Source organism: Companilactobacillus muriivasis (assembly GCF_036246245.1).
GTDB lineage: Bacteria > Bacillota > Bacilli > Lactobacillales > Lactobacillaceae > Companilactobacillus > Companilactobacillus muriivasis.
In genome coordinates this window covers 1-338,427 of sequence record NZ_BTTQ01000002.1, presented here as the reverse complement: position 1 = coordinate 338,427, position 338,427 = coordinate 1, and the positions used below count along the sequence as shown (strand labels likewise).

Annotated in this window: 319 protein-coding genes, 2 tRNA genes, 1 pseudogene, 1 riboswitch and 1 other annotated feature; of the genes and pseudogenes, 82 read left to right on the top strand and 240 right to left on the bottom strand. The window is 36.5% G+C overall.

Annotated features, from left to right (window positions below):
• Window positions 1-533 precede the first annotated feature (533 nt).
• The 5 genes from AAA923_RS04435 to AAA923_RS04415 all read right to left on the bottom strand — a co-directional run bounded on the left by AAA923_RS04435 (window position 534) and on the right by AAA923_RS04415 (window position 7,409).
• Window positions 534-1,052 carry a hypothetical protein gene (locus tag AAA923_RS04435; RefSeq protein WP_338214887.1) on the bottom strand — a complete coding sequence of 173 codons (519 nt, stop codon included), beginning with the start codon at window positions 1,050-1,052 and terminating at the stop codon, window positions 534-536.
• Window positions 1,053-1,348: 296 nt separating this feature from the next.
• Entirely contained in the window at window positions 1,349-2,716 is a 1,368-nt protein-coding gene (locus AAA923_RS04430; RefSeq protein WP_338214885.1) for a PTS transporter subunit IIC, read from the bottom strand.
• Between the two features lie 58 nt (window positions 2,717-2,774).
• A complete protein-coding gene (locus AAA923_RS04425) occupies window positions 2,775-5,102 on the bottom strand; it encodes a beta-galactosidase (protein WP_338214884.1) in 2,328 nt (775 codons plus the stop codon).
• Between the two features lie 15 nt (window positions 5,103-5,117).
• On the bottom strand, window positions 5,118-6,374 hold the full coding sequence (locus tag AAA923_RS04420; protein ID WP_338214882.1) for an oligosaccharide MFS transporter: 1,257 nt from the start codon (window positions 6,372-6,374) through the stop codon (window positions 5,118-5,120).
• 120 nt (window positions 6,375-6,494) lie between these two features.
• On the bottom strand, window positions 6,495-7,409 hold the full coding sequence (locus tag AAA923_RS04415; RefSeq protein WP_338214880.1) for a helix-turn-helix domain-containing protein: 915 nt from the start codon (window positions 7,407-7,409) through the stop codon (window positions 6,495-6,497).
• 337 nt (window positions 7,410-7,746) lie between these two features.
• Here AAA923_RS04415 and AAA923_RS04410 point away from each other — a divergent pair, with 337 nt between their 5' ends.
• Both AAA923_RS04410 and AAA923_RS04405 read left to right on the top strand, forming a co-directional pair.
• Window positions 7,747-11,052, top strand: a complete 3,306-nt coding sequence (locus tag AAA923_RS04410) for a DUF5107 domain-containing protein (protein ID WP_338214878.1) — start codon at window positions 7,747-7,749, stop codon at window positions 11,050-11,052.
• The gene (locus AAA923_RS04405; RefSeq protein ID WP_338214876.1) at window positions 11,052-12,074 is read left to right on the top strand and encodes an aldose epimerase family protein; all 1,023 of its coding nucleotides are present in this window, start codon (window positions 11,052-11,054) and stop codon (window positions 12,072-12,074) included. Before AAA923_RS04410 ends, AAA923_RS04405 begins: the two co-directional genes overlap by 1 nt.
• A gap of 347 nt (window positions 12,075-12,421) precedes the next feature.
• Here AAA923_RS04405 and map read toward each other — a convergent pair whose 3' ends face one another.
• Window positions 12,422-13,261 carry a type I methionyl aminopeptidase gene (gene map / locus AAA923_RS04400; protein WP_338214874.1) on the bottom strand — a complete coding sequence of 280 codons (840 nt, stop codon included), beginning with the start codon at window positions 13,259-13,261 and terminating at the stop codon, window positions 12,422-12,424.
• 18 nt (window positions 13,262-13,279) lie between these two features.
• Window positions 13,280-15,097 carry an excinuclease ABC subunit UvrC gene (gene uvrC, locus AAA923_RS04395; RefSeq protein WP_338214872.1) on the bottom strand — a complete coding sequence of 606 codons (1,818 nt, stop codon included), beginning with the start codon at window positions 15,095-15,097 and terminating at the stop codon, window positions 13,280-13,282.
• Between the two features lie 802 nt (window positions 15,098-15,899).
• Here uvrC and AAA923_RS04390 point away from each other — a divergent pair.
• Entirely contained in the window at window positions 15,900-16,052 is a 153-nt protein-coding gene (locus tag AAA923_RS04390) for an SPJ_0845 family protein (RefSeq protein ID WP_164480478.1), read from the top strand.
• A gap of 132 nt (window positions 16,053-16,184) precedes the next feature.
• On the opposite strand, the gene AAA923_RS04385 is transcribed toward AAA923_RS04390, so the two are convergent.
• The 6 genes from AAA923_RS04385 to pfkB form a co-directional block, all read right to left on the bottom strand.
• Entirely contained in the window at window positions 16,185-16,781 is a 597-nt protein-coding gene (locus tag AAA923_RS04385; RefSeq protein WP_338214870.1) for a TMEM175 family protein, read from the bottom strand.
• 100 nt (window positions 16,782-16,881) lie between these two features.
• Entirely contained in the window at window positions 16,882-17,409 is a 528-nt protein-coding gene (locus AAA923_RS04380; protein ID WP_338214868.1) for a hypothetical protein, read from the bottom strand.
• A 136-nt stretch (window positions 17,410-17,545) separates the two neighbouring features.
• Window positions 17,546-18,250 (bottom strand): MgtC/SapB family protein, encoded by a 705-nt coding sequence (locus AAA923_RS04375; protein ID WP_338214867.1) that lies wholly within the window; start codon window positions 18,248-18,250, stop codon window positions 17,546-17,548.
• A 363-nt stretch (window positions 18,251-18,613) separates the two neighbouring features.
• Window positions 18,614-19,144 (bottom strand): PTS sugar transporter subunit IIA, encoded by a 531-nt coding sequence (locus tag AAA923_RS04370; protein WP_338214865.1) that lies wholly within the window; start codon window positions 19,142-19,144, stop codon window positions 18,614-18,616.
• Between the two features lie 140 nt (window positions 19,145-19,284).
• Window positions 19,285-21,210: a fructose-specific PTS transporter subunit EIIC gene (locus tag AAA923_RS04365; RefSeq protein ID WP_338214863.1), complete on the bottom strand. Its 1,926-nt coding sequence runs from the start codon at window positions 21,208-21,210 to the stop codon at window positions 19,285-19,287.
• A gap of 3 nt (window positions 21,211-21,213) precedes the next feature.
• Window positions 21,214-22,143 carry a 1-phosphofructokinase gene (pfkB, locus tag AAA923_RS04360; RefSeq protein WP_338214860.1) on the bottom strand — a complete coding sequence of 310 codons (930 nt, stop codon included), beginning with the start codon at window positions 22,141-22,143 and terminating at the stop codon, window positions 21,214-21,216.
• Between the two features lie 265 nt (window positions 22,144-22,408).
• On the opposite strand from pfkB, the gene AAA923_RS04355 reads away from it, so the two are divergent.
• On the top strand, window positions 22,409-23,158 hold the full coding sequence (locus AAA923_RS04355; RefSeq protein ID WP_338214859.1) for a MurR/RpiR family transcriptional regulator: 750 nt from the start codon (window positions 22,409-22,411) through the stop codon (window positions 23,156-23,158).
• A gap of 324 nt (window positions 23,159-23,482) precedes the next feature.
• On the opposite strand, the gene AAA923_RS04350 is transcribed toward AAA923_RS04355, so the two are convergent.
• The 3 genes from AAA923_RS04350 to AAA923_RS04340 form a co-directional block, all read right to left on the bottom strand.
• Window positions 23,483-26,359, bottom strand: a complete 2,877-nt coding sequence (locus tag AAA923_RS04350; protein WP_338214858.1) for a hypothetical protein — start codon at window positions 26,357-26,359, stop codon at window positions 23,483-23,485.
• 374 nt (window positions 26,360-26,733) lie between these two features.
• Entirely contained in the window at window positions 26,734-27,183 is a 450-nt protein-coding gene (locus AAA923_RS04345; protein WP_338214856.1) for a low molecular weight protein-tyrosine-phosphatase, read from the bottom strand.
• Entirely contained in the window at window positions 27,184-27,495 is a 312-nt protein-coding gene (locus AAA923_RS04340; RefSeq protein WP_338214854.1) for a helix-turn-helix domain-containing protein, read from the bottom strand.
• A gap of 216 nt (window positions 27,496-27,711) precedes the next feature.
• On the opposite strand from AAA923_RS04340, the gene AAA923_RS04335 reads away from it, so the two are divergent.
• Window positions 27,712-28,170 carry an NUDIX hydrolase gene (locus AAA923_RS04335; protein WP_338214852.1) on the top strand — a complete coding sequence of 153 codons (459 nt, stop codon included), beginning with the start codon at window positions 27,712-27,714 and terminating at the stop codon, window positions 28,168-28,170.
• A 783-nt stretch (window positions 28,171-28,953) separates the two neighbouring features.
• On the opposite strand, the gene AAA923_RS04330 is transcribed toward AAA923_RS04335, so the two are convergent.
• Window positions 28,954-29,832 (bottom strand): LysR family transcriptional regulator, encoded by an 879-nt coding sequence (locus AAA923_RS04330; protein WP_338214849.1) that lies wholly within the window; start codon window positions 29,830-29,832, stop codon window positions 28,954-28,956.
• Between the two features lie 103 nt (window positions 29,833-29,935).
• Here AAA923_RS04330 and AAA923_RS04325 point away from each other — a divergent pair, with 103 nt between their 5' ends.
• Window positions 29,936-31,558, top strand: a complete 1,623-nt coding sequence (locus AAA923_RS04325; RefSeq protein WP_338214848.1) for a malolactic enzyme — start codon at window positions 29,936-29,938, stop codon at window positions 31,556-31,558.
• 382 nt (window positions 31,559-31,940) lie between these two features.
• Window positions 31,941-32,906, top strand: a complete 966-nt coding sequence (locus AAA923_RS04320) for an AEC family transporter (RefSeq protein ID WP_338214846.1) — start codon at window positions 31,941-31,943, stop codon at window positions 32,904-32,906.
• A 316-nt stretch (window positions 32,907-33,222) separates the two neighbouring features.
• Here AAA923_RS04320 and AAA923_RS04315 read toward each other — a convergent pair whose 3' ends face one another.
• On the bottom strand, window positions 33,223-33,552 hold the full coding sequence (locus tag AAA923_RS04315) for a hypothetical protein (protein ID WP_041501664.1): 330 nt from the start codon (window positions 33,550-33,552) through the stop codon (window positions 33,223-33,225).
• Window positions 33,553-33,613: 61 nt separating this feature from the next.
• Window positions 33,614-35,863, bottom strand: a complete 2,250-nt coding sequence (locus tag AAA923_RS04310) for an ATP-binding cassette domain-containing protein (protein ID WP_338214843.1) — start codon at window positions 35,861-35,863, stop codon at window positions 33,614-33,616.
• A 349-nt stretch (window positions 35,864-36,212) separates the two neighbouring features.
• On the opposite strand from AAA923_RS04310, the gene AAA923_RS04305 reads away from it, so the two are divergent.
• Window positions 36,213-36,656 carry an acetyltransferase gene (locus AAA923_RS04305; RefSeq protein WP_338214919.1) on the top strand — a complete coding sequence of 148 codons (444 nt, stop codon included), beginning with the start codon at window positions 36,213-36,215 and terminating at the stop codon, window positions 36,654-36,656.
• Window positions 36,657-36,964: 308 nt separating this feature from the next.
• Here AAA923_RS04305 and AAA923_RS04300 read toward each other — a convergent pair whose 3' ends face one another.
• Window positions 36,965-38,104: a glycerate kinase family protein gene (locus AAA923_RS04300; protein WP_338214841.1), complete on the bottom strand. Its 1,140-nt coding sequence runs from the start codon at window positions 38,102-38,104 to the stop codon at window positions 36,965-36,967.
• A gap of 13 nt (window positions 38,105-38,117) precedes the next feature.
• Window positions 38,118-39,401, bottom strand: a complete 1,284-nt coding sequence (locus AAA923_RS04295; protein WP_338214839.1) for a GntP family permease — start codon at window positions 39,399-39,401, stop codon at window positions 38,118-38,120.
• Window positions 39,402-39,980: 579 nt separating this feature from the next.
• Between AAA923_RS04295 and AAA923_RS04290 the strand changes: the two genes are divergently transcribed.
• Together AAA923_RS04290 and AAA923_RS04285 are read left to right on the top strand one after the other, a co-directional pair.
• Window positions 39,981-41,036 carry a CdaR family transcriptional regulator gene (locus tag AAA923_RS04290; RefSeq protein ID WP_338214837.1) on the top strand — a complete coding sequence of 352 codons (1,056 nt, stop codon included), beginning with the start codon at window positions 39,981-39,983 and terminating at the stop codon, window positions 41,034-41,036.
• Between the two features lie 208 nt (window positions 41,037-41,244).
• The gene (locus AAA923_RS04285) at window positions 41,245-41,970 is read left to right on the top strand and encodes an alpha/beta hydrolase (RefSeq protein ID WP_338214835.1); all 726 of its coding nucleotides are present in this window, start codon (window positions 41,245-41,247) and stop codon (window positions 41,968-41,970) included.
• An 87-nt stretch (window positions 41,971-42,057) separates the two neighbouring features.
• Here the strand turns inward: AAA923_RS04285 and AAA923_RS04280 are convergent, their stop codons facing one another.
• A complete protein-coding gene (locus tag AAA923_RS04280) occupies window positions 42,058-43,263 on the bottom strand; it encodes a NupC/NupG family nucleoside CNT transporter (protein ID WP_338214916.1) in 1,206 nt (401 codons plus the stop codon).
• Window positions 43,264-43,498: 235 nt separating this feature from the next.
• Here AAA923_RS04280 and AAA923_RS04275 point away from each other — a divergent pair, with 235 nt between their 5' ends.
• Entirely contained in the window at window positions 43,499-44,344 is an 846-nt protein-coding gene (locus tag AAA923_RS04275) for an aldo/keto reductase (RefSeq protein ID WP_338214833.1), read from the top strand.
• A gap of 70 nt (window positions 44,345-44,414) precedes the next feature.
• Here the strand turns inward: AAA923_RS04275 and AAA923_RS04270 are convergent, their stop codons facing one another.
• From AAA923_RS04270 to AAA923_RS04230, 9 genes are all read right to left on the bottom strand, one after another.
• A complete protein-coding gene (locus tag AAA923_RS04270; RefSeq protein ID WP_338214832.1) occupies window positions 44,415-45,740 on the bottom strand; it encodes an APC family permease in 1,326 nt (441 codons plus the stop codon).
• 5 nt (window positions 45,741-45,745) lie between these two features.
• Complete coding sequence (locus AAA923_RS04265; protein WP_338214831.1) at window positions 45,746-45,964, bottom strand: hypothetical protein; 219 nt, start codon at window positions 45,962-45,964, stop codon at window positions 45,746-45,748.
• Between the two features lie 207 nt (window positions 45,965-46,171).
• On the bottom strand, window positions 46,172-46,885 hold the full coding sequence (locus AAA923_RS04260; protein ID WP_338214829.1) for a gamma-glutamyl-gamma-aminobutyrate hydrolase family protein: 714 nt from the start codon (window positions 46,883-46,885) through the stop codon (window positions 46,172-46,174).
• Between the two features lie 198 nt (window positions 46,886-47,083).
• On the bottom strand, window positions 47,084-47,941 hold the full coding sequence (locus tag AAA923_RS04255) for a PRD domain-containing protein (protein ID WP_338214827.1): 858 nt from the start codon (window positions 47,939-47,941) through the stop codon (window positions 47,084-47,086).
• Window positions 47,942-47,992: 51 nt separating this feature from the next.
• A complete protein-coding gene (locus tag AAA923_RS04250; RefSeq protein WP_338214825.1) occupies window positions 47,993-48,805 on the bottom strand; it encodes a Cof-type HAD-IIB family hydrolase in 813 nt (270 codons plus the stop codon).
• Window positions 48,806-49,004: 199 nt separating this feature from the next.
• Window positions 49,005-50,429, bottom strand: a complete 1,425-nt coding sequence (gene lacG / locus AAA923_RS04245; protein ID WP_338214824.1) for a 6-phospho-beta-galactosidase — start codon at window positions 50,427-50,429, stop codon at window positions 49,005-49,007.
• An 18-nt stretch (window positions 50,430-50,447) separates the two neighbouring features.
• Complete coding sequence (locus tag AAA923_RS04240) at window positions 50,448-52,196, bottom strand: lactose-specific PTS transporter subunit EIIC (protein ID WP_338214823.1); 1,749 nt, start codon at window positions 52,194-52,196, stop codon at window positions 50,448-50,450.
• 38 nt (window positions 52,197-52,234) lie between these two features.
• Window positions 52,235-52,585, bottom strand: coding sequence for a PTS lactose/cellobiose transporter subunit IIA (locus tag AAA923_RS04235; RefSeq protein WP_338214821.1), 351 nt, complete (start codon window positions 52,583-52,585; stop codon window positions 52,235-52,237).
• An 11-nt stretch (window positions 52,586-52,596) separates the two neighbouring features.
• Window positions 52,597-53,451: a PRD domain-containing protein gene (locus AAA923_RS04230; protein WP_338214819.1), complete on the bottom strand. Its 855-nt coding sequence runs from the start codon at window positions 53,449-53,451 to the stop codon at window positions 52,597-52,599.
• 625 nt (window positions 53,452-54,076) lie between these two features.
• On the opposite strand from AAA923_RS04230, the gene guaD reads away from it, so the two are divergent.
• On the top strand, window positions 54,077-55,399 hold the full coding sequence (gene guaD, locus AAA923_RS04225; protein ID WP_435890160.1) for a guanine deaminase: 1,323 nt from the start codon (window positions 54,077-54,079) through the stop codon (window positions 55,397-55,399).
• Window positions 55,389-56,735: a uracil-xanthine permease family protein gene (locus tag AAA923_RS04220; RefSeq protein WP_338214817.1), complete on the top strand. Its 1,347-nt coding sequence runs from the start codon at window positions 55,389-55,391 to the stop codon at window positions 56,733-56,735. Before guaD ends, AAA923_RS04220 begins: the two co-directional genes overlap by 11 nt.
• 251 nt (window positions 56,736-56,986) lie before the next feature.
• On the opposite strand, the gene AAA923_RS04215 is transcribed toward AAA923_RS04220, so the two are convergent.
• From AAA923_RS04215 to AAA923_RS04150, 14 genes are all read right to left on the bottom strand, one after another.
• Entirely contained in the window at window positions 56,987-58,123 is a 1,137-nt protein-coding gene (locus tag AAA923_RS04215) for a GGDEF domain-containing protein (RefSeq protein ID WP_338214815.1), read from the bottom strand.
• 241 nt (window positions 58,124-58,364) lie between these two features.
• Complete coding sequence (locus AAA923_RS04210) at window positions 58,365-59,492, bottom strand: GGDEF domain-containing protein (RefSeq protein ID WP_338214813.1); 1,128 nt, start codon at window positions 59,490-59,492, stop codon at window positions 58,365-58,367.
• A gap of 482 nt (window positions 59,493-59,974) precedes the next feature.
• Window positions 59,975-61,138, bottom strand: a complete 1,164-nt coding sequence (locus tag AAA923_RS04205) for a GNAT family N-acetyltransferase (protein WP_338214812.1) — start codon at window positions 61,136-61,138, stop codon at window positions 59,975-59,977.
• Window positions 61,139-61,195: 57 nt separating this feature from the next.
• Window positions 61,196-62,278 (bottom strand): DUF871 domain-containing protein, encoded by a 1,083-nt coding sequence (locus tag AAA923_RS04200; protein WP_338214810.1) that lies wholly within the window; start codon window positions 62,276-62,278, stop codon window positions 61,196-61,198.
• A gap of 26 nt (window positions 62,279-62,304) precedes the next feature.
• Complete coding sequence (gene celB / locus AAA923_RS04195) at window positions 62,305-63,606, bottom strand: PTS cellobiose transporter subunit IIC (protein WP_338214808.1); 1,302 nt, start codon at window positions 63,604-63,606, stop codon at window positions 62,305-62,307.
• 141 nt (window positions 63,607-63,747) lie between these two features.
• Window positions 63,748-64,521: a MurR/RpiR family transcriptional regulator gene (locus AAA923_RS04190; RefSeq protein ID WP_338214806.1), complete on the bottom strand. Its 774-nt coding sequence runs from the start codon at window positions 64,519-64,521 to the stop codon at window positions 63,748-63,750.
• Window positions 64,522-65,189: 668 nt separating this feature from the next.
• Window positions 65,190-66,647 (bottom strand): 6-phospho-beta-glucosidase, encoded by a 1,458-nt coding sequence (locus AAA923_RS04185; protein ID WP_041499400.1) that lies wholly within the window; start codon window positions 66,645-66,647, stop codon window positions 65,190-65,192.
• Between the two features lie 27 nt (window positions 66,648-66,674).
• Window positions 66,675-68,120: a 6-phospho-beta-glucosidase gene (locus AAA923_RS04180; protein ID WP_338214804.1), complete on the bottom strand. Its 1,446-nt coding sequence runs from the start codon at window positions 68,118-68,120 to the stop codon at window positions 66,675-66,677.
• A gap of 5 nt (window positions 68,121-68,125) precedes the next feature.
• Window positions 68,126-68,461 (bottom strand): PTS lactose/cellobiose transporter subunit IIA, encoded by a 336-nt coding sequence (locus AAA923_RS04175; protein ID WP_041499402.1) that lies wholly within the window; start codon window positions 68,459-68,461, stop codon window positions 68,126-68,128.
• Between the two features lie 98 nt (window positions 68,462-68,559).
• A complete protein-coding gene (locus AAA923_RS04170; RefSeq protein ID WP_338214803.1) occupies window positions 68,560-68,868 on the bottom strand; it encodes a PTS sugar transporter subunit IIB in 309 nt (102 codons plus the stop codon).
• Between the two features lie 495 nt (window positions 68,869-69,363).
• Window positions 69,364-70,185, bottom strand: coding sequence for a Cof-type HAD-IIB family hydrolase (locus AAA923_RS04165; RefSeq protein ID WP_338214802.1), 822 nt, complete (start codon window positions 70,183-70,185; stop codon window positions 69,364-69,366).
• 80 nt (window positions 70,186-70,265) lie between these two features.
• Window positions 70,266-71,570: a 3-phosphoshikimate 1-carboxyvinyltransferase gene (aroA, locus tag AAA923_RS04160; protein WP_338214801.1), complete on the bottom strand. Its 1,305-nt coding sequence runs from the start codon at window positions 71,568-71,570 to the stop codon at window positions 70,266-70,268.
• A gap of 893 nt (window positions 71,571-72,463) precedes the next feature.
• A complete protein-coding gene (locus AAA923_RS04155) occupies window positions 72,464-73,798 on the bottom strand; it encodes a M20 family metallopeptidase (RefSeq protein ID WP_338214800.1) in 1,335 nt (444 codons plus the stop codon).
• 20 nt (window positions 73,799-73,818) lie between these two features.
• Window positions 73,819-75,324, bottom strand: coding sequence for a YfcC family protein (locus AAA923_RS04150; protein WP_338214799.1), 1,506 nt, complete (start codon window positions 75,322-75,324; stop codon window positions 73,819-73,821).
• 167 nt (window positions 75,325-75,491) lie between these two features.
• On the opposite strand from AAA923_RS04150, the gene AAA923_RS04145 reads away from it, so the two are divergent.
• A complete protein-coding gene (locus AAA923_RS04145) occupies window positions 75,492-76,034 on the top strand; it encodes a hypothetical protein (protein ID WP_338214798.1) in 543 nt (180 codons plus the stop codon).
• Window positions 76,035-76,074: 40 nt separating this feature from the next.
• Here the strand turns inward: AAA923_RS04145 and AAA923_RS04140 are convergent, their stop codons facing one another.
• From AAA923_RS04140 to AAA923_RS04130, 3 genes are all read right to left on the bottom strand, one after another.
• Window positions 76,075-77,430 (bottom strand): DUF4097 family beta strand repeat-containing protein, encoded by a 1,356-nt coding sequence (locus AAA923_RS04140; RefSeq protein WP_338214796.1) that lies wholly within the window; start codon window positions 77,428-77,430, stop codon window positions 76,075-76,077.
• Window positions 77,423-77,773, bottom strand: coding sequence for a PadR family transcriptional regulator (locus tag AAA923_RS04135; protein WP_338214794.1), 351 nt, complete (start codon window positions 77,771-77,773; stop codon window positions 77,423-77,425). The genes AAA923_RS04140 and AAA923_RS04135 overlap by 8 nt, the downstream gene beginning before the upstream one ends.
• Before the next feature lie 126 nt (window positions 77,774-77,899).
• A complete protein-coding gene (locus AAA923_RS04130) occupies window positions 77,900-78,388 on the bottom strand; it encodes an acyl-CoA thioesterase (RefSeq protein ID WP_338214792.1) in 489 nt (162 codons plus the stop codon).
• A gap of 372 nt (window positions 78,389-78,760) precedes the next feature.
• On the opposite strand from AAA923_RS04130, the gene AAA923_RS04125 reads away from it, so the two are divergent.
• Entirely contained in the window at window positions 78,761-79,024 is a 264-nt protein-coding gene (locus AAA923_RS04125; RefSeq protein WP_338214790.1) for a hypothetical protein, read from the top strand.
• A gap of 96 nt (window positions 79,025-79,120) precedes the next feature.
• On the top strand, window positions 79,121-80,707 hold the full coding sequence (locus tag AAA923_RS04120) for an L-lactate permease (RefSeq protein ID WP_338214788.1): 1,587 nt from the start codon (window positions 79,121-79,123) through the stop codon (window positions 80,705-80,707).
• Window positions 80,708-80,956: 249 nt separating this feature from the next.
• Here the strand turns inward: AAA923_RS04120 and AAA923_RS04115 are convergent, their stop codons facing one another.
• The 6 genes from AAA923_RS04115 to AAA923_RS04090 all read right to left on the bottom strand — a co-directional run bounded on the left by AAA923_RS04115 (window position 80,957) and on the right by AAA923_RS04090 (window position 85,370).
• A complete protein-coding gene (locus AAA923_RS04115; RefSeq protein WP_338214786.1) occupies window positions 80,957-81,295 on the bottom strand; it encodes a hypothetical protein in 339 nt (112 codons plus the stop codon).
• A gap of 275 nt (window positions 81,296-81,570) precedes the next feature.
• Entirely contained in the window at window positions 81,571-82,386 is an 816-nt protein-coding gene (locus tag AAA923_RS04110; protein WP_338214784.1) for a metallophosphoesterase, read from the bottom strand.
• An 11-nt stretch (window positions 82,387-82,397) separates the two neighbouring features.
• Window positions 82,398-83,195 carry a metallophosphoesterase gene (locus tag AAA923_RS04105; protein ID WP_338214782.1) on the bottom strand — a complete coding sequence of 266 codons (798 nt, stop codon included), beginning with the start codon at window positions 83,193-83,195 and terminating at the stop codon, window positions 82,398-82,400.
• A gap of 44 nt (window positions 83,196-83,239) precedes the next feature.
• Window positions 83,240-83,494, bottom strand: a complete 255-nt coding sequence (locus AAA923_RS04100) for a hypothetical protein (RefSeq protein WP_338214780.1) — start codon at window positions 83,492-83,494, stop codon at window positions 83,240-83,242.
• Window positions 83,495-83,730: 236 nt separating this feature from the next.
• Complete coding sequence (locus tag AAA923_RS04095; protein WP_338214778.1) at window positions 83,731-84,507, bottom strand: hypothetical protein; 777 nt, start codon at window positions 84,505-84,507, stop codon at window positions 83,731-83,733.
• 65 nt (window positions 84,508-84,572) lie between these two features.
• A complete protein-coding gene (locus tag AAA923_RS04090; RefSeq protein WP_338214776.1) occupies window positions 84,573-85,370 on the bottom strand; it encodes a hypothetical protein in 798 nt (265 codons plus the stop codon).
• Between the two features lie 62 nt (window positions 85,371-85,432).
• Between AAA923_RS04090 and AAA923_RS04085 the strand changes: the two genes are divergently transcribed.
• Complete coding sequence (locus tag AAA923_RS04085; protein ID WP_338214773.1) at window positions 85,433-85,903, top strand: hypothetical protein; 471 nt, start codon at window positions 85,433-85,435, stop codon at window positions 85,901-85,903.
• Between the two features lie 16 nt (window positions 85,904-85,919).
• Here AAA923_RS04085 and AAA923_RS04080 read toward each other — a convergent pair whose 3' ends face one another.
• Window positions 85,920-86,729: a metallophosphoesterase family protein gene (locus tag AAA923_RS04080; RefSeq protein ID WP_338214771.1), complete on the bottom strand. Its 810-nt coding sequence runs from the start codon at window positions 86,727-86,729 to the stop codon at window positions 85,920-85,922.
• Window positions 86,730-87,163: 434 nt separating this feature from the next.
• On the opposite strand from AAA923_RS04080, the gene AAA923_RS04075 reads away from it, so the two are divergent.
• Window positions 87,164-87,535, top strand: coding sequence for a hypothetical protein (locus AAA923_RS04075; protein WP_338214769.1), 372 nt, complete (start codon window positions 87,164-87,166; stop codon window positions 87,533-87,535).
• 69 nt (window positions 87,536-87,604) lie between these two features.
• The gene (locus tag AAA923_RS04070; RefSeq protein WP_338214766.1) at window positions 87,605-88,522 is read left to right on the top strand and encodes an endonuclease/exonuclease/phosphatase family protein; all 918 of its coding nucleotides are present in this window, start codon (window positions 87,605-87,607) and stop codon (window positions 88,520-88,522) included.
• Between the two features lie 262 nt (window positions 88,523-88,784).
• On the opposite strand, the gene AAA923_RS04065 is transcribed toward AAA923_RS04070, so the two are convergent.
• From AAA923_RS04065 to tyrS, 8 genes are all read right to left on the bottom strand, one after another.
• Window positions 88,785-89,564: an ABC transporter permease gene (locus AAA923_RS04065; protein WP_338214764.1), complete on the bottom strand. Its 780-nt coding sequence runs from the start codon at window positions 89,562-89,564 to the stop codon at window positions 88,785-88,787.
• Window positions 89,565-89,573: 9 nt separating this feature from the next.
• The gene (locus AAA923_RS04060; RefSeq protein ID WP_338214762.1) at window positions 89,574-90,467 is read right to left on the bottom strand and encodes an ABC transporter ATP-binding protein; all 894 of its coding nucleotides are present in this window, start codon (window positions 90,465-90,467) and stop codon (window positions 89,574-89,576) included.
• A gap of 162 nt (window positions 90,468-90,629) precedes the next feature.
• Entirely contained in the window at window positions 90,630-91,781 is a 1,152-nt protein-coding gene (locus tag AAA923_RS04055) for a quinone-dependent dihydroorotate dehydrogenase (protein ID WP_338214760.1), read from the bottom strand.
• Window positions 91,781-92,419 (bottom strand): orotate phosphoribosyltransferase, encoded by a 639-nt coding sequence (gene pyrE / locus AAA923_RS04050; RefSeq protein WP_338214757.1) that lies wholly within the window; start codon window positions 92,417-92,419, stop codon window positions 91,781-91,783. The genes AAA923_RS04055 and pyrE overlap by 1 nt, the downstream gene beginning before the upstream one ends.
• Window positions 92,419-93,114, bottom strand: a complete 696-nt coding sequence (gene pyrF / locus AAA923_RS04045; RefSeq protein ID WP_338214913.1) for an orotidine-5'-phosphate decarboxylase — start codon at window positions 93,112-93,114, stop codon at window positions 92,419-92,421. Before pyrF ends, pyrE begins: the two co-directional genes overlap by 1 nt.
• Before the next feature lie 16 nt (window positions 93,115-93,130).
• Window positions 93,131-94,402, bottom strand: a complete 1,272-nt coding sequence (gene pyrC / locus AAA923_RS04040) for a dihydroorotase (RefSeq protein ID WP_338214911.1) — start codon at window positions 94,400-94,402, stop codon at window positions 93,131-93,133.
• Window positions 94,362-95,309: an aspartate carbamoyltransferase catalytic subunit gene (locus AAA923_RS04035; protein WP_338214755.1), complete on the bottom strand. Its 948-nt coding sequence runs from the start codon at window positions 95,307-95,309 to the stop codon at window positions 94,362-94,364. The genes pyrC and AAA923_RS04035 overlap by 41 nt, the downstream gene beginning before the upstream one ends.
• A 371-nt stretch (window positions 95,310-95,680) precedes the next feature.
• Window positions 95,681-96,925, bottom strand: a complete 1,245-nt coding sequence (gene tyrS / locus AAA923_RS04030) for a tyrosine--tRNA ligase (protein WP_338214753.1) — start codon at window positions 96,923-96,925, stop codon at window positions 95,681-95,683.
• A gap of 357 nt (window positions 96,926-97,282) precedes the next feature.
• Here tyrS and AAA923_RS04025 point away from each other — a divergent pair, with 357 nt between their 5' ends.
• Window positions 97,283-97,837, top strand: a complete 555-nt coding sequence (locus AAA923_RS04025) for a histidine phosphatase family protein (protein ID WP_338214909.1) — start codon at window positions 97,283-97,285, stop codon at window positions 97,835-97,837.
• 176 nt (window positions 97,838-98,013) lie between these two features.
• Here AAA923_RS04025 and yihA read toward each other — a convergent pair whose 3' ends face one another.
• From yihA to rpsO, 7 genes are all read right to left on the bottom strand, one after another.
• The gene (yihA, locus tag AAA923_RS04020) at window positions 98,014-98,598 is read right to left on the bottom strand and encodes a ribosome biogenesis GTP-binding protein YihA/YsxC (RefSeq protein WP_041499421.1); all 585 of its coding nucleotides are present in this window, start codon (window positions 98,596-98,598) and stop codon (window positions 98,014-98,016) included.
• A 48-nt stretch (window positions 98,599-98,646) separates the two neighbouring features.
• Complete coding sequence (gene clpX / locus AAA923_RS04015; protein ID WP_338214751.1) at window positions 98,647-99,894, bottom strand: ATP-dependent Clp protease ATP-binding subunit ClpX; 1,248 nt, start codon at window positions 99,892-99,894, stop codon at window positions 98,647-98,649.
• 141 nt (window positions 99,895-100,035) lie between these two features.
• Window positions 100,036-101,322, bottom strand: coding sequence for a trigger factor (gene tig, locus AAA923_RS04010; RefSeq protein WP_338214749.1), 1,287 nt, complete (start codon window positions 101,320-101,322; stop codon window positions 100,036-100,038).
• 221 nt (window positions 101,323-101,543) lie between these two features.
• Window positions 101,544-102,734 (bottom strand): elongation factor Tu, encoded by a 1,191-nt coding sequence (gene tuf / locus AAA923_RS04005; RefSeq protein WP_041499424.1) that lies wholly within the window; start codon window positions 102,732-102,734, stop codon window positions 101,544-101,546.
• Window positions 102,735-102,939: 205 nt separating this feature from the next.
• A complete protein-coding gene (locus AAA923_RS04000) occupies window positions 102,940-103,887 on the bottom strand; it encodes a tetratricopeptide repeat protein (RefSeq protein WP_338214747.1) in 948 nt (315 codons plus the stop codon).
• 37 nt (window positions 103,888-103,924) lie between these two features.
• The gene (locus tag AAA923_RS03995; RefSeq protein WP_338214745.1) at window positions 103,925-105,622 is read right to left on the bottom strand and encodes a ribonuclease J; all 1,698 of its coding nucleotides are present in this window, start codon (window positions 105,620-105,622) and stop codon (window positions 103,925-103,927) included.
• 173 nt (window positions 105,623-105,795) lie between these two features.
• Complete coding sequence (gene rpsO, locus AAA923_RS03990) at window positions 105,796-106,065, bottom strand: 30S ribosomal protein S15 (protein WP_041499427.1); 270 nt, start codon at window positions 106,063-106,065, stop codon at window positions 105,796-105,798.
• 529 nt (window positions 106,066-106,594) lie between these two features.
• Here rpsO and rpsT point away from each other — a divergent pair.
• Window positions 106,595-106,843 carry a 30S ribosomal protein S20 gene (gene rpsT, locus AAA923_RS03985; RefSeq protein ID WP_041499428.1) on the top strand — a complete coding sequence of 83 codons (249 nt, stop codon included), beginning with the start codon at window positions 106,595-106,597 and terminating at the stop codon, window positions 106,841-106,843.
• 78 nt (window positions 106,844-106,921) lie between these two features.
• On the opposite strand, the gene holA is transcribed toward rpsT, so the two are convergent.
• From holA to AAA923_RS03905, 16 genes are all read right to left on the bottom strand, one after another.
• Window positions 106,922-107,944, bottom strand: coding sequence for a DNA polymerase III subunit delta (gene holA, locus AAA923_RS03980; protein WP_338214741.1), 1,023 nt, complete (start codon window positions 107,942-107,944; stop codon window positions 106,922-106,924).
• Window positions 107,910-109,955, bottom strand: a complete 2,046-nt coding sequence (locus tag AAA923_RS03975; protein WP_338214739.1) for a DNA internalization-related competence protein ComEC/Rec2 — start codon at window positions 109,953-109,955, stop codon at window positions 107,910-107,912. The genes holA and AAA923_RS03975 overlap by 35 nt, the downstream gene beginning before the upstream one ends.
• Window positions 109,956-110,165: 210 nt before the next feature.
• Window positions 110,166-110,789, bottom strand: coding sequence for a helix-hairpin-helix domain-containing protein (locus AAA923_RS03970; protein ID WP_338214737.1), 624 nt, complete (start codon window positions 110,787-110,789; stop codon window positions 110,166-110,168).
• 39 nt (window positions 110,790-110,828) lie between these two features.
• A complete protein-coding gene (locus AAA923_RS03965) occupies window positions 110,829-111,884 on the bottom strand; it encodes a SepM family pheromone-processing serine protease (protein WP_338214734.1) in 1,056 nt (351 codons plus the stop codon).
• 6 nt (window positions 111,885-111,890) lie between these two features.
• Window positions 111,891-112,382 (bottom strand): pantetheine-phosphate adenylyltransferase, encoded by a 492-nt coding sequence (gene coaD / locus AAA923_RS03960; protein WP_338214732.1) that lies wholly within the window; start codon window positions 112,380-112,382, stop codon window positions 111,891-111,893.
• A 1-nt stretch (window position 112,383) separates the two neighbouring features.
• Window positions 112,384-112,935 (bottom strand): 16S rRNA (guanine(966)-N(2))-methyltransferase RsmD, encoded by a 552-nt coding sequence (gene rsmD / locus AAA923_RS03955; RefSeq protein ID WP_338214730.1) that lies wholly within the window; start codon window positions 112,933-112,935, stop codon window positions 112,384-112,386.
• Window positions 112,935-113,198, bottom strand: coding sequence for a YlbG family protein (locus AAA923_RS03950; protein WP_041499510.1), 264 nt, complete (start codon window positions 113,196-113,198; stop codon window positions 112,935-112,937). The genes rsmD and AAA923_RS03950 overlap by 1 nt, the downstream gene beginning before the upstream one ends.
• 4 nt (window positions 113,199-113,202) lie before the next feature.
• Complete coding sequence (locus AAA923_RS03945; protein ID WP_338214727.1) at window positions 113,203-114,381, bottom strand: FtsW/RodA/SpoVE family cell cycle protein; 1,179 nt, start codon at window positions 114,379-114,381, stop codon at window positions 113,203-113,205.
• Between the two features lie 453 nt (window positions 114,382-114,834).
• Window positions 114,835-116,676 (bottom strand): translational GTPase TypA, encoded by a 1,842-nt coding sequence (typA, locus tag AAA923_RS03940; RefSeq protein WP_338214726.1) that lies wholly within the window; start codon window positions 116,674-116,676, stop codon window positions 114,835-114,837.
• 74 nt (window positions 116,677-116,750) lie between these two features.
• Window positions 116,751-117,530, bottom strand: a complete 780-nt coding sequence (locus AAA923_RS03935) for an inositol monophosphatase family protein (RefSeq protein WP_338214723.1) — start codon at window positions 117,528-117,530, stop codon at window positions 116,751-116,753.
• Window positions 117,517-117,807: a UPF0223 family protein gene (locus AAA923_RS03930; protein ID WP_338214722.1), complete on the bottom strand. Its 291-nt coding sequence runs from the start codon at window positions 117,805-117,807 to the stop codon at window positions 117,517-117,519. Before AAA923_RS03930 ends, AAA923_RS03935 begins: the two co-directional genes overlap by 14 nt.
• A gap of 669 nt (window positions 117,808-118,476) precedes the next feature.
• The gene (gene lpdA / locus AAA923_RS03925) at window positions 118,477-119,904 is read right to left on the bottom strand and encodes a dihydrolipoyl dehydrogenase (RefSeq protein WP_041499439.1); all 1,428 of its coding nucleotides are present in this window, start codon (window positions 119,902-119,904) and stop codon (window positions 118,477-118,479) included.
• A gap of 6 nt (window positions 119,905-119,910) precedes the next feature.
• Window positions 119,911-121,200: a 2-oxo acid dehydrogenase subunit E2 gene (locus AAA923_RS03920; protein WP_338214719.1), complete on the bottom strand. Its 1,290-nt coding sequence runs from the start codon at window positions 121,198-121,200 to the stop codon at window positions 119,911-119,913.
• A 24-nt stretch (window positions 121,201-121,224) separates the two neighbouring features.
• Entirely contained in the window at window positions 121,225-122,202 is a 978-nt protein-coding gene (locus AAA923_RS03915) for an alpha-ketoacid dehydrogenase subunit beta (RefSeq protein ID WP_338214717.1), read from the bottom strand.
• Between the two features lie 2 nt (window positions 122,203-122,204).
• Window positions 122,205-123,308: a pyruvate dehydrogenase (acetyl-transferring) E1 component subunit alpha gene (gene pdhA, locus AAA923_RS03910; protein WP_041499442.1), complete on the bottom strand. Its 1,104-nt coding sequence runs from the start codon at window positions 123,306-123,308 to the stop codon at window positions 122,205-122,207.
• A 152-nt stretch (window positions 123,309-123,460) separates the two neighbouring features.
• The gene (locus AAA923_RS03905; RefSeq protein ID WP_338214713.1) at window positions 123,461-124,459 is read right to left on the bottom strand and encodes a D-2-hydroxyacid dehydrogenase; all 999 of its coding nucleotides are present in this window, start codon (window positions 124,457-124,459) and stop codon (window positions 123,461-123,463) included.
• Between the two features lie 643 nt (window positions 124,460-125,102).
• Here AAA923_RS03905 and def point away from each other — a divergent pair.
• The 4 genes from def (at window position 125,103) to AAA923_RS03885 (ending at window position 128,888) form a co-directional block, all read left to right on the top strand.
• Entirely contained in the window at window positions 125,103-125,663 is a 561-nt protein-coding gene (gene def / locus AAA923_RS03900; RefSeq protein WP_041499444.1) for a peptide deformylase, read from the top strand.
• Window positions 125,664-125,799: 136 nt separating this feature from the next.
• Entirely contained in the window at window positions 125,800-126,012 is a 213-nt protein-coding gene (locus AAA923_RS03895) for a DNA-directed RNA polymerase subunit epsilon (RefSeq protein ID WP_338214711.1), read from the top strand.
• Window positions 126,013-126,015: 3 nt separating this feature from the next.
• The gene (gene rnjA, locus AAA923_RS03890) at window positions 126,016-127,707 is read left to right on the top strand and encodes a ribonuclease J1 (RefSeq protein WP_041499446.1); all 1,692 of its coding nucleotides are present in this window, start codon (window positions 126,016-126,018) and stop codon (window positions 127,705-127,707) included.
• A gap of 191 nt (window positions 127,708-127,898) precedes the next feature.
• Window positions 127,899-128,888: a diacylglycerol/lipid kinase family protein gene (locus AAA923_RS03885; RefSeq protein WP_338214707.1), complete on the top strand. Its 990-nt coding sequence runs from the start codon at window positions 127,899-127,901 to the stop codon at window positions 128,886-128,888.
• 578 nt (window positions 128,889-129,466) lie between these two features.
• On the opposite strand, the gene AAA923_RS03880 is transcribed toward AAA923_RS03885, so the two are convergent.
• The 3 genes from AAA923_RS03880 to AAA923_RS03870 form a co-directional block, all read right to left on the bottom strand.
• Entirely contained in the window at window positions 129,467-129,835 is a 369-nt protein-coding gene (locus tag AAA923_RS03880; RefSeq protein WP_338214705.1) for a type II toxin-antitoxin system PemK/MazF family toxin, read from the bottom strand.
• Window positions 129,825-130,061, bottom strand: a complete 237-nt coding sequence (mazE, locus tag AAA923_RS03875; protein WP_338214703.1) for a type II toxin-antitoxin system PemI/MazE family antitoxin — start codon at window positions 130,059-130,061, stop codon at window positions 129,825-129,827. Before mazE ends, AAA923_RS03880 begins: the two co-directional genes overlap by 11 nt.
• A gap of 405 nt (window positions 130,062-130,466) precedes the next feature.
• Window positions 130,467-131,030 carry a TetR/AcrR family transcriptional regulator gene (locus AAA923_RS03870; RefSeq protein ID WP_338214701.1) on the bottom strand — a complete coding sequence of 188 codons (564 nt, stop codon included), beginning with the start codon at window positions 131,028-131,030 and terminating at the stop codon, window positions 130,467-130,469.
• A 104-nt stretch (window positions 131,031-131,134) separates the two neighbouring features.
• Between AAA923_RS03870 and AAA923_RS03865 the strand changes: the two genes are divergently transcribed.
• Complete coding sequence (locus tag AAA923_RS03865; protein WP_338214699.1) at window positions 131,135-132,880, top strand: MFS transporter; 1,746 nt, start codon at window positions 131,135-131,137, stop codon at window positions 132,878-132,880.
• Between the two features lie 123 nt (window positions 132,881-133,003).
• On the opposite strand, the gene AAA923_RS03860 is transcribed toward AAA923_RS03865, so the two are convergent.
• Both AAA923_RS03860 and AAA923_RS03855 read right to left on the bottom strand, forming a co-directional pair.
• Window positions 133,004-133,372 carry a nuclear transport factor 2 family protein gene (locus AAA923_RS03860; RefSeq protein ID WP_338214697.1) on the bottom strand — a complete coding sequence of 123 codons (369 nt, stop codon included), beginning with the start codon at window positions 133,370-133,372 and terminating at the stop codon, window positions 133,004-133,006.
• A gap of 84 nt (window positions 133,373-133,456) precedes the next feature.
• On the bottom strand, window positions 133,457-133,933 hold the full coding sequence (locus AAA923_RS03855; protein ID WP_338214695.1) for a GNAT family N-acetyltransferase: 477 nt from the start codon (window positions 133,931-133,933) through the stop codon (window positions 133,457-133,459).
• A 232-nt stretch (window positions 133,934-134,165) separates the two neighbouring features.
• Here AAA923_RS03855 and AAA923_RS03850 point away from each other — a divergent pair, with 232 nt between their 5' ends.
• The 3 genes from AAA923_RS03850 to AAA923_RS03840 are packed head-to-tail and all read left to right on the top strand — an operon-like array spanning window position 134,166 to window position 136,303.
• The gene (locus tag AAA923_RS03850) at window positions 134,166-134,756 is read left to right on the top strand and encodes a TetR/AcrR family transcriptional regulator (RefSeq protein ID WP_338214693.1); all 591 of its coding nucleotides are present in this window, start codon (window positions 134,166-134,168) and stop codon (window positions 134,754-134,756) included.
• Window positions 134,757-134,792: 36 nt separating this feature from the next.
• The gene (locus AAA923_RS03845) at window positions 134,793-135,647 is read left to right on the top strand and encodes an ATP-binding cassette domain-containing protein (RefSeq protein ID WP_338214691.1); all 855 of its coding nucleotides are present in this window, start codon (window positions 134,793-134,795) and stop codon (window positions 135,645-135,647) included.
• A complete protein-coding gene (locus AAA923_RS03840; RefSeq protein WP_338214689.1) occupies window positions 135,644-136,303 on the top strand; it encodes an ABC-2 transporter permease in 660 nt (219 codons plus the stop codon). Before AAA923_RS03845 ends, AAA923_RS03840 begins: the two co-directional genes overlap by 4 nt.
• A 63-nt stretch (window positions 136,304-136,366) precedes the next feature.
• On the opposite strand, the gene AAA923_RS03835 is transcribed toward AAA923_RS03840, so the two are convergent.
• The 28 genes from AAA923_RS03835 to mraZ all read right to left on the bottom strand — a co-directional run bounded on the left by AAA923_RS03835 (window position 136,367) and on the right by mraZ (window position 165,441).
• Window positions 136,367-137,728 carry an MFS transporter gene (locus tag AAA923_RS03835; RefSeq protein ID WP_338214688.1) on the bottom strand — a complete coding sequence of 454 codons (1,362 nt, stop codon included), beginning with the start codon at window positions 137,726-137,728 and terminating at the stop codon, window positions 136,367-136,369.
• A 125-nt stretch (window positions 137,729-137,853) separates the two neighbouring features.
• Complete coding sequence (locus AAA923_RS03830; protein ID WP_338214686.1) at window positions 137,854-138,135, bottom strand: ArsR/SmtB family transcription factor; 282 nt, start codon at window positions 138,133-138,135, stop codon at window positions 137,854-137,856.
• A gap of 318 nt (window positions 138,136-138,453) precedes the next feature.
• The gene (locus tag AAA923_RS03825) at window positions 138,454-138,999 is read right to left on the bottom strand and encodes a hypothetical protein (protein WP_338214684.1); all 546 of its coding nucleotides are present in this window, start codon (window positions 138,997-138,999) and stop codon (window positions 138,454-138,456) included.
• A gap of 117 nt (window positions 139,000-139,116) precedes the next feature.
• Window positions 139,117-141,522 (bottom strand): SF1B family DNA helicase RecD2, encoded by a 2,406-nt coding sequence (recD2, locus tag AAA923_RS03820; protein ID WP_338214682.1) that lies wholly within the window; start codon window positions 141,520-141,522, stop codon window positions 139,117-139,119.
• Window positions 141,509-142,174 carry a tetratricopeptide repeat protein gene (locus AAA923_RS03815; protein WP_338214680.1) on the bottom strand — a complete coding sequence of 222 codons (666 nt, stop codon included), beginning with the start codon at window positions 142,172-142,174 and terminating at the stop codon, window positions 141,509-141,511. Before AAA923_RS03815 ends, recD2 begins: the two co-directional genes overlap by 14 nt.
• Before the next feature lie 7 nt (window positions 142,175-142,181).
• Window positions 142,182-142,832 carry a histidine phosphatase family protein gene (locus AAA923_RS03810; protein ID WP_338214678.1) on the bottom strand — a complete coding sequence of 217 codons (651 nt, stop codon included), beginning with the start codon at window positions 142,830-142,832 and terminating at the stop codon, window positions 142,182-142,184.
• Window positions 142,833-143,426: 594 nt separating this feature from the next.
• Window positions 143,427-144,545, bottom strand: coding sequence for a tRNA 2-thiouridine(34) synthase MnmA (mnmA, locus tag AAA923_RS03805; protein ID WP_338214676.1), 1,119 nt, complete (start codon window positions 144,543-144,545; stop codon window positions 143,427-143,429).
• Window positions 144,546-144,558: 13 nt separating this feature from the next.
• Window positions 144,559-144,894 (bottom strand): hypothetical protein, encoded by a 336-nt coding sequence (locus AAA923_RS03800; protein ID WP_338214674.1) that lies wholly within the window; start codon window positions 144,892-144,894, stop codon window positions 144,559-144,561.
• Window positions 144,895-145,246: 352 nt separating this feature from the next.
• On the bottom strand, window positions 145,247-146,395 hold the full coding sequence (locus AAA923_RS03795; RefSeq protein WP_338214672.1) for a cysteine desulfurase family protein: 1,149 nt from the start codon (window positions 146,393-146,395) through the stop codon (window positions 145,247-145,249).
• Window positions 146,396-146,407: 12 nt separating this feature from the next.
• Window positions 146,408-147,097: a 5'-methylthioadenosine/adenosylhomocysteine nucleosidase gene (locus tag AAA923_RS03790; protein WP_338214670.1), complete on the bottom strand. Its 690-nt coding sequence runs from the start codon at window positions 147,095-147,097 to the stop codon at window positions 146,408-146,410.
• Between the two features lie 10 nt (window positions 147,098-147,107).
• The gene (locus AAA923_RS03785) at window positions 147,108-147,404 is read right to left on the bottom strand and encodes a hypothetical protein (RefSeq protein ID WP_338214668.1); all 297 of its coding nucleotides are present in this window, start codon (window positions 147,402-147,404) and stop codon (window positions 147,108-147,110) included.
• Window positions 147,405-147,974 (bottom strand): NUDIX hydrolase, encoded by a 570-nt coding sequence (locus tag AAA923_RS03780; protein WP_041499465.1) that lies wholly within the window; start codon window positions 147,972-147,974, stop codon window positions 147,405-147,407. It lies immediately after the preceding gene.
• A 673-nt stretch (window positions 147,975-148,647) separates the two neighbouring features.
• On the bottom strand, window positions 148,648-148,866 hold the full coding sequence (locus tag AAA923_RS03775; protein ID WP_338214666.1) for a cold-shock protein: 219 nt from the start codon (window positions 148,864-148,866) through the stop codon (window positions 148,648-148,650).
• A gap of 13 nt (window positions 148,867-148,879) precedes the next feature.
• Entirely contained in the window at window positions 148,880-151,657 is a 2,778-nt protein-coding gene (ileS, locus tag AAA923_RS03770) for an isoleucine--tRNA ligase (protein ID WP_338214665.1), read from the bottom strand.
• Between the two features lie 181 nt (window positions 151,658-151,838).
• Window positions 151,839-152,588 carry a DivIVA domain-containing protein gene (locus tag AAA923_RS03765; protein ID WP_338214663.1) on the bottom strand — a complete coding sequence of 250 codons (750 nt, stop codon included), beginning with the start codon at window positions 152,586-152,588 and terminating at the stop codon, window positions 151,839-151,841.
• Between the two features lie 12 nt (window positions 152,589-152,600).
• Entirely contained in the window at window positions 152,601-153,395 is a 795-nt protein-coding gene (locus AAA923_RS03760) for a YlmH family RNA-binding protein (RefSeq protein WP_338214661.1), read from the bottom strand.
• A gap of 5 nt (window positions 153,396-153,400) precedes the next feature.
• A complete protein-coding gene (locus tag AAA923_RS03755) occupies window positions 153,401-153,667 on the bottom strand; it encodes a YggT family protein (RefSeq protein ID WP_338231375.1) in 267 nt (88 codons plus the stop codon).
• Window positions 153,668-153,681: 14 nt separating this feature from the next.
• Window positions 153,682-154,098, bottom strand: coding sequence for a cell division protein SepF (locus AAA923_RS03750; protein ID WP_338214659.1), 417 nt, complete (start codon window positions 154,096-154,098; stop codon window positions 153,682-153,684).
• A gap of 14 nt (window positions 154,099-154,112) precedes the next feature.
• The gene (gene ftsZ, locus AAA923_RS03745) at window positions 154,113-155,372 is read right to left on the bottom strand and encodes a cell division protein FtsZ (protein ID WP_338214657.1); all 1,260 of its coding nucleotides are present in this window, start codon (window positions 155,370-155,372) and stop codon (window positions 154,113-154,115) included.
• Between the two features lie 42 nt (window positions 155,373-155,414).
• The gene (gene ftsA / locus AAA923_RS03740) at window positions 155,415-156,767 is read right to left on the bottom strand and encodes a cell division protein FtsA (RefSeq protein ID WP_338214655.1); all 1,353 of its coding nucleotides are present in this window, start codon (window positions 156,765-156,767) and stop codon (window positions 155,415-155,417) included.
• 75 nt (window positions 156,768-156,842) lie between these two features.
• On the bottom strand, window positions 156,843-157,541 hold the full coding sequence (locus tag AAA923_RS03735; protein ID WP_338214654.1) for a cell division protein FtsQ/DivIB: 699 nt from the start codon (window positions 157,539-157,541) through the stop codon (window positions 156,843-156,845).
• A gap of 505 nt (window positions 157,542-158,046) precedes the next feature.
• Complete coding sequence (gene murG / locus AAA923_RS03730) at window positions 158,047-159,144, bottom strand: undecaprenyldiphospho-muramoylpentapeptide beta-N-acetylglucosaminyltransferase (RefSeq protein ID WP_338214905.1); 1,098 nt, start codon at window positions 159,142-159,144, stop codon at window positions 158,047-158,049.
• A gap of 9 nt (window positions 159,145-159,153) precedes the next feature.
• On the bottom strand, window positions 159,154-160,527 hold the full coding sequence (gene murD, locus AAA923_RS03725; RefSeq protein WP_338214652.1) for a UDP-N-acetylmuramoyl-L-alanine--D-glutamate ligase: 1,374 nt from the start codon (window positions 160,525-160,527) through the stop codon (window positions 159,154-159,156).
• 16 nt (window positions 160,528-160,543) lie between these two features.
• The gene (gene mraY / locus AAA923_RS03720) at window positions 160,544-161,509 is read right to left on the bottom strand and encodes a phospho-N-acetylmuramoyl-pentapeptide-transferase (RefSeq protein ID WP_338214650.1); all 966 of its coding nucleotides are present in this window, start codon (window positions 161,507-161,509) and stop codon (window positions 160,544-160,546) included.
• Between the two features lie 14 nt (window positions 161,510-161,523).
• Complete coding sequence (locus AAA923_RS03715) at window positions 161,524-163,692, bottom strand: penicillin-binding transpeptidase domain-containing protein (protein ID WP_338214648.1); 2,169 nt, start codon at window positions 163,690-163,692, stop codon at window positions 161,524-161,526.
• A complete protein-coding gene (ftsL, locus tag AAA923_RS03710; RefSeq protein WP_338214646.1) occupies window positions 163,689-164,054 on the bottom strand; it encodes a cell division protein FtsL in 366 nt (121 codons plus the stop codon). The genes AAA923_RS03715 and ftsL overlap by 4 nt, the downstream gene beginning before the upstream one ends.
• 15 nt (window positions 164,055-164,069) lie before the next feature.
• Window positions 164,070-165,020, bottom strand: coding sequence for a 16S rRNA (cytosine(1402)-N(4))-methyltransferase RsmH (gene rsmH, locus AAA923_RS03705; protein WP_338214645.1), 951 nt, complete (start codon window positions 165,018-165,020; stop codon window positions 164,070-164,072).
• The gene (gene mraZ, locus AAA923_RS03700) at window positions 165,010-165,441 is read right to left on the bottom strand and encodes a division/cell wall cluster transcriptional repressor MraZ (RefSeq protein WP_338214644.1); all 432 of its coding nucleotides are present in this window, start codon (window positions 165,439-165,441) and stop codon (window positions 165,010-165,012) included. Before mraZ ends, rsmH begins: the two co-directional genes overlap by 11 nt.
• Before the next feature lie 215 nt (window positions 165,442-165,656).
• Between mraZ and AAA923_RS03695 the strand changes: the two genes are divergently transcribed.
• Window positions 165,657-165,782 carry a DUF4044 domain-containing protein gene (locus tag AAA923_RS03695; protein WP_435890159.1) on the top strand — a complete coding sequence of 42 codons (126 nt, stop codon included), beginning with the start codon at window positions 165,657-165,659 and terminating at the stop codon, window positions 165,780-165,782.
• A 78-nt stretch (window positions 165,783-165,860) separates the two neighbouring features.
• On the opposite strand, the gene thiT is transcribed toward AAA923_RS03695, so the two are convergent.
• The 12 genes from thiT to AAA923_RS03635 all read right to left on the bottom strand — a co-directional run bounded on the left by thiT (window position 165,861) and on the right by AAA923_RS03635 (window position 180,819).
• Window positions 165,861-166,442, bottom strand: coding sequence for an energy-coupled thiamine transporter ThiT (thiT, locus tag AAA923_RS03690; RefSeq protein WP_338214640.1), 582 nt, complete (start codon window positions 166,440-166,442; stop codon window positions 165,861-165,863).
• 49 nt (window positions 166,443-166,491) lie between these two features.
• Window positions 166,492-166,593, bottom strand: a riboswitch (TPP riboswitch).
• Window positions 166,594-166,625: 32 nt separating this feature from the next.
• Window positions 166,626-167,423: a septum site-determining protein MinD gene (gene minD, locus AAA923_RS03685; RefSeq protein ID WP_338214638.1), complete on the bottom strand. Its 798-nt coding sequence runs from the start codon at window positions 167,421-167,423 to the stop codon at window positions 166,626-166,628.
• A gap of 2 nt (window positions 167,424-167,425) precedes the next feature.
• On the bottom strand, window positions 167,426-168,094 hold the full coding sequence (locus AAA923_RS03680) for a septum site-determining protein MinC (protein ID WP_338214637.1): 669 nt from the start codon (window positions 168,092-168,094) through the stop codon (window positions 167,426-167,428).
• Window positions 168,091-168,633: a rod shape-determining protein MreD gene (mreD, locus tag AAA923_RS03675; protein ID WP_041499491.1), complete on the bottom strand. Its 543-nt coding sequence runs from the start codon at window positions 168,631-168,633 to the stop codon at window positions 168,091-168,093. Before mreD ends, AAA923_RS03680 begins: the two co-directional genes overlap by 4 nt.
• On the bottom strand, window positions 168,633-169,493 hold the full coding sequence (gene mreC / locus AAA923_RS03670; protein ID WP_041499492.1) for a rod shape-determining protein MreC: 861 nt from the start codon (window positions 169,491-169,493) through the stop codon (window positions 168,633-168,635). Before mreC ends, mreD begins: the two co-directional genes overlap by 1 nt.
• A gap of 531 nt (window positions 169,494-170,024) precedes the next feature.
• On the bottom strand, window positions 170,025-171,026 hold the full coding sequence (locus tag AAA923_RS03665) for a rod shape-determining protein (protein WP_338214635.1): 1,002 nt from the start codon (window positions 171,024-171,026) through the stop codon (window positions 170,025-170,027).
• 94 nt (window positions 171,027-171,120) lie between these two features.
• A complete protein-coding gene (gene radC / locus AAA923_RS03660) occupies window positions 171,121-171,759 on the bottom strand; it encodes a RadC family protein (protein WP_041499494.1) in 639 nt (212 codons plus the stop codon).
• Between the two features lie 8 nt (window positions 171,760-171,767).
• Window positions 171,768-173,033: a bifunctional folylpolyglutamate synthase/dihydrofolate synthase gene (locus AAA923_RS03655; RefSeq protein ID WP_338214632.1), complete on the bottom strand. Its 1,266-nt coding sequence runs from the start codon at window positions 173,031-173,033 to the stop codon at window positions 171,768-171,770.
• Window positions 173,034-173,194: 161 nt separating this feature from the next.
• A complete protein-coding gene (locus AAA923_RS03650) occupies window positions 173,195-175,843 on the bottom strand; it encodes a valine--tRNA ligase (protein ID WP_041499497.1) in 2,649 nt (882 codons plus the stop codon).
• Window positions 175,844-176,682: 839 nt separating this feature from the next.
• Entirely contained in the window at window positions 176,683-177,900 is a 1,218-nt protein-coding gene (gene thiI, locus AAA923_RS03645; RefSeq protein ID WP_338214629.1) for a tRNA uracil 4-sulfurtransferase ThiI, read from the bottom strand.
• Window positions 177,901-177,909: 9 nt separating this feature from the next.
• Complete coding sequence (locus AAA923_RS03640) at window positions 177,910-179,055, bottom strand: cysteine desulfurase family protein (protein WP_338214626.1); 1,146 nt, start codon at window positions 179,053-179,055, stop codon at window positions 177,910-177,912.
• Between the two features lie 75 nt (window positions 179,056-179,130).
• Window positions 179,131-180,819 (bottom strand): septation ring formation regulator EzrA, encoded by a 1,689-nt coding sequence (locus AAA923_RS03635; protein ID WP_338214625.1) that lies wholly within the window; start codon window positions 180,817-180,819, stop codon window positions 179,131-179,133.
• A 941-nt stretch (window positions 180,820-181,760) separates the two neighbouring features.
• Here AAA923_RS03635 and rpsD point away from each other — a divergent pair.
• Window positions 181,761-182,372, top strand: coding sequence for a 30S ribosomal protein S4 (gene rpsD, locus AAA923_RS03630; RefSeq protein WP_338214623.1), 612 nt, complete (start codon window positions 181,761-181,763; stop codon window positions 182,370-182,372).
• 615 nt (window positions 182,373-182,987) lie between these two features.
• On the opposite strand, the gene AAA923_RS03625 is transcribed toward rpsD, so the two are convergent.
• Window positions 182,988-183,155: a hypothetical protein gene (locus AAA923_RS03625; RefSeq protein ID WP_338214621.1), complete on the bottom strand. Its 168-nt coding sequence runs from the start codon at window positions 183,153-183,155 to the stop codon at window positions 182,988-182,990.
• Between the two features lie 312 nt (window positions 183,156-183,467).
• On the bottom strand, window positions 183,468-184,067 hold the full coding sequence (locus tag AAA923_RS03620; protein WP_338214619.1) for a DUF1054 family protein: 600 nt from the start codon (window positions 184,065-184,067) through the stop codon (window positions 183,468-183,470).
• Window positions 184,068-184,118: 51 nt separating this feature from the next.
• Here AAA923_RS03620 and AAA923_RS03615 point away from each other — a divergent pair, with 51 nt between their 5' ends.
• From AAA923_RS03615 to AAA923_RS03605, 3 genes are all read left to right on the top strand, one after another.
• Window positions 184,119-185,420 carry a replication-associated recombination protein A gene (locus AAA923_RS03615; RefSeq protein WP_338214617.1) on the top strand — a complete coding sequence of 434 codons (1,302 nt, stop codon included), beginning with the start codon at window positions 184,119-184,121 and terminating at the stop codon, window positions 185,418-185,420.
• Window positions 185,410-185,688: a hypothetical protein gene (locus AAA923_RS03610; RefSeq protein ID WP_338214615.1), complete on the top strand. Its 279-nt coding sequence runs from the start codon at window positions 185,410-185,412 to the stop codon at window positions 185,686-185,688. The genes AAA923_RS03615 and AAA923_RS03610 overlap by 11 nt, the downstream gene beginning before the upstream one ends.
• Before the next feature lie 86 nt (window positions 185,689-185,774).
• Window positions 185,775-186,248, top strand: coding sequence for a universal stress protein (locus tag AAA923_RS03605; RefSeq protein WP_338214613.1), 474 nt, complete (start codon window positions 185,775-185,777; stop codon window positions 186,246-186,248).
• 99 nt (window positions 186,249-186,347) lie between these two features.
• On the opposite strand, the gene AAA923_RS03600 is transcribed toward AAA923_RS03605, so the two are convergent.
• The 22 genes from AAA923_RS03600 to AAA923_RS03495 all read right to left on the bottom strand — a co-directional run bounded on the left by AAA923_RS03600 (window position 186,348) and on the right by AAA923_RS03495 (window position 203,504).
• Window positions 186,348-187,205 (bottom strand): helix-turn-helix transcriptional regulator, encoded by an 858-nt coding sequence (locus tag AAA923_RS03600; RefSeq protein ID WP_041500881.1) that lies wholly within the window; start codon window positions 187,203-187,205, stop codon window positions 186,348-186,350.
• A 103-nt stretch (window positions 187,206-187,308) separates the two neighbouring features.
• Entirely contained in the window at window positions 187,309-187,602 is a 294-nt protein-coding gene (locus AAA923_RS03595; protein ID WP_041500880.1) for a glycine cleavage system H family protein, read from the bottom strand.
• Between the two features lie 9 nt (window positions 187,603-187,611).
• Entirely contained in the window at window positions 187,612-188,814 is a 1,203-nt protein-coding gene (locus AAA923_RS03590) for an FtsW/RodA/SpoVE family cell cycle protein (protein WP_338214610.1), read from the bottom strand.
• A gap of 12 nt (window positions 188,815-188,826) precedes the next feature.
• Entirely contained in the window at window positions 188,827-189,048 is a 222-nt protein-coding gene (locus tag AAA923_RS03585; RefSeq protein ID WP_041500876.1) for a DUF2969 family protein, read from the bottom strand.
• 12 nt (window positions 189,049-189,060) lie between these two features.
• The gene (gene yidD, locus AAA923_RS03580) at window positions 189,061-189,351 is read right to left on the bottom strand and encodes a membrane protein insertion efficiency factor YidD (protein ID WP_338214607.1); all 291 of its coding nucleotides are present in this window, start codon (window positions 189,349-189,351) and stop codon (window positions 189,061-189,063) included.
• A 4-nt stretch (window positions 189,352-189,355) separates the two neighbouring features.
• Entirely contained in the window at window positions 189,356-189,538 is a 183-nt protein-coding gene (locus tag AAA923_RS03575; protein WP_057892682.1) for a DNA-directed RNA polymerase subunit beta, read from the bottom strand.
• Between the two features lie 8 nt (window positions 189,539-189,546).
• On the bottom strand, window positions 189,547-190,536 hold the full coding sequence (locus tag AAA923_RS03570; RefSeq protein ID WP_338214605.1) for a rod shape-determining protein: 990 nt from the start codon (window positions 190,534-190,536) through the stop codon (window positions 189,547-189,549).
• Between the two features lie 105 nt (window positions 190,537-190,641).
• On the bottom strand, window positions 190,642-191,964 hold the full coding sequence (gene murA, locus AAA923_RS03565) for a UDP-N-acetylglucosamine 1-carboxyvinyltransferase (RefSeq protein ID WP_041500869.1): 1,323 nt from the start codon (window positions 191,962-191,964) through the stop codon (window positions 190,642-190,644).
• A 25-nt stretch (window positions 191,965-191,989) separates the two neighbouring features.
• Entirely contained in the window at window positions 191,990-192,223 is a 234-nt protein-coding gene (locus tag AAA923_RS03560) for a DUF1146 family protein (protein WP_338214604.1), read from the bottom strand.
• Window positions 192,224-192,730: 507 nt separating this feature from the next.
• Window positions 192,731-193,159 (bottom strand): F0F1 ATP synthase subunit epsilon, encoded by a 429-nt coding sequence (locus tag AAA923_RS03555; RefSeq protein WP_041500863.1) that lies wholly within the window; start codon window positions 193,157-193,159, stop codon window positions 192,731-192,733.
• 17 nt (window positions 193,160-193,176) lie between these two features.
• Window positions 193,177-194,625, bottom strand: a complete 1,449-nt coding sequence (gene atpD / locus AAA923_RS03550) for a F0F1 ATP synthase subunit beta (protein ID WP_338214602.1) — start codon at window positions 194,623-194,625, stop codon at window positions 193,177-193,179.
• Between the two features lie 20 nt (window positions 194,626-194,645).
• Window positions 194,646-195,563, bottom strand: coding sequence for a F0F1 ATP synthase subunit gamma (locus AAA923_RS03545; protein WP_338214600.1), 918 nt, complete (start codon window positions 195,561-195,563; stop codon window positions 194,646-194,648).
• A gap of 17 nt (window positions 195,564-195,580) precedes the next feature.
• A complete protein-coding gene (gene atpA, locus AAA923_RS03540) occupies window positions 195,581-197,128 on the bottom strand; it encodes a F0F1 ATP synthase subunit alpha (RefSeq protein WP_338214598.1) in 1,548 nt (515 codons plus the stop codon).
• Between the two features lie 15 nt (window positions 197,129-197,143).
• A complete protein-coding gene (gene atpH, locus AAA923_RS03535) occupies window positions 197,144-197,692 on the bottom strand; it encodes an ATP synthase F1 subunit delta (RefSeq protein ID WP_338214596.1) in 549 nt (182 codons plus the stop codon).
• Entirely contained in the window at window positions 197,679-198,200 is a 522-nt protein-coding gene (gene atpF, locus AAA923_RS03530; RefSeq protein ID WP_041500854.1) for a F0F1 ATP synthase subunit B, read from the bottom strand. The genes atpH and atpF overlap by 14 nt, the downstream gene beginning before the upstream one ends.
• Before the next feature lie 84 nt (window positions 198,201-198,284).
• Window positions 198,285-198,497, bottom strand: coding sequence for a F0F1 ATP synthase subunit C (gene atpE, locus AAA923_RS03525; RefSeq protein ID WP_010020175.1), 213 nt, complete (start codon window positions 198,495-198,497; stop codon window positions 198,285-198,287).
• A gap of 23 nt (window positions 198,498-198,520) precedes the next feature.
• Complete coding sequence (gene atpB, locus AAA923_RS03520) at window positions 198,521-199,231, bottom strand: F0F1 ATP synthase subunit A (protein WP_041500852.1); 711 nt, start codon at window positions 199,229-199,231, stop codon at window positions 198,521-198,523.
• 87 nt (window positions 199,232-199,318) lie between these two features.
• Window positions 199,319-199,948: a uracil phosphoribosyltransferase gene (upp, locus tag AAA923_RS03515; protein WP_338214588.1), complete on the bottom strand. Its 630-nt coding sequence runs from the start codon at window positions 199,946-199,948 to the stop codon at window positions 199,319-199,321.
• Window positions 199,949-199,960: 12 nt separating this feature from the next.
• Window positions 199,961-200,971, bottom strand: a complete 1,011-nt coding sequence (locus AAA923_RS03510) for an L-threonylcarbamoyladenylate synthase (RefSeq protein WP_338214586.1) — start codon at window positions 200,969-200,971, stop codon at window positions 199,961-199,963.
• A gap of 2 nt (window positions 200,972-200,973) precedes the next feature.
• Window positions 200,974-201,855, bottom strand: a complete 882-nt coding sequence (prmC, locus tag AAA923_RS03505) for a peptide chain release factor N(5)-glutamine methyltransferase (protein ID WP_338214903.1) — start codon at window positions 201,853-201,855, stop codon at window positions 200,974-200,976.
• Window positions 201,800-202,897: a peptide chain release factor 1 gene (gene prfA, locus AAA923_RS03500; protein WP_338214584.1), complete on the bottom strand. Its 1,098-nt coding sequence runs from the start codon at window positions 202,895-202,897 to the stop codon at window positions 201,800-201,802. The genes prmC and prfA overlap by 56 nt, the downstream gene beginning before the upstream one ends.
• A gap of 25 nt (window positions 202,898-202,922) precedes the next feature.
• Entirely contained in the window at window positions 202,923-203,504 is a 582-nt protein-coding gene (locus AAA923_RS03495) for a thymidine kinase (protein ID WP_338214582.1), read from the bottom strand.
• Window positions 203,505-203,657: 153 nt separating this feature from the next.
• Here AAA923_RS03495 and AAA923_RS03490 point away from each other — a divergent pair, with 153 nt between their 5' ends.
• A complete protein-coding gene (locus AAA923_RS03490; RefSeq protein WP_338214580.1) occupies window positions 203,658-205,001 on the top strand; it encodes a MurT ligase domain-containing protein in 1,344 nt (447 codons plus the stop codon).
• A gap of 58 nt (window positions 205,002-205,059) precedes the next feature.
• Here the strand turns inward: AAA923_RS03490 and AAA923_RS03485 are convergent, their stop codons facing one another.
• The 4 genes from AAA923_RS03485 to AAA923_RS03470 all read right to left on the bottom strand — a co-directional run bounded on the left by AAA923_RS03485 (window position 205,060) and on the right by AAA923_RS03470 (window position 210,373).
• On the bottom strand, window positions 205,060-206,046 hold the full coding sequence (locus tag AAA923_RS03485) for a serine hydrolase domain-containing protein (RefSeq protein WP_338214578.1): 987 nt from the start codon (window positions 206,044-206,046) through the stop codon (window positions 205,060-205,062).
• A 433-nt stretch (window positions 206,047-206,479) separates the two neighbouring features.
• Window positions 206,480-206,602, bottom strand: coding sequence for a hypothetical protein (locus AAA923_RS03480; protein WP_338214576.1), 123 nt, complete (start codon window positions 206,600-206,602; stop codon window positions 206,480-206,482).
• A 172-nt stretch (window positions 206,603-206,774) separates the two neighbouring features.
• Window positions 206,775-208,652 carry an ABC transporter ATP-binding protein gene (locus tag AAA923_RS03475; RefSeq protein ID WP_338214574.1) on the bottom strand — a complete coding sequence of 626 codons (1,878 nt, stop codon included), beginning with the start codon at window positions 208,650-208,652 and terminating at the stop codon, window positions 206,775-206,777.
• Complete coding sequence (locus tag AAA923_RS03470; RefSeq protein WP_338214572.1) at window positions 208,652-210,373, bottom strand: ABC transporter ATP-binding protein; 1,722 nt, start codon at window positions 210,371-210,373, stop codon at window positions 208,652-208,654. The genes AAA923_RS03475 and AAA923_RS03470 overlap by 1 nt, the downstream gene beginning before the upstream one ends.
• 96 nt (window positions 210,374-210,469) lie before the next feature.
• Between AAA923_RS03470 and AAA923_RS03465 the strand changes: the two genes are divergently transcribed.
• Together AAA923_RS03465 and AAA923_RS03460 are read left to right on the top strand one after the other, a co-directional pair.
• Window positions 210,470-211,168 (top strand): CPBP family intramembrane glutamic endopeptidase, encoded by a 699-nt coding sequence (locus tag AAA923_RS03465; RefSeq protein ID WP_338214570.1) that lies wholly within the window; start codon window positions 210,470-210,472, stop codon window positions 211,166-211,168.
• Entirely contained in the window at window positions 211,165-211,386 is a 222-nt protein-coding gene (locus AAA923_RS03460) for a hypothetical protein (RefSeq protein ID WP_338214569.1), read from the top strand. The genes AAA923_RS03465 and AAA923_RS03460 overlap by 4 nt, the downstream gene beginning before the upstream one ends.
• Before the next feature lie 207 nt (window positions 211,387-211,593).
• Here AAA923_RS03460 and AAA923_RS03455 read toward each other — a convergent pair whose 3' ends face one another.
• Window positions 211,594-212,757 carry a tyrosine-type recombinase/integrase gene (locus tag AAA923_RS03455; RefSeq protein ID WP_338214568.1) on the bottom strand — a complete coding sequence of 388 codons (1,164 nt, stop codon included), beginning with the start codon at window positions 212,755-212,757 and terminating at the stop codon, window positions 211,594-211,596.
• Window positions 212,758-212,806: 49 nt separating this feature from the next.
• Window positions 212,807-213,544: a helix-turn-helix domain-containing protein gene (locus AAA923_RS03450; RefSeq protein ID WP_338214566.1), complete on the bottom strand. Its 738-nt coding sequence runs from the start codon at window positions 213,542-213,544 to the stop codon at window positions 212,807-212,809.
• A gap of 144 nt (window positions 213,545-213,688) precedes the next feature.
• Here AAA923_RS03450 and AAA923_RS03445 point away from each other — a divergent pair, with 144 nt between their 5' ends.
• From AAA923_RS03445 to AAA923_RS03400, 10 genes are all read left to right on the top strand, one after another.
• Entirely contained in the window at window positions 213,689-213,907 is a 219-nt protein-coding gene (locus AAA923_RS03445; protein ID WP_025084962.1) for a helix-turn-helix domain-containing protein, read from the top strand.
• A gap of 2 nt (window positions 213,908-213,909) precedes the next feature.
• On the top strand, window positions 213,910-214,173 hold the full coding sequence (locus AAA923_RS03440; RefSeq protein ID WP_338214562.1) for a helix-turn-helix domain-containing protein: 264 nt from the start codon (window positions 213,910-213,912) through the stop codon (window positions 214,171-214,173).
• A 59-nt stretch (window positions 214,174-214,232) separates the two neighbouring features.
• Entirely contained in the window at window positions 214,233-214,463 is a 231-nt protein-coding gene (locus AAA923_RS03435; protein ID WP_125763577.1) for a hypothetical protein, read from the top strand.
• Between the two features lie 119 nt (window positions 214,464-214,582).
• Window positions 214,583-214,828, top strand: a complete 246-nt coding sequence (locus tag AAA923_RS03430) for a hypothetical protein (RefSeq protein ID WP_338214558.1) — start codon at window positions 214,583-214,585, stop codon at window positions 214,826-214,828.
• Complete coding sequence (locus tag AAA923_RS03425; RefSeq protein ID WP_338214556.1) at window positions 214,821-215,090, top strand: hypothetical protein; 270 nt, start codon at window positions 214,821-214,823, stop codon at window positions 215,088-215,090. Before AAA923_RS03430 ends, AAA923_RS03425 begins: the two co-directional genes overlap by 8 nt.
• On the top strand, window positions 215,083-215,859 hold the full coding sequence (locus AAA923_RS03420) for a bifunctional DNA primase/polymerase (protein WP_034543988.1): 777 nt from the start codon (window positions 215,083-215,085) through the stop codon (window positions 215,857-215,859). The genes AAA923_RS03425 and AAA923_RS03420 overlap by 8 nt, the downstream gene beginning before the upstream one ends.
• A complete protein-coding gene (locus AAA923_RS03415; protein WP_056955837.1) occupies window positions 215,856-217,460 on the top strand; it encodes a DNA primase family protein in 1,605 nt (534 codons plus the stop codon). Before AAA923_RS03420 ends, AAA923_RS03415 begins: the two co-directional genes overlap by 4 nt.
• Before the next feature lie 311 nt (window positions 217,461-217,771).
• On the top strand, window positions 217,772-218,185 hold the full coding sequence (locus tag AAA923_RS03410) for a hypothetical protein (protein WP_025084955.1): 414 nt from the start codon (window positions 217,772-217,774) through the stop codon (window positions 218,183-218,185).
• Window positions 218,186-218,203: 18 nt separating this feature from the next.
• A complete protein-coding gene (locus AAA923_RS03405; protein WP_338214550.1) occupies window positions 218,204-218,422 on the top strand; it encodes a hypothetical protein in 219 nt (72 codons plus the stop codon).
• A gap of 68 nt (window positions 218,423-218,490) precedes the next feature.
• A complete protein-coding gene (locus tag AAA923_RS03400; protein WP_338214549.1) occupies window positions 218,491-218,613 on the top strand; it encodes a hypothetical protein in 123 nt (40 codons plus the stop codon).
• Between the two features lie 353 nt (window positions 218,614-218,966).
• On the opposite strand, the gene AAA923_RS03395 is transcribed toward AAA923_RS03400, so the two are convergent.
• Complete coding sequence (locus AAA923_RS03395; RefSeq protein ID WP_338214548.1) at window positions 218,967-221,768, bottom strand: DNA methyltransferase; 2,802 nt, start codon at window positions 221,766-221,768, stop codon at window positions 218,967-218,969.
• 325 nt (window positions 221,769-222,093) lie between these two features.
• Complete coding sequence (locus AAA923_RS03390) at window positions 222,094-222,690, bottom strand: PrsW family glutamic-type intramembrane protease (RefSeq protein ID WP_338214547.1); 597 nt, start codon at window positions 222,688-222,690, stop codon at window positions 222,094-222,096.
• Between AAA923_RS03390 and AAA923_RS03385 the strand changes: the two genes are divergently transcribed.
• A complete protein-coding gene (locus AAA923_RS03385; RefSeq protein WP_338214546.1) occupies window positions 222,672-223,151 on the top strand; it encodes an ArpU family phage packaging/lysis transcriptional regulator in 480 nt (159 codons plus the stop codon). The genes AAA923_RS03390 and AAA923_RS03385 overlap by 19 nt on opposite strands.
• A gap of 860 nt (window positions 223,152-224,011) precedes the next feature.
• Here AAA923_RS03385 and AAA923_RS03380 read toward each other — a convergent pair.
• From AAA923_RS03380 to AAA923_RS03370, 3 genes are all read right to left on the bottom strand, one after another.
• Window positions 224,012-224,084, bottom strand: a tRNA-Glu gene (locus tag AAA923_RS03380).
• Window positions 224,085-224,324: 240 nt separating this feature from the next.
• Window positions 224,325-224,579 carry a hypothetical protein gene (locus AAA923_RS03375; RefSeq protein ID WP_338214545.1) on the bottom strand — a complete coding sequence of 85 codons (255 nt, stop codon included), beginning with the start codon at window positions 224,577-224,579 and terminating at the stop codon, window positions 224,325-224,327.
• A gap of 60 nt (window positions 224,580-224,639) precedes the next feature.
• Complete coding sequence (locus AAA923_RS03370; RefSeq protein WP_338214544.1) at window positions 224,640-226,064, bottom strand: MDR family MFS transporter; 1,425 nt, start codon at window positions 226,062-226,064, stop codon at window positions 224,640-224,642.
• A gap of 118 nt (window positions 226,065-226,182) precedes the next feature.
• On the opposite strand from AAA923_RS03370, the gene AAA923_RS03365 reads away from it, so the two are divergent.
• On the top strand, window positions 226,183-226,782 hold the full coding sequence (locus AAA923_RS03365) for a TetR/AcrR family transcriptional regulator (RefSeq protein WP_338214543.1): 600 nt from the start codon (window positions 226,183-226,185) through the stop codon (window positions 226,780-226,782).
• A gap of 34 nt (window positions 226,783-226,816) precedes the next feature.
• On the opposite strand, the gene AAA923_RS03360 is transcribed toward AAA923_RS03365, so the two are convergent.
• Entirely contained in the window at window positions 226,817-228,622 is a 1,806-nt protein-coding gene (locus AAA923_RS03360) for a hypothetical protein (protein ID WP_338214542.1), read from the bottom strand.
• Between the two features lie 25 nt (window positions 228,623-228,647).
• Window positions 228,648-229,028: a VOC family protein gene (locus tag AAA923_RS03355; RefSeq protein WP_338214541.1), complete on the bottom strand. Its 381-nt coding sequence runs from the start codon at window positions 229,026-229,028 to the stop codon at window positions 228,648-228,650.
• Window positions 229,029-229,147: 119 nt separating this feature from the next.
• On the opposite strand from AAA923_RS03355, the gene nfsA reads away from it, so the two are divergent.
• From nfsA to AAA923_RS03340, 3 genes are all read left to right on the top strand, one after another.
• Window positions 229,148-229,885, top strand: a complete 738-nt coding sequence (gene nfsA / locus AAA923_RS03350; RefSeq protein ID WP_338214540.1) for an oxygen-insensitive NADPH nitroreductase — start codon at window positions 229,148-229,150, stop codon at window positions 229,883-229,885.
• A 291-nt stretch (window positions 229,886-230,176) separates the two neighbouring features.
• Entirely contained in the window at window positions 230,177-231,004 is an 828-nt protein-coding gene (locus tag AAA923_RS03345) for a helix-turn-helix domain-containing protein (protein ID WP_338214539.1), read from the top strand.
• A 60-nt stretch (window positions 231,005-231,064) separates the two neighbouring features.
• Window positions 231,065-231,691, top strand: coding sequence for an NUDIX hydrolase N-terminal domain-containing protein (locus tag AAA923_RS03340; protein ID WP_338214538.1), 627 nt, complete (start codon window positions 231,065-231,067; stop codon window positions 231,689-231,691).
• Between the two features lie 15 nt (window positions 231,692-231,706).
• Here AAA923_RS03340 and AAA923_RS03335 read toward each other — a convergent pair whose 3' ends face one another.
• The 4 genes from AAA923_RS03335 to AAA923_RS03320 all read right to left on the bottom strand — a co-directional run bounded on the left by AAA923_RS03335 (window position 231,707) and on the right by AAA923_RS03320 (window position 236,567).
• Window positions 231,707-232,228, bottom strand: a complete 522-nt coding sequence (locus AAA923_RS03335; RefSeq protein WP_338214537.1) for a P-loop NTPase family protein — start codon at window positions 232,226-232,228, stop codon at window positions 231,707-231,709.
• A 241-nt stretch (window positions 232,229-232,469) separates the two neighbouring features.
• A complete protein-coding gene (locus AAA923_RS03330; protein ID WP_338214536.1) occupies window positions 232,470-234,242 on the bottom strand; it encodes an oleate hydratase in 1,773 nt (590 codons plus the stop codon).
• Window positions 234,243-234,432: 190 nt separating this feature from the next.
• A complete protein-coding gene (locus tag AAA923_RS03325; protein ID WP_338214901.1) occupies window positions 234,433-235,263 on the bottom strand; it encodes an aldo/keto reductase in 831 nt (276 codons plus the stop codon).
• 227 nt (window positions 235,264-235,490) lie between these two features.
• Window positions 235,491-236,567, bottom strand: a complete 1,077-nt coding sequence (locus AAA923_RS03320; RefSeq protein ID WP_338214535.1) for a serine hydrolase domain-containing protein — start codon at window positions 236,565-236,567, stop codon at window positions 235,491-235,493.
• Window positions 236,568-237,323: 756 nt separating this feature from the next.
• Here AAA923_RS03320 and AAA923_RS03315 point away from each other — a divergent pair.
• The 4 genes from AAA923_RS03315 to glyA all read left to right on the top strand — a co-directional run bounded on the left by AAA923_RS03315 (window position 237,324) and on the right by glyA (window position 241,305).
• Entirely contained in the window at window positions 237,324-237,872 is a 549-nt protein-coding gene (locus AAA923_RS03315) for a LemA family protein (protein ID WP_338214534.1), read from the top strand.
• Between the two features lie 12 nt (window positions 237,873-237,884).
• Window positions 237,885-238,793 (top strand): zinc metalloprotease HtpX, encoded by a 909-nt coding sequence (htpX, locus tag AAA923_RS03310; RefSeq protein ID WP_338214533.1) that lies wholly within the window; start codon window positions 237,885-237,887, stop codon window positions 238,791-238,793.
• 451 nt (window positions 238,794-239,244) lie between these two features.
• Complete coding sequence (locus tag AAA923_RS03305; RefSeq protein ID WP_338214532.1) at window positions 239,245-240,057, top strand: DNA/RNA non-specific endonuclease; 813 nt, start codon at window positions 239,245-239,247, stop codon at window positions 240,055-240,057.
• Between the two features lie 3 nt (window positions 240,058-240,060).
• Complete coding sequence (gene glyA, locus AAA923_RS03300) at window positions 240,061-241,305, top strand: serine hydroxymethyltransferase (protein WP_435890158.1); 1,245 nt, start codon at window positions 240,061-240,063, stop codon at window positions 241,303-241,305.
• A 66-nt stretch (window positions 241,306-241,371) separates the two neighbouring features.
• Here the strand turns inward: glyA and AAA923_RS03295 are convergent.
• Window positions 241,372-241,764, bottom strand: a pseudogene (locus AAA923_RS03295) (AAA family ATPase); the annotation flags it as partial.
• 18 nt (window positions 241,765-241,782) lie between these two features.
• Between AAA923_RS03295 and AAA923_RS03290 the strand changes: the two are divergent.
• Window positions 241,783-242,457: an MmcQ protein gene (locus AAA923_RS03290; RefSeq protein WP_338214530.1), complete on the top strand. Its 675-nt coding sequence runs from the start codon at window positions 241,783-241,785 to the stop codon at window positions 242,455-242,457.
• 56 nt (window positions 242,458-242,513) lie between these two features.
• On the opposite strand, the gene AAA923_RS03285 is transcribed toward AAA923_RS03290, so the two are convergent.
• The 9 genes from AAA923_RS03285 to AAA923_RS03245 all read right to left on the bottom strand — a co-directional run bounded on the left by AAA923_RS03285 (window position 242,514) and on the right by AAA923_RS03245 (window position 253,167).
• Window positions 242,514-243,326: a hypothetical protein gene (locus AAA923_RS03285; protein ID WP_338214529.1), complete on the bottom strand. Its 813-nt coding sequence runs from the start codon at window positions 243,324-243,326 to the stop codon at window positions 242,514-242,516.
• A 31-nt stretch (window positions 243,327-243,357) separates the two neighbouring features.
• Entirely contained in the window at window positions 243,358-243,987 is a 630-nt protein-coding gene (locus AAA923_RS03280) for a hypothetical protein (protein WP_338214528.1), read from the bottom strand.
• A gap of 3 nt (window positions 243,988-243,990) precedes the next feature.
• On the bottom strand, window positions 243,991-245,046 hold the full coding sequence (locus AAA923_RS03275; protein ID WP_338214899.1) for an SLAP domain-containing protein: 1,056 nt from the start codon (window positions 245,044-245,046) through the stop codon (window positions 243,991-243,993).
• 159 nt (window positions 245,047-245,205) lie between these two features.
• The gene (locus tag AAA923_RS03270; RefSeq protein ID WP_338214527.1) at window positions 245,206-245,997 is read right to left on the bottom strand and encodes a sulfite exporter TauE/SafE family protein; all 792 of its coding nucleotides are present in this window, start codon (window positions 245,995-245,997) and stop codon (window positions 245,206-245,208) included.
• Between the two features lie 180 nt (window positions 245,998-246,177).
• The gene (locus AAA923_RS03265) at window positions 246,178-247,842 is read right to left on the bottom strand and encodes an SLAP domain-containing protein (protein ID WP_338214526.1); all 1,665 of its coding nucleotides are present in this window, start codon (window positions 247,840-247,842) and stop codon (window positions 246,178-246,180) included.
• 122 nt (window positions 247,843-247,964) lie between these two features.
• Window positions 247,965-249,650, bottom strand: coding sequence for an SLAP domain-containing protein (locus AAA923_RS03260; RefSeq protein ID WP_338214525.1), 1,686 nt, complete (start codon window positions 249,648-249,650; stop codon window positions 247,965-247,967).
• A gap of 171 nt (window positions 249,651-249,821) precedes the next feature.
• A complete protein-coding gene (yjeM, locus tag AAA923_RS03255; protein ID WP_338214524.1) occupies window positions 249,822-251,354 on the bottom strand; it encodes a glutamate/gamma-aminobutyrate family transporter YjeM in 1,533 nt (510 codons plus the stop codon).
• Window positions 251,355-251,399: 45 nt separating this feature from the next.
• Window positions 251,400-252,830, bottom strand: a complete 1,431-nt coding sequence (locus AAA923_RS03250; RefSeq protein WP_338214523.1) for a C69 family dipeptidase — start codon at window positions 252,828-252,830, stop codon at window positions 251,400-251,402.
• Window positions 252,831-252,840: 10 nt separating this feature from the next.
• Entirely contained in the window at window positions 252,841-253,167 is a 327-nt protein-coding gene (locus AAA923_RS03245) for a heavy metal-binding domain-containing protein (protein WP_041500776.1), read from the bottom strand.
• A 274-nt stretch (window positions 253,168-253,441) separates the two neighbouring features.
• Between AAA923_RS03245 and AAA923_RS03240 the strand changes: the two genes are divergently transcribed.
• Window positions 253,442-254,035, top strand: coding sequence for an Ltp family lipoprotein (locus AAA923_RS03240; RefSeq protein ID WP_338214522.1), 594 nt, complete (start codon window positions 253,442-253,444; stop codon window positions 254,033-254,035).
• A gap of 74 nt (window positions 254,036-254,109) precedes the next feature.
• A tRNA-Gln gene (locus AAA923_RS03235) sits at window positions 254,110-254,181 on the top strand.
• Window positions 254,182-254,270: 89 nt separating this feature from the next.
• Here the strand turns inward: AAA923_RS03235 and AAA923_RS03230 are convergent.
• Window positions 254,271-255,125, bottom strand: a complete 855-nt coding sequence (locus AAA923_RS03230; protein ID WP_338214521.1) for an alpha/beta fold hydrolase — start codon at window positions 255,123-255,125, stop codon at window positions 254,271-254,273.
• 80 nt (window positions 255,126-255,205) lie between these two features.
• On the opposite strand from AAA923_RS03230, the gene AAA923_RS03225 reads away from it, so the two are divergent.
• Window positions 255,206-255,676, top strand: a complete 471-nt coding sequence (locus AAA923_RS03225) for a TetR/AcrR family transcriptional regulator (protein ID WP_338214520.1) — start codon at window positions 255,206-255,208, stop codon at window positions 255,674-255,676.
• A 61-nt stretch (window positions 255,677-255,737) separates the two neighbouring features.
• Here the strand turns inward: AAA923_RS03225 and AAA923_RS03220 are convergent, their stop codons facing one another.
• Window positions 255,738-255,932: a hypothetical protein gene (locus AAA923_RS03220; RefSeq protein ID WP_338214519.1), complete on the bottom strand. Its 195-nt coding sequence runs from the start codon at window positions 255,930-255,932 to the stop codon at window positions 255,738-255,740.
• 219 nt (window positions 255,933-256,151) lie between these two features.
• Window positions 256,152-256,472 (bottom strand): hypothetical protein, encoded by a 321-nt coding sequence (locus tag AAA923_RS03215; protein WP_338214518.1) that lies wholly within the window; start codon window positions 256,470-256,472, stop codon window positions 256,152-256,154.
• A 273-nt stretch (window positions 256,473-256,745) separates the two neighbouring features.
• On the opposite strand from AAA923_RS03215, the gene AAA923_RS03210 reads away from it, so the two are divergent.
• The gene (locus AAA923_RS03210) at window positions 256,746-257,660 is read left to right on the top strand and encodes a hypothetical protein (RefSeq protein WP_338214517.1); all 915 of its coding nucleotides are present in this window, start codon (window positions 256,746-256,748) and stop codon (window positions 257,658-257,660) included.
• Window positions 257,661-257,715: 55 nt separating this feature from the next.
• Here the strand turns inward: AAA923_RS03210 and AAA923_RS03205 are convergent, their stop codons facing one another.
• Window positions 257,716-258,711, bottom strand: coding sequence for a tRNA dihydrouridine synthase (locus tag AAA923_RS03205; RefSeq protein ID WP_338214516.1), 996 nt, complete (start codon window positions 258,709-258,711; stop codon window positions 257,716-257,718).
• A gap of 263 nt (window positions 258,712-258,974) precedes the next feature.
• Here AAA923_RS03205 and AAA923_RS03200 point away from each other — a divergent pair, with 263 nt between their 5' ends.
• Both AAA923_RS03200 and AAA923_RS03195 read left to right on the top strand, forming a co-directional pair.
• The gene (locus AAA923_RS03200) at window positions 258,975-259,586 is read left to right on the top strand and encodes a histidine phosphatase family protein (RefSeq protein ID WP_338214515.1); all 612 of its coding nucleotides are present in this window, start codon (window positions 258,975-258,977) and stop codon (window positions 259,584-259,586) included.
• A gap of 130 nt (window positions 259,587-259,716) precedes the next feature.
• The gene (locus AAA923_RS03195; RefSeq protein ID WP_338214514.1) at window positions 259,717-260,715 is read left to right on the top strand and encodes a tRNA dihydrouridine synthase; all 999 of its coding nucleotides are present in this window, start codon (window positions 259,717-259,719) and stop codon (window positions 260,713-260,715) included.
• A gap of 51 nt (window positions 260,716-260,766) precedes the next feature.
• On the opposite strand, the gene AAA923_RS03190 is transcribed toward AAA923_RS03195, so the two are convergent.
• The 4 genes from AAA923_RS03190 to asnS all read right to left on the bottom strand — a co-directional run bounded on the left by AAA923_RS03190 (window position 260,767) and on the right by asnS (window position 263,481).
• Entirely contained in the window at window positions 260,767-260,928 is a 162-nt protein-coding gene (locus tag AAA923_RS03190) for a hypothetical protein (protein ID WP_338214513.1), read from the bottom strand.
• On the bottom strand, window positions 260,909-261,469 hold the full coding sequence (locus AAA923_RS03185; protein ID WP_338214512.1) for a DUF1700 domain-containing protein: 561 nt from the start codon (window positions 261,467-261,469) through the stop codon (window positions 260,909-260,911). The genes AAA923_RS03190 and AAA923_RS03185 overlap by 20 nt, the downstream gene beginning before the upstream one ends.
• Window positions 261,462-261,779, bottom strand: coding sequence for a PadR family transcriptional regulator (locus AAA923_RS03180; protein ID WP_338214511.1), 318 nt, complete (start codon window positions 261,777-261,779; stop codon window positions 261,462-261,464). Before AAA923_RS03180 ends, AAA923_RS03185 begins: the two co-directional genes overlap by 8 nt.
• A 310-nt stretch (window positions 261,780-262,089) precedes the next feature.
• Window positions 262,090-263,481, bottom strand: a complete 1,392-nt coding sequence (gene asnS / locus AAA923_RS03175) for an asparagine--tRNA ligase (protein ID WP_338214510.1) — start codon at window positions 263,479-263,481, stop codon at window positions 262,090-262,092.
• Between the two features lie 59 nt (window positions 263,482-263,540).
• Window positions 263,541-263,773: a binding site (T-box leader), on the bottom strand.
• A gap of 406 nt (window positions 263,774-264,179) precedes the next feature.
• Between asnS and AAA923_RS03170 the strand changes: the two genes are divergently transcribed.
• The 3 genes from AAA923_RS03170 (at window position 264,180) to AAA923_RS03160 (ending at window position 266,288) form a co-directional block, all read left to right on the top strand.
• Window positions 264,180-264,896, top strand: coding sequence for an alpha/beta hydrolase (locus AAA923_RS03170; protein ID WP_338214509.1), 717 nt, complete (start codon window positions 264,180-264,182; stop codon window positions 264,894-264,896).
• Between the two features lie 83 nt (window positions 264,897-264,979).
• Window positions 264,980-265,669 carry a hypothetical protein gene (locus AAA923_RS03165; protein WP_338214508.1) on the top strand — a complete coding sequence of 230 codons (690 nt, stop codon included), beginning with the start codon at window positions 264,980-264,982 and terminating at the stop codon, window positions 265,667-265,669.
• A gap of 73 nt (window positions 265,670-265,742) precedes the next feature.
• Window positions 265,743-266,288 (top strand): nucleoside/nucleotide kinase family protein, encoded by a 546-nt coding sequence (locus AAA923_RS03160; RefSeq protein WP_338214507.1) that lies wholly within the window; start codon window positions 265,743-265,745, stop codon window positions 266,286-266,288.
• Between the two features lie 19 nt (window positions 266,289-266,307).
• Here the strand turns inward: AAA923_RS03160 and AAA923_RS03155 are convergent, their stop codons facing one another.
• The 15 genes from AAA923_RS03155 to AAA923_RS03085 form a co-directional block, all read right to left on the bottom strand.
• On the bottom strand, window positions 266,308-268,032 hold the full coding sequence (locus tag AAA923_RS03155; protein ID WP_338214506.1) for a collagen-binding domain-containing protein: 1,725 nt from the start codon (window positions 268,030-268,032) through the stop codon (window positions 266,308-266,310).
• A 138-nt stretch (window positions 268,033-268,170) separates the two neighbouring features.
• On the bottom strand, window positions 268,171-268,815 hold the full coding sequence (locus tag AAA923_RS03150; protein ID WP_338214505.1) for a nicotinate-nucleotide adenylyltransferase: 645 nt from the start codon (window positions 268,813-268,815) through the stop codon (window positions 268,171-268,173).
• Between the two features lie 311 nt (window positions 268,816-269,126).
• Window positions 269,127-270,434: an HTH domain-containing protein gene (locus AAA923_RS03145; protein ID WP_338214504.1), complete on the bottom strand. Its 1,308-nt coding sequence runs from the start codon at window positions 270,432-270,434 to the stop codon at window positions 269,127-269,129.
• 41 nt (window positions 270,435-270,475) lie between these two features.
• Window positions 270,476-271,774 carry a PTS sugar transporter subunit IIC gene (locus AAA923_RS03140; protein WP_338214503.1) on the bottom strand — a complete coding sequence of 433 codons (1,299 nt, stop codon included), beginning with the start codon at window positions 271,772-271,774 and terminating at the stop codon, window positions 270,476-270,478.
• Window positions 271,761-273,203, bottom strand: coding sequence for a glycoside hydrolase family 1 protein (locus AAA923_RS03135; RefSeq protein WP_338214502.1), 1,443 nt, complete (start codon window positions 273,201-273,203; stop codon window positions 271,761-271,763). The genes AAA923_RS03140 and AAA923_RS03135 overlap by 14 nt, the downstream gene beginning before the upstream one ends.
• Window positions 273,204-273,358: 155 nt before the next feature.
• Entirely contained in the window at window positions 273,359-274,528 is a 1,170-nt protein-coding gene (locus AAA923_RS03130; protein WP_338214501.1) for a MalY/PatB family protein, read from the bottom strand.
• Window positions 274,529-275,395, bottom strand: a complete 867-nt coding sequence (locus tag AAA923_RS03125) for a DUF3737 family protein (RefSeq protein ID WP_338214500.1) — start codon at window positions 275,393-275,395, stop codon at window positions 274,529-274,531. It lies immediately after the preceding gene.
• 99 nt (window positions 275,396-275,494) lie between these two features.
• Entirely contained in the window at window positions 275,495-277,294 is a 1,800-nt protein-coding gene (locus tag AAA923_RS03120) for an ABC transporter ATP-binding protein (RefSeq protein ID WP_338214499.1), read from the bottom strand.
• A complete protein-coding gene (locus AAA923_RS03115; protein ID WP_338214498.1) occupies window positions 277,284-279,044 on the bottom strand; it encodes an ABC transporter ATP-binding protein in 1,761 nt (586 codons plus the stop codon). The genes AAA923_RS03120 and AAA923_RS03115 overlap by 11 nt, the downstream gene beginning before the upstream one ends.
• A 216-nt stretch (window positions 279,045-279,260) precedes the next feature.
• Window positions 279,261-280,364, bottom strand: a complete 1,104-nt coding sequence (locus tag AAA923_RS03110) for a lactate oxidase (RefSeq protein WP_338214497.1) — start codon at window positions 280,362-280,364, stop codon at window positions 279,261-279,263.
• A gap of 420 nt (window positions 280,365-280,784) precedes the next feature.
• Window positions 280,785-281,399, bottom strand: a complete 615-nt coding sequence (locus AAA923_RS03105; RefSeq protein WP_338214496.1) for a TMEM175 family protein — start codon at window positions 281,397-281,399, stop codon at window positions 280,785-280,787.
• 12 nt (window positions 281,400-281,411) lie between these two features.
• The gene (locus AAA923_RS03100; RefSeq protein ID WP_338214495.1) at window positions 281,412-282,578 is read right to left on the bottom strand and encodes a cation:proton antiporter; all 1,167 of its coding nucleotides are present in this window, start codon (window positions 282,576-282,578) and stop codon (window positions 281,412-281,414) included.
• A 94-nt stretch (window positions 282,579-282,672) separates the two neighbouring features.
• Window positions 282,673-283,623 (bottom strand): zinc-binding alcohol dehydrogenase family protein, encoded by a 951-nt coding sequence (locus AAA923_RS03095; protein ID WP_338214494.1) that lies wholly within the window; start codon window positions 283,621-283,623, stop codon window positions 282,673-282,675.
• Window positions 283,624-283,702: 79 nt separating this feature from the next.
• A complete protein-coding gene (locus AAA923_RS03090; protein ID WP_041500730.1) occupies window positions 283,703-284,029 on the bottom strand; it encodes an AzlD domain-containing protein in 327 nt (108 codons plus the stop codon).
• The gene (locus AAA923_RS03085; protein ID WP_338214493.1) at window positions 284,016-284,723 is read right to left on the bottom strand and encodes an AzlC family ABC transporter permease; all 708 of its coding nucleotides are present in this window, start codon (window positions 284,721-284,723) and stop codon (window positions 284,016-284,018) included. Before AAA923_RS03085 ends, AAA923_RS03090 begins: the two co-directional genes overlap by 14 nt.
• 665 nt (window positions 284,724-285,388) lie before the next feature.
• Here AAA923_RS03085 and AAA923_RS03080 point away from each other — a divergent pair.
• Window positions 285,389-286,432, top strand: coding sequence for an alcohol dehydrogenase catalytic domain-containing protein (locus AAA923_RS03080; RefSeq protein ID WP_338214492.1), 1,044 nt, complete (start codon window positions 285,389-285,391; stop codon window positions 286,430-286,432).
• Between the two features lie 255 nt (window positions 286,433-286,687).
• On the opposite strand, the gene AAA923_RS03075 is transcribed toward AAA923_RS03080, so the two are convergent.
• The 3 genes from AAA923_RS03075 to AAA923_RS03065 are packed head-to-tail and all read right to left on the bottom strand — an operon-like array spanning window position 286,688 to window position 291,945.
• Entirely contained in the window at window positions 286,688-288,889 is a 2,202-nt protein-coding gene (locus AAA923_RS03075; RefSeq protein ID WP_338214491.1) for an alpha-galactosidase, read from the bottom strand.
• A gap of 20 nt (window positions 288,890-288,909) precedes the next feature.
• On the bottom strand, window positions 288,910-290,424 hold the full coding sequence (locus AAA923_RS03070) for a sucrose-6-phosphate hydrolase (RefSeq protein WP_338214490.1): 1,515 nt from the start codon (window positions 290,422-290,424) through the stop codon (window positions 288,910-288,912).
• A gap of 15 nt (window positions 290,425-290,439) precedes the next feature.
• Window positions 290,440-291,945, bottom strand: coding sequence for a PTS transporter subunit EIIC (locus AAA923_RS03065; RefSeq protein WP_338214489.1), 1,506 nt, complete (start codon window positions 291,943-291,945; stop codon window positions 290,440-290,442).
• 134 nt (window positions 291,946-292,079) lie between these two features.
• On the opposite strand from AAA923_RS03065, the gene AAA923_RS03060 reads away from it, so the two are divergent.
• Window positions 292,080-292,898 carry an AraC family transcriptional regulator gene (locus AAA923_RS03060; protein WP_338214488.1) on the top strand — a complete coding sequence of 273 codons (819 nt, stop codon included), beginning with the start codon at window positions 292,080-292,082 and terminating at the stop codon, window positions 292,896-292,898.
• Window positions 292,899-292,956: 58 nt separating this feature from the next.
• On the opposite strand, the gene AAA923_RS03055 is transcribed toward AAA923_RS03060, so the two are convergent.
• From AAA923_RS03055 to AAA923_RS03040, 4 genes are read right to left on the bottom strand one after another with little or no spacing between them, the layout of a single operon-like run.
• A complete protein-coding gene (locus AAA923_RS03055) occupies window positions 292,957-293,514 on the bottom strand; it encodes a sugar O-acetyltransferase (RefSeq protein ID WP_338214487.1) in 558 nt (185 codons plus the stop codon).
• 51 nt (window positions 293,515-293,565) lie between these two features.
• Window positions 293,566-294,390, bottom strand: coding sequence for a DNA/RNA non-specific endonuclease (locus tag AAA923_RS03050; protein ID WP_338214486.1), 825 nt, complete (start codon window positions 294,388-294,390; stop codon window positions 293,566-293,568).
• Window positions 294,391-294,402: 12 nt separating this feature from the next.
• The gene (locus AAA923_RS03045) at window positions 294,403-295,017 is read right to left on the bottom strand and encodes an ATP-binding cassette domain-containing protein (protein WP_338214485.1); all 615 of its coding nucleotides are present in this window, start codon (window positions 295,015-295,017) and stop codon (window positions 294,403-294,405) included.
• The gene (locus tag AAA923_RS03040; protein WP_338214484.1) at window positions 295,018-295,722 is read right to left on the bottom strand and encodes a hypothetical protein; all 705 of its coding nucleotides are present in this window, start codon (window positions 295,720-295,722) and stop codon (window positions 295,018-295,020) included.
• 207 nt (window positions 295,723-295,929) lie between these two features.
• Here AAA923_RS03040 and AAA923_RS03035 point away from each other — a divergent pair, with 207 nt between their 5' ends.
• Window positions 295,930-296,241: a DMT family transporter gene (locus tag AAA923_RS03035; protein ID WP_338214483.1), complete on the top strand. Its 312-nt coding sequence runs from the start codon at window positions 295,930-295,932 to the stop codon at window positions 296,239-296,241.
• 330 nt (window positions 296,242-296,571) lie between these two features.
• Here the strand turns inward: AAA923_RS03035 and AAA923_RS03030 are convergent, their stop codons facing one another.
• Together AAA923_RS03030 and AAA923_RS03025 are read right to left on the bottom strand one after the other, a co-directional pair.
• Complete coding sequence (locus AAA923_RS03030) at window positions 296,572-297,615, bottom strand: WxLIP family cell surface protein (RefSeq protein WP_338214482.1); 1,044 nt, start codon at window positions 297,613-297,615, stop codon at window positions 296,572-296,574.
• Between the two features lie 64 nt (window positions 297,616-297,679).
• Window positions 297,680-298,291, bottom strand: a complete 612-nt coding sequence (locus AAA923_RS03025) for a WxL domain-containing protein (protein ID WP_338214481.1) — start codon at window positions 298,289-298,291, stop codon at window positions 297,680-297,682.
• An 820-nt stretch (window positions 298,292-299,111) separates the two neighbouring features.
• Here AAA923_RS03025 and AAA923_RS03020 point away from each other — a divergent pair.
• On the top strand, window positions 299,112-299,867 hold the full coding sequence (locus AAA923_RS03020; protein ID WP_338214480.1) for an NUDIX hydrolase: 756 nt from the start codon (window positions 299,112-299,114) through the stop codon (window positions 299,865-299,867).
• Between the two features lie 123 nt (window positions 299,868-299,990).
• Window positions 299,991-301,172 (top strand): MFS transporter, encoded by a 1,182-nt coding sequence (locus AAA923_RS03015; RefSeq protein ID WP_338214897.1) that lies wholly within the window; start codon window positions 299,991-299,993, stop codon window positions 301,170-301,172.
• Between the two features lie 137 nt (window positions 301,173-301,309).
• Here AAA923_RS03015 and arsC read toward each other — a convergent pair whose 3' ends face one another.
• From arsC to AAA923_RS02975, 8 genes are all read right to left on the bottom strand, one after another.
• Window positions 301,310-301,711, bottom strand: coding sequence for an arsenate reductase (thioredoxin) (gene arsC, locus AAA923_RS03010; RefSeq protein WP_338214479.1), 402 nt, complete (start codon window positions 301,709-301,711; stop codon window positions 301,310-301,312).
• A 95-nt stretch (window positions 301,712-301,806) separates the two neighbouring features.
• On the bottom strand, window positions 301,807-302,520 hold the full coding sequence (locus tag AAA923_RS03005) for a B3/B4 domain-containing protein (protein WP_338214478.1): 714 nt from the start codon (window positions 302,518-302,520) through the stop codon (window positions 301,807-301,809).
• 1 nt (window position 302,521) lies between these two features.
• A complete protein-coding gene (locus AAA923_RS03000; RefSeq protein ID WP_338214477.1) occupies window positions 302,522-303,043 on the bottom strand; it encodes a GNAT family N-acetyltransferase in 522 nt (173 codons plus the stop codon).
• Window positions 303,043-303,495, bottom strand: coding sequence for a MarR family winged helix-turn-helix transcriptional regulator (locus AAA923_RS02995; RefSeq protein WP_338214476.1), 453 nt, complete (start codon window positions 303,493-303,495; stop codon window positions 303,043-303,045). The genes AAA923_RS03000 and AAA923_RS02995 overlap by 1 nt, the downstream gene beginning before the upstream one ends.
• A 130-nt stretch (window positions 303,496-303,625) precedes the next feature.
• Window positions 303,626-303,901 (bottom strand): hypothetical protein, encoded by a 276-nt coding sequence (locus AAA923_RS02990; protein ID WP_338214895.1) that lies wholly within the window; start codon window positions 303,899-303,901, stop codon window positions 303,626-303,628.
• A 132-nt stretch (window positions 303,902-304,033) separates the two neighbouring features.
• Window positions 304,034-304,660 carry a DUF6198 family protein gene (locus tag AAA923_RS02985; protein ID WP_494515735.1) on the bottom strand — a complete coding sequence of 209 codons (627 nt, stop codon included), beginning with the start codon at window positions 304,658-304,660 and terminating at the stop codon, window positions 304,034-304,036.
• Window positions 304,661-304,819: 159 nt separating this feature from the next.
• Window positions 304,820-306,340, bottom strand: coding sequence for an ABC transporter permease/substrate-binding protein (locus tag AAA923_RS02980; protein ID WP_338214475.1), 1,521 nt, complete (start codon window positions 306,338-306,340; stop codon window positions 304,820-304,822).
• Window positions 306,340-307,281, bottom strand: coding sequence for an ABC transporter ATP-binding protein (locus AAA923_RS02975; RefSeq protein ID WP_338214474.1), 942 nt, complete (start codon window positions 307,279-307,281; stop codon window positions 306,340-306,342). The genes AAA923_RS02980 and AAA923_RS02975 overlap by 1 nt, the downstream gene beginning before the upstream one ends.
• 175 nt (window positions 307,282-307,456) lie before the next feature.
• Here AAA923_RS02975 and AAA923_RS02970 point away from each other — a divergent pair, with 175 nt between their 5' ends.
• Window positions 307,457-307,900, top strand: a complete 444-nt coding sequence (locus AAA923_RS02970; RefSeq protein ID WP_338214473.1) for an Rrf2 family transcriptional regulator — start codon at window positions 307,457-307,459, stop codon at window positions 307,898-307,900.
• A 15-nt stretch (window positions 307,901-307,915) separates the two neighbouring features.
• Here the strand turns inward: AAA923_RS02970 and AAA923_RS02965 are convergent, their stop codons facing one another.
• Window positions 307,916-308,776 (bottom strand): SDR family oxidoreductase, encoded by an 861-nt coding sequence (locus tag AAA923_RS02965; protein WP_338214472.1) that lies wholly within the window; start codon window positions 308,774-308,776, stop codon window positions 307,916-307,918.
• 338 nt (window positions 308,777-309,114) lie between these two features.
• Between AAA923_RS02965 and AAA923_RS02960 the strand changes: the two genes are divergently transcribed.
• Entirely contained in the window at window positions 309,115-309,825 is a 711-nt protein-coding gene (locus AAA923_RS02960) for a B3/B4 domain-containing protein (RefSeq protein ID WP_338214471.1), read from the top strand.
• Between the two features lie 48 nt (window positions 309,826-309,873).
• On the opposite strand, the gene AAA923_RS02955 is transcribed toward AAA923_RS02960, so the two are convergent.
• Window positions 309,874-310,059: a hypothetical protein gene (locus tag AAA923_RS02955; RefSeq protein ID WP_041500696.1), complete on the bottom strand. Its 186-nt coding sequence runs from the start codon at window positions 310,057-310,059 to the stop codon at window positions 309,874-309,876.
• Window positions 310,060-310,061: 2 nt separating this feature from the next.
• On the bottom strand, window positions 310,062-310,757 hold the full coding sequence (locus tag AAA923_RS02950) for an NAD(P)H-dependent oxidoreductase (RefSeq protein ID WP_338214470.1): 696 nt from the start codon (window positions 310,755-310,757) through the stop codon (window positions 310,062-310,064).
• Window positions 310,758-311,193: 436 nt separating this feature from the next.
• Here AAA923_RS02950 and AAA923_RS02945 point away from each other — a divergent pair, with 436 nt between their 5' ends.
• Window positions 311,194-311,628: an ACT domain-containing protein gene (locus AAA923_RS02945; protein WP_041500693.1), complete on the top strand. Its 435-nt coding sequence runs from the start codon at window positions 311,194-311,196 to the stop codon at window positions 311,626-311,628.
• Window positions 311,629-311,673: 45 nt separating this feature from the next.
• Here AAA923_RS02945 and AAA923_RS02940 read toward each other — a convergent pair whose 3' ends face one another.
• The 4 genes from AAA923_RS02940 to AAA923_RS02925 form a co-directional block, all read right to left on the bottom strand.
• Window positions 311,674-311,826: a hypothetical protein gene (locus AAA923_RS02940; RefSeq protein WP_338214469.1), complete on the bottom strand. Its 153-nt coding sequence runs from the start codon at window positions 311,824-311,826 to the stop codon at window positions 311,674-311,676.
• A gap of 158 nt (window positions 311,827-311,984) precedes the next feature.
• Window positions 311,985-312,818: an alpha/beta hydrolase gene (locus tag AAA923_RS02935; protein ID WP_338214468.1), complete on the bottom strand. Its 834-nt coding sequence runs from the start codon at window positions 312,816-312,818 to the stop codon at window positions 311,985-311,987.
• 111 nt (window positions 312,819-312,929) lie between these two features.
• Window positions 312,930-314,357 carry a C69 family dipeptidase gene (locus tag AAA923_RS02930; RefSeq protein WP_435890157.1) on the bottom strand — a complete coding sequence of 476 codons (1,428 nt, stop codon included), beginning with the start codon at window positions 314,355-314,357 and terminating at the stop codon, window positions 312,930-312,932.
• Window positions 314,358-314,446: 89 nt separating this feature from the next.
• Window positions 314,447-315,331, bottom strand: coding sequence for a LysR family transcriptional regulator (locus AAA923_RS02925; RefSeq protein WP_338214467.1), 885 nt, complete (start codon window positions 315,329-315,331; stop codon window positions 314,447-314,449).
• Window positions 315,332-315,619: 288 nt separating this feature from the next.
• Here AAA923_RS02925 and AAA923_RS02920 point away from each other — a divergent pair, with 288 nt between their 5' ends.
• Window positions 315,620-315,925, top strand: coding sequence for a PTS sugar transporter subunit IIB (locus AAA923_RS02920; RefSeq protein WP_338214466.1), 306 nt, complete (start codon window positions 315,620-315,622; stop codon window positions 315,923-315,925).
• Window positions 315,926-316,312: 387 nt separating this feature from the next.
• Here the strand turns inward: AAA923_RS02920 and AAA923_RS02915 are convergent, their stop codons facing one another.
• The 4 genes from AAA923_RS02915 to AAA923_RS02900 form a co-directional block, all read right to left on the bottom strand.
• A complete protein-coding gene (locus AAA923_RS02915) occupies window positions 316,313-316,984 on the bottom strand; it encodes a DPBB and LysM peptidoglycan-binding domain-containing protein (protein WP_338214465.1) in 672 nt (223 codons plus the stop codon).
• A 456-nt stretch (window positions 316,985-317,440) separates the two neighbouring features.
• Complete coding sequence (gntK, locus tag AAA923_RS02910; RefSeq protein ID WP_338214464.1) at window positions 317,441-318,976, bottom strand: gluconokinase; 1,536 nt, start codon at window positions 318,974-318,976, stop codon at window positions 317,441-317,443.
• Window positions 318,977-319,392: 416 nt separating this feature from the next.
• Entirely contained in the window at window positions 319,393-319,932 is a 540-nt protein-coding gene (locus AAA923_RS02905) for a GNAT family N-acetyltransferase (RefSeq protein WP_338214463.1), read from the bottom strand.
• An 812-nt stretch (window positions 319,933-320,744) separates the two neighbouring features.
• Entirely contained in the window at window positions 320,745-322,709 is a 1,965-nt protein-coding gene (locus AAA923_RS02900; protein WP_338214462.1) for a PTS sugar transporter subunit IIABC, read from the bottom strand.
• Window positions 322,710-322,930: 221 nt separating this feature from the next.
• Here AAA923_RS02900 and AAA923_RS02895 point away from each other — a divergent pair, with 221 nt between their 5' ends.
• Window positions 322,931-325,630 (top strand): glycoside hydrolase family 65 protein, encoded by a 2,700-nt coding sequence (locus AAA923_RS02895; RefSeq protein WP_338214461.1) that lies wholly within the window; start codon window positions 322,931-322,933, stop codon window positions 325,628-325,630.
• Window positions 325,631-326,110: 480 nt separating this feature from the next.
• On the top strand, window positions 326,111-327,475 hold the full coding sequence (locus AAA923_RS02890; RefSeq protein ID WP_338214460.1) for an MATE family efflux transporter: 1,365 nt from the start codon (window positions 326,111-326,113) through the stop codon (window positions 327,473-327,475).
• A gap of 17 nt (window positions 327,476-327,492) precedes the next feature.
• Here AAA923_RS02890 and AAA923_RS02885 read toward each other — a convergent pair whose 3' ends face one another.
• On the bottom strand, window positions 327,493-328,533 hold the full coding sequence (locus AAA923_RS02885) for an alpha/beta hydrolase fold domain-containing protein (protein ID WP_338214459.1): 1,041 nt from the start codon (window positions 328,531-328,533) through the stop codon (window positions 327,493-327,495).
• A gap of 467 nt (window positions 328,534-329,000) precedes the next feature.
• Here AAA923_RS02885 and AAA923_RS02880 point away from each other — a divergent pair, with 467 nt between their 5' ends.
• The 3 genes from AAA923_RS02880 (at window position 329,001) to AAA923_RS02870 (ending at window position 331,760) form a co-directional block, all read left to right on the top strand.
• The gene (locus AAA923_RS02880) at window positions 329,001-329,978 is read left to right on the top strand and encodes an ROK family protein (RefSeq protein WP_338214458.1); all 978 of its coding nucleotides are present in this window, start codon (window positions 329,001-329,003) and stop codon (window positions 329,976-329,978) included.
• 66 nt (window positions 329,979-330,044) lie between these two features.
• Window positions 330,045-330,851: a Cof-type HAD-IIB family hydrolase gene (locus tag AAA923_RS02875; RefSeq protein ID WP_338214457.1), complete on the top strand. Its 807-nt coding sequence runs from the start codon at window positions 330,045-330,047 to the stop codon at window positions 330,849-330,851.
• Between the two features lie 108 nt (window positions 330,852-330,959).
• The gene (locus AAA923_RS02870) at window positions 330,960-331,760 is read left to right on the top strand and encodes a Cof-type HAD-IIB family hydrolase (protein WP_338214456.1); all 801 of its coding nucleotides are present in this window, start codon (window positions 330,960-330,962) and stop codon (window positions 331,758-331,760) included.
• A 69-nt stretch (window positions 331,761-331,829) separates the two neighbouring features.
• On the opposite strand, the gene AAA923_RS02865 is transcribed toward AAA923_RS02870, so the two are convergent.
• Genes AAA923_RS02865 through AAA923_RS02855 form a run of 3 tightly spaced genes read right to left on the bottom strand, consistent with a single transcriptional unit; the run spans window position 331,830 to window position 333,750 of the window.
• Entirely contained in the window at window positions 331,830-332,540 is a 711-nt protein-coding gene (locus AAA923_RS02865; protein WP_338214455.1) for a DNA alkylation repair protein, read from the bottom strand.
• 20 nt (window positions 332,541-332,560) lie between these two features.
• Window positions 332,561-333,169, bottom strand: coding sequence for a sugar O-acetyltransferase (locus AAA923_RS02860; RefSeq protein ID WP_338214454.1), 609 nt, complete (start codon window positions 333,167-333,169; stop codon window positions 332,561-332,563).
• An 11-nt stretch (window positions 333,170-333,180) separates the two neighbouring features.
• Entirely contained in the window at window positions 333,181-333,750 is a 570-nt protein-coding gene (locus tag AAA923_RS02855) for a cob(I)yrinic acid a,c-diamide adenosyltransferase (RefSeq protein ID WP_041499223.1), read from the bottom strand.
• 131 nt (window positions 333,751-333,881) lie between these two features.
• On the opposite strand from AAA923_RS02855, the gene AAA923_RS02850 reads away from it, so the two are divergent.
• Window positions 333,882-334,601, top strand: a complete 720-nt coding sequence (locus AAA923_RS02850; RefSeq protein ID WP_041499224.1) for an MIP/aquaporin family protein — start codon at window positions 333,882-333,884, stop codon at window positions 334,599-334,601.
• Between the two features lie 37 nt (window positions 334,602-334,638).
• Here the strand turns inward: AAA923_RS02850 and AAA923_RS02845 are convergent, their stop codons facing one another.
• Genes AAA923_RS02845 through AAA923_RS02835 form a run of 3 tightly spaced genes read right to left on the bottom strand, consistent with a single transcriptional unit; the run spans window position 334,639 to window position 337,746 of the window.
• Complete coding sequence (locus AAA923_RS02845; protein ID WP_338214453.1) at window positions 334,639-335,310, bottom strand: ECF transporter S component; 672 nt, start codon at window positions 335,308-335,310, stop codon at window positions 334,639-334,641.
• Window positions 335,300-336,883 (bottom strand): ABC transporter ATP-binding protein, encoded by a 1,584-nt coding sequence (locus tag AAA923_RS02840; RefSeq protein WP_338214452.1) that lies wholly within the window; start codon window positions 336,881-336,883, stop codon window positions 335,300-335,302. The genes AAA923_RS02845 and AAA923_RS02840 overlap by 11 nt, the downstream gene beginning before the upstream one ends.
• The gene (locus AAA923_RS02835; RefSeq protein WP_338214451.1) at window positions 336,817-337,746 is read right to left on the bottom strand and encodes an energy-coupling factor transporter transmembrane component T; all 930 of its coding nucleotides are present in this window, start codon (window positions 337,744-337,746) and stop codon (window positions 336,817-336,819) included. The genes AAA923_RS02840 and AAA923_RS02835 overlap by 67 nt, the downstream gene beginning before the upstream one ends.
• Window positions 337,747-337,914: 168 nt before the next feature.
• On the opposite strand from AAA923_RS02835, the gene AAA923_RS02830 reads away from it, so the two are divergent.
• Entirely contained in the window at window positions 337,915-338,295 is a 381-nt protein-coding gene (locus AAA923_RS02830) for a DUF4430 domain-containing protein (RefSeq protein WP_435890156.1), read from the top strand.
• Window positions 338,296-338,427 lie beyond the last annotated feature (132 nt).

Here is a 338,427-nt window from a genome sequence, read left to right as displayed (position 1 = left end):
AAAACGCCACAAGAACTCTTTGCTAGTTCCTGTGGCGCTTAAAGACATATTTATAAACTTCAAATACTGATATCACTTGGATTCAATTTATTTTGTCCAAGTGGCTAACTTGTTATTGAAATTTTCGATTCATAAATATTTATCATTCGTAAAATTAAATCTTGATGAACCGCAAATAGGTGATATCAACTTTAACTAAAGGAACAGTGACAAAGACAAACTAAGATTAGTTATAAATAAAGATGCATTTCTTTATCCGCAACTAATCTTAATTTGTTTTATATTAAAATGGTCAGAATCTCTAAGCGCATCTACTCCTATTCACCACGTCCTTTAGTAAGGATTATCCGTATTGGTTCCCCTACTTTTCCTGATTCCCTTTAATTATTTTAATAAATCGAGGATAAAAAAATCACATCCTTTGATGTGATTTTTACTGTATAACCTATTCGTTTGTAGATACCTAATTAAAAATATCAGTACCCTTGCCAACCGTGCTATCGGTTAACGAATCAGTCTCATTTTCTATCAAATTATTCTTTCATCTGAATCCATTGATTACCACCAACTTGGTAATAGCTAGGTTCATCAGGAAAACTCATAAACGTTCCAACTAACCAATTACCTGCTGGTAAAGTCTGATTAGTTTTTTCCATCCTATACGAATTGGCATTGAAGCTGAAAATCGGATAAGCACGATATGTTTCCATAGCATAAGCTGTATCTTCCTTATTAACATATACCACATCGCTATTCTTAACCCATTCGTTCGTTGCAACTCGGTTATAGCCAGTGTCTGTATCAATGCTATCGGCCGTCTGATCAGTATACCAATCACTATTAGCTGACAATGCTCGATCAGTTACAGGTGAAAAATTATATTTTGGATCCCCTAGACCGCCAGATACTTGTTCTCCTTTAGCAAATAAACTAGTTACTTTTAAAGTATGAACATATCTGTGGCTGGCAGCTTGAACATTTGCTGTGTTGAAACTTCCTACTGACATCACAACTAGTGCAGACACAAACATCATTTTGACGAACTTTTTCATATTAGTACGCTCCCCTATTGTTTACGCAAATTGTATCATGGCTCAAGTTAGGTAAACAATGCGAATCGGGAATTATTTTTAATCGCTGAGACCAATCAACAACATCAGATAACGCATCTATCCTTCATCCCAGAAATTTGCTGTGAAGAGGGCCGTTAACTTTAGTCAAGAGTTTGTGCGATACGTCTGTTTTTACCCATTATTAATATGAGGTCCATGGTTTCTTACCACTTTTTAGAGCTCCTGATACTAAAAATATAACTGATTATAAAAAAAGCATCCTCAACGGATGTTTTTTAATTTTTCGATTCAGCAACATAAGCCTTGTTACGTTGCTTCATTCTTCTTTGATACCAATAGAACAATAATAAGTAAACCGCCAAGGCAACAACAGTCATACCAATGAACTTAACATCCCCACTAGAAGACTTACCAATCATGATTGCCAACAACTGTTCAATTGGCCCTTCTTTAGTAGCAGAACCGATTAAACCGATATTGTTATTATTCGTTAACAAAATATTTTTAAACATTGAAGTAATAAATGGTGCTGTCAAAGTTGCTGACCAGAGAAAAATCGGAATTTCGACGATTCCAATTACAATCATACGCATGACTTTACCACGAGTAATTACCAACAATGATGGTGTAATACCCATGGCAATCAAGCCACCCAAAGGAATAATACGATTACCTGGCAACAAGAATGCTTCAATAATTAAGCATGGTGCCAAAATGTTAGCCACTGACCACACTTCTGGTCTGCTGGAAAGAAATGCCCAATCCAAGCCAATAAATTTCACGTCAGTGCCAGCTTTTTTGTTCAATTTATCAGTAATCACTTGAATAATCGGATCAAGCGATGACGTCAGCCATGAACCAATAACATTGAATAATTCTAGAAATGCACCCAATAGAAAGGCCAATCCTAGAGTATCCTTCGCATTTATTCGACCCATCAAGCCAATCAAGATTCCCATAAAGAAACCTGTCGCAAATTTGGAACTCCAGAATCCCACTGCTTTATTCAATTTAGCGGAGTCAAAATTAATTTTATCAATACCCGGAATTATTAATGTACAAATATCATTCAACAACATGACGATTGGATTCATCAAATAATTCATATGGGTCGAAGTCATCGGACTATTCTGGTCTTTCATTAAATCATTAAAAGTAGGCTTCATCAAATCAGAATTAATGAATTTCAAAATCCCTAAGCCGATAACGAATACCAAGCTGACAACAATATTAGCACCCATATAGACTGCCAATAAACCAACAAAAGACAAGTGCCAAATATCGAAGACATCAATATCCAGTGTTTGTGTCCAATGTTTTCGTAACAGAATTAAATTAACAATCATCATTACAAGTAACACTAAAAGATTATAAGCCGAACTCCACGTAATAATCGCTGCTGGGGTCCACCCGAGATCAATAATATTCAGTTTTAATGACGTCTGTTTTACTAATTTGCCAATGTCAACGTTATAAGTTTGCATCAACAAGACTGCTAACGAAGCCGTAGCCATAATAGCAATTAAAAATTTGACGATACTCTCAACTATCTTGGTTGTCTTCAACTTACCCACGACCATCAAGATTACAAAAATTAAACAAACGACTACCAAACCATTGGCATAAGTGAAAAAGCTGTTCAAAGTGAATCCCCCCAAATAACAAAAAGCTAAGGAAATATTTTCCTCAGCCTTTTATCTTCTAAATTTTGAATCTATAGACCGATGTCAGAGTTATATTCTCAAGTTTCATTATCTCACCAGAGTCAACTTCACTTCTAGCTGCCATTGGCGAATCACTCTTAATTTCTTGATCTTTTCTGATTGGAGTAATTGAAATATAAACTTTTTCATCGTTGCCGACATTAACGTTGTGACGCAAACCAATTTCCCAAGTTCTACCATTGGCATAATTATCATTAATCAATTTATCTTGATAGAATGCGTAACCAATATCACCTTGGTAATCGATCTTCAAACGAATATCTTTAATTGAATCCTTAGTTAAATCATTCGTATTAATACTCAACAAAACTTTACCGTCGCTGACTTGTTCCTGACTAAATTCAGGTACCACTTTATCAGTTGTCAACGTGTACTCACTTGTCAATTCGGTTTCTTTAGTCATTGTCAATTTATCCAACAATTTTTCAGAAATTAGACCTTTGATAGCCCTCACATCAATTTCATTATTTTCACTTTCAAATCTAAGACCATCTTCATCAACTAACAATTGTGAATCGCTGAAGAGAACATTTTCACGATTATCATATGAGAATTTCCAGAAATTTAAACTTTCTTGAGTTGTTAGTGTATAAATATCAGTTTCCTTACCACTAGCATCTGTCAAAGTCATCTTAGTCATTGCCGAAGCATCAGGGTGCACAATCACTAGTCCATTTTCTTGACTAACTTTACCAGCTGACAACTTGATATCCTTAACCGTGCTTTGATCGAAGACATATTCTGGTTGCATACCTTGTGGTTGATAGAAAAAGTAGCTCATCTTTCCAGCGTGTTCCATCTTAGTAATCAATTGCACCATGGCTGTCTTTAGAACGGCTTGACCAAGTTTTAAGTTGAATGGCAAGATACAGCTTTCTTCCTTATCCAAATCAAATCCGCCCTTATAAGGCATACGTAACTCTTCATGATCCAATTCTAGATTGATTGATTCGTTACGTTTGTCTTCATTTTGAACATGATCTTGATAATTATTGATAAAGACATAGCCCGAGCCATCATTTTGTCTAACGGAATATCTTAACTTCTGTGTATCTTCTGGTTTAATATCTTGGCTGCCATCAGGTAAAACAGTTTCCATCTTACAGAATTCGTCTTGGAAAGTAGTAAAGAAGTAATGTTGACGCTTGAGACGATAGTAAGAAGGTCTAGCTTGACCAAATTCTCCCAATACGGCTTGATAATCATAACTAACTTTAGGTGTAGCTGTTTCATTTAAGTAAGGTGTCTTGATTCCCAATGGATTTGACCCACCATGGAAGACATAGTAGCCGACAAAGTTACAGCCACTAGCAACCTTAACATTTGTCATCGCATCGACACTTTGATATGGCAATTTGAAACGATAACTGTAGAAGACAGTCATACCACCACCCATTTCACAGGCTGCATAAGGTACTTCCTTAGGATCATATTTTGGATCAAAGTTATATGTTGGATAACGATAATCACGATAAATATATTCTGGAGTTGCTGGATGCTTTTTGACTGATTTGTCGTAGAAAATCCATGGCCAGAAGGCATAGCCACCCCAAAGTGGTAGCACGGTATCGGTTTCAGCGACAGCACCGCCCCAGCCAGTTCCGGTATAAATTGGTGCTACCATACCAGCATCTTTAGCCAACTTCTTCAAAGTCTTAATATGTTCATTGCCATCAGAACCTGAAGGAATCCATTCATTACTTGTACCAGTAGTTATTTCCCATGAAGCTCCGGCATGTTGAAATTCATTTTCCAATTGAATGCCGATAATTGGGCCACCGTCTTTGTAAAATAATCCATGAACTTGCTTACCAATTTCGTCATATAAGTTTTTAACATAGCCTAAATAGCGTTTGTCATTAGAACGAGTGACCAATGGTTCAGCGTATAACCAATCTGGAAAGCCACCGTTTCTAGCCTCACCGTGATCCCATGGCCCAATTCTCAAAATTACATCAATTGAGTGTTTCTTACATAATAGGATAAAACGACGTAAATCTTTGTTGCCAGTCCAATCAAAGTGTCCTTTAATTTCTTCATGATGATTCCAAATTACGTAAGTTGGCACAATATTAACGCCAGCCATCTTCATCTTAATCAGTTCATCTTCCCACTCGTCACAATTGTAACGGCTAAAGTGAAATTCACCACAGATTCCAAAGAAAGGATGATTATTTCGAACCATATAGTGATTAGTGAAACTGAATTCATTACCTTCGGGATCTTTCCCCTTTAATTGTGGCAATGATGGATGAATATCATTTTCTTGATTTTTAAGATTAATTGAATGTTCAAAAACTTTCATTATATGACTCTCCTCCTATGCTGTGGCTTCTTCGCTGTCGCCTTGAGCAAATTGATTTCCGTAATTAAGCGCTTTCTTATCACCTGTCAACAACTTCATTGACATCAATGTAAAGATGCTTGATAGGATTCCAATTAAAACATATGTCGTTGAGAATCCGATTGCTGCATACAAAGTACCAAACAATGGTGAAAGAATAATTGACATAGCTGAACTAGTAAATAAGCAACCTAGATAGACAGATGATGAAAGACGTAAGTCAAAGTTCAATGAAATGTACTTAAATTGAGCAACTAGGAACAATGGTTTTTCAAATGAGTGAATACACTTCATAATTCCAATCCAAAGTGGACCCCATTGGAATGAAGAACCGACAATTCTGATTGACATAATAGTACCGGCTAACAATAAAGTACGTTTAGCTCCTAATTTCTTACAAATTACTGGAGCAAATGCCAAGAAGATTGCTTCAAAGAATGTTTGAATTGAACCTAAATCACCAAACCACTTGTTACCAGCGGCTTTAGATGAAAATTGTTGAACGAAATATGTACCAAACTGTTGATCATAAACATCATAGATTGAACCAACACCAATCATAAAGATCAAAAGGAAAATAAATTTCTTATTTTTAACAAGTCCAAAAGTATCCTTGAGCTTAACTGAATCAGCCTTTTCCTTTTCTTCCATCGACAAATCGATTTTAGTTGAAGCTAAAGCAATCATAGCTAATAATCCAGCTAATGAAGCTAACCAGAAAGTAATATTAGGGTTGATATTAATAATTCTACCGGCTAAAAATGTAGCTGCTGCCCAACCGAATGAACCAAACATTCTACATCTACCGTATTCAAAACCATATTTTCTTGAAACTTTATCCATGAATGAATCAATTGCACCATAACCGGCGTTGAAAACAAATCCCAGATAAATACCACCGACAATGGCTCCTAACCAAAAGAAACTCTTTAACAATGGACCATATACATAAATAAAGAATGGACCGATTGGCAATAGGATCAAGAGAATTCCGAGTAATAAATTCTTTCTCAAACCAATCTTATCTGATACATAACCAAAAAGTGGTTGCATAACAAGTGCCATTAAAGAATTGGCAGAATACAAAATACCAGTTTGCGCACTACCGATTCCCATAACTTGACCTAACCAGATAACGAAGAATGACATCGCTGCTGACCATGCAAATAGGTAAAAGAAACTGACTGCACTGATTGCAATATAATTACGTTTACGAACATCCAAATTTAACAATTCTAAGCAACTCCTTATATAAATTATTAATTTTGTAGACCTACATTTTGAATTCACCAAAATAATAAAATAAAAGCGCTTACATAAACATAGACGGAATTACTAAAATGATGGACAAAATTACACACCCTGATTTATTTTAATTCCACTACCGTACTGATTTCTAAAGTTAGCAGGTGAAATATGGTAGACCTTTTTAAAAGTTCTAGAAAAGTAATATGGATCATTGTATCCCAGACTCTGAGCAATCTGCTTAATTGATAAATTAGTATTTTGCAGGTAATGACTGGCCTGTTTTACCTTGATGGAAGTAATGAATTCATTCGCACCCATGTTCAAATTCTTCTTAAAAATACGGCTTAGGTAACTGACTGAAACACCTAAATATTGAGTCAACTCTTCCAAAGAAATATGTTGATCCAGATTATCATAAATATATTGAATGGCTCTTGTCAGATGTTCATTCCCCATATTCTTACTTTCCTTAGGCAATTTCGAACGATAGACAATATATGCTAACAAGGTACCTAGTATTTGCGTATCATAGAAAACCGATTCAAAAGAAAATCCAGAAGTTAGTGCCTGAATCATTTGCCAAAACAGTGACATCAAATAATTAATCCCATCTTCAGACTTCTCATCCAAATATTCAAAATCTGGTTTGTCCTTATATAGTGGTGCCAAATATTCATCCACTGCCTGACCAGAAAAATGAATCCAGAAAATATCCCAAGGATGATCATTAGAAGCAAAATAAGTATGTTCTTTATTTGGAGGCATCAAAATAATAGAACCACGTGTCATTTTCCAAGTTCTATCTTTTGACTGAACAGTCCCCTCACCTCGTGTACAAAAAATCATCACCCATTCATCAGTTCCGTGCGGACGATGCACATAATGATACTGAGCATTCGGATAAAATCCCAGATCCGTACCATATAATTGCCTCAGAATAGAAGATTGATCAAATTCTCTCAGAATTTCTTGTGGCAAGACAAACAAGTATTCATTAGCAAAACCTTCTAATTTTTTCAAAGTAGGCCTCCATTTTTTAACTTCAATTTAAAACAAAAAAATACCCTAGCTAGAGGTTTCGAGGGATGGAGTTCAGCAGTGATAGTGGTGTTAGGACGGTGATTTTTCCGTTCTCATCGATGGTCGAGACAGTTCTTTGCCCCAAGCCGGTCCCACAGCAAACTCCATCCCTCGAAACCTCTGACGGCATATCCAATATAACATCAAATTAGAATTAAATTAACACGTACAGTCAAACCAGTGCACGATAATCCATCATTAGTCGGTAACTATGCATTCAAAGTAACCGTTTTCAGTAATATTATGTCCTTAGAAAAGCAAAGGAGATAAGTTACATATGGATACTGTTATCAATCAAAATGACACTCTCGTTACTGTTACCGAAAAGAAAGTCGTTATTCCAACTTACGAAACTGGTAAACCGGAGAAGAATCCCCTGTTCCTGGAGAATCGTGCTTATCAAGGCAGCAGCGGTAAAGTTTACCCCTACCCTGTCACTGAAAAAATTCAAGATGTTAAAAAAGATAAAACTTACACAGCCGTTATTTTAGAGAACAAATATGTTCAGATAACCTTTTTACCAGAATTAGGTGGTCGAATTCAACGAATGCTTGATAAGACTAACAATTATGATTTTGTTTACTACAATCACGTCATTAAACCTGCTCTAGTCGGTTTGGCTGGGCCTTGGATCTCTGGTGGTATCGAATTTAACTGGCCACAACACCACCGTCCTGATACTTATTTGCCAATCAATTACCGTATTCAAAATAATTCTGATGGTTCCAAAACTGTTTGGATGAGTGATGTTGACCGTATGCACGGTACCAAAATCAATGTTGGCTTTACCTTGTTCAAAAACAAATCATATTTAAAACTGGAAGAAACTTTCTCTAACCCAACTGAATTACCACAAACATTCTTATGGTGGGCTAACCCAGCTGTTCCGGTTAACGAACACACACAATCTATTTTCCCACCTGACGTCCACGCCGTTTTCGACCATGGTAAACGTGCTGTTTCAACTTTCCCAATCGCAACTGGTGAGTATTACAAGATGGATTATTCAGCTGGTGTTGATATTTCACGCTACAAGAACATCCCAGTGCCAACTTCATATATGGCTGCCCACTCCGATTACGATTTCTTGGGCAACTACGACTATCAAAAGAAAGCTGGATTATTGCACGTTGCTGATCACCACACATCCCCTGGTAAGAAACAATGGACTTGGGGTAATGGCAACTTCGGTAAAGCTTGGGACCATCAATTAACTGATAACGATGGACCTTATATTGAATTGATGGTTGGTACTTTCACCGACAATCAACCGGACTTTACTTGGTTAAATCCTCATGAAGAAAAACATTCTGTTGAATATTTCATGCCTTATCGAAATGTCGGCGCTGTTAAGAACGCTACTATCAATGGTGCAATCAACTTAGCCAAGACTGATAACAAGATTGAAGTTTCAGCTTACACTACGGCTGCACATAAGAACGCTAAATTAGTCCTCAAGCATGATTCAGAAATAATCAAAGAATTCACACTTGATATTGCCCCCGATGAGCCTTTCGAAAGTCAATTAACAACTATTAATTATCCCATTGAAAGTTTAAGTCTCAGCTTATTCGATGAAAATCAGGATCTTTTAGTCAAATATATCCCTAAAAAGAAACAAATCGAGAAGATTCCCGATCCAGCCAAAGCCATCCCTGCCCCACAAGCTCTAAAAACTAATGATGAATTATTCTTTGCTGGCCAACATCTTGAACAATATCGTCACGCTAGTTTTGACCCTAAAGACTATTATCTTGAAGGTTTAAAACGTGATTCTCGTGATGCTAGAATCAATGATGCCTATGGACTTCTCTTGTACCGTAATGGATTATTTACCGAAAGTGAGAAATACTTCAGAACTGCCATCGATCGAACAAATGAACACAACACTAATCCAGCTTCCGGTTCAGCAATGTATCATTTAGGATTAAGTCTTCTAAAACAAGACAAAATAAATTCTGCCTACGATGCTTTCTACAAAGCAACCTGGTCAAACGACACCAAAGCAATCAGTTTATTTGAAATGACTAAGATAGCCCTTCAAAAGCAAGATTATGAAAAGGCTTATAGTTTTACTAAACAAGCTTTGAATTACAACTATCAAGACAGCACAACTAGACTAGCTGCAATTCATATTCTGAACTTATTACATCAGACTAAAGCCGCCCAAGAATTATTGTCTGAAAGTTTAGTAATCGATCCATTAAATCTAGGCTTACTTTATGAGGCTAAGAAATTGAATCCTGACAACAAAGACTATGCTGACCGCTATGCTAAAGTTAGCGATAAACTAAATGACATTTTACATTTAGCTACATTGTTCATTGAAATGGGTCAATATGTTGACGCCATTCAGGTACTGGAATCTAACAGTTCTCAAAATCCATTGCGAGAATACTACCTAGCTTACACATACGCATTGAATCAGGCTCCAGAGTCGGCCCTTGCACATGCTGAAACTGGTGCATCACTTTCTCCAGACTATGTTTTCCCTAACAATTTATTTGATATTATTGTTTTGAAGAAAATTATTGAATTAAATCCAAGCGATGGCTTAGCTAATTATTATCTAGGAAATATTAACTATGATCGTAAGAATTACGATTTAGCTCAAACTTACTGGGAAAAATGTACTGAATTAAATCCTGATTACGCAATGGCCTATCGTAATTTAGCAATCAAATACTTTAACAAGAATAACGATTCCAAAAGTGCACAAACTGCTCTTGAGAAAGCTTTCCAATTAGACCCCGAGAATGCCCGTCTAGTCTTTGAATTAGACAATCTTTATGAAAAACTGAACCGCCCTATCGATCAACGTTTGAGTTTCTTAGAAAATCATGAAGACTTGGTCGCTGCTAGAGATGATAGTTACACACAATTGATCACGCTACTCAATGAAACTGGCAAATTTCAACAAGCCTATAACAAAGTCATGTCCCACAATTTCCATCCTTGGGAAGGTGGTGAAGGTAAAGTAAGTACTCAATACAAGTATTCATTGGTTGAATTAGCCAAAATTGACTTAGACAATAATGAACCAAAAGCAGCTATCGACAAATTAACTAAAGCTCTGACTTATCCGGAAAATATCGGTGAAGGTAAACTTGTAACAATGCATGATAATATCGTTGAGTATTACTTGGGTGTTGCTTATAAAGCTGCCAACAATCCAGATAAAGCCCAACATTACTTGACTGAAGCCACTAAAGGTATCGACGAACCAACAAGTATGATGTATTATAACGACCAACCAGCTGATTCAATTTTCTATCAAGGACTTGCCTTTGAACAATTAAGTCAAGGAGAAAAGGCAATTGCTAGATATCACAAATTGATTACTTATGGTGAAAAGCACGTCTTCGATAAAATTTCACCAGACTACTTTGCCGTTTCCTTGCCCGATTCATTGTTGTTCGACGAAGACTATAAAGAAAAGAATCAACTCAGTTGCTACTACCTAATCGGCTTAGGATACTTAGGATTAAATAAGGCTACTGATGCAACAGCCATGTTTGCTAAAGTCAACGAACGAACTAATCACTTCCAATCAATTAAACATTTGGAGAAATTTCAAAAATAATGATGAACATTTCAACTGACAATTACGATCAAGATAAAACTGAAATAACACTACAAAATTCCCATGGCATGACCGTTAAACTTTTAAATTACGGTGCCACCATGGAGAAAATACTTTTACCTGATCACAACGGAGCTTTTCGTGATGTCATTTTAAGCCTGGTTTCCCCCAGTTATTATGACAAACATCGAAATTACCTCGGCGGTACAGTTGGTCGTGTAATTGGTCGAATTAAGGGTGGCATTTGGCAAAAGGATGCTCAGACAACCTATCAATTTGAGTTGAACGAAAATCAGCAGACCCACTCCCATGGCGGCAGACATGGACTGGATACTCAAACTTTTGCCTTTCGGATTGAAGAAACTAACGAAACATGCAGTGTAATTTTCACTTATCTCGATCGTGATGGTCACAACGGTTACCCTGGAAATTTGAACGTAACGGTCAAGTACACTCTCAATAACAGCAATACTTTGACATATTTAGTTTCGGCAACCACTGATCAAACTACCCTCTGCAATATTGCTAATCATACGTACTTTTGTTTAGATGGACCAGATACTAATGTCAAACAGACCACTCTTCAAATACCAGCAGATACTTATTTACCATTGGATGAACAACACCTACCTCTAGAAAGTCCTGCTGCTGTTGGAAATACTTGCTTTGATTTTCGAAAAGGCACTCCAATTGCCCAAGCATTGAATAGTCAAAATAGTCAAATCCAACAGGAAAATGGTCTTAATCACCCCTTCATCATAAATAATGAGCAACCGATATACTTGGAATCAGGCGACCAAAAAGTCAAGATGACTATGCGAACAAACGCCCCATCCATCGTGACATATACTGGCAATCACTTTAATCACAGTGGTTATACAAAAAACCTAGGTCAATATTGCGGCATTGCCCTAGAAGCTCAAATCCCACCAAGTGCAACACATGATCTGACAGAAATGGTTCTGTCCCCCAGCGACCAATTCCAAAGACAAGTAACTTGGAAATTTGATTACGATATTTAACCACTAACTGAAGATTGAAAGTTAAATATTCGATGTGACCATTGTCGTACAAGTCAAAGTTGTAATTTATTTAGTTTTAAAAAATAAATTAGTTGGAAGAGCTGAGAGTATTTATCCGCAGCGAAAGTGGCGTTATGGCTTTAGCCATTACACCACCGGGCGAGTTGGAGACTTTTCGGTCTTTGAAAAGGCTTCAACCGAGGTCCGAGACCGCTCTTTGGCTCGGACCGTACCGCGCAGCAGATGAATACTCTCAGCTCTGGAAACGGCATCCTTTAACCACTAAAAAAGGTATTAGAAATGAAGTTTTAATCAACCTCATTTCTAATACCTCTTTTAATTACAATTTATTTAGCTTGTTTGTGTTCCTTTAGATAATCTTGAGCCCACTTCATATATTTAGCATCTTCAGCGGCGTCTTGTGATGTCAAAATCTCAGGACCATTTTCTGTGATAGCTAATGTATGTTCATATTGAGCTGACCATGAACCATCGGCACTGGCATAATAAATCCAGTCATCGTTAGGGTCCTTTAATGAACGGTCAACGATTTCCCAAGTACCTTCGTTAATCATTGGTTCAATAGTAATTGTCATACCATTCTTCAAACGTAAGCCTTTACCAGGTTCACCATAGTGCAATACGTCGGGTTCCTCATGCATTGTAGGTCCAATTCCGTGTCCACAAAGATCACGAACATCACCATAACCATGTTCATCTTCTGTATAGTGTTGGATAGCATAACCGATATCGCCTAAACGATTGCCTTCAATACTTTGAGCAATTCCTAAATAAAGTGACTTCTTAGTAACTTCCATCAAGTCAGATGTTTCTTGACTAACGGAACCAACGCCGTAACTCCAGCAAGAATCACTTTCATAACCCTTGTAGTTAACAGTCATATCAACTTTAACAACGTCGCCTTCCTTGAGAATCAAATCTTTTCTAGGTGTGCCATGAGCAACTTCGTCATTAACGTCGATACATGTAGCGTACTTGTAGCCTTCAAAACCTTTTTCAGAAGGAGTAGCACCGTGACTAACAATGTAGTCATTGGCAAATTCTTCAATTGAATATGCAGAAATTCCTGGTTTGATCATGTCGCGTAATCCCAAATGGACACCAGCCAAAATCTTACCAGATTCACGCATTCCTTCAATTTCTCGTTCTGATTTTAATGTAATCATATAATAAATATCCCCCAACTATCCTTTATGGTATTTTTTATGAAAATCGGTACTTGCTAATGTAATTTTAATAGTCTGTGCTGTCGTCTTCGGAATTCCAATATCAGTCAACTGTTCAATGCTGGCTTCTTTCATCTTCTTAACTGAACCAAATTTCTTCAACAACTTGGTTCTAGTTTTAGGACCAACACCTTGAATATTATCCAATTGTGACGACAAAGCATTCTTACTTCTCGTCTTACGATGGAAAGTAATAGCAAAACGGTGAACTTCATCTTGAATTCTTTGTAGTAGATAGAAGCCTTGACTCTTTCGATCTAACACGACTTCGACTCCATCCTCACCAGCAATCAAGTGTGATGTATTATGGTGATCATCTTTGACCATACCTGCAACTGGAATGTCGATCCCAAGTTCGTTGTTCAAGACATCTATAACAGCACGTAATTCAATGATACCACCATCCATCAAAATTAAATCTGGCAATGGATCTTTTTCTTTAATCAAACGCGAATAACGTCGATAAATTACTTCTCGCGTATTGGCAGCTTCATCAGCACCCGATTGATGCTCAACTTCACCTTTAATCTTGTACTTACGATAACCACTCTTCTCAGGACGACCATCTTTAAACATAATCATTGCTGAAACCGGACTGGTTCCCTGAATATGCGAGTGGTCAAATGATTCAATAACATGACCATATGGCAAATCCAATGCCTCAAAAATCTGCTTCTGAGCACCATAAGTTTGTCGATTATCTAGCTCCATCAATCGGAATTTCTCTTGCAAAACTAATTTAGAATTCTCAGCAGCCATGTCCATCAAATCCTTCTTTTGACCACGTTGCGGTGTTCGGAAAGGAATATTCAAAACTTGTGAAAGTGTTTTCTTATCCAAGTTATCAGGTACTAAAATTTCTTTAGGCATAACTTGGTTACGACGATTATAAAATTGCAGAATAAACGTCGATAATTCTTCCTCAGGACTATTGATGCAGGCAAAAACTTTCTTTTCACGTTTCATCAAACGTGCTTGTCTAATGAAGAAAATTTGAATTGAGATCCAACCTTTTTCAACGTAGTAATTAAAAATATCTCGTGGCGTACTATCATTGGAAATAATCTTCTGCTTTTCAACGGTCGTTTCGATATATTTGATTTGATCACGCAATTCAGCGGCACGTTCAAATTCCATCAAATCAGATGCTTTCGACATTCTATCTTCTAGTTGATGCTTGATTTCGCCAACATTACCACCTAAGAAACGTTTGATTTTCTCAATTTGCTCATCATACTGCTTCTTAGGAACTGTCTGGAAACAAGCTCCCAAACACTGTCCCATGTGATAATACAGACAAGGACGACCAAGATTTCCCTGACAGCGACGTAATGGATAGACCTTTTGTAAAAAGTTCAACGTGTTAGATGCAGCCCAGACGTTTGGATAAGGTCCGAAATAATAGGCACCATCTTTTTTAACCAAACCAGTAATTTCCATTTTGGGATCACGTTCGTTGGTAATCTTAATATAAGGATAACCAGTCCCACGTTTCAACTTGATATTGTAATAAGGCTGGTGCTTTTGAATCAGAGTGATTTCCAACAAAAAAGCTTCCTTATCATTGGAAGTAATAATAGTTTCAAAATCGCGGATTTCTGAGACTAAACGGGCAGTTTTACCTTCATGCGAACTCTTGAAATATGAACGAACACGATTTTTTAAATTTTTGGCCTTGCCGACATAAATAATCTTGGAGTTGATATCTTTCATCAGATAACACCCTGGACGCGGTGGCAATAGGCTTAATTTATGTTCCAAGTATTCAGTTGCCAAAGAAAACCCTCCCTCAAAATACTTTTAGACTCATTTAATCTTAATTTAAACAATTTAATTGTCAACTAAAATGCAACCATATGTTCTATTATACAATTATTATGATAATAGTTTAAGGGCTTGCCGTCTCCAGGGATGAGAACATTGTACCCGCTATGCGGACCGGCCTGAGCCAAGGTCTCAGCCCTCGGTTTGAAGCCTTACCAAAGTTCGGTAAGTCTCCAAACTCGCCCGGTGGTGTAATGGCTGAAGCCATAACGCCACATCCACAGCGGGTACAATGTTCTCATCCCTTCCGACTAATTTATATTTATATATATGCAATCTATCTCACGATTTAATTAAATACAGAAAAGCTCTAAATTGGTATTTATTGATTTAATTCTTATAATCATTAAACTTCCTATCAATTTTAAATATCCAACTCTAGATATTTTCAACAGGAAGAAAGTTATACTTATATCCAAACAATTAAAGTTTTAATTATACTCAAACCCCATTTAATACGAAGAGTCTAGTCGGAAGAGCTGAGAAATATTTGTGGGCAGTGAAAGTGATATAAGGACGCCAGTTCTTATATCACCGGGCGATTTTTGAGACGTGGGTTTCGGCTCAAAATCGAGGTTCGAGACCGCACTCTGGCTCGTACCGGTCCGCACAGCCAGTGAATATTTCTCAGCTCTGGAGACGACACACTTCATTACCAAAATAGTTTAAAATAATAGGACAAAAAATTGTCTTTTGTGCTTAAAGGTTCTATAATGTAGTTAAATATAAAGATAACTGAAAGGGGCTGATACCGATGGGCCTAACAGTGAAACGTGAAAGCAATTTTGGCAGTTTATTTGATAAATTTGCCTCTCTTCCCGATGATGTAAAAGAAAACGTAAAACGCGTAGATTCTGCAGATAAGAAATCTTCGAAAGATCAAAAGAATCTTAAAGATAAAAAATAAGCTTCTCTTGTTTAATGTCACTTCTCGTAAGTGAATGAATGCCATTTATTTTTACTATTTCTTTAGTTAAGAACCCTTTTGATAAATGTGAAAGGCCTAAGACAATTGTCTTAGACCTTTTTTGTATCTATTTTAAAATAATTTGTCACTGTCCTCGTTGAAATTTCCACCAACGAATAATACTTGAAAAGCAATCAGCAACATCTGTAAGGCAGGCATGAAGATTAGAATCAGTACCCAAATGATAATTGCTGCTCCAATAAACTTCCAACTTGTAAATGCTCGATATATTTTCATCTCGCGAATACTTTTAGAAATCTTATCATAACCAGCTCGTTCATTCTCTTTAGCAATCGTATATGTCAAAATTGAATAAGCTAACGACCAAGCAAAATAGACGATAGCATAAAATATTTCAGGTCCCTGAACATTCAAATCGCGCCCCACCCAAGCAGTCGCCACTGGAATAAATGATGTTGTAAACATCCAGAAATTGTTAGTCCAGAATACTTTTCGTGTGATTACTTTAGCCTTGCTGAACATGTAATGGTGATTGTACCAGGCAATTCCAATAAACAACCAGCCCACTGCATAAGAAATCATATATGGAACTTGTGGCAGAATGGCTGATAGTTTTGACGATTCAGGAGTTTTAAACTCCAAAATCATGATGGTCAAAATAATGGCAATAATAGCGTCAGTAAAAGCCTCAACTCTTGATTTATTCATAATTTTCTCCCCTTTAGAAAGAAAATTATATCAATAAATCAGAATTGAGGCTTTTCTAATATTGTAATAATTCTTTATATATTTTGCGATTTAAACAATCTTAAATTGCTCCGTATCTTTCGCCATGATTGATTTTCGTTTGAATGAAATCAGCGGCAATTACAGGCAATTGAACGTCACGACCTTTGTCATTGAGATAACTATCAGTCGCTAGAACTCTTCCATAAAACTTGATTGGATCATTTTCTTGAACATTAACATTGCCACGTTCAAAATCTGACAATTTATATTTCAATTTAATTGTTCTTGATGCATCATTCCCATCTAATGCAACAAGAATAAATTTGCGGTCAATATTCAGATTTTTTATATGTCCACGTTGATAAACCTTTGTTCCATAGTACAAACTCGTATTGGAATATAAATTATCAAACGACACATAAGCATAATTTTTACGCTCTTTGCCGAATTCAGAAACAGTTTTTTGCTTCGACTTGTCCATTAAATTGATCTTGGTTTCTTGAATACTTCCCGCAATTTTCCCCTTGGGCATAATCAAATAGACCGTTGCCAAAATGAATGCACATAAAAAAGCGATAAAGAGTCTGGTCGGTAAATTTCTTATCATTTAATTCCCCCAATAATTCAAAGATAGCAAAGGTCTAGACTAATTACAATCAGTTTAGAACATTTAAATATTTAAGTATCTTTTTATAAACGAACCAATAAAAAATATTCCTAAACTCTAATTTAGGAATATTTTTTTAAACATTTATTGTTTCTACTTTAATAATATTATCATTCATTGACAATCCTTCAACTATATCGACATAATCCAAGCTCTTGCCAAAGTCAATCGAATAGACATTGGTATAAACTTTTTCATCATCTCGTCGAGTCACGCTGAAACGAACGCCTTCCACAGTAATATCATTTTTCTTGAAATAATCATCAATAAATTTTTTTGTATCAACCTTGTGCAGATATTCAATTTTTAACTTCCGCACCGGACTGATACGAATTATCTTCTTTAAAAATCCTAACACTGCATACACCACCAAAAATCCTGCGATTGCGATAATATAGTCACCCATACCAACTGCTAATCCAAGACAGGCAACGACCCACAAACTAGCCGCCGTCGTCAGTCCTCTGATTGAATGATGTTCAACAATAATTGTTCCTGCACCTAGAAAACCAATTCCACTGACAACTTGAGCAATCAGACGAGCATCATCAGCTCGAACAACTCCCTTTAATTGTGGATACTGCCTGGCAATGTCTAGGGCATTAAAACCGATATTTTGTTGGATCATTGCGATGATACAGGCACCTAAACATACTAAGACGTGCGTTCTCAATCCAGCTGGTCGATGTTTATAGGCACGATCGATACCGATAATACCTGCGAACAGAACTGATAGCAACAGTCTAATTACTACTGTAAGAACACTTAATTGACTCTGCAAATAACCCCTCCAATGTTCTTGTTCATAAAGGTTTTTCCGCATCCCTCTTTCAGCAATACAGACGCTATGGGGACCGGTGCGAGCCAAGGTCTCGCGCCTCGATTTGAAGCTTCGCAAAATACGCGAATCTCCAAACTCGCCCCGTGGTGTAATGGCTAAAGCCATAACGCCACCTCCACAGCTGTCTATATTGCTGAAAGAGGGATGCTATTGTATTGAAAAATACGACTAAATCTTCCATGAATATCGTTTCATTAAAAGATTTAGACTTCTTAAATAACTTAAACCTTTAATTCAATAACTATAAGTATACCATTACCGGAATTATTCTTAAAAAACTCGTCAAAAAAAGTAAATTTTAATTTAAATAAACAGCTTGCTTATTTTTTCTGGAGTCGTTGCTCTATTTAATGCTGGAACGAATCCCTTCTTCAAAAGTAAGCGCGCGACACTCGACATATATGGAATATGTGCATAATTCTTTTCTGGATCTGGAATAACCAAGGAAATAACTGTTTGAATTTCAACACCTTTTTTCCATTCAATTGGTTGAGCTAGTTTAACCACGAACATTGTTAATTTGGAAACCGATTCATCCTGAGCATGCGGCATTGCAACTCCATCTCCCAAGTCAGTCGAAGCATCGTTTTCTCGAACTAAATATTTGCCGTATAACGCTTCGATATCAACATTGGCATCATCTGCATGAGCTAAAGTAGCTAAATATTTCAACAACTCATTTCGTGATTTCACTTGTACATCAACAACGATATTTTTAACATCCAAAATCTGAGAAAAGTCACTCATCTGATCTTGCTGCTTAACATTAGGGTCATTAATCGGCCGACTACTATCGGGAGTGAGAAAATCACTAATTTTTTGCCAAATCGACATAAAAATCACCCTCCTTTTTTCATTAAATCACTACCTATATAATACTATCATTTTAACGTAAGTGCTTTCATACAAAAAAATAGTCCCAGCAGAATTTCACTAGGACTATCATTGGATATTTCATTATCGAAGTGCATAAATTACTTGAACAAATTAAGAATTTCGTCTTTAGTTTGAGCATTTCTCAATGAATCAATAAATTCATCATGCATTAAAAGTTTTGAAGTACTTGATAAATATTCAAGGTGATTGCTTCCGTCATCTTGATCAGGAATCAAGAATGAAATAACAATATCAACTGGTTTATTATCAAATGTCTTCCATTCAATTGGTTGTTTTAATTTAGCAATCAACATTGCAGAACTGTGAATAGTCTTATCTTGGGCATGTGGAATGGCAATACCTTTCTCCATACCAGTTGAACTTTCTTTTTCACGAGCAAGATATTTTTCATAAACAGCATCTGAATCTGAAGCATATCCTAATTTCTTTGAAAAATCAGCTAAGTATTTCAATAAGTCATCACGTGAAGAAACATCTACATCCAATGCAATATTATCTTTATTAACAATTTCACTTAAATCATTATTACTTGTTTCTTTTTCAGCAGGTTCTGATTCTGGTTCGGCATCAACGGCAACATTTCCAAGTGGAGTTGCGACCATAGCAGCATCATGTTTACTTTGACGTCCAGCAACGATTGATAGTAAGAATCCAGAAATCAAAGCACCGATAACGATCCAAAGAACCCATAGGAATGGTTTGTTAACTAATGGTAGAACAATGAACCCACCGTGTGGTGCGGGAACAGAAATTTTTGTTACATAGGAAAGAATTGCGGCAACTGCTGAACCAATCATAAAGATAGGAATATTTAGCAATGGGTTCTTGGCAGCAAATGGAATAGCACCTTCGGTAATGTGAGTGGAACCAAGTAAGAAGTTAACATATCCGGCACTACGTTCCTTTGATGTATAAGCTTTCTTATTGAATAGAACAGCAAAACCTGTAGCTAGTGGTGGTGCGATACATGCAGCAGAAACACCGGCCATAAAGAAGTAATTACCTTGGGCTAACAAAGCTGTACCTGTTAAGTAAGCAGCCTTGTTAATTGGGCCACCCATATCTGAAGCACACATAATACCAACGATTAATCCTAAAAGAATTGGACTGGAATTTTCCATACTCTTTAAGAATGCCATCATTCCAGTATTGATATCCTTCATTGGCACTGAAATGTACCACATGATTGTTCCAGAAATCAAAACACCTAGAACTGGGAAAATGAAGATTGATTTCAAACCGTCGAGTGATTTTGGTAATGATTTGAATAATTTCGTTAAGAGAACAGCAACATATCCGGCTAAGAAACCACCAACGATACCACCTAAGAATCCTGTACCATTAGTATAAGCAATCATACCGGTAACAAATCCAAGTACCAAACCGGTTCTTTTACCAATAGCCTCAGCAATATAGGCACAAAGCACTGGAACCATTAAGTTCATGGCAAAGCCACCAATTGTGTTAAGTAAAGCAGCGATGGCGTTATACTCGGCACTCTTTGGATCTGCGGAGTTGATACCCCAGAAGAATGAAACAGCTGTTAGAACACCACCAGCAACAACCAATGGCAACATGTGTGAAACACCATTCATCAAGTAAACATACATCTTGTGCCAGAATGAACCAGTTAACTCAGTTTCCTCAGAACTACTTGCACTAGAGTTACCTGAACTGTGATAAACAGGTACATTTTTATCATTCAAAATTTTTTCAATCAGTTCATCAGGTTCCTTCATACCTTTAGTAACGGAAACATTAATCAAACGCTTGCCATCAAAACGGTCAATATCAACATCTTTATCGGCTGCAATAATAACCCCGTCAGCCTGATCAATTTCTGATTGTGTAAAAGCATGTTCAACCCCAGATTGTCCGTGAGTTTCAACTTTGATTGAAATACCACGCTTCTTAGCAGCTTCTTCCAAAGCTTCTTGAGCCATATAAGTGTGGGCAATTCCTGTTGGACAACCAGTAGCAGCAATAACTGTATATTTTGCCATATTTTATCCCTCCAATTGCGTAATTTTAATTTGTTTCATAAGTTCATCTACATCACTGAAATCTGTCAAACCAGCACTAGCAGCCGTTGAACTTGCAGCTGCTAAACTTCGCTTCAGATTATCTTCAAGTGACATCCCTTGTTCGATACCAGCTAAAAATGTTCCTAACATCGTATCGCCTGAACAAGCCGTATTAACAACCTTTATTTTTGGAGCATTTCCAAGCAATACATGTTCGGAATTAATGAACAATGCACCCTTGGCACCCAATGAAAGTAAAATATTTTGAACACCCTTCTTGAGTAATTCTTTTGAATATTTCACTAATACATTGATATCGTCCGTGTCTGGTTGGTCGAACCATGATAATAATTCTTCATCATTTGGTTTGATCAAGTATGGATGATGCTCAATGGCAGAAACAACATCCGGATAACTTGTATCTATTACCAAATCAAATCCTTGTTTTTCGGCCATTTTGGCGATTTCAACGATAATTTTTGGTTGAATTCCCTTAGAAAAGCTACCTGAAACAACTAACTTATCATCTTTAGTTAATGTAGCCACTTTTTGAAGAAATTCAGTTACTTTGTCAGCGCTTACCTCAGGTCCGTTATTTACTTCTTTATATTCCGTATCAGTGTCCAACACACGTGTGAAAACATTGATTCTTGAAATCCCATCAATATGTGTAAAATCTGTTTCAATGCCTTTGTTACGCAATGATTCTTCAATAAAGTTACTTGTAAAACCACCACCAACGCCCCAGGCAGTGTTATTAACACCTAAATGTTTTAAAATAAAGGAAACATTGACACCCTTACCATTGGGTTGAATGTCATAACTATTAGTTCGATTAACGACTTCCGGTTTCAAATGATCTGTTTCAATAAATAAATCTATTGCCGGGTTTAAGGTACACGTATAAATCATTTATTTAACCCCTCTTCAATTTCATAACGTATGGCGCTCTGATTAAATATCCCAGCTCTTCCGACTAATTCATTGATAATAATTGAATGTATAATTATATAAACATTTTTACATTCAGACTATTCTAGATGATGGGATAATTATTAATTGGCACTCATCCGCTTCAATAAATATAGTATAACTTATGTTATCATGTAAATGTTTTCATAAATGGACCACATGGACCGATTCTCGAAAAAATCTTTACAATTAGGAAGGATTTTTAATGACTACTAAATTAAGTACATCTGAACAATACCTTTGGGACTATATTCAAGAAAATCTAACCGACATCCCTGACCTTTCGATAGTAAAACTGAGTGCAGACGCTAATGTCTCGACAGCCACTATTGTTCGTACGACTAAAAAGATGGGTTATTCCGGCTATACCGATTTTCGACAACAGTTGATTACCAAAAGTAAAAATAACTCACAATACAAAAACTTGGAAAAAGTCGATCATGATATTAAACAAGCCATCATGAAAAATAAGTATGAAGTCGACAATACTCTTAGCATGCTTAATGTTGGTTCAATTGAGGATGCTGTTCAAAAGATTCGTGAATCCAACGATATTTACATCTTTGCTCGTGGTTTCTCAGAATTCATTGCGCAAGAAATGTTAGTCAAATTACAGCTATTAGGTAAAAACTGTGTGATGAGTTCTGACCCAAATATCATCGTGACAATGAGTAAACGTATTAAACGTGAAGCCCTAGTCATTATTATCAGTTTAAATGGTGAAACTAAAGAACTCGTCGAGGGTGCTAAAAATGCCTTTGGTAATGGTGTCAGCACGATTACGATTACCACTAATGAAAAAAGTTCCATTGCTAAATATTCTGAAATGGTTTTGCTTGGATACAAATCTCAAACTTCGTATTTTCCTGATTATGAAGTTAGATCTCGCTTACCATTACAAGTTATTAGTCGTATACTCTTAGATTCATATGTTATTCGAACACAAAAAAACTGACCTCATAATTAAGAGATTAGTTTTTTTTCGTATGACACTAATTGACAATCTATTACAAAAAAGCATTTTGATATTTTCACATTCAATTAACAACGATTAATTAGTCGGAAGAACTGGAAAATATTTGTGTGCCGTGGTAGTGGTATAAGAGCGGGAAATTCTCCCGTTTTTATACCACCGGGCGTGTTTGGAGACTTACCGTTTTTTGATAAGGCTTCAAACCGAGGTTCGAGACCGTACTTTGGCTCGGGCCGTCCCGCACAGCTTGAAAATATTTTCCAGCTCTGTAGACGGGATATTTAACTAACCTCACATATTTATTGATTATTGAATCGAATCGACCGTTTGCCAAGTCCAATAACTAACATATTTACCTGGCGAAGTCCCCGTATCACGAGCACGGAAATTAATCTTTAACTTCTTACTAACTTCTTCAGTAAGATCGGTAGTTTGACGCCACTCCTCACTTTTAGGACCACTCGTTTGACCAATTAAAATATTTTTAGTACTGACTGGCTTACCATCCCAATAAACCTTATGTCGCAGTGATTCTTTTGTTGCTGCACGTCTATCAGGATCCATTGTTGACAAACTATCATCCCCATCGTCTTCGTCATCACCATCATATTCATTGCCATCATCTTTATAAAACTTCTTGATAGTTAGGTGAACTCCTAATTGATTTGAACCTTTTTTACGGAAATCCTCCAATAGAACTTTCTCATTATTCAAATTTGGAGGCAATGGATTATTCTTATCCAAATCAAGTGAAACCTGGCCAAAGTCAATTTTTTCCGGAGCAGTCAAATGAGTTCCCCCACCACTATGTTTGAAATAAAAGGTATCCGTATCGGTTGCCCCTTCATCATCAGTAATCTTAAAGACCATGCGGTGCTTCTTGAAATCGTTATAATTCTTAATATCTAAACTACGAATCCGCCAGCCCATCAAATTTCCCAATTCGGGATTGGCAATGTTTTTTTCATAAATGGTCTCTGGACCCCCGTCAACCGTATAAGAGAGCGATTTGACTTCTTTAGTCTTTGAATCTGACCAGAACCCTGTTATATCAAATTTGTCACTGACCGGTATATAAGGATTCCGTTTCGTTCCATATGGTGATGTAACGTCAATTTGTGGTCCTTTTTCGGCAATCGCAGTTTTAATCAACTTGAAATTATGTTCCTGCAGAACAGACTGATTGCCATCACTATCCTCAGCAATTAAAGATATTTTATGGAGTCCTTTTTCCAAATGACTGATATTTACTTTTTTGGAAAAATCATGGAATTTACCGTTACTAGCATCAGTCTTAGATTGCTTTTCATGGAATAAAATATTTTTCTTTATATCATCGGTCTCTTCTTTATTGACGACGTAATAAAGCGTTACATTATCACTATCAAAGTCATACCAATGACCGCTCAGTTCTAATTCATCTGTTCCCAATGGCACAACTTGAGGGTAATGTTCACTACCTAATCTGTCATATTCGACCACTGGATTAAAAGTAGAACCTGGAATATCAGTCATCACACCATATTGCAAATGAACTGTCTGACCAACTTCTAATTCCATTGGATGTGTGCGCATCGTTACGCCGGCATCCCATTGAGAATCATTTTCACCCTTAGTCCCTAGTCTTGTTCCAGCACCTCGTTTAGCACCCTTATCCCCAAGATCTCTTTGATTGCTAAAAGCATTGTTATACCCAGGTGGTGTATATGGAAACTTGTATTGATGTTTCTTTTTATCATAAAATGCACTCCCACTTTTACCAACCTTCCAAGGGTAATAAGTCTCCATTTGTACCCCAATCAGCCCTAGCAATCCTGGATTATACATATAACCTTTAGTTGCCAGATATGAACGACTAGCTGATCTAGCTGCCCAAGCACCCGGACCTTTCGGATGATCCATATAAATATTAGTTCTGATTTCATTATTTGGAGATTGGAAATACATCCCACGATCATTACCCAACGAACGCATTGGAATATAGTTCCCAATCTTTTTACCCGAAGCGTCGGTTAATTCAGCTCCATCTTTATTTAATGAAAGATCATGATTTGAAATACCACTAAAATTATAAAATTTGTATCTCCCAGTATTTTTAAAAGCAATATCAGTTACAACACGGCCAGTTCTAGTAAACGACATCTTAATAAAGGTCGTAATTTCTGGGTTATCTTTCCCATGCTTATCCGAGTAAAAAGCTCGTTGTTTGTAAACTAATCGCTGTTCTTCAAAGCCAGTATTTGGATCAGTCCGATAATACAACACTGGATCTCCCAACATTGCATACGACTTGCCCAGCTTATTTGGCCCTGAGACTCCGGGCCTTTTCCAATCATCAGAATGTGAAACGTAATTGAACAAATTATTGGAAGTATAACTAGTTGGTGATCCATATGGTAAATCTTCTTCAGCATGTAACGCAGTCAATCCATCACGTTTTTGGTTATCGCCATAATGTGTTGTATAAACATGATTTCCGGCAGCTTTAGGACCATCTTCAACTCGACTACCAGGTTCCGCATAAATAATACCCGAATTTGGGGATGTCAAACTGTTTTCTCGTGACTTATGACGTGGAATCCAAGTATCAGAAACTTTAATAATTCCATGTTCAGCATAAATATAATCCCCAAAATAAAATATCGGCTGTGTACTGGAACCATCTTTATGTTCAAGAATAGGACCTTTTGAAAGTCGTAATTTCTCTGTTCGTGTCCAAGTCGACTCTTCCGCCGGATCATCTTCCAAAGGTGCCTCTTGCTCTTCTTTAACGTTAAATTGATAGTTAAACATTTCATTTCTATCTGCATCTAACACTGTCAATGAGAAAGGCCTCTCCTTATCAACGTACATTTTGAAGTCAATTGCATCTGGATTATCTAAAGTTACGCGTAATTCTTTATTATCAGCTTCAGTAGTAACTTTTTCAGCACCAAGATCCTTTTTCAAGGCATCAATATCAATAACCTTTTCTTGGTCGGTTTTTAAAATCAAATCTTTTTTGTCTTCTAAGACATAACTGATGGTTACTTCAGTATTATCTTTATTTTCGATAATTGTTTCTAGACCAGCACTTGTAACTGGTTCATTTTCTGTCGTTTCAGCAATAACTGTGGTAGTAAAACTACTAGAAAATAATAACCAAAGGCAGGCTAAAATTAGAGTTGGTTTCTTACTTCTCATAAAAACTAAACACCTTCCTGTCAAATGATTTTGTTATCTTATCATTCGTGAAAGGGGTTTCTGTTTCAAAAAAATATAGGCATCTTCTTGGAAAATGACGCGGCAAATATTAATCTAACAATGTTTTTCATTAATCATATATTCATTTTTCTTTAATACATCAAAGGTAAATTTTGCTTATTTTCTGTGTATATACCAATTTAAAATTTCAACAAATCCAGCTATACCAAAAAACGTTTTACTTTCGAAGGCTGTTTCAAAAATACTTAAGTAATTTTTCAGTGGGAACACTTTTAAATGTAAACATTTATTTTCATAACGTTCGATTTTTCCTAAACGACACAAAAAAAGCTGATAAATAAATTTATCAACTTCTACATAATTTCTTTCAACCACAGTGGCAACAATTCTAATAATTGGCAATAAGTGCGGTCAAATTTATGATCATACCATGGATCTTGAACTTCAGCATCCTGATTCAAAACTTCATAAGCCAAATGAATTTTGTCTTGATCATCAGCAGGTGCTAATTCTTTCAAATCAATGATATTTTGTCTATCCATACCAACTATTAAATCTGCGTTGTCAAAGTCGGTCGTAGTGATCTGTTTAGCAAAATGTTCAACAACTGGAACATCTTGTCGCCGTAATTCCCGAATCGCCCCTGGATGTGGAGAATTACCGATCTCATAAGTTGAGGTTGCCCGTGATTCGACAGTAATTTTATCCGTCAAACCCGCTTCAGCAACCAACTGTTTCATCATCATTTCCGCCATTGGAGAGCGACAGATGTTTCCTAAACAAACAAAAATGACTTTTTTCAACTAAATCAATCCCAATCTCTTTTTAACTTCTTGTAATTGTGCTTCCAATACTGGGTCTTTACGACTCAAAACGTCAAGTGCACTAACTTCTGTTTTATTAGATGTCTTTGGACTCTCTTGAGTTTTCTTAGCAGTCGTGGCCTTTTTAGAAGTCACGTCTTTCTTAGCGACTGTACCCTTTTGATACTTTCTAACCCATGCAGCTACTTGTTGATATGAGATTTCATACTTTTCACCAGTAGCCTTGTAATTGTTGTCATGCTCAATCGCATATTGTGCAATTTCTTTTTGTTGACTCTCGTTGTAATTCATACTAAAAACTCCTAAATAGCTTATTACCTAAAATTATACCATAGAAAATTACTCTGACATTGCTGTAACACAGTTTTAACGGTTTGTTAAAACATTTTCATCATATACGAAATTAACAAACACATGAGTTATTTAAATATTCCGTCTACAGAGCTGGGAAATATTCACTAGCTGTGGCATAGTTAAGCTAACTTAATCGGAAAGGAATCCTCACCCATGGCAAATTATATTCAAGAAATTCGAAGTCTAGTCGGTCACCGTCCGATAATTTTAAACGCTGCAGGCGCAATTCTAGTTAATAATAAGAATGAAGTTCTTTTAAATCTTCGCACTGACACCCACAATTGGAGCTTACCAGGCGGCTATCTAGAATACGGCGAAACATTTGCCCAAGCCTGTGTCAGAGAATATAAAGAAGACGCTGGACTTGACGTCGAAATTATCGAACCGATTGGAATATTCGACCAAGGCTTTACAACGTATCCCAATGGCGATGAAACTCAAGTTATCTCTAGACTATACTTAGTCAAACAAGTTGGCGGACATGAATTAAGTGAAGCAACCAACGAAACACTTGATCTTAAATATTTCCCATTTGACCAATTGCCTCCACTATTAAATCAACAAACAGCTGATATGTTAACGGCTGGTCAAAAATATTTTGAAAATCATTAATAAATCAGAAGAAATAAGTTCGATAAGATTGGAAAAGTAAAACATTCCAGCTGATCGAACTTATTTTTTTTTTCAATACATTAAAACTAACAGTTAAATTAGCCGGAGGTTGACAGAGATTTCACCAGCTATGAAGGTGGAGTTAGAGCTTTAGCTCTTACTCCACAGGACGACTTTTGAGATTCGCGTACCTTGCGAAGCTCAAAATCGAGGATCGAGACCTTGGCTCGAGCCGGTCCCATAGCGGGCGAAAATCTCTGTCAACCGGAGGCGACAAAACAAAAAAAAGATCCGCACTTTTCAATGCAGATCTCAAAACATTATTATCTTACAAAAAATGGCAGCTCAGGGAGGAACCGCCATTATCGACAATAGTTATTCAACTATTATAATCATGAAATTATCAAGAAAGAGGAAACGTAGGAATTGATTTCCTCTTCACTAAATATGATAGCACATTCGATTTTGAATATATTACTTTATCCAAATTGGACATATTTTTATAAATTTCTTTCGAAAAAAGAAAAAAAGCCAGTCATACCGGCTTTCTAACCCTAAAATGGATATTGCGAACCATGCCCTATCCCTCATTTTTTCATCCATTTCAATATTAAAAAGTGATAATAATGTAATAAAAGCATAATAAAAAGCAATATATTGATGAGATATAATTTCCTATTAAATACAGTTACCACTAATTGTCGCAAACCAATCGAAATTGGCATGTTAATTGTAACGTGAATGGACTATACCTGTACACCACGTTTTATTTATAAAAGAATATTACTTTTTATATATCCCCTTGAAAATGTGCATCAACTTACCCAAAGTTTCATTACCAATCATATTGTGACGGTAAACAAACAGAATATAAAACGATGGTAGTTGCAGATCTGGAATGTCGATTACTTGCAGTCCTGGAACATCTTGAATAGCTGTCTCCGTGATGAAACTGATACCTTTGTTGGCTCGAACTAAGTTCAAAGCGAGTTTGTAATCGTCAGTTTGAAACATCGTCTTCGGCACGACATTATAGTGTTCCGTCAACCTTTGTAGGACCTGACTGTGGACTGATTTTTCATTCAAAGAAATAAAATCTTCCTCAAATAATTCTTCAATTGAATTGATATGTGAAATATCTTTTTCACATGAAGCAATAAATTTGAAGTGATGCTCCTTTAATAACTGATAATCCAAATGATTTTCTTGTGGTAAAACCGTTGTTCCTAATAATGACAAATCAATCTCACCATTGATCAATTTTGCCAACAAATCCTTAGATCCATCAGCGACAGGCTCAATTGCCGTTAAAAGTTTTTCTTTTCGAAGTTCGTCAAATACCTTGGGTATGACGTAACTAGTAATAATTGGTGGCCATCCCATAACAATTTTTTCTCGCTTGATCCGTTCCATATCGACATTGATCAGGTCATTTTCCTGCAAAATTCGGTTGATATGTAGCAATAACTGTTCCCCAGCATATGTCAGTGACAGTGAGTTGGCGTAACTCTTACGCTTAACTAAAGATAAGCCACAGCTGTCCTCTAGGCGCTTCAACGAATAAGTGATAGTTGGTTGACTAACACCAAAGAACGCTGCTGTATCGGAAAAGTTCTTTAACTCTGATAATTTTTTAAAATATTGGTAGTCTTTTAAATTCATTTTCTCACCTATAAATTTTATTTATCAATAATAACATATTTGACTATATTTTTTATAAGGGTATATAGTACAACACGAAAGTTAATTAGGAGGCATTAAATTTATGAAATACACTGGTTTAGATTTATTAAATAATCATTTCTTGAACAAAGGTACTGCCTTTACTAAAGAAGAAAGAAAAGATAACAAAATCGAAGGTTTACTTCCACCATTCGTTCAAACTTTGGACCAACAAGTAGAACAAGCCTACGAAAACTATTCAAACAAAGATACATTTTTAGCTAAGAGAATGTACTTGATGGATTTATTCAACGAAAACGTTACATTGTTCTACAAATTGTTCAGTGAACATGTTAACGAATTTATGCCCGTTGTTTATGACCCAACAATCGCTGACACTATTGAAAACTACAGTCACTTCTTCTTAGACCCACAAAACGCTGCTTACCTATCAATCGATGACCAAGATGATATCGAAGCAACATTGAAGAACGTTTCTGCTGGCCGTGACATCAAGTTGATTGTTGTTACTGACGGTGAAGGTATTCTTGGTATTGGTGACTGGGGTGTCCAAGGTGTTGACATCTCTGTTGGTAAATTAATGGTTTACACAGCTGCTGCTGGTGTTGATCCTAAATCTGTTCTTCCAGTTGTTCTTGATGCTGGTACAAACAGAAAAGAATTACTTGCTGATGACCTATACATGGGTAACCATCACGAACGTGTTACTGGCGACAAGTACTACAACTTCGTTGACAAATTTGTTGAAACTGCTGAAAACTTGTTCCCAGACATGTACTTGCACTTTGAAGACTTTGGTCGTAGCAATGCTGCCAACATCTTGAACAAGTACAAAGACCAAATCTTGACATTTAACGATGATATTCAAGGTACAGGTATTATTACTCTTGCTGGTATCCTTGGTGCTTTGAACATTTCTAAAGAAAAGCTTACTGATCAAGTTTACCTATCATTTGGTGCTGGTACTGCCGGTGCTGGTATCACTAAGAGAATCTTTGACGCTATGGTTGAAGAAGGTCTTTCAGAAGACGAAGCTAGAAAACACTTCTACTTAGTTGACAAGCAAGGTCTATTGTTCGATGACACTGAAGATCTTACACCAGAACAAAAGCCTTTCACAAGACAACGTAGTGAATTCAGCAATGCTGACGAACTAACAAACTTGGAAGCTGTTGTTAAAGCAGTTCACCCTACAATCTTAGTTGGTACATCAACACAACCTGGTACATTTACAGAAGGCGTTATTAAAGAAATGGCCGCTCACACAGAACGTCCAATCATCTTCCCACTATCAAATCCTACAAAATTAGCAGAAGCTAAGGCTGAAGATCTTTTGAAGTGGACTGATGGTAAAGCACTTATCGCTACTGGTATTCCAGTTGAACCTGTTGAATACAACGGTGTTACATATCACATTGGTCAAGCTAACAACGCTTTGGTATATCCAGGTCTTGGTCTTGGTTCAATGGCTGTTAACGCTAAAATCCTATCAGACGGTATGATCAACAAAGCTGCCCACTCATTAGGTGGAATCGTTGACCCTACACAACCTGGTGCTGCTGTTCTTCCTCCAGTTTCAAAACTAGATGAATTCAGTATGACAGTTGCTGTCGGTGTTGCACAACAAGCTATCGACGAAAAACTTACAGATGCCAAAGATGCTAAACAAGCAGTTGCTGACATCAAATGGGAACCTAAATACTAAAAAATACATGTTGTGCTAGTTAAATATGCCGTCTCCAGAGCTGGGAAATATTCTCAAGCTGTGCGGAACGGTCCGAGCCAAAGTACGGTCTCGGACCTCGGTTTGAAGCCTTGACACAGTTCGTCAAGTCTCCAAACACGTCCGGTGGTAAAAGTACGGGAATAATTTCCCGTACTTTTACCACTACCACGGCACACAAATATTTCCCAGCTCTTCCGACTAATTAATCGGTATTAGTTGAGTTTAAAAGTATTTATATAATTCTAAACTATAAAATATTTGTAGTAGCATATCAACCAGCACCATACGTTAATTAATATTTATCAGCTCCGGAAACATCACATTAATAAACATATTTGTCAAATAAAGGGGAATTTTATTCATGGAAGCATTTATTACTTCACTGGAAAGTGTTGCTGAAATCGTTCTAGTTATTGCTCTAGGTTACTGGCTAAGAGGGTCCGGTCGTCTAGGTGATGAATTTAAAGGCAATATTTCCTTCATTATTATGAAGGTAGCTTTGCCTGCATCAATCTTCGTTTCAGTTCTTAAATATTTGAACAGAGACAAACTTGCAAGTTTATCTGGCGGTTTAGTTTTTACTTTTGCCAGTTTTACAATCGGCTATATCGTTGCTTGGATCTTAACTAAAGTCTTCCGCATTCGAAAAGGTCGTCGTGGTACATTCATTAACATGTTCGTTAATGCTAATACAATTTTCATTGGTTTACCTTTAAATATGGCTTTGTTTGGTACTAAGAGTTTACCTTACTTCCTTATTTACTATGTTATGAACACAATTTCAACTTGGGCTATCGGTATCTTCTTTATATCAAGTGATGATCCAACTGTTGAGAAGGGTGCTAAGAAAGACTTTAATTGGAAGAAATTACTTCCTGCTCCACTTGTTGGTTTCTTAGTATCACTTGTCTTCTTGCTACTAGCTATCCCCGTACCTGCATGGATCGATAAGACCCTTGATATGGTCGGTGGTATCGTAACACCTATGTCACTTATCTACATTGGTATCATCTTGGCTGATGCTGGTTTGAAATCAATCAAATTTGACCGCGATACTATCTTAGCTTTGCTTGGTAGATTCGTAGTTGCTCCAGCTATTATGATTAGTATTATCTTGATTGGTGGTTCAATGATGGGTACTGCTCTACCAACTATTGAATCAAACTCATTCATCATCCAATCAGCTGCTCCTGGTTTAGCTGTTTTGCCTATCCTAGTTGATCAATCTCATGGTGATGTTGATTATGCAACTAACTTAGTAACAACTTCAACCGTTCTATTCGTTATCGTTGTTCCTATCCTTATGCAAATCGCTAACTTGATCTAGTTGAATCAAATTCGTTTTACCATTCACACATTCAAAACAAAACTTAGATCCTCCTCAAATACACAAACACACGTATATATTAAAAGGTCGTCAACATTCTGCGGTTGACGACCTTTTGTGCTCTGAAATTAATATTTAAACGCTTAGTGCTAGTTGAATCTACTACAAATATTACATCGTTTAAATATTAATAAACTTGTATACTTTTAGATTCAACCTATAGTCAAAAATAAATAAATAACAGTCATTGGAATGTAAGTTTCCAATAGCTGTTATTTTTTTGAGTATTTTATTTTTGTCATTCTAGCTAATTACACTATTTAGGAGAAATCAACGTAATCAAACGATTTACCAGTGTGATAATACGTTGCGTGTCAGCCTCAATATCTTCCGCAGCACGATTGTTAACCATTGTATGGTTAACTTGTAACAAACCAACTGAATCGGTGTCATCGTTGAATTCTGCAATTGGTAAATCAACTTGATGGTCGTACATTGGTACCTTGCCGTGAGCAACTTTTACAATCTTTGTTCCTTCAGGCATACTCAAAATATAACTCTTGATTCGTTTGAAACTAAAACTATCTTGATAAAAACCATAGATGATACCAAGTTCGTCCATGATAAATTTGATTTCGTTATTCATAAGCCTTTATCACCTCTTAAAAATATCTCTCTAATTAAGTATCACGCAACTAACCCGCCTTTTACAAGCAAAAATTTCTTAAATGTTGTGCTGTAAACGATGTTTCAACCTTCATTAAATCGACTGGATAACCTTGGAAAAGTATCTGTCCACCGTAACGACCGCCACGAGGTCCTAAATCGATAATCCATTGTGCTTGCGATATAATCGATAAATTATGTTCCAAAACAATCAACGTTTTTCCCATGCCTAACAATTTCTCAAATAACTTCAGTAGTTGATTGACGTCAGATTCATGTAACCCCGTACTTGGTTCATCTAAAATCAACAAATCACTCTGCTTAGATTCACCAAGGCTATTGGCAATTTTCAAACGCTGTAATTCACCACCTGATAAAGTATCTAATGACTGTCCTAAATTCAAATAACTCAAATTAGCATCTAATAAATTATTCAGAACTTGATCAACTTGTTTGGTAAACAGTCCAATTGCATCTTGTGCGGTCAATTGTAATACATCAAAAATATTCAAACCATGATATGTCACGTCCAAAGCTTCCATGTTATATCTTTTACCATGACACTTTTCACAAACCTGTTTAACATCACCCATGTAGGCCAAGTCATACTTTATGTAACCTTTCCCATGGCATTCCGAACAAGCGCCTTGACCATTAAAACTAAATAGTGACGCTGGCTTGTGAGATGCTTTGGCAAATTGCTTACGGATTTCGTCAAAAGCTCCCAAATATGTCAAAACATTGGAACGATTGCTTCCTTTAATAGTGCTCTGATCAAAAGTTACTGCCTGCGGATATTTTTGCGTGAATAATTCTCGGATCAAAGTGCTTTTACCCGAACCAGCTACACCAGTGACCACTGTTAAAGCATTTTCCGGAATCTTAATCGTCGCATCCTTAACGTTGTATTTGTGAACATGTTCCAAATGATAAAACTTCTCAAACGGTATTTTATCTTCATTTAAGTAGTGCTTTGTTTGTAAGGCCTGACCAGTGATTGTCTGAGAATTTAATAAATCCTTGTATGTTCCCTCAAAAGTGATTTGACCACCCTTTTTGCCAGCTTTAGGTCCCATCTCAATTACATTGTCAGCAATCTTTATCACATCTGGGTCATGATCAATCAGTAATACTGTATTACCCTGATCGCGTAATTTGGTAAAAATCTTGTTAATACCAATTAAATCCTGCGGATGCAAGCCGACACTTGGTTCATCAAATATATAACAAACATCGCTTAAGGCGCTATTCAAATGCTTTGTCATCTTGATTCGTTGTGATTCACCACCAGACAGCGAGGTTGTCGAACGGCTTAAGGTCAAATAATCCAAACCAACCACTTTTAAACTATTCAGTCGTGTTAAAAGATTCTGTAAAACTAATTCAATCTCTGGATTTCCCTTGATTTGCTTTAAAAAATCTATTAAATCATCAATCGCCATTTCACTACAGTCAGCAATCGACTGACCATTAATTTTGGCAGATCGAATCAAATCATTAACTCGTGTTCCATGGCAACTGGGACAAACCTGTGCTTTGAATACATCATCTAAGGCTTTTTGATAATGAAGACCGCCTTTTTCCATAATCGTCGTCTTGATTCGCTCAACGATACCGACATATTGAGAAGTTTTGGGCCACTTAGACGTCGGATTATCTGGCTGACTCCCTTGGTCAAATAACAGACGCTGCAACTCAGCATCTGAATAATCTCTAATCTTCTTATCATTATCAAAATTACCAGTCTCGGTATAGCGTAGCCAGCGAAAACCACCAGGTTGAAAAGTTGGAAATTGAATTGCTCCTTCATTGAGAGATTTATCAAAATCAAGCAATTTGTGAATATCAGCCTGTTTAGTCACGCCTAATCCTTGGCACGTTTGACACATACCTGTTGGATTATTGAACGAATAAACCATCGAATACCCTACAAAAGGTTTAGCTATACGAGAGAACAGTAGTCGTAAACCAGTATAAATTTCAGTAATAGTTCCAACGGTTGAGCGGGCATTCCCACCAATCTTTTTTTGATTAATGACAATTGAAACTGGCAAGTTCTTAATCGATTCAACCTTGGGAGCTTCAAAGTTTGGTAACATTTGTTGAATAAATGCTGAGTATGTTTCATTCAGCAAGCGTTGAGATTCTGCAGCAATCGTATCAAACACTAACGAAGATTTACCTGACCCTGATAGTCCAGTAAAAACTGTAATTTGATGTTTAGGTATTTTGACTGAAATGTTCTGTAAATTATTATTCTTGGCGCCAATAACTTCAATATAATCGTTCAAATTTCATCCCTCCAAATCATCTGGACAATTAGCATACTTCAATAAAAAATCTAATTCAAACTTATTTTTAGTGCCATTTCCAGAGCTGAGAGTATTCATCTGCTGCGCGGCTCGGTTCGAGCCAAAGAACGGTCTCGAGCCTCGGTTGAAGCCTTACCAAAATCCGGTAAGTCTCCAACACGTCCGGTGGTGTAATTGCTAAAGCAATAACGCCACTTTCGCTGCGGATGAATACTCTCAGCTCTTCCAACTAATTTGTTTTTATTTGATATATAATAAATAAAATTAAATAATTGTAATAAAATGTCAGCCACTACCGCTGGTTATAAATATGGAGGTTTCAAATTTGATGATAATTGTCGTGGCACAACGAAATTCTGAGTTAATCAAACAACTGACAGCAGTTTGGGAAAGTTCCGTCCGTGCGACCCATAAATTTTTGACTGAGGAAGACATTCAGAGCTTTAAGGAATCATTACCGACAGTTCTGACTAAAATTGCTCACCTAATTATCGCAATAGACAGTCAATCGCAACCAATCGCCTTCATGGGTATCAATGAGCCTGAAATTGATATGCTCTTTATTGATGATAAAAACCGTGGTCAAGGTATTGGTAAGGCTCTAATCAACTATGGAATAACTAATTATCAAGCCAATCAAATAACAGTCAATGAGCAGAATCCGCAAGCTAAAGGTTTCTATGAACACATGGGATTTGTGGCATATCAACGACAGTCAATTGATGATCAGGGAAAACCTTTTCCAATATTAAAAATGAGACTAAAAAAATAGAACAATCATCCTACTCAAAAGACAGATGGTTGTTCTATTTTCATATAATTATTTTTAAACATTATCATTATCAGTTTTTAATTAGTGCATCAAATTACCAAATAAGTTTATCTAGCCGGAGGCTGGCAGTAATGTAGACAGCCATGAGAGTGGCGTTAGAACAGCGATTTTCTGTTCTTACACCACTGACGTATTTTGAGATTCGCGGTCTATGCGAAGCTCAAAATCGAGATTCGAGACCGCACTTTGGCTCGAATCGGTCGCATAGCAGGCTACATTACTGCCAGCCTCCGGCGGCATTTAAAAAATTACTTTGTATTTTTGATCAAGCGGCCGATATTCTCAGCAACTTGTTGAAGGTTCTTGTCTGTATTTTGAATGGCAGTAGATAGTTCTTCAACACCTGGAACACAAGTGAAGATGGCATCGATACCTAATGGATATAACTCAGAAATTTTTTCACCAACTGAACCGGCAACCGCAATCACAGTCGCATCAGGATTGACTGCTTTCGTAGCTTTTGCCACGCCAATTGGTGTCTTACCGAATTTAGTTTGGAAATCTATCTGGCCTTCGCCCGTTACGACGACGTCAGCGTCTTTAACTTTATCCTTTAAGTCGGTATAGTCGACTACAATATCAACGCCAGAGCGCATTTCAGAGTTGGTAAAGGCTAATAAACCAGCTCCTAATCCACCCGCAGCACCAGCACCGGCGACTTGTTCAAGATCTTTATTCAAATCTCGTTTTAAAACATGTGCATAATGTGACAAAGCTCCATCAAGAAACTCAACCATTTCAGGACTGGCACCCTTTTGTGGTCCAAAGACATGACTTGCGCCATTTGGTCCGGTTAAAGGATTTGTTACATCAGAAGCAATAATAACTTTAACATCTGCCAGTTCAGGCATCATTTCAGAAACATCAATATGGTCGAGCTTTTCTAACATTGCACCGCCATATTGCAATTCTTCACCCTTGTCATCTAACAAGTGTGCGCCCAAAGCTTGAGCCATGCCAGCACCGCCATCATTTGTGGCTGAACCACCGATACCAATAATGATTGTTTTTGCACCGTTTTGAATAGCGGATTTAATCAATTCACCGGTCCCAAAAGTAGTTGTAATGTAAGGATTTTGAGTAAATTGATTGATAAATTGAATCCCACTTGCTTCGGCCATTTCAATCACAGCAACTTTACCATCATTGATCATCCCATAGTGAGCTTCAGTCTTATTACCAAGCGGATTAACGACTTCCGCAGTCATAATCTGCCCTTGTTTGGCATCAACTAGCGATTGGACTGTCCCCTCGCCACCATCAGCCATTGGTACATTAACGTATTCAGCGTCAGGGTATACTCGTTCAAAACCTTTTCGTAAAGATTGAGCCACTTCCTTGGCTGTCAAAGAATTCTTATATGAATCTGGAGCTAAAACAATTTTCATCTATAGTCCACCTCTAGAACAGATTTCCATACATCAATGTTGCAACAATTGTCATTGAAAGTCCAACTAGCATTTCCCAGAAAACAACACTCATTCTTTCTTTGAAATGCATGTTAACAGCTTTGGCAGTCACGTGGAAATAGTTACCATGTGGCAATTGGTCGATAACAGTGGCTCCGGTATGAACCATCGCTGCCGCACCTGTACCAGAAATTCCGAATGACATGATTGACTTACTAAATGAGTTAGAAGCCAAGATAACACCAGTTGAAGTTGAAGCTGTGGCTGCTGCCATCAAGATTCCGGCAATTGGAGCTAAGAATGTTCCGGAAATACCAGAAATTTGAACGATTTCAACAACCTTTTGAGGCAAGTTAGATACTGAAACTAATCCGGCAATCGCACCCGCACCAATTAAAATTAAAACTACATCGGTCATACGAGCCAAACCTTTTTGCATATATTGCAAGAATTTCTTACTTTGACCCATGGCAATTGTTCCAATCAATCCTGCAATTGGCAAGATATACATAGCATCCAAGTTGAATGATGCCAAGGCTTTGACACCTAAAATATCACCAACTGGTGTAATAAGTAGTAGCACAACGGCAACTAGAGGTGTCACAATAGCTGCTTTTAAACTTGGTAAATCCTTTTGATCCTTTGTTTCAAACTTTTCAGTCGCGGGAACAAATTCACCACGGTTCTTAATCAAACTGGCTAAAACTACTGTCACGATTAAGCCAACAACTGCTGGAATGAAATCAGCAATCATTACTTGTGACAAATCAACGTTAAAGCCTTTGGCAGCCGCAATCGTATTTGGGTTAGGTGAAATAATATTTCCAGCCTTACCACCACCAGATAATGCGACCAACAGTGAAAGTTTACTATAATGCATCTTTTGACCAACTTCCAAAGCAATCGGAGCAACGATTAAAACAGCGACGGGAATAAAAATTCCTACACCTGTCAAAACCATTGTCGAAAGAGCTAAAGCTAAAATAGCTAGTCGATCACTGAAACGATTAACAATGTTAGAAGCAATTACGTTAGCCGCACCAGACTCCATCATTACCCCAGCCAAAACACCAGCGGCAATAACACGGATAATAGTTCCCATAACTCCAGAACTACCTTTAACAATTGTGTCAGTTGTCTGAGCTAATGAAAGTCCCCCAACTAAACAACCGACAATAGCACCAAAAATCAAAGCATAAACAGGATTAACTCGAAATAGAATCAAGCCAATCGCTAATAGCAACCCCAATAAAGCTGCCCACCAAGCAATAACCATACTTATTAATACACCCTTCCTCAATCTAATAACGCGTATTGCCAGTTAAATATGCCGTCTACAGAGCTGGGAAATATTCTCTAGCTGTGCGGAACGGTCCGAGCCAAAATTCGGTCTCGAACCTCGGTTTGAAGCCTTGACACAGTTCGTCAAGTCTCCAAACACGCCCGGTGGTATAAGTACGGGAGAACCTCCCGTACTTATACCACTACCACGGCACACAAATATTTCCCAGCTCTTCCGACTAATTAATCGTTGATAATTGAATGTAAAAGTATTCAAGCACCCATTACTCAGTTATCTTAGACGACAAAATATTCTCAACTTGCATCATGCGTATTTTTTGGTATTGTTAAACTTTTAACAATTAATTAACGAGTGTATAATACAGTGATAAACAATCAAAATCAATGTACAACTGCACAAATGTTGTTGTAATAATAGTTAAAAAATAAAAATATTCCTTGATAAATCAGTGTTTTAAAATATAAAAATATTGTAAAATATTTATATGCACAAGTTTTTCGATAAACGTTTTCATGAAACTTTGAATAATAATGAACAAGGAAGACCATAAAAATGAAATTAGACCCGCAGCTGGCACAATCAATTGTCGACAAAATGATGGAAAGCATTCCCTATAATATCAATATGATGAATGAAAAAGGCTACATTATCGCGAGTGGTGACAAAAATCGCATCAATACCCTTCATATTGGGGCAATTGATACGATTCAGAGTGGTAAAACTAAACCTATGGTTGAGTCATTCGGTAAATTTGGACAACCTGGAGTTAACATTCCAGTTGAATTCAATGGTGAAACAATTGGCGTTATTGGTATTACTGGTGATCCTAAAAAAGTGACCCCACTAGCCTCGCTGTTAAAAATTTCAACTGAGTTACTAATTTCTCAAATTAACAACACGAAAATTGAAGGTCAACGGAAAGAAAGTTTAAATCACTTCCTATATCAGTGGGCCAATGCTGACAACCTGATAAATAATGAAGAATTAAAATTACGAGCACAAACATTAAAAATTGATCTAACTATTCCTCGTTACGCCATTATTGTTGTAACGAAAAATCTCTCTCAATTACAGCTCAATCCGACCGACTTCACTTTTAGCAAAACTCCAGAACAACAGTTGATTATTACTAAAAATGAATCTGACTTATTACGCTATTTGAAATTTTGCCAGGAGAATCATCTCAAGATTGGTATCAGCGAACGTTCTACCGATCTGAAGAATGCCATCAAGCAGGCTCAAGATACTATCAAAGTAAGTAATGAATTAGGCCTAATCGACACATATTATTTCAACCAAATTAGTTTTCTTAATCACTTACTGGAAAGCAATTTACATTCAAGACGTGCTTTAAGTATTTTCAAGAGTTTTCTAAAGACAAAAGCTGGCTTAGAACTGTTAGAAACATTGGATTGTTACTTTAAACATAACGGTAACGTAACGGAGACTTCTAATGCATTGAAAGTCCATCGAAATACTACCAACTATCGTTTAAATAATATTTCGGAATATTTTGGTTTGAGTTTGCATGATTTGCCTGATACATTGCAGCTTTATGTTAATTATTTGTATTTCAAAAAATATTTATATGAACATGAACAGGAGTAATCGGACGTTTCTAGTTGACAGTATATTTTTGATGACTACCAATTAAAGATTTAATATTAAGTCAGTGTCCATACTATTTATATGTAGACAAAATAATCGAAAATTTACGGCAAAATTTACATTTAATTCATTCATAAAAATACTCTCAGCTCTGGAAACGGATCCAAGTTATCAGCTAACAAACATACTAATATTGTGAGGTTTTTCCATGACTTTAATGAATCTTAGTTATCGTACCAATTATTTACATACCTACTTTAAAACAACCGTTGTGGTGCCAGATACTAACGAAAGCAACTACACGGCTGTCTGGCTTTTACACGGCTATACTGGCGATGATTCCGCTTGGATCAGACACGTCAACGTTGAGAAATTAGCTCATGATCACAATTGGGTCATTATTATGCCTGAAGGTCGCAACGCTTTTTACTCCGATTCTAATTTTATCCCTTACTATTCCTACTTTATCGATGAATTCATCCCTAAAATGCAAAATCTCTTACCTATTTCTAAGGAACGTGACCACAACTTCATTGTTGGCTCGAGTATGGGTGGTTATGGCGCTCTCAAGATTGCTTTCTTAAATGATGATAAATTCAGTAAGGTTGCAGCTCTGTCACCTATTACTGATATTGAACATTTTCGTGACAATCCTAAGGGTCCAATGCCTAAGGAGGCTTTTAACAGTATCTTTGATACTCCGGATAAAATTGCCCATAATCAGTTAATTAACATTTATAATAGTCGTCAACCTAAGCAACAAATTTTGACACTTTGTGGTGATGCTGATTTCATGCACGAAGATAATATTATGTTTAAAAATTTCTTGTCGATTCATGCCAAAGGTCATTACACCTGGATGCCCGTATCTGGTGATCATTCTTGGAAAACTTGGGGCGATAATATCGAAAAAGTCTTTAATTGGCTAAATTAGAAAAAAATAGAGACTGCAGTCCAGATCCGGATTACAGTCTCTATTTGCCTCAATGCTCAAAAACTGAACAAATTTTGTCATTCTCTGTTACCAAACGAATAGTCCAACAAATGCTGCTGACAAGAGTGAAACTAAAATACCTGACAACAACATGTAACCAACGTTTTTCGAAATAATATCGTTCTTTTCCTTATTAACAATACCTTTGAAACAACCAATAATCATACCTAAAGTTGAGAAGTTAGCAAAGGATGTGATGAAGACTGTTAGAACAGCCTTAAAGTGCGGATCAAAGTTCTTAATAATACCAGTAACTTTACCCATGACAACAAATTCATTGGTAACTAACTTAGTACCCATGTATTGAGCCATTTGGAAGGAATCGTGACTATTCAAGCCTAACAACCAAGCAAATGGATACATGATAATACCTAAGATATGTTCCAAAGTTAACCATGGATTAACTAATTGCAGAATTTTATCAATCAAAGCTGCTAAGGCAACAAAGGCAATAACATTGGCAGCGATAATCAAGATTAAACGACCGGCACCTAAGATTGAATCACCCAAGAATGAGAAGAAAGGCTCTTTTTTGCCGCCCTCACCTTGACCATTCAACTTAGCAATCGTATCTTCTTCTGGTGTAACAGTAACGGGATTTAACAAACTCGTTACGATAATTGCATTGATAATATTAATCGGAATAGCAGTCAGGATAAATTGCCCTGGCATCATTTGAATATATGAACCAATGATTGACGCTGTGACACAACTCATGGACATCATTGCTAATGTAACGTTACGCTGTGACTTGATTTGTTTCAATTGTAGACTTGAAACAGCGAGTGCTTCAGTATTACCAAGAAACATCATTTCAACCGCAAAGAATGATTCGAATTTTGGTTGACCAGTGATGAATGACAAACCTTTACCGATCCACTTGATGATAAATGGCAAAATTCCAATATAAGTCAAAATATCAAATAATGGCACAATCAAAAGAATTGGTAAGAGCGCACTGGTAACAAAGTCCATACTCTTAACGTGAACCCAACTTGGCAAAGCAAATTCGATTCCGACATAAGCTACTTGAACTAACCAGTTGAAACCATCGGCTGCCCCTGAGACAATTGCCCGACCCACATCAAAACTCGTCAAGAACCAAGCTAGAAATAAGTTCAAAACTACCATGATAGCGATGGATTTCCAATGGATATTTGACTTATCCTTCGAGAAAAGGAAACCAATAGCTAGAAAAACGATAACACCTATTACGTTAACTACCAAGTACATACTCATATATACTTAACCCCTTTTTTTATTTGAAGATCCGCATTGTTAAATTTTTCACTTCTTTTTAATATTACATGGGGATAAACTTTTTGTAAATATTTTTTTACAATAGAAATCAACTAAATAAAGCATTATTTCAAAATTTTATAAACAAGCTATATAATAGTATTGATAACGATTACAGAATTATTATTTATTAGTTTAAAATCGGCTATTTTGAAAGTGAGGTATTTGTTTGAAATCTATTACATTTAATCATCAAAATACATCAGCTATTGGTATTGGAACTTGGCATATTGGTGAAGGAAATAACATGACCACAGAAGCTGAGATGGCAGCCATGCGTTATGGACTTGACCATGGTATCAATGTTATTGATACTGCTGAAATGTATGGTGAAGGAAAATCTGAAACTCTAATTGGTAATGTTTTAAAAGACTATCATCGAAACGACATTCAATTGATTTCCAAATTTTACCCCTATCATGCAACACCAAAATTGATAGAAGAAAGCCTCAAGGCTAGTTTGAAACGACTCCAAACTGACTACTTAGATTTATATCTGTTGCATTGGCGTGGCCAGACTCCTCTATCTGAAACAGTTTTCGGACTTGAAAGAATGGTCAAGGCTGGACTAATCAGAAATTGGGGTGTTTCAAATTTTGACCGCAGTGATCTGGAGGAATTATTCAGTGTTCCCGATGGTGAAAACTGCCGTATCAATGAAGACTTATATAATATCGGTAGTCGTGGGATTGAATACTCTGTTTTACCATGGCAAAAGAAAAATCATATCTCATTTATTGGATACTCCCCATTTGGTTCCGATGGTGGAGAATTTTTGAAGATTAAACCAGTGATAACAGAAATGGCCCAACAAAAAGATGTGAGCGTTCATCAGTTATTATTGGCATGGGTTTTAAGAAATCACGATCTGCTCAGTATTCCAAAGACTAGTTCTGTTGAACATATGCAGAGTAATCTGGAAGCTGTTGATATTAGACTTACTAAGGATGAGCTGGAACTATTGGATAAATATTATCCAGCACCCAAAAATGAGGGTCAACTTGAAATGATTTAATCTAACAAAAAAAACTCGTAACAAGGAATGCACTTTTGCAAACCATTGTTACGAGTTTTTATTTTCATTATTAATTTATAAAATTCTTCCGAGTTAAGAAGTAAAATGGCACGGCTACTAATAGAGCTCCGAATCCCCAAATTAAGTTTGAGACACTTGTTTGGGCTAATAACCATAACGATACCGTAATGGCTAAAACTGGAATAAACCAGCCGAACGGAATTTTGAAACCGGACTTACGATTCTTCATTGTCTTTCTAAATACCAACACAGCCAGACAACTAGGAATATATTGAGCAAATCTAGAAACAGCACTGATCTGTACCAATGTATTGAAACTTCCTGATACAGCAACCAACAAACCTAATAATGCAGAAATAATAATAGCGTTATGTGGAACTCCAAAACGATTCTTGTGTGTTAAAAATTGTGGCATCATACCATGCTCTGCCATTGCTACACCAAATCTTGGAGTAATAAATGATGTGGAAAATCCAACTCCGCCAATTGACATCAATGTTCCAGCAGCTACCAAATATTTTCCAAAACTACCAACCATTGTGCCAAATGCATCTTGAATCGGCGTTGTACTGACGGCTAATGACTTTCCTAATACTCCGATACAAACTGTTTGAACAAGAATGTAGAATGCTGCGACTGCTAAAATTACGATAATCAAAACTCGTGGTAAATCTTTCTTCGGATTCTTCATTTCTCCAGCAGCAACGACTGAACTTTCAATTCCCGTAAAGACGAAGAACATGGTCATCGCAGCTTTTGCGAAAGAACCTTTACTAGCAACTGAGGCTGGGATCATTGGTGTGAAATTACTACCTTTTATGAACCAAATACCTATCGCAATAAAAAATACTAGTGGCAATAATTTTGAAACTGTAACGGCGTTATTTAAAATAGCTGCCACCTTGATACCAAATAGATTCACCGTCATTAATGTCAAAGCCATAATTGTTACAATAATATCTTTATCAATAGGATTATTTAGTTCTGGAAAAACACCTGCTACAGCCGTAGCAAAGCCAACATACAATGTACCTTCAGCTATGATTCGAATCGTCCATGTAACGAAACCAACTTCATAACCGACAAAATTTCCAAATGCAGCTTTCGCATAAACATATGCCCCACCAGTTTCAGAAAAAAGACTGGAATCTTCCGCAAAACACAAACCAATTGTTAAAACTAGGACGGCATCAAAAGCTAGGACAAAAATGCTAGCTGGACCAAAAAGTCGCATCCCTTCATTTGGTAACAAGAAGATTCCCGAACCAATAATACTGTTGATTCCAAATAATAGAACTGTCCAAAAACCCATCTTCTTTGATTTAACAGCGGTTTTGGCAGCTGGTGCGTTAGCTAGAGTTATCGCTTGTTTCATGATTTTTACCTTCTATATAATGTCAGAATTTTTTGATTAGGATAGCTTAATAAAGCCTGTTCGGGCTGCTGGATCTGCTGGACCTGTTCAAGAAATTCGGGCTGTAGAAGGTCACTAACTGAAAATTCACCACGTTCTAATCCACGACCAACCATAGACAATTGTTCGACTGCCTTATTTGCTCCAGTTAGAATGTTTGCGGCGAATCCAGTTAATTTACTCATAAATGCTCTACCTCTTCTTTTTATTTTAATGTTTAGATTAGCACTCTCACATTTATTGTCAATTTTTTAATGAAATTAGTTATTTTTTAATGTAATCCTTTCAATAAAGGATCCCTTTGTCACTAAAAATTCCATTACAGCAAAAAAAGCCAATTCATTAATTACTAAATTGACTGAATTTTGAACTATATATTGAATCTATTGATTTTATGCCCGTGCAATAAAGTCCTGAAACAATTCTAATTGTCGAGAATCATGTTGCCACATATTTTCTGGATGCCATTGAACACCTTGAATTGAAGCATCAGAATTTTCAATTCCTTCAATTACACCATCTGGCGCTTCGGCGACAATATTTAATCCTGTAGCGACATCTTTAATCGCCTGATGGTGTCGCGAATTAACAAAGACGTTATCGCTAACAGTTTTAAATAAATATGAGTCATGATTCACTGATATAAAATGTGTTGGTTGGTCTCCTGGAGCCTCCTGATGATGCTTTAAGACTTTTCCGGGGAATTGACTGTTCAAGTCTTGATAGACGGTTCCGCCCAACGCTACATTGATAATTTGAGCACCTCGACAAATACCGAGAATGGGAACTTTCTTAGCAACGGCAGTTCTGATTAGAGCAATTTCAAAAATGTCACGATTTCGATTAGTAGCGCCCAATTGTGGGATTGGCTCTTCACCCATGAACGTTGGATCAATATCAGGACCACCAGTAAAAATTATTCCGTCTAACCGCTCGACTAGTCCATTAATCTGTTCTTTAGGAATATATGGCAAACTAACTGGAATGCCACCAGCAGCCACTACCCCATCAACTGCTGGACGGGGCACAAAGTCCATTAGTTTTTGATTAATCACTGACGTAGCGCCAGTATATATATCTGCGGTGATGCCGATTACTTTGCTCATATATTAATTCCCCATTTCCATTTTCAATTTAATCCGATGAATAATTTATTAACATTATTAAATATTTTCTAATTTAAGTCTAGTGTTATAGCAATATTTTTTTAATAAATTTCATTTTTTCTAATAAATAAATATTTCGGATATAAAAAAGACATATTTTTTTAAGATTAATTACCTTAAAAAATACGTCTTCTTCTGTTAAGCACCATTCAATCCATCTTCTTGCGTAATTCTTTGAATATGAATAATGAAATATAATAGTTCTTTATTATTTAACTCGACACCACGAGCAGACTTTATTTCAGCCGAAATTTGTTTAGCAATCGACGTGGAGCCAGGATAGTCACGTTCCATTTCTAATTCGATCTTTTGATCAAAGTTAGTATCGGCAGACATGTTATTCAAACGTTGCTCCAAATACTGTAAATGAACCATAAACCGATCATAATAATTACTGTTGCTCTTAGTACGAAAAATGTTATTTCGTAACATAACTTTTTTAATCAGTTTAGTAAAATCGACCTTTTTAGTCATATCAAGACTACTACTATCAGAACTCGTTTGCGCATTGATAAAGTGTAACGCTAGATTTCTAATTTCAGACATTGGTAAATCAATATTGAGATTTCGATTGATAATCTTCAAACCCTCACTAGCAATCAGATATTCTTCAATATACTTGTCGCTCATATCAGGAATATGACTAGGCTTATACTCGCCATTTATATAACGTTTATAAGCCCCATAAATGTGGTCGCTTAAAGTAATATAAATATAATCCAAGGCATGATAATTAAACTTTTTTCGAGCATAATCCACGATTTCATAAGTGGTAGTTACAACATCGATAGGAATATCCTTTAACAAAAAGTAGAGATTCTTTTGGGAATCGGTGGTATCGAGATAAAAGATTTTTTCAATCTTCTCACTGTCCAGTGTATCCCCTTTGGATTTATGAAAGGCAATCCCCTTACCTTTAGCAATTGCTTGTTGGTCATCATCTAAATCGACAATCGCTGTATTATTATTAAATATTTGTTTGATAATTAATTGCATAATTCCCCCTCATACAATTAATTATAAATGAAAGCGGATGCTTTTTTTCAATTACAGAACAAATTTTTCAATTGCCAAACCAACGCCACTGTGATTATTGTCTGCTGTGACATAATCGGAGGCTGCTTTAACATCAGGTAGACCATTGTCCATGGCAACTCCCTTACCAACAATACTCAACATTGGAATATCATTGTCGCGGTCACCCATCGCCATTACTTCTGAAAGATTGATACCGAGTTTTTCAGCTAAAACTTTAATTGCTTTTCCTTTATTAACATGTTGCGGAAAGACTTCTAAGAAACCTATACCAGTTCTGACGACAAAATAATTTTGATCAAATTTCTCATGAACCATTCCCGAAATCTCATCGAGCTCTGACTCACTACCATTAATAATAGCTTTAACAATCTTGAAATCAGCTGGCAATTCATCTGGCTCCTTTAAATACAAACCATTAGCATTTTCATGTGCCTGCATAATTGTGTATTTATCAATCCAATCACCACTACTAGTGTACGTATTGCCGTGATTATCAACGACGTTATAGTGCAATTTATTATCATGAACAAATTCAACAAATTCGCGATAAAACTCATTACTCAACATCTCTTGATATATGATCTTACCATTCATGTCCTCAATGATTGCGCCACCATTAGTAATCATATATTGTTCAGAACCACTGATATCCAATTGATCGGCAAACTTTATAACGGCGTTATGGGTTCTACCAGAGCATAAAACAACTTTGATACCATTGGCTAATGCTTGTTTAATAGCCAGTTTATTATGTTCAGAAATTGTCTTCTGTGTAGTTAATAACGTGTCATCCAAATCTAAAGCAATCATCTTATAATCCATAATTATCTCCTTATTTGTCTTCATATATATATTGTAACGAAAAAGAGCTTTGAGATGTTGATATCTCGAAGCTCTTTATATTTTTCAACGGTTAACTATTTTTAATACCTAGGGGAGACGGAATAACGTCTCATATTAAAAACAATTATTTTTTAGGTAGTTGTGGTGCAAGACAATTTCAATTTGAGGAAAATTGAAACTAATCTTCAATTTCGTGTGTTTCACTGAGTTTCTTAAACCAATAAGCACTCTTCTTAACGTAACGTTTCTGCGTTGGGAAGTCGACGAAGAACAATCCATAACGCTTGCTGTAGCCATTAGTCCATGAGAATTGATCTTGCAAGGACCAGATGAAGTACCCTTTGACATTGGCACCATCATTAATGGCATCAGCAATTGCACTGAAGTATTTCTTGAGATAATCGATTCGTTTTGGATCATCAATTACAGTATCGCTTGTAGCATCCTTTGGTAATTCTTCTTTCAATCCAATACCATTTTCAGTTACATAGATATCTGGTACCAATGGATAATCATCATGGATTCTCATTAGAATATCATGCATACCCTTTGGATAAATTGACCAATCCCAATCAGTCGTTTCAACATCATCTGGCTTTTTCTCTTCACCGATTCCGTGTAAACGAGAAACTGAGGTTCCCTTTGCACCGGTACCGTTATGAATAGTCTCTGAAGCACCGTTATACTCACGTAGCCATTTGCTAAAGTAGTTATTTACTCCAACAAAATTTAGTTGATGAGCAGCTTTACTGATTTCAGCCATTTCTTCATCGGTATACTTAAACATTGGTTGACTATTAGCATCAAGAATTTCTTTGATCAAATCCAAAGTTTCCTTGTGATATTCACCAGCTAAAGTTCCATCCAAGTATAGTCTATTTTCCAAGGCATCTTGCAATGCAGCGGCATGCTTGTCACCTTCACTATCACTGTATGGGTAAACAGTTTGTAGTGCGTGAACGATACCAATTTCACCGCCTAAGTCCATATCTTTGTATGCATTAACAATCTTAGAGTGAATCAAAATCTGATTATGCTCAGCTTGGAAGGTCTTATCGAAACGACCCTTTTCAGCTGGTGGGAATGTCCCAGAAGTATATTGTTGAACGGCCATTGAGGTTGGCTCATTGATAGTGATCCAATACTTAACTTCAGGAAATTCCTTGAAACAATATTTAGCAAAGGCCAAGAAATCATCTAACATCTCTTGACTCAACCAGTCACCTAATTCATGCAATCTTTCAGGTGTATCAAAGTGATGCAGCGTTACATATGGAACGATATTATGTTTGGCACACGCTGCAAACAACTTATGATAATAGGCAACTCCACGAGGTTCAACTTTGCCAGCACCATCTGGAAAAATACGTGACCAAGCAATTGAAACTCTAATTACCTGCACACCATATTCCTCAGCAAGTGTTAAATCCTCGTCATAACGGTGATAGAAATCAGCAGCAGGATCTGGACTGAAACGACCTTGTTTTTCAAGAAAATCATCCCAAAGAACACGTCCTTTGCCATCTTCTTTTGTAGCACCTTCAACTTGATAAGCAGCGCTGGCGCCACCCATTAAGAAATCTTTTGGTAATGTTTTACTCATTTACAATCATCCTCCGAATTAAAGATTAGATTCAACAAAGTTCAAGGCTTTATCGCCATCGTTTGTTAATTCAATGTATTGACGACCAGTTGTAGTTACTAACTTAACGCCATACTTATCAGTGATTTTCTTTAGATTACCTTTCATACTCTCCATTTGTGGAGCTAAGATAACCATGTTCATATTTTGAATGAGATCCATATCTTGACCATAAGCACGTGCAGCAGCAGATAATTTCAGACCTTTGTTTTTTGAAAGTTTATTCAAAGCATTGGCTAAAATACCACTGGTACCACCACCGGCACATAATACCAAGACATCAACTTCATTATTCTTAAAGTACTCTTCTGTATCCTTAGATGAACTTGTAGCAACTGTTGTTTCACCAGCATTGTCTGAAGAAGCTTCAACTGTGGCAGTTTCATTTGAATCGTTTGCATCAAGAGCAACTTCTGGAGTAGCACCGGCAACGGTAACATCGCCTTCACCAGCAGCTACTTTAGCTTCATTAGCTTTTTCTTCTGTTAACAATGTCTTATCGTAAACACGAATGAATGGGAAGTAGATAAGTACATCGACTACTAAAGCTAAGAGAACAAAGACAAATGATAACGGAGCGAAACCAGTTGAAATCAAAATACCAATTGGTGCTGGAATTGTCCAAGGCATTGTATACATGATACTGTTCATACCTAATACGTTAACGAAGAACTTGAACATACATACATTGACAATAGGTGTTGCCAAGAATGGTAGGAAGAACATTGGGTTCATGATAATTGGCATACCGAAAAGTACAGGCTCATTAACTGAGAATGATCCAGGAATAAAGGCAGCCTTACCAACAGCCTTCAATTGGGCTGAACGAGCAGCGAACAACATGATAAAGGCAACAACGAATGTTGATCCAGTACCACCAAAGTTCATAACATAATCCATTGTATTCATAGCTAAAACGTGTGATGCATGAACACCAGCTTGATATTGTTGTAAGTTAGCAGCAGTATTAGCAATCATAATAGGAACAACGGCTGGTTGAACGATTGATGGACCTTGAACACCACAGAACCAGAAGAAGGCCATGGCTCCGGCAATAATTGAAAGTCCAATGTAAGAATCACTAGCTCTAAATAGTGGTGATAGAACTTGAATAATCCAACGAGGAAGAATAGTTCCTGTTGCAGCTTTAAATCCGATACCGAATAACCAGAATAGTGTAACGGATGAAGCCATAGGAATAAGATCTTTAAATGTTTGTGAAATATTTTGTGGTACCTGTGGAGGTAACTTAATAGTTACATTGTTTTTAATACAGATATAGTAAATATTTGGAACAATTAGACCAACGATATAAGCACAGATCAAACCTTGTGTACCCATATAAGTTAGATCATTACCAGTCTTTAATGGCAAGATTGATAGAATAATAAAAGCAATTTCTGATGCAATAATTACAGAAACAGGATTAATTTGGTTTGTCTTAGGCAATTCCAAATTTTGACTATCTGTTAAGTTCTTAGCTGTTGTACCAGCAACGAACAATGCTAATAGTCCCATTGAATAGTTATAAGCAATCATAAAAATATTTGTTACATTAGTAGGCCAATAGAATCCCCATGCATTTGGAACATAGGCAATCATCATGAAAATACTTGAGAAGATGATAATTGGCATACAGGCAATAAATCCGTCACGAATAGCAGAAACATATTTATTCGCAGCAATGGCCTCAAAGGCCGGTTTGAGCTTATCAAATACACCTGACATAATTACTTTCCCCCTAGATCAAATTTGAATCTAAAACTCTAATTCTTCATATCTAACTTTTCTTCAATCTTATTAATACGTTCATACTCATCGATAAAGAACTTGCATTCGTCCATCAACATCATCGTTGTCATCAAAGTATCTTGACCATGAACCATGATGAATGTAACGTCCATGTCCATACCACCAGCTTCATCAGCCAATATCTTTGTTTGTGAGTTATGAGCATCAACAATTGATTGATTAGCTTCTTCAACTAATTTTCTAGCTTCTTCAATTTTACCTACACGAGCACTCTCTAAAGCCTTGATTAAAGCGGTCTTAGCATCCCCAGCGTAAGCCACGATTTCGAATCCTGCCATTGAAATTTGTTCTTTTGTAACTGCCATAATAATTACCTCTACTTCGTAGTTTTTTCTTGTGTTAATCGTTGAATGTGAATTATGAAATATAATAGTTCATTACTACTTAGCCTCGTCGAAAGCTTTGATTGAAGACTTGTGTATATTTCTTTAGCAATCTTAGAAGAACGGGGATATTCTTTTTTCATCTCCGATTCCAGCCTATTGCTAAAGTCACGATCTTCAGTGTCGTCATTATCAAGGCGTCCTGCTAAATACTGTAAATGAATCATGAAACGGTCAAAGTAATTACCATTTCCTTCAATGCGATAAATCCGATTCTTATTCAAAATCGTTGTCACAATGTCGCTAACTTCCTTGGAAGTATTTTCCTTTAAGTCACTAGCCTCTGACTCTTCACCTTTAGCATTAATGAAATGTAGTGCAATACTTTTAATCTCCGACCTTGGGAAGTGAACATGAAGATTTTCATTGATTACATCTAATCCATGACTGGCAATTTCGTACTCGTCCGGATATTGCTCACTCATATCGGGAATTAAACTCTCCTGATAAGTGTGAGCCAATAATCTTTGATATGAACCGAAGATATGGTCACTCAAGGTGATGTAGACGTAATCTAAAATGTTATAGTTAAATTCTTTTTTAGCATAATCAATAATTTCATAAGTAGTAGTCACAACATCAATTGGAATATCTTTGATCAAAAAGTATAAATTTTCTCGTGATGATTTTGTATTTAAATAAAAGATATTCTCAATCTTGCTTGAATCAACTTGTCCACCCTTGGTTTTCTTAAAAGCGATTCCTTTGCCCTTTACAATTGCTTGGCGATCATCTCCTAGGTTAACTAACGCACTGTTATTGTTAAAGACTTGGGCAATCTCTACCATCTCATTACCCCCTTTCTGACAACAAAAAAGAGACCACCAACGCTTTTTCTAATGATAGTCTTTGGACATATCATTGAAGAAAATACGTTGAGTGATCTCGCCTAATTTAATAGTAACAATTCACTGAAAATATATTCATCTTTCAACACCGATTAGTATATGACAGAATTTTTATTTTGTAAACGGTTTCACTGAATTAATTTTTAAATCATTTATTTTTAGTATTTGAATTAGTTTAATAAACAGCTACAGAACGGTACTTTTGAATACAATTTTAGTTGATATTTTTTTCACATTTTATTTCATTACCAATGGTCAATCTAAAGCTTTGGTTTGTACCAATTAGACGTTTTATCTATCAAAATTTATCGGTAATCAAAATTTTTGCTTGGTAATTTTATAAATCACCCCTCCGACCTCAAATCAAAACTAAATACTTTCAATAAAGCACTTAAAGCGCATACAAAAATATTCATATCTAAAAATAATGAACGTTTCGTCTATTTTTTCCTCGATTTTTTTGACATTCAAGCAAAATACGAACTATTTACTATTTCTTTACATAATTATTCATGTTATTCTTAATACATAAAATTTAAGGAAGTGTTAGATTATCACCTATCAAATAGTTTTTGAGGGAAATTATTTTTCTTCAGCAACGTTTGACAAGGCGGATTTCACACCAGATTCACTTATATGTGTAGACCAGTCAGGAACTATTGACCGCGTTGTATCCGCTTCTGATAGCGATTATCAGATTGTCAAACAAGCTGCTTTGGATAACGATATCCTCAAACATATACCCAAAGGAAGTTACCTTTTACCAGGATTCACTGATTTACATATTCACGCTCCGCAATGGCCTCAGGCCGGTTTAGCTTTGGACAAACCGTTGAACGAATGGCTCAACACTTATACTTTTCCACTCGAAGCTAAATTCAAAGATTTACAATATGCTCAAAAAGTTTACCAAAGCCTGATCAAAGAATTATTAGCCAATGGTACTACGACTGGCTTGTTCTTTGGTTCAGTTCACACCGATGCTAACTTAGTTTTAGCCAAAGTATGTGCGAAGCTAGGACAACGTGCCTTTATTGGTAAAGTTGCGATGGACAATCCCGAACAAACTCCTGATTACTATCGTGATGAATCATCCCAAGTTGCTTTGGAAGAAACCGAAACATTTATTCTCAAAATGCAAGAATTACGGGAACAAACTAATGCTGATATAACACCAGTTATTACGCCACGTTTTGTTCCTAGTTGTACTGATGAAACATTGCAAGGTCTGGGCGACTTGGCTAAAAAGTATGACTTACCGATTCAATCGCACTGTAGTGAAAGTATTTGGGAAGATCAATATGCGATTGACCGTTTTAATTTACGTGATACTGAAGTACTTAACAAATTTGGATTATTGACTGACAAATCTGTTATGGCACACGGAACTCAATTAAGTGACAGTGACTTGGATCTTTTTGAACAAACTCAAACTGCTATCGCTCACTGCCCTATTTCCAACGCTTACTTTGGAAACTCTGTCATGCGTGTTCATGACGCTAATCAAAAGAATGTCAAAATCGGTTTAGGTACCGATATCTCCGGAGGCTTTTCTCCTAGTATTTATCGAAATATGCAACAAGCTATTATGTCATCACAGATGTTACAAGATTCCAGTCAAAAGCCGGCACGTCTTTCAGCCAGCAATGTCTTCTATTTAGCAACAATCGGCGGTGCTAACGCCTTACATATCAAATCAGGACAAATCAAAGCTGGTTTCAAAGCCGACTTTCAAATTGTCCAAGATCAATACTTCGAAATCTCATCAAATAATTCAAACGATATATTTGAGAGACTTGTGTATCACACAAATAAAGAAAATATCAAGCAAGTCTATGTAGCTGGTAATTTAGTACATGACAATCGAGGAGAAAATAATGGAAAATAACAACAAGAGCAGTTTATTAGTTGGCCCTGACGACAAAATTGGCATGGGTGAAGCTGGTTTCTTAGGTCTTCAACATGTCTTAGCAATGGATATCTACGTCCCACCAATTATTCTCGCCGGAATGATGGCAATGGGCCTCAGTGATCAAATGGGACTATTACAATCAACATTCTTGGCTGCTGGTATCGGTACAATTTTACAAACTTTCGTTTTCATGAAGATGCCTGTTTCTCAAGGACCTTCATTCGTTCCATTAGGCGCCGCTGCGGGTGTTGTCTTAGCTTCAGGCGGTTTGAAGGGTAATGGTATGGGAACGCTGATTGGTGCCTTATTAGTAGGTTCCTTAATCCTTATTCTTTTAGGTGTCACTGGCGTCTTCCAAAAAATCATTAATCGTTTAGTTCCTGCTTTAGTTGGTGGTACGATTATCACTTGTGTTGGTTTATCATTGATTCCTACTGCTCTAAACAGTAATATTTTCAACGCTCCAGGTAAAATTGACAACAATATTATTTTAGCCTCTGTAACAGCTTTAACACTGTTAGTTTCTGTTGGTATCAGTTTGAAATTTCCTAGCGTTCGTCGTTTCTTCAGAACTAGTTCAATTATTTTAGCTCTTGGTGTCGGTACTATTGTTTCAACAATGATGGGATTATTCGACTGGAAAGCAGTTTCTGATGCTGCTTGGTTCGGTCTTCCACAACGTACTATTTTCCACTGGGGTATTAACTTTAGCCCTTCAGCTATTATTACTTTCATTATCATTTACGCCGTTATCACAACTGAAACAACTGGTACATGGTTCGCCATGGGTGCTGTTACAAATCACGAAATCACTGACAAACAATGGAATCACGGTATTATTGGTGAAGGTTTGAGTTGTTTAGTTGCCGCATTGCTTGGTACTACACCTGTTACTGGTTATTCAACAAATGCCGGTGTTATTTCAATCACTGGTGTCGCAAGTAAAAGAGTTTTCTTATTCGCCGGAATTTGGTTCTCAATCTTAGGTTTCTTCAGTAAATTGTCAGCCTTTCTAGCTGCCATCCCTGCTCCAGTTATCGGTGGTGTCTTCGCAATCATCACAGTTACAATCATGCTTAACGGTTTAAACGTTATCCGTGGTTTAGAAACAACTGATCGTGACCTTTACATTATCGGTATTCCAATTATTTTGACACTAGCCTTGGTACTTCTACCAGCTAATGTTACAAAAAACGCTCCACAAATCTTGCAATACTTATTAGGTTCACCAATTGCCATGGCTGCTATCGCTGCTATCATACTTAACTTAGTGATGCCTAAGACAAAGAAAGCTAACGTTAAAGCCATTTAATAGCGACAACATAAATAAGAGCTGTAATCCAAATTATAGGATTACAGCTCTTATTTGATTTAATTTTCGTTTAATTTAAAATGAACTGAACATAAAAACAATTATTTAGTCGGAAGAGCTGGAAAATATTTGTGTGCCGTGGAGACTTAACGAGCTGTGTCAAGGCTTCAAACCGAGGTTCGAGACCGCACTTTGGCTCGGACCGTTCCGCACAGCTAGTGAATATTTTCCAGCTCTGTAGACGGAATATTTTATTTTGCAGTTATTTGCATACGACCATTTTTCTTCGAATGATAAAGATTCCCATCAACACGTGAGTAGAAGTCAGTTGGGTTCAAATCCTCTTTAGAAATCGTTGAAACACCAACTGAGACAGTAATGGAAATTGAATTACCCGCTTTATCATCTAAATCAATATCCAAGTGATTCAATGCCATAAAAATCTGTCGGACAATCGGTTCCGTAGCCGATAGATCATAACTTGGAAAAATGACATTAAATTCTTCGCCACCAGTCCGATACAATTTAACATTCGGATCATTCTCGTCGATAATCGTTTGAACAACATCCGCCGTATGCCTCAACACCTTATCACCGGCCAAATGACCATAAGTATCATTAACCTGCTTAAAGTGATCGATATCAAACATCATCATCGAAAGCGATAAATTACTATGAAAACTAGCATCAAAGAGGTTGCGAATTTCCGAAACGTAGGCTGCATAATTCTCCGTTTTTGTCAGAGAATCATGATTGGCAAATTCCAACAAACGCATTTTTAAATTGCTATCTCGCAAAATCATTCCGACATAGCTGTATAGCAACATTTCAAAAATAGCTAGATAAGCCCACTCTTCATAGTATGTTTTCCAACCGAAGCCAAATTTTATCTTCATAAAGAGCCACAACAGTCCACCGAAAAATATACCTGCTGCCATATAGATATAAAATGGGTGATCATTATGTTGTCTACGTCTGACGTGACTTAGTACTTCATAGAAACTTAGTAATGTAACACTGTGACACCAAGACTCCCAATAACCAATCGAACCATTAAAAAGCATATATAAAACCAACAGTGGATATAAATAATAAAACGGAACATGAACATTTAAAAAATACACGCAAAAAATCAAGGCAATAAGTTGAAAATTCATAAATTGCCAAGAAATCGGTGTATCAACAATCGTTAATTGCATGCTGATAATGAAAATCCCCATATAAATAACACCAAGCCAAGAATTTACGAGATATTCGTTAAATCGTATACCTTTTGAAGAAAACCAAGTCCTCAAAGAATCAAAAAAGACTTGATACAATGTAAAAACACCTAAAACAAAAAAAACACTCGTGATAAATGGCGACAAACGCCAAACTGACCATGTCAAAAACCTGAAACCCCCTGCTAGGCTATTTTTAATTATTTATAATTTTTTTTATATAAAACGATAACTATGCCATAGTAGCACAAAAAAATCCCGCCGTTCCACTTAATTAAAGAATAGCGAGAATCAATTGATTAAAAACCGTTTGAGACTAATTAAATCATTGATAAATCAAACTTTTTGATGAAATCCACAAAAAGGACAATATTTAATAACTATCCTTTTTGTACGAACATATCTAAACTTATTGAGCCGTAATTTGCATACGCCCGTTCTTCTTAGAATGATAAAGGTTATCATCCACTCGACTGTAAAAATCATCCGGACTCTTGTCAGTTGCGACCAAACTAGATACTCCAACCGAAATTGTAATCTTAATTTGGTTTTTACCATCTTGAATGTCCAAATTATTCAAAGATGTAAAAATTTGTCTAACAATCGGTTCAGTCGATGGTAAATCATATCCTGGGAAGACGACGTTAAACTCTTCGCCACCAGTCCGATATAACTTCACTTTTGGATCATTATTATCAATTACCTTTTGAGTCTCTGTTACGGCCTTTTGTAAAACTAAATCACCAGCCAAGTGACCGTATGTATCATTAACTTGCTTAAAATGATCAATATCAAACATCATCATCGACAAGCTCAGCTTATTTCTAAGGCTCTCTGGAAAGAGCACCTTCATTTCAGACACATAATCCGCATAATTTTCGGTCTTTGTTAACGCATCATGATTAGCAAAAGCAACAAGTCTTCCTCTAACATCACTTTCACGTAACAACATCCGAACATAACTATATAGTAGAACTTCAAATATAATCAGATAACTCCATTCTTGCAAGAAAACTCTTGTAGTTAAATGGAATTTTACTGCAACGAAGAACCACATAATTGCTCCCCAAACGACACCGACAAATATGTAGCCAACGAATGGATGCTTTCTAACTTGTCTCCTACGAATATAATTGAATGTCCAATAAGTAATCATGATACTCAAAGCGTGCGCCCATGATTCCCAATAACCAATAGAATTGTTAAAGACCATATAAACTAAAACGATTGGTACAAAATAATAAAATGGAACTCTAATGTTAAGAAAGTATGCACAGAAAATCAAGCCAATGATAATAAAGTTCATGAATTCCCACGAAATACTTTTTCCCACTATTGTTGACTGCATGCCGAATACGAAAATTAACATGTAGATAACACCAAAAGCAGACCTCAATGTGTTATCAGTAATTGACAGCTTTTTCTCATGAACGATGGTTTTCAGCCAATCGAAGACAACTTGATAAAGCGTGAAAACACCCAAAATGAAAAAGATACTCGTAATAACGGGCGAAACACGCCAGTAACTCCATGTCATACGACTCTGTCTCCCTTCACATATTAATGCTTTTCATTAAAGTATTTGCACTTTCAGAATACACTTTAATATATTTATTTCAATTGAAATTTTACTATTATATTTATTAAAAATCATATAATTAAATTATCTAAAAATCAAAATAGTCAAATTTAAGTCAGACATTATTGATTTTTTTGTCGGTTATATTTTATTTACCATATGCATCAAATTAATTTGAATTAATCATTGAATTACTAGCATTAAAGGGAAACCGATATCAACGACAAGTTCAGAAATAATCACTAGTTATATAAAAAGCTTTATAACAGGCATTCGTGCTTTCTCTTGAAGCAATACATATACACAAAGTCTACGGTATTTAATCCACTTCAAATCCAAATCCATAATTCTTTTCTTCTATATAAGAAGACTCTCAATTTTTAAAAAAAATTTGATAAATAAAAAGGTGCTCGGATTTAAACCCAAACATCTAATTAAATTTAGAAATAATCAATTAATTGTGGCTTTTCATTTACAAAGACATCATTTAACTGATCAATTTTTTCACTATCACCCGCTACAACCCCGAGTTCAAACAACGAATTTAAGGAACGATAGCCAAACATGGCTTTAGTCAACGTTTGAATAGTCATTTCCATGTCAGGAGTTGCCTTATCGGCAATCTCGAAACTTACAACACCGTTTTCAATCGATAGTTGCCAAATATGATTATTCCACTCTAAATCATCACTAACCTTGAAATATACCTCTGGCATAACCAACGTTTGAACTGGATAACGTTTCATAAAATCATTCAAGTCAACAATTCTAGCCATCATATAAGGTGTGACAGTAACTTGTGCTGAATTAGGATCAGCTAATAAATCAGCCTTGAAATCTGGATCTGGTGATTCATAGACGAATTTCTGAAAAATTGACTGATGTTTTGTAACAAATTTACCTAACAATTGACGGCTAAGTGGATTTTCATTAAACCACTCGTGAATATTGAAAGTTGGGCCTTCATTGTAGTAAATTAGATAACCAATCAATTGATCAGTATCATCATACGCCGTAGCAACTTGATAATCTCCATGTTTATCAAGCATGTGATCCCACCACCACTTTGGACGGACCACTCCACCGCGATGATTATTGCTCAAATACATAATCTTAATGTCATCGCTCAAATCTTTAATATCATCACGTTCAACATGACCGCTTGTAGCATTTTTAATCCGTGGGAGTCGATCATTATTCATCGTTATAACGCTATGGTCAAAGACTTGTTCATAACCAAATTGACGATAATATCCGTAGGAAAACGGCGCTAAATAAGACAATGTGATCTGATTGTGATACATATCGGTCAAGGCAGCTTTCAATAACGTTCCGGCACCACCGCGGCCCCCGAATTCAGGAGCACTCATAACGTCGCCGATACCATTCATCTTATAATCAACACCGTGGAAATTAACATCAAATGGAATACTGAAGAGTCCACTGCCGAGTTTCTTATGATTCATTAACCCATATACCATTGAATGATCAAAGCGTTCTTTCAAAACATCCTTACGATGCTTTGAATCCTCGCGATTGAATGAGTACAAATATAATTTATAAAACTCATCAAATTTATCTTCATCGAGTAAATATTTATTCATATTTCCCTCCCTATAAAAAAATACTATTCAATTGAGAATAGTATTTCTTTATTTTTATTATGCTAGTTTGAAACTACTCCAAGGCTTGATGTAATTCAACAAGAAAGCCTCGTCAGAATTCAAGTGTCCGATAACATTACGACGACCGTCATTCTTTATATCACGAAGTGCGATTTGCGTCTCACCTTTGTATTGACCGTAGTTTTCATTAACAATGATGATATCACCGCGTTTGATATCTTGAGTATCATGGGCAGGAAAGTTCCCATCTTTATAAACAACTCGTGTCATTGTACTACGCAACAAGTAGTCAGATGCATCACCACGATAGACGTGGGTAGTATTCAAAATAACTTCTTTTTCAAGATCAGTCGCATTGTTTGAGAAATCAACCTTTAATACTGGATAAGGTGCATAGAAGGCTTCAGAAGCTTCCTGTAGCTCTTCATCAGATGCATAAGTGTTTCCGATGATGACATCATCAACGACTCCACTCAAGAGCAAATGCTTAACTTGTGTCGCAATTGGTAAATCACGATCATCTTCAAGCGTTGGCAAACCATCCTGAACAGGCCAAGGACCAAATGTTGCACTATGTGAGCTAATGAAGGCAGCTGAGTGAATATTACGATTCTTGAAAAAGTTTGACCATTTAATGAAGAAGTCTTCACCTAAGCCAGTATATCTTTGAGGATAAAAGTTATGACAACCTAGGAGGTTATTTGTGTCAGGATGATATGAAATAATATTATCCAAGTAGTGTGTACCAGAACTCATATTAATTTCAATCTTCAACCCGTAAGGATTACGAGTCATCTTAGCCTCTTCCATACCAGAGAAACCTTCGTCCAATCTGATACCGGCAGCGCCAAGATCATGGAAAAATGATAAATTATCATAACTAATATCAAGTGCTTTGAATAATCTAGGATTCATATCAACTATTGTAACAAAGCCCAACTTATTTCCATAAGCAATCGTTTCTTTAAAACGGTTAATGGTTTTGTCCTTGTCATCGCCTAATTCAAGCAATGAAGCAAAGATTCGTGAATAACCTAGTTTACTAGCAGTATCAAGATACTTTCTATCATCTTCTAAAGTTGAATGCTCTGGATATAATGATAATCCAAGTCTTCTCAAAACATGACCTCCAAAAAAGTTAAATGTTATTTACTGATTTTAGCTGCATCTAATTCTTCAGCCAATTTTTCTTTATCCATTGACTTGAAGAAGTAGAAGTAAATCAAAGTATCAAGCACGATGTTGACAATTTGTAGAACAGCACCAGAAATGTGACCAGTTGAAATAAATCCTGATAGAACTGGTGGAGTTGTCCATGGAATGTAAACACCCATTGGTCTAGCAACTAAGTTAGTAGCCATTGATACATATGTTGTTGTTACGTTAACAAGTGGTGTCAAAATAAATGGAACAGCCATCTTGTAGTTCATAACAATAGGAAGTCCGAAGACGATAGGTTCGTTAATGTTGAACAATGCAGGTCCAGCAACAAGTTTACCTAATGTCTTCAATTCTTTACTCTTGGCAGCGAATGCTAGTAGCATAGCCAAACCAATTGTGGCACCAGATCCACCCATGTGGACGAAGTTATCGAAGAATGATGTTGTAACGATATTTGGTAGAGCTTTACCAGCAGCAAAGGCAGCGTGGTTTTGGTTCAAAGCTGTTAACCAGATAGGCATCATAACACCGGAAACAACGTTGGCACCGTGAATACCGAATAACCATAGGAATGAAACAAGGAATTCAGCAACTAAAGCACCAGGCAATGTGTTACTCAAGTGGCCCAATGGTGTAGCCAAGAAGAAGGAAATGATATTTGGAATACTTTGCATTGGTGTTGCTTCAACACCGATACGGATTACCCAAACAAGTGCTAAAACAATGAAACCTGGGAATAAAGCAGCAAATGAGTTACTTACTGCAGGTGGAACTGTATCAGGCATCTTGATTGTCCAGTTCTTGTGAACCATCCAAACATAGAAGTCGGTGATAAATAGACCAACAATAATAGCTGTAAATAAACCTGCTGAATCCAATTGTGTTAGTGGAACCCACAATGCTCCAGCTTTATCTGTCTTCAAAGGAATTGTAAGAATGAAAGCACCCAATGAAACGATTGAAGCAGAGATTGGATCAACTTTATAACTCTTAGCCAAGTTATAAGAAATACCGATAACAGCAATCAATCCCATGATATGGAATGAAGCGTTAGTTGGATATTGTAATACGGTTGCCCAGTTCTTACCGAAGATACCAGCCATAAAGTCTAGATAGGCTTGAATTGGGAATTGTGCGATAATCATGAACAATGAACCAATGATGATCATTGGAACAGCTAATGTCATACCATCACGCAAAGCAATCAAATGACGAGAAGAAGCAAGTTTGCCGGCAAGTGGAATTAACTTGTCTTGAACAAAGCCGCTAGAATTCTTTTCAGCCATGTGTAAAACCCCCTCAAATAAATAAAATATGTTTCATAGCAGAAACACGTATCTGCTTACAAGAACCATTGTAACCCTTTTCATTAAAAAGTATATGCATTTATAAGTAAAATAATAAGTTATCATATAAAAAACATGTTACTAATCCGTAACATGTTCCGTAAATCTATTATCAATTTGGTCTACCATCTTGTGGTAAGCACAGTTAGACATCTGCTCAAGCGTATATACAATAGGCACTTGCGTGGTTACGTTGATGTGGCCCTTACGATTCTGTGGCGTGTCATACGAGATAGAAAAGTCTGTTATTTGATTAAGAACTGAGTAAGAATTAGCCGTTAAAGCAATCGTTTCTGCCCCATTCTTCTTATAATAACGTGCTTGTTCCAAAACTTGATCCGTCTCACCAGAAATCGAAACTAGAATCAACAGCGTCTTTGAGAAATCTCTGTCTGAGAAGGGTTCTGGCTGGAATGGATCAATGATAGGCAATGAGTAAATCCCATAACTAGATAGGATGCTAGCGCCAAATTGAGCAATACGTCCGCTGTTACCTACTCCAAAAAACAAAACAAGATCCGAAGCATTGATCATATCGGCAGCTTGATTGATTTTGTTATCAAATGGTTCCTCATCTGCAACAAGTTGAAAGAAGTTTTTAATAGGCTCCATACTTGGATCCTGTTGAGATTTAGCGGGCTGCTTGAGACTTTGCTTGAGAGCAAATTTAAACTCTGAGAAGCCGCTATAATCCATCTTTTTAAGGAATCTCAAGATAGTGGTGGTCGAGACATGCGCTGCATCAGCCATCTCTCGAATAGTCATATTTTGAACTTCCTTCGTATGGCCAATAATATATTTATAAACGATTAATTCCAGACGATTAAGCTCATGAACTTTCTGATATGGAAACATATTTTAACCTCCCTTATGATTGGTCTATATCATTTTTAGTTAACATAATTATATTATATATGTAACAAATTACATAATCTAGGTGCCGTCTCCAGGTTTTAGAACATTTACCTGCTATGCCGCCTCCAGTTGTCAGTAAGATAGCCCTGTAGTGGGGACCGGTCCGAGCCAAAGTACGGTCTCGAACCTCGCTTTGAATCCTTGCAAATTCAGCAAGTATCCAAAGTCGCCCTGTGGTGTATGGCTAAAGCCATAACGCCACCTCCACTGCTGGACTATCTTACTGACAACTTCCGGCTAGAATTTGTTTTTTAAGTTAACTGATACTTTAAATGTGCATATATCGGTTGAACTTGTATTTAAAACTAGTACTTCGTTAAACTAACTAACAACAAATACAAAAGTATCTTGCAATACATTAGCCAACTTGTGACAGTGATTTACCAGCAGTGCAAGTGGCGTTAGAGCAGCGATTTTCTGCTCTTACCCCACTGACGTATTTTGAGATTCGCGGGTTTTGCGAAGCTCAAAATCGAGGTGCGAGACCTTGGCTCGCACCGGTCACACAGCAGGTAAAATCAATGTCACAAGTTGGTGGCCCCAAACCATAAAACAAAAGAAGCTAAGACAAAATGATATGACTTTGTCTCAGCTTCTTTTTAATTGATTCAGTCTAATTGTGATCCGTTTGTACGGATTACTTTTTGATACCAGTAGAATGAATCTTTCTTTGAACGTTCAAGTGTTCCGTTACCTTCATCATCTTTATCAACATAAATGAAACCGTAACGTTTGGACATTTGACCCGTTCCAGCAGAAACTAAATCAATGCAGCCCCAAGGTGTGTAACCTAAGAGATCCACTCCATCCTCGTTAACCGCTGTTATCATTTGTTGAATATGAGCTCTTAGATAGTCGACACGATAATCATCATGAATGCTACCGTCAGCTTCAACTTTATCGTAAGCGCCAAAACCATTTTCAACAATCATTACTGGCTTGTGATAGTGTTCTGTCAACCAGTTCATTGAATAACGTAGTCCGATAGGATCAACTGGCCAGCCCCAGTCATTATATTTAAGGTTAGGGTTCTTAACTGTCTCACGGTCGCCGACAAACTTGAATTCAGGATTATCGTCACTGTATTTAACAGTCATTGAGTTGTAGTAACTGAAACCAACATAATCAACTGTTCCCTCACGTAAAACAACGCGGTCTTCAGCTGTGATATCTGGTCTCAAGTCATGATTCTTAAAGTAAGCTTCCATACCTACAGGATATTCACCTAAGGCTTGAACATCAGCCCACCAGTAACGTCTTTGCATAGCTTTTTCGGCTAACAAAATGTCACGTGGATCTGATGAAGCTGGATAAACGGGTGTGAAGTTAACCATATTACCAATTTCAAAGTCAGGGTTGATCTTGTGACCAATCTTAACTGCCAAGGCACTAGCAACAACTTCATAATGTGATGCTTGATACATCAAGGCTTCACGCTCGTCTTCTGATTCATTGTCTCTAAAGATCAAACCAGAGTCAGTTGCGATTGAAAAGTCATTAGTAAATGTTGTTTGATTGTTGATTTCGTTGAAAGTCATCCAATACTTAACTTTGTTCTTGTAACGTTTGAAACAAACTGTTGCAAATTTAACAAAGAAATCGATAACTTTACGACTTCTCCAACCACCGTATTCTTCAACCAAGTGATATGGCATTTCAAAATGTGACAATGTGATAACTGGTTCGATGCCATACTTCAAGCATTCATCAAATAAGTCATCATAAAATTTCAAACCTGCTTCATTAGGTTCGTCTTCATCGCCATTTGGAAAGATTCTTGTCCAAGCGATTGATGTTCTAAAACATTTGAAGCCCATTTCAGCAAATAATTTAATATCACCTTTGTATTGGTGATAAAAATCAATTGCCTCGTGGTTAGGATAATTCTTACCAGCAATAATTCCATCAGTGATTTCACGTGGCTTTTGGTAAGCACCGGCGGTCATGATATCTGACACACTGACACCTTTGCCGTCAACATTCCAAGCACCCTCGAGTTGGTTGGCTGCAACAGCTCCTCCCCATAGGAAATCTTTTCTTAAACCACTTTTTGTTGTTTCAGTCATATAAAAACCTCTCTCCATTTTATATGTCTATTCTTCTAGATCTTTACCATTTGACGCGATAACTTTCTTATACCAAGCAAATGAATCTTTCTTGTAGCGTTTCAAACTACCGTTACCTTCATCATCTTGATCAACATAAATCATGCCGTAACGTTTCTTCATTTCACCAGTACTTGCTGAGATCAAATCAATGTGACCCCAAGGTGTATAACCGATCAATTGCACACCGTCTTCTTTAACTGCCTTTTCCATTTGTAAAATATGGTCATGGAAGTAAGAAATACGATATGGATCATGGATACTGCCATCGTCTTCTAATTTATCGTAAGCGCCAAAGCCATTTTCAACGATGAATAGTGGTTTGTGCCAACGTGTTGTCATCCAATTCATTGCGTAACGAAGTCCAACGGGATCAATTTGCCAACCCCAGTCAGATTTTTCAACATAAGGATTTGAAACTAAATCTTCACTCTCGTTGTAATCAAAGTGAGTATCGTTTTCCTTAGCTTGAGTTGTAAATGACATGTAATAACTAAAGCCAACATAATCAACTGTTCCAGCTTTTATAGTTGCCAAGTCGCTAGCAGTGATATCAATATCATAGCCTTTACGACTCCAATATTTTTCAATCCATTCTGGATAATAGCCGAGTGCTTGAACATCGCCAAAGTAATAACGATATTGCATAGCACGTTCAGCCTTCATAATATCGGCAGGCTTTGATGTTAATGGATAAACTGGGCACATTGCAATCATTGAACCGACTTGTAAACTTGGGTCAATCTTGTGTGCAATTTGAACAGCATGAGCACTAGCAACAAATTCATAATGAGCAGCTTGGAACATTTCCTTTTCCCAGTTGTCATCTTTGCCTAATTCCAAACCAGAGTCTTGCAACAATGGATGTGGATCACTCCAGTCAGTTTGGTTGTTGATTTCATTGAAAGTCATCCAATACTTAACTTTGTCCTTGTAACGTCTGAAACATACTTCAGCAAAACGATCAAAGAAACCGATTAGCTTACGATTACTCCAGCCGCCATATTCCTTAACCAAGTGATATGGCATTTCGAAATGTGACAAAGTAATTACTGGTTGAATTCCATACTTGAGACATTCATCAAACAGGTCATCATAAAATTTCAAACCTGCTTCATTAGGTTCAGTTTCATCACCATTTGGAAAAATTCTTGTCCAAGCAATTGATGTTCTGAAACATTTCAAACCTAATTCAGCAAATAATTTGATGTCTTCGGGATATTTGTGATAGAAGTCGTTACCCCAATGATTAGGATAAATTTCTCCATCCTTGACACCATCAGTTACTTTACGAGCTACTCCCTTAGAACCAGCAGTCATGACATCAGCAATACTTACACCTTTGCCGCCTTCATTCCAGCCACCTTCTAATTGGTGAGCAGCAACAGCGCCACCCCAAAGGAAACCTTCGGGCATTTGAATTCCTTCACTCATTGAAATTATTTCCCTTCTTTATCAAGTCTCTTGTACAAATCAACAATTTCTCCAGCAAGGTCTCTAAATGTAATAGCATTCATGATGTGATCTTGTGAGTGAACCATCAATAATGTAACTTTAGCGTGGTCACCATTAGCTTCTTTTGTAAGCATATCTGTTTGTGAGTTGTGTGCATCAACTAAGAACTTATCAGATTCCTTTAACTTTTGGTCAGCAATTGTAAAGTGGCCTTTCTTAGCAGCGTTGATTGCTTCAAAAGCAGAACTCTTGGCGTTACCACCGTTAATAATTAATCCCATTACTGTTTGTAATTGTTCATCATGTTGTTCTTCAGCCATTTTTATAAATCTCCCTCAATATTTTAAGCGCTTACTGTCGCTTTAAATAACAAAAGGGGTGCAAATTTACGCCCCTTTGTTTGTTTTTTTATTAATGATTAACCGATTAATTTAATTGATTCTTGTAGAACCTTTTCACCGTTCATCATTCCGTAGTCTTGCATGTTGATTACTTCAACAGGAATACTCAACTTGTCTTTGAATTGTCCTTCAAGATATCTTACTTGAGGTCCAAGCATTAAAACATCAGGATGTTTTTCTTCCAATTTTGCATCTGCATCTGCAGCAGCAGTAGCGAAGATTTCTGCGTCAATTCCATCGCTTTCAGCAGCCTTTTGCATTTTTGATACTAGTAAACTTGTTGACATACCAGCAGCACATACTAACATAATTGTCTTTTCAGCCATAATCAAATACCTCTCTTGATTCATAATTTATTTATTTGTTTTTTTGCTAAAACGTTTACTAAAAACGCTTTCATAGAACAATTAGATTGTATAACGTCTCCGAAATTTTATCAAGATGTTTTTACTAAAAAACAAATATTAGTTTCAAATTTGTCTAGATTTGGTTATTTATTGATAATAGCGGGATTTATCTAATGTGTTACTTATAAAACATAATTTCTGTTTTTTAGCTGCCGTCGGAAGAGCAGAGAAGTATTTCGCCTGCTGTGCGGTACGGTCCCAGTCTCGAGCCTCGGTTGAAGCCATAACGCCACTTCCACTGCCGGTGAGTACTTCTCTGCTCTTCCGACTGGTTATAACTTAAATACTCCAAATGATTGTATTGATATACTTTCAAAAACATTAAATACTTTTTCAAGTACATCACCGCATTAAATCAAAAACCACTAAGAGCAAAAAAAATAGTACCAACTCACGAATGAATTGATACTTGCTTTAATCAAATTCTTTATTTAAGACTCTTTCTAGCATTTCTGCCACGCCGTCTTGGTTATTGTTACTAGTCGTATTCCAAGCCACGTCCTTAACTCGTTCAATAGCATTGTCCATGGCTACGCCATAACCGACTTCTTTGATCATATCCAAATCGTTTCCATAATCACCGAAGCACATGAAGTGTGTCATCGGAATTTTAGAATATTCTGAAACATGTTGCAAAGCTGACAATTTTGTTACATCTTGCCCATTGATTTCAAAATAATAGCTACCTGAACGACTAATTGTGATTGGCAAAGCTGTAAACGACTCTAGTTTCTTTTGTAATTCAGGTAATTTAGCTGGTGAACAGCTGAAGCAGACTTTATAAATATCTAAGTCTGGTCGATCATTTAATTTCTTCAGATCCTCCATTGAGTGTGCTTTGATGTGATGACGACTCATTCCCTCAAAGTAAGTCGTCCAACTATGATTTGGGTCATAGATATACACGTCATTCAAACCATCCAAAACTACTTTAAATTTACTAAATTCTGCACGTTTTAAAATCTCTGCGATAACTTTATGGTCCAATGGTTGATCAATAATTCTTTTTCCCTCAGGATCAACTACGACTGCACCGTTTAAAACCACACGATAGCCTGGTACTTTTAAATCATTCTCAAAATATTTATTAACGGAATGTAACGTTCTCCCTGAACAGATTGCGAATTCACGCCCCGAATTGACCACATTACGAATAGCTTGGACATTGGCGGACGAGATTTTACTGTAACTATTCAGTAACGTTCCATCTAAGTCAGTTCCTACAAATTCAATCATTAATAACGTAACCCCTTACATTGTTGCAATTTATAATAATCATACGACACTGATTGAAAAAAAAGAAGTCCCTTTCACAATTACTTAGCGACAAGGACTTTATTTAAGTCGGCAATGAATCCCGGATAAGAGACATCAATTGCTTCAATATTTTTAATTTTAAAAGGCGTATCTGTCAAAATCGAGGCGATACAGAGCATCATAGCAATCCGGTGATCATTATGGCTGTCAACGTCATCTTTAACATGGATCTGCTGTTCCCCATCAATCACGATTTGGTCTTCATGAACCTGCATAATAATGCCTAATTTAGCCAATTCCGTCCGCATATTAATCAAACGATCACTGATTTGTAGATAAACATCGTGGATGCCATCAATCACCGTCTGACCCTTTGCCTGTGAAGCCATTAAGGCTATCAAAGGTATTTCATCAATGATAAAGGGTACTTGTTGAGCGGAAATTGTCGTGCCGTGTAACTTTTGAGATTTGATGATTAAATCGCCAAATGGTTCAATACTGTTGATTGAATGCTGGTTGAGAAAAATATGAGCTCCCATTTGTTTAGCTACATTTAATAGACCAATTCTCGTTGTATTCAAACCAACACGTGGCAAAGTAATCTCGCTGCCTTCTGACAACAAAGCCCCAACAATATACATCGCAGCTGAGGAGAAATCACCAGGAATGGTCAAACTTTGGCCTTCCAGTTGGCTATGTCCTGGATGAACCACGATAATATCCGGTTTAACATCAACGTCAGCACCAAAGTAATTTGCCAGCACTTCTGTGTGATTTCTAGTTGGAAGTTTTCGAATAATTCGTGTATCACTATTAGCATATATCCCGGCCAAGATTAGACTGCTCTTAATTTGAGCGTTAGAAATATCTTGATGATATGTAATTCCCTGCAAGTCATTACTACCAGTTATTTTCATCGGTAAAGCATTTTCAGTCGTTGATTGGTAACTAGCCCCCATCTCCTGTAAAAGGTTAACCAAGTGGCTTGTGGGACGTTTTTGAAGATATTTACCACCAATCACTTCATATGGATTAGGACTACTTGCTAAAACGCCAAATAACAAACTTCTCAAAGTTCCAACATTATCAATTTGCAACGGCTGATCCAATGGCTTTAGTTGGTGATCAACGCCCTTAATAATCATGTCTTTATTGCTAATTTCAGTATGAATCTTAGCACCTAATTCTTTAAAAACTCGAACTGTTACAGCCAAATCATCGGCATACATAAAATTACTAATTTGGGTTACCCCATTAGCTAACGCACCAAAAATAATGGCTCGATGAGCAATGCTCTTATCACCTGGTACCGTTATTTCGCCTTGAAAACTAAATTTGCGTGGTTGCGTATTAAAGTCAAACATGTTTCTACACCTCAAATGTATTTAAAAACTGCCGTCTCCGGTGATGAAAGCATTTACCTGCTATGCGGACCGGTCCGAGCCAAAAAGCGGTCTCGAACCTCGATTTGAAGACTTTCCATAAACCGGAAAGTCTCCAAACTCGCCCGGTGGTGTAAGAGCTAAAGCTCTAACGCCACACCCACAGCCGGTAAATACTTTCGTCTCCTCCGACTAATTAATTTCTTGATTAATATTAATAATTTAATTGTTTTTTGAGCCCAATTATAATTATGCCTATTTCAAGTAAAACAAATATCTTATTATTGAATCAAATAAAAAGTCCTAAGTAAACTAGTAAGATCTAATTAATATTTTTATATCCAACAAAATGAACAAAATCTCAAATCAGCGTATCAAACACCCAGAAACGGATATGTTCATATTAATTCCTTCACTGTTACGCTACCTAATTTTGAAATATAAAACAAACTTTTAGTCTTGAGAATAAAGAAGTTTCTTCTCAAATTAAGACATGATAATTCCTCATTAATTTATTTAAAACTCAATATCAAAAAAAAGAGAAACTTTACTATACCTGATTATCTCAAGTGTAATAAAGTTCCTTTTTATTTAAAACTAAATTTAGTATCAATAATAGACAAGACTATTTAAAAATAAAACTAGTCGGAAGCACTGAGAACATTTGCCCGCTGTGGGTGTGGCGTTATGGCTTTAGCCATTACACCACTGGGCGTGTTTGGAGCCTTACCGGCTTTTGGTAAGGCTTCAAACCGAGGTTCGAGACCGCTCTTCGGCTCGGACCAGTCCGCATAGCAGGCAAATGTTCTCAGTGCTGGAGAAAACTGAATAAAAAAAATAGGACCTCAGCCCTATTTTCATTAATTATTGAAATCTTATACGCAAAGACGATAGATAGCTTCAGCAAAAATCTCCATAGCTTTTCTCATATCAGCCTTACTCCAGTTTTCGTTTGCTTGGTGCATGAAATCAGGAGTTGTTGGTAACATTCCACCAAAAGCAACACAGTTGTGCATTGTTCTAGCAAATGTTGCACCACCAGAAATAGCTGGTTGTGACTTAGTGTCACCAGTTAAATCTTGATATGTTTGCATCAAAGTTTTAACAAGTTCACTGTCAGTTGGAACATACAATGGTGCTACGTAATCAAAGTTTTCATACTTCATATCAAACTTAGCAATAGCATCGGAAACTTGTTGGATCAATTTATCATGATCAATCTTTACAGGAATACGCATATCAATTTGCATTCTTGATTCTTCTGGTGTGATCTTCAAACTAGAAATATTGAAAGTCAGCTTACCAGATACATCATCTGAAACGTCGCCTAACAAATTAGTAGCATTGGCATCTTCGCCAAAAGCCTTCAAGAATTTCAAAGCAGCAACGTCTGGGAATACGTCAGCCAAGGCAATAGCTAATCTAACAACAGCATTAGTACCTTCGGGAGCGTTCATTGCGTGAACTGATTTACCATGAACTTCAATTTCGCCGTCTTTTTGATCAGCATCAAAATTGTGAGCTTGTAGGGCAGCAAATACTTCAGCTTGTTTTGGACCATCATAGATAGCTTTTCCAGGAACAGCATTGAATGCGTTCTCAAGGTCAAGGTTCAATTCTGTTGAACCAGGGCCAGTCAAGTATGATTGTTGCAAACCTTTTTCAGCGTAAATCAATGGGAATTCAGCATCAGGAGCAATACCCAAGTCAATTGGGTCTTCCTTCTTGTTATATTCAGCTAAACATCTCCAAAGAATTTCTTCATCAGTACCAAAGATTACACGAATTTTTTTGTTAAATGTATAGCCTTTGTCCAAAATTGATTTAATGGCATAAATAGCTGAAATAGTAGGTCCTTTATCATCTTGAGTACCACGTCCGTACAACTTATCATCTTTGATAGTTAGTTTGTAAGGTTCAACATCCCAAGCTTCCAAGTTTCCAGCAGGAACTTCATCCAGGTGACCAACGATACCAAATGTTTGATCACCCTCACCAATATCAGCATAGCCATAATAGCCATCTGGATCTTCGTATGTTGTGAAGCCCAAGTTTTCCATCAATTCCATTGCTTTATCAAGTGCGGCCTTAGGTCCTTTACCAAAAGGTGCATTAGGCTCTGCTTCACTATTGAATGAGGCAATACCAACTAATTCACCCAAGTCCTTGATAGCTTTGTCTTGAATTTCATTTGTAATAAACTGTTCCATTATTCAAACCCCCAGAAATATTATTTAAACATCGAAACAATAACTAAGAATACAGCGATTACCACGAATAAAATGGCAACCAATTTCCACATGTACTTCCACCATTTAACAATATCAACGTGACCAATTGCCAAAGCACCCATAACGATACCAGAAGTTGGTGTGATCAAGTTAACTAATCCAGAAGCTGATTGATAAGCTGTGATAACAAGTGAGCCATCAACGCCAGAGAATTTACCAAGTGGTCCCATGATTCCCATTGTTGCAGCAGCAAGGCCAGAAGTTGAAGGAATCAAGAATGACATTGGAATGTAGAAAATATATGTTAGAACAATGAAGACACCGGCAGAAAGATTTTGCAAACCAGTTTCACCAGCATGCAAGACTGTCGCAGTAATGTAACCATTGTTCATGATAACTTGAATACCACGAGCAACAGCAACGATAATAGCAACACTGATAAATTCTGTCATACCACCCATGAAAGCACTGATATAATCAGATTCCTTCATGTGGAAGACAAACATGATAACAACTGACATCATAAAGAATAGTGTTGTGATTTCTGTAAAGTACCATGTACCAAGTGGAGCCAAATCTTTACCAATTAAGGCACCAATGAATGGAATATTTGTGAGCCACTTTGTAAAGCTGTCGAAGAATGTCCAGCTAGAGTTCAAACTTGACCAAGGAATCAAACTAGCAATCATAACAACGAATGTTAAGGCAAATAGCCAAAGAACACTCTTTTGTTTCTTAGTTAGTTTTTCACCAACTGATCTATCTTCCATGTTAAATTCTTCAAGATCCTTTTGACGACGTTCGAAAACAACTGATTTTGAAGGGTCTTTCTTAACCTTTTCAGCATAATGCATAACATAGACAATACTGATAGCGGTTACGATAATTAGTAAAATGAATCGAGAAATCAAACCGTCACCTGGTGAAATATTGATTGTCTGTGATGCAACACCTGTCGCAAATGGATTAACTGTTGAAGCCAAACACCCAACTTGTGAACCAATCAAAGCTAAGGAAATCGCCGTAATTGAGTCATAACCAACACTGATCATAACTGGAATCAAAATTGGATAGAAAGCAATCGTTTCCTCACCCATACCGTAAGTAGAACCACCGATTGCAAATAAGATCATTAAAATTGGGATAAGTGCTTTTTCTTTACCATGATACTTACGAACAGTTGAACTAATACCATCGTCCAACGCTTTAGTTTTATTGACGACCCCTAAGAAACCACCAATAACCAAAATAAATAATGAAACTGAAATTGAGCCTTCCGTTAAATCAGTACCAACCATCCCGTTGATTGGCGCCAAAAATACATCCCAGATACCTTGAGGACTACTTGTTCTTGCCTTGTAGGTACCTGCAATGATGTTTCCCGCTTTGGTAGTTGCATACTCACCAGCGGGGATAATCCATGTCAAAATTGCAACAACGATTATCAAGAAGAACAAAATTGTATAAGCGGATGGCATTTGCCATTTTTTTGCTTTCTTTTCCATTAAATCAACCCTCCTATATTTATAATATAGTCTCAGGATATACGATAAAATAAACTATTACAATGCTTTATAGCGAAATATTTTTAAATAAAATTTCCCTTAACATCAGTTGTGTAAACGGTTGCAAAATATTACAATATTATTAGATTCAAGAGGGAGATATTAGAATGATCGATACGATTGAATTTGGAAAAAGGATCAATCATCGTCCAATAATTGTAAGTTTTTTAGTCAGCTTTTTGGCTGGTAGCCTTGGGTTAATCGCTAACATAAAAGTATCCATAATATCATTTTTGATAGTTTTATTTTTACTACTTTGCGTTTATTATCCGATTCTTCTGCCGAAACTATTCGGACATTGGCAACTAGAAAAGCATGGCATTTCTTACTATAAAATGACCACTTATCAAGACAAATTAAAATTAATTTTCCATCCAGATCAGGCTGAATTTCAATTTATCAGTTATTCTCAAATTAAAGGTTTTCAAGTTCACGAAGAAAATCAGAAATATTCTGTAGCCGATATTTTGACAATCAAGCCTGCTAAACAGTCCATTTTTCCGGGACTTAGAAAGCCGTTTTTCTTAGAATTAGAGTTGAATCAAGCTTCCACCGATTTGGACCTCTCCTTTGATCAATTGCATGATCCGCAACACACAATGTATCGCCTGACCAACGTCTTACAAATTCTTTCTAATAAAACAAACTAAAAAAACCGAGATGGAATTCTAATTTTCATCTCAGTTTTTTTTAATTTACTTTAATTGTGCCTGAATTTGCTTTAACAGTTAAATTATATTGTGGATTATTCCCAACGGTACCTTCTTTGAGACTTTGAACGTCATGTTTAAGACTTGCTGCATGACCCATCTTCACAACTCCACTACGAGCTTCGAGGTCGAAATTGTAAGAATCATCCTCGGGCATAATCAATCTAACCGTCCCGCTGTTGTTAGAAACATTGACATCCGAGGTGATTTTTTCAAACTCAATTTTAATTGTACCTGATTTAGCAGTAACTGAACCTGCACCGCCAAGATCAAGTCCTTTAATTGTGCCACTATTAGCTACAATGTTGTAATCAGGACTGAACACATCGTCCAATCTAATAATGCCACTTCTTGAATCAATTGATAGTAAATCTTTAGCAGTAACATCTTCCAAAACAGTCTTTCCCGATGTTGACTTGATCAGTAGTTGATTTATGTCAATATCTCTGGCATTAACTAATCCACTACGGACATTAATTAATGCTTGATCGACACTATCCAAATCTTGGAGTAATAAACTACCATTTCGGTTAGTAACACGCATTTTGCCATTGAAATCTTGCGGAATCAAAACTTGAACTTTGATTTTCAGAGGTAGGAAATGAGGAATTCGACCTTGCTTAACGACCAAAGTATCATCAACAATATCAGTTTTAACTTGATAATCGGGATTAGCGCGGGACATATATTCACGTACTACAATTTTGTGACTTCTCGTTGGTAAAATTTTCAAATCAGCATTTTCATAATCAATATCAATCTTTTCGATTCCAACTGGTGAAAATTCACTTTCATCCGTTAATGGTAGAGATTCAACGTGTACTTCGGTGTCATAATCATCATCATTAAACTTTGCATTGACATCATCAAACCTTTCTTTGGTCGTAGTTTCCTTACCATTAAAGCTGATACCATCTTCATTGATAAACATGTTACCCAATTTAACACCATTGGAATTAATTCTGATAGTTTTACCATTATTGATAGTAATTCCGTCATCATCGATATTGAGCAATTTTCCATTATCGATTCTGATACCGTCGTCATCTAGATCAATATGATGTTCATGAATTGTTTTATGGTAATGATTGCTTTCATCTTTATCGTGGCTATCATCTAAGACTTGATCAATAACGTCATCAATGTCGCCAAATCCTTGAAACGCTGCTGTAACAGCATCTTCATCTGTCATATCGGCAGTTTTTTTATCTTCAGCAGAGGCAATCAAATCAGATGCCAACTCTTCTCGTAATTCTTGTAAGTCGTCATTATCGGGATAATCCGCAAAAATTTTTGTTAACTTTTCATCTACTAATTTATTTATCATTTCACTCATGATCTTGTATCCTTCCTAAAATCAAATCATCAATTACATCTTTGGCAAATTTCCAAGCTTCAATATTATCTTCTAACGTCTGCTTGCCTTGAGTTGTTATTTGATAATACTTGCGACGACCACCTTGACTTTCATCGCCCCAATAACTAGCAATGTCACCGTTTTTCTCAAGTCGTCTAAAAACTGTATAAAGCGTGGCTTCATTCAATTCATATTTATCATGACTTAATTCTTTAACCATTTTGGCAATTTCATATCCATAACTGTCACCTTGGCTGAGAATGTTTAAAACAATCGTGGCCGTATGTCCACGAATTATATCTTTAGAAATCAGTGGTTTCATAATCCATACCTACCTTTTATTTCTATGTAGATAATGTATCACCAATTACTATGTGTGTCAAAGTAATTTACTTGAAACAGTATTTTAGAACAAAAAAAGAGCCAGTCAACATATGACTAACCCTACTTAATCCAAGTTCAAATGGCTTAAAAACTCTTCTTTATTGATATAGTCTTCTTGTCTAGCAACCAAACGTTTTCCAAAACCAGCACAGAGATATTTTTCTTCCGCTGTTTCTGGTACTAATTTTGGCAAATCGATTTTCTGCAAGACAACTAATGTACAAAAACTTGTAAAAGCAATTTCTGTAACATCTGTTTTTAAATCATGGCTAACAATTTTGGTGAAAACTTCAATCTGACGTCCTGAGACTCCTGTTACAAACGATTCAAATTTAATATATTTATCAGTTGTAATAGGTTTCCAAAAATTCACATGATCATAATTGGCAGTAGCAATCTTAGCTTTTACTAATTTAAAACTAGCTAAACCAGCATTCTCATCCAATAAACTGAGTGTCTTGCCACCAAAAAGTGTTCCTTTATCATTCAAATCCCCATCAAAAATAATTCTTTCACTGACCGTTCGAGTTTCTTGACACGTAATCTGTTCCATAATTTTCCCCATTTTAAATGTAATCTTTTGTAAAGCATTCATATAATTAACCTTATGAAAAATAATAGTCGGAAGATTTGATAGTATTTACCAGCAGTGGTAGTGGTGTTAGAGCTTTAGCTCTTACTCCACTGGGCGTGTTTGGAGACTTACCGGTCTTTGGTAAGGCTTCAAACCGAGGTTCAAGACCGCTCTTTGGCTCGAACCGGTCCACACAGCAGGTAAATACTATCAAATCTGGAGACGGCACCCCTAAATTGTAACTGGTCATTCATCCCTTGCCCACTAAATTTTTTAAATACCAGCTAGCTAATTGATTAATTTTATCTAAAATATTATATGATGAGAGTAAGAAAATTCTGGAGGAATATTATGGCATTTCAACTTTGGTATACAAATTATTTTGTGGACATTGATTCTGACAAAACTGTTGACCCCAAAAACATCGAAGGCATCGGTGAATTGGGTGAAGTTTCAGCGAACGGAAACTTGTCTGCATGGCACGTCAAATCACAATTACATGAGGATGATTTCAAAAGACATTTAAACCAATTACTAACTGACCAAACTGAGATCAACCCAGATGACGTAACAGTTACTAAGGGCATCAATGGTGGTCCATTATCAATGCTTTAGTTCATTTTTTGAAAAAATATTTTCACGAATCTTATTCACAACCATAAGTTAAAAATTATATAATGTATAAAATTAGTTTTAAGAGGGAGTTAATTTATGATTCTTATTGCACTATCTGCGGTCATATTGCCACTAGTATTATTAGGCATTCTCAACCTGCCTGCCACTAAAGGTATGTCGATCAGTGCATTTATTGTTTTACTGGAAGGCTATTTCTTTTGGAAAATGCCACCTAAAGTTTTACTAGCTTCAATTTTCCAATCAGTTCACAAAGCACTGCCGATCCTATGGATCTTGTTTGGTGCTTTAATGATGCTGAATATTTTACAACACACGGGAGCCATTGAAAGAATCAATGCCGGATTTCATACGATATCGGCTGATATGCGACTGCAAGTTTTACTAGTCGCCTTTCTCTTTGGTGGTTTAATCGAAGGTGTCTCTGGATTTGGTACACCAGCTATGGTCACTGCCCCACTGATGATTGCTTTAGGTTTCTCACCAATGGCCGCCGTAACATTAGCTCTAGTTGCCGATTCAACGCCAGCATCGTTTGGAGCTGTCGGAACACCTTTAACCGTTGGTTTAAGTAACGTCAGTGAAAAAGCTGACTTTCTAAATGCCATTGGTCAAAGAATTACTCAATTAGACTTGTTTGCTGGAACATTTATGCCATTGATTTTAATCTTCATGTTGGTATTTCTCTTTGGCAAAAATGATAGCAATCCCAAAAAAGACTTTTTAGCACTCGTTCCTTGGTCTCTTTTTATCGGATTAGTCTACAGTATCTTTGCTATCCTAGTTTCATTTATCTTAAGTTATGAATTTGTAGCTATTTTGGCACCTTTTGCCACAATTATTATTGCCATTATTTCAATCAAATTTAGATTCTTATTACCAAAGTCCGTCTTTGAGAAACCATGGACAACTTCAACACAAACAATCACTACTGAAAATAAGATGTCACTTTTGACTGCTTGGTCACCATATATCGTGGTAATCTTAATGTTACTATCCACTAGAACAATCAATCCACTCAAGCAGTTCTTAGTAAACAATGTCAATTTATCCTGGCAAAATATCTTAGGGTTCACCCAAATCAGTTCAGATTGGGAATTCCTCTACTCGCCCGGAACATTATTAACCATTGCCGTTTTGATTGGACTATTAATTCAAGTTAAATCACTCAAGAGTTTCTTACCCACAGCTAAAAAGGTTGTTTTTTCAATGAAATCAACTGCATTAGCTTTGATAGTAACTTTGATAATGGTTCAAATATTTACTAATTCAGAATTAAATGGTGCAAATCTACCAAGCATGCCAATGTACATCGCCAAATTAATTTCCAAATATCTCTCATCAGTCTGGATCATAATTGCTCCTTTCCTTGGTCAACTAGGATCATTCGTTACAGGGAGCACGACCGTTTCAACTTTGACATTCGGTCAAATTCAAGCCGATATTGCTACAAAAGCTGGTGTTGGTAAAGAATTAGTTTTGGCAGCACAATTAATCGGTGCGGCCGCCGGAAATATGATTTGTGTACATAATATTGTTTCAGTTAGTTCCGTAGTGGGATTATCTGGACAAGAAGGAAATATCTTACGGAAAACCGTTGTTCCGGCTTTGTTGTATGGCTTATTAGTCGGAATCGTTGGTTTCATCTTCACATTATTTATGTAAAAACACTTATTACTAATCTCTTTATGAATGTAGAAAAATAGTCCATTGTCACTGGAATTAGTGGCGGTGGACTATTTTGATTTTATTAACTTAACATTGTATTCATTTCTGAAATATCGGTAAAAGGGTGATTATGGTTCCACTGATATGGCATTTACATGGTTAAAATGTAAATCAGCGATAACGTACCTCTTATAATTTATCTTTTCTAACTGCAAGATTAATATCTAATATGAAGTTTGAACCTTACTAAGGTTTTGATATCCCCCTATTTACTTTCTTATTCAACTCTTTACATCGAGTTTGAATATCATTAAAATAATCAATTTCTTGTTTTGAATACTGTTTCTCAAATTCTCCAATCGAAAAATTTTGGGGATCATTTATAATTCCATATAGAACTTCTTTAATAGAATGAGATTCATTTGGCCAGCGATTATCGATATTTTCTGCATCACGATAATAATAGGCTCTACCAGATTTAGAAAATTCTCCCATCACCCAATCAATATCACCAATTTCTGCACCCCGTATATAATTTCCCTTTGATATGGTCAATATTTTTCCTTTTTCGTCTTTGATACTCAAATTATTAGATTCTTCTCTTACTTTACGATTCCATTCCGTGTCGACCGACCAAATAATTTTGCCATCTATAAACTTATAACATCGTGGAGTCATATGATTAATATCGTGATGCTCAATCCAAGATAAATCATTATAATAAACTTGTTTATATAGTTTAAACAGAACATCTGCAAAAAAGGACATTGGTGGGCCAAATTAAGCGTTGCTTATGTATCCACTTATATGATTTTACCTTCATAAGTATCTACTCCTTAATGTATCCTAATATTCATAAATTATTTCGATAGCTTTCCATTTTCAAGAGCTTCTATAAGCCTTCCCGTATCCATATCAAATACTGCAATATTTCCAATATAATATGATGGTCCACCATGATTCCCACCGTCAATGAAATATCTCGCGTATTCTCCCTTGTATTGAACAGTGAATACACCAATACGACTGGCAACTCGGTTTCTTTTAGTAGCTGAATCAGCTGTCCCATCGAGGTACAAACCGGTAATATTACTTGTCGGTGTATGGCCTGAAACGATAGCACAATTTAACGAATTTCTGGCAAAATATGGTTGTACGCTAAACCAATACTCTTCACGTAACCAATATTTATCATGATCTGGTGTATCTTCAATCGGATTTGACAATGAAAGGTTTAATCCCGCATGAACGAATAAAAGCTTGTTCAATTTCACTGTTAATGGAAGTCTACCCATCCAGTCAATCAAGTCTGCATAGTCACGTCTGACAAACTCGGTCGCCATCTTCATACTTGTCAGCTTGTGTCCTTTCAACAGCGTGGCTTCGGCAATAACATCTTCTCCATCTGCTTCCAGCCAGAAATCATTTTCTCCGGTTAAACTTTCCCAAGCTGATGCATCGTGATTTCCTTTGATAGCAAAAATTTTATCCGGTTCTGCCTGTTGCATTTCCATTATTCTCTGAGCCACACTAAATCCAGAATGATGATGCATTGAATCTTGATAATCTCCACCGAAAACTACTGGAGCATCTGGATATTTAGCTCGAATCTTTTCTAATTCAGGAAATACAAGCATTTGGCCATGTATATCTGAAACTGCAATGACTGGTTTCATTTAATTCTCCTTTATAAATCCACTGATACGATTTCCTCATCATTTGAAAATCGTTGACGAATATGAATTTCACCAGTTTTATCTGGGTGAATAATAACGTATCTAAATGTTGAAGTATCTGCATCTGTTAAATTGATTGCTGTCGCTTTATTATCTTTATCCGTCATTGCAACTCTCCCAAACCTGTTACGATGACCATGAATCATTACAGATTTTTTAATTGGATGATTTACCCATTCAAAGTCAACATCACGATTATAAACCGATTCGCCTTCCTTCTTAATTCCATAAATAAAAACTTCAGATGGCACAAGATCGATTCCTCCTTTGATTTCAAGTTTCAGAGTTAGTGAAGGCTCCATACCAGCATGACTCAATATGAAATCTCTATCAGCATAGTGAATCGCTCTGTATGTATCCAAATTACTCAAAAAATCTCTAATATCATTTTCATCAATATCTTCTGCGGCTAATTGGTTTACAGTATCCTGCTGAAGTCGACCGACTGTTGTACGTTTTTCAATATATCGTTTTCGTAGATTAACCTCATGATTACCACTCAATAAATGTAATCTTTCATTTTGCTCCAACAATAGATTCAGCACTTTACCACTTTGTGGACCACGATCAATATAATCTCCCAGTAAAGTAATATCTGCTCCTGAATGAGCATCAAGCATTTCAACTAAATCATCATAATCTCCGTGGACATCCCCGATAATGAGAAGTTCAGACGGAGTAATCTGATTATTAAATGGAATACTTTCGAATGGAAGATTCAATCTGAAAAGAAAATTATTTGGAGTCAAAATAGTCCATCCTAAATCACTCCAATTAATAGCATGATAACGGATTAAGTAATTTGCCATTTTTTGCGTGAATATGTGTCTTTTACTAGTGGTTCAAGTTGATTTAGTAACCCATAATCACTGACTTTTTCTAATTCGGGTGCGATAAAATCTACAATGTAGATATGATACCCAAAGCTAGGGTCAATTCCTTTATAATACCTTAAGTCGCTTCTCCCAAGACCTGATCCTACTGAAATAAAAGGTAACCCTTCGGTAATATAATACTCAACTGTTGACTCAAATAACTGACGAGCCAATCGATGAACTCCAGAACTATACTTAGTTAATATTTCATCAGGCTCATCTATTAAGTACGACTTGTTTCCCACTTCTTTTAACAGATTTGATTTTGAAATAGTATAGTTTATTAATTTTGCTCACTTAATATGCTCTCGATGTTTTGACCAGGTAGTGAAATTGTTAGATAAATATTGCGAGATGAACTCATATTACTATTGATTTGTTCCTTTCAAATTTTAATATCAAATCTATACTAAAGTGTTGATAACATGTTAACTTCCTTTTCTGCCCAATACCAAGTTACCAAGTTGATGAATTTATATGCTTCTTCCGCATTTTTTATAATTGGTATTCTTTTGTCTTCTCGCAACTGAATCTTTTCTCCTAAGTTCAACAGCTCACGGATTAACTCTTGATTATCAATGAATAAAACCTTGCTGCAATAATCTTCAATATAAGAGGTTTGGCCAGGTGACATAGTTCCAATAAATGCATTATCCAAATATTCAGTAAGTCTTTCCTCTTGATTGTCATTGTATGTATCAAAAAGGTGATTATATTTTCCAGCAAAATATCTGTTAAGATTATAGAGGAACACCGGAATCATTTTTGGCATTGGAAGTGGTACTCCTTCAACCAAGATGGTTGGACTCATATTTAGAATACTATATTTTTTTTCCGCAAGAACAAAAAATGAAGGATCTATTTTTTGGTTCCGTGGTAATCCTTGATAGAGAGATGAAATATTAAAATCAAAATCCAAACTTCCAGTTATTGCAACGTCAGGGCCAAGAATTTCGTAGAGACGTGATTTCTCCGTGGGTTTAATAGCATTATTTTCCCCATATCTAATAATTTTATAATCATTAAATGATTCCATGAACTCCCAATCAAAACTCCTATATCTCCGTTGCAGGAACTCTAGTACCAGGATTGAACATTGAGGATCGGGGTTGAACCCAAGATCAGATTTTTTATAGCTCTGAAAATCTCTTATATCCGTTTGTAAAACGTCGTATTCTTGTTTCATAATAATTGTCCCCTTAAAATATTATTATTGATTCGATCCTTTCGAATTTTAATATCAAATTTATCTTAAAATGTTAATAGCATATTAACTTCCTTTTCTGCCCAATACCAAGTAACCAAGTTGATAAACTTATATGCGTCCTCAGCATTTTCAAAAACTGTTTTTTCTTGTTCTTCTTTCAATTCAATAAGTTTTCCATAATCCAATAATGCTAGTATTAGCTGAGGATCTTCTATAAATAAAACCTTTTGACAATAATCTAGAATATTAAAATCATGATTAGGTGAAATTGTTCCAATAAAAGCATTATCAAGATATTTTGCAAGTTTTTCCCTCTGGTTATCAGTATATGAATAAAATAGATGATGAGGCTTACCCGCAAAGTATCTGTTAAGATTATAGAGAAATACGGGAATCATCTTCGGCATAGGAATCGGAACTTCTTTAACCATTAGCGTTAAACTCATATTAAGCCTACTATATTTCCTATAAACAAACATTGACCATGCTTCATTCAAGTGTTTCCTTCCACTCTCAGTATCTAATGATTTATAAATATTTTGAGGCAACTCTCCGAAATCAAAATCCAGCTTTCCAGTTATTGCGATGTCAGAACCGATACTTGAATAAAACGGCGATTTTGAAGTTAACGCCCACGCATTAATTTCTCCGTATCTTTCGTGTCGTCCCATTCCGTACATAATAGATTGGGTAAAATCCCACTTAACCTTTTTATACTCAACATAAAACATTTCCATTGAAGATGAAGAATATTCGGGCTCAGGGTTATGTCCAAATTCATTTGCTACATAACCTGAATATTCTCTAATATCTCTTCGTAAATAGTCACTTGATTTATACATAATAATATCCTCTTAAATATATTTCTTATTTAAAATTTTGATTCAAATAACTTGGAGGAACTATGGAAACACGCAACGATAAATTCAGAAGACTTGCAGAACTACGATTGACAAGAATATTTGAAAATATGAATTCAATTGCTAACCTGAGTGCTCCAAAATACAAATACACTGAAGCTGAAATTAAAGATTTGTTTGGAACTTATCAAGAACTTGGTGTAGAGTGTCGCAAGTATTTTAGCGGACCAACTCGATATAATGAGATGCCAAGTACTTTTAAATTTAAGGCTCCTGACTTATCAGATAACGACTCATCATTCGGTCATGATCGGTTTCGGCATTTGGCAGAAAACCGGATGTCTCAGGTAGCACAATTCACGAGAAAATTAGCATCACTTAGCGTAAAATCCCACTACACATATACAAAAGAAGAACTTAATGAATTATTTGATGCCTATGAAAAAAAAGGACATGACATTGAATCACTATTTTTACCTTTGACGGATGAATTTCACTTCAAGCCCAAAGATTAATTTTGGGCTTTTTTGATCAATCTTCGAGCGCATTTATAAGTAATCCCGTTTCTCCATCAAATACCCCAATATTACCCAAAATTTTCGGATCACCTTCACCTATACCACCATCCATCAAATATCGTGGCATTTCATTAGGGTACTGAATTGTATAAATTGGACTATGATTCGACTCAAACTTTTCCGGTTTTTGATTCTCACTATACCTGCCCATAATTTTTCCATTAGGTGTATGTCCAGTTACTACACTAACGCCAAGCTTATTTCTTCCAAAAATTCCCCAAGAGTTAGGATCATACCAATAATTGGCTCTCATCCACAAACGATCGTAGTTGTTTGTATCACGAATAGGATTTTTGAGTGTCAAGTCCAATCCAGCATGTGTAAATACAATCTTATTTTTACTACCAGGTTGATATGTTAATGGAAGTGATTTCACCCAATTAATTAGGTCTCTTCTTTTATTTAATACAAATTCACGATCACTCAAAGTACCTTGATTACCTCCTAACCTATTGACCTCCGACTTCAAAGTTTCATTACCACCAAATCTTAACCAGGCTGTATTATTTGGATTTTCGAAATAATCAATTGCTGCTTGCTCATGGTTACCCATTAATACAACCGTATGAAGTGGATCCGCCTCATTCATATTGTGTATTTTTTCAAGAAGTTCAAATCCACTATTAGGCCCAAAGGTATCTATATAATCACCAATGAACACAGTGACGGTGTCATTTTCTGGATACATTGCTTGGATTTTTTTTAATCTGCTTAAAGATTTAGTCTCTTCATGAAGATCACCGAGTGCAATAAATATACTCATAAATTTCTCCTAGTGAATTATTTTTTATAATAAAATACAACAGCACTTTAAAATATAATCAACCCGAGATTTGATTATATCACACATTTTACTTATAATGTGAAATAGTCTTCCATTTATCAAGCTGTGTTGCTATAATAAACTTAACATAGATAAGGGTATTGCTCAATAGTGATGATTTAGCCCAATATTCTATTATATTTTTTGTTATAATTCACAATCAAATAGTTCATTATTGTTACCATCAAAATTATTAATAGGTATATTCAATTGGTATAGACAAATCCAAACTGTACAGCTACGATATTCTTGTAGTTATGCAAATTGGCATCTATCGCATAAATTAGACTACACATTGGAGTGTTTGAGTGACAAATATCCACATCGATTATAAAAAATATTTAATGAATTCAGACCACATAAGTTTTGAAGAAATGGAAAATATACACTCTAGTATTTTTTTAGATGTAACAAATTCTGATAGAGATTTTGAAGAACTATGGAATAACGTTGTCTACTCTGCAATTAAGTACACAAGAATTCGAGCTGAATGGAACAATTTAAGTGGTGAACAAAAAATGAAAACTGGCAGTCAAAGGACCAATTGCCATAACACATTACTTAGTGCTTTTATTTCACTTGAAAGATATATGATTTGGAAGAAGTTGAATACTTGTTGGACAAAACAATTATTCCTTCAAGATTTTATCGAACCTAGAACTATTAAAGATATTGATAGCAGAAGAGAACGAATTGGAGACTTTGGAAACTATTTAACATTCATTTATGCACTAAACGGTCGTTAGTTAAAGGCACATTATTATCTCGAATAAAACATGATTTATTTTTAATAATAAATTCTTGAGGAGTCTAATATGACTAATATCGATTCATTAAAAGTACTAGAATGGAACATAAACTCCAGATCAACCGGTAAAAGAATGCCAGACTATGTTTGCAGCGAAATTCTGAGTAAAGATCCCGACATAGCAGTTTTGGTTGAATTCAAGGGCGAAAAAAATTTACAAATAATAAATGATCGACTTTCGAATTATAATATCTATTACCAGCAACCAGTAAATACTGGAAACGGTGTTCTCATTGCACTTTCCAAGAATACATTTCCAGATATCATCGATGAAAATAATATAGAATCAAAAAAAGAATACGATGAAAATATTCCAGATTATTTAGGACTTCATACTACTTGGAATAACCAGCTGTTTAATATTGTTGGTATAAAAGTCCTAGTAGAAAATGAAAAAAGGGATACAAATAATAATACTGAGAATAAGTCCACTACCCCTGATTTAGATAGCCGAAAAAAACAAATTGCATGGATAATCGAAAACACCACTGATAATAATCCGGATAAAGTTAAAGAAAATACCATAATAATTGGCGATTTTAATTACGGACCACATAGAAATGAATACAGACGAACAAAACAAATCAATTGGCAAGATATTTTAGAACTAATATATATATCTAATAATAAAACAAATAACTACCCTAAATACTCAAGACCATATTCTCCTCTAGGAGTAAGCTTTAGATCATACAATCTCGATTGGTTAATCACTCAAAAAAGCAGTAGCAGTCAAGTTAGTCAATCAAGAAAAATATCCGTTAAAGAAGATTCTGAATACAATCAATTAGACTGGAGTTTTGGTCAATATAATTCTAGATTTAAATTTGTAGATGGGTATTTGGCACCCGATGGAAACTTTATTAGAACAGACGCTCCTTTTCCTGATCACGCAATTTTCACTGCTGAAATTGAACTAATTTAGAAATTAGATCAATACAACATATGTCTTTTTAAAACAATCAATAAATTGAATTTACATTAATCAAAAGAGAGAGCGGATAGTAACTATCTGCTCTCTCTTTATTTGAACATTGTAATCCTACAATGTCTCTCAAAAAATTTAATTCTTAATCTGAAAAAATGCCCAATTAACCAAGTAATCGAGCATCTATCCAAATAATATTTTTTGATTTCCATAATCTATTATAATCAAATCTGTGCAAACATGTTCAAAACTTGCCCAACTAAACTTCTTTTCTAGAGAAGAAAAATAATCCAATTGCCATAAATAACACGATATACAATATATTACCCATTAACATCTGATCATTACTTAAATGTGTTAATTCTGAAAGTGTTGATCCTCTAGTTAATTGCCCAGGATAGTTTAAAAAATTCAGTGGATTCCATTTTAAGAAATTCCATCTTTCAATTAAGACAAACATTAATGAACTAATAATCTCCAAAGTGAAGTAACCAACAACACCGACTACCACAGCCAATGAACCTTTCTTCATTACGGCAGCTAATAAGAGCACGACACTCAATATTAACCAAAGTGTAAGAAAAGTTGCTCCATTACTAATCAACCAGCTTTGCCAAACCAAATTAGAACCGCCATCTACCTTGTCAGTCAATGAAAATGTAGTATTGAAGAAAACAAATCTATCAAACAGACTCAAAATCATTGCTAACAAATAGATTCCCACTGAGTACGTTAAAATAGTCAGCCATTTGCTGATTAAAACTTGGCTACGTGAATATGGCTGCATCACAACATTTTTAATCGTATTGTATTCAAATTCTGTCGAAATAATCGTGGCACTCGCAGCAATCATAATCAAAGAGATAAATGATGTCGACGCAAAGTCATATTGAAATAATAATTTTGCTTGAAAGAAATTAGAATATGACTGACTAAAAATTGCCATCCCAATATTTTGTAACACAATAAATAACAAACAGAACCAGAGACTCCGCTTCTTTAGCAGCTTAAAAATTTCTTGTTTATATAAATAGCCCATGATTTTCTCCTATTCCGCAATTAATTTCAAAATTGATTCTTCTAAATCGGCATCCTCATGCTGGAAATCAGTTACGGTAATTTGTTGTTTCATCAAAATGTTCATCAATCGTTCAACAGTATTTTCTTCAGTCAAAACAAAGCGCAATGGTGACTGCGATACGGCTTTAAAACCAACAATCTCTAATAATTTTTGAGCTTTAACATCATCGCTAGTTTTGATTACAACAAAATGCTGATTACTGGCTAATAATTCGTTCATTGTTGTCTTTTTAATAACTTTTCCATGATCAATCACGATTAAATCTTCTGCCAATTTTTGTAATTCACCTAAAATATGGCTAGAAATTAAAACCGTCATCCCTTGGTCACGTCGTTTTAAAATTATTTCTCGCAAATCTTTTGTTGCTTGTGGATCCAATCCATTCATTGGTTCATCTAGGATAACTAAGTCTGGTTGATTAATTAACGCCATAGCGATACCTAGTTTTTGTTTCATCCCTAAAGAATATAATTTAGCCCTTTGGTCAATGTAATCATTCAATTTCAAATCATTAATAACATTCTGGATGCGTTCTTTACTGTCATTCGATTTGTTCACAAATAACTTGAGATGGTCTCTTCCACTCAAATATGGATAAATACCCGGATACTCAACTAATGCTCCAACTTTTTTTAAGATGGGATGGTGATTGAAGGTACTTCTTTGTCCAGCAATAGTTATCTGCCCCTCACTTCTGATCAGACTTAAAATTGCCTTCATAATCGTAGTTTTACCGGCACCATTAGCACCAACTAAACCAATGATATGCCCCTTTTGACATTCAAAATTAACATCAAATAACGTCTGTCTGTTACCAAAAGATTTATTTAAATTTTTAACTGATAAAATTGTTTCTTCCAAGACATTGCCTCCATCTGAAATCTCCTAAAAATCCCATCTAATCCGATAATTAAAGTCTATCGAAGTATTAATTTTTGAGATATTCAAATAGACAATCTCTTTTAAAATTTCTTTGAACGCAAAAAAAAATCCACTATCTCGCATCGATAGTGGATTTCCTAGCTATTCTTCGTGAAATGAAGCACCAGAATTAGCATCTAATTCAATTTTTTTATCGTCATTAATATCGGTAACGACAATATTTTCGTGATCTCGTACCGGAGTTTCAGCAATCTTAGGGGAGTAAGTTACCTTTTGTAAAACATCATTTTTAGAAAGATATTGATTAATCTGATTGATCATTGTTGGACCGTTATAAATAAATCCTGTATAAACTTGCACCAAACTAGCTCCTGCCATTAATGCAGCTTGTGCATCTTCAGGTGTGAAGACACCACCAGAAAACATGATTGGCAAGTCTGGAAATGCTTGGTGAATGGTTTTAGTTAAGCTCAGTGACTTTTTAAAGATTGGCTTACCACTGAGGCCCCCGCCTTCATTTTTATGCTCAGATTTCAAATTGTCATGAATCGAACTAGGATTAGCAGCTGTATTAGTTAGAATAATTCCATCCATCAAACTGCCTACTTCATTTAACAATTCAATTAATTTTTCGGGAGTGATATCATTACCAAATTTACAAAAAATCGGTTCTTTGATATGTAAGTTATGAATCTTCTGAAGCAACTTTCTAGCAACTGGAATTTCCTGCAAAGTTGTCACACCTTTTTGATTAGGGCAACTTTGGTTCAAGGCAATATAGTCGCCAAATGAATGGATTTTAGCGATATTATCGACCATTTCATCAATCATACTATCGCTGTCCAAACCATGTCCAGGAGCCACGCTGATACCAATATTGACGTGTTTAGGCGTATTGGCTAGATGCTTTCTAGTCTCTTCCACGCCGACATTATTCAAGCCCATACGATTAATAATTGCTTGATCTTCGGGTAAACGGAAAATTCTTTTTTTCTTGTTTCCTGGTTGTTCATTTTTAGTAATACTACCAATTTCAACAAAACCGGCACCTAAGGCACCTAAACTGTTATAAAATTCAGCTTTCTTATCAAATCCAGCAGCAATACCAATTGGTGAATCAAAAGTTACGCCTTTAACTGTGACTTTCAAATTTGAATATTTTTTTGTTTGAAACATTGCCCTTAATACTTGGGGAGTTTGATTGAACATTTTTAACCCAGTAGCCACGATATGATGATCAATTTCAGGATCAACTTTAAAAATTGCGGGACGAACTAATTTATATAAATCCATTATTTACCCCAGCTTTCTGGATCTTGATACCATTGTTTTAATAATTCCATATCGGTTTCTTCAACGTAATCCTGCTTTTGAGCAACTTCAATCATGGTTGGAAAATCAGTTAATGTGAATAATTTTGTATCGTAATCGGCAAAATTCTTGGTACTCTCTGGTAGTCCGTAAGAGAAGATGGCGACTGTTCCAATAACATCCCCACCCTCTTCACGTACGGCTTTAACAGCTTTTAAAATACTGCCACCAGTTGAAATCAAATCATCTATCAAGACAACTTTGTCGCCTTTTTGACAACGACCTTCAATCTGACTCTTTTTACCGTGATCCTTTTTCTGTGGACGAACATAGTTCAATGGTAGATTCAAAATATTAGCTACTCCAGTGGCATGAGGAATACCTGCTGTAGCAACTCCACCGATAACTTCAACGTCTGGATAATGTTCTTTGATTAAATCGGCCAAGTCATGTGCAATTGTTTGGCGAAAATCTGGATAAGCAATCGTTAAGCGATTGTCAGTGTAAATTGGTGATTGAATACCGCTGGCCCAGGTAAATGGTTCTTTGGGACTCAATGTCACCGCCTTGATTTTTAATAATTGTCCTGCAATGTTGTTAGCAACTGCTAATTTATCCATTATTTATTCCACTCCTTACAAATATTCACGTATGCCTGATGACCATTTTCAGCTTGTGTAATTGGACGACCGACCACGATGGCATCACTACCGAGGCTTCTGGCATGTGCTGGTGTAGCAACACGTTTTTGATCGCCCACTTGAGCTGATTTAGGTCTGATACCTGGGGTTACGCACAAGAAATCAGTACTAGTAGCAGCCTTAATTACTGGAACTTCGAGGGCGGAAGAAATAACTCCGTCAGCTCCATTTTGATAAGATAATTTTGCCAAATGTGTTACATAATCTTGTGATTCCAAAGGTACTTGTAATTCGTTTGCCAATTCACTTTGCCCGAGGGATGTTAACTGGGTTACGGCCAACAATTGTGTGGACGAACCAGCTAATCCTTCCTTAGCTGCGGCAATCATTTCTGATCCACCAGTTGCGTGAACTGTCAGCATTTGAACATCCCACTGAGCAATCATTTCACAAGTTCGTTTAACTGTATTGGGAATATCATGCAATTTCAAATCCAAGAAAATATTATAACCACGTTCTCTTAAATTTCTCACAAATGGATAGCCAAATTGACAAAACATTTCTAACCCAATCTTCAAAAATAATTTATCATCGTCTTTAGGAAATTGATTTAAAAAGTTGATACATTCAAAATCATCTGCAAAATCTAGCGCTACTATTACTGGCTTGTTCATCATTACCCCTCACTCTTTATTTCGAATAAATACATGTTCCATTAACATATGTTTGTTCCACTTCACCGTAAACGCTTTGGCCGATAAAGGGACTGTTCTTTCCTTTTGACAGAAAATCTGCCGCTTTGATCTCATATTCGTCATCTAAATTAATAATTGTAAAATCAGCTTCTTGACCTAACTTGATAGCACCTGTTGCTGGTATCTTAAAAATTTCAGCAGGATTTTCAGTCATTAGTTTCAACAATTTTTCTAGTGTGATAATCCCTGTTTTAACCAAACGACTGTACATCAGTGGAAATGACGTTTCGATACCTGTGATACCAAAAGCACTCTTGGCAAAGCCTTGATTTTTCTCAGCTTCAGCATGTGGTGCATGGTCAGTTGCAATCATATCGATTGTGCCATCTTGCAAACCAGCTATAAGTGCTTGGCGGTCTTCTTCACTACGCAATGGTGGGTTCATCTTGAAATTAGCATCGTCTGTCAAAATATCTTGATCACTCAGCAACAAATGGTGTGGTGAAACTTCACAAGTTACGTTGATACCAGCATCTTTAGCCATTCTAACTAACTGAACACCATCTTTAGTAGAAATATGGCAGACATGATAGTGAACGCCAGTTTCCTTGGCTAAAACTAAATCTCTGGCCAATTGTGATGTTTCGGCAACTTGTTGAATACCTGGCAATCCTAAGCGCTTTGAAGCTGTTCCAAAGTTGATTACTCCGTGATTGAACAAGTTCTTATCTTCCACATGAGCAGCCAAATGACTATCAATTGCTGCAATTCTTTCCATAGCGGTAAACATTGATTGAGCGTTCATAATTCCATGTCCATCATTAGAAAAGGCGAAGGCCCCTAATTTGGCAAGTCCTTCAATATCAACCAATTCATCGCTTGTTTCGTCTAGCGTGACTGGTGCGTATTGCAACGTATGAATCAAAGAATTCTGTTCATTTAAAGCAACTTGTTTTTCAAACTTCTCTGCATTATCAGGTACTGGAACCACGTTAGGCATTGCTCCAACAGTTGTAAAACCGCCATGTGCAGCTGCCAATGTTCCTGTCTTGATAGTTTCCTTATGAACTTGACCAGGTTCTCTAAAATGCACATGAATATCGACTAAACCTGGTGTTACAAGTTGGAACTTAGCGTCAACAATCTGGGCATCAGTTGCCACGATATTTTCAGCAATCTGTTTGAACTTGCCATCTTCAATCAAAACATCACAGTTGATAAGTTTGTTAGTGTAAAACAGCTTGGCGTTCTTGATCAGTAGCTTCATCACGGACATTATCTCCTTCCAAAACAGCTTCAATCATTGCCATTCTCATGAACACTCCATTAGCCATTTGTGGGAAAATATATGACTTGTCGCATTCCACAACATCGTCAGCAATTTCAGCGCCACGGTTGATTGGAGCAGGATGCATAATCATGGCATCAGCTTTCATCATATTGACACGTTCCTTATTCAAGCCGAATTTATTAAAGTAGTCAGTCTTAGAAAAGTTCTTGTTTTCTTCTTCAGATAAACGTTCGTGTTGAACTCTCAATAACATTACAACGTCCATTTCTCGGCAAAGGTCATCGACGTCCATGTGAGGTCCCATTTCAGCAAATTCTGGTGTGTACCATGCGTCCAAACCACCGAAACATACTTGAGCACCTAGTCGTGTCAAAATTTCAGCATTTGAGTGAGCAACTCGTGAATGACTCAAGTCACCGATAATACCAATCTTCAAGCCGTCAAACTTACCGAAGTGTTCAAAAATTGTCATTAAGTCTAAAAGTGATTGTGAAGGGTGTTGACCAGTTCCGTCTCCACCGTTGATGATGTGAATATTTAAGTCATGATTATTAACTAGATCTTCGTAATATTTATCTTGGCTGTGACGAATGATTGCTACTGAAGCACCGATACTTTCTTCAGTTTTGATTGTGTCATATAAGCTTTCGCCTTTAGTTGTTGATGATGTTGAAGCTTCAAACTCAATTTCTTTCATCCCTAGTTTCATTTCAGCAACTTGGAAACTAGATTTTGTTCTCGTACTGTTTTCGAAGAAAAGATTGATGGCAAATTTATCCGTACCAATCGCTGACTTCTTACCAGCTTTGAATTTTTCTGCAGAGTCTATTAGGCTATAGACCTCTTCGTTTGATAATTGTGACATAGAAAGTATATTTTTCATTGTTTTCCTCCAAATTAAAAAGGGTTAGCTTTTATCCAGCTAGCCCCTAAAAGTTTGGTTTTATCCGACCTTTTAGACCTCACTGGATCCATTTAAAAGTTCCCTGATTTTTCTTTAAGTAAACAAAAAACTTCCTATCCCACAAGGAAAGGAAGTTTACACTTTTTCTGTCTCTACGTGTAATGAACCTTCCAAGCCTCACAGGACTTGATTAAAAGTTTTCGTTGGAAATAATATAAACGATTTCACACACGACGTCAACATTTTTTATTGGATTGTTTGAAAGCTTTAACAGACAATTCGTCTGCTCAGAACTATGAATAAGCCACTCGCAGCCCTTAACAAATTATTTTAAATAATTAAATTAATATCTATTTAACAGTAGCCAAGAAGTACTTCTTCTTACCACGACGAATAACGATATACTTACCATCAAATGAATCTTTGGGTTCGATTTCAGTAGTTGTATCAGTTAACTTCTCACCATTGATTCTGATAGCACCATTTTGAATATCTTCACGTGCTTGACGCTTTGACTTGTCAACATTTGTAGCAATCAATAAGTCAACCAAGTTGATTGGATCAGCTGAAATTTCAGCACTTGGTACACCATGGAAGGCTTCAGCAACTTCTTCAGTTGTTAATTCTTGAATTTCACCAGAGAATAAAACATCAGTAATCTTTTCAGCTGTCTTCAAGGCTTCTTCACCATGAACAAACTTAGTAACTTCTTGGGCCAAAGTCTTTTGAGCCAAGCGTTTTTCAGGTGCTGTTTTAACTGATTCAGCTAAATCTTCAATTTGTTCTTTGCTCAAGAAAGTAAACTTCTTCAACAAGTTAACGACATCTTTATCATCTTGGTTGAACCAAAATTGGTAAAATTCGTAAGGTGAAGTCTTCTTAGGATCAAGCCAAACAGCACCACCAGCAGTCTTACCGAATTTTGTACCGTCAGATTTCAACAATAATGGAATTGTTAAAGCGTAAACTTTAGCATCTTGACCTTCAGCCTTGTGAATCAAATCAAGGCCAGCAGTTAAGTTACCCCATTGATCACCACCACCGACTTGTAATTGAACATTGTGTTGACGGTAAAGTGTCAAGAAATCAAGTGATTGAAGGATTTGGTATGTGAACTCAGTAAATGAAATACCAACTTCCAAACGACTAGAAATAATTTCCTTATTTAGCATTGTATTAACGTTGAACAACTTACCGTAATCACGTAAGAAGTCAAGAATACCAATAGGTTCAGTCCAGTCGTAGTTGTTAACCATTGTAAAGCCACTGAAAATCTTGTTAGCTTGATTACTCAAAGCTTCAACGTTGTGGTTAACTTGGTCCATAGTTTGCATAGGACGTTCGGCTTTTTTACCACTTGGATCACCAATTGAACCAGTAGCTCCACCGATAACAATGTATGGATGGTGACCAAACTTGCCAAATCTTTCCAAAGTCATAAATGGCAACAAGTGACCGATATGCATGGAGTCTCCTGTTGGATCCATACCACAGTATAGTGAAATATCTTTCGAATCAACTAAATCACGTAAGCCCTCTTCGTCTGATTGTTGATTGATCAAACCACGCCATGATAATTCGTCAATAATGTTCATAAATCTTCCTCCTGTTGTTATCCTCGTCAAAGAAATAAAAAAAGCGCCCCTGCAATTATGCAGGGACGCTATTTGCGCGGTACCACCCAAATTCAAGCTTTATTAGCTTGCTCTTTACTCCTATTAACGTAGGACACGAATTTTAGTCTAGTATTTCATAATTTACCCTGTTTGACTCGCACCAACCGTCAATTCTCTGCACACTGAAGTAAATCACTACTCGTTTTAAAACTAAAATATTACTTATAGATAGAATGATACACACCACTTCGATAATTTTCAAGGTATTTTTTAGTGTTATTGTATAATTAAAGTGCTTACAAAGGGGGATTACTTTTGAAAAAGACACTCTACATCATGCGTCATGGACAAACATTATTTAACATTCAACACCGAATCCAAGGTTGGTGTGACTCGCCATTAACTGCTAAAGGAATCGAACAAGCTAAAGTCGCTGGTCAATACTTCAAAGATAACAATATTAAATTTGATGCTTGTTATTGCTCAACAGCTGAACGTGCCAGTGATACATTGGAACTTGTCACTGACATGCCATATAAACGCTTAAAAGGCTTAAGAGAGCTCTCATTTGGAAAGTTCGAAGGTGCTCCTGAATATTTACACCCACAGGATGATCCTAAAAAACACTTCGGTGACTACTACGTTCAATTTGGCGGTGAGGATAATCAAGCTGCCCAACAACGCGTTAATAATACATTGACTTCAATCATGCAGGAAGACAATCAAACAGTGTTTGTGGTCAGTCACGCTGGTACAATGATGATGTTTTCTGACCTATATACTGATATGGCAAAATTACGAGCCAGTGGCTTTACTAATTGCAGTATTTTAAAATTTACCTATGAGAATGAACAATTCACTTTTGAGAAAATCATTAATTTCAAAGACTAAAAAAGTATCTTTTGGGATTGATGAATTATATTAATCATTACTTTATTTTTATTCCAAAACAAAACACTCATTATTTGCCAATATCAAAATATAATATGAATCGTAGAAATAATTTGCGATATAACAAAATAAAGACAGCAATCCCCAATCGGATTACTGCCTTTTTGACATGCTTCTTACTTCATATGATCTTCAATCCAAGTCCAAACTTCGTCCTTACCCTTTTTAGTAGCGGCACTGAACAATTGTAATGAATCTGTTTGATTGACTCCCATAGCCTTCTTAACTTGGCTGACAGTCTTGTTCCATTGATTACCTTTAACCTTATCCATCTTTGTTGCAACAATCAGAGTTGGAATATGGTAATAGCTAACGAATTGATACATTGAAATATCATCGTCACTAGGTGCATGGCGACCATCAACTAAAATAACGACGCCTCGTAATGGACTTCTTGTCGTCAAATATTCTTCGATCATGACACCGAATTCTTCACGCTGCTTCTTTGAAACTTTGGCAAATCCATAACCAGGAACATCAACTAAATATAATTGGTCTTCGATATTATAGAAATTCAAGGTTTGGGTCTTACCGGGCGTACTAGACGTTCTCGCAAAGCTTTTACGGTTAATCAACGTATTTATCAATGATGACTTACCAACGTTTGAGCGGCCTAACAAAGCAATCTCAGGATAACCTTCATCCGGATACTGCTTTGAACTGACGGCACTTAAATTCATAGTTACATTATTTACCTGCATAATTCACCTCAATGGAACAATTTTACCATATAAAAAAAAAGCTGCCAATTAGGCAACTTCTCCATTTTTCAAAATAAGCTCTGGCTTTTTGACTTTTCGAACAGCATCTTTTGTTACTTTGATACCTTCAACGTCATCACGGCCAGGAATTTCAAACATCGTATCGAGCATTGTCTCTTCAACGATAGATCTCAAACCACGGGCACCTGTATCTCTTTCAATTGACAATTGAGCGATTTCTCTCAAAGCACCATCGGTAAATTGTAATTCTACTCCATCAAGAGCCATCAATTCCTTATATTGCTTAATTAAGGCATTCTTAGGCTTTGTAAGGATATTTACCAAGTCGTCCTCTGTAAGCTTCTCAAGGGCTGTAACGATAGGAATACGGCCGATGAATTCTGGAATAATACCAAACTTCATCAAATCTTCAGGGATGATTTGTTGCATCAAACTCTTTTCTTCAGCAACATTGATCTTTTGTTCAGCACCAAAACCAATTGTCTTGTCACCGAGACGGTTTTTAACAATAGTTTCGATACCATCAAAGGCACCACCAACAATAAAGAGAATATTAGTTGTATCAATTTGAATAAGTTCTTGTTGAGGATGCTTTCTTCCACCCTGTGGTGGCACACTAGCGATTGTTCCTTCAAGAATCTTCAAAAGTGCTTGTTGAACACCTTCACCAGAAACATCACGAGTAATTGAGACATTCTCACTCTTCTTAGCAATCTTATCGATTTCATCAATGTAAACAATACCGTGTTCAGCCTTGTCGACATCAAAGTCAGCGTTTTGTAAAAGTTTTAAAAGAATGTTCTCAACATCTTCACCGACATATCCAGCTTCAGTAAGTGTTGTAGCATCAGCAATTGCGAATGGCACCTTCAAGATACGAGCCAAAGTTTGAGCAAGGAAAGTCTTACCTGAACCAGTAGGTCCAATCAAGGCAATATTACTCTTTTGTAATTCAGTCTCGCCATCTTTTAAATGTTCCATCTTGTTAATTCTCTTATAGTGATTATAAACAGCAACTGACAATGCCCTCTTAGCGTCAGTTTGTCCGATCACATAATCGTCAAGGATCTTCTTGATTTCAATAGGTGTAGGGATGTTGTCTAAATCTAAAGGTGTAGCCTCATTTAATTCCTCGTCTATGATTTCTTTGCATAAATCAATACATTCATTACAAATATAGACACCAGGTCCGGCAACTATCTTTTTAACTTGATCTTGTGTCTTACCACAAAATGAACAGCTAATTGTGCCAGTATTTTCTGTACTATCAAACATATGCGATTTCTCCTTCAATAGTTCCAATGCTTAAGAAAGTCTAGCATTGTCATAATTAAGAGTAAAGTATTTAGTTTTACACGTTGAACTTTATAAAAAAAGGAAGCCTTCCGGCTTCCTAAATTTTAATAACAGAATTGCTTATTTTTCAACAGCTGAGTCAACAATCAATTCGATTGCTTTCTTAGCAGCGATGTCATGAGCCAACATTTCGTCAGAAAGTGCATTTCTAACAGCTGATTCTTCCATCTTGTATTCATCAGAAAGTGACTTGATTTCTGCTTTAATTTCGTCTTCTGAAGGTTTGATGCCTTCTTTAGCAACGATTGCTTCGATAACTAAGTCAGTCTTAACACGTTCTTCAGCATCTTTAGCAAATTGTTTCTTCAAAGTATCTTCTGTTGTACCTGTCATTTGATAGTACAATTTAGGATCGATACCTTGACGACGTAAGTTAGCTAAGTATTGGTTCAATTGGTTTTCAACTTCTGTATCAATCATAGGTTGAGGAATTGCATCAAGTTTAGCGTTCTTAACGGCACCAGAAATTGCTTCTTCTTGAATGTTTTCTTCAGCAGTTTCTTTCTTTTGATCCTTGATTTCGTCATGAAGTTTTGTCTTCAATTCTTCAAGAGTATCAACATCTTCATCAACGTCTTTAGCAAAGTCATCATCTAATTCAGGTAATTCCTTTGTCTTAACTTCGTGAAGTTTTGTAGCAAAGACAGCATCTTTGCCAGCTAATTCTTTAGCTTGGTAATCTTCTGGGAATGTAACTTTAACGTCAACATCTTCGCCAGCAGCGTGACCAACTAATTGGTCTTCGAATCCAGGAATGAATGAACCTGAACCAAGTTCTAGTGAGTAGTTTTGTGCGCTACCACCATCGAATTCTTTACCGTCAACAGTACCAACGTAATCGATGATAACTGTATCGCCGTTTTCAGCCTTACCGTCTTTAAGAACAAGTTCAGCTTGTTGTTTTTGTAAGTCAGCTAGACGTTCTTCAACATCAGCCTTCATAACATTACGTTTTTGTTTTGATACTTCGATACCTTTATAATCACCAAGTTCAACAGCAGGCTTTACAGTAATAGTTGCTGTAATAGCCCATGGTTGATCTTTTTCCATTGAATCAACAGAAATTTGTGGTTGGTCAACAGGTTCTACCTTTGTATCAGTAACAGCTTTTTCGTAAGCGGCTGGTAAAACAGCGTTAAGAGCATCTTCGTACAATGCTTCTTCACCGTACATACGGTTAAAGATTTGGCGAGGTACGCGGCCTTTTCTGAAACCAGGTACGTTTAAACTCTTCTTTACACGGTTGAATGCAGTATCCAAACCTTGCTTGATTGTGTCTTGGTCAATTTCAAACTTCAATTCACCAGTGTTATTTTCTTTTTTTGTAAATTCAGCCTTAGCAGACATTTATATTATCCCTCCGGTATTTCAACGATCTCATACTTTGTAATATTACCTTAAAAAGGTGATATTGTAAACATTTGACGTGATTTATAGGTACTTTAAGACATCATGCTTACTATTATAAGATACTTTTCATCATTTTTGAACATCTATCAATAAATTTTCAATAAAAAAAAGAGCTGGATTATTCCAACTCTTTTTTAATTATCATCACGACTTAGAAATTAGTCTAAGATTTCTGTAACAACTCCGGCACCAACAGTACGGCCACCTTCACGAACAGTAAATCTTGTACCATTTTCAATAGCAACTGGAGCAATCAAGTCAACTTCAAAAGTAACTTGGTCACCAGGCATAACCATTTCTACACCTTCTGGCAATTCAATAACACCAGTAACATCAGTTGTATGGAAGTAGAATTGTGGACGATAGTTTGAGAAGAATGGAGTATGACGTCCACCTTCTTCTTTACTCATAATATAAACTTCACCCTTGAACTTGTTGTGAGTCTTGATTGAACCTGGTTTAGCAAGAACTTGTCCACGTTCGATTTGGTCACGGTTAATACCACGAAGAAGAACACCAACGTTATCTCCGGCTTCACCAAGATCCAATGTCTTACGGAACATTTCTAGACCAGTAACAGTTGACTTCAATACTTCTGGCTTCAAACCAACGATTTCAACTTCGTCACCAATCTTAACTTCACCACGATCGATACGACCAGATGCAACAGTACCACGACCAGTGATAGTGAAGACATCTTCAACAGGCATCATGAATGGTTTTGTATTATCACGTTCTGGTGTTGGGATGTATTCATCAACAACATCAAGTAATTCTTCAACGTGTTTGATTTCTTCTGGGTCACCTTGAAGAGCCTTCAAAGCTGAACCACGGATAACAGGAATGTCATCCCCTGGGAAATCGTATTCTGATAGAAGTTCACGAACTTCCATCTCAACTAGATCAACTAGTTCTGGGTCATCAACAAGGTCAGTCTTGTTCAAGAAGACAACGATGTAACCAACACCAACTTGGCGAGCAAGCAAGATGTGTTCACGAGTTTGTGGCATAGGACCATCAGTTGCAGCAACAACAAGGATGGCACCATCCATTTGTGCAGCACCAGTAATCATATTCTTAACGTAATCAGCGTGTCCTGGAGCATCGATATGTGCATAGTGACGCTTTTCAGTTTCGTATTCAACGTGAGCAGTGTTGATAGTAATCCCACGTTCCTTTTCTTCTGGGGCTTTATCGATATCAGCGTAATCTTCAGCCTTAGCTAAACCTTTGTCAGCCAAAACCTTAGTGATTGCTGCTGTTAAAGTAGTCTTACCGTGGTCAACGTGACCAATTGTCCCAATATTTACATGGGGCTTTGTTCTCTCATAATGTTCTTTTTCTGCCATTACAAAGAATCCTCCTAAAATTTCATTTCATAAGATTGATCCAAAGAAAATGTTCTTTAGACGACTCTTTACTGAAAAATTATACTACTTTCAGAGGTGAAAGCAAATTAATTCATAGCAAATCACCGACTAAAAATATACTCTTTGGAGTATACAGGCCGTAAACGTAATTGTAAATACTCAAAGTGAAAAAACTTTAAAAATTTCACTCCTGAAAGGTATTTATCAGCTCATCGAACCTCTTTAACCAAGTTTTCACATCGTCTAAACCTTGATTATCACTTACTTGTGAATCATCTACTAAACCATACCTTAAAAGCATTGCTTTTGTCCAGAGTTGAGGCGTTTTTATTATTTCATCACCAAAAGGATAGACAAATGCGGCATAAAGTGACAATTCACCTTTGAAGTTCTCGAGCTGAGTTTCGTTTTCATCGGTCAATAATTTTTCCAACTCGTCACACATTTTCAAATAGACATCAGTTGACATAATAGGCATTAGCTTGCTTGGAATGCAAGTTTTATTTTCGCCATAGAACGAAATATCTACCTCTTCACTGACACCTAATTTTAACAAATTCTCCAAGGCTTCACTCTTTAAAAGCGGATGTAGCAAGGGATTGCCCAATAAAATCTTGGCATTTTTGATGTAATCAGCTTTGTTAAATTCTCGCAATTTTCTTAGCAATTGAATTTGCTCACCTGTCGATTCAGTCACGATTGAAAGTAGTCGACTGACAATTTTATCCTTCTCAGGTTTAAACGAACGTTCATGCCGATCTTCAGCAATCGTAATCCGTTTAATAAAATCATCGACAATTTCTGCTTTAACTTTTGGAGATGGATTTGAATCGTAAAAATTCAACATTTGATTAGCCAACAAAAAATCGTTGTTTTCCAAAATGATATCCAATGCCAATTCTGCCGTTTGGGGTTCACTGAGGTAATAGTTAAAATAATCTAAAATCACAGCTTCGGCATCGCCTGGTCTTTTTTGATTCAATAAAGAAGCAGCAAGCCCCCTGTTAATATCAAAGGATTGCTGCATCGAATATGCTTGTGTGTATAAATCAGTTGCTTCGACCCAATTACCTTGGTCAAAGGCCTCGTCAGCCTGATCAATAATTTTTTTTAGATTATCTGAATCGTCCATACAATACCTCAACAATATCCGAATAGATTAAATCAATCTAATTCTTTGCTTTTCTGTGTCTGTTTTGATTAACTTCCATGATCACTGGCAAAATAACTGGATGTCTGTTGGTTTGTTCATACAAGAAATGATTTAACTTGTCACGAACACCTTGTTTTAAGTCTGACCAATCAAAATCTTTGTTGTCTTGCATGTAATCAGTAATCGTATTAACGATAATATCTGAGCTTTCACTCAACAAATCACGACTAGCTCGCATATAAACGAAGCCACGTGCCGTTATTTTAGGCTTAGCGACGACTTTCTTCTTCTTACGGTCAATTGTAGCTACCGCGATAAAGACCCCGTCCTCGGCCAATAATTCACGATCACGAAGAACAATACTACCGATATCGCCAACACCAATACCATCAATCATGGTATCTCCAGCATCAACAGCCTTACCTTGGTAGAATTGACCATTTTCGTAATTTAGAACATCACCTTTTTTAGTGAGGAAGATATTCTGATATGGAATACCTGTTTCATTAGCGATTCGAGCATGGGCATCCAAAAGACGATATTCTCCTTGAATTGGAATAACATTTTCAGGATTCAATAAGTTAATCATCAATTGCAAGTCAGACTTATTAGCATGACCTGACGAATGCTTGTCATCACTAAGAGCCTTAACCTCAGCACCAGTACGATAAATGGCATCACGGGCCTTAGCAACAGTTGTATCCATAGCATGTGAAGGTGTTGTAGCAATAAATACTAAATCGCCCTCTTCAATTTGAAACTTAGTCTTAGCGGCAGGATTAGCCATCTTTTGAAGCAATTTAACGGGTTCACCCATCTTACCTGTTTCAATGACAACTAATTTATTCTTGTCGACATTCTTTAGTTCCTTAGGTTTAACTAACAATTCTTTGTTGGTGATCTTCAAATAGCCTAAGTTCATAGCTGTTTTCAAAATCTTTTCAGCATCTGTTCCTGAAAGAAATACTCGACGTCCGGTCTTGTCGGCAGCATCCATAACTTGTTGCATTCTCTGAATGTTTGAAGCTACTTGAGCTACGATAATTCGACCATTGTGATAGCTGAATGTATCTAAAATATATTCATAGATATCTTTTTCACTCGAGTTTTCATAAGGTGATTCAGCGTTAGCAGAGTCACTCAAAAGTGCGATAACACGGTCACTACCAATTTTAGCGATACGACCATAATCAGTCTTATAAGTTGGTGCAGCGGCTTGATCAAACTTGAAGTCACCAGTATAAACGATTTGACCTTCAGTAGTACTAATAACTGTTCCTAGAGAACCAGGAATTGAGTGTGTTGTCTTGAAGAAAGAAATTGATGCCTCTTCAAAATCAATAGCAGTATTTTCGTCAATAACGTGGAAATTGTTGAATTTCTTACTACGACGATCATTTGAACAAACGATTTTAGCCAATTCAATAGTCATTTCTGAACCAAAAACTGGAATATCAAAGTCACTGATCAAATATGGCAAAGCACCAATAGCATCGGCGTGTCCATGTGATAGGAATACTCCGACCACTTTATCGATATTTTGCTTGATATAAGTCATATCTGGAACAACTACATCAATTCCGTAAAGGTCATTATCAGGGTATTGCAAACCAATATCCAAGATATAGATCTCATCGTTTACTTCGACGGCGTACATATTCTTTCCGTTTTCACGTACACCACTTAACAAAATTATTTTAATTTTTTTGCTCATTTTCATCTCTCATTTCATTAAAATAGCATAGATCATAATATTCTATTGTGATACTTAAGTCTTTTAAGACTATTTAAGCTATACCTATTTTTCATTTTACCATATCAAAAAGGATTTAGAGAAAATAAGCAAAAAAAATAGGAGCCCCGCAAAGGAGTCTCCTAAAATTATTATTAACGACGTAGGCCAAGTGACTTGATCAATTCGTGGTAACGATCAACATCGTTGTCACGTAGGTAACCTAATAAGTTACGACGGTGACCAATCTTCTTCAATAGACCAACATATGAGTGGTGGTCTTTCTTGTTAACCTTCAAGTGATCGTTAAGTGCGTTAATATCTGCAGTTAGTACAGCAATTTGTACTTCTGGAGAACCAGTGTCTCCATCTTTACGTGCATATTGTTTAATAATTTCGTTTTTCTTTGCTTTTGAAATAGCCATTTCAATTCACCTTTTCCTTATATATTTAGCCAAACTATGCTTGCGTTGGTGATTCGTCAAACAGAGCATGGTTAACACAGTTAAATAATCTACTACAAATATGCGAATATTGCAATAGCGAATTCTTACGTTGGCCGTCATCAGGACTGAATTTATATTGATACCATTATTGTACGCATGGTGCTAGTTGATAACCTATTTCAATCTTTAGTCACAAATTCATCTATATTCTAATAACCAAACTGATCTGTAAATATGATGTATAACTCTGAAAACGGCATAACTAGTACTACACCACTAATTTGTAATACGAATAACAGAATTCTTAAATAAAATCCCCAAAAACTTATGACTTATAGTAATATATAGGAGTTAATAATCACTATCTATTGGTTGATTCATCAGTTATTCGGGCTCATTAATTGCCCTAACTGAAAAAAAATCGACATTTCATTGCATTGTGAAAATTAATTATGTATAATTCTATGTATTGAGTTTTAAGCTTACTAGGTAATCGGAGGTGAAATTAATGCCACAAATTAAATCAGCTATGAAACGTGTAAAGACTGCACAAAGCGCAAGCCTTCGCAATAATGCACAAAGAAGTTCAATGCGTTCAGCAATTAAGAACTTCGAAGCATCAGCTGCTAACAACGCTGACAACAAGAATGACTTGTTTAAGACAGCTGTTCGTGCAATTGATATGGCTAAGTCAAAAGGCCTAATCAAGGCTAACAAGGCTGCTCGTGATAAGTCAAGACTTGCTAAATTGAATTAATGATAAGCAGCCTATTGGTTGCTTTTTTATTTTGTCCAAAAAAGAGGATTCAGATAAAATTATCTGAATCCTCTTTTTTTATGCATATTTAGCAATGAAGAGATCAAATAGTAGTTCTTTGTCCCCTTGCCCTGATTTAATTTGATAGTCTAAATTAACAATATCGTCATACATTACTTGTAGTCTGGGATGATTCAATGTTCGCGCCTGACGATGAGCATATTTCACTCGATAAGGATTCAATCGCAAGCTTTTAGCAATTGTTGACTCAGATAAACCTCTTTCTGACAAAATCTTAACCTGAATCAATAATCGTAATTGCGAAATGATGATTGCAACCAACAATATCGGATCAATTTTTTGTAATAAGAACTGATTATAAAGTTCCTCAGCTTTATAAATATTCTTATTCAAAATTTCAGTCATCAAATCAAAGACATTATCTTCCAAAGATTGTGGTACTAATTCAGAAACCGCCGCTTGATCAATTTGTTTCGATTTCAATGCATACATCTTCAACTTTTCCAGTTGATTAGTAATTAATGAATAATTGCCCTTAGTCTTATTAATCAATATCTCCAAAGCTGCTGGTTCAATTTGATAACCCGCAATTTTTAGATCATTATTGATTGTTCGACTCAAAACTGGACCTTCCATTTGACCCGCATCTACCATTGTCGCCGACTTTTTCAATTCTTTAACAATCTTTTTACGTGAATCCAATTTATCATACGACGCAAAAATGACCAAAATTGTTGAAGGAGTTGGATTTTTAATATATCTCAACAATAAATCTGGATCCTGATCAATGGTATGTTTAATTCGCTCACCAGTTAGAAAAAAAGGATGTTCCGCAAAAACCAGTCGTCTTTCACCAAAGAAAGGTGCTGAAATAGCCTCATTAATCATATCTGCGAGTGAAACTTCTTCTAAATCGAAGTTAGAAAAGTTCATATCACGTTCTTCTGGTGACATGATTTCTTTAAAAGATTTTTGAATATCTTTGATAAAAACTTGCTCTTTACCAGTAATTAGATATACGTTGCTCAAATTGCCTTGTTTTAAATTATTTTTTAGTTCTGTTATTTTCAACCAAGTCACCCTTTAAAAAAGTTGTTATCTTTTCCTGATTGCTATAGGAAAAATAATACCAAGTAATCATACCATATTCAGCCGTATTAAAATATTGCACCTGATGCTTCTGCAATCGCTCCAAAGTCTCTTTATTAGGATGACCATAACGATTATTAATTCCAGCCGAAATAAAGCCTAAATTTGGTTTCGTTTTTTCTAGCAAAGTATTACTAGTAGCTGTTTTAGAGCCATGATGTCCTAGTTTCAAATAATCGATCTGAAAATTATTATTTTTTAAAATAGCTTCCTCACCCGCACTGTCTAAGTCACCGGGAAAAAGCCACTTTTTGTTCTTAATTTTTGCCAACAATGTCAGAGAATCGCCGTTTTCACCGATACCTTTTTTCTTCGGCCACAACACTTGCCATTTAATAAATCCGGTATCAACGACATCCCCTTGCCGTAAATTCTTAAATTTTATTTCTGGATGTTGTTTGATTGCCTGCTTAATACGCTTATTTTCTTCCAAACCGATTCCAAAATTAACTTCTTTAACTGGAAATTTATTCAGAATAGTATCCAAATTTCCAATATGATCGACATCTTTATGAGAAATAAATATTTTATCTATATGACTGATACCCTGAGACTTCAAGAAAGGAATTGTACTATTCTCAACCTGATTGCTGCTAGTTCGCTTTGCCCAAGGTTTTGTCGGGAAACTCAATTTTCCAGCAACATCTATCAAAAAAGCCTTTCGTTGCAGCGGTGTTGTGACAAGAATGCTGTCACCTTGACCAACATCAATCAAACTAACCGAACCAAAGAGCGGAAATTTATTTAATATGATGCAACCGATAAATATTGCCAAATATTGCCACAAATATCTATTCCAAAAAGTCTTACTCTCAATATAAAATAAGACGATTATAACTAAAATCACGACAATTCCAGCTGGCAATTTACCAGTTATCAGTGTATATGATGAATCAGTCAAAGTATCTAAAAAGCTGTAAAGCCATTCAAAAAAATGATTTGGTATTTTCCAAAATTGCCAATCAACTGTAATTGAGGAAATTAACGTCAACGGTAAAATAACATAAGTGAACAGCGGTATAAACAACACATTGGCTAGTAGTGTCAGCCAATTAAACTGATATGTATAAAAACTGATCAGAGGTAAGCTGACCAAATTCATTTTGAACACAGTAAGTAAAAATTTAGTTTCTTTATACAGATAGAGAATCGCAAATGACAGCAAAAAGCTCAATTGTCCACCCATTTCAACTACTCCAAATGGGTAAATTAATAAACAAATCATTATCGTCACGCTAAAAACATCTAGCCGACTCCAAGTTATTTTCAATTTGCCCAAAATTATCCCTACCATTGCTAAAACAATTGCTCGCCAAATACCACTTTTTGATCCCACTAATATCCCATAACACGGCAGTAGAATTAACATTACGTCGTTGACCCATTCTACCGGTATTCGCAATGCTGACGTGATCTTTCGTATAATCGTCAACAATATCAAAACATGCAGCCCCGACAGACTAAACAGATGAATTACCCCTAAAATACTGAGTATCTTGAGAAAATCCTTATCTTCATTCTTTGTATATCCAACAATTAAACTCTGAGCATGGATTCTTAACCATTTAGGTAGTCTAGCTAAATGTTGAATTATATGTATTCGTAAAACATTTATTTTATCTAAAATGGTTTGCGGTCGATATGCTTTTTTCTGTCCAATTTTGCTCAATTCAACTGTATAATGAATATTTTTATGATAGGTATATTTTTTAAAATTAAATTCTCCACTATTACGCGGACCATTAATTTCAGTAACATTTTTAATTTTCACTGGAGCTTCAACAATCTCAGCCTGTTGTCGCCAGTCAGTTTGTTCACTTTTTGATTTTAATTTGTAAATAAATCTAACTGTCTGCTTTTCTGTCTGAAACTGTCCACTCAGTAAATCTCCATTAACTGAATAAGTATCTGGAGAAAAAATTGCATTTGAAAAATGAGGCACCACCGGTCTCAAACTCTGTTCTAATAGCTGACATCGGATCCAAAACACTCCAGCAACTACAAAAACTAGCAATAATAGTCGTCTATTTTTTAAACAAATAATTCTCAGTAGTATCAAAACTAAAAAGATAATTAACCAACTGGCTTCAAAGTAAATTGCCACAATTAGAATAGCTACTAAAGTCGGAAATATCAGCAATCCTTTCATATTTTAAACAGTCAACTGATCTTTCAATGAATCCAAACTCTTCTCACCGATACCAGAAACCTTGGTCAAATCGTGCAATTGCTTAAATTCACCATTTTTCTCCCGAAAAGCAATGATTTTTTCAGCTTTTTTAGGACCAATTCCTGATACATTCTTGAAATCATCGACCGTTGCAGTATTAATATTAACGACTTTTTTATCGCCACCACTACCATTGCCGCTGCCTACTGAGGGACCTGAACCTTTTTCACCAACTACTGGTATATAAATTTGCATCTGATCCGTTAATTTTTTTGCTTGATTTAGCTGTTTAATATCCGCATTAGGAATTAAACCACCCGCCATTTTTAATGCATCTTGAACGATGGCTCCAGCTTGTAGACGATAAACTCCAGGCGTTTTAACTGCTCCTTGAATATCGACTACGACAATCTTACTTTTTGGTGCTTTTGCAACCTTGTCATCCTTTTTAACCGCTAACACCTTAGTTTCTGTTTTAAGGTCGTTTTTCACAGTTGACGTTTGATGATGCTGAGTCAGGTAATATCCCGTTCCTAGCGCAATAATCACTAATCCAACTAAAACTACCATTTTGTTCCGGTTGAAATAATCTAAAATATTTTCCATTTCTATCACCTCAGAAAAAACTACGAAAAAAAACAGCCCTTATTTGGACTGTTTTGTCTTTTCTAGATAATTTATTGCATCGTTCAAGTTTTTAACTGGAACAATCTTCATTTTCGTATGTAATTTCTTAGCTGCACGGAGAGCTAAATGATAATTATTCACATATCCGGGTTCATATTTCTTAATTTCTTTCGTAACTGGATCGTCTGGTGCAAAGAAAATCGTGGCTCCTTCTTCGGAGGCAGCGTAAATCTTTTTCTCGATTCCACCAATTGGTCCAACGGTTCCATCTGGTGCAATGGTACCAGTACCTGCAATCGTACGGCCAGCCTTCAAATCTTTATTGGCAACTTGCGAATAGACTTGTAACGTGAACATTAAACCAGCAGAAGGACCACCGATTTGACCAGCATCAATCTTAGTTGGTGGATTACCTTCAGCTTCAGTATCATCTGTTAAAGTAATTCCCAGACCAAAGCGCTTAGTATCAGCCAATCTAACTAATGTTCCTGAGGCAGTCTTTTTCTTACCATCACGTAAGAAACTAATTTTCACAGTCGAATGTTTATCTTGTTTACGAACATACTTAATAAACTGATCCGCATTATTGAAATGATAACCGTTGATGGAAGTAATCGTATCACCAATTTCCAACTTCTTCTTAAAGTCGGAGTTGCTCATAACATCCATCACATAAACACCTAAATATTTCTTAGTAAAAGGTTTATCAGCTTTAGAATAGGCCGCTTGCACAGCACTATTTTGAGCAGACTTCATGTAATACTGTTGTACTTTGAAATACTGTTGACTATTTTCATCACCCATTAAATCTTTTTGCGAATAAATTGTCTCAAAATTATTTCCTAATGATTTTAACAAAGTAAACGGCGTTCCTTGAACAATTCCCACGGTTGTCAAAAGTAAGTTACCCTTTTTCTTATCGTGTTTGCCATCAACTTTGACAAATTGTGATGTATCTTCCGCTGTACCAGGCACTTCTAAATAATATCCTGTTGGTGTCAGGAAGAATGCCGCTACCACAATAATTATAAAGATGGCACTTAAAACTTTATTTCTTGTCTTATTAAATTTCAAAATAGGCTAGTCCTTCCTATACTTCTCTATCAACGCCTGAGCCACTGCTGGAGGAACAAACCCTGAAATATCCCCACCAAAACTAGCGACCTCTTTCATCATTGATGAAGATATCGTAGCATATCTGCTATCTGCTAGCAGGAATATTGTTTCAATTTTTTTATCTAAAATTTTATTGATAGCTGATATTCCAGATTCATACTTGAAATCATCGGCAGTTCTCATCGAACGGACTAAGAAATTGACACCTAAATCTTGAGCTAGCTTAACAGTCAGTTCACCTTTAGCATCCACGACTTCAACATTTTCTAAATCCTTGATTTCAGCTTCAATAAAAGCTTTCTTCTCTTCATAAGTAAATAAATATTTTTTGGAAGTATTTGTCATTGGTGCCACGTACAATTTATCAAACAGTTTGGCAGACCGATGAATAATATCCAAGTGACCATAAGTAACGGGGTCAAAGCTTCCAACAAAGAGTCCAATCTTTTGTGACATATTAACCTCCAAATTGATACAGTGCAACCTTTGTATCTTTATAACGTTTTTCTTTAATTAAATCGATCCGATCAAAGTCATTCAAATCAATATCATAATCAGTTTCATCAACGATAATGGCATCTGGATTCAAAAGGTCTTGTTCAACCATATCTTTGATAATTTGTTCAGTAATCTTCATCCGATATGGTGGATCTAAGAAGACTAAATCAAACTTCACACCGTCCACCGCAAACTTTTGTAAAGCCTCTGTAGCAGCAGTCTTCATAACTACAAAACTGTCTTCCGCATGAGTCTTTTCGATATTCTCTTTGATCGTATTAATAGCCTTATAGGCTTTATCAACCAAAAAAGCCTGTTCATAGCCACGAGAGACCGCTTCAATACCTAGGCTACCAGTACCAGCAAATAAGTCCAAAGCCACGCCATCGACCATATAAGGCGACAACATGCTAAAAACAGCTTCCTTCACCTTAGATGAAGTGGGACGAGTATTGTTGGTTGGCACCGCCTTTAAATTTAAACCACGAAACTTTCCTGAAACAACTTTCATTAATTTTCCTCTTCAGTACTCTTGGATTTTAAAACAAAATGTTCATCTAATTCTTTACGATGAGCTAAAGATACGCGTTTAACGTAATTCTTGGAATTTAATTCTTTTCTTATTTCTGGTACTTTACTTGAATTAACATAAAGCATCACATATTTCATTTTAGGTGAAGTGTAATAAATTGTACCGTAGCGTTGCAATTTTTTTCTCCACTTTAATGAGTAGACCCAGACATAAAGTGCCTGGCGCTCTACTTTTTTATACATAGGATCACCCTTTTTTAATTTTTTCAAATTTAGCAGTTGCCTCAAGATTCAACACGACACCTAAAGCTACCGACAAGATTAAGAGACTGGAACCACCATAACTAACAAATGGCAAAGTAACACCAGTCAATGGAATCACACCCAGGAGTCCCCCAATATTAAGAACCACTTGAACCAAGATCATTGTTGCAACACCATAATAGACTAGTGAGTTATAAGTTTTTCTAGATCTAAAGCCTAGAGAAATCATTCTCATAATAATGATAAACAATAATCCTAATATAAACGCCACACCAACGAAGCCTAACTCCTCACTGACAATCGACATAATGAAGTCGGTATGAGGTTCAGGCAAATAGCCACGTTTTTGGATACTGTTTCCTAGCCCGACACCAAAAACGCCACCATTACTAATCGCATAAAAAGAATTGACCAATTGTGCTCCAGATTTCTGTTCCAGCTGAAATGGATGTTGCATGGCTAAAAATCGTTGATAAGCATAACCATGTTTGACAAATTCAGGAGGAAACTTCGTAATAATAACAACCATACTTGTGAAGACAACCAATAGCGTCCCACTCAATTCAGCAATCAAACGTCCCGGAATGGTTGAAGACGACAGTAGAACCAAGGTAATCAGTGACAGAATTAACGCACCACCAACATCAGGTTGCAAGAAAACTAACACAATCATCAAAATGACGACTATTAGCGGCTGCAAAACTTCTAGAAAAACTTCTTTCCAACCATGTTTTCTTAACAGTCGATTTTGCTTATTAGTTAAAAACAAGGCTAAATACATGATGAAAAATAGTTTAGCTAATTCCAAGGGTTGAAAATTAATCAAGCCCAAATTAATCCACGCTGAAGCACCATTAACACGACTACTAGGGACCAACTTGGCTCTTAGTAATAAATAAAATAACGAGCCTCCAGTAATTAACATGACAATACTTAAAATTCGCTGATTTTTAAAAATTTTTTCTTTCAACATAAATGTCACATAACAAAGAAATAATCCTAAGACGGCATAAGCTAATTGCTTGATCAAATACTGATTCGTTCTGCCACCAACAACTAGTGCATTGTAGAAACTTGCGGAGTAAACCATCACAATTCCAATGCCCAAAAGCAAAATGTATGGAATGACTATCCATAAGTCTATTTTCCTTAATTTTTTCACATTTGATCTCCTAAAATCTGATAATAAGATTATACCACCAAACAAATATAGAAAAAAACTGCCGAGTTGGGTATTGAAATATGATATCTCCAGAGATGAGAACATTCACCTGCTATGCGGACCGGTCCGAGCCAAAATGCGGTCTCGAACCTCGGTTTGAAGCCTTGCAAAAAACGCAAGTCTCCAAACACGCCCGGTGGCGTTATGGCTGAAGCCATAACGCCACACCCACAGCAGGTGAATGTTCTCATCTCTTCCGACTAGCATTTTAAAGCATCTGATTATATAAATATTTCAATTTTTGAATATCCAACCATACAAATCATCAAACCTGGATACAATTTCAGATAATGAAAGGTAACTGATATCACTCAATTTAAATTAAAGAATACAAAAATCGGTCAAAGAAAAAAGGAGCCAAGGACACATGTCCCTAGCTCCTTAAAATATTAATTATTTTGAGTTTTTCTTTGTCTTATCAAACTTCTTACGATCGTTTGTACCCAAGATCTTCTTACGTAATCTAACACTTTCAGGTGTTACTTCACAAAGTTCGTCTTCGTTTAGGAATTCGATAGATTGTTCTAGTGACATTTCTCTAGGTGTCTTGATTGCGGCAGCATGATCTTTACCAGCGGCACGAGTATTTGTTAGGTTCTTACCCTTTGTAACAGTAACAGCGATATCTTGATCACGGCTACTTTCACCAACGATCATACCTTCGTATACATCAACACCGGCACCGATGAACAATGTACCACGATCTTCAACTGATTGTAGTGAGTAAGTAGTTGATGGACCTTGGTTGATTGAAACCAAAGCACCAGTTCTTCTACCTGGGTTCCAGTTCTTAACAACTGGCTTGTATTCTGAGAATGTGTTGTTCAAAATACCGTAACCACCAGTCATTGACAAGAATTCTGTTGAATAACCGATTAAACCACGTGAAGGTGCTGAGAAAATAAGTCTTGTTTGACCATTTCCAGTACTTTCCATGTTAACCATTTCACCCTTTCTTTGAGACATTGAGTCAATAACTGAACCAACGTATTCATCAGGTGTATCAATAGTTACCTCTTCAAAAGGTTCGCACTTCTTGTTATCAATAGTCTTGTAGATAACTTCTGGACGTGATAGTTGTAATTCGAAACCTTCACGACGCATTTCTTCAACAAGGATTGACAAGTGAAGTTCACCACGACCTGAAACCATCCAAGCACCGGCTTGATCAGTATCTTCAACACGCAATGAAACATCAGTGTGCAATTGTTTCTTCAAACGGTCTTCAATCTTTCTAGCAGTAACTTGTGTACCTTCACGACCAGCAAAAGGTGAGTTGTTTTGTAGGAACATCATCTTCAATGTAGGTTCATCAATACGTAGCAATGGAAGTGCTTCTTGGTGGTCAACTGGTGTAACAGTTTCACCAACGAAAATATCTTCCATACCAGAAACAGCAATTAAGTCTCCGGCTTTAGCTTCATTGATTTCAACACGGTTTAGACCCATGAAACCAAATAGCTTAGTAACACGGAAATTCTTTGTTGAGCCGTCAAGTTTCATAACTGTAACGTTGTCACCAACTTTGATCTTTCCACGGAAAATACGTCCGATACCGATACGACCAAGGTAATCATTGTAATCCAACAATGCAACTTGGAATTGTAGAGGTTCGTCTGAGTTGTCCACTGGAGCTGGAATAGTCTTCAAAATTGTGTCGAACAATGGATCCATTGTGTGTTCTTGATCAGCAGGATCATCTGAGTAACTTGATGTTCCGTTGATAGCTGAAGCATAAATAACTGGGAAATCAAGTTGTGTATCATCAGCACCTAATTCGATAAATAGTTCAAGAACTTCGTCAACTACTTCTGCAGGACGAGCACCTGGTCTATCAATCTTGTTGATAACAACGATAGGTGTTAAATGTTGTTCCAAAGCTTTCTTCAAAACAAAACGTGTTTGAGGCATTGTACCTTCATATGCATCAACAACTAGAAGTACACCATCAACCATCTTCATGATACGTTCAACTTCACCACCGAAGTCCGCGTGTCCTGGTGTATCCAAAATGTTGATTTTCTTGCCTTGGTAATCAACAGCTGTATTCTTAGAAAGGATTGTGATACCACGTTCTCTTTCAATAGCATTTGAATCAAGGGCACGATCTTGAATTTCGTAGTGCTTTCCTAGTGTGTCTGATTGTTTTAACATTTCGTTAACTAATGTAGTCTTACCGTGGTCAACGTGAGCGATGATCGCAATGTTTCTAATATCTTCTCTTCTCTTAGTCAAGTTAGTTCTTCCTTCCGTAAATACGTGTTTAAATTACTTGCAATAAAAAAACTGTGAATGACTGTCACAGTTCACTAACGCGTTTTAAGTGTCTTTAGCGCTTCAGAAACAACTTTCTGAGTACCAACTATTACGACTTGTGATTCTAACATATTTATTGGGGCACCGTCAATACTTACGACACTCATCCCTGCTGCCTCACACATAACGCGTCCAGCGGCTAAATCCCAAGGAGCTAAGTATGACATATACATGACTTCTTTACCAGTCAGAAGGTGACCGAAAATAATTCCGGCACTTCCGTAAACTCGAAAGCCACTGCTCTTTTTAATGACATCTTGAACGGCAAATTTATTTGCCAAGGCCATTGGAGCGGATACGTCAACTAAACCTTCTACCAAGGGCAGGTTCTTTGGATTATCAATCTTTTGATTATTGATAAACAAGCCAATTTCTTTGCCACCGTGATAAATTTCATTATCCATAACGTCTATGATAGCACCATTTAATGGTTCACCGTCAATGTAAGCGCCAATCATCGATGCAAAATTATCGCCACGCTTAACAAAGTTCATGGTTCCATCGATTGGATCGACAAAGAAAACTAGTCCTGACATATCCTTAACAAGGTCGCCATAGCCCTCTTCGCTAACGATTGTAGCATCAGGATAAGCCTTCTTAATTTCACTATTAACAAACTGCTCAGTTTTTTTATCAAAATTGGTTACTAAATCGTTGCGATTCTTTTTCGTTGCGACCGACATATTTTTAATTGAATCTTCACGCAACTTCTCGCCAACTTGGGTGAGGAGCTTTACCAAAAAACTGTCAATTTCCTTACTATCTACTTGCATTTCTAATCCTGACTTTCTCACTGTTTTTAGCCTGTTGGCTTTGTTTGAAAACTTGATAGATCGAATAGCCTGATTCTAATTCAAACTGCTTATCCAGTCTCTTCTGTTCCATTTTCATGGGAACCACTTGTTGAAATGCACGATATTTTTGCAAAAATTCATCCCGTTTGACACCGGATTCATAAGCTTTCTCGACCGCATTGTACAGTGCAATCACAGTAACAATATCTGCCTGCGTCCAAGCCTCATCAAGTGGATAGCTATAATTATCTTGCATAGAATTACTCCTTTAAAAAAACTGCTTTAACTGCCACTTACGGTTGCTAGGGATATGGAGCCTGCTGTGGGACCGGTACGAGCCTGAGATGCGGTCTCGAACCTCGATTTTGAGCTTTGCAAAAACCGCAAATCTCAAAATACGTCCTGTGCTGTAAGGCCGGAAAATCACCGACCTAACACCACTGCCACTACCGGTTCCATCTCCCTAGCAACCTCCAGTTAATGTATTTCTTTTATCTAATATACTTAAATTGACTAAATGATAATCAAAATAATTCATTTAATCTAAATCTTTAAACTTTTATCATTAAAAAATAGATTTTTAAATATCAATGATATTACCATACCATCGCATAACACAAATACCCTAGCCAGTGCGTGTCAGTAATACAATCTGCTGTGCAGATGGCGTTATGGCTTTAGCCATTACACCACGGGGCGACTTTGGATACTTGCCGAACTTGCAAGGATTCAAAGCGAGGGACGAGACTTTGGCTCGGCCCGGTCCCCATAGCGATTGCATTACTGACACGCGCTGGCGGCACCCCACCCAAAGAAACCTTTAGTCTACTATACAAAAAAAGCGATGTAATTGCATCGCTTTTTTGTTTAATTCATTTATTTAGTATACGAAACGAGATTATTTCGGTTTCTAAACAAGTACAGCTTAAATATGTGTTGGGTAACCAATTAAAATATCGGCTGCTTCTTGAATTGGTTCGCCTAATGTTGGATGTGGGTGAATTGTTAAGGCAATATCTTCCGCATTCAATTGACAATTTACAGCTACACTCAATTCAGAAATCAAATCACTGGCGCCTGGCCCAACTATTTGACCACCTAGCAATGTTCCAGTTTCTTTATCAGCTACTAATTTAACAAATCCTTCAGCAGCATCTAATGAAACGGCACGTGCATTCCCAGCAAATGGGAATTTAGCTACTTTGACTTCAATATTCTTATCTTTTGCATCTTTTTCCGTTAAGCCGACACTAGCTAGTTCAGGATCGGTGAAACAAACCGCAGGAACGCCAATATAGTCGTTTGCTGTATGTTTACCAGAAATAGCTCCAGCAACTGTCTTAGCCTCAAAGAATGCCTTATGAGCCAAAGCAGGGCCTGGGGTGATATCACCAATAGCATAGATGTGATCAACTGAAGTCTTACCTTGTTCATCGACTTCAACCAAACCACGGTCAGTTGTTTTAACGTTAGTCATTTCCAAACCAAAGTTATCGGTATTAGGACGACGACCAACGGTTACCATACAATAATCGGCGCTCAATGTGGTTGGTTGTCCATCAACTTCATAAGTAACATCTACGGAATCACCTTTATTTTCACTCTTCTTAGCCATGGCATTAGTAATAATCGTTACGCCTTTTTTCTCAAGGTTCTTCTTAACGATTGAAACCATATCTTTTTCAAAATTAGGGATAATGCTTGGTGAACCTTCAAGAATTGTTACGTGAGCCCCAAGGTCTGCATACGCTCCAGCTAATTCAGTTCCGACGTAACCACCACCGATAATGATGAATTCCTTTGGAACTTCCTTCAAGTTCAACCCACCAGTTGAATCAATTACTCGGTCATCAAACTTGAATCCTCTGATTTCAATTGGACGACTACCAGTTGCCAAAATTAAATTTTTGAACTTGATAGTTTGACCGCCACCATTGTCCATAAATTGTCTTGGACCACTTGGCATGATACGCAACTGTGTATCGCTGTCTAAATAAGCTTCACCATTGATCAATTCAACGTGGTGCTTCTTCAAAAGCATTTGCACACCATTAGTCATTCTGGCAACAACTTTTTCGTCTTTCCAAGCTTGTGTCTTGGTAAAGTCAATTGTGGCGTCACTAGTTGTAATTCCGTAAGTTGATGAATCCTTTGCTTGTTGAAGTCTGTGTCCAGCAGTGATTAAAGCTTTTGAAGGCACACAACCAACGTTTAGACAAACACCACCAACAGTATCTGATTTTTCAATTACAGTTACATCTTGTCCTAATTCTGAAGCTCTGATTGCTGCAACGTAACCACCAGGGCCGGAACCAATAATAACGGTATCTTTTTCTATTACGTTTTCTGCCATTTTAATTTAGCCCTCCATTAATAACATATCTGGATCATGCAACAACTTCTTCAAGAGGTTCAAAGCATTTTGTGCCAAAGCACCATCGATTAATCTGTGATCATAACTCAATGAAAGTTTTAGCATATTACCTACTTGAATGTTGCCATCCTCATCAACATATGGTTCTTTGGCAATCTTACCAACACCTAGAATTGCGACTTCTGGGTAGTTGATAACTGGAGTAAACCAGCCACCACCGATTGAACCAACGTTACTAATTGTGATTGACCCACCGCTCATCTTGTCCATGCTTAGTTTATTGTCGTAAGCTGCTTGACTGTTTTCAGTGATTTCCTTAGCAATTTCAAACATCCCTTTAGAATCAACATTCTTAACATTTGGAACGTAGAGTCCGTGTTCAGTATTTGTTGCAATACCAACGTTGTAGTAGTGTTTGTAAACAATTTCTTCAGTTGAATCATCGATTGAAGCATTTAGTTCAGGATAAGCTTTCATGACAGCAACCAAAGCTTTAACAATATATGGCAAGAATGTTAAGTGAATACCCTTGTCAGCAGCGATTGCCTTGTATTTCTTTCTGTTAGCCATCAAAGCTGAAACTTCAACATCATCGAAACTTGTAACGTGTGGAGCTGTGTGCTTACTTGTCAGCATTGCCTTAGCAATAGCTTTTCTTGTAAGCGACATCTTTTCACGTGTTTCAAGTTCTGGTGTAGCAGACTTGTATGGCGTAATTGGTTGAGCAGGTGCACTGGCAGTGCTTGTTGTTGCAGTTGCTGCTGCAGCTGGAGCACTAACACTAGCTGGATTGCCACTCTTGAATGAGTCAACATCAGCTTTAGTAATTTGGCCATGCTTACCACTTGGAGTAACAGATGCTAAATCAACGCCTTGATCACGAGCGTACTGACGAACTGATGGCATTGCTAGATAATGAGTATTGGCTGAACCAGTTGCTGCTGCAGCTGGGGCACTTGAACTACTTTCACTAGCAGCAGGTGCAGCTTTTTCGTCTGCTTTTGGTGCTGGTGCGTCGTCATCGCCAGAATCAGGAGAACCATCATCAATCACGATCAATGTATCGCCAATTTCGACTGTGTCCCCTTCCTTAGCTACAATTTGTTTAACAGTACCAGCAACTGGGGATGGTAATTCTTCAACGGATTTATCATTTTGAATTTCTACCAAGGAGTCGTCTTCTTTGACAGTGTCTCCTTCTTTTACGAGCCAGCTAGCAATTTCACCTTCGGCCATACCTTCGCCTAGCTCTGGTAATTTAAATTTGTATGCCATAGTTGTTTTCCCTTCCTTCGATTATTAGTAGTTGAGAATTTCATTTACTTTTTCTTCAATTTCTTTAGCCCGTGGAATCCAGATGTCTTCACCAAGAGCAAATGGATAAACACTATTTGGAGCAGCTACTCTACCAACTGGTGCATCGAGAGAAAGAATGGCACCTTCAGCAATGGCCGATGCAACTTGAGCACCAACGCCGGCCATCTTTTGTGCTTCTTGGACAATTACAACTTTGTGAGTCTTTTGAATTGATTTGAAAATTGTTTCAGTATCAATAGGAGAAACAGTTCTCAAGTCGATAACTTCTACGGAAATATTCTTTTCTGCCAAAGTATCAGCCACTTTAAGTGCTTCATTTACTTCGGCACCATAAGCAACGATAGTAATATCATTACCTTCACGGACAACATTTGCTTTGTCCAAAGGTACTGTATACTTGCCATCTGGAATATCATCTTTCATTGAACGGTATAGTTTCAAGTTTTCCATAAATAGCACTGGATCATTGTTTTCAACTGATGAAATCAATAGACCTTTAGCATCATAGGGATTACTTGGCATAACAACACGTAATCCGGGAATTCCAGTAAAGAAATTTTCCAAATTATCAGCGTGCATTTCGGCTGTATGTGTACCTCCACCATAAGGTGTACGAATTGTTACAGGAGCATTCTTCAAGCCGTCGAATCTGAAACGCATTCTAGCTAATTGACCAGCAATTTGATCAACAGCTTCAAATGAGAAACCCATAAATTGAATTTCAGGAATAGGACGCCAACCAGTTAAACCCAAACCAGTTGCCAAACCTAAAATACCTGACTCAGCTAATGGAGTATCGAAGACACGGTCTTCACCATATTTTTCTTGAAGTCCTTGAGTAGTTCTGAAAACACCACCGTTTTTACCAACATCTTCACCGAAGATCAATGTTTTTGGATCGTCTTCCAGAACAATGTCTAAGGCATCTGTAATTGCTTGAATATAAGTTTTCTTAGCCATTTTTACTTCGACTCCTTTGCTTCAAATTTATCAATCTCTTGTCTCATTTCTGGAGTTGGAATTTCGAATGTACGTTTCAACATGTCGGAAACTTTATCAGCAGGAACTTCGTCAGCTTCCTTAATAGCTTCCTTAAATGAAGCTTTGTACTCATCAACTAATTTATCTTCTTGTTCTTCTGACCAAAGTCCTTTATCTTCAAGAACTTTTCTCAAACGAATCAATGGATCTTTTTCAAACCAAGGTTGTTCTTGATCCTTAGTTCTGTAACGCTTTGGATCATCACCCGCACTTGAGTGAGCTCCGAAACGATATGTCAAAGTTTCAATTAAGACTGGACCATTACCAGCAACCATGTAATCACGAGCAGCTTTAGCAACAGCATAACAAGCGAGGATATCCATACCATCAACTTGCACACTAGGAATACCTGCCGCAACAGCCTTTTGAGCTAATGTTGGAGCAGCTGTTTGCTTAACACGTGGTGTAGAAATAGCGAAACCATTATTTTGAACAATGAAAAGTACTGGTGCTTGATAAGCTCCGGCAAAGTTCATTCCTTCATAACTATCACCTTGAGAAGTACCACCATCACCTGTATATGTGAAAGCAATTGTATCTTCTTCTTTGTTCTTCTTGATTCCTAGTCCAACACCGGCGGCTTCAACATAAGCTGCACCGATAATAATTTGAGGCATCATTGAACGAGCTTTGAACTTGTTTCCAACAACGTGACCTCTTGACCAAAGATATGCTTCAGTTACGGTAGCACCGTGTTGAATCAATTGTGGAACATCACGATAAGCGGGCAACAAATAATCTTGTTTCTTCATTGCCAAAACAGTCCCCATCTCTGAAGCCTCTTCACCTTCAGTTGGTGCGTAGAATCCCATACGTCCTTGACGTGAAAAGTTCATTGTTTGTTCGTGTAATGCACGCTCCCAAACCATCTTCTTCATGAATTCAACTAAATCATCATCTGAAAAAGTATCAAAGATCTCTTGATCTGTTATTTCAGCATTTTCATTCAAAACTTGAATAGGTTTTGAAACATTTGATAAGTTATTTTTAAGCGCTTCAAAATCAACAATTGGTTTATTTGCCATTCTTCACAGTCCTTTCATAAAAAAAACTCATCCCTTGTGAACATTGTAAGGGCTTTCATATAATTTTAGTCTATCATTGATCTGCTAAAAAACAAGTAGTTTGGGCATTCCGCAATCAAAAAAATTTTAAACCGCGATTGTGAAAAAGCTAACTATTTATTTAAATCAATTTCGTTTTCAGACGTGCCATTCTTGAGTTCATCGACCATTGAATCCAAGGAAATTGTCGCCATATTCTTAACAGCTTTAGTCGTATAAAAGGCGATATGTGGCGTTAGAATGAATCTTGGACTCTTAATAACTAATTCCAATAATTCATCTGAAAATTCTTCGTCAGTTAAGTCCGAGTTAAAGATTCCTACTTCGTTTTCATAAACATCCAAAACAGCACCATATAACTTGCCTGAGGCTACTGCTTCATAGAGATCTTTGGTATTAATCAAGTCTCCACGAGCTGTATTTATCACGATAGCATCGTCTTTCATTTCTGAAATTGACTGGCTATTGATAACTGTGTGACCCTTGCCCAAACTAGGAATATGTAGTGTTACAACATCTGATTCCTTCAGTAATGTATCAAGACTGTCGACATAAAGTCCTTGTTTTTCCAGTTCGGAATTGTGAAATTTATCGAAAGCGATGACTTTTGCGCCAAATCCTTGATAAATTTTAATTGCAGCTTGACCAATTCTTCCGGTACCAGCGACACCAACAGTCAATTGGTTCAACTCGCGACCAATATCAGGTACCCAACGGAAATCATGTTGATCAACCTTCCGAACCATGTGCTTCATGTTTCTCAAAAGAGCCATCAAACCAGTAACTGAATATTCAGCGATTGCTTCGGGTGAATAGCTTGGCACATTAGTTAAACGAATATTATTTTTCTTCAAAGCTTCAATAGGAACATTATCGACACCAACATTTCGCAATGAAATAACATGAATTCCATATTCATTCATCGTGTCAAAAATCTTTTCATCATATGGCAATTGTTGATAAGCAACGATTCCATCGTATCCCTGTGCCATTTTGACTGTTTCAGGGGTCAAAAGATCAGTGACAATTTTTACTTCAATGTCATTGTCCTTTGACCATTCCTGAATGTACTGTTTCTCATCTTCTCTGACACCAAAATCAATTAACTTCATCTAGCTAGCCTCCAATGATACGCATTTTTATGTAACCTTATGAAATCGGTAACATATACACTTAATATTTTAGCATCTTAGCCATTATTATCACAAAGATATAACCTATAAAATATGCTTGGCTCACTTTAGAATGCCGCGTCTTGGTGTTAGTGATTTCGCCGCTGTGGGACCGACTTGAGCCAAGGTCTCAAGTCTCGCTTTTGAACTTCGAGAAGACCGCTCGAATTTCAAAAGACGTCCTGTGCTGTAAGAACGAGAAAATCACTCGTCCTAACACCACTGCCACTGCAGGCTACATCACTAACACCAAGACGCTAAATCCTACCTTATATTTGGATATAAATAATATTACGTAAGAATTAACTCATTTCTCTATTAAGCCAAAATTGAAACAGCTACTCATTAGAACAAACTACAATTAATTCTTATAATATAAGTAGAAGCCATTCAACAAATTAAACTAAACATCAAAGAAAGAACCTAGCTTCAATTTCGTACAGCCGGAAGCGGCAGTCCTTTGTTAACGTTTTATTTAACAAAACCACCAAAAATTTTGTCATTTATTTCTATTTTCAGAGAAAAATAATCTATAATAGATATACTAAGGTATTTTTGTACAATTAAACATTTGGAGGAAACTATGTATTTTATGAAAGATATCGTCCGTGATGGCGATCCCGTTTTAAGAAAAGTTGCTCAAAAGGTTCAATTTCCACTGAGTGAAGAAGATAAAGCTCTAGCTGCCAACATGATGGAATATTTAGTTAAGAGTCAAGATGAAGAATACGCTGAAAAACATCAACTACGTGCTGGTGTTGGTTTAGCTGCTCCTCAAGTTGGCGTTTCAGAAATGATGGCTAGTGTTTTGGTTCCTAATGAAGATGACCCTGACAAGCCTCTACTTAAAATTACGTTGATCAATCCTGTTATCACCAGAAACTCAGTTCAAAGAGCTGCTTTGTCTGAAGGTGAAGGTTGTCTTTCAGTTGATAAGGATGTCCCTGGTTTTGTACCACGTGCTGATCGCATTACTATTAAATATGATGACTTTGAAGGTAACTCACAAACATTACGTGTTAGAGATTACCCAGCTATCGTTTGCCAACACGAAATTGACCACTTAAATGGTCACCTATACTATGACAAGATTAGTAAGACTGCACCATTTGATATCGACCCAAGTACAGTCGTTATTTCGTAATACTGTTGTAAGTATACTTACCCTATTAGATATGGTAGAATTGTGCTATCTATTGATTACTGCACAAATGGACTGGAAAAAACGTCAAATGAAACTGACTTGTTTCATTTAATTCGATTAAAGGAGAAATTTAATATTGATTTATAAAGTTTTATATCAAACAAGTGAACTAGATAACCCCCGTCGTGAATTTACACATTCACTTTACATGGATGCTGCTTCAAGTATTGAGGCACGTCAAGCAGTTGAAAATAACACTAACTACGAAATTGAATTTATTCAGGAACTCGACGAAAAGCATTTAGAGTACGAGAAGAAGAGCCCTGATTTTAAACTAACGGAGTTTTAATTAATGTCGTTTAAAGTAAAAAATAATGAAGTTGCTGTTTTTGCCATCGGGGGCCTTGGCGAAATCGGTAAAAATATGTACGGAGTTCAATATCAAGACGAATTAATCGTTATTGATGCCGGAATTAAATTTCCAGAAGACGAACTTCTAGGAATTGACTATGTCATTTCCGATTACAGTTACTTAGTAGAAAACAAAGACAAGATTAAGGGTCTATTTATCACCCATGGTCACGAAGATCATATTGGTGGTATCCCTTATCTTCTCCAACAGCTTCCCAATATTCCAGTTTATGCCGGTCCACTAGCTTGTGCATTGATTAAAGGTAAATTGGAAGAACACGGCTTACTAAGAACAACTGAAATGCACGTCTTACACGAAGATGATGTTATCAAATTCCCTAAGACAAGTGTTTCATTCTTTAGAACAACTCACTCAATCCCTGATACCTTAGGTATTGCTGTTCATACACCTCAAGGAATCATTGTTGAAACTGGTGATTTTAAGTTCGACTTAACTCCAGTTGCCGGATTACCTTCCCCTAACTTACAAAAGATGGCTGCACTTGGTGCTAAAGGTGTTTTATGTCTCCTATCAGATAGTACAAACGCTGAAATTCCAACTTTTTCTAAGTCAGAACGTTCCGTTGGTTTAACAATCCACCAAATCTTTGAAACAATTCAAGGCCGTATCATTTTTGCTACCTTTGCTTCAAACATTTATCGTATTTCTCAAGCTGTGGATGCTGCGATTCAACAAGGACGTAAAATTGCTGTCTTTGGACGAAGTATGGAAGGTGCAATCGAAAATGGTCGTGAACTAGGATACTTAAATATCCCTGACGACATGTTGATTGACCCTCATGCTTTGAACAAGACACCTGCTAATGAAACTTTGATTTTATGTACTGGATCACAAGGTGAACCATTAGCTGCCTTGAGTCGTATCGCTAACGGTACTCACAGACAAATTACTGTTCAACCAGGCGACACGGTTATTTTCTCAAGTAACCCAATCCCTGGTAACACAATCAGTGTTAACCACTTGATCAACCAACTTTCTGAAGCTGGTGCTGAAGTTATTCATGGTAAAGTTAACAACATCCATGCTTCTGGTCACGGTGGTCAGGAGGAACAAGAATTGATGCTTCGTTTAATGAAGCCTAAGTTCTTCATGCCAATTCACGGTGAATACAGAATGTTGAAGATTCACACTGAATTAGCTGAATTGTGTGACGTGCCACAAGATCACTCCTTCCTTTTGGAAAATGGTGATGTCTTAGCACTTACAAAAGATACAGCTCATGTAGCTGGTCACTTCCCTGCCGGTGATGTTTACGTCGATGGTAAGGGTGTTGGTGATATCGGTAACGTTGTTATCCACGACCGTCAAGTTCTTTCTGAAGAAGGAATGGTTGTCGTTGTAGCTACAATCGATTATCAAAAGCACATCGTCTTAGCAGGTCCAGATATCTTGTCACGTGGATTCGTCTACATGCGTGAGTCTGGTGAATTGATCAACCAAGCACAAAAACGTGTCTTCCACTTGATCAAGAACACCTTCGACGAAGAAGATGAAAAAGTTACTGAAGCTACTTTAAAACGTGTCATTATTGAAGGATTACAAGAATTCTTGTACAAACGTACAGCTAGAAATCCTGTTATTCTACCAATGTTAATAGGAACTTCAATCTAAAGAAGATCATTTGATCTTCTTTTTTTGTTTTGACCTCTTTCCGTCCACGTTTTTTTTATTATGAGTTTAGTTATATAATTGTACTTTAAAGTAATTATATATAAATCAGTCAAAAGAGCTGAAAGTATTCGTTGCATAGTAGATGTACACTTGCAACTCTGGAGACCTCACCCAAATTAAAGGTATTTAAAATGACTAAAACAACTAAAATTGAAATAATTCTCAACTATCATGCTGGTAATGGGCACGCTAAGAGCGCTTGTAAAAAAGTAACCAACTTTCTTGACCAAATCAGTTTAGACTATGAGATCCACTTAACAAAAAAAGATGGCGATGGTGTCAGAATTGCCAAGGGGTTAGCTAATCAGCAAACTCCTAATGTTAAAATCGTCGTCATTGGTGGCGATGGTACACTCAACCAGTGTGTTAATGGTGTTAAGGAGTCCAATTATCCTGACACGCCTTTAGGGTATATTCCCGGAGGTTCAGGAAATGACTTTAGCCGTGGAATCAAATTGAAGATTAAAGATCCGGTTGTTTTGATGCAAGCTATCTTGTCACTGGAACAACCTCGAAAAATTGATATTGGTAAAGCAACTGGACCAACTTTTTATCACTACTTCATTAATAACATTGGGATAGGATTTGATGCCAGTACAGTTTACTATACCAATCATTCGGCACGTAAAGAATTTCTAAATAAATTGCGACTTGGTACACTCTCCTACTTAACTAATCTGCTAAAGGCCATCAAACGTCAACCTGCTTTCGTATTAGATGTGGACTATGGACAAAACCAGAAGCATTTCGATTCAGCTTATATTGTTGTCGCAACTAATCATCCCTACTTTGGCGGTGGCTTTGCGATTGACCCAACTGCCAATCCATTCAATCATCACCTAAATTTGGTGGTTGTTAAAAAGATTACCGGCATGACTTTTGTAAAACTTTTGAGTAAGTTACTAACTGACGGCTCCCATTTACAAGATAAGAATGTTTGGCACATTGAACGAAACGACTTTACACTTCGCAATACGCCCAAACAATTTGGCCAAATGGATGGCGAAGAATTAGATAAACATGAATTTGACTTACACTTTCAAGTTGATCATCATCTATTTTGGTTGCCTATACAAAAGAAGCTTAGAAAAAAATTGGTTCTTTCTCACATTTGGTTATAAGGTTATCCCACTGGGCCTTTTTAACAGAAATACTGAACTTGATTTAGTACTATTTGTGCCTCCATAAAGGAGATAGTCAAAAAGAAGTTGTTTTCCTCTTGATTAACCAATCAAGTAGAAAACAACTTCTTTTATTTTTACTAACCAGGTTTAAGAAAGAACCCATCAACCATCTAGGTATTGGATCTTATTTAATTACTCTTTTAAATCAACAATCTTACCATCATTATCAAATTGATAATAATCAAATCCGTGTAAAGAAAATAGTGTGTCATCACTCTTTAATCCAGCAACTACCCACTCTGTTTTGTAATCATCATTGATACTTCTAGTCTCAAAAATATGAATTAATTACTTATTGCAATCGAAGAATGATCTAAAAAATTCAGAGATTTCGTTTTTATTCTTTGCTGCTTCGTTCATTATTAGCTATTTAATGGTGAAGTATACAAATTGCCATTTTTTATACTTCATATTAAAAATAAACAAGATACTCCAAACAAATATAAAAAAGATGTGTACTTCCAAAGTTTAGCTTAAACTTGGGGCACACATCAAAAGATGAACAATCTTAATATTCAATAAACAGAAAAAATATCTCTTATCGCACTCAGAGCCTGCTCTTTTAACTGTTTATCCACATGACTAACAACTTTCCCATGTCTTGCAGAAAAGTCATAACCTAATAAATTACTAAGAATTATATATCCATGAATTTTATCATTTTTTAACTTCAAAGAAGCATAAAAATCTATTGGTATTTTAGATGTAATCGGAAAACCAGTAATCATACCTGTTCTCCTATTATACGTGTCAGAACTAATAACTAACATCGGTCTACGAATATTGTCTTTAAAATCATGACCACCATATTCGTGACCAGCATGTGGTTCAGCATCTATCCAAACAATATCTCCTTGCTTTGGGGAATCATCATTACCAGACATTCTCTTTACCAACAGCCTTACCGTTATCACCGATATTCATGGACTTAATCGCAGACCTTAAATCATATTCAGGATGTTGATCAAATAAATTTTTGTGCACCGGAACAAAAGACAGTACTCCGTTATCATCCAAAACTGGATTGTATTCAACATTCTCACCAATCTTAAATTGTGAAGGTACTGTGATCATTATTGAATTGCCTTGTTTACGTGTTTTAACAGTCATGACTATTCTCCTCTCATCGTATTGTAATTATATGTGTAATTACTCCGTATATCAACTATTTAACTCATTGATCAATCTTTGTCACAACAATAGTTATCTGAACATCGAACCTTGAGGGTATTAATACAACTGTTTAAAATTAACTTTAACATACTCTTATGGATTTAGTTTACGAGTTTTTTATACTAAAAATAACCATAATTATAATGCCATTTATTTGAATTTTTCTACAACTATTTTCTATTTGTTCAGTCAATACGGCAGTTTTTTGTATAACAGCATTAAATTGAATTCTTCTTAAACACATTTGGTAATTTTGTATATTTATAGACAAATAGAGACTGCAATCTAAAATTCGATTGCGGTCTCTATTTGATTTAAACATAAAAAACTAAGATTAACTATTTACCCCAATCCTTGAATGGTCGTCATCAATTCCTGAATCATTATCTTACTATTGATTTTACAATCTGTAGCAATCCAACCAATCAAAACATTGATAAGTCCACCAGTGGCAAATTGAACACCTATGCTTACTTGCAAATCATTATCCCATTTTCTCCATGGAGCTGGAGTATCTTTTATTTCGACAATAAATTTCTTAGTAAAAGCCGATGTAAAGTAATCTGCCAGATTAGCCTTAATCAAAATACGCATAGTATCTTTCTTACTCTCAAAATAATTGAAATAATTTTCTAATACATTATCAAACTCAAGTACTGAATTATTATTTGTGCTCTCAATATATCCACTAATAATGTCATTAACTAAATCTTCAAGAACATCATCCTTAGTAGAATAATGACGATAAAAAGTTGGTCGTGATATTTTAGCTGTAGCAACAATTTGCTTAACAGTAATTTCATCAAAACTATAAATATCTAATAGATCAACTAAAGAATCCTTGATCCAATATTCTGTTTGTCTATGCATCCGCGTTACAACTTCTGTTGATGTGTCTCTATACATTACATTCACCTCAAATTTATTACGATTATGGGTTTGTTGATGGTTGTTTATAAATATTTGGATAATAATGCTCTCGAAACAAGAAAAGAACGGGAGTAAAAATCATGAGAAATATTAGTACAAGCAAAAAAAATGCAATAATTATTACAATGTCCATTATTGGATTTTTAGTAATTTTGGATACGAGCATTATGAATATCACCTTACCTAAAATTCAGACGGCTTTTAACGTATCACTAACTAACCTATCATGGTCAATTAATATTTATACAATTCTCTTTGCATCATTGTTAATTCCGGTCGGACGTTTAGGAGATATGTTCGGTCGAGTCAAGCTTCTTAATCTAGCACTATTAGTTTTCCTATTTGGTTCCATTGTTAGTGGCACTTCAGCTAATCTAAATATTCTATTGATTGGTCGTGCAATCCAGAGTATCGGTGCCGCCACAATGCTACCTGCTGCAATGCTAATATCTTTAAATATTGTGAGTAAAGGGCGTCGTGCTAAAGTTATTGCTATCCTTGGTGTAACACAGGCCTTAGGTTCTGCTATGGGACCAGCCATTGGTGGCATTATCTCACAATATTTCGGCTGGCACTGGGTATTTCTCATCAATATACCAATCGTCATCAATATACCAATCGTCATTATTCTACTAATAAGTACCCTATCCACATTATCAATGAAAAATGAAATAACGAAGAGTGTTAAATTGGATACCATTGGTACATCCTTAATCGTTGGAACATTACTACTAATGACAACTGCCTTGGTTGATGGTCGTGATTGGGGTTGGGCAAGCTTTAAGACACTCGGATGTGGGATTAGCTCAATCGTTCTATTATTATTGTTCATTCTCAGGGAAATAAAGACTAATGATCCAATTATTCCAATGAAGTTATTTAAAAATCGCGATTTTATAGCTTCAATAACAAGTATCTTAATTGCATTTATCACATTAGCTAGTTTCATTGGAATTATCCCAACTTACTTAACAAAAATTACTGATGTATCACAACTGAAGGCAGCCTTATTAATAACTCCAATGTCAGTCGCCATGCTAATCTTCAATCCATTGTCAATTTCCTTAATTGGTAAAATTTCAAATAGAATCCTAATTGGAACCGGAATTTTAGCATCTGGTATTGGTATCTATATGTTAAGCAACTTAAATGTGACAAATAATTGGAATCAGTTATACATAATTGATGTTATTATCGGTTTCGGAATTGGGTTCATCAGTGGTCCAGCTTTAACTGTTGGCATTGCTGAACTACAAGGAACTGAATTGACCGCTGGACAGAATGTGCTAAATGTTATGAGAAATATCGGAATTATGATTGGAATAGCACTCTTTTTATCAATGCTAAATGGAAACATAACTGATGCCAAACATGAAACTTATAACTATGCAATTGGTCAAGTTGATAAGATAGATATTCCAAATAATTCTAAGACAACTATTAAAAATCATTTGCACAACAAATTAATCTCAAGTAATAACAATAACGTAGACAGTTCTAATAAAGTCAAAAGCAACACAATTAATAACAGCAAAAAGGACAAAATGATCAATGTTGAATACACCAATATTGTTACTCAAAAACAAAATGCATTGGGTACTCCTTTACCTGAATCCACTGATATTGCCATCAAAAAACAAATCACAACTATCGTTGATAAAAAAGTAACAAAATTAAATGGTCAAATTACACATACTACACGCAATATAAAAAATCACTTACACAATAAGTTAAATAATTCATTTTTAGATATGTATTCACTGGAATATCCAATGATTTTTGCTAGCTTAGTAACTGCATTTATATTCAAAAAGAAGAAAGCTTAAAATCATTTTGGAACATAGACTTGAACGAGAACCAAAACACAAATAAGACAGGCAAATCCCGAAACCGGATTGACCTGTCTTATTTACCTTATTATTCGAAATGTAATCACATTTGTCACCTATTTATGAAATAACAACCTTCAAATCAACGATTTTACCAGCATCATCAAATTGATAATAGTCAAACCCATGTAGTGAAAACAATGTGCCATCACTCTTCAAACCAGCTACGACCCATTCGGTCTGATAATTATTGTCGACATCCCTAATTTCAAACAGATGTTTCAATTGCTGATTGCGTCCAAAAAATGATCTAAAGAAATCAGCTATTTCACTTTTATTTGTCGCCGTTTCATTCATACCAGAGTTAATTTTTGCCTCATCACTAAACAAATCGATAATTGCTTTTAAAGAATTCATATCACTTGAAGCATAGTCAGACAGTTTAAAATACTTTTGAATCGTAATTCTATTCGTATCGGTATCAGTCATGTGTTATCTCCAATCGACAATTAATTAAATAATTGTACATCGAAATTATCAAAATAATACCTAGCTATACGGCTTGTCACTATTTTAAATATTTTTATGATAAATATAAATTTCACCTAACTTTTCGTGTACTCGCTTGTTTGAATATACGAAACCAGCTTTTAGATAGAGCTCTTGAGCGGCTAGATTAGTCGGAGAAACTCCTAAAATCATTCGATCAACTTGCTTGTAATTGAAATAAACAAATTCAGATAGTTTCAGCAATGTTATTAAGGCATAATCACGACGACGGTAACGACTATCGATTGAGAAGGATCGTACCAAAATATCCGTTTGCGAATCCCCATCATATAGCAATGGTCCATCATCAGTATGCAGGCAGAAACATCCGACCAATTTATCGTTATCAAGAATCATCATTGGCTGCATATGAAGATTGGTTCGACTGCGTTCAATAATTGATTGTGGACCACCGATATTATCATTGGGATTAAGATGATAATCATCAATCATACTTTGAGTAATATTATTTTTATCATATTCCTGTAATTTGATATTCATTTTGAGATCACATCCAAACAGAAAAATAACTTATTTAATTTTTAACCACGACAATTCTAATAAAAAATCATCTTGGTACCATGAGTATAGTCAGCGATTACAATTTTGGGTATAAATATGTTCTAGTAATTTTTCTATCTTGAATTAAAATTAAGATAATCATTTAAAACTGAAAAAGTAAAATATTTGCATTGATATATTTTACTTTTAAACTATAATGAAGGATATAAATATGACAACTAAACGAGAATTAAATGCTCAGGTCCACCAACAAAATATTCTAAACACTGCTGCCAAGCTCTTTAAACAAGATGGTGTCCAAACTACCAGTATCACAGCAATTGCTAAACAGGCCGATGTTTCAACGCGAACTCTTTACAAGTACTTTCCCAACAAGAATGAACTTGCACATGCGGTTTACTTAGCAGATATTGATGCAGGAATTGCAACTAATACAACTATCTTGCACGATGAGACAATCGATTTTCAGACTAAATTATCGAAAATGATGGCTAATCAAATGAAACTCAGTCAACAATTAAATCCTGATTATATTCGCTATGCTGCTGACGATTTTCAAGGTAAAACAGGTCATCCGGAGACCAGTTCATACTATTTAGCCAAATTGGACACTTTTTGGTCGGAATTAATTGATTTAGGTATTAATAGTGGTGCCATTAGTAAGCAACATTCTGCCAAAGCCCTGCGCATTTATATTCAAGCATTTTTCAATTTAGGTCAAACTACCATTACCGATCCAGAAGTATTGCAAGACTTAATTCAGCTGTTCTTCAATGGATTGAATGGGCAGGCCCAAAATTAGTTGTCTATTTAAATTTGTAACTTCGAGGTGGTTATAATGCTGACCATTGATCACATTCAAAAGCATTATCCAAACTTTAAATTAGATTTATCACTCAACATCCCTACTGGAAAAATAACAGTCGTTTTAGGTCCAAATGGCGCTGGTAAAACAACTTTTTTCAAACTTTTGTTAAATCTCACCACGCCAGACCATGGAACTTTAACTATAAACAATCAACCGTTAAAAACATGGATAACTAAAAATCCAGAATCCATCAGTGCAACCTTTCCAGACAGTGGCTTCAACGAAAATCTAACTATTACTGAAATCAATCAGTTGTTAAAATCATTCTATCCAAATACGATTTCAGCTGACTTTCTAACTCAATGCCAACAACTTAACTTACCAACTACTCAGCCAATTAAAAACTTTTCAACTGGTATGCAAGCTAAACTAAAACTGCTCGTAGCACTCTCACATAAAGCAACTCTACTTGTTCTTGACGAACCAACAACTGGATTAGACGTCACCGTACGTCAAACTATCATTAAATTGATTAAAACTTATCATCATAAATATCCTCAGGCGACAATCTTGATTAGTTCACATATTGCTAGCGACATTGATGCTTTAGCCGAAAACGTTATTCTAATTACTGACGGAAACCTCCAGTTACAAGAAGATTTAAACGTTATTAAACAACAATATGGTATCTTCACTATTTCAAATAATCAATTTTTACAAGTCGATAATTCATTACTGATTGATCATTGGACCAATGGTAATCAAGTGACTTGTTTAACTACAAATCGAGCATACTTCACTAATATTTCTACTATTAAAACACCAAGTGTTGATGATTTGCTGCTCAATTTTACTGGTAGCTCTAAGGAGGTTACAGTCGCATGAGAGGACTATGGCTACAAGACTATTATTTATTTAAAAGGCAACGTCTAGCGGTTGGTTTAACTTGGATTTTAGCAACTCTTTGCTTAATTTTATTTGGTCGTTGGGGCATCGAAATTGGTATGGGTATCTTTGCTGTCATGCTCAGTATGCTGATGCTCTCACTACTCAGCGCCAATCAACAGAATCGCGGTTTGAAATTTCTACTAACATTACCCATTACGAAGAAAACCTATATTCGTCAAAAATATGCTCTACTATTTAGCAATGTTTCCGGAGCTGTTCTAACTATGATTGGTACAACTTGGATCATCGCTAAATGGCAAAATTGGAATTTAACATTAACCGATATCTTCCAGCAAGCATATTTAGTCGGCATCATAATTTTGGCAATACTGCTTATTATTGTTCCCTACCAGTTAGAGCACGGTCCCGAAGCAACTCAAACTTTCATGTCAGTAGTTGGTGCAATCATCGGTGGTGGTTATCTCAGCGTTCAAAAAACAAGTTGGGGTCGAGAAATCTTTAATAATATAGTTACTTCAATCAACCATAATGGCCTAACTAGTTTACTCTTAGTTATCACTGGTATAGTCGTTATAATATTAGGTTTGTCATACTATCGAAGTTTGACAGGATTTCAAACAACAGCAGAATAAAGCCAAAAGGTTCAAGGAACTTTCAATAGTCCTTTGAACCTTCTTTGGTATTTCAACCTTAGTCTAACGATTTTTAAATCTGAATGAAAAAATTATTCCTAAAATAGAAATAATCCCTGCACTCAACATCACGGCTCGAAAACCACTAGTAAACAATCCTAAATCGCTCATCCCTCCAAATTGATAAAAAATAATCACTGAAACTGTTGTTCCGACTGCTCCGCCTAATAAACGAAAAACATTGTAAATTCCCGACGCTTTACCAATCTCGGATTTCGCAACTGCACCCAAAACTACTTTTTGAAGTGCCGGACCAGCCATCGATAACCCAACACCAGCAACGGCTAATGGCACAACCATATTTAGATATGGACTATGATCATTTACTAAAATCATTATCAAAATATAGCCAATACCCTGGAACAGCAATCCCAACGTCGCAATCAGTTTTTCTCCGTATTTATCGACTGCATTTCCAGCAAATGGCGCTACCACTACTAAAGTCCCTGTCCAAGGCAATATCTCTAATCCAGCTGTTAATGAATCTGCTCCACCAACGCCTTGTAAAAATTGTGGTAGGAAAAATACCACGCCATACATTGAACCGTACAGCAAGAATGTCGCAATATTTCCACCTGTAAAAGCTATCGACTTGAAGAAGCCTAATGGAATCATTGGTTTTTCTTCGACTCTTTGATGTAAAACAAACCAAACTCCAGCTGATAATCCTAGAATTCCTATTGTCAGTGACCAGATAATTGAACTGGTAGACGTCATAGCCGATAAGGACCAGATAATACTAGTAGACGCAACTATGATCAAAATTGAATCAACCAGGCCGACCTTATCACTATTACCAGTACTTTCTGGCAACATTTTCATAGATAAATAAATTGCTAAAACACCAATTGGCACATTGATCCAAAATATCCACTGCCATGCTAACTTGGCAACAATAAATCCGCCCAATGATGGACCAACAATCAGTGCCAATCCACCGATTCCGCTCCAAATCCCGAGTGCTTTTCCAAGTTCTGAAACTGGCAAAGTATTCGTCAAAATTGCCATCGACATCGGCGTCATTACTGATGCACCAATACCCTCAACTACTCGAGCAATAATCAAAAATTCAATGTTGTTCGACAAAGCACAGAGAATTGAACCAATAGTAAAGATCAGAATACCTAAATTATAAATTTTACGGCGTCCTAACCGTTCACCTAAAGAAACTCCAACTAAAAGAACTGCCGCAATCGTAATATTGTACGAATTCATCGCCCACTGCAACATATCGACTGAAATATGAAAATCATTTCTGATGGCAGTTGAAGCTGTCGTCACAATCATAGAATCCATCATCGACATGAAAAATCCTAATGAAGTTAAAACTAACACCCAGTTTGAATTAACTTGTTTCTGTTTCATTTAATTTTCCCCATTCATGTTTTCTTAAATATAGTTCAAAATATTTTGAACTATTTAAAATTAACATGCCAAGAAATTCCTGACAAGGAGAAAAGTGCAAACAAAAAGAGCGTAAATATACGCCCTTAAATATTTTTATAAAAATTAGTTACATACTTATCGAAAATTGTCTGATTAAGACTGACATATTTCTCACGTGCTTCTTTTCTGGCATTTATCAAACCAGCATCCTGAAGCAGCTTAAAGTGGTACGAGCCTGAGGTCTTACTGATATTAATGGCTTTTCCCACTTCACCACAAGAAATCTCACGGTCAGTCTGTTTTAAATATTGAATAATCTCTAGTCGAATTGGATCAGCTAACGCTTTAAAAACCGCTATTTGTTTGTTATCTGCTGTATTCATCATATGTGATATATTACTCGTTTTGTTGACGTATTTTCAACTAAGTTTACTCAAAAATCTAGTTTGGAAGTTTAAACAATTTTACGCCTCACTGATAGTTGAATTCTGTTTATTATTTAAATTCAAAATTATTAAATATATAAAAATGAGCAAGGCATATATATAAGCGTTATGATACGGACTGAGCAAAATATTATTACTCGTTCCGATATTGGATTATATTTTCTGATTCAAATTATCCATTCTTGAAACAAAAAAGCACTTGCAAGAAGCTAGAAAATATTTTTCTTTGTTTCTCACAAATACTCTTCAATTTTATTATTAATGATGTCTTTCACGACGACGCTCCTGACGTCTATTATGTCTACTTCTATCCTTTTTTTGTGCAGCAACATTAGCTGATATTTCTTTAGGGAATTTCGATGAGGCTCGATACCAAACTATTCCCCGCTGTATTAATAAAGTTACCCCTAAATACAGCAGTAATGTCACTGAACTTCCAGTCCAAATTCGATCAACTGCTACGTGCATCCCGATACCGATGACCCACCAAACAATCGTTAACCAATTTCCTTCGCGCATGACTAATTTATCATCATCAAGCCAGAACTTATACGATAAGGCTCGCAATGCCGCAAAAATAGCTGCACTGATCAAACTAAGGATTCCGAAAATAATAATTTTATTCTGAGCAAGATCAAGATGTTGTTTGTTTACAGCATCCCCAATCGAAGCAATTCCTAATAAAATAACCACAACGAAAAACTCTGGTTTAAACTTAACGGTTCTCGGTTCCAGCTGACGCTTAATTACCACGTACAGGATTAGTAACGCTAAAACAATATTCGTATAACTAAGATTTTGCATAATTAAATTTCCTTATAATTTTTAGTAGCAATAAAATAATACTCTAAAAATTACTTTTGGCAACTAAAAAGAAGCACGTCACGACAACATACTTCTTTGTGAACACTTAGTTTTCTTTTAAACTGCTTTATCTTCATTCATAAAATCACTAGGAATAACACCATCCATCCCAATCATCGGATTAATGGCATTATTCATAACCATATCAAGTGTTAAACGATAATCCTTTGGTTCAGTCTCTTCTGGCTCAACTTCTTCATCAGGAGATTCAGTCTCTGTTTCCGGCTGCTTAATCTTAAAACTAGTAAAGATTCGTTCCTTCAAGGTAGTCTGACGCTCACTCGACTGATCTCTAATTGAGCGTTCAAACGCACTGCGGTCACCGACCATGATCAACAGACGCTTGGCACGGGTAACAGCTGTATACAACAAATTACGACGTAACATCCGTGATTCTTCATTAACTAATGGCAAAATAACCATTTCGAACTCAGAACCTTGCGATTTATGAATCGAAGTACAGTAAGCCAAGGTAATATTGAGCCAGTCTTTACGGTCCAAAGTAACTTCATTGCCATCAAAATCGATAACTAATTTATCAACTTTATCAGTATTTTCTTTTGCCAAAATAATTCCGACAATTTGACCAATCTCACCATTGAAAACGTTGTCCTCAGGCGTATTGACTAAATAAACGACCTTATCTTTGATTCGATACTTAATGTTACCCATTGAAACCTCTTTACGCTTAGGTGTCATTGGGTTAACAACGTTTTGAATCACATAATTCAGGTTGTCGATGCCGGCAGTACCACGATACATTGGTGCCAACACTTGGACATCCGCAATATCAAAACCACGTTCACCAGACTTACTGATAATCTGTGATAAAACATGCGGTACATCGCGACTATTGCAGTTGATAAAGCTTCGATCAGCTCGATTTTCAAAGATGCCATCAACGATAACACCTTCGTTAATATCATGAGCCAACTGAATAATCGTTGAATCCTCATCTTGACGGTGAATATTTTTCAAAATCATAGTTGGGAATACTTCACTGTTAATCAAATCAGCAAAGACTTGACCAGGTCCAACTGATGGCAACTGATCACGGTCACCTACTAGGACGATTTGTGTCCCTGGTTGAACGGCAGAAATCAAAACTTTAAACAATTTTGTATCGACCATCGACATTTCATCAATAATCAACAATTTGCAATCTAAACTTGGTTCCGCAAATTCATCATCTTCAGTACCAGTCAATCCTAACAAACGGTGAATTGTCATCGCTGGCAAACCGGTTGATTCACCCATATGTTTAGCTGCACGTCCTGTAGGAGCCGCTAGAGCAATTGCATACTCTTTGGACTCTGGTTCAAGTGGCATGTCATTTAGCTTTGCATAGGCTGCGACAATGGCATTAATGATGGTTGTTTTACCAGTTCCGGGTCCACCAGTTAATAGAAAGACTGGAGCTGTCAACGATTGTTCAATTGCTTTTTCTTGCGACTCATCATATTTAACATTAAAATCCGATTCAATCTGACGTAATTCCTTCTTCATGGCCTTTTTCTTCCAAGACACACCTTTGAAACTATCAGTAATCATCTTCAATGATTGGGCAATTGACCACTCACTGTCAGCCAAATCTTTTTCATAAACGTTACCGTCTTCAACTACCAGTACGCCATCTTTAACTAAATTACGTAAGCCATCAAGTAATTTTTGTTGCAAATCATCAGTTGAATTAGCGCGTAAAATACTGCCAACACGATGAATTAAATCCTGCCCGTCAACGTACGTGTCACCTGTTTCACTGACAATTAAGGTCACCATTTGAATCAAGGCACCCTTAATACGTCTGGGGTCGTCTCCGGTAATGCCTAATCGTTTCGCCAACTCATCAGCACGTTTAAACCCAACACCTTTGACATCAATGACTAACTGATACGGATCTTCAGTCAATTTATCGAGCGTCTGTGCACCATACTTTTGAAAAATACGAGCACTCAATGTTGGACCAAAGCCATAGTTATTCAATTGATATAAAACTTGTTCTGTCTGATGATTGCTGGAAATTTGCTCCACAATATTTTGGGTTTTCTCTTCACCAAGTTTTAGAAAATCCAAGGCATGAGGATCCTGTAAGATCTTGTCGATTGCATCTTCACCCAACGTATCAACAATTTTCTCAGCCTTTTTCTTCCCAATACCTGGGAACTCTTCACTCGAAAAGAAAGCTACCAGTTGCTTACGACCATTAGGTCGACTGCGTTTATACGTTGTAGCTTTAAATTGTTGACCATATTTGGGATGATCGACGATTTCGCCTTCAAAACGATATTCTTCTTCTTCAACGATTTCGCCAAAACTACCAGTAACAACGATATCGCCGCCGTCCCAGCCAGTATTGGTTTTCTTAACTTTAATCGTAAAGATCTTATAGAGATTTTCGGGATTTTCAAAAAAGATGGCTTTGACAGTACCCAAGAAATATGGTTTCTCGTCACTTTCTGTCATCGCTATCTCCTTGTTTGATAAATTCTTGTAATTCAGCTAGTTTCTTTTCATTCTTTAAATAATACTTTTCATCTAATTTTTTAGACTGATCCAAGTAGTTTTGATAATCTTGGTGCAAGTTCATCGCACACAATGCCATATTAAAGCAATACTTGGCCTGTGGCCTGATTTCGTTAGCAGCCTTGTAAAATCCTAAGGACTCTTGGAAATTGCCGTTAGCAAGCAATAAATCGGCTAATAGCTCATTTGCTTGTAAATCCTTGGGCGACTTTTCAACAGCGGTCAAAGCATACATAATAGCCAATTGACGTTTGCCCTGTTGGTCCAAAGTTTTAGCCAACATAAAATAAGCTTCAAATGCATAATCATCGTTGACCAAATTTTGAAAAATGTCATTGGCCTTGTCGAATTTATCAGCCAAATAATACACATTTCCAAGATTATAAAGTAAATCCTGATTATCCTTATACATTTCCAAAGAACGAGCCAACAACTCTTCAGCTTGTTCCAAATCGCCAGCCTGAACTAAATAAGTCGATAATTGTAAAATTTCGGGTAATTGCTTCGGGTTCTTATTCAAGTCAGCCACAATCAACTTGATAGCAGCTTCCTTGTCACCCTGGTTAAATAATTTTTCTGCTTGCTTGTTCATAAATACCTCAAATAGTATCTGAGCTTTCCAACTTCTTGTTCAGATAACCTGTTTCATTCCATTTAATTAATCTAAATTCGCCGTTTTCAAAACGAAGGTGTGTCAAACTAGTATTTGAGAGTCCCCCATTTTTGCGAATATCAGCGACTTTAGTACCCAACAACGATTGAATCATTGTGACTAAAGCAGCTCCGTGACTGACAATGACAACATTACTTTTTGCTTCATTTTCAGCCACAATTTTTTTCACAGCATTAGTTGTGCGTTCAGCGACTTTTTCAAATGATTCGCCCCTGATCAAATCATAATCATAGTCGGATGGTTGATGTCTAAAGGCATAAATAACTTCAGGCATTTCATTTTCCAATTCTGAAAACTTACGGCCTTCCATAATGCCCAAATCAAATTCGCGTAGGTCGCGAACAACTGACAAAGGAATTTCTCGTTTCAAATCCTTAATCAATGTTTCTGCAGTGGTCTTAGCACGTGGTAATGGACTTGAATACATGTGATCAATCTTTGTATCCTCAAGTCTTTTTGCCAACAGACTGATATCATGCAAACTTTCTGGCAACAATGGTGAATCACCATGTCCACCTTGATACTTTCCCTCTAAGTTCCATTCGGTCTTACCATGTCTGACAAAATATAATTCCATTTTTTCTCACCTTACCAAGTTAGTTAAGTACAATTATGGATTTTTTAAGAGATTTTTTCAAGGTCGGGGTGGTTAAATATGCCGTCTACAGAGCTGGGAAATATTCACTAGCTGTGCGGAACGGTCCGAGCCAAAGAACGGTCTCGAACCTCGGTTTGAAGCCTTGGCACAGTTTGCCAAGTCTCCAAACACGCCCGGTGGTATAAGGAAGGGAGAAATCTCCCGTCCTTATACCACTACCACGGCACACAAATATTTCCCAGCTCTTCCGACTAGTTTATTTTTTTAATATAAATGATTTCGTAAATATTTAGTTACACAAATATATTGCAATACATACGTATAGTTTTTTTTATTATAACAAAAAGACTAACTTCGATTGAGGTTAGTCTTTTCGTCTTTATATTTTGATTTATTGATTGAAAGTATTTTAAAACCCTTGTATATATAGACAGTGGCTCTAAAACGAGCTACGATGGGGCAACTCCTTCCGCTTTTCATAAATAAGTAAATCGCCCGCTAAGTTCGGCGTGCAATTCACTTATTTACGAAAATGCTCGGGAGCTGGGCGCCCCATCTTCGCTCTCTCACTCTCTAGATATACTGCAACTTCTTCTCTGCCATATAAGCAGCATCAATTGTAGCTCCACCTAGACACTCCTCACCATCATAGAAGACAACTTCTTGTCCTGGTGTGATGGCACGTACTGGGTTATCAAACTCAACGTTAACTTTACCGTCACCTAACATGTGAACAGTAACGCCTGTATCTTGTTGACGATATCTGAACTTGGCTGTGGCATGGAATGTTTCACCATAGTCCAAGCCTGTGATAAATGATAGGTCTGAAGCATCCAAATGATCAGCGTACAATGCTGGATTGTCATATCCTTGGTCTACGTAAAGAATGTTCTTTGACATGTCCTTACCCACTACGAACCAAGGCTCGTTTGACTTACCATTTCCACCAATTCCAAGACCTTGTCTTTGGCCGATTGTGTAGTACATCAAACCAGCATGCTTACCCTTAACTTCACCATCAGGTGTCATCATAGTACCAGCTTGTGCAGGCAAGAACTCGCTAAGGAACTTACGGAAGTTTCTCTCACCGATGAAACATACACCAGTTGAGTCCTTCTTCTTAGCAGTTGCTAATCCAGCCTCTTCAGCAATACGACGAACCTCTGACTTTTGCATTCCACCGATTGGGAACAATGCATTTTGTAACTGATCTTGTTGAACAGTACTTAGGAAGTATGTTTGATCCTTGTTAGCATCGCCACCACGCAATAAGTGAACAACACCGTTATCATCGCGGAAACTTTGAGCATAGTGACCCATTGCGATGTAATCAGCGTTTAACTTGTTAGCGTAGTCAAGGAATGCCTTAAACTTAACTTCTTTGTTACACATAACATCAGGGTTTGGAGTTCTACCCTTACGATACTCATCCAAGAAATATTCGAACACGCGGTCCCAATACTCCTTTTCAAAGTTAACTGAGTAGTAAGGAATACCAATCTTGTTGGCAACCTTAGCAACATCTTCATAATCCTCTGTCGAAGTACATACACCGGAATCATCTGTATCATCCCAGTTCTTCATAAATACTCCGATAACCTCATAGCCTTGTTGTTTCAAAAGAAGTGCACTAACTGACGAATCAACGCCACCACTCATACCTACTACAACACGCTTCTTCTTATTATCCATTTCTAAACCTCATCTATTTAACTAATACGTTTTTTTCTTTCAAAAAGTTCATTAAGTATCGGTAGTCACTTACTTCTTCTTCAGTGTCCTTGATCTTAAACATATTGATATTGTGCAATCCTGACTTATCAGTAATTGCTAATTTTAACCCATCTAAATTTTTGTCAACAGTTGCACGCAAATAATATCTAGCTTCATATGGTGATGATCCATTGATAGGATGTACCAATTTGAAACTACCTTTATTTGATTCCATGAAACCTGCATCCAAAAGTGAATATTTTTTTACTTCGGGGCTTAGTTCGTAAACTTCTTGGTCCCCTGTTACTTGAGCTTGTCGTTTATCCATTTTATTCATCCCCCATAAAAATTTTATCTTAACTAAAAGTTGAAAGACGAAAGCTGGATATACCACCTTTGACAACTGAATAATTTATCCAATCATCCCACCTCACTAAAAATAATTTAGTTGGAAGAGCAGAGAGTATTTACCTGCAGCGAAAGTGGCGTTATGGCTTTAGCCATTACACCACCGGGCGTGTTGAAGACTTGCCGTTCTTGCAAGGCTTCAACCGAGGTTCGAGACCGCTCTTTGGCTCGGGCCGTTCCGCGCAACAGATAAATACTCTCTGCTCTGGAAACGACATCCTTCAATAAACCTTCAACCTTTAGACCTTAATTATAAGTTTGAATAAATTTCACTAATTAGTCAAGTCTGAAACTATTTCGATCAGTTTATTTGTAAACTTAACGACTTCTTCTTCAGTGTTATCTTTACCAAAACTGATTCTAACTGAATCTTGAATTCTAGGACTGTCTTCGCCAAACATGGCAATCAAGACATGTGAAGGTTCCAAACTACCTGCGGTACATGCGGAACCACCGGAGATAGCAAAGCCTTCCAAGTCTAATCTGGTTAACAATACGCCACGTTCAATACCTGGCAAATACAAATTCATCACATGATTCAACGCATGAATATCAGTTGGTCCATTGATAGCGAATTTAATATTATTTTTATTTAAAATTTCTTGAATTGTTTGTTTAAAACCAAAATAACGTTCTTGTCTAGCTTGTTTTTCTTCCGGAGTAATCAGTTCGACGGCTTTAGCAAACCCAGCGATGGCAGGAACATTTTCAGTCCCAGCACGTCGTTTGGTTTCTTGGTCGCCTCCTTTAATAAATGATGGAATATGAATATCATCATTGATATAAAGAAAACCGATAAATTTAGGCCCATTAATTTTATGAGCTGATGTCGATAACATATCGATGTGTTCTTTTTTAACATCAATATCTTCCATTCCGTATGCTTGAACAGCATCAGTATGGAAGAAAGCTTGATGATCTTCTAGAACTTCCCCAATCTCTTCAATGGGATTCATGGAACCGACTTCGTTATTACCATACATGATCGACACTAAAATAGTATCGTCTCTGAGGGCATTTTTAACTTGTTCGGCAGTCACTTCTCCACGTTCATTAGGTTTTAAATAAGTTATTTCAAATCCTAATGTTTCGAGATATGCTAAAGGTTTGAGGATAGCCTCATGTTCAATAGCAGTTGTAATGATATGTTTACCTAATTTTTGTCTAGATAATGCTGTTTCGATTATCGCTGTATTGTCACTTTCAGTACCACCACTAGTAAAGACAATTTCTGAGTCTTTAGCATTGATACTTTGAGCAATCGTATGGCGACTTTCGTCCAAAACCTTGCGAGCTTGGCGTCCAAAATAGTTGGTAGCAGAAGCGTTACCAAAATTGTTCGCCATCTGGTCATGAATCACATCGACTACAGGTGTAGCCATCGGTGTGGTGGCAGCATTATCTAAATAAATAAATGCCACAATAAATCCCCTCTATTCTTGGTCTAAAAAGTTCAGCAACATAGTTACTGATTTGCGTCCGGCTTGTAAAACAAATTCGTCAAAATTGACACTAGCATCCTCGTCCCCAACATCACTCATTGAACGAATGACAACGAATGGCGTGTGGAATTGGTTGCAGACTTGAGCCACAGCTGCACCCTCCATCTCAGCTGCTAATGCATCTGGGAACGACTTTTTAATTGTAGCAATTTTTTCTTTAGAGTCAACGAATTGGTCTCCGGTAACAATTAAACCTACTCGAGAAGTCAAACCAGTTCTTTCTGCAGCGGCAGCAATTTCCTTAACATAGTTAGGATCGGCTTGGAAATAAAGTTCTTGTTGTGGAAGTTGACCAACTTTGTAACCAAATCCTGTAGCGTCAACATCGTGATAGGCCATCTTGTCAGAAATAACAACATCTCCGATATGTAGACCTGAACCAATTCCACCAGCTGAACCAGTATTAACGACAAAATCCGGTTGGTAACGATCATTGATAAGTGTTGCAGTGATACCTGCTTGAACTTTACCAATTCCACTTTGTGCTAAGTAAACATCATGATTCTTGTACTTACCAATAGTGATATCGACACCAGCAACTGATTCATTCTTAACATCAGTTAGTGATTCTCTCATTAATTTAATTTCTTCTTCCATAGGAACGATTACGCCAATTTTCATACTTTACCCCTTAAATAAAAAATAATATTAGAAATACCAGAACAATTAAGCCGAATACTGTAATGATGGCAATATTTAACTTTTTTTTCAATTTATTTGTCTTATCTTCAAAAGATGACAAATTTTCTTGAATTATTTGCTCTGGATGTTGCTGTTTATACTCTTCTTCCGCTCGACGACGTTCTTGCTCACGAATTTTTTGTTGCTGAGCTTCGACTTGATCAGCACGAACGACTGTCTGCGGTTGTTCTTCTTTATGAGACGATTTAACTTTTGAATTAAAAAAGTCTTTTATCTTATCGAACATTTATTTTTCCTTTGCTTGTAGCAATTCCCAATAAGTGATGGCATAAATACTCTTTGAATCGCAAATTACGCCAGCTTCAACTTGAGCTTTTGCTTCATCCAATGTCAATTTTTCAACATTTAAGAATTCATCCGGATCAAGTGGACGTTTGAATTCAACTTCTTTCAAATCAGTTGCCTTGAAGACAGTCAATTTCTCATTGGAATAGCCAGGACTAGCGAAGAATGCTGTAACCTTTTCCAACTTATCAGTAGTCATACCAAGCTCTTCATCCATTTCACGCAAGGCAACTTCTTTCAAATCGCTACCTTCATCAGAATCAATTTTACCGGCAGGAATTTCCAAAGTTTCTTGTTCAAGCGGAGTCCGCCATTGTCTAACAAAAATCATCTTACCGTCATCTGTGAAAGGAATAATGGCAACAGCACCGTGATGTTTAACAACTTCACGGATGTCAGGGATTCCGTTTGGCAAAACCACTTGTTCGACATCAACGTCAATAATTTTGCCACCAAACATTCTCTTTTGGGCAACAATTTCTTCGTAGTATCTTGAATCTTCTTTTTCCATTATTTGACCTTCTTATTTGAGATTATCAAAATTGAACCAATGCAAATATTTTACCAGATATTGAGTTAACTACAAGGTCTTGCCGCCTCCGGTTGTCAGAGAAAATTCGCCTGCTGTGAGGAACGATTCGAGCCAAAGTACGGTCTCGAATCTCGCTTTGAAGCCCTGCCACAGTTCGGCAAGTCTCCAAAGTCGTCCTGTATAGCAAGGGCTAGCACCCTTGCTATACCTCCACTGCACGTGAATTTCTCTGCCAACCTCCGGCTAGGGATTGGTTTATTGATATGTAGCCATTGAATATTTAGTTATTCTTCAATGTTTAAATAAATTACGCAATTATACAGTAAATATTAAATGCGATTATAACTCATACTTACTTTTTCAAGCTCTGAAAGTAGAAATACCATCCAAAACGAGCAATAACCATCATCCACCCATACCAAAAATATCTTTCAAACCAAAGAGCCACCGGGCGTGAGGGATGGAGTCCGCAGTGGTAGTGGTGTTAGGACGGGAGCTTTTCCCGTTATTACAGCACAGGACGTTTTTGAGATACGGCTTTCGGCTCAAAAGCGAGGTTCGAGACCGCACTCTGGCTCGAATCGGTCCACACAGCAGACTGCCATCCCTCACGTCCAGTGGCGGCATCCTTCAATATAAAAAAAAGAAAGCACTATTCAGCGCTTTCTTCCTCGTCTTTAATACTAATATTTACAGCCTGTGGTCCTTTATAACCAGGTGCAACTTCATAACTGACTGTTAATCCGTTTTTGATATAGTAATCATCACGGTTAAGAACTGAGTCAGCAAAGAAGAAAATATCTTCACTATCGTTATTGATAAAACCAAAGCCACGATCATTATTAAATCTTATAATTTTTCCGGTAAACATTTAGTCACCTATCCTATTCATCAAAGCCATCCGTCATTGTTTCGGGATATTCCTTAGCAACAATTTTAGCACATCTAGCACAGAATGTTGGATAATTTTCATCACTGCCAACATCTGTCTTGATCATACGACATCTTTGACATACGTCGCCTTCTGCTTTTTCAACAAGAACATCAGCTAATTCGTACTTGTCAGCATCAGCTACATCTGAGTCTGTCAATTCAAATTGTGAAACGATCAATAGTTGACCGAAGTTACTGTCGATTTTATCAAGAACGGCTTTCAATTCAGCGCTTGGCTTAACAGTAACTTTAGCTTCAAGTGACTTACCAATTAACTTGTTTGTACGAGCAACTTCGAGTGACTTCAAGACGTTGTCTCTAAAGTCCATGAAGACAGCCCAGTCTTTTTCGATTTCTGCTTGATCAGCGATTTCTTCAACCTTAGGCATTTCTGTCAATTGAACGAAATCTTCTGGTTCTTTAAGGTATTCCCAAACTTGTTCCATTGTGTGAGGCAAGATTGGTGTCAACAACTTAGCTAACTTAACAACAACGTTATAGATAACTGTTTGCATTGAACGACGAGCATGTGAATCTTCGGCATCGATGTAAACAACATCTTTAGCAAAGTCTAAGTAGAATGTTGACATTTCGTTAACGATAAAGCTGACAACAGATTTAGCAACATCGGCAAAGTCATACTTGTCATAGTTAGCAAGTACGTCTTTAACCATGTCGTTCAACTTAACTGTGATGTACTTGTCTTCTGGGCGAAGATCAGCATAAGCAACAGCGTTAGTCTTAGGATCAAAGTCAGTTGTATTAGCTAACATAAATCTAATTGTATTTCTAATCTTACGGTATGTTTCAGAAACTTGCTTGAATGAGTCAACTGAAACAGAAACATCAGAACTTGCGTCAACTGAAGCAACCCAGAGACGGATGATTTCAGCACCGAACTGTCTTTCAATATCACTAGGAGCAATAACATTACCCAATGACTTACTCATCTTAACGCCCTTTTTATCAAGAGTGAATCCTTGTGAAAGGATAGCCTTGTAAGGAGCAACGCCATATGCAGCAACGGAAGTTACTAACATTGAGTTGAACCAACCACGATATTGGTCAGAACCTTCAAGAATCAAGTCAGCTGGGAATACTAAGTTATCACGAGTTCTAGCAACACCTGAGTGAGCTGTCCCGGAGTCAAACCAAACATCCAAGATATCTGTTTCCTTAGTAAACTTGCCATTAGGGCTACCTGGATATGTAAAGCCTTCTGGTAGAAGATCTTTAGCATCACGTTCAGCCCAAACATTTGAACCATATTTACCGAACAAGTCAGCAACGTGGTCAATTGTTTCTTTAGTCATGATTGGGTCGCCATTTTCAGCATAGAAAATTGGTAGTGGAACACCCCAAGCACGTTGTCTTGAGATTACCCAATCACCACGGTCACGAATCATGTTGTAAAGACGAGTTTTACCCCAGTCAGGCATAAAGTCGATTTTTTCGATTTCATCAAGGATTTGTTGTCTAAACTTATCGATTGATGCAAACCATTGTGGTGTAGCACGGAAGATAACTGGTTTCTTAGTACGCCAATCATGTGGATAACTGTGAGTAAAGAAACTTAGCTTCAATAATGAACCATTTGCTTTCATTCTGTCAGCAATCAACTTGTTAGCATCGTCATAGAAGACACCTTCATATTCAGGTACTTCATCAGTAAATCTACCTTGAGCATCGATTGGTGAGAAGACTGGCAACTTGTATTTCATACCGACAACAAAGTCATCAGCACCAAATCCAGGAGCTGTATGAACTAAACCAGTACCATCATCAAGTGTAACATGGTTACCAAGAATCAATAGTGATTCTTGATCGTAGAATGGATGTGTTGCTGTAAGTCCTTCAAGTTCTTTTCCTTGGAATGTTTTAAGAACTTCAACATCCTTCCAGCCTAGTTGTTCTTGAACGTATTGAAGTCTTTCTTGAGCAACAACATATTTCTTGCCGTCAGCGTTAACTTCAGCGTAGATGAACTTAGGGTTCACACAGATAGCCTTGTTTGAAGGAATTGTCCATGGAGTAGTTGTCCAAATAATGAATGATGCATCTTGATCAACGAGACCTTTACCATCTCGTACTTTGAAAGCAACGAAGATTGAAGGTGACTTGATATCCTTATATTCAACTTCGGCTTCAGCCAATGTTGATTCTGAAGATGGTGACCAGTAGACTGGCTTCTTACCACGGTAAATGTAACCTTTGTCAACCATTTCACCAAAGACTTCAACTTCAGCCTTTTCGAATTCTGGTTGATAAGTAATGTATGGGTGATCCCAGTCAGCGGAAATACCGAGACGTTTGAAACCAGCCATTTGTTTCTTGATTTCACCTTGAGCAAAGTCAAAACACATCTTACGGTAGTCAGAAAGACTCATTTCCTTACGTTTAACACCTTTTTTAGCAAGTTGTTGTTCGATTGGAAGACCATGAGTATCCCAGCCGGGTACGTATGGTGCACGGTAGCCGTCCATTGACTTGTAACGGACAATAATATCCTTTGAAATCTTGTTCAAAGCGTGTCCCATGTGGATGTCACCATTGGCAAATGGAGGTCCATCTAATAGTTCAAAAGTTGGTTTACCCTCATTTAATTTTTGACGACGTTCATAAAGTTTGTTTTCTTCCCAAGCCTTTTGCCATTCTGCTTCTTTGGTTGGCAAACTGCCTCGCATTGGAAATTTAGTTTTACCTAAATTTAAAGTATCTTTTACTCGCATTCTTTCACCCCTTCTGAAAATAAAAAGAACCCATCCAATTTCTAGGACGAGTTCTCGCTATACCACCTATTGGTAAATTACATAGATTGTTTAAGAGCTGATATACCAAAAATAATTTTTACTAGTCTCACACCAACACTAGCTCGCTGAAAAAATTGTCTTCATGGCACTTAATCTCTTATTACTTCTTAGAATCATCAGCGTCATCATCTTTAAAATTGAACGTTGGTTCATTTTGTTGATGATTAATCGTATACGATTCGTCAGGCTGATTTTCCTGAATATTGTCATTATAATTCATTTGCTCGGAATTGAAAACCGAATTTTGGTCATTTTCATAATTCTGTTGATTATTTGACTGATCAGCTTGATAATTTTGGCTTGAATCTGGTCGTTGTTGGTCGCCCACTTCTTGTTTGAGTTTGTCAGTAGATGTACTGTCATTAAGCTTGGACCACTCTGGATTGTCCACCATATCCAACTGCTGTTTCAACATACCTTGCAAGCCTTGTCTGAAAGTGTTGACGCTGCGTTTGAGATTATCAGTTTCAATCGTAACTTGGCGTGCACGTTCAGATGCATCTTGCAAAATTTGATTCGACTTTTCAGTGGATTGATTCAATAAATCACGAGCTTTTTTCTGTGATTCCTCGACGATTATTTGAGCTTCTTGTTCAGACTCATTCTTAACCTTTTCAGCTGCTTCTTGGGCAACTAAAATTGATTGATTCAAAGCATCTTTCATATCAGTGAAATACTTCAATTGTTCAGATGTTTCTTTCAGTTCTTTTTCTAACTGAGCATTTTTTTGCAAAGCTAAATTATAGTCTTGAGCTGCTTGTTTCAAAAAGCTTTCAACTTGGTCGCGGTCATAGCCTCGAAATTTACTATCAAATTCTTTATCATGTATTTCTACTGGTGATAATACCATAACTTCACGCCCCTATTTCTTAATGATGTTAACCGAAAGAAGATACTTATTATTCCTCGATCTGCCCATAATATCATTAACTCTTATTCGGCCAAAGCCTCTGACACTCAGTGTATCAGTAATTGTGACAAATGAGCTAGCATTTTTATTCACAACCCAGTTAATTTGCACTTTACCGTGGTCGACTAAGGATTTAGCATTCTGTCGTGACAGATCATAAACGTCCGCAATAATCGTATCCAAACGTAATGATTGAATGGTGATTGTCTCGTCCGTTGATTCATCTTTTGGTAAAAGCAATTCACTGAAACTCTTCGCAATTAGATGAATCTTGTATGGTCCGATTTTTTTAACTTGATCTTCAATGTAATCACTCATCGAATTAAATACAAAAAATTGCCAATTTTCGCCATCGGTAATAATGTCTCCAAAACGATCACGCTCAACGCCTGACCCTGTTAAGGAACCCAATATTTGACCGTGATGCAAATTAGCAAATTTTTCTGGATAACGAATTTCGTACATTGCAATCTCATAGTCAGATTCTTTAGGTACAAAATAGTCAGGAGCAATTATTCCCCTGACCCGTTCTGCATTCTCATAACCGCCAAAGTAATGTACATATAAACCGTCATATTTATTAATCAGGTTATTTAAAATCGTCTGTTCACGCAGATTCAAAAAATCAGTGAGCTGTGGAGTGTACATTGTTTGAGCTTTTAATAATATATCGCTTATTTTATCAATGAACGTTTTCTCTTCTGGACGGAAAAAGCCTCCACCAATGATTGTTTTTTTATCATCCATATTTTTTAGATTATTAAGAATATCGCTTTCTGCAATAATTGAATCAGTATAAATGCAATTATTGGAGAAAAATCAAGAAAGCCAATACTTGTCGGTATGACTTTTTTGATTAAATTTAAGAATGGATTCACCATCGCTACGATGAATCTTCCAAATGCAGAATTGTACACTGCAGGCACAAAAGAAAGCAAGCAGTATACAAAAATTATGAATTCATACAATTGAAAAGCCATACTAATGACAAATGGCAATCCACTTAAAATTTGATTCATATCTTTCCTCGACTTTATTCGTTTATATCAGTTAAGCTTCCATCGATTTCAAACTTAGGTGGTGTACAAAGAAAGATTTTTTCTCCAACACGTTTAATTTCACCGTTTAAGGCAAAGATAGTACCTGTCAAAAAGTCTACGATTCTCTTTGATTGTTCATCATTGACATTATTAAAATTAACAATTACAGCTTTGTTATTCAAAAGTTGTTTGGCAATAACTTTTGCATCTGAGTAAACTCTTGGTTGATAAATTGCAATTTTACTATTACCTTTAGCTCTTGCTTCGCTGGCTGTACTCATTGATACTACCTTTTCGTTTTTTGAATAATTTGTTTTAGGCTGTTCAACATTTTGATTGTCAACAGGTTTTTCATCAAAATCATCGTCATCGTTAATGCCAAAAAAACTACCTAATTTTGCAAATGCCATAAGAAAATCTCCTTTTATTTATTGTTACGACGCTTAAAAATTGGAGGAGTTGAATCATCGTCATCGTCGCTCAAATCAATTGTTTCAGGTTTTTGAAAGATTTCGAAATCGCCCTTTTCACCAGAAACATTGTTTTGTTTTGCAGCATCACGATTGATGTCCCAAGCTGCCAATGGATCATTAGATGGTTGTTGTGGTTGTGAAGCAGACTTTGGTTGACCATTGTTGTTATCATTGTCAGCCTTGTTCTTGTTGTTATCTAATGTTGCACGGGGATTGTTTAAGGGACGTCTTGATGGTTCTCTCTTCTTGCTTTCTTCGGTTTCAACGCCAGTTGCAATAACAGTAACCTTAACTTGGTCACCTAATGTGTCATCGATTGAAGTACCGAAGATAATATTAACATCAGATGTAGCTTGTTCGGAAACAATTTGCGCTGCATCTTGTGCTTCAAATAGTGATAAGTCTGGACCACCAGTAATATTAAGCAATACTTGTTTAGCACCATCGATTGAAACTTCAAGTAATGGTGATGAGATAGCTTTCTTAGTAGCTTCAGTAATTCTGTTTTCGCCGTTAGCTTGACCAATACCCATTAGAGCTGAGCCTTGATCTGACATAACAGTCTTAACATCAGCAAAGTCCAAGTTAACAAAACCAGGTGATGTGATCAAATCAGAAATACTTTGAACACCTTGACGTAAAACATCATCAGCAATACTGAATGCTTCACTCATAGGTGTCTTCTTGTCAACAATTTCTAGCAATTTGCTGTTAGAAATCAAAACTAGTGTATCAACATCTTTTTTAAGTTCAGTAATACCATCAGCGGCAAAACGTGAACGCTTTGAACCTTCAAAGGCGAAAGGACGTGTCACAACACCAACTGTTAAGGCACCACTTTCTTTAGCAATGTTAGCAACGATAGGAGCAGCGCCTGTACCAGTACCACCACCCATTCCGGCAGTTACGAAGATCATATCAGCGCCTTCAAGGGCTTCTTTAATGGCTTCTTCACTTTCTTGAGCAGCTTTTTGTCCAACCTCAGGATTTGAACCGGCACCTAATCCACGTGTCAATTTAGGTCCTAACTGAATTTTTGTTTCAGCATTTGAGTTTTCTAGAGCTTGAACATCAGTATTTGCAGCAATAAACTGTACACCTTTGATTCCTGCTTCTACCATTCGATTGACAGCGTTACCACCGGCACCACCGACACCGATAACTTTGATTACCGCTCCCTTATTTTGGGTAGAGTCTAAAGTATATTCCATTAAGGAGTTCCTCCTATTTAAATCATTTATTATTTATTATTATTAATCAAAAAATTTGCTCCAGAAGTCCTTGAATTTCGACATTTTTTTACCTTTTTCAGGTTTTGTCTCATCTTCTGTTGGTTGGTCCTCTTGAGTTTGGTCCATTGTTGGTTCCGGTTGCTCAAATTGTTGCTGTGGTTGAGGCTCAGAAGCAACTTGAGGTTGTGGTCGACTGCCTCGGTCAATGGTTGCACCATTAACAACATTGTCAGCAATCACTCCAATATCATTTAATCTTGAAGCATAAGTTACTAAGCCAAGACCCAATGAATATGATGGATAACGCATACCCATCTGTGTTGGGACATAACTTCTAACTTTGACATCGAAAATCTTTCTAGCTAAATCCTCCACATTAGGTGTAGCAGCAACTCCACCGGTCAAAACGATTCCACCGGGTAGAGATAAAGCTCCTGCATCTTCTAGTGGTGCTTGTAGTCTAGTAAAGATTTGGTTGAGTCGGGCTTCAATGATTTCAGCTAAATATTCTTCTGAAATCATTGTCGGCTCATTCTTACCAACAACTTCAACACTGATATTTTCATCAGTAGATGATTTGTCAGCAGATGCGTTACCGTAATAAAGTTTCAATTGATTAGCATTTTCAACAGTTGTATTCAAAACAACTGAGATATCATGCGTTACATAGTCGCCACCCTCGAAATCAACAGTTGATAATTTCAGGTTGTGATCATGTACTACAGAAGCGGTTGTTTGGCCAGCTCCCATATCAATAATTACAGCACCAAAGTCGCTCTCGCCGTCATTTAAAACGACTTGACTTAATGCCATTGGAGAAATAACTTTATGAATAATGTTTAAGCCAGCTTTTTGAATAGCCTTTTTCGTATTATGAACGATGGTCTTAGGTGCCGTGTATAAAACTCCAGACATCTCTAAACGTACACCAATCATTCCTCGTGGATCACGAATGTTGTTGAAACCATCGACAGAAAATTGCTTAGGTAATAGAGAAACAACTTCTCTCTCACTAGGTAAGTTTTGAACCATAGCAGCCAGCATAACTTGTCTGACATCATTTTCATTGATTTCTTTTGATTGAGATCCAACGGCAATCATACCTTGGCATTTCTCAATCTGTAACATGTTAGCCGATATACCGACTACAACGTCACGGATGGAAATATTTGCTTGTGTTTCGGCCTTCTTAATTGCGCGTTTTATAGCACCTGCCGCTTTGTCTATATCGACTATAACGCCACGGCTTACACCTTCAGAGCGTTCGCTTCCTACGCCGACAATACTTAACCTATCATCAGACGATTCAGCAACAACTACTTTAATTGAATTCGTGCCAATATCAAGACCTACAAAAAATTCAGAATTGTCCATTAATCGTGGCAGCCTCCCTTACCTAGAAAAATCTATTCACTAAAAAATTTTAACACAAATATGATTATATTAAACCTATTTCTTACCTTTAAAGGGATAAGAATAGGCTCCAATCTCCAAATCTATAACGCCTTTCTTTTTCATCTGAGCAGCCATACCTGGATAATACTTCAATTTTGTTCGAACAGTTCTCATGTCAGCGATAACCTTGTTGCCATCATTCATATCGATTTTGATGCGATATGGATTCAATTTAGTCGGAGCGTTATAAAATTCAGACACATTCGTCTTCACGTTACTAGGCAGTTCGGCATAAATATTCGACATCTTCTTCAGCCTACTGGCACTAAAGCCACTATAGGTTGGATAGTTACCAATTGGAGAACTCATCTTCTGATTGATGACCTTACCGTTATTGATAATTCGGTAATAACCACCGTTCTTATTGATAAATCCTAGTGTTGGATGTTCCGAAACTTTAATCGTTAAGTCCCGCATATTGTGCGTTCCAAACGAGATAGATTTAATTGATGGAAGTTTTCGTTCAGTTTCTTTGGCAATCGTTTTGTGATGCAAGAAAACATTTAAAAGTGTGGAATTATCATCAATCTTAGTCGCATTAATTACTTGTTGTGCACCGAGATCATTGACACCTTTGACATTGATGTTTCTTACTTTACTCAATGACGAACCAAAATAAGCAATCAATACAATAACAAAAACTATTATAAATATTAAACCATTTTTACTTATTCTAATCCTTTTTAATCGCACTTTTAAACCTCACATTTATATATATGCCGTCTTCGGGTGACGGTACAGTGCTTGAGTCTGCTGTGGACCGGTGCGAGCCAAGGTCTCGCGCCTCGATTTTGAGCTTTGCACAGTTCGCAAATCTCAAAATACGTCAGTAGGGTAATGGCTAAAGCCATAACACTACTTTCACAACGGACTCAAGCATTGTACTGCCACTCTCCGACTAGGTTGTTTTATCAACTGATAATCAGTTTAGATTTACTAAGAATTAAAACTTACTCAACATAATTATCATTGAATGGTTCAGTCTCTATCAACTAAGTATATCTAATACATTAGTCGGAAGAGCTGAGAAGTATTCACCAGCAGTGGAAGTGGCGTTACGGCTTTAGCCGTTACACCACTGGGCGAGTTTGAAGCCTTACCGAACTATGGTAAGGCTTCAAACCGAGGTTCGAGACCGCACTTCGGCTCGGACCGTTCCGCACAGCAGGCGAAATACTTCTCAGCTCTGGAGACGGCCCTACTTAATCAACTCTGTTAACACCTTTATCAATCGATCAGCAGAATCAGGAACGCCGATGTGCTTGGATTTCTCAGACATTTCTGCCTGAACTTTACTGTTGCTCATGATTTCGTTAACCGCTTCATACAATGAATCACTTGTAAGTTCAGCTTCTGGAATCAACTTGGCAGCTCCAACTTTAGAAACTGACATGGCATTCTTTGTTTGATGGTCATGCGTTACATAGGGACTTGGTACAAATATAGCTGGAATGCCTAGGGCTGTAATTTCAGCGATACTTGTTGCGCCGCTACGTCCGACAATCAACTTAATGTCGGGTAAAATTTCTGGCATATTATCAATATATGGTAATACGGAGATATTTGCACTGTTTAGATACTTTTCATCGATTAATTTAACAACATTGTCATAATGTACTCGTCCTGTAACAAACAAAACTTGATAATCTGCTTTAACAAAACGGTCCATTGTTTCAATTGTCGCTTGATTAATTGGCTTAGCACCACGAGAACCACCGAAAATCATCACGGTATCCTTGTCGGCTGCTAAATCGAATTCTTTCAAACGATCATTTTTTTGAATGTTGACAACTTCTTGAGCTCTGGGATTACCTGTGAAAACAATCTTCTTCTTTTCACTGAATTGATCAGTCGCTTCGGTAAAAGCAATCGCAATTTTATCAACGAAATGAGCTAAGAATTTGTTTGTTACACCAGCAATTGTATTTTGTTCATGGATAACTGTTGGAATATGCATTGTATGTGCTGCATAAACGATGGCACTTGATACGTAACCACCGGTACCAACAACGATATCTGGTTTGAATTCTTTAATAATCTTGCGAGACTTACGAATACTTGAGAGAAACAATTGAACTGTTTTGACATTTTCGACTGTTAAACGACGTTTGAAACCTTGAATTTCAATTGTTTTAAAGTTCAAACCGGCATTCTTAACAATCTTGCTCTCTAAGCCTTTTTCCGTCCCGACGTATAGAACATCATCAATTAAGTCACGTTCCTTGAGACGCTTGATTAAGGCCATTGCGGGATAGATATGTCCACCGGTACCACCACCGGAAACAATTATGCGCATTTTTGTCATTTATTTAACTTCTCCCTTTAGTGTCTCGACTGTTTGAATGTACAAGTCGCCACGTTCTTCAAAGGTATGGAATTGATCCCAACTAGCAGCAGCTGGTGAAAGTAGAATAACATCCCCAGCATCACTTTGCTTATAAGCTTCAGGAACAGCTTCAGACAAATTGTCTACCTTAACAATGTTGCTAACCCCAGCTTTTTCAGCAGATTTGATTACTTTTTCAGCAGTTTGACCGTAAACAACTAAGTTATTGACTTTTCCTTTAAGTGATGGAATCAACTCATCAAAGCCATTACCACGGTCAAGACCACCAGCAATCAAAGTAATTGGTGTCTTAAATGCTGTTAAAGCGACAATTGTTGCTTCAACATTAGTTGCTTTAGAATCATTATAGAATTTATGTCCACCGAAAGTATCGACATATTGGATTCTATGCTTGACACCTCTAAATGATGATAATACTTCAATAATATCTTCGTTCTTAACGTCGAATAATTTAGCGACACTAATTGCTGCCAAAGCATTTTGAACGTTATGTTCACCAGGAATCTTAATTTCATCAGCTGTCATGATCTTCTCACCGTTACAGTAAAGAACATCATCTTTAACATAGGCACCATTGTCTAATTCTTGGCTGTCAGAGAATGGCAAAATTTTAGCATTTGATTGTTTAGCTAAATCACGCCATTCTTCAGTATTGTAATTGATAACAAAGTAATCATCTGGAGTTTGATTCTTAGTAATGTGCATTTTAGCTTTGATGTAGTTGGCACGATTCTTATGGAAATCCAAGTGAGTTGAATAAATATTATTCAAAACAGCAACATGTGGATGTAAGTCGATTGTTCCTTGGAGTTGGAAACTTGATAGCTCAGTCACAACGACATCATTTTTAGTAGCTTTTTGAATTACATCAGAGATAGGAATACCAATATTACCAGCATAGTAAGAATGCTCGAATTTTGGTGAATGTTGCAACAATAATTGAATCAATGTTGTAACAGTAGTCTTCCCGTTTGTTCCTGTAACGCCAACCATTGTGGCATCTGAATAACTATAAGCAATCTCAGGTTCTGTGATAACTGGAATCTTGAGTTTTTCAGCTTGTTGAACCAATTCATTAGAATAAAAAACACCGGGATTTTTAACTAAATAATCGTATGAATCATCAATTAAGTTTGCATCGTTACTGCCAGTGATAACTTTAAAACCGGCGTCGATCAATGCTTGTGCTTCAGTATTTTTTTCCAAAGGATTGGAATCAACAACAGTTACATCTGAACCCATTTTATTTAACAACTTGGCTACAGCGAAACCACTCTTAGCTAAACCTAATACTAAAATCTTTTTGTTTGAATAATTACTCTTTGTTTTCATTGCTATCATTTACTTCCTATACGAATAAAATTAGATAAATTGCTGAACAAATTGCGCCAACAATCCAAAAGACGATATCGATTTTCCATTCTGACCAACCCATCATTTCAAAATGGTGATGAATAGGTGTCATTTTGAAAATACGACGATGGAAAACTTTGAATGAAAAGACTTGTAACATAACACTCATTGTTTCAACTACATAAACTAGACCAATCAATAGTAATGACCAGTAACGACCAAGCAAGATTGAAATGGCTGCCAATCCAGCACCAAGTGCTAATGAACCAACATCACCCATGAAAATCTTGGCTGGCTTGTGGTTGAAAATCAAGAAAGCTAACAAAGCACCAACGACTGAAAAACAGACGATAGCTAAGTCAAAACGATTTTGGTTCAAAGAAATAACTCCGTATGTTGCATAAGAAATTGTTCCTAAACCACCTAGTAAACCATCCAAACCATCAGTTAAGTTAGTAGCATTAGAAAAACCAACTAACCAGAAAATAGTAAATAGCACGAAAATTACGACTGAGTTGATTGATAATACACCCGGAATCGTAAAGTTCATTGGAAATTGATCGCCGTTATATACGACTAAGAAAATGATACCAACAACAATTTGTAAAAGTGCCTTTTGGTAAGCACGAAGTCCCAAGTTACGTTTCTTGAATACTTTGATGAAATCATCAATGAAACCAATGCAACCGTATAAAACAATCACAAAAGTAGTAATCAATAATGAATGTGTCAATTGACCTTGCCAAATACCAACCCAGATATCAGTTATCAAGGTAGCAATGATAATCAACAAACCACCCATCGTAGGCGTTCCTGACTTCTTTTCGTGCCACTTCGGACCTTCTTCTCTAATAGACTGCCCCTCTTTGTGTGCAACCAAGTAACCAATTAAGAATGGCATAAAGATGGCCACAATTGCGAAAGAGCTAATTATGTCGAAAACAATATGACTAAATTCCATGAAAATCCCCTTAATTATTTATTTTTCAATGTAACTATAATTTTACCACTCCCATTTATCACCTGACCAGACTCAACCGATTGTTTCACGACATATCCGTCACCTTTTGTAGTGACTTGCTTACCAGTTATCTCGGCAAACTTCAAAACATCGTTCTTGGACCAACCAGATAAATCAGGCATCGTCATGGCTCCATTGGTCAATAAGACGATTCTTTGATCAGGCATGACCTTCTCACCACTAGCTGGCAATTGTTGAACTACCTTGTTACCAGTTCCGATAACACCAGATTGTAATTTGAGATCTTTAATTCGAGTGAGCGCATCATTGGTTGATTTATCCAATAGACTCGGAATGCTGACATATTGGCTGCCAGCTTCAGTGGCATTAGTAGGAGACTTACCTTGATTAACTAATCTCTTAACTAACGGATTGAAGACTTCAGAGAGAATTCTTTCTGGAGCTTCAGTCATTTTCTGTGGCTGCTTCATCGTTATATACACGATGTAATTAGGATCATTGTAAGGAATCATCCCCGCAACTGAGAAAATATAATTATTGTTACCTGTCAAATAACCTCCCGCTGGAGAGGCAATTTGAGCTGTACCAGTTTTAACACCAACCTTAACTCCAGGCACATTATAAACCATACCAGTACCATAGTTCTTGGTTACGACTTCACGCATTGCCTTTTGAACTTGCTTGGCTGTGCTGGCTTTGATTGGTTGACTAACAACTTCGCGTTTGAAGCTCTTAGTTGTTTTACCAGTATTAGGGTCAACTACTTTTTGCACTATTTGTGGCTTGATCATCTTACCGCCATTAGCGATTGCTGAAAAAGCCTGCAACATTTGCATTGTATTGACGTTGACACTTTGTCCAAAGGAAGTCATCGCTTGGTCACTGACATGCTCAAAGGAAATCCTTCCGGCAACTTCACCTGGCAGTTCAATACCAGTCTTTTCGCCAATGTGGAATCGTTTCATGTATTCCATCCACGTCTTAGAACCCATTTGTTCTTCTAGTTTGACCATACCAACATTAGAAGATCTAGTGAAAGCTTGAGAAAGAGGAATATATCCCCAGCCGGCAGTGTTCCAGTCACCAATTGTTCGACCACCAACTTCAACTGTACCAGATTTATACAACTCATCCGGACTATAGTTACCAGAATCAATTGAAGCTGATAATGTCAAAATTTTCATAACAGAACCTGGTTCGAACTGATCTTCTACCAAAGTATCACGCCAACTGTTATCCAATCCTTTTTTAGTAGTTGGATTGAAAGTTGGACGTTGTGTTGCCGCTTCAATGGCACCAGTCTTTGCGTTCATAACTAAAATCTGCAAGTCTTTGGGAGCATATTTTTCATCAATATTTTGAGCCAGAATCTCCGTATATTGTTGAATCTTACTGTTGAGGGTTAAATAAATATTTGAACCATCAGCTGAACTCTTCTCAATCACTTCTGAATCAGGTAATTCATTACCACTGTTATCAACTTTAGTAATCTTTTTACCGTCACGACCAGATAATAGCTTATTGAAGTATTTCTCAACACCCATCACGCCACTGATATTACTGTTTGCGTCATTGGCATTATCAGCCTTGGTAAATCCAACTAAGTTTGTCGCAAAAATCCCGTTCGGATAAGATCTTGAAGGCAGTTCAACAAAGTGGATTCCGGGCAATTTCTGAGCAGCAATCTTTCGTTTAATTTCAATCGAAAGACCACGACCTGAAGGACCAAATTCCACTTGATATTGTTTCTTATTTTCCGGAGTCAAATATTTACGTAGCTCTTTGGCAGACAATGGTAAATACTTACTCAAAATTCGGGCAGTCCGCTCCTTGTTAACTACATAGTCAGCTTTACCAGCTGTAGTTTTTGACTTCTTGGAAACAATGGCATAAATATTGTAAATCGTGGAGTCGCCGGCAATCATATCGCCATTGACATCCATGATATCGCCACGTTTTGCATTAACTTTATTTACATGTTCATATTTTTGCTTAGTCCTCTGTTCAAGATTAACGCCGTCATATTGCTTACTCATGGAAATATACGCGAATCTTTGAAGAAAAAGGATAAAAGAAAAGGCAGTCGCAATCAAAATGACCATACCAACAATATAATGATTGCGCCTTGCCTTATTTTTAAATAATTTTCTGAACTTGCTCATTTCGAAATATTCCTTACGTTGTTGTCACTCATTTTCAAATTATGCTTTTTTGCAAAAGAAGAAAAACGGTCAAAACTTGTTAATTCAGAAATCTCTTGTCTTAAATTAACGTTACTTGTATTTGTTTTAGATACCTGTGTTGTTAGGCTATCCAATTTATTTTGAGAAGATGTCATAGAAACTTTGATGCTAACTAAAGCAACCATTAAAGCCAGGGTCAATAAACCTAGACCAACAATTGAAAAAATTTCAAATTTGGACAGGGCAACGCTGCGCGTTTTAGGCTCCGCTTGAACTTTCGGTTCAGGTTGAGCTGCGGTTTGATAATCTTGTAAATTCCTAGCAGTACTATCTTCTCTCATATTCTTAATTCTCCATTATATCTTTTCAACAACACGTAGTTTGGCACTGTGTGCCCGATTATTTTCAGATAATTCTTCAGTGTTAGGCAGTATTGGCTTACGAGTTATTTCCTTCAAGACAGGTTTAATATCATCTGGAATAACGGGCAATCCTCTTGGTAAGTCGACATGGGAATTGTCTTTAAAAATATGTTTAACGATACGATCTTCTTTGGATTGAAAAGTTATAACGCTGATTCTGCCTTTAGGGGCTAGGAGATCAATCGCTTGGGCAAGAGATCTTTCCAGTGAACCTAATTCATCATTAACAGCAATTCTAATTGCCTGGAAAACTCGTTTAGCTGGATGACCACCGGTTCTTCTCGCAGCAGCTGGAATTGCATTTTTAATAATATCAGCTAATTCCAATGTTGAAGTGATACGGTGTTCTTCTCTAGTCCGTTCGATGGCACGTGCAATTTGTTTAGCAAATTTTTCATCACTATATTTATAGAAAATACCTACTAATTCACTGTACGTCCAATCATTAACGATCTTCTCGGCATCAAGATCTTGTCTCTGATCCATCCGCATGTCTAAGCGAGCTTCCTTTTTATAACTAAAGCCACGAACAGCATCATCAAATTGGGGAGATGAAACTCCCAAGTCATAAACAATACCATCGACTTTCTCTACTCCAAGTTCGTTCAAGCGCTCTTGCATATTTTCAAAATTATCACGTATTAATGTCAATGAGTTATCACCGATAATATCGGCATCATTTTGAATACTTTCACCGACTTCGATGGCAGCTTCATCACGATCAAACACATAAAGATGACTATTGTGTACACGGCTTAATAATTCTTTGGTGTGGCCACCACGTCCAAAGGTAGCGTCTACATAAATTCCATTATCATGGGGATTTACTTCGTCAATAGTTTCTTTTAATAGTACTGTTTTATGTTTATACACATTAGAAGTCAAAGTCTGTCATTTTCTCCGATATTTCTTCAAAATTATCTTCAGCCTCTTGGCTAAATTTATTCCAGCGTTCCTCATCCCATATTTCTATTCGATCAGAAACGCCGACAATTACACAATTCTTACTTAACTTAGCAAAATCGACTAATGGAGCAGAAAGATTTATCCGTCCCTGTTTGTCGAACTCCGCCTCTGCAGCAGCAGAATAAAAGAACCGAGTGAATGCTCGCGCATCCTTTTTCGTTAAGGGTAACTTATCCAGTTGCGCCTCAAGTTTATCCCATTGCTCCATTGGATACCCAAAAAGGCAACCGTCCATGCCACGTGTGATGACGAAACTATCACCAAGCAACTTTCTAAACTTTGCAGGCACGATTATTCGGCCTTTAGTATCAAGTGTGTGATGAAATTCACCCATAAACACGGACAGTTCACCTCAATTCTTTAACACTTCTTAATTTACCACAATTCCCCACTTTTAACCACACGATATTTGACAATCAGTCAATAAATGTGAAAGCAGTTACTAATTATACAGTTCAAGCGGTGGGGGATTTTTCCATATTAGAAAATAACGGCTTACAAATATTGCATATTTTGTATTTGTGAAGTAACATTTCACTATATATTAATTAGGTGGTGGATGTTTTGGACGAGAAAAAACCTAAAAGCACTTTAACTAAAATTACACAAGTTGTTGTTTGGCTTATGATTCTTGTAACAATTGGCGGTGTAGTTTTAGGTGCTGTGATGAGTTTTATTTAACCTTTGAAAACGTTTATAAAACAACGCAAAAAGCGCTCTGAATTTTAATAATTCAGAACGCTTTTTTAATGTGCTTGTTTAGTTTTTCACGACAATCAATTGCTTAAAGACACGGTTCAAAGCAAATACTAGGACTAATAGCATCAACATATTGGCAACAAAACTACCACCATTGATTACTAATGAGTAAATCCATGGGTTCATACCCTTTGGTGCATAGGTTCCCCAGTAAATACCACCAGCTAGAAAATGGAAGAAATACTTGGCGAAAAATCCTAAAGCTGAATATAGCAAGATTAAACCAATACCACTCTTACCTTGTTCCAATGCCCGTTTAACTGGTTTACTTCCTAGACCGACCAAACCAACGACCCCAAATGCTAACGGATATTCAACGATTCCTTGAAATAGATTCAAGAAACCACCATGACTGAATCCAAATAATACTAGATCCAACAATCCCCAGACAAATCCAGTCATTAATCCGGCCTTAACCCCACGGCGTAAAGCGTAAATTGCCATTGGAATCAAACCATAAACGAACTCAATCGCAGAAACACCTGTCGTATGTGGCACAAACGAAAGAGCTAGAGCCAAAGCTGTAATTATGGCTCCTTCTGTGATTACGAGCAACTCGCTGTTTTTTCCAACATTAGTCATAAAAAAGAACTCCCTTCTGATTTTTAGTCATCACAAGAGAGTTCGAGCATCTGCTTGAACAACACTATCCCTACGCATGTATTAACATAACAGGTTTAAAGGGTCTGAACTAAACGTTCACTCTCAGCCAAAGGCTCCCCCTGTGTTGACTTATTCAATTACAAAAGGATTGTACCATAGCGCTTACTTTCTACCAAACACTCTGCCCCAAAAGCCAACTTTTTTTGGATGATCGAATAAATTCAAAGGAATGTTTTCACCCAACATCCGACGAGCAATATTTTGATAACTGTGACCTGCATCACTGTACTCATCAAAAGCGACGGTATGACCAGTATTTGAAGCTGAGATAACTCTATCCTCATCAACGACAATTCCCAACAAAGGAATACCTAAATGATTAACAATATCCTCTATTTTCATAGATGTTCCATCATTGATCATATTTTTACGAATTCGGTTAATTATCAAATGAGGTGTGATAGGCATGTTCATATTCTCAAGAATACCAACTACACGATCGGCATCACTCACAGAAGCAACCTCTGGATTGGTTACAACTAAGGCACCATCTGCAATCGAGACTGCATTTTGAAAACCATATTCAATCCCAGCCGGACAATCAATCATTACGAAATCAAAACGTTGTTTCAATTCATTAATAATATTGCCAATGGAATCTTTATCTAAAACATATTTATCAGCAAACTGTGAAGCTGCCAATAAATACAAATTGTCTTCAAAATGTGGGTCACGAACTAGAGCTTGCGAAACCACAACACGATGTTGGGCCACATCCACGATATCGTAAACGATTCGATTAGTTAGACCCATGACCGCATCAAGATTTCGTAATCCAATATCTAAATCGACCATGCAAACTTTTTTGCCAAGGCTTGCCAAGACAGTACTAACATTTGCAGTCGTAGTAGTTTTGCCAACTCCGCCTTTTCCAGAAGTTACAACTATTGATATCCCCATAGCTAACCTGTCCTTTTTCCTAAATCATTTAATCTATCTTTATAATTCGTTAAATCATCAACACTGATTGAGTGTAAATCATCGATAAATGCAAATTTACCAGCTTGAAATTCATCCTTATTGTCGTCAGTCACAATTTCGATTACATCGGCAATTCGCAACTGATCAATACCTTTGAGATTACCAAAAATGGCAGCCTTGGTATTATCAGGATAGCCAGCTTGTAAAATACCGTTGACCTCACCTAAGACATAAATTGAACCAGTTGTGCATATTTGTGCATCCCGGTGCAATGTTCCAAGAAAAATCAAATCACCTTCGTAATCCAATTTCTGACCGCTACGGACGATTCCTGATTCGATATTCGTCTTGTTTGCTTTCAAAACTTCAGCAACTTTAACTTTATCCTCAACATCAGCTTGAATATCTTTCAATTCCAATTGTGGATACTTATCGAAAAATTCCCTGATTCCATCTTTTTGGTCCTCAGTTAACAGGCGACGACCAGTTTTAACCGTAAAATAAATGACATCATCATTCTCATTGGTTGACTCAACGTTTTGCTGCATAATCAATTCTTTTAACTTTTTAAATGCATTAACGTAATTGGCTTTATCATCCATTATTACTGAAAAGCCATTTTTATCACCCTTTAAAATGATATCTTTCATTTATTATCCCTCCGATATTTCACCAGCCATTCGGATAAATTATTCATTGGAATATATAAAATAAAAAATACGACGATATTCCAAAGCAACGTTGGTCCTAATGTATACGTGATGAAATCAAAAACATTTGTATTAGTCTGTTGCAACAATCTTTCCAACAGATAAATACCTGACTGTAAGAATGTCAGCGACAAAAAGTAAATCGACAATTCATAACCTAAATTATTTTTTACTAGTAAAAATTTAAAGTGATCAATCCCGACCATCAATAATGGCAAGAGTATCGTATACAATCCAATAATTCCATAATAATAAGAATCATAGATCAATCCAAAAATCACTCCGTAAAGTATCAGCTGACGACGGTTATCAATACGCATCGTCAACATAACAATCATCATTAACATCAGTTGTGGCAAGATAGCAAATGTTCCATGATTCATATTATTCAAAAAGGCCCACTTGATTAACCCATCTAGGTAAAACGCAAGAGAAATGAATAATACTTGACCGACTATCTTTCGATTTTTAATGTTCATTAATTTTCACCACTAACTGATGACTTAATAACAGTTACAACGGTGAAGTTACGCAATTCGGCAGCAGGTGTAATATAAACAGAATTTGTCATTCCGTAATTATCCTTCTTAATTCCATAAACTTTACCAATGTACAATCCACGTGGTGTCAAACCACCTAAACCAGATGTGATGACGCTTTGGCCTTTTTTGATGTTCTTAGTTGAGTTGACATTTTCCATGACTAAATCGCCTGTAGAACTGTCATAACGACTAACAACACCAGTAATATTTTTATTTTCACCTAAGATTTCAGAAGCAAATTTATCATTTAATTCGTTATCAGTTGAAATCAACTCAACTTTAGAACTAATCTTATCAACTTCGACGATACGACCAATCAAACCTTTACCAGACATAACAGGCATATCTTTCTTGATACCACTTGTTTGACCACGATTGATTGTCAAATAACTTTGCCAACTACTTGGTGAACGAGTCAAAACAGAGGCATTAACAGTTGTGTAGTCTGTCAATGTACCATCAAGTTTCAACTCTTGTTTGAGTTTCTTATTTTCATCTTGAACTACTGCTAGCTTAGCCTTATTTTGTGCCAATTCACCAATTCTGGCTTTAAGACGTTTGTTTTCAGAATATGTATTATACAAATCGGAAAATTCTGAGGTAGCATTTTTAACAGCATTCGTAGGATAAGCAAAGACTCCCCCAACGACACTGACGACATCATTACCAACTTGTTGAACGACTGGCGGCGTATCTTTGTTATCACGGATATTAACCGTAACTGCCAGCAGTCCAAAAGTAACGATAATAAGTATCATTAAAATAATTAATTTTTTATTTGAAAAAAACTTTTGCATTGCTTCCTCCTAGTAGATCAGCTAACTAAAGGTTTTTCTTTTTCCGCCTACGGGTGGACATGAATTTTATCCGCTGTGAGGAACGGTGCGAGCCAAAGTTCGGTCTCGCGCCTCGCTGCAGATAAAATCATGCCCACCCTTCGGCTAAGGTTTCCATAATATTGAATATCAATTAATTTTTACACACTTATTAAATAATTGAACGCCTAAACGAGCAAATTTATAAATATATTATGATAATCCTAAATATTTCATAGGAATATCTATACCAAGAAATAAATTAGTCGGAAGAGCTGAGAAGTATTCACCAGCAGTGGAAGTGGCGTTAGAGCTTTAGCTCTTACACCACCGGGCGCGTTTGAAGGCTTGCCATAGTTCGGCAAGTCTTCAAGCCGAGGTTCGAGACCGCACTTCGGCTCGAATCGGTCCGCACAGCAGGCGAAATACTTCCCAGCTCTGGAGACGGCAACCAATAAAATGATTTTACCATTATTAATCTTTAGTCAAATAAAAAAACGGGAATTAACCCGCTTATTTTTGGCGACGCATTACATCGATATTTTTAAGTGATTCACCAGTACCGATGGCCACACAATCTAGTGGGTCTTGAGCAATGAATACAGGAACTCCCGTTGCTTCAGATATTACCTCTGGCAAGTGATGTAATAATGCACCACCACCAGTAAGAACGATACCATGATCGATAACATCGGCAGCAATTTCAGGAGAAGTTTCCTCAAGAGTTTCTTTAATTGTTTCAATGATCTCTTCAACGTTTTCGTGAATAGCTGTCGCAATATCTTCACCAGATAATTGAACTGTCTTTGGCAAACCTGTTACTAAGTCACGTCCACGAATTTGCATTGATTCGATTTCTTTTGATTTTTCAATTGATGCTGAACCAATTTGGATTTTAACATCTTCAGCAGTTCTTTCACCAATTTGAAGGTTAAAGTTTGACTTAATGTATGCAGAAATTGATTCGTCAAACTTGTCACCAGCCACACGGATTGAACGTGATGAAACGATACCACCTAATGAAATTGTAGCAACATCAGTTGTACCACCACCAATATCAACAACCATATTACCTGTTGGATCCATAACTGGAAGTCCAGCACCAATAGCTGCTGCGAATGGTTCTTCAATTACGTAAGCTTCACGAGCACCGGCATGTTGTGTAGCTTCAATAACGGCTCTCTTTTCAACTTCAGTAACACCACTTGGAACACAAACCATGACTGAGGGTTTTGAGTTGTTAGCGGATTTTTCGATGAAATACTTCATCATAGCTGCTGTTGTGTCATAATCGGCAATTACACCGTCACGCATTGGACGAATTGCAGAAATACTACCCGGTGTACGACCAATCATTTCACGTGCATCTGAACCAACTGCAACGATTTCTCCAGTGTTATTATTTTTTGCAACAACTGAAGGTTCATTTAAAACTATACCTTTTCCTTCAGCATAAACTAGAGTATTTGCAGTTCCCAAGTCTATACCGAGCTTCTTTGATCCAATACCAAACAATTTATTTTCTCTCCTTTAAAGTACACACCACATTTTACGCTAAACAAAATTATATCATAGAAAACGCCGATTTAAAGCACGACGAAATCATATCCTAAATTAAATTTAAGGTCTTTAGGCTAGAATAAGTTTTTTTCGTAATAATTAAATGGTCAATTAAGTTTATTCCTATTAATTGGCAGCTTTTTTTCAACCGCAAACTAAAGTCCTGATCATTCGTTGAAAACATCAGTGAACCATTTGGATGATTGTGCGCCACGATGATTTGTGTCGCTGACATAGAAATGGCTTCACGTAAAATATCCCGTGGATGAACAGTTGCTTGATCGACCGTACCAATAAAAATAACCCTTTCATCGATTACATGATAACTATTATTTAAATAAACAGCCACTAGTTTCTCTTGTGGAGTGTTTCCAATTTTATTTATTAAATGCTGACCTACATCGTCTACGGAAACAACTTTTTCAGATAATGTATCAGATTGAATTTTTCGACTGCCTAATTCAATCGCGGCTAAAACTTTACAAGCTTGTGCCACCCCAATACCATTAAACGACATCAATTGTCTTAAACTCAAATTTAAACCACCAGAATCACAAATGATTTTCTTAGATAAGTCCACAACTGAATTATTTTTGGTTCCATTGCCAATGATCACGGCCAATAATTCTTCATTTTTTAAGGTGCTGACACCATGAGCTAGAATTTTTTCTCTTAAATTTATCATCATAAATCAAATTACGAGAAATAATTCTCCAAATCCGAAATTAGATAAAATGATCCAGTAATCAATAATAATTGATTCCGATTCATCCCTGCCATGATTTTCTGTAATTCTTCACGATAATTTTCAACGAAGGAAACGTTGGTGTACTCTGACAAATTATAATCATCTGCCGTAGCTGAACGCGCCATATCAAGTTTTGTAATATAAACATGATCAACTTTTGGTGCCAACTCTTCGAGAATTTCATGACGATCTTTATCTTTCATTCCAGCGTACAAAACAATTATATCCTTATTTTCATAGTTTTTAATCAAAGAATTAATTAAATTGTAAATTGCTGAAATATTATGTGCTCCATCCATCAAAACTAATGGTTTTTGCTGCACAATTTGTGCCCTTCCTGGTAAATGATTTTTATCCAAATTTTCAACAATCATTTCGGTTGAGTACGTTTCTTGCTGAATCTTTTCATAGAGAACGAATGCCTTAATTGCAATCGCTGCATTCATTGCTGTGGTTTTTTCAAATCCCTGACAATGAATTCCCTCTACTGCTACTTTATCATCATAATATGTAAACGAAACATCAAAATTATTATTTTTATAATTTCTTATACCGAAATCATGATCAAATTCAAAAATTGGACTGTTCTGGGTAGTTGCTGTTGATTCGACAATTGGACGAACCGAACCATGGAGACTACCAGTTACAATTGGCTTTTCAAATTTAATAATGTCTGATTTTTCTTCAGCAATGTCTTGAATTGTAGGTCCAATCAACTTTTCATGATCCAAATCAATTGAAGTAATAATTGAGAGTACTGGTGTAATGACATTAGTTTTATCATGCTTAGCACCAATCCCTGCTTCAATCACCGCGACATCGACACGACCACGGAAATAAAAGTAACCTAAAATAGTTACAAATTCAAATTCTGCTAACGGAATATCACCAATTTTATCTTTAATATAATTCACATCATCCAATAAATCGGTATCAGAAATATATTGATGATTAATCTGAATCCGTTCATTGAAACGATTGATGAATGGCGACGTAAACATCCCCACTCTTTTGCCACTGCCTTCTAATAGATTTGCCAAAAAATTAGTTGTCGACCCTTTACCATTGGTACCGGTAATATGAATCGTCTGATAATCATTTTGCGGGTCTCCTAAAAGATGCAGTGCCTGTTTTATATTGTCGAGATTATTCGTCCGATGAAATTTCGGTAAAGCATGAATATAATTCACAGCAGCCTGATAATTTTCTAACAATTTTATCGCTCCAATTTTTTTAAACAAAAAGGGACGGGCATGTGCCCCTCCCCTTTTGTCATTATATACTCAATTATTCTTAATTTCGCATAGTACTAGTTAAATATTCCGTCTACAGAGCTGGGAAATATTTATAATAAGCCGTCAATTAACAACCTATATTATTTATTATCTTTTAATTGTTGAATTCTTTGTTCAACCTTAGCTTGACGTGATTGATAGTCAGCTAATTTTTCTTTTTGCTCAGCGACAACTTTTTCAGGTGCCTTATCAACGAAGTTCTTGTTTGATAATTTCTTATCTAAACGAGTAATTTCTTGATTCAATTTCTTCATTTCATCATTTTGACGAGCAATTTCATCATCGATGTTAATCAATTCAGCCAATGGAACATACAATTCAGCGCTGTTTGTTACAGCCGTCATTGCCAAAGCTGGAGCTTTCAAGTCAGCAGCAACTTTCAATTCCTTAGGGTGCATGAAACGGTCGATGTATTCTTTGTTGTTCAAAATAACAGCTTTAACATCATCATCTTGTGGCTTGATCATGATATCAACAGCTTTAGACATTGGTGCATTAGCTTCCAAACGAATCTTACGAAGTGACTTGATCAAGTCGATCAAAATATCCATTTGACCCATAGCGTCTTCATTGTCTAATTCGGCGTGATATTCAGGATACTTAGCGTGCATGATTGTCTTACCATTGTGTGGCATTGTCAACCAAATCTTTTCAGTAACGAAAGGCATGATTGGGTGCATTAGACGAAGTGTTTGGTCAAGAACGTATGCCAAAATCATCTTCTTTTGTTTCTTAGCAGCTTCATCGTCACCAGTAAGTGTTGCCTTACTCATTTCAATGTACCAGTCACAGAAATCATTCCAGATAAAGTTGTATAGATTACGACCAACTTCACCAAACTCAAAACTGTCCATCAAACGATTGACTTCTTTAACTGTAGAATTCAATTTTGTCAAAATCCACTTATCAGACAAATCGTATGTAGTTACGGCTGAAAGATCATCCATAGCTGGAGTATCGTCATCAAGATTCATGATAACGTAACGTGATGCATTCCAGATTTTATTGATGAAGTTCCAAGCTGAATCCATCTTGTCATAACTGAAACGTGTATCTTGTCCAGGAGTTGAACCGTTCAACAAGAACCAACGCAATGCATCGGCACCATATTTTTTGATAACGTCCATCGGATCGATACCATTACCAAGTGACTTACTCATCTTGCGACCTTGTTCATCACGAATCAAGCCGTGAATAACAGCATTCTTAAATGGCTTTTTACCAGTGAATTTCAAACTTTGGAAAATCATTCGAGAAACCCAGAAGAAAATAATATCGTAACCAGTAACTAATGTATCAGTTGGGAAGTAACGTTTGTAATCTTCTGCATTTTCGTCTGGCCAACCCATAGTTGAAAATGGCCATAAGGCACTTGAGAACCATGTATCAAGTACATCTGATTCTTGATCCCAGTTTTCGATATCCTTAGGTGCTTCTTCACCAACGTAAGTTTCACCAGTCTTCTTGTTATACCAAGCTGGAATTTGGTGTCCCCACCATAGTTGACGTGAAATGACCCAATCATGAACGTTATCCATCCATTGTGTAAAGGTATCTTCAAAACGTTCTGGTACAAAGTTAACTTTGTCATCAGTCTTTTGTTGCTTCAAAGCCATTTCAGCTAATGGTTTCATCTTAACGAACCATTGTGTTGAAAGTCTTGGTTCAACTTGAACGCCTGAACGTTCTGAGTGTCCAACACTGTGAACGTAAGGTTCGATATTAATCATGTAACCTGCATCTTGCAAATCTTTAACAATAGCTTTACGAGCTTCAAAACGATCCATGCCATTATATTTACCAGCATTTTCATTCATTGTTCCGTCAGCGTTCATTGTGTTGATACGTTCAAGGTCATGTCTGTTACCAACAGCAAAGTCATTAGGGTCATGGGCTGGAGTGATTTTAACCATACCAGTACCAAAGTCTTTATCAACGTAGTGGTCAGTGATAATTGGAATCTTACGGTCAACTAAAGGTACGATGATTTCTTTACCAACGATGTCCTTGTAACGGTCATCATCAGGTGCAACGGCAACGGCAACATCACCAAACATAGTTTCTGGACGTGTTGTGGCAATTTCGATGAAACCTGAACCATCAGCGTATGGATACTTAACGTGATAGAAAGCACCTTGATCATCTTGGTGAATAACTTCAATATCTGACAAAGCAGTTTGTAGTTGTGGATCCCAGTTGATAATGTATTCGCCACGGTAGATCAAACCTTCGTTATAAAGCTTAACAAAGACCTTACGAACAGCCTTTGACAAACCTTCATCCAAGGTAAATCTTTCACGTGAGTAATCAAGTGATAGACCTAATTTACCCCATTGTGACTTGATAATAGAAGCAAATTCATCCTTCCACTTCCAAACTTCGTCAACAAACTTTTCACGGCCAAGGTCATAACGAGTAATACCTTGTTCACGTAATTTAGCTTCAACTTTAGCTTGAGTAGCGATACCGGCATGATCCATACCAGGCAAGTACAAAGTATCGTAACCTTGCATACGTTTGTAACGAATCAAAGTATCTTGAATAGTAGTATCCCAAGCGTGACCCAAGTGCAACTTACCAGTAACATTTGGTGGTGGGATAACGATTGAATAAGGTTTAGCTTTCTTGTCGCCAGAAGGTTTGAAATCATCATCATCAAGCCAAGCTTGGTAACGTCCTTCTTCGACTTCATTAGGATTATATTTCGTATCCATGTCGATTTCTCTCATAGTTTGTTTCTCCTTTTTATAAAACATTAATTAACTTATTTTGAGTGATGCCGTATCCGGGTGCGCAACTTGAAGCCTGCTGTGGGACCGGTGCGAGCCAAAGCACGGTCTCGCGCCTCGCTTTGGAGCTTTGCACAGTTCGCAAATCTCAAAAGACGTCCTTGTGCTGTAAGACCGGAAAACCACCAGCCTAACACCACTGCCACTGCGGGTTTCAAGTTGCGCACCCGGCTACTAATGTTTCTTTTATTTGATAAATATTTTGAACTAATCATTAAATGAATTGGTAAATGAATGTCACTAAATATATTGAAAATAACATCAATATAATGACATCCCTCAAAGCCACGAGACTTCGTCCTATTAGGATAGAATCTATTTAATTAATACCCGAGCCAGAGGTTGACCGTATATGGAGACAGCTGTGGAGGTGGCGTTAGTGCTTTAGCACTTACACCACAGGGCGAGTTTGGAGACTTGCCGATTTTGCAAGGCTTCAAACCGAGGGGCGAGACCTTGGCTCGACCCGGTCCTCATAGCGGCTCCATATACGGTCAACCTCTGGCGGCATCTTTCAAAAAACCAAGTAACAAAAAAAGACCCCATCCTCAATAGGACGAAGTCTCGCGGTACCACCTAAATTAAGAACCATAAAATGGCTCTTCACTCAACAGATAACGGTGGCCCGATCATTTAAATGATAGCTCACAGGTAACAGTTTCCCAGTTCGATTCGGCAATTCTCAACAACATGCCTTCTCTGAAATCTAGCTGAAAAACACTCCTGCTCATAGCTGATATTTTGATGATAAATCATAAACCAAGAAACGTCAATTAATTTTATAGCAAACTATTGATGTTTTCTTGATCACTTTCCATGAATTTGTCGCCTGGTTGGATAGTTGTAATCTTAATTCCAGCCATTGAACGTTCGATCAAGCCATCAATATCAAGAGAACTTTCAAACTTACGAGTCTTCTCGATATTTGGACGTGTCTTTGGTGAAGGTGGAGCAAAGACTGTACAACAGTCCTCAAATGGTTGAATAGACAAATTGAATGTATCAATATTTTCAGCTAAACGAATAATTTCTGTCTTATCCATTGTAGCTACCGGACGCAAGATTGGTGTTGTTGTAACATCATTGATTGCGGCCATACTTTCCAATGTCTGTGAAGCAACTTGACCAACTGCCTCACCGTTAAAGATTGCTAGACCATGACGTTGTTCGCGGATCAAATCAGTCAATCTCAACATGAAACGACGTTGGATAGTCATCAAGTAACCTTCTGGAACACTTGATTTGATAGTTTCTTGAATTTCAGCAAAAGGAACTTCGATAAAGTTGATGTGACCACCAAAGGCAGTCAATTTAGAAGTTAATTCCTTAGCCTTGTTCAAAGCTTGTTCTGATGTGTATGGAGGACTGAAGAAGTGAACCATTTCAATATCAACACCACGCTTCATTGCTAAGTATCCAGCAACAGGTGAATCAATACCACCAGAGAGCATCAACATAGCCTTTCCAGCTGTACCAACAGGTAAACCACCGGCACCTTTAACAGTTAAGTATGACAAGTAAATCCCATCTTGACGAACTTCAACTGAAATCTTGATATCAGGTTTCTTCATTTCAACATCGATACCAGGGAATTCATCACAAATTGCATCCCCAAGTTGTAAATTGATTTGGTTAGTATCCAGTGGATATTCGTGGTCAGAACGCTTAGTTCCAACTTTAAAACTCATGCCGGGCTTATAAGCTTCATGCATCATTTCGATAGCTTTCTTCTTAACATCTTCAAAATCACGGGAAACTTTAACACTCAATGAAAAAGTTTGGATACCAAAGACATTCTTTAGTCGATCCATAACCGGCTTGGCATCAGTTCCATTAAGGTTGATGTGTAGACGGTCACGATGTGGTTGCATTCTAAGGTCAGGAAAGTCTTTCAAAACCTTTGCCACGTTACCATGCAAACGGTCGATAAAACTCTTTCTGTTTTTTCCTTTAGTTGATAGTTCGCCGTAACGAACCATAATTTCAGTATATTCCATCAAATTCTCCTAATTCAAAATTTGGAAATGATCGTGGATCTCATCCAAATTCTTAATAAATTCATTCATTTCTGCTTCAGTATTATTTTCATCCAAACTAACACGAACGGCACTAGTAGCCACGTTTTCTTGGATGTTCATTGCTTTAAGAGTACCTGATTCAAGGCCCTTCTTTGAAGAACAAGCACTTGTTGTTGAGATATAAATATCACGGTCCTCAAATGTGTGGACAACTGTTTCACCACGAACGCCATCAATTGTAAAACAGATGATGTGTGGAGCAAAATCTTCGCCAATTTGTGAAAAGATATGAACGTTATCCATACCCTTTAAGTGATTGACTAGTTGTTCCTTTAATTGTTCCATCTTAGCAGCCTTACCAGCTTCGTTGTCTTTCAACAAACGGATAGCCTTAGCCATACCAGCAATTGCAGGTGTATTTTCAGTCCCACTACGAAGGTTTGACTCTTGACCACCACCGGCCATCAAAGGTTCGAGTTGCTTACCTTCTTTCATATAAATAAAGCCAATTCCACGTGGTGCATGGAACTTGTGACCTGAGAAAGTATAGAAATCAACACGAGGATCAATGATCTTCGATTGTAAATTCTTCCCGATAGCTTGGACAGCGTCGACATGGTAACTGATACTTGGATAGTCCTTCAAAACTTGGGCAATTTCGTGAATTGGTTGAATGGCACCAATTTCATTGTTAACCGCCATAGTTGAAACTAAAATTGTATCGTCTCTGATAGAATCTTTGACGTCTTGGGCACTGACGTGGCCTGATTTATCAACTGGTAAATAAGTTACATCAAAGCCCAATTCTTCAAGTTGATGCATCGTATTCATAATTGAAGGATGCTCGATTGAAGTAGTGATGATGTGCTTACCAAATTCACGTTTCTTGAACGCAGTCCCCTTGATGATCCAATTGTTTCCCTCTGTACCACCACTGGTAAAGACAACCTCATCTTGTTTGAAACCCATTAGGTTTGCAATTTGCTTGCGTGATGTTTCTAGCAGTTCGTATGCTTTCAATCCCAACTTGTGCAAACTAGAAGGATTACCGAAGTATTCTTGACTAGCAGCGTTATAAGTTTGAAGAACTGAATCATTAACCTTAGTTGTTGCACTATTATCAAAATATATCATTTTTGCCTCACCAAAATAAAAAGGCCTTAACGGCCTAAAATTTTATCTATTATAACTTAACACACTTTTGAAAAATTATGAATTTATTGTCTCTTTAATCCGAGCCACTGAACCAGCTTCAACCTCTTCAAGTGCCTTAGAAATGACATCAACTGCTTCATTGTAATCGTAATCATCGTCAAACATTGAACGAGCACGTGTCAATTGATCAGTAAACTCAGGATTCTTATTGTCGTAACGGTTAGCATATTGCAATAACTTCTCAGCTAATTGAACGTTATACTTCAACTTCTTAGTCTTCTCAACCAAGTTTTCCAAATCCTCTTGAGTCACGATAACTTGTTTGCTGATATCTTCCATATTAATCTGGTCAGCATCAAGTTCGTCATACAATTTATTGATTTCATCGTAAACCATGTAGAAGTAATCCAAGTAGTCATCAGGAAGTCCGTTCAAACGTAACTGCTCCATCATCTTCTTTTGTATTTCCAAACGCTTAGCATATTCGTCAACACTGTTGCGGGCAATTTGTTCACTCGAAAGCATTTGGTTCAAATCGTCATTGATAGTCTTTTCATTAGTTTCAATTTCATCAAGTTGCTTAACAATCTCTTTGAAGTCGGCTCTAACTTGTGAAAAGATAACCTGTTTGTCAGCGATACTCTGTACATCAGCATCGTATTCACGACGAATATCATTCAAGGTATTGTAATTATTTTGAAAAGTATCCAATGTATTGTCAGTTAAAATATAACTTTCTTGCAACTTTTGAATTCGTTTATCCAAGTGATTGTGTTGGAAAACAGCATGATTCAAATAGTCCAAAACAGGCTTTTGTTCCTTCAAGACATCACGTTTACCATCAATTTCCAATGTCAAAGTCTCATACAAATCATCGATTCGTTGCTTGATATCTTCATTATTAGTATTTACAGCATCGAAATTCAATTCACCCAATTTAGTATTTGATTCATCAATTTCATGTTGGACGTCAGAAATTGATTGGACAATATCGTCATTAAACTTGAAATGTTGTTGTTCCAATTTTTGATAAACAAACTTAATCTCATCAACTTGACCAGGAAATACTTCATTTAAGTCATGGAATAGCGGTTCAATGATCTTCAATTGGTCAGTAATCAATCCCAACTTGATTTTGACGTCATCCAAACATTGACTTGCCTCAATATGGTCACCCTTTTGTGTCAATTGCTTTTCCTTATCTAATAAGTTAGCAATTTCAGATAACTCATCCTCAAGCTTATCTGTGGCTGGACCATAACTGAATGACTGTGTCAAAACTTGTTTACGCAAAGTTTGATATTGACGTTGTAACTCTTCGCTATGAGTGGCATTCAATTCGTTACTTGCCAAAAGTTCATCGAAACCTTGAGAAACCTCACCAATTTTGCCCTCAAAGTCATTCATTTCATTATTTAATTTTTTCAGATCATTAGCTGAACCGAATACTTTAAACTCAGTATTTTTATATTCAGCTGCACGAATCTGTTTTAAGATATCAGAAAAAATGTCATCAGTTTGCTTGTGATATTCCACTTTCAACTGATTGAAGCGGTCATCACTAGCCCCAGCTAGCTTCATCTTTTCCAATTTTTCTATTTTGTCATCCAACTGAGCCTTTTTTAACTCGTCTGTTCGTTCTTTGTACTTATTAAGTGTGGAAGCATTACGTTTTTGTAGGAACCACATGTACCATAGGAAGAACAGAATGATTAAGATTATTCCAATAATAATTACAAACACATTTACACCCCTAATGACGATTCAGTCTTATCTTTAAGAAATTATATCAAATATTACTCCCATTATTAGCGCTATCCACTTTTCATAATAAAGTTTTAAACTATTAGTTTTTTGTTTGTTAAGTATGCCGTCTCCAGAGCTGAGAAGTATTTCGCCTGCTGTGCGGTACGGTCCGAGTCGAAGTGCGGTCTCGAACCTCGGTTTGAAGCCTTTCCACAGATCGGAAAGGCTCCAAACGCGCCCGGTGGTGTAATTGCTAAATCAATAACGCCACTTCCACTGCTGGTGAATACTCCTCAGCTCTTCCGACTGTTTTATCTGTTGGTTTGAATGGATTGTTCAAGGCATCAGTTCCATACTTAAGTATATTAATCCTATATAATATAGATGGATTTATTCTATAACCTTAAATTAATAGTAGCTAATTACTCAAATAATGCATTTATAATTGAAAAATCAGAAGAAATTGTAACAAGGTTTTGATCATCTATATCACCAAACTTATCGATATAAATGTCAATCAAATATCAGTCAACAATACATTAGCCGGAGGTGGGTACGAATATAGTCCGCCGTGGTAGTTGTGTTAGGACAGCGGTTTTCTGTTCTTACACAACTGACGTATTTTGAGATTTGCGGTTTATGCAAAGCTCAAAATCGAGGCGGGAGACCTTGGCTCTCGCCGGTCACACCGCAGACTATATTCGTGCCCACCTCCGGCGGCCCCAAAAAAACTCTTTGACATCTACCTTTTATCACGGTATACTAGCCTTCGTGTAAAATATGCAGCAAAGAGCGGCAAGAACGTCAACAGTTATCGACGATTTAGTTCAACTAGTAACCTGTGGCTGCACAAGGTGAAAAGTGTAACGATAACTGCACGAATGCTAAGCTCTAGTTAATTATTTTACTCCAGACAAACATTTTGGAGGAATTTATTTATGTCAAGATATACAGGCCCACGTTGGAAATTATCACGTCGTTTAGGTATCTCACTTTCAGGTACTGGTAAGGAAATCGCTCGTAGAAACTACGCCCCAGGACAACATGGTCCAAACGGTGGTCGTCGTAAGGTTTCTGAATACGGTCAACAATTAACTGAAAAGCAAAAGTTGCGTTTCATGTATGATGTTAACGAACGTCAATTCCGTAACCTATTTAACCGTGCCGGTAAGATGGAAGGAATTCACGGTATTAACTTGATGATCCTTCTTGAAACAAGATTGGATAACATGGTTTATCGTTTAGGTCTTGCAAGTTCACGTCCACAAGCTCGTCAACTCGTAAACCACGGTCACATCACTGTTGATGGCAAACGTGTTGATATCCCTTCATACGAAGTTAAAGTTGGTCAAAAGATCAGCCTTCGTGAAAAGTCAAAAGACTTGGCTATCGTTAAAGACAACCTTGAAAACGTTGTTGGTCGTCCTGGTTTCGTTACATTCGATGACAACACATTGACAGGTTCTCTAGTACGTAACCCAGAACGTGACGAACTAGAACCAAATATTGACGAATCATTGATTGTTGAATACTACAACCAAATTCTATAATATTTGCCAGAAAATACATTCACTTATTGTGGGTGTATTTTTTTTACTCTCTTTTTTTCTGCCGTCTCCAAAGCTGAGAGTATTCATCTGCTGCGCGGCACGGTCCGAGCCAAAGTACGGTCTCGGACCTCGGTTGAAGTCTTACCAAAAACCGGTAAGTCTCCAACTCGTCCGGTGGTGTAATTGCTAAAGCAATAACGCCACTTTCGCTGCGGATAAATACTCTCAGCTTTTCCGACTAATTTAACTTAATATCCATACTCTACATGAATCGTATTCCCTACTAAACCATTAATATCATTTTGCTTTCTTATTAAATTACGAAGAAAAACTAACAAACTCGAATATTAAGTAAAAAAACAGATATTAATCCACTAGCCTCCGGTTGTGTGGAATGAACCCGCAGCGAAAGTGGAGTTAGGACGGTGATTTTCCGTTCTTACTCCACAGGACGAATTTGAGATTTGCGGTTTATGCAAAGCTCAAATTCGAGGGTCGAGACCGCACTTTGGCTCGAGTCGGTCCCGCAGCAGGTTCAATTCCACACAACCGGAGGCGGCATCCTTAAAAAACAAAAAAGACAGAAGAATAATTTATTCTCCTGCCTCTAAATATTTAAATCTTTAATTTTCCAATTACATTCAATATTAAAACCATTCCGACAATGGTAGAAACTAATCCGCTCCACCACATGATGTCATACGTTGGTACGAAGAACAGTTGGAAAAATGCCAACATAATTACTATTCCGATCCAAAACTCAATTGATTTATACCATTTCATCTTGATCATCCCTTTTAATAACCCTATATTTACTTTCATTATAGTAAATATTTACAGAAAATAAATAGTTAATTTCATTTTTCTTTCAAGGTTTCGAATGAAATCGTCGTATTGTCAAATAACTAAAAATACTATTTAAATAATTAAAATATTTGTAATAGACAATCAACTAGCACCATGTACATTCAAATGTATTTATATTTCAGCAATTTTAGAGTATGGAAAGTTTGTGATAGGTTATCAAATATCATCATAGTGCGTTACGTAATTAAAAAACTAGTTGGAATACTCTCAACTCTGGAAACGGCATATTTACCTATCGAATTCCTCGTTAAAAGTAACCATCAATTTACTCAATTGCATAAACTTATCAATCAATAGTTGATCATACTCGCCTTTCGCAATGATTGGATCATCAGCTTTCAACTCATAACCAATTACTAAATCACTTGATTTAACCTTTTCATAGCGGGCAATCACCTTATCCAAGTCACTTGCTGGACGCATTTCACTGGAAGTATGGTCATTTGACACGCCCCAGCCCTCTGTTATGATAGTATCCTGATATTCTTTCAAAATTGGATAATATCCCGGACGACCTTTAATGTCCGCTAAGAGACTGAATGTGATAAAGTATCGATCAGGCCACAAGCCTAATTCCAAATGGGGCGTCTTTTTATAGCCGTGTTTATCTTGATTAATGGCTAACCAAGTATCTGGTGGTGGATTTCGAGTTCGACGTTGGTGCTTAGCAATTTTCATAAAGAACTGCTGCTGATATTCTGCTTCCAGACGTCGCATCAGTTCGGCACCGATTTTCTCAAATTTTGGATCCAGATTGGCTCTAATCAACCCTAAACGACCAGGCAAAGTCATATCCTCAAAAACTTTAAAATCATTTTTATCAAACATGTTCTCAATCCTTTGTTGTAAAATATACATATCAATTATATAGGAGGAGCTATGCAAAAACCATTAGCATATCGAATGCGTCCAACTAATATCGACGAAGTTGTCGGTCAACAGCATCTCGTTGGTCCCCATAAAATTATTCGTCGTATGGTTGAAGCTAAGATGTTATCTTCAATGATACTTTACGGTCCTCCTGGGATCGGTAAAACTAGTATTGCTAGTGCTATCGCCGGTAGTACTAAATATGCCTTTAGAATGTTAAATGCAGCCACTGACAGTAAAAAGGACTTACAAGTCGTCGCTGCTGAAGCCAAAATGAGTGGTACGGTCGTCTTGATGTTGGATGAAATTCATCGTCTCGACAAAACCAAACAGGATTTTCTCTTGCCATTACTTGAAAGTGGCTCAATTATTTTAATCGGTGCCACAACCGAAAATCCATATATCAATATTAGTCCTGCTATACGCTCTAGAGTCCAAATCTTTGAATTGAAGCCTCTCGATAGTGATGACCTAAAAAAAGCCGTTAAGCGTGCTTTAAATGACGACCAGAACGGTTTAGGCAAGTATAACGTCAAATTGGATGCAAATGCTTTGGATTTATTGGTCAGTTCAACTAATGGCGACCTACGAAGTATTCTCAATGGCCTAGAATTATCAGTTCTTTCGACCGAATCCAAAGATAACTCAGTTCACATTGATTTACAGTCAATCGAAGAGTCAGTTCAAAAGAAGGCTATCTCCTCAGATAAAGATGGTGATAGTCATTACGATGTCATGTCGGCTTTCCAAAAATCGATTCGAGGTAGTGACCCCAATGCTGCTCTGCTCTACTTAGCACGACTACTTGAAGCTGGCGATTTAACTTCAGCTATCAGACGATTGATGGTTTGTGCCTATGAAGATGTCGGTTTAGCTAACCCTCAAGCCTGCGCTCGAGCTGTTCAGGCGGCCCAAGTAGCACAAATGGTTGGTTTACCAGAAGCCCGTATTCCTTTGGCAGATGCTGTAATTGACCTCTGTCTATGTCCTAAGTCTAACTCTGGTATGGTTGCCATCGACAGTGCACTTGAAGACGTTAGGAATGGTAAAGCCAATTCCATCCCTGACGACCTCAAGGATGCTCATTACTCTGGTGCTAAAAAACTCGGCCATGGTGTCGGCTATAAATTTCCACATGATTATCCCAACGCTTGGGTGGATCAACAATACTTACCTAACAATTTGGTTAATAAAAAATATTATCAACCAAACAACACTGGTAAATATGAACAGGCTTTAAATCTACGAATGCAACAAATACACGAATGGAAAATGAATTCAAAACGGAGTCAGAATAATTATGATAATTAAAATTTTAATGATATTCTTTATTATTTTTTTATTAGCTTTAGCCTATATTCTTTGGAGTCACAGTAGTGGAAAATTTTTAATCTACTCACCAGATGAAAACCTAACGTTGAAAAATGTCATGCGATTTACGGCCGGATTATTGGTCTTTGTGGCAGTCATGGGAATAGTTATTGCACTTATCGGTAGCAAGGAAGCCAACTTCATTACGCTCCTATTAGGAAGTTTAATTGCGGCATCATTTTCAATTTATTTAGCAAATATCCGCTAAATGTTAGCCGATGACTGTATTTATTGGGCCAAATCAACTAAAATAAAGATATAAAGCAGTTACATTACATTAACGGGGTGATACTTATGTTACAACAATATAAAAACATTCTCGTACCAATTGATGGTTCATTTGAAGCTGATTTAGCTTTCAAGAAAGCGGTTGAAGTAGCCAAGAGAAACAAGGCTGCCATTCACTTAGTTCACGTTATTGATACTAGAGCTTTCCAAAACGTTTCTAGCTTTGATTCAACTATGGTCGAGCAAATCACTGAAAAAGCTAAAGATACTGTTAAGAGTTACGTTAAGACAGCTAAAGACGCTGGGCTTGAAGATATTGACTACAGCATCGAATACGGTGCACCTAAAGCAATCATTGCCACAGACTTCCCTAAGAAATTAGGCGTTGATCTTATTATGATTGGTGCTACTGGTTTGAATGCTATGGAAAGATTATTGATTGGTTCAGTTACTGAATATGTTACTAGAACTGCTGCTTGCGATGTTTTAGTCGTAAGAACAGATCTTGATAACAAGACAATCAAGAAACCTAAGAAATAGATATAACACGTAAAAATAAATGGTATAAAAAAAAGAGGACTGATTCGAAAGAATCGGTCCTCTTTTTTTGGAACGGAAATTAATAAATTGTTTTTTTTATTAAAAGATATTCAAATGCATATCTTTCACTTTAGCTTTTAGTTTTTCAAAAACTGGTTTATTTTCACTGATACTAGAAATGACGTAGGCTTTGATGTAGTCCTCATCAGTCTTTTGACCTTCACGAGTACCCGCATCTGCTAAGTAACAGTACATTTCATCGAGTTTGAACAATGTTTGTTCTTTTCTAGCAATGAAGATACCTTCGTTAGCATATTCCATAGCCTTTTGATTGTCATCCAATTTCAATGAAAGATCGGCCATGTTAGCATAAATCAAAATGCTATCGTGATAATTTTCATCGCCAATCTTATCAAGACTAGATTTAATCAAGTCTTTAGCTTGATTGTAATAAACTCTAGCTTCATCGACTGACTTTTTATTAATGTAGGCCTTTGCGGTAAAAACATCGATCAGAATATCGTACATATCAACGTTAGCGATGTTAACGTTCATAGCACGGTTGAAATCGAAAATGGCTTTGTCATAATTCTTGCTTGTGACATATTCGATCAAACCGTTAAAGAAGTGAATCAATTTGATTTCTTGTTTATTATTGACGTTGATGTTTTTAAGCTTACCCAGTTTGTCGCTAATACCATCAAAATCATCTTGATAGAATGACTTCTTAATGTCACTGATGATTGAATAAATCTGACTATCGTCATTGACGATTACGAGGTTCATTGTGATACCCAGTCTTTCACAAATGCGAACTAATATTTCCATGCTTGGAATCTTGTCTTTTTTTTCAATCAGGCTGACAGTTGCCTGTGTACAAATGCCATCAGCTAACTCAGATTGAGAAATACCTCTGAGTTTTCTGTAATGGCGAATTTTTTCACCTAATATTTTCATTCTAAACTATCCCCATTCATTTATTAATTCCAAGGATAATTTAAACAGTTATTAAAAAATGTTGCAAGAAATAAGCAGCGATAAAAAGATAAATTTTAAAAATTTAATTATTTACTTCAAAGAACCATGCGTCTTTTTCGGTACCATTTAATAATTCAGGATTATCATTTAATTTATCGTTAACCTTGACGATTTTACCGGTAACAGGTGATTCTAGCTCAACCACAGCCTTTTGAGCTTCGATCTCGCCACTTGATTCACCTTTTTTTATATCAGAATCTACATCAGGTAATTCGACATATTTGACATTGCCTAAAGCGTCTTGACCCTCTTTTGTTAGGCCTATACGAGTTGTATGTTGGCCCTTCTTAATCCAGTAATAATTTTCATCAGTCATAACCAATTCCTACCTTTGCTTAAACGTACCATTTTCAAACATGTAACTCTTGTGGTGGAATCTCATTGACATAACTAAGCCAATACCGATCATGTTACCCAATAGGGCTGAACCACCTTGTGAAATAAACGGTAACGGAATACCAGTCAATGGCAATAGACCAACACTCATACCGATATTTTCGAACACGTGGAACAAGATCATCATGATAACACCAGTTGATACATAAGCATAAAATTCATTCTTAGTATCAAAAGTTACTTGAATCATTTGATAGATTAATAAGAAATACAACAAAATTAATACACATGAACCAATGAAACCAAAGTTTTCACCGATAACTGAAAAAATCATATCGGATTCACGAACTGGCACATAAACATTTGAGACGTTGAATCCCTTACCAAACAATTGTCCAGAACCAATGGCCTTCATATTCTGCCATATCTGATACCCATTTTCCGAAGTATCAGCCGATGGATTAAGCCAACTATCAATACGAGAGAACTGATAAGCTCTAAATCCAAAGTGACCAAGAATCTCTCGGCCCCAGTCAGTTGTAGCAAATAGTAAAGCTGTTCCACCGATAACGGCAACGATTAGAAAACCAGTTAATAGAATTCGCCAATCAATTCCGGAGACCAAGATCATACCACCAAGAATGGCAACGAAAACTAAAATTGTACCGAAGTCATTTTGCAACTTCAATAGCACCATAACTGGCAAGGTCCACAACAACAATTTTCCAAGCAATAAGAAATCTGAACTTATCTTATGAACTTGATATTGGCTATTGTGATTCGTAATGACTTTACCCAGCATTAATATAAACGCCGGTTTCATTACTTCAGATGGCTGAAAGGTAAACGAACCAATAGCAAACCAACTCTTAGCACCGGTACTAGCCGCATACGAACGACTGTAAAAAATCAGCACCAGTAACAGTAACGCTATACCAGCATAGTAGGCATAATTAGCCACTTGCCAGAGTTGTTCCACATCGAACTGCATGATAACAGCAATTATTGCCGCCCCAATAACATACCAAGCGACTTGCGAAACAACATTTTTTAACGGATTCTGAGAATCTTGAATTGTCGCAACATAAATAGACATCAAGCCTATGATTGCCAACATCATTACAGAAAAAATAATTCCATAATCGATTCTCGAATCCACATCATTTTTTCGATTATTTTCTCTTATTTGCATGTTTTACACCTGCTAATGATTATGTAAATTATATTGCATTAGCAATTCGTTAATTGCGTCGTCCAATTTTACTGATTTAAATGGTGTTTCATTACTTTCAACGAATGAAAGATAACGTTCGCCATCTTTTTTGATAGTTCCGATATACTTTTTGCCATCCCAAAGCTCATATGTCTCAGGATCACTACTGATATCTTTTAAATTAATTTCAACTGCTCTTTTTCTACTAGACATTGAATCTTTCCTTTATCTGTTATGAAATTTTTTTGCGATAATTTCGTCTTCATACTTTTCTGGATGAGGATTTCTAAAAATAGTGAAATTATCTGGTACTGGATCTACTCCACCACGGACAAAGGGATTACAGCGTATAATACGTGCAATCCCCATAATGGTACCCAAAATTCCACCGTGCATTTTAACTGCATCTATAAAATAGGTCGAACATGTTGGGTAATATCGACAACTCGGTGGTAATACTGGAGAAATAAATTTCTGATAGAATCGAACGATTCCAATTAAAATCTTCTTAAGCATGATACTACCTTAAAAAGTCGAACATATGCATCCAAGTTCCAGGCCACAAAACAGCAAGTGGATTAGATCCACCCAAGGCTGAACCAATCAGCATACCCAAGACTAAAAAGATTAGCATTAACAATAGTACCCAACCTATTTTCTTAAAAATATCGCGACGATATTCTTTACCAAAATCTCTCTTCATTTTTCATCCTAGTATTTTTTATGTTTTTCAATATTTTCCAATAACACACCAGTACCCAAAGCAACTGAATCCAAGGGACTGTCAGTTAGTAGAACGGGAACTTGAAGTTTTTCAGACAATAACTTGTCCAAATTCTTCAATAGGGCTCCACCACCTGTAAGCATGATACCACGGTCAATGATATCACCTGATAGTTCTGGTGGTGTTTGCTCTAAAACGCTTTTAGCGGCGTTGACAATCTGTTCTATGCCATCTGACAAGGCCTCTTGAATCTCAACTTCATTTGTTGTGATTTCTTTTGGCAATCCAGTGACAATATCAATACCACTTGCGGAGAATGTTTTACTTTCATCAGCATCCATAACACAACCAATTTCCATCTTGATTTGTTCAGCAGTTCTTTCACCGATGATCAAATTGTGATGTTGCTTGATATATGCTTGGATGGCTCCAGTCATCTTATCACCCGCAAAACGCAATGATTGACTTGTTACAATATCACCCATTGAAATGACGGCGATATCACTTGTACCACCACCGATATCGATAACCATGTTACCTTGTGGCTTAAAGATATCCAAACCAGCACCTACGGCCGCAACCTTTGGCTCTAGTTGAAGATATACTTTACCACCACCGGCTTGTTCAGCGGCTTCGATAATTGATTTTTGCTCAACTGGAGTTACGTTAGTTGGTGCACAAATCATGATTGTTGGCTTTGAGAAACGACCACCGACATTCAATTTTTCAATAAAGTATTGCAACATTTTTTCTGTAATATCAAAGTCAGCAATAACCCCATCTTTTAGGGGACGGATTGCTTTAATATTAGCTGGCGTTCTACCAACCATTAAATAAGCATCCTTACCAACAGCGACTACATCATTATTATTTGTATTAATTGCCACAACAGAAGGTTCGTTCAAGACGATTCCCTCTCCTTTGACATCAATAAGTACATTTGCTGTACCCAAATCAATTCCTAGATATTTCGACATACTATATCCTCCAAGACTTAAACACAAAAAGTATATCATAACCAGCTTAATCATTAAATTGCCAATAAAAAAAGAAAGTGGGAATTCCACTTTCTCAAGCTAATATTAAGCCAATTTTATTGCACTCGATACTGTATTTAACACTAAAGTTTCACGGCCAGCTTCATCAACTGAAACACGTCTAATTTTAGCACCTAAATTTCTTAACTTTTCAGTGAAATGATAATATCCACGATCCAAATATTGAAGGTTCGAAACACGAGTCTCGCCTTCAGCAACTAATCCTGCTAGAACAAGTGCTGCAGCAGCACGTAAGTCAGTAGCAGCAACATTAGCACCACTTAGTTGAGCTGGACCAAACATAATAACTGAATTACCTTCGATCTTATAATCAGCTTTCATCTTACCGAATTCTGGGAAATGCATGAAACGGTTTTCGAAAACTGTTTCTGTCATAACTGTAGTACCAACACTTAATAGTTGAGCTAAAGTCATTTGAGCCTGCATATCCGTTGGGAATCCAGGGTGAGGCAAAGTTTTTACATCAACTGGTTTTAATTGATTAGTTCCAATGACACGAATTCCTTCATCAGTTTCATCGATCTTCACACCCATTTCAATCAATTTTGAAAGTAATGGACGATTATGAGCAGCTACGGCATCTTGAATAAAGATATCTCCACCAGTAACTGCGGCAGCAACCATGAAAGTTCCTGCTTCGATACGATCTTGCATAATTGAGTGTTCGCAACCGTGGAGTTTTTCAACACCATTGATACGAACAGTATTAGTTCCGGCACCAGTTACTTCGGCACCCATTTTACCTAAAACATTAGCAAGATCAACAATTTCGGGTTCTCTAGCAGCGTTATCGATGACAGTTTCACCATCTGCCAAAGTTGCTGCCATCATAATATTTTGAGTTGCGCCAACACTTGGGAAATCCAAGTAAATGTTAGCACCGTGCAATCCTTCAGTTTCAGCGTCAATAAAGCCACCATTTTGACTGAATTTAGCACCCATGGCTTCCAATCCCTTGATATGAAGATCAATTGGTCTGGAGCCGATGGCACAACCACCAGGCATGGCAACGTGAGCTTCTTTGTTGCGAGCCAAAAGTGGTCCTAAAACAACGATTGAAGCACGCATTTTATCTACAAGATCTTCAGGAGCAGTAGTTGAAGTTCCTTTGCTTGTATCAACTGTAAGTACTTCATCAGCTTCATCATATGAAACATCAGCGTTCAAAGCTTTCAAAACTTTAGACATAGTAATTACATCCGATAACGGAGGAATATTCGTTAATAAGGTTTTACCCTCAGATGCTAGAATAGTTGATGCTAAAATTGGTAAAGCCGCATTCTTAGCACCTTCAATTCTGACTGTTCCCTTTAATTGCGTAGGTCCATTTACGATTATTTGTTGCACAATATTCTCCTCCAAAAACCTGGAATCATTTAAAAAGCAAGGCTATATTTTGAGATAGACTGAAAATACTCATGAAAAAAGAGCTTACTGTATAACCAAGAGCGATTGCAATAAACGCTACAAGTAATTGTAACATTTTAGGATTGGATTTGTTATATATCTTTTTCCAATCCACAACTTGCAATAGATTAAAACTTAACCAGATAAATATAACATGACTTATAAGAGTTATTATCGCATTAATTCCGATACTTATCATTTTATAAACCTCACTTTTCTAAATAATAACATTTTCTTAACTTTTTTGAAGTTTTGGGTTGTTGATTTTAAAAATACTTAAACCAATCTTCATACCTGCAGCTAATTTAATATTCTTGAGATTATACCAGAATTAAAGAATTTCATCTCAGCCAATGATAAATTGATCTGAAATCAAAATATTTTTATGCCAATTGACCAAACTTATTCAAATATCAGTTAAATCAATTTAAATAATTAAACATTATCAAATTTCAGAGTTAACTTAGCCGAAGGGCGTGAGATATGCTTACCCGCCATGAAAGTGGTGTTAGAGTGGTGAACTTCCACTCTTACAGCACAGACGTATTTTGAGATTTGCGGTTTTTGCAAAGCTCAAAATCGAGGCGCGAGACCTTGGCTCGCACCGGTCCATGGCAGGTGGCATATCTCACGCCCTTCGGCGGAATATTTCAAAAGCAAAAAAAAGAAGACTGAAAAATAAATCTCAGTCTTCTTTTTGAATTAATTAATTTCGATGTGAACTTACGTTAATTCTGTTTATAGCTTTACGTAGAGATACCTGAGCACGAGCCAAGTCATCAACGTTGTGTTTCTCTTCAGCAACTTTGATAGTTTGCTCAGCTTTTTGCTTAGCATATTCTGCACGTCTTAAATCAATGTCTCTAGCTCTTTCGGCACTATTTGCGACGATTGAAACTAGATCATTGCTAAACTCCAAGAACCCGCCATTTACAGCAATTGAGTCTTCATGATGAGGCTTGTCCACACGACGGACACGTACTTCATCAATAATCAATGGGGCGATAATTGGCTCATGGTGAGCCATGACACCAATTTCACCGTCAATAGTACTCAACACAACGAGTTTTGCATGATGATCGTAAACAACACCATCGGGAGTAACAATATTGACCGTCATTATATTTTCAGCCATATTATCTCCTCCTATCCTTAATTGGCAACAGCTTGTTCAGTATTTTCATCTTCATCAGCTGGTTTCCAGCCCATCTTCTTGGCTTTATCAATAACGTCTGAAATACCACCAACACCGTTGAAGGCATCTTCAGGAACGTCATCATATTTACCATCTAAGATAGCACGGAAGTCCTTAACTGTTTCAGCAACTGGAACATAAGAACCTGGTACACCAGTAAATTGTTCAGCAACACTGAAGTTTTGTGACAAGAAGAATTGGATACGTCTTGCACGGGCAACAACAGTCTTTTCTTCATCAGACAATTCGTCCATACCCAAGATAGAAATAATATCTTGGAGTTCGTGATATCTTTGAAGAACCTCTTGAACTTCTGTGGCAACATCATAGTGTTCTTGACCAATGATATCTGGATCAAGGGCAGATGATGATGATGCTAGTGGATCAACGGCTGGATAAATACCTTGTTGTGTCAACTTACGTTCCAAGTTGGTTGTAGCATCCAAATGGGCGAAAGTTGTAGCTGGAGCTGGATCAGTATAATCATCAGCAGGAACATAAACGGCTTGAATTGATGTGATTGAACCCTTCTTTGTAGAAGTGATTCTTTCTTGCAATTGACCCATTTCTGTAGCTAATGTTGGTTGGTAACCAACGGCTGATGGCATACGTCCAAGCAAGGCAGAAACTTCTGAACCGGCTTGTGTAAATCTGAAGATATTATCGATGAACAATAGCACATCTTGACCTTCAACATCACGGAAGTACTCAGCAATTGTCAAACCTGTTAAGGCAACACGCATACGGGCACCAGGTGATTCATTCATTTGACCATAAACCATGGCTGTTTTAGCAAGAACACCAGATTCCTTCATTTCATAATAAAGGTCATTACCTTCACGTGTTCTTTCACCAACACCAGTAAATACTGAAATACCACCATGCTCTTCAGCAATATTGTGGATTAATTCTTGAATTAGAACGGTTTTACCAACACCGGCACCACCGAACAAACCAACTTTACCACCACGAACGTAAGGTTCGAGAAGGTCGATAACTTTGATACCTGTTTCAAGAATTTCAGTTGATGTATTTAATTGATCATAAGGAGGTGCTTGACGGTGAATACTGTTTCTTGGAAAATCGGCTGGAAAGGCCTTTCCTCCATCGATTGATTCACCTAAAACGTTGAACACACGACCCAATGTCTCTTTACCAACTGGTACAGAGATAGGACCTTCAGTATTAACAACTTCGGCACCTCTTTGAAGTCCATCGGTAGAACTCATAGAAATAGCACGCAAGGCGCCATCACCTAGTTCTAGGGCAACTTCAAGGGTAATTTCTGATCCGTCGCTTTTTTTAACTGTTAAAGCGTCGTTGATTTCTGGCAAGTCTTCATCTAATGAAAACTCAACATCGACAACTGGACCGATTACCTGAATAACTTTTCCTTTGCTACTCATTAATTTGGCTCCTTTCTAAACTATTCAAGTGCAGCAGCACCACCGATGATTTCAGTGATTTCTGTAGTGATTTGAGCTTGACGGGCACGGTTATAGTGCAATGACAAACTTGCAATAAGATCGTCAGCATTATCAGTCGCACTCTTCATAGCAGTTACAGAAGCAGCATGCTCTGCTGTTTTTGCATCCATCATTGCTCCTAAAACTAAACACTCAATATATTGAGGCACAATTGCAGATAGAACTGCTTTAGGGTTTGGTTCTGTGATGTATTCAGTAGCAACTTGTTGTTCTTCAGCAGTAACGTCATCAGGCTCTGTCAAAGGCAATAACTTATCTGTAGTAAAGTTAGAAACCAATGAGTTAACGTGGTGATTATGACAAATATCAATTTCATCGAACAATTCAGCTTGATACATTTGTAAAATTGTCTTCATGATTGGAGTGATATCTTTAACTGTTGGAATATCTGGTAAACCACGATATTCATAAGAAACGTCAAAGCCACGTGCTTTAAAGAACTCTGTTCCGGTAGCACCTAAGGAAATAATAGTAAATTTACTCTTGTCACCGTTGTACTTCTTTTCAAAGAGGTCCATCATGGCTTTCAAAATGTTACTGTTATATCCACCAACAAGACCACGGTCTGATGTAATAACAACATAGGCAGTCTTTTTGACTTCACGAACTTTTAGAAGACTATTTAAACTTAGCGGATCAGTGGAATCATCAGCAATTGACAATTCTTTGAACACATCGGCCGCTGTTAAATGTCTAATAATGTCTTCAACCTTTTTTGCGTACAATTGATAAGCAATAGATTTCTTTTCAATACGAGAGAGTTTAGCACCAGAGACCATTTGCATGGCTCTTGTAATTTGACCGGTTTTCTTAGTAGAAGAAATTCTTCTTTTAATATCCATAAGGGACTCAGCCATTATTTAAACCTCCTGTATTAGTTTGCTTGCTTACTATCTGAATTATCAGCTTCGCCTGACTTAGAAGCCAAGAAGTTCTCTGTAAATTCACTTACAGCGGCCTTAAACTTGTCTTCATCAGGTAATGTACCTTTATCTTTGATTGTTTGTAAAAGATCTGGATGATTTGCATCGAAATATTCAGAAAGTGAAGTTTCGTATTCTTTAAGATCTTCAACTTTAATTTTATCTAGGAATCCTCTTGTCAAGGCAAACAAAATCAAAACTTGTTTTTGAACAGAAACTGGTGAGTGTACAGGTTGTTTTAGAACTTCCTCAGTACGACGACCACGATCTAGTTTTGCTTTTGTAGCTTCATCAAGGTCAGATCCAAATTGTGCGAATGATTCCAATTCGTGATATGAAGAAAGGTCTAGACGTAAAGTACCAGCAACTTTCTTCATAGCCTTAATTTGGGCATCCCCACCAACACGAGAAACAGATGTACCAGCATCAATAGCTGGACGTGTACCTGAGTGGAACATATCACTACTCAAGAAAATCTGTCCATCAGTGATAGAAATTACGTTAGTTGGAATATAGGCTGACACATCACCGGCTTGTGTTTCAACGATAGGTAGAGCGGTCATTGAACCACCACCTAAATCGTCACTCAACTTAGCAGCACGTTCTAGTAAACGTGAGTGCAAGTAGAAAACATCACCAGGATATGCTTCACGCCCAGGTGGTCTACGAAGCAATAGCGAAATTTCACGGTAGGCATTAGCTTGCTTGCTTAGATCATCATAGACGATCAAAACATGCTTGCCATTGTACATGAAGTATTCACCCATTGCAGCACCAGCATATGGTGCAAAATAAAGCATTGGGGCTGGTTGACTAGGGCCAGCTTCAACAACGATTGTGTAATCCATGGCACCATGTTTTCTCAAGGTTTCAACTTGTGCTCTGATAGTTGATTCCTTTTGACCAATGGCAACATAGATACAAATCATGTCTTCATCTTTTTGATTTAGAATTGTATCAATAGCGATTGATGTTTTACCAGTTTTACGGTCACCGATGATCAACTCACGTTGACCACGACCAATAGGAACAAGTGAGTCAACTGATTTCAAACCTGTTTGTAAAGGTTCGAAAACTGACTTACGTTGCATAACACCGGGTGCAGGTGATTCAATAGGTCTTGTTTTGTCAGTCTTGATTTCTCCAAGGCCATCAACAGGTTGACCTAAAGAATTTACGACACGTCCAATCATTGCTTCTCCGACTGGAACTTCCATGATACGACCTGTTCTCTTAACAGTATCGCCTTCACGAATTTTATCGTAATTACCTAAAATGATGATACCAACATCATCACTTTCAAGGTTCTGAGCCACACCAAAAGTACCGTCTTGGAATTCTAGCAATTCACTTGCCATAGCATTTTCAAGGCCATTAGCACGAGCAATACCATCACCGACGTATGTAACTGTACCTACTTCATCAACTGAGAGTTCATTTTTATAGTTCTTTAACTGTTCTTTGATCAGCGAACTAATCTCTTCAGTTTTGATGCTCATTCTTTTCACCTCGACTTAATTATTAACCAATAGCGTCTTCTTGATGTCATTAAATCTCTTAACAACACTACCATCGACAACTTGATCTCCTACTCGGATTATAACGCCACCGATGATAGATGGATCAACTATTTTCGTTAAATTTACTTTATTTACTGAAAATCTTTTCTTAATCACAGACTCAAGTGTTTTAGCTTGAGTGTCTTCTAACTCAATCGTAGTAGTAACTGTAGCTTCAACAATCGCATTTGCATCATCATATTTTTCAATGAAAGCATCTGCCATTTCCACAATACAGTCCATACGGTTGTTATCGAAAACTAAGCTTAAGAAATCTTGCATCAATTCACCAAATTGGCTCTTCAATGTTTCCAAGACTTTAAGTTTTTCAGTGCGAGAAATTGAACGTCCTGCAAGAGCAAAGCTCAAGCTAGGATTTTCTTCATAGACTTGCTTCAAAGACTTTAAATCTTCGAGTATTTCTTCTATAGAATTTTGTTCTTTGGCAACTTCGTAAAGTGCCTTACTGTAACGCTTTCCCACTTGAATGTTACTTAGTTTCATTTACCGTCAACTCCTTAATGTAAGAGTCGATTAGTGACTTTTGATCGTCTGCATTAAGCTCCTTAGAAATAACTTTAGAAGCAATTTCCAAAGATAAGTTTGCTATATCATTTTGTGCGCCTGACATAGCATCTTCTCTAGCTTTAGCTGCATCGGATTTTGCTCTTTGTCTTAATTCTTCAGCTTCGCTATGAGCGTCGGATACGATGGACTTCTTTTGAGTCTCACCGCTTTCCTTAGCTTTATTAACAATTTCCACTGCTTCAGCACGTGAATTCTTAAGAGCATCTTCACGTTCTTTTGCCAACTTTTCAGCACGTGAGCGTTCCTGATCCGCATAATCAAGATCACCAGTAATCTTTTCAGATCTGGCGTCCATCATCTTTGTAACAGGACCCCAAGCAAAATGCTTCACTAACAGTGCTAAAACGATGAAAGAAACAAGAATGAAAAGCATGTCACCCAAAGCTACTTGATTAGCTCCGAGAACCAATAAACCTGCCAATATTCTTCACTCCTTCCTTTCTAATAAGTACATAAAACATAAAAAGGCGATTATTTTATTATATCGCCAAATTTTTGGTTGTATGTATTAAACGAAAAGAATAACGAACGCAATAGCAATGGCAATGATAGGAACAGCTTCGATAAGACCAACACCAATGAACATTGTTCCTCTTAACTTATCGGCTACTTCTGGTTGACGGGCCATTCCTTCAAGAGTTTTAGAAATAACAAGTCCGTTACCGATTGATGCTCCAAGAGCAGCGATACCAGCTGCAAGAGCTGCCGCAATATCCTTCATAATTTAAAATCCTCCAATAAATGTTATTCTTGTTCCAGTTTACGTGAAATATATACCATAGATAATGTGGTAAATACATACGCTTGGATGGCTCCAATAAATACAGAAAAGCCTTGCCATACCATAGCTAATGGCATAGCCGCAACGAATGTCACAGCGCCAAGACTCTTTGCAACAGTTCCAATAAGTGCAAGAAGTACTTCACCGGCAAATATATTACCGTATAGACGTAGTGACAATGTTAGGAAGTTGGTAAATTCTTCCAGAAGGTTAATTGGTAGCAAAAACTTTACCGGTCTCGCATAATTGGATAAATACCCACCGAATCCAAATTTCTTCACAGCATAATAGTGTGAAATCAACAATGAAACCGTCGCAAGTCCCATTGTGATCAAGGGATTAGATGTTGGTGATTTAACGTATGTGAAACCGCCAACCTTTACTTGGAAGAATAATCCTAATTGGTTAGAAACAAAGATAAATAGGAATAATACAAACGCGTAAAGATTGAATTGTTTACCTGAACCGTCTGGCATCGCCGATTTTACAATACTATTAGTAAAATCAATCATCCATTCGAGTACATTCTGTGCTTTGCCTGGTCTCATTGTGACTTTACGAGATAATGCAAACACCAAAATGAAAACAAGGATTGCAGAGACTAGAACTGACAAGTCATTTGCAACATTGAATCTTAAGCCTAAGAATTCAACAAACTTATACTTATCATCCAATAATAACCCTCCTTTCTTCGCTTATTGAAAACAATTGATACCACAAAATAATAACACTAAATTTTATATATTAAAACAATGAAATCCTTATTTTGTCCCAAATAATCTGTCACCGGCATCACCCAAACCAGGGAAGATATAGCCACTGTCAGTAATTCTCTCATCAAGTGATGCGGCATAAATATCTACGTCAGGATGTGCATCTTGAACAGCTTTAACACCTTCTGGAGCAGCAACTAGAACAACTAGACGCATGTGCTTAGCACCACGTTTCTTCAAAGCTTCAATAGCCATGTTAGCGGAACCACCAGTAGCAAGCATTGGATCAACGATGAATAGTTCACGTTGGTCAATATCACTAGGAAGTTTCACAAAATATTCGTGTGGTTTCAAAGTCTTTTCATCACGGTACATACCAATGTGACCAACTTTAGCAGCTGGAATCAATTCAAGAACACCATCAACCATACCTAGACCAGCACGCAAGATAGGAATAACAGCTAGTTTTTTACCAGCAAGAACTTTTTGAGTTGATTTACCCATTGGTGTCTCTACTTCAACATCCTTCAATGGCAAGTCACGAGTAATTTCATAAACCATTAATTCACCAATTTCATTGGCAACTTCACGGAATACCTTTGTACCAGTGTGTTTGTTACGGATAATTGTAAGTTTGTGTTGGATCAATGGGTGGTTTAGAACTGTAAATTTAGACATTTGTGAATCTCCTTAGTTTTTATAATGTGTGTTGCCGGCTGATTTATTCAAACGATTACTGTATGCAGCACCGTGACCTTCGTCAGGAAAGCCTTGAGCTAGAATGTAATCCACATGGTCGTTATCTAACTGACGTAGGCCAGCAAATAATTCTCTGGAAGCACTCAGTACATCTTTACCTAACGAGAAGGTTTCGATATTATCAGGAACTTCTTGCAAAATTTCATCCGTAGCCATGACTCCCATAGGAACATCTTTAGCAACGTATTCAGCGATTGCTTGTTTAAAATCTTTTACATCATCGACAATGATGACTTGTGCGCTTGGTGCATAGTGCTTGTACTTCATACCTGGTGCCTTTGGAACTTCGGTTGCAGTAACCTTGTGATGATCAGAGTTGACGTTGTCGATTACTTTCAACAAATCGTCTGAATCGATCATCCCTGGACGTAAAATCGTTGGTATCTCAACTGACAAGTCAATGACAGTTGATTCTACCCCAAGTTTTGTTGGACCATCATCCAAAATAGCGGCAATTTTACCATGTAAATCGTGATAAACATGCTTTGCTAAGGTTGGACTTGGTTTTCCACTCGTATTAGCGGATGGACCAACAATTGGTTTGCCAAAAGTTTTGATAAGATTCAAAGTAGCCTTATTATTGGGCATTCTAAAGGCAGCAGTTGTAAGTCCCCCTGTAACTGCTTTGGAAAGTTTGCCAGGTTGAATTGGCATAATAATCGTCAATGGACCTGGCCAAAATGCCTTCATTAGCTTCTCTGCCAATGGTTTGTAGCTGTTGTCAGCATATTCCCAGACCATTTCAGGACTGGAGACGTGCACAATCAACGGGTTGTCACTCGGACGGCCCTTAGCTGCATAGACATCTTTGACTACATCAGGTCTTGTTGCGTCAGCACCCAAGCCGTAGACTGTTTCGGTTGGAAAGGCAACCAATTGGCCCTTGGCAAGAAATGCCGCTGCTTCTTGAATCTGTGTACTCTCTAGTATCTCAGTATCCAATACTACATCTCCTTTTTAGCTTTTAGATATCGGTAATTCCCACTTATATCTTTATGAAATTCTACAACATAATTGGGTAGATTATCACAAAAAATCTGTTTTATTGCATTTTTTTGTCGAAAACCGAACTCCATGTACAAAATACCGTCATCAGAAAGATAATTTTGAACTTTCTTAGTGATATTCTCATAGAATTCTAACCCATTATCTTGACCGTATAAAGCTAAATCCGGTTCAAACTTAATAACACTGGCATCCATATCCTTCTTCTCATCCTCAGCAATATACGGTGGATTTGAAACGATGATATCAAATTTTTGTGGTTCGATACTTTCAAACAGATCACTCTGCTTGAAAAAGACATTGTTAGTTTGATAATTTTCAGAATTCAACTCCGCAACTTTTAAGGCATCACTTGAGATGTCAGTTGCAAGAATTTCATCATCGGGAAATTCCAAGCCTAATGTCACGGCAATAATACCGGAACCTGTCCCAATATCACAAATACTCTTTTGCTTTGGACCATGCTCGTCAATAATTTTTTGAACCATCTCTTCAGTATCTTGACGTGGAATAAGTACGTTTTGATTAACTGAAAAGTTTCGATCCATGAAATATGCGTATCCCAAAATGTACTGCACGGGCTCATCCATCATCAAACGGGCTAACCCGTCACGAAACTTACGCCAAATATCATTCGGCACATAATCATTTCGATGAAGTTGTAGTTGCGTATAATTGAAACCGCTTAATTCTTCCATTAAGTACTGAGCATCTTCGGGAAATTTGTTTTGGTCCTTTAACATAGAAAAAGCCCTTTTCAGGGCGTTAGAATAACTTAGCTTCTCCACTTTGAATTTGCTCCAACTTCTTGGTTTGATCATCAACGATCAATGCGCCGATAATTTCATCCAACTCACCATTCATAATTCGGTCAAGTTTATTCAAAGATAACCCAATTCGGTGATCAGTGACACGGTTTTGTGGGTAGTTATAAGTTCTAATACGTTCAGAACGATCCCCAGTACCAACCGCAGACTTACGTTGTTCATCGTATTCACTTTGGTTTTCTGATTCATAGTAATCATAAACACGTGATTTCAAAATTTGCATAGCTTTTTGACGGTTCTGTTGTTGTGAACGTTGATCTTGCATAGCAACAACGATACCTGTTGGAATGTGGGTCATACGAACAGCTGATGAAGTCTTATTGATATGTTGACCACCGGCACCAGATGAACGATAAACATCGGTTCTGATATCCTTTGGATCAATTTCAAGATCAACTTCGTCATATTCAGGCATAACAGCAACAGTAGCAGTTGATGTGTGAACACGACCTTGTGATTCAGTTGAAGGGATACGTTGCACACGGTGTGCCCCATTTTCATACTTCAACTTCGAATAAACACTGTTACCAGTAATCATAACGGCAACATCTTTGTAACCGCCGACTTCAGTATCAGTTTCATCAATAATATCAAAAGTCCAGCCTTGTTTTTCAGCATATTTACTATACATACTCAACAAATCAGCAGCAAATAAACTAGCTTCATCACCACCGGCAGCACCACGAATTTCCATGATAATATTCTTATCATCATTAGGGTCCTTAGGTAGCATCAAAAGTGTGATGTTATGTTCAACTTCGTCAAGTTCTTTCTTAGAAGTCTCCATTTCATCCTTAGCCATTGCTTGCATTTCGGCATCGTCAGTTTCACGAAGAATCTCGTCACTGTCACTGATGCTTTGTTTTAGTTCCTTGTAACGCTTGAAAGCAGCCACAACGTCACGCATGTCAGCTTCTTCTTTAGAATAAGCCATGTAACGCTTGGTATCGTTGATAACTTCAGGATCACTCATTAATTCTTGGAGTTCTTGATATCTTTCAAGCAATGTTTCTAGTTGATCAAATATTTTATCCAACTTAACTATCCTTTCTTCTATTTACTTAGTCTTGATTGAGCATTGGAGGATGGTTATAGTGCCGACGGCAAACTGGGTAGTACATTTCATTACCACCAATTGCAATCTGATCACCATCATAAACTGGTTTACCATTAGCCATACGCATATTCATTGTAGCTTTTTTTGTACAGAACCAGCAAATTGTCTTCATTTCTTCCAATTTGTCAGCGTACAACAAGAGATATTTTGTTCCCTCAAACAATTCATTTTTGAAATCGTTCTTCAAACCAAACGCCATGACCGGAATTCCTAAGTCATCAACGACTTGTGCTGCTTGCAAAACTTGATCTTTTGTCATGAATTCACATTCATCGATCAATACACAAGCAGCATTAGGGTTTTCTCCCTTAACGATTTCAAAAACATTTGAATCATCTTTCAAAGCAATTGCATCTCGGTCTAATCCCATTCGGCTCTGTATTTTACCAGTACCGGAACGAGTGTCTAAAATGCTAGTCATCAAAATAACTGATTTGCCTTGTTCTTCATAATTATGTGCCACTTTCAAAATCTCGATAGATTTTCCGCTATTCATAGCACCATACTTAAAAAATAATTGAGCCAAAATCACGCCTCCAAAAATATGTCCTACAAGATTATAACGAAAAAATGACGCCTTGAACACATTAAACATTACCCAATTTCAAACAAAATCAGCTAAAATGGAGGTTAGGTGTGATAATATTTATTTAATTAATTTAAATTCGGGGTTTTAGTAATGACATTCAAATCAGGAATAGCAACATTAACAGGCAAAACGTCCTACTTTATTTTGAGTAAATTTTTCAACGGTGGTTCCTCATACCCTGGAAAAATTGCTTACAAGATTGATCCAGATATTTTAAAAAGTCTTGGCAAAGATTACGACTTGATCGTTGTTACTGGTACTAATGGTAAAACTTTAACAACATCTTTGATCAACAAGATGCTGATTCAAAAATTCGATGACGTGTTGACGAACCCAACTGGTTCTAACATGATTCAAGGTATCGTCACTAGTTTTGTGACTCACCACAAAAAGAGCAAACGTCCAATCGCAGTTCTAGAGGTCGACGAAGCTAACGTTCCCATTATTTGTAGCTACATCAAGCCTAAATATTTTGTTCTAACAAATATTTTCCGTGACCAAATGGATCGTTATGGTGAAATTTACACCACTTACCAAAAGATCCTTGATGGTATCAAGATGGCACCTGATGCAACAATCATCGCTAACGGTGATGCTGCAATCTTTGCTTCAAAAGATTTGCCAAATAAGGTCATTTCTTACGGCTTTTCTGACAAAGGTCATGAAACTGAAGATTTCAAAGCTCCAACTAATACCGATGGTGTCCTTTGTCCTAAGTGTAACCACATCTTGCACTACCACATGATTTCATATGCTAACTTGGGTAGCTACTTCTGTCCTAACTGTGGTTTCAAACGTAACGAGTTGAAGTATCAAGTTAATAATATTTCAACACTTCTACCTAACAAGACTGAGTTCGAGATTGACGGCAACAAATTTACCATGAATATTGGTGGTAAATATAACGTTTATAACGCTCTAGCTGCTTTCGCTATTGCCTCAGAAATGGGTATCAGCGTGGAACAAATGCAAAAGGCATTTGCTTATGATGAAAAAGTCTTTGGACGTCAAGAAACCATCAACGTTGATGGTAAGAGTCTCAACATTATCTTAGTCAAAAATCCAGTTGGTTTGAACCAAGTTATTGAAACTGTCTTGAGTGACAAAGATCCATATACGCTAGCTTTCTTACTCAACGCTAATTACGCTGACGGAATTGACACTAGTTGGATCTGGGACGCTAACTTCGAAGATTTTGATTACAAGAAATTGCCATTAGTTATTACCGGTGGTAAACGTGTCAAAGATGTCACTTATCGTTTCAAGATTGCTGGACTTGATATGAATAAGAATATTGAGACTGTTGAAATCGACGATTTCGTGAAACAAATTCCAAATATTCCAACGGATAAGATGTATGTACTCGCTACTTACACTGCTATGTTGGGATTGAGAAAAGCTTTGATGGATAAAGGTTATATTAAACAGAAATAAAATCAAAAATGGCTCCTCGAATTGAATTCTATATTCAACTCGAGGAGCTATTTTTTTACTAAAATTCTGAACTATCACTACAACTTTCATTTAAAAATGACTGCAGAATGGTTTCTCGACGTTCCAAGAACAATTGATTAGTTTGAATTGGATGCACTCGATTAGTCATGACAACCATGGCTGTTTGATGCTTATAATCGACAGCTAAAAACTCACCTGTATAACCAGTGTGGAATAAAACGTGACCAGAACCATCTGGTTTAACGTCCCAACCAAGTGAACGACCGGGATTTAAAGTAGTGAAATTGTGATACAAAAACTTCTTATCAGGCTTTAACATATCTTGAGCAAACTTCATCACATCATCAAGCGTCGCAAACATACCGGCTGAACCACAATGCTTACCCAATTGACGAGCTTTCGGATCATTAGCAATTCCCTGTAACATCTGACCGTTAACTTCATACGTTGGCACACAGCGCCCTGGATCTGGTTCAAAGGTTGCATCTTTCAAACCTTCTGGTTCAACGATATATTTCATAATTGCATCTTGAACAGGCATTTTATAAAACTTCTCAATTACCAATCCTAGAAAAATCAACCCAGTATCCGTATAAACGACTTTTTTATTGAAAGTATCGGTCACAGGTAACTTCAATAAGGCGTGAATCAATTCATCAGTGTTCAAAGCATCTCGATTAGGAATATAGCCGTGGATTCCTGAGGTATGAGTAATTAAATGAAATAATTCCACCCGCTTATCAGAGAATTCCGGTAAATATTTTTGGATAGGATCATGCAAATCAATCAATTTTTCATCCAACATCTTCAAAATCAAAGGTACAGTCCCCATGACCTTCGTTAATGAGGCTAAATCGTGCAATTCGTCCCCTTTTAAGGGCTTTATTTCTGGAACCCACTCCTTATTACCATAAATGAATTTTTGCGTCTGAGCTGAATTTATGAAGCCAAAACTAGCTCCGGGAACGATTCTTTTATTAACCAAATCAATAATTTGTGCTTTAGTCTCTTCAAAATTTGCCATATAACTTTACCCTTCAATTTTTAAATTGTATTGAAGTATGCCGTTTCCAGAGCTGAGAATATTCATCTGCTGCGCGGTACGGTCCAAGCCGAAGAGCGGTCTCGAACCTCGGTTGAAGCCTTACCAAAGACCGGTAAGTCTCCAACACGCCCGGTGTTGTAATGGCTAAAGCCATAACGACACTTTCGCGGCATATGAATATTCTCAGCTCTTCCAACTAATTTATTTTTTAATCAAAATACCATTAACACTACAAACTTCTGATTATTTGAATAAATCGTAATTAGAATTGCTACAGAAACTATTACTTCAAGCCTTAATATTTCAACATTCAACTTCTTAATTAATTTGTTGCCAATATATCAAATTATAGACGTTTCACTAAAGATATATTCTAATCCAATTTTAAATTTCAAGATACAATCTATTGCCATTAATCCATTTCATCATCTTTATCAGCTAAATAATCAGAATATTCATACCAACAGAGTATAAATAAGTCGGAAGGACTGAGAACATTTACCATCTGTGGGTGTGGCGTTATGGCTTTAGCCATTACACCACCGGGCGAGTTTTGAAATTCGCGTACTTTGCGAAGTTCAAAATCGAGGTTCGAGACCGCTCTTCGGCTCGGACCGGTCCGCATAGCAGGTAAATGTTCTCAGTCCTGGAGACGGCCCAATAAAAAAAGCTGAAACGCCTCACGGCATTCCAACTTATATAATTTTTTATAGTGCGACATTTCCAGCAAATTGAGAATTGTAAAGATCGGCATAGAAACCATTCTTTGCCATCAATTCATCATGATTACCAGTTTCAACGATTGAACCATGGTTCATTACGATAATCTTGTCAGCATCTTGAATAGTTGAAAGTCTGTGAGCAACCACGAAACTTGTTCTGTTCTTCAAGAGACGTTCCATCACATGTTGAATGTGCAATTCAGTTCTTGTATCAACTGAAGAAGTAGCTTCATCCAAAATTAGAATTTCAGGGTCAGCAACAAAGGCACGGGCAATTGTTATCAACTGTCTTTGACCTTGTGAGATGTTAGAAGCTTCTTCGTTCAAGACGGTGTCATAGCCGTTAGGCAATTGACGAACGAAGTTATCCACGTGAGCAGCTTTGGCTGCAGCGATAATATCTTCCTTAGTTGCATCTTCACGACTGTACTTCAAGTTGTCATAAATTGATCCAGTAAAGAGCCATGTATCTTGAAGCACCATTGCATAGTGACTTCTGACTTGTTCACGGCTCATATTACGAATGTCTTTACCATCAAGCTTGATTGAACCGCCATTAACGTCGTAGAAACGTTCTAGCAAGTTGATAATGGTTGTCTTACCAGCACCAGTTGGTCCAACAATCGCTATCATCTCGCCTGGCTTAACATTTAAGTTATAGTCTTCCAATAATGTTGGACGACCTTCATAACCAAACTTAACGTGATCAAGTGTAACCTTGTCACCATTTTCAACATCAGGTACTTCAACCTTTGTGTCATCCATTTCAGGTTCATCCAAAATTTCAAAGACACGTTCGGCAGAAGCAACTGTTGCTTGAATAGTATTAGTCAAGTTAGCCAGTTGGGCAATTGGTTGTGAGAATTGGTTCATGTATTGCAAGAAAGCTTGGATATCACCCAAAGAAATATGACCGTTAGCAACTTGAATACCACCATACATAGCAACGAAAACATAACCTAAGTTATTAACGAAGATCATCAAAGGCATAACGATACCAGAGATCAATTGAGCCTTCCATGAAGCCTTGTATAACTTAGCATTTTCTTTTTCGAAGACATCAATTGATTCTTGTTCGTGGTTAAAACTCTTAACAACAACGTGACCAGAATAATTTTCTTCAACTTGGTTATTCAAAAGACCAAGTGAAGCTTGTTGACGCTTGAAAAACTTTTGTGATTGAGGAGCAATGATACCAACAACAATCAAACTTAGTGGCACAGTTGCTAAAGCAATCAATGTCATTTTCCAACTAATCGTAAGCATCATCCAAATAACACCGACGAAAGTTACGGAACTAGTTACAAATTGTGTCAAACTTTGTTGCAATGTTCCGGCAATATTATCCATATCGTTAATCGCACGCGACATGATATCACCGTTAGAATGTGAATCATAATAACCGATTGGCAATCTTTGCATCTTTGACTTCAAATCTCGTCTTAGTTTGTAAACAGTTCTTTGTGAAATACGAGTCATTAATAATTGTTGAACAAAACTAAACGCTGCGGAAGCAAGATACATCAATATAACGATTAAAATGATATATTCAATTTTATCGAAATTGATTGGTAACCCGTTGATTTTTAAACCAGCTTTTTGTTGGGCAATACCAGTCATCAAACCCTTGTAGATTTCAGTTGTAGCTTCACCCAAAATCTTAGGAGTCTTAATTTGGAAAATAGCTGAAGCAATCGCCAAAACTAGAACAACAATCAAGCCAATTACGTAACTTGACATGTACTTAGCTAAACGACCAGTAGTCTTCCAAAAATTCTTAGGTTTTACAACAACGTTAGGACCGTGACCACCTGGGCCATGTCCGCCAGTTGAAGGTACGGATTGAGGTTTTTTCTCAGCCATTACTTAGCCTCCTTTAATTGAGACTCGATAATTTCTTGATAAGTCTTATTATTTTCTTTTAGTTCTTGGTGAGTACCAAGACCAACCATCTTACCGTCATCTAGGACAACGATTTGGTCAGCATCAGCAACAGTTGAAATACGTTGACCAACGATAACAACAACTGCTTGACTGATTTTTTCATCATTCTTCAAGGCTGTACGCAAGTTAAGGTCAGTCTTGAAATCAAGTGCGGAGAATGAATCATCAAAGACGTAGATTGAGGCATCTTTAACTAACGCTCTAGCAATTGCCAAACGTTGTTTTTGACCACCAGAGAAGTTATCACCAGCTTGTTCAACTTCCCCATCTAATTGACCATCAAGGTCTTTGACGAAATCAGCAGCTTGGGCAATTTCCAATGCGTGCCAAATTTCATCATCAGTCGCATCTTCTTTACCATAAATCATGTTGTCACGAATAGTACCTTTAAATAGAAAGGCCTTTTGTGGCACCATTGAAACTTTACTGTTAATATCTTCAGTACTCAAAGCTTTAATGTCAGTTCCATTGACACTAACAACACCAGTTTCAGCATCGTAGAATCTTGGAATCAAATTGATCAATGAACTCTTACCAGAACCAGTACCACCAATAATGGCTAAAGTTTGACCCTTTGTGACTTTAAAGTTTAAATTGGCTAAAGCTAAATTTTCAGCACCATGATATCTAAAGTTAACGTCATTGAAACTAAGTGAAGCTTCCTCACCAACTTTGGCAGGCTTAGCAACGACATCAATTTTACTTTCTGTTTCGAAAACTTCCTGAATACGAGCAGCTGAAGCTGAAGCACGAGGAACGAAAACGAAAACCATTGAAAGAATCATGAAACTCATCAAAATTTGCATAGCATAAGTCATGAAGGCAATCATATTACCAATTTCCATTGATTGGTTGGCAATATAATGAGCACCTAACCAAGTAATACCAACGTTAGTACCACTCATGACCAACGTTACAACTGGGAACATAACCGCTACGATAGTAAATACTTTAATCGCATTGTTTGTGTAATCAGCATTAGCATCCTTGAAACGGTCTTGTTCAAACTTATCTTGACGGAAAGCTCTGATAACACGCACACCAGTTAAACCTTCACGGAAAACCAAGTTCAAACGGTCAGTCTTTTTCTGCATAGCCTTGAACAAAGGCACAGCAAAATACATTACCAATCCTACGACAACAATCAATACAGGAATTGAAATCAAGAAAATCTTCGTCATTTCTGCATTCTTTTGATAAGCCATAAAACTGGCACCAATCAACATAATTGGAGCCATAATCATCATACGTAACATCATGATCATAACGTTTTGGATTTGAACAACATCATTAGTTGTTCTAGTTGTTAGTGATGAAGTTTCGAATTTATCGAATTCATCGTGTGTAAAGTTTAATATCTTTTTAAATAGATCAGATCTTAACTTACGACCCAAACCCTGTGAGGCTTGTGAAGCCATCAAAACATTACCAAAAGCAGCAACAACAGTTATAAGTGAAACAATAACCATCTTTATCCCGGCACTTACGATATAATTAGTATCACCAGTGATAACACCTTTGTTAACAATGTCAGATGTAATATTAGGAATATATAGCGTCGCAATAACTTGGAAAATCATAAAAATGACCGCACCAAGAACTTGCCAGCTATTAATCCTACCTCTAGCAATCTTAAACATTTATTCACTCCCTTTAAAAATCTATATAGCATTATAGTATTAAAGCACTAATTATCAAAAAATTCTAATAATTATCTCAAATAAGGTGGTATTTTCATGAAGAATACAAAAAATAATTATCATCCAATTAGAGTTGTACTTCACATTATAGTCTTTTTAGGACTATTTTTGCTGGAACAATTACCATTAAGTATCCTAACGCTGACAAAAAAAGACCTCGGCACAAGTTACCCTATATATCAAAAGTACGCACCTTTCGCCACAATTTTGTTATTAATTATTTCGGCGACTATAATTATTCTTGTATTCAAACGAATTCGCAAAGCTCCCACCCAGAAATTTACGAAACAAACATGGATTGTTATTGCTTTTGCCACAGTCTTAACTTTATTGATCAACGTTGCCACCGTGCCATTTATGCGTAGCAGTAATGATAACGTCGAGGCTTTAAAATTAGTTGCTAATAATAGTATAGCTATTTTAATAATCTTTACTATTTTTGTGGCCCCAATTTTAGAAGAAATTATTTTTCGTGGTATTTTCATGAACTGGTTCTTTGTAGACAAGCCATTTCTATCCATTCTTATCAGTGGTGTATTGTTTGGATATGTTCATGCACCCTTTTCAGCGGATACCGATTGGATCTACGCATTGTCAAAAATTTTGTTGGGAATCGTTTTAGCGGGCGTATATTATAGAACAAAAAATATCAAAGCCGATATTACCGTCCACTTTTTGAATAACTTTTTAGCCATTTTGAGTGGTGCCATTACGACAGGAGTAATTTTATTGTGAGAAATAATCAAAAGAAATTTAATGAAGTTTATCAAGATTTATTACGTCGAATCGTGATGTTTGGCGTGTTATCAATGTTATTGATTGCTAGTGCTCGTGTAACTGGTTGGATAATTATGGAGTACGCTGGATTCGCCAGTGCCATCTATACGATTGTTTTGATTGGCATGTTGATTTACGTGTTGATTATCAAAACTAAGGACGCTAAAAATAAATAACTTTTTAATTACCGGATCCAATGAAGCAATATAAGACAAAAAAAGCTGTCATATCAGGCTTTTTCAACCGATATGACAGCAACTTTAGTACTAATTATCACCCGTATGGGAATCGAACCCAATTTTTATGGAATGCCCTTAAATTAACGTTTACAGTGCTTTGATAAGCTGTATTTTTAAATTGACTAGGATAATGACTAGGAGTGACTAGAAATCTAGGTAATTTACTAACTTTTTAGATGCTTCTTTATTTTGAGATTGAGTTACATGTGTGTAAATATTCAACGTGGTTTGAGCGTCCTCATGTCCCAATAATTCTTGTGCTTCTTTAATAGTTGCACCAGCGGAAAATAATGCACTGGCGTACGTGTGTCTAAATCCATGGATGGTTATCTTAGGTAACTTACAATCATCTCTATTTAAAATGGCATACAACCATTTACGGGGTGTGTTAAGAGATCTAAAGGTATTCTTATTAGTAGCAAAAAGTAATTGTTCATTGCTATTTGTATTAACTCCTAACATTAAATATTCTTTCCGTTGCTGTATGTGCCAAAGTTTTAAATATTTCATGGTAGTATTGTCTAAAGGAATGATTCTAGTGCCTTTTTTAGTTTTAGTATTATTAATTTGTAGTTTACCTTTAATACCTTGAGCAAGAGTTTTATTGATGCTTAGGGTATTTTTTTGTGTATTAACATCATCCCATGTCAATGCTAAACACTCGCCACGTCGAATACCACTAAAAGCTAGAACACGGAAAAGAATATATTTTTCTAAGTTTTTTTGTGGATCAATAAAGGAAAAGAATGTTTTTAGTTGCTCTCTAGTCCAAAAATTAGGTGCCTTGTCCTCGTATTCCTTATTCTTAGGGATGATAACACGGGTGGCGGGATTATCGCTTATATAGCCTTGCTTAATAGCATACTTAAATATTGCATTGGTGTAATTGAACCACGGCTTATAGTTATAGGTGGTTTCTTTAAACCAGCCATTCACAGCACGCTGTATTTGTACCGTTTTAATAGTCCTAATACGATACTTACCCAACTTAGGTAAAATACGATTCTCAAACATCCTTTGTCGCTTATACCACGTTGATTCACGTACTGTATTGATGTAGCTAGAGAACCATTCTTTATACACTTGCTTGAAAGTTATATTCTCATTGGGATTTTTTTGCTCAATCATCCCTTGAGTGGTTAAGTATTCTAACCGTTTTAATTCCATGGTTGCTTCTTTAATTGTCCTGAAACCCCGACGGGTGGTCATACGTTGTTTACCAGTTTGTTCATTGATCCCTGTATATATTTGAAACTTATAGGCGGTTGCACCGTTTTTTTTTGTATACTTTTTAACTCGTTTATCCATTATAGGTTTACTCCTAAACGCTATCGGGGCAATTTAGTTTCAACGTGAGTTAATTAAGCCACTTGTGGCTAATCATAGTCACATTAGGCAATTCCAATGATTCCAGTGCATAAAAGCTAGGCCATACATATATATACGTTAGTATTCCAGCTTTTATCTTTCCTTTTTTATCTTTCCATGGAAAATCATTATAATAATTTGTTTGAAATTCCTTGAATATTTTCTCACTTAGTTCTTTACAAAATTGAAGTAAAACCAGTTCGGTATCTGATACATCCATGATAGGAACAGTCATTTTATTATTAATTAAATCACGTCTAAATTGATTCTCGCCATTCTTTAATGCTTTTCCTGTAATTGTACCTAAAAAATAGTTAGAAACTACATCAATCATTTTTAAAACATTAATTGTATTATCTGTCGATTTTAGGTTTAAAAAATTTATTTTAATAATATCATTTTCAAATATGAATGGAGCAAGTACTTTAAACGATCCATTCGTTTCATCTTCTTTATATGAAAATTCAAAAGAAATATTTTTTTTCTTAAAATCAACTTTAAATTGTTTTACATCATAGCTGTACTTACTGATTTTTTCCATTAGATCAGTAATATTATCAAGTGAGAAAAAATCCATTATTTTTGAAATGGTTTCCATTCTAACCATCTTACTATCGCCATTAGCTAATTGTGTTAATGATGTTCTACTTATTCCTGTTTCATCTGATAACTCATTAATTGACACATTATTTTTTTCCAATAGTTCTTTCAGTTTTATAACTATCATAGTTTTCCTCACATTAGTACATTCCATTGAACAAGAATAGTATACAACACTTGCAGTGTATTTGACAAACCATAATCAATAGTATAAGCTACATTTAAACATTACAACTGATGTAGTGTTTACTATACAAAAAAGGAGAATACTATGAAAAATAATCTTTCAATGATTCTAGGTTCACGTCTTATTAGTATTTCAGATGTATCTGATAATACTGGCCTAAGTAGAACAACAGTCACAGACATTTACTATAAGCGTGCTAATGATTTTAAATTATCAACCCTAGAAAAGATTTGTGACTTTTTACAAATCACATTATCTGAACTAGTCGAATATGAACCACAAAAAAATAAGGAGGACAAATAGAAATGGAGATCACACTATCACAGGAACAACGTACATCCCTAGGGGATGATATTTACAAGCTGGTTATTAACTCTATTGATAAGGCTCGTAAAGATGCAAGCATAGACAGTAAGGACTTCTTTCGTAAAAAAGAAGCATGTAAATATCTAAACGTATCAAATAACACTTTTGATCACTTCATAGAAAGTGGGCTACCTTATCATGTCGTACGTGGCATTACTATTTATAGCAAAAAAGAATTAAGTCAATTTGTATTAGAACACTAAAAAATAATTAGCTATCGGGGCGTTATTAGCAATACATGGATTTAATAGGAGGTAATGAAATGGAACAAGAGAACCAACTAGATAAAGAATTAATGGAGTTACTGGATGATATGCAAACATATCTCACGGTAATAGGCAATGATGATTATGTAATTGAAAATGGTATCTCATACGGTGCTACTGAATTGGCTATTAAAATGGCTAAGGATTCTTTACGAGTAGCTGAAATATTGCATATCTATGATGTAGAGACGGCAAAACATCCATATAATCCAGAGTTGGACAAATAAGCATGAATATAAAAAAGGGTAAAAAAATAGATTGCTTGCACCGACCAAAGTTAAGCAATCCCGAAAATTTATTAACATTTTACCCTTTAATTATACATTGAGGGAGATTTACAAACAACATGAACGAACAAATACAAGAAATACTTGAAAGCAATTTAAAGAACAAACAACTAATTGATTTACTAGCATCAAGTGTAAATGCAGAAGTTTACATAGCTCAAAGTGACAAAACAATGGCTAGTTATGGACTATTTAATTTAGGTGGTCTATCCGCCATCAGTGATAATTTATCAAATTTATCAAAGTCATTGAATGATGTGGATGCCAAGCTATCCGATATATTGGAGGTTTTAGACAATGGCTAACTCTATTGATCCATTTGACGTAGAAGAAATCGCCAACCAATTGAATAACGACAAGATGTTATTAGAAATTTTAAGAGATGAAATACAAGTATTAGATGAACAGAGAGCCAGTAACACATATACCGCTAACGAGATTACTAACGAGTTAGAACGTGTTACACCTCGTGTACTAGCCTTGTGCGACATTCTATTGAATGAAACTAACAGCCAACTAATGAAGTTAGTAAATGATGTAATCCATGGGGATGATAAGAATGACTAAAAATCTATCCGAGTACGCTAAACATTATGCTAAAAAAGGTTTTTACGTTTTACCACTTTCACAGGATAAGACGCCACTTATTAAGTTTGCTAACCATCCCGCATTAACAGAAGACGAAATAGAAAATGTTTGGAACAAATATCCTTATGCTCAAATTGGTTTAAGAACCGTGCAATTTTTTGTCGTTGATATTGATAATGAAATTGGACATGGAACGGATGGTTTTAAGTCAATTAAAGGAATAGATCTAAATGAAACATTGTCACAGACCACTGCTAGTGGTGGCAAACAGTATTTTTATAAGAAACCTAAAGATATTAGCCTAAGTCAAAATATTGGGATATTGGATGGAGTGGATATAAAAGCCCACATCAATAACTATGTGATGGTAGCGCCTAGTGAAAGAAAAGACGTGGCATATAAATGGGATAACCATTTACCAATGAATGAACCAAGCAAAGATATTATCAATTTGATTAAGCAATCTAAGCCGACTAAAAAAGGTATAACTCTTAATTTTAATGGGGGTATAAGAATAAAGAAATACACAGGCAAGTTGATAGATGAAATGGTTACAGGCACATCCACAGGAACACGTAACGACTGGTTAACTAGAATGACAGCCAAGTTACTTTTTAGTGGTGCAGAACTTGAAAATATCTATTATATGCTGTTGGTAATTAACAGCAATTTTATAGATGAACCACTTGAAGAAAGTGAGGTAAATAAGATTTTTAACAGTATGGTAAACAAGGACGGTGGACAATGAAAGAATTACCCAAAGAAATAAAAGAAACAATTGATAATAGTAAAACAGAGATTGTGACTAGTCCACCTGAGTTAGTGCCTTATGATATTAGTTTTACACCCTACCCGTCTGAAGAAGTGGCAAGTGATCCCGATACATTGAGAGCCTATAACGAACAAGCTAATGAGAGAACACCTAAATGGCTAGATTTATGGTTTGTGTATAAAAAACCCACTAGGAATAAATTAGGCGGTAGTATTACTTTAAATCATGATGTGGATGACGTTACTTATGGTGATGCATTCCTTAGAACCAATATTATGAAACGATCTAAAGGAATGATGGAGGGTTTTAATTACCTACCTAATAAAGGCATTTGGAACATATATGGTAAGGGCGAATCACAAGCAACTATTGAAAGCATATTAACAAGAGATTTACGTGCATGGGGTGTTTATGAAAATAACACGGTTAACAGGGTTAGACTTTATATTTTACGAATGATGTTTGATAGGTCACTCGGAAATAAATCACCTTTCGATACAGCTCGTCCCGAATTAGTTGCCTTTAAAAATGGAACTTATAACATTTTGACTGATGAGTTACAGCCCCACAATCCTAATAATTATTTGCTAACGTACCACAACTATAATATCAATCCAGATATAAATGAATGTCCCGCCACTGATCATCTTATGAAAAAGATGTTTGGTGATGCATCCATTACTTTGAAAGAATATATAGGCTATATGTTTTATCACTCATATTCAAAATTCAATAAGGCGGTATTTTTACATGGAACAGGTGGCAATGGTAAAAGCACATTTATTAACCACGTTTTAAAGAATGTAATTGGTGATGATAATAATTCAGCTATTCCACCCGATCAAATGGGAGGTAAGCAAAACAGATTTAATACAGCGGAATTGTTTAGAAAAGAAGTAAATATGGTTGCTGATATTGATGATGAATATATTGAAAATACCGCTATTTTAAAGAATTTAACTGGTGGTGATTCAATTAATGCAGAATTTAAGGGCATAACAGGTTTTCATTTTAGAAACTATGCAAAACTTCTTTTTTCGGCTAACAGCTTACCAAAGTTTAAGGATGATACAGATGGTTTTGCCAGCAGATTAATTACTATTGATACGATCAGTCCTAATACTAGAAATGAACCTAATGGACATCCCGAGTGGTGGAATGATATAGACATGAACAAAATCAAAAAAGAAGCTCCTATTTTTGCAGTTAATTGTATGCAACTATTTAGCAAAGTAATAAAGAGAAATGCTTTTACCATTCCTAGAAGTGTACAAATTAGTACGAATAAATGGAAAGATGATAATGATAAATTTAAACAATTTATAAGTGATTGCTTTGAATTTACTAATGATGATACTAATGGAGAAAAGGCTGTTTATATTCATGATGCTTGGGTTAAATACGCAAGGGGCAACGGTTATTCAGATAAAATGAGTATTTCAACAATAGCTAATAAATTGGAAAAGTATGGAATTTATAAAAAGAAAAGTCGTAATGGTAATGGTATATCAGATACCGCTAATCCTGTTTCTAGGTTTATGGGTATACGAGTTATTACTGATAACGGTTATGATTAATTACAAACTGGAACATTGGAACAAAACTGGAACACGTTTAAACGCTGTAAATACAGCCTTTATAGCCAGTTTGTTCCATGTTCCACTCTTTTTTAACTTTATTTTATAAAATAAAAAAATAAAGAGTAGTAGTACGTATAGTGGTAAAACACAGAAATTATACAGAAAGAATTTTTCACGTAAATAACTGGAACATGGAACATATTATTCCATAACCCTTGATAGAGTAAGACGGTGGCTTGTTCCATCTTTGTTCTATTGTTCCACTTGTTCCAGTAAATGGAACAAATTAATTAGAAAGGAACACACTCATGGATCTATTAACTGATTTTTACCCGCTTTACAATTACATAAAGAAGCATCATAAATTACTTGATCCATCACGCTTTAAATGTGAACCAATGAATTGGTACGATAATCCACGTATGTTTTTAGAATTAAAACCATTAGAACAAACAATACTAATAGCATGGATATTTAATACATTAGTTCCAAGTAAAGGGATTAATGATAGAGCTGATTCATATCAATTAAAACACCGATTCAGTAAATCCCTGTTAGGGTTCTATATTTCTAATGGACAATTTAAGGGAGCAATGATTATAGCTGGATATAATTCCAAGGATATGAATAATCAAAATTGGCATTTTAATATAAGACAATCAAGTATAACTAATTTGCGTAAAACTAATTCAAATGTTATTTCAAGTAAGATTAAGTCTTAATTAATGGAGATGTAAACAATGACAGATAAAACTAAACAGATGTATCAAATTAAGATCGTAACCGCTTATGATATTGCTGGTGGTTATATTGCAGACAATGCCGAACGTGCTAAGCGTACACAAGATTACATCAATGATGTATGTAGTGTATTAAGTGACAATGATTGTACAATACTATCAATTGAGAACGCACATAGTTTCCCCATTGTTATTAAGTACACGCAACCTATTGAATAGAACTACTAAGGGATGTCATGAGTGGCATCCCTTTATTATTCACACAAATATAACAATGAGGTGTATCAATGACACGAGATTACAACGAAATAATAGACTGGATGCAGTTAATTAATAAAGCCAACACACAATTATTACACTATCGAGATATGACTATCAAAGCTAATGAATTAGCTACTATTCGAGGATGATTATATTGTAATTAACAATCAGCGTTACTACCTCAATAAATACAACTCCATCAAAGCAACAGATAAAATTCAGCAACGAGTTGCCATTGTTGACTTAAAAGAAATTGCTAAATCAAAGCATTACAAGTATGACACGAAATTTGATCACAAGTATACTGCTAAGTTTGCTAGTTTTAATGAACTAGAACAGCTTGCCAAGCAACAATGGCTGGTGAATGGTGCTCCATACATTAAACAGGTTGCCTTGTATAACGACAAGGAAAAACGTTGCCGATACTATTATGAGCCATCTTGTGATCGTCGTGTATCGATCGCATAACAAAAACGCCCGGCAATGCCGGGTTTGTTTTAACTCATTTTGACATCATCTTGTAGTATCTGGTGAACAAGTTCTTAATTATATCGTGTTCCGTTGTTGAAGGCTTCAACCCATACAACTTTAAAATAACTTTATCATTTTTGTTGTGAGCTTTTCGTAGTTCAATAGGCATTGTTAATGGATTGTACAAATCTGCTAATGATGAATTGGGGTATAATTTTCGAGCATCAATTATTTCTTTAGCAGTGGACTCTACCTTGTGCCGTTGCTCATCAGTTATGTTGTCTGGCCACGGCAGATTGCTATATATAGATGATGAATAACGATAATCACTTTTTAGTCTACCACACACAGTTCTCATCCAGCTATTATGAACCGATGAGTTCAATAATCCAAATATAAATAAGTCGGCATTCGGTAAAACAAGAAGTGCATCACTGGCAATAACACTACTGTCCTCATATCCTATCGGTATGTATTCTCGTTTACCTGATGAAACACGTGGTATTGCTAAGTATTTTGTATTAGGCTGTCGGATTTGAGTGAACAACGCTGGCGTTTGTGCTTGTTCGCGAACGGAGTTTGTTTTACTTGCAAGTCTCATTTCTCTAACTTTCTCTAATCTATCTGCTATGAACCTGTTTCTGGAATACATACTAGGATCAACTCCGTATAGCCACAAGCAATATCTCTTCTTATTGTTTAGAAATTCAGAGCTCCCCATAAACCTATGAACCAAACTAGCTTTATCAGGATAGGACTCTATAAACTCTTGAGCTTCACTTTCTGTTAGTAATAAATTTCCGCTATCAGTTGGTTGACTGCCTTTTGTCACCTTGTGATCCTTATACAATCCCGCTCCACGTGATTTTACATATATATCTGGTGACGCAATTAAATAACCATTTATATGAGACACATTTGAAACATTGCCATTTTCGTCAAATAAATATTTATTATCGTCAATGTGATGTGTTGAAAATCCAACAATGACACAATGGACTTTAGCTTCATTTTTAGCTTCGTTAGTCCAAACAAAAGTCCTATATGCAAATTGTATTTCTACATTATATTTATCTGTTAAATATTTCCATAGCATAGACACCGGTTCACCTTGGCAGATAGAATTAGTTGAGACAAGTGCAGATTTAATAGTAGTACCTTGCATATACTTAGCAGATTTAGCATACCAAGATGCAACATAATCCAGTTTCCCATGCTTCTTCAAATCACTGAAAACTAGCTTCATGTCATTCACTTGGCTTTCTGTCCTCCATTGGTGTCCAATGAACGGTGGATTACCGATTATGTAATCTAAATTGTAAGGTTTAACAATGTCAGTCCAATCCATCATGAGAGCGTTGCCTTCATAAATAGAATCATTACTATCCAAAGGTAAGAAGTCTTTGTTTGCAAATGTAATATCTTTAGTTTGCTCCCACATTTGTGACTCAGCAATCCACATAGCAGTTCTAGCAACTGATACAGCAAAGTCATTAATCTCAATACCGTAAAAATTTTGAATCTTAACTTTCGGATCACTTTCATCAGTTAATGCCAAAGCACCTTGATCACCAACAATTATTCTCAAACATTCATTTTCCATCTTACGTAATGATAAGTATGTTTCGGTTAAAAAGTTACCTGAACCACAAGCCGGATCAAAGAACTTTAACTTACCTAATTTGTCTCTGAATTCCTTGGCACGTGTAACTCGTTGCTTACGATTACCCATGTTTTGAATTTTATCGAATTCCTCGTGCAAATCATTTAGGAATAACGGGTCAATCACTTTATGAATGTTTTCGATACTGGTGTAATGCATCCCACCTGAACGTCTGGTTTTCGGGTTCAATGTTGACTCAAAGACAGCACCAAAAATAGTTGGACTGATACCCGACCAGTCAAACCCTTGTCCAGCGTCTTCCACAATTAATTTTTTCAGTTCATCGGTAAACTGAGGGATGATTAAATTTTCATCAGAAAACATACCACCGTTTACGTAACTAAACTGTTGTAATTCTTCTGACAAAAATGGATCACGCTCATCTTCTTTTTGATCTAAAACTCTGAACAAATCAGATAACGCGCCTCTAATGTCTTGGGGTTCTTTTCGCTCAATGAAATGCTGAAAGATATCCTCTTTACCAAACAAGTTACTATCGTCGGCATACATTAAGAAAACTAACCGAACAATTAGCATGTTAAGACTCTTTTGTATCATAGGGTCGTTACCGTCAATGCCTCTGCCTTTTGAGTAAGCCGTTGTTAATTCGTTGTAAATTTTACCTACCAAATTACCTGCGTCAACTGACAACTGTTTTTCATTAATGACTTGCTGTTGGCTTGCATCAACCATGAATTCTAATGCTTTAATGTTCTTTGGCAAGTCTTCTAGCATTATCACTTTTGGCTTATCAAGCGGACGCTCCATGTCGTGAATATCAATCTCGTTAAAGTTTGACACGATGATCCATCTTGGCTGTTCACTGTTTGGCAAGAAATTAGCATACCGCTTAGCCTGTTCAAATGGTGTTAAGTCGTCACCTCCTGATTGGTGGATCGGCTTTGACAAGTCTTTAACATTTTTTCCTTTCATTTCTACAATCGTTTTAGTGGAAGGAATGTAACCATCAATTCGTCTAGTTGATACTTTTCCATCTGCTTGTACTTGTACATCTTTTTCATATTCAATGTAGTTTAAATAGTCGTAAACGCCATAAACTCGTTGGAGCAAATCATTCCAAAAACTCTGACGGTCGGCGTCTTCCCTACCTTTCTTGTCACTACTCCATGTCTTAACAAATTCACGTGCGTTTTGCTGTCTAGTCGCCATCTGTAACTCGTCCTTTTCTGTGTTATCCTTTTTATTCTATCATATCAGTTACATTCTCTGCGGGAAGAGCATAAGGATCATAGCCTAATTGAGTCAATTGTCTAACGAGTCCATCACGGTTTGACAATGCATAGACAATACAACTAAATAACCGATAGACGGCTATTTAGTTAACAATTAGGCTAAATTTGAGCAAAATCACAATAAACCCCAAAAGCCCGTATGGGGACTAAATGTCCGTCAGGTGGGTATCTTTTCATGATTTAATAAATGCTGTTTGACAGTGAAAATGACGACCTAAAATAGGTCGTCTTAACATGATTGCTTACGTTTCATCAACGTACTTTTGTTCAATTTTATCATGCTTTAACTCACCAATTTGCCTCAGTCCTGCATGAATTAACACCAAAATAACTATCCACGCAATAGAAATGAGTAATGCATATTTCATAAGGCCAGGTAGCCCCGCACTTCCATCTTTGTTTTCTAAAATTCTAGAATCCAAAATAGTGTGTAAAATAACAGGTATAGCAAAGAAACGTAAGAACTTGATATTCAAAAAATCGCTAAATGTTAACTTTTGACCTTCACACGCAATGATCAGCCCAACAGTTGAAATTGCACACCATTCAGTATGAGTTCCCATAGACGTGACTGTCCTGAATATGTCAGAGCTTAATGGCAGCAAAGCGCCGGTCTCATCATTAACTGTGTAAATGATGTTTTCGATAGCGGCGAAACCGGCACCGACTGCTGAGCCTATTAGAAGACCGTTCAAAATGCCTCTAGCTCGTACCTGATTGACAAAATATGCTGCTATTAAAACTTTAGCTAGCTCTTCAATGAAACCCATTCCAAAAGATGCAATTATGTTTCCAGTTCCACTAGGGATAACAATCGAAAGTGGAACGACTAGCAGCATCGACAACACCCCGCCGAAAAAAGACATTTGTACCGTCTTATAAAATATGTACGAAGGCATTTCATTTACACAAGATTCTTGACGCTACCGATATGACTATCAAAGCTAATGAACTAGCTACTATTCAAGGAATGCATATTGATCTAGCTCATGTATCGAATAGCAGTAATAATAATGGAACAGAGAACAAACTAATTAGATATTTAGAAATCAAAGAACAAATAAATAAGATTGATAAAGCAGTTAAGCCATTGAATGAACGACAAAAGCAAATACTTACATTTACTTACTTTAATGAGTATCGTGCATCCGAGTATATTATTATGGATGTCATGAGCCTTTCAGATCGTGACGATTATATTGACCTATGGGATGATGCTTTACTAGACTTTGCTAATAATTACTATGACAAAGATACTATCGATAGTTGCTACTTTGAGCGAATAAAGTTTGATGATTAGTATTGATCACACAACAAATTAATAATATGTAGTCTATCAGTACCCCCCCCTCTCAACCATTTAATCGATTTCTAGAGAAACCGAACAACGGGGATGAGTGAATACTTAACACATTTATGTATTACGCATGAGGGGGGTAAGAGAGTAAATACTTAATTGTATGCTCTCTATTTCTTTATAGACCCCCGCCTACTGTTTCTAGGGAGACAGCTCGCATAGTGGGCATGAGTTATAAAAAAAGTCCGTAAATTAAATATTTAGCGTCTTTTAACGTATAAGTACCATTACATAAACATCATTAGAATGTATTAATCATTGATACTAAGGCAACTAAGAATTGTATTCATTAATCGATAAGAACTATAAAACCTTATTAAGTTGCTCTAAATTAGTCTATTTTTGTATGATTTAAAATTAATTTTGATAGTTTTATATAATCAATTGAATTAGTAATTCTAATTATATTTAGGACGTTGACACACGCCGTGTATGACTTAGTTCACTTATCATACCAACGATTACACACTATACCCCTTGTATATTAACGGGGCTTAGATTAATAATATTTGATTGAACGTACAACCTATTTTTTATACGCTAAATTCTATTTATTAATTATCCCAACAATCCCGACACCATAAAGGACAATTATTTTTTATTGCTTAATAATTTTAGAATACAAAAAAAGATCGCTAATCTAATGATTAACGATCCATATGCCCCGACAGCAATATTTTTTTGACTAGGCTTTTGACTAGGATTGACTAGGACTTTTATAAAACCCAACAAAATTCATTTTTGTTAAAACGCTGATTTACCAAGGCTTAGAGCTTATATAAAATTGATTGGAAACTCAAAAATCACCCGTATGGGAATCGAACCCATAACTCCACCTTGAGAGGGTGGCGTCTTAAACCATTTGACCAACGGGCAATTAAAACAACACTCATAATTTTAACTGTAAGTAGTGCTTTCTGTCAATATGAATATTACTATTATTTCAATTATTTTTTTACTTAGTTATTTTGTGATTAAGCTAACCATTGGAAAATTAAAAATGAATATTCTATTCCCCATCTTTATCAGAAAAAGGTTATCGAGCAACGAATCCAATCAATTCGTTTACCGATAACCTTTTTTATTTAGAGTTAGATTCCAATAATTATAATTAATTCAGTCAGACTCATTTTTTAACTTTTCATATCCTTTGAGAGATTTGAAAAGATCTTTTCCAACAGCATCGAAGTCAAATTTTATAGCATTTCTTTCATTCAACTTACTGTTAGAATATGGAGACTGAGTGACAATATGAGTTTTAGATACATCATTTTTAGGTTTAATAATTTGGATTGTATCAAAAGTAATATTAGACATACCCTTGTTTATATTTCCAATAATACTATTCAATTCCTTAAAAAGCTTTGTCACACTTGCCACCTCCATCATGAATTATACATTATCCACCATTTATATAAGACAATTAAATCTTTATTTATTCAAATGATGGCTCAAGAACCAAGCTGGAATAACCGCCAAAACTGTCACAACCACAGTAACCATGAAGGCTCCTTGATACGCTGAATTCAAATGCGCTGGTGTGATCATCTGACCATTCAATTGTGTTTGAATCCAAGTTGCCAATAAGGCTGTCCCAAAAGCACCGCCGATATTTTGCAACATTCTTGAAGCTGTCGTTGCTTCGGAAACCAATTCACTAGGTACACCGGAATATGCATCTGACATAATTGGAATCGTCATACCACCCTGAGCAATTCCACGGACGAACAATGTCAATAATATCAACCATGTGGCAGTTTTTTCATCGAAGAATGCGAATGGCAATGTTCCGATAACTGCAATCACAATTGAAGCTAACACGACCCAACGTGCACCAATTTTATCTGTCAATTTACCAATCTGACTTCTGGCAATCAACAATCCTAACCCTTGAGAAATCAAGTAAACACCTGACATCACTACGCTTAATCCACGTATGTTTTGCAAATATAATGGAAGAATAAACATTGCACCATTAACTGTTAAACCTGACATTAGGAGTAAAATTGTTGAAGCTGTAAAACTAGGGAATTTGAATAATTTCAAGCTGACTAAAGCTTTTTTTGGAAATACCAAAGCATAAACGCCATATCCTACTAATAACGCCAAACCTATTAAGATTGGTACAAAAACGTCACTATTAGTGAATTTTCCACTGGCACTTAATTTTGTGACACCTAAAATCAAAGTCGTAAAGGCTCCACCTAGTAACAATAAACTGATCCAATCAAAACTTTTTTTAGAAACTGTAGGTTTAAATTCTGGCATCATAAAGTACAGTAAAATAATTGAACCAATCGCTACCGGAATATTGACATAGAATATCCAGTGCCAATTGAGCGCCTTGACAATGAAGCCACCAATCGTTGGTCCTAAAATCGGTGCTAAAATTGCTGGAAGTCCCACAATAGCCATGATGCTACCAAGCCCCATAGGACCAGCTGCTCTGACTACTAAGGTTGTGATAATCGACATAATCACGCCTGCCCCAGCACCTTGAATAATACGGCCGACTATTAATAAATTAATATCGGTTGAAACTCCAGATACAATCGATCCCAGTAAGAAAACTAATAACGCCGTTATATAAATTTTCTTACCGCTGAAATGATCGACCGCCCATCCAGCAATTGGTACGAAGATTCCAAGTGCTAAAATGTAACTAGTTGTCACCCATTGAACCTGATTGACGGAACTGTTAAGGTTTTTCATAATAGTATTAATCGCAACATTAGTCATGGTCGTATCAAGCATTGGCGCAATTGCTCCAAACACTAGGATAATGGCCACTTTAACAACTGAAGAACGATTGTTGGAAATCGTTTGTGTTTCTTTTTTAATATTTTGAGATTGCATCCTAACCACCTCGGGATTTTCTTTAATAAGCAAATAAGATACTCCGGTTTCTTATTTGCTTGATGAATTGAATAGTATACCTTAGTATCTTAAAACACAAGCAAGGGAGTGAATTATTTTGCCAAATAAAGAATCTGACCATCCTAAACGCCGTCGTGGCGCTGATTTAGAAAATGCCGTTTTGTCTGCTGCTTGGGAACTTTTGCAAGAAGTTGGCTATCATGATTTCACCATGGCAGAAGTTGCCAAACGAGCCAACGCTGCTAAACCAGTTCTCTATCGTCGGTGGCCAGAAAAATCCAGTCTAGCTGCCACTGCTATCCTTACATTTGGCCCCAAGTTGGATGTCACAGTTCCCGACACTGGATCACTACGCCAAGATTTAGTTGATTTTTTTAATCAATTAATCAAAATATTTGATATGTTTGGAACTGATAAATTAAAGGGCTTAGTCAGTGACAGACTAAAGACAATTCCAATGGAAAAACTCTTCTCAGCTCCCAATTCTAAGAACCAATTGCAAGATGCCGTTGAACAAATCTTGAAACAAGCTGAAAAACGTCATGAATTAGTTGTCAAAAACTTATCAACACGAGTTTTAAACTTGCCTAGTGTCCTCTTTATTAACGAAGTTGTTAGTCAAGAAGTGGTAAATCGTGAAGTTATCACTGATATCGTTGACGAAATATTAATGCCGGTTTTCACGGCACAAAAATAACTGCTATTAGCAATTGCCAACAGCAGTTATTTTTTTACAGACTCTTATTACTAATATCTTTCACAACTACAACCGTATTACCGTCCTTATAGCCAGTAAAACTGATTTCATCGCCACTTTGGATAAACATATTTCGTGGGTAATCCTTGATTGAAGCATAGAAGACATTCTCATTGCCATTCATTAAAAAGGCAATTTCATTATTATTTACTTTTACAACTCGCTTAACCGTCCCGCTGAATCGTTGTTTCTTGCCAGAATATGATGAACTGGCAGTACCCAAATCAGCGTTGAACAAATTACGATACTTCTGCAAGGTTGATTTAGCATCAGTTCCTACAGCAACAGTATCTTGAGTTCCATTACCATTTGCTAAAAGATAAACGTATGACATGAAAGCACCGTTATCATCAATCATCGAAACAACCCATGTTGGCTTACCGTCAATCCGATAAAGCAACGGCATGTTAGCTTTCCACTGAGTCTGTTTCATTCGATTTTCTGCTAAACTATCAGCTCGGTTAGGCGTCATAGCGTCAGCTTCTTCACGATAGTAGTATGTCTTACCATTCTTGGCGTTGACGTACATGTAGCCTAAAACAGAAGTCTGTTTCTTATTATTACTAGTCATTGAAGTGAAGTAATAAATATTGTGTTTATAAGCAATCGGTGTGAAAACATCATCATGTCCTTCAGTACCAACACTTTCAACTGATTTCATAACGCCGAGACGAGATCCACCGAAACCATGGGCATTCCACCAACCATTACGTTCGGCCGCATATGAATAAACTTTGTCACTGGCGATATTCGGATCAAAGGTAACATCAATCCACTTAGGTTCTGCACCCTGCTTGTAAATATTTACCTTACCCGTAACAGAATCCAACACCGCTACATAAATCTTGCGATAATCCTTACGATTGGAGAGTCCATACTGCTTATATAACGTCTGAACGTAATATGGGTGGCCCGATTCATTTATTTCCAATTGTGGAGCGCTACCGGAAATAACTAGTCCTCGGCCAGCAATTGAGGCATAAATTCTACGTGAGGCATCATGTCCAAAATAGGCTGACGGTGTATAACGCATACTCTTTCTAATGAACTTTGGCTTAGCATTCTTGGAAGTCGCATCAACAATGAAATACCCGGGAACCTTCTTGTAATGGTTATAACGGAAGAATGAACCATCAAAATCTAATGGTGAAATATAAACCAATTTACCATGATAGAACTGAACTCGCGCATGGTTTAATGAATAAACATTGGAGTCTGGAACATTTGAGAGCGAGTTCTGCATTTGATTCCGAACAGTTTTATACGAATTAACTACTGGAACTTCTTTACTCTGTGAATTAATAACAGGCATCGGAGCATTCTTGGTCGTTGCTGTCTCCGTTACATTAGTAATTCGCGCAACTGCCTTAGTTGTGGCATATCCAGCAGCCATAATAACTAAAATCATAACGCCTAAAGCAACTAGAGACCCCACCGTTATGGTTAAAAATTTTCCAGCAATTTTAAATCCTGGTTGTGAAACATCACGTCTGTCAGAACCATCGCGATGAATAATACTATTTGAGAAAGTTAAGATAACTCCGTGTAACGCTGCAGAAATTGCCATCGTTAACAGATTAAATTCGATAACAACTTTCCACGTTTGATCTGGATTGGCAAAATAGATAAAAAACAGTGCAAAAAGGAACAATAACACCTGAACTACAACGTGAAACTGTATTCTTAAACTGGTGCTGTGATTTTTAACTAATGCATATCCAAATGGTACAAATGACAGAATTGTAAATTCCAACGTCAGCAATAAAAATAGTAATAACATACTTGCTTCCCCCTTTGATTAATTCTTATTCGGCCTCATATACCATCCATTGATAATTATCATTATCTTTTAATAGCATATATTTCATACCTTCATACTGCTCTTTAGTAATCGGAATAACCAATTCAAAACCGGCAGCCACTGCAGCATCACGTGTAGCTTCAATATCGTCAACAATCACATTGACCCAAACTGATGATGGAGTCTCCACCGGAATTTTAAAGCCAACTTGTTCATTCTTACTTAGAAAGTGAATTTGCATCCCTTCCATATCTACTAAAACAGTATCATCCTTTTTAACAGTACTTTGAACTTCTAAAACTTTCACAGTAAATACTTTTCCAAAAGTCTCCGCTGCAGTCAAGGCATCAGAAACTACCATATCCAATTCGATTCCTTTTTTCATGACTCTTCTCCAGATAATTTATTGTGGTTTAAGTGTACCAAAGGTCATCGCTATTTAATACGTCATTCTAGTGTTACTCTATATATCGAACTAGAAATTGTAAAAATGAGGTTTTTAAAATGAATCCAACTATTGAAAATATGCTCCAACACGTCTCTGTCCGTGACTTTACCGATCAACCGATCACTGCAGAACAAAAAGATTCTTTACTTGCCGCCGCTCAACATGGGGCATCTTCAGAATTCGTTCAAGCCTTTTCAATCATCGAAATCACTGATAAAAATTTGCGAAATGAATTATCAGATATTACTATCAGCTCACCACATGTAAAAAAGGCTGATACCTTCTACGTATTCGTTGCAGATTTGCATCGTCAGGCAACTATTTTACGCAATCATGAGATGAGTTTAGAACCAATCAAGAATGTGGAACCAATGATCGTCTCAATTATCGATACAGCAATTGCAGCCCAAAATATGGCAATAGCAGCTGAATCTATGGGACTAGGCATCTGCTATATTGGAAGTTTACGTAACAATATCAGTCAAGTTGCTGAACTTTTACACTTACCAGACTTCACGATTCCATTGTTTGGTATGACTATCGGTGTTCCTAAATTTAAAAACCAATTGAAACCACGAATGCCCAAAGATAATCATGTTGCCACTAATTATTATGATGAAAGTAAATTTAATGACTTGTCATCTTATGATCGAACAGTTAAAGATTACTATATGAATCGCAAGACACGTCCAACTGATACTTCGTGGACTGACAAAAACTTAGCTATTTTCAAAGAGGTACACCGACCTGATATTGCTGAATTTTTAAAGAAACAAGGCTTCTCTTTGAAGTAAATTACGTATCGTTACTAAAAAACTGTTACCACCAAATTTTCTTGGTGATAACAGTTTTTTATTTTAAGTGAAAAATAATTTTGTGCGACAATCAATAATCTGATTTTCTCCATTATCTTAATCTTTATGTCAGCATTAAAAAAGACAATCAGAGTATTTTTCTGAAAATTTACACAAATGATACAAATCTTTACACTAATTGAACATAAAATATACACTGCTTTTATATCATCTACTTATAGCAATTTAATAATTTGTTCCACTGAATAAAAATAGTAGGTGTAAAAAGATATGGATAATTTAGGTGATATTTTAAAAGAAGTTCGGCAACAGCAACAGTTATCTCAACTCGAGACAGCCGAAAACATTTGCTCCCAATCTACCCTTTCTGAAATTGAGCACAACAAATACATTCCCAGCACACAATTATTAATCAACCTCTGTGAAAAACTATCAATTGTTTTTGATGACTTAACATTGGCTGGTAATTTTAATATTTGCAAGGAAAGCTATTTTAATAAAAAAGTCAGTAATTATTACAAGAACCAAGAATATATTCAACTACGCAGATTTCTTAACCGTCCGACCGTTCTGGAGACTGTTCAAACTAATAAACAAACTCAAGCATATTATTTTTACTTGGCACTTTGTGCACTCAAGCTGGATCGTAAATACGACAATGCCAAAGAACTTTTGAAATTGTCACTTGCTAGCGCCGGCCATAGTCGCAAACAGACAACACTGACTAGACTTGGGAATATTGCCCTAGCTTATGTGTACGCACAACAAGGTTTAAAAACTTCTACATTACGTCAAATCAATTTGTCTTTCAAAAACCTCACAAAAATGGAATATGATGAGAACTTTAATTTAATTTTCTATGTAGCAGCCCTATCATATTTCCAACTTTCCAAATTTGACTTAGCAATTGAAGTGATTGAACAAGGCATCCACTACATCATCAGTAATGAATCCCATTTCATGTTAATCAATAGCCTTTATTTGATGGCCAACATTACTGAAGTAATCAAACAAAATAATACTCAACTAGCAATCAAAAGTTACGACATCTTCAATGCCTTCATCCACGAACGTACTTATGAAACGGTTAATGAATGAAAACGTTCTCCGACAATATCCAACAATGTTATAATCCAAATTAAAGGATGGTAATATCAAATGGATGATGTGGAACTATTAATCGAACAACTCCAGGCAATTGCCCAAACAGGTAAACATTACAGCAAGGACGTTTTTGATCGTGAACGCTATGATCAATTGGAAATTGTCGCCAAAAAGTTAACAACAAGATTGACCAATAATGTCACTCCAAAACAATTAGGCATATTCTTTGATTCCGATACAGGTTATGTGACACCTAAGATTGACGTCCGTGCCGCTACCTTTAAGGACGACAAAATCTTACTCGTTCGTGAAAAAAACAGTGGCGAATGGTCTATCCCTGGTGGCTGGGGCGATATCGGCTATTCAGCCGCTGATATTGCGGTCAAAGAAACCTTTGAGGAAGCTGGCATCAAGGTTAAGCCTCTAAAAATGATATCTATTAAAGATATGCAAAAAAATCACTATCCAAAGAAGAATTTAAACTACGTCTATAAAATATTCTTTGAATGCACTCCTGAAGAAAGTGATATTCACAGTGGTGTCGAGACATCTGACGTTAAATATTTCACACTTGATGAGGCAATGACTTTAAATTTATCACTCGCACGCAATATGCCAGATGATTTCAAACGTGCCTTTGAGTGTCATCATTCACAGCAATGGACAACTTATTTCGACTAAAAAAGCATTGCCACTTTATAACTTAGCAATACTTTTCAAAAATCGTCTTTTACTTCTAGAATTAGTGATAATAATAACCTGTGCATCGTCTTTCTTGTATTTTTTTATCAGGCCAAGCAATCGGTCATTATCATATGAAAGAATCATCTTTAAAAATTCCAAGTAATCACTGTCCAAATGCTCACTGAACTGTTCCGGCATCTCCATTCTGCTTCCTTTATCAATTCGCCATAATAAGGAACGTCTCAATACTCTAGATAATGACTTTATTTTGTTTACCTTCAGCCAAATAATGATATCAGCGTTTGGAACTCTCAAGTTCATATTTCGAGAATAATTACCATCAATAATCCAGTTCTTCTGATTCATAAATAATTCTTGTTGGCGATCGAACCACAATTTAGCATTGTCAGAGTAATCCGTGGTATGCCAAAGACTATCAAGGTGTAGCAATGGATAATCGGTAATTCGTGCAATCTTCTTTGACAGAGTTGACTTACCTGTGCCAGAGTTTCCTACAACAATAATATGCATCATTATGACCTCCGAACAGTTTTTAAAGCTACTATAGCATAATTGTGACTCGCAACAGTCCTACATTCGGTCCAGTAGCTTTAACGGGCTGTGACATAACTATTTTTGCCCTAAATATGCAGTATAAACGTGTAACAGAACATAGCTTTTTCCGCTTAACCCAAAAAAGACAAGCAATCCAAAATCGGATTGCTTGTCTTTTTTACCTTAATGCTTGAAAGTTGACCATGTTTTGTCACACTCTCTAAAGCAAATGTGCATCTTTCAATAACTCTTCAATGTATGTGCCATGGACTTTCTCCATAACTTTCTTTTCAACCATACGTTCCTTAAATGGCAACTTGATATCTTCAATCTTCTTCTTGCCATCCAAGTAGTAGATTGCTCTCATCAATGTACGAACATCGAATGCTGAGCCAAATACTTCTGGAACACCACGGTCAACGTTTAGCAATGTGTAAACGGCTTCCATAGCTGTTCTGACTGAATATTCAGTTGTAAAGACGGTGTCACGTTCTGTTTCAGCAAAGTTACCGATAAATGCTAAATTCTTTGAACCTGTTGGAACTACTAATGGACGATCTCCAACTTTTCTAGGCATGAAGTATGATGTGATATATGGCATGTGTGCTGGAATTGTATTGGCATGGTTTTCAGCGATGTCCTTGATTCTGTCTGTTGGAACACCGATGTGATATAGCCACTCTTCACATAATTCATCACCAGTACATTCTGTGATCTTCTTATTAACAAAGTTACCTGGTTTGTCTGAGAATAGTCCGTATACCCAAACTACCAATTCGTTATCTTTTTGTCTCTTAAAGTGTTTTTGACGACTGATTGAGTATCCATATAGCCAGTTAGAATCCTTAATACTTACAGGACCACTTGTAACGATTGAGCCACTGTGTGGATCCTTTTGACTGATTTTTTCAATATATGGAGTTACTTCGTCATCTGTTAAAGTAATTGTTCCGGAAATTGTCCAGTTTGCTTCTGGAATGTTCTTGCAGAATACGTCAGGATCACCAAAGGCTTTATCTTGTTTTGCCAAGTTTTCCCATAGTGACCAGCTGCTGCCCAATTCGTGCTCTGTTGGTGCTGGGTGAGTCTTATCACCATAAGTTGTACTTTCAGTAATTGAACCGTTTGTAACAAAGACTAGGTCATTTTCTGTCAAAGCAACCGTGCTATCTTTGCCATCAGTTGTCATATCGATTTCTGTAGCAACCTTGGAACCATTTGATGTATCAACTTTAATGTTGTTGACGTGAGTATTGTATGTAAATTGAACACCCTTGTCTTCCAAGAATTTGATCATTGGTTGAATTAATGATTCATATTGGTTGTACTTAGTAAATCTCAATGATGATAGGTTTGATAGTGAGTCAATATGGTGACAGAAACGCATCAAGTAACGTCTCATTTCCATAGCACTAGCCCATGGCTCAAAGGCAAACATTGTTGACCAATATAGCCAGAAGTTTGAGTGCAAGAATTCATCAGTGAAGACTTCATTGATCTTCTTACCATCCAAATCTTTTTCAGGTGTCATTACAAGGTCAAGTAATTCTTGAACAGCCTTAGGTGTCAAAGTTAAATCACCTTCGGTTGGCAATTCCTTACCTTGATCTTGAATAACTCTACCATGTGAGAAACTTGGGTCTTTCTTGTTCAACCAATAAAATTCATCCAAAACTGAAACATCTGGATTTTCCAATGAAGGAATTGATCTGAACAAATCCCAAAGTGTTTCGAAGTGAGGTTCCATTTCTCTGCCACCACGGATGATGTAGCCTTTTTGTTCGTTCCAAATACCATCCATACTACCACCGGGTAGAGCAAGTTCTTCGAGAACATGGATCTTGTCGCCTTTCATTTGACCGTCACGTACAAGGAATGAAGCTGCAGCCAATCCAGCTAGACCAGAACCTACAATATATGCTGACTTGTCATCAACGCCTTCTGGTTTCATTGGTTTCGCAAATGCTTCATAATTACCATTACTTCTATACATAAGAACCACCTCTTGATTAAATTAGCTTCCGTATGTAACTGCTTACACCTTGAATATAGTTCTAATGGTGTTCAGATGCAATAGTAAAAGTGTGACTTTTTAGTGAATTTTAGATTTACTTTTTAATAATTTTTGAGACAAATTTTAAAAAGAGTGGTATTTGAGATAAACTCAAATATCACTCTCATTTTTAGAATTCTTCGTAAACAGCGGGATCTTGATTCTTATTGCGACCATCTGGCTTCGTCAATGAATTGATTTTTTCCATATCAGTATTTGAAATTTCAAAATCAAAAATATTCATGTTTTCGCGTTGTCTGACTGGTGAAGCAGACTTTGGAATTGGAATCGTATCCAATTGATGTTCCCATCTAAGGATAATTTGTCCAACGGATTTATGGTATTTTTCGCCCAAGGAAATCAATGCTGGATCTTCAAGCACAGAACTGGCACGACCAAGTGGACTCCAATCCATCGTTACAATACCGTTATCATGATCAAAATCACGCATCTCTTTTTGATTAAAATATGGATGCAATTCAATTTGGTTAATGGCTGGCAAAATGCCAGTTTCTTTTTGGAGTTTTTCTAAGTGTTCTGGCAAGAAATTGCAGACACCAATCGACTTAACTAAACCAAATTTTTGGGCATCGATCAAAGCTTGCCATGCTTCAACGTACATTCCACGTTTAGGATTAGGCCAATGTAACAGATACAAGTCAAAATAATCTAAATGTGCTCGATAAAGTGACTCCTGCAAGGCTGTAATTGCATCATCATAAGCGTAGTAGCGACCTGGTAACTTCGATGTTACAGTCAACTTATCACGATCAATGCCACTTTCAGAAATAGCACGTCCGACCGTACCTTCATTTTCATAATTATAAGCAGTATCAATCATTTTATAACCATTATTAATGGCTGACACAATACTTTGAACGCCAGTCCGACCATTCAACTTATATGTCCCGAATCCAAAATCAGGGATTTGTTGACCATTATTTAATTTGTACATAAAAATGTCCCTCCTCAATAAACCATTATTAACTTACAACATTTTTGGGCGTGAGACAAATATCTCATTTAATTTAGGGTAAAGAAAAAGCACTACATCATCCTAGACGTAATGCTTTAGACTACTTTACAGAAATCTTTGGAATGTGCAAAGCAGCCATTTTTAAATCACAGGTAGGCTTTACCTGCACAACCCATAATACAGTCTTTTCATACAAATTACCAGCTTTATTTTCATTCATTCTCAATCATGTTATAAATTTGCTTGGCAATTGGTTTAGCATCAGCTGCGATACGGGAGTAATTTTCCAAAAGAATCACCGCATCTTTCCCATTATTAGAGATGTGAGCAATGCCTTGGAAGCCGTAGCCCCAACCATTAGCGAAGTTATCATTCTTACCATGATACATTCCTCCGCCATAGGTGCTGACACTACCCTTCTTAAATAAAATCTTACGTGACTTCTTGGTTAACATTTTGCCACGCATAATATATTTCTCAACTTTGTATAAATCGTTAACGCTCATATAAACTTGGCCGGTACCGAGTTCATCGAATTCGAAAAACTTCTTTGTATAAAAGGCGTTCTTGTAATCCAAACGAGCAGACAGCGGATCGGGATTATTATAGCCAGTTGCCTTAGTGATACCAGGTTTTTCGTCATAGGCGAAGATAGTATGTTTTAGATGTAATTTCTTAATATATTCTTTGGTAAACAATCTTTGATACGACTTTCCAGTAATCTGTTCCAAAATACCACAGAGCAAATTGAAATTGACTGGCTGATAGTTCCATTTATTATAGGAAAGTTCTGAGAAATGGACACTGTTGATATCGGCCGCAATAATACCTGAATCGGGCAAAATTTGATCAGGTCCAACCTCGCTTAAAACAAGGCCTGAAGTCATATCCAGCATTTGTCTGATAGTAATTTTATTACTACCAGGAATAGTTGGATAAAATTTACTCAACTTATCCGTCAAACTCAACTTGCCTTTTTGTACTTCTTTCATAACTAAGGCAGCGGTTAAAGTCTTTTGAACTGAATCAATCTCATAAGCCGTGTTCTTTTCATTGCTAAGACTAACCGCATAGTCAGAATACCCACGACTAGTTTGATAAACCGTTTTGCCATTCTTAACAACCAACAGACTGCCAGAGAATCCTTTTTGATTAAGCAAACCGTCGATATTTTGATCCAATTGACTCCCAACTGAGGCATCCACGGTAGCCTCACCAGAAGCAGTTACCGGCATGCTTCCCAAGATTATAGCTAAAAGCATTAAAACTGGTAGAAAGATTTTCTTCATAATATATTCACCTATGAAACCTACAAATAAGTGACCTTCCTCATAATTAATTATAAATTATTTTTCAAAAAAGCAATAATAATAAACTCACAGATTGAATGGCTAATGCCGTTTCCAGAGCTGAGAGTATTCATCTGCTGCGCGGTACGGTCCTAGCCACAGTGCGGTCTCGGACCTCGGTTGAAGCCTTTCCACAGACCGGAAAGTCTCCAACTCGCCCGGTGGTGTAATTGCTAAAGCAATAACGCCACTTTTGCTGCTGATGAATACTCTCAGCTCTTCCAACTAATTTATTTTTACAATGATGGTTACATCAACTAATATCAGATAATCATTCAGACATATGAGGAACTAATAATTTGTTACCGATATATTAACGTCGACCATATTCCGATATTTAAGGGGCGCTGGATGCAAGATTATTTGAATATATTCACATTCAGTTATTACCAATTAATTAGTCGGAAGAGCTGGGAAATATTTGTGTGCCGTGGTAGTGGTATAAGTACGGAAGGAATCTTCCTTACTTATACCACCGGGCGTGTTTGGAGCCTTGACGAATTGTGTCAAGGCTTCAAACCGAGGTTCGAGACCGCCTTCTGGCTCGGACCGTTCCGCACAGCTTGAGAATATTTCCCAGCTCTGGAGACGGCATGTTTAACTAGAAAAGATGACGTACTAAACTAGCGCTACACGTTATACTACCAAACTTGCAATATGGTAGAATATAGCCATTAAGATAAGAAGGAGATTTAAATGAATACAATAATTATAATTGTTGTCATCTTAGTAATAATCGCCGCATACGCTGGCATGTACAACAGTCTTGTTAAATACCGCAACCGTGCTCGTGAGTTCAGTTCACAAATTGACGTTCAACTAAAGCGTCGTACTGATTTGATTCCTAACTTAGTTGAAACTGTTAAAGGTTATGCTACTCACGAAAAGGAAACTTTAGCACGTGTTGTTGAAATGAGAAATAACGTTAACACCGCTAATTCATTACAAGACAAAGTCGATGCCGATAACGAATTGACTGGCGCCTTGAGACAAGTCTTTGCTTTAGCAGAAAATTACCCTGATCTTAAAGCCAACCAAGAATTCTCTCAATTAATGGAAGAACTTTCAAATACTGAAAATAAAGTTTCATACGCACGTCAAGCTTACAATAGTCAAGTACAGGCTTACGATACAGCCATTCAAACGTTCCCTCGTAACATCATTGCTGGAATTCACGGCTTCAAAGAAATGAATTTCTTGCAAATTCCTGATGTTGACAAAGAAGCTCCAAAAGTTAAGTTTTAACCGAGGTCACTTATGATTTACGAGCAAATTGATCGTAATAAACGTAAAACCTACTTGATATTTTTCGTCTTCTTTTTGATACTAGCCGCTATTGGTAGTTTCTTAGGACTCTACTTTTTTGACAATCTCTACTCAGGGATAGTTATTGCTCTCGTCATCGCGATTGTTTACACACTAATTACCTATTTTCAATCTACTAGTATCGTAATGCAAATGAACGGTGCAAGAAAGCTAAATTCAGCGAAAGATGCTCCAGACCTTTGGCATATTGTCGAAGATTTATCGATGGTAGCTGATATCCCTTTGCCAGACATTTATATTATTGATGACCCGAGCCCTAATGCCTTTGCGACTGGCCGTGATCCACAGCATTCAGCAGTGGCTGTAACAAGCGGTTTGTATAAAATGATGGACCGTGAGGAACTTGAAGGAGTTTTGGCTCATGAAGTTTCCCACATAAGAAATTACGACATCCGTGTCTCAACAATTTCAGTAGCTTTATCTTCAGCGATAATTTTAATTTGTTCCATTATCGGTAACGCCTATCGTTGGTGGATTCCAATGCGAGACGATGACCGAGACAACAACAATTCTGGAGTAATCCGAATCGTCTTGTGGGTTATCGGTTTAGTCTTTGCCATTATCGGACCATTAATTGCCAGTTTAGTACAAATGGCAATTTCCAGAAATCGTGAGTATTTAGCTGACGTCTCTGGAGCTGAATTGACAAGAAATCCTCAAGGATTAATTAATGCTTTGGAAAAATTAGAAGATAGCACCAAGCCAATGAAACGAGTTGACGATGCCAGTGCCGCTTTGTACATTGACGATCCTACTAAGAAAAAACATTTTTCCGGACTATTCGATACACATCCACCATTGGATAAACGAATCGAAGCTCTGAAAAAGACATTTCAATAAAAATAAAAAGAAGCTGATAAATTTTTCAGCTTCTTTTTTGGTTAGTAAGTTTCAAAGAGATTTACATTTTGTATATTATTTTGTTTAAGTCATAACTCCCATGTTTAACAAAAAACAGAAATCATAAATAACCTTCCAAACAACGAAATATCTAGTCGGAAGAGCTGAGAAATATTAGTGGGCAGTGAAAGTGGCGTTATGACTTTAGCCATTACACCACCGGGCGTGTTTGGAGACTTACCGGTCTTTGGTAAGTCTTCAAACCGAGGTCTGAGACCTTGGCTCAGGCCAGTCCGCACAGCCAGTGAATATTTCTCAGCTCCTCCGACGGCACCCCACCCCAATATACGAATTAAATATCATCAATAAGTAAATAATGTTCAAGATTTCTGAAAACTTATGATAAAATCAAAATGAAGATAATTAATCTTCGTAGTGAGGGGATATTTATATGTATATGTTGTTACTAGTCGTTTTGGGGGCAATCGTACTGTTTACCACTTTTATGGTTAAACCCAAACGTCGGATTCATCGACGCTTAGTTTCTCTGGGACTTTTGTTAGTCGTCGTTGGGGGTTCAGGAATCTATGAATCCTACCAAAACAATGGAACTAGTCTGGGTGACAATCCACGGCAAGTGGAAAAGACCACCACGTCATCTAGTTCCAATTTGGCCAATTTAAACTATCAGACGGATCAAGAAATTGAAGTCAACAACAATACGCCTACTTTCACAAAAGCCGAACTAAATGTCTCGCAAGGTCCTTGGCAACGTTTCGCTGACTTGGACAATTTAAACCGAGCCATTCAGGCCGATGCATTATTGAGTAAAAGTTTGATGCCTACCGCAAAGCGTGAACCTCTTTATGTCAATCCAACTGGTTGGCACAATAAGAAAATTAACGGCGGATGGCTATATAATCGTTCGCACCTAATTGGTTATCAATTGACAGGACAGAACAATAATCCTAAAAATTTGATGACAGGAACTCGTTCACTGAACTCTCCTGAAATGCTCAAACATGAAAACGATATTGCTTATTACATCAAGCAAAATCCTAACAATTACATTAGGTATCGTGTTAAACCGATATATCGTGGCAATGAATTAGTGGCTCGAGGGGTTCAAATGATGGCTGAATCGTTGACACAAAGCGGTCAGCCGGACAATGGAATTTCTTTTAACGTTTACATTTTCAACGTTGAAAAAGGTGTCAAGATTAATTATAGTGATGGTACCAGCGTAGTTAACAATAATTATTAGGAGATGGTCGTAGTGCAATACAGTACAGGTGATAAGGAAATTTTTGATCTAATCAATAAGGAAGAAAATCGACAAAATAGAAATATCGAATTGATTGCTTCCGAAAATATCGTTTCTGACAATGTTAGAAAAGCCCAAGGTTCAGTTTTAACAAACAAGTATGCTGAAGGTTATCCAGGGCACCGTTACTATGGTGGTTGTGAATACATCGATCAAGTCGAACAAATAGCAATCGATCGAGCTAAGAAATTATTCAACGCCGAATATGTCAACGTTCAACCACATTCAGGCTCACAAGCTAATGCTGCCGCCTATCAAGCTGTTTTAAAACCTGGTGACTCAGTTCTAGGTATGGATTTAAATGCGGGTGGTCACTTAACACACGGTTCAAAAGTTAATTTCTCAGGTAAAATGTATAACTTCCATTCATATGGTGTTAATGCTGAAGGTTTAATTGACTATGACGACGTCCAAAAAATTGCTGAAGAAGTTCAACCAAAACTTATCGTTGCTGGTGCTTCAGCTTATAGCCGTATCATCGATTTCAAGAAGTTTAGAGAAATTGCTGATTCAGTTGGCGCTTACTTGATGGTCGATATGGCTCACATTGCTGGACTCGTTGCGGTTGGATTACACCCTACTCCAGTTGGAGTTGCCGATATTGTTACTACAACTACTCACAAAACACTCAGAGGCCCCCGTGGCGGTATGATTTTAGCTAAGGCTGAACTTGGTAAGAAACTTAATTCAGCTGTCTTCCCTGGTACTCAAGGTGGTCCATTGGAACACGTGATTGCTGGTAAAGCTGTTGCTTTTGGTGAAGACTTACAACCAGAATTCAAAAATTACATGGAACAAGTTATTAAGAATGCTGCCGCTATGGCAAAAGTTATCAACGATGCTGATAATTTATCAGTTCTAACTGGTGGTACAGACAACCACTTGCTAAACGTTGTTTTAACTGACTGTGACTTGAATGGTATGGAAGTTCAAAACTTGCTTGATACTATTCACATCACAACTAATAAGGAAGCTATTCCTAACGACCCATTGCCTCCTAAATTTACATCTGGCCTTCGTTTAGGTTCCCCTGCTATCACATCAAGAGGATTTGACGAAGAAGACTGTGAAGAAGTAGCACGTATTATTGTTGATGCTATCAAGTATCACGATGATCCTGAAAAACTTCAAGAATTAGATGCACGTACTAAAGCTTTGACTGACAAACATCCAGTTGACTTTAACTAAATGGAACTACACAAAAAAGCCGTCGAATTTTTCGACGGCTTTTTCATATCTATATTTTCTAATAACTTAAATCAAACCAAACTTTTGGAAATGTTCCTTTAGATAATCAATAGTTAAACTATGTGACTTTTCAATAAGTTGTTGAGGAGTACCAGCAGCCATTAATTTACCACCTGAAGAACCACCTTTAGGTCCCAGATCAATCATATAATCTGCATTTGCCATCAAATCCAAATCATGCGTAATAATAATGACGGTTGCACCCTTCTCCTTGAGTTTGTTGATAACTCCAAGCAATGTCTGTACATCTTGAGGATGTAATCCCACTGATGGTTCATCAAAAACAAATAATGTCTGGGATTGTTTCTTATTCAGATGGTTAACTAGCTTAAGCCGTTGTGCTTCACCACCGGACAAACTAGGAGTACTTTCACCTAAATGTAAGTAACTCAAACCAATATGTAGGAAGTTTTAAATGTGCAAATAGAAGATAAGATTTTCACGAATCACAAACCAAATTTTAAAAAATTACTGAACTTTGGATTTAAGAAAGTGGACAATATATATACTTTTTCAATCGAAATTCCTGACACTGACCTTGTGATTTTACTGACTGTTGACAAAACAGGACAATTGACTGGCAAGGTTATTGATAAGAATTTTAATTCTGAATACAATAATTTCCGCTCCAATCAAGTTCTGGGTTCCTTTGCATCAGATGTGAAGAAGAGATACACTGACTTACTGAAAAAAGTTGCTGAAGAGTGTTTTGATTTTAATCCTGTAACAACTGGACAAGAGTGGATTATTCCAGCCAATCCTAAATATTTTGATTTGGCAAAGGCTTTCGCACAGAATCCCACCATTACTTGGAAGCAATCAACGAGTATTAAGGCGAATGACATTGTCTACATATATGTTGCTGCACCTATCTCCGCTTTGATTTATAAGTGTTTAGTAATAGATACAAATATTCCATATAATTATCATGATAAAAACCTAGCCATGAAATATGTTATGAAGATTCATTTAATTAATACATACAAGCCTGCTCAATATCCTTTAGACAAACTGAAGGCTCTGGGAGTTAAAGCTGTCCGAGGTCCTCGTCATTTACCTAAAGAATTGACTGCTGATTTGAATAAAAACTAAATACGAAAAAGTCGTCGAAGTTTTATTCGGCGACTTTTTCGTACATCAATCATTTTTTATTCTGGGACAACATCTTTTGAAACAAATTTGGTATTTGGATTTGAACCAGTGTAGTTATAAATACTGTTTAATCCATCTAAATCTTCTGGCCATTCGGCGCTCATAGCAGTAGCATTGTCTGACATTCCTAACGCAGCAGGATTACCCGTATAAATTAATGCAGCACGATGTCCGAAATGACCTACTTGTCCAGGTCCATATGAGATATTGTTATCATCGTCATACCAACCCTTTAAAAGATAATAAGCAACATCCCGATCTGATTTCATTCCTTCATATTGACCATATTCAAGAATATCATCATATCCAATGCTGTCGAGATTATCTTCTGTATCTCTAGGTCTAGTAGAATGATCCAGTGTATCGCCAACTTGTTGATATGCACGATGATTGGCATATTCAAACATTTCAGCTGTCGTCGTAGTCATAGGAGTTCCATTAGCAGCATGTAAAGCATTAAGATATTTGATGAAATATTGATTAATCCGTTGAATGTTAGGTGTGTAATTCAAGGAAGGATTCGTATTATCATATAATCTTTTAGCATTATTAGCCTTTAAATATTCTTTAGTAGCAACTTGATAATATGCTTCACCATTGTGGGTAAAAATTCTACCAACTAACCAATTACTATTTGGTCCTAAAGCACGGTCAGTAATCAGCTTGCCATCTTCACGATACAAACTGGCAACGTTGTTATTAACGCTGGCAACTTTAGCAGCATCAGCATCTTTTTGAGAAAGCATCATTGCTCCAGTTGCTGAAGCTAATAATGCCATAGATAAAATCAAATTTTTGACAGTCTTCATAAATTAATCCCCCAGGAGTTATATTTTGTGATTAAATACTACTCCCGCCATGGAAGTATATATCTTTAACCCATTCATTTGTCGCAACACGGTAATATTGGGCACCATCATAAGTTTTAACCTTATCTGTATACCAATCAGTATTATTTCCTAAGGCTCTATCTGATAAATTATAAATTTCGCCTGTTTTTGTAGAGAAAGCTACTAAAGGACAAAAAGTCCCCTTGTCATTTCTAACAGTAATAACTTCCACACGTTTTTCTATCGTCGCAGTTTTAGGAGCCATTTTAGGATCACTTGGAGTATAAGTTGGTGCTTGTAGCACTCTTAATCCAGTGGCCGTTCGTAAAACTGTAATTTTACTTGGACTTGCAACATGTTTATCTACCAATGGTGCGTTAATTGTTTCCATCCCACCAACTTTAGGAATCCAAACATAATCTAATGTCTCAACACTTCGCTCTTGTCCATCGACATTTACATACATTGGAATAGCTACAGGACCAACCTTATCTGGATCAAAGTTAAAATCAAGTGATTCAGCATTAACTGTCTGTGCAGCCAAACCTGTCGTTAAAACAGGACTTAGAGCTCCTAGCAAACCCAATGACATCACGCAGATAGTAAGACTTTTTTTTAATTTTAAACTAGTATATTTCATATTTTAGTTAGTCCCCACAGCAATACTACCTGAAGCTTTCAAATCGTTAAATGAAACCCATTCATCGGTAGCGACACGTCTCATATTTTCATTATTAACTATACCAACTCTATCTGTATACCATGAAGTGTTTGGAGCCAAAACACGGTCAGTGATTACTTTGCCGGCTGACGTATAAAGTTTTGCTTGTCTGCTAGTTGTTACAGTTGCCACATCTGGAAAAATTTGAATACCATCGTTTTCCTTAATCCATTCATTTGGAGCAACACGATAATAGGTTGTACCATCAACTGTTAACTTTCTATCAATTTTCCAAAGTGAATTCTTTGGCAATGTAGCAGAAGTAGCTTTACCGTTTCCATCATATAACTTGGCATTAACTGTTGTTGAGTATATTCCATCATAGTTGATTCCGGTTGCTGGTTTTTGATTGTTTTGATCGCCAGTACTTTCAGAACTTGTACCAACAGTTACCACAACATCTTTAGATCCTAAGATAGTAGGAGTAGCATCATTACCATAAAAATCACTACCCTTTGGTTCTCCAGCAACATAAGCAAGTTTTACATGGAAAGTAACGCCGGCTCCACTTTGCAATACTTTATTAATATCGGCTGGCTTTAAGTTTCCAGAAATACTGCCATCATTAGCAGTGGCTGTCATAAGAACCCCAATATTAGGGTTGTTAAAGAATAAATCATCACCATTAGCATTATCATTAAAACTGGCAAATAAATCATTTGTTAAATTTTTAGATGCATCAGCATATCTATCAAAAACAGGACTTTGTGGTGTTAATTGATCAGTTCCATAACTAAAAATACCGTCAGAACCCATGACATATCCCATTTCCATATCTTCAGTTCTCACAAGATTGTTTCCTGACTTGATAGTAACTTGATTCTTAACTTCACCTAACCACTTTTGAACATCAGCTTGACTAACCCCACTAACGGCATCAGCCTTAACAGTAGTTTCTGTAGTTGAACTAATCACTGGCATAGCAATTGGTGCAACGGCCAACAATGTAGCAGCGGTAATCCCCATATATTTAATCATTTTCTTCAAAATCGTATCCTCCAATAACATTTATTTACTGCTAAATTCTAGCAAATAGATATGTCACTATATGGCAAAAATAACAGTGTATAAAAATTTCTCAAAATTATTTTTATAAATGGTAAAAGTGCCGTCAATATTAAATATGACGACACTTTTTTAGATAATATTCAAAATAATCAAACCGTTATAAATATTCAATCCAATTACAAAAACAACGACGACTTTATACAAATTGAGCACAAATTTATTCGATGCTCTCGCACTGATAGTTGATCCTAGATAACCACCAACAATCGCTGAAACCATTATAAATGGTAGTAAATGTAAATCAATTGGCAATTTATGCAACACAGGCACGAGTGAACTCAATTTCATAAACTGTGAAAAAAATATTGAAGCAATGGAGTAAATGGCTGCCTTTTTAGCATCAAAATTGAAGATAAAAATCAACAATGCCACATTTATTGGTCCTCCACCGATACCTAAGAATGTTGAAAGCGTTCCTAGAAAAACACCACTCAATAGGAAAAGAATCGTTGAAGTACGTTTGGAAAATTTCCAGCCACTGTTTTTTGAAAATAGCAGTGCCAATATTAAACTGATTACAACAACAATAATTTGAACGAGATTAAGCATTTTATCATTATTCAAAATGCCTTTGAGAAACATGAACAACCAATCACCTAATTTACCACCAAACAGTGAACCCATCGAGAGATATAGCACTTCACCCCAATTCATATCAATATTTTTCTTAGTGTTCTTGATTGTGGAGACAATTGACATGATAAAAACAGCAAAACTGGAATAAAAGTTGATTGCGACTAGTGGATCATGACTGACAGCGTCCAAAACGGGTTTAATAATCACGCCGCCACCCATACCAGAAATTGCCCCAACGGTATTTGAAAAAACAATTACTAAAACATATAAGATGATTTTATCCATTATTTTCACTCCAAAAGCGCTGGTATCAGGTGCTTAAAATCATTCATCATCAAAAATTATACGGAATGAATTTTTTTGAAGCAGCAAAATTGTGGAGATTTATATATTTATAACGGAATATCTCGTACCATAATTTAGACCAGAAAAAAAGATTGCTTTCGCAATCTCAAGTTTAACTAACTATTTGAATGTAACTGTATCTGCATCAACCCATTCATCGGTTGCTACACGATACATCAATTTACCATCGATTGTTGCTTTCTTATCTGTAAGAAATGCTGAGTCCTTAGCTAAAGCACGGTCAGTTATTTTCTTACCTTTACTGTTATAAAGCGTTGCAGTTTCATTGGCATGTACCACACCATTAATATTTTGATATTCAACAACATGATCATCATGAATCCATTCGTGTGTCGCAACTCTATGGTGCCATTCACCTTGGAAAAAGGCATATCGATCCGTATACCAGTCAGTTGATTTTTCTAGCCCTCTATCTTCAACAATGCCTGTATTTCTAAACTTAGTTAAATTCTTATATTTACTACCATGAGTTTGAACGTAAGAGTCATTGAAGTGGAAAACTTTAACGTCATCCGCCCTTACCCATTCGTCATTACCAAGGTTATAATACTCAACGCCATTAACCGTATTGACTTTATTTGTTTCGAAATCTGTTATTTCTTCTGTAAGTTTCTTTGTACCTTTTTTGTTACCACTAAGATTGTAGATATCTAACTCTGATTGATCAGTCATAATATTGGTTGTATCAATATTCTTTACACTGGAATTACCTGCACCCGTTCCAGAACCTGAACGATTTGTTACTGTGACTATTGATGTAGCATAAACATCAGATCCCTCTTCGTAGTAATATACAACTTTATATGTTCCAGGTGTTGAGGTATCAAGATTACTTATGTCTACATATAAATCCTCAATTGGAATATTGTCTCCTTTTCCATCAATTGCGGTTTCCAAGCCATACCTATCTTCCCATGTATCCCCAACCTTTAAATTAACATTTTTTGCAAATATTTTTGGATCATCTGCGGGAATAATAAATGGTTGATAAAATTGCATTGGTACTCTTTCTTCCTTTCCATTTATAGTTACCGTCTGATGAAAATTAATCACTAATGTATCTTTAAATTTATTATAATTGAATTTTGAATTACTTTTTAATTCATTAATGTCAAAAGTAAAAATAAATGGATATTCCGTATTATAGAACTCATCTTCTTCTAATTCTCTATTGTTAATTTTAGCAAAAAAAGTTACACTGCCAGTTACTATCCTTTTGAATGAATCACCCCTAAAGTATTCACTTAAATCAACCACTAACTTATCATTTTCAATTGTGACTTCATCTAATGTTATCTTTTGCGCGGAAAAATAGGCAGATTTATTTCCTATTCCACGCATTTCACTAAACACATCAAAGTCTGAAATACCCATATCATGAAATTCATATCTTACCATGGATTTAAATTTGTTCACTAGCACTAGATTTAAAACTGGATTATAAAAATGCAAAAAGTCAATTCCACCTAAATATTGAATACCTTCTATATTATCAACATCTTTTAGATGAACTACAGCTTCAGTAATGTCCATCATCTTTTCTTGAGTTATACCATCAACATCACTTCCCAATAAAATAGCAATTATTTGTTGTAGCTCTGGATCCGGCATCCATTCATTAATATTTTCATTTGATCCATTTTCATCGGCTTTTACCAACTCAATTCTCATAAAATCAGAAACTAATTTAGGATTTATTACAGCTGTTGCTATCAAAGTTCCAGCAGATAATCCAGTGGCAGCTATCATTATTCGTCTTTTCATAATATTCACTTCCTTTATTGTGATTTATTTAACTTTTAGAATAATTTTATATAATTACCTGTAACTTTGTCACGTATAAACACAACAAAAAAGATTGCTTTCGCAATCTTAGATGTAACTTCCTATTTGAATGTAACTGTATCTGCATCAACCCATTCATCGGTGGATACACGATGCATCAATTTACCATCGATTGTAGCTTTTCTATCAGTGAAGAATGTTGAACCTTTTGCCAATGCACGGTCAGTCACTTTCTTACCTTTACTGTTATAAAGTGTTGCAGTTTCGGTAGCATTTACAACACCACTAGCGATTTCATACTTCACAACATGGTCATCATGTACCCATTCGTGTGTTGAAACTCTATGGTGCCATTCACCATCGAAATATGCAGAACGGTCTGTATACCAACTAGATGATTTGTCTAAAGCTCTGTCTGTTAAGGTGCCTGTATTTCCAAAATCAGTTAAATTCTTAACTTTACTTCCATGTGTTTGAATGTAAGAGTCAGTATATTCGAACACAGCAACATCCTTTGCGCTTACCCATTCATTATCACCAATTTGGTAATACTCACCACTATCAAGTTTGTTTACTTTTTCTGTAGTGAAATCAGTTATTTCGTCTGTAAGTTTCTTTGTTCCTGTTTTCTTCCCTTCTGAATTATAGATATCCAATGTAGGTTTATTCGTCATGATGTCAGTTTTGGGGATTACTTCGATGTTTGGTTTCTCTGCACCTGGTTCTCCTGTATCTGGTTCTCCTGTATCTGGTTCTCCTGTATCTGGTTCTCCTGTATCATTTACAACAACTGTTGTAGTTGCAGTTGCAAGAACTTCTGAATTAAGTTCATACGTATATATCACCGTATGTGTGCCTTCTGTTAAACCATCCACATCTTCCGTCACTTTCATCTTAACCCCATCAATTTCAACTTTAATTTCCTCCAACGGAATTTGCTTCTTAAATTTATCTGTTGCAGTTTCAATGTTAGCGCTAGGTTTCCATGTATCACCATCATTTAGTGTACTGCCACTTACCTTGAGAACTGGAGCATATTCATTGATAGTATAAGGTTGTATTATTGTTGTTGTAACGTCAGAAGTTATTCCCCATAAAAACAAATTATCTAAATTCTGTTTTAAGACTACCTTAATTTCACCGAAAGACTTTCCATCAGCAGATTTATTACTATTATTAAGTAAATCATCAAATACAATCTTTCTATTACCATCAAATACAGGCTTTACAGTTTTACCATTAACTGTTAGTTCATTAATTGTTATTTTATTTGATACACTATCACCGATAGATTCTGATAGATCTATAGTTGAATTATACGCATCTAATTCAATATTATCTTTTAGAAGCTCCACATTACTTTTAACATTTTTAGTTCCACTTATCTTAGATAAAACATCAAAATTAGTTATTTTATTTCCTGACAGAACCAATTGATTTAATCCACTAATTTTCTCAAGCATTGAAATATCTTCAATTGACGTATCAATAATCGTCAATTTCTTTAATGCTGTAATGTTTTCTATTCCTTCCAAACTATAAAATTGATTACCCCATAGAAGTAACTCTGTCAGTTTTTCACTTTTCAAATCTTCAGGCATTAATCTAAAAACCGATTTCCCTAATGCTACTGAAATAACCACCCGTAAGTTCCAATCGGGTATCAATTCTTTAACACTCTTTTGATTTTCACCAGTATCATCTGCCAAAACCAACTCAGTCCTCATCAACTCAGAAGCTACCTTAGGATTTACCACCGCAGTTGCAATCAACGTTCCAGCGGACAAACCAGTTGCCGCCACCATTATTTTTCTTTTCATAATTGTCACTTCCCTTTTTGTGATTTATTTAACTTGTAGATAATCTTATAAAATTACCGGTAACTTTGTCACGTTTAAACACAACGCAAAAAAACAGACCTTATCAAAACTCGATAAGATCTGTTTTTTCATAACTAATTAATCATTTTCGGCATCAATGCCAGAAGTTGCTTTAGCATGTTGTTTATGTTCATATCTGTAATACAGAATGAATCCGACTAGTCCAAAGACAACTGGTCCGATAAGTGTCCAAAGGGCATCTGTATAAGCACCTTCCATGATTGGTTGTAGTACGGTAAAGATAATTGCGAACGCTAAAACTAAGAAGACGATTGTTGAAACTGTCCACATAGCTTTCTTGTTCTTATAGAATAAATATGGTTTTTCAATATCTTTATTTAAGTTAAAGAATGGATATGCACCTACCAAGAATAAGTAAGGTACAGTTGTTGAAACGTTAGCCATCAATGTCAAAACGTTATAAAGTGCCTTGGCATTTTTACCACCCATATCAACGATTAAGATAAGGACGATAACCACGATAGCTTGTACCCACATAGCATAAGCTGGCATACCATGTTTGTTTAACTTAGTTACCTTTGCAGGCCAGAAATCTTTGGGAGTACCCAATACGAAAGACTTCAATGGTGAATAGATCAAAACGAAGAATGCACCCATGTAAAGGATAAACATATCAAATCCAGTGAATCGAGCCAACCACTCACCTAAAGTGATAGCAGCGGCACTACCCAATCCAATATGTGTACCGAAAGTATAACCAAGGTTGCTCATCATAACATAAGTAATATTACCCAAGTTAACGTTACCTTTAGCAATAACAGCATTCCAGTTAGCACTCATTGACCAGCAGAGAATTGTTAGTGAATAAAGCAATGTAATAACACCTGCTGAAATCAAGACACCACGTGGGAAATCTTTCTTAGGATTCTTCATACTATCAGTAACACCACCGACAGATTCCATACCACCGTAAGCAAAGATTGCATAAACGATGAATGAAACCATGCCAAGTGGAGAAGCAAATGCTGGATTAGCTGAATGGATAAATGTATCTAATCCGTGAATTGGTTCTGCAGTGTGAAAACCTGACATAAATAGAACTGCCAAACTCAAGAAGAAGAAAATGACTTGCAAAAGAATTGTCATAATTCCTCCGAAATTTGAAACTTTTGAAATCTTATCCATACCTTGTGAAGCTGTGTATGTAACAAACACAATCCAAAGTACAGCTAGCAAACCGATAATTTGTGTTGCTGAAAGTCCAAACATGCCCCAAGTTTGCGTTGTATCGTGACCAGCAAACATTGTTGACAAAGGAATCCAAACTTTTGAAGAAGTTGACACTAGCCAAACTTCCCATGAAGCGAGCCACATAAATGTACCAATAAAGGCCCATTTAGCACCTACAGCTCCATCAATCCATGAATAAATTCCACCCTTAGCTTCGTTAAAAGCGGAACCATACTCTGCCATCATAAATCCTACGGGTAGGAAGAAGAATAAAGCAGCAAATACATACCACACAATACTTGCTAATCCCATCTGTTCATAAGCTACAGTTGTATTAGCAAATCCAAAGATCGCCGTGAAAATCATCATTATTAACCCAAATAATGTGATTGTTTTTGTCGGCGAATTACCATCATTCATTTTATAAAACCCCTCATTCAATTTTCAATGTACAAATTATAATTTCTATAAATTCATATCTGTCTTGAAGTTTAGAGGTGAAAAATCAGTCGAGTCCGTAATTAATTGAGCAATTAGCTCTTTATAGCCGTCAAGTGAAATTTTTGCCATTTCAAATGAAGCTTCGGTTAAATAATTAGGTAATTTATCATCATCTTTGCTCAAGGCTTCCCGATCAAAATCATTTAACTTCTTACGAAGTGTGATATTGATGTCCTTTTGCTTGGCTTGGAAATCTTTTCCAAGTTCTTTGTAGTGGCCGTCTAATAAAACTCCGGCTAGTTTATACGTCCAATAAGCTGACTTACTATCGTATGGAAGTTCACCAATTTTGTACTCTGCAGGTGTATCCGTCATCCCCATATAGAATGGCACATAAACACTCTGTGAAGCGACACCCATGGCTAACCATTGAACACAGGCGATTTCAGGGGCCATATCAGGTCTATTTTGTAAGACGTGAGACTCCTGAGTTTTAGCTAAACTAATTGGACGGTAACGCTTATTATTAGCAGACTTATTCAAAGGATCGAATTCAGTCTTCTGATAATGTGATGCCAAATAATCTTGCGCATCATCAACACTCAACAAACGATTGGCTTTCTTAACAAAAGCTAAATCTTCACTCTCAGGACTTTCATCAGTTGGACCTGAGAATTGTTGTTGACCCCACCAAACACGAGGCGTGCTGTAAATCTCATCAGACAAATCATGTGTTCCAAAGATTTCTCTGAAGTTAAAACCATCAGGTCTAGTATTCAAATGATTTTCAGAAACAAATTCTTTAATATCTTTACGAAATAAAAAGTTTTCTGAATCATTAAAATCAATTTCTTGAATAGCTAGTTGGTTGGCAACCACTGCGTAACTATCGTCGGGGATACGTTGTGCAACCCAATAGTGACCTGATCCACTTTCGAAATACCAAACTTCATCTTTATCAGAGAAGAGAACCCCGTTAGTTTCACAAGTACCATGATCTTCTATAATTTTACCTAGTCGTAAAACACCTTCCCGAGCAGTTTTAACATAAGGCAAAACAACTGTGATCATGGCTTCCTCGCCAATACCATTTTCATCAAGAGGATCAACGCCTAATACACGTTGGTTTGAATAAGCACTTTCAGTGGCACTCATTCCAACGCCATATTCGTTAAAACCATCCTCTTCAAATAATCCTTCTTTAAAGGTCCATTCAGGAGTGGCAGAATATTTATAGCGAATTTTAGGCAGGTCCATTTGAAAGTCATTGGCTTTAGAAACGAATTTTTGATCATCAGTAAATTCTTTATGTTCATGAATAACAAAGTGCTTTGGCCATGATGCTTTGGCGTCTTCGTTTCTGCCGATGATAGTTGAACCATCAACGGTTGCTTTCTTACCAATTAAAATACTAGTACAAGCTGATAAAGAACTTTTATTATATTCTAATGCCATTACTATCACCTTACTTAAATTTTACTGCGGTACCATATGCTGCAACTGTCTCCATATCTGCACTGATTGAGTCAGAATCAAAACGCATCATAACTACTCCGTCAGCTCCCATGTCCAAAGCATTTTGACGTAAACGGTCAATTGCAATGTCACGAGCCTCAGTCAATAGTTCTGTGTAAGCTTTGATCTCACCACCAACAATGTTCTTGAAGCCAGCGCCGATATTTCTAACTACGTTTTTAGATTGAGTCGTCAAACCAAAGACCTCACCGATAATTTCGTAGTCATGTCCCGGTACGTGTTCAGTTGTAGTCACTAATATCTCGCTCTTCTCCATTACTTCACCTCACAAAAATAATTATTTCACTCCATTAAATAATGTAACACATTCACACCATAATATGGTTATATCTGGAGATTTATTGAGCAATATTTTTGACAATTTGCTGGAAACGTAAAAAGTGAGTTTTCCTTGTGGTTGTAAGCGTAAAGCATTATAAATATATTTATTGCAAAGCTTGGCAGTTTGGCAATTAATGCAAGTAAATTCACAAACTTTCAGCTATAATTTAGGTATAATTGATTTGAAAAAATACATGGAGGTACTCATTTTGAAACCTCAGAAAAGACAAAATTTAACTCGAAAACAAATTGTATTTTTATTAATTATCGGCTTGCTTTTTTTAGCATTGATTCCCTTGGCTGTTTTTTCATTGCGGACTAGTAACACTGGTGACACGGAAACTCGGACTGAAGTAGCAGTTCCTAAACATGGAAAGACTGTTCTCAAGCAAGCTCAAAACTACGTTAACGTGATGCACATGTCAAAACAGGATTTGACAGATCAGTTGTCAGCTAAACATTATTCCAAGGCTGCAATTAACTATGCCATAAGTCATGTGAAAACTAACTATGATCAGAATGCTTTATTAAAGGGTAAGGAATATTCTGATTCTCAAAATATGTCAAAACAAGGTATTTATGATCAATTAATTAGCAAAGGTAAATTCACTATTAAACAGGCTCAATATGCGGTGGATAATTTGCAAGTTGATTATAATCTGAACGCTTTGATTACGGCTAAAAATTATCAGCGAGACTTGGGTTTCTCTCCTGCTAAGATTCGGGAAGTCCTGATTTCTGATAAGAATGAGAGGTTTACGCCAGAAGAAGCTAATTATGCTATCCAACATTTGAATGATTAAATCTAATAAATTGAATTATTTATTTTGAATGCTATTGACATTAGGGTCATTTTTTTATAACATTTTAGTGTTAGTGGGCATTCGCCAAATGGTAAGGCAGCGGACTCTGAATCCGCAATTTATTGGTTCGAACCCAATATGCCCAATTGTGAGCACAATTAGAAAATCGTTAGTCTTAATTGACTAGCGATTTTTTTTACAATAATATCAAATATACAGATTATTTCCCCAAGAATTATTCAAAAGTTTTTCCAGAAATATTGTTATAAATAATTTTGTTTATTTCATCATTATTGAACTCTGTTAACCAGTGAGTAGCGTTGAGCTCAACCATTTCATAATTACCTTTCATATAACGTGCGTTTCTTTCAATGCCTGCACGACCAATAGCTAAATCTTTGTTTCCCCAAATCAGAACCGTATTAGTTGTGATTGCACTATAATCGATATTATTTTTAACTTGGAACAATGCACGATACCAGTTGATAACACTCGTCAACATACCCTCTTGTGAATAAAGTTTTAAATAAGATGATATCTCATCTTCAGAAAATCCATCCCATAAATTCTTCAAAATCGCATAATCATTTGATGAAATCAATTTTTCGGATTCACCTGGTACTTGGAAACGACTGACGTAAGCCCCTTTTTCCTTTTGAGTCGGATCATTTTGCAACGCCCAAACATATGCAGGCCAATCTGGGACTGACAATGAAGTCCATGATAAAAGTTTTTCTGGATATTTGGCAGCAACTGTCCAGCCAACTACTGATCCGATGTCGTGAGCAACTAAATGAAATTTTTCATATCCTAATTTATTGGCAAGACTCACAACGTCGGCAGCCAATAAATCCATACTATAATTTTCTATACCTTCTGGACGAGCGCCTGCAGAATATCCACGCTGATCTATGGCCACAACTCGATAGCCTTTATCAGCGAAATATAACATTGTCTTTTCCCACATCAATGAACTTTCTGGAAAACCATGTAAAAATACGATTAGATCACCTTTATTTTCTTCTCCGCCCTCGCGAATAGTAAACTCCAAGTTATTAATAGTCAGTTTGTTTTTAATAATTTTATTCATGATTGAACTTCCTTTCTCTTAATGTCTAAAATATAACAGTTAGAAACTACGAGAATCGGGACAAATAAGGAGGTATGTCCATGAACAAACGTGACGAGGAAAAACAGATTATTTTTGAATCCTTAAAAGAAGCTCTGCTCCAATTAATGGATAAAAAAGATTTTTCAAGAATAACAGTTAAAGAACTCGTTTCCAAAGCTGGTGTTGCTAGATCAACATTTTACCGATATTTCCCTAATAAAATTGACTTAGTGAGATTTTTAATTCGTGATGCTTTGATTAACTTTGATAAAAGGTATGCTCCTAAAACGATTGAAGAACGTTTCGAGGACCCTTATATGAATGAAGTTCGCAATTATGTTCAACAATATAAGAATCAAATCAAAAGTATTTATAAATCCGGACTATCTTATTTATATCTTGAGGAATTGAACAAACATTTGATTAGTTTGAAACCATATAAATTAACCATGAAAGAGAAAATCTACTTGTATGGTCTAGCTGGAGCCCAATACAATATTATTTATAACGGATTTATCGAGAATATTTAGAAAACAATTGTTGAATAAATCAAAAAGACACCTGAAAAATAATTCAGATGTCTTTTCCTATCTAACGTAATATTAGTAACACTGTCATCACAACGATAATCCCCAAACAAATCTTCAAATTATGACGATTTCTAATCGATACAATAATTTCTTCGTCCCCATTAAAAACTTGAGTTCTAACAGGCCAAAATACTCTTACAACATATGACAACGACATAAGTAATAATAAAATTTCCAAAGTAAATAAAACTTTCATATAAAATAACTCCCAACTCATTTAGATATTTTATAAGTATATCTTAACATCATTATAAGTAGGAGATTATGCTCATTGTTATTTGATATATTCAAAAACAATAAAAAAAATCATCCTGATATTTTCCCATCAAGATGATTTCCTCATTATACACTCTACGTTTGATAAATAAATGACAACCGTCAACCTCGACCAAAAGATTTAGCAGTTGTTAAAAAACTATTCAGCACTTTCAATCTTTTCTCTGTGCCCTACCTTAACTTCTTTTTTAACTTCCGTATGTTGTACATCGAGAATTTCGATTGCCTTTTCCAGTGATTCAAAAATATCGGTATTCAACAATTCCATAATTGGGCTTAATCGGCTATACTCGTGCGACATCATATTTTTATTGACTTGTTGATCATTCAAACGGCTTAACTTCAAGTTGTAATCCATCAAGGCGTTTATCCTAATCTTGGAATCGTCCAATTCACACAAAACATCATCAATCTTATCCATATCGTAAGTTCTAGTTGACTTATCAGTCTTATCTTCCACAGTAATCTCCTCTTTCATCCGAATTGTTAGTCTAGCTCTGTCTACAACACCAATTCTAGTATCTTTTACTATTAAAGATAGTCTTTTATCCAAAATGTACATATTATCTTTTTGTAAAATGATAACGGTAAAATTATATATTCTTAAATTGTATAGAATCGATAATTATAATATATACGAAATATTTTCAGAAAGTATCGCCATGTGTTACACTTATCTAGTTTTCCTGACAATTCAGAAATAAATAAAATAAAAGGAGTTAACAATTACCAAATGCATTTATCTACAATTGAGAAACGTAATTATTTGATTGGCTTTGTTTTCATAATTTTTATGGTAGCGAGCGCCACACTATTAAACGATATGGAAATCATCTTACCCGAAATTGGGGCTCTGACTGCGGGAACTTGGATCTATCAGAACGGTGGCTGGATAAACCAGCCGACAAAAATTTTTCTTGCCCCCTCAGGAACCGCAATTATTGGATTTGTAATCAATCAATTTTCAATTACGTACGCTGAAAAAGTGCTTTTGGGATTATTGTTTATGCTCATCTTATTACGTATGCTACACTCCAATTTAGCACCATCATTTGCCACCGGACTTCTTCCCATCATTATTAACGCCACACACTGGTCATTTATCGTAGCAATCCTACTATTCACTTCATTTTTAATGATTGGAGTGTTCTTACAAGGTCGCTACAAAGGTACAACACCAAGTGATCCTATTAAAAATGAACACATGGTAGTTTTCACAATTATGGCAATCATCTGGGTCACCGCCGTTTGGTTCTTCGGCTTTTCACAAATGGCCGCAATCCCACCAGTAATGGTTGTATTCTTCGAAGTCTTGCAAAAATCAGATTATAGCTGGCAACTAGCCATCAAACATTTCGTCGCATTAGTTGGTGCAGCAACGATTGGTGTCTTAATACACATGGTATTCGCTTCATGGTTATTATCAGCTGCCATTTCGTTACCTTTAGTTTTCCTACTATTACAATTATTGAAAATCAAATTACCGGCAGCGTTCGCGTTTCCACTGTTGGCACTAGTTTTACCAAGCAGCATGTTCCATATGTTGCCAATTACCGCAATCATTGCCTCGACATTCTTCTTAGGGACAATCGTTCTATTGAAGAAATTCGTTGCACCATACAGAGTCAGTTCAGAAAATAACGACTAAGCGTATTTAAATAGCTCAAGCAATCCGATTTTGGATTACTTGAGCTATTTTTAATTTATTCACCAGGATCGATGCGGTCAACAATTGCTCTGGCCTCATCAGTCGTTTTAGTTTGCATTAAATCATTTCGAATCGCTGAAGCACCTTTCATCCCACGAACGTAAATCTTAAAGAAACGTTGTAGTGGCGCAAAGTGACCAGGGATTCCCATAGCAACGAATTGATCGTATAGGTCCAATTGATAACGCAATAAACCTAACAACTCGTGACTTGAATGTTCCTGCGGTACTTTTTCAAAGGCATAAGGGTTCATGAAAATTCCACGGCCAATCATAATACCATCAACACCAGGATGTTCATTTGCCAATTTGATACCTGCTTGATAATCTTCAATATCACCATTAATTTGCAACAAAGTATCAGGTGCATAAGTATCACGCATCTGAACGAGTTCATCAATCAACTCATAGTGTGCGGGAACTTTACTCATTTCCTCACGAGTTCTGACATGAACAGTCAAAACAGGTATTTGTTGCTTCAAAAGAAACGGAATCCAAGTTTCCATTTCGTTCAATTCACTGTAACCCAAACGAGTTTTCACACTGACAGGCAAACCGCCTTGACGAGCGCCCTCGATGATTTCTTTAGTTGTGTCAAAATGACGAATCAAATCGCTACCACTGTGGTTTTTGATAACCGCAATATCTGGACAACCAGTATTGATGTCAATTGCTTCATAACCTTGCTTAGCAACCTCTTTAGCGGCTTTAGCAAAGTCCTCACCTGAGTTACCCCACAATTGCACAATAGGCTTAGGATCTTCTTTAGGGTCGATATATAAACGCCCTTTAGTAGCCTCTTTAGCCAAAGGATGCGTGATACTCAAGGCATTCGTAAATTCAGTATAAAAATTATCCGGTGCCGCAGCTTTCATAACAACACGGCGAAAAACTGATCCGGTTACAGCCTCCATCGGTGCCAAACTAAAGAAAGGACGATTCTCCTTCTTAGCTTTTTCTGCGATGCGATTCCAGTATGCTGACTGGGTCACATTCTCACTTCCAATCAAAAATTAATTACAATACTAATTACTATACCGATTATGATGCTAGATTAGCAAGTATTTCGCCTAGTTTATCACAGTTTATTGAAGCATGTCGTTTCCAGAGCTGGAAATATTTGTGTGCCGTGGTAGTGATATATCGAATTTAATTATCAAAGGATTTTATCTCAAATCGGGATAAAATCCTTTTTAGGTTTGCAATGTAAGCGGATTAATGAAATACTAAACTCATATATTTAAGGGGGACAATTATGGTTGAATTATATATTGTCAGACACGGTGAAACTGACACCAATCATCAAGGAAAGATCAATGGTTTTGCGACTAATTTAGACTTAAACGAAACTGGTAGAAACCAAGTTAACTATTTGAAAGAACATCTCGATATCCACGACTTTGATGAAGTTTATTCAAGTCCTTTGAAACGTGCTGTTGAAACGGCTGAAATTTTGAATCAAGGTGTTCATGAAATTCAACTTGATAACCGTCTAGCTGAAATTAACTATGGCTCATGGGACGGGCTTCCCGTTGATGAAGTAGTCGACAAGCATCCCGATGGCTTTGACGAAAATGGTTATATCACAGAAGACTACATTAAATACGCCAAAAATGGTGAATCATATCAAACAGTTTGGGCACGTGTTCAAGACTTTATCAACGATATGAAAAACAAAGGTGACGAGAAAATTATGATTGTTTGCCACGGTTTCGTTACGCGTTCATTCGTCAAATTGGTTACGAAAGCTCCAGATATTGAAGATATTGTTGAGCCCGACAATGCCAGTGTTACAAAAATCAAGATTTCAAACGCCAGTCACCGACCTTATTTAGCTTATTATGGTCGTCTAGAAAATATTAAATAAAATATTATGAAGATATCTCAATTCGTGAGGTATCTTTTTTTAAATCAATCATTAGATTCTAAGGCCATAAACTAGTAGTATATAAGGATACGAAAAAAACACTTTTAAACAAATAAAGAGGTAATTCAGTTTGACAGAATCAACATTTTGGCCAACAATTTCAGCCCAAGCAAAATCAGAACATCGTCCCTTCTTCACAATGGCACCAATGGAAGCCGTCAGTAACACGGTCTTCCGCCAAGTCATCACTCATGCTTGCCCACCAGACACATTCTTCAGTGAATTCGTCTATGCGAAAAGTATCACTGATCCAAATACCAAATTTCCTGTTCACGGTCGACTTTACGTTGATTCACGCGAGAAAAAACGTCCAGTAGTTCAACTTTGGGGCAATGAGGCAGAAGACTTTGAAAAAGCTTCTGTCTCTTTGAAAGAGCAAGGTTTTGAAGCTATTGACATCAATATGGGCTGTCCTGATGGGACTGTCATTAAAAATCATGGTGGCAGCGACTTAATCAGAAATCATCAATGGGCTCAAGAAGTGATTGCAGCTGCTAAAACTTCTGATCTGGCTGTCAGTGCCAAAACTCGACTTGGTTACAGTAAAGTTGAAGAATTCAAAGATTGGATTCCTTTCCTATTAGAGCAACACGTTGACGTCTTAACTGTTCATTTGCGTACTAAAATGGAAATGAGTAAAGTTCCTGCTCACCTCGAAGTAATTGACGACATGATTAAAATGCGTGATGAAATTGCGCCAGAAACTTTGATTCAAATCAACGGTGACATTTCGGACTATCAAGCTGGTTTGAAACTAGCGAAACAGCATCCCGGATTGGATGGCATCATGATTGGTCGTGGTGTTTTCGCTAATCCATTTGCTTTTGAAAAAGAACCAAAGAAACATTCACTAGATGAATTATTGGATTTGCTACAAATGCAGTTAAACCTCTTTGATGATTTTTCTAAGCATTATGACATGCCACGTTTCCCTTCACTCAAGCGTTTCTTCAAGATTTATGCTCGTCCAGAATTGGGAGCAACTGACTTGAGAAATGCGATGATGGATACTAAATCTACTGACGATGTTAGAAAGATTTTGGCTGAGAAAGATAAATATTTGAAATAAAATAAAGGTTTCGTAAGTTTGAATTATACTTACGAAACCTTTTTTGCTATCTTAGTTCCATTTAATCGGAGCATACCAGCTACCACCATGGCCAATTAAAGCACTGATATCAAAGTTCAGACTGAATAGTGTTGCTAACACAAGTACAATTCCAACTATGATAAGAATTGTTCCCCAAAAAATAATTTTTGAATTAATTTTTAACAAGTCCATTTTTAATTCTCCTAACATTAAATTTTCTAAATAGATATCTATTAAAATTGAAAAGTTTCTGAGTTAAATACACAAAAAGTTGTTCTACCAATAATGAGCCACCTAAGAATAATAAGCCGATGCCGAGTTGAAAACCACCGTATAGCAAGCCTACTTTAAACATTACGACGAAACTACCAACCAGTATCCATCCACCAGCGATAACGAAACTTACGGCAATGAGTAAAACTGCAAATAATAAAAGGACTGGCACTAAGTATGCTGCCAACAAAAGTGGTCCCCAAACTGGCAATGATCCAATCAACAACGCACTCTTCAAACGATCACTCGTCTGTGGTATTTCAACATCATTGTCTGAAATAATTTCTACCAATACTTTTTTGACCCCACCGACCTTTTCAACCGCCTCAGTTTCAGTAGCACCATTTTCAATTAAATCATCCAAATATTCTGAATAATAATCGAGATAATCATCAGCATTCTTAACACCAAATTTTTGTAATTGCTTTTTTAATGTCTTTAAAAAAATTTGTTTATTCATCAATCTCTGCCCCTTTTATAAAACCAATAATTTTTTCAACTTGACCCCATTCGCCAACAAATTCAGCAATTTCCTGCCGACCAACATCAGTTATTTGATAATATTTTCGCACACGATTATTGTGAATTTTGCTTTTAGTCGTAATCGCCTTTTTCGCCAGAAGTCGCTTTAAAATTGGATACAATGTTGATTCAGATACTTCAATCAACGGTGCCAAATCATTGATAATGGCATACCCATATGATTCCTTCCGTTCTAGCTCGGCTAATACGCAAATATCTAATAATCCCTTTTTTAATTGTGTATTCATTTTATACCTCGTTATACAAAGTATTATGTATTAGGATGTATTATTTGTCAATATAAAAAAATAGCTATCGAATATTTTAAATTCGATAGCTATTTGATAATTATATATTGGCAGTGGCTCTAAAACGAGCTACACAAGGGCAACTCCCTCCGCTCAGGAGCTGACCTCCCTTGTTCTGCTCTCTAACTGAAACGAGTTCCACAAGCCAATTTCTTCCGCTTTGCCTAACTTCCCAAATCATCCGCAAAGTTCTGCGGATAATTCGTGAAGTCATGCAAATGCTCGGAAATTCCCGGGCTTGCTCCACTCTCTAAAACTCAGCATTACCTGGTGTTCTAGGATAAGCAATGACATCTCTGATATTTTCCATACCTGTGATGTACATGATCAATCTTTCAAATCCAATACCGAAACCTGAGTGAACTGTACCACCATACTTACGTAATTCTAAGTACCACTTGTAGTCGTCTTCGTTCATATCAAGTTCAGCCATTCTTGCTTCTAGCTTATCAAGACGTTCCTCACGTTGTGAACCACCAATTAATTCACCGATTTCGGGAACTAACAAGTCAGCTGCAGCAACGGTCTTGCCATCTTCATTAGCACGCATGTAGAATGCCTTGAATTCCTTTGGATAGTCAGTAATAAATACTGGCTTCTTGTAAACTTTTTCTGATAAGTAACGTTCATGTTCTGAATCTAAGTCAAGTCCCCAGTAAGGTTTAACTTCGAATTCAACATCTGTTGCTTTTTCCAAAATATCGATAGCGTCAGTATAAGTTACATGGGCAAATTCTTCGCCAGCTGTAGCTTTCAAACGGTCAATCAAAGTATTATCAACGTTTTCGTTCAAGAAATCTAATTCTTCTTTAGCATGATCCATAACGTAGTTAATAACATACTTCAACAACTCTTCTGAACAATCCATTTCATCTTTCAAGTCAGCGAAAGCCATTTCTGGTTCAATCATCCAGAATTCAGATGCGTGACGACCAGTATGTGAGTTTTCAGCTCTAAATGTAGGACCGAATGTATAAACGTTTCTAAATGCCAAAGCAAATGGTTCAACTTCCAGTTGTCCACTAACTGTTAGGTTAGTTTCTTTTCTAAAGAAGTCTTCACTGTAATCAACTTTGCCATCGTCTGTCTTAGGTACGTTGTTCATGTCCAAAGTTGTTACTTCAAACATTTCACCGGCACCTTCGGCATCAGAACTAGTGATGATTGGTGTGTGAACATAAACGAAATCGTGTTGTTGCAGGTATTCGTGGATAGCAAAAGCAGCTAGTGAACGGATACGGAATACTGAATAGAATGTGTTAGTTCTAGGACGCAAATGGGCAATTGATCTCATAAATTCGTATGAGTGAGCCTTCTTTTGTAATGGATAATCGGCGTCAGAAGCACCTTCTTCAATAATTTCAGTAGCGTGAATTTCGAAAGGTTGTTGTGCCTTAGGAGTTAGTGCCAATTCACCAACAACCTTGATAGTTGTACTGATTGGGAACTTAACAACTTCAGCGTAATTTTCCATATCGCTAGTCATAACAACTTGAACATTCTTAAAGAATGAACCGTCATTTAATTCAATAAAGCCAACTCGTTTTGAACCTCTGATTGTACGAATCCAACCAGAAACAGTGATTTGGTCACCGTCAGCAAATTCTTTTTTGTATAAATCTTTAACTAAAACGTTTTGCATTGATTTCTCCTTATATTCTCGGAATACTATAGACGAAAAAAAGATCCTCCATCCCCAATAAAAGGGACGAAAGATCTTTCCGCGGTACCACCCAAGTTTTTTATAAAAAAACACCTCAAAGTACATTAAATACTTGCCAATTGTAACGTACTGGTTGACGTCTAAACCTACTCTCGAAATTTCAGCTAGAAGAACAAAGATGTTTTTCGTATATACCGACACGCCAAGCTCTCACTACCCTTGACTCCCTGTGGATAAAGTATATAGTACTCCTTCTTTTAATATCTAAAACATATTAATTTTCTTAAATGTAGCATATTTTTATACAGGTTGTAAAGTACAATATTGATATACGTATGGTGATCCCGTCTCCAGAGCTGGGAAATATTCACTAGCTGTGCGGTACGGCCCGAGCCAAAGTACGGTCTCGAACCTCGGTTTGAAGCCTTGATACAGTTCGTCAAGTCTCCAAACACGCCCGGTGGTATAAGGACGGGAAAAATTTCCCGTCCTTATACCACTACCACGGCACACAAATATTTCCCAGCTCTTCCGACTAGTTAATCCGGTAAAAATTGAATGTAAAAGTATACAAATATATTTATAGCCAGATTACTTTAGACAACGAAACATTAGTATCAGATTATCAACTAACACATACGTTTTTATATAGATATTTTAGGATCGGGGTTTAAATTATGAAAAAATCAGTAAAATGGCTACTTGGCATTGTCATTACACTTCTCGCACTGGTGTTAATCATGCTTGCTGTGGTCAAAAATAAGGAGTATCAACCATCCACGGCAGCCAATTCTGCGGCGGAAAATAGTACGATTATAGACAATACCATCAAGTTTTCTGGTGATGACAGCAAGCCTAAAGTCATCTTTTACCCGGGTGCTTTAGTTGATCCCAAGAGTTACAGTATCTGGGCTAACAAGGTGGCACAAGCGGGTTACAGCGTTTATATCGTTCGTTTTCTACTCGACTTAGCTGTCTTAAATGCTAATGCAGCAGCCAAGGTACAAGGCAATTCCGATTACGTTATCGGCGGTCATTCCCTAGGTGGCACGATGGCTTGTCGTTATGCCAAAAATCATTCAAAAAAGCTCAAAGGAGTCTTCCTTTTAGCAAGTTATCCTGAAAAAAAAGGTGATTTACATGAAATAAAAGTACCAATTATCTCACTAACTGGAACAAATGACGGAGTTTTAAACTATACCAATTATAAAAAAGCTAAAAAATTACTGCCAAATAATACTATTTATGAACAGATTTCTGGTGGTAATCATGGTGGCTTTGGTAGCTACGGCAAGCAGTCTGGCGATAATGCTGCATCTATCAGCAACGCGAAACAGCAAAATATTATAAGTACATTATTAATAAATTGGTTAAATCACCGCATTAGTGAATAAACTAAAACGTTTTCATAGATTTCCACAAAAGCGCATACATTTTTGTTATACTGGGTTTAGTTGTTACATCTTTTGGGGGAAATATGACTATCTTAATTAATAAAAATATCAATTTATCTGCTGATTCAAAAACATTCATTGAACAATATATCAATTACGTACACGATGTTAACCCGAAGGATATTTATGAGGGTTTGAATAATAAACAAATATTGAAGAATAAATTTATCTTTCAAATTTATCAACTTGAGAATTTGGATCTTGCTGACGTCGACTTGCACGTTACTAACAACACAGTTTACGTCTTGGCACGATTCTGGAATTCCAAAATCATTAATATTGGGACAATTCCTTTGACTAAGGGTCTTAAAATGGCCTTAGCACAAGATTCGTACCCTACACTTTCAATTGCCGGCGGTAACTATAAAAAGGTTGTCACGGATGAGTATGGCGAAGACAGCATCGTTGATGACTTTGAACCATATCAATTAACTTTGGCAGTTCATAAAGCTGAACCAATCGACAATCGCGTTGAAAAAATTGATACAATTTATCACTATGCTTTTAAGAGTGAACAGAGTTTGGTAACAATTTCAAAAAATATGATGCGTTGTTTCGCAGTCTTTGGATTATTGCTAGGATTAGGATTCATGTTCCTGGGATTTTTCCTAACTGGCTTGATGGTAATTATCGCTTTCTTCGGCGTTAACTCATACACATTATTGTTGGCAGATACGCACATGCAAACAGAACGTCAACGAGTCAATTCTTAATAACATCCCTTTGTGGGTGTTATTTTTTTCCATTAGCTATATAATCAACTCAAAAATTAAATGAGATGATTATTTGAAATCTAGTTATGTTGTCGTTGTTAGCGGTGTTACAGGTGGTGGTAAAACAACTTTAATCAATGCCCTAAATAAAAAATTAAATAGTTTCGTGATTTCTTTTGACGATTATAATATTGATGCCCTTCCATCAGCGCCACCAATTGATACACCAGTAAAGGATGCAGTTAATCAATACGACATTAGTGCTTTAATGGCAGATTTGAAGAAAGTTAATAATCATTATCCATTTATCCTGATTGATTTTCCTTTCGGATATAAGAATAAAACTTTGAAGCCGTTTATTGATAAAGTGATTTATATTAAAACTCCATTGGATATTTGTTTGGCTCGTCAGATTACCCGCGACTATCAAGATAAATCAACTGATGAAATTATGTCATGGATGAGAACTTATCTCGACTTTGCTCGCCCTATCTTTGTTGATCATGATAAATTTGTCAGTAATGATGCTGATTTAGTGATTGATGGAACGCTGTCATTGAATGAAAAATTAAATTTAGTTTTAAAAACTATTCCATCAAAAAAAGACCTTTTGCAGTGACTGCGAAAGGCCTTTATTTTTAATCAACATCTACCTTCTTCTTTTTACGTTTAAAACCAAACATTGCTAACAGTACTCCAAAAATCATTCCCAAGAATCTGAATGTATCACGATTCGAGGTTTTTGGTAATGAGCTACTTGAGTCACTAGTATCGTTAGTAATCATTTCTCCAGCACTTTCCTTTGGCAATGGAGCATCTTGACTGGCAATGCTTTCAACTACCGGCTCCATTAAAGGATTGTTTGGATTTGCATTCTCATCAACTTCTTCAATATATGGACTTTCAGCTGATGAATCTGTTTCTGGCGTTAAACCGGGATCTACTTCTGGTTCTGGCTCGGGGATTTCTAGGTTTGGTAAATCTGGTAGCTCTGGATCTGGTGTGTTTGGAACTTCTGGAATATCTTCTGGGTCAGGTGTTTCTGGTTCGGGTTGTGGTTCCGGATCTGGTTCTGGCTCTGGTTCTGGCTCTGGCTCTGGCTCTGGCTCTGGTTCAGGTTCAGGCTGTGGCTCTGGATTTTCTGGTTCCGGTGGATCCGGATTTTCTTTATCTGGCGGATCTGGAGTTTCAACACCTGGAACTTCAATATCTTCCTCTTCAATTTCATTAGTATCCTGTAAATCCCATCTGTGACTTTGGGCTTTGATATTTACTCTAGAAGCAACGATATTTCCATCCAAATTTTTTTCTGCAGTAATTGTAGCTTCAGGGGCTAGTACACTCCCTGAAAATCTTTGATCCACAACAACTTCACCCCTATACAACATATCTTTGGCAGTACTATCATAGAAATTCCATAGTAAATTATTATCTTCAAAAAACTCTGTAACTTGATTCGGTCTGCTACCATTTTTTCCCATATAATTCAGATTAATTTCCGAACTCATAACATATTTTTTTACTCCATTAGTATCAACATTAATGATGATTGTTGTTCCAGATTTGTCATCGATTAAATCATTAATATTTAAAGGTCGATTCAATGTCAAAACTTCAGGTGCCAAATTAATTACAATTTCATGCTTTCCATCCTCTTCATATTTTGAAATATCAATAGTTCTTTTATTTTGATCTCCCAAATCACTATTTTTAAGACTTGTATCTGGAGTTCTTCCAGCTAATTCCTTTGATTTATCATTTAAAACAGAGAATGCTTGATTAAAGTTAATATATTGATTTTTTTCTTTATCCTGATACACCTCTTCATGACTTAAATGGTCCATCTTAATACTATTTACATGAACCTCTTTTAAATCATTAGCGGTATGAATTGTCATTTCACTACCAAATACAGCCTTGTTATCTCTTGCATCTGACTTAGTAATAAATGAACTATTCGCACACTCAGCTAAATTCTGAATATAATAAACTTCTCTTTGAAGATGTGTTCCATCTCCGGCTGTACCAAAATTATTTGTTCCAGTTACTTTTTCAACTGCCATATTTCCGCCAGTATGTGCTTCTAAATTGGCATGTCTCGCAAAGATATGGAAATTTGCTACATAGTCCAATAAATTATTTGAATTTGTTTCGAAGTCATCTCCAACAGTCCCGCCATCCTTAGCATCATATGGTACTAATGTCATATTATTATAAAGAATGAATTCTGGATTCTCTTCAGCGGCGGCCAAAACCATTTCTGTATTGGACAAGCTCGATACATGCGGTTTATAAACGACTGCAAAGGTTAACATTCTCCCCATCGATAACCCTGTTGCAGTCATAATAATTCTTTTCCTCATAAAGCCAACCTCCCAATTTGTGACTTTCTTAACCTAATTCCATTTTATAAATTTACTTGTAAGTTTGTCACTTTTAAACACAAGACAAATTCCGAAAGTACAAAAAAAGCCCGTCACATCAATTGCGACGAGCTGAAATTATTTTTTATAGATTCCTTTATCTTTGATATACCAAGCAACGTCATCAGGAACAAAGTACTTGAGCGATTTACCCTCACGCACACGCTGACGAATGACAGTCGAACTAATCTCAATTACTGGTGTATTGACCCATAAAACTGGGTAATCAGACTTTTTTTCAAAGCCTTTACGACAGACACCAACGAAATGAACTTCTTTCACAAGTTCCTCAATATGCGACCATTTCGGCAAATTTTCGACCATATCGTAGCCAACAATCAAATAATATTCAGTATTCGGATTACGTTCCTTCAAATGCTTGATAGTCTCATACGTATAGCTGACACCGCCGAGGTCAATATCAGTCATATCAAGCTCAAAATGGGGATTATCTCTAATTCCAAATTTGACCATATTGATTCGATCATCGACACTAACTTTCGGAATATAACGACTAATACCACGATGGGGTGGAATTTTGTCCGGAATAAATAAAATTTTGTCGAGATCCAACTGTTCATAAACTTGTTCAGCAATCATCAAATGCCCATTATGAATCGGATTGAATGCACCACTGAGAATACCAACATGCTTCTTCTTAGCATTGGTTTGCAGCTGTGGTTGGACTTTGGTTTTAGTAATAACTGATGCTGCAGTATTCATAAATTCACCTGCTTTGAATAACTATTTTCAATTATTATTATAGCCTTTATTAGATTCTTTTGAGAGATGAAAGTTTCTGTGATTTAATTTCTTGATATAACGCAATCATATACCTCGTATCACAGACAAAGATTAAACCAACAATTACACCGATAAAGCCCTTGGATTGGACATAGTCTGTAATAAACCAACAGTTATTATGGATGCCTGCTTACTTGAAAATCGATTGAAAAATACCAATGATTTGTAAATATCCTCATACTAGCAAAAAAAGGAAACTCGAATTTCGTATCATTAATTCGAGTTTCCTTTTATTTTTCCTGATAAATTGTTTGACTAATTGCCTCAATAAATTCCGCTAAATTATTCGGATCATCGAGCGTATGAATTTCAAAAAAACTAATCTCATTTAAGAGTTCCTTAGAGCGAATACGAAGCTGATCAGAAACGAAAAAGATATGTTCATGCAGTTGTATCAACTCATCTAATTTAAACATATTATTACAAATTATAATTGGAATTTGTGGTTGTAAAACAACCGCCAATTGAGCCTGTAACCGATAGCCGGCAACTAAATCGTTAGTATAAATAATGATTTTGACTTTATTTTGAATGTTAGTCAAAGTACTCTCATTAAGAAGATTTACTAATGGTCGGTCAATATCATAGATTGCAAATGGACATGGCTGTTTCAACTCAGCAGTTATTTCATGCACTGGAAAGTAAACATTGAGTCTCGCTTGTTCATGGTATTGAAAATTGGTCAAAGCTAGACAAGACATGATTGCATTTTCATCATTTTTATACTTTTCAAAAAAGGCTTGATAGTCCCCATGTAATTCCATGACATTATTCACCGGTGATAATCGTAAATATTCCTTAATAAACTGCTGTCTTTCAACCGGCATCGCATGCCAACCGAAGTTTTTTACATCACTTAAATTAGTCGATAGCAAGTAAAAAATCAAGGTAATATACGACTCAGTATCTGGCAACCAAACTCCAGTTAGCCGATAATAACCATCGACTATTTGTTTTAATAGCCGTTTTAATTGTGCTTCACTGACCTGATTGTTAAAAATCAATTTCAAATATGAATTATCAATTCGCCGATTAATCCGTGGCAACGATAATTGTGCTAATGCAAAGTCCAACCAAAGCTGATTTCCAATCAAAATAATTCCTTGATTATTCCCTTGAACCCTGACGTGCCAAGGACGGCAGGCCGTCTTCAACTTTTTAAGCGTTCGATTGATCAACGAAACTGAGATGTGTAGCGTATCTTCTAAATCTTGAATCGTACATTGTTCATCTTTAGTATATAAATACCAAAAGATTAAGAATGGCCAATCTTTTGCTAATGCTAAATGATCATCACCGAATTCCTCAGAAGCAACTACCTTCACCAATCTTGCAGAGTCTTCAACAAAATAAGCACGCTTTTCTTTATCATAAATAACTAATTGACTCGAAAAATTAGCATTAATACTTCGAATATCATTCGTAATTGTTCTTGATGAAACATTAAACTTTTCGGCCAATTGCTGACTTGATAAATAATTAGCTTCTTGATTAAAAGCTGTTAAAATTTGTCGCTGACGATTCAGCACTACCATCATCCCTCACAGCGACACGTCATCAGTCAAACCACCGTGTCACACTATTCTTGATTACCTTGTTCTTGCGCTAAGGCCTGATTATCTGCAATTCTAGCAAATGGTAAATAAATAATTGATGTCACAATTATCATCACAATTTGAAGTATAACAAACGCAGGACCTGATTGTAAAAAGCCATTGATCAATACTGGTGTTTGTTCTGGCAATGCCAACCCAATAATTGGTTTCACCCAGCCAACTAACGTTGCTAAGTATGAGACGCCAAAACTTACTAAAGGAGCAACTACAAATGGGATAAACATAATTGGGTTTAAAACAATCGGCATACCAAAAATAATTGGTTCATCGGTATTAAAGATTACAGCTGGTAAAGAAATTCGACCGAGTGTCTTGAATTGTTTAGATTTAGCAAAGAAAGCCAAGAAAATACATAGACCAAGTGCACAACCGGTACCACCAATCTTACTTGTCATGTAAAAGAACCGCCATGTAATAATATTAGGAATAGCATGGCCTGCATGGTAGGCTGCTAAATTTTGAAAATCTAGTGTGTATAAAATTGGCATCACGATCGAATTAATGGCCATTGAGTGAATTCCAAAGAAGAAAAATAGACTATTTAATAATACAACTAATAATATTGCCCATGGAGAGGTTCCAATTTTAACTAAAGGCACTTGAAGCAAGGTATAAATGGCACTATTTAAATCACCATAGCTGGTGAAACTAAAGGCAAACCGTATAAGGGTCATCAGTGTTGCAATCAAGATAACTGGAACCAGCGACTTGAACGAATCGCCAATCGTAGTTGGAACACTGTCAGGCATTTTAATCGTCCAATTAGCTTTAATAATACGGCTATAAAGTTCACCAACAATAATTGAAACAATCAGTGCTAAGAACAACCCTTTAACCCCAATGTTATCAAACGGAATGAATGGAGTTGCTACGCCTTTAATGTTAATCATCTTGAGTGGCGCTAAGATAAAAATACTCATAACTGATAAAATTGCAGGAATAACATTATCAACATGCTTACTCTTACAATAACTACGCGTTGTGAAATAGGCAACGATAATCGCTAAACTATTCATGGTAAATTGGTATGGCAAATTGAAGTAACTCGTTAAATGATTTGCTGCCAACCAATTGACAAATGGCGCATAGGGAAAGTTAACAATAATACTAAATAATGAGCCAAGAATTAAGAAAGGTAATGAAGAAATCATCCCTTCTTTGATTGCAGTCAAAATGACACTCTGACTCATTTTCCCCGCAATTGGTTCAACCCATTTTTGCATTGCCGCCTGAAACTTGGACATCCAACTATTCGATTCCATCTTCTCCAACCTCCTCAGTATTTGCTTTAATGACACTTTGATACCAATAAAAACTAGCTTTCTTGATTCGTTTTAGTTGTTTTAAATCATCATTATCACGATCGACATAAATCAAGCCATATCGTTTATTCATACCACTATGGCCACTAATCACATCCATGAGTGTCCAAACGCAATACCCCAACACCGGAATACCACTACTAATGACTTCGTGAACTGCTTTAATATGATCATGTAAATATGAAATTCGTTTTAAATCTGACACCGTCGTGACGCCATCATGCTTTTCCAAACTTTCTTCATTGCTAAACCCATTTTCGGTAATCAGAATAGGCAATTCATAGTCATGATAAAGCCGTTGTAACGCAATTCTTAATCCGACGCTATCAATCGTCCATCCCCACTTAGTTGTCGGTAATGTGCGATTCTTAGTCTTAGCGTAAATGCCATATTCTTTGTTTGGCACTGGTAGCCCTTCGGTTTTTCCAAAATTTTGTTGCGCACTCAAAGACGATACATCATCAGTTGAATAATAGTTAATCCCAATAAAATCTGGTCGATTTTCCTTTAAAAGCTCCAAATCAGTCGTTGGAAAATCTGGAAAAATACCGCGATCAACTAAATATTTTTTGAATATCGGGTTATAGTGTCCTCGACACTGTAAATCCAATATATAATTTTGTGTCAAAGTTGCTAAATCATCAGCCGCTAACACATCTTCGGGTTGATCCGTCGCCGGATAATAAGCTTGGTAAGAAAGTGCTGGACCAATTTTGGTATTTGGTAATAGCTGGTGGCACTTGGCAATCACACGTGCAGACGCCACACACATATTATGATTAGCAACATAAGCCTCCTGCTTGTGATCGCTAAAGTCAGCCTTTCCATCGCCAATACCAAGTCTCTCGGGCATTTTGACCACGTGATCTTGTTCATTAATCGTAATCCAATACTTAACTTCGTCACCTAATTCCTTAAAAAGATAAGTGGCATAATTCTCATAATCTCGAATACTCTTTCTGGAAAGCCAGCCACCATACTGTTCAACCAATTTTGTTGGATAGTCAAAATGATAGATTGTAACGATTGGCTCAATGCCATTTTGTTTTAACTCTTGAATAACATTTTTATAAAACTCAATTCCTGCCAAATTAGGCTTGCCGTTACCTGTGGGAAAAACTCTAGTCCAAGAAATAGATAATCGAAAAGCTTTTAGTCCCAATTCCTTCATCAATCTGATATCTTCATGATAACGATGATAAAAATCAACGCCATCATCAAAACTAGTTGTATTAGCTTCCTTACGCGTTTGATCGATTACAGATGGGCCCTGACCATCTTTTTTCCAATCGCCTTCTGCCTGAAACGAAGAAATTGCAGCTCCCCATAAAAAATCCTTTGGAAATTCCGATAGCGTTTTCAATTCCATGTGAACATCTCCCAATCAATTTATAAATCAATTATGTTGCAGGAGCCACTTCTCAACAATATCTGCTTTTTCTAGTACATCAGGAAAAAGATGACATTAAAAAAATGACTCACCAATCAATGAAGATTGATGAGCCATTTAATTATTATTCTTTTTTATTTCTGATAATCATGAATTGATTTATTTAATCTATCTAAACCATCTTGAATCATTTCAGTTGGACTAGCAATATTCATCCGAATAAAGCGTTGACCATCCCCACCATAAACTGAACCGGGCGTTACAATCAAGCCACTATCTTGGCGGATAAATTCAGCTAATTCATTAGCATCTTCAGTAATTTCAGCAACATCAAACCACAATAGGTATGTTGCCTCACCTTCAACCCATTTAACTTCAGGAATATTTTTTTCGATGAAATCTAAAACTAATTTTCGATTAGCACGTAATTTATCTTTTAAAGCCTGAAGCCATGCGTGACCTTGAGTATAAGCTGCAATCGTTCCTGGAATGGCAACAAAATTTGGTTCGGCCAATTCTTCACTGTTCAAACCACGACTGACTTGTCCACGAAGATTTTCACTCGGAACAATAACAGTTGCTGCGTGCATTGCTGCAACGTTGAAAGTTTTACTTGGTGAAACAGCAACGACAACATTATCCAAATACTTGGCATCTAAACCAAAGATCGGATTATAACCCGTGTCATTCAAAGTTAAATCACCATGAATCTCATCACTGAACAATTTCACATCATACTTAGCACACAAACTAGCAATCTGAGTTAATTCATCCACACTCCAAATTTTTCCAACTGGATTATGAGGATTGCAGAGAATCATCATATTCGTTAGTGGATTGCTCAACTTCTTTTCCAAATCAGCAAAATCAATCGCATATTGATGCGTATTTTTATCGTAAACTAAATCACTTGAAATAACATGGCGACCACTGTTAACGATTGAGTTATAAAAAATGTTATAAACCGGTGCCTGCACTAAAACGTTGTCCCCAAGCGAAGTCAAACGACGAACCGCTGAAGAAAGTGCTGGCACTACTCCAGTTGCAAAAATCATCCAGTCTTCCTTAGGACGAACATTGTGCTCTGTTTCATACCAATCGGCTACGGCCTTGAAATATTCTGCAGGAACCTCTTCATATCCGAATAATCCCATAGCAATTTTTTCTTGCAAAGCTACAATGATTTCTGGTGCGGTTTTGAAATCCATATCGGCAATTGTCATTGGCAATTCGTTGGCTTTAACATCCCACTTGGCAGAATTTCCAGCACGTTTCTTATTCAAAGTTTCGAAATCATATGTCATTTAGGCACCTCTTTGTGAAAGATCAGTGCTAACTTGAATATCAGTTTTACTTGGATCAATTTCAGGATCATCAAAGATAATATTATCAACTGAACCAACTTTAATCGTACCGCTGATTGGATTCTTGATACTCATCACATTAGTTGTGATATCGGCATCAATATTTGAGCAATATTCAAATGCTAAATCCGTGCGCAAAACTTTACAGTTGACCATCTTAAGACCATCGATATAACAGAGACCTTGGTCACTTTCAATCGTACAATTGATCAATGTTAAATTCTTGGTATTCCAGGCTAAATATTCACCACTGATTTTTGAATCATAAACAGTCACATTCTCACAATTCCAAAAAGCATCTTTAGAAACGAAAGTTGAGTTGTGAACTTCGATATTTTTAGCACCATCAAACACGTAATTTCCTACAACATTCAAATTATCGGCCGTGATATTCTCACTATCTTTACCAAAGTAATTACCGTTAACTTGAACATCCTTCATATCAATATTCTTACAAGTCAAAAGTGTTTCCTCAGCATCAGAAAAATGAACATTTTCTAATTTGATATCGGAAGCACGACGGAATAATTTTGGTGCTTGTAAAGCTGAATTTTTAATTTCAATATCGTGTGTATACCAAATACCTGAACGTGACATTGTTTCAAAAATACTGTTATTAACCTTGATATGTTTTGAATACCACAATGGATATTTCCAAGTAAAAATAACATCATCCAAATCTAAATCATGTGTTTCTTTTAGTGGAGATTCTCCTTTACCAAAAGTGGTATCAATTAAAGCTTCGTCATGTTGTTTAAATAATGGCCGTTCGCCATCAAAATAACTTTCTTTTATTTGTTTTTTCATAAAATACTTCCCAATTTATTTATTCTTTCAAGAGTTATTTTACTCACGAACCACAAATATGTTAAATACTTATCCAGAATGCCTAACCATGCCTAAAAGTTATATTTGCGTTGCATCAGCCGACTGCAAGGCATATAGCTCTGCATAATGACCGCCTTTAGCCAATAATTCTTCATGCGTACCACGTTCAATAATCTGCCCATGATTCAAAACTAGAATTTGATCAGCATCTTGAATCGTTGATAATCTATGGGCAATCGCAATCGTCGTCCGATCATCACGCATCTTCGACATCCCTACGGTAATACTTTGCTCAGTCTGGGGATCAATATTGGCAGTTGCCTCATCCAAAATCAAAATCTTAGGATTACGGACAATCGTTCTAGCAAAAGAAATCAATTGACGTTGGCCTGTTGAAAAACTAGCCCCTCGTTCACTAACTTTTGCATGATATTTTCCTGGTAAATTCTGAATAAAGCCATCAGCATCAACAAATTTACCAGCTTGTTCAATTTGTTCATCAGTAATCTTGTTGTCAAACATTCGAATATTCTTAGCAATATCACCATAGAAAAGATAAGGTTCTTGAATAACTAGCCCCATTTTTTTACGTAATTCTTGGGTTGAATAGTCACGAATATCATGATCATCAATCAAAATCTGACCTTCACCAAATTCGTAAAAGCGCAGCATAATATTAATGATCGAACTCTTACCACTACCCGTATGACCGACAAAAGCAACTGTCTGACCAGGTTGTACAACAAATGAAACGTCTTTTAGGACTGGTACTCCTGGTTCATAAGCGAAAGTAACATGTTTGAATTCAATCTTACCTTCAGTAATCGTTGCTAAACTGGACTCATTTTGTTGTGGAGCCGTCTCTTGATTATCGAACAGGTGTAACAATCGATATCCGGCAATCATTCCGTCCTGGAAAAATGACAAGAAATTCATTACATCTGAAAGTGGATTGAAGAAATTCTCTTGATATGACAAGAAGGCGTAAATTACACCAGCCTGTACCAAGACATGCGTACTTTCTATTCCAAATCCACTCAATGACACTACTTCTGCTAATGCAAACATCAAACTAATCGTTGGATAAAGTAGCAACGCATTGATATTGATCATCTTATTTCGCATTAAGAAATAAGCGCCATTACGATTCTCAAATTCATTAGTCATTCGTTTTTGTTGACCAAATTGCTGGATGATACTAATACCCATTAACGATTCGTTCAATTTAGTATTAATCTGACTCAAATACTCACGTAAATTTTGATAAATCTTGGAACTTAATCTTTGATACAACCAAACTAAGAAATACAAAGCTAAAACAAATAATGCTGTTGCCAAAGCTAAATATAGATTAACTGAAACCATAGCGATAAAGGCTGAAATCATTGAAAAAGCTGCGACAATAATCCATAAAAAGAGATACCAGAAATCAAATAAAGTTTTTGTATCATTAGTGACTCGTGAAACAATTGATCCGGCTGGAGTTTTATCAAAATAGCTCAAGCTTAATGTGTGAATCTTAGCAAAAATATCACTTCGGATTTTTTCCAAAGTTCGTTCGGCCCCCATTGAAAAGAAGAAGATCTGAACAAATTGCGTAATAGCTTTCAAAACAGTTGCAATCGCATAAACTGCCGCGAAAACTAAAATCATTTGCATGTTAGTACTCATATTAGTCAAATAATGATCCATGAAATACTGCAACATACGTGGTAACAAAACATTGATAACACTCAATAAAAGTGCAAAGAAAATTGAAATTCCAAATTGAAATTTAAAATACTTAGCAAAACCAAAGAGTTGTTTCATTATCGTTCGTCGTTCTTTGCCACTCAATGCATGGATTCTTGCCAAAGTGTCCTTAACATCATTCTTCATGATCTAGCCTCCCCTCAATTTCAGTATTTTTCGTTTGTAAATTAAAGGTTTGCGCATACCATCCAGGTTGATTCAAGAGCTCTTGATGTGTACCTTGCTCAACGATAGTTCCACCATCAACGACAATAATTTCATCAGCATTTTCGACAGAGCTTAGTCGACTAGCAGCAATAATTGTTGTCCCATTTTGGCGTTCTTTGGCAATTTGTATTTCAATATTACGTTCAGTTTTTGAGTCAACTGCGGACAATGAATCATCCAAAATCAATAATTTGGGATCACTCAACATTGCTCGTGCAATTGCTAAACGTTGTTTCTGACCGCCAGAGAGTGAGACTCCTAATTCACCAACTTGTGTATCGTAACCATCTGGCATCTGTTGAATATCACTGTCTAAATCAGCAATAAAACTAGCTTTTTGAACATCTGACTGCGAAGCTGTAATATTGGCAAACCGAACATTATCACGAATATTAGTTGAAAATAAGAAGTTAGTCTGTGGAACATAACCAATGATATCGAGATAACTGTTAATCTCATATTTGCGGATATCAATATTGCCAACTTTAATATCTCCATCATAGTGATCAAAGTCACGCATCAAGAGACCAATAATAGTTGATTTACCACCACCAGTTGGACCAACAATTCCGAGTGTTTTTCCAACTCCTAATTTGAAGTTAACATCATGCAAAGCAATCGCATTATCATCAGGATAGTGGAATCGCTTAATTTCAAAATCGATTTCTCCACCAGGAACTGTTGTTAAAGCATTCGTCGCTTTAACCAATGATGATTTTTCGGATAACAAATCCATAATTCGATCATAACTAGCTGAGCCACGTTCCAATAAATTGAACAGACTTCCGACCGCATACATTGGCCAAGCCAAATTAGCCATATAAGAAATAAATGAAACTAATTGCCCAATCGTAATATTTTTATGAAGGACATTCATCCCTCCAAGAATAATAATTACCATATAAGAAATACCCATGATAATGGTTGTTAGTGGATCAAACATTGCGTCAAGTCGATATGTCTTTTTATTAGCTTTAATATTTTTATGAACATATTCATTAAAGTCAGCAACATCTTCCTTTTCTTGTCCTAAAGACTTTAAGACCTTAATTCCCACGACACTCTCTTGTGTCTTATTATTAATGCTTGAAAATGCAGCCTGTGAATCCTTAAAGGCATTATGAATTTTGGTACCTAGGATTCGCGCCATTACCCCTAATAGCAACAAAGGCGACGCTGCCATCAAAGTCATCTTCCAATCAATCAAAAATCCCATTGCTAAGATCATTGAAGACCCAGTAATAATCGAATCAGCTAAAGTCAGAATACCTGGTCCAGCGACTGACCTAACCGCATCAATATCATTAGTTGCATGTGCCATTAAATCACCGGTTCGCCATTTTTGATAGAAAGTCGAATCCATCTTCATAAAGTGGCGAAAAAGTCGACTACGCAACTCACGTTCCAAAACAAAGGAACTTCCATAAATCATCTTTTGCCAAAGAAAGCGCAATGAATATTGTAAAATTGCCACAACAAACAAAATGACCATATTAATGGTCAAATATTTCAGTGTTAAGTTTTTTCTACTGACACTATCTACAACATTACCAACGATTCGTGGTGGTATAACGTTACAAATAGCAACCAATAGTAAAGCAACAACTCCGACTAAATATTGTTTCCATTGTCTTTTAAAAAACCAACCTAATCTTGTAAAAATCCCCATAAATCTCACCACCTCAAAAATGTGCCTAGCTAATACTTTACTACTTATTATTAAAAAAGTGGCTGTTAGCACCTACTTATATTAAACTTTTTTAATCTAATTAGAAAGAAAAGACGATTTTCTCAGTTTTGAACTGGAAAATCGTCTTTTTTTAGTATTTCATTTGTTTAATACACATGTTGCTAGTTGATAACCTACTACAAATATTTCACAAGGTTAGCCAATCAACTTAGTATTTTTAACATCATTAATTGTCTTAGTACCTGCAAGTTGCATAGTGATTGAAAGTTCCATGTTCAAGTGTTCGATAACATCTGTAACACCTTGAGCACCACCCAAGTTCAATCCATAAATAATTGGACGACCTAAAGCAACTAGATCAGCACCGCTAGCCAATGCCTTAAATACATGTTCACCACGACGAACACCACTATCAAAGACGATTGGTACTCGCTTGTTAACTACTTCAGCGATATATGGAAGCATATCGAATGAAGCTGGTCCACCATCTAGTTGACGGCCACCATGGTTAGAAATCCAGATACCATCGGCACCGAATTCAATTGCTAATGCAGCATCATCTGGTGATTGAATACCTTTAACAAAGACTGGTAGTCCTGACATATCTTTAATCTTTTGGATATCTGTTGGTACGATACCTTGTTTAGCAGAAGCATAAATTTCGCCAATACCTTTACCTTCACCGTCACCAGCTGAATATCCAGCCAAGTTTGGCATTGGTAGTGGGAATTGGAACTTGTTGATGACATCGGCTTCACGATAACCACCAAGTGTTGAATCAACTGTCATAATAATAGCTTTAGCACCTGCTTTAACAGCCTTCTTGATTAAGAACTCGTTGAACTTGTCATCTTTACTCATATACAATTGGAAAAACATTGGTGCATCTGGAGCAGCGGCAGCAGCATCCTCAACTGATGTACTTGCGTATGTACTGATTGAGTAGATTGAACCAGCAGCGGCAACACCTTTAGCTGTATCAGTTTCACCCTTTGCGTGAGCCAAACCATGAGCAGCTGATGGAGCTTGAATAATAGGAGATTTCAAATCAATACCAAATATTTGAGTACTCAAGTCAGCGTGATCGATACCTTGAATAACACGTGGCATAATTTGTTTCTTATTGAAAGCTTCTGTATTTTGTTTCTTAGTCCATTCATCTTCAGCACCTTCGCTAATATAGCCGAAAGCACCCTTTTCGTTACTCATATGATCTTTAACTCTAGCCTCAAGACTAGCTAAATTTACAATATCAATATGGTTCTCAGCAGTACTTGCTTCATACTTTTTATTACTCATCGGAATCCCATCCTTTATTTTTTAATTTATTAACAGGATTAGTTTAACCTACAATTGTAAATTATGCTGAGATTTGTTCCAAAAATATCAATTTGTTTTTTAATAATCATGAAATAATTTATTTTATACTTTTTTTGCCGTCTCCGGTTGGCAGAATTTTCACCTGCTGTGGGACCGGTTCGAGCCACAGTACGGTCTCGAGCCTCGATTTTGAGCCGAAAACCGCGTCTCAAAAGTCGTCCTGTAATATAAGGACTTACGTCCTTATATTACTTTCACTGCTGGTGAAATTCTGCCAACCGGAGACTAATGTATTCGTTGATTGAAATGCCTTGATACTTCTGTATGTATGAAACATTTAATACTACTTCACCTTCAATAAAGATTAGAAAAAAAGTAGCCCACGATTATAATCACAGACTACTTTTGACCTAATGCGTTGCTTAAATGTAAATAAGCTATAAAGTGGAAACCTATTCCTAACAATAAAAACACAGCACCTAATGGTATCCAAAATAACGATGCAACAATTGCTAAAATATACAACGCCATGCTAATCAACGGATCAGTATGACTTTTTCTAAAATGTGCCCGTTTCATTTTTTCGGACATCAATTTTGAATGTTGTCCAATATAGACGTACAAAAGTTGAAATGTTCCCGAAATAAACAGGGCTATTACAGCGTAAGCTATGAAGGCTACCTCGATATCACCATTGTTTCCACGGCTCAACGTTTCTGCAACCAATGCCATCGGATAATTTATCAGTGTAATGCTAAATAACATCAACAAATTGATTAAATTTAACTTCCGGTCGATTGCTTTTAACGCTTGGAAATAATCGTGATGAAATAACCACAATGTTCCCACGTAGAAATATGAAACGATATACGCGACCAATATTGGCCACTGTTGAATCATTGCCGATAATAAATGGCCTGTTTGAAACTTTGGTACGGTAAATTCCAAAACTAAAATAGTAATTAAAATGGCAAAAACTCCGTCACTAAATGCTAGTAAACGATCTTTCGTCAAAAAATCCCCTCTTTAGTTAAGATCAAATGTTTGATTCGTGACTATTTTATTAAACAACGTTGGACAAACTAGACAGGTTATTATCGCTGCCAATGTGATTGCCCCTGATTGAGCTGTTGAAATCAACTTCAAATTTTGACCGACTTGTAAAATTGGCAAAACCAGAGTGATGGTAGTTGAAGTAACAATTGTCGCAGCGATAGCATAACGGTCGCCAAAGCGTTTGCGATAAACGAAGTAAACAATCGCCTTTGACAATAAGAATGCCACTAAGAAGATTGGAATCAATAATAACGCGTCTTTATTGGTAAAGAGTTTACGTAAATTCAAGTTGACGCCGGTCGTGATGAAAAATACTGGAATGAAGAATCCATATCCCATGGAACTCAATTTTTGTTCAGTATCTTCTTTAGGTTTCAACAATTTCATAACTGCACCAGCCAAGAAAGCTCCTAAAATACTTTCAGCACCAATCTGCTCGGCAAATGTTACCAAAGTAAAAATCAGGAAGAATGCTAAACGAATGTCCAATTGGGTTGTCGATTTATCAATTTTATCAAAGAACACGTAAACCCGATTGAATCGATGCAATAGGAAAATTGCTATCAAGAAAATAACTGGCAACCCTAAAACCGAAATGTAATGTTGTTGTTGCACAGCTGAATAAATCGTCAACGCTACCAAAGGAATGAACTCCCCAAAGGCCGACGTTAACAAGATTGTCTGTCCATAATTAGTATTGAGTATATTTGCCTCTTTCAATAAAGAGATGATTACTCCTAAAGCAATCGTACTGAATAAAATTACGGCTAAAATGAACTGACTAAAAATTCCCGTCTTATATAAAATGGCACTCAAAATAATCGACATGATAAATATCGAAGCAAACCCACCAAAAGCTGTTCCCAATGGTGAATAAATAGTTTTATCTTTCTGTGGTTCCAAAAGTGAGAAATCAATTTCCATCCCACCTAAAAAGATCAATATAATAACGCCTAAATTAGCGATATATTGCAAACTTTGACCCGGCTGAACAATGTTTAACCCCGTTTTTCCGATAATTATTCCCATAATAATTTCAGAAATCGAAGTTGGCATTCTCGTCAAATGAAATCTGGCGGTGATTAATGGTGTTGCCAAAGCTGCAAATAAAACAATTAATAATGCAAATTTCTCCATATTTATACCCTCTTATTAAACTGCTACTTTAGCATTCTACCAGAAGTAGAAAATGAAAAAATCCAAAATCTGATAAATATTTTCACCGATTTTCTTAATTTATAACAACGACCTTGCCTAAATTGTGCCTACTTTCCAAATATTCATGAGCTTCTCTGACTTGATTCAATCGGTAAACCTTTGTTGGAGAGACTTCGACGTGATATTTACTGATATAATCGAGCAATTCATTGAGTTTCTCACTGTTAACTTCTCCGGAATATAGCGAAGTTAAATAAGCTCCTTCATGAATGTCAGTAATAGGGTCGAAACCGTCCATATACCATTGACCACCTAACTCACCCGTATTACAGACGATACCACGAGGATTAACATGATTGAACGTATCCTTTAACGTCTTGGGACCCACCAGTTCCAACACTTTGTCGTAATTTTTAGCTGTCTGTAATTCACCATCCTGATCAACAATCGCAAAGTCATACCCAGCATCAAGCAAAACTTGTTCCTTTGATTGTTTGCGGACAGAACCAGTCACCATCATATCTGGATACTTGGATTTAATCAGATTTAATGCCGCAATTCCAACACCACTGGCACCAGAACGAATCAAAACAGAATCATCAGCTTGCAAATCCAAAGTTTTCAGTGAACCAAATGCTGTGTAGAAAGTCTCGGGAACGGCTGCTAAATCAGTCCAATTTAACTTCGTTTGGACAGGATAAATTTGTTCATTTGGCAATAAAACATATTCAGCGTATGAGCCGTCAAAAGCACGACCCATTTCACCCATAATTGAAATAACTTTTTGACCGTCTTGAAATTTATCAGAAGTACTTTCGGCCACAATTCCGACGCATTCAATTCCTAAAATACGTGGAAATTTCACACTTGGAGACTCACCATCGCGTGTAAAAATTTCGGAATGATTGATACCAAATCCTTTAATCTGCACAAGTGACCACCCTGGTTTAACTGTGGGTGTCGGAACATCCTTATATTCCAAAACCTCTGGCCCACCAGCTCTTTCAACAACAACTGCTTTCATATGCTTATCCTCCAAAATATCAATTACGACAATTATAATCTAAGCATAAAAAAAATACCTGAATTTGTCTTCAAGTATCTTAAATTGCTAAACGCACGAGTGCTAAGGAAATAATCCCCACGATGACGATTAACAGTAATTTTTTCGTTAAAATAGCAGTTAAAACGGTTGGAATTGAGGCAATTAAATTAGCGTAGTCAATCGTTGGCAAGTGTCCCAAATTTTGATGGAACAAATTCTCAAACCACAAGGCTGCCATAATTGTAATTGGTACGAATCCTAAGAACTCAACGACTTTAGCTGGCAAATTAAATTTCTTCAATAATACAAACGGCAAAATTCTTGATAACCATGTCACCAATCCACAAGCTATCAATGTCCATAAAACAAATTTAGTTGAAGGCATTTTTCAAAATCACCCCTAACCCACAGCCAATCAAGGTTACAACCAAGATCAACAAATCACTCGAAATAAAAATTAGTCCAAAATAAACTAGTGGCAACATTGCTAAAACAACAATTAATTGCACTTTTAATGAAATCGTTTTGTCACTGATCAGTTGTAAATACAACAAACCAATAAACATGGCTACTAAGGCAAAGTCCAAGCCCAGTTTTTCAGGATTACTGATAATTCTCCCAAGCATTGCCCCGACCATTGTTGACACTACCCAAACGAGATAAGCCATCACGTTGACTGTATTGAACCACTTAAAACCCAGTTTGCCGTTGGTATAATTAAGTTTATTCATACTCAACGCAAAACTTTCGTCAGTAATCAAACTACCAATTAAAATGTTTTCAAAAATAGAATTCTTTTTAAAGTAATTTGCGGTCGTCATACTCATCAGAATCATTCTGGAATTAACCAAAAAGACTGACAAAGCAATCGAAACTATTGGCGTCCCAATCGCCAATAAACTGACTAAAATAAATTGTGCTGATCCGGCATAAACGATCAATGACATCAAGGTCGCCATCAAAACGCTCATCCCAGCCGAGGCTGCCACGATTCCAAATGAAATTCCAATTCCAATGTACCCAAATACGGTTGGAAGTGTATCTTTCATGGCAGTTCTGACACTCAAGCTGTCATCCATAAGCTCTCCCCCTTTTTATATAGAATATTATAATAATTTTAATTTCATTAAATGTCAATTAGGGTTTTGGTTGGGTGCCGCCTTAGATTGACAGATACTTCGCCTGCTGTGGGACCGTCTCGAGCCAAAATGCGGTCTCGAGACTCGATTTTGAGCTTCGCATGGACCGCGAATCTCAAAATTCGTCCTGTACTATAAGGACTCACGTCCTTATAGTACATTTCACTGCTGGCGAATATCTGTCAATCTAAGGCTAATTTGTTGGTATAACTAGGTATTATCTTTATGTTTTATATCATTAATAACTTCCAGATATCTTATTAGTCCTCTGATTCAAATGATATTAATAAATCCATTCCATATTTAACTCAAGACAATTATCATCCAGATAACTTAGTCGAAGGCTGGCAGTAATATAGTCCGCAGTGCGTGTGGCGTTATAGCGGTGATTTTCCGCTATTACACCACCGACGTATTTTGAACTTCGCGCACTTTGCGAAGTTCAAAATCGAGGTTTGAGACCTTGGCTCAAACCGGTCGCACAGCAGACTATATTACTGCCAGTCTTCGGATGCCTTTTTACAATTTACTAAGGGTAAACGGTTACTTTTCCAACCATAATAGTTATAATTTAATTGTTAATAATAAAAAGGAGAGATTTTTATATGAAGAAAGCAATTTTTGAAAAAGTTGGCCAAATGAAACTTGAGGATGTCGAAAAACCAACTATTCAAGCTGCTGATGATGTTGTTATTAAAGTCATCCGCGCCTGTGTCTGTGGTTCTGACCTTTGGGCTTACCGTGGTTTAGAAGATAAAGCTGAAAATTCAGAAAACTCTGGTCACGAAGCTATTGGTATTGTTGAAGAAGTTGGATCTGAGATTACTACTGTTAAACCCGGCGATTTCGTTATTGCTCCATTTACTCATGGCTGTGGCTACTGTAAAGCTTGTCGTGCTGGTTTTGACGGTGACTGTCAATCACACAACGATAACTTCAGTAATGGTAACCAAGCTGAATATATTCGTTTCCAACATGGTCAATGGGCTTTAGTTAAAGTTCCTGGCAAGCCTAGCGATTATTCTGAAGGTATGCTTAAATCACTCTTAACTTTGGCTGATGTTATGGCTACTGGTTATCACGCTGCTCGTGTTGCCGAAGTTAAACCTGGCGATACTGTCGTTGTTATGGGTGACGGTGCTGTCGGTCAATGTGGTGTTATCGCTGCTAAAATGATGGGTGCTACTAAGATTATTTCAACCAGTCGCCATCCTGACCGTGAAGCTTTAGCTAAGAAATTTGGTGCTACTGATAACGTTGCTGAACGTGGTGACGAAGGTGTTAAAAAGATTTTAGCTTTGACAAATAACGAAGGTGCTGATGCTGTTTTGGAATGTGTCGGAACTGAACTTTCAACTGAAACAGCTATGAGAGTTGGTCGTCCTGGTTCAATCGTTGGCCGTGTTGGTTTGCCACATACTGGTAAGATGGACGTTTCATCATCATTTGGTAAAAATATCATCCTCGGTGGTGGTCCTGCTTCTGTTACAACTTATGACAAAGAACGTTTGTTGAAAGCTGTTCTTGATGGTGAAATCAATCCTGGATTAGTCTTCACAAAGAGTTTCAGTCTTGACCAAATCAACGATGCTTATCAAGAAATGACTGATCGTAAAGTTATTAAAGCATTGGTTGTTGTTAGTGACTAAGCCGTCTCCAGGAATGAGAATATTCACCTGCTATGCGGACCGGCTCGAGCCAAAGTTCGGTCTCGGGCCTCGGTTTGAAGCCTTACCAAAGAACGGTAAGTCTCCAAACACGCCCGGTGGTGTAAGAGCTAAAGCTCTAACGCCACACCCACAGCGGGTAAATATTCTCATTTCTTCCGACTAAACTATAAATTAAAAAGAAGATATTCTCTCACTTGAAAATTTTTCAAGTGGAAGATATCTTCTTTTTCTTTATTATTTTGCTTTAATCTCAAATAAGGTACTCTCAAAATCTCTCATTTCAGTTTTTTGATTTTCAGAACGAACTGGTAAACCAATATTCATTAATTCATCTCCATACAAATCATAAGAATCATTTATTGCATATTTAGTTTCCGTACTTAATCCTGCTAATTTTAATTGATCATACCCCATATTAGGATGGCTCAATCCTTTAAAGTAACAAACTAACGCCTGTTTTTGGTCTGTTGAAACGACCATCCAAGCATCTGTCCCATCAAGGCGAGTATCCAACCGATAAAAATCACCATGAGTAATCAAATTATCATATTTTCTCTTTAATTTAATTTGATGTTTAATCTCATCCAATTCTTTAGATGACAAATCAAGCAGATTCATTTCATAACCAAAGGTTCCAAATAAAGCAACGTTTCCCCTAGTTTGTAACGAAGTAATTCTACCGGTCTGATGATTAGGTGAAACCGAAACATGCGTTCCAATAGAACTAAGCGGATAGACATAAGACTCTCCCGTTTGAATTTGGTGTCTTTCAAAAGCGTCTGTATCATCACTACCCCAAGTTTGTGGTGCATAATACAACATCCCCAAATCAAATCTGCCGCCTCCACTGGCACAAGATTCAATCAACAGTTTTGGATACTTTTTTAACAACCGATCATATAAATTATAAACACCTAAAATATACCGATGGAAAAATTCACCTTGTTGATTTGGCTTCAAATAATTTGAATAAGACTCGGTAATATTTCGATTCATATCCCATTTAAGATATTCGATTTTAGTGCTAGACAAAATCTTATCCATTTGCTCAAAAATATTATCAATCACTTGTGGATTACTAAAATCTAGTAAATATTCATTTCTACCTAAACTGTATGATTTATTTTTAACGCCAATTATCCATTCCGGATGTTCTTTAAAAATCGGTGTATCATCGGAAACTGCCTCAGGTTCAAACCATAAGCCAAAATTCATCCCCATATCGTGAATCTTTTTCGAAATAAATTCCAAACCGTGTGGTAACTTATCAAAGTTTACTCGCCAATTGCCCAATGAACCCTTCTCACCATTACGTTGGGCAAACCAACCATCATCCAAAACGAAGAGATCACAACCAACATCAGCGGCTTTAGTAGCTAAATCAATAATTTTCTTTTCATCAAAATCAAAATAAGTTGCTTCCCAATTATTAATCAAAACAGGATGTTTTATGTCTTTCCACTTGGAATCAATCAGATGATTTCTAACAATATTATGGAAAGTTTGGCTCATCTGATTCAATCCTTGATTAGAAAACGTCAATATTGACTGCGGCGTCGTAAAACTTTCTCCAGCATTCAATTCCCATTTAAAATGTTCTTCATTGATGCCAGTCAATACTCTGACCACTCCATAAGAATCCAACTCAACAGTCTCTTTATGATTGCCACTATAAATAGTTGAAATACCATAAGCATCCCCACTGTTCTGAGTCGTCTCAGGTTTGACTAGTGCAATGAACGGATCATGAACATGACCACTGGCCCCACGTAAACTGCTGATTTCTTTAATTCCAGGATTAATCGGCTCTCGGTTTACATGTTTTTCTCGCGCCCAAATACCATTTAAAGTAATCAATTCAAATTGTTCATTAGGAATATCGAGACAATTACTCTTGATATTTTCTAAGCTATAGCTCTTTTTACCATTATTTTTAATCGTTGCATTTTTGATTATACTGGCATTATTTGTGTCAATCGTATAATTAAGATTTAATAATAGACCACTATACTCATCTTTTAGAGTCACTATCAGCGTTTGGCAGTCATCCTTTTCATACCTAACGTGAGGCAATCCTCTGAGTGCTGGAACCCCATCCATAATTTTGTAACTGACATATTCAAAGTTGGAAATATTATCACCCGTCGGATAATTAATCTCAAATGCAGGCAATCGATAATCGCTAGTCCCATACTCCGGATATTCTTGCATTAACTTTGATAATGAAGAATTATCATCGCCAACAATTCTTTTTTCACCCCAGGCAAAACTAGTCTGAATGGTATTTTCAATTGTTTGATGCAAAGATATTTTACTGCCAAAGTAAATGTGTTCTAACTTCTTCATTCCTGGCATAACTCGAAAAATGTAACTTATCCTCTGGTTGCTCAAGCTAAATATTTTTCTCTTTTGATCAACTTGAATTAAATCAGTCATAATTCCTACTTTCCTATCTACTATTTCATTTCATATATCGAACCATTAACATTGGTTGTCCCACAAATGCCGTGTAAAAACATATGGATTTGATCTTTGTTCGGAAAAATTCTTGATGTGAAAACTTTCTCGCCGTTATTGATAAATATTTCAACTGATGATGAATCTGTATAAATCTTCAAATTCAATTTCTCAGGTAATTCATAATCAATCTTTCTCGTCACTCCGTACTCACTTGAAACTTCCATGCCAGATTGAGAACGATCAATCATAATTTCGTTTTTCTTTCTATTTAAAATCACTCTAAAACGTTTTTCATCCGGTTCATCAGCGAATAAATCAATCATAAGCGCATTGGAATCTTTAAAGTTAACAGTTAAATCAAATTCATTAGACATCGTTTTTAATTTATGGGCAACTGTTTCATTTGTAAGTTGTTCATTCACTGGACGACGATTTTTTCGCAAAGAATCCATTTCTTTAACTGGTACTTGATATAGTTTTCCATCTTTAATATGCAATTCTTTAGGAATCGTCATACAGCCTGAGTAATGATATTTTTCAGTCGGATACGACGTTTCAGGTAACCCCATCCAAGAAACAATAATCCTTCTGCCATCAGGTGCTAACATTGTTTGACTGGCATAGAGATCAAAGCCATTATCAAGTTCATTCAAATCCCCATGATTAAATTGTGTATTTGGTAAAGATACTGGGTCACCTAATAAGTAACAAGTTTGGTAGATGTTTTGATATTTATTACCTGAACTCTTCAATCCTTGTGGACAAAAAACCAACATCCCTTTGCCATCTATTTCAAAGTAGTCTGGACATTCCCACATATATCCGAGTTTGGTGTAATTAGTTTTTAATTCGCCTAGCGATTTCCATTTTTTAAAATCTTCACTTTGTAATACCAATGCAGTTCCAGTCAAATTCTTTCTTTGAACTCCGAAAATTGCATAGTATTTGCCATCCTTTTGCCAAACTTTCGGATCTCTAAAGTGAGCTGTGTACCCGTCAAAAGTGCCCTCAATGATTGGAGAATTACTTCTGTGAACCTGGTTATTCTTATCCATAAAGGCTGTTAATTGATATGGAACACGCAGCCAGTTATTATCTGTTTCCGTATTAATCCAAGTATTTCCCGTATAGAACATCAATAATTTATCTTTACTAGGAATGGCACTTCCTGAATACGTCCCATACTTATCATACTTAGTGTCACTTTCAATAGCGGCACCTAAATCCTGCCAATTAACCAAATCATCCGAAACTAAATGCTTCCAGCCATGTTGGGTATAATGTGGATCTTTTGAAAAAGCTAATGGACTCCACTGATAAAATAAATGATATTTTCCATTGAAATAAGAAAATCCGTTTGGATCACCCAACGTACCAGACTCACTTTCAACGTGGTATGTCTGGCGATATGGACTTTCATTCGTAATAGATTGCTCTTTTTCAATTACTGAGGCTGGAACATCCGACAGATGATCAACCATATTTTTAAATTCTTTGATTCTATTTGTCATCACATTTAACCTCGTTTAATCGACACTTAATTGTTCTGCTGGGACTTTATCCACAGCCTTTTTAGTCTCAGTAACTTTAGCTTTTGACGTTGAGAATTTGGATACTAGTAATGATGCTAAGAATCCCACGGCAATACCTACCAAGTTAGTTAAAATATAATTTAAATAACCATTATTTTGTGGAGCAGCAATGGCAATACCTGGTAATCCAGTTGTACCAAAAGCAACAGCTGTAAGTTTTGTTAAATAAATATAAGCTCCGGCAGCTGCACCACCGATACATCCTCCAATTAGTGGATATTTATTTTTAATATTGATACCAAACAAAGCGGGTTCAGAAATACCGAAGAGAATGGAGAAGAATGCAGAAATTGAAATTTCACGTGCTTTAGCATTTTTACGGTTCAAGAAGAAGTAAGCTAATACTCCTCCACCTTGACCCATCAAAGCACCTGAGAACAATGGATTAAGAAAGTCATACTTAGTTGTTGAAATTAATTGTGTTTCAATTGCACCAAACATGTTGTGTAGTCCAGTAATAACAATCAATTGTTGAATACCACCAAAAATAATATAACCAAAGATACCCAATGATTGAGACATCCAAACTAATCCATTAGTAATCCAAGTTGATAATGTAACACCAATAGGTCCAACAATCATAAATAGGATAAATGATGAAATTAAAATAGTTAACATTGGTGAAAGAACAAATTGAATGACGCCAGGTAATTTCTTTTGAAAATAATTATCAAGTTTAGCGATGACCCAACCCATAATTAGAGCGACAATAATTTGACCACCAAAATTAGTTAATGATAATTTCCAGCCAAAGATGTTAGCAATAACCGCTTTGGCTGCACCAGTTTGAACATCCGACATTGCTGGCAAAGAAGCTGACATCATTACGGCCCCAATTGCCAAGCCTAAAACTGGTCTACCACCGTATCGTTTGGTTGCTGAATAAACAACAATCAGTGGCAACATTGCAAAAATACCAGAAGATCCTAAATTCACAATGGTACTAATTCCGGAAATACCAGGGAACATTTGAACTAATGATTGTGATCCAAAAATCTTTTGTGTTAAAAGATTATTCAAACCAATTAAAATACCGCCGGCTAAGATACCGGGTAAAATTTCTGTAAAAACACCTGTTAAATCGTCAATAAACTTTTGAAAGAAACCTTTTTTATCTTCTGCCTTAGAATCAGCTTTAACTGTAGATGAACTATCTGAATCAACAGAATAGTACGCTATACCTGTATGTTGAATAAAGACGTCTGTTACCTTATCAACCAGTCCAGCCCCAAAAATAATTTGTAATTGATTTTTATTAAGATTAACACCTTTGACCAATTCAATTTTTGATAGTGCGTCCTTATCAATCTTACTAGTATCCTTTATGGCAATTCTCAGTCTAGTTGCACAGTGAAAGGCCTCAATGGCATTATCTTTTCCTCCAATTGCAGGAAGAATTTCATCAGATATTTTTTCATATAACTTACGATCATTCTTCATGATTTAACTCCTCAATTCGATTTATTTTATTCAATTAGTTAATTAACTTACAAATACATTCTATAACGTGAGTAAGCGGTTTCAAATGTTATAATGTTGCTATACTATGTCGAAATGTTGAATGGTGAATAATAATGAAAAAGAACTTTGTCTTCAGTAACGAAAAATATAATCCTTACCTTTACCTTACATCCGGCGGTTATGAAGCCACAGTGCCTTCACACCAATATGGACCTTTAGGTAGATCTGGATATATGCTGCATTATATTTCTGGTGGAAAAGGTGTTTTCATCAGCAATAATGTTAAATATCATTTAAAAAAAGGAGACTTTATCTATATAGAGCCCAACAAAACTGTAACTATGATAGCCGATAAAGTTGACCCTTGGAGTTTTTATTGGATTCGATTCACTGGCGACCTCATCAAACAGTACATGTCTCAAATAGATATTTCTTATAAAAATCCGGTCTTCTCTATCAAAGATACGCCAGTTGTACCACAGAAGATTGTTGAAATAGTAAATTATTCTCAAGAGAAAAACAGCAGCGACTTCTTATATTCTGCTAAACTTCTTAAAATACTAAATTCTCTGTACAATGTTTTCCCTAGTAAGTCCAATACGCAATCATCAGATCCAGATAGACTATATACACAGGCACTATATTATATTAGAAATAATTATGAATCTGCTATTACAATCAATGATGTTGTTGAATATTTAAATGTCGATCGAACTTATCTTTTTAAACTTTTTAAGGACAATATGAATATCGGTCCTAAGGAATACTTGACGAAATATCGACTCAAGAAAGCGACTGAACTACTAAAAGTCTCAAATGAATCAATTACTTTTATCGCTCAATCTTGTGGATTTTCAACCTATCAGCGATTTACCAGAATCTTTCACAAATATGTTGGCTGTACTCCATCAGAATATAAAGATAATCATTAGACCACAAAAAAGGTTGATGCGTTTTTTTAACGACATCAACCTTTTCTGTTTATAATTTTTATTCATCCAATTTTTTAATAAACTTAGCTGGAACTCCACCAACTAAACTATTATCGGGCACGTCTTTAGTAACCACAGCTCCTGCAGCAACTACAACATTATTGCCAATCGTAACTCCAGGCATAATTGAAACTTTTCCACCAATCCAAACATCATTACCGATTGTCACTGGAAAACCTTTGCCTAAATACTCACGACGTCCTTTAGCAGTCATCGGATGATTGACGGTATAAATATCGACATTGGGTCCAATCATGACATTATTACCAATATTAACTGGGGCAATATCGAGAACTGTTAAGTTATAATTGCTCAAAAAGTCATTACCCACGTGGATATTCTTTCCATTATCACAATTAAAGCGACTTTGAACAGAAATGTTTTTTCCATATGATCCGAAAATTTCTTCAATTTTTGCAGTTTGTTTCTCTGGTTCAGTTGCTGGAATCTCGTTGAATTCCTGACATAGTTTTGCCGCATTAGCCTTACGCTTGGCTACTTCTTCATCCAAAAAATAATACCATTCACCTTTGTCCAACTTCTCTATCTCACGCATAAACCTCACCTCAACTTATACCTTATCACTTTGAGATAACTCAAAGTCAAATTAACTATTATGATGATAATTACGCTGTTTCTTATAGTGGTGATAATAATTCTGGTGACTATTGGCTACAGCTGGAACTTTCAAATCACGGTCAATCTTTGAACGGCCAGTTGCATAGTCAAATTTCACTTTATCTTGCACATTCCACAAATAGCGGTTGAACTTCAAACTTCCATCAGTTGAAATTGCTTGAACCCACACGCCACGAGCCATCAATTCCTGGCCTCGAAAAATTGGCGTCACTTTATAAATAACTTTCTTATTCCGAGTTAATGCATCCCTAACCTTTTGTTCCACTTGAGTCATCGTCTTCTGATTTGAAAATTCAGTTTGCGTGAACAAATTGTAAGGATTGTCGATACTACCGAGTTCACCCTGTTGTGTCTGACCAGATTTATTCAAGTTAAAAGTCATTGTATAGGCAATCAAATGCCCACGATTTTGAGGAATAACTCTTGTACCATCAATATATTTAGGCTCATTGTGCCAACCTGTCGGACGCCATGTTTGTTCAGTTCTGGTGTTAGATCTGCCCAGATTATTACGTGTTAAGTATGCCGTGGCAGTTCCCGTACGATTCAAATTATCCAGTTTACTGTAGTCAATATGTGACTGGTCAAAATCAGTTTTCTTAATATTTGAAGGCGCGTCATTATTAAGAATTTTGATTGATTTTTCACCAGATTTATAGTTCCAAGTACTAATTTGTTTTGCTGTTAATTCTGATTGTTTCACAGATGATGCAGCAGTTGCTTGACTAGAATTCGTAGAACATCCTGCCAAAAGTAGTGGTGTCAGTAATAACAGTAAAATATTCTTTCGCAAATTTATTTCCCCCTAAAATGCCATTCGTGATTTAATTTTCAAATAATTATCGGCAATAATTTCTTGTGAGTTTTTAATGTAATTAACATTGTCGACATCACAAATATTATCCAATTTATTAGTCGTCACAATCACGGTTTTATTCATTTCCTCGCTCAATTCACGTAACCAACTAAACATAGTCTGTGATTCAGCCAGATTAATTCCCACCTCTGGCTCATCGAACAAATACAACTCCTTATCGACCATTAAATTCATATAAATCAAAACTAATTTCCGCTCATTCAAGGCCAAATCATTGAAGTGCCTATGTAGTAAATTACGGATTTGTTCAGGAATTTCTAAGTCTAAAATTTTATTTAACTGACGAATAAAAGCAAGTATTTCCAAAACTGTTAATCCTACGCGAAAATCATTTTCTTGTGCCAAATAAGCAATTTTCTTAAAGCTGGGAAAACCGATAAAACTGCCATTACGTTTAGTTTCAGCAATTTCATCTAGCAATGTCGTCTTGCCGATACCTTTTTCCCCTAAAACAAAGTTTAACTGACAATCCTCAAAATAGAAATTAACATTCTCAAATAAAAAATCTTTTTTATATTTACAATTAAAGTTCTCTATTTTCATTTATTTCAAATGACTTTTAATGGAAACTCCCTTAAAAATCATTCCTCCCATTATTAAATATCCGATTGCAATTATTCCTAGAAAAATTTCTTCATGGAAAGTACTACAGTGCAAATTGTAAAGGCCAAAAATCAACTGAAATGGATTGATCAGCGTCAGAAAATAATGCAACAATCCATGTGGTCGTAATCCCAACAAAATAATACCCACTATAAAGAAACAGCTGATTAGAAGGTTGAATAATTCCTGCTTCATTTTTAGCAGCAACAATCCTGACATCATCGCTGAGCACAATAACGTCGCCAAAAATGAAACTAAGAAACCATATAAGAACGTTACCGCTGAAATATGGGTAATAAATAACGTGACGAACAAATTGAATAGAAATATTTCTAATTGAATTATTAAGAATTGAACTAATAAATTAGCTAAAACAATCGAATGTTTAGAGCCCATTAAATAAGTTAATGTTTTAAAAAAACCGCCCTCTCGCAAACGAATTATATTGATCAAAAAGCCGTTGAAGACTGTTGTCACAACGATATAAGACCAATAAATATACAATGCTTCGTTATCTTGAAAATCTTCAGTTTTATTAAGAAAAACCATTACGATCGGTACTAACAGCGTATAAATAAAGTAAAATCTTTCTTTCAAGGCAATCCGAATTTGGATTTTAAAAATTGCTAAATCATTTTCGAACATTAAATTCTCCCTATCTTTACCTGTTCAAACATTAGTAAAAATTAATCTATTTTAATCAAACTGTCAATTAGCTTTCTGGTATAAAAAAATATGAAATGACTTTTTATTTCAAATTGATTTAAAAATCATTTCATTTGAGTAACATTAGTGTCATTTCAATAAAAATCGGTTATGATATTGAAAGAAAATTTTAACGGGGAAAAGCCTATGAATTACATACTGCTGTTAGTGTCAATCGGTTTTGAAGTTTTAGGGACTTCACTTTTAAAGAAGACAGATGGTTTTACTAATCTTTGGCCCACATTAGGGACTTTAACATCATATTTTATCTGTCTCTTCGTACTCTCACACGTTTTGAAACGATTACCGCTGAGTCTGACATATGCCACTTGGGGTAGTGTGGGATTAGTACTCGTAACTGTTGCTGGTATTGTCTTTTACCACGAATCCATTTCAATCCAATCGATCGCCGGACTTGTTCTAGTTATTTCTGGGACCGTATTGATTAATATCTTTTAAATATTTGTTTTAGACTGCAATATATGCAGATATTGCAGCTCGAACACAACAAAAATAGGCTTTCAATTCACTTTATCTATTTAAGTGAACTGAAAGCTTATTTTTGTGCTGATGATTGCCTATCCATAAAAAATTAGTTGGAAGAGCTGATAGTATTCATCAGCAGCGAAAGTGGCGTTATTGCTTTAGCAATTACACCACCGGGCGTGTTGGAGACTTACCGTTTTCTGGTAAGGCTTCAACCGAGGTTCGAGACCGCTCTTTGGCTCGGGCCGTTCCGCGCAGCAGATGAATACTATCAGCTCTGGAAACGGGTCCCTTCAACAAACCCTATCTACGATTCTTACGATAACGTTTGATAACAAATCCGGCAATTGCGACTAAGGCAACAATAGCACCAAGGATAATCCAGAGATCCTTTGAACGGTTTGGATTCTTGTGGTTAATCTTGGCAATCTGTTTCTTAGTTACAACAAAATTACGTTTCAAGTTCCAATGGTTCTTACCATTATTAGCTTTAACACTCAAATACATCGTGTATTTGCCTGGTTTTAACCGTTTATTCTTACTTGGTCCAGTCACTGTGTTGACGTTAACTGGATAGTAGAAATCGCTATTCGGAGCCATTGACATGGCTTTCTTATTTGATTTCAAAATGATTTTAGAACTATTTTGTGGTGTAACTTTGGCATTAACAGAGACTTCTTTTTCCAAAGTTGGAACATCGTTATCCATTTCCGCATCAACAGAAACTTGACCATTATTGTCAGTTTCGAAAACTTTGACAAATTTCAAGTCAGGCTTAACTGGATCAGTGTTTTGTTGTAACTGTAATCCCAAAACATAATTATATTGATTTCTTAGAGTGACACCTTTAGGTAGTTTTTGATTATTATTAATCTGATTGTTTTCCTGAACAAAAATACCACCTAATAATTCACCTGAAAAATAACCTTTGGGAGCGATCAATTCGATTGAAACTTCTTTTGATGAATTGGCTGACACAGCTACTTCTTTGGGATAAGTCACAAGTTTTTCAATATTGTATTGTAAATCACTGTCTGGAGCTATACCGTGGTCGTTATAATCGATCACACCATTGATATCAGTGGCTGCACGGTTAACTGAGACTTTGTACGTATGATTTTTACTGTCGCTATTATTAATTTTAAATTTAATGGTTTCCTTTTGACCCGGAGTCACCTTCAAATCGTAGTAACCGATATTTTTTGAAATTTGATTACTTGGTAACTCAGGAGAAATACTATAATTGACGCCGTTTGAAGTGGCAGCATCAATTGTTTTATTATCAAAAGTAAAAACCAATAGAACGCTTGCTATTAATGTTAAAATAATTGTCAGATATTTTTTCATAATATTACCTCTTAGAAAAAAAGAGAAGCATATTGATTTAATATACCTCTCTTCGATTCAATTTTTAGGCTGGCGCATTAGACAATGTCCAAGACAAATCTGATGTATATGAACCACCGATATTACCAGCAGGTACCTTTAATGTGGCATCGCCGCTACCATAAGTAGTTGTGAATGAACCAACACCCGTACCAGCTGCGGCGTTCAAAATTGTTACTGGAGCACTAGAAACTGGTGTTGAAGCTGTAAATACAGGCAACGTTGAGACGTTATCGGCATCGTCAGCTTTAACAGGAGCTGTAGTGGAATCGGCCAATGATAAGCTTGCGCCTTTCAAAGTAGCTCCACCGGTCGTTCCATCAGTAAATGGTGTATCCGATAGTGAAACCGTCCAACCAGTTGGCTCACCAGGGTTAGCGATTTGTAACCCACTCGAGAAACTGGTTGATGCATAACTTGCATCGTCAGCACTTGATGCAACTGTACCAAAGGCAATACTTGGTGCAGATTTAATTGTTATAGTTCCTGGTGTAATTGTAGTTGTTGCCGTTTCTGGCGTCGTCGAGGTAGTTGGCGTGGTTGTATCAGCCTTAGCAACATAACCACCTGCACCAATCGAAACTATTCCTAAAAGTGCTCCACCTATTAATAAACTATTTTTTAAAAGTTGTTTCATTATATTCTCCTCCATATCCGATATTATTTTATCGATATGAACCAGAGCCTATTATTAAAGATAGCCCCATCATCCAAGGCTCTTGGGAATGACCCCTATGGCCATCTATGAAGATTTTTCGATCTCCACACTGCAAGTTATAGAATCAATCTGGATGGGAATCAAATATTAGACTGTTAGTGTACGAAAAGTAAATTATAATAGGGGTGTGGGCCGTCTCCGGTTGTTGGTGAAACGGTAGTTCTGCACTGAGGACCGGTCCGAGCCAAAGTACGGTCTCGAACCTCAATTTGAAGCCTTACCAAAGACCAGTAAGTCTCCAAAGTCGCCCTGTGGTGTAACGGCTAAAGCCGTAACGCCACCTCCACTGCAGACTACCGTTTCACCAACAACCTCCGGCTAGGGTATTTTTTGAATAAATAACAGCTTATATTTTAAGTTATGATTTTTAGATGTTAATTTACCTTAATTCAAGTAAATCAACATCAACAATCAATTTTTAATGACGGATATCATTATTCGTTTAACTCAAAACACGATTATCTTTTTATTGACCATATCCATTTATCAAACGATTAGCTCAATATTTTATATAAATATCAAATACAAAATAACTTAGCCTTCAGCTGTCAGAAATGTAGTCAGCAGTGCAAGTGGTGTTAGGACTTTAGTCCTTACTCCACTGACGTATTTTGAGATTTGCGAACTGTGCAAAGCTCAAAATCGAGGTGCGAGACCTTGGCTCGCACCGGTCACACCGTAAACTACATTTCTGACAGCTGAAGGCGGAATCTTTAATGATTAGAGGATGTCATTTAATATGTCGGAAATAAATTCAGCTAACAAATTGATCATCAATGTCGTTAATATTATTTGGAGTTTCAATCCAGAATCCAAACAAGTTTTAGTCTTATTGGTCAAAAATTCTCTTGGCAACGATGCTGACCGCTGGGGCTTACCCGCAACTATTTTACGGTCAGATGAAAATGCCGAGGAAGCTTCTTTACGTTTAATTCGAGAAAAAATTGGTATCGAATTGCCTGATTTTTACACCGAGCAATTGGCTACTTTTAGTAATGTGCAACGAATCAGTGACCACCGAGAAATTGCTTTATCTTACATGACCTACTTACCTTCAATGCCTGATTTGACTGCCGGATATGGGGCCAAGGATGCCGAATGGTTTAGTGTCGACTACTTGCCTGAACAATACTCATTGTCTTATCAAGACTTACATTTCAAAACTTTGAGTGACAAAATATCGGAAAGTGAATTTTATAACAATATTGAAGAATCCCATGATAACAACCATCTAGCTGCTGATCATGCTTTAATTTTACGTTTAGCTTTCCATAGAATTACTAATCGCTTAGATTATTTACCAACTATTTTATTGATTCTAGGTGACAGTTTTACGCTCAAACAGGCACGTGAAGTTTACGCCACCTTTTGGAAAGAACCCTCTACAAACATTGATAACTCTAACTTCCGCAAGACTCACGCCCACCTTTTCACTGAAATTGGTATGGAGCACGGTAAAAGCGGACGTCCGGCTAAACTCTACAAATTGGTTTGATAATTTGACCTCTTAAAAGACTAATGGTAGTCTTTTTTTGTGCTATTTAAGGTAACTTTTACCTTTAATAAAAATAGTAATATTTTATATAAATTATGGAGGTAAGTTTTGGATTCACAAAAAATCGAAACTACACAAAAAGGCGGCCTCAAGTTATTAATGGTCATTGGGACTGCCTGGTTATTCGATGCTGCTGATGTAGCATTGTTATCATTTATCATGCCATTGATTAAACAAGAATGGAGTTTAAGTGCCAGTCAAATCGGTTTGGTCGGTTCGATCACAACTGTTGGTATGATGATTGGTGCTTTCCTATTCGGATATTTAGCTGACCGTTTTGGTAAGAAAAATATCATGATGGTTACGCTGTTAGTCTTCTCAATCAGTAATCTACTATTGGCTTTAACTACTGACGTTAACCAATTTCTATTGATTCGTTTCATCACTGGTATTGGTCTTGGGGGAGAATTACCAGTAGCATCAACTATTATTGCAGACTCATTCTCGGGGAATAAACGTTCTAGAATGCTAATCTTGGTTGACAGTTTCTGGGCTATTGGTTGGATTTTTGCATCTCTAATAGCTACTCTAGTAATGCCAGCTTACGGATGGAAATTCACTGTTATCATCACATCTGTAACGGCGTTATACACACTAGTTTTACGTCACCATTTACCTGAAGAAACTAATGTTAAAAATGACAAATTGAATCTTCGCCTTGCTATGAAACAAATTTGGTCACCGGAATTCCGCCGCTCAACACTTTGCTTGAGTATTCTCTGGTTCGTAATCATGTTCGTCTATTATGGACTATTCCTATGGTTGCCAAGTATTTTGATTCAACGTAACTTGTCAATTTCACGGAGTTTCTTATACACATTCATCACTAGTTTTGCTCAATTACCTGGTTATTTCCTAGCTGCATACTTGATGGGTAAAATCAGTCGTAAAAAGGTTTTGGCAATCTACATCATCGGTACTATCATTGGTGCATTCCTCTTTGGTACAGCTCAAACTGAAGCAATGGTCCTTATCAGTGGTTGTCTATTATCATTCTTCACACTTGGTGCTTGGGGAATTATGATTGCTCTAACACCAACACAATATCCAATTGAATTACGTGGTATGGGTATTGGTTTCACCCAAGCAATTGGTCGTATCGGAGCTACTATTGGACCTTACCTAATTGGTTTCTCATTGGGTATTGGTATCAACACAACAATGATTTTCTTCTACTTCATCTTGGCTCTAGTTATCGGTATCGCCGTTCTTTCTTTTGGAATGATCGACACAGATAGAAAATAATACTTCAACTCAATTCAACTATTAAATAAGAAAATCCGTGTAATCGTAAATTGATTACACGGATTTTTTGGTTATATTTTTAAATATAGCGATTAAAAGAATGCCTCGCTGACAATAATTGTAAATCCTATTAAGGCTCACTTCAAAGTCAAAACTAATTTTCTGATTTCGTCTCGAACTCGTCTAAATTCATTTAACTTTTCTTCTTCCGTTCCAGTAGCAGCGGCAGGATCTGGCAATGGCCAATGCAATTTTTTCACAGTTGGTGGTGTCATTGGACATTTATCACGGGCATCTCCACAAAGGGTTACTACCAAGTCACAACTATTGAGATATTCCGTATCAATCAATTTAGAACTTTGATTAGAAATATCAACTCCGACCTCTGCCATAACTTTTACTGCCTTGGGATTCAAGCCATGCATTTCAACACCAGCACTGGCAACCTCCCAGTCATCCCCTAATATTATATGGCCAAAGCCTTCTGCCATTTGACTCCGACAAGAATTACCAGTACATAAGAAATAGATTTTTTTCATAAAGTTTTCCCCATATCATTGATATTGCTGATACTACACTATCCTCAACTGAATATCTATTTCTAAGTTTGAAAGATGTTCCTAAATCTTTTTGATTATAGTGCTGCTGTTTCAGGATGATCTTTTGTCAAATGTTCAATTCTTCCATCGACTTTAAAATACTTTTCAATCAAGTCTTTCAACTCAATAACAGCCTCATTGGCACGTTTTGCTTGCTCTTCATTAATAGCCTCAATAACTAAAACGGAATCAGTTGTATCCTCTGTCAACATAGTTCTTTGAGCTTCTCGCCAATTAAAACAACGACAAATTGCACCGGTGTTATCATAGTAAATAATCTCACCTGGCAATGCAGGAGCATCTTCTGTAGCACCTAATGGTTTGAATCCTTCGCCACCTTTGGCTTCACCTAAATGCATGTCACCATCGAAGGCATTGATATTCTCACCACCACAGGGAACTCCATATTTCAATGAAACACTGTTATAAATATCAACTAAAGGACTAATTGGTGAAAATTCACGTCCTTGGCTAACTCGTTTTAATAACGCTTCAATTGATGAACGTGCACCTTTTTTAGTCTTAAATTGACGGAAAGCTTGACGCCATTCATCAACGACTTCGTTATCTTTAAATGATTCATTGGTGATGAACTTTTCTGATTCTTTTGAGGCATCACTCAATAATTTAGCGAAGTAAGGATCATCTTTCTCATCAACATGATTGTCGATACCGTGAATTACTAATGTGCTGATCTGTGCTTCAGGAAATAACTCCCAAAATTTTTCATCTACTACTACTTTTGTCATATTATTTTTCCAATTCCTTTTTTAAAATATAATCTGTCTGTGTTGATGTTCCCATAACGAATTTGTGTGAACTGTAATGTTCAAATCCCATTGCTTGATAAAACTTTTGAGCTGATAAATTATTTTCCCAAACACCTAGCCAAACTCTTGGCTTCTTCAATGCTTGAGCACGTTCAATAGCTAATTTCATCAACATCTTGCCCAATCCTAAACGTTTAAAAGGTACGCGAATATAAATACGTTGAACTTCCAAGAAACTGTCATCCATTGGTTCACTTTGAGCATCTAAGATATTAACTTTTAAATATCCTGCCAATTTATCATCTACATATAAGAAATAAAATTCCGAATTTTTATTAGTTAACTCTTGTCGTAAAACATCCAAATTATACGCATCATCAATATATGCTTTCAGATTTTCCGGCGTATTGTAAGGTTTAAATGTGTCAGTATATGTTTCAGCACTGAGTTTTTGTAAAGTTTTTAAATCATCTTCAGTACATCTTTTTATTGTTGTTGCCATTAATATATCCGCTTATTACCCTTCTTCACATATTCCCAATTCTCTGAAATATTACCTTCAACTACTTCCAAAAGCTTAAAAATCTGCTTTCGTTCGCTGGGTGACAATCCCTTTAAAGCAACTTCATTCGAATAATGTTCCTCTCGATAAAGTATCGGATAAGTTTCCTCACCCTTCTTCGTAACATAAAGTTTCTTTTCTTTCTTATTATCTTCGGATTGTTTTCTAACGATAAACTCATTTGTCTCTAATTTTTTAATTGCCCGTGCTGCTGTTGTACGGTCGACTTTAATCATTTCAGCAACTTTTTCCTGAATAATCCCAGGATGTTCATAAATTCTCGCTAAGTAGATATACTGCCCCTTAGTTAAATCGTATTTTTTGAATTCAATATTACTGATTGAATCAAGCGACCGTGCAATTACACCGATTGATCTCAAAATGTCCGCCACATCTATGCCTCTCTTTCAAACAAAATGTATTGTACAATTGTTTTGTTGTATTTGCAACAAAAACTAAATTAAAAAAAGCTGACATTCACCGAAGCAAATGTCAGTCAGAATTAATCTTTTCTATTCAACTTTAATTGATGGCATAACCAACATTATGTGCAAATTGGTCAATTTGTTCCATATATTCCTTACCATTATCTAGTTGTTCTACGGTCTTTTGAACTTTACGATCATCACGTAATCTACCAAATAGGTATTGGAAAGAATAATTCTTATTCAACAAATTATATGTCTTTAGAACAAAATCTTTAGAATAATCCTCTTTATCCAAATCCTTTGCATTATTAATATCGGTATATAGCTCCGATAAAATTCTCTTTGCCTCAGTATTGTCATTTAGTTTCATCAATACACACCACCTAATTAATTATTAAAACCACACAGGTTGCACACTTATGAAAGCGTTTACTCTTATGCCTGTGTACCCATTATATAACTTATGGATGTAAATTTCACTTAAATGCCAAATATCTCTAAATTAATTATTTTCTGTATTAAAATTATGTTTTAATTGTGGCCAGATTAACTTGTCTGATGCGGCGATTAGGACCCCATTAAAGATAAATGAGAAAACTGTACCCACATTGACTGAGTAGACATTTCGAATAGCAATACCGGCTACAATAATCATTATAATTGGCGGAATAAAATCAATCAGTTGAGCGGCAGTCGAGTTGCCTTTTAAATACATAAATCGCAAAATATTTGTCGTATCATCATTTGGATGCATAACAATATTGGCTCGTTGATACAAAGAAATTGCCACACAGAAGAATACAACACCCAAACAAGATAAGAATATCCGAATTAGGACTGGCAAATTTGGTACTCCGACATTATTTAGAAGATTCGTAAAAATATTAACAAAATAACTGAAAAACATGACATAAAGAACCTCACCAATCAATCTTCGACCATCAAAACGTTTGATCAGAAATTGATTAGTTATAGCATTAATGACACCGATAATGAACAGCAATAAACCAGTATTCCAGCCAAACCACTTGGTCATGTTGACGGCACCAGCAGTCCACAAGCCACTACCCATATTTGCCGAAATACAAAGTCCATTACCAAAAGCATTTAAAATCAAACCAGACACCAGACCAACGATTCTAGTTTGTATTGAATTTTTGATACGATCACCCTTTCCCAATGATGATTATGTTACAGCAAAACTAACTACGAAAACAAAAAAAGTTGAGCTATAAACTCAACTTTGGGGTGCCACCCAGCAGATGAATACTCTCAGCTCTGGAGACGGCTACTTTAATAGCCCCTCTTTAACAAGATAATCATGCGCAACATTAGAAGCTTTTTCATGCTTAACAGTAACTAAATAATTCAGTTTCTGCATATCTGACTCACTAATTTTTCCAGCAAGCTTATTCAGCGTTGTTTTAATTTCTGGATGTGCCATCGCAAACTTCTCAGTCATCAAGGGTGCTCCTTGATATGGTGGGAAATGGTTCTTGTCATCCTTGAGCACGACTAAATTGTATTCTTTAACTTCTGGGTCGGTTGTATAACCATCAACTAAATTAACCTTGCCATTAGCAATCGCCTTGTAACGAATCGAAGGTTCCATCGTCTTGGCACTGGCAATATCCAATCCATAAGCCTTTTTAACACCTGGGAACCCATCATTTTGTTGATAGAAATCAGGGTCAAAACCGGCATGTAGACGGTGTTCGACTTTCTTCAAATCACTAATAGTTTTCAAGTTATATTTCTTAGCGAAACTCTGCGTAACAGCTAAATCATAGCCATTTTGATACTTCATTGGTGCTAAGTATTCCATATTGGCGTCTTTTTTCATCAACTTACGAGCAACTTGATAGGTTTTTTCAGGATTATGACTAACCTTCTGATTAGTTTTAACCAGTGCCTGCAAAACTGTCCCCGTAAATTCTGGATAAATATCAATTGAACCTGACTGCAAAGCCTTGTATAAGAAAGTCGTACCACCAAAATTAGGTTTCAAAGAAACTTTCATATTTGGATGATCCTCTTCAATTAATTCCTTATACATGTTAATTAAAATCTCCGGTTCGCTCCCCATCTTACCAGCAATCGTGACATTAACTGGCGGTTTGACGATACTACGATAACCGGCAAATCCACCAAACAAGACGATTAATGTTGCGAAGAGAATTCCCATTTTTCGTAATGATAATTTAGAAATAGCTTTGATCAACGCACTGAAAATCAATGTCAAAACAGCTGACAATATGGCACCAATCAATAATAGAGCATTATTATTTGTTTCAATACCTAGCAAAATATATGTACCTAAACCACCAGCACCAATCAATGCGGCCAATGTAGCGGTACCAATAATCATGACCATCGCAATTCTGATACCAGAAATAATCATCGGCATAGCTAACGGTATTTGAAATTTAACTAACTTCTTAGCTCTTGATAATCCAAAAGCTTCCGCAGCTTCGTCTAAATCGGGATCAATCGTTGTCAAACCAGAGTAAGTGTTTTGAAAAATCGGCATAACCGCATAAACAACTAAAGCGATGATTGCGGGCACTGTTCCAATTCCGACTATTGGAATCAAAATACCTAACAGTGCCAAACTTGGAATCGTTTGTAAAATACTCGTTATTTGTAAAATCACTTCAGCAATTCGTTTATGCGTCATCAACACAATTGCCAAAGGAATCGCAATAATTGCCGCAATAAATAGTGAAATCAATGAAATGGAAATATGTTGTCCTAGAGCGGCCCATATTTCACCGCCTTGAGTCTGTAAAATATGAATTATCGAACTCACTATTTCTCACCTTCTTTTGCCAAGAAATCTAGTAGATCGGAATTAGTAAGTTGGTAATTGCTACCATCGTTATCGAAAACTACTACTCCAGCATTAATCTTCAACTCTGTTGCTAGTCGAGTAAGGGAATCTTCCTTCAGCAAAGTTGAATTAATTTCAGCATCGATATTTTGTCCAAATCCAGCGTCAACAATTTCACCAACAGTCGATGGACCATTTTTTTCGATTTGGAAGAACCCTTTGACGAAATCGTTCTTAGGATGATTCAAAATATCGTCACGATTACCAATCTGTTCCAAATTACCCTTACTCAAAACAGCAATTGTATTTCCTAAACGAATGGCTTCGTGCATATCATGTGTAACAAAAATAAAGGTCGTCTTCAGTTCCCGATGCAATTTCAAAACCAAATCTTGTAATTGTGTTCGAGAAATCGGATCCAAGGCACTAAAAGGTTCGTCCATTAACACAGTCTTAGGACTAGTAGCTAAGGCACGAATGATTCCCACTCGTTGTTGTTCACCACCAGAAAGTTCATGTGGCAAGCGCTTAGCATACTTCTCAGGATCAAGTCCTACCTTATTTAAAAGGTCCCAAGCAACTTGTTTACGTTTATCCTTAGACCATCGTAATGAATCAGGTTGAATCGTAATGTTCTCTTCAATTGTTAAATTAGGAAATAAAGCAATATTCTGCAAAACATAGCCCATATTTAAACGCATTTTCCGTAAATCATATGTATCAATGTTTTTTCCATCAATTAAAATTTGTCCTGATGTTGGCTTGATCAATCGATTAATCATTTTTAAAGTGGTAGTTTTTCCGCTACCACTTGTTCCAACCATCACAAAAAAATCCCCATCCTTGATTTCTAGGTTCAAATCCTCAATGGCAGAATTAGTATCATCATATTTCTTATAGACGTGATCAAACTTTATCATAACAAATCTCTTTCTTGTAACTTTTTAAGTAACACGAACAGTAACATGAATAATATAAAGTAATCGTACTATTGTGTCAAACAATACGCACAGTACATAATTAATTGACTAATTCATTAAATCCAATTAAGATAGTACCTGTAAAACTAAAAGTTACACATACGAGGTATTAAAAATGAGAGTTTCTACTCGTTTCAGTGATTCAGTTCACATCCTAGCATTCATCGAAATCTATCGAGACCAAAGGCTGTCTAGCGAATTGATTGCCAGTAGTATTGAAACTTCCCCAGTTGTTGTCCGTCGTTTGATGGGAATTCTGCGAGAAAATGGCTTAATTGCAACTAAGAAAGGTACAGCTGAACCTAAATTATCCAAATCTCCTAATGAAATTACTTTATTAGATGTTTATTTAGCAGTTGAAGGTGACAAACAATTGTTCACACTTGATACCAATACCAATCCTGACTGTATCGTTGGGGGAAACATCCAAAAAGTCTTAGGAAATTACTATGAAGAAGCCAAGATGGCCGCTTTAAGAAAATTCAATAATGTTTCGTTACAAGATATAATCGAAACTATTTTAGTAGAACAAAAAGCAAAAGAGCATAACGTCGGATGACGTTATGCTCTTTTCTTACTTCTGATAATTTTTTGTTAAAAATTCTTTCAACGGTGTGGCTGGACGTCCCATTATCGTTTGATAATCGGAACTAATATCGTTCAACAATCCCCGTCCACCAGCATCATACATTGATGACAACATGTGGCCTTCATTACCCTCATTATAAATTTCTGCAAACTCATCCAAACTAACTGGTTGATAACCAATTGTTGAACCAGAGACTTCAGATAAAACTTCTGCCAATTGTGGCATTGTGTAATTGCGGTCCTGAGTTAAAGTATAAATTTTTTCATTAATTAATAGTTCTTTAGTGGCTGCTACTTTAGCAAATGCCTTAGAACTATCTTCCAAACTGATAAATGACAATGCCTGATCCTTCATAGGATAAATCACATTCTTACGTTCAATTAGCTCAGGCAGGTACGGTACCAACGGATCAGCATACAAAGCATTTTTAACGATTGTATAATGTAAACCACTTGAGGCTAATCTTCTTGGTAAATAACCATAGAATGCTGACAAATCAAATGGATTATTGGCTTGATCAGCGATGAATCCCATTGCCAAAACATGACCAACCTTAGCCTTTTGGGCCGCTTTAATCACATTTTCCAACTCACTAACACGACTAAAACTGTCATGACTTTTACTAGGAATGTAGATCAAAACGTCCTTATCCGTAAAAGCACTAACTAGAGTATCTTCTTTCAAAAAATCAATTGGTACAACATTAGCACCTGTATCTGCAATATGCTTTGCCTTAGCTACTGTGTGTACTCCAGCAGTTACAGCTTTGCTAGGTACAAGCTTGATTAATTCATTAAAAACTTGACTCCCTAAATGGCCTGTCGCTCCAGTAATTAAATAATTCATTTTGACTACCTCCTTGTTTACAAAATACATGTTACTTCAATTGTTACAAGTAGTCAATAATTTAATTTCTCTTTTTAACACAAATACTCTTTCATAACTAATACGTACGGTGTTATTTAAATATGCCGTCTCCAAAGCTGGGAAATATTCACAAACTGTGCGGAACAGTCCGAGCCATAGTACGGTCTCGAGCCTCGGCACACAAATATTTCCCAGCTCTTCCGACTAATTAATCATCAATAATTGAATGTAAAAGTATACAAATATATTAGTATTCAAGCTATTAAAATGATGTAATACTAATATAATAAAAGAAATAGACTGTGGAGGGATTTCTAATGCAAAAAATCATTATCGATCAAGAGTTTTGGGATATCTTCCCCGATGTCGAAATTGCCGTTATGACGGCTAAAGGTATCGACAATCATAACGATGCAAACGTACCAAATGACCTAATTCAACATGCCAATGAAGTTGCTAAAAAGTGGGTTCCAGACGATCCTATCAGCATTAATCCAGTGGTCAAAGCATGGCGCGATGCCTATCGAAAATTCAAAACTAAGAAAGGTGCTCGTAACGCTGTTGAGAATCTTTTGAAACGTGCTAAGAATGATAAAGGTGTTGGTAACATCAATCCGATTGTTGACGTTTACAATTCAGTTTCTCTCGAGTATGCATTCCCTATTGCTGCCGAGGATTTGGACAAGATTGTTGGGGACGTTCATCTAACAGTTGCTAAAGGTGGAGAAAATTTCACTCCGATTGGTGAAGATGAAGTGGAAGAAGCTTTACCTGGTGAAGTTGTCTATCGTGATGATAAAGATATTATCTCTCGTTGTTGGGCTTGGCGTGACAGTGCTCGTGTGGCTGATACTGATAGCACCAAGAATCTACTCTTCTATATGGAAAATATTCAACCCGACAGAAAGGCTGACCATTTAGCTGCTACTAAAGCATTGAAGACAAGGTTTCACGATTATTTGAATATTGATATCAATGACATAACAATACTTAACAAAGATAATAGAGAATTTGTATTTGCTAAGTAAGTCGAAAAAAGATGGATCAGTAATTTAATTACTAATCCATCTTTTTATTTACCACTGTTCATGATTCCAAAGCCGACCATCGACTTCACCTTTTAATTGTTCTGAACGTCGATTCTGCTCTTGAACAACTTTTTTCATGGCAGCTAAAAAGGCTCGGTTTTCATAAGCTTGTTGTTTCTTGGATAGGTCATCAACTTGTTTCTCCAGCCAAATTCCATTTTCATTATCATCCATGCTTACTCATCCTCCCCTTGCTTGATCAAGCCAATAGTACTCTTCAATTGTTCCAAGTCTTCACGGCGTTGGATAAACGTATTTAAAATTGTTTCACATTCAGCACAACTAGTATCGTTAAAATTCTTAAAACGGTCAGTAAATTCTCTTTCAAACCATTTTTGACGACTGCTGAGCGTATCTGGATATTCTTGTGTCAGGTAACGTTGATAATCAATCAACAGTTGCATCTGTTCTTGGTCGTTCAAATAACCAAACTGAGCTATCGTAAAGGTTGGCAAAATCTGCATTTTTGCACGGTCAGCTATGGCACGATATGGAGCCATGATTTCGTCAATCGTAATATTTTCACTACCGCCACGACAAAATTCTTTCAACGGCATACCAGTACTTACGACAATTCCAAACTCTTTGTCACCTAAATTATCGTCGCCATCGCCGTAAACAAAATTACGTGTCAGTACCTTATCTTCCCAGCATTTGAGTCCTTCTGGGGCTGCGTACCAATAAAGAGGAAATTGGAAAATTATCCGGTCATTCTCCCTTAAAAGTGCCTGTTCCTTATTAACATCGATTGTTGTTAATTCCTCGACATGATGCCAAGTAACATCTTGTAGTTTTGCACCTTGCATCAAAAATTGTTGTGTCTGCGAATTATTAATCTCTGGGTGTGAAACTATTATTAAAGTCTTCAACATTAACATCTCCGATCACTAATAGGATAGCAAAAAAAGCCAAATCTTTAAACCAAACAAAACTGCACAATGATATAATTTAAAAGATGGGTTAATGAAGGGTGTATCTCCAGGGCTGAGAACATTGACCTGCTATGCGGAACGGTCCGAGCCACAGTTTGGTCTCGAACCTCGGTTTGAAGCCTTACCACAGTTCGGTAAGTCTCCAAACACGTCCGGTGGTGTAATGGCTAAAGCCATAACGCCACTACCACAGCTGGTCAATATTCTCAGCCCTTCCGAATTATTCATTACAAATAATCAAACTATCATTCTCATTAATCATAATATACTAGATACTCGTAATTATATTAGTTACTTTATTTCTAATATTGAATACAACCTAATAAATAATTAAACATTTCAATCTGTAAATAGAATTTAGTGAGGAGAAAAAGTCGTGGAAAAATATTATATTGTTGATAGTTCTATTCTTCCTGAATCCTTTGATCGTGTAATCAAAGCACGGAATTTGCTTGAAACTAGAAAAGTTCATAACGTTAGTGAAGCGGTCAAAGAAGTTGGTATTAGTCGCGGTACTTACTATAAATATAAAGATTTGGTTTTCCTACCTGACGAAGATATGACTGACCGTAAGGCCGTTATATCGATGATGTTGCATCATGAACAAGGGATTCTTTCTAAAGTGTTAGTAGATATTTCAGAGTCCAACGCTAGTATTTTGACGATTAATCAAAATATCCCTATTCATAACATCGCCACCGTTGTGATTTCACTCGATATTAGTCATCTAAATGGCACAATCGACGACCTTATCGACAAATTAAAATTATCAGACTTTGTTGACAACGTTCGTCTAATTTCAATCGAATAATATACTAAAAAATCCCTCAAATCACGTTAAATGATTTAGGGATTTTTATTTTGGCCAAGCAATATACATGGCAAGTAGGACGTTGAGTGTACCGATAAAATAAAAGAACTTCGATGCAACGGCATTTTGAACGTGACCACCAAATTTAAATAGCAACAGTCCTAGGATGAAAACTGATGTCATTAATAAAAAATTCATTTTGTCACCTATTTTTTCGATTTATTGTTTTCACCATATTACTTTAAAGAAAAAATGTGACGAAATAATGAATTTGTTATGTAATTAAATGTACTTTTAAAGATTGCCAACTCCAGGAATGAGAATATTCACCTGCTATGTTATATATATCGGATAACCTAATCTTTTGCGTTTGAACCTCTCACCCACAAAAAATGCTCAATATCATGCAACACCTTAGGATTTCTGCGTGTTAACGCACTATGTTCTGCTCTTGGACCTGTAAATATTCGAGATTCATAGGACTGATGTGGTCCCTTAAATACTTTCCGCAACGATCTCGCTGATGAAACTGGTACTGCTTTATCAAAATGATCTTCTGGACTCAACTGTCCCATGATATTCAATTCACGGATATGAAGATTTCGAATGGTTGAATTTGGTTCAACATACGAATCAAAGTCTTTACTCAACTGATTGGAATAGCGCCAATCATTACGACGATATATGTCTCGATTCAACACTTGCATCGGAGCTGCTATATTTACTAAAGAATCAATCTGTGGTTGGTTCTTTTTTTGACTGTAATTTTCCAAATAATACATGATGGCATTATTTCCCCACGAATGAGCTACTGCATTAAAGCGCGTAACGCCGTACTTCTTGTGTAAAACTTTTAAAATTGAGTCAATCCATGTCGCAGTATGATGATAATCTGACTCATGATTGTTTTCGAACAATACTTGAATCTCGGGATTCTTAGCTTCTTGCGGCCAAACTCCATACGTTTTAACTTTTCCTTTAGGCGTTACAACGATGGTTAAGGTTCTTGTAGCGAAGCCATCGCGCTGTGACTGATCAATTAAATAGTCCATTGAATGCACTGTTCCACCGAACCCGTGGAAAAATAGCGTTGGCATTTGTCGATTGGAACTGGCGGAAACGGTTTGTTCAGTCGTATAACCGGCGATAATTGCCACGAATAATAATAAAAACCACTTAATTTTTTTCATAAATTCACCAATATTTGATTTATTACCAAAGTTTAAAACAAATAAAATCATAGTCAACAAAAAAAAGACTTGAGTAGTTTCCCCAAGTCCCTTATTCATAACTTTATTAAATTAAAGGTTCTGTCCCTTTTCCCACGTTGTCTTGGATAACATCAAACCTTTTTTAACAATTTCATCAAACAATTTGTGTGTTCGACTTGAAATTTCGCCTGCTGTCTTCATGTTACTTTCAGTTAAGAATCCAGCGACATCATCGTTGAAACCATCGATAACTTGATCAGTGATTTCCAAACGTTGACGTCCGTATGATTGACATCCCTCTAAGTAAGCATGAATCATATCTGAGTATTCGTGATAATGTGGCTCGATCATAACTGACAATGTTTTCTCTAGCCAATAAACATTGTTGATATCAACGTCATTAGTTGTATTCTTGTAGTCTTCTGGAGTGTCTTTAATATTTGTATAGAAAGGCACATATGGACTGTATGCAAAGAATCCTAATGATAGCCATTGTACGGCAGCGTGATTTTCGTCAACATCATTTCTAATTTGAAGAATTGATGAAGCTTGATTACGGTCCATAGCGATTGAACGGAACTGACGTTGTTCAGCAGCTGTTCCAGAAGCAAATGTACCGAATGGATCATACTTAGTCCCGTTATAGTGTGATGACAAGAATTCCTCAACATCTTCAATTGCCAATTTCTTACTTGGCTTTCTAAACATCGGCATATCTTGAGCTGTTGGTTCTTGTTCAATTTCTGGATTGAATAATTTTTGACCATACCACGTACGAGGCGTGTTGTAATAAGCATCAGCTTCACTTTGAGTACCAAAAATTTCACGGAAATTAAAGTGTCCTGGTTGAGGATTCAAATGGTGCTTTTTCACAAATTCAACTAAATCAGTCGCAACTAAGAAATTATCAGTATCATTGACGTCAACTTCTTGCATAACGGTCTGGTTAGGTACGATAGCGTATGTATCTTCAGGCAAACGCATTGCTGCCCAGTGGTGACCACCGGCTGTTTCTAATAACCAAATTTCATCTTTATCATTAAAAGCAATACTGTTGCATTCACCAGTACCATATTTTTCTAGCAAAGCACCTAAACGAATGGCACCTTCCTTAGCAGTCTTGACGTATGGCAAAACCAAAGTCAACATTGCTTCTTCATCAACACCATCATGAACTAGTGGGTCGTAACCTAAAACACGAGCATTAGTTGCAGTCGTTTCAGTTGAACTCATACCAACGTTATACTCATTGATACCAGCTTCTTCATATTGTCCATCGCTTTGGTCAGCCTGTGGTGTAGCGGTGTAACGATAAGCGTGATCAGGTAGCGGTACTTTAACACCAGTAGTTATTGAAACATAAAAGGCATCTTTTTGATCTTTTGCTTCATGAGCAACAAATTTAATCGGATTGATTGGCGCATAGCCGTCTTCATTACGGGCGACAATAGTGGAACCATCCATACTAGCAGCTTTACCAACTAGAATTTCAGTACAATCGGAACTTGTATTTATCATTTACGTTCACTCCCTCTTTGATATCAAGTATAGGATTAAACTCCACGATAAGCCAGTAGGTTTATTAGAAAATTTGTAATTTTCACAGATTACATGGTTTGAATCTCAGCAGAGACATAGTCAATAAATGCTTGAGCAATTGGTGTTGGTTGATGATTCTTTCGATAAATAAACGTGTGACCTGTCTGAGAAATTGGATCAAATGGTATTAATTTTATTGGTCCATTTGGATAAAAATCTAACATACCATCCACTGCAATATCAAAATATCCATGTCTAGTAATCAGCGGCATGACGTTATTTTCAAGATTACGATTGCCACAGAGTGTTAAATTATCTGGGTCAATATTCAACCATGTCGAAACTTGATCAATCACGATACTTCGTCTAGCTCCCAATAATGGAATACCCAGCAAATCCTTACCAATAATACTAGTCCGGTTTGCTAAGGGTGCATCTTTAGACATCATTAATCCCCAAGTTTCTATTACTGGAATTGATTGTGCCCAATATTTAGCCGACTCAACTGGTTCAATCAAGAATCCTACGTCTAATTCTCCATTATCAAGTCGAGTTTTAATCGCATTTCCATCCGAACTATAGAGGCTGAACGTAATATTAGGGTGTTGCTTTTGAAATGATGCTATCCAAGCAGCCACGTATTTAGAAACTTTACTCTCAACACAACCAATTCGAATATTCCCTGCTAAATCTGAATGTTGTGAATGTAAATCTTGTTTAGTCTGTTCCATAAAATCCAACATAGTTTTGGCTCTCTGTTCAAACAAAACTCCTGCATCAGTTAAAGTTATGGAACGTTTTCCTCTAATAAACAGTTGCGTTCCAACCTCATCCTCAAGGTCCTTTAACTGACGTGACAATGTTGGTTGAGTAATGTGTAATTCATTAGCAGCTTTAGTGATATTTCCAATTCGTGTTAGGACAATAAAATAATGCAGTAATCTGGTTTCCATAAATATCTCCTTAACATGCAAAAAGTGAATGATAAACGAATGATAATAGGTATTTTACATTATTATCGTTTCTACTTATGATTATGTCAACGGATTAAGTTGTTATAAGTCCTACTGTGTAGCCCTCTTTTAAGGCTCGAATGGGGTGATTTAATTTTGAGAAGGAGTAGAAAACTAAAAACACTTAAAGTAGAACAAAGCATCGTTAACTTTCAATCATGTTTTTGTCTTGTCGAAATTCCAACCCAAGAATATACTGACCATAATATAGCTTCAAGGAGGATCACAATGACTAAAACAATTATGTTAGCTTGTGCTGGAGGCATGTCCAGTTCTCTATTAGTGACAAAAATGCTAAAAGCAGCAAAAAAAGACAATATTGATGTTAATATTTTTGCCACAAACAGCTCAGCCATTCCACAAGAAGCTAAACTTCATCACCCCTCAGTAATCTTACTTGGACCTCAAATTAAATTTCTATTCAACAACATAATTAAGGAAGTCAACGTTCCACTAGAGGTTATCGATATGAAAGATTACGGGACGATGAATGGAGAAAATGTATTACATCAGGCTCTATCTTTAATGGATTAATTAAAGATAAAAGTATACAAATTTATCAATATTCAGGCTATTTAAACAATGCAATATTTACAATAGATTCTCGAATAGTACCATGCGTTTATTTATAACTTCTTAAAGTAATTCGAGATGCCAATTTAATTATTAAAAATATATACATTAGTCGGAAGAGCTTAGAGTATTCATCGGCCGCGAAAGTGGTGTTATTGCTTTAGCAATTACACCACCGGGCGTGTTGGAGACTTTTTGGTCTTTGAAAAGGCTTCAACCGAGGTTCGAGACCGCCCTTTGGCTCGGACCGTACCGCGCAGCAGATGAATACTCTAAGCTCTGGAGACGGCAACAAAAAAAGAGGCCCGATATTTCCAGGTCTCTCTAATTTTACAAATTTATTTTATATTAAAGTACTTCAACAGATGCTGTTGTAACACCGTATGAAGGGATTTGGTTATTTGGCATAGCAACGTCTAATTGGTTAGGGTTACTGTATGCAAATGTACCTGTATCATTAACTGTTCTGATCAATACTGTACCGTCAGAAAGTGTAATCTTAAGAGTTGTACCCTTAGGGAATACTGAAAGGTTAGCAGCAACACCGCTATAACCCATGTTTGAACCTAGTACAGCTGGATCATAGAAAGAAATCTTGAATGTTCCTTGTGATGTACCTGTTTGAGTTGTGGCTTGTGTAGAATCAGTTTGTGTTTGTGTTGTTGTAGTAGTTGCTTGTGTTTGTGTAGCTTGTTGTGCAGGAGCTTGGTAACTTGTGTCTTCAGCAGCTGCTTGTGTTGTTGATGCTTGTTGTGTAGCAACTTGTGTTGTTGCACCTGGCAATGTAACTGTTTCACCTGGGAAAATCAAGTCAAATCCACCGATTTCACGGCCATTTGCTTGTTCTAGTTCAGCGATTGTTACGCCAGCGTTAGCAGCGATATCTTTATAAGTATCTCCTGCTTCAACTTGAACATGGTGATTGTCGAGAATTACTGCAGCTTCAGCAGTCTTAGTTGATGATGCGATTGCTGTTAATGCCATAGTACTTAATAAAGCGATTGATAAAACTTTTTTCATGAATAAATTACATCCTTATATTTAAAGTATTTTGTCTAGCCCTCATTTGCTATGTTGCATATACTAACAGGCTTTTATTACACAACAACGTCTGTATAATTACAAAAAAGCAGTTTTCTGTAATCTTAGTAATACAAATGAAACAAATGTTCGTTATTTCGTTGGTGCATAAGCAATCACAAAATTATAAAATTAAACATATTTAATGACTTATTCTGAAAACTTTTCGTTATTTTATTAGCGTTTTTGTTATAAATAGATTAAAAGGTGAGCTATGAATCCCATTCTATTAGGGTTTATAGCTCACTTTTCTATGCAAATATTAAGAATACAAATTAAATACTTTTATACACCTCTCAACAAAGTAAAGCATTTATATGCTTCTCAGGCCTTACTATTTTGCTTTCATTTTCTTGTTGAAAACTATAATTATAAATATATCTGGATAACGATTATTTAATCACCATGTCTCTTTTGAAATTCTGCTATCTCTTTATACTCTGGTTCCAACACTTCTGACAGACGAATCCAAATTGGTAACAATTCACGATAGACTTCGAAATTCTTTTCATTTGGTTGATGAACGTGAGTTACGCCAATCATGTCTTTGACCGCTGACAAGTCATCCACATAACCTAATGCATACATCCCCAATACCGCTGCACCTAAACATGAGCTCTCGAAACTCTCTGGTATTGTCACTGGTTGTTCAAATATATCAGCCAACAATTGACGCCACAATGATGATCTGGCAAAGCCCCCAGTTGCTTGAATACTCTTAGGTTTACCCGTAATTTTCTCAATCGTTAACATGACGACATATAAATTGTAGACGATACCTTCCAATGCCGCTCTGACCATATGAGCACGGGTATGTTTTCTCGTTAGGCCAAAGAATGACCCTCTTGCATAAGCATCCCAAATTGGAGCTCGTTCGCCACCTAAATATGGATGAAACAGTAATCCATCCGAACCTGCAGGTATTTTCTCAGCAATTTGAGTCAAAATATCATAGGTAGAAACTTGCATTTGCTCAGCAGTAATTCGTTCAGGTGCAAATAATTGATCTTTGACCCAGCGAAAGACGATACCACCATTATTAACTGGTCCACCAACGACCCACTTATCCTTAGTTAAAGCGTAACAGAAAAGTTTTCCATCAGGGTCTACCACTGGCTTATCAACTACGACACGAACCGCCCCACTCGTTCCAATTGTTACCGCAACTACTCCAGGGTCAATCGCATTAACGCCTAAATTGGACAATACTCCGTCACTGGCTCCAAAAATGAATGGTGTCTCAGCTGAAATTCCTAACAAATTACCAAATTTTGGATCAATACCTGTGATTTTAGCAGTTGGTTCAACTAATTCTGGTAATTGTTCACGTGAAATTTTTAATAAATCTAGAGCTTGTGGTTCCCAATCTAAGTTGAAAATATTGAACATTCCAGTAGCCGAAGCTATCGAATAGTCCATCTTATATACTCCGAATAAACGGAAGAAGATGTAAGTTTTTAAGTCAATGAACTTCTTTGCTTGTTTGAATAATTCTGGCTTTTCATTACGTAACCAAAGTATTTTTAATAAAGGAGCCATTGGATGAATCGGTGTACCAGTTTTGGCATAAATTTCTGCACCCAGGCCATTATTCTTCAACTCTTCACTGTATTTGGCAGCACGATTGTCAGCCCATGTAATTGCACGAGTCAATGGTTGGTCAGATTGATCCATCAAAATCAAACTATGCATAGCACAAGAGAATGAAACTCCCTTGACATCAGTTGTTTGAGCCTTACTTTTTTGAATCGTTTGCCCCATAACTGCAACAACCGCATCCAAAATATCGTCTGGATCTTCTTCGGCCATATCAGGCACATCTTGATACAACTTATAACCAGCATTAGCATAGGCAATTACTTTACCTTTCATATCGTAAAGAACAGCTTTCGTACTAGTCGTGCCAATATCAACTCCAAGCATATAATCCATAACCAAAAAACTCCCTTTATAATAGTAGAAACACATTTTAATTGTAACTGAACCTTGAAAGATGAAAATCTAATATAACCTTTGTTGTAACAACCCGAGTTGTAATTCATTTAATAACGAAAGAGTTTTTATCTGCTCATTCAAATTATAAAAATACATTAGTTGAAAGAGCTGAGAGTATTTACCTGCAGCGAAAGTGGCGTTATGGCTTTAGCCATTACACCACCGGGCGCGTTGGAGACTTTTCGTTCTTTGAAAAGGCTTCAACCGAGGTTCGAGACCGCACTGTGGCTCGGACCGTACCGCGCAGCGGATGAATACTCTCAGCTCTGGAAACGGCATAATTAACTAAACTTTCAACCTTTAGATTGTAAGTAGAAAACAAAAAAGAGTCCACCCTTGCGGACAAACTCATATCATTTCTTTAACTTATCCCACTCATCACGAAGAATCCCGTATTTAACAGAATCATAGTAGCGGTCATTATAATAGCGAACCTGACGCACACATGCTTCCTGCTTCATCCCTACTTTTTCAGCAACGTGCATCATCCTTGGATTTCCAGACCATGTAGTTAATCCAATATGTGGCAAATCATAAATTCCAAATAAATAGTCGATAAATAACTTTAAAGCCTTAGTACCGATATGTTCATCCCATAAATCGTCACGGTAAACAATAATTCCCATATCGAGCCAACGTTCCAATTTTCCATCTTCAAAGCCAGCTCCAACGGAACCAACTATTTTATCATCAAAAGTTATTAACAAATGATTCTTATTATGAATCCAGTTTCGATACGCAATCACGCTAACAAACTCTTCCTTACTTGGCAAAACATTATGGAAATAAGGTCCATTGTACTTTGCCCATTCAGGATCAGGATTACTGTATGCTATCTCCCAAAACTCTTCCACTTCTTCTGGTTGAGCCGGTCTGATTTTAACTTCAGCCATTAATTTACCTCCAGAATAAAAAACGCTTACTTTGATTATACGTTAAAAAATTAAAATGAAATAAATATAAAAATATTCTTAAACAATTTATACAGTACTGCCGTTTCCAGAGCTGAGTGTATTCATCTGCTGCGCGGTACGGTCCGAGCCACAGTTCGGTCTCGAACCTCAGTTGAAGCCTTTTCAAAAACCGAAAAGTCTCCAACACGCCCGGTGGTGTAATGGCTAAAGCCATAACGCCACTGTTTCGCGGCATATGAATACTCTCAACTCTTCCAACTAATTTGTTCTTTTAATTTGAATAATTTAACCGAAATACTCCAGTTATTCACAACTAAAATATCGTAACAAAGGAGTTACTTACATCCAATCCTCAGATTTTGTAGTATCCTCTAAGGTTTCCATTATAATCTAATCCCAAAATACTAAAGACATAAACAACACAAATTAAAACATTCGAGGCATCTACATCTATATAGTCAATACAATCAAAAAAACACTAGTCGGAAGGACTGAGAATATTCGCCAGCTGTGGGTGTGGCGTTAGAGCTTTAGCTCTTACACCACCGGGCGAGTTTGGAGACTTACCGAACTATGGTAAGGCTTCAAACCGAGGTTCGAGATCGCACTTTGGCTCGGACCGGTCCGCATAGCAGGTGAATATTCTCAGTCCTAGAGACGGCCACCCTTTAAAAGATTACTCTTATAATAATCAATCCCGTCAAAAAGAGATACCTATGAATGCATAAGTATCTCTTTTTTCGTATTTAAAAACTATTTTATTGCAATAGTTTCAATACTTATATTCATTTTTAGTTAGCAGCTGGTTCACGACTACCTAATCTTACCTTTTCAACTGCATGGCTTGATTCGAGATCTTCTTCTTTGAAGCCGAACAAGTATGTACATGTAAAGGCAACTACAATTGTTGCAGCTGATGCAATTAGATAACCTGTGAAACTACTATCGATACCTTTTGGATTGATGAATGAAGCGAAACCAATCAATGATCCGGCAAAGCCCCACATATCAACGTGCAATAGTCCAGTGATTAAACCACCAACAGCACTACCGATATTAGCTGTCCAGAAGATACGTCCGTATTTCAAATTAATACCATACATTGCGGGTTCTGTAACTCCAGCAAAGGCTGAAAGTGTTGCGGCACCGGCAATTTGTTTCATGTCGATATTCTTCTTTGTTTTAACGAAGACTGCCATAGCAGCGGCACCTTGAGCAACCATTGTTGCTGAAACGATGGCGTTCAATGCACTGTGTCCGGTTGTAGCGATTTGACTGGCAACAACTGGAATAACGGCCCAGTGTAATCCGAAAATAACCAAGCATTGATAAAGTCCACCAATAACTAATCCAGAGATAGCTGGACTAATCTTCAATAATCCAACGATACCGGCAGCTAAGTATGAACTTAGCAATGTGATAACTGGTCCAACAACGACAATGATAACTGCACTGACAATAAATACTTCTAGCAAAGGACTAAGAATCATACGTAGTGACATAACGATATGTTTCTTGAGCCATGGTTCGATTTTAGCAGCAATCCAAGCTGCGGCAATCATTGGGAAAATTGAATAAGTATAGTTAGCAATGTGAATCGGAATACCAAAGAATGAAGAGTTAATATTCATAGCTGTGGAACTAGTCTTTGTAGCAACTTGTACCAAGGTTGGATATGCCAAAACACCACCGATAACACCCATGATGATTTGATTTGCGCCCAATCTCTTAGCAGCTGTAAAACCAACTAGAATTGGTAGGAAGTAGAAGACTGAATCTCCCATCGCATTGATGATCATGTAAGTTGAACTTGTTGCAGAGAGCCATTTAGCAGACACAATCAAAGCCAAAAGACCTTTCAAAATACCTGAAGCAGCTAACAATCCAATGATAGGCATCATGCTGGCCGTGATAACACCGATTAGAGCACTAAAATAAAATTTTGTCTTAGGCCAGACACCTTTTGGAGCAGCAACTTTTTCTTGCTTTGGAGCATCAGAATCACTACCGAAACCAGGTCCTAAAGCTTTAACAACAGCATCATAGACATCTTCAACTGCTGGTCCAATAACAACTTGATATTGTCCCCCAGCCTTAGCTACATCCAAAACGCCTTGCATATTCTTGATAACATCGTCTTTAGCTTTGTTATCGTCTTTCAAATAGAAACGAACTCTGGTAATACAGTGAATTACATTTTCAACATTGGCAGCTCCACCAACATTTTTAACAATGTCTTTACCAAGTTGATTGTAATCTACTTTACCCTTTGGTTTAGCAACTGCTTCACCTGGAGCCATTGGTTCAACTTCCGCCACAACGGCACCAGATTTAACATTTCCTTTAGTAACGTGGATCTCTTTGACCATCTTAGCTGTATTAGTGATAGCTACAATAACGTCTGTCACCTTACCAGCTTTCTTGACGGCATCAATATCCATCGTTGCAATTGTATCGCCAGCCTTAACATTGTCTCCTTCTTTAACGAATAGTTCGAAAGGAGCACCGTTCAATTCGACTGTATCGACACCCATATGGACCAAAACTTCAAATCCATCGTCAGTAACAAATCCAATTGCATGTTTGGTTGATGCGACAAGCATAACTTTACCTGAAACTGGAGCTACGATTGTTTGATCATCAGGAATAACCCCAAAGCCTTCGCCCATAGCCTTTTCAGAAAACATCGGATCATGAACTTCAGACATTTCAACCGCTTGTCCAGAAACAGGAGCAAGCATTTTAATACCTTTCATAGAAAAGCACCTCCTTAAAATTATCAGGAACCGGTTACATCCTTATCTGTTACTATAATACAACTCGTCCTGTATAAACATCAAGTCGTAACAAAATTATTTATAAAATGTGCGTTAAATTTGTTAAACCGGGGTGTATAATCAGGATAGTACGAATGTGTTTAAACATATATTGAATTTTTGTTCTATTTCATTCTAGATATCTTTCGGAGGAGTTTATTATGAAACCAATGTATATTAAGATCACCGATTCAAAAATAACTTATGCTAACAGTGAAAACGCAATTGATGAAAAGTCGTATAATTTTGATTCAAATATAGAACTTAAACAAAACTTGCAAGCATTCAAGGACTCACTATCTAGCCAACCCAATGTCATTGTAATCACAAATTCTAGCAAATTTCTTTTAAAAAAGAATGCTATCGAATTTCTTGGACAGGTTATCGACTTTGGGACTGAGTTAGAAAATATCTTCCATATTCCAGTCATTAATATAGAAGAAAAAGTTGATTCAAATTTACTTTTAGCTGCCGAACATGAGATTGACTACTCAACTTGGCACCTCGATTATTACGGACTCGACCATGGTAAACGCCAATATGGACAAGAATCCATGCAGACAATCGGCAATGGTTATTTCGGACTTCGTGGTACTTATCTTGAAGCTAAAGCAAACGATGACAATTATCCAGCTACTTATATTGCAGGAGTTTTCAACCAACTATCAACACCTATCAATGGCCGTGATATTATCAACGAAGATTTGGTTAACTTACCAAACGCCCAATACATCACCTTTAGTATTAATGACGGGCAGCCTTTTACTATTGATGAAAGCGTTATCAAAGAATCTAACCGCTCACTTGACTTAAAAACTGGTATATTGACCATTACTTTATTAATTCAATTGGAAGATGGTAAAGAGCTACAAATTATTGAGAAAAAAGTTGCAGATATGCAAAGCTATCACGACTATTACTTGCAATATGCTATTAACCCAATGAATTTCAACGGTAAAATCACTATCTATACACAAATTGATGGCACAGTTGTCAATTCTAATGTTGAAAGATACCGTAATTTAGCCAACAAACATCTTGTCATTGACCAAATTGATAATATCGACAAAGCAGCAATTATGGCAGCACACACTGTACAATCAGATATCAAACTTGCTATTAAAACTGATCTTCATTACCCAACAATTGTTAACCCACTTTATAGTGTTCACAATGAAGATGAAATTGCTGAACAAAGGCTTGAATTTACCGCTCAAGCTGGAGAAACTTACTACTTTGAAAAAGACGTCAGCCTCTTTACTTCCCTAGAAACTAAAGAAAATGTTGTTTCAGTGGCCGAAAAACACGAATTTCTACCAAGTTTTGCTGATGCGGCCAAACAAGCTGCCGAAGATTGGCACAAAGTTTGGAAACAAGAAGATGTAGTCATTACTGGTGATATTACCGCTCAAAAACTCTTGCGTCTCAACAGTTACAGCATGACTACTGCCGCACAGGTCGATGCTAACAAAGACCTTGACGCCTCAGTTGGTTCTCGTGGTTTGACTGGTGAAGGTTACCGTGGGCACATTTTCTGGGACGAATTATTTGATATGAATTTCTACGTCTTACACAATCCAGAACTAGTTAAATACCTCTTGATGTATCGTTATAACCGTCTCAAAGCAGCGCTTGATTATGCAGAAAACGATGGACATTGTGGAGCAATGTATCCTTGGCAAAGTGGTTTATACGGCGACGAGCAGTCCCAAGAGGTTCACCTAAATCCAATTACCAATAAATGGGATCCAGACAACTCCAGAAAGCAACGTCATGTCTCATTGGCAGTCGCTTATAACGTTCTAAACTACTACCACCTCAGTCACGATGAAAAATTCATGCAACACTATGGACTCGAAATGTTGCTGGATATTGCCAAATTCTGGATTGATATGTCTAAATTGGATAAAAATACTGGTAGATACACGATTGGCAATGTTATGGGACCAGATGAATTCCATGAAGGTTACCCTGACAAGGAAGAAAGCGGTCTTAAAAATAATGCATATACTAACATTATGGTCAGTTGGTTATTCAAGAAAATCAGTAAATTAATCAATACCGAATCCAGTGATGTCTTGGACAATAATTTCCGTAAGGCCAACTTTTCCGATATCGACATTCAAAAACTCGATGATATCAGACATAATTTAAAACTCGATTTCCAAGATGATATTCTCGGACAATTCGAAGGCTATTTTGATTTGAAACGACTCGATTTTGACAAATATCGTAAAGAATATGGCAACATTTCACGTATGGATCGAATCCTAAAAGCTCATGACGACTCACCTGACAACTATCAAGTTGCCAAACAAGCTGACACCCTGATGGCGCTATTTAATCTAACCGACCAAGACTTTTTCGACATTCTAGCTGACCTCGGCTACCCTATTACCAATCAAGAGATGTTCATTGATGACAATGTTAAATATTACATTGAACGGACAACTCATGGCTCAACGCTTTCCAGAATCGTGTACTCAATGCTTCTGTTGAAAGCTGATGATAACAAGACGGCTTGGAAGTTATTCTATGAAGCTCTAACGAGCGACTACTATGACATTCAAGGTGGAACGACCGCCGAAGGAATCCACCTAGGCGTTATGGGAGCAACCTTGAACCTAGTAACTTCCTTCTTTGCCGGTATCGACTATCGTGGCGACGTGTTGGAAATCAATCCAAACATGCCTGAACAATGGGACGAAATCGACTTTAAGATGAATTTCAAAGGCACACAATTCAAGTTTCAAATTACTTCAGATGGCATTTCAATCAAAGCTAATCAAGACACCGAAGTGATTTTCATTGGTAAGAAATTACCATTAACAGCTAATCTGGAGATTCAATTAACATATTAAAACTAGCTTAGCGAAGTAGACCGTTTCCAGAGCTGAGAGTATTCATCTTTTATTGGATGAATAATTAATTAATCCATTAAATCAAAAAAGAGGAGTCTTGGCATACTTGATTATTCAAGTGTGATAAGGCTCCTCTTTGAGTACATCCATCGAAAATAGATAAATATAAATCATTTCAAAATACCCTAGCTTTCGGTTGCCAGAATGTAGTAACGCTATGAAGGTGGCGTTATGGCTTTAGCCATTACACCACGGGGCGAGTTTTGAAACTTGCGAACTGTGCAAGGTTCAAAATCGAGGTTCGAGACCGTTCTTTGGCTCGAACCGGTCCCCATAGCGGTACTACATTTCTGGTAACCGGAAGCGGCATCCTTCAATAAACCAACCAAAAAAAATTAATTTTTTTATACGCAAACAACGTCACTATAAAAAATAAACATGCTAAAATAGTCATAATCTTTATGAAAGGGATATACACATATGATAGATCTGACGCAAGGAAGACCTATGAAAGTTATATTTCTGTACACGATTCCTTTACTATTAGGTAACTTTTTCCAACAATTTTACAGTTTGATTGATACGTTAATTGTCGGAAAAACAATCAGTGTCGATGCTCTTGCCAGTGTTGGTGCAACTGGGGGATTAACAGGTTTAGTCATCGGATTTGCTCAAGGTATGACTAGTGGTTTAACTATTTTGACCGCTCAAAAATATGGAGCTAACGATGAACGAGGGGTTCGAAAAAGTTTTGCATCTGGAATTATCATTTCAATCTGCATTGCCGTAATTTTTACTATCCTTGCCCTTTTGATTGCTTATCCTTTGCTTGTAGTAATGCAAACTCCCAAGGTATTGATTCATGATTCATTTATCTTTTTGGAAATTATTTTTGCAGGAATATTTTCTTTTGTTGGTTTTGATTTTCTGGGAAATACAATGCGGGCGCTTGGGGACTCCCGTGTTCCACTATTTTTCTTAATCGTAAGTACAGTTCTAAATATTTTATTAGAACTAGTCTTCATCTTGTACTTACACATGGGCGTTGCTGGTGCCGGGCTGGCTACAGTTGTCGCACAAACAATCACTTTTGTAATTCTATACTTTTACATTCGGAGTCATATTCCCTACTTGATTTTAACGAAGAGTGACTTCAAGATTGATAAAGCTGAAATCAAGGAATTACTACAAATCAGTTTGCCAATGGGTTTTCAATCATCTATCATCGCCATTGGTTCAATTATCTTGCAAGTTATGTTGAACACTTTGGGAGCTAACGCTGTGGCTGCTTATACTGTTGCTGGTAGAGTTGAACAAATTGCTACTTTGCCTGCCTTCAGTTTTGGCCTAGCTTTGGTAAACTACACCGCTCAAAATCTTGGTGGCAAAAAATTTGATCGAATTTTACAAGGTGTTAAAGATGGCATTTTAATATCAGTTTCATCCAGTTTAGTTATTGGTGCCTTCTTGATTTTCTTCGGTCGCAGCATTTCTCATCTATTCATGAACGGCAGTCAAGAAACTGTCTTACGTTTGATTCAAATTTATTATTATTTCAATGGTTCCAGTTATTTTATTCTCTCGATATTATTTATCGTCAGGTATACTTTACAAGGTCTGGGCAACCAAAAAGCTCCCACTATCGCCGGTATTGCCGAGCTTCTAATGAGAGTTTTTGCAGGTATCGTTTTGATCCGACTATTTGGATTTTACGGAGCTGCCATGGCCAATCCACTCGCATGGACTGGATCAGTCTTGGTATTGGTTAGCACTTGGAGAATGGAACTCAAAAAACTTAGGAATCTCAAGAATCTCTTGGGAACTGATGAAGAACTTGAAAGTTAATAGCTTTCGGGTTCTTTTTAATTTAAAGCATCCGCACATTCATTCAAAGCATCTTCAACTGCTGGAATACGTCCGACATAGTTGAGAAATGCATGTGCTAAACCACCATAACGGATATATTTGGCTTCGCATCCTGCCATACCTATCTTTTGTACAAACGCTTCATCTTGCAAACGGAATGGGTCAAACTCACCCGTCAAAACTAAAGTACGTTTAAAATTCAACGGATCGGCATAGAGTGGCGATAAAATTGGAGCTGACAAATCAAGTCCTTGGTGGTTTGTATAATAATCAGTCATAATCGTATCAAGTGATTTAAATTGGGTATAATTATTGTGCAGTGCACGGCGTTGTTCATCTTTAATCGGCACCAAACGATCATTCCACAACGAACCATCGTGATCAGAGCCATGAACAACAGTTGGATAAAATAGTACATGTTTATAAATTTCACAGATGCCTGTTAGATGACATAATTGGCTAACACCCAGAGCAATCGCTGCCCCAGCTGAATCACCTGACAAAGAAATTTCATCATACAAGTGACTGATTGCTGAGACAACTGAAAAAGCATCTTCAACACCAGATGGAAATGGATTTTCAGGTGCAATACCATAATCGACACTGTAAATTACCCCAGTAAATTTAGTAGCTAATAGCTGTAAAAATGGTAAAGTATCTTCTGGTGTACCACCGTAAAATCCGCCACCATGCATATAGACTAGCGCTTTGGAATCTTCCGTTATATCGTTACGGTAAATTTTCAAATAACGCACATGGCGATTCAAGGCATCCGTATATTCTTCATCAACAGTTACATTAGAATACATTTCTTGGGGAATATCATTATGATTGTTCCCATCGCGCAATTGTGTTAAATCATTTGGTAAACTAGGTTCATCAGATAGATTTTTCAGATGGTCATAGATCATAGGATCATATGAATGTGCATCGATGCGGTCTTTCACAATCATTTGAACATTCTTTAAATGAGGGATATCAACTGCATCAATTTGATTTAAGCGATTTAATTCTACGTTGTAATCATTTTTAATCATAAGCATTACCATCCTTTTTCGTTTGGATATTTGGATTCCGCCTCCAGATGCCGGTGAAATGGTAGGCCGCGGTGTAAAGGCTAAAGCTCTAATGTTAACTCCACCACGGCCTACCATTTTATCGGCACCCTACGGCTAGATTATTTCAAAATAACAACAAGAATAAATTAGTTGGAAGATCTGAGAGTATTCATCTACTGCGAAAGTGGCGTTATGGCTTTAGCCATTACACCACCGGACGTGTTGAAGACTTACCGAACTTTGGTAAGGCTTCAACCGAGGTTCGAGACCGCTCTTTGGCTCGGACCGTGCCGCGCAGCAGATGAATACTCTCAGATCTGGAAACGGCCTAACTCAATAAACTTTCTATATACATTATGCACGATGTTTAAACATATTTTCAATCTAAATTAAATAATTATTTTTATCAACTTTGAACCAATTATCTATTACCGAGGAGGAATATTTTGAAAACAGATTTTCGCTTATCCGCCCGCCAACAAAACTTACAAACTATTCTTGATTTGTTGGATGAAAATGAACAACTTTCAGCCAAAGAATTATCTGCTTTGACTGGTTTGAGTATCGTCAGTATCAACAAATTGCTGGCCATAATCCTTAATAATACTGAAATCATTACCACCGATTACGTTAATACGCGTGGTCGGCGTGCTAAAATATATCGTTTAAATTATGATGCTTACCAATTAGGCATTGTTTCCCTAGTCGAAGATGGAACGGAAATTAAGGCTACTTACTTTCTAACTAACTTGCAAGGTAAAGTTTTGCAAAAACAATTCAACAATCAGACTATTACTTCAGTCGAACAATTGACTGAATTTATCAAATCACAGACTGCTAGTAATAAACCTGCGAAGATCATTATCGGTGTTCCTGGGGCTGAATTGGATGGTTACTTACAAATTAGTGATGTTAAATCATTGCAAGGTATCAATTTATCGCTAGCCATTGAGACGGCGACTGATATTAAAACTGTCGTTGTCAATGATGTCAATGCCAGTACCTTTGGAGCTGCCATTGAACTGAATGAGAGTCAGAATATCGCTGTCGGAATTTATTTTCCAAATAATTTTGCACCTGGCGTTGGGATTGTAATTAATAATCGCCTGATAAATGGAGCGGACGGTTTGGCTGGAGAAGTTGAATACAGCACTATTGACCAAAATGCCTCCCTTTCTAAACAAATAATTGAGTACACGCAAAACATTATCAGTTTTCTTGATCCAAATTTGATTATCATTTATGCTGAGAAGTCTCAACTTTCAAATTTGCAAATTGATCAAATTAAACAAACTATTCAAAGACGTCTGCCACTGCATGAGAAATATAAAATTGATTTTGAACGTAGTTTTGAAGAAGATTATCGTCTTGGTTTAGCAACGATTGGACGACACAAAATTTTAAATGACTTTATCGTTGATTGAAACCGTTTTACTAATTTGGTACAATATCTCTATCTTAATTAATTAAGTTTAAAAAGGGAGCTATTCATGATTAAATTGATTGCTTTAGATATTGATCAAACATTATTGAACTCACAAAGTAAAATTACTGAGGATACTAAACTAGCTTTACAAAAGGCTCTCAAGCAAGGGATTAAAATCGTTCTCTGCTCTGGTCGTCCTTTAGCCGGTGTCAGTCCTTTTTTCAAGGAACTCGGAGTCTCTGGTGACGAGCAATACGTCATTACTTATAATGGTGCCTTGATTGAAACGGTATCTGGAAAAATTCTTTCTCGTCAAACTCTAACTAACGCTGATTACCGCCGTATCGTGAAATACGTTGACGTACATGACATGCAATACTACGTTCTGGATGATGACAGCAACGTTTATACATCAAATCACGACATTAATCGTATTGCAGTTGTTCAAGCTTGGGAAAATAGTGCCGGTATTTTTGTCAGAACTCCCGATGAATTACCCACTGATTTCGAAATCCCTAAGGCGGCTATCGTTGGTGAAAAAGAAACTTTAGATGCTTACGAAAAGCCAGTCAAGGAAAAATTCTCTGATGACTATTATGTTGTTCGAGCAGCTGATAACTTTTTGGAGTTAATGCATCAGAACGTTAATAAAGGTAGTGGCTTAACTCAGCTAACTGAATTGTTAAATATCAAACCAGAAGAAGTCATGGCTTTCGGAGACGAGCAAAATGATTTACCGATGTTCAAATTTGCCGGAACAGCTGTCTGCATGGGCAATGGATCAGACTTGGCCAAAGAGTATGCTGACTACATCACTGATACCAACGATAATGACGGTATTGCTAAAGCATTGGATAAGTTTATTTTCTAAATATACAAATTGTAATTAATCCTTCAACCTGCCAAAAACAGTTGCTAAAAATCAGTATTTCCAGATAAAATCATCACTATACTGCTTTGAAATTGAAAGGAATTTACTATGACAATCAAGCTTGTTGCAACAGACATGGATGGAACTTTTTTAACTGACGACAAACACTTTGACACTGACCGTTTTCGTCGCGTTTACAACTACATGACACAGAATGGCATCACCTTTGTTTCCGCCAGTGGTAATCAATATTACCAATTAAAAGACTTCTTCAAGGATTTCCCCAAAACTCTTTTCGTAGCTGAAAATGGTGCCCTAGTTGGTAGTCACGATGAAATTTATAAAACTGATATTTTTACAGCTGACGTTGTTGCTAAAACTATCAAGGTGCTCGATAGTCTTGCTGCCGTGCAATCAGTTATGTGTGGCGAAAAATCAGCCTACATTAAAAAAGATGTAACGCCAGATTTTTACAAAATGAGTAAATTCTATTTTCCAGAAATCACCAGTGTTGATAAATTAGAAGACGTCAACGATGGTATTTTGAAATTTTCTATCAGCTGTCCTAAGGATGAAACTGAAGCATATATGGAAAAACTATCCGATATGATTGGACCTGAAGTTTCTATTGTAACAAGTGGTCACGGTGATATTGATGTTATTCGTGCCGACGTCAACAAGGCAACTGGCTTGGATTACTTGTCAGAAAAATTAAATGTTAAGCCTGAAGAAATGTGTGCCTTTGGCGATGGCGGCAATGACTTGGAAATGTTACGCTACGTTGGACACGGTGTTGCGATGAAAAATGCTTCACCAATCGTTCACGAAACAACTCCATTTGAAACTGTCGACAACAATCAACAAGGTGTTATTCAACATTTGGAAGAACTCTTTGAACTATCAAAATAAAGCTCCATACAAAAAGGTGCCCTACAATTTTTTAATAATTGTAAGGCACCTTTTTTGATTCTATTTCATTTATAACAATGATGTTAATATTTCTTTTTCTTCATCAGTCGTATGTCGCAACGACTTGATTCTTCTAACAGTTAACTTAGCAACTTTATTTTGGGAATCATCCCTAATAATCTGATAAATTTTATCCTGATCATATGGAAATACGACCGCCAGCAACCAAGCTTGTGCCATTTGAACATAATAATCTTCACTGACAATCTCGGTAGTCAATTTAACAATTTCATTTCGATATTCATTGGTATTATAGAACTTCAAAAGAAAAACCAAACCACTACGTTGCAACCACGGATTATCACTATTTAAATACTCTTTTATCTTAAACAAAAACTCTGGTAGAAACTTTTGCACTTGTTTAAAATGAACTACCATATCACAAGTTGCCCATGAATTGGACTTGGCTAAATATTCATCACAATAATTCTCAAACTCCGAAAGTGACAACTTCAGATTACTGAGAACAAATCCCTGAATAATTACCACCTCGTAATTCTCAGTTCCAACTATCTTCAGGAATGCTTTAGGATTGCCATGACTGATCTCTTTACCAATCTTTTTCAATTCTCCCATGGAAATTCCCAGCAAATTATACGCTGTGGGGACAATTTTTACTGCCCGCTCACGATATTTCGGATCACTAAGACCTTCCAATTCCATTAAAAATTTTTGATAATCATCATTTGACCAAGATATATTTTTCAGGTCTAATAGCATCCCTCATCACCCTTTAAAAATTAATTTTCATAATAACGTTGCTTTTCTAATTTCCAATACTTCTTATCTTCATCATTAATCTCACGTAATACTTTACATGGATTACCGACCGCAATCACATTATCCGGAATGTCCTTCGTAACAATTGCTCCCGAACCAATTACAACGTTACTACCAATCGTAACGCCAGGATTGATAACCACATTGCCACCGACCCAAACATCATTACCGATAGTAATTGGCTTACCATATTCAAATGCTTCGCCACGAATAACTGCATCGATTGGGTGACCTGCTGTATAAAGGCCAACACGTGGACCGAAAAAGACATTGTTACCAATTTTAACGTTAGCAATATCTAAAATAATACATTCATAATTAGTGTAGAAATTATCGCCAACTTCAGTATTACATCCATAATCAGTATAAAACGGTGGCTCGAGATAGTCGCCTTTACCGCTCTTCTTGAACAGATTCTTGATAATTCTTTGACGCTCATCCAATTGATATTCAGTCGTATGATTGTATTCACGGACTAGTTCTTTCGCTTTCTTAAAATCCTCGCGCAATTCGGGATCATGAGCGATATATAAATCGCCTGCTAACATTTTTTCTTTCTCTGAACGCATAAAACTTTCCCCTATCTAAATACTGGTTTACTGTTACGATATTGAATATCTTCAACGCCATCTAACACATTGCTGTAACGAGCAGCAGCGAAGAAATAATCTGACAAACGATTGATAAACTTCAAGACAAAATCATTGATAGGTTCTTCTTGCATCAACCCAACGATTTCCCTTTCAGCACGTCTGGTAACTGTGCGTGCCATGTGCAAATTGGCCGCAGTTTTAGAACCACCTGGCAAAATAAACTTCTGAATCTTTGGAGTCTTGTCAGTATATTCGTCAATTTTCTTTTCTAACCAATCAACCGAACCATTATCATCTTTGAAAATAAATTCATGCTTTTTGTCAGTTGGTGAAATAGCTAAGTCAGTCCCGCAATCAAATAGTAATTGTTGAATTTCTTCCAATTCTTCCTTCAAGACAATCGTTTTGTCGGATAAATTGGCAATCACAACGCCAACTAAAGAATTCAATTCATCCACTGTTCCGTAAGAATTAATTCTGGGGGCTGATTTATAAAGTACGTCATTTCCAATAATTCTTGTCTGACCTTTATCGCCAGTTCTGGTATAAATTTTCATTTTTAATACTCCTCATACAATCTGTCTACTTAAAATACACTTTCACAACGTAAATTCATGGTGTTATTGCCGACAGCTATGTATAATAATAGCATGTAAGCGTAGTCATGTGAACTTATGGAGGAAAGCCTATGCAAGATAGTTTAACATTACAATTAGTCGGTGAGTTCATCGGTACCTTGGTTTTAATTTTACTAGGTGATGGTGTTGTTGCCGCCGTTAGTTTAAAGAAATCAAAGGCTGAGGGTGCTGGTTGGATTGCCATTGCCCTAGGTTGGGGATTAGCCGTTACTTTAGGTATTTATTGTTCAGCATTTTTAAGTCCCGCTCATTTAAATCCAGCTGTTACTTTAGGTATGGCAATTGCCGGAGTATTTCCTTGGTCATCAGTCATCCCTTATATCATTGCTCAAACATTGGGTGCCATTGTTGGTGCAGCAATCGTTTGGCTCAATTACTACCCACATTGGCAGGAAACTGACGATCCAGCTGCAATTCTAGGAGTTTTCGCCACCGGACCTGCTATTAGAAATTACTTCTTTAACTTCTTAAGTGAATTTATTGGAACATTCGTCTTAGTATTTGCCCTATTAGCATTTACACGTGGTAAATTCACTCAAGGATTAAATCCAATCGTCGTCGGGTTATTGATCACGGCAATCGGTTTCTCACTTGGTGGGACAACTGGTTATGCCATCAATCCGGCCAGAGATTTGGGGCCAAGAATTGCTCACCAAATCTTACCAATCGCTAACAAAGGCAAATCAGACTGGTCATACAGTTGGGTTCCAGTACTTGGACCTCTAGCTGGTGGCGCCGTTGCAGCATTTGCTTATCTATTGATTCCTTAAAAACTAAAAGAACATCCCCATTTGAGGATGTTCTTTTTTACTGCCTAAATAAATCATATTTTTTCTTATAATTATTAAATAATTTAATCCAACGTTTACCAACAACTAATAACAATACACCGGTAAATAGTGCATGGACAAAATCAAAGTAAAAACTGGCAACAACTGATGTGACAATACTTTTAATAGTTATCGGATTAACGAAACCAATAATATAGTAAATATCCATGATCCAACCAAGCAAAAAGCCACTGGCAAATCCCCAGACAACTAATAGCCACGTTGGAACATTTTTATTCATCATTAATCCAGAAATCAAGCCGATAACACCTAAGCCAAACATTTGCCAAGGAGTCCAAACACCCTGTCCGAAATACATGTTTGAAGTCAGAGCAATAATTGTCCCCATCAAAAAGCCAGTTTCAGGTCCACTAACGATGGCACCCATTATCAAAATAAATAGTTCCGGTTTAACCGCTGGCAATGCTGCAAAAATAATTCGCCCAACAACTGCTAAAGCGCAAATAATTGCGATAAAAACTACTTCACGTGAATTGTGATGCGCTTTTTCAAAACGCCAAAAGTAGATACCTAAAGTTACAATTAAAAATCCAAATGAGAACAACAAATAACTTTTACTGGTGAAAATTACCATCAATAATAAGACCGCAACTGCCAAAGTTAATAATGAGATTGATTTACGATTCAAGATTTAAGATATCCTTCCATGTCAAAGCCTGTGGAAAAATATCCCGCAAAGCTTTATTTATTTCGGTTGTATAAAAAAACTTATCACTGAAAAACTTTACTGGATCAGAAAATTCACTCAATTTACCATCAAACATCATCGCAATATGATTAAAATAACTAGCCGCAAAGAGTAAGTCGTGACTGTTGACCAAAATAGTTCCGCCACCTCTCTGGAACTCACGCAATAAACCACCCAATTCTATACGCTTATTAGGATCTAAGCCCTTGGTTGGCTCATCCAATAGCAACACTTCTGGTCGTTTAATAAAGCCCAATGCAAGCGCCAAGAATTCTTGCTGTCCACCACTCAAATCATAGGGACTCTGCTTCTCTAAGCCATTCAAAGAGAACTTATCCAAAATATCATTGATAGTTTTATTGCTTTTACTCTGTTCAATCTGATAATTTAACTCGTCTTGAACGGTATCCTTCATAAACAATGATGATGGGTTTTGTGGCAAAACAAAAACATTTTCATACAAACTATCATCATACTTTTTACGTCGATAACGTAATTTGCCTGACTGTGGTTTCAATTGTTGCGTTAAAACTTTCAATAGCGTGGTTTTTCCCATTCCATTTGGTCCAACGATACAGTACGACTGACCTTGAAACAAACTTAGACTAACGTTGTCGATAATTTGTCGGCCATTAAAATTAAACCGAAAGTTGATTTTATCTGCTGTTATCATTGGCTTATCAACCCAAACAGTTTGTCCTCTATCACGGCACTTTAGTTGTTTCTTTTTGAACCTAATCGCCCTATTTAAAGTCTGATTATCAAGTGGCACTGACGTATCCAAGTTCAACTCCAATGCTAGACGATCCACTTGAGTCAAAAAGTTTCGATAATTGTCATTTTGAAAAATTGCTTTTAACCCTTGTTCAATCGGTTGATCAAGTAACATATTGCCATCTTCCATCACCACTAAGCGCTTGGAAAATTTGACTGCTTGTTCCAATTCATGTTCGACTAAAATAATTGTCATATCAAATTCAACATTGACCTTGTGAACCATCTGCAATAATTTTTCGGCGGCAATTGGATCCAACTGTGCCGTTGGTTCATCCAACAATAGGACTTCAGGTTTTAAAATCAAAGCACTGGCCAAATTAACCAGTTGTTTTTGACCACCAGACAGTTGCTCGACATTCTGATCTAACAAGTCAACAATACCTAAGAAACTTGCTATTTCAGTAATCCGTAACTGAATTTCATTAGTCGTACAATCTTGATTATCCAAAACAAATTTCAGTTCATCTCGTGGTGTTTCCATAATCATTTGATTGTCGACAAATTGAGAAACATAAGCGAAATCTTTGGTTTGCTTAGTTATCTTCCCACTAATGACTTTTCCCGAGGCCAACTCCGGTAACATCTGTTTCAGAAATGTACTCTTACCACTACCAGTAGCCCCGATTAAGGTAACAAAATCCCCCTTTTGAAGTGAAAAATTAAGGTGCTTTAACGATAATTTTTGGCTGTTATTGTATCGGAAACTGTAGTCTTCGAACCGTAAAATTTCCACCATAAATAATTCACTCCTCCTGTTAATAATGGTAATAAAATAAATAAACAATTGATAACTAGAATTAGAGCAACACCATCTGTCGAAATTTTTAAATCGGCTGAACCAAAATTGATTTTTCCCAAGTGTTGGACTGACATGCTTATATTAAATATTACGGAAAGTAATCCCAAAATTAAAATAATTACATCAAAACGTTTAAATTCTACGTATCCCAAGTTACGACGACGCTGTTCATAACCCTTTAAAATCAAGGTGTCAGAAACATTCATAAAGCTAGCAATCGCCTTGTTCAAAACAATTTCATTTAAGCCAACTGTTCGCTTGATTCTTTTCAACAGTCCCTGTTCATTACTTTGATGTTGGGTCCGAAATCGGCTAACAGTCTTAGTTTCTGTATAAATTTGAATGATTTTAGGAATGAATTTCACTGTTAGGATAAAAATAATAGCGATACTTTTAAACAGATTAGCTAATAATTCGAAGACCGTTTTAATTCGAATCAATGAATCATACAGATAAAATGCCCACAACAGATTCACGAATGAAATCCCCAAAATTACCGCATTCATTAACGATTCTGTGGTGACTTTCAAAAAAGGAATCTCGAACAGTAAATTTGATCCACGCTGATTCAAAATCAAATTGAATAATATCGTAATAAAAAATATAATTCCAGCAAATTTTAAATATGATTTAACTTTTTCTGGCCGTGTCAAAACAACCATAGCAATTAAGGATACATATATCCCAACCAGCACGATTGGATTGTTGTACAGCAGCGTAATCAAGATAATATTGAGTAAATATGCAAACATCGTAATACTGTTGCAATTCTTTTGGAAATTCACAATCAATTTATTCAATACGCCGCCTCCTTAACAGTCAATATTCTTATTCTAACTTACTGAAAGTAAAATCCGAAGTATTTCGTAAATTTTATTTGTTTCAAATAGAATGCAAAAGTCAAGAATTAAAAGACATTAAAAATTTGCTATAATGAAAATCGTTGTATACATATTAGGAGGAGAACAATGAAAAAATTTGCTGCATTTTTAGCTGCTTTATTGATGTTGTTAGGAGTATTTGCTCCAGCTACCGCAACAACTGTTCAAGCTAGCAAGACTGAGAATATCAAAGTTACTTACACTTTGAAAAAGAACAAGAAACAAATTGCCAAGAAGACTATCAAAATCAAAAAAGGTGCCACTGTTACTGACGGTTTGAAAAAAGGCTGGAAAGTAACTGACAAAGGCGGTTTTATTTCAAAAATCGACGGTCACAAACAAAATAATAAGAAGAAAATTTACTGGACTTTTACCGTTAACGGCAAACAAGTTAACGTTTCTGCTGACAAGAAGAAATTAAAGAACAAAGATCACGTTGAATTTAAACTTTCTAAATATAACGGTTAGAATAACTAAAGGTTGAAAGCACAAAAATAGATCACACCTCTTGAGCCACTTGAGATGTGGTGGAAAAAATAGTTTTTTTCAATGCGAAGCATTATCTAGTTGCCTGATAAGGCCACTAGGTAATGCTTTTAT

Excerpts from the sequence above, each read along its gene's own strand:
- AAA923_RS04280 (WP_338214916.1), bottom strand. The coding sequence starts at position 43,263 with ATGTACTTGGTAGTTAACGTAATAGGTGTTATCGTTTTTCTAGCTATT.
- AAA923_RS03455 (WP_338214568.1), bottom strand. The coding sequence starts at position 212,757 with ATGGATAAACGAGTTAAAAAGTATACAAAAAAAAACGGTGCAACCGCC.
- prmC (WP_338214903.1), bottom strand. The coding sequence starts at position 201,855 with ATGATCAAACCAAGAAGTTGGAGCAAATTCAAAGTGGAGAAGCTAAGT.
- AAA923_RS03150 (WP_338214505.1), bottom strand. The coding sequence starts at position 268,815 with ATGAATACTGCAGCATCAGTTATTACTAAAACCAAAGTCCAACCACAG.
- AAA923_RS04330 (WP_338214849.1), bottom strand. The coding sequence starts at position 29,832 with ATGAATTTAAAAGACTACCAATATTTTAAAAAATTATCAGAGTTAAAG.
- AAA923_RS03410 (WP_025084955.1), top strand. The coding sequence starts at position 217,772 with ATGGATCTATTAACTGATTTTTACCCGCTTTACAATTACATAAAGAAG.
- AAA923_RS03275 (WP_338214899.1), bottom strand. The coding sequence starts at position 245,046 with ATGATTAAATATATGGGGATTACCGCTGCTACATTGTTGGCCGTTGCA.
- AAA923_RS02860 (WP_338214454.1), bottom strand. The coding sequence starts at position 333,169 with ATGCGTTCAGAGAAAGAAAAAATGTTAGCAGGCGATTTATATATCGCT.
- AAA923_RS03140 (WP_338214503.1), bottom strand. The coding sequence starts at position 271,774 with ATGGAATCGAATAGTTGGATGTCCAAGTTTCAGGCGGCAATGCAAAAA.
- AAA923_RS04380 (WP_338214868.1), bottom strand. The coding sequence starts at position 17,409 with ATGATAAGAAATTTACCGACCAGACTCTTTATCGCTTTTTTATGTGCA.
- AAA923_RS04180 (WP_338214804.1), bottom strand. The coding sequence starts at position 68,120 with ATGAGTGAAGGAATTCAAATGCCCGAAGGTTTCCTTTGGGGTGGCGCT.
- AAA923_RS03280 (WP_338214528.1), bottom strand. The coding sequence starts at position 243,987 with ATGAAATATACTAGTTTAAAATTAAAAAAAAGTCTTACTATCTGCGTG.
- AAA923_RS03825 (WP_338214684.1), bottom strand. The coding sequence starts at position 138,999 with ATGCAAAATCTTAGTTATACGAATATTGTTTTAGCGTTACTAATCCTG.
- AAA923_RS02960 (WP_338214471.1), top strand. The coding sequence starts at position 309,115 with ATGCAAAAAATCATTATCGATCAAGAGTTTTGGGATATCTTCCCCGAT.
- AAA923_RS04170 (WP_338214803.1), bottom strand. The coding sequence starts at position 68,868 with ATGGCTGAAAAGACAATTATGTTAGTATGTGCTGCTGGTATGTCAACA.
- AAA923_RS03080 (WP_338214492.1), top strand. The coding sequence starts at position 285,389 with ATGAAGAAAGCAATTTTTGAAAAAGTTGGCCAAATGAAACTTGAGGAT.
- mreD (WP_041499491.1), bottom strand. The coding sequence starts at position 168,633 with ATGAACATTAAAAATCGAAAGATAGTCGGTCAAGTATTATTCATTTCT.
- AAA923_RS04145 (WP_338214798.1), top strand. The coding sequence starts at position 75,492 with ATGATCGATACGATTGAATTTGGAAAAAGGATCAATCATCGTCCAATA.
- AAA923_RS03915 (WP_338214717.1), bottom strand. The coding sequence starts at position 122,202 with ATGGCTAAGAAAACTTATATTCAAGCAATTACAGATGCCTTAGACATT.
- tyrS (WP_338214753.1), bottom strand. The coding sequence starts at position 96,925 with ATGAACATTATTGACGAATTATCATGGCGTGGTTTGATCAATCAACAA.
- AAA923_RS03680 (WP_338214637.1), bottom strand. The coding sequence starts at position 168,094 with ATGAAAGATATCATTTTAAAGGGTGATAAAAATGGCTTTTCAGTAATA.
- AAA923_RS02930 (WP_435890157.1), bottom strand. The coding sequence starts at position 314,357 with ATGATAAATACAAGTTCCGATTGTACTGAAATTCTAGTTGGTAAAGCT.
- AAA923_RS03145 (WP_338214504.1), bottom strand. The coding sequence starts at position 270,434 with ATGATGGTAGTGCTGAATCGTCAGCGACAAATTTTAACAGCTTTTAAT.
- lpdA (WP_041499439.1), bottom strand. The coding sequence starts at position 119,904 with ATGGCAGAAAACGTAATAGAAAAAGATACCGTTATTATTGGTTCCGGC.
- AAA923_RS03330 (WP_338214536.1), bottom strand. The coding sequence starts at position 234,242 with ATGTATAGAAGTAATGGTAATTATGAAGCATTTGCGAAACCAATGAAA.
- AAA923_RS03390 (WP_338214547.1), bottom strand. The coding sequence starts at position 222,690 with ATGCTGCTAGTCGTTCCACTTTCGATTGTTATCCCTAGTGGAACTGGA.
- tig (WP_338214749.1), bottom strand. The coding sequence starts at position 101,322 with ATGTCTGCTAAGGCTGAATTTACAAAAAAAGAAAATAACACTGGTGAA.
- AAA923_RS03590 (WP_338214610.1), bottom strand. The coding sequence starts at position 188,814 with ATGCAAATAAGAGAAAATAATCGAAAAAATGATGTGGATTCGAGAATC.
- AAA923_RS04250 (WP_338214825.1), bottom strand. The coding sequence starts at position 48,805 with ATGGATTATAAGATGATTGCTTTAGATTTGGATGACACGTTATTAACT.
- pfkB (WP_338214860.1), bottom strand. The coding sequence starts at position 22,143 with ATGATTTATACGTGTACCTTAAACCCGGCAATAGATTTATTTATTGAA.
- ftsA (WP_338214655.1), bottom strand. The coding sequence starts at position 156,767 with ATGGACAATTCTGAATTTTTTGTAGGTCTTGATATTGGCACGAATTCA.
- AAA923_RS03835 (WP_338214688.1), bottom strand. The coding sequence starts at position 137,728 with ATGAAACAGAAACAAGTTAATTCAAACTGGGTGTTAGTTTTAACTTCA.
- AAA923_RS04265 (WP_338214831.1), bottom strand. The coding sequence starts at position 45,964 with ATGAGTAAATTAACTGGATTCGCCGCAAACATTCTAACTGGAGCAAAT.
- AAA923_RS03245 (WP_041500776.1), bottom strand. The coding sequence starts at position 253,167 with ATGGAGAAGAGCGAGATATTAGTGACTACAACTGAACACGTACCGGGA.
- AAA923_RS03995 (WP_338214745.1), bottom strand. The coding sequence starts at position 105,622 with ATGAGCAAAAAAATTAAAATAATTTTGTTAAGTGGTGTACGTGAAAAC.
- AAA923_RS03465 (WP_338214570.1), top strand. The coding sequence starts at position 210,470 with ATGAAGAATACAAAAAATAATTATCATCCAATTAGAGTTGTACTTCAC.
- AAA923_RS03780 (WP_041499465.1), bottom strand. The coding sequence starts at position 147,974 with ATGGAAAAAGAAGATTCAAGATACTACGAAGAAATTGTTGCCCAAAAG.
- AAA923_RS04155 (WP_338214800.1), bottom strand. The coding sequence starts at position 73,798 with ATGGAACAGTTTATTACAAATGAAATTCAAGACAAAGCTATCAAGGAC.
- AAA923_RS04285 (WP_338214835.1), top strand. The coding sequence starts at position 41,245 with ATGACTTTAATGAATCTTAGTTATCGTACCAATTATTTACATACCTAC.
- AAA923_RS03620 (WP_338214619.1), bottom strand. The coding sequence starts at position 184,067 with ATGTTTGATAAAAATGATTTTAAAGTTTTTGAGGATATGACTTTGCCT.
- htpX (WP_338214533.1), top strand. The coding sequence starts at position 237,885 with ATGATTTACGAGCAAATTGATCGTAATAAACGTAAAACCTACTTGATA.
- AAA923_RS04205 (WP_338214812.1), bottom strand. The coding sequence starts at position 61,138 with ATGAATAAATATTTACTCGATGAAGATAAATTTGATGAGTTTTATAAA.
- AAA923_RS02895 (WP_338214461.1), top strand. The coding sequence starts at position 322,931 with ATGAAACCAATGTATATTAAGATCACCGATTCAAAAATAACTTATGCT.
- radC (WP_041499494.1), bottom strand. The coding sequence starts at position 171,759 with ATGATGATAAATTTAAGAGAAAAAATTCTAGCTCATGGTGTCAGCACC.
- AAA923_RS02970 (WP_338214473.1), top strand. The coding sequence starts at position 307,457 with ATGAGAGTTTCTACTCGTTTCAGTGATTCAGTTCACATCCTAGCATTC.
- AAA923_RS03060 (WP_338214488.1), top strand. The coding sequence starts at position 292,080 with ATGAAAAAGAACTTTGTCTTCAGTAACGAAAAATATAATCCTTACCTT.
- AAA923_RS03220 (WP_338214519.1), bottom strand. The coding sequence starts at position 255,932 with ATGAAAGTTTTATTTACTTTGGAAATTTTATTATTACTTATGTCGTTG.
- AAA923_RS03885 (WP_338214707.1), top strand. The coding sequence starts at position 127,899 with ATGACTAAAACAACTAAAATTGAAATAATTCTCAACTATCATGCTGGT.
- AAA923_RS03020 (WP_338214480.1), top strand. The coding sequence starts at position 299,112 with ATGTCGGAAATAAATTCAGCTAACAAATTGATCATCAATGTCGTTAAT.
- AAA923_RS03200 (WP_338214515.1), top strand. The coding sequence starts at position 258,975 with ATGGTTGAATTATATATTGTCAGACACGGTGAAACTGACACCAATCAT.
- AAA923_RS04185 (WP_041499400.1), bottom strand. The coding sequence starts at position 66,647 with ATGACTGAAACAACAAAAAGTGGTTTAAGAAAAGATTTCCTATGGGGA.
- AAA923_RS03610 (WP_338214615.1), top strand. The coding sequence starts at position 185,410 with ATGATAATTAAAATTTTAATGATATTCTTTATTATTTTTTTATTAGCT.
- AAA923_RS04055 (WP_338214760.1), bottom strand. The coding sequence starts at position 91,781 with ATGGATTTATATAAATTAGTTCGTCCCGCAATTTTTAAAGTTGATCCT.
- AAA923_RS04405 (WP_338214876.1), top strand. The coding sequence starts at position 11,052 with ATGATGAACATTTCAACTGACAATTACGATCAAGATAAAACTGAAATA.
- AAA923_RS04260 (WP_338214829.1), bottom strand. The coding sequence starts at position 46,885 with ATGAGCAAAGTAATCGGCATCACCGCAGATATATATACTGGCGCTACG.
- AAA923_RS04435 (WP_338214887.1), bottom strand. The coding sequence starts at position 1,052 with ATGAAAAAGTTCGTCAAAATGATGTTTGTGTCTGCACTAGTTGTGATG.
- murG (WP_338214905.1), bottom strand. The coding sequence starts at position 159,144 with ATGCGCATAATTGTTTCCGGTGGTGGTACCGGTGGACATATCTATCCC.
- AAA923_RS03285 (WP_338214529.1), bottom strand. The coding sequence starts at position 243,326 with ATGAAGACTGTCAAAAATTTGATTTTATCTATGGCATTATTAGCTTCA.
- AAA923_RS03070 (WP_338214490.1), bottom strand. The coding sequence starts at position 290,424 with ATGACAAATAGAATCAAAGAATTTAAAAATATGGTTGATCATCTGTCG.
- recD2 (WP_338214682.1), bottom strand. The coding sequence starts at position 141,522 with ATGACAGAAAGTGACGAGAAACCATATTTCTTGGGTACTGTCAAAGCC.
- AAA923_RS03230 (WP_338214521.1), bottom strand. The coding sequence starts at position 255,125 with ATGAATAAAATTATTAAAAACAAACTGACTATTAATAACTTGGAGTTT.
- AAA923_RS02840 (WP_338214452.1), bottom strand. The coding sequence starts at position 336,883 with ATGGTGGAAATTTTACGGTTCGAAGACTACAGTTTCCGATACAATAAC.
- AAA923_RS03775 (WP_338214666.1), bottom strand. The coding sequence starts at position 148,866 with ATGTTTACCGGAAAAATTATAAGATTTAATAATGATCGTGGCTTTGGT.
- AAA923_RS04090 (WP_338214776.1), bottom strand. The coding sequence starts at position 85,370 with ATGTATAAATCAAGTGACTATTTACGAAGAGATATTAGAGAATATTCA.
- AAA923_RS03935 (WP_338214723.1), bottom strand. The coding sequence starts at position 117,530 with ATGCAAGTAGATAGTAAGGAAATTGACAGTTTTTTGGTAAAGCTCCTC.
- AAA923_RS02890 (WP_338214460.1), top strand. The coding sequence starts at position 326,111 with ATGATAGATCTGACGCAAGGAAGACCTATGAAAGTTATATTTCTGTAC.
- AAA923_RS03480 (WP_338214576.1), bottom strand. The coding sequence starts at position 206,602 with ATGGCTAAAGCCATAACGCCACACCCACAGATGGTAAATGTTCTCAGT.
- AAA923_RS03850 (WP_338214693.1), top strand. The coding sequence starts at position 134,166 with ATGACAACTAAACGAGAATTAAATGCTCAGGTCCACCAACAAAATATT.
- AAA923_RS03845 (WP_338214691.1), top strand. The coding sequence starts at position 134,793 with ATGCTGACCATTGATCACATTCAAAAGCATTATCCAAACTTTAAATTA.
- AAA923_RS03440 (WP_338214562.1), top strand. The coding sequence starts at position 213,910 with ATGGAGATCACACTATCACAGGAACAACGTACATCCCTAGGGGATGAT.
- AAA923_RS03185 (WP_338214512.1), bottom strand. The coding sequence starts at position 261,469 with ATGAATAAACAAATTTTTTTAAAGACATTAAAAAAGCAATTACAAAAA.
- AAA923_RS04000 (WP_338214747.1), bottom strand. The coding sequence starts at position 103,887 with ATGGACGATTCAGATAATCTAAAAAAAATTATTGATCAGGCTGACGAG.
- AAA923_RS04165 (WP_338214802.1), bottom strand. The coding sequence starts at position 70,185 with ATGATTGAATTTGTAGGAACTGACTTAGATGGAACGTTACTGAATAGT.
- AAA923_RS03950 (WP_041499510.1), bottom strand. The coding sequence starts at position 113,198 with ATGTATAAAAAAGTAGAGCGCCAGGCACTTTATGTCTGGGTCTACTCA.
- pyrF (WP_338214913.1), bottom strand. The coding sequence starts at position 93,114 with ATGAACAAGCCAGTAATAGTAGCGCTAGATTTTGCAGATGATTTTGAA.
- AAA923_RS03135 (WP_338214502.1), bottom strand. The coding sequence starts at position 273,203 with ATGGAATTGAAAACGCTATCGGAATTTCCAAAGGATTTTTTATGGGGA.
- AAA923_RS03000 (WP_338214477.1), bottom strand. The coding sequence starts at position 303,043 with ATGGCAACAACAATAAAAAGATGTACTGAAGATGATTTAAAAACTTTA.
- AAA923_RS02830 (WP_435890156.1), top strand. The coding sequence starts at position 337,915 with ATGAAAAAATTTGCTGCATTTTTAGCTGCTTTATTGATGTTGTTAGGA.
- AAA923_RS03485 (WP_338214578.1), bottom strand. The coding sequence starts at position 206,046 with ATGGCAAATTTTGAAGAGACTAAAGCACAAATTATTGATTTGGTTAAT.
- AAA923_RS02920 (WP_338214466.1), top strand. The coding sequence starts at position 315,620 with ATGACTAAAACAATTATGTTAGCTTGTGCTGGAGGCATGTCCAGTTCT.
- map (WP_338214874.1), bottom strand. The coding sequence starts at position 13,261 with ATGATTACATTAAAATCAGAACGAGAAATTGAAGGAATGCGTGAATCT.
- AAA923_RS04390 (WP_164480478.1), top strand. The coding sequence starts at position 15,900 with ATGGGCCTAACAGTGAAACGTGAAAGCAATTTTGGCAGTTTATTTGAT.
- AAA923_RS03765 (WP_338214663.1), bottom strand. The coding sequence starts at position 152,588 with ATGGTATTATCACCAGTAGAAATACATGATAAAGAATTTGATAGTAAA.
- AAA923_RS03475 (WP_338214574.1), bottom strand. The coding sequence starts at position 208,652 with ATGGCTGAGAAAAAACCTCAATCCGTACCTTCAACTGGCGGACATGGC.
- AAA923_RS04270 (WP_338214832.1), bottom strand. The coding sequence starts at position 45,740 with ATGAAACAAGCGATAACTCTAGCTAACGCACCAGCTGCCAAAACCGCT.
- AAA923_RS04070 (WP_338214766.1), top strand. The coding sequence starts at position 87,605 with ATGACTAATATCGATTCATTAAAAGTACTAGAATGGAACATAAACTCC.
- lacG (WP_338214824.1), bottom strand. The coding sequence starts at position 50,429 with ATGAGTAAAACATTACCAAAAGATTTCTTAATGGGTGGCGCCAGCGCT.
- AAA923_RS03815 (WP_338214680.1), bottom strand. The coding sequence starts at position 142,174 with ATGAACAAGCAAGCAGAAAAATTATTTAACCAGGGTGACAAGGAAGCT.
- upp (WP_338214588.1), bottom strand. The coding sequence starts at position 199,948 with ATGTCTAAATTTACAGTTCTAAACCACCCATTGATCCAACACAAACTT.
- rnjA (WP_041499446.1), top strand. The coding sequence starts at position 126,016 with ATGTCGTTTAAAGTAAAAAATAATGAAGTTGCTGTTTTTGCCATCGGG.
- AAA923_RS03930 (WP_338214722.1), bottom strand. The coding sequence starts at position 117,807 with ATGCAAGATAATTATAGCTATCCACTTGATGAGGCTTGGACGCAGGCA.
- AAA923_RS03750 (WP_338214659.1), bottom strand. The coding sequence starts at position 154,098 with ATGGCATTTGCAAAATTAGGTAGTTTTTTTGGCATTAACGATGACGAT.
- AAA923_RS03790 (WP_338214670.1), bottom strand. The coding sequence starts at position 147,097 with ATGAAAATTGGCGTAATCGTTCCTATGGAAGAAGAAATTAAATTAATG.
- AAA923_RS03155 (WP_338214506.1), bottom strand. The coding sequence starts at position 268,032 with ATGAGGAAAAGAATTATTATGACTGCAACAGGGTTATCGATGGGGAGA.
- AAA923_RS03040 (WP_338214484.1), bottom strand. The coding sequence starts at position 295,722 with ATGTTCGAAAATGATTTAGCAATTTTTAAAATCCAAATTCGGATTGCC.
- AAA923_RS03860 (WP_338214697.1), bottom strand. The coding sequence starts at position 133,372 with ATGACTGATACCGATACGAATAGAATTACGATTCAAAAGTATTTTAAA.
- AAA923_RS03865 (WP_338214699.1), top strand. The coding sequence starts at position 131,135 with ATGAGAAATATTAGTACAAGCAAAAAAAATGCAATAATTATTACAATG.
- AAA923_RS04120 (WP_338214788.1), top strand. The coding sequence starts at position 79,121 with ATGATTCTTATTGCACTATCTGCGGTCATATTGCCACTAGTATTATTA.
- ftsL (WP_338214646.1), bottom strand. The coding sequence starts at position 164,054 with ATGAGAGAAGATAGTACTGCTAGGAATTTACAAGATTATCAAACCGCA.
- AAA923_RS03170 (WP_338214509.1), top strand. The coding sequence starts at position 264,180 with ATGAAAAAATCAGTAAAATGGCTACTTGGCATTGTCATTACACTTCTC.
- AAA923_RS03575 (WP_057892682.1), bottom strand. The coding sequence starts at position 189,538 with ATGAAGAGAGATTTTGGTAAAGAATATCGTCGCGATATTTTTAAGAAA.
- AAA923_RS03005 (WP_338214478.1), bottom strand. The coding sequence starts at position 302,520 with ATGACAAAAGTAGTAGTAGATGAAAAATTTTGGGAGTTATTTCCTGAA.
- AAA923_RS04065 (WP_338214764.1), bottom strand. The coding sequence starts at position 89,564 with ATGGGCTATTTATATAAACAAGAAATTTTTAAGCTGCTAAAGAAGCGG.
- AAA923_RS03435 (WP_125763577.1), top strand. The coding sequence starts at position 214,233 with ATGGAACAAGAGAACCAACTAGATAAAGAATTAATGGAGTTACTGGAT.
- AAA923_RS03715 (WP_338214648.1), bottom strand. The coding sequence starts at position 163,692 with ATGAGCAAGTTCAGAAAATTATTTAAAAATAAGGCAAGGCGCAATCAT.
- mnmA (WP_338214676.1), bottom strand. The coding sequence starts at position 144,545 with ATGGATAATAAGAAGAAGCGTGTTGTAGTAGGTATGAGTGGTGGCGTT.
- AAA923_RS03625 (WP_338214621.1), bottom strand. The coding sequence starts at position 183,155 with ATGAAATGGTATAAATCAATTGAGTTTTGGATCGGAATAGTAATTATG.
- AAA923_RS03490 (WP_338214580.1), top strand. The coding sequence starts at position 203,658 with ATGACATTCAAATCAGGAATAGCAACATTAACAGGCAAAACGTCCTAC.
- yjeM (WP_338214524.1), bottom strand. The coding sequence starts at position 251,354 with ATGAATGATGGTAATTCGCCGACAAAAACAATCACATTATTTGGGTTA.
- AAA923_RS02915 (WP_338214465.1), bottom strand. The coding sequence starts at position 316,984 with ATGAAAAAAGTTTTATCAATCGCTTTATTAAGTACTATGGCATTAACA.
- AAA923_RS03355 (WP_338214541.1), bottom strand. The coding sequence starts at position 229,028 with ATGAAAAAAGGAATCGAATTGGATATGGTAGTTTCTGATGCCTTGACT.
- coaD (WP_338214732.1), bottom strand. The coding sequence starts at position 112,382 with ATGTCACAAAAGATTGGACTCTTTGTTGGAAGCTTTGACCCCGTTACT.
- AAA923_RS04350 (WP_338214858.1), bottom strand. The coding sequence starts at position 26,359 with ATGAGAAGTAAGAAACCAACTCTAATTTTAGCCTGCCTTTGGTTATTA.
- AAA923_RS03785 (WP_338214668.1), bottom strand. The coding sequence starts at position 147,404 with ATGTTCGATAAGATAAAAGACTTTTTTAATTCAAAAGTTAAATCGTCT.
- AAA923_RS02855 (WP_041499223.1), bottom strand. The coding sequence starts at position 333,750 with ATGAAAATTTATACCAGAACTGGCGATAAAGGTCAGACAAGAATTATT.
- yihA (WP_041499421.1), bottom strand. The coding sequence starts at position 98,598 with ATGCAGGTAAATAATGTAACTATGAATTTAAGTGCCGTCAGTTCAAAG.
- AAA923_RS03970 (WP_338214737.1), bottom strand. The coding sequence starts at position 110,789 with ATGGAAAATATTTTAGATTATTTCAACCGGAACAAAATGGTAGTTTTA.
- AAA923_RS04305 (WP_338214919.1), top strand. The coding sequence starts at position 36,213 with ATGATAATTGTCGTGGCACAACGAAATTCTGAGTTAATCAAACAACTG.
- AAA923_RS03560 (WP_338214604.1), bottom strand. The coding sequence starts at position 192,223 with ATGATAAGTATCGGAATTAATGCGATAATAACTCTTATAAGTCATGTT.
- AAA923_RS04130 (WP_338214792.1), bottom strand. The coding sequence starts at position 78,388 with ATGGAACAGATTACGTGTCAAGAAACTCGAACGGTCAGTGAAAGAATT.
- AAA923_RS04035 (WP_338214755.1), bottom strand. The coding sequence starts at position 95,309 with ATGAAAAATATACTTTCTATGTCACAATTATCAAACGAAGAGGTCTAT.
- nfsA (WP_338214540.1), top strand. The coding sequence starts at position 229,148 with ATGAATCCAACTATTGAAAATATGCTCCAACACGTCTCTGTCCGTGAC.
- AAA923_RS03395 (WP_338214548.1), bottom strand. The coding sequence starts at position 221,768 with ATGGCGACTAGACAGCAAAACGCACGTGAATTTGTTAAGACATGGAGT.
- AAA923_RS02900 (WP_338214462.1), bottom strand. The coding sequence starts at position 322,709 with ATGAAAGGTATTAAAATGCTTGCTCCTGTTTCTGGACAAGCGGTTGAA.
- AAA923_RS03110 (WP_338214497.1), bottom strand. The coding sequence starts at position 280,364 with ATGAGTAATAAAAAGTATGAAGCAAGTACTGCTGAGAACCATATTGAT.
- AAA923_RS04335 (WP_338214852.1), top strand. The coding sequence starts at position 27,712 with ATGGCAAATTATATTCAAGAAATTCGAAGTCTAGTCGGTCACCGTCCG.
- AAA923_RS03315 (WP_338214534.1), top strand. The coding sequence starts at position 237,324 with ATGAATACAATAATTATAATTGTTGTCATCTTAGTAATAATCGCCGCA.
- AAA923_RS02925 (WP_338214467.1), bottom strand. The coding sequence starts at position 315,331 with ATGGAAACCAGATTACTGCATTATTTTATTGTCCTAACACGAATTGGA.
- AAA923_RS04340 (WP_338214854.1), bottom strand. The coding sequence starts at position 27,495 with ATGAATTACAACGAGAGTCAACAAAAAGAAATTGCACAATATGCGATT.
- mraY (WP_338214650.1), bottom strand. The coding sequence starts at position 161,509 with ATGGAATTTAGTCATATTGTTTTCGACATAATTAGCTCTTTCGCAATT.
- pdhA (WP_041499442.1), bottom strand. The coding sequence starts at position 123,308 with ATGGCAAATAAACCAATTGTTGATTTTGAAGCGCTTAAAAATAACTTA.
- AAA923_RS03830 (WP_338214686.1), bottom strand. The coding sequence starts at position 138,135 with ATGATGAATACAGCAGATAACAAACAAATAGCGGTTTTTAAAGCGTTA.
- AAA923_RS03335 (WP_338214537.1), bottom strand. The coding sequence starts at position 232,228 with ATGATGCATATTATTGTTGTAGGAAACTCTGGCACAGGTAAGTCAACT.
- AAA923_RS04220 (WP_338214817.1), top strand. The coding sequence starts at position 55,389 with ATGGAAAATAACAACAAGAGCAGTTTATTAGTTGGCCCTGACGACAAA.
- AAA923_RS03045 (WP_338214485.1), bottom strand. The coding sequence starts at position 295,017 with ATGAAAATAGAGAACTTTAATTGTAAATATAAAAAAGATTTTTTATTT.
- AAA923_RS02865 (WP_338214455.1), bottom strand. The coding sequence starts at position 332,540 with ATGCTATTAGACCTGAAAAATATATCTTGGTCAAATGATGATTATCAA.
- AAA923_RS03180 (WP_338214511.1), bottom strand. The coding sequence starts at position 261,779 with ATGAATACACAATTAAAAAAGGGATTATTAGATATTTGCGTATTAGCC.
- AAA923_RS03470 (WP_338214572.1), bottom strand. The coding sequence starts at position 210,373 with ATGTTTAAGATTGCTAGAGGTAGGATTAATAGCTGGCAAGTTCTTGGT.
- AAA923_RS04140 (WP_338214796.1), bottom strand. The coding sequence starts at position 77,430 with ATGAGTGAAATGATAAATAAATTAGTAGATGAAAAGTTAACAAAAATT.
- thiT (WP_338214640.1), bottom strand. The coding sequence starts at position 166,442 with ATGACTAATGTTGGAAAAAACAGCGAGTTGCTCGTAATCACAGAAGGA.
- AAA923_RS04150 (WP_338214799.1), bottom strand. The coding sequence starts at position 75,324 with ATGGAAAAGAAAGCAAAAAAATGGCAAATGCCATCCGCTTATACAATT.
- yidD (WP_338214607.1), bottom strand. The coding sequence starts at position 189,351 with ATGCTTAAGAAGATTTTAATTGGAATCGTTCGATTCTATCAGAAATTT.
- AAA923_RS04125 (WP_338214790.1), top strand. The coding sequence starts at position 78,761 with ATGGCATTTCAACTTTGGTATACAAATTATTTTGTGGACATTGATTCT.
- ileS (WP_338214665.1), bottom strand. The coding sequence starts at position 151,657 with ATGCGAGTAAAAGATACTTTAAATTTAGGTAAAACTAAATTTCCAATG.
- celB (WP_338214808.1), bottom strand. The coding sequence starts at position 63,606 with ATGGCTGAAAAGAATTCTAGCGGCTTTGTTCAAGACAAGTTAATTCCA.
- murD (WP_338214652.1), bottom strand. The coding sequence starts at position 160,527 with ATGAAAACAAAGAGTAATTATTCAAACAAAAAGATTTTAGTATTAGGT.
- AAA923_RS04315 (WP_041501664.1), bottom strand. The coding sequence starts at position 33,552 with ATGAATAACGAAATCAAATTTATCATGGACGAACTTGGTATCATCTAT.
- tuf (WP_041499424.1), bottom strand. The coding sequence starts at position 102,734 with ATGGCAGAAAAAGAACATTATGAGAGAACAAAGCCCCATGTAAATATT.
- AAA923_RS02955 (WP_041500696.1), bottom strand. The coding sequence starts at position 310,059 with ATGGATGATAATGAAAATGGAATTTGGCTGGAGAAACAAGTTGATGAC.
- AAA923_RS03370 (WP_338214544.1), bottom strand. The coding sequence starts at position 226,064 with ATGCAATCTCAAAATATTAAAAAAGAAACACAAACGATTTCCAACAAT.
- atpH (WP_338214596.1), bottom strand. The coding sequence starts at position 197,692 with ATGAAACTAAGTAACATTCAAGTGGGAAAGCGTTACAGTAAGGCACTT.
- AAA923_RS03595 (WP_041500880.1), bottom strand. The coding sequence starts at position 187,602 with ATGACTGATGAAAATTATTACTGGATTAAGAAGGGCCAACATACAACT.
- AAA923_RS04295 (WP_338214839.1), bottom strand. The coding sequence starts at position 39,401 with ATGGTTATTGCTTGGTGGGCAGCTTTATTGGGGTTGCTATTAGCGATT.
- AAA923_RS04300 (WP_338214841.1), bottom strand. The coding sequence starts at position 38,104 with ATGAAAATTGTTTTAGCTCCAGATTCATATAAGAATTCTTTGACAGCC.
- AAA923_RS03125 (WP_338214500.1), bottom strand. The coding sequence starts at position 275,395 with ATGAAAAAACAAATAAAAGAAAGTTATTTTGATGGCGAACGGCCATTA.
- AAA923_RS02850 (WP_041499224.1), top strand. The coding sequence starts at position 333,882 with ATGCAAGATAGTTTAACATTACAATTAGTCGGTGAGTTCATCGGTACC.
- AAA923_RS02875 (WP_338214457.1), top strand. The coding sequence starts at position 330,045 with ATGATTAAATTGATTGCTTTAGATATTGATCAAACATTATTGAACTCA.
- AAA923_RS03400 (WP_338214549.1), top strand. The coding sequence starts at position 218,491 with ATGACACGAGATTACAACGAAATAATAGACTGGATGCAGTTAATTAAT.
- AAA923_RS04290 (WP_338214837.1), top strand. The coding sequence starts at position 39,981 with ATGAAATTAGACCCGCAGCTGGCACAATCAATTGTCGACAAAATGATG.
- AAA923_RS03760 (WP_338214661.1), bottom strand. The coding sequence starts at position 153,395 with ATGGATGATAAAAAAACAATCATTGGTGGAGGCTTTTTCCGTCCAGAA.
- AAA923_RS04085 (WP_338214773.1), top strand. The coding sequence starts at position 85,433 with ATGGAAACACGCAACGATAAATTCAGAAGACTTGCAGAACTACGATTG.
- AAA923_RS03360 (WP_338214542.1), bottom strand. The coding sequence starts at position 228,622 with ATGTTATTACTATTTTTATTGCTGACGTTGGAATTTACAATTCTGTCA.
- AAA923_RS03600 (WP_041500881.1), bottom strand. The coding sequence starts at position 187,205 with ATGAAAATATTAGGTGAAAAAATTCGCCATTACAGAAAACTCAGAGGT.
- AAA923_RS04110 (WP_338214784.1), bottom strand. The coding sequence starts at position 82,386 with ATGAAACCAGTCATTGCAGTTTCAGATATACATGGCCAAATGCTTGTA.
- gntK (WP_338214464.1), bottom strand. The coding sequence starts at position 318,976 with ATGGATTATATGCTTGGAGTTGATATTGGCACGACTAGTACGAAAGCT.
- ftsZ (WP_338214657.1), bottom strand. The coding sequence starts at position 155,372 with ATGGAATATACTTTAGACTCTACCCAAAATAAGGGAGCGGTAATCAAA.
- AAA923_RS04325 (WP_338214848.1), top strand. The coding sequence starts at position 29,936 with ATGAAATACACTGGTTTAGATTTATTAAATAATCATTTCTTGAACAAA.
- mreC (WP_041499492.1), bottom strand. The coding sequence starts at position 169,493 with ATGCAAAAGTTTTTTTCAAATAAAAAATTAATTATTTTAATGATACTT.
- AAA923_RS02870 (WP_338214456.1), top strand. The coding sequence starts at position 330,960 with ATGACAATCAAGCTTGTTGCAACAGACATGGATGGAACTTTTTTAACT.
- thiI (WP_338214629.1), bottom strand. The coding sequence starts at position 177,900 with ATGGAATATACTGAAATTATGGTTCGTTACGGCGAACTATCAACTAAA.
- AAA923_RS03250 (WP_338214523.1), bottom strand. The coding sequence starts at position 252,830 with ATGGCATTAGAATATAATAAAAGTTCTTTATCAGCTTGTACTAGTATT.
- AAA923_RS03420 (WP_034543988.1), top strand. The coding sequence starts at position 215,083 with ATGACTAAAAATCTATCCGAGTACGCTAAACATTATGCTAAAAAAGGT.
- AAA923_RS04370 (WP_338214865.1), bottom strand. The coding sequence starts at position 19,144 with ATGTCGATTTGGCAAAAAATTAGTGATTTTCTCACTCCCGATAGTAGT.
- AAA923_RS04410 (WP_338214878.1), top strand. The coding sequence starts at position 7,747 with ATGGATACTGTTATCAATCAAAATGACACTCTCGTTACTGTTACCGAA.
- AAA923_RS03905 (WP_338214713.1), bottom strand. The coding sequence starts at position 124,459 with ATGAAGTTAATTGATTTTGGTGTCAGAGAAGATGAGAAACAGTACATT.
- arsC (WP_338214479.1), bottom strand. The coding sequence starts at position 301,711 with ATGAAAAAAATCTATTTCTTATGTACTGGTAATTCTTGTCGGAGTCAA.
- atpA (WP_338214598.1), bottom strand. The coding sequence starts at position 197,128 with ATGAGCATCAAAACTGAAGAGATTAGTTCGCTGATCAAAGAACAGTTA.
- AAA923_RS04025 (WP_338214909.1), top strand. The coding sequence starts at position 97,283 with ATGCGTCATGGACAAACATTATTTAACATTCAACACCGAATCCAAGGT.
- AAA923_RS03190 (WP_338214513.1), bottom strand. The coding sequence starts at position 260,928 with ATGGACTTGTTAAAAATTAATTCAAAAATTATTTTTTGGGGAACAATT.
- AAA923_RS02905 (WP_338214463.1), bottom strand. The coding sequence starts at position 319,932 with ATGGCTGAAGTTAAAATCAGACCGGCTCAACCAGAAGAAGTGGAAGAG.
- clpX (WP_338214751.1), bottom strand. The coding sequence starts at position 99,894 with ATGTTTGATAGTACAGAAAATACTGGCACAATTAGCTGTTCATTTTGT.
- AAA923_RS04255 (WP_338214827.1), bottom strand. The coding sequence starts at position 47,941 with ATGCAATTAATTATCAAACAAATATTTAATAATAATACAGCGATTGTC.
- rsmD (WP_338214730.1), bottom strand. The coding sequence starts at position 112,935 with ATGAAAGTTGTTTCAGGAAAGTTTCGTGGTTTAAATTTAAAGGCGGTG.
- AAA923_RS03265 (WP_338214526.1), bottom strand. The coding sequence starts at position 247,842 with ATGAAAAGACGAATAATGATAGCTGCCACTGGATTATCTGCTGGAACT.
- AAA923_RS03855 (WP_338214695.1), bottom strand. The coding sequence starts at position 133,933 with ATGAATATCAAATTACAGGAATATGATAAAAATAATATTACTCAAAGT.
- pyrC (WP_338214911.1), bottom strand. The coding sequence starts at position 94,402 with ATGAAGCTACTGATCAAGAACGCCAAGCTGTTTTACACTAACAAACTT.
- AAA923_RS04235 (WP_338214821.1), bottom strand. The coding sequence starts at position 52,585 with ATGGCAGTTACAAAAGAACAAATTTCAATGGCAGGATTCGAAATCGTG.
- AAA923_RS03555 (WP_041500863.1), bottom strand. The coding sequence starts at position 193,159 with ATGGCTGAAAATATAATGACGGTCAATATTGTTACTCCCGATGGTGTT.
- AAA923_RS04210 (WP_338214813.1), bottom strand. The coding sequence starts at position 59,492 with ATGACATGGAGTTACTGGCGTGTTTCGCCCGTTATTACGAGTATCTTT.
- AAA923_RS04135 (WP_338214794.1), bottom strand. The coding sequence starts at position 77,773 with ATGAAACCACTGATTTCTAAAGATATAATTCGTGGACATACGGCCACG.
- AAA923_RS04240 (WP_338214823.1), bottom strand. The coding sequence starts at position 52,196 with ATGTCAGGTGTATTTGATAAGCTCAAACCGGCCTTTGAGGCCATTGCT.
- AAA923_RS03130 (WP_338214501.1), bottom strand. The coding sequence starts at position 274,528 with ATGACATATGATTTCGAAACTTTGAATAAGAAACGTGCTGGAAATTCT.
- pyrE (WP_338214757.1), bottom strand. The coding sequence starts at position 92,419 with ATGGATAAATTAGCAGTTGCTAACAACATTGCAGGACAATTATTAAAA.
- minD (WP_338214638.1), bottom strand. The coding sequence starts at position 167,423 with ATGGGGATATCAATAGTTGTAACTTCTGGAAAAGGCGGAGTTGGCAAA.
- AAA923_RS03800 (WP_338214674.1), bottom strand. The coding sequence starts at position 144,894 with ATGGATAAACGACAAGCTCAAGTAACAGGGGACCAAGAAGTTTACGAA.
- AAA923_RS03025 (WP_338214481.1), bottom strand. The coding sequence starts at position 298,291 with ATGAAACAACTTTTAAAAAATAGTTTATTAATAGGTGGAGCACTTTTA.
- AAA923_RS04385 (WP_338214870.1), bottom strand. The coding sequence starts at position 16,781 with ATGAATAAATCAAGAGTTGAGGCTTTTACTGACGCTATTATTGCCATT.
- AAA923_RS03120 (WP_338214499.1), bottom strand. The coding sequence starts at position 277,294 with ATGAAGAATGATGTTAAGGACACTTTGGCAAGAATCCATGCATTGAGT.
- AAA923_RS03345 (WP_338214539.1), top strand. The coding sequence starts at position 230,177 with ATGGATAATTTAGGTGATATTTTAAAAGAAGTTCGGCAACAGCAACAG.
- AAA923_RS03605 (WP_338214613.1), top strand. The coding sequence starts at position 185,775 with ATGTTACAACAATATAAAAACATTCTCGTACCAATTGATGGTTCATTT.
- AAA923_RS02935 (WP_338214468.1), bottom strand. The coding sequence starts at position 312,818 with ATGAAAAAAATTAAGTGGTTTTTATTATTATTCGTGGCAATTATCGCC.
- AAA923_RS03430 (WP_338214558.1), top strand. The coding sequence starts at position 214,583 with ATGAACGAACAAATACAAGAAATACTTGAAAGCAATTTAAAGAACAAA.
- atpD (WP_338214602.1), bottom strand. The coding sequence starts at position 194,625 with ATGAGTAGCAAAGGAAAAGTTATTCAGGTAATCGGTCCAGTTGTCGAT.
- AAA923_RS03320 (WP_338214535.1), bottom strand. The coding sequence starts at position 236,567 with ATGAAGAAAATCTTTCTACCAGTTTTAATGCTTTTAGCTATAATCTTG.
- AAA923_RS03880 (WP_338214705.1), bottom strand. The coding sequence starts at position 129,835 with ATGTCTGGTAATGATGATTCCCCAAAGCAAGGAGATATTGTTTGGATA.
- AAA923_RS04320 (WP_338214846.1), top strand. The coding sequence starts at position 31,941 with ATGGAAGCATTTATTACTTCACTGGAAAGTGTTGCTGAAATCGTTCTA.
- AAA923_RS04230 (WP_338214819.1), bottom strand. The coding sequence starts at position 53,451 with ATGGTAGAGATTGCCCAAGTCTTTAACAATAACAGTGCGTTAGTTAAC.
- AAA923_RS03405 (WP_338214550.1), top strand. The coding sequence starts at position 218,204 with ATGACAGATAAAACTAAACAGATGTATCAAATTAAGATCGTAACCGCT.
- AAA923_RS02975 (WP_338214474.1), bottom strand. The coding sequence starts at position 307,281 with ATGATAAAGTTTGATCACGTCTATAAGAAATATGATGATACTAATTCT.
- rpsT (WP_041499428.1), top strand. The coding sequence starts at position 106,595 with ATGCCACAAATTAAATCAGCTATGAAACGTGTAAAGACTGCACAAAGC.
- AAA923_RS03075 (WP_338214491.1), bottom strand. The coding sequence starts at position 288,889 with ATGACTGATTTAATTCAAGTTGATCAAAAGAGAAAAATATTTAGCTTG.
- AAA923_RS03415 (WP_056955837.1), top strand. The coding sequence starts at position 215,856 with ATGAAAGAATTACCCAAAGAAATAAAAGAAACAATTGATAATAGTAAA.
- AAA923_RS03570 (WP_338214605.1), bottom strand. The coding sequence starts at position 190,536 with ATGTCGAAATATCTAGGAATTGATTTGGGTACAGCAAATGTACTTATT.
- AAA923_RS04355 (WP_338214859.1), top strand. The coding sequence starts at position 22,409 with ATGACTACTAAATTAAGTACATCTGAACAATACCTTTGGGACTATATT.
- AAA923_RS03840 (WP_338214689.1), top strand. The coding sequence starts at position 135,644 with ATGAGAGGACTATGGCTACAAGACTATTATTTATTTAAAAGGCAACGT.
- AAA923_RS02885 (WP_338214459.1), bottom strand. The coding sequence starts at position 328,533 with ATGATTAAAAATGATTACAACGTAGAATTAAATCGCTTAAATCAAATT.
- rpsD (WP_338214623.1), top strand. The coding sequence starts at position 181,761 with ATGTCAAGATATACAGGCCCACGTTGGAAATTATCACGTCGTTTAGGT.
- AAA923_RS03055 (WP_338214487.1), bottom strand. The coding sequence starts at position 293,514 with ATGCGTGAGATAGAGAAGTTGGACAAAGGTGAATGGTATTATTTTTTG.
- rpsO (WP_041499427.1), bottom strand. The coding sequence starts at position 106,065 with ATGGCTATTTCAAAAGCAAAGAAAAACGAAATTATTAAACAATATGCA.
- AAA923_RS04190 (WP_338214806.1), bottom strand. The coding sequence starts at position 64,521 with ATGTTTCCATATCAGAAAGTTCATGAGCTTAATCGTCTGGAATTAATC.
- atpE (WP_010020175.1), bottom strand. The coding sequence starts at position 198,497 with ATGAAGGATATTGCGGCAGCTCTTGCAGCTGGTATCGCTGCTCTTGGA.
- AAA923_RS04080 (WP_338214771.1), bottom strand. The coding sequence starts at position 86,729 with ATGAGTATATTTATTGCACTCGGTGATCTTCATGAAGAGACTAAATCT.
- AAA923_RS03615 (WP_338214617.1), top strand. The coding sequence starts at position 184,119 with ATGCAAAAACCATTAGCATATCGAATGCGTCCAACTAATATCGACGAA.
- AAA923_RS02965 (WP_338214472.1), bottom strand. The coding sequence starts at position 308,776 with ATGAATTATTTAATTACTGGAGCGACAGGCCATTTAGGGAGTCAAGTT.
- AAA923_RS03270 (WP_338214527.1), bottom strand. The coding sequence starts at position 245,997 with ATGGATAAAATCATCTTATATGTTTTAGTAATTGTTTTTTCAAATACC.
- AAA923_RS03305 (WP_338214532.1), top strand. The coding sequence starts at position 239,245 with ATGTATATGTTGTTACTAGTCGTTTTGGGGGCAATCGTACTGTTTACC.
- AAA923_RS03165 (WP_338214508.1), top strand. The coding sequence starts at position 264,980 with ATGACTATCTTAATTAATAAAAATATCAATTTATCTGCTGATTCAAAA.
- glyA (WP_435890158.1), top strand. The coding sequence starts at position 240,061 with ATGGTCGTAGTGCAATACAGTACAGGTGATAAGGAAATTTTTGATCTA.
- AAA923_RS02940 (WP_338214469.1), bottom strand. The coding sequence starts at position 311,826 with ATGAATTTTTTATTAATGACATCAGTTTTCATCCTAGGACTGTTGCTA.
- AAA923_RS02990 (WP_338214895.1), bottom strand. The coding sequence starts at position 303,901 with ATGAAACTAAATGACAATACTGAGGCAAAGAGAATTTTATCGGAGCTA.
- AAA923_RS03650 (WP_041499497.1), bottom strand. The coding sequence starts at position 175,843 with ATGAGAGAAATCGACATGGATACGAAATATAATCCTAATGAAGTCGAA.
- AAA923_RS03810 (WP_338214678.1), bottom strand. The coding sequence starts at position 142,832 with ATGGAATTATATTTTGTCAGACATGGTAAGACCGAATGGAACTTAGAG.
- AAA923_RS03920 (WP_338214719.1), bottom strand. The coding sequence starts at position 121,200 with ATGGCATACAAATTTAAATTACCAGAGCTAGGCGAAGGTATGGCCGAA.
- AAA923_RS03065 (WP_338214489.1), bottom strand. The coding sequence starts at position 291,945 with ATGAAGAATGATCGTAAGTTATATGAAAAAATATCTGATGAAATTCTT.
- AAA923_RS03210 (WP_338214517.1), top strand. The coding sequence starts at position 256,746 with ATGCATTTATCTACAATTGAGAAACGTAATTATTTGATTGGCTTTGTT.
- AAA923_RS03340 (WP_338214538.1), top strand. The coding sequence starts at position 231,065 with ATGGATGATGTGGAACTATTAATCGAACAACTCCAGGCAATTGCCCAA.
- asnS (WP_338214510.1), bottom strand. The coding sequence starts at position 263,481 with ATGCAAAACGTTTTAGTTAAAGATTTATACAAAAAAGAATTTGCTGAC.
- AAA923_RS03755 (WP_338231375.1), bottom strand. The coding sequence starts at position 153,667 with ATGAATCAAATTTTAAGTGGATTGCCATTTGTCATTAGTATGGCTTTT.
- AAA923_RS03090 (WP_041500730.1), bottom strand. The coding sequence starts at position 284,029 with ATGCCTTCAACTAAATTTGTTTTATGGACATTGATAGCTTGTGGATTG.
- AAA923_RS03030 (WP_338214482.1), bottom strand. The coding sequence starts at position 297,615 with ATGAAAAAATATCTGACAATTATTTTAACATTAATAGCAAGCGTTCTA.
- def (WP_041499444.1), top strand. The coding sequence starts at position 125,103 with ATGTATTTTATGAAAGATATCGTCCGTGATGGCGATCCCGTTTTAAGA.
- AAA923_RS03425 (WP_338214556.1), top strand. The coding sequence starts at position 214,821 with ATGGCTAACTCTATTGATCCATTTGACGTAGAAGAAATCGCCAACCAA.
- AAA923_RS03225 (WP_338214520.1), top strand. The coding sequence starts at position 255,206 with ATGAACAAACGTGACGAGGAAAAACAGATTATTTTTGAATCCTTAAAA.
- mazE (WP_338214703.1), bottom strand. The coding sequence starts at position 130,061 with ATGACTGTTAAAACACGTAAACAAGGCAATTCAATAATGATCACAGTA.
- AAA923_RS03640 (WP_338214626.1), bottom strand. The coding sequence starts at position 179,055 with ATGATATATTTTGATAATAGTGCAACAACTAAGGTTAATGATTCAGTT.
- AAA923_RS03115 (WP_338214498.1), bottom strand. The coding sequence starts at position 279,044 with ATGGGGATTTTTACAAGATTAGGTTGGTTTTTTAAAAGACAATGGAAA.
- AAA923_RS03870 (WP_338214701.1), bottom strand. The coding sequence starts at position 131,030 with ATGTATAGAGACACATCAACAGAAGTTGTAACGCGGATGCATAGACAA.
- AAA923_RS03585 (WP_041500876.1), bottom strand. The coding sequence starts at position 189,048 with ATGTCTAGTAGAAAAAGAGCAGTTGAAATTAATTTAAAAGATATCAGT.
- AAA923_RS03095 (WP_338214494.1), bottom strand. The coding sequence starts at position 283,623 with ATGAAAGCAGTTGTTGTTGAAAGAGCTGGTGGGCCAGAGGTTTTGGAA.
- aroA (WP_338214801.1), bottom strand. The coding sequence starts at position 71,570 with ATGTTTGACTTTAATACGCAACCACGCAAATTTAGTTTTCAAGGCGAA.
- AAA923_RS04365 (WP_338214863.1), bottom strand. The coding sequence starts at position 21,210 with ATGGCAAAATATACAGTTATTGCTGCTACTGGTTGTCCAACAGGAATT.
- AAA923_RS03445 (WP_025084962.1), top strand. The coding sequence starts at position 213,689 with ATGAAAAATAATCTTTCAATGATTCTAGGTTCACGTCTTATTAGTATT.
- AAA923_RS04425 (WP_338214884.1), bottom strand. The coding sequence starts at position 5,102 with ATGAAAGTTTTTGAACATTCAATTAATCTTAAAAATCAAGAAAATGAT.
- AAA923_RS04095 (WP_338214778.1), bottom strand. The coding sequence starts at position 84,507 with ATGAAACAAGAATACGACGTTTTACAAACGGATATAAGAGATTTTCAG.
- AAA923_RS03100 (WP_338214495.1), bottom strand. The coding sequence starts at position 282,578 with ATGGAGAAATTTGCATTATTAATTGTTTTATTTGCAGCTTTGGCAACA.
- AAA923_RS04175 (WP_041499402.1), bottom strand. The coding sequence starts at position 68,461 with ATGGCTGAAGAACAACATGATGAACAATTACAAACAGTAATGGGATTA.
- AAA923_RS03545 (WP_338214600.1), bottom strand. The coding sequence starts at position 195,563 with ATGGCTGAGTCCCTTATGGATATTAAAAGAAGAATTTCTTCTACTAAG.
- AAA923_RS02950 (WP_338214470.1), bottom strand. The coding sequence starts at position 310,757 with ATGTTGAAGACTTTAATAATAGTTTCACACCCAGAGATTAATAATTCG.
- AAA923_RS03450 (WP_338214566.1), bottom strand. The coding sequence starts at position 213,544 with ATGATAGTTATAAAACTGAAAGAACTATTGGAAAAAAATAATGTGTCA.
- AAA923_RS03085 (WP_338214493.1), bottom strand. The coding sequence starts at position 284,723 with ATGGATGACAGCTTGAGTGTCAGAACTGCCATGAAAGATACACTTCCA.
- AAA923_RS04075 (WP_338214769.1), top strand. The coding sequence starts at position 87,164 with ATGGAAAATATACACTCTAGTATTTTTTTAGATGTAACAAATTCTGAT.
- AAA923_RS03035 (WP_338214483.1), top strand. The coding sequence starts at position 295,930 with ATGAATTACATACTGCTGTTAGTGTCAATCGGTTTTGAAGTTTTAGGG.